Origin of the sequence: Rufibacter psychrotolerans (genome assembly GCF_016924645.1) — a bacterium.
GTDB classification, from domain to species: Bacteria; Bacteroidota; Bacteroidia; order Cytophagales; family Hymenobacteraceae; genus Nibribacter; species Nibribacter psychrotolerans.
Genome location: NZ_JAFFJV010000001.1, coordinates 1 through 461,373, shown reverse-complemented (window position 1 = coordinate 461,373; position 461,373 = coordinate 1). Strand labels below are relative to the sequence as shown.

The 461,373-nt window shown below is 55.3% G+C and carries 365 protein-coding genes and 2 tRNA genes (1 of these 367 only partly in view); 157 read left to right on the top strand and 210 right to left on the bottom strand.

Annotated elements, in window-relative coordinates:
* The 3 genes from gltB to JT718_RS01830 all read left to right on the top strand — a co-directional run.
* On the top strand, positions 1-1,665 hold the 3' end of the coding sequence (gene gltB / locus JT718_RS01840) for a glutamate synthase large subunit (RefSeq protein WP_205499964.1). 2,847 nt of this gene lie to the left of the window's left edge; only the last 1,665 of its 4,512 coding nucleotides appear in the window; its start codon lies beyond the left edge, outside the window; the stop codon is at positions 1,663-1,665.
* A complete protein-coding gene (locus JT718_RS01835) occupies positions 1,665-3,119 on the top strand; it encodes a glutamate synthase subunit beta (protein ID WP_205499963.1) in 1,455 nt (484 codons plus the stop codon). Before gltB ends, JT718_RS01835 begins: the two co-directional genes overlap by 1 nt.
* Before the next feature lie 720 nt (positions 3,120-3,839).
* Positions 3,840-4,691 carry an alpha/beta fold hydrolase gene (locus JT718_RS01830; RefSeq protein ID WP_205499962.1) on the top strand — a complete coding sequence of 284 codons (852 nt, stop codon included), beginning with the start codon at positions 3,840-3,842 and terminating at the stop codon, positions 4,689-4,691.
* A gap of 197 nt (positions 4,692-4,888) precedes the next feature.
* Here JT718_RS01830 and JT718_RS01825 read toward each other — a convergent pair whose 3' ends face one another.
* Entirely contained in the window at positions 4,889-6,214 is a 1,326-nt protein-coding gene (locus JT718_RS01825) for a DUF6600 domain-containing protein (RefSeq protein ID WP_205499961.1), read from the bottom strand.
* Between the two features lie 377 nt (positions 6,215-6,591).
* On the opposite strand from JT718_RS01825, the gene JT718_RS01820 reads away from it, so the two are divergent.
* Entirely contained in the window at positions 6,592-7,923 is a 1,332-nt protein-coding gene (locus JT718_RS01820; protein ID WP_205499960.1) for a sensor histidine kinase, read from the top strand.
* A 158-nt stretch (positions 7,924-8,081) separates the two neighbouring features.
* On the opposite strand, the gene JT718_RS01815 is transcribed toward JT718_RS01820, so the two are convergent.
* The 3 genes from JT718_RS01815 to JT718_RS01805 all read right to left on the bottom strand — a co-directional run bounded on the left by JT718_RS01815 (position 8,082) and on the right by JT718_RS01805 (position 10,708).
* The gene (locus tag JT718_RS01815) at positions 8,082-8,582 is read right to left on the bottom strand and encodes a DUF4890 domain-containing protein (RefSeq protein WP_205499959.1); all 501 of its coding nucleotides are present in this window, start codon (positions 8,580-8,582) and stop codon (positions 8,082-8,084) included.
* A gap of 295 nt (positions 8,583-8,877) precedes the next feature.
* On the bottom strand, positions 8,878-9,636 hold the full coding sequence (locus JT718_RS01810) for a LytR/AlgR family response regulator transcription factor (protein WP_205499958.1): 759 nt from the start codon (positions 9,634-9,636) through the stop codon (positions 8,878-8,880).
* Complete coding sequence (locus tag JT718_RS01805; RefSeq protein WP_205499957.1) at positions 9,617-10,708, bottom strand: sensor histidine kinase; 1,092 nt, start codon at positions 10,706-10,708, stop codon at positions 9,617-9,619. Before JT718_RS01805 ends, JT718_RS01810 begins: the two co-directional genes overlap by 20 nt.
* Positions 10,709-11,756: 1,048 nt before the next feature.
* On the opposite strand from JT718_RS01805, the gene JT718_RS01800 reads away from it, so the two are divergent.
* From JT718_RS01800 to JT718_RS01720, 18 genes are all read left to right on the top strand, one after another.
* Positions 11,757-13,397, top strand: coding sequence for a M28 family peptidase (locus tag JT718_RS01800; protein WP_205499956.1), 1,641 nt, complete (start codon positions 11,757-11,759; stop codon positions 13,395-13,397).
* A gap of 490 nt (positions 13,398-13,887) precedes the next feature.
* Positions 13,888-14,355, top strand: a complete 468-nt coding sequence (locus JT718_RS01795) for a GbsR/MarR family transcriptional regulator (RefSeq protein WP_205499955.1) — start codon at positions 13,888-13,890, stop codon at positions 14,353-14,355.
* Between the two features lie 74 nt (positions 14,356-14,429).
* Positions 14,430-15,785, top strand: coding sequence for a TolC family protein (locus JT718_RS01790; protein WP_205499954.1), 1,356 nt, complete (start codon positions 14,430-14,432; stop codon positions 15,783-15,785).
* Between the two features lie 24 nt (positions 15,786-15,809).
* Positions 15,810-16,865 (top strand): efflux RND transporter periplasmic adaptor subunit, encoded by a 1,056-nt coding sequence (locus JT718_RS01785; RefSeq protein ID WP_205499953.1) that lies wholly within the window; start codon positions 15,810-15,812, stop codon positions 16,863-16,865.
* 41 nt (positions 16,866-16,906) lie between these two features.
* Positions 16,907-20,092 carry an efflux RND transporter permease subunit gene (locus JT718_RS01780; protein WP_205499952.1) on the top strand — a complete coding sequence of 1,062 codons (3,186 nt, stop codon included), beginning with the start codon at positions 16,907-16,909 and terminating at the stop codon, positions 20,090-20,092.
* 258 nt (positions 20,093-20,350) lie between these two features.
* Complete coding sequence (locus JT718_RS01775; protein WP_205499951.1) at positions 20,351-20,602, top strand: acyl carrier protein; 252 nt, start codon at positions 20,351-20,353, stop codon at positions 20,600-20,602.
* Positions 20,603-21,014: 412 nt separating this feature from the next.
* Entirely contained in the window at positions 21,015-21,437 is a 423-nt protein-coding gene (locus tag JT718_RS01770) for a MarR family winged helix-turn-helix transcriptional regulator (protein WP_205499950.1), read from the top strand.
* A 163-nt stretch (positions 21,438-21,600) separates the two neighbouring features.
* Positions 21,601-22,842, top strand: coding sequence for a serine palmitoyltransferase (gene spt, locus JT718_RS01765; protein ID WP_205499949.1), 1,242 nt, complete (start codon positions 21,601-21,603; stop codon positions 22,840-22,842).
* Positions 22,820-23,938 carry a GNAT family N-acetyltransferase gene (locus JT718_RS01760; protein WP_205499948.1) on the top strand — a complete coding sequence of 373 codons (1,119 nt, stop codon included), beginning with the start codon at positions 22,820-22,822 and terminating at the stop codon, positions 23,936-23,938. Before spt ends, JT718_RS01760 begins: the two co-directional genes overlap by 23 nt.
* A complete protein-coding gene (locus tag JT718_RS01755; protein ID WP_205499947.1) occupies positions 23,935-24,921 on the top strand; it encodes an NAD-dependent epimerase/dehydratase family protein in 987 nt (328 codons plus the stop codon). Before JT718_RS01760 ends, JT718_RS01755 begins: the two co-directional genes overlap by 4 nt.
* 27 nt (positions 24,922-24,948) lie before the next feature.
* Positions 24,949-26,274, top strand: a complete 1,326-nt coding sequence (locus tag JT718_RS01750) for an inositol-3-phosphate synthase (protein ID WP_205499946.1) — start codon at positions 24,949-24,951, stop codon at positions 26,272-26,274.
* A gap of 7 nt (positions 26,275-26,281) precedes the next feature.
* Complete coding sequence (locus JT718_RS01745) at positions 26,282-26,740, top strand: phosphatidylglycerophosphatase A family protein (protein ID WP_205499945.1); 459 nt, start codon at positions 26,282-26,284, stop codon at positions 26,738-26,740.
* Positions 26,741-27,112: a GtrA family protein gene (locus JT718_RS01740; RefSeq protein WP_205499944.1), complete on the top strand. Its 372-nt coding sequence runs from the start codon at positions 26,741-26,743 to the stop codon at positions 27,110-27,112.
* 40 nt (positions 27,113-27,152) lie between these two features.
* Positions 27,153-29,705, top strand: a complete 2,553-nt coding sequence (locus JT718_RS01735) for a DUF5686 and carboxypeptidase-like regulatory domain-containing protein (protein WP_240336858.1) — start codon at positions 27,153-27,155, stop codon at positions 29,703-29,705.
* A gap of 14 nt (positions 29,706-29,719) precedes the next feature.
* Positions 29,720-30,466 carry a CDP-alcohol phosphatidyltransferase family protein gene (locus JT718_RS20435; protein ID WP_240336857.1) on the top strand — a complete coding sequence of 249 codons (747 nt, stop codon included), beginning with the start codon at positions 29,720-29,722 and terminating at the stop codon, positions 30,464-30,466.
* Position 30,467: 1 nt separating this feature from the next.
* Positions 30,468-31,031, top strand: coding sequence for a DUF4833 domain-containing protein (locus tag JT718_RS20430; RefSeq protein WP_240336856.1), 564 nt, complete (start codon positions 30,468-30,470; stop codon positions 31,029-31,031).
* Positions 31,032-31,044: 13 nt separating this feature from the next.
* Entirely contained in the window at positions 31,045-31,665 is a 621-nt protein-coding gene (locus JT718_RS01725; RefSeq protein WP_205499942.1) for a sterol desaturase family protein, read from the top strand.
* Between the two features lies 1 nt (position 31,666).
* Complete coding sequence (locus JT718_RS01720; protein WP_205499941.1) at positions 31,667-32,617, top strand: phosphatase PAP2 family protein; 951 nt, start codon at positions 31,667-31,669, stop codon at positions 32,615-32,617.
* Between the two features lie 513 nt (positions 32,618-33,130).
* Here the strand turns inward: JT718_RS01720 and mgrA are convergent.
* The gene (gene mgrA, locus JT718_RS01715; RefSeq protein ID WP_205499940.1) at positions 33,131-34,126 is read right to left on the bottom strand and encodes an L-glyceraldehyde 3-phosphate reductase; all 996 of its coding nucleotides are present in this window, start codon (positions 34,124-34,126) and stop codon (positions 33,131-33,133) included.
* Positions 34,127-34,368: 242 nt separating this feature from the next.
* Here mgrA and JT718_RS01710 point away from each other — a divergent pair, with 242 nt between their 5' ends.
* Positions 34,369-36,327: a PAS domain-containing sensor histidine kinase gene (locus JT718_RS01710; RefSeq protein WP_205499939.1), complete on the top strand. Its 1,959-nt coding sequence runs from the start codon at positions 34,369-34,371 to the stop codon at positions 36,325-36,327.
* Positions 36,328-36,509: 182 nt separating this feature from the next.
* On the opposite strand, the gene JT718_RS01705 is transcribed toward JT718_RS01710, so the two are convergent.
* Both JT718_RS01705 and JT718_RS01700 read right to left on the bottom strand, forming a co-directional pair.
* Positions 36,510-36,821: an antibiotic biosynthesis monooxygenase family protein gene (locus tag JT718_RS01705; protein WP_205499938.1), complete on the bottom strand. Its 312-nt coding sequence runs from the start codon at positions 36,819-36,821 to the stop codon at positions 36,510-36,512.
* Between the two features lie 100 nt (positions 36,822-36,921).
* Positions 36,922-37,776, bottom strand: a complete 855-nt coding sequence (locus tag JT718_RS01700) for a dienelactone hydrolase family protein (protein WP_205499937.1) — start codon at positions 37,774-37,776, stop codon at positions 36,922-36,924.
* A gap of 766 nt (positions 37,777-38,542) precedes the next feature.
* Here JT718_RS01700 and JT718_RS01695 point away from each other — a divergent pair.
* The 3 genes from JT718_RS01695 to JT718_RS01685 all read left to right on the top strand — a co-directional run bounded on the left by JT718_RS01695 (position 38,543) and on the right by JT718_RS01685 (position 41,573).
* Complete coding sequence (locus JT718_RS01695) at positions 38,543-39,919, top strand: APC family permease (RefSeq protein ID WP_205499936.1); 1,377 nt, start codon at positions 38,543-38,545, stop codon at positions 39,917-39,919.
* Positions 39,920-39,992: 73 nt separating this feature from the next.
* Entirely contained in the window at positions 39,993-40,976 is a 984-nt protein-coding gene (locus JT718_RS01690; protein WP_205499935.1) for an aldo/keto reductase, read from the top strand.
* 42 nt (positions 40,977-41,018) lie between these two features.
* A complete protein-coding gene (locus JT718_RS01685; protein WP_205499934.1) occupies positions 41,019-41,573 on the top strand; it encodes a hypothetical protein in 555 nt (184 codons plus the stop codon).
* Positions 41,574-42,123: 550 nt separating this feature from the next.
* Here the strand turns inward: JT718_RS01685 and JT718_RS01680 are convergent.
* The gene (locus tag JT718_RS01680) at positions 42,124-43,074 is read right to left on the bottom strand and encodes an NADP-dependent oxidoreductase (RefSeq protein ID WP_205499933.1); all 951 of its coding nucleotides are present in this window, start codon (positions 43,072-43,074) and stop codon (positions 42,124-42,126) included.
* 283 nt (positions 43,075-43,357) lie between these two features.
* Between JT718_RS01680 and JT718_RS01675 the strand changes: the two genes are divergently transcribed.
* The 3 genes from JT718_RS01675 (at position 43,358) to JT718_RS01665 (ending at position 47,111) form a co-directional block, all read left to right on the top strand.
* On the top strand, positions 43,358-44,830 hold the full coding sequence (locus JT718_RS01675; protein WP_205499932.1) for an aminoacyl-histidine dipeptidase: 1,473 nt from the start codon (positions 43,358-43,360) through the stop codon (positions 44,828-44,830).
* Between the two features lie 825 nt (positions 44,831-45,655).
* Positions 45,656-46,735, top strand: coding sequence for a J domain-containing protein (locus JT718_RS01670; RefSeq protein ID WP_205499931.1), 1,080 nt, complete (start codon positions 45,656-45,658; stop codon positions 46,733-46,735).
* A gap of 160 nt (positions 46,736-46,895) precedes the next feature.
* Positions 46,896-47,111 (top strand): CsbD family protein, encoded by a 216-nt coding sequence (locus tag JT718_RS01665; RefSeq protein ID WP_205499930.1) that lies wholly within the window; start codon positions 46,896-46,898, stop codon positions 47,109-47,111.
* A 425-nt stretch (positions 47,112-47,536) separates the two neighbouring features.
* On the opposite strand, the gene JT718_RS01660 is transcribed toward JT718_RS01665, so the two are convergent.
* Positions 47,537-47,854, bottom strand: coding sequence for a hypothetical protein (locus tag JT718_RS01660; protein WP_205499929.1), 318 nt, complete (start codon positions 47,852-47,854; stop codon positions 47,537-47,539).
* Between the two features lie 738 nt (positions 47,855-48,592).
* Positions 48,593-48,934, bottom strand: coding sequence for an arsenate reductase (glutaredoxin) (arsC, locus tag JT718_RS01655; protein WP_205499928.1), 342 nt, complete (start codon positions 48,932-48,934; stop codon positions 48,593-48,595).
* A gap of 605 nt (positions 48,935-49,539) precedes the next feature.
* Between arsC and JT718_RS01650 the strand changes: the two genes are divergently transcribed.
* From JT718_RS01650 to JT718_RS01620, 7 genes are all read left to right on the top strand, one after another.
* Entirely contained in the window at positions 49,540-49,974 is a 435-nt protein-coding gene (locus JT718_RS01650; RefSeq protein WP_205499927.1) for a hypothetical protein, read from the top strand.
* Between the two features lie 442 nt (positions 49,975-50,416).
* On the top strand, positions 50,417-50,926 hold the full coding sequence (locus tag JT718_RS01645) for an RNA polymerase sigma factor (protein ID WP_205499926.1): 510 nt from the start codon (positions 50,417-50,419) through the stop codon (positions 50,924-50,926).
* Positions 50,920-51,504, top strand: coding sequence for a hypothetical protein (locus JT718_RS01640; protein WP_205499925.1), 585 nt, complete (start codon positions 50,920-50,922; stop codon positions 51,502-51,504). The genes JT718_RS01645 and JT718_RS01640 overlap by 7 nt, the downstream gene beginning before the upstream one ends.
* Positions 51,505-51,663: 159 nt before the next feature.
* A complete protein-coding gene (locus tag JT718_RS01635) occupies positions 51,664-52,338 on the top strand; it encodes a Crp/Fnr family transcriptional regulator (protein WP_205499924.1) in 675 nt (224 codons plus the stop codon).
* Positions 52,319-52,978, top strand: a complete 660-nt coding sequence (locus tag JT718_RS01630; RefSeq protein ID WP_205499923.1) for a CatA-like O-acetyltransferase — start codon at positions 52,319-52,321, stop codon at positions 52,976-52,978. The genes JT718_RS01635 and JT718_RS01630 overlap by 20 nt, the downstream gene beginning before the upstream one ends.
* A gap of 334 nt (positions 52,979-53,312) precedes the next feature.
* Entirely contained in the window at positions 53,313-53,555 is a 243-nt protein-coding gene (locus JT718_RS01625; RefSeq protein WP_205499922.1) for a hypothetical protein, read from the top strand.
* Between the two features lie 199 nt (positions 53,556-53,754).
* Positions 53,755-55,929 (top strand): S9 family peptidase, encoded by a 2,175-nt coding sequence (locus JT718_RS01620; RefSeq protein ID WP_205499921.1) that lies wholly within the window; start codon positions 53,755-53,757, stop codon positions 55,927-55,929.
* A 147-nt stretch (positions 55,930-56,076) separates the two neighbouring features.
* Here JT718_RS01620 and JT718_RS01615 read toward each other — a convergent pair whose 3' ends face one another.
* Both JT718_RS01615 and JT718_RS01610 read right to left on the bottom strand, forming a co-directional pair.
* Positions 56,077-57,159, bottom strand: a complete 1,083-nt coding sequence (locus JT718_RS01615; RefSeq protein ID WP_205499920.1) for a fatty acid desaturase family protein — start codon at positions 57,157-57,159, stop codon at positions 56,077-56,079.
* A gap of 245 nt (positions 57,160-57,404) precedes the next feature.
* Entirely contained in the window at positions 57,405-57,599 is a 195-nt protein-coding gene (locus tag JT718_RS01610; protein WP_205499919.1) for a cold-shock protein, read from the bottom strand.
* Positions 57,600-58,061: 462 nt separating this feature from the next.
* Here JT718_RS01610 and JT718_RS01605 point away from each other — a divergent pair, with 462 nt between their 5' ends.
* Together JT718_RS01605 and JT718_RS01600 are read left to right on the top strand one after the other, a co-directional pair.
* Positions 58,062-58,253, top strand: coding sequence for a cold-shock protein (locus JT718_RS01605; protein WP_062542011.1), 192 nt, complete (start codon positions 58,062-58,064; stop codon positions 58,251-58,253).
* 191 nt (positions 58,254-58,444) lie between these two features.
* On the top strand, positions 58,445-58,636 hold the full coding sequence (locus JT718_RS01600) for a cold-shock protein (protein WP_205499918.1): 192 nt from the start codon (positions 58,445-58,447) through the stop codon (positions 58,634-58,636).
* A gap of 86 nt (positions 58,637-58,722) precedes the next feature.
* Here JT718_RS01600 and JT718_RS01595 read toward each other — a convergent pair whose 3' ends face one another.
* From JT718_RS01595 to JT718_RS01580, 4 genes are all read right to left on the bottom strand, one after another.
* Positions 58,723-59,658 carry an alpha/beta hydrolase gene (locus JT718_RS01595; protein ID WP_205499917.1) on the bottom strand — a complete coding sequence of 312 codons (936 nt, stop codon included), beginning with the start codon at positions 59,656-59,658 and terminating at the stop codon, positions 58,723-58,725.
* A 99-nt stretch (positions 59,659-59,757) separates the two neighbouring features.
* Positions 59,758-60,264, bottom strand: coding sequence for a DinB family protein (locus JT718_RS01590; protein ID WP_205499916.1), 507 nt, complete (start codon positions 60,262-60,264; stop codon positions 59,758-59,760).
* Positions 60,265-60,362: 98 nt separating this feature from the next.
* Positions 60,363-61,856: a peptide MFS transporter gene (locus JT718_RS01585; RefSeq protein ID WP_205499915.1), complete on the bottom strand. Its 1,494-nt coding sequence runs from the start codon at positions 61,854-61,856 to the stop codon at positions 60,363-60,365.
* A 277-nt stretch (positions 61,857-62,133) separates the two neighbouring features.
* Positions 62,134-62,814 carry a hypothetical protein gene (locus tag JT718_RS01580; RefSeq protein ID WP_205499914.1) on the bottom strand — a complete coding sequence of 227 codons (681 nt, stop codon included), beginning with the start codon at positions 62,812-62,814 and terminating at the stop codon, positions 62,134-62,136.
* A gap of 407 nt (positions 62,815-63,221) precedes the next feature.
* Here JT718_RS01580 and JT718_RS01575 point away from each other — a divergent pair, with 407 nt between their 5' ends.
* Positions 63,222-63,710: a phospholipase D-like domain-containing protein gene (locus JT718_RS01575; protein WP_205499913.1), complete on the top strand. Its 489-nt coding sequence runs from the start codon at positions 63,222-63,224 to the stop codon at positions 63,708-63,710.
* A 26-nt stretch (positions 63,711-63,736) separates the two neighbouring features.
* Here JT718_RS01575 and JT718_RS01570 read toward each other — a convergent pair whose 3' ends face one another.
* From JT718_RS01570 to JT718_RS01560, 3 genes are read right to left on the bottom strand one after another with little or no spacing between them, the layout of a single operon-like run.
* Positions 63,737-64,078: a hypothetical protein gene (locus tag JT718_RS01570; protein ID WP_205499912.1), complete on the bottom strand. Its 342-nt coding sequence runs from the start codon at positions 64,076-64,078 to the stop codon at positions 63,737-63,739.
* A 30-nt stretch (positions 64,079-64,108) separates the two neighbouring features.
* A complete protein-coding gene (locus tag JT718_RS01565; protein ID WP_205499911.1) occupies positions 64,109-64,507 on the bottom strand; it encodes a hypothetical protein in 399 nt (132 codons plus the stop codon).
* A 27-nt stretch (positions 64,508-64,534) separates the two neighbouring features.
* The gene (locus tag JT718_RS01560) at positions 64,535-64,684 is read right to left on the bottom strand and encodes a hypothetical protein (RefSeq protein ID WP_205499910.1); all 150 of its coding nucleotides are present in this window, start codon (positions 64,682-64,684) and stop codon (positions 64,535-64,537) included.
* Positions 64,685-65,049: 365 nt separating this feature from the next.
* On the opposite strand from JT718_RS01560, the gene JT718_RS01555 reads away from it, so the two are divergent.
* Complete coding sequence (locus tag JT718_RS01555; RefSeq protein ID WP_205499909.1) at positions 65,050-65,988, top strand: isoaspartyl peptidase/L-asparaginase family protein; 939 nt, start codon at positions 65,050-65,052, stop codon at positions 65,986-65,988.
* 175 nt (positions 65,989-66,163) lie between these two features.
* On the top strand, positions 66,164-67,405 hold the full coding sequence (locus JT718_RS01550; protein ID WP_205499908.1) for an aminotransferase class V-fold PLP-dependent enzyme: 1,242 nt from the start codon (positions 66,164-66,166) through the stop codon (positions 67,403-67,405).
* Positions 67,406-67,742: 337 nt separating this feature from the next.
* On the opposite strand, the gene JT718_RS01545 is transcribed toward JT718_RS01550, so the two are convergent.
* Both JT718_RS01545 and JT718_RS01540 read right to left on the bottom strand, forming a co-directional pair.
* Entirely contained in the window at positions 67,743-68,036 is a 294-nt protein-coding gene (locus JT718_RS01545) for a hypothetical protein (protein ID WP_205499907.1), read from the bottom strand.
* Between the two features lie 453 nt (positions 68,037-68,489).
* A complete protein-coding gene (locus JT718_RS01540; RefSeq protein ID WP_205499906.1) occupies positions 68,490-69,578 on the bottom strand; it encodes a chemotaxis protein CheB in 1,089 nt (362 codons plus the stop codon).
* Between the two features lie 266 nt (positions 69,579-69,844).
* Here JT718_RS01540 and JT718_RS01535 point away from each other — a divergent pair, with 266 nt between their 5' ends.
* Both JT718_RS01535 and JT718_RS01530 read left to right on the top strand, forming a co-directional pair.
* A complete protein-coding gene (locus JT718_RS01535; protein ID WP_205499905.1) occupies positions 69,845-72,820 on the top strand; it encodes a CheR family methyltransferase in 2,976 nt (991 codons plus the stop codon).
* A gap of 173 nt (positions 72,821-72,993) precedes the next feature.
* Positions 72,994-76,089 carry a PAS domain-containing sensor histidine kinase gene (locus JT718_RS01530; RefSeq protein WP_205499904.1) on the top strand — a complete coding sequence of 1,032 codons (3,096 nt, stop codon included), beginning with the start codon at positions 72,994-72,996 and terminating at the stop codon, positions 76,087-76,089.
* A gap of 89 nt (positions 76,090-76,178) precedes the next feature.
* On the opposite strand, the gene JT718_RS01525 is transcribed toward JT718_RS01530, so the two are convergent.
* Both JT718_RS01525 and JT718_RS01520 read right to left on the bottom strand, forming a co-directional pair.
* Positions 76,179-76,514: an STAS domain-containing protein gene (locus tag JT718_RS01525; protein WP_205499903.1), complete on the bottom strand. Its 336-nt coding sequence runs from the start codon at positions 76,512-76,514 to the stop codon at positions 76,179-76,181.
* A 56-nt stretch (positions 76,515-76,570) separates the two neighbouring features.
* Entirely contained in the window at positions 76,571-76,927 is a 357-nt protein-coding gene (locus JT718_RS01520; protein ID WP_205499902.1) for an STAS domain-containing protein, read from the bottom strand.
* 277 nt (positions 76,928-77,204) lie between these two features.
* Between JT718_RS01520 and JT718_RS01515 the strand changes: the two genes are divergently transcribed.
* Positions 77,205-77,855: a response regulator gene (locus tag JT718_RS01515; RefSeq protein ID WP_205499901.1), complete on the top strand. Its 651-nt coding sequence runs from the start codon at positions 77,205-77,207 to the stop codon at positions 77,853-77,855.
* Between the two features lie 240 nt (positions 77,856-78,095).
* Here JT718_RS01515 and JT718_RS01510 read toward each other — a convergent pair whose 3' ends face one another.
* Positions 78,096-78,290, bottom strand: coding sequence for a hypothetical protein (locus tag JT718_RS01510; RefSeq protein WP_205499900.1), 195 nt, complete (start codon positions 78,288-78,290; stop codon positions 78,096-78,098).
* Between the two features lie 393 nt (positions 78,291-78,683).
* Between JT718_RS01510 and JT718_RS01505 the strand changes: the two genes are divergently transcribed.
* A complete protein-coding gene (locus JT718_RS01505; RefSeq protein ID WP_205499899.1) occupies positions 78,684-79,679 on the top strand; it encodes a cation diffusion facilitator family transporter in 996 nt (331 codons plus the stop codon).
* 274 nt (positions 79,680-79,953) lie between these two features.
* On the opposite strand, the gene JT718_RS01500 is transcribed toward JT718_RS01505, so the two are convergent.
* Both JT718_RS01500 and JT718_RS01495 read right to left on the bottom strand, forming a co-directional pair.
* Positions 79,954-81,063, bottom strand: coding sequence for an endonuclease/exonuclease/phosphatase family protein (locus tag JT718_RS01500; protein WP_205499898.1), 1,110 nt, complete (start codon positions 81,061-81,063; stop codon positions 79,954-79,956).
* Positions 81,064-81,447: 384 nt separating this feature from the next.
* Positions 81,448-82,551, bottom strand: a complete 1,104-nt coding sequence (locus tag JT718_RS01495) for a PA0069 family radical SAM protein (RefSeq protein WP_205499897.1) — start codon at positions 82,549-82,551, stop codon at positions 81,448-81,450.
* A 344-nt stretch (positions 82,552-82,895) separates the two neighbouring features.
* Here JT718_RS01495 and JT718_RS01490 point away from each other — a divergent pair, with 344 nt between their 5' ends.
* Positions 82,896-83,270, top strand: a complete 375-nt coding sequence (locus JT718_RS01490; RefSeq protein ID WP_205499896.1) for a hypothetical protein — start codon at positions 82,896-82,898, stop codon at positions 83,268-83,270.
* Between the two features lie 97 nt (positions 83,271-83,367).
* Here JT718_RS01490 and JT718_RS01485 read toward each other — a convergent pair whose 3' ends face one another.
* The 6 genes from JT718_RS01485 to JT718_RS01460 form a co-directional block, all read right to left on the bottom strand.
* Complete coding sequence (locus JT718_RS01485; protein WP_205499895.1) at positions 83,368-83,784, bottom strand: c-type cytochrome; 417 nt, start codon at positions 83,782-83,784, stop codon at positions 83,368-83,370.
* The gene (locus tag JT718_RS01480) at positions 83,774-84,424 is read right to left on the bottom strand and encodes an SCO family protein (protein ID WP_205499894.1); all 651 of its coding nucleotides are present in this window, start codon (positions 84,422-84,424) and stop codon (positions 83,774-83,776) included. Before JT718_RS01480 ends, JT718_RS01485 begins: the two co-directional genes overlap by 11 nt.
* Positions 84,421-84,849: a hypothetical protein gene (locus tag JT718_RS01475; RefSeq protein WP_205499893.1), complete on the bottom strand. Its 429-nt coding sequence runs from the start codon at positions 84,847-84,849 to the stop codon at positions 84,421-84,423. Before JT718_RS01475 ends, JT718_RS01480 begins: the two co-directional genes overlap by 4 nt.
* A 334-nt stretch (positions 84,850-85,183) precedes the next feature.
* Positions 85,184-86,170 (bottom strand): hypothetical protein, encoded by a 987-nt coding sequence (locus JT718_RS01470; protein ID WP_205499892.1) that lies wholly within the window; start codon positions 86,168-86,170, stop codon positions 85,184-85,186.
* Between the two features lie 113 nt (positions 86,171-86,283).
* On the bottom strand, positions 86,284-86,550 hold the full coding sequence (locus tag JT718_RS01465) for a hypothetical protein (protein ID WP_205499891.1): 267 nt from the start codon (positions 86,548-86,550) through the stop codon (positions 86,284-86,286).
* A gap of 158 nt (positions 86,551-86,708) precedes the next feature.
* Positions 86,709-87,341 (bottom strand): hypothetical protein, encoded by a 633-nt coding sequence (locus tag JT718_RS01460; protein ID WP_205499890.1) that lies wholly within the window; start codon positions 87,339-87,341, stop codon positions 86,709-86,711.
* Positions 87,342-88,592: 1,251 nt separating this feature from the next.
* Between JT718_RS01460 and JT718_RS01455 the strand changes: the two genes are divergently transcribed.
* The 6 genes from JT718_RS01455 (at position 88,593) to JT718_RS01430 (ending at position 97,856) form a co-directional block, all read left to right on the top strand.
* Positions 88,593-93,773: a T9SS type B sorting domain-containing protein gene (locus JT718_RS01455; protein ID WP_205499889.1), complete on the top strand. Its 5,181-nt coding sequence runs from the start codon at positions 88,593-88,595 to the stop codon at positions 93,771-93,773.
* Between the two features lie 5 nt (positions 93,774-93,778).
* On the top strand, positions 93,779-94,798 hold the full coding sequence (locus JT718_RS01450; protein WP_205499888.1) for a PorP/SprF family type IX secretion system membrane protein: 1,020 nt from the start codon (positions 93,779-93,781) through the stop codon (positions 94,796-94,798).
* Positions 94,799-95,142: 344 nt separating this feature from the next.
* On the top strand, positions 95,143-95,529 hold the full coding sequence (locus JT718_RS01445; protein WP_205499887.1) for a hypothetical protein: 387 nt from the start codon (positions 95,143-95,145) through the stop codon (positions 95,527-95,529).
* A 363-nt stretch (positions 95,530-95,892) separates the two neighbouring features.
* On the top strand, positions 95,893-96,129 hold the full coding sequence (locus JT718_RS01440) for a hypothetical protein (RefSeq protein ID WP_205499886.1): 237 nt from the start codon (positions 95,893-95,895) through the stop codon (positions 96,127-96,129).
* 150 nt (positions 96,130-96,279) lie between these two features.
* Positions 96,280-96,843 (top strand): metal-dependent phosphohydrolase, encoded by a 564-nt coding sequence (locus JT718_RS01435; protein WP_205499885.1) that lies wholly within the window; start codon positions 96,280-96,282, stop codon positions 96,841-96,843.
* 29 nt (positions 96,844-96,872) lie between these two features.
* Positions 96,873-97,856 carry an ABC transporter ATP-binding protein gene (locus JT718_RS01430; RefSeq protein ID WP_205499884.1) on the top strand — a complete coding sequence of 328 codons (984 nt, stop codon included), beginning with the start codon at positions 96,873-96,875 and terminating at the stop codon, positions 97,854-97,856.
* A 230-nt stretch (positions 97,857-98,086) separates the two neighbouring features.
* Here the strand turns inward: JT718_RS01430 and JT718_RS01425 are convergent, their stop codons facing one another.
* On the bottom strand, positions 98,087-98,377 hold the full coding sequence (locus JT718_RS01425; RefSeq protein WP_205499883.1) for a YciI family protein: 291 nt from the start codon (positions 98,375-98,377) through the stop codon (positions 98,087-98,089).
* A 249-nt stretch (positions 98,378-98,626) separates the two neighbouring features.
* Between JT718_RS01425 and JT718_RS01420 the strand changes: the two genes are divergently transcribed.
* The 6 genes from JT718_RS01420 to JT718_RS01395 all read left to right on the top strand — a co-directional run bounded on the left by JT718_RS01420 (position 98,627) and on the right by JT718_RS01395 (position 105,364).
* A complete protein-coding gene (locus JT718_RS01420) occupies positions 98,627-100,474 on the top strand; it encodes an outer membrane protein assembly factor BamB family protein (protein ID WP_205499882.1) in 1,848 nt (615 codons plus the stop codon).
* Positions 100,475-100,718: 244 nt separating this feature from the next.
* The gene (locus JT718_RS01415) at positions 100,719-103,232 is read left to right on the top strand and encodes a TonB-dependent receptor (RefSeq protein WP_205499881.1); all 2,514 of its coding nucleotides are present in this window, start codon (positions 100,719-100,721) and stop codon (positions 103,230-103,232) included.
* A gap of 143 nt (positions 103,233-103,375) precedes the next feature.
* The gene (locus tag JT718_RS01410) at positions 103,376-103,663 is read left to right on the top strand and encodes a DUF1456 family protein (protein ID WP_205499880.1); all 288 of its coding nucleotides are present in this window, start codon (positions 103,376-103,378) and stop codon (positions 103,661-103,663) included.
* A 269-nt stretch (positions 103,664-103,932) separates the two neighbouring features.
* Complete coding sequence (locus JT718_RS01405; protein WP_205499879.1) at positions 103,933-104,322, top strand: YybH family protein; 390 nt, start codon at positions 103,933-103,935, stop codon at positions 104,320-104,322.
* 99 nt (positions 104,323-104,421) lie between these two features.
* Entirely contained in the window at positions 104,422-104,739 is a 318-nt protein-coding gene (locus JT718_RS01400; protein ID WP_205499878.1) for a hypothetical protein, read from the top strand.
* 220 nt (positions 104,740-104,959) lie between these two features.
* Entirely contained in the window at positions 104,960-105,364 is a 405-nt protein-coding gene (locus JT718_RS01395; protein WP_205499877.1) for a DoxX family protein, read from the top strand.
* Between the two features lie 113 nt (positions 105,365-105,477).
* Here the strand turns inward: JT718_RS01395 and JT718_RS01390 are convergent, their stop codons facing one another.
* From JT718_RS01390 to JT718_RS01360, 7 genes are all read right to left on the bottom strand, one after another.
* Entirely contained in the window at positions 105,478-105,726 is a 249-nt protein-coding gene (locus JT718_RS01390) for a hypothetical protein (protein WP_205499876.1), read from the bottom strand.
* Positions 105,727-105,859: 133 nt separating this feature from the next.
* Positions 105,860-106,660, bottom strand: a complete 801-nt coding sequence (locus JT718_RS01385; protein ID WP_205499875.1) for an HAD family hydrolase — start codon at positions 106,658-106,660, stop codon at positions 105,860-105,862.
* A gap of 256 nt (positions 106,661-106,916) precedes the next feature.
* Positions 106,917-109,466: a PAS domain-containing sensor histidine kinase gene (locus JT718_RS01380; RefSeq protein WP_205499874.1), complete on the bottom strand. Its 2,550-nt coding sequence runs from the start codon at positions 109,464-109,466 to the stop codon at positions 106,917-106,919.
* A 191-nt stretch (positions 109,467-109,657) separates the two neighbouring features.
* On the bottom strand, positions 109,658-110,263 hold the full coding sequence (locus JT718_RS01375) for a hypothetical protein (protein ID WP_205499873.1): 606 nt from the start codon (positions 110,261-110,263) through the stop codon (positions 109,658-109,660).
* Between the two features lies 1 nt (position 110,264).
* Positions 110,265-111,077, bottom strand: a complete 813-nt coding sequence (locus JT718_RS01370; protein ID WP_205499872.1) for a metallophosphoesterase family protein — start codon at positions 111,075-111,077, stop codon at positions 110,265-110,267.
* 130 nt (positions 111,078-111,207) lie between these two features.
* Positions 111,208-111,804, bottom strand: a complete 597-nt coding sequence (locus tag JT718_RS01365) for a glutathione peroxidase (protein ID WP_205499871.1) — start codon at positions 111,802-111,804, stop codon at positions 111,208-111,210.
* 64 nt (positions 111,805-111,868) lie between these two features.
* Positions 111,869-112,582, bottom strand: a complete 714-nt coding sequence (locus tag JT718_RS01360; protein WP_205499870.1) for a dienelactone hydrolase family protein — start codon at positions 112,580-112,582, stop codon at positions 111,869-111,871.
* A 446-nt stretch (positions 112,583-113,028) separates the two neighbouring features.
* Between JT718_RS01360 and JT718_RS01355 the strand changes: the two genes are divergently transcribed.
* Positions 113,029-113,328 carry a hypothetical protein gene (locus JT718_RS01355; RefSeq protein WP_205499869.1) on the top strand — a complete coding sequence of 100 codons (300 nt, stop codon included), beginning with the start codon at positions 113,029-113,031 and terminating at the stop codon, positions 113,326-113,328.
* Positions 113,329-113,619: 291 nt separating this feature from the next.
* Positions 113,620-114,585 carry a hypothetical protein gene (locus JT718_RS01350; RefSeq protein ID WP_205499868.1) on the top strand — a complete coding sequence of 322 codons (966 nt, stop codon included), beginning with the start codon at positions 113,620-113,622 and terminating at the stop codon, positions 114,583-114,585.
* 222 nt (positions 114,586-114,807) lie between these two features.
* Here JT718_RS01350 and JT718_RS01345 read toward each other — a convergent pair whose 3' ends face one another.
* From JT718_RS01345 to JT718_RS01335, 3 genes are all read right to left on the bottom strand, one after another.
* The gene (locus tag JT718_RS01345; protein WP_205499867.1) at positions 114,808-115,509 is read right to left on the bottom strand and encodes a response regulator transcription factor; all 702 of its coding nucleotides are present in this window, start codon (positions 115,507-115,509) and stop codon (positions 114,808-114,810) included.
* 1 nt (position 115,510) lies between these two features.
* Complete coding sequence (locus tag JT718_RS01340; protein WP_205499866.1) at positions 115,511-116,617, bottom strand: DNA alkylation repair protein; 1,107 nt, start codon at positions 116,615-116,617, stop codon at positions 115,511-115,513.
* A 99-nt stretch (positions 116,618-116,716) separates the two neighbouring features.
* Entirely contained in the window at positions 116,717-117,919 is a 1,203-nt protein-coding gene (locus JT718_RS01335; protein ID WP_205499865.1) for an alpha/beta hydrolase family protein, read from the bottom strand.
* Between the two features lie 353 nt (positions 117,920-118,272).
* Here JT718_RS01335 and JT718_RS01330 point away from each other — a divergent pair, with 353 nt between their 5' ends.
* A complete protein-coding gene (locus JT718_RS01330) occupies positions 118,273-118,584 on the top strand; it encodes a hypothetical protein (protein WP_205499864.1) in 312 nt (103 codons plus the stop codon).
* 32 nt (positions 118,585-118,616) lie between these two features.
* Here the strand turns inward: JT718_RS01330 and JT718_RS01325 are convergent, their stop codons facing one another.
* A complete protein-coding gene (locus JT718_RS01325; protein ID WP_205499863.1) occupies positions 118,617-119,894 on the bottom strand; it encodes a sensor histidine kinase in 1,278 nt (425 codons plus the stop codon).
* Positions 119,895-120,325: 431 nt separating this feature from the next.
* On the opposite strand from JT718_RS01325, the gene JT718_RS01315 reads away from it, so the two are divergent.
* A complete protein-coding gene (locus JT718_RS01315) occupies positions 120,326-123,547 on the top strand; it encodes a DUF3098 domain-containing protein (protein WP_240336855.1) in 3,222 nt (1,073 codons plus the stop codon).
* A 204-nt stretch (positions 123,548-123,751) separates the two neighbouring features.
* Here the strand turns inward: JT718_RS01315 and JT718_RS01310 are convergent, their stop codons facing one another.
* From JT718_RS01310 to JT718_RS01300, 3 genes are all read right to left on the bottom strand, one after another.
* Positions 123,752-124,666, bottom strand: coding sequence for a universal stress protein (locus JT718_RS01310; protein ID WP_205499862.1), 915 nt, complete (start codon positions 124,664-124,666; stop codon positions 123,752-123,754).
* Positions 124,667-124,788: 122 nt separating this feature from the next.
* Complete coding sequence (locus tag JT718_RS01305) at positions 124,789-125,430, bottom strand: DsbA family protein (RefSeq protein WP_205499861.1); 642 nt, start codon at positions 125,428-125,430, stop codon at positions 124,789-124,791.
* A 137-nt stretch (positions 125,431-125,567) separates the two neighbouring features.
* Positions 125,568-126,350, bottom strand: a complete 783-nt coding sequence (locus JT718_RS01300) for an SDR family NAD(P)-dependent oxidoreductase (protein WP_205499860.1) — start codon at positions 126,348-126,350, stop codon at positions 125,568-125,570.
* Positions 126,351-126,916: 566 nt separating this feature from the next.
* Here JT718_RS01300 and JT718_RS01295 point away from each other — a divergent pair.
* Positions 126,917-128,557: an FAD-dependent oxidoreductase gene (locus tag JT718_RS01295; protein ID WP_205499859.1), complete on the top strand. Its 1,641-nt coding sequence runs from the start codon at positions 126,917-126,919 to the stop codon at positions 128,555-128,557.
* A 470-nt stretch (positions 128,558-129,027) separates the two neighbouring features.
* Here the strand turns inward: JT718_RS01295 and JT718_RS20635 are convergent, their stop codons facing one another.
* A complete protein-coding gene (locus JT718_RS20635; protein ID WP_205499858.1) occupies positions 129,028-131,289 on the bottom strand; it encodes a TonB-dependent receptor in 2,262 nt (753 codons plus the stop codon).
* Positions 131,290-131,708: 419 nt separating this feature from the next.
* On the opposite strand from JT718_RS20635, the gene JT718_RS01285 reads away from it, so the two are divergent.
* Positions 131,709-132,080: an endonuclease domain-containing protein gene (locus JT718_RS01285; protein ID WP_205499857.1), complete on the top strand. Its 372-nt coding sequence runs from the start codon at positions 131,709-131,711 to the stop codon at positions 132,078-132,080.
* A gap of 383 nt (positions 132,081-132,463) precedes the next feature.
* On the opposite strand, the gene JT718_RS01280 is transcribed toward JT718_RS01285, so the two are convergent.
* Positions 132,464-133,705 carry a DEAD/DEAH box helicase gene (locus JT718_RS01280; RefSeq protein ID WP_205499856.1) on the bottom strand — a complete coding sequence of 414 codons (1,242 nt, stop codon included), beginning with the start codon at positions 133,703-133,705 and terminating at the stop codon, positions 132,464-132,466.
* Between the two features lie 514 nt (positions 133,706-134,219).
* Here JT718_RS01280 and JT718_RS01275 point away from each other — a divergent pair.
* From JT718_RS01275 to JT718_RS01265, 3 genes are all read left to right on the top strand, one after another.
* On the top strand, positions 134,220-134,615 hold the full coding sequence (locus JT718_RS01275; RefSeq protein ID WP_205499855.1) for a hypothetical protein: 396 nt from the start codon (positions 134,220-134,222) through the stop codon (positions 134,613-134,615).
* 404 nt (positions 134,616-135,019) lie between these two features.
* Positions 135,020-135,292 (top strand): DUF4242 domain-containing protein, encoded by a 273-nt coding sequence (locus JT718_RS01270; RefSeq protein ID WP_205499854.1) that lies wholly within the window; start codon positions 135,020-135,022, stop codon positions 135,290-135,292.
* 175 nt (positions 135,293-135,467) lie between these two features.
* Positions 135,468-136,331: an NmrA/HSCARG family protein gene (locus JT718_RS01265; protein WP_205499853.1), complete on the top strand. Its 864-nt coding sequence runs from the start codon at positions 135,468-135,470 to the stop codon at positions 136,329-136,331.
* Between the two features lie 324 nt (positions 136,332-136,655).
* On the opposite strand, the gene JT718_RS01260 is transcribed toward JT718_RS01265, so the two are convergent.
* From JT718_RS01260 to JT718_RS01245, 4 genes are all read right to left on the bottom strand, one after another.
* Positions 136,656-138,200 carry a glycoside hydrolase family 10-like protein gene (locus tag JT718_RS01260; protein WP_205499852.1) on the bottom strand — a complete coding sequence of 515 codons (1,545 nt, stop codon included), beginning with the start codon at positions 138,198-138,200 and terminating at the stop codon, positions 136,656-136,658.
* 254 nt (positions 138,201-138,454) lie between these two features.
* Positions 138,455-139,459, bottom strand: a complete 1,005-nt coding sequence (locus tag JT718_RS01255) for an N-acetylmuramoyl-L-alanine amidase family protein (RefSeq protein WP_205499851.1) — start codon at positions 139,457-139,459, stop codon at positions 138,455-138,457.
* A gap of 7 nt (positions 139,460-139,466) precedes the next feature.
* The gene (locus tag JT718_RS01250; protein ID WP_205499850.1) at positions 139,467-140,384 is read right to left on the bottom strand and encodes a serine hydrolase; all 918 of its coding nucleotides are present in this window, start codon (positions 140,382-140,384) and stop codon (positions 139,467-139,469) included.
* 124 nt (positions 140,385-140,508) lie between these two features.
* Positions 140,509-142,170: an AsmA family protein gene (locus JT718_RS01245; protein ID WP_205499849.1), complete on the bottom strand. Its 1,662-nt coding sequence runs from the start codon at positions 142,168-142,170 to the stop codon at positions 140,509-140,511.
* 267 nt (positions 142,171-142,437) lie between these two features.
* Here JT718_RS01245 and JT718_RS01240 point away from each other — a divergent pair, with 267 nt between their 5' ends.
* From JT718_RS01240 to JT718_RS01185, 11 genes are all read left to right on the top strand, one after another.
* Entirely contained in the window at positions 142,438-142,953 is a 516-nt protein-coding gene (locus tag JT718_RS01240; protein ID WP_205499848.1) for a DUF2628 domain-containing protein, read from the top strand.
* 747 nt (positions 142,954-143,700) lie between these two features.
* Positions 143,701-144,255, top strand: coding sequence for a response regulator (locus JT718_RS01235; RefSeq protein ID WP_205499847.1), 555 nt, complete (start codon positions 143,701-143,703; stop codon positions 144,253-144,255).
* A 734-nt stretch (positions 144,256-144,989) separates the two neighbouring features.
* Positions 144,990-145,832, top strand: a complete 843-nt coding sequence (locus tag JT718_RS01230) for an ABC transporter permease (RefSeq protein WP_205499846.1) — start codon at positions 144,990-144,992, stop codon at positions 145,830-145,832.
* An 11-nt stretch (positions 145,833-145,843) separates the two neighbouring features.
* Entirely contained in the window at positions 145,844-147,121 is a 1,278-nt protein-coding gene (locus JT718_RS01225; protein ID WP_205499845.1) for an ABC transporter ATP-binding protein, read from the top strand.
* 22 nt (positions 147,122-147,143) lie between these two features.
* Positions 147,144-148,457, top strand: a complete 1,314-nt coding sequence (locus JT718_RS01220) for a glycosyltransferase family 2 protein (protein WP_205499844.1) — start codon at positions 147,144-147,146, stop codon at positions 148,455-148,457.
* 29 nt (positions 148,458-148,486) lie between these two features.
* Complete coding sequence (locus JT718_RS20410; RefSeq protein ID WP_240336854.1) at positions 148,487-150,133, top strand: glycosyltransferase; 1,647 nt, start codon at positions 148,487-148,489, stop codon at positions 150,131-150,133.
* A gap of 4 nt (positions 150,134-150,137) precedes the next feature.
* Positions 150,138-151,166, top strand: coding sequence for a polysaccharide deacetylase family protein (locus JT718_RS01205; protein WP_205499843.1), 1,029 nt, complete (start codon positions 150,138-150,140; stop codon positions 151,164-151,166).
* 10 nt (positions 151,167-151,176) lie between these two features.
* Positions 151,177-152,094, top strand: coding sequence for a glycosyltransferase family 2 protein (locus tag JT718_RS01200; RefSeq protein WP_205499842.1), 918 nt, complete (start codon positions 151,177-151,179; stop codon positions 152,092-152,094).
* A gap of 16 nt (positions 152,095-152,110) precedes the next feature.
* Positions 152,111-153,127, top strand: coding sequence for a glycosyltransferase family 2 protein (locus JT718_RS01195; protein ID WP_205499841.1), 1,017 nt, complete (start codon positions 152,111-152,113; stop codon positions 153,125-153,127).
* Positions 153,128-153,304: 177 nt separating this feature from the next.
* Positions 153,305-154,453 (top strand): acyltransferase family protein, encoded by a 1,149-nt coding sequence (locus JT718_RS01190; RefSeq protein ID WP_205499840.1) that lies wholly within the window; start codon positions 153,305-153,307, stop codon positions 154,451-154,453.
* A gap of 233 nt (positions 154,454-154,686) precedes the next feature.
* Positions 154,687-155,595, top strand: a complete 909-nt coding sequence (locus JT718_RS01185; RefSeq protein ID WP_205499839.1) for a glycosyltransferase family 2 protein — start codon at positions 154,687-154,689, stop codon at positions 155,593-155,595.
* Positions 155,596-156,064: 469 nt separating this feature from the next.
* Here JT718_RS01185 and JT718_RS01180 read toward each other — a convergent pair whose 3' ends face one another.
* Positions 156,065-157,732 carry a glycosyltransferase family 39 protein gene (locus JT718_RS01180; RefSeq protein ID WP_205499838.1) on the bottom strand — a complete coding sequence of 556 codons (1,668 nt, stop codon included), beginning with the start codon at positions 157,730-157,732 and terminating at the stop codon, positions 156,065-156,067.
* A gap of 543 nt (positions 157,733-158,275) precedes the next feature.
* Between JT718_RS01180 and JT718_RS01175 the strand changes: the two genes are divergently transcribed.
* The 6 genes from JT718_RS01175 (at position 158,276) to JT718_RS01150 (ending at position 165,265) form a co-directional block, all read left to right on the top strand.
* Positions 158,276-159,010: an HAD family hydrolase gene (locus JT718_RS01175; protein WP_205499837.1), complete on the top strand. Its 735-nt coding sequence runs from the start codon at positions 158,276-158,278 to the stop codon at positions 159,008-159,010.
* Between the two features lie 618 nt (positions 159,011-159,628).
* Positions 159,629-160,531 (top strand): UbiA family prenyltransferase, encoded by a 903-nt coding sequence (locus JT718_RS01170; protein WP_240336853.1) that lies wholly within the window; start codon positions 159,629-159,631, stop codon positions 160,529-160,531.
* Between the two features lie 58 nt (positions 160,532-160,589).
* Positions 160,590-162,047, top strand: a complete 1,458-nt coding sequence (locus JT718_RS01165) for a GMC oxidoreductase (protein WP_205499835.1) — start codon at positions 160,590-160,592, stop codon at positions 162,045-162,047.
* A gap of 50 nt (positions 162,048-162,097) precedes the next feature.
* On the top strand, positions 162,098-162,526 hold the full coding sequence (locus JT718_RS01160) for a twin-arginine translocation signal domain-containing protein (protein ID WP_205499834.1): 429 nt from the start codon (positions 162,098-162,100) through the stop codon (positions 162,524-162,526).
* Between the two features lie 187 nt (positions 162,527-162,713).
* Positions 162,714-164,204, top strand: coding sequence for a hypothetical protein (locus JT718_RS01155; protein ID WP_205499833.1), 1,491 nt, complete (start codon positions 162,714-162,716; stop codon positions 164,202-164,204).
* A gap of 212 nt (positions 164,205-164,416) precedes the next feature.
* Positions 164,417-165,265, top strand: a complete 849-nt coding sequence (locus JT718_RS01150; protein ID WP_205499832.1) for a DUF8692 domain-containing protein — start codon at positions 164,417-164,419, stop codon at positions 165,263-165,265.
* Positions 165,266-165,671: 406 nt separating this feature from the next.
* Here the strand turns inward: JT718_RS01150 and JT718_RS01145 are convergent, their stop codons facing one another.
* The 37 genes from JT718_RS01145 to JT718_RS00965 all read right to left on the bottom strand — a co-directional run bounded on the left by JT718_RS01145 (position 165,672) and on the right by JT718_RS00965 (position 212,781).
* Entirely contained in the window at positions 165,672-166,085 is a 414-nt protein-coding gene (locus tag JT718_RS01145; RefSeq protein ID WP_205499831.1) for a GtrA family protein, read from the bottom strand.
* A 105-nt stretch (positions 166,086-166,190) separates the two neighbouring features.
* Positions 166,191-167,024: a DUF8692 domain-containing protein gene (locus JT718_RS01140; RefSeq protein WP_205499830.1), complete on the bottom strand. Its 834-nt coding sequence runs from the start codon at positions 167,022-167,024 to the stop codon at positions 166,191-166,193.
* 179 nt (positions 167,025-167,203) lie between these two features.
* Complete coding sequence (locus JT718_RS01135) at positions 167,204-168,202, bottom strand: hypothetical protein (RefSeq protein ID WP_205499829.1); 999 nt, start codon at positions 168,200-168,202, stop codon at positions 167,204-167,206.
* A gap of 142 nt (positions 168,203-168,344) precedes the next feature.
* Positions 168,345-169,415, bottom strand: coding sequence for a glycosyltransferase (locus JT718_RS01130; RefSeq protein WP_205499828.1), 1,071 nt, complete (start codon positions 169,413-169,415; stop codon positions 168,345-168,347).
* Positions 169,415-170,884 (bottom strand): lipopolysaccharide biosynthesis protein, encoded by a 1,470-nt coding sequence (locus tag JT718_RS01125; RefSeq protein WP_205499827.1) that lies wholly within the window; start codon positions 170,882-170,884, stop codon positions 169,415-169,417. Before JT718_RS01125 ends, JT718_RS01130 begins: the two co-directional genes overlap by 1 nt.
* 6 nt (positions 170,885-170,890) lie before the next feature.
* Positions 170,891-171,724: a polysaccharide pyruvyl transferase family protein gene (locus JT718_RS01120; RefSeq protein ID WP_205499826.1), complete on the bottom strand. Its 834-nt coding sequence runs from the start codon at positions 171,722-171,724 to the stop codon at positions 170,891-170,893.
* A gap of 180 nt (positions 171,725-171,904) precedes the next feature.
* On the bottom strand, positions 171,905-172,864 hold the full coding sequence (locus tag JT718_RS01115; protein ID WP_205499825.1) for a glycosyltransferase family 8 protein: 960 nt from the start codon (positions 172,862-172,864) through the stop codon (positions 171,905-171,907).
* Positions 172,865-172,969: 105 nt separating this feature from the next.
* A complete protein-coding gene (locus JT718_RS01110) occupies positions 172,970-174,163 on the bottom strand; it encodes a glycosyltransferase (protein ID WP_205499824.1) in 1,194 nt (397 codons plus the stop codon).
* A 62-nt stretch (positions 174,164-174,225) separates the two neighbouring features.
* Positions 174,226-175,002 (bottom strand): glycosyltransferase family 2 protein, encoded by a 777-nt coding sequence (locus JT718_RS01105; protein WP_205499823.1) that lies wholly within the window; start codon positions 175,000-175,002, stop codon positions 174,226-174,228.
* A 47-nt stretch (positions 175,003-175,049) separates the two neighbouring features.
* Entirely contained in the window at positions 175,050-175,907 is an 858-nt protein-coding gene (locus JT718_RS01100; protein ID WP_205499822.1) for a glycosyltransferase family 2 protein, read from the bottom strand.
* Between the two features lie 133 nt (positions 175,908-176,040).
* Positions 176,041-176,919 carry a glycosyltransferase family 2 protein gene (locus JT718_RS01095; RefSeq protein ID WP_205499821.1) on the bottom strand — a complete coding sequence of 293 codons (879 nt, stop codon included), beginning with the start codon at positions 176,917-176,919 and terminating at the stop codon, positions 176,041-176,043.
* A 69-nt stretch (positions 176,920-176,988) separates the two neighbouring features.
* Positions 176,989-177,636, bottom strand: a complete 648-nt coding sequence (locus tag JT718_RS01090; protein WP_240336852.1) for an acyltransferase — start codon at positions 177,634-177,636, stop codon at positions 176,989-176,991.
* A gap of 54 nt (positions 177,637-177,690) precedes the next feature.
* Positions 177,691-178,893: a glycosyltransferase family 2 protein gene (locus JT718_RS01085; RefSeq protein ID WP_205499820.1), complete on the bottom strand. Its 1,203-nt coding sequence runs from the start codon at positions 178,891-178,893 to the stop codon at positions 177,691-177,693.
* 152 nt (positions 178,894-179,045) lie between these two features.
* Positions 179,046-180,251, bottom strand: coding sequence for a glycosyltransferase family 2 protein (locus tag JT718_RS01080; RefSeq protein WP_205499819.1), 1,206 nt, complete (start codon positions 180,249-180,251; stop codon positions 179,046-179,048).
* A gap of 70 nt (positions 180,252-180,321) precedes the next feature.
* On the bottom strand, positions 180,322-181,278 hold the full coding sequence (locus tag JT718_RS01075) for a glycosyltransferase family 2 protein (RefSeq protein WP_205499818.1): 957 nt from the start codon (positions 181,276-181,278) through the stop codon (positions 180,322-180,324).
* A complete protein-coding gene (locus JT718_RS01070) occupies positions 181,271-182,617 on the bottom strand; it encodes an O-antigen ligase family protein (RefSeq protein WP_205499817.1) in 1,347 nt (448 codons plus the stop codon). Before JT718_RS01070 ends, JT718_RS01075 begins: the two co-directional genes overlap by 8 nt.
* 257 nt (positions 182,618-182,874) lie before the next feature.
* Positions 182,875-185,058, bottom strand: coding sequence for a GumC family protein (locus JT718_RS01065; protein ID WP_205499816.1), 2,184 nt, complete (start codon positions 185,056-185,058; stop codon positions 182,875-182,877).
* Entirely contained in the window at positions 185,055-185,798 is a 744-nt protein-coding gene (locus JT718_RS01060) for a TolC family protein (protein ID WP_205499815.1), read from the bottom strand. Before JT718_RS01060 ends, JT718_RS01065 begins: the two co-directional genes overlap by 4 nt.
* A gap of 15 nt (positions 185,799-185,813) precedes the next feature.
* Positions 185,814-186,980: a sugar transferase gene (locus tag JT718_RS01055; RefSeq protein WP_205499814.1), complete on the bottom strand. Its 1,167-nt coding sequence runs from the start codon at positions 186,978-186,980 to the stop codon at positions 185,814-185,816.
* A 5-nt stretch (positions 186,981-186,985) separates the two neighbouring features.
* Positions 186,986-187,366: a response regulator transcription factor gene (locus JT718_RS01050; RefSeq protein ID WP_205499813.1), complete on the bottom strand. Its 381-nt coding sequence runs from the start codon at positions 187,364-187,366 to the stop codon at positions 186,986-186,988.
* 503 nt (positions 187,367-187,869) lie between these two features.
* Positions 187,870-189,735: a response regulator gene (locus JT718_RS01045; protein WP_205499812.1), complete on the bottom strand. Its 1,866-nt coding sequence runs from the start codon at positions 189,733-189,735 to the stop codon at positions 187,870-187,872.
* A 207-nt stretch (positions 189,736-189,942) separates the two neighbouring features.
* Entirely contained in the window at positions 189,943-191,319 is a 1,377-nt protein-coding gene (locus tag JT718_RS01040) for a sigma-54-dependent transcriptional regulator (RefSeq protein WP_205499811.1), read from the bottom strand.
* 516 nt (positions 191,320-191,835) lie between these two features.
* Entirely contained in the window at positions 191,836-193,725 is a 1,890-nt protein-coding gene (locus tag JT718_RS01035; RefSeq protein WP_205499810.1) for an ATP-binding protein, read from the bottom strand.
* Positions 193,726-195,007: 1,282 nt separating this feature from the next.
* Positions 195,008-195,280, bottom strand: a complete 273-nt coding sequence (locus JT718_RS01030; protein WP_205499809.1) for a hypothetical protein — start codon at positions 195,278-195,280, stop codon at positions 195,008-195,010.
* 409 nt (positions 195,281-195,689) lie between these two features.
* The gene (locus JT718_RS01025) at positions 195,690-196,280 is read right to left on the bottom strand and encodes a LutC/YkgG family protein (protein ID WP_205499808.1); all 591 of its coding nucleotides are present in this window, start codon (positions 196,278-196,280) and stop codon (positions 195,690-195,692) included.
* Positions 196,273-197,658, bottom strand: coding sequence for a lactate utilization protein B (locus tag JT718_RS01020; RefSeq protein WP_205499807.1), 1,386 nt, complete (start codon positions 197,656-197,658; stop codon positions 196,273-196,275). The genes JT718_RS01025 and JT718_RS01020 overlap by 8 nt, the downstream gene beginning before the upstream one ends.
* Positions 197,658-198,401, bottom strand: coding sequence for a (Fe-S)-binding protein (locus JT718_RS01015; RefSeq protein ID WP_205499806.1), 744 nt, complete (start codon positions 198,399-198,401; stop codon positions 197,658-197,660). The genes JT718_RS01020 and JT718_RS01015 overlap by 1 nt, the downstream gene beginning before the upstream one ends.
* Position 198,402: 1 nt before the next feature.
* Positions 198,403-199,794, bottom strand: coding sequence for an FGGY-family carbohydrate kinase (locus JT718_RS01010; protein WP_205499805.1), 1,392 nt, complete (start codon positions 199,792-199,794; stop codon positions 198,403-198,405).
* Positions 199,795-199,902: 108 nt separating this feature from the next.
* Positions 199,903-201,177, bottom strand: a complete 1,275-nt coding sequence (locus tag JT718_RS01005; protein ID WP_205499804.1) for a sugar isomerase — start codon at positions 201,175-201,177, stop codon at positions 199,903-199,905.
* Positions 201,178-201,506: 329 nt separating this feature from the next.
* Entirely contained in the window at positions 201,507-203,633 is a 2,127-nt protein-coding gene (locus tag JT718_RS01000) for a bifunctional aldolase/short-chain dehydrogenase (RefSeq protein ID WP_205499803.1), read from the bottom strand.
* A gap of 111 nt (positions 203,634-203,744) precedes the next feature.
* Positions 203,745-204,797 (bottom strand): L-rhamnose/proton symporter RhaT, encoded by a 1,053-nt coding sequence (rhaT, locus tag JT718_RS00995; protein WP_205499802.1) that lies wholly within the window; start codon positions 204,795-204,797, stop codon positions 203,745-203,747.
* Between the two features lie 467 nt (positions 204,798-205,264).
* Entirely contained in the window at positions 205,265-206,149 is an 885-nt protein-coding gene (locus JT718_RS00990; RefSeq protein ID WP_317195461.1) for a glycoside hydrolase family 43 protein, read from the bottom strand.
* Positions 206,150-206,333: 184 nt separating this feature from the next.
* Complete coding sequence (locus JT718_RS00985) at positions 206,334-207,611, bottom strand: rhamnogalacturonan acetylesterase (RefSeq protein ID WP_205499800.1); 1,278 nt, start codon at positions 207,609-207,611, stop codon at positions 206,334-206,336.
* Between the two features lie 368 nt (positions 207,612-207,979).
* Positions 207,980-209,125 (bottom strand): glycoside hydrolase family 88/105 protein, encoded by a 1,146-nt coding sequence (locus JT718_RS00980; RefSeq protein ID WP_240336851.1) that lies wholly within the window; start codon positions 209,123-209,125, stop codon positions 207,980-207,982.
* Between the two features lie 113 nt (positions 209,126-209,238).
* A complete protein-coding gene (locus tag JT718_RS00975; RefSeq protein WP_205499799.1) occupies positions 209,239-210,072 on the bottom strand; it encodes a rhamnogalacturonan acetylesterase in 834 nt (277 codons plus the stop codon).
* Between the two features lie 72 nt (positions 210,073-210,144).
* Positions 210,145-210,927: a rhamnogalacturonan acetylesterase gene (locus tag JT718_RS00970; protein WP_240336850.1), complete on the bottom strand. Its 783-nt coding sequence runs from the start codon at positions 210,925-210,927 to the stop codon at positions 210,145-210,147.
* Entirely contained in the window at positions 210,928-212,781 is a 1,854-nt protein-coding gene (locus JT718_RS00965) for a rhamnogalacturonan lyase (protein ID WP_205499798.1), read from the bottom strand.
* Positions 212,782-213,157: 376 nt separating this feature from the next.
* Between JT718_RS00965 and JT718_RS00960 the strand changes: the two genes are divergently transcribed.
* Positions 213,158-214,444: a DUF4861 domain-containing protein gene (locus JT718_RS00960; RefSeq protein ID WP_205499797.1), complete on the top strand. Its 1,287-nt coding sequence runs from the start codon at positions 213,158-213,160 to the stop codon at positions 214,442-214,444.
* Between the two features lie 234 nt (positions 214,445-214,678).
* Here JT718_RS00960 and JT718_RS00955 read toward each other — a convergent pair whose 3' ends face one another.
* Positions 214,679-216,241: a sialate O-acetylesterase gene (locus tag JT718_RS00955; RefSeq protein ID WP_205499796.1), complete on the bottom strand. Its 1,563-nt coding sequence runs from the start codon at positions 216,239-216,241 to the stop codon at positions 214,679-214,681.
* A gap of 466 nt (positions 216,242-216,707) precedes the next feature.
* On the opposite strand from JT718_RS00955, the gene JT718_RS00950 reads away from it, so the two are divergent.
* The 3 genes from JT718_RS00950 to JT718_RS00940 all read left to right on the top strand — a co-directional run bounded on the left by JT718_RS00950 (position 216,708) and on the right by JT718_RS00940 (position 222,494).
* A complete protein-coding gene (locus JT718_RS00950) occupies positions 216,708-217,769 on the top strand; it encodes a glycoside hydrolase family protein (protein WP_205499795.1) in 1,062 nt (353 codons plus the stop codon).
* A 121-nt stretch (positions 217,770-217,890) separates the two neighbouring features.
* A complete protein-coding gene (locus tag JT718_RS00945; protein WP_205499794.1) occupies positions 217,891-220,941 on the top strand; it encodes a DUF6298 domain-containing protein in 3,051 nt (1,016 codons plus the stop codon).
* Positions 220,942-221,237: 296 nt separating this feature from the next.
* The gene (locus JT718_RS00940) at positions 221,238-222,494 is read left to right on the top strand and encodes a glycoside hydrolase family 28 protein (protein WP_205499793.1); all 1,257 of its coding nucleotides are present in this window, start codon (positions 221,238-221,240) and stop codon (positions 222,492-222,494) included.
* A 644-nt stretch (positions 222,495-223,138) separates the two neighbouring features.
* Here JT718_RS00940 and JT718_RS00935 read toward each other — a convergent pair.
* From JT718_RS00935 to JT718_RS00925, 3 genes are all read right to left on the bottom strand, one after another.
* Positions 223,139-226,063: a glycoside hydrolase family 2 protein gene (locus JT718_RS00935; protein ID WP_205499792.1), complete on the bottom strand. Its 2,925-nt coding sequence runs from the start codon at positions 226,061-226,063 to the stop codon at positions 223,139-223,141.
* 317 nt (positions 226,064-226,380) lie between these two features.
* Positions 226,381-228,291 carry a RagB/SusD family nutrient uptake outer membrane protein gene (locus JT718_RS00930; protein WP_205499791.1) on the bottom strand — a complete coding sequence of 637 codons (1,911 nt, stop codon included), beginning with the start codon at positions 228,289-228,291 and terminating at the stop codon, positions 226,381-226,383.
* An 18-nt stretch (positions 228,292-228,309) separates the two neighbouring features.
* On the bottom strand, positions 228,310-231,558 hold the full coding sequence (locus JT718_RS00925; RefSeq protein WP_205499790.1) for a SusC/RagA family TonB-linked outer membrane protein: 3,249 nt from the start codon (positions 231,556-231,558) through the stop codon (positions 228,310-228,312).
* A gap of 82 nt (positions 231,559-231,640) precedes the next feature.
* Between JT718_RS00925 and JT718_RS00920 the strand changes: the two genes are divergently transcribed.
* Positions 231,641-231,964: a hypothetical protein gene (locus tag JT718_RS00920; protein ID WP_205499789.1), complete on the top strand. Its 324-nt coding sequence runs from the start codon at positions 231,641-231,643 to the stop codon at positions 231,962-231,964.
* A gap of 394 nt (positions 231,965-232,358) precedes the next feature.
* Here the strand turns inward: JT718_RS00920 and JT718_RS00915 are convergent, their stop codons facing one another.
* The 24 genes from JT718_RS00915 to JT718_RS00800 all read right to left on the bottom strand — a co-directional run bounded on the left by JT718_RS00915 (position 232,359) and on the right by JT718_RS00800 (position 273,343).
* Positions 232,359-235,217 (bottom strand): glycosyl hydrolase, encoded by a 2,859-nt coding sequence (locus tag JT718_RS00915; protein ID WP_205499788.1) that lies wholly within the window; start codon positions 235,215-235,217, stop codon positions 232,359-232,361.
* A gap of 80 nt (positions 235,218-235,297) precedes the next feature.
* Positions 235,298-235,609: an L-rhamnose mutarotase gene (gene rhaM / locus JT718_RS00910; RefSeq protein ID WP_205499787.1), complete on the bottom strand. Its 312-nt coding sequence runs from the start codon at positions 235,607-235,609 to the stop codon at positions 235,298-235,300.
* A 172-nt stretch (positions 235,610-235,781) separates the two neighbouring features.
* Positions 235,782-239,498, bottom strand: a complete 3,717-nt coding sequence (locus JT718_RS00905; protein ID WP_205499786.1) for a DUF4450 domain-containing protein — start codon at positions 239,496-239,498, stop codon at positions 235,782-235,784.
* Positions 239,499-239,827: 329 nt separating this feature from the next.
* A complete protein-coding gene (locus tag JT718_RS00900) occupies positions 239,828-240,844 on the bottom strand; it encodes a GntR family transcriptional regulator (RefSeq protein ID WP_205499785.1) in 1,017 nt (338 codons plus the stop codon).
* Between the two features lie 767 nt (positions 240,845-241,611).
* Complete coding sequence (locus JT718_RS00895) at positions 241,612-244,077, bottom strand: glycoside hydrolase family 31 protein (RefSeq protein WP_205499784.1); 2,466 nt, start codon at positions 244,075-244,077, stop codon at positions 241,612-241,614.
* 109 nt (positions 244,078-244,186) lie between these two features.
* Positions 244,187-245,488 carry a pectate lyase family protein gene (locus tag JT718_RS00890; RefSeq protein ID WP_240336849.1) on the bottom strand — a complete coding sequence of 434 codons (1,302 nt, stop codon included), beginning with the start codon at positions 245,486-245,488 and terminating at the stop codon, positions 244,187-244,189.
* Positions 245,489-245,533: 45 nt separating this feature from the next.
* The gene (locus JT718_RS00885) at positions 245,534-246,988 is read right to left on the bottom strand and encodes a glycoside hydrolase family 28 protein (protein ID WP_317195460.1); all 1,455 of its coding nucleotides are present in this window, start codon (positions 246,986-246,988) and stop codon (positions 245,534-245,536) included.
* Positions 246,989-247,000: 12 nt separating this feature from the next.
* Entirely contained in the window at positions 247,001-248,227 is a 1,227-nt protein-coding gene (locus JT718_RS00880; RefSeq protein ID WP_205499783.1) for a glycoside hydrolase family 88/105 protein, read from the bottom strand.
* Positions 248,228-248,372: 145 nt separating this feature from the next.
* Entirely contained in the window at positions 248,373-250,580 is a 2,208-nt protein-coding gene (locus tag JT718_RS00875; RefSeq protein WP_205499782.1) for a hypothetical protein, read from the bottom strand.
* A 372-nt stretch (positions 250,581-250,952) separates the two neighbouring features.
* Complete coding sequence (locus JT718_RS00870) at positions 250,953-252,713, bottom strand: RagB/SusD family nutrient uptake outer membrane protein (RefSeq protein ID WP_205499781.1); 1,761 nt, start codon at positions 252,711-252,713, stop codon at positions 250,953-250,955.
* A 13-nt stretch (positions 252,714-252,726) separates the two neighbouring features.
* A complete protein-coding gene (locus JT718_RS00865; RefSeq protein WP_205499780.1) occupies positions 252,727-255,927 on the bottom strand; it encodes a SusC/RagA family TonB-linked outer membrane protein in 3,201 nt (1,066 codons plus the stop codon).
* Positions 255,928-255,959: 32 nt separating this feature from the next.
* Positions 255,960-257,390: a fasciclin domain-containing protein gene (locus JT718_RS00860; protein WP_205499779.1), complete on the bottom strand. Its 1,431-nt coding sequence runs from the start codon at positions 257,388-257,390 to the stop codon at positions 255,960-255,962.
* Between the two features lie 46 nt (positions 257,391-257,436).
* Positions 257,437-259,203, bottom strand: coding sequence for a fasciclin domain-containing protein (locus JT718_RS00855; protein WP_205499778.1), 1,767 nt, complete (start codon positions 259,201-259,203; stop codon positions 257,437-257,439).
* 27 nt (positions 259,204-259,230) lie between these two features.
* On the bottom strand, positions 259,231-260,709 hold the full coding sequence (locus tag JT718_RS00850) for a RagB/SusD family nutrient uptake outer membrane protein (protein WP_205499777.1): 1,479 nt from the start codon (positions 260,707-260,709) through the stop codon (positions 259,231-259,233).
* 17 nt (positions 260,710-260,726) lie between these two features.
* The gene (locus tag JT718_RS00845) at positions 260,727-263,984 is read right to left on the bottom strand and encodes a SusC/RagA family TonB-linked outer membrane protein (protein ID WP_205499776.1); all 3,258 of its coding nucleotides are present in this window, start codon (positions 263,982-263,984) and stop codon (positions 260,727-260,729) included.
* A 17-nt stretch (positions 263,985-264,001) separates the two neighbouring features.
* The gene (locus JT718_RS00840) at positions 264,002-266,191 is read right to left on the bottom strand and encodes a fasciclin domain-containing protein (protein WP_205499775.1); all 2,190 of its coding nucleotides are present in this window, start codon (positions 266,189-266,191) and stop codon (positions 264,002-264,004) included.
* A gap of 832 nt (positions 266,192-267,023) precedes the next feature.
* Entirely contained in the window at positions 267,024-267,809 is a 786-nt protein-coding gene (locus JT718_RS00835; RefSeq protein WP_205499774.1) for an L-fucose dehydrogenase, read from the bottom strand.
* A 5-nt stretch (positions 267,810-267,814) separates the two neighbouring features.
* Positions 267,815-268,642, bottom strand: a complete 828-nt coding sequence (locus JT718_RS00830; RefSeq protein ID WP_205499773.1) for an amidohydrolase family protein — start codon at positions 268,640-268,642, stop codon at positions 267,815-267,817.
* Complete coding sequence (locus JT718_RS00825; protein ID WP_205499772.1) at positions 268,629-269,486, bottom strand: fumarylacetoacetate hydrolase family protein; 858 nt, start codon at positions 269,484-269,486, stop codon at positions 268,629-268,631. The genes JT718_RS00830 and JT718_RS00825 overlap by 14 nt, the downstream gene beginning before the upstream one ends.
* A gap of 39 nt (positions 269,487-269,525) precedes the next feature.
* On the bottom strand, positions 269,526-270,290 hold the full coding sequence (locus tag JT718_RS00820; RefSeq protein WP_205499771.1) for an SDR family NAD(P)-dependent oxidoreductase: 765 nt from the start codon (positions 270,288-270,290) through the stop codon (positions 269,526-269,528).
* A 117-nt stretch (positions 270,291-270,407) separates the two neighbouring features.
* Positions 270,408-271,694, bottom strand: a complete 1,287-nt coding sequence (gene fucP, locus JT718_RS00815; RefSeq protein WP_205499770.1) for an L-fucose:H+ symporter permease — start codon at positions 271,692-271,694, stop codon at positions 270,408-270,410.
* 48 nt (positions 271,695-271,742) lie between these two features.
* The gene (locus JT718_RS00810; protein WP_205499769.1) at positions 271,743-272,834 is read right to left on the bottom strand and encodes a glycoside hydrolase family protein; all 1,092 of its coding nucleotides are present in this window, start codon (positions 272,832-272,834) and stop codon (positions 271,743-271,745) included.
* Between the two features lie 297 nt (positions 272,835-273,131).
* Positions 273,132-273,204: transfer RNA gene (locus JT718_RS00805), tRNA-Lys, on the bottom strand.
* Positions 273,205-273,270: 66 nt separating this feature from the next.
* Positions 273,271-273,343: transfer RNA gene (locus JT718_RS00800), tRNA-Lys, on the bottom strand.
* A gap of 68 nt (positions 273,344-273,411) precedes the next feature.
* On the opposite strand from JT718_RS00800, the gene JT718_RS00795 reads away from it, so the two are divergent.
* On the top strand, positions 273,412-274,170 hold the full coding sequence (locus JT718_RS00795; protein ID WP_205499768.1) for an SH3 domain-containing protein: 759 nt from the start codon (positions 273,412-273,414) through the stop codon (positions 274,168-274,170).
* A gap of 49 nt (positions 274,171-274,219) precedes the next feature.
* Here the strand turns inward: JT718_RS00795 and JT718_RS00790 are convergent, their stop codons facing one another.
* Complete coding sequence (locus JT718_RS00790) at positions 274,220-275,026, bottom strand: SDR family oxidoreductase (RefSeq protein ID WP_205499767.1); 807 nt, start codon at positions 275,024-275,026, stop codon at positions 274,220-274,222.
* A 302-nt stretch (positions 275,027-275,328) separates the two neighbouring features.
* Between JT718_RS00790 and rlmD the strand changes: the two genes are divergently transcribed.
* Positions 275,329-276,747, top strand: coding sequence for a 23S rRNA (uracil(1939)-C(5))-methyltransferase RlmD (gene rlmD, locus JT718_RS00785; protein WP_317195459.1), 1,419 nt, complete (start codon positions 275,329-275,331; stop codon positions 276,745-276,747).
* A gap of 125 nt (positions 276,748-276,872) precedes the next feature.
* Positions 276,873-277,241 carry a hypothetical protein gene (locus JT718_RS00780; protein WP_205499766.1) on the top strand — a complete coding sequence of 123 codons (369 nt, stop codon included), beginning with the start codon at positions 276,873-276,875 and terminating at the stop codon, positions 277,239-277,241.
* An 84-nt stretch (positions 277,242-277,325) separates the two neighbouring features.
* On the opposite strand, the gene gdhA is transcribed toward JT718_RS00780, so the two are convergent.
* Together gdhA and thiL are read right to left on the bottom strand one after the other, a co-directional pair.
* On the bottom strand, positions 277,326-278,666 hold the full coding sequence (gdhA, locus tag JT718_RS00775) for an NADP-specific glutamate dehydrogenase (protein WP_205499765.1): 1,341 nt from the start codon (positions 278,664-278,666) through the stop codon (positions 277,326-277,328).
* Positions 278,667-279,059: 393 nt separating this feature from the next.
* Entirely contained in the window at positions 279,060-280,088 is a 1,029-nt protein-coding gene (gene thiL / locus JT718_RS00770; RefSeq protein WP_205499764.1) for a thiamine-phosphate kinase, read from the bottom strand.
* A 211-nt stretch (positions 280,089-280,299) separates the two neighbouring features.
* Here thiL and JT718_RS00765 point away from each other — a divergent pair, with 211 nt between their 5' ends.
* Positions 280,300-280,881, top strand: a complete 582-nt coding sequence (locus JT718_RS00765; protein WP_240336848.1) for a TetR/AcrR family transcriptional regulator — start codon at positions 280,300-280,302, stop codon at positions 280,879-280,881.
* Positions 280,882-281,094: 213 nt separating this feature from the next.
* The gene (locus JT718_RS00760; RefSeq protein ID WP_205499763.1) at positions 281,095-281,736 is read left to right on the top strand and encodes a hypothetical protein; all 642 of its coding nucleotides are present in this window, start codon (positions 281,095-281,097) and stop codon (positions 281,734-281,736) included.
* Positions 281,737-281,846: 110 nt separating this feature from the next.
* Here the strand turns inward: JT718_RS00760 and JT718_RS00755 are convergent, their stop codons facing one another.
* Positions 281,847-283,586, bottom strand: coding sequence for a M3 family oligoendopeptidase (locus tag JT718_RS00755; RefSeq protein ID WP_205499762.1), 1,740 nt, complete (start codon positions 283,584-283,586; stop codon positions 281,847-281,849).
* An 18-nt stretch (positions 283,587-283,604) separates the two neighbouring features.
* Positions 283,605-284,687, bottom strand: coding sequence for a ferredoxin--NADP reductase (locus JT718_RS00750; protein WP_205499761.1), 1,083 nt, complete (start codon positions 284,685-284,687; stop codon positions 283,605-283,607).
* A 176-nt stretch (positions 284,688-284,863) separates the two neighbouring features.
* Here JT718_RS00750 and JT718_RS00745 point away from each other — a divergent pair, with 176 nt between their 5' ends.
* The 3 genes from JT718_RS00745 (at position 284,864) to JT718_RS00735 (ending at position 287,604) form a co-directional block, all read left to right on the top strand.
* Complete coding sequence (locus JT718_RS00745; RefSeq protein ID WP_205499760.1) at positions 284,864-285,562, top strand: peptidoglycan DD-metalloendopeptidase family protein; 699 nt, start codon at positions 284,864-284,866, stop codon at positions 285,560-285,562.
* A 55-nt stretch (positions 285,563-285,617) separates the two neighbouring features.
* Positions 285,618-286,700 carry an acyltransferase family protein gene (locus JT718_RS00740; protein WP_205499759.1) on the top strand — a complete coding sequence of 361 codons (1,083 nt, stop codon included), beginning with the start codon at positions 285,618-285,620 and terminating at the stop codon, positions 286,698-286,700.
* A gap of 115 nt (positions 286,701-286,815) precedes the next feature.
* Complete coding sequence (locus JT718_RS00735) at positions 286,816-287,604, top strand: mechanosensitive ion channel family protein (RefSeq protein ID WP_205499758.1); 789 nt, start codon at positions 286,816-286,818, stop codon at positions 287,602-287,604.
* Between the two features lie 95 nt (positions 287,605-287,699).
* On the opposite strand, the gene JT718_RS00730 is transcribed toward JT718_RS00735, so the two are convergent.
* Positions 287,700-288,914, bottom strand: coding sequence for an ABC transporter permease (locus tag JT718_RS00730; RefSeq protein WP_205499757.1), 1,215 nt, complete (start codon positions 288,912-288,914; stop codon positions 287,700-287,702).
* Positions 288,915-288,963: 49 nt separating this feature from the next.
* Here JT718_RS00730 and JT718_RS00725 point away from each other — a divergent pair, with 49 nt between their 5' ends.
* Genes JT718_RS00725 through JT718_RS00715 form a run of 3 tightly spaced genes read left to right on the top strand, consistent with a single transcriptional unit; the run spans position 288,964 to position 291,656 of the window.
* The gene (locus JT718_RS00725; RefSeq protein WP_205499756.1) at positions 288,964-290,208 is read left to right on the top strand and encodes an exo-beta-N-acetylmuramidase NamZ family protein; all 1,245 of its coding nucleotides are present in this window, start codon (positions 288,964-288,966) and stop codon (positions 290,206-290,208) included.
* Positions 290,209-290,211: 3 nt separating this feature from the next.
* Positions 290,212-291,153, top strand: a complete 942-nt coding sequence (fmt, locus tag JT718_RS00720) for a methionyl-tRNA formyltransferase (RefSeq protein WP_205499755.1) — start codon at positions 290,212-290,214, stop codon at positions 291,151-291,153.
* Positions 291,150-291,656, top strand: a complete 507-nt coding sequence (locus JT718_RS00715) for a dihydrofolate reductase (protein WP_205499754.1) — start codon at positions 291,150-291,152, stop codon at positions 291,654-291,656. The genes fmt and JT718_RS00715 overlap by 4 nt, the downstream gene beginning before the upstream one ends.
* Positions 291,657-291,826: 170 nt before the next feature.
* On the opposite strand, the gene porU2 is transcribed toward JT718_RS00715, so the two are convergent.
* Complete coding sequence (porU2, locus tag JT718_RS00710) at positions 291,827-296,815, bottom strand: putative type IX secretion system sortase PorU2 (RefSeq protein ID WP_205499753.1); 4,989 nt, start codon at positions 296,813-296,815, stop codon at positions 291,827-291,829.
* A gap of 16 nt (positions 296,816-296,831) precedes the next feature.
* The gene (locus tag JT718_RS00705; RefSeq protein ID WP_317195458.1) at positions 296,832-297,863 is read right to left on the bottom strand and encodes a putative type IX sorting system protein PorV2; all 1,032 of its coding nucleotides are present in this window, start codon (positions 297,861-297,863) and stop codon (positions 296,832-296,834) included.
* Between the two features lie 341 nt (positions 297,864-298,204).
* Here JT718_RS00705 and JT718_RS00700 point away from each other — a divergent pair, with 341 nt between their 5' ends.
* The 4 genes from JT718_RS00700 (at position 298,205) to JT718_RS00685 (ending at position 303,092) form a co-directional block, all read left to right on the top strand.
* Positions 298,205-298,543 carry a PadR family transcriptional regulator gene (locus tag JT718_RS00700; RefSeq protein ID WP_205499751.1) on the top strand — a complete coding sequence of 113 codons (339 nt, stop codon included), beginning with the start codon at positions 298,205-298,207 and terminating at the stop codon, positions 298,541-298,543.
* 2 nt (positions 298,544-298,545) lie between these two features.
* Entirely contained in the window at positions 298,546-301,026 is a 2,481-nt protein-coding gene (locus JT718_RS00695; RefSeq protein WP_205499750.1) for a PspC domain-containing protein, read from the top strand.
* 246 nt (positions 301,027-301,272) lie between these two features.
* The gene (locus tag JT718_RS00690) at positions 301,273-302,070 is read left to right on the top strand and encodes a nuclear transport factor 2 family protein (RefSeq protein ID WP_205499749.1); all 798 of its coding nucleotides are present in this window, start codon (positions 301,273-301,275) and stop codon (positions 302,068-302,070) included.
* Between the two features lie 137 nt (positions 302,071-302,207).
* Complete coding sequence (locus JT718_RS00685; RefSeq protein ID WP_205499748.1) at positions 302,208-303,092, top strand: hypothetical protein; 885 nt, start codon at positions 302,208-302,210, stop codon at positions 303,090-303,092.
* Between the two features lie 85 nt (positions 303,093-303,177).
* Here the strand turns inward: JT718_RS00685 and JT718_RS00680 are convergent, their stop codons facing one another.
* Both JT718_RS00680 and mce read right to left on the bottom strand, forming a co-directional pair.
* Positions 303,178-304,605, bottom strand: a complete 1,428-nt coding sequence (locus JT718_RS00680; RefSeq protein WP_205500043.1) for a CCA tRNA nucleotidyltransferase — start codon at positions 304,603-304,605, stop codon at positions 303,178-303,180.
* Positions 304,606-305,388: 783 nt separating this feature from the next.
* A complete protein-coding gene (mce, locus tag JT718_RS00675; RefSeq protein ID WP_205499747.1) occupies positions 305,389-305,787 on the bottom strand; it encodes a methylmalonyl-CoA epimerase in 399 nt (132 codons plus the stop codon).
* Between the two features lie 121 nt (positions 305,788-305,908).
* Here mce and JT718_RS00670 point away from each other — a divergent pair, with 121 nt between their 5' ends.
* From JT718_RS00670 to JT718_RS00655, 4 genes are all read left to right on the top strand, one after another.
* Positions 305,909-307,123 (top strand): IscS subfamily cysteine desulfurase, encoded by a 1,215-nt coding sequence (locus tag JT718_RS00670; RefSeq protein WP_278251836.1) that lies wholly within the window; start codon positions 305,909-305,911, stop codon positions 307,121-307,123.
* A gap of 121 nt (positions 307,124-307,244) precedes the next feature.
* Complete coding sequence (iscU, locus tag JT718_RS00665) at positions 307,245-307,658, top strand: Fe-S cluster assembly scaffold IscU (RefSeq protein WP_205499746.1); 414 nt, start codon at positions 307,245-307,247, stop codon at positions 307,656-307,658.
* A 21-nt stretch (positions 307,659-307,679) separates the two neighbouring features.
* On the top strand, positions 307,680-308,084 hold the full coding sequence (locus JT718_RS00660; protein ID WP_205499745.1) for a hypothetical protein: 405 nt from the start codon (positions 307,680-307,682) through the stop codon (positions 308,082-308,084).
* 18 nt (positions 308,085-308,102) lie between these two features.
* Entirely contained in the window at positions 308,103-308,429 is a 327-nt protein-coding gene (locus JT718_RS00655) for a HesB/IscA family protein (protein ID WP_205499744.1), read from the top strand.
* A 127-nt stretch (positions 308,430-308,556) separates the two neighbouring features.
* Here the strand turns inward: JT718_RS00655 and JT718_RS00650 are convergent, their stop codons facing one another.
* Both JT718_RS00650 and JT718_RS00645 read right to left on the bottom strand, forming a co-directional pair.
* On the bottom strand, positions 308,557-309,021 hold the full coding sequence (locus tag JT718_RS00650; RefSeq protein ID WP_205499743.1) for a YybH family protein: 465 nt from the start codon (positions 309,019-309,021) through the stop codon (positions 308,557-308,559).
* A gap of 131 nt (positions 309,022-309,152) precedes the next feature.
* Positions 309,153-309,683: a YMGG-like glycine zipper-containing protein gene (locus JT718_RS00645; RefSeq protein ID WP_205499742.1), complete on the bottom strand. Its 531-nt coding sequence runs from the start codon at positions 309,681-309,683 to the stop codon at positions 309,153-309,155.
* Positions 309,684-310,203: 520 nt separating this feature from the next.
* Here JT718_RS00645 and JT718_RS00640 point away from each other — a divergent pair.
* From JT718_RS00640 to JT718_RS00630, 3 genes are all read left to right on the top strand, one after another.
* On the top strand, positions 310,204-310,353 hold the full coding sequence (locus JT718_RS00640; RefSeq protein ID WP_205499741.1) for a hypothetical protein: 150 nt from the start codon (positions 310,204-310,206) through the stop codon (positions 310,351-310,353).
* Between the two features lie 32 nt (positions 310,354-310,385).
* Entirely contained in the window at positions 310,386-311,663 is a 1,278-nt protein-coding gene (locus JT718_RS00635; protein WP_205499740.1) for a hypothetical protein, read from the top strand.
* A gap of 122 nt (positions 311,664-311,785) precedes the next feature.
* Positions 311,786-315,454 carry an AAA family ATPase gene (locus JT718_RS00630; RefSeq protein ID WP_205499739.1) on the top strand — a complete coding sequence of 1,223 codons (3,669 nt, stop codon included), beginning with the start codon at positions 311,786-311,788 and terminating at the stop codon, positions 315,452-315,454.
* Positions 315,455-316,047: 593 nt separating this feature from the next.
* Here JT718_RS00630 and JT718_RS00625 read toward each other — a convergent pair.
* Complete coding sequence (locus JT718_RS00625; RefSeq protein WP_205499738.1) at positions 316,048-316,860, bottom strand: thermonuclease family protein; 813 nt, start codon at positions 316,858-316,860, stop codon at positions 316,048-316,050.
* Positions 316,861-317,190: 330 nt separating this feature from the next.
* Here JT718_RS00625 and JT718_RS00620 point away from each other — a divergent pair, with 330 nt between their 5' ends.
* Both JT718_RS00620 and JT718_RS00615 read left to right on the top strand, forming a co-directional pair.
* The gene (locus JT718_RS00620; protein WP_205499737.1) at positions 317,191-318,546 is read left to right on the top strand and encodes an ammonium transporter; all 1,356 of its coding nucleotides are present in this window, start codon (positions 317,191-317,193) and stop codon (positions 318,544-318,546) included.
* A gap of 250 nt (positions 318,547-318,796) precedes the next feature.
* Positions 318,797-319,099: a YMGG-like glycine zipper-containing protein gene (locus JT718_RS00615; RefSeq protein WP_205499736.1), complete on the top strand. Its 303-nt coding sequence runs from the start codon at positions 318,797-318,799 to the stop codon at positions 319,097-319,099.
* 137 nt (positions 319,100-319,236) lie between these two features.
* Here JT718_RS00615 and JT718_RS00610 read toward each other — a convergent pair whose 3' ends face one another.
* Together JT718_RS00610 and lpdA are read right to left on the bottom strand one after the other, a co-directional pair.
* On the bottom strand, positions 319,237-321,708 hold the full coding sequence (locus JT718_RS00610) for a TonB-dependent receptor domain-containing protein (RefSeq protein WP_205499735.1): 2,472 nt from the start codon (positions 321,706-321,708) through the stop codon (positions 319,237-319,239).
* 245 nt (positions 321,709-321,953) lie between these two features.
* Positions 321,954-323,348, bottom strand: coding sequence for a dihydrolipoyl dehydrogenase (gene lpdA, locus JT718_RS00605; RefSeq protein WP_205499734.1), 1,395 nt, complete (start codon positions 323,346-323,348; stop codon positions 321,954-321,956).
* Positions 323,349-323,639: 291 nt separating this feature from the next.
* Between lpdA and JT718_RS00600 the strand changes: the two genes are divergently transcribed.
* On the top strand, positions 323,640-324,821 hold the full coding sequence (locus JT718_RS00600) for a Gfo/Idh/MocA family protein (RefSeq protein WP_205499733.1): 1,182 nt from the start codon (positions 323,640-323,642) through the stop codon (positions 324,819-324,821).
* 118 nt (positions 324,822-324,939) lie between these two features.
* Here JT718_RS00600 and JT718_RS00595 read toward each other — a convergent pair whose 3' ends face one another.
* Positions 324,940-325,836, bottom strand: coding sequence for an SDR family oxidoreductase (locus tag JT718_RS00595; RefSeq protein WP_205499732.1), 897 nt, complete (start codon positions 325,834-325,836; stop codon positions 324,940-324,942).
* Between the two features lie 196 nt (positions 325,837-326,032).
* Between JT718_RS00595 and JT718_RS00590 the strand changes: the two genes are divergently transcribed.
* A complete protein-coding gene (locus JT718_RS00590; protein ID WP_205499731.1) occupies positions 326,033-327,031 on the top strand; it encodes a phosphotransferase enzyme family protein in 999 nt (332 codons plus the stop codon).
* A 150-nt stretch (positions 327,032-327,181) separates the two neighbouring features.
* Complete coding sequence (locus JT718_RS00585; RefSeq protein WP_205499730.1) at positions 327,182-328,390, top strand: MFS transporter; 1,209 nt, start codon at positions 327,182-327,184, stop codon at positions 328,388-328,390.
* A gap of 103 nt (positions 328,391-328,493) precedes the next feature.
* Here the strand turns inward: JT718_RS00585 and JT718_RS00580 are convergent, their stop codons facing one another.
* Together JT718_RS00580 and JT718_RS00575 are read right to left on the bottom strand one after the other, a co-directional pair.
* Positions 328,494-329,105, bottom strand: a complete 612-nt coding sequence (locus JT718_RS00580; RefSeq protein WP_205499729.1) for a SixA phosphatase family protein — start codon at positions 329,103-329,105, stop codon at positions 328,494-328,496.
* Between the two features lie 179 nt (positions 329,106-329,284).
* The gene (locus tag JT718_RS00575; protein WP_205499728.1) at positions 329,285-331,489 is read right to left on the bottom strand and encodes a PAS domain-containing sensor histidine kinase; all 2,205 of its coding nucleotides are present in this window, start codon (positions 331,487-331,489) and stop codon (positions 329,285-329,287) included.
* A gap of 328 nt (positions 331,490-331,817) precedes the next feature.
* On the opposite strand from JT718_RS00575, the gene JT718_RS00570 reads away from it, so the two are divergent.
* The 3 genes from JT718_RS00570 (at position 331,818) to JT718_RS00560 (ending at position 336,389) form a co-directional block, all read left to right on the top strand.
* Positions 331,818-332,573, top strand: coding sequence for a tetratricopeptide repeat protein (locus JT718_RS00570; RefSeq protein WP_205499727.1), 756 nt, complete (start codon positions 331,818-331,820; stop codon positions 332,571-332,573).
* 207 nt (positions 332,574-332,780) lie between these two features.
* Positions 332,781-333,527 carry a 3-oxoacyl-[acyl-carrier-protein] reductase gene (gene fabG, locus JT718_RS00565; protein WP_205499726.1) on the top strand — a complete coding sequence of 249 codons (747 nt, stop codon included), beginning with the start codon at positions 332,781-332,783 and terminating at the stop codon, positions 333,525-333,527.
* Positions 333,528-334,298: 771 nt separating this feature from the next.
* Positions 334,299-336,389 carry a VWA domain-containing protein gene (locus JT718_RS00560; RefSeq protein ID WP_205499725.1) on the top strand — a complete coding sequence of 697 codons (2,091 nt, stop codon included), beginning with the start codon at positions 334,299-334,301 and terminating at the stop codon, positions 336,387-336,389.
* A gap of 42 nt (positions 336,390-336,431) precedes the next feature.
* On the opposite strand, the gene JT718_RS00555 is transcribed toward JT718_RS00560, so the two are convergent.
* Positions 336,432-336,656 carry a hypothetical protein gene (locus tag JT718_RS00555; RefSeq protein WP_205499724.1) on the bottom strand — a complete coding sequence of 75 codons (225 nt, stop codon included), beginning with the start codon at positions 336,654-336,656 and terminating at the stop codon, positions 336,432-336,434.
* A 195-nt stretch (positions 336,657-336,851) separates the two neighbouring features.
* Between JT718_RS00555 and JT718_RS00550 the strand changes: the two genes are divergently transcribed.
* Positions 336,852-337,628 (top strand): hypothetical protein, encoded by a 777-nt coding sequence (locus tag JT718_RS00550; protein WP_205499723.1) that lies wholly within the window; start codon positions 336,852-336,854, stop codon positions 337,626-337,628.
* Between the two features lie 173 nt (positions 337,629-337,801).
* Entirely contained in the window at positions 337,802-338,407 is a 606-nt protein-coding gene (locus JT718_RS00545) for a pseudouridine synthase (RefSeq protein WP_205499722.1), read from the top strand.
* Positions 338,408-338,589: 182 nt separating this feature from the next.
* On the opposite strand, the gene JT718_RS00540 is transcribed toward JT718_RS00545, so the two are convergent.
* The 4 genes from JT718_RS00540 to JT718_RS00525 form a co-directional block, all read right to left on the bottom strand.
* Positions 338,590-340,170 (bottom strand): calcineurin-like phosphoesterase C-terminal domain-containing protein, encoded by a 1,581-nt coding sequence (locus JT718_RS00540; protein ID WP_205499721.1) that lies wholly within the window; start codon positions 340,168-340,170, stop codon positions 338,590-338,592.
* A gap of 164 nt (positions 340,171-340,334) precedes the next feature.
* Positions 340,335-341,042, bottom strand: a complete 708-nt coding sequence (locus tag JT718_RS00535) for an endonuclease/exonuclease/phosphatase family protein (RefSeq protein ID WP_240336847.1) — start codon at positions 341,040-341,042, stop codon at positions 340,335-340,337.
* 138 nt (positions 341,043-341,180) lie between these two features.
* On the bottom strand, positions 341,181-342,896 hold the full coding sequence (locus tag JT718_RS00530) for a RagB/SusD family nutrient uptake outer membrane protein (protein ID WP_205499719.1): 1,716 nt from the start codon (positions 342,894-342,896) through the stop codon (positions 341,181-341,183).
* 132 nt (positions 342,897-343,028) lie between these two features.
* Positions 343,029-346,232 (bottom strand): SusC/RagA family TonB-linked outer membrane protein, encoded by a 3,204-nt coding sequence (locus JT718_RS00525; protein WP_205499718.1) that lies wholly within the window; start codon positions 346,230-346,232, stop codon positions 343,029-343,031.
* A 746-nt stretch (positions 346,233-346,978) separates the two neighbouring features.
* On the opposite strand from JT718_RS00525, the gene dnaK reads away from it, so the two are divergent.
* The 5 genes from dnaK (at position 346,979) to JT718_RS00500 (ending at position 352,356) form a co-directional block, all read left to right on the top strand.
* Positions 346,979-348,913, top strand: a complete 1,935-nt coding sequence (gene dnaK / locus JT718_RS00520; RefSeq protein ID WP_205499717.1) for a molecular chaperone DnaK — start codon at positions 346,979-346,981, stop codon at positions 348,911-348,913.
* A gap of 366 nt (positions 348,914-349,279) precedes the next feature.
* Positions 349,280-349,522 (top strand): hypothetical protein, encoded by a 243-nt coding sequence (locus tag JT718_RS00515; RefSeq protein ID WP_205499716.1) that lies wholly within the window; start codon positions 349,280-349,282, stop codon positions 349,520-349,522.
* Between the two features lie 283 nt (positions 349,523-349,805).
* On the top strand, positions 349,806-350,426 hold the full coding sequence (locus tag JT718_RS00510) for a 3'-5' exonuclease (protein ID WP_205499715.1): 621 nt from the start codon (positions 349,806-349,808) through the stop codon (positions 350,424-350,426).
* Between the two features lie 131 nt (positions 350,427-350,557).
* Positions 350,558-351,520 carry a helix-turn-helix transcriptional regulator gene (locus tag JT718_RS00505; protein ID WP_205499714.1) on the top strand — a complete coding sequence of 321 codons (963 nt, stop codon included), beginning with the start codon at positions 350,558-350,560 and terminating at the stop codon, positions 351,518-351,520.
* Between the two features lie 68 nt (positions 351,521-351,588).
* Positions 351,589-352,356, top strand: a complete 768-nt coding sequence (locus JT718_RS00500) for a DUF8737 domain-containing protein (protein WP_205499713.1) — start codon at positions 351,589-351,591, stop codon at positions 352,354-352,356.
* A gap of 56 nt (positions 352,357-352,412) precedes the next feature.
* Here JT718_RS00500 and JT718_RS00495 read toward each other — a convergent pair whose 3' ends face one another.
* Positions 352,413-352,979: a histidine phosphatase family protein gene (locus tag JT718_RS00495; protein ID WP_205499712.1), complete on the bottom strand. Its 567-nt coding sequence runs from the start codon at positions 352,977-352,979 to the stop codon at positions 352,413-352,415.
* A gap of 309 nt (positions 352,980-353,288) precedes the next feature.
* On the opposite strand from JT718_RS00495, the gene JT718_RS00490 reads away from it, so the two are divergent.
* The gene (locus JT718_RS00490; protein WP_205499711.1) at positions 353,289-354,332 is read left to right on the top strand and encodes a porin family protein; all 1,044 of its coding nucleotides are present in this window, start codon (positions 353,289-353,291) and stop codon (positions 354,330-354,332) included.
* Positions 354,333-354,814: 482 nt separating this feature from the next.
* Here the strand turns inward: JT718_RS00490 and JT718_RS00485 are convergent, their stop codons facing one another.
* Both JT718_RS00485 and JT718_RS00480 read right to left on the bottom strand, forming a co-directional pair.
* Positions 354,815-355,222 carry a c-type cytochrome gene (locus JT718_RS00485; RefSeq protein WP_205499710.1) on the bottom strand — a complete coding sequence of 136 codons (408 nt, stop codon included), beginning with the start codon at positions 355,220-355,222 and terminating at the stop codon, positions 354,815-354,817.
* Positions 355,219-356,679, bottom strand: a complete 1,461-nt coding sequence (locus JT718_RS00480; RefSeq protein WP_205499709.1) for a PQQ-dependent sugar dehydrogenase — start codon at positions 356,677-356,679, stop codon at positions 355,219-355,221. Before JT718_RS00480 ends, JT718_RS00485 begins: the two co-directional genes overlap by 4 nt.
* A gap of 125 nt (positions 356,680-356,804) precedes the next feature.
* Between JT718_RS00480 and JT718_RS00475 the strand changes: the two genes are divergently transcribed.
* Positions 356,805-357,152 (top strand): transmembrane 220 family protein, encoded by a 348-nt coding sequence (locus tag JT718_RS00475; RefSeq protein ID WP_205499708.1) that lies wholly within the window; start codon positions 356,805-356,807, stop codon positions 357,150-357,152.
* A 13-nt stretch (positions 357,153-357,165) separates the two neighbouring features.
* Here JT718_RS00475 and JT718_RS00470 read toward each other — a convergent pair whose 3' ends face one another.
* The 3 genes from JT718_RS00470 to JT718_RS00460 are packed head-to-tail and all read right to left on the bottom strand — an operon-like array spanning position 357,166 to position 359,355.
* Positions 357,166-357,699 carry a GNAT family N-acetyltransferase gene (locus JT718_RS00470; protein WP_205499707.1) on the bottom strand — a complete coding sequence of 178 codons (534 nt, stop codon included), beginning with the start codon at positions 357,697-357,699 and terminating at the stop codon, positions 357,166-357,168.
* A 4-nt stretch (positions 357,700-357,703) separates the two neighbouring features.
* The gene (gene purE / locus JT718_RS00465; RefSeq protein ID WP_205499706.1) at positions 357,704-358,231 is read right to left on the bottom strand and encodes a 5-(carboxyamino)imidazole ribonucleotide mutase; all 528 of its coding nucleotides are present in this window, start codon (positions 358,229-358,231) and stop codon (positions 357,704-357,706) included.
* On the bottom strand, positions 358,228-359,355 hold the full coding sequence (locus JT718_RS00460) for a 5-(carboxyamino)imidazole ribonucleotide synthase (RefSeq protein WP_205499705.1): 1,128 nt from the start codon (positions 359,353-359,355) through the stop codon (positions 358,228-358,230). Before JT718_RS00460 ends, purE begins: the two co-directional genes overlap by 4 nt.
* A gap of 307 nt (positions 359,356-359,662) precedes the next feature.
* Between JT718_RS00460 and JT718_RS00455 the strand changes: the two genes are divergently transcribed.
* From JT718_RS00455 to hemE, 3 genes are all read left to right on the top strand, one after another.
* On the top strand, positions 359,663-360,151 hold the full coding sequence (locus JT718_RS00455; protein ID WP_205499704.1) for a hypothetical protein: 489 nt from the start codon (positions 359,663-359,665) through the stop codon (positions 360,149-360,151).
* 63 nt (positions 360,152-360,214) lie between these two features.
* A complete protein-coding gene (locus JT718_RS00450; protein ID WP_205499703.1) occupies positions 360,215-360,832 on the top strand; it encodes a MarC family protein in 618 nt (205 codons plus the stop codon).
* Between the two features lie 142 nt (positions 360,833-360,974).
* Positions 360,975-362,006 (top strand): uroporphyrinogen decarboxylase, encoded by a 1,032-nt coding sequence (gene hemE / locus JT718_RS00445; RefSeq protein WP_205499702.1) that lies wholly within the window; start codon positions 360,975-360,977, stop codon positions 362,004-362,006.
* A 430-nt stretch (positions 362,007-362,436) separates the two neighbouring features.
* On the opposite strand, the gene JT718_RS00440 is transcribed toward hemE, so the two are convergent.
* The 5 genes from JT718_RS00440 to JT718_RS00420 all read right to left on the bottom strand — a co-directional run bounded on the left by JT718_RS00440 (position 362,437) and on the right by JT718_RS00420 (position 367,950).
* Positions 362,437-363,474 (bottom strand): bifunctional heptose 7-phosphate kinase/heptose 1-phosphate adenyltransferase, encoded by a 1,038-nt coding sequence (locus tag JT718_RS00440; RefSeq protein ID WP_205499701.1) that lies wholly within the window; start codon positions 363,472-363,474, stop codon positions 362,437-362,439.
* A 108-nt stretch (positions 363,475-363,582) separates the two neighbouring features.
* Positions 363,583-364,791, bottom strand: a complete 1,209-nt coding sequence (locus JT718_RS00435) for a pyridoxal phosphate-dependent aminotransferase (protein WP_205499700.1) — start codon at positions 364,789-364,791, stop codon at positions 363,583-363,585.
* Between the two features lie 159 nt (positions 364,792-364,950).
* Positions 364,951-366,900, bottom strand: a complete 1,950-nt coding sequence (locus tag JT718_RS00430; protein WP_205499699.1) for a glycosyltransferase family 2 protein — start codon at positions 366,898-366,900, stop codon at positions 364,951-364,953.
* Between the two features lie 143 nt (positions 366,901-367,043).
* Positions 367,044-367,652: a recombination mediator RecR gene (recR, locus tag JT718_RS00425; protein WP_205499698.1), complete on the bottom strand. Its 609-nt coding sequence runs from the start codon at positions 367,650-367,652 to the stop codon at positions 367,044-367,046.
* Positions 367,653-367,668: 16 nt separating this feature from the next.
* Positions 367,669-367,950, bottom strand: a complete 282-nt coding sequence (locus tag JT718_RS00420; RefSeq protein ID WP_205499697.1) for an ATP-dependent Clp protease adaptor ClpS — start codon at positions 367,948-367,950, stop codon at positions 367,669-367,671.
* Between the two features lie 192 nt (positions 367,951-368,142).
* Here JT718_RS00420 and JT718_RS00415 point away from each other — a divergent pair, with 192 nt between their 5' ends.
* The 3 genes from JT718_RS00415 (at position 368,143) to JT718_RS00405 (ending at position 372,865) form a co-directional block, all read left to right on the top strand.
* On the top strand, positions 368,143-370,302 hold the full coding sequence (locus tag JT718_RS00415; protein WP_205499696.1) for a S9 family peptidase: 2,160 nt from the start codon (positions 368,143-368,145) through the stop codon (positions 370,300-370,302).
* A 129-nt stretch (positions 370,303-370,431) separates the two neighbouring features.
* On the top strand, positions 370,432-371,151 hold the full coding sequence (locus tag JT718_RS00410; RefSeq protein ID WP_205499695.1) for an SIMPL domain-containing protein: 720 nt from the start codon (positions 370,432-370,434) through the stop codon (positions 371,149-371,151).
* A 25-nt stretch (positions 371,152-371,176) separates the two neighbouring features.
* Entirely contained in the window at positions 371,177-372,865 is a 1,689-nt protein-coding gene (locus JT718_RS00405; RefSeq protein ID WP_205499694.1) for a M28 family metallopeptidase, read from the top strand.
* 97 nt (positions 372,866-372,962) lie between these two features.
* Here JT718_RS00405 and JT718_RS00400 read toward each other — a convergent pair whose 3' ends face one another.
* Entirely contained in the window at positions 372,963-374,741 is a 1,779-nt protein-coding gene (locus tag JT718_RS00400) for an aminopeptidase P family protein (protein ID WP_205499693.1), read from the bottom strand.
* A gap of 254 nt (positions 374,742-374,995) precedes the next feature.
* Here JT718_RS00400 and JT718_RS00395 point away from each other — a divergent pair, with 254 nt between their 5' ends.
* Both JT718_RS00395 and JT718_RS00390 read left to right on the top strand, forming a co-directional pair.
* Entirely contained in the window at positions 374,996-375,529 is a 534-nt protein-coding gene (locus JT718_RS00395) for a hypothetical protein (RefSeq protein ID WP_205499692.1), read from the top strand.
* A gap of 167 nt (positions 375,530-375,696) precedes the next feature.
* The gene (locus tag JT718_RS00390; protein ID WP_205499691.1) at positions 375,697-376,386 is read left to right on the top strand and encodes a ferritin-like domain-containing protein; all 690 of its coding nucleotides are present in this window, start codon (positions 375,697-375,699) and stop codon (positions 376,384-376,386) included.
* Positions 376,387-376,461: 75 nt separating this feature from the next.
* Here JT718_RS00390 and JT718_RS00385 read toward each other — a convergent pair whose 3' ends face one another.
* From JT718_RS00385 to JT718_RS00335, 11 genes are all read right to left on the bottom strand, one after another.
* Positions 376,462-377,142, bottom strand: a complete 681-nt coding sequence (locus JT718_RS00385) for a porin family protein (RefSeq protein WP_240336846.1) — start codon at positions 377,140-377,142, stop codon at positions 376,462-376,464.
* 235 nt (positions 377,143-377,377) lie between these two features.
* Complete coding sequence (locus tag JT718_RS00380) at positions 377,378-377,857, bottom strand: RlpA-like double-psi beta-barrel domain-containing protein (RefSeq protein ID WP_205499690.1); 480 nt, start codon at positions 377,855-377,857, stop codon at positions 377,378-377,380.
* Positions 377,858-378,114: 257 nt separating this feature from the next.
* Complete coding sequence (locus JT718_RS00375; protein WP_205499689.1) at positions 378,115-379,035, bottom strand: M20/M25/M40 family metallo-hydrolase; 921 nt, start codon at positions 379,033-379,035, stop codon at positions 378,115-378,117.
* A gap of 247 nt (positions 379,036-379,282) precedes the next feature.
* Positions 379,283-380,200 (bottom strand): M48 family metalloprotease, encoded by a 918-nt coding sequence (locus tag JT718_RS00370; protein WP_205499688.1) that lies wholly within the window; start codon positions 380,198-380,200, stop codon positions 379,283-379,285.
* Positions 380,201-380,423: 223 nt separating this feature from the next.
* Complete coding sequence (locus JT718_RS00365; protein WP_205499687.1) at positions 380,424-380,705, bottom strand: hypothetical protein; 282 nt, start codon at positions 380,703-380,705, stop codon at positions 380,424-380,426.
* Between the two features lie 137 nt (positions 380,706-380,842).
* Complete coding sequence (locus JT718_RS00360; RefSeq protein WP_205499686.1) at positions 380,843-381,229, bottom strand: CZB domain-containing protein; 387 nt, start codon at positions 381,227-381,229, stop codon at positions 380,843-380,845.
* A gap of 139 nt (positions 381,230-381,368) precedes the next feature.
* The gene (locus tag JT718_RS00355) at positions 381,369-381,710 is read right to left on the bottom strand and encodes a cupin domain-containing protein (protein WP_205499685.1); all 342 of its coding nucleotides are present in this window, start codon (positions 381,708-381,710) and stop codon (positions 381,369-381,371) included.
* 219 nt (positions 381,711-381,929) lie between these two features.
* On the bottom strand, positions 381,930-382,952 hold the full coding sequence (locus JT718_RS00350; protein ID WP_205499684.1) for an SDR family NAD(P)-dependent oxidoreductase: 1,023 nt from the start codon (positions 382,950-382,952) through the stop codon (positions 381,930-381,932).
* A gap of 5 nt (positions 382,953-382,957) precedes the next feature.
* Complete coding sequence (ligD, locus tag JT718_RS00345; protein WP_205499683.1) at positions 382,958-384,529, bottom strand: non-homologous end-joining DNA ligase; 1,572 nt, start codon at positions 384,527-384,529, stop codon at positions 382,958-382,960.
* A 207-nt stretch (positions 384,530-384,736) separates the two neighbouring features.
* Positions 384,737-385,282 carry a hypothetical protein gene (locus tag JT718_RS00340; RefSeq protein ID WP_205499682.1) on the bottom strand — a complete coding sequence of 182 codons (546 nt, stop codon included), beginning with the start codon at positions 385,280-385,282 and terminating at the stop codon, positions 384,737-384,739.
* A gap of 194 nt (positions 385,283-385,476) precedes the next feature.
* Positions 385,477-386,013 carry an NUDIX domain-containing protein gene (locus JT718_RS00335; RefSeq protein WP_205499681.1) on the bottom strand — a complete coding sequence of 179 codons (537 nt, stop codon included), beginning with the start codon at positions 386,011-386,013 and terminating at the stop codon, positions 385,477-385,479.
* A 159-nt stretch (positions 386,014-386,172) separates the two neighbouring features.
* On the opposite strand from JT718_RS00335, the gene JT718_RS00330 reads away from it, so the two are divergent.
* The 5 genes from JT718_RS00330 (at position 386,173) to JT718_RS20630 (ending at position 389,697) form a co-directional block, all read left to right on the top strand.
* Positions 386,173-386,637, top strand: coding sequence for a DUF2059 domain-containing protein (locus JT718_RS00330; protein WP_205499680.1), 465 nt, complete (start codon positions 386,173-386,175; stop codon positions 386,635-386,637).
* A 294-nt stretch (positions 386,638-386,931) separates the two neighbouring features.
* Entirely contained in the window at positions 386,932-387,759 is an 828-nt protein-coding gene (locus JT718_RS00325) for a phosphatase PAP2 family protein (RefSeq protein ID WP_205499679.1), read from the top strand.
* Positions 387,760-387,799: 40 nt separating this feature from the next.
* Entirely contained in the window at positions 387,800-388,822 is a 1,023-nt protein-coding gene (locus JT718_RS00320; protein ID WP_205499678.1) for an AraC family transcriptional regulator, read from the top strand.
* 81 nt (positions 388,823-388,903) lie between these two features.
* Complete coding sequence (locus tag JT718_RS00315) at positions 388,904-389,527, top strand: dienelactone hydrolase family protein (RefSeq protein ID WP_205499677.1); 624 nt, start codon at positions 388,904-388,906, stop codon at positions 389,525-389,527.
* The gene (locus JT718_RS20630) at positions 389,524-389,697 is read left to right on the top strand and encodes a dienelactone hydrolase family protein (protein WP_205499676.1); all 174 of its coding nucleotides are present in this window, start codon (positions 389,524-389,526) and stop codon (positions 389,695-389,697) included. Before JT718_RS00315 ends, JT718_RS20630 begins: the two co-directional genes overlap by 4 nt.
* Before the next feature lie 557 nt (positions 389,698-390,254).
* Here JT718_RS20630 and JT718_RS00305 read toward each other — a convergent pair.
* On the bottom strand, positions 390,255-391,274 hold the full coding sequence (locus tag JT718_RS00305; RefSeq protein ID WP_205499675.1) for an NAD-dependent epimerase/dehydratase family protein: 1,020 nt from the start codon (positions 391,272-391,274) through the stop codon (positions 390,255-390,257).
* A gap of 197 nt (positions 391,275-391,471) precedes the next feature.
* Here JT718_RS00305 and JT718_RS00300 point away from each other — a divergent pair, with 197 nt between their 5' ends.
* The 3 genes from JT718_RS00300 (at position 391,472) to JT718_RS00290 (ending at position 395,685) form a co-directional block, all read left to right on the top strand.
* Positions 391,472-393,277: a glycoside hydrolase family 3 N-terminal domain-containing protein gene (locus JT718_RS00300; RefSeq protein ID WP_205499674.1), complete on the top strand. Its 1,806-nt coding sequence runs from the start codon at positions 391,472-391,474 to the stop codon at positions 393,275-393,277.
* Between the two features lie 91 nt (positions 393,278-393,368).
* A complete protein-coding gene (locus JT718_RS00295) occupies positions 393,369-394,652 on the top strand; it encodes an exo-beta-N-acetylmuramidase NamZ family protein (protein ID WP_205499673.1) in 1,284 nt (427 codons plus the stop codon).
* 31 nt (positions 394,653-394,683) lie between these two features.
* Positions 394,684-395,685 (top strand): sulfatase-like hydrolase/transferase, encoded by a 1,002-nt coding sequence (locus tag JT718_RS00290; protein WP_205499672.1) that lies wholly within the window; start codon positions 394,684-394,686, stop codon positions 395,683-395,685.
* Between the two features lie 70 nt (positions 395,686-395,755).
* Here JT718_RS00290 and JT718_RS00285 read toward each other — a convergent pair whose 3' ends face one another.
* The 5 genes from JT718_RS00285 to JT718_RS00265 all read right to left on the bottom strand — a co-directional run bounded on the left by JT718_RS00285 (position 395,756) and on the right by JT718_RS00265 (position 399,917).
* Positions 395,756-396,538: a CDP-alcohol phosphatidyltransferase family protein gene (locus JT718_RS00285; protein ID WP_205499671.1), complete on the bottom strand. Its 783-nt coding sequence runs from the start codon at positions 396,536-396,538 to the stop codon at positions 395,756-395,758.
* Positions 396,539-396,573: 35 nt separating this feature from the next.
* Positions 396,574-396,945: a GtrA family protein gene (locus tag JT718_RS00280; RefSeq protein ID WP_205499670.1), complete on the bottom strand. Its 372-nt coding sequence runs from the start codon at positions 396,943-396,945 to the stop codon at positions 396,574-396,576.
* Positions 396,946-397,180: 235 nt separating this feature from the next.
* Positions 397,181-398,506, bottom strand: a complete 1,326-nt coding sequence (locus tag JT718_RS00275; RefSeq protein WP_205499669.1) for an inositol-3-phosphate synthase — start codon at positions 398,504-398,506, stop codon at positions 397,181-397,183.
* A gap of 352 nt (positions 398,507-398,858) precedes the next feature.
* A complete protein-coding gene (locus tag JT718_RS00270) occupies positions 398,859-399,062 on the bottom strand; it encodes a type II toxin-antitoxin system antitoxin (protein ID WP_205499668.1) in 204 nt (67 codons plus the stop codon).
* A gap of 3 nt (positions 399,063-399,065) precedes the next feature.
* Entirely contained in the window at positions 399,066-399,917 is an 852-nt protein-coding gene (locus JT718_RS00265) for an SPFH domain-containing protein (RefSeq protein ID WP_205499667.1), read from the bottom strand.
* A 192-nt stretch (positions 399,918-400,109) separates the two neighbouring features.
* Here JT718_RS00265 and JT718_RS00260 point away from each other — a divergent pair, with 192 nt between their 5' ends.
* Positions 400,110-400,472 carry an SPW repeat domain-containing protein gene (locus JT718_RS00260; protein WP_205499666.1) on the top strand — a complete coding sequence of 121 codons (363 nt, stop codon included), beginning with the start codon at positions 400,110-400,112 and terminating at the stop codon, positions 400,470-400,472.
* Between the two features lie 214 nt (positions 400,473-400,686).
* Here JT718_RS00260 and JT718_RS00255 read toward each other — a convergent pair whose 3' ends face one another.
* From JT718_RS00255 to JT718_RS00210, 10 genes are all read right to left on the bottom strand, one after another.
* Complete coding sequence (locus JT718_RS00255) at positions 400,687-401,571, bottom strand: SdiA-regulated domain-containing protein (protein WP_205499665.1); 885 nt, start codon at positions 401,569-401,571, stop codon at positions 400,687-400,689.
* A 158-nt stretch (positions 401,572-401,729) separates the two neighbouring features.
* Positions 401,730-402,170 (bottom strand): hypothetical protein, encoded by a 441-nt coding sequence (locus JT718_RS00250; protein ID WP_205499664.1) that lies wholly within the window; start codon positions 402,168-402,170, stop codon positions 401,730-401,732.
* A gap of 293 nt (positions 402,171-402,463) precedes the next feature.
* Entirely contained in the window at positions 402,464-403,732 is a 1,269-nt protein-coding gene (locus JT718_RS00245; RefSeq protein WP_205499663.1) for a sensor histidine kinase, read from the bottom strand.
* A complete protein-coding gene (locus tag JT718_RS00240; RefSeq protein ID WP_205499662.1) occupies positions 403,729-404,406 on the bottom strand; it encodes a response regulator transcription factor in 678 nt (225 codons plus the stop codon). Before JT718_RS00240 ends, JT718_RS00245 begins: the two co-directional genes overlap by 4 nt.
* Before the next feature lie 99 nt (positions 404,407-404,505).
* Positions 404,506-404,766, bottom strand: a complete 261-nt coding sequence (locus JT718_RS00235; RefSeq protein WP_205499661.1) for a hypothetical protein — start codon at positions 404,764-404,766, stop codon at positions 404,506-404,508.
* Positions 404,767-404,775: 9 nt separating this feature from the next.
* On the bottom strand, positions 404,776-404,967 hold the full coding sequence (locus JT718_RS00230) for a hypothetical protein (RefSeq protein WP_205499660.1): 192 nt from the start codon (positions 404,965-404,967) through the stop codon (positions 404,776-404,778).
* A 24-nt stretch (positions 404,968-404,991) separates the two neighbouring features.
* Entirely contained in the window at positions 404,992-405,420 is a 429-nt protein-coding gene (locus JT718_RS00225; RefSeq protein WP_205499659.1) for a hypothetical protein, read from the bottom strand.
* 401 nt (positions 405,421-405,821) lie between these two features.
* Positions 405,822-407,777, bottom strand: a complete 1,956-nt coding sequence (locus tag JT718_RS00220) for a fibronectin type III domain-containing protein (RefSeq protein ID WP_205499658.1) — start codon at positions 407,775-407,777, stop codon at positions 405,822-405,824.
* Between the two features lie 1,078 nt (positions 407,778-408,855).
* A complete protein-coding gene (locus JT718_RS00215) occupies positions 408,856-410,592 on the bottom strand; it encodes a T9SS type A sorting domain-containing protein (RefSeq protein ID WP_205499657.1) in 1,737 nt (578 codons plus the stop codon).
* Between the two features lie 1,971 nt (positions 410,593-412,563).
* Positions 412,564-414,819, bottom strand: a complete 2,256-nt coding sequence (locus JT718_RS00210) for a Tex family protein (protein WP_205499656.1) — start codon at positions 414,817-414,819, stop codon at positions 412,564-412,566.
* Positions 414,820-415,065: 246 nt separating this feature from the next.
* Here JT718_RS00210 and JT718_RS00205 point away from each other — a divergent pair, with 246 nt between their 5' ends.
* Positions 415,066-415,455 (top strand): DUF4890 domain-containing protein, encoded by a 390-nt coding sequence (locus JT718_RS00205; RefSeq protein ID WP_205499655.1) that lies wholly within the window; start codon positions 415,066-415,068, stop codon positions 415,453-415,455.
* A 225-nt stretch (positions 415,456-415,680) separates the two neighbouring features.
* Positions 415,681-415,866, top strand: a complete 186-nt coding sequence (locus JT718_RS00200) for a hypothetical protein (RefSeq protein WP_205499654.1) — start codon at positions 415,681-415,683, stop codon at positions 415,864-415,866.
* A gap of 103 nt (positions 415,867-415,969) precedes the next feature.
* Here the strand turns inward: JT718_RS00200 and JT718_RS00195 are convergent, their stop codons facing one another.
* Positions 415,970-416,569: a hypothetical protein gene (locus JT718_RS00195; protein ID WP_205499653.1), complete on the bottom strand. Its 600-nt coding sequence runs from the start codon at positions 416,567-416,569 to the stop codon at positions 415,970-415,972.
* A gap of 258 nt (positions 416,570-416,827) precedes the next feature.
* Between JT718_RS00195 and dinB the strand changes: the two genes are divergently transcribed.
* Positions 416,828-417,889 (top strand): DNA polymerase IV, encoded by a 1,062-nt coding sequence (gene dinB, locus JT718_RS00190; protein WP_317195457.1) that lies wholly within the window; start codon positions 416,828-416,830, stop codon positions 417,887-417,889.
* A gap of 120 nt (positions 417,890-418,009) precedes the next feature.
* Entirely contained in the window at positions 418,010-418,819 is an 810-nt protein-coding gene (locus JT718_RS00185) for a class I SAM-dependent methyltransferase (protein ID WP_205499652.1), read from the top strand.
* A 75-nt stretch (positions 418,820-418,894) separates the two neighbouring features.
* On the opposite strand, the gene JT718_RS00180 is transcribed toward JT718_RS00185, so the two are convergent.
* Complete coding sequence (locus tag JT718_RS00180; RefSeq protein ID WP_205499651.1) at positions 418,895-419,431, bottom strand: DUF7935 family protein; 537 nt, start codon at positions 419,429-419,431, stop codon at positions 418,895-418,897.
* A 208-nt stretch (positions 419,432-419,639) separates the two neighbouring features.
* Between JT718_RS00180 and JT718_RS00175 the strand changes: the two genes are divergently transcribed.
* Positions 419,640-419,990 carry a HesB/IscA family protein gene (locus tag JT718_RS00175; protein WP_205499650.1) on the top strand — a complete coding sequence of 117 codons (351 nt, stop codon included), beginning with the start codon at positions 419,640-419,642 and terminating at the stop codon, positions 419,988-419,990.
* A 989-nt stretch (positions 419,991-420,979) separates the two neighbouring features.
* Here the strand turns inward: JT718_RS00175 and JT718_RS00170 are convergent.
* The 10 genes from JT718_RS00170 to JT718_RS00125 form a co-directional block, all read right to left on the bottom strand.
* Positions 420,980-421,855, bottom strand: coding sequence for a ChaN family lipoprotein (locus JT718_RS00170; RefSeq protein WP_317195456.1), 876 nt, complete (start codon positions 421,853-421,855; stop codon positions 420,980-420,982).
* A 131-nt stretch (positions 421,856-421,986) separates the two neighbouring features.
* Complete coding sequence (locus tag JT718_RS00165; RefSeq protein WP_205499649.1) at positions 421,987-423,297, bottom strand: ABC transporter permease; 1,311 nt, start codon at positions 423,295-423,297, stop codon at positions 421,987-421,989.
* A gap of 4 nt (positions 423,298-423,301) precedes the next feature.
* Complete coding sequence (locus tag JT718_RS00160; protein WP_205499648.1) at positions 423,302-424,207, bottom strand: ABC transporter ATP-binding protein; 906 nt, start codon at positions 424,205-424,207, stop codon at positions 423,302-423,304.
* Between the two features lie 386 nt (positions 424,208-424,593).
* Complete coding sequence (dnaJ, locus tag JT718_RS00155) at positions 424,594-425,742, bottom strand: molecular chaperone DnaJ (RefSeq protein ID WP_205499647.1); 1,149 nt, start codon at positions 425,740-425,742, stop codon at positions 424,594-424,596.
* A gap of 4 nt (positions 425,743-425,746) precedes the next feature.
* Positions 425,747-426,322: a nucleotide exchange factor GrpE gene (locus JT718_RS00150; protein WP_205499646.1), complete on the bottom strand. Its 576-nt coding sequence runs from the start codon at positions 426,320-426,322 to the stop codon at positions 425,747-425,749.
* A 415-nt stretch (positions 426,323-426,737) separates the two neighbouring features.
* Positions 426,738-427,733 carry a GTPase ObgE gene (gene obgE / locus JT718_RS00145; protein WP_205499645.1) on the bottom strand — a complete coding sequence of 332 codons (996 nt, stop codon included), beginning with the start codon at positions 427,731-427,733 and terminating at the stop codon, positions 426,738-426,740.
* A 136-nt stretch (positions 427,734-427,869) separates the two neighbouring features.
* The gene (locus JT718_RS00140; protein WP_205499644.1) at positions 427,870-428,463 is read right to left on the bottom strand and encodes an adenylate kinase; all 594 of its coding nucleotides are present in this window, start codon (positions 428,461-428,463) and stop codon (positions 427,870-427,872) included.
* Between the two features lie 131 nt (positions 428,464-428,594).
* On the bottom strand, positions 428,595-429,134 hold the full coding sequence (gene hpt / locus JT718_RS00135) for a hypoxanthine phosphoribosyltransferase (protein ID WP_205499643.1): 540 nt from the start codon (positions 429,132-429,134) through the stop codon (positions 428,595-428,597).
* A 113-nt stretch (positions 429,135-429,247) separates the two neighbouring features.
* Positions 429,248-431,494, bottom strand: coding sequence for a sodium-translocating pyrophosphatase (locus JT718_RS00130; RefSeq protein WP_205499642.1), 2,247 nt, complete (start codon positions 431,492-431,494; stop codon positions 429,248-429,250).
* A gap of 107 nt (positions 431,495-431,601) precedes the next feature.
* A complete protein-coding gene (locus tag JT718_RS00125) occupies positions 431,602-432,516 on the bottom strand; it encodes a M20/M25/M40 family metallo-hydrolase (RefSeq protein WP_205499641.1) in 915 nt (304 codons plus the stop codon).
* Positions 432,517-432,743: 227 nt separating this feature from the next.
* Between JT718_RS00125 and JT718_RS00120 the strand changes: the two genes are divergently transcribed.
* From JT718_RS00120 to JT718_RS00090, 7 genes are all read left to right on the top strand, one after another.
* On the top strand, positions 432,744-434,012 hold the full coding sequence (locus JT718_RS00120; protein ID WP_205499640.1) for a tetratricopeptide repeat protein: 1,269 nt from the start codon (positions 432,744-432,746) through the stop codon (positions 434,010-434,012).
* 82 nt (positions 434,013-434,094) lie between these two features.
* Positions 434,095-434,457, top strand: a complete 363-nt coding sequence (locus JT718_RS00115; RefSeq protein WP_262897304.1) for an EamA family transporter — start codon at positions 434,095-434,097, stop codon at positions 434,455-434,457.
* Between the two features lie 8 nt (positions 434,458-434,465).
* A complete protein-coding gene (locus tag JT718_RS00110) occupies positions 434,466-435,419 on the top strand; it encodes a glycosyltransferase family 2 protein (RefSeq protein ID WP_205499638.1) in 954 nt (317 codons plus the stop codon).
* Positions 435,403-436,131: a GNAT family N-acetyltransferase gene (locus tag JT718_RS00105; RefSeq protein ID WP_205499637.1), complete on the top strand. Its 729-nt coding sequence runs from the start codon at positions 435,403-435,405 to the stop codon at positions 436,129-436,131. Before JT718_RS00110 ends, JT718_RS00105 begins: the two co-directional genes overlap by 17 nt.
* A 31-nt stretch (positions 436,132-436,162) precedes the next feature.
* The gene (gene rffA / locus JT718_RS00100; protein WP_240336845.1) at positions 436,163-437,284 is read left to right on the top strand and encodes a dTDP-4-amino-4,6-dideoxygalactose transaminase; all 1,122 of its coding nucleotides are present in this window, start codon (positions 436,163-436,165) and stop codon (positions 437,282-437,284) included.
* Positions 437,265-438,689, top strand: a complete 1,425-nt coding sequence (locus tag JT718_RS00095) for a glycosyltransferase family 39 protein (protein ID WP_205499635.1) — start codon at positions 437,265-437,267, stop codon at positions 438,687-438,689. Before rffA ends, JT718_RS00095 begins: the two co-directional genes overlap by 20 nt.
* On the top strand, positions 438,686-440,035 hold the full coding sequence (locus tag JT718_RS00090) for a hypothetical protein (protein ID WP_205499634.1): 1,350 nt from the start codon (positions 438,686-438,688) through the stop codon (positions 440,033-440,035). The genes JT718_RS00095 and JT718_RS00090 overlap by 4 nt, the downstream gene beginning before the upstream one ends.
* Positions 440,036-440,563: 528 nt before the next feature.
* Here the strand turns inward: JT718_RS00090 and JT718_RS00085 are convergent.
* The 17 genes from JT718_RS00085 to JT718_RS00005 form a co-directional block, all read right to left on the bottom strand.
* Entirely contained in the window at positions 440,564-441,628 is a 1,065-nt protein-coding gene (locus JT718_RS00085) for a glycosyltransferase (protein WP_205499633.1), read from the bottom strand.
* Positions 441,629-441,692: 64 nt separating this feature from the next.
* Positions 441,693-442,895 (bottom strand): glycosyltransferase family protein, encoded by a 1,203-nt coding sequence (locus JT718_RS00080; RefSeq protein ID WP_205499632.1) that lies wholly within the window; start codon positions 442,893-442,895, stop codon positions 441,693-441,695.
* Between the two features lie 13 nt (positions 442,896-442,908).
* On the bottom strand, positions 442,909-443,841 hold the full coding sequence (locus JT718_RS00075) for a glycosyltransferase family 2 protein (RefSeq protein ID WP_205499631.1): 933 nt from the start codon (positions 443,839-443,841) through the stop codon (positions 442,909-442,911).
* 77 nt (positions 443,842-443,918) lie between these two features.
* Positions 443,919-445,031, bottom strand: coding sequence for a GDP-mannose 4,6-dehydratase (gmd, locus tag JT718_RS00070; protein ID WP_205499630.1), 1,113 nt, complete (start codon positions 445,029-445,031; stop codon positions 443,919-443,921).
* A 52-nt stretch (positions 445,032-445,083) separates the two neighbouring features.
* A complete protein-coding gene (locus tag JT718_RS00065; protein WP_262897303.1) occupies positions 445,084-446,049 on the bottom strand; it encodes a glycosyltransferase in 966 nt (321 codons plus the stop codon).
* A 5-nt stretch (positions 446,050-446,054) separates the two neighbouring features.
* Complete coding sequence (locus JT718_RS00060; protein WP_205499628.1) at positions 446,055-446,618, bottom strand: acyltransferase; 564 nt, start codon at positions 446,616-446,618, stop codon at positions 446,055-446,057.
* Between the two features lie 11 nt (positions 446,619-446,629).
* Positions 446,630-447,565 carry an NAD-dependent epimerase/dehydratase family protein gene (locus tag JT718_RS00055; RefSeq protein ID WP_205499627.1) on the bottom strand — a complete coding sequence of 312 codons (936 nt, stop codon included), beginning with the start codon at positions 447,563-447,565 and terminating at the stop codon, positions 446,630-446,632.
* A 251-nt stretch (positions 447,566-447,816) separates the two neighbouring features.
* The gene (locus JT718_RS00050) at positions 447,817-448,923 is read right to left on the bottom strand and encodes a DegT/DnrJ/EryC1/StrS family aminotransferase (protein ID WP_205499626.1); all 1,107 of its coding nucleotides are present in this window, start codon (positions 448,921-448,923) and stop codon (positions 447,817-447,819) included.
* A 31-nt stretch (positions 448,924-448,954) separates the two neighbouring features.
* Positions 448,955-449,989 carry a glycosyltransferase family 61 protein gene (locus JT718_RS00045; RefSeq protein ID WP_205499625.1) on the bottom strand — a complete coding sequence of 345 codons (1,035 nt, stop codon included), beginning with the start codon at positions 449,987-449,989 and terminating at the stop codon, positions 448,955-448,957.
* Positions 449,990-450,218: 229 nt separating this feature from the next.
* Positions 450,219-451,424: a glycosyltransferase family protein gene (locus JT718_RS00040; protein WP_205499624.1), complete on the bottom strand. Its 1,206-nt coding sequence runs from the start codon at positions 451,422-451,424 to the stop codon at positions 450,219-450,221.
* Positions 451,425-451,451: 27 nt separating this feature from the next.
* The gene (locus tag JT718_RS00035; protein ID WP_205499623.1) at positions 451,452-452,849 is read right to left on the bottom strand and encodes a lipopolysaccharide biosynthesis protein; all 1,398 of its coding nucleotides are present in this window, start codon (positions 452,847-452,849) and stop codon (positions 451,452-451,454) included.
* Between the two features lie 96 nt (positions 452,850-452,945).
* Positions 452,946-453,923, bottom strand: a complete 978-nt coding sequence (locus JT718_RS00030) for a UDP-glucuronic acid decarboxylase family protein (protein ID WP_205499622.1) — start codon at positions 453,921-453,923, stop codon at positions 452,946-452,948.
* Between the two features lie 43 nt (positions 453,924-453,966).
* Positions 453,967-455,319, bottom strand: coding sequence for a UDP-glucose dehydrogenase family protein (locus JT718_RS00025; RefSeq protein ID WP_205499621.1), 1,353 nt, complete (start codon positions 455,317-455,319; stop codon positions 453,967-453,969).
* Between the two features lie 80 nt (positions 455,320-455,399).
* A complete protein-coding gene (locus JT718_RS00020) occupies positions 455,400-456,479 on the bottom strand; it encodes a mannose-1-phosphate guanylyltransferase (protein ID WP_205499620.1) in 1,080 nt (359 codons plus the stop codon).
* Positions 456,480-456,575: 96 nt separating this feature from the next.
* Positions 456,576-458,483 (bottom strand): asparagine synthase (glutamine-hydrolyzing), encoded by a 1,908-nt coding sequence (asnB, locus tag JT718_RS00015; protein WP_205500038.1) that lies wholly within the window; start codon positions 458,481-458,483, stop codon positions 456,576-456,578.
* Positions 458,484-459,149: 666 nt separating this feature from the next.
* Positions 459,150-460,127, bottom strand: a complete 978-nt coding sequence (locus tag JT718_RS00010) for a UDP-glucuronic acid decarboxylase family protein (protein WP_205499619.1) — start codon at positions 460,125-460,127, stop codon at positions 459,150-459,152.
* A gap of 43 nt (positions 460,128-460,170) precedes the next feature.
* Positions 460,171-461,373: UDP-glucose dehydrogenase family protein (locus JT718_RS00005; protein WP_205499618.1), on the bottom strand; the 1,203-nt coding region annotated here is incomplete at its 5' end.

Genomic DNA, 461,373 nt, shown 5'->3' with positions numbered 1-461,373 from the left:
GCCAACGCCGATGAGATCCAGATCAAGATTGCCCAGGGTGCCAAACCGGGGGAAGGTGGACAGCTGCCCGGTCACAAGGTAGACCACTGGATTGCCCGCGTGCGCTGCTCCACCCCTGGCGTGGGCCTGATCTCCCCACCGCCGCACCACGACATCTACTCCATTGAAGACCTGAAGCAGCTCATCTTTGACCTAAAGAACGCCAACCCCAAAGCGCGTATCAACGTGAAGCTGGTGGCCGAGGCCGGCGTAGGTACCATTGCCTCGGGCGTGGCCAAAGCGAAAGCCGACGCCATCATGATCTCGGGCGCCGACGGCGGCACCGGGGCCAGCCCCTTGAGCTCCATCCGGCACACCGGTCTGCCCTGGGAAATTGGCCTGGCCGAGGCGCACCAGACCTTGCTCAAGAACAACCTGCGCAGCCGCGTAGTGCTGCAGACCGACGGCAAGATCCTGACCGGGTATGACCTGGTGGTGGCCACGCTGCTGGGCGCCGAGGAATACGGGGTAGCCACGGCCGCGCTTATTGTGGAAGGCTGCATTATGATGCGTAAGTGCCACCTGAACACCTGTCCGGTGGGCATTGCCACCCAGAACCCCGACCTACGCCAGCTGTTCACCGGCGACCCAGACCACGTGGTGAACCTGTTCACCTTCATGGCCCTGGAAATGCGCCAGATCATGGCCACGTTGGGCTTCCGGACCATCAACGAAATGGTGGGCCAGTCACAGGTGCTGAAAGTAAGAACTGACCTGAACCACTGGAAACTGAAGAACCTGGACCTTTCGCCCATCTTCCACCAGGAGTACGTGGCCCGCAACGTGGGCAGGTACAAGCAAATTGAGCAGGACCACGAGATCAGCAAAGTGCTGGACAAGAAACTCATCCGCGACCTGAAGAAAGGCAACACGGAGGTGGAGTACCGCATCATCAACGTGGACCGCTCAGTGGGCACCATGCTCTCCTATGAGATCTCGCGCAACTTCGGCAAGTTTGGTTTGCCCGAGGATAGCTTCAAGACCACGTTCTACGGTTCGGCGGGGCAAAGCTTCGGGGCGTTCCTGGCCCCGGGGGTTACGTTCAAGCTCTACGGCGAAGCCAATGACTACCTGGGCAAAGGCCTCTCGGGCGGCAAGCTCATTTTGCAGCCGTTTAAAGAAAGCGAGTACCTGGCGCATGAGCACATCATCACGGGCAACGTGGCGCTGTACGGGGCCACCTCGGGCAAGGTGTACATCAACGGAATGGCCGGCGAGCGCTTCTGCGTGCGCAACTCGGGCGCCGAGGCGGTGGTGGAAGGCATTGGCGACCACGGCTGCGAGTACATGACGGGCGGCAAGGTGCTGGTGCTGGGCGCGGTGGGCAAGAACTTCGCGGCCGGCATGAGCGGCGGAATGGCCTACCTCTACGCCCCAGACCCCAGCTACGTGGAGCAGTGCAACCTGGACATGGTGGGCCTGGAAGAGCCAGACGCCCAGGACCTGCTCTGGATGGTGCACAAACTGCAGGAGCACGTGGCCTACACCGGCAGCGTGCTGGCGCAGGGCTTCCTGGAGAACTGGGAACACCACCGCCAGCACTTTGTGAAAGTAATGCCGCATGACCTTAAAAAGGCCATGCAACTAGAGGTAAAAGAAGCAGAAACCGAAAAAGCATTGGTATAATGGGAAAGCCAGATGGATTCTTAAAGTATAACCGCGAGGTGCCCGGCACCCGTGACCCCAAAGCCCGCATCAACGACTCCAACGAGATTTACCTGCCGTTTCCGGAGGACAAGACCCAGCAGCAGGCCTCGCGCTGCATGGACTGCGGCATTCCGTTCTGCCACAACGGCTGCCCCCTGGGCAACCTGATCCCCGACTTCAACGATGCCGTTTCTGAGGGCGACTGGGAGCGGGCGGTGCGCGTGCTCTACAGCACCAACAACTTCCCCGAGTTCACGGGACGCATCTGCCCGGCCCCCTGCGAGAGCAGCTGCGTGCTGGCCATCAACAAGCCGGCCGTGGCCATTGAGCACATAGAGAAAGCCATTGCTGAGAAGTCGTTTGAGCTGGGCCTGGTGAAACCCCAGCCGCCGCAACAGCGAACCGGCAAGAAAGTGGCCATCGTGGGCTCGGGACCGGCCGGTTTGGCGGCGGCGGCCCAGCTGAACCGGGCGGGCCACAAGGTGACCGTGTTTGAGAAAGACGAGAAAGCCGGCGGCCTGCTGCGCTACGGCATCCCTGACTTCAAGCTGGAGAAATGGGTGATTGACCGCCGGCTGGCCGTTCTGGAGGAAGAAGGCATCAAGTTCAAGCTGAACCGCAAGATTGGGCAAGACACCACCCTCAAAAAGCTCTACCGCAAGTATGACGCCGTCTTGCTCTGCATTGGAGCCACCAAACCGCGCGCCATCTCCATCCCGGGCAACCACCTCAAGGGCATCCACTTTGCCATGGATTACCTGGGCTTGCACAACCGCCGGGTAGACGGGGCGCAGATCGCGCCGGAGCAGGACCTCAACGCGTTTGGCAAGCACGTGCTGGTGATTGGCGGCGGCGACACCGGCTCCGACTGCGTGGGCACGGCCAATCGCCAGTTTGCCAAGTCCATCACGCAGCTGCAGTACCGCTACATGCCCAGCACTGAGCGGCACCCCACCAATCCCTGGCCCGAGGTGGCCGTCACACTCTCTTCCTCCTCTTCGCACGAGGAAGGTTGCGAGCGCAGCTGGGGCTGGCTGAACAAGGAATTCATTGCTGATGAAAACGGCCACGTGAAGGGCCTGCGCGTGGTAGAACTGGAATGGAAAAACCAGTCTGAGTACACCGAGAAGCCTAACAGCGAGAAGATCCTGCCCTGCGACCTGGCCCTGATTGCCATTGGCTACGAGCGTCCCGAGCACGATGCCTTCACTGCCAATTTCAAGTTTGAGCTGGACCGCCGCGGCAACTTCAAGCTGAACGACTGGCAGACCAACATCCCGGGCATTTTCTCGGCCGGCGATGCCTGCCGCGGCCAGTCGCTGGTGGTGTGGGCCATCTCTGACGGGCGCGAGGCCGCCCGCGCCATTGACGTGTACCTCATGGGCGAGTCTGAACTTCCGTCAAAGGAACTCTCCAAATACCAGTTGTTCTAAAAAAAGGCCAGCCGTTTAAAGGGTGGGCCCCTGCTTAAAGCCTTTGTTTCGTTTAGTTGTTGGGACCCCGTTCTTGTCTTTGGCAAGGCGGGGTTTTCTAGTTGTGGCTGCATTTCTGTGCTGTTTTGGTGAAAGTGGGCAGAAAGGCATCGGTGGAGACCCTCGTAGGAGCTGCGCACACGACGAGCCGGAGTCCTGAGTCCTGAGTCTTGAGTGCTGAGTCCTGAGTAGGGAATATGTTTTTAGTTTTTGTAAAAAGAGGTCAGGAACGTGGTTTAACCCAATTCCCCTCCCAGGAGGGGAATTGGGTTAAACCCGGTTTGGGGTTGTTTTGCCATAGGCAGTGGCGAAACGTGAAAGAAATACAGTTTAGTGACGAGAAATCTGCTCCATCGTTTGCAAACAGCGCCTTCAGATTCTTTTTAGCCATGGGAGCTTATTAAGAGTTACTTTCTCCTTAAAGTAGCTGATAACTCCCCTCCTGGGAGGGGCAGGGGGTGGGTTCAATTACGTTCCAGCACACGTTTTCCCAAAAGCCCCTAAAAACCCGTTCCCCACTCAGGACTCAGGACTCAAGACTCAGGACTCCGACTCGTCGTGTGCGCTGCTCCTGCGAGCGTCTCCGCCAATCTCGTTTTATGCCCGCTTTCTCAAAATGTAGCCAAAGAACGGAAAAGAGCGCGCCTGGCACGTAAAAGGGTTGCCATCAACCCCCAAGCCATGAAGACCAGAGCCCATTCCTACTCCACCAACGGCATTCACCTGTACACCGTAGAAGCCGGCCCGGCCGAGGGGCCTACCATTCTGTTCCTGCACGGGTTCCCGGAGTTCTGGTACGGCTGGAAGCACCAGCTGGCGTTCTTCGCGGCGCAGGGCTGGCACGCCGTCGCTCCAGACCAGCGGGGTTACCACCTGAGCAGCCGGCCCCACGGGGTGGACGCCTACACCATTGACCAGCTGACCCAGGACATCGCCGGGCTTATTCCGCAAATCAGCCAGGGCCAGGTGGTGCTAGTGGGGCATGACTGGGGCGGCGCGGTGGCCTGGAACCTGGCCCTGCACCAGCCGGCTCTGCTCCGGCAGCTGGTGATCCTGAACATGCCCCACCCCAAGGTGTTTCATGCGCACCTCACCCGCAACCCCAAACAAATGCTGAGGAGCTGGTACGCCGGCTTTTTCCAATTGCCCTGGGTGCCCGAGGCGGTGAGCAGCTCGTTTGACTTTAAAGTGCTGGAAAGCACCATGACCGGTTCGGCCCGGCCGGGCACCTTTTCTGCCCAGGAACTGGAGGCTTACAAAACCGCCTGGAACCAACCCGGTGCCCTGGAAGCCATGATCAACTGGTACCGGGCCTACAAGTACCACCCCATTGCGGCAGACCGCAAAATTGACCTCCCTACCCTCCTGCTCTGGGGAAAGCAAGACCAGTTTCTGGGCACCGAATTGGCGGAACCCAGCGTAGACCAGTGCCGCCGGGGGCAACTCGTCTTCCTGGACCAAGCCACCCACTGGCTGCACCACGAGGAGCCTGACCGGGTAAACCACTTGATGCTGGAATTTCTTCAAGGCTAAGCCCGAAATCCCGAGGACCATGGCGCAAACAGACCCAGGCTCTATCAGTCCCGAGCAACTTCTTTTTCTGTTTCAAGGCCGAAATCCTGAAAACAGCCCTAAAACTGGAAGCCATGCTCATTGGCTTGACAAGAAAAACAAAAAACCGCACCTCAAAGAAGTGCGGCTTTCCCATCATTCATTAAATCAGTTGTCTCTTAGTTTCGGCCGCGCTGGCTGCCGTCACGGCCCGTAACGGTACCTTGGCGCGAAGAAGTTCTGGGAGCCGGTGCCTGGGCGGGAGCGGAACTTTGCCGGCTGCGCTGCTGGTACTGCCCGGCCCCAACCGGTTCTTGCCGCGACCGGGTCTGGTACTGCCCCTGGCTGGGGGCCTCGCTCCGGCGGGTAGAATAACCATCCTGAGTTCGTACGGAGGAACCATAGCCGGTGGAGGCATCCTGCACGGCAGGCGCTGTTTCTATTGGCCTGGAACGTCTTGGTGAATAGGTTCCCTCTGGGCGCGATGGGCGGGCGTACTCCCCGGTAGTAGCTGGCGACCTGCGCCCGCTTTCTCTTGGGCGGGTACTTTCTGCGGTGCTGCGCTGCTCGGACGTGGCCTCCACGCCAGACCGGCTTCTGGGAGTGGAATACTCCTCACCGCCCGGCCGGCGGCGGTTAGCCACATTCTCCTCACTTTCGCGGCTCCGGTCTACGCTGCTGCTCCGGTCGCTTCGGCCTACGGTTTCCCGGCTTTCGGTGAACCGGGAGCGGGACGTGTTGTCACGGGCAATTACCCGTGAAGGGGCTTCCTCGCGGCGGGCATTCACGTCGGGGCGGTAGATCCGGACGGAGTTATCCGCCACGGATGCCCTACCGGGCCGGCTGTCGCGGTCTACGCGGTACACATTCACCTTGCGGTTAGTAGCGCGCTCAATGTCTTGCCGGCGGGGTCCGTACACGTACCGGTGGCGGTCGCGCTCATAGTAGTTGTTGATGATGGTGGTGTTGTGGTAGATGTTCACCACCCGGGTTCTGGGCACGCAGTACTCATAGATGCGCGGGCTGGTGATGTACATGACCGGCACAAACACCCAGCGGGTGGCCGGCACCACCACGGTTACGCGCGGCCCCATGGGAGCCCAGCCGTAATAGCCGCCGCCGTTGCGCCAATCTACCCAGGCCGGTCCCCACTCATGGCCGGGCACCCACAGCCAACCGTAAAAATCGTCATAGTACCAGCGGCCGTAGTGGAACGGCGCCCAGCCCCAGTCATAGTCAGAGACCCAGGTGTTGCCGTACTCGGTCATGACCCAGTGGCCCCGGGTAGCATAGGGCTGAAAGTCCCGCTCCACGTTGGGCGACCACACGTAGCCGTACTCGGGGTCCCGTATCCAGCGGCCGTGCCGGTCTAATTCATCATAAAACGTCTGGAAAGACACCTGGTCTCCCGGACGTGCCGCCTGCGCCTCTGGGGAGGCTGCCAGGCCCAGGGTCAGGAGCAGCAGCGCTCCCCAGACCCCCAGGTTATTGATAAAGGTTTTCATGTGTACTGAAGTTAAAAAATATGGGCAGCGGCCTCTTGCCGGGAGCCAGCAACGGCCCCCTTGGTAAGCAATCGGAGAGAAGACTCCCCCTATCTGGTTTTAACCAAACATCTTGCCAAAACATAGAAAAACGCTATACTCCCGCAAATATAATGCTGCGCGGTAAGCCTTTGTTTCTGAAACGCTTAGCGCCGAGCCCTTCCCTGCTCAGCCATCCAGCTGGTGGCGGCGGACTACCAATAGAATTATCTGTAGTCTCTGCGGCTTATACGGAGTATTCTGTACCTGTATTATAAGACTTTTCTTACCTTTGCACCCACAGTGCATCTATCAGCGAAGGGGCTGCTGGTGCATACCTAAACCAGCAGCGCATTGCCTTGAACTTCTACTTTTTCAACGCTCCCGCTCCTCCGCACCTGGAGGCTTTTAGGGAGGAGTATTCTCTGCAGAACCTGAGAAAGCTACGGCTAGCCTCCACCCTTACCTTGCTGGTACCCTGTGGCATTGTCATGCTCCCGCTGGCCTTCCCTTCGCTGAACCGCATTCCGCACGTGGGCTTCTTCCGGGGCCTTAACATCTTTTTGGCCTTTGCCTCCGCCCTGGTGCAGGTGCTGGCGCATTTTACCCTTAAAGACCAGAAAACAGCCCCAAAACCGGTCTGGTGGGCACAACTGCTCTGCTTTTTATACGCGTGCATCTTTATCCTCTGCTGCCTGGGCATTACCTACATTGCGCAGGGCAACCCCAAGAACACCTTGACCATGTACCTGCTGGGCCTGGTCACGGTGGCCTTCCTCTGGGACTTCGAGTATGACGGCAGCCTGGCGCTGGTTTTGTTTGCGGCGCTGGCCTTTACCGGGGTGCTCCTGCTGACAGACCTTCCGCCAGACCAGGTACTCCTGAACCAGTGCATGTCCTTTGTGATCCTGACCTGCTTCTTTGTGCTCTCGCGGGTCATGTACAGCCACCGGGCCACCCATTTCCTGCAACTCAAGGAGATTGAGCAGAAGAACCTGGAGATCCAGAAAGTGAGCCGGGCCAAGTCTGAGATCCTGGGCGTGGTGGCCCATGACCTGCGCAGCCCCTTCAACAACATTGAGATGCTCACTACCCTGCTGCAGAAGCCCACCAACTCACCCGAGCAGCAGCAACAATACCTGAACCTGATCCAGACCAGTTGCCAGTCGTCGCGGCACATCATCAATGAGTTGCTGTACCTCTCCCGCGAGGAGCAGCAGGACAGCATTCCGCTGGAACGGCTCAACCTCTGCCGTTTGCTGCAACAGGTGCAGGAAGAGTGGGAAACCCAGTTGCAGGGCTCACGCCGCCTGCTCCTCACGCACCCAGACACGCCGCTGTACGCTCACCTCAACAAGGAACGGTTCCAGCGCATCATGAACAACCTGCTCTCCAACGCCGTGAAGTTCACCCCCAGTAAGGGCCAGATCACCATTGGCTTGCGGCAAGCCGATAAAAAGCTGCTGCTCACCATAGCCGACAACGGCATTGGCATCCCCGACCAGTTTAAGGCGCAGCTCTTTGACCGGTTCTCCAAGGCCCGGCGGCGCGGTCTCCAGGGCGAGAAGTCCACGGGGCTGGGCCTCAGCATCTGCCGCCAACTGGTTGAGCAGCACGGCGGCTCCATTGCCGTGGAAAGCCAGGAACAACAAGGCACCACCTTCCATATTGTGCTGCCGGCGGTTAATTAGCGAGTAAGCATCAGGAGGATACAGGAGGTATCAGTTGCGGCCTGTTTTAGAGCCATTTTCCCAAAAGTGGCTCCAAAACAAGTAGGGGGAAGGGACCACACAGAAAAAGCAAGCGTGGTCACTTGCTTTCTCTGCGGTACTCCTGGTGCTCGGGTTACTTAGCTGTTCCGGGCTCTTCTGGCCTGGTCACGCTGGCCCTCTCTGCCTCCTGACCGGTCGCCGCGTTTGGCTTGCAGCTGCTGGCGGTCTTCCTGGTACTGGGTGTACTGCTTTTTGCTCAGGATGCCTTTCAGCTCTTTCTCCCAATTGGTGCGCAGCTGTTTCAGTTGCTCCCGGTGCTGGCCGTTGCGTTCGCTGCCTTTGGCGAAACTGCCGCGCAGGCTTTGCAGTTGCTGGGCATGCTTCAGGTTAAGCGCCTGCAGCTTTCTTTCCTGCGAGTTGCTCAGGTCATACTTCTTGGTCAGCATCTGGGTGCGGCGGGTGGCCACTTGCTCGGGGTCTAGCTTCTCGCGTTTGTCTTGGTTCCGGCGGAAACCATCGCGGTCACCGCGGCCCTGCTCCGTTCTGTTGGCTACTCTGTCTCTGCGGGGCGCATCCTGCGCGTAAGAGGTTCCGGCTACCGCCAGACCTAAGGCCATCATTAAAAAATACTTTTTCATTTTAGTTTAGGGTTTGGGTTTCTGGTTGATCTCCGGGGTAATTGCCCCGGTTGCCAGACCATTTGCAAAGCAGGTGCCAGAAAGAGCCCCCAAAACCCGCTTCCGGCGCCAAACGGACAAACCCCACCGCGAACCGGACAAAACCCGCCGGTGAAACGGCCCATCTATTTTAGGGTGTTTCCCGGAAAAGAGGCCTGGAACCCAAACTGCCGCCTCTCTTTAGTAGATGCACCTGGAGAGGTGGAGATAAAACCCGGCTCCCGCTTCCCCTTCGGGCTGGACGTGCCTTTGTTTTTCACTTCGCCAGCCAGTTCAGGAACAGGGGGCTCTTGGCTTTGCTGACGATGATCTCTTCCGGGAAGGGGATGGTGAGCGACACGACCAGTTTGCGCCCCAAGTGCTGGGCCGCCTCTTTGATGGCGTTGCGGTTAACCAGGAACTGACGGTTGGCCCGGAAGAACTGGTTGCCGCAGAGGGCTTCCATCTCCTCCAGGCTCTGGTTAAGGGTAAACCTGCGCTGGTCAAACGTGACGGCGTGGGTGATCAGGTGCTGGGAATAGCACACGGCAATCTGGTCAAAGGGCAGCGGAATGATCTTGTCGCGCTGGTAGACCAGCACCGAGGTGGGTTTCGGGGCCGGGCGGTTGTCCAGGAGTTGCAGCAGGGCCTGGTAATCTGGCCTGGCGGGCGCGAGGCTTTCTTGCAGTTGCCGGTATTTCTGCAGCGTTTTCGCAATGGAAGCCTTGGTGAAGGGCTTCAGGATATAATCAATGCCGTTGGCCCGGAAAGCCTCCAGCGCGTACTCGTTGTAGGCGGTGCAGAACACCACGGGTTTGGTGAGGGACACGGCCTGGAAGATTTCAAAGCTCAGCCCGTCGCCCAGCTGGATGTCAGCGAAAATAAGATCGGGCTGCGGATTTGTCTGGAAATACGCCACCGCCGCTTTCACCGAGGGCAGCACGGCCTCAATCGTGGCGCCGGGCGCCACTTCCAGCAGCGTATCGGCCAGGTCCTCGGCCGTGAGGGGTTCGTCTTCAATGATGACTAGGTTCATGCAACAGCAGCTTAAGTTCAACCGTGAAATACTGGTCTGTCTCCCTCACGGCAATGCCGGTGCCGCAGATGACCTGGTACCGCTCAGACAGGTTCCTGAGCCCGATGCCCGAGGAGGCCTCCAGCGTCTGTTTGGGCTTCTTGTTGTTAGTGACCACAATGGTGTTGGGCTCCTGGTAAGCAATCTGGATGGCGAGGGGCTCTTCTACGGTAAAGGCGTTGTGCTTGATGGCGTTTTCGGCCAGCAGTTGCAGGGAGAAAATGGGCAGGTAGCCCGTCTGCAGGATAGAATCCGGCAGGGTAATCTGGTACCGGAAGGCTTCTTTGAACCGCACTTTCTGCATCTCCAGGTAGTCTACGCAGAGTTTGAGTTCGTCCCTCAGCGGAATAACGGTTTCGTTCCCGGAGTTGATGGAGGCCCTGAGCAAATCGGCGAGCCGCACCAGGTACTCCTCCGCCTCGGGCCGCTGCTTCTTGATGAGTGATTTAAGGGTAGTGAGCGAATTGAACAGAAAGTGCGGCTGCAGTTGGTGCTTCAGGTGCTGGTGTTGCGCAATGGCGTGGTTCATCTTGAGTTGGCTGTTCTCCACGGCGATCTGGGCGCTTTTGCGCTGCAGAATGATCAGGTCTATCAGCACCAGGATAATGACGTTGTTGGCGAGCGCCACCATGAGGGGAAAGATGCGGGGCCGCCCGCCGTCTGCCAGCACGTACACCAGGGTAGAGAACCCGTAGTACACCACCACCGCCAGCAGGCAGCTGAGCCCGTACCGCAGGTAGTTTTTGGTTTTCCCGGCCCACGGCATCCGGGAGAACCGGCTGTACAGGTACAGGTTCATCAGCCAGAAGCTGAACATGAGCAGGAAGACCCAGAGCGCGGTGAGGGAAGCAGCGTCCTGCGAGGATGAAAACGGCCCGCCGGGGTGCATCCTGAAGGCCCGGGAGGGCCGGCCTTCCAGAAAGAACGGACGCCGGGCGTTGATCATGGGAAAGAGGCTGATGATCCCCCACCCCAAGGAGGTGATGACCGCCAACCGGAACAGTCCTTTTTTATCTGAATTTGGCTCCAACATGGCTAAAACTACGGTTATACTGTAAACGGGCGGGCGAGTTGGCAGATCTGCCCATTTTCCAGGCCTGGAAAATGGGCCACCCTCCCAGCGGGCCACTGGCACACCAACCTGCTGCGCGAACGGTCCTGCACGCCTGCAGAAAGCAGGCATATTAACGGGGAAGACCGCCCAACGGCGCTCAGCCCGAGTGGGCTCCGCTGCCTGGCTGGACTTGCCTTTTCCGGCCCCAAAAATATTTTTTCAGGAGAGGAACAGATTTTGGGGTTCTTATCGTTGTACCTACAAGAATCACCTCTTGAAAAGATTATGGGAGTTTACTATCATTTTTGAGATTCTTGTAGTAAATTCAATAAATTCTTCCAAGAATTGATGCTGTTTTAGAAGGGGAGAACAGACCCAACGAAGACAGGCCGGCCTTACCACGGCAACCGCTTCTTGCCTGTTCTAATCAGGAGTTATGAACTTTACACCAATGAGATTTACCACACTTTCTTCGATTGCTTCCTTATTGAACGATTTGATTTCCAAATTAATTGGCCCTACCCTGCAGCCTGTGCCGGTACCGGTGCGGCAGCAATCGCGCTAATCGCCGGGGGCCTACCCGTAGGTTGGGCTTACCCCCTACCCTTTTGGCTGTCATTTTCCACTAAACCGTTCTGAATCCCCGCGGCCCTGGCTGCGGGGATTTTTCTTTTTGTTAGCTCCAATAATTCCTCCGGCAGAGTTCTCTAAACGGTGCTGGCAGTGTTTTGCGGCCATTTTCCTGAAAAGGCCTGTAAAACAAGGGCAGTCAAGCGCTCCTCAGGCGTGCACCTTAGCCCAGCCCCGGCAACCTCCTGTCTGGCGAGTCCAGGACCCAAGTTCCGGCAAGGCCTGACGCCCTTTGGTACGGTTTCTGCGCGGTAGCTTAGTTCTTACTAATTTTAGTAATTTCCGGCCCGAAACCCGCTCCAAACAGGTTTTACCGGGGTAATTGCCTGGAAGCTGCCTGCGCTGCCCGGTACCTGCGGCATTTCCTGGGGCCTTATCTTCTGATAACCAGCAACCAATGAAATATACATCCTTTCTGCTCAGTGCCCTGCTTTTCTCCGGCGCGGCATTCTCCCAGTCGCTCCAACTGGACAAGGGGGTCTCCAAACAGCTGAAGACCGTAAAGCCTGAGGCCCTCAAAGGGCACATCCGGTACCTGGCCGATGATAAACTGCAGGGCCGCCAGCCGGGCACGCCCGGGTACCAGATGGCGGTAGACTACGTGGTACAGCAGTTCAAGGGAATGGGCGTGCAGCCCGCCGGCGAAAACAACACCTACCTGCAGACCGTGCGCATCAGAAAGGCCTTTACGGGCAAAGACGCCACTTTAAGCCTCACCACTGCCCAGGGCACCCAGCACCTGGTACAGGGCCAGGACTTCACTATTTACCCTAACCCGCAGCATGCCTCCATGACCGTGGAGGCCCCGCTGGTGTTTGCCGGCTACGGCATCACGGCCCCGGAGGTAGGCTATGACGACTACGCCAATCTGGATGTGAAAGGAAAGATTGTGGTGATCTTGCGCGGCGCGCCCAAAAGCTTCCACTCCACCATTGCCGCGGCCAGCATGCACTTTTCCACCATCCTGCAGAATGCGGTCAACCACGGGGCGGTGGGCGTGATGGTGGCCAACCCCAATCCTAATCCCAGGCTCACGGTTCCTAACCTGGCCGCAGGGGTGAACAGCGTCATGCTCCCCGACGGAAAAGTGGCCGCCTCTGGCAGCTATGTCTCAGACCAGTCCAGGCTGTTTGCGTACGTGAACGCCGCCACCTTCCAGACGCTGCTTAAGGGCGCCGGGCTAGACACCGCCCAGGTGGTGGCCTCCCTGAAGAACGGCACCCCTGCCTCCGCGGCCCTGCCCGCCCGCCTGTCGGGGCGGTACACCTCCACTTACCGCGACTTTGACTCTTATAATGTAGTGGGCAAAATCACGGGGTCAGACGCTACTCTGCGCGAGGAGTACGTGGTGCACAGCGCCCACCTGGACCACATGGGCATTGGCACTCCCGTGAAGGGCGACTCAATCTACAACGGGGCCCATGACAATGCCTCGGGCGTGGCCAGCGTGCTGGAGATTGCCAAGCTGTACAGTAGCCTGAAGGAAAAACCCCGGCGCTCGCTCCTGTTTGTGCTGGTAACCGCCGAGGAAATGGGCCTGCTGGGCTCAGCGTACTTTGCCAGGTACCCCACCGTGCCCAAGCAGAACATTGTGGCCAACATCAACACCGACATGCCCACCCTGATTGCCCCGCTGCTTTCGGCGGTGGCCCTGGGGGCAGAGCACTCATCGCTGGCCAAGCCAGTGGCCAACGCGGCCGCCTACCTGGGCATTGCCGTGGAGGCAGACCCGGAGCCCGACCAGAACCGGTTTATCCGCAGCGACCAGTTCAGCTTCGTGAGCCAGGGCATCCCGGCCTTGCACATCAAGTACGGCAACAAAACCAAAGACGGCCAAAACAACCTGAACAAGCAGGTGGAGGTCTGGCGGGCCTCGTTCTACCACAAGCCGCAGGATGAGCTCAACAATTCCTTTGACTTTGAGGCCGCCAAGCGCTACGTGCAGCTCAACTTCCTCATCAGCTACCAGGTAGCTCAGGCGCAGGAACGACCTACCTGGAACCCCAACGACATCTTCGGGCTGCGCTACAAGAAATAGCCCTCCCTTCTTGCCTTATGATAGTTCTCCCGTTTAGGGGCTGTTTTCTCAGAAACGGCCCTTAAACGGGAGATTTGCGTTAAAGCATCCGCCAGCCTCGTAGGCGCCGGACCGGCCGTCCGTTTTGGGGGCGCTTTCCCAATTTCAGGCCAAAAACGGGGTTTACTCCTTGGGGTCTGGCGGCTGGCGGCTTCTGGTTTGGGCAGACGCGGCTTTCCCGGCCGGGCAATTGTTAAAATAAGAAGAAGTCCTTGTAAATTACTTTTCGGCCAGTATCTTCGCGCCGGTTTTAGCCCTGCCGCTGGTGAAATAACCGGCCAAACGGCTCTTTCCGCACCCCTTCTACCCTAACAAACCACTGACCTGCAACGCCTTAGGCGCCCCTGTGAAAAATTGCGAGAAATCACCAGAAATTTAGTTCTCAAAATTATGAACCAAAGAAACTAATCCCTACCTTTGCAGCGTTCTAAAGTCAAATAAGGAGGATTACGTGGCACAGTTAACCCAGGAACAGAAACACTTAATAGAGAAAATAGGCATTTACCATGAGCAGCAGGGCCTTCCGCCAGTGGTGGGCCGTATCATGGGGCTGTTGTACGTCTCTGACCGGCCACACCTGAGTTTTGAGGAGATTGTTGACACCCTGAACATCAGTAAAAGTGCGGCCAGCAACGCCTTGAACCTGCTGCTGCAGATGCGCCTGTTAGAGTACACTACCTACCCCGGAGACCGCAAGCGCTACTTCGGGGCTTTGATGGACAACTGGTATGAGGAAGTGATTAACAAGATGGAGTCTATCTTGGGCTTCAGCAAGTTGCTCCGTCAGGCCAATGACCTTCGCGGAAACTCCAACCCGGCCATGCACGAGAAGGTGCTGGAGCGGATTGAGTTCATGGAGTTCCTGTCACAGGAAGTGCCCATGCTGCTGGAAAAGTGGCGCCAAGGCCGGGGCCAATAATTTTTTTGCCCGCTTGGTTCTCACATATCAGAACTAAAAAGATTGATCAAAACAATTTAACCAATCCTACAACCGTGAACAAAAAGCATTACCTGCTGAGTCTCCTGCTCTCACTAGTGGCGAGTTTCAGTTATGCGCAAAGTCAAACCACCGGCAAGGTGATTACGCTGCAAGAAGCGCTGACCTATGCCACTACCAATAACATAAGCATTCTGCAGGCGCAGCTAGATGAGCAGGGCGCCGAGTACCGCATCAAGGAAACCAAAGGCTCTGGCCTGCCCCAGATCACCGGTACGGGCCAGGTGGCGGTGTACCCGTCTATTCCCACCCAGCTGTTGCCCGGCGAGATCATTGGGCAGCCCGGTACTTATGTACCCGTGAAGTTCGGTCAGAAATACAACACCACCGGCGGCTTGGAGCTGTCGCAGCTGATCTTCAGCAAATCGTACTTTGTGGGCCTGGAGGCCGCCGCCACCACCCGCGACCTGTACCGCCTGCGCACCCAGATGAGCAAGGAAGACGTGCTCTACAACGTGAGCTCGGCCTACCTGCAGGCGCTGCAGACCAAGGAGCAGTTTAACACGATTGAGGCCAACTACAACCGCCTGGTGCAATTGGAGAAGATCCTGACGCTGCAGTACAAGAACGATTTCGCCAAGAAGGTAGACGTGAACCGCATCACCGTGAACAAGACCAACCTGGAGAACCAGCGCGAGACCCTGGCCTCTGCCTATGAGCAGCAGAAAAACGCCCTTAAGTTCTTCATGGGCATGCCCCTGGACCAGCACTTTGACATTGCCGCCGACGCTAACCTGACCAACACGGTGCTTCCGCTCACGGTAGACGCCAATGAGGTACTGGCCCAGCGCACCGACTACCAGGCCCTGCAAACCCAGAAGAAGCTGTATGGCCTCAACGTGGAGAACATCAAAGGCCGCGCCTTCCCTACCCTGGCCGGATTTGGGCAATATACTTACAACGCCCAGCGCCAGGAGTTTAATTTCTTTGACAGAAGCAAACCCTGGTTCAACACTTTTGTGTTAGGCGTGCAGCTGAACATTCCCATCTTTGATGGTTTCCAGCGCCGCAACCAGATAAAACAAGCCGAGCTGGATGTTAAGCGCACCGATCTGGACATGCAGAACCTGGCCCTTAACACGCAGATGGGCTTAGACAACGCCCTGAAGCAGATCAGCACCAGTGAGCTGGCCATCCAGAACCAGGAGCGCAACGTGCAGCTGGCGCAGGAGGTGTACAACACCACCAACAGCCTCTACAAAGAGGGCCTCTCCCCGCTCACCGACCTGCTGGAGGCAGAGGTAAGCCTGCGCGAAGCCCAAACCAACCTGAACAACGAACGCTTGAAATATAAAATCTCGCAGCTGAACTACATCAGAGCCCGCGGCGAGTTAAAGAACCTAATCCAATAACCTCTTTTCTGTACACCTAAAAAAATGAAAAAACTAATCTATATCCTGGTTGTTGTTGCTTTGCTGGGTGCGGTAGCTTACACGCTCAACAAGAACAAAGAGGAAATGACGGCCGCCGCCGCCGTGGCCGAAATCAAGAGCGAAGCCATTCCGGTGACCTTAACCGAGGCCCAGACCGCCAAGCTGGACAAGTCGTTCACCGCGCAGGGTAACTTCCAGCCGGTGCAGAGCCTAAAGCTGCTGTCGGAGACCTCAGGCCAGATCCAGCGCGTGCTCAAGCGCAAAGGCGACAGAGTGCGGGCCGGTGAGCTCCTGATCCAGGTAGAGGACAATACCATGAGCGCCAACCTGGCCACCGCCCAGGCCAACTACCAGAAAGCCCAGAAAGACCTGGAGCGCATGAAGAACCTGGCCGCCGGAGACGCCATCACCAAGCGCCAGCTGGAGGAAGCCCAGATCAACGTAGACGCCACCCGCGCCCAGTTGGTAGCGGCCCGCCAGAACCAGGGCAACACCCGCGTAACGGCCCCCATCAGCGGGGAGATCAACGCCATGCACATTGAGGTAGGCTCTTACCTGAACCCAGGCACCCCGCTGTATGACATTGTGAACGTAGACCGCCTGAAGCTGAACGTGAAGGTGTCTGAGTCTGAGGTGCTGCTCATTAACCGGGGCCAGAAAGTGAAGGTAACCGCCACTGCCGGGGGTGCCCAGCAGTATGACGGCACGGTAACGGCCATTGGCGCCCAGGCCGACCCTACCCTGAAGTATGACGTGGAGATTGAGGTGAAGAACAGCGCCAACAACAACCTGCGCGCCGGTATGTACGGCACCGCCTTTTTCCCGGTAGCCGATCAGCGGGATGCCATGCTGCTGGCCCGCGAAGCCATTGTGGGAAGCATCCAGGACCCCAGCGTGTGGGTAGTGAAAGACAACAAAGCGTACATCCGCAAAGTGAAAGTGGGCACCGTTACCCAAGACCAGGTAGAAGTGCTGGAGGGCGTACAGCCCGGCGAGAAAGTGGTGCAGTCTGGTCAGATCAACCTGCGTGAAGGCATTCAGGTGACTACCCTCAAGTAATAAAGACAAGTAGCTTTTCTTATTCAGAAGAAGTTTAGAAAATGAATATAACCAAATTATCCATACAGCGGTCAACCTTGGTGGTGGTGGTCTTTACCGTACTCACCCTGCTGGGGATTGTCTCCTACCAATCGCTCAACTACGAGTTGCTGCCTAAGTTCAGCCCGCCCGTGTTGACGGTGACCACCCTGTACCCCGGTGCTTCGCCCAACGAGGTGGAGAACTCGGTGACCAAGGAGATTGAAGATGTGCTCTCCTCTCTGGAGAACGTGAAGGAGATGAAAGGAACCTCGCTGGAGAGTTTCTCCATTATTACGGTGCAGCTGAACCAGGGCACCGACGTGGACCTGAGCTTGCAGGACGCCCAGCGGAAGATCAACACCATTCTGGCCCAGTTGCCCGAAGACGCGGACCCGCCCACTCTGAACAAGTTTGACTTTGACGACTTGCCCATCATCAAGATGGGGGCCACGGCCAACATGCCGGCCACTGAATTCTTCGACCTGATTGACAACAAAATCAAGCCCGAGCTGTCCCGCGTGCCCGGTATGGCCCAGATCAAGATTCTGGGTGGTTCTGAGCGCGAGATCAAGGTGAACATTCAGGCGCAGAAGCTGGAAGCCTACGGCATCTCCATCCTGCAGGTGCAGCAGAAGATCAGGAACTCCAACCTGGACTTCCCTACCGGTAGAATCAAGAACGAGAACGGACAGACCCAGCTGCGGTTGGCCGGTAAGTACCAGGACCTGAACCAACTGCGCAACCTGGTCATCAGAGACGACCAGAACGGCGTGGTGCGGTTGTCTGACCTGGCCGAGGTGCAGGACACCCAGAAAGACGTGGACGTGTTGAGCCGTATCAACTCCAAACCGTCAGTGGGGATCACCATCCAGAAGCAGTCAGATGCCAACGCCGTGGAGGTAAGTGCCCAGACCAAGGCCGCCCTGGCCAAACTGGAGCAGACCTACGCCAAGGAAGGCCTGAAATTCAACATCGCCACAGACTCCTCAGACTTTACCCTGGAAGCGGCTGACTCCGTGATCCACGACCTGGTGATTGCGGTGTTCCTGGTGGCGGCGGTAATGCTGCTGTTCCTGCACTCGCTGCGCAACGCGGTCATTGTAATGGTGTCTATCCCGGCATCCTTGATTGCCACGTTCATTGCCATGTTCCTGCTGGGTTACTCCCTGAACCTGATGTCTTTGCTGGCGCTCTCGCTGGTGGTAGGTATTCTGGTAGACGACGCCATTGTGGTGATTGAGAACATTTACCGCCACATGGAAATGGGCAAGAACCCGGCCCAGGCAGCGTATGACGGTATCCGGGAAATCAGTGCCACCGTTACCTCCATTACCCTGGTAATTGTGGTGGTGTTCATTCCTATTGCCCTGTCTTCCGGTCTGGTGTCTGACATCCTGCGGCAGTTTGCCGTGGTAGTGGCCATTGCCACCATGATCTCGCTGTTCGTGGCCTTTACCCTGATTCCGCTCCTGGCCAGCCGCTTCTCCAAGCTGGAGCACGTGTCTGACAAGAACCTGTTCGGGCGCTTTATCCTGTGGTTTGAGCGCCTGCTGGACAGAATCATTGAAGGCTTCACCGGCGCCTTGAGATGGGCCTTCAACCACAAGTTCATCACCATTGCGGCCACGTTTGTGTTACTGGTTGCCTCGTTTATGCTGGTGCCGTTCGGCTTCATCGGGAACGAGTTTATTCCGGCGGGTGACCGCGGCGAGGTGAGCTTGCAGCTGGAACTGCCCAAAAATGCCACCGTGGAGCAGACCAACTTCGCCACCAAGCAGGTGGAAGAATACCTGCGCGGTATTCCGGAGGTTACCCGGGTGTTTACCACCGTGGGTACCACCGCCTCCTCGCAGCAGGGCCAGACCTCGGCTTACCAGTCTGAGCTTACCGTAGCCCTGGTAGACGTGAAGGAACGCGCCTTCAGCACGCAGGAGTTTAGCCGACGGGCCAAAGCAGACATTGAGAGCAAACTGCCCAACGTGGAGGTAACGCCGGTACCGGTAGGTCTGGTGGGGAACGCCCAGGCGCCTATCCAGGTGGTGCTCTCTGGCCCTAACCTGGACACCCTCATTACCTTCTCTAACCAGGTTACCAAACTGGTGGAAGGCGTGGAAGGAACCGTTGACGTGGAAGTGTCTGTGGAAGGCGGTAACCCCGAGATTGAGGTAGTGGTGGACCGCGACAAGATGGCGAGCGTAGGCTTGTCTCTGGAAAGCGTGGGCGCCGGCATGCAGATGGCCTTCTCCGGAAACACCGACGCAACTTTCCGCTCGGGCACCGAGGACTACGACATCAACATCCGTCTGGATGAGTTTGACCGCCGCAACGTGACCGACATTGCCAACCTGTCTTTCATCAACAACGAAGGCAAGGTAGTGCGGCTGGGTCAGTTCGCTGACATTAAGCAGTCTACCGGTCCGTCGCAGCTGGAGCGTACCAACCGCGTGACCTCCCTGAACGTGAACTCGCAGGTTATCGGGCGTCCGTCCGGTTCCGTGGGGGCTGACATTCAGGCCAAGATGGCCGAGATCAGAGTGCCCAACGGCGTGACCGTTGACTACGCCGGTGACCTGAAGAACCAGTCTGAAGGGTTCGGTACGCTGGGGATTGCCTTGCTGGCCTCCATCATCTTCGTGTACCTGATCATGGTGGCCCTGTATGACTCCTACGTGTATCCGCTGGTGGTCTTGTTCTCCATTCCGCTCGCCATCATTGGAGCCTTGCTGGCCCTGGCCCTGGCCGCCCAGTCATTGAGTATCTTCTCCATTCTGGGTATTATCATGATGATTGGTCTGGTAGCCAAGAACGCCATTATGGTGGTAGACTTTACCAACCAGATGAAGAAGGAAGGACACCACGTGAAAGACGCCCTGGTGGAAGCCGTGCGGATTCGTTTCCGCCCGATCCTGATGACCACCCTGGCCATGGTGATTGGTATGTTACCGATCGCGTTGGCCGGTGGCTCAGTGGCCGCCACCAAGAACGGCCTGGCCTGGGCCCTGATTGGCGGTCTGAGCTCGTCCATGTTCCTGACCCTGATTGTGGTACCGGTGATTTACTACCTGTTTGACCGCGTGCTGGCCAAGTTTGGCCTGGACAAGCAGACCGAGATTGTCCTGGTAGACAAGACCGCCGAGGAACTGGAGCGCGAGACCGCCGAACTGGAATCCAAGAAAGAGCAGCACGGCCACCCGGCCCTGGTGTAAAGAACCTAATCCAAAGTACCAATAATTGAATAGTGAATGATGAACAAAGGCGGGCGCATATTGCGCCCGCTTTTATCACTTTCATCAATGATACTGTTTCCCCTTTTGCACTAAGGCGCACAATGGGTAATTTTGCGTCCCTTTTCACCAAAACACCCCAAAAACCGGCAGAGCCTCTGTTTTTAGCCGGGGGTTTGCCAGAAAAGGCCACCTAACCACTAGTACCTGATCCTTTATAGAAAGACGTTTACCAACTTTATGATACCTGCTTTACCAGTACCTTCCATCTCACAGAGGGTGGTCAAAATCATCAGCAAAGTAAAAGAAATCAGGCCGTCACGGCTGCGCACTTCTTCCAACCTGAGCAAAGAGCTGGGGTTTGACACCGTTGACGTGGTAGACATTATCTGGGAACTGGAGAAGAACTTCAAGATTGTGATCCCAGACGAGGTGCCGTTCAACACCGTGGGCGACTTTGTGGAGTACGTTTCCAGCCAGACCAAGAACTAAAGGGCCCTCCCCGCCAGCACCAGACCTGAACCGGGTGTTTTGGGGCCGTTTTGCCCAAGACAGCCCCAAGACACCCGTCAGGACAAACTCTCAGCCTTAAAGCCGTTTTGGCTCCCTTTTCTGGAAAACGGCCGCGAAACAGGCGGCACCTACTTACTTTCCCTGCTGGCCTCTTCAAACCCAACTGCCCGGCCTGAGCGGTCCTGCCACCGTTTAGGAAGACCGCGAGATGGTCATCCGCCCCCATTTCCATGAACCCTGGGGCGAGCAGTTGGCGCAGTCCAGACAGCCGGCCTCTAAACTTTTCAAAATCAGCTTTTTCAACCCGTGAACACTATCATTCAGTATACCGTAGATTAGTTGATAGTGTCAACTAGTTTCTGCTACTTTGCAGAGGTAAAACCCTAAGGCAATGAACGAGGCAGCGCATCTTGGCTTACTGATAGCCCGCACCGGACTGGTGCTGGGCAAGGCAGTGGAGAAGGAGTTTGAGAACTCGGGCCTGGACCTTACCTACCAGCATTTCGTTTTCCTGAACATCCTGTCTAAGAACAACAAACTCATTCAGCAAGACCTGGCCGACATTGTCAAGATTGACAAATCAGCGGTACTGCGGGTGATTGCCGCCCTGGAGGAAAAGCAACTGGTAGAACGAACCGGCGACACCTGCGACAGAAGGAAAAAGACTTTGTATCTCACGCCACTGGGCAGGTCTCTCCTGAAGAAGTCCCTGCAAATAGAGCACCGGGTCAACACCAGACTGCAGGAGGGGTTAACCAAAGAAGAAGTAGATACTTTTGTTAAAGTTGCCTTGCATTTAAGACATAAAATTTAAAATTTTTTATACATTTAGTTGACCGTATCAACCATCTAAAGATCAGATAGTTGACCGCGTCAACCAATTATAGCACTACCTTTCGCCGGCGCTTCTGCCAAGCACCGGATAGATGAAAATCTGCACTTGCGGCAATTAAAAGAGATTGTAAATGTCTGTTTATATGACAAAAAAATTAAGCGAGAGACTGGCCAATCGGGAGAAGGGTGCTCCAGAGAAAGCCGGGGAGAAAGCCAGAGAGTTAGGCGCTTATCCTTATTTCAGATCCATTGAATCGGCCCAGGATACTGAGGTAATCATTGAGGGGAAAAAGGTGTTAATGTTCGGTTCCAACGCGTATCTGGGCCTTACCAACCACCCCAAGATCAAAGAAGCCGCCAAGCAGGCCATTGATGATTACGGCACGGGCTGCGCCGGTTCCCGGTTCCTGAACGGTACCCTGGACCTGCACCTGGAACTGGAAAGAAGGCTGGCCGCTTTTGTAGGCAAAGAAGCCGCCCTGGTATTCAGCACCGGGTTTCAGGTAAACCTGGGCGTGGTTTCCAGCTTAACCGGCCGCAACGACTACATTCTGCTGGATGAGTTCAACCATGCCTCTATCATTGATGGCAGCCGCCTCTCCTTCTCCAAAGTGCTGAAGTACCGGCACAATGACATGGAAGACCTGGAGCGTAAAATCAGCAAACTTCCTGCCGAGGCCATTAAACTGATTGTGGTAGACGGCATCTTCAGCATGGAAGGCGACATTGTGAAACTGCCTGAGATAGTAGCCATTGCCCAGCGGTACGGCGGCAGCATTATGGTAGACGACGCGCACAGTCTGGGCGTGATTGGCGAGAGAGGTGCCGGAACCGCGTCGCACTTCGGCCTCACCGATCAGGTGGATCTGATCATGGGTACGTTCAGCAAATCACTGGCGTCTTTGGGTGGTTTTATTGCTGCCGATCACGAAACCATCCTGTACCTGAAGCACCACGCCCGCTCTCTTATCTTTAGTGCCAGCATGTCGCCGGCTTCGGTGGCCAGTACCCTGGCGGCCCTGGATATTATTGAGACCGAACCAGAATGGATGGACCGCTTGTGGGCGAACACCCGCTATATGACCAAACTGCTGCAGGAAGAGGGATTTGAGTTAGGCCCCACGGAGTCGCCTATCATTCCTATTTATGTAAGAGACAACTTCAAGACGTTTCTGCTCACCCGCTCGCTGCAGGACAAAGGTATCTTTGTGAACCCGGTAGTTGCCCCGGCCGTGCCGGCAGACTCTACGCTCATCCGTCTGTCTGTCATGGCTACCCACACCTTCCCACAGATAGAGGAGGCGGTAAGCAAGCTTTCCGAATCTTTCAGAGAACTGCAGATCAACCTTAAGCAAGAAGTGTATGTGGCAAGTAGTGCCCGTTAACTCTAAGCAACTGCTCAAAGCCTTCATAGACTTTCCGCACCAGCTTTTTAAAGGGGACCCTAACTACGTCCCGGAGCTTTTCATTGCCCAGCGTGATTTACTCACGCCCGGCAAGCACCCGTTCCATGAGCATTCCACCGTGCAGCCTTTCCTGGCCTACGAGGGAAGCAAAGTGGTGGGCCGCATTGCCGCCGTGCTCAACCGCAACCATAACCAGACCAACGGCCAGAAAGACGGGTTCTTCGGGTTCTTTGACTCTATCAATAATCCGGAAGTAGCTACCCTGCTGTTTACCCAAGCCGCCAAGTGGCTGAAAGAACAAGGCGCCGAGACCATGATAGGGCCGGTAAATCCTTCTACCAACGAGACCTGCGGCATGCTGGTGGAAGGCTTTGACTCTCCGCCGGTGGTCATGATGACCTACAACAAGCCCTATTACCTGGATTTGCTGGAAAAGGCGGGTTTGACCAAGCAGGTAGACTTGATTGCCTACCAGTTCACCGAGCACTACAACGAGCGGCCTTTCCGGATGACCAAAGTGCTGGAGGAAAGACTAGGGCGAAAAGGTATTCAGATCAGGCCCATCAACCTGAAGAATTTCAAGGAGGAAGTCACCAAGATCAGGGAAGTCTACAACAAGGCCTGGGATAAGAACATGGGCTTCGTGCCGATGACGCCGCATGAGTTTGACCACATGGCCAAAGACCTGAAAATGATCCTGGACCCCGATTTCTGCATGGTAGCCGAGCATAACGGCGAGATTGTGGGCTTCTCTTTGTCGGTGCCGGACATCAACCAGATCCTGATCAAGGTAAAGAACGGACGGCTGCTACCCACGGGCATTTTCAAGCTACTTTTCCAAAAGAAGAAGATAAACGGCTTGCGCATTATTGCCCTGGGCGTGCTGGAAGGTTACCGCAAACTGGGCATTGAAGCCTGCTTCTACGGCCACGCCATGGAGCAATTCAAAAAGAAGAAAATGAAAGTGGCCGAAGCCTCCTGGATTCTGGAGAACAACACCCTCATGAACCAGGGCCTCCTGAACATGGACGCCAAACCCTATAAGAAATACCGCATCTACGAAAAGGCGATATGAAGGAACGTGTACTGATAACGGGATCCAGTGGCTTTGTGGGCTATCACCTGGTAGAGGCCGCGGTGAACGCAGGACTGGACGTCTTTGCGGCCGTACGTCCGTCCAGTGCCGTAGACCACCTCAAGGCCTTCCCTATTCAGTACACCCAGCTAGACTTTACCAGTGTGGCCGCCCTGCAGCAGGAACTGGAAGAAAAACAATATACCTACATCGTGCATGCCGCTGGCATTACCAAAGCGAAAGATGCGCAGGAATACAACAAAGTAAACGCAGAGTACACCCAAAATCTGGCGCTGGCCGCTGTACAAGCCCAGATTCCCCTGAAGAAGTTTGTCTTCATCAGCAGTCTGGCCGCTCTGGGGCCGGTATCCTACCAGGAGACCCAACCCATTACAGAGGAGACTTCGGCAAAACCCGTGACCAACTACGGCAAGAGCAAACTGCTGGCCGAACAATACCTAGCCCGGATGAAAGAACTCCCTTTGGTGGTGCTCAGGCCCACGGCGGTGTACGGGCCGCGGGAGAAGGATATTTTCATTCTGTTCTCCACCATCAGCAAGGGGCTGGACCCTTACATAGGCAAAGGGAAGCAGCGGCTGAGCTTTGTGTACGTGAAAGACCTGGCCAGGGCGGTGATGCAGGCCCTGCACCTGGCAGAAAACCACTTGAGCTACAATATCTCAGATGGGAAAAGCTATGACCGCTACGCCCTGGCTGATCTTACCAAGCAGGCGCTCCAGAAGAAAGCCCTTCGGTTTCACCTTCCACTGGGACTGGTCAAAGTGATGGCGACGGTGTCTGAGCTGCTGGCCGGAAGCAAAACCCCAGCTTTGAACCGGGAAAAGATAAGCGAGCTCATTGCCGAAAACTGGAACTGCAGCATCTCTCGCATTCAAAGAGATTTAAATTATACCCCTGAATACGATCTTGAAAAAGGCCTTTTTCAGACCCTTCACTGGTATAAAGTAAATAAGTGGTTATAAACAATTGATGTACCTTAACTAAGTAAAATGGATCACCAAGTAAAAGACGCGAACGGACGTTTAGGAATTCTGATGCCAGGTTTGGGAGCGGTGGCTACCACCCTCATTGCCGGAGTGGAAGCTATCAAAAAAGGCTTTTCACAACCGGTAGGTTCCCTTACCCAAATGGGCCGCATCCGGTTAGGCAAACGTACCGATGACCGTTTCCCCCTCATCAAAGATTTCGTGCCGTTGGCAGACCTGAACAATATCGTATTCGGCGGCTGGGACGTGTACTCAGACAACGTGTTTGAAGCGGCGGTGAACGCCAAGGTGCTGGAGCCCATGCTGCTGCACTCCATCAAACCCGAGCTGGAAGCCCTGGTTCCTATGAAAGCGGTGTTTGACAAAGCCTACGCCCGCAACCTGGACGGTACCCACGTGAAAGAGGGCGCCAACAAGATGGAGCTGGCCGAAATGCTGATGGACGATATCCTGAACTTCAGAGAAGCGAATGACTGCGACCGCCTGGTGATGGTATGGTGCGGCTCCACCGAGATCTACATCGAAGAATCTGATGTACACAGATCTGTGGCTGCTTTTGAGGAAGGCCTGCTCAACAACGACCCGGCCATCGCCCCGAGCATGATCTACGCCTATGCGGCCATCAAGTCCGGGGTGCCGTTCGCCAACGGCGCGCCGAACCTGACCGTGGACATCCCGGCCCTGGTAGAACTGGCCAGAGAGAACGGCATCGCCATCTCCGGCAAGGACTTCAAAACCGGCCAGACGCTGATGAAAACCATCCTGGCTCCTGGTTTGCACGCCCGCGCCTTGGGGGTGAGAGGCTGGTTCTCTTCTAACATCCTGGGGAACCGCGACGGCTACGTGCTGGACCATCCGGATAACTTCAAGACGAAGGAAGTGTCCAAGCTGAGCGTGCTGGACGAGATCTTCCGTCCGGAGTCAAATCCTGAGTTGTATGGTGAGATGTACCATAAGGTGCGCATCAACTACTACCCGCCGCACGGCGACAACAAGGAGAGCTGGGACAACATCGATATCTTCGGGTGGCTGGGTTACCAAATGCAGATCAAGATCAACTTCCTGTGCCGCGACTCCATCTTGGCGGCTCCGCTGGTGCTTGACCTTGCCCTGTTCACCGACCTGGCGCAGCGTGCCGGCATGAGCGGCATCCAGGAGTGGCTGTCTTTCTACTACAAGTCGCCGCAGACCGCCGAGGGCCTGGCACCGGAGCACGACATCTTCAAGCAATTGATGAAGCTGCAGAACACCCTGCGCCACATGATGGGCGAAGACCTGATCACGCACCTGGGCCTGGATTACTACCAGGATTTAGTGGAAGCTCTGTAAGTATACTATGATTCAACTACACAAACTCATTTCCACCAGCTTAGGCATAGGCTATGTGGGCAAAGGCGGGGGCACGGTTGCGGCTGTGGCAACCTGTATTGCCTGGTATCTGTGGCAGGGCGGTGGGAATGAGCTTGTCTTCTGGCAAGCGGGCGTCACGTTCCTGATCACGGCACTGGGCGTCTGGTCTGCCACGGAAGTGGAACCCTACTGGGGCAAAGACGACAAAAAAGTAGTGATAGATGAAGTGGCGGGCATGTGCATCAGTCTCCTGTTCGTTCCGGTTCAGCTTCACTACGTGGCGGCGGCGCTGGTCTTGTTCCGTTTTTTTGATATTGTGAAACCCTTTTACATAAGAAGAACAGAGAAGTTAGCCGGTGGTTGGGGTGTGATGCTGGACGATGTGCTTTCCGGAGTTTACGCTAACGTGATCTTACATCTTTGCCTGTACTTCGACCTTTTCTAAATGCTCACCTTCCTGAAGTCCCAAGCGGCCTCCCTTATAGCCTCGGGAGTCGATTTCTTGGTGACGATCCTCACCGTGGAACTAGTAGGGCTCTGGTATGTAGGCGCTTCAGTTCTGGGTACTATTGCCGGCGGAGTCACGCACTTCACCCTCAGCAGAACCTGGGTCTTCCATGCTACTCATAAACATTTACCTACCCAAGCAACCAAGTATTTTATTGTATGGAACGGAAGTCTGTTGCTCAACGCCACGGGGGTGTTTGCTTTTACGCACTACCTGGGTCTGAACTACATCTTTTCTAAGGTTTTCGTGTCCCTGCTGGTAGGTTTCTTCTACAATTACATTCAACAAAAGAGATATGTATTCAAGTAAGAATGTATATGTCAACCCTTTACATATACTTATTTGCTGCTTGGCCTTTCTAGCCTTTGGAGCAAACTTCAACCCAACTCAGGCCCAGAGTACCGCAACGGTGGTGAAGGGCACCATTAAAGATGCAGTGACCAAGGAGCCGCTCATTGGAGTGTCCATCTTTATTCCGGGCACCAGTGTGGGCACCACTACAGATATAGAGGGAAATTACTCCCTCAAAACCAACCAATCTGAAAGCAAGGTTCAGTTTACGTACGTGGGCTATAAGTCCAAGACGCTTACCATTACGCCTGGCCAGACCCAGGTCCTGAACGTGCAGCTGGAGAGTGACGCCAAGCGGCTGAAAGAAGTGGTGATCAAAGGCCGAAGCCGCAATTACAGCAACAAGAACAACCCGGCGGTAGACCTCATCAGGCTGGTGGTGGACAACAAAAACAAAAACCGCCTGGAGAGCTATGATTATGTGCAGTACCAGCAGTATGATAAACTGCAACTGGCCTTGAGCAACAGCCCCGAGAAGCTGCGCAACAACATCCTGTTCAAGAAATATGACTTCGTTCTGAAGAACATAGATACCACCAAAGTGGCCGGAACGGCGGTATTGCCCCTGTACATGCAGGAATCTATTTCCCGGCAGTTTTACAGAAAAGACCCCGAAAAGAAGAAGACCATTGTAGAGGCCGAGAAGAAAGTGGACTTTGGTGAGTTTGTGGTGATCAATTCCTACGTGAAGCACATGTACCAGGACATTGACATCTACAAAAACAACATCACCATTCTCACCAACCAGTTCCTGAGCCCCATCGCCGATCTGGCGCCTACCTTCTACCGCTTCTACGTCACCGATACCGTGGTGGTAGACGGCCAGAAACTAACCGAGCTTTCTTTCAGCCCCAAAAACGAGACCGATTTCCTGTTCACCGGCAAGTTGTACGTAACCATGGATGGCAATTACGCCGTGCAGAAAGTAGACATGGAAGTGGGCAAGAAAGTGAACATCAATTGGGTGCGTGACCTGCACATCAACCTTGATTTTGACCGACTGCCCAACGGACGCTATAACCTGAGCAAAAGCGTACTGAAGTCTGAGTTTGCCGTGACCCAGAACAGCAAAGGCGGCGTGTACGGCGAGCGGACCGTTTCTTTAAAAGACTTCCGCATCAATGAACCCAAACCAGACGGGTTCTACGAAGGCGAAGCCACCGCCAAGTTACCTTTAGCTGAGAAGCAGGAAGAAGACTTTTGGGCCGCCAATCGGCATGACAGCTTATCCCTGTCAGAGGCCAACACCTACCAGAGCATTGACAGCCTTAGAAACAACCGTTCCTTTAAACGGACGCTGGACTTTGCCACCATGTTCATTGCGGGTTACAAACAGGCAGGTCCTTACTTTGAGATCGGCCCCGTGAACACGTTTTACAGCTTTAACCCGGTAGAGGGCTTCAGGCTACGGGCGGGCGGCAGAACCACTACTACCTTCAGCAAGCGGGTGATGCTGGAAACCTACGCCGCCTACGGGTTCAAAGACGAAAAGTGGAAGTATTTTCTGGGAGGCACCTACTCGCTGTCTAACCGTTCCATCTTTGAGTTTCCGGTGCGTGCTTTGCGCGTGAGTTACCAAAAAGACACCAAAATCCCGGGGCAGGACCTGCAGTTTGTGCAGGAAGACAATTTCCTGCTTTCCTTTAAACGCGGTACCAATGACAAATGGCTCTACAACGAAACCTACAACATTGACTACCTGCACGAGTTCAGAAACCGCTTCTCGTTCAGGGTAGGTTTCCGGAACTGGGAACAGACGCCGGCCGGTAGCCTGGTGTACCGCAAAGCCATTGATCCTTCCTCGCCGGAGGGAACTCCGAACGATGGCACGGCCGGTTTGGTGGAGAACCTTACCACCTCAGAGTTCCGGCTGGAACTGCGCTGGGCACCCCACGAGGAATACGTACAGGGCAAACTGTATCGCTTCCCCATCGTGAACCGCTACCCGGTATTCACTTTGCGGGCCGCGGCCGGAGTCAAAGGCCTCTTCAACGGAGACTATGATTACCAGAACGTGACCCTGAACATTGCCAAGCGGTTTTATATGTCTCAGTTTGGGTACTCAGACGTGGTGGCCGAGGGCGGCTATATCTTCGGGCAGGTTCCGTTTCCGCTGCTGGCCATTCACCGGGCCAACCAGACGTATTCTTACCAGATTCAGTCTTATAACCTGATGAACTTTCTGGAGTTTGTGAGCGACCAGTACGCCAGCATTAACATAGACCACTGCTTCAACGGCTTTATCTTCAACAAACTGCCCTTGATCAGGAAAACCAAGCTGCGCGAGTTTGCCACCCTCAAAGTGCTGTACGGCAAAATAAGAGAAGAAAACGACCCTAAAAACAACCCAGACCTGTTGGCTTTCCCGGCGTACGCCACTGGTTTGCCTACTACCTACTCCCTGGAGAAAAAGCCTTACGTGGAAGCCAGCCTGGGCGTGGGCAATCTGTTCAAATTCTTCAGGGTAGACGTGGTGAAACGCCTGTCTTACCTGGACCACCCAGATGTCTCTGAAATTGGCATCAGAGGCAGGTTTAAATTTGATTTCTAAGCATTCAAAGAAGCATGGAGAGCACTCTGCGCAAAAGCACCCTCAGAGATACCTTACAGAAAGGCATCTACAAGATTATCAATCCGTTTGTTAAGTTTATCATCTCGTTGGGTTTTACGCCCAACACGGTTACCATCACCGGTTTTCTGCTGAACATTGGCGTAGCGGTGATCTTTATCCTGGGCGGCGAAAAGGGCAACCGCGGCGACCTGGACTACGTGGGCTGGGCCGGTTTCTTGATTCTGTTCGCGGGTTTGTTTGACATGCTGGACGGGCAGGTGGCCCGCATAGGCAAGATGAGTTCTTCCTACGGGGCTTTGTTTGACTCGGTGGTGGATAGATATTCTGAACTGATTATGTTCCTGGGCATCTGCTACTACCTCATTGCGCATCATTATTTCCTGAGCTCGCTCCTGGCGTTCATTGCCATGATCGGGTCCATGATGGTGAGTTACACCCGGGCCCGGGCCGAGGGGTTAGGCGTAGAATGCAAAGGCGGCCTGATGCAGCGCCCCGAGCGGGTGGTGCTCATCGGGCTCTCCTCCATCCTCTGCGGCCTGTTGGCCTCCTGGATTGGCGGCGAGTATAAAGTAGTGATTCCGGGTACCCGTATTCTGGTGTTTGAGACCATGACGGTGTTCACGTTCCCGCTGGCGGTATTGGCAGTCCTGACCAATATCACGGCTGTCAACCGTTTGCTGGACGCGAAAAAGGCTTTAGAGGAAAGAGAATTTATTGAAGAAGCAGACTGTTTAGTGTAAGATGAAAAGGATTCTCTTTTATTGCTTGGCTGTGGTGTTGTTGGTGGGCGGGAGCGTTTTACCGGCGTTTTCCCAGGAAACGCTTAAAACCAACAAGGGCCAGGAACTGCCCACACCCAAAGGCATTTCCAACATGCTGTTCTACGTGCAGCGCGACCCTAACACCAACACCGTGGTGTACGAGTGGAACCTGAACAGCAAAGGCGTCCCCAACGAGGATGAACCCGTAAAGATTTACTGGATCAGATACGCCGATGGCGGGAAAAAGCAGGACCTGAACTTCATCCAGCGGAAGTTTGCCTACGGCCTCAACGTAAGGAAGATCAATGCCGAAAAGTACGAACTGAAGTTTGTGAGTTACGGCAAGCGCGCGTTTTACCTGCAGAAAGGCCCCGATGGCAAGTTCCATGTGTACACTACCATCAACCAGAAACAGGCCGTGGTAGACCGTATCTTTGTACGCATTGAGGGTGGTTCCTTCTGGGTTCCCAACGTGGTCTACGCTGAGTTCAAAGGGCGGGAAACCGCCACCGGAAAAGAAACTGTAGAACGGTTCAAACCATAACGAGTTTAGTTGTATGAAAAAGAACTATGTCTCTAATTCCACTGAATCAACCAGAATGTTCAAGGCCGACTGGATGGAGGCGCTCTCAAAGGTGCATTTCACGGTGCCGCTGTACATCTACATTCCGGTAATTGGTTTCCTCATATATGATGCCCTTTTCCGGCAGCACCTTCCCCTGCTTTCCTTTGTGGGGTACTACGCGCTGGGGCTGGTGGTCTGGACCTTGTCTGAGTACCTGCTGCACCGGTTTGTGTTCCATTTCGTGCCCAAGGCGCCCTGGGCGCTGCGGCTACACTTCATCTTCCACGGTGTGCACCATGACTACCCCAACGACGCCAAACGCTTGGTGATGCCGCCCTCGGCCAGCATTCCCATGGCTACCATTCTGTACTTCTTTTTCCGGCTGTTCCTCAGCGGAGGTCCGCTCCACGCCTTCTTCGCCGCTTTCCTGACCGGGTACCTGGTGTACGACATCTCGCACTATGCCCTGCACCATTTCAACTTTAAAAACGAGTTCTGGAAAAAGCTGAAGAAACACCACATGCTGCACCATTACTCAGATTCCAGCAAAGGCTACGGCGTAAGTTCCGCGCTGTGGGATAAGGTTTTTGACTCTGATTTCATCAAAAAATAACATGCGTACTACTACCACAGTAGCGAACAAAGAAGAAAAAAGCGTTTCTCTTAAAGCAACCCTCTGGATCACCGGCATCTCGCTGGGATATCTGCTGCTCTCTTATCTATTGATCGGGTTTAAGGTAGACCAATTGCTGTTGGTGGGCCTTTTCACCTCGCTGTATTACCTGTCGCCCACTACCCGCAAGTTTGCGCTGGGCTTCACCATTTTTGGGGTCTTCTGGATTCTGTATGACTACATGAAAGCCTTCCCTAACTACTGGTTCAACCCAGTACACATCCAGGACCTGTATGAAGCCGAGAAAGCCCTCTTCGGGATCACCTACGGAGGAGCGCGGTTAACCCCGAATGAATTCTGGCTCCAGCACCACAACACCGTGCTGGATGTCCTATCAGGTATCTTTTACCTGTGCTGGGTACCGGTACCCATGGGCTTTGCCGCCTACCTTTTTTTCCGGGACAGAACCCAGTTCACCTACTTTTCGCTTACGTTCCTGCTGGTGAATCTGCTGGGCTTCGTGGCATATTACCTCTATCCCGCCGCCCCGCCGTGGTACGTACAGTTACACGGGTTTGAGTTTATCCCCAAGACCCCAGGCAACATGGCAGGTTTGGCCCATTTTGATGCCTTCTTCCAGATAGACCTGTTCCGGGGCATGTACGCCAAAGGCTCCAACGTCTTCGCCGCCATGCCTTCGCTCCATTCGGCCTATCCCCTTATTGTGGTGTACTACGGCGTGAAGAACCGCCTGAAAGTGGCCCGGGAAGTATTCGGAATTATTGCGGTGGGCATCTGGTTTGCGGCCGTGTACACCTCCCACCACTACATCCTGGATGTACTGCTCGGGATTCTTTTCGCCTTCGCGAGTATTGTACTCTTCAATTACCTGATGGCCCGACGAGGACCCACTTACCGGGTGGTGCAGCAGTTTATCAACGCCATTGAGTAGCTGCCACGGCAATAGAGTAACTGTATTTCAATCGGCCACAAAAAAAGGCACCTGCGTTTAGGGGCTGTTTTCAAAGAAACAGCCCCTAAACGCAGGTGCCTTTTTTTGTGGAGCTGCCCTCGCTCGCCTCCGGCGAGTGTGCGCTATGGGGCGGCCTCTGGCCGCGTGGCGGGCATTCCCGAGATTCTGTGAGGCACGGAAGTAAATCCGCGCCATAGGTAGCTATTGTAATGACATAGTCAAGCATAGCGGCGGGACGCCGCCCCATTTCTCACACTCGCCGGAGGCGAGCGAGGGAATGTAGGTACTTGGCTCAATTTAGATGAGGTGACTGCAACAACAGGTATTCCTAACCAGCAGGGCCTTCCCCACCCATGGAGAAGGCCCTGCTGGTTTAAGCCCCTTTTCAGGAAAACAGCCCTAAAAGGCAACCCAGACAAACAGTCTAGAACCAGGATTGAGGCGGTCAGCCCGGAGGCAGATCAAATACCAACGGCAAGCCTGCCTCATCCATCAGGCACCCTGCAGGATGGTTTCAATCTGGGCTAGTTCATCCTCAGAAAATTGGGTGTGGTGCAGGCACTGCAGGGAATCTGTGAGTTGGGCGGGGGTGCTGGCGCCAATCAACACCGAGGTCACGCGCGGGTCTTTCAGGAGCCAGGCCAGCGCCATCTGCGCCAGGGATTGGCCCCGTTCCTGGGCCAGGGCATCCAATTGCCTCATCTGCTCCACCCTGCTCGGGGTAATTTCTTCTTCCTTCAGGAAACCGTGCGGCTTGGCGGCCCTTGACTCGGCCGGAATGCCCTTGAGGTACTTGTTGGTCAGCAGCCCCTGGGCCAGCGGCGAAAACGGAATGCAGCCTACGCCCTCCCGCTCCAGCAGGTCCAGCAGGCTTTCCTCCACCCAGCGCACCAACATAGAGTACTTGGGCTGGTGGATAAGACAGGGCGTGCCCAGTTCCCGCAGGATCTGGATGGCACGGGTGGCCTCCGGGGTTTCATAATTGGAGATGCCCACGTACAGGGCCTTGCCCTGGCGCACAATAGCATCCAGGGCACCCATGGTTTCTTCCAGCGGGGTGTTGGGGTCGGGGCGGTGGCTGTAGAAGATGTCCACGTAGTCCAGCTTCATGCGCCGCAGGCTCTGGTCCAGGCTGGAGATAAGGTACTTGCGTGACCCCCACTCGCCGTACGGCCCTTCCCACATCTTGTACCCGGCCTTGGAGGAAATGATCAGCTCATCGCGGTAGCCCCGGAAATCCTCGTGCAGGATCTTCCCAAAGTTCTCCTCGGCCGAGCCGGGCGGCGGCCCGTAGTTGTTGGCCAGGTCAAAGTGGGTGACGCCCGCGTCAAAGGCTTGTCGCAGGATCTGGCGCGAGTTCTCCAGCACGTCTACGTGCCCGAAGTTGTGCCACAGGCCCAAAGACAGGGCCGGCAACTTAAGGCCACTGTTGCCGCAGCGCCGGTACTCCATAGAGGCGTACCGCTGGTGAGAGGGGGTATAAGGCATGGGATTGTTCCATTAGTGAAAGCGGTAAAATACGCCATATTCGCGCTTCTGCCAAACCTCCAGAAAAGGCGCAACCTTTGGTAACCGCTTACGTATGGTAAAGGTTTTTGTGATGTTAAGGGAAGAAAGGCAGAAGAAGCGCCGCGCAGGTCCCGGTTTTCTTCTTGTAAACAAAGAAATTTGCCCCTTTCTTAGACACAGACCAGCACCTAAGAAGCATTCATTGGCTTTCAGCAGAGATCATGGATACAGAAACTTTAGAGATAATTGAAGACCAGCCCGCTCCCCAACCACAGCCGGAAGACCGCTACCGTCTCCTGATTGAGAACGTTACCGATTACGCCATTTTCCTGCTGGACCCCACTGGCCACGTGGCCACCTGGAACGCCGGGGCCAGGCGCCTGAAGCAGTATGAGCCGCAGGAGATCATTGGCAAACACTTCTCTAACTTCTACACCTCTGAGGCCAAGGACACCGGGTACCCCGAGTACGAGCTGCGCGAAGCCATGAAGCTGGGCCGGTTTGAGGACGAGGGCTGGCGCGTGCGCAAAGACGGCTCAGTGTTCTGGGCCAACGTGATCATCACGCCCGTGTACAACTCCCAGCGCGAGCACATTGGCTTCTCCAAGATTACCCGCGACCTCTCTGAGCGCAAGAAAGCCGAAGACGACCTGTTCAAGGCCTACGAGGAGCTCAAGGAAAGCGAGGAACGCTTCCGGCTGCTGGTGGAGGGCGTAACCGATTACGCCATCTTTATGCTGGACCCCGCCGGCAACGTGGCCACCTGGAACGCCGGGGCCAAAAACATAAAGGGATACAACGCCGGGGAGATCATTGGCAAATACTTCTCTAAATTCTACAGCCGGGAGGCCATCCAGAGTGGGTTTCCGGAGTACGAGCTCCGCAAGGCCCGGGAAGACGGGCGCTTTGAGGACGAAGGCTGGCGCTACCGCAAAGACGGCTCGGCGTTCTGGGCCAACGTGGTCATCACGGCCATCTACAACTCCAAACAGGAGCTCATTGGCTTCTCCAAGATCACCCGTGACCTTACCGAGAAGAAAAGGCTGGAGCAGCAGCTTTTCCAGATCCATGAAGACCTGAAGGAGAGCGAGGAAAAAAGCCGCCTGCTCATAGACAGCGTGAAAGACTACGCCATTCTCATGCTCAACCCAGAGGGCTACATCACCAGCTGGAACACCGGCGCCGAGCGCATCAAAGGCTACAGCCAGAAGGAAATCCTGGGCAAGCACTTCTCCATCTTCTACCCGCGGGAGGCCATTGAGAAAGGCTTTCCGCAGTATGAGCTGGTCACCGCCCTTAAAAACGGCCGCTTTGAAGACGAAGGCTGGCGCATTAGGAAAGACGGAACCGCTTTCTGGGCCAACGTGGCCATTTCGCCGGTGTATAACTCAGAGCACCGCCTGCTGGGGTATGCCAAGGTAACCCGCGACCTCACCGAGCGCCGCCGCAACGAGGAGCTCACCCAGAAAAACCAGGAGCTGGTGCGCATCAACAATGATCTGGACAATTTTGTCTACACGGCCTCGCACGACCTGAAATCGCCCATCACCAACCTGGAGGGCCTGCTCACCGCCCTGAAGGAAGACCTGGGCCCCGACTGCGGCAAGCACCAGGACCTGCTGGGCATGATGGAGGGCTCCATTACGTCGCTGCGCAAAGTGATCTCTGACCTGTCTGATGTCACCAAACTGCAGCAGGAACGGGAAACCCCTGAGGTGGTGGACCTGAAGGAAATGGTGGACGAGGTGAAAACCATTCTTTCTGAAGAACTGAGCACCAGCGGCGCCCGGGTAGTAACCGGCGCCATGGCCTTTGATACCTTTCGCTACTCCCGCAAAAACCTGCGCAGCGTGGTGTTCAACCTCATCTCCAACGCCGTGAAGTACGCCGACCCGCAGCGTAGCCCAGAGGTCATTATCCAGTCCAGCTTCTCTGGGGCCGGGGAGTACGTGATCACCGTCACTGACAATGGTCTGGGCATTCCGCAGCACCAGCTGGGCAAGATTTTCTCAATGTACAAGCGGGTGCACGATCACGTGGAGGGGTCGGGCATAGGCCTGTACCTGGTCAAGAAAATCCTGGAAAACACCGGCGACCGGATTGAGGTGGACAGCGAGGTGGGCAAGGGCTCTACCTTTAGGGTGTATTTCTCCCCTAAGGGCAACGGCAACAAAATGTAACCGCCCTTTTTTGCCCACTCCGGTCACCCGGCAAGCAGACACCATCTTTTGCCCTGCCTTCCTGAAGGGAATATCAGGCAGGATTCGCTCCCCAGATCATTTCAGGAGGGCAGGGCAAGAGGCAGAATGGAACAAATATCTACTAAGGAGCCCTCAATGGGCTCTTTTTTTGGGCCTATTTTTTACAAAACACCCTCAAAATAGGTAAGCCGCTTGGTGAGTTTGGGGCGCACTTCTTCCTTGTTCTGGCGCTGGTCTTTGTGGCCCTGCACGTGGTCTTCGCGCGAGATCCAGGCTTTGAAATCTTCTTTGCTTTCCCACTTAGACACCAGCACGTACTCTACTGTGTGCGCGTGCGCGCGTTTCCAGATGTCAAAGGAAATCAAGCCAGCGGCCCCGTGACTTTCCTCCAGGTCGTGCCGGCACTTTTGGGCCAGGTATGCTTCGTGTTCAAGGTCGGTCTCAAAGCTGGCGTTTACAATGTAGGTGCTCATGGTTAGGTAAGATTAGCTTTACCCTTGAAACGTAGCTACCCTTGCGGATATTCCCCTGGCAGGGGCCCTTGCCGCTATCCTGGAGGGTACCCGGGTTGGTTTAGCTGAGTTTGCGTTTGAACAGCTCCAGCGTCCGGTCCCAGGCCAGTTGGGCAGCGGCCTCGTTGTAGCGGGCCGGCGAGGTATTGTTGTTGAAGGCGTGGTTGGCTCCCTCGTACACGTACAGCTGGTACTTCACGTTAGCGGCTTTGAGGGCCTGCTCAAACGCCGGGATGCCCGCGTTCACCCGTTCGTCCAGGCCGCCGTAATGCAGCAGCATCTCGGCTTTGATCTTCGGCACATCAGCGGCCTCGGGTTGGCGGCCGTAGTAGGCCACGGCGGCGTCCAGCTCCGGCGAGTGCACCGCCAATTGGCCCACCAGGGCCCCACCCCAGCAAAAGCCCACCGCCCCGGTTTTGCCGTTGCCGTTCTTATGTTTCTGCAGGTACTCCAGTCCTTTCAGGAAATTGGTGAGGTTCTGCTGGGCGTCCAGTTTAGAGAACATTGCACGGGCCTCGTCCTCATTGGCGGGCGTTCCTCCGTGTGGCGAGAGCGCATCGGGCGCCAGAGCCAGATAGCCCGCCTGCGCCACCCGCATGGCCACATCCCGGATGTGCGGGTTCAAGCCCCGGTTCTCATGAATCACCAGCACGCCACCCAGTTTCTTCCCGTTTTTAGGCTGCGCCAGAAACCCCTTCATGGTTACGCCCGCCGCCCCGGCGTAAGAAATGTCCTCGGTCTGGAGGTTTTTGTCGTCTACCGTGGCCGCCTGCGCGTAATTGTTCTCCAACAGGGGCAGCAGCGACATGGCCAGGGTAAGGCTACCCGTGAGTTTGGCCAGTCGGGCGATGAATTCCTTGCGGGTGAGCGGAGCGTGGGTGTACTCGTCAAAGAGGTTGATGATGCGCTGGTCCATGTCCGGGTTGGTGATTAGTTGTTAGTTGGTAGTGTTTCGTTTTTAGAGGGAAGAAGTTAACTATTTTTTATTGTTTTAAGGCTACTTTCCTGAAAAGACCCCAGAAACATACCTTTGAGTACTGGCGCGAACGCTCCAGACTCGGGCCTCCCGGCGCTGGGTAGTCTCTGACTACTCTCGCTGCCCCGCAGCGACAGAACGCAACTGAGTCATCAACAGCTGTTATTCCTCCTTCTTTGCCCAGAAAGTTACTTCCGGGCCTAACTGATTTCGGCAAGTCCCGGGAGTACTTTCCGCGATATGGGCTATCCTTCAACTTCAATACAGTTCCTCAAAAGACCTCGTAGTGTCCGGAGGACCTGCGAGCGTCTATGCCAAGGCTTTTCCTCCCCGCTGAACAGGAGCCCGACTTGCCCAAGCCATGGACCAGCCGGTGGTTCCCGGCGAGTCTGGAGCGTTCGCATGATCCTGCGGCACGAGACTGGAGCGTTCGCGCCAGTGGTAGACTATGCCTGAAATAAAATGCGATTTCGCCTAGAAGCTTTAACACATCGCCAGTTATAAACTGGCGGTCAAGATTAGCCACAAGTTACGCTAGCGCTACACTTGCGGCAGGTTTTGGCAGGGTGTTTTGGGGCTATTTCCCGGAAATCAGCTTAAAAACTCTGGGTGCTTTACTGGCAGAAACCAGCCGATTGGTGCGTTTGGCCCGTACAATACGCATCTTTAGCGCACGAAACTCCTTTTATTTGACTTAAACCATTACATGTCTGCCCCTCATTTAGAACGCCGCCTCGGCCTGGCCCAAGCCACTGCCATCAATATGATTGACATGGTGGGCATCGGCCCGTTCATTACCTTGCCCATGGTCATTGGCATGATGAACGGACCTTATTTTCTGTATGCCTGGATGGCGGGCGCGGTGCTTTCCATTGTGGATGCCATGATCTGGAGCGAGCTGGGCGCGGCCTTCCCGAGGGCGGGCGGCAGCTACAACTTCCTGAAAGAAGCCTACGGCGGGAAAGGCATGGGCCGGTTCATGAGCTTCCTGTTTGTGTGGCAAACCATGATTCAGGCCCCGCTGGTGATTGCCTCGGCGGCCATTGGGTTTGCCTCTTATTTCTCGTATTTAGTGCCACTTACAGACATCACCTCAAAACTGGTGAGCGGCGGGGTGGTCATTCTGATTGTGGTGCTGCTCTACCGAAAGATTGAATCCATCGGAAAAATCAGTGTGTTGCTGTGGGTGGGCGTGCTGCTCACCATGGGCTGGATCATTGGCGGCGGACTGGCGAACGGAAATTTCCTGCAACCGCTACGCGACATGAACGAGGGGCTCACGGTTAACTACGGTTTTGTCGCGGCCATTGGGTTTGCCAGTGTAAAAACGGTGTACAGCTACCTGGGCTATTACAACATCTGCCATTTAGGGGCCGAAATCAAGAATCCGGTCCAAAACATCCCGCGCAGCATGTTTTATTCCATTGCGGGCATCGCGGCGCTGTACCTGCTCATGAACATCAGCGTAGTGAGCGTGGTGCCCTGGCAGGAAGCAAAGGAAAGCGAGTTTGTGGTGAGTCTGTTCATCCAGCGGCTGGCCGGCAACACGGCGGCAACGGTGGTCACGGTGCTCATTCTGTGGGTGGCCTTCGCCTCGGTGTTCTCCGCCACGCTGGGCTACACGCGTATTCCGTACGCTGCCGCCGCCGATGGGGCTTTCTTCAAGGTCTTCGCGCGCTTGCACCCCACCAAGCATTTTCCGCACGTGTCGTTGCTGTTTTTGGGTGCGGTGGCCTTTGTGTTCAGCATGTTGTTCAGGCTGAGCGATGTCATCAGCGCCATTCTGGCCATGCGCATTCTCATTCAGTTCATGGGGCAGGCGGTGGGCTTGTTGCTGCTTCGCAAGAACCGACCAAAAGAAGATTTCCCGTATAAAATGCCGCTGTTCCCGCTGCCGGTGATTGTGGCTTTGTTCATGTGGGCGGCCATTCTGCTGTCTACGGGCACTACCATGGTGATCTCGGGCTTGGTGGTGATCTCGCTGGGCACGGTGGTGTATTTCATCAAAGCGAAACTGAACCAGGAGTGGCCTTTCAGAACCAATGCTGCGGCGGAAAAACTGGAGGAACATCGGTCTTCTTAGAGCGCTTTTTGCGTCCGGTTTCTCGCCGGGGGCGTACATTCTATTTTCCACGTTCAGCTAAAACTCAATTGATATGACCTATAGAGAACTGGGCAACACCGGAGTAAATGTATCGGCCATTGGCTTGGGCTGCATGGGCATGAGCCAGGCCTACGGCACCCGCGACGATGCCGAATCTATCGCCACCTTGCACCGGGCACTGGAGCTGGGCATCAACTTCTGGGACACCGCCGATGTCTACGGCCCGCACCACAACGAGGAACTGATCTCGCAGGTGCTGGTGCCTAATCGTGACAAGATTTTCATCGCCACCAAGTTCGGTTTCAAACCCACCGAAGATGGCGGCATGGCCTTTGACGGTTCCCCGGCCTACATGCGCACCGCCGTGGAAGGCAGCCTCCGGCGCCTCAAAGTAGACGTGATTGACCTGTACTACGCCCACCGCGTGGACCCCAACGTACCCGTGGAGGAAATGGTAGGTGCCATGGCCCAACTGGTGCAGGAAGGCAAAGTACGGTTCCTGGGCTTGTCCGAGGCCTCGCCGGCCTCCATCCGGAAAGCGCACGCCGTGCACCCCGTCACCGCTGTGCAGTCGGAGTACTCGCTGCTCACCCGCGATGCCGAGAAAGAAGTCATTCCGCTGTGCCAGGAACTGGATATTGCGTTTGTGCCGTTCAGTCCCTTGGTGCGCGGCCTGGTGACCAACACCGTGAGCCTGGAAACCCTCCCAGATAACGACATGCGCAAGTCCCTGCCCCGCTTCAAGAACGAAGACAACTGGGACAACAACCAGAAGCTGGCGCAAGCCTTCGCGGAGTTTGCAGCAAACAAAAATTGCACGCCCGCGCAGTTAGCCCTGGCCTGGGTGCTGGCCCAAAGCGAGAACCTCATCCCCATTCCGGGCACCAAACGCCGCAAATACCTGGAGGAAAATGCCGCCGCCGTAGACATTCAGCTCACCATAGAAGACATTCAGGCGCTGGAAGATCTGCTCAAGCAATATCCGCACGTGGGCGAACGCTACAATCCGGAGCAATACAAAATGGTGAACCATTGATTTTTCACCCGAAACCATCTTTCAGCTGTTTTGAGGGCAATTATGATGAATGAAGAGCAAAGACGCCAGAGCCGCATCACCTACCTGAGAAGGCAGCAGGATAGAAGGCATTACCTGAATGACTTTCTGCTCTCCATTTCAAGAATCGCCGAAAGGCCCATTCTGGCCACCGCGGTGCTGTCGCTGGAAGAGACCCACGCCTTGGCGCACAAGCTTTACTTCAGAGACTCGCAAAACCCGGTGTATAGCGTCACGTTCCCGTTTTCGCAGGCCGAAAAGCTCCGGAAGATCATCTCCAGTCTGAAGCCGGAAGTCACTGATCCCAAGACCTATTTCGCAACCGGCCGGTTCTATAAATCTTTCTTCCTGCAGCTTGACAGCGCTTTCGCCCTGGAAAACTTTGAGGAAATCATTGAACTGGACACCAACACCTTTTACCTCTACCATAAAGACCTCACCAACGGCCTGATGCTGGACAGCAACGAAGAAAACTGGACCGAAAGAGGAAAAACGCAATACATCTGGACCTACGGACTACGGGTGTGGGGCAAGGATTGGGTAGAAAAGATCCATAAAGCCTACCATAAACATGCCTGAGCCAACCCGGCCCCTTTCCTGCCGGGTATACCTCTTTAGAACAGCAAGCCTCCGCCAAAACGTAGCGGAGGCTTGCTGTTTTGGGGCTGTTTCGCCAAAAAGAGCCGCAATTCGCCCTTTGGCGGGAGAGGATGTCTGGTGGCCTTGATGCCATTTTTTGCTTCACCGGTCCCTCGCTCGCCTCTGGCGGATGTGTCGCTCCCCTGCCGATGTTGGCTCACTGGAACAGCATTCCTGGATCTGCCATGAACTGGGCCTGGCGGCCGGAGGCCACCCAATAGCTTACACTCGCCAGAGGCGAGCGAAGGAAGTAGGTGTTGGAGGCTTGCTGATTCTTGGCTGTTTTGGGGAAAACTGGCTAAAAACAGCGCCAGGGAAGTTCACCCTGGGAATTGCGCCGTTGGTTGCCCCGTCAAAAGCATTACGGGTGTTTCTGTCGATTTCTGTTTAGCAGAACGAATAAAAAGGGCAGAGGCAAGGCACTGCCTTGTCCCTGCCCTTCCGTTGAACTGCATCTGGCAACATGCTGAAGCCGGGTAACGTGATGCTCCTAGGGCACAACCACAATCTTGCCTTTGGTGTGGTGGGTGGCAATCTGGTTCAGGGCTTCGGCGGCTTGGTCCAGGCGGTAGGTTTCGCTTACGTGGACTTTGAGTTTGCCGGCTTCGGCCTGTTCGCGCAGGATCTCCAGCTCGGCGGCGTTGGGTTCCACAAACACGTAGTGAAAATGGAGGCCTTTGTCCAAGTCTTCGCCCCGGTTCAGGATGGAAACCAGCGTGCCGTTGGGCTTCAGGGCTTTGAGGCTTTGTTGCAGGGTTTCGCCGCTGGCGGCATCAAAGATGAGGTCCACGCCCTCGGGGAAAATCTCTTGCACGGCCTGGCCCACATCAGTGCCGTTGTAATCAATGGTATGGTCGGCGCCCAGTTCTTGCATGAAAGCGTGGTTGCGCTGGCTGGCTACGCCGATGACCGTGGCGCCCGCGTTTTTAGCCAGCTGGATGCCCAGGGTCCCGATTCCGCCGGAGGCGCCCAGGATCAGCACGCTTTGGCCCGGCTGCAGATTGCCGGCATCAAACATAGACTGGTACGCGGTGAGCCCCACCAGCGGAATACCGGCGGCTTCCTCAAAGCTCAGGTTCCTGGGTTTGTGGGCCAGGTAACTTTCGGGGAGCACGATGTACTCGGCAAAGGTGCCGTGCTGCACCACGGGCCGGCGGGCGTAGGCGTACACTTCATCGCCCACCCGGAAGCGACGGGCACTGAAGCCGCGGTCTTCCACCACACCCGCCATGTCCCAGCCCAGAATGGCGGGGAAATGCACGGGCAGGAAACTGCTCAGCCATCCCGCCAGCACGGCGTTGTCTACAGGGTTCACGGCGGCGGCTTTCACGCGCACCAGCACCTCGCCCTCCTTCAGTTCCGGTATGTCCAGTTCTCCTACTTTGATTTTGTCTGTGCCTCCAAATTCCTCGTAGAAGGCCGCTTTCATTCGTTTTGCCATGGTTTTATGCATTTAACTCCCAATACTATTGCGCTCTGTTGTACTCCTTTTGGCCGAACTTGTTTTCAGGTCTGGGGGCGCGGACTTCAAGGGGACGCCGCTGGCCGGGAGGGGTTTTGGACTTGTTTTCCGGAAAAAGGGCCCAAAACCCGGGGCAGTTTTCCTGCCCTCGGCAGCCCGGTAGTCCGTTCTGTTTAGTACCTTTACCTGAGGACCCCTATTTCCAACCCGTCGGGGAGCGGAGGCTCGGCCCTGCCCTCCCCGACATTTGCACTGATGTAGTATGAGCACCCCTATAGAATCTTTAGAACCCAAAGCCTTGTGGCAGCACTTCGCGGCCCTGAACGCGGTACCCCGTCCGTCTAAGAAAGAAGAGCGCGTGATCAAGTTTATCCAGGACTTCGGGAACAGCCAGGGTTTTGAGACCCTCACCGATGAGGTGGGCAACGTTCTCATCCGCAAGCCGGCCTCACCGGGCATGGAAGACCGGCAAACCGTAGTCCTGCAAAGCCACCTGGACATGGTGCACCAGAAAAATGCCGATACCGAGTTTGACTTCAACAGCCAGGGCATAGACATGTACGTAGACGGCGACTGGGTGCGGGCCAAAGGCACCACCCTGGGCGCCGACAACGGCATTGGCGTGGCCACCATGATGGCCCTGCTCACCTCCCAAGACATTGCGCACCCGCCGCTAGAGTGTTTGTTCACCATTGACGAGGAAACCGGCATGACCGGGGCCATGGGCCTGAAAGGCGGCCTGCTCACCGGCTCTATCCTGCTCAACCTGGACACCGAGGATGACCGTGAGCTTACCATTGGCTGCGCGGGCGGCGTAGACGTGACCGCCACGGGCGTGTACAATGAAGAAAAGATTCCGTTTGACTTTGCCGCGTATCGCCTCAGCATCACCGGCCTTACCGGCGGCCACTCGGGCATGGACATTCACCTGGGGCGCGGCAACGCCAACAAGCTCATGAACCGCGTGCTGTACCAGGCGGCGGCCAAGTTCAACGCCCGGGTGTACAGCATAGACGGCGGCAGCCTGCGCAACGCCATTCCGCGCGAGTCGTTTGCAGAGGTGGCTGTGCCAGAGGCCAAAGCCGAGACTTTTGAGCTGTTTCTGGAAAAACAGGCCGAGATCCTGCAGGCGGAATACGCCCTCACGGACCCTAACCTGCAACTGCAGGGTGAGCCCATGGACCTGCCGTCGGCGGCTATCTCGTATGATTTCCAGAACCAGCTGCTGCGGGCGCTCTACGCCTGCCCCAACGGCATTTACCGCATGAGTCCGGCCATTGCGGGCCTGGTGCAGACCTCTAACAATCTGGCGCGCGTGCTGGTGAAAGACGGGGCCTACACCATCCAGTGCCTCACCCGCTCGTCGGTAGACACCGAAAAGTTTGACCTGGCCCACGCCATCCAGAGCACCTTTGAACTGGTGGGCGCCACCGTAACCCAGAAAGGCGCCTACCCCGGCTGGACCCCTAACCCCGAGGCCACCATCATCAAGACCATGACTACCCTGTACCAGGAACTGTTCCAGGAGGCCCCGCACGTGAACGCCTGCCACGCCGGCCTGGAGTGCGGCATCCTGGGCACGAACTACCCCCACATGGAAATGATCTCCTTTGGCCCCAACATCACCGGCGCCCACTCCCCCGACGAGAAAGTTCAGATCAGCTCGGTTCAGAAGTACTGGAAGTTCCTGCTGGAAACCCTGAAGCACATTCCGGTGGCCGCCCCAGCGTCCTAAGTCACCCCAGAAAGCCCGCCGTACCGCTCTATTCAAAAGAGCCTGTACGGTGGGCTTTCTGGTGGGTAGGGTTATGATTTGACAGTGCCTCCACCTTCATTTACTTGTACTACCATCCCTCGCTCGCCTCCGGCGAGCGTGAGGTATCCTGCGGCTTCTGGCCGCGTTGCGATCATTTCCGAGGTTCTGTAAGGCACGGAAGTAAATCCGCGCCATAGTTAGTCATTGTAATGATATTGTAACGACTAGCGGCGAGACGCCGCCCCATTTCTCACACTCGCCGGAGGCGAGCGAGCGAAATGCTGAAGATGTACCTGAAACGTGTCAAGGCTTATGGTTCACGGCAGTTACAAACTGCCTAAATGGTAGGTCCAAGTCACAGACTTGCCCCTTGAGGAATGTGAACCCACCCCTGCCCCTCCCAGGAGGGGAATCCGCCTTGCTGGGGAAGCAGTCACTGCTTCTGTCTCTTTCCCCTATTCCAGTCTTTCGGCTGAGCGCCTAGCGCTCGACCCGGTGCCGCGCATGCGGCAGGCCTGAGGGCCAGGCGAGAGAGCACAGCGCGAGGGCGGAAGACGGGGCCCCGCGGCCGTGAGCGCACCAAGTTACCTATGGAAAGAACCGCTTATAAGTCAATAGACAAGCGGAAGCTACGCCAGCGATAACAAAGTAATCCATTAGCCCAAAGACAAACTGCGCTTCGCCAGCAACGAAGACCTAATAAGCAAGAAATATATTCAAAGGCAACTAGATACAACCAGGGCCATACCACGTATCCAAACCGTACACCAAAAACAGTAACCCAGAACACCATTCCACCACAGTATGTCTGACCAACCCCAGTCCCACGCAGAGAACCTTCCCCAGTTTAGCCCGCAGGCAAAAGCCACCCTTTCCCAGTTACAGCAGCAGTTTAACGCCAGCATCCAGACCATTGACCAACTCAAGGCCCGGATGGCAGAGAGGGCCAGGGTCACAGAGATAATTCGGGGGCGGGTGCAGCAGGAGATTCACCCCCTGGTGCAGCAAATGGTGGCTAGCCGGGTGGCGTTGGTGAAGCTACTGGATGATGCCTACCAGACCCAGGACTTTCCCAGGCTGGAACGGGAAAAGCTGGCCACCTTTCTCCGGGAACAGACCATGCACCTGATACACCACTACCAGACTGATGAACTGGGCGATATTCTGCAGCGGTACTCGCAACCGGCAGACCCACCCCACCAAGCGCCCGCCCAGGTCAAATCTGAAACCCAACACCTGCTCAAGCAAGTGCTGGGCTTAGACGTCAACCTGGAGGACCTTGCCGACATGGAGGCGTTTCAGGCCCGTTTAGACCAACAGATGCAGGAAGAGCAGGAACGGCGCGAGGCCCAGCGGGCCCATCGGCAGAAAACAAAGGCGCAGCAGGCCAAACAAGCCAAGGCGAAGGTGGAGATGGAGAGCATCAGCAAGGCCAGCCGACGCCTGTACACCACCCTGGCCAAACTCCTGCACCCCGACCGGGAAAGAGACCCCGCCGCCCGCCTCTGGAAGGAAGAAGCCATGAAACAGGTGACCCTGGCCTACCACCAGGATGACTTTTTTGAGTTGCTCCGGCTGCAGATGGAGTTTATGCACGAACAGGAGCAGGTACTTGCCCAGGTACCCGAGGAGCAACTGACTTACTACGTAAAGTTGCTGCAGGAGCAGATTCAGGAACTGGAAGACGAGCAGAGCAACTACTACATAGGTCCCGAGGCGCAGCTGTACCATGATTTTGGGGGTACGCCCAAACAGATAGAAGCCAAGTTCAGGAGCGCCAAGAAAGGGCTGCGCGAGGAGATCAAAGACCTGGAGGTGGCCCTGGGCACGTTTCAGGACCCGGCAGCGGTGCTTGAGTTTCTGAAAAGCCTGAAAAACCACTGAAATTGGGCATAGGTCGCCTTGCATAAGCAACTGCTTTTCAGTATCTTTCTTGTAAGCCGTTCCAGAGGGCGCCTGGCCGCTTTACCCACCGTTGCCCGGCCTCAACCTACCGTTTGTTTTCTGCGTATATAAGTACATAACTATCTATAAGTTTCTACATATGGTCACAAACGACGAATCATACCGCAACGAGGCAGAATATAGATCCAGAGGAAATTGGAACGAGATCAAGGGCAAGATGAAAATGGCCTACGGGGACTTAACCGATGACGACCTCGCCTATGATGAAGGGCAGGAAGATAAGTGGCTTGGCAGGCTTCAGCAGAAGCTTGGAAAAACCGAGCATGAGCTTAGAAATTGGTTAAGAACGCTGTAAGATTCCCGGTTCCAGTAAAATCCCCTGCTTGGCCTGTTCGGTAGAGCGGGGATTTCTGTTTTTACCTCTCATGGTTTCGCGCCTTTTGGCAAGCAGGCCCTGCATCCCGCACGCCCCACTCCTGCCGGGTAACACGCCTCTCCCCTGTTCACGTCCCACCCAGCTAACATCCTACAATTCTCTCCCTAAAGCGCGTATTTCGTATTTGCCTCTGGTTGTTCTGCCCAACGGCGGATTAAAGGGCTGGGTGATACACTTTCCCCGGCCTAACATCCTGCAACGTGCCAGAAGGCTTTAGTTAGGACTTGCTACCGGATTACCTTTCGCTGGGTCTGCTACGCCCTTTTACCCGTTGAGTCTTAGGCAAAAAAGAAGCCCGCTCAGGGTTGGCGGGCTTTGCTTTTGGGGAGTAGAATGGGAGCGGCTTACTTCAACACAGCTTCATGCTGGGGGCCTGAACTTAGTTTCACAAAAGTTTTGTAGGCTTCCTGCTGTTCTACGGAAAGTGCCTCCAGCAACGTAACTGCAAGCTTCTCATTCACCATTTTGGCATCTGTTGCAGAAGAGGTTAGCTCAGCCAGTCTTGCCAGTTCCAGTTTTCTGATCTTCAGGTACTCTGCTTCGTTCAGTCTAAGGGCGTTGGCAATTTGCCGCGACAGGTTGGTAGCAGGAGGTGTATTGTCAGCGAACGACACACCGGCGGAGGCAAAAGAAAGGGCGAGGGCTAACACAAATGTTTTCATAATGCAATGGTTTTCTTGTTTTTGTCTTGTTTACACAAAGTTGGTTTATTTAAACCTTAAGTGGTTGAATATTAGACAAACACCTGCTTTTACCAGCCAAACCTGTACAATACCTCGCCTTATTTATATTTAAAGCAGAAAACACCGCCTAAATCTCCTATCTTCCCACCCCGAACTTCCTTTCCCAACCAGGTAGTCATCGGTCGTCTATACCATCTAACTGACTCACCGAATGCCTTTTGGATTGGAACCGAATGGAAGTCTGGCTCTCAGTTATACGCCTAAAGATGAAAACCAGGGAAGTTTTCTTACTGCAGGCTGCAAGGAAGGACAAGGAAGTTCTGGACCAAGCCGTAAGGCTTAGCCTAAAACGGCACCGTACTTTCAGATCAGAAAGGTACTGCAGCAATCTCCCTTTGAGAAGGGGCTATAAAGTCGAAAACCAAAGCAGATATGAGTTCTTGTAGAAGCAGGAAGGCAAACGGCCAAAAGTGCTGCACGCTAAAAACGGCAGAAACCAACCACTACTCTCCTGTTACAAGAAAGCCGTAAATTCCTCCAAAGGCACTTGGGTGACCCTGAACAAGAGAAAAACAAGGAAAAGAGCGGGTTGACTCACAGGCCGCTTTGGTTCTTCCAATTGCCCTGAATGGACCTGCATTGAATGCCTGTGGTGCAGGCACACGCCACCCCACACAGCGGATATTTCGCGTTGTAAGTCTACCCGAAGTGAAAGTACTATAGAATGGAAAGCACGTTCTCCGGCGGACGGCCAATCACGGCCTTGTTGCCGTTAATGACAATGGGGCGCTCTATCAATACCGGGTTTTCCACCAACACCTGCAGCCACTCGTCGGGGGTAAGGTGCTGGCCGGCGTATACTTCTTTGTAAAGCTTCTCGCCTTTTCTGATAATGTCTTCGGGACCCAGTTTTAATTTGGCCAGCACCTCTGCCAATTCTTCTTTGGAGGGCGTTTGGGTAAGGTAAGACACAATCTGTATTTCCTGACCTTGTTCCTGTAAGAGTGCCAGCGCCTGACGGCTTTTGCTGCAGCGGTTGTTGTGGTAGATGGTTACCATAAATCAGCAGGGTTTAACTGGCACAAAAGACGCAACTACCGCCAATAATTCCTAAACCTCTTAAGCTTATCAGCTCATCACCCCTTCATGATGCGCTCTTTGGCCATTTGTTTCCATCCTTGCGGCCACTAGTCGGTTCTTCCTCCTAAGACCAAACTCCTGAATAGAATACCTATTGGGTAACGTGACAGCGGCAGAAATACTTAGAGGTTCCAAGCCTACCGCCAAAGCTAAACCAAAGTACCTCAACAGGTTAGTAAAAAGTAGGCAGCAATACTTGTATCCAAAACCTTTACCCTATTTAAATCCAAACCATTTTCCCTAAGAAATAAATACCCTGCATAATTGTCTTTTTACCTTTCATCCGCGCTTGGCAACTTTAGTAAGCTACTTCACCTTTCTATAAAATAGCCTATAAAAGAAAAGTTAATTAAAAATTTTCCTGCTATTCACTCATCTTTTTCACTATTCATGGAGTATAAAACTAAACAGAGAAAGAATAGAAAAACATAATATTACAAAGTCAGCAGCTAAGAAAAACCACTCATTATACTACCCTATGTAATTGATAAAATCTAATATAGTTGCATTTATTGTCAGGCATTATGAAGCAAACCTTTACCCCGTTAAGCAAGACCAACTGCTATGAAATAAGCTTATACCCCACCGAGCAGATTCTACAGTTAACCTGGACCTGTACCCCCACGGTGCAGGAGTACCAGCGCGGTACCATCTACTTCCTGGAACTGATGCGCCACTACCAGGCCAAGAAGCTGATCTCTGACTGCAGCAAGCGCGGCAACCCTACTCCGCCTGACCTGCTCTGGCTCTCGCACCACGTGGTACCCGCCCTGTGCGAAGAAAGGGTCCTGCAACTGGCCCTGGTGGTACCCCACAACCCGCACCACGCCCGCAACCTGGAGAGCTGCCTCATTACCTCGCAGATGTGCTACGAGCTTCAGTTCTTTCATTCTGCCCAGGATGCCCTGGACTGGATGCGCCCGGGCCCCGGTTCCTTCGGCGGCAGGGCTGTGGCCTGAGGCCGAACAAAATCAGTTTCCAACCAGACCAAGACTTCTAACGTCACTTTTCGCCTGTAAAATTGCTTTTGGGTTAGCAGGCGCGTTTTTAGGGTATTTTTACCAAATCATCCAAAAAACAGCTGGTGGAGTTCCTCCCGCCGATCTCGTAGCGTCGTTACCCTGTACCGACGTGGTTCTGCGCCCCCACAGCGGTTCAACCCACCATCCACTGTACCACAAATGCCTGGAAAGCGAGGTTTGCCGGGGTTCGCGTCGTTGCGGAGGCGCTTTTACGGGGAGGAGCCACGTCGGTACAGGGTAACGACGCTACATTTGGGCTGTTTTCTGGAAAACGGCTCCTAAACGCACCTTTCCTCGGCAGTTCCAAAAAATATTCCACACTAACTGTCATATTTTAGCGGGCGGCGCCACTAACCCACTGAACCCGGCCCTCACCGCCATGCCCCATGCTGTAGAACTGCTTTTCCTGGAGTTACTAGAGACCGACAAGGAGCGGATTTTCCGGATTTGCCGCTCTTACGCGCAAGACCCTGAACAAGCGCAGGACCTGTTCCAGGAGACCGTGCTGCAAATCTGGAAGTCGTTGCCCACGTTCAGGGGCCAGGCGCAGGTGCGTACCTGGGTGTACCGAGTCACGCTCAACGTGTGCCTGCAGGCCCGCCACAAAAGCCAGCGGGAAAAACGGCAGACTGTAAGGCTGGAGGGTGTGCAGTTCCAGAACCTGCCGCAGGCCCCCGCCGAGCCAGATCAGGCAGAGCAACTCCAGGCCCTGCACGCCTGCATCCAGAAACTCAACGACACGGATCGCTCGCTGGTGCTGCTGTACCTGGAGGACCTGCCCTACAAAGAGATAGCTGCCGTCACCGGCCTCACCGAAAACCACGTGGCCGTGAAGATGAAGCGCATCAGAGAGAAACTGTTCACCTGCTTACAACCTACGCTATGCTAGACCAGGACCTGAAAGACCTCTGGCAGAACGGCCAGGCGTACCCCCGCATCCAACTTAACCAAGATACCCTTATGCAAGAAGTAGCCACGCATGCCGAGTACATGGAGGAGAAGATCAGAAAACGGGACCGTCGCGAGATCTGGGCCGCCCTGTTCCTGATTCCGGTGTCGGTGGGGCTGGCCATCTGGTTTCCGCAGCCGCTGGTAAAACTTAGCTGGGCGCTGACCGTGGTGTGCTGCCTGTTCCTCATCTACCAGTTAAAACGCGGCGCCCGCCACCGGGTCACCAACTTCTCGGTGCCGCTGGATGAGTACCTGCACCAGTACCGCCTCTACCTACTGGAACAGATAAAGATGCTGCGGCGGGTGGCGTTCTGGTACGTGCTGCCGTTTTCGGGCTGCCAGCTGCTGTACTTCATTGGCCTGGGGAGAGACCTGCCCCACCTCGCCATCAACATTGTGGTGGTGGGCATTATCAACTACGTCATTTACCGGTACAACCAGAAAGCCGTTCGGGAAGATCTGCAGCCCCTGCTGGAAAAGGTAGACCAGGCCATTGCGGCCCTTGAGGCCAGGTAAGGCGGCTCTAAGCTGATTTCGGGCCGATTTTCCAGAATTACGCCCGAAACAGGCACCGCAACGGAAAAGACTGCTTGCCAGGGGTGGCCTGCTGCCTCAAATTCTTGCCGTGAGACAAATGTCCTTTCGGGGGGTGGCAGAAGCCCGTAAGTTTGCAGCATGGAAGAGCAGTTCTTTACCGAGTACCGCACCAGAATAGCGCAGTTCATGCAGGCGCACGCTGCCCTGCGGGACCAGTACCAGATCACCGAGGTGCAGTTGCCCGCCCAGCGGGCGCTCCTTACCCAAGGCACCGCCCCCACCGGCGTGTACATCCTGGCCTCGGGGCTGGTGAAGGTTACCCGCACCACCGCCGCCGGGCAGCAGTTCACCCTGGGCGTGTTTGGCCCCGGCGAGGTGGAAGGCGACGTGGAGGCTATTTTGCACATGCCACATTTCTGCACCGTGCACACGCTTACGGCCTGCACGTTTTATTACCTGAGTGCTGCCCGCTTTCTGCAGATGCTGGGCCAGGAACGGGAGTTCAACCTGCTCATGCACCGGTCCATGGCCTCCAAAATGCTCAACACCTCGCTGCAGTCTTCCATCCAGAGCACCAACCGGCTCATCTATACCCTACTGATTGTGCTGCGCGAGCTTTCCCGGCTCAACGAACTGCAGATTTCCAAACCGCTGCTCACCGAGCTGCTGGGCACCTCGCCCCGCAACCTCAACCGCCTGCTGGGCCAGCTGGAAGACGAGCAACTAATTCAGGTGAAAGGCACCCTGGTGGCGCACATGAACCGCAAAGGCATTGAAAAAAGAATAGAAACCTATGACTTCGAAATACAATAAACAAGTGATTCCGGTGGAAGGTTGGGCCCGCGAGGCGCAGTTCCGCTTCTTCAGAGACTTTACCCAACCGTTCTTCAACGTGCACACCCAGGTAGACCTTACCCCGCTGTACGTCTACTGCAAGCAGAACCAGGTCTCGGTGTTTCTGGCCTACCTGTACGTGACCCTGGAGGCGGCCCGCGCCACTGAAAGTTTCCGGCTGCGCCTGGAGGGAGACCAGGTGGTGCTCTATGAGGGGGTAGACCTGTCCACCACCATTCTCAAGGAGAACCAGACCATTTCGTTTGTGAGCCTGCCCTACCAAGACAACCTGCTGGATTTCTGCACCCAGTCGCGGGAGATCATCAACCAGGCGAAAGGGAGCAAAGACCTGTTCATTGGCCACCAGGGGCCCGACCTGCTGCACCTCACTACCCTGCCCTGGTTCAAGTCCTACGGCATGGAGCACGCCACCTCGGTGCACCCGCAGGAGGCCGGGGTCCCCAAAATCGCCTTCGGGCAGCTGGACCTGCAACCCGACAGGGTGGTGCTGCCCCTCAGCATTGCCCTGCACCACGCCCTCGCCGATGGCTACCACCTTCACCTGTTCCTCCAGCAAATGCAGGGGTTTATCAGCGCTTTCTCTTTTTTGAATGAGTGATGGAGTGATTGAGTGAATGAGTGAATAAATAGGAAAGGTGGGCTTAGAGATAGACACGCAAGTGGGTGGCGAGTGCAAGCGCCTCCGCATGATGGGTTTAGATGTTTTCTTAGTGTATAGACTTAGTGTACAGAGAACCTAAAAAAATGGGCTCCTTTTCCAGACGAACGGCAAAGCCTCTGTTTTAGGCCTGTTTTCCAGAAAATAGGGCTTAAAACAGAGGCTTTCTTTTGGCCCGCCCCCATCCTTTCCCGCAGCAAATCCGTTACAACTCTCTCATTCAACCTTCACTCGTTCAATCATTCACTCAATCACGCATTCACACATTACCACCATGACCCAACGCGAAGTAACGGATCAAGACAACCTCACCTGGACCTGCGTGCAAGCCTACGCCGGGCTGGAAGGCAAAGCCGCCGAGAAAGCCGCTGAACTGACCGAAACCCAGGAAGGCAACGTAACCGTGGTCTGCACGCCCAGCGGCCAGGCCCAAACCGTTCGGCTGGAGCTTTCCAGAGACTGGCTGGAGAATCTTTCAGACGAGGACCTGCTGCAACAGATTGCGCAGAACCGGTAGGCCCTGCCGCCAACCCCAGACCAGCGCAACCCTGCCCACCGGGGCGCCTGGTTTAGGGGGCTTTTGATAAAAACAGGCTAAAAACCCTGCTGCCGCAGCAAGGTGGGCAGGCGGGAATGTGGTTGGGGAAAGTATTTTTCCTAGCTTTAAGGAAGCGTCTTTCAGGGCGCTGTCTTACCTCTCACCACACCCTGCAAACATGAACAAACGCCTTACCGTCTTCCTGCTCCTTTGGTGGGCCAGCCTTACGTGGGTTTCGGCCCAGGGCACCAACCCGCTCATCCAGGTCACCGACCTGCTCAAGATCAAACAGATTGGGGCCGTGGCCCTCTCGCCCGACGGGCGGCAGGTAGCCTACACCGTGACCAGCATTGAGCCAGACCCGGCCCAGAAACACGAGTACAAGTACATGACGCAGCTTTACCTGCAGCCCAGCAACGGCAGCGCCCCGGCCCGCCAGCTCACCTACGGCGGCAGCAGCGCCACCCAACCCGCCTGGAGTCCCGACGGCAAGCAGCTGGCCTTTGTGCGCGTCACGGAGGGCAAGCCGCAGATTTTCCTGCTCTCCTTCGCCGGGGGCGAACCCCTGCAGCTCACCACCTTTAAGTACGGCGCCAGCCAGCCCCGCTGGAGCCCCAACGGGCAGCAGATCTTGTTTACCTCGGGCCTGAAGCTGAACGAACTGCTGGCCGACTCGCTCCTCAATCCTGGCCGCGACCTGCCCAAATGGTCGTATGAGAAGCCCGGTTTCTTCCAGAACGAGCACCTGCGCCCCAACGCGGCCAGGCCCAACCCAGACGGATCGCTGGCCGAGGTGCGCAGTTATCTGGACCAGAACGAGAAAGACAACAAAGCCAAGGTGATCAACCAGCTCGCCTTCCAGGAGGAAGCCACCACCTCGGCCAACGTGAACCTCTCTCACATTTTCCTCATGGACGCCAAACCGGGGGCCACGCCCAGAGACCTCACGCCCGGGTTTCTCTCCAGCTCCGGGGCCCACTTTGCCGGTAACGGCAGCCAGGTGGTGTTCCAGGGCAACGCCGATGAAACCACCAATCCTGCCCGCGCGCAGGAAAGCGCCATTTACGTGGTGAACACCAACGGCACCGGCCTCAAGCCCCTGGTGCACAAACCGGGCAGCTCCTTTACCAGCGTTTCGGTTTCGCCGTCTGGCAAGTGGCTCGCGTTTCAGGTGAGCCCCGTGGGGCAGGTGGCCGTTCCCACCCTGGCGGTGATGCCCCTCAACGGAAGCACGGCCTCCTTCACCCTCATCTCCTATGACCGCAACAAAAGCAATCTCACCTGGGACGAGAAAGACAAGGCGGTGTACTTTACCTCCCCTTCCAACGGTGGCGTAATCCTGAACCGCGCCGACCTGCAGAGCAAAAAAGTAACCCAGCTCACCGATTTCAACAGCGGCGTGGGCAGCTTTGACCTGAAGAAGAACCAGCTGGTGTTTGTGAAGACCGAGGTGGCCAACCCCAATGAGCTCTACGCGGCTGCCGCCGATGGCAAGAAAGCCCAGCGCCTTACCTCGTTCAACCACGACTGGGTGAAGGACAAAAAGCTGAGCCAGCCCGAGAAGCACACCTTCACCAACTCCATCGGTCAGACTGTGGAGTACTGGGTCATGAAGCCCACCAACTACGTGGCCGGCCAGAAATATCCGCTGCTGCTGGAAATTCACGGGGGGCCAACCGCCATGTGGGGCCCCGGCGAAAGCAGCATGTGGCATGAGTACCAGTACTTCACCGCTCGCGGCTACGGGGTGGTCTACGCCAACCCGCGCGGCTCGGGCGGCTACGGCGAGGCCTTCATGCGGGGCAACGTGAAAGACTGGGGCGCCGGCCCGGCCAGCGATGTGCTCACCGCCCTGGACAAAACCGTGGCCGAAGGCTGGGCTGACACAGCCCGGCTGGCCGTGACGGGCGGCTCGTACGGCGGTTACCTGGTGTCCTGGATTCTGGGGCATGACAAGCGCTTCAAGGCGGCCTGCTCCCAGCGCGGCGTGTATGACCTGAGCACGTTCTTCGGGGAAGGCAACGCCTGGCGGCTGGTGCCCAATTACTTCGGGGGCTATCCCTGGGAAGCCCAGCACAGGGCGCTCATCCAGCGGGAGTCACCGCTCACGTACGTGGAGAACATCACCACGCCGCTCATCATCTTCCACGGCGAGAACGACCTGCGCACCGGCGTGATCCAGAGCGAGATGCTGTACAAGAGCCTCAAGATCCTGAACCGCCCGGTAGAGTACGTGCGCCACCCCGGGGCCACCCATGAGATTACCCGTACCGGCAACAACCGCCAGCGCATAGACCAGATGCTGCGCACCTACGAGTTCTTTGAGCGCTACCTGCAACCCAAACAACTGTAGCCTGTTTCAGGGGCATTCTGCAGGAAACAGCCCCAAAACAAATCGGCCGCTCTGGTATTCCAGAGCGGCCGATTTGTTTTAATATGAAATGTAGCAGCAACCCAAAACAGTTAGTTGAGCGATGCGCGGTGCGAACTACGTTGCTTTTTAAGCAGCCTGCACTGGCTGCAGGGCCAGTTGCCTCAGGTGCGCAATGTGCGACAGGATGGCGGTCCTGGTCTTGGGGTACTCATGGTAAGTAACGCCAAACTCCGCGCAGGTTTTCTTGATGATCTCACTGATGGCCGGGTAATGCACGTGCGAAATGCGCGGGAACAGGTGGTGCTCAATCTGGAAGTTAAGCCCGCCGGTCAGCCAGGAAACCACCTTGTTCTTGGTGGCGAAGTTGGCCGTGGTTTTGAGTTGGTGCAGCGCCCACTCGTCTTCAATGCGGTTGGTGGTCTGGGTGGGCATAGGAAAGTGCGCATGCTCTACCGTATGGGCCAGCTGGAAGACAATGCTCAGGACCAAGCCGGTAAACATGCCGTAGATCAGGAACCCCACCAGCCAGGGCAGAAACCCTACCGTGTAGATTGGCACCACCACAAACAGCACAAAATGCACTACCTTGAAGCCCCAGAAAGACAGGTGGTCTTTGCGGGTCATTTTCTTGAGCGGAATATCGCCCACTTTCTGGGTAAAGTACTTCACGTAGTCGGTGAAGAAGATCCAGTACAGGTAGAGCATGGCGTAGGCGCCCCAGAAATAGAAATGCTGGTAGCGGTGAATCTTCAGGTGCTCCTGGTTTTCGCACAGGCGCAGGAAGGGTTTGGCGTCCAGGTCATCGTCTACCCCGTCAATGTTGGTGTAGGTGTGGTGGATGATGTTGTGCTTGGTGGTCCACATGTGGATGTTGGCTCCTAGCACGTTAAGGGTAAGCCCGGCCCACTCATTCACCCACTTTTTCTTGCTGAAGCTGCCGTGGCCGCCGTCGTGCATGATGTTGAAGCCAATGGCGGCAGTAACCCCACCCATTAAGATACATTCCAGCACCGCCAGCCAGGCCGGCGGCGTGAAGAACACCAGGTGCAGGTACAACAGCACCATGCCGGTAAGCAGCACGGCGGCTTTGATGTACAGGGTATAGTTTCCCGTAGGGTGGCTGCCCGCCTCAGTGAAGTAGGCGTTGGTACGGGCCTTTAGTTCTGAATAAAAGGAGGTGGAGGGGGCAATGAATTTTGGCGTGGCCATACAGACGATTTAGTTGAAACAAGGCTACAGAGCTCTCTCAACGGCAATCGTCAATCAAATCCATAACATTCTTGTATAAGTAACGAATGATACGTACGTATTAATTCATCCGATACAGATTTACGCGGGTTTATTTTAGAAGACCAGCCCCTGCCCGCGGCAGAGCACCCAGGCTTTGGCCTGCAGCAATGCAACAGGGAACCAATAGCCCGGAAGGCGCTGGGCGTGGGTGGCCAGGTACTGGCTTACTCTTCTTTCTTTTTCTCAGGCGGAGTAGAAGAGAAGTTGCCGTTCTCGTCAACGTACATGATCATGTCGTCTAAACTGCCGCCGGCCGAGTTTTCTTTGCGCTCCTGCTTGCGCTCTTCTTTGTCTTTTTTCTTTTTGAGTCTTTTCTGCTCTAGTTGTTTTTTCAGGAAACTGTTCTGTGATCTTGCCATAGAGTGGTATAAAATGAAATAATAAGCCTACGCGCCCTGCCTACTCAGGGTTGGTGCCGGGGCGGTGCCGGCATGAAAGAAAGTCAGCCTGTCCCAGACCAGGGCGCCAGCGCTTACTGGTGGTTTCTGGGGCAGAAACACGCCAATCAAGGGTCTGGAATCAGGTAAGGAGGTAAAGCCGGTCAGATGTAGAAAAGAACAGATGAGGGGCTTTGGCGGGCAACACCTACGGCGTAGGTGTTCAAGGATTATCAGAATGCTTTCCGCCGGGGGCAGCCCTGGGCGGGAGAAAGGAGATAATGATTGCTTTCCGGTACAAAGGTACGGTTATTCAAGACCAAAACCTACAAAAGCGCATAATCTCTCTATATTTTACTTAACCAAAATAAAATTTAACTTTTTCTAGCCAGTTCTGAACTAATGCCTACCTTTGGGCGTAGTAGCTGTATATTTAACAACATTATGAATCAAGGAACAGTAAAATTCTTCAACGACTCTAAAGGGTTCGGCTTTATCAAAGACAACAATTCAAATCAGGAGTACTTCGTACACGTTTCTGGCTTGGTAGATGAAATCAGAGAAAACGACGAGGTAGTCTATGATCTTCAGGAAGGAAGAAAAGGACTAAACGCCATCAACGTAAAGCGTGCTTAGTCTTTCGCTATAAAGACATATTGCCAAAAGCCCCTCCTGCACGGAGGGGCTTTTTTTGTGCGGCTACCCGCCGGGAGGCAGGAATCGGCTTTGGGCTTGCGCACCGGCCTCCGGTACGTTTCCGGGTTATTTTACGGGAAAGTGAACGAAACCAGGCCGGCGTATGTCATAAGGGTACAATGAACAACAACATGAATCAAGGAAAAGTAAAGTTCTTTAATACCGAGAAAGGCTTCGGTTTTATTAAAGACACCGCATCAAATCAGGAGTACTTCGTGCACGTTTCTAATTTGATTGACGAGATCAGGGAAAACGACGAGGTAACTTTTGAGCTGAAAGAAGGCAAAAAAGGACTAAACGCCGTTAACGTACAACTTGCTTAGTCTTACAATATAAAGACATTGAAAAGCCTCTCCGGTTGGAGAGGCTTTTTTTATGCGTTTTTGCCAAAGTAGCCCCAAAACAGGGCTTACTGTCTGGCCGCCGGCAGCAGCCCATTGCTCTGCAGCCAATGCAGGCCGCGGTCAAACCAAAGATCCTGGGTGGTCTTGTTGTTCATCCCAAAACCGTGGCCTCCGTTCTGGTACAGGTGCATCTCGGCGGGAATCTTGTGCCGGAGCAGGGCCTGGTAGAACACCACGCTGTTCTGGGCCGGCACGGCCTTGTCGTCTGAGGCGTGCACCAGAAAGGTGGGCGGCGTCTGCGCGGTCACGCGTCCTTCGTTGGAGTAGGCCTTCAGTTTTTCGGCGGGGGCTTGCTTGCCCAGCAGCATCTCAAAGGAGCCCTTGTGGCTGATGGCCGGGTCACTGCTGATGACCGGGTAAATTAGCATCATGAAATCTGGCCGCAGCGAAAGGTTTTCTGGGTTGGCAATATGGGCCTGGGCAAAGTGCGTGCCGGCCGTTGACGCCAGATGTCCGCCCGCCGAAAAGCCCATGATGCCCACCCGCGCAGGGTCTACGTTCCATTCTTTGGCCCGTTTGCGCACTACCCGCAGCGCCTGCTGGGCATCCTGAAGGGGCGCCAGCTCCGGGACCGAGGAAACGGCCGCGTGGGGCAGGCGGTATTTCACCACAAACGCGGCCACTCCCTGCTCGGCAAACTTTTGGGCCACATCGGTGCCTTCGTGGCTGGCGGCCAGCTTGGTGTAGCCGCCGCCCGGGCAAATGATGACCGCGGTTCCGGTGGCTTTTTCTTTGGCCGGCAGAAAAACGGTGAGGGTGGGTTGCCGCACCTTGGTGACGCTCACGGTACCATCGGCCCTCACCTCGCGGGCTTCCTGGTTGGGGCCGGGCACTTCATTGGGAATCTTGCCTTCGTACAGCGGAAGTTCCAGGGGTTTGGTCTGGCTCACGGCGGCAGAGCCAACCAGGGCCAGGGCCAGCAAGAAGAGCAGTTGCTTCATTTTAGGGGAGATAAACACGGGAAGGCTGTTTTAGGGCTACCTGGGGAAAAGCAGCCCTAAAACAGCTTCCAACTTTATTCAAAAGTAGAAACGGGGTACTTAGAGGGGGAAGTTCTCATCGGCGGTGGGGCCGTACATGCCGGGCACCGGAACGTCCAGCAAGCGCAGGTACACCGACAACTGCCCCCGGTGATGGATGATGTGGTTCATGGCCAGGGTGCGGATAAACACCTGCCGGGGCGCCGAAAGGATCACGTGCTCCCCGTGGCGCAGGGTCCAGGTTTTGGCAATCTCCACCACGTTGGTGTCATTGAGTGCCTTCACGGCTTTCTGGTAACTATCCTCAAACAACTGCATCAGCTCCTGGTGGGTAGTGCCGTCAAAGGGAGTGTACTGGGTTTTCTGGAAGTCATGCTCCTCGGTTTGCAGCACCCTGGCAATGAACATGCCCGGCAACTCGGCCACGTGGCCCGCCAGGCGCTTCAGGGTCATGCTTTTGGCGTGGGGCTTCCAGTCAAAGTGTTCCTGGGGTACCCGTTCCAGCATTTTTCTGGTGTTGGCGGCCTCTTGCTCAAACTGCCGCAGTAGTTTGTGGTTCAGTTCCATAGTTTGTCTGTGGTTGGTGGAGGTTTGGTAAGTTAGAAAAAAGAACGGGAGCAGAAAACAAAATTCCTGCTCCCGTTGCGGCGGCTTTCCACCTGTGCTTAGCGTACCTCGCCCATCAGCTTCCGGATGAAAAACCCGAGGCAAAGCAGGGCCACCCCTATGCCAGCCGACCACAGGCCAATCTGGTTCAGGATGGTGGCGTAGTACGGCAACGACAAGACCGGATTATCCACCACCCCGGCCGGCACGCTCATGAGGGCCCCAATCTTGCTGGCCAGGTACTCGCCAATGGCGCTGGCAAAGAACCAGATGCCCATCATGAGCGCCACAATCTTGGCCGGCGACAGCTTGGTGATCATGGACAGCCCGATGGGCGAAATGCAGAGCTCCCCGCAGATAATAAAGAAATAGCCCGCCACAAAGGTGTACAGCGGAATTAAGCCGGTGGCCTGGTTGGTGGCGCAACCCAGGTAAAACACGTAGAAGCCCATGCCCATGAACACAAACGACAGCCCGAACTTGCTGGGCGTGTTGGGCTCCAGGCCCCGGCGGTTCAGGAAGGGCCACAGCCTGGAGAACAGAAAGCTGAGGGCAATGACCCAGGCCGGCGGCAGGAAGTTGTTCACCGCCAGGGCGGGCAGGTCAACCCCCGCCACGTGCATGTCCACGTTGCGCATGGCAAACAAGTTCAAAGAGCCGGCATTCTGCTCGTAAAACGCCCAGAACAAGGTAGAGGAAATAGTCAGGATAAGGGCCGCGAAGAGCTTGTTGCGCACCTCGGTGCCCATGGTAAAGGCGAAGGTCAGGATGTACACCACCGAAATACCGCCCAGCCCGAACATGATGTAGTCCATGAGTTCATAGCGGTGGAAGAGCGCCACAATCAGGGGAATCACCCCAAGGGTGGCGCCGTAGATCACTACTTCCTTGCTCAGGCCGGCAAACACCGGCTTTTTCAGGTCCTCGGGGTGGGGCGGCAAGCCCCGGTGCTGCAGAGACTTCCTGCCCAGGGCAAACACCACCAGGCCCAGGATCATGAACAGCCCCGCCAGGCCAAAGCCATAGTGCCAGCTGATCTGCTGCCCCACGTACCCGCAGAGCAAGCCGCCCAGGGCCGCGCCAATGTTAATGCCCATGTAGAAGATGGAGAATGCGCTGTCCTTACGCGGGTCATTGTCACTGTAGAGGGTGCCCACCAGGCTGGAGATGTTGGGTTTGAAGAAGCCGTTGCCGCAGATGATGAAGGCCATGCCGTAGAAAAAGCTCCAGTCCTGCGGCAGGGCCAGCACCAGGTGCCCAATGGTCATGAGAATACCGCCAAACAGCACGGCCTTGCGGGCGCCCAGGAACCGGTCGGCCATCATGCCGCCGAACATGGGCATGGTGTACACCAGGGCGGCGTACGAGCCCAGGATGGCGTATCCTTTGGGTTCGTCAAATTTAAGCTCAGAGATCATGAAGGCCAGCAAGAGGGCTTTCATGCCGTAGAAAGAAAAGCGCTCCCACATTTCGGTGAAGAACAGCATGTAGAGCTGCCTGGGGTGTCCCTGGGCGGTGGGCGCCTGCGGGATCTTAGGTTCGGTTAAATCCATATCCGGAAGGAAAGAAAAATCATTGGGTAATCAACTCGGCAAGATAAGGGTAATCGCCGGAAATTGAAGCCCCTTTGGCCCAGGCAGGCAGATGAGCGGGAATGAGCAGGCTACTTTATGGAAGTCCTCTGCCCGGCTATGTTTTGGAGTTGTTTTGGGAAAATCAGCACAAAAAAAGCCCTGCCGCCAAGAGCTCAAGGAGAACCTCCTGGCGGCAGGGCCATCAAAGACATTTAAACAGAAAACCGGTTTGCCGGGCGGAGCTTGTGCCCGGAAATTACATGGCTACCCGCTTCCGGAGCTCGGCCAGTTCCTGCTTCAGCTCTTCCACTTTGTTGGCTTCTGACTGGTGGTCGCGCTTGAGCTTTACCTCTTTTTCGCGGGCCAATTGCTTGTGGTTCTTAAACTCCTCGGTGAGCTCGTCGTAGGCCCGTATTTTCTCCTGGGTCACGTTGTTGCTGTTCTTGTACAGGTAGGCGAACACGGCGGTCACAATGCCCAACGCCACAATGGCCAGCAAGCTGATGATGACGTATACCTGCTTGTTCATGTCAAGGCCCAGCACCGACAGGCTGGCCACGTCATGCGCGCCCTGCTGAATCTGTCTGTCTTTCTGGGCATTTACCTCCTGCAGGGCCTGTACCTGGGCTTTCTGCTTCTCCAGTTCCTGCTGGGTGGCGGCCAGCTTGGCGGCGGTTTCCTTGGCGGCGTTCCTGATGCTTTGCTGGCGGGCCCTGAGCGTGTCCTGCACGTTCTGGAAGAAGGCATCCAGGTTGGCCTGCTTCACCACTTTGTACGGCTGGTTGTACTGAATCTGGGTAGAGGAACGGTACTTCAGGTTGCTGAACTGTTGCTGTAGCGTGTAGTTGGCGCGGGTTTTGGCCGGAGCCGGGGTCTGGGCCTGGGCAGCGGCCACTACCAGAACACTCAAAAGCAGGGAGAGGGAAAAAGCTTTCATAAAGGGAAGATTAGCGTCTACAATTCCAACGGTTAAAGCTAAAATTAATGATTTATTGCCACCGCGAAAAGCCCAACCGCAATACTTTCTGCCTGAAAGCCGCTAATTCATCCTTACTTCTAACCAAAACTACCTCTTCTTCTACTTTTAGGGCAATTTCCTGAAAATAGGGAATAAACGATATTTCTCCCTTTCCCCAGGCCCATCCACAGGTACTTCATTGGGTCCGGGCGGTACCCAAAGGGGAGCCTCCCGGCGAGTGTCCGGGGGAAAGCAGCGGGTCTTTCGCCTTTGGCGGATGGGAGTTTTAGGGCCGTTTTTTAAAACTTGGGGTAAAACCAGCCGGGGGCGGGAAGCATCTGCAAGGTTTCTGCCTAGCTTTGCCCCGCAACTTACAGACCAGGCGCATGGCGTTCAGACTTCCTTTCTTCTCTTCCCCGGCCAAACTGGCTTGCGGAGCGTACTTCAGTCCCGGCGAGGCGTGTTTGCAGGCCATCTTGCAGAGCATTCAGGCGGCTACTTCGTCTTTGAAGATCTGTGTGTTCACCATTTCCGATGACCGCATTACCCGGGCCATTCTGGCGGCCCACGCCAAAGGAATCAGCATCCAACTGGTCACCGACAACGAGAAACTCTACGACAAGGGGTCAGACATCAGGCAACTGGCCCAGGCGGGCGTTCAGGTGAAGGTAGATGCCTCTTCTAACCACATGCACCACAAGTTTGCCATCATAGACCACCACTACGTGCTCACCGGCAGCTACAACTGGACCCGAAGCGCCGCCCTGTACAACCATGAAAACGTGCTGGTCACCGCCGACCGCCAGGTGGTGCGGGGCTACACCACCGAGTTCAACCAGCTCTGGGAAAAGATGGTGTGGTTTACCCAGGCGTAACGGTTGGCTACTTCTGCAGGCTCCCCTTAGCTGGCGTACCTATGGGCCGGGGCGGGCTGCAGTTGCCGCAGTTTCATGCGCACCAGGTACTCGCCAAATAACACATCGCCGTAGGTAGAGCAGTTGTCCAGGATAATGCCTTTGGTGCCGCCCGGGGCCACTACGGTGTAGAGCACCGCCACCTTGTGCGTGCCGCCGCACCGTTGGAACCGCTGGCAGGTGTCAATCTGCACTGCCTCGGGGCAAAAGACCTGGTCTAGTTCCCGGCACTGCCAGCCCTGCGCACAACATTCAAACACATGCACAAACCCTTGCTGGCGGTAATACGCCAGCGCCTCCTCCAAATCACTGAATCGCTCCACTTGCATGCTTTCTCGTCTCTTTCTTTTCTACTGTTCTTAGTTAAACTCTCCGGCCCTTTCCTGCTGGCTCACCCGGCGTACCCGCCTGTTTGCGGCAGCAGGCCCAGGGGGCTCTACCCGGGGGCAGGCCGGGGCAACCTGGGGTACTACTGAAAAAAACTGACTTAGTTGCAGTAGCGCTACCAGCCTGTGCTGTTTCTGGCTCAGGTTCAGGAGGGTAATTTTTTCCACTACTTTTCTGAGCAGGAGCAACTGACTGATGAAATGCCCGAACCCCAGCCGCTGCACGCAGGCCAGGTGGGCACAGTCTACCCAGAGATGGTACTGCCCGGGCCGTTGCCAGAGCAAAGCCAGCCGCTGGTCGGCCGCATCCACGTCATCCTGCAGTAAAACCACCAATTTACCCGCTATCTCCTCTACCTTAATCTTTTGCATATGTAAGGGTTTTACCATCCATTCTTTTCAGGGGGTGCTGGTACGCTTCCTGGCCACCTGCTTGGCCGGGCCGGGCTGCCTGGGCCGGGCAGACCACCATTTGGCCTGCTTCCTGCCGCTGACCGAGGCCGCAGAAGGGGGCCGCCAGCTTTTGCCGTGCTTAGGATGTACCATCATAGACGTTGAGTTTTAACCAGACACAGCCCCGGGCACCAAAACTTCTAATTGTTCTATTTGGGGGCATCCATCAAGCTGTTATACGCCCTAGGGGCATTGGAAAGTGCCGGAACAAACACGGCAATTGGGCTGCAAAAACACTGAATTTTGCCCGTTTCGCGTAAAATAGGCCTTAAACGCCCTGTTCCCTCCTTTCCCTGGCGCTGGCCCTTCTCCATTGGTGGTTGGGGCCTCTGGCCCCCCGTAAAGCAGAATCCGTAAAAGTTCTGGTATTATTTCAGTATTTATCAAGCGAACTGCCCCTCCTCCGGCCCGTACATAAGGGCGCCCTGGCCCTGCGCCAGAGGGACTAAAACAACACATACATGGGAAATAATTGGGTAATTGCCATCCACGGTGGTGCCGAGAACCAAAGCAAGGAGGAATTGGGCGAAACCAAACAAGCGGCATACGAGCAAGGGCTGGAAAACGCGGTCATGGCCGGCTGGCACATCTTAAAGGAAGGCGGCAGCGCCGTTGACGCCGTGGAGGCCGCCGTGCGAAGCATGGAAAACAACCCGCTGTTCAACGCCGGCAAAGGGGGCAGCCCCACCAGCGAGCACACCCACGAGTTTGACGCAGCCATCATGGACGGCAAAACCATGAAAGCCGGCTGCGTGGCGGGTGTTCAGCACGTGAAGAATCCTATCTCGCTGGCTAAAACCATCATGCAAGACTCTAAACACGTGATGCTGTGCGGCCCCGGGGCCGAGGAGTTTGCCAAGCAGCACAGCCTGGAACTGAAGGGCGACGCCTACTTCCTGACCGAGGAAAAGGAGAAAGCCCTGAAAGAAGCCCAGAAAGAGGAAGCCACCACCGGCCATGATACTGTGGGTGCCGTGGCCCTGGACATGCACGGCAACCTGGCCGCCGCCACCTCTACCGGGGGCCTGGTGAACCAGCTTCCGGGCCGGGTGGGCGACTCCCCCATTGTGGGCAGCGGCGTGTACGCCAACAACGAGGTCTGCGCGGTTTCCTGCACCGGCGACGGCGAGGGCATCTTGCTGGCCAACACGGCCCATGAGGTGTACGCCCTCCTCAAATACAAAGGCCTTCCGCTCAAAGAAGCCTGCCAGGAGGCCCTGCACGTGTACGCCGACCGCATTGAGGGCGACCGCAACTTCATCGCCTTAGACCCTCAGGGCAACGTGGAGTTCAGCTTTGTGACCAGCCTTATGTTCAGGGCCTGCAAACAGGCCGATGCCCCCACCTACGTGGGCATCTGGCGGGAAGACACGCCCGGCCGCCAGGCGGAAGACCAATAGCCCTCTCCCCCTGAAAACCCACTGAAAGCGTTTTAGGCCTGTTTTCACAGAAGCAGGGCTAAAACGCTTTCCTTTTCGGATCCCTTGCCAAGAGCCTGTAAGAAAGAGTATCCCTTGGGGTGCCCTCCTCCCCCAGGTTAACTAAATGAAAGTGTAGAACCAGACGTGAACGCCTATGCAGACAAAGACAGCCCCCAACAACTACCCCAAACAACAAAAGACAGACTGGGAGCAGGTGCGCGCCCAGTTCAATCTGGGCAAAGAGTACATCCACCTGGCCGCTTCCCAATTTCTGGCCTCGCACCCCAAGCCGGTGCGCGAAGCCATTGACCGTTACCGCCAGGCCCTGGACCAAGACCCGGAGCTCTACACCCAGGAGCAGGAAAACGATCTCATGCAGCAAGCCCGGGAAGCGGCCGCCCGCTACTTCGGGCACCCAGAACCCGACAACATTGCCATGACCGACAGCACCACCATGGGCCTGGGCACCATCTACGCGGGGCTGGGGCTCAGCAAAGGCCAGGAAATCCTCACCACCGAGCACGACCATTACTCCCACCATGAATCCATCAGGGGCGCCACGTACCGCACCGGGGCTACTTACCGGCGGGTGCCCATGTATGAAAACCTGAGCGAGGTTACCCCAGAGGAAATGGTAGAGGCGATCATGAACGCCATCCAGGACCAGACCCGCCTGGTGGGCATCACGTGGGTGCACTCCAGCACCGGCCTGAAAACGCCCGTCGCCCAGATTGCCCAGGCCATTGCCCGGCTCAACCAGTCGCGCGACGAGGACCATAAGGTGTTGCTGCTGGTAGACGGCGTGCACGGCTTTGGCATTGAGCGCGAGACGTTCCAGGAACTGGGCTGTGATTTCTTCGTGTCGGGGTGCCACAAATGGACGTACGGGCCGCGGGGAACCGGCCTGGTGGCCGCCACCACCCAGGCCTGGCAGCACGTAACCCCCGTTATTCCCAGCTTCACCGAGGTAATGGACGTGGTAATTGCCGAGGAAGAGCGCCCCAGCCAGATGGACGGCAAGCAGATGACGCCGGGCGGCTTCCATTCCCTGGAACACCGCTGGGCCCTCACCCAGGCCTTCCAGTTCTTAGAGTCAATTGGCAAGGAGCAGGTATGGGAGCGGGTGCACTACCTGAACCGCCTCTGCAAAGAAGGGCTCGCCGCCATGCCCCACGTGACCCTGCACACTCCCCTGTCCGATGAGCTTTCTGCCGGCATTATTGCCTTTGAGGTAGAGGGCTACAGCACCCAGGACACCGTCAAGCACCTGCTCCACCACAAGATCACCTGCACGGCCGCCCCTTACCGCACCTCCTACGCCCGTTTCACCCCCGGCATTTACAACACCCCTGCGGAAATTGAAAAAGCGCTGGAAGTAGTGTACGCCATGAAATAACCTTCCCTTGTTACCCAGGCACCGCGTTTTGGGGCTAGTTTTCCCGAAACAGCCCTAAACTGCGGTGCCTGGGAAAACGCCTAGGCAGTCGCCTTTCACTCCCGCGTGGGGTCAGCTCAAATGCCTCGGGTACCGGAGCAGCGGGAGCCAATGCTCCCCCACGCCGGTGAACTCCAAGGCTAACGGGTCGCACAGGCGCTGGTCAGGATGCTCCAGCGGCAACTTGAAAAGGTTTTTCCAGAAATGTGGGTAGAGTGTGACGCTAGGGCCACGGGATTACAGGCGCACCTGGTCCTTCAAGGAAGAACTCCTGCCCTGTATAGCGTGAGGGATAGCATCAGGCCCTGCGCCTGGCAGGGGCCATGGTGGAGAAGAAATAAAGGGAGAGTTTGGGTTTCTGCACTTCCGCAATGCCCTGTTTGGTGATGTAGTAATACGTAGAGGCTGCCCCTACCCTGCTGCTCATGAGATAGCCGTGGTTTTCCAGTACCTTGCAGCATTGCAGCACCCTCTCCAGCGGCAAGCCCGTTTTCTGGCTCACGCCCACCGGCGACACCGGCAAATGGACCGGTGAGGCATCGCCTTTCACCAATCCGTAAATTGCTTTTAACACCTTCTCCTCCGCTTTCATACCTCTCCTGTTAATTGCTTCCATTTCAACGATGTTGCCTTGAAATGGTTGTATAAATACTGAGTTTTGTTCACGTACTTATCCAAAAAGCCCGCACCTTTTTAGGCCCGTTTTTAGTAAATCAGCTTTGAAAAGCAACAGCCCTCGCTCGCCTCCGGCGAGTGTGAGAAATGGGGCGGCCTCTGGCCGATGGGCGGGAGAGTAGTAGTTGGTTGGCTTTGGAATCAATAATCGGGGAATGCTCCTGGCGGCTAGATGCCGCCCCAAAGCCCGGACACGCACTCATATTCATTTTAATCATGCACTCCTTCCTCACCGCCTAGCGGCCAGAGGCCGCCCTATTTCTCACACTCGCCGGAGGCGAGCGAGGGAATGCTTGTAGAAATACCAAACCTCTTTTTAACCCATTTTTTAGTTTTTAACCAGTTTTCCAGAAAAGGGCGCAAAAACGGGTCAGGCGCGTTCGGCTTCGGCTTCGGCGTCGGTATCGGATTGGAAGTGGCTGGTTCCGTTGTTTTTGGCGTTGGCGCTGGCCAGCAGTACTTTCCTGATGCGTTCAATGTGGACTTTGAGCTCTTCGGCGCGCTCTTCCTGGGTGCTGGCCCAGTACTTGCTGCCTCGTTTGCGGTCCTGGTCGGCCATGGAGCTGAGCATGGTGCGGCGCTCTTCCAGCATGCGCAGGGCTACCCACATGGTTTCTTCCAGGGCCTCCATGTTACCGGTGAGGTAACTTTCTGGCGTGAAGGTGTGGCCCGCGTGGCAGCGCAGGTGGCCTAAATGCCCGTTTTTCACTTCCCAGAGGGCGCCGCCGCAGTCGGGGCAGGTGAGCGGCACCTGGGGGCCCATGACGCCCATATCATCGCTGAGGCCGTTGCCCTGGGTCATGACCCGTTCGGCAATGGTGGCTTCGTACCTGATGTCTTCGGGCACTTTGTGGTCGGTGGAGGCGGGAACGGACACCAGCTCCCGCAGCAAGATTCCCATCTCGCTCACCGGCACGGTGTAGTCCACCTCCATCTCGTTCATCACGCTCTGGGGCATGTCGGGGTACTCGGCCTCGGCGGGCAACTGCACCATGGTCAGGCCGCCGCTGCGCTTCACCGCCTGCATGCCCACGGTGCCGTCTTGCAGCATGCCCGTGAGAATAATACCAATCACGCGGGAGTCATACGCCGCAGCCGCCGACCGGAAAAGCGGGTCTATGGCCGGGCGGAACAGGTTTTCGCGCGGGCCCCGGGTCACCAGCATGCGCCCGCGCTGCAGCAGCAGGTGGTGGTCCTGAGGGCAGAAGTACACATGCCCGGGGGCAAAGGCCTTCTCATGCTCGGCCACCTCACAGACCAGCTGGGTGCTGCGGTTCAGGCGGTCTACCAGAATCTCGGCGTTGGAGTTGCGGGCCAGGTGCTGCACAATAAAGATAGAGGCCGGTAAATTGCCGGGCAGTTGCTCCAGTAGCTTGAGGAGCACGGCCATTCCGCCGGCAGAGGTTCCAATCACGATGATGTCGTGGTGGTTGGGGCTGGTTGTAGGGCTAGGTCGCATCAGAAGTAATACGCACGGCGCATGAAAACAGCCATGCTTCCCCCGGCCTCTTTTCGGGCACCGGTAAAATCAGGAAGAAACAACCGCAGGGCGCCGTATTAATACGGCATTTCTGCCGGTCTCTGGCCCCAAAGTAGCACCGGGGCGGCAAAAGTGTGTAAATTGGGGTTAAATGTTCCCTTCGCCCCAAAGGGTGAAATATTAAAACCACCAGGAGGCTGCAAAACCAACGCAGCCTTTTACTTTTACACCTTTCTCTTTTTCCCATGGCTCCTAAGAACGTCCACCCTTCCCCTGCTGCCCCAGAAACCCCGGCGGCGGCTTCCCGCCCCGCGAGCCAGGCGCGCCCAGGGGTGAAAGAGCCTTTTCTGGTGGTGGGCATGGGCGGCTCGGCGGGGTCTTTGGATGCGTTTGAGGCTTTCTTTAAACACGTGCCGGCCAGCCCCGGCATGGCCTTTGTGGTGGTGCCGCACCTGGCCCCCGAGTACAAGAGCAGCATGGTGGAGATTTTGCAGCGCCACGCCCCTTTGCCCGTGGTAGAGGTGCAGGACCACCTGCCGCTGGAAAACGAAACGGTCTACGTGGTGCCCCCTTTGCAGGAGACCGAGCTGGTGGAGGGCTTCTTTAGGCTACGCGCCCCTACGTTGCCCGCAGAGCAGCGCAAGCCCATTGATTTTTTCTTCTTCAGCCTGGCCCGGGAGCTGCGCGAGCGCGCCGTGGCGGTGGTCTTCTCGGGGGCGGGCACAGACGGCACCCTCGGCCTCAGGGCCATTGTGGAGAACTACGGCATGGTAACGGTGCAGGAACCAGAGACCGCCCTGGTAGACAGCATGCCGCGCAGCGCCCTTAAAACCGATTTTGTGGACTACGTGCTGCCCCCCGAGGAAATGCCCGCCAAGCTGCTGGCGTTTGCCACCAGCCCCAGCCAGGTGGGCCGCATGCTCACAGACAGCAAGAAATCGCTCCAGGCGCTGCAGAAGATCTTTTACCTCATCCGCAGCCAGACCGGGCATGATTTCTCGCAGTACAAGCGCAACACCATTTTCCGGCGCATTGAGCGGCGCATGGGCCTGCAGCAGATCAAGCAGCTTGCCCAGTACGTGCGCTACCTGCAAGACACCCCAGCCGAGGTGGAGCTGCTCTTCAAGGAGTTCCTGATTGGGGTTACCCGCTTCTTCAGGGACCCCGAGGCCTTTGAGCTGCTCAAGAACAAGTACCTGCCCCGGCTGCTGGAAGACAAACGGGACGGCGACACCGTGCGGGTGTGGGTGGCCGGCTGCTCTACCGGCGAGGAGGCCTACACCATTGCCATTCTGCTGCAGGAGTGCATTGAGCAAAACGCAGAGATCCGGCACCTCAAGGTGCAGATCTTTGCCTCAGACATTGACCCAGACGCCATTGAGCGGGCCCGCAACGGCTACTACCCAGAGAACATCAGCGCAGATGTGTCGCAGGAGCGGCTCAAACGCCACTTCGTGAAGATAGACAGCCAGTACCACGTGCGGAAGGAACTGCGCGAGAAGATTGTGTTTGCGGTGCACAACATTACCCGTGACGCGCCCTTCACCAAACTAGACCTGCTCACCTGCCGCAACCTGCTCATTTACCTGGCCCCAGACCTGCAGCGCAAGGTGTTCCCGGTGTTCCATTACTCCCTGCACCCCAACGGGCTCCTGCTGCTGGGCTCCTCAGAAACCATTGGGGGCTACCAGGACTTATTTACCCCGCTAGATACCAAGTGGAAGATCTACCAGCGCAGTGAGCAGGCCCTGCCGCTCTCGCGCATAGACTTTCCTTTTTCCTTTGCTACCACAGAACCTGTTAAACCATTGCCAGAACCAGCCACTGAAGTGACGCGCGAATCTACCATGTCTTCGGCGGTGCACCGGATCATGCTAGATCAGTTTGCCCCACCCTCTGTTATTGTCAACCCCAAGGGCGATATCTTTTACATACACGGCCGCACGGGCCGCTACCTGGAGCCCGCCCCGGGGCAGGCCAAGTTCAACCTCTTTGACATGGCCCGCGAAGGCCTCACCTTTGAGCTGGGCAACGCCATCCAGAAAGCCAACCTGCTGCGCGAGACGGTGACCGTTGCGCCCGTGCAGGTGCGCAATGAACTGGGCACCCAATCCATCAGGCTGACGGTGCGGCCCCTCACCGAGCCCGAGATCCTGAAGAACTTCTTAATGGTGGTGTTTGAAGACCTGCCTACCGAAAAGAAGAAAGCCCGCCGCACCAAACCAACCCAGGAGGAGATAAGCGAGAAAGACGAGATTATTTCCCAGCTGGAGCTGGAGCTGCAGTTTACCAAACAACGCCTGCAAACCACCGTGGAGGAGATGCACTCCTCGCTGGAAGAGCTCAAGTCTACCAATGAGGAACTGCAGAGCGCCAATGAGGAGCTGCAAAGCACCAATGAGGAGTCTATGACCAACAAGGAGGAACTGCAGTCCCTCAACGAGGAGCTCATGACCATTAACCTCCAGTACCAGACCAAGACCGAGGAGCTCCTCAACTCCAACAATGACATGAAGAACCTGCTGGACTCCACCGAGATAGCCACCATCTTCCTGGACCAGCACAACAACATTAAGAACTACACGCCGCAGGCCACCCAGATCTTCAACCTCATCAGAACAGACATTGGGCGCTCCATCACGCACATTGCCTCTAACCTCAAGTACCAGGACATCACCAAAGACGTGCGGGAGGTCATGGAGAAACTGCGCAGCAAAGAGGTGCACCTGCAAACCGCCGATGAGCAGCAGTGGTACTCCATGCGCATTATCCCGTACCGCACGGTAGACAATTTCATCAACGGCGCGGTGCTCACCTTCACCAACATTACCGCGTACAAAGAGATGGAAGCCAGCCGCGACGCCACCAGCCTGTACGCCACCGCCCTCCTTGACCTCATGCCCCAGCCCCTGGTGGTAATGGACCACCTCATGCGGGTAGAAACCGCCAGCCAGGCCTTTATTGACCGCTTCAAGCTTATTCCTGAGCAGATCAAAGGGCAATGGCTCTACCACCTGGGCAACGGCCAGTGGGACATTGCGGCCCTGCATGACATCATGGACCAGGTGGTGCTGGAGGGCAAAGACCTGCACGGCCAGCTGCTGGAGCATGACTTTGCCCTGCTGGGCTACCACAAAATGCGCCTGCACACCCGCCGCATTGCCTACAAGAACAACAAAACCTTTAAGATCATCTTAACCATAGAAGTGCTGGAGGCGTAGGCCCTAAGCGGGTTTTAGAGCCCTTTTTCAAAAAATACCCCTAAAACCGCCCCACCGCTGCGGGCCCGGGCCAGGAGCGGCCAGGACTTTGCCGCCGGCTGCGGGGGCTTCCGCCAGGGCACCAGGGCAAAGAATGGTTTCACATAGTAACGGTAACGAAGAGCTGGACAGGAATGGATGCAAACAGCCAGGCAACCCCGCTGGGGGCCCATCAGAACTCAAAACTGCGCTCCAGGGCAGAGAAGCTGCAACGGCTGGTCACCCTGGAGGAAGCAGAGAAAATGACCCCGGAAGAGGTGCGGTCTGTGATACAGGAGCTGCAGATCTACCAGATTGAGCTGGAGATGCAGAACCACCAGCTGGCGCAGACCACCGCTGAGCTGGAGCAGGCCCACCTAAAGTACCTGGAGCTCTATGACACGGCCCCCTTTGGCTATCTCACCCTTACCCAGGACGGCGTGATTGAGGAAGCCAACCGCCGCGCCACTGAGCTGCTCCACCTGCCCCGGCTCCATCTGCTGGACAAACGCTTCAGCCTGTTTGTGCAACCAGACAGCATCTCAGACTACTACGCGCTCTTCAGGAAAGCGCTGGAAAGCCCCACCCAGCACCGCGCCGACCTGAACCTGGTTCCCGTGAAGGGCGAGCCGTTCTGCGCCCAGGTAGAGGCCGTAAGGCTTCCGGAGGAAGAGGGCAAGCAACCTTTGCTCCGGTTTGTGTTCCTGGACATCTCTGAGCAGAAAAAAGCCAGCAAAGCCCTGGAACACAGTGAGCAACTGCTCATCGGCATTTTCAACAGCTCCCTAAACGGCATACAGGTATTCAAGGCCGTGCGCAACAGCAAAGGCGAGATAGATGACTTCAAGTGGGTGCTCATGAACCACACCGCCGAGAAGTTCATGCAGACCACCTTTGACCGGCTGCAGAAAACGACGCTCACCCAGGAGGCGCCCGAAGAAATCACCTCGGGGCGCTTTGCCCGGTACGTGCAGGCGGTAGAAACGGGCAGCCCGCAAACGTTTACCGCCCATTTCAAGAAAAAAGACCGGGAACACTGGCTCAACTGCGTGGCCATGAAGATGGACGACGGATTTGTGCTCACCACCGAGGACATTACCCAGCAGCACCAGGCCCACGCGCAACTCCAGGAAAGCCAGCACCTGATCAAAACCATGGCCGAGGCCATGCCCGATTTCCTGTACGTAGAAGATTTAACCCTGGGCCGCAACGTCTACAACAACCGCAACTTCCTCGCGTTCCTGGGCTACACCCCAGCAGACATCACCGGGCACCCGCGTGAATTGCTAGACACCCTGTACCACCCAGAAGACGCCGCCCAGATTCTTGACCGGCACCAGCGTTTTGCCCAGGTGAAAGACGGCGAGTTTCTGGAAGCCCACGTGCGCATCAAGGCCAAAGACGGCGGCTGGCGCAACATTCTCTTCCGCGAGACCGTGTTCAAGCGCGATGCCGCCGGCAAACCCACCCAACTGGTGGGCGTGGCCATGGACCTCACGGAGCGCACCCGCCATGAACGCGAACTGCGCCAACTGCACCAGACCGTGAGCGGCATTCTCAAGAACCTGCCGGTGATCTTATGGCGCATCTCCCCTGAGGGCGTGATTGAGGAAGCCATTGGCTCTGGGCTAAGCTCGCTGGGCTACCAGGACCATGAACTGGAAGGCACCTCTATGTACACCCTGAACCCCGCCGTAAAACCGCACCTGCAGGCGGTGCTGGCGGGCGGCAAAGAAACCTTTGTGGGCGAGACCGAGGTCAACGGCCAGAAAATCTACAAACAAAACTTCTTTTTCCATGATGCCACCACCGGCGGGGCCATTGGCTTCTGCCTGGACGTGACCGAGCAGAAAAAAGCCGAGGCCGAGGCGCGGCACCGCACTTTCCTGCTAGACCAGCTCCTGCAGAACCTGCCCCTGGTACTGGCCGTTATTGACCTGGAAGGCAACTACCTGGAGGTAAAAGGCCAGGGCCTGCGCAGCCTGGGCATCCAGGACAATGCCCTGGTGGGCAGAAGCATGTTTGAGATTTTCCCCATGCTCCGGAACAACATCCAGGACGTACTCAACGGGCAGGTAAAGAGCTTTACGGCCAGCTTCCCCTACAACGGGCAAACCGTACATTTCCAGAACTTTGGGTTTCTTGACGCACAGCGCGAGATTGGCATTGCGTTTGGTATAGACATCACCGAACTTAAAGTAATGCAGGACAAGCTGATGACGGAGAAAGAATTCTCAGACAAACTCCTGGAGAACAGCATAGACGGTATTCTGGCCATAGACCAGCACCGGGCCATCACGGCCTGGAACAAAACCATGGAAACCATCTCCGCCAAACCCCGCCAGACCGTGCTGGGCAAGCCGCTGGTGTCTTTGTTTGCTCCTGAGTACCATGAAAACGTGAGCCTGCACCTTTGCCGGGTGTTGCAGGGGCACCGCATCACGCTGCAGGAGATACCGGGCCTGCAAACCAACCGCGCCTATGAGGTAAACCTGGCGCCCTTTCTAAACGCAGACAAAGAAGTAATTGGCGCCCTGGGCATTATCCATGACATTACGCTGCAGAAGCAACGCCAGCAGGAAGAAACCCAGTACCAGCTAGACCAGCAGAAAGCCGTGGCCAATGCGGTACTCACCGCCCAGGAAGAAGAGCGCAAGCGCATTGCCGAGGCCCTGCACAACAGCCTGGCCCAGCTCTTGTACGCCGCCAAGCTTAACCTGGAAGACCTCATCCAGCCTGATGAGGCCAGCGGCGCAGTGGCGGTGCCAGACGTGGCCTCGCTGCAGCGGGTGAGCGGCTTTCTGGAAGACGCCATCAAAGAAACCAGAACCCTGGCCCATGAGCTGATTCCGAAGGCTTTGCAGGATTTTGGCCTGAAAACGGCCCTCCGTGATCTTTCGCACCGGCTGTCTACCCCCAATTTCACGGTGCAGTGCGTGGTCTCTGGGTTTGAGCAGCACCAAGCCGGTTTGCTGGAGACCGGCATTTACCGCATTGTGCAGGAACTCCTCAACAATGCCATCAAACACGCCTCGGCCACCGAGGTCTCGGTACAGGTAACCGACAAGGGGCACCAGATCATGGTGCGGGTAGAGGACAACGGCGTGGGCATGCGCCCGGGAGCCAAGCCCAAAGCCGCCGGCATGGGCCTCACCACCATCCAGAACCGGGTCAAACTCTTACAGGGCAAGATGAAGATCCACTCCTCCCCTGAAGAGGGCACCGCCGTTACCATTACCCTGCACCGCTAACCGCGGCCCCACCACAAGCCGCCGCCCCGGTGCCCCTGCAACAGATTGCACAGGCACCGGGGCGGCGGCTTATAAGAGATAGCTGGGGCTTACTTGGCCTGCAGCGCAGCGTCTTGCTTGGAGGGCACAATGGTCATGAGCAGGTGCAGGCCCAGCAGCTCAAACACATTCTTCACGTGGTCGCTCATGCCGTACAGCACCAGGTTGATCTGCCTGGCCTCCAGGGTACCCAGGTGCGAGATAAGGACGCCCAGCCCGGCCGACGAGATGTACGAGAGCCCCTCGCAGTCAATCCAGAGCTGCTCAATGGGCTTGCCAATAGCCACCTCCATCTCTTTGTCCACCTCCAGGCACGTAGAGGCATCCAGCTCCCCCTTCAGGCGCAGGATATAGGCATGGGCTTCTTGTTCTATGGCTATTTGCATGGCGTTTCTTTTTTATAAAGTAAGCCAATTGCGCGGGAAATGGGCTTACGGGAATGTTACCGCTTCTTTATGCTTTTGCGCAGCGCATACTCAATGGCAGAGTCAAGGGAGTCTACCACCACAATCAGGGAATTGAAGCCAGAGCTGTTCACCATCTTCTGGATTTTCTCGTTCAGGTTAAACAAGACCAGCTCCATCTTTTGCTCATGAATCTGCTGCACATACGGAAGCAGGGACCGCAAGCCTGCCGGAGTCCCTTCGGTCACCGCGGCGAAATCAATCAGCAGGTTCTTCCGTTGGTGCTGGAACACAGTCTGTAACTCTTTCTGCATCACCTCGCCAGACACTGCATCCAATGATCCGCGCAGCGAAACCCAAACACCGGCATCGGTCACCTTTGTTGTAATTTCCATTGGTTTGGGGCAGCTTTCCCATAAATGGCAAGCTTTTGTTTGCGTAGCTAATCTATTCAAATATAACTATATGTAAGCCGCAATGAAAGGTATAAATTACCCTTTTTTACAAATAGGTATTTATACTGAGCCAAGGAATTAACCTCAAAAATTACCCGCCCAATGGGCCTGTTCTGGCCTTTTACCCGTATAATAGTTTATCTTGCATAGCCTCTGCCAAACATCACCCCAATTACCCTGACTTATAACGCACCAGGCATCTATCAAAATTGAAGGTATGATAAAAGTAATTCTTGTAGATGATCACACCCTGATCAGAGATGGGCTGAAGTCTTTGCTTAAATCAGAAAGGTCAATTCAGATTATTGGCGAAGCCGAAAATGGCCAGCAACTGCTGGACCTGCTGGAAACCGTTACCCCCGACGTGATCATGCTGGACCTGAACATGCCGGTCATGGACGGGTTTGAGACGCTTCAGCGGCTGCAGCAATCGCACCCCAAGCTCAAAGTCCTGATCCTGACCATGCTGGACCAGGAAAGCTACGTGCACAAGGTGCGCTCAGCGGGGGCCAAGGGCTTTGTGCTCAAGACCGCCGGCCGCGATGAGCTGGTCCACGCCATTAAGACCGTGGCCAATGACAACTCCTTTATTTGCTCTGAGGTGGCCCTTAACCTGCTCAACCGCGCCAACAACCAGGAGGAAGCCACGGCCAACGGCGGGGTGAAGAATAACCCGGAGCTGTCTAAGCGTGAGATGGAGGTGCTGCGGCTGATTGCCGAAGGCTACACCAACGCCGAGATCGCCGACAAGCTGTTTGCCAGCAAGCGCACCATTGAGTCGCACCGCCAGCATTTGATTGAGAAGACCAAGGCCCGCAACACCGCTACGTTGATCAAGTACGCCATCCAGCAGGGCCTGATCGACTAAAATAGGACTATCTACAGCAAAGCCCTGTGTTTAGGGGCCGTTTCCAGAAAAACGGCCCCTAAACACAGGGCTTGTTTTATGCCGTATGCGGCTTAAGATTCTAGCCGGGCGGTCCGGCTGCGCGGCCCCCGGCAGGCGGCAGAAGAATCTGGACACGCCCCGGTCTGGCCCCAGCCTGGCACAGCCTACCCTGGTCAGCCTGACAGGGATCAATAAGCCGGAAACCGTAGGCAGGCCGCGTTAGTTTTTCTTCAAGGCCGGCAGTTTAAACACCTTTTTGCCGGTTTGGGGAGCCTGAATGTACATTTGCCGCAGGGCCTTTAACCTGGCCAACGAGTCATTCACCGCGCTGTTGTCTACGGGCAGCAGCACGTTGTTTTTCAGCATTTTCTCAATTGGTTTACCCACCACTGCCTTTTTGCTTGAGGAGTTCATAAGTGTAACGTGAGAACGTATCTTCTGTCTATGTACCAACAACGAAAGTAAGGCATGAGCTTAGTTCTCACAATAGGTATTATATGAATCTTCTAATCTATTTGTTGCACTACGGGTTAATTATTATCTTTACTTAACTAAAGTTTATGCCCATGCAACCAATCCTAGGCTTTCTGTTTTTCTTTCTGGGGCTCATTGCCTCCTTTATTACCTGGCTCCTGTCTCTGTTTCTGGGGTAGCAACCCGCCTGCAGGCCTTGCCGTAGGCGGCCATACCGGCATCGTCAACGCTCTCTGCCACGGGTAGTGCTGCTGGGGCCAAAAAAAAGCAGTACTTTTGTACCCCCTTTTGCCAAGGCACGTTTCTAAAGCAAAAGTTTACAAAGCTACCCTCATGCCCACCACTTCCCCGGCGGTTTCTTCCATACGCATCATGTCTCTGATGCTGGTCTTGGCCCTGGCATTACTGAGCGTAAAATTTGGCGCTTACTTTCTCACCAACTCCAACGCCATCTTAACCGATGCGCTGGAGTCTATCATTAACTTTGTGACCGGCGGCGTTGCCCTGTACAGCGTGTACCTGGCCGCCAAGCCCAAAGACCAGGACCACCCCTACGGCCACGGCAAGATTGAATTTATCTCCTCGGGGCTGGAGGGCACGCTCATTACCCTGGCGGGCGTCATTATCATCATCAAGTCGGTGTACAACCTGGTGTACCCGCATCCCATCCAGAAGGTAGACGTGGGCATCTTGCTTACCGCCCTCACCGGAATCATCAACTATGCCGCGGGGCGCTACCTGGTGAAGCGGGGCACCCAGCACCACTCCCTGGCCATCCTGGCCAACGGCAAGCACTTGCTCTCAGACGCGTACTCCAGCCTGGGCCTCATTGTAGGACTGGCCTGCATCTACTTCACCCAGATTGTCTGGCTCGATTCTGTCATCGCCATCATCTTCGGGTCGTTTATCACCTATACCGGCTACGGCATTGTGCGGGGCTCCATCTCGGGGGTCATGGACGAGGCCGATCACCAGCTCCTGGAGCGCATCATTACAGTGCTCAACCAACGCCGCCGCGAAAACTGGATAGACCTGCACAACATGCGCGTGATCAAGTACGGCAGCCAGCTGCACATTGACTGCCACCTTACCCTGCCCTGGTACTTCAACCTGCAGGAGGCGCACCATGAGGTGGAGCTCCTGCAGGACATGATCAGCCAGGAGATGGGCAACATAGTGGAGCTGTTCGTGCACCTGGACCCCTGCCTGCCCCCGCTCAGCTGCCGCCTCTGCACCAAGTCTGACTGCAAGGTAAGGGAACATGCCTTTGTGGGCCGGGTAGAATGGACCCTGGACAACGTGAGTGAAAACCAGCGCCACGCCCTGTAAGCGCTTCCGCCCGGCACCGGCCTCTTGGAAAAGGCTGCCCTTTGGTTAGCGCTGAATTTGCCTTGGCAGCGTCAGGTAAAAGAAAGGGAATCCAGCCTTTGCCACTGCTCCTTCCCTACACCGGACTTCTCTTGTTTTAGCGGCTTTTTCCAGAAAACTGGCCTAAAACGGGTATCCTTCCAGGTGCTTACGCGCCAGAAAAGAGGCGTTTGCTCAGGCAAAAAATTAACGGGTAAAAGGAGGTTGCGCCTGCGGCGAAAATCCCCGGAATTTACTATTCCCGCTCTTTGGGGGGAGACTGCTGCAGCCATAGGTCGCTCACAATGGCATAGTGGTCTGAGAGGTTCTGCCGGATGGTTTTGTAGCCGGTGCCCACCATTTGCGGGTCATGCAGCAGGTAATCAATGCGCAGCACCGAGAAGAGCCCGTTGAAGGTGTTGCCCAGCCCCCAGCCGCTTTCCACAAAGGCGTCTTTCAGGTTTTTGCTAATCTTATTATAGGTGTAAGACGCCGGCGGATCATTGAAGTCTCCGCACACTATCACGGGGTAAGGGGAGTTCTCAATGTGGTCTGACACTACCTGCACCTGGCTGGCCCGCTTGGTGGCGCCCACCTGCAGCCGCCTGATGATGTTGCGCGACGCCGTGAGCTTCTCGTCACTGGTGGGCTTGGCGTTGGGGTTGCCCAGGAACTCGTAGTCCTCGCGCTTGAACCGGTTAGACTGGAAATGCACGTTGTACACCCGCACGGTGTCTTCGCCTATCTTCAGGTCTGTAAAGATGCAGAGGTTGTTGGTCTCCTCGTTGAACAGGATGTTGCCGCGCCGCACCACCGGGTAGGTACTGAACGTGGCAATGCCCCAATGGTCACTGTTGCGCAGGGTCTCAGTATAGGCTACGTGGTGGTTGGTGGCTTTCTGCAGGTTTAGGAGGGTGTCCAGGTTGTTGCGCCCGGCCTTGGACGAGGTGTAGAACTCCTGGAAACAGAGAATGTCAGGGGTTTCATCCTGCACCATCTTAAAGATCTTGTCGCGGGTTTTGGGGTTGCCGGTCCAGTCGTAGAGGTCAAACAGGCGGGCATTGAAGCTGAGCACCCGCAGCTTCTGGGCCTGGGGCGGCACCTGGGTCTCAAACAGGTTAAGCTGTACCTGGGTCTGCAGGTTGTCAAAGCCCACCAGCACGGCAAACAGTGAGATAAACAGGGCGCGGCTTTTGACCAGGAGCCAGTACAGGATAAAGAGCAGGTTTACCAGCAACAGCCCCGGAAACGCCAGGGCCACCAGGCTGGCCACCCAAAATACCCCCGGGTTAATGTAAGAGGCCAAGTGGGAAAGAAGTAACAAGACAGCCGCCCCTATGTTCAAAAACACAATGAGTTTAAACAAGAAGCTTCTTTTGATTTTCTTCCCAGCCACGGTACTTGTATGAGTAAGGGTCTTGCCCATGCCTAAAGATACGAAGAGCCTATCTGTTTTAGAAAAGTTCTGTTTAGAAAGAAGGCTACTTTCTTCCCCCGCCCAGATTGCCAGGCAGCCCCGGTTGGCCGGGCGCCCCAACACTATAACAGGCTTTTCGGGGTTTTATTACCCATACAGCCCCCAAAGCGTTTTCTTCCAAAACCCTGCCCTGCGTTCTTGGCCTGCTGAGAAGGGAGAAGCTCCTGAGTAATAGCCCCGACAGCCCAAAAGCCTTAACCCGGCAGATGGGTTCCCCCTGCGCGAAGTACAAAATCAGGAAAACAGCGCTTCCCTACCCGCAGCGGCGGAAAGTTAGAACATAGACAGTTGTTTGCCGCCCCGGGGCGTGAAGGCGGTCAGGTCATACGGGGGCATCTGCCGGCCTTTGAAGTGCCGGTGCATGGCTATCTTAAAAAGTGCTCTGATGGTGTCGGCCCACTTGCCTTCCCCGGCCATGCGGCGCCCGAACTGGCTGTCGTTCAGGGTACCGCCGTGGCAGGCTTTGATCTGGTTCAGGACTTTGTTGGCCCGGTCTGGGTAGGCTTTGTAGATCCAGTCCTCAAAGGTTTCGCCCACGGCTCCGTTCAGCCGCACAATGGTATAGGCCGCCGACAGGGCCCCCGCCGCCGCCGCGGCTTCCAGAATAGCGGGCACCTCGTGGTCGTTCAGGCCCGGGATGATGGGCGCCACCATCACGTTCACCGGAATGCCCGCCGCAGACAGTTCCCGCACCACCTGCAGGCGTTTGGCGGCCGTGGCGGTGCGCGGCTCCAGTTTTTGCCTGAGTTCTTCCTGCAGGGTGGTAATGGAGACGTTCACGTGCACCAACCGGTGCCGGTGCAGTTGGGTCAACAGGTCCAGGTCGCGCAGGATCAGGGCGTTTTTGGTAATGAGGCTCACCGGGTGCTTGTAGTGCAGCAGCACCTCCAGCAACTGGCGGGTAATCTTCTTTTTGGCTTCTATGGGCTGGTAACAGTCGGTATTGCCGGCCAGCATGATGGGCCTTACCACCCACTTGGGGTGCTCCAGTTGCGCCCTCAGCACCGCCGGGGCGTTCTCCTTCACAATAATCTTCTGCTCAAAATCAAGCCCTGCCCCAAAACCCCAGTAGGTGTGCGTGTTGCGGGCGTAGCAGTAGATGCAGCCGTGCTCACACCCCTGGTAAGGATTCATGGAATACACCAGGCCCAGGTCGGGGGAGTTGACCTCGTTCACTATGGTTTTAGGGTGCTCCTGAAAGAACTGGGTCGCGCTTTTCTGCTCCCAGGCTTCGTCCAGGCCCTCCAGGTGTTCCACCACGTACTCGCTCTTCAGGAACGGATTGGTGGGATTGTACTGGGCTCCCCTGCCCTTGCTCAGCGCCCTGTCTTGCAGCGGCTTGTTCTTGTGCCCGTGTTCTGAAGCTCCTTGTTCCATAGCTAAATCTATTAGCTATTTCTGGGTTTTACAACTAAAACCAATCTTATTAGCAAACCAGGGTACTTTCTTAAAAACTTCCTCTTTTCCAGGGCAGGGCATGCCTGGTTGCTCTTTTTCCGGAGGAGTGGGTTTACGCCTTGGCAGATAAGGGTTTTACCGGCGCAACGGCTACGTATTTATACGTATTTTTATGAATTTTTGAATAATATTTTAGACTTACCACGACTTACTAAATTGCAATCTCGTACCAAGGGCATGTATACATTATTCAACCTTAACCTTTCACTTAAGCTATGAAAATTAACGGATTAAATTGGGGCGCTGCGTGTGCTCTTGCTGCGATGATGGCATTCACCTCTTGCGGAGGAAGTGGCAACCAGGAGGACCAGGCGAATGGCACCACCACAGATAACACCTCCATTGACAGCAACACCATGGACAACGGCGCCGGCACTACCACTGACATGAGCACCGACACCATGGGCGGCACTACTGCTGGTACCACTGGCACCACCGGTACTACCGGTACCACCGGAACTACGGGCGGCACCACCACGGGTACTACCGGTACTACGGGCACCACCGGAACAACAGGTACCACCGGCACTACCGGTACAACTGGTACTACTGGAACCACCGGCACCACTGGAACTACCGGTACTACTGCCGGCACAACTGGTGGCGGCACTACCGGCGGTGGCACCACCGCCAGATAATACGCTTGGTAAGGGAAACTACAGCTTGCCTGTACCCCCACCAAAACAAAAAGAGCAACCAGCAGTGGTTGCTCTTTTTGTTTTGGTGGGGGAAACGCTACGGGCATTTTCTGATCTGCGCCCTCACCTCGCCCAACGAAACCCGCTGCCTGGGCGACCCAAATTCTGTGTGCAGGTAATTGATGATGTTGGTGAGGTCTGCCTCAGTGAGTTGTTCATTGCCGGGCATGGGTTGGTTGTACTCCCGCCCGTTCACCACGATGGTTCCCTGTATCCCTTTCCGGAGGAGGCAGGCCAGGATGTCGCGGTTCTTCTCCACGTAATCTGAGTTCACCAGGGGCGGGATGATGCCACGCAGACCCTCGCCGTTCTCCAGGTGGCAACTGGCGCAGTGCCGCCCGTACAGCAGTTCGCCCTCATCGCCCCGCTCTGTGAAGCAGCCCGAGAGCGTTAGCCCCAGGCCCGCCACCAGCAAAAGGCTCCGCAGGAGGAAAGACAAACGCTTAGTTCCCATGCTTCTCAGCGAGCAGCAGGTCCATGTCTTTGAGCAGTTTGTCTACGTCCTGCTCCTTGGTGCCGTCATAGTGCCCGCGCAGGCGGCGCTGCTCATCTACCAGCAGGAAAGCCCCGCTGTGGGCGTAACCGCCGGCCACGGTCTTGTCTTCCATGGCCGTGGTAAAGTAATGCTGCTGCGCCAGGTCCAGGATGGTGTCGCGGTTGCCGGTGAGAAAGTGCCAGGTAGCGCTCTTCACCCCCAGGCGGTCGGCGTACTCCCGCAGCACGGCTACGGTGTCATGCGCGGGGTCAATGGAGTGCGAGAGCAGCACCACCCGCGGGTTGTCTTTGTACTTCTCGTACACGCGCAGCATCTGGCTCTTCATTTTGGGGCAGATAGACGGGCACGAGGTGAAAAAGAAATCGGCGACGTAGATCTTGTTGGCCACCGTTTGCTGGGTCACCATCTGGCTGTCCTGGTCCAGGAACGCGAAGTCTGGGATGGTGTGATACACGGTGTCTACCTGCGGTTTGCCATTCACGGTAGTGACCTTAGGTTCCCGGGGACCCAGAATAGGTAATTTTTTCTCCTCCGGCGATGAGGTGCAGGCCGTGGCCAGCGCCAGCCCGAGGGCAAGGGCTAAAAGGGTATTCTTCATTTGGTGGGGTTGCTGTACTGCGTGCGCAGAGAATCGGCCGTTCGCAGGCTCTGGGCAATGGCGTCACGCACCTTTTCAATCTTTACTTTTTCCTGCTGCAGGTAGGCCCGGGCTTCCTGGGGCTGCTTGTCTTCGGGGTTGCGGTAGGCCCGCATCCACTGCATCATGGCCTCGTCAGACTGCTCCAGGCCAGTGATGCCCCGCGAAAGGCTCTGCCGCGCCGCCGAGTCCTGCCCCACTCCCGCTGAGTCTCTGAGGTAGGCCAGTTCTTTCCGGCTGCTGTACAGGGTGCCCATCTGGGCCATGGCCGAGTCATGGAGCGCCAGCACCTCCTGCTGCAGCAATTCTGCTTCTTTCTGGGGCGAGGGCGAGCAGGCAGCTCCCGCCAACGCCAGGGCAAGCAGGCATAGCAATGAGTTCTTCATGCACAAAAGCGTTTAAAAACGCAAAGGTAGAACCTACGCCTATAGAACGCACAGCTTTCCGCCAGATTATCTTTTGGTAGACCAGCCCACGGTTTTCCTGCCGATTCAGAAAAACAGCTCCAAAACGCTTTTCTGTTCTCTCCTCCTGCCGCCTTTGGGTTTTCTGGCGAAAAGGCATTTCAAGCCCTTTTTAGCCAAAAGAGCCTGAAAACAGCGGGGAGAGCGACCTTGTGCCGCATGGCCGCCCCAAGGAGCAGGCGCCCCCACAAAAAAGAGGCTACCGGTTGGCAGCCTCTTTTTTGTGGGAAAAGCTCATTTGGGCAAAGCCCGTCGCTTAGAAAGTAAAGTCATCACCAGCTGGTGGCCGGCTTCCCTGGGTTCTTACGTGGCCACTCATGGGGTCATAGCGGCTTTCGCGGTTCTCGCGGTCCCTGAAGTCGCCGTCGTAACCCCAGCTGAGCGAGCCGGCGGAGTTGCCGTAGTTTTCGCTGCGCATGCCCTCGCCCTGCTGGTTGTAGTGTTCCCGGCGGCCGTGGTTGTAGTCCATGTTGGCCCCGCCTTCGGCCCTAGACCGGCGGTCAAAGCCTTCGCCCAGGTAGGTTCCGCCGCCAAACTGCTGGCTGTACTCGCCCCGGTTGTAGTGGGCCTGGGCGCTGTCGTAGATTTCATAGCGGCTGTCATCATCGCGGCGCGAGATGTCATTGGTACCCAGCCTTCTTACCGCACCGTTGGAGCCGGCCCGGTCGGCGGGTTCCCAGCCGCGGGTGTTGTCGGCACCCCTGCCGCCGGCGCGGCTGGTACCGTCGTACTGCTCGCGCTCGCCTTCGGCGAAGGAGTTGTGGTCACGGTAGGCCCCGTACACCTGGCGGTTCACGGGACGGCTTTCTTCGCGGCCGTGGCCGCTGGCCCAGCGGTCTCCGCCTTCATTGCGGTGCGAGCCGTTGCCCGAGGAGCCCCAGCCCTGCGCGCCGCCGTAGCTGCCCATGTTACCGAAGTTGCGGGTAGCGCCTTCCAGCCCGTTGTTGTCTTCGTGGGCGCCCATGTTGTCAAAGCGCTCGCCGCGGCGGTTGGGGTCGCGGCCATAGTCGCGGCTCAGTTCATGGTCGCGCTCGCGGCGCAGGTCTTCGTTGGAGCCCCGGTAATTGTTGCTGCGGTAATCCCGGTCGGCGCTGCGGTCATTGAAGTTCTGGCGGTTGAGGTGGTCATACTCGCCCCGGCGGTCGGTGTCCTGGCGGTAAGCGCCGCGGTACTGGTCTTCGTCTGGGCGGCGGTTATGGTCTCGGTTACGATCGTATTGATCTGATCTATGGTCTCTGTTCATGGTGTTAGACGTTGGTGTAACAAACAGTATATCTAAACGGCAAGAAAGGCCTTGCGGTTTTGGGGCCGTTTCTGCTGGAACAGCCCTAAAACCGTAAGGCCTTCGCCAGGGGGTTATTTGGTGCGCAGGTTGTTGGCGTTGCTGCCGTCCAGCTCGGTGGTGTCTTCCTCGTCCTCGGCGGCCACATTGCCTTCGGCCAGGCGGCCTTCGGGCTCATGGTCCAGGAAGTCTGCCTCCTGGGCCTGCAGCGGGCTCCCGCCCAGGTCTGGCTTGGCCACCTGGTCGTCCTCGGTCTTGGCCCCGGTGAAGGGCGATGGGTTGCTGTCTGGCAGCCGTTTGCTCTCGTCTGCGTTGGTAATGTTGTTGTTTTCTATGGGCATGGTCTGTACGGGTTAAGGGCAGCTCCTGTAGCCGCTTTCTTACGTGTACGCGCGCCCGGCATAGGGTTTGTTTGAAATTTTTACGGGCGCCGTTTTGGGGGTTTTTTTTGGTAAAACAGCCCCTAAACGGGCGCCGGGTGCTTTGGGGTCCTTATTGCTTAGTTCTCGCTGAAGGGCTCCAGCTTGATCTTCTCAATCATGAGGTATTTCTTGAACTCGTGCAGCATGCGGGCCATCTCTTTGTCCTGCTCCTCCATCTGCTGCTTCTCGGTGTCGGCCAGGTGGATGGCGGCCCGCAGTTGCTCCAGGCTAACGGCCATGTGGTCACGGGCTTCCTGGGCGCGCTCCCGCAGCGTCTCCTCGGTTTCCAGGGCACTGATGTTGGTGTCCAGCTCTTTGAGGCAAAGCTCCAGGAAGGGGATCATGTCCCAGGGGTTGTTGGGGCGGTTCCAGGTGAACTCAATGTTGCAGCGGCGGCACCGGTAGCGGTTAGACTTCCAGCCCAGCTCATTGGTGGCCACGCCGGTCTTTTTAAGGTGGTCAGATTTGGAACAGCTGGGGCACTGGGCATGGTCTTCAATGATGCGCTTGAGGGCCTCGTGCTTGTCCAGCACCTGCTGCCGGAAGTCTGCGTGGTTGTAGATCTTCTGGGTGAGGCGCTCACAGGCAGCATTCAGTTCCTCGTGCTCCTGCGTCAGAGCGCCCTCGGCGGCCAGCCGATCTCCCCGCTTCTTGAAAAAGGTGATGAGCTTGATGACTTCCCGCTCGTTTTCAGTGATATGCTGCTTCATGTAACCTGGGCTGATATTCTCTGGTCAAAGGTAAGAAAAAAACATACCCCTGCGCCCTGCGCGAATGGGCCTGGGAGGTTATAATGTAAGGTGCAGGCTTCGTGGGCAGGGTAGACCGAGGCCCCTTCGCTTGATGGTTTCTGAAAACTGGTGCAGCGGATGGGCTGGGAATGCGTCTGCGGAAAAGCCAAGAGAGGACAGCGCGTAAAGGCAGATGGCGGGCTTTCAAGATCTGGGCAGCGCCACTTTTGGCAGAATACTATCCGCCACCTCCCCCATTTACCTGGTCAGGATTTGCCTTCTACACCAGCCGAAGCACCAGAAGCAGCGTTACAGAAATCTTCGGGCATAAAAAAAAGCCTCTTCTTCCCAACGGAAGAAGAGGCTATGATAAAAGAAGGGGCCGGCGAGGCAAATGTCATTGGTATCTGTAGCATATCCCCCAATAAGCATCAGAACTTTTGACGCTCCTGCCAGGCAGAAGTGCCCCGCCGCCCCTTGATATCTTCTCTTTCTTGCTCAACAAACTGTCTTTGTTGTTTTAACTGTGTCAAAGGTAATAGGTAGTTTTTCACCTGCGTTTTTTATTCGGTGAGGCCTTCTGCCTGCCCGATGAATCTCATGTTTTTCCCGATGAACCTATTCTTCCATCGGGCAAGCCCCTGCAAGCTTCCCTCTTTCTTCCCTGCCCCTCCACATCGGCACCGGTTTTTGAGGAGCATTTTCAGCTTAGGCCAGAAATCTTGCCCTCTGTAAGAACTAATAAAAGGCTAAAACACCAGCAGGAAGCCTCTTTCTCATCCTAACAATTACTTTCTTTAAAATTTAATATTTTTATTAGAATACAATTCTTTTACATTTATCTTAAGAATGAAACTAATTCTTAATAAGTAGTTGTTACCGGCCCTGAAACCACTTTTACAACATCATTTTTCTAGCACCGGAAAGACGGAGATGTGAAGGAGGCAAAAACAACACCTAAGGTTAGTACAATATAAAATCACTATATATGAAACAACTATACTTCCCAACCTACCTTTCTTTTTTCACAAAACCAAATTTTCCTACCCCCACAGGAAAAAGTTTTGGACACCCCGCTTGCGGGGGCATCATAGGTCAGACTTCCCCTAGGATAAAGTAATTACCTGAAGCGCAAAGCACCGGTTGCCGGGCAGAATCTGCCTGCGCCTAGCTGTTGCTTGCCCTTTAGCAAATTAGTGTCACCCTTTGTTTCCCTCTATACCTGGCACCATGTCGCCTTTTCAGAAATTCTTTCAATCACTGGGCTTTTTGTTCCTGTTGAGCTTTGCCTCCTATGCCCAAAACTGTCCCGACCAAGACAAGCCCCACGCCTCCCTGGCCGATGCCAATGAGGAAAACTTCACCCGCTGCAGCTCCATAGGCGGCTCTGTGGAGTACCACCTCACGGTGGCCAACACCTCCAGCACCGCCGCCACCAATGAGTGGTACCGCATAGACTGGGGTGACGGCAGTTCAGACCTGTACCCGGCTACGTTCACCACCGCCACGCACACCTACAAAACCCAGGACAGCTTCACGCTGAGGCTCACGGTGAAAGGCAAGGGCCAGTGTGAAGCCACCCAGGAGTACTCGGTCTCCAATGGCAGCACGCCCGGGATTGGTATTCAGAGCCCCAACAACACCTCCGACTGCTCCCCGGCCACCTTCAGGTTTGGCATTACGGGTACCAGCCAGAACGGGCCCAACACAAAATACGCCATCTGGTTTGACGACGGCACAGACACCCTGTTCTTCGACCAGAAAAACCTGCCCTCCACCATTGACCATACTTTTGCCAAGTCGTCGGAAGGCAAGCCGAAGGGCTTCTCCATGTACGCCATTGCCTACGGCTGTATTCCCAAGCAGGCCGAGGTTAGCGGGATCATCATTTCCACCAAGCCCTCTCCGGGCTTCAGCGTTACCCCAGAGGGCGCACTTTGCGTGAATCAGGTGGTAAAGGTGAACGACCAGACCAAGAACGGCTATAACGGCAACAACATAGGCGGCAACGCCAGCGGGTACCGCAGGCTCTGGAACATTACCCCTTCCACCGGCTGGGAGTTTACCAATGCCACCCACGCGGCTTCGGTGAGCCCCTCCATCCGGTTCAAACAAAGCGGCACGTACCGCATCACCCTGGCGGTGACCCCTACCGGTTCCAGTACCACCTGCCTGGGCGATTCCATCTCCAAGGTTATCACGGTTCAGGATCTTCCTGACGCGCCCGTAGTGCCGCCGGCCACCATCTGCGCCGGCACCAAAGCCACGCTGAAGGCCCAGGGAGACGCCCCGGTCTACAACTGGTACGCATCCGCCACCGCCACCACACCCTTGGCCTCTGGCCCTGCGTTCACTACCCCTGTTCTTACCAAAACCACCACGTATTATGTTGAGGCCGCCCTTAACGGAGCCTGCGTCAATCCCACCAGGGTACCTGTGACGGTGACGGTGCAGCCGTTGCCCGTAGCCCCCACCGCCAAGGCGGTCACCCTCTGCGCGGGCAGCGCCACCACCCTGGAGGCAACCGCCACCGGGGGCACTCCCTACTGGTATGCCACGCCTACGGGCGGAGACACCCTGGCCACCGGCAGCCGGTTTACCACCCCCGCCTTAACCGCCACCACTACCTACTACGTGGCCACCCTTTCGCCGGAAGGCTGCTTCTCTGCGGCCCGCACCCCGGTCAAAGTAACGGTACAGCCGGTGATCTCAGGGAACACCATTAGCGCCCCGCAGACCCTTTGCCAGGGCGCCACGGCCGCAATCCTTACGGGTCAGACCGTCATTGGAGGTTCCGGCACGTACACTTATGCCTGGGAAAGCAGCCTGAACGGAGAAGATTTCACCGCCGCCGCTGGTACCAACAACAAGGCCTCGTATGAGCCGGGTGCCGTGCCGCACACCACCTGGTTCAGACGCAAGGTTACCTCCGGAAGCTGCACCAGTTTCTCGGCCCCGGTCCTGATCACCGTGGTTCCGCCGGTTACCAACAACACCATTTCACCCGCGGAGCAGACCATTTGCTACGGTACTTCCACTACCCTATCGGGCTCCCTGCCTGCCGGTGGTAACGGGGGCGCCCCGAGCTACCTCTGGGAGGTGAGCACCACCAGCGCCACGGCTGGCTTCAAGTCGGCCGAAGGCATTAACAACGAGCAGACTTACCGCACCGGGTCACTTACCGCCAATACCTGGTTCCGCCGCCTGGTGAACATCAATGGCTGTGTGCAGGCCTCGGAACCCATCCACATCACCATCAACACCTTCTCGTTTCCGCCCACACTGGCCAATGCCACCATCTGCAGCGGCTCCAGCGCTACCCTGACCGCTACCGCCCCGGGCGGACCGTACGAGTGGTACACCAGCCCCACCAGCGGCACGCCTTTCTTCACCGGCGACCAATACGTGACGCCGGCGTTGACCGCCAATACCTCTTATTTTGTACAGAGCCGGGCCATTGGCAACTGCTCAGAGGTACGTACCGAGGTGAAAGTGACGGTATTACCAGTGATCTCCAACAACACTATTCAGGGAGAGCAGGTAGTCTGCTCCGGCAGTGCCCCTACTCCTCTGACGGGCTCTAAACCCGCCGGCGGAAACGAAACGCCGGAGTTCCTGTGGCAAATCAGTACGGATGGCCTTACCTACACAGCGGCTCCGGGCACCCGTACCAACCAGAACTACGCGCCTCCGGCACTTACCCATACCACCTGGTTCCGCCGCAAAGTAACCATGGGGCCCTGCGTGGAGTATTCCAGCCCGGTAAAAGTGGTCGTGACCCCGGTGCTTACCCCGGTGACCATGCCCGCTGATGTGGCCATCTGCGACAACACGCCGGCCCCGGTGATTGCGGCCCCGGAGGCAACCGGCGGCAACGGCACCTACACTTACAAATGGGAAAGAAGCCTTACCAGCGCTACCGCCGGGTTTATTGAGGCCCCGGGCGTGAACAACGGCGTAACCTATGCGCCGGGCGCCCTGGCCAGCACTACCTGGTTCAGAAGAATCACTTACTCAGGAAACTGCCAGTTAACCAGCTCTGCGGTGAAAGTCACCGTGCTGCCGCTCCCGGCGCTGCCCATTACCCGAAACGTAGCCACCTGTGAGAACGCCACCGCCACGCTAACCGCCACCCCGGCTGCCACTGGCCAGAAGATACTCTGGTTTGATGCGGCCACCGGCGGAACCCTGGTGGGCGAAGGCACCACGTTTACCACCCCGGTCCTGCAACAAAACACTTCTTTCTACGCCCAGGCGGTAAGCGCCTCCGGCTGTCTTGCGCCCGGCAGGGTAGAAGTACGCGTAACGGTTTCGCCGCTGCCGGCCGCCCCGGAGGCCCTGACCACCACGGTGTGCCATTCTGAGCAGGCCATCCTGCGGGTGAGCCAACCAGGCACCGACGTGACGTATGAGTGGTTTGCCGCCGCCACCGGCGGAACCGCCCTATTCAGAGGGCCGGCCTACACTACGGTCGCCCTTACCAAGAGCACCACCTTCTATGTGCAGGCGGTGGTAGGCGGTTGCGCAGGGCCCAGAACGGCCGTGCAGGTAACCGTGCAGGACCCCGTTGCCAACAATACGCTTTCGGGCACGCAGGCCATCTGCGCCGGCACCGGCACCACTACCCTTTCGGGCACGCAGCCAACCGGCGGAACCGGCACCTACCAGTACCAGTGGGAAAGCAGCACCGACGGCGTCTCGTTCTACTCCATCAGAGGGGCGCAGGAAGAAAGCTACACCCCGGGCACCATGTACCAGACCACCTGGTTCAGAAGAGTAGTGAAATCGGGTACCTGTGTTCCGCACGTGAGCCCTGCCATTAAGGTGACGGTGAGCGAGTCTATCATCAACAACTTTATTCAGGACAACCAGGTAATCTTTATTCACACCAAACCGGCCGCCTTTACCGGCACCACGCCCATGGGCGGAACCGGCACCTACCAGTACCAGTGGGAAAGCAGCCTGGACGGGGTAACCTTTACTGCCATTGCGGGGGCTACCGGCAAGACCTACGCCCCGGGCGCGCTGAGCCAGACCACCTGGTTCCGCCGGGCGGTGGTATCGGGCGGGTGCCAGGTCCTGAGCAATGTGGTGAAAGTGACCGTGAACGGCGAGATCTCGCAGAACACCATCCATGAGGACCAGACCATCTGCACCGGCATGGCGCCTACCACCCTGGGCGGCACCCTCCCTGTTGGCGGCGACGGCACTTTCAGCTACTTCTGGGAAATGAGCACCAGCGGCCCGGCCAGCGGCTTTGTGACCGCTTCCGGCACCGCCAACACCCAGAACTACACCCCGGGCCCTCTGACCCAGACCACCTGGTTCCGCAGGAAAGTGAGCTCCGGCACGGTGACCCATGTTTCCAACGTGGTGCAGGTGACGGTGTACGCCACCATTACCAGAAACACCATCTCTACCAACCAGACGGTTTGCATGGGCACGGCGCCCGCCCGCCTGGTGGGCACCCAGCCTGAGGGTGGCAACGGTACCTTCTCCTACGTGTGGGAAAGCAGCACCAGCGGCCCAACCAGCGGGTTCGGCACGGCCTTCGGGAACAGCACCGAGCAGCATTACGCGCCGGGCGCCCTGCAGCGCACCACGTGGTTCCGCCGGAAGATTGTATCGGGTGGCTGCGCCATGGCCGAGAGCAACGTGATTCAGGTGACGGTGACCGCACCGCAACCGCCCGCCGCCCAGGATGCCTATATCTGCGCCGGCTACACCGCTACGCTGAGCGCAGTGCCGGGAGTACCGGGCGCGGTGGTGGAATGGTTTGACAAGGAGGAAGGCGGCCGTATGCTGGGCTCAGGCCCAACCTTTACTACGCCTGTCCTGAAAGAAACCACCACTTACTACGTGCGGTCAGTAGTGCAGAACTGCGCCAGCGTGCGCCTGCCGGTACGGGTGCACATTCCGGCCGCCACCGCCAACGCGGGGCCCGACCAGAACCTTGTCCTGGGCCGTTTTGTGGAACTGGCCGCCAGCGGCGGTCTTACCTACAGCTGGTCGCCCAGCACTGGGTTGAGCAACACCCAAATCTCCAACCCGGTGGCCAAGCCCCTGCAGACAACCACCTACACCGTAACCGTGACCACCCAGGACGGCTGTACTTCGTCAGATGAGGTGACCATTACCGTGCTCAAGCCCATTGAGGTGCCCAACGGCTTCACCCCCAACGGCGACGGCATCAACGACGGGTGGGAAGTGCCCAACCTGAACAGCTACCCCAATTGCCAGGTGGAGATCTACAACCGCTGGGGCAACAAGGTGTTTGAGTCAATAGGCTACGAGCAACCGTGGGACGGCCGCATGAACGGGCAGCCCCTACCCGCCGCCACTTATTACTATGTCATCCGCCTGGGCGGCAATGAAACCCCATTAACCGGTAACGTCACCATTATCAAGTAAGCCAGATGAAGAAGCTTGCCACCATCGTATTCCTGTTTGCCCTGTGGGCTCCGGCCATGGCGCAGCAGAAAGCGCAGTACAGCCAGTACCTGTTCAACAACTTTTTGCTGAACCCCGCCCTCTCGGGGATTGAAAGCTACACCGATGTGCGGTTTGGGACGCGCCGGCAGTGGGTGGGCATTGAGGGAGCCCCCGTGAGCTATTACGTGAGCGGGCACTCGTCCTTCGGGACCAGCGACCGCAACTCGCCCAACGGGCCCGGCACCGGCAAGGGGTTCATTCCCCGCATGCCGTCCAAGAACCCGCGCGCTACCCGCTACCACAAGGCCCGCGCGCACCACGGGTTCGGGGCCATGGCCCAGGTAGACAAAACCGGCCCCCTGAGCACCACCAACGCCAGCCTCACATACGCGTACCACCACCCCATTACCCGGCGGGTGAACATGTCGGTGGGTTTGTTGGGGGGCGTGGTGCAGACGCGGCTGGATGCCAACGCCATCCGGCTGAACCACCAGCAGGACCCCACGCTGCGGCCCGGCACCATGAGCCGCACCAACTTTGACCTGGGCCTGGGCACTTGGGTGTACTCAGACTACTTCTACGTGGGCGTTTCGGCGGCCCAGCTGCTTACTACCCGCATCTCGCAGAGCGAAGGCCCGCTTGAGGCGGAGCAAAAGCTGCAGCCCCACTTCTTCATGACTGCCGGCTACCGCTTCAGGGTCAGGTATGACTTGTCGTTCGAGCCCTCGGTGATGCTGAAGCTGGCCAGCCCCAGTCCCCTGGCGGTGGACGTGAACGCGAAGATGACGTACGCCAACCGGTTCTGGGCGGGCGTCTCTTACCGGCACGGCGATGCGGTGGCGGCCCTGGCCGGGGTAAACGTGAACCACGTCCTGGACTTTGGCTACTCGTATGACCTCACCACCTCTGGATTGAACAGCGCCAGCGCCGGCAGCCATGAGCTGGTGGTGGGCATTAAGCTCCGGAACAAAGCCCGCGTGCTCTGCCCTGAGTGGCTCTGGTAACCCCTGAGGTTGCATTTTTACCACCCTGTTTCAGGGCCGTTTTCCTAAAAACGGCCCTGAAACAGGGTGATTTTTTTAGGGCAGTTCACTCCCCGGCAGCCCAGTGCCACTGCACTGGCCCGGCTTCCTGCTTTAGTGCTAAGCCGGGTCATATTCCCAAACCACCACCCTGTAAATTGAACTCTGAAAATTTTCTGGTTTGAATCTGCTCAGAAAAAGCGCATTTGCGCAGATTGGCTCAACCCTGGCAGCAAAGTAGCGTAGATAGAAGAAACTTTAGTATAAGATATTTCCAAGACCCTTAACCGTACACACCAAACGCTTCATCTACAAGATTTCAGGTCATGAAAAAGCTTTTTCTTTCTTTCTGCTTGGTTGCTGCCTTCGCCTGTGGCGCAGCGGCACAAACTGCTCCCAAGAACGAGGCGGTAGAGAAAACCTCTGCTTCGGTTTCCCGCTTAATGGTTGAGGCCATGGGGTTGAATGAGAACGAGTACCTGATGATCCGGAACTTAAACCTGGAGCGTTTGTCCAAGGCCGCCGAGGTGGCCCGAAACGAGGATGCGGAAAGCCGGGAGGCCCGGCTGCGGGAGATTGACGAGGAGTTTGAAAACAAGCTCTTCCGGATTCTGAGCTCCCGCCAGGTAGAAGCCTACGCCGAGTTCAAAGCCAAGCCCGAGGGCAACTTCTTAACCCTGGTGCAGGAAGTAACTCCTAACGCCAAGAAGTAACCTCTCTCTATATACCCTTACACCAGCAGAGGCCCCACTACCCGGGGCCTCTGCTGGTTTTTGCTTGTTTCAGGAGCGGCCGAAAGGCTTTTAGGGTCCCGCCGCAAGGCAGATCACCCCGTAACGGCCCGGCCAAGGGGAAATAGCTGCTCCAAAATGACTACCTTTGGCCGGGCGGCGGCCATGAAAGGCAAGCTACCTGTAGCTTGCCCAATCAGCGCCGGGCCCTCTGCCAGGGCCCCTTTCAGCCGTGGCACCGCAACGCCGCCGAGGTAGTTTGCCCCGCCGGCCCAAATATCCGTATACGTTAGAAAACACGCACCGCGGCTTCTGCCAACCAGGGGTCGCTTACAGTACCTGCTTATGGAATGGTTTAAAATATACAACCCCAAGGCCATGAACTCGTTCCAGTTCATTGCCGTGACCGGACTGGTGATGTCGGCTTTGGCGCACCTGTTCCTGCACCTGTGGGGCAAGGAAGTAGAGTCGTTCAACTACCTCTACCTGTGCTGGGGCGTGTTGTTTGTGTTTGGCTCCATCCAGAACCTGCGCGCCAAACCCGAGGACGACGACCACCATCACCACCACCATCACCATTAAGCGCTTGCGGGCGGGCCCTGGTTGTTGAGCTCCAAAGGGCTCCTGTTTGGGGGCCATTCTCCGGAAAACAGCCCTAAAACAGCCGCTTTCCGCTCTAAAGTTGCGCGGGAGCGGGTTCAGGGCTATCTTACTGGTCTTAACTTGCACACCATGACCAGAGAAGAAGCGTTTCATATCTTACAACAATACACCAAAGGCGAAAGCCTGCTCCGCCACGCCCGCACCGTTGAACTGGTACTCAGGGCGTACGCCCAGAAATTAGGACAAGACGTGGACCAGTGGGGCAACACCGGCCTGCTGCACGACGCCGACTACGAAGCTTTCCCAGACCGGCACCCGCACGTGATTGTGGACTTGCTGCGCGAACGGGGCGAGGAAGAAATGGCCCACGCCATCTCGGCGCACTACAGCCACTGGGGCGTGGCCCACGAAAGCCTTCTGGACAAAGCCCTGCTGGGCTGCGACGAGATTACCGGGTTTGTGGTGGCCTGTGCCCAGGTCAGGCCGCAGCGGCTGGTGGGGCTGGAGGCGAAATCGGTGTTGAAGAAGCTGAAGCAGGCCAGCTTTGCCGCCTCGGTAGACCGGGGCGAGGTGCGCCTTGGCGCCGACCTCCTGGGCGTAGACCTGGCCGCGCACATTGACTTTATCATCCAGACCCTGCAGCCCCACGCGGAAGAACTTCAGTTAACGCCCGTGGCTACGCAGGCCTCCTAATGCCGGCGCAGGCCCCCCCTTTTTACCATATGACCTTTTTAGAAGTAGCCGGAATCACCAAGCAGGGCGAAAAAGAAGCGGTGCTCACCAACATCAGCTTTACCCAGCAGGCGTTCCAGAACATTGCCGTGGCCGGCGAAACCGGCTCAGGGAAGAGTACCCTGCTCAAGATCATCGCCGGTCTGGTACAGCCCGATGCGGGCCAGGTCCTGTTCCAGGAAGAGCGGGTAAAAGGACCCGCCGAGAAACTGGTGGCCGGCCACCCGGGCATTGCCTACCTGTCGCAGCAGTTTGAGTTAGCCGAGTTCCTGCGGGTAGAACAGGTGCTGCGGTACGCCAACACCCTGCCGCAGGAAGAGGCCGATGCCCTGTATGAGCTCTGCCACATCCGGCACCTGCTCCAACGCAGAACCGACCAGCTGTCGGGCGGCGAACGCCAACGGATTGCGCTGGCCCGCCTGTTGCTCACCTCGCCGAGCCTGCTCCTGCTGGACGAGCCCTTCTCCAACCTGGACACCGGCCACAAGAACACCCTCAAAACCATTCTGCACGACCTGGCCGAGGAGCTGGACATTACCTGCCTTATGATCTCCCATGACCCGCAGGACACGCTTTCCTGGGCAGACCAGATCCTGGTGATGAAAGACGGCCAACTAGTACAGCAAGGCACCCCGGAGGAAGTTTACCGGCAACCTGTCAATACCTACGTGGCCGGGTTGTTCGGGAAGTACAATCTGCTGGCTCCAGACCAAGCCTTGGCTATTACCGGAGCAACAGCAAATAGTAATAACGGTAAAAGCCTGTTGCTGCGGCCCGAGGATTTGGTGCTGGAAGTAGAGGAAAAGAAAGGCAGTTCTGCCACCGTAAATAAGGTCACGTTCTTCGGAAGCTACTATGAGGTAGAGACTACCGTAGAGAACTTTCCAGTAGTGGTAAGAACCGGCGTGCGTTCCCTGGTCCAAGGAGATACCGTCTATCTGAGACCTGCCTCGTCAGACCTTTGGTATTTGTAGATTGGTCAATGCTGCTTCATTGATCGCTCTGCCAAACACCATAGAGCGGATCTCTCTGGCGCGGAGGTTACTTCCGTGCCTTGCCCAAACCTATAAAGGCACGGAAGGAACTTCCGCGCCAAAGTAAATACTGTGATACTATTTCATCGTTTAGGGCTTGTTTTCATGGAAACAAGCCCTAAACGATCTTTTACTTTGCGTATTCCGGTAGGCAGGAGCACTTTACCTACTTACACGGTGGCCACCCGGAAGGGCTTCACGTCTACTTTTTCCCAGACTTTCTGGAGGAGATACGGCTCCTGGGCCAGGTACTGCTGCACGGCAGCTTCGTTTTCAAACTCCACCACCAGGGTAGAGCCTATCATTTTGTCCTCGGGGCTCAGCATGGCACCCCCTAAGATAAAGTTGCCGGTAGCCTTGAGCTGCTTCACCATTTCCAGGTGGGCGGGGCGGGTGGCCATGCGGCGGTCCAGGGCTTGGTCGTCGGTGTAATCAAAGGCGGTGATGAGGTATTGTGGCACGGTCTGTTCTGGTTTGGTTCTGGCTCTAAGTTACAGAAATTAGCCTAAATCGCACCGGGGCCTTAAAAGCATCTGCCCCTGCCTGGCTGCGGCGGCCGGTTTTCTGTTTAGCCCGGTTTTCCTGAAAACGTGCTTGAAACACCGGCAGGAGCTGGGCCACAGCGCCTAAATTCCATCATTTTAGGCCGAGCGTTGAAAATAAGGGGGCATTTACAGATATTCGCCGGCAACTTACCACAACCTGTTTGTATGAAAAAACTCCCCCTCCTGCTCCTCCTTTGCGGCTGGCTCACAACCGCTACCACCGGACTGGCCCAATCGTTCCGGTACGCCTTTGTCACTGATACGCACGTGGGCTCCCCCAACGGCGTGGCCGAAGAAGACCTGGAACGCACCATCGCCGACATTAACCAGCAACCCAACATTGACTTTGTGCTGCTCACCGGCGACATCACCGAGATGGGCACCGACCAGGAACTGAAAGTGGCCAAGCAGATCATCAGCAAGCTCAAAGTGCCTTACTATATTGTGCCCGGCAACCATGACACCGGCTGGTCAGAGTCGGGTGGGGTGAGCTTCATCAGGGAGTTTGGTTCCGATAAATTCGTGTTTGAGCACCAGGGCATCAAGTTCATTGGCTGCGCCTCGGGCCCGTACGTGCGCATGTCAGACGGGCACATTCCCCGCGATGCCACGGTTTGGTTAGACAGCGTTCTGGCCAAAACGCCCAAGAATCAGCCCATTGTGTTTGTGAACCACTACCCGCTGGACAACGGCCTGGACAACTGGTACGACGCTATTGACCGCCTGAAGCAGTACAACACCCAGTACACCATCTGCGGGCACGGCCACCAGAACCGCGTAGCCGATTCTGAAGGCCTGCCCGGCACCATGGGGCGCTCTAACCTCAGGGCCAAAGCCGCCGTGGGCGGGTACAACCTGGTAGAGATGCGGCAAGACTCGGTGTTGTTTGCGGAGCGCACGCCCGGCGTGGGCACCAAACCGGTGTGGCGCCGCCTGGCCCTGGGGCCCCGTGACTACTCCAACGGCAAAACCTACCCGCGCCCTTCCTTTGCGGTGAACCAGACGTACGCCTCCACCAAGAAAGCCTGGAGCTACCACTCAGACGCCAACGTGATCTCTACCCCGGTCTACACGCAGGGCCTGGTGATCTTCGGGAACAGCGTGGGCAAAATAGAGGCCCTCAACGAAAAAGACGGCACCAAGGCCTGGACGTTCCAGACCGGCGGCGGCGTGTTCTCCTCCCCTGCGGTTCATAAAGGCCTGGTGATTTTCGGTTCGGGTGACGGGCACATTTATGCTTTAAAGGCGAAATCAGGGAAACTGGCCTGGAAAACCAAGACGGGCGCCTCGGTGCTGGGTTCACCGCTGGTAGCCAAAGGCGTGGTGTACATTGGCGGCTCAGACGGCAAGTTCAGGGCCCTGGAAGCGGCTACCGGCCGGGAGAAATGGGCCTTCAGCGGACTGGAGGGCGCCGTGGTGAGCACCCCGCTGCTGTATGAAGGCAAGGTGATCTTCGGGGCCTGGGACCGGCACCTCTACGCCGTGAACCAGAAAGACGGCACCCTGACCTGGAAGTGGAACAACGGCTCGGCCAACCGCATGTTCTCGCCGGCCATGTGCATTCCGGTGGCGCATGACGGCGTGGTGTACATTGTGGCCCCAGACCGCTTCATCACGGCCATTGACAGCCAGTCGGGGCAAACGCTGTGGCGCAGCAAAGAGGCCACCGTGCGCGAGTCGCTGGGCCTTTCGGCCGATAAAAAGCTGGTGTACGGCAAGACCATGCAAGACGAGGTGGTGGCCTTTGAAACCGGCAAGACGGCCCCCAAGCTGGCCTGGAGAATGAACGCCGGCTTTGGGTACGAGCACGTGCCCTCCATGCTGATTGAAAAGGACGGCGCCGTGTTCTTCGGGACCAAGAGCGGCGTGGTGTACAGCATCAACCCGCAGACCCGCCAGGTGAACTGGGCCCACAAGATTGACAACTCCATGGTGAACACCGTGAACGTGCTGCCCAAGCGCCGCCTCCTTGCCGCCACCATGGACGGTAAGGTGGAACTGCTCACCTACTAGCAGCCTCGCTTTTCACATAACTCTAAAGCCTCTTGCTTTCCGCCCAGCCCGGCGGAGGGCAGGAGGCTGTTTTTTAGCCGTTTTCCCGGAAGTAGGGCTAAAGCAAATATTTCTGGCTCACCCGGTTAAACCTTCGGGGGGCGGGTTTGTCAAAAGACCACCCGCCCGGAGACGAGAGAGAGGAAGGCATGGACATTTCTCTGCGGCAGGCTGGTTCATCCCCCTTATTTGCCACTCCGGTTCTATGGTCTATCTGAAACAGCTTTCCCCCCGAAGCTTCCTGGGGCTGCTCCTGCTCCCCGCCCTGGCACTTGCCCCTGCCTTTCCCGCCCAGGCGGTGACCGCCCCCGCCGCCGTTACGGCCCAAACCAGCGGCAGCCCGCTGAGCGGCTCCGTACTGGATGCCACCACCCGAAAACCCGTGGACTTTGCCACCGTGGCACTGCAAGACAAAACCGGCAAACCCCTCAACGGCACTTCCTGCGACGAGGCCGGCCGCTTCACCTTCCCCCGGGTAGCGCCCGGGGAGTACAACCTGGCGGTCTCGTTTCTGGGCTACAAAACCAAGGTGTACCCGGTAACGGTGCAGCCGGGCGGCGCGGCGGTGCAATTGGCCCCTGTTTTACTGGAGTCTGACAGCAAGGCCCTGGAGGAAGTGGTGATCACCGGTGAGAAAGACCTGATCCAGGAAACCGACGATGGGCTGGTGTACAACGCCGAGAACGACATCACCAACATTGGCGGCACCGCCGCCGACGTGCTCAAGAAAGTACCCTCGCTGGCCGTGGACATGGACGGCAACGTGGAGATGCGGGGCAGCACCAAGATCAAGATCCTGATCAACGGCAAGCCCTCCACCATGCTGGCCGACAACCTGGCCGATGCGCTGCAACAGATCCCGGCGGACATGATCAAGTCGGTGGAGGTGATCACCAGTCCCTCGGCAAAGTACGAGGCAGAGGGCACGGCGGGCGTGGTGAACATCATCACCAAACAAAGCGCCATTGAGGGCATGACAGGCCAGGTGACCGCCACCGCCGGCAACCGCTCCAACAACCTCAACACCCACCTGAACGTGCGCCGCAAGAAGTTTGGCCTCAGGGCCAGCGTGGGCGGCAATTTCAATGACCGCGTGGGCGACTCAGAATCAGACCAGGTGTACTTCCGGGAAGAGAACCTGATCCAGACGCCCACCAAGCTGATCCAGCAAAGCAGCACCTTTGAGAACAACGGCCGGTCTATCTTCTCGCAGCTGGGCGGCGACTATGACTTTAATGAGTCAAATAACCTGAGCGTGAACGTGCGCCTGAACCGCTCCCGCAACCTGGGCGACCGTTCGCTCACCACCCGCCAGTTCACGCCCTCGGGCGAGGAACAGACCGGCAACTTCCGCTTCCGGGACATTGACAACCTGAGCCAGAACCACGGGTTTGAGACCAACCTGCACTACCTGAGACGCTTTAAGCGCAAGGGCCAGCAACTGAACCTTATTGCCATGTTCAATACCCAGCGGCAGGAAAGCGACTACGGCCTGGTGGAGACTAACTTTGCCGAAACCGTGACCCGCCTGGAGCAGAGCACCAACCGCAACCAGAACCGTGAGCTGAATCTTCAGGTAGACTATGAGCACCCCTTCGCCCGGCTGGGCCGGCTGGAGGTGGGCGCCCGGGCGGTTCTGCGGCACTCGGCCAGCGACTATGACTTCCTGATTGCCCGCGAAGCCGGGGCCCCGCTGGTGGAAGACCCGGGCCGCTCCAACCTGTTTACCTATGATCAGGACGTGTATTCGTCTTACCTGTCGTACACGCTGCGGGTGAAGAAGATGTACACGTTTCGGCTGGGCGGCCGCTATGAGTACACCCAGGTAACGGGCGACTTTGCCACCAACCGGGTAGAAACTGCGCTGGACAAGCCGTTCCACAACTTCATGCCCAACGTAATGCTGATGAAGAGCTTCAAGAACAGCCAGCGGCTGCGGCTTAGCTACTCCATCCGTATTCAGCGGCCGGGCATTGGGCAGCTGAACCCGTACCGCAACGAGAGCAACCAACTGAACATCCGGTACGGCAACCCGGGCCTGGATGCGGAGCTTACCCACAACACGGAGCTCAACTACAGCTGGCTGCTGAAAGCCGTTAGCCTGAACGCCTCGCTGTACTGGCGGCAAACCAACAATGACATTGCCCAGTACCAGTTCCCCATCAGGGAAAACAATGACACCCTGCACACCACCTACGCCAACCTGGGCAAGAACGCTACTTACGGCACCAGCCTTTCAGCTTCCTTGCGGTTTAACCAGAAAGGGCAAGTGGGCGTGAATGCCAACCTGTTCTACAATGACCTCAACAGCTTTTCGGGCCGGTACGCCATCCGGCGGGCGGGCTTTATGTACAACCTCAGCGGCAACGCCTCTTACCGGTTCATCAACGACTTCAGCGTGCAAACCTCGGGGTCGTTCAACTCGCCGCGCATCTCGCTGCAGAGCCGCAGCACCTACAATTACTCGTACAGCCTGGGCCTGCGCAAGGAGTTCTGGAAGCGCAAAGGCGGGGTAAGCCTGAACGTGGAGAACTTCCTGTTCAGCAACAACACCATCCGTACCACGGTGAACAACACCAACTCCAGCAACTTTAACCGCAACAACCAATACAACCGCATTGTGCGGCTGAGTTTTAACTACCGTTTCGGGAAAATGGAGTTTAAACGCAACAAGGCCCTGGAGAAACTCTCCGGCGAAGGCGGCGGGCGCAAAGGCTAACCGCCAGCGGCATCTCACAGGTTGGGCGAGCTCCTCGTGCCTCCAGGGCCAGGCAAGCAAAGGCTGGCTGGGCCGGCATTGGTCAGCTTTCTTGCAATCTGGTTGCGTATACGTACTTTCGTGCACCTTTAAGTAACTGCGCTATGACCAACAATGACATTATGAAGAAACTGCGCGTGGCGCTCCAGCTGCGCGATGACGATATTGTCCACATCCTGAAACTGGTAGACTTTGACGTGACCAAAAGTGAGCTGAGCGCCATTTTCCGGAAGGAGGACCACCCCAACTACAAACCCTGCGGCGACCAGCTGCTGCGCAATTTCCTGAACGGCCTCATCATTCACCTGCGCGGAACCCCCGAGGAAAAGGAAGCGGCCAAAGCCCCCGCCCCACCCCGCAAACCCACGTCTTACCCGCCCCGCCGGAAGTAACCGGAGCCTCCATTCTTCCCAGCCGTTTTGGCGTTGTTCTGCAGAAAACAACTCCAAAACGGCTTTTTTATTTAGGTAGGATTTGTTGTTTCTTTAGAAAGCTACCATTTTCCCTTTCACCCGTACTACAGATTAAACCCGGGCAACTTGAAGCGTTGCCCAGACCCTCAGGCGGGGAGCCAGGCGGTGGGCACCATACGGCGCAACCCGGCGAGGCTCCCAGAGTACCGGCGCTTACCTCTTCATCCACCTTCTACCACCAAATCTGCATGGAAGCACTCAGCCTTGACATTACTGATGAAATCAAAAACCTCAACCAGAAATTAACCACAGCCTTCAACCAGGGCGACACGGCGGGCGTGGCCAGTCTCTACACCAAAACTGCCCAACTGTTACCCGCCGGCAGTGACACGGTGGTGGGCCGGGAAGCCATTGGCCAGTTCTGGCAAAACGCCCTGAACGGGGGCATCAAAGGCATGACCCTGGACACGGTAGAGGTGGAAGAACTTGAGCAGACCGCTATTGAACTGGGCCTTTACACCCTCACGGGCGAGGCAGGACAACCCCTGGACCAGGGCAAGTACATGGCGGTCTGGAAAAAGGAAAACGGCGCCTGGAAAATGCAGAAGGACATCTGGAACAGCAACCAACCCACCTAACGCAGTCACCCCTTTCCCTATAAATTTAAGGAACGCCTTCTTTCGGCTGCCGGACAAAATAGAACTCCCGGTAGCTGGCAGAAGGCGCTTCCTGCCTACTTGTATGCCCCGGAACTCCTGTACCAGCAGGACAAATCCATTGGGCTGGCCATGCTGCATTCCCTGAGAACCACTTTTCGGGAAGACCTGCACCAGTTGCCGCGCCAGCAAAGGGCCCAGCTGATTGAACAGCACCTGGCGGCGCTCTCCTCCCATCGCCGCGTCAACGTGGCCTGCGTGCACAAACTCCACCTCACAGACGAGTCGCCCTGCATCCATCTTTCCAACACCGGCAAACCCCTGCACCACCATGACCAAGTGCCCTGCCTGCACGTGGCCCACCTGGAGGGAGATACCGTGCTGGTGAAAGAAGAGTAGGGTGCAGCGCCTTTCCCAGGGCTCAAGCAATTTCCCATTTTCCCTTCTTTTTGGGCAAAACAGGCTTAAAACCCACACATTCCTTTTCCTGAAGACCCGCCTTGGGGAACCGGAGCCTGCGCGCAGCCCAATGAACAGAACAGTATGCCGTCGGGCGCGTAAAACCACCGAGCGTCACCTGTTAGCGGCGCCTACAGCATGAACCTTACCCCCTACCACTATGAATAGAATCTTAGGACGATACGCCCCCCACCTGTATGCCCTGCTGCGGATTGTGGCGGGCATCATGTTTGCCCTGCACGGCACCCAGAAACTGTTCGGCTGGCCCGGCGACAAAGGTCCGGTGGAACTGGCGTCTCTGGCGGGCGTGGCCGGAATCCTGGAACTGGTGACCGGCGTCATGATTGCCCTTGGCTTTTTCACCAGTTGGGCGGCGTTTGTTGCCAGCGGCGTGATGGCGGTGGCCTACTTCATGGCCCACGGCTCGCAGGGCGGGCTGCCCATTGAGAACCAGGGCGAACTGGCGGTACTCTACTGCTTTTTGTTCCTGTACATGGCTGCCCAGGGCTCGGGCATCTGGAGCGTAGACAGCAGCCGCGGCCCCAGAACCACCATGCGCTTTTAAGGCATTTTAAGCTCCGGCCACCAGATGAACGGGCCGAACGCAGCAGCGGGCCGTACCCAGGAGATTCATCCGGTACGGCCCGCTGCTGCGTTCCTACCTCCTATCTTGCTGCGTTAGCAGTCACAGGTAAAGTCACGGCTGTTGTATTGGTCAGAGGCTACGTCGCCTACTTTTACCAGGTGCTCAAACGGGATCTCTTCGCCGGTGGCCAGCTCAATCTGCAGCCGGCCCTCCTTCTCCTCTAACTTCTTAATGAGCGCCGTCACAGCCAGGTACTCGTTCAACTCCGTGCGGTACTGAATCTTCAGGAATTTCTTCCGGGTCACGGCCTCGTTCACGGCCTGCAGCAATTGTTCGTCCATGGTCTGGTTTGCTTGTGGTACTTACCAGGTATACGGCCCTGCTGTTTTTGGTTTCTTTTCGTGAAAACGGGCCCAAAACCAAGCGGCTGCCAGCTTCGGCAATCAGGCAGGTTTACCTAGCTACTCTATTTCGTCAGGCGCTTGCCAGTTGTTGCAGTACTTCTAATACTCCGTTCTGACTGTTGCTTTTGGCCTGAAAGCGGGCGGCTTCCTTTATGTCTGGGTGGGCGTTTTCCATGGCGTAGCTGTAGTAGGCCTTCTGGATCATCTTCAGGTCGTTGAGGTAATCCCCAAACACCATGGTTTCCTGGGGCGTGATCTGGTATTTCTCCTGCAGCACCTCCATGGCCTTGCCCTTGTTGGCCTGCTTGTGGCAGATGTCCAGCCAGATGCTGCCCGAAACGGTTACCTGCAGGTGGGCCCTTTCTTCCTCGAAATACAGGTTGCTGTTGCCCTCGGCCCCGGCCAGGTCACAGATGGCGATCTTCAGGAACTGGTCATCGGTTACCTCCAGCAGGTTGTCTACTACGGTGACGGCGTCATAGTACAGCTGCACTTGCTGCATGAAGTGGGGCGCGGTGCTTTCTACGTACGCCGATTTCTTCCCGCACAGCACCAGGTACACCCCCGGAATGGTGCGGGCTTTCTGCAGGAGTTGCCGGGTAACGGTGGGGTCCATGGCCTGCACCAGGAGCTCCTGGCCCTGGTATTCTACGTAGCTGCCGTTTTCGGCGATGAAGATGACCCTTTCCTTCACGGGCTCCAGCACGTTGACCAGGTTGTAGTACTGCCTGCCGCTGGCGGCGGCAAACAGGATTCCCTTTTGCTGCAGGGCTTCAAAAATGGGGAAGAAATCGGGGGAAAGCTGGTGCTGGGGGTCTAGCAGGGTGCCATCCATGTCAGTGGCCACCAGCTTGATGGTTGAAAAATCCATAGGTACGCGGTTCCAGCCGGGCTGGGAAAAAGATTTGGTCTGCAAGGTAGGAAATACCGCGTACCGGCCCTGAAAGTTGTGTGATTTAGTTTAGGATAGCGGCTTTGGGCCCGATTCTCAGAAAATAGCCCAAAATCAGGTCTTTGATGTTAGCGCACCGGGCGGCTCAGGGCAAAAGATGGTCTAAGGAACCTGCGCTTAAAACCCAACGGCCCTGCCGGAACCTTCTTAGGTTTCTGGCAGGGCCGTTGGCGGGCTATGCTTGCGCTGTGATAGGTTCGGGCTGGTTGCGCAGGAATACCCTGAAGGTGCTGCCCTCGCCCGGTGTGCTGTCTACCTCAATCTTGCCGCCGGCATTGTCTACGATGCGCTTGACCATGTACAGGCCCACGCCCGAGCCTTCTACGTGGTCGTGGAAGCGGCGGAACATGGCAAAGAGTTTCTGCTGCTGCTCGGGCTCCAGGCCCAAGCCGTTGTCCTGCACGGTGAGCACGAAGAAATCGGCGTCCAGGCGGCAGGTGATCTTGATGGCGGGTGGCCGCTGGGCGTGGCAGTACTTGATGGCGTTGGAGAGCAGGTTGTACACAATGCTGCGCAGGTTCTTCTCAGAAAAGGAGAGTTGCGCACAGCCGGCCAGGTCGGTCTCTATCCGGGCCCCCGACTTGACAATGATCTGCTCCAGGTCCAACTGCACGCCGCGCACCAGCTCTTCCACGTTCACCAGCTCAGAGGCGTGGGCGTGGTCTTTCTGCAGCTTAGAGATCTCGGTGAGGTTGTAGATGGTCTTCCTGAAGCGGTCAATGGCACCCCGCATCATGGTTACAATGCGGCCCAGGTCTCCCTGGGGCTGGCTTTCGGGCGGCAGCTCCAGCAGGAGCTCTTCCAGCAGCATCTCAATGTTGGAGATGGGGGCTTTAAGGTCGTGCGAGGCCGTGTAGATGAAGTTGTCCAGGTCTGAGTTGGTGTGGGTAAGCTGCTGGTTGGCCACCTGCAGCCCTTTGTTGGCCAGGGCCAGTTCCTGCGCCAGGGCAATGGCCTCGCGCTCGCTTTTCTCAATAGCCTTGCGGGCCTCCAGCTGCTCAGAAACATCGGTGACCAGGGCATAGAAGCCTACCACCTCGCCGTCTTGCAGGTTGGGGACAAAGCTGGTCTGGGTGTGTTTCCGGAAACCCTCGCGGTAAGGCATGGTGGCCTCGTACCGCACCAGTTCGCCCGCCAGGGCCCGGTGCACGTACCCCTGCACGTTGCGGTAGGCTTTCTCGCCCAGCACCTGAGCCACGGTGCGGCCCAACAGGTCCTCGGTCCTGATGTTGAACCAGGTCTCGTAGGCCTTGTTGGTGAAGCGGTAGCGCTCTTCCTTGTCAATGTAGCTGATGAGCACGGGCAGGGCGTCTGTGATGAGCTGCAGCTCGCGGGCGCTGCCCTCCACGGCCTTGCGGGCCTCCACCAGTTCGGTGACCTCAAAGGCCAGCACCAGCACGCCGTCTACCTCGCCCTGGGCATTGCGGCGGGGCTGCTGAATGTACCTGAAATAGCGGTTCTCCAGCACGCCGTCCTGCGCGCGGACCAGCGGAATGAGCATCTCCTGCTCCTCGCGGGTGATGCCGGTCTGGTACACCTCCCGGAACCCGCGGTACACCTCGCTGTCCTTTATCTCGGGCAGGGCCTCCAGCAGGGGTTTGCCCAAGAGCTGGCGGTTGGGGGTCATTTGCTGGTAGATGGGGTTCACCAGCTCAAACACCAGGTCAGGGCCGGTGAGGATGCAGATGGCTGCGGGGGCGTGCGTGAAAAGGTGTTCCAGGCGGTTTTTCTGCTTTTCGGCCTCGGCCTGGGCCTTGCGGAGTTCCTGGGTGCGGCGTTCTACCCGGGCCTCCAGTTCCTGGTTGAGAACTTGTAGCGCTTCGGCGTTTTTCTCCACCTGGCGGCGCGAGCACACAAACTCGGTCACATCCAGGGCGAAGATGAGCATGCCGTTTACCTGCCCGTGGGTGTCATAGAGCGCCTGGTAGATAAAGTTCCAGTAGATGTCCTCGGGGGCTTGCCCCTCGTAGCGGGCCACCGGAATGAGGACTTCCTTTCCCTCAAAAGTTTCGCCGGTCTCCACCACGTTCCTGATGATCTGGGCCACGGGCTGGTCCTTGAGTTCGGGCAGGGCCTCAAACAAGGGCAGGCCCATCAACTGCCGGCCCGGGAACAGCTGCTGGTAGGAGGTGTTGAGCACTTTGTACACCAGATCAGGGCCTTCCAGCATGGCCAGGGCGGCGGGGGCCTGCTCAAACAGGCGCTCCAGGCGCAGGCGCTGCTGCACGGCCTGGGCCAGGGCGGCCTGTTCCCTTTCCCGGCTCTCCTTCAGTTCCTGCCTGGTCTTCTCGCGCTCGGTCACGTTCACGGTTTCGTGCAGAATGCACTGCACCTTGCCCTGCTCATCCAGCACGGGCGAGTTGGTGGTGATCCAGTGGCGTTCCAGAAAGCGGCCCGGGGCTTGCGGGTCTGGGATGTCATAGCGGAAGACCTCCATGTGGTGGGTCTTGCCGGTGGCCAGCACCTGCTCAAACGAAGCCCGCAGGTTCTTGGTGGAAGCGGTGATTTGGTCCGGATTATCTGGAAAGACCTCAAAAACAGGCCGGCCGATGATTTCCTCCCGCACCGTGAGCGTCTCGCGCAGATACATGTCAGAGGCCCCCTGGATGGTAAACTCAGGGGTCACGATCAGGATTAGCCCAGGCAATGCTTCAAAGATCCTGCGGAAAGGCAGGTTCTCCTCTTTTGCGGTGTCCTCAATGAAGGAGGATGGCATGTTGCTCATGGATTAGACTGGGGTATGGCTCAGGAATGGTACCGCTATACGTATAGAGGCACCAAAAGATTGCTTAATCAGGCAACAATATGTAAAATCTTCCCAATACTTTTCAACAGGTGGGCCCTCGTTTTCTTAACCCCTTCTGCCTCAAAATACTACCTATTTACTCCCCGCTCCAGTCCCAGACTTTTTGCCCGCTACAGGTACAGTTTGGCCCCCAGCGCCAGGTTAAAGATCTTGCCCGGGCTCAGGTACCTGGGGTTGGTGATGTACGAGATAAGGTATTCGCCCATGGTGCCCGCCTCATAGTACGCGGCCAGCCGGTTGACTTTTTTTACGCGGGTAAAGTTCACCTGCCCGCCCGCAAACAGGTAAAAGTTTAAGGCGGTGGAGAACCGGTAGTAGGAATTGGGGTACCGGCTCAGGTAGCGCTCAGAGGCAAAGAATTCTTCGCCGAAGGTATAGCCCAGTTGCACGCCCAGCGTGATGGGTTTCCAGTCCACGGCCTTGAGCCGGATGGACCGGTAGGGCAGAAACGTAGACTTTACTGCCAGGGTGAACAGGTCATCGCCGCCGGCAAACTTGGGCAGGTACCCCAACGACAAGTCTGTTTCCAGCTTACTGTTGAAAGCCTGCCGGCCCACCCCCACCGAGATTAGGCCAATGTCACCGGCAAACTGGGCCTTCACGTAATAAGGCGAGGGGTTGACCACGGAGTCTTGCGGGAGCGTTTGGGCGGCGGCGCGGTGGGCGGGCAGCCCCAGGGCCAGAACTAGCCCCCATAGAAGAAGAAAGCGCTTCATGTTAGTAGGTAATCCTTTCCAGTTGGTACCCGCCCTGCCAGAGCTTGAGGTAAGTGAAGCCCCGCTCCTTTACATAGGTGGTGACGTGGTACAGTACGTTGCCGTCATATTTGGCCTCGGTTTCCCAGCCGTGGCGGTGCCCGTGCAGGCTGAGGGGCACCCGCTGGCTGCGGGCCAGGGTCTGGTGGTACGGCAACTCCAGGGCTTGGTCAAAGTCACCGTCAAACGGGGGCACGTGCGAGAGCACCACCGCCTGCTGCCAGCCCTCTTCGGGAGACGGGCTTAGCTCGTTGGCCAGCCACTCCAGGTCGGGCACCTTGCCCCGGAAACCGTCTTCGCGGCCGTTGGTGTCCAGGAGCACAAATTTGGTGTGGCCGTACACAAAGGAGTAGTTGAAGGACCCGAACATCTGCCGGTACACCTTGCGGCCGTTGCCCAGCATGTCATGGTTGCCGATGACGGTGAGGTAAGGCCACCTAAGGTCTTTCATGATGTCATGCACCCAGCGGTACTCCTGTGACATGCCAAAGTCTGAGATGTCGCCCAGGTGCACTACCAGGTCAATGCGCGGGTAAGAGTTGGCTTTCTTCACGAAGTCCTGGGTGGCGTCATAGAACCGCTGGGTGTCGCCCATGAGCAGCAGGTGCAGGGTGTCCCGGGGCGTTTGGTCCTGTAGCCTGAGCAGGTTTTTCTGGGTCAGGTCTTTCTCGCTTTCCCGCAGGGTAATCTGGTTGGGATGGTACTCAAAAAGTCCCTCGCAGGAGAGCAGCAGGAGCAGCGGCAGGTAAAAAAAGAATGGTAAAGGTTTACGCATATGAGCGGTACTAAAGGGTAAGAAAACCGGCAAGCCTCTTTCCGGACTGCAGGTCTGAGCGAACCCGCCAGGCCTCGGAAAAGAGGCTACTGACGAGTGTGAAAAGTTATGGAGCGGTTTGGCGCAGCCTTTACCGGGCGGGTTTGGCAAGGGCGGCGGTCACTTCCTCGCCCGTGGGCGAAACAGCAGGCCCGAAATAGTGCGTGAGCACGCCCTGTTCGTCTACCAAAAACTTGCTGAAGTTCCAGTCGGGTTGGTGTTGGTTCCAGCCGTTCTGGTTGGCGTGGGTGAGCCACCGGTACACCGGGTGCTGGTCTGGGGCCTTCACCACCTTGCTTTTTTTGGCCAGCGGAAAGGTTACCCCGAAGTTGACCTGGCAGAACTGCGAAATGGTCTGGTCATCGTCCTGCTCCTGCTCCCTGAAATCATTGGCCGGGAACCCAATCACCACCAGTTGGTCTTGGTGGCGCTGGTAAAGTTCCTGCAGCTCCTGGTACTGGCCCGTGAACCCGCAGTTGGAGGCCGTGTTCACCAGCAGCACCTTTTTGCCCCGCAGCTGGCCAAAGTCCAGGGGCTGGCCGTTGTTAAGCACCGCCTCCAGGCGGTAGAAAGACTCGGCCGGGGCCACCCGCTGTTGGTTCTGCAACACCTTGCCGCGGCTGGTTGCTTTTGACAACCGCATGATCAAGGGGTAAAGCGTTTTTAAGATCTTTTTCTTTAAATCCATTGGAAAAGGTAGGTGAAAGGTGGAGGCAAACCGGGCTGCTTCTGGCCCGCCGGAACAGGTTCTCTTACGGTTTAGGCCTGAGCCTGTTCGCCAGGAAGGCGAGCGTCATGGCCCAGGCTTCCTGGGCGGCCTGCGGATGGTAGCTTTCGCGCTCATCGCAGTGGAAGCCGTGGTCTGCGTAGGAGATCACGGTGTTCACGTACTCTTTGCCGGCCGCCTGCACCGCGTTGATGATGAGGTCAATCTTTTCCTGCGGAATGTGCACGTCTTTGCCGCCCCAGAAAAACAGGTGCGGGCCGTGCAGGTGCGCCGCCTCCTGGGTCAGCGTGTGCAGCCCTCCGCCGTAGTAAGACACCCCCGCGGCAAGGGGCAGCACCGCGTTGGCCAGGAAAGCCACGCGCCCTCCCAGGCAGAAGCCAATGCTGCCAATCTTCTCCGGCAGCACCTGCGCCTGCTCTTGCAGCCAGCCGTGAACCGCGCGCAGGTCGGCGGTGAGGCCTTCCTGGGTAATGGCCTGGTAGTGCGGCATGATGGCGGAAAAATCGGCGTAGCTGGCTTCCAGGCGATGTACCGTGCGGTGGAACAGGTCGGGCGCAATGATGGCGTAACCTTCCTGGCACAGCCGCTCGGCAATGCTTCTGATGTGGCCGTTCACCCCAAAGGCTTCCTGCAACAAAATAATACCCGGGAAAGGACCCGCGCCCTCGGGCAGCGCCACGTAGGCGTCCAGGGAAGTTCCGTCCGCTACCGGAAGGGTAATGAAATCATGGTTGGTCATACAGCAACTGCGTTGTAGTAAGTAATAGCCGCTTAACAGTTTCACCGGGCCATCTGAGTTAGGACCGTTTTCTGGCCTTTTTCCCCTAAACCAGGAAAAAGAAGGATTGGCTTTTCAGGAGAGTCCTTTGACGTCTGGGCTCCCACGTTTGCGGTTTTATCCTTGCCGGGTGCAAAAATACACCGTCTCTTCGCTTTTACAGCAGCCGGGGCGCTATCCTAAAGCATAGTGGTACGGGCTGGTTCCTCTGGGTTTGGCAGGGCAGGCGCTTGGCGTTTGGGGCCTCTTTTCGGGCAACTGCCCGAGAAACACAATCGCGGGTACTGCCCTCTCCACGCTACCTTGCCTCTACCCTATCGTCACAAAGCTCTCTTTTACAGACAACTATCTGCCATAAGTCTCGTTTTAAAGGCTGCAACTACTCATGCACCAAAATAGATACAACTATGAAAAAGATATTTTTTGCGGCCTTCTTGGCCGCCGCCTTTCAGGTAAGCGCTGCCCAGGCTTCCGCGCCGGTAGCCCAAACCGCACAAGACACCACGCAGGTAAAGAAAACCAATAAAGAGCGGGCCAAACAAGGCGCGCACCAGGTGGGGCACGGGGCCAAGTCGGTGGGCAAGGGCACCAAGAACCTGGCGGTGAGCGGCGCCAAGGCCACGGCCAAGGGCGCCAAAAAAGCCGGTAAAGCTGTGAAGAACACCACTAAGAAAGGCGTTCAGAAAGTAGACGAGAAAATTGATTAGGCCCTCCCCGTCGGCCTGCAGAGAGCCTTACCCCCGCGGGTGAGGCTTTTTTGTGCCCGTTCCGTTTTGGGGGTCTTTTTGTCAAAACCGGCCCGAAACGCGCGTTCCCGCTGCTGCCTGCTGGGCGGCGGGCGGTAAACCGGTCTTTTTGCTGTACTTTGCCCAATGAGGCCGCTGGCACACCGTACAAATACTTAATTATCAATCCGCTAGCAAACTCAATTACGCTAGTCTCGTTTGCCTGTAAAGTGCCTTTTAGGTGCGGCAAGGGTACTTTAATGCAAAAGCGTCATGAAAAAAGGACTGAAGATTGGCTTGCTGGTGTTGCTGGGGCTGGTGATAGTAGCCGGCGTGGTGCTGGCCACCACGCCCACGCGCAAGTTACTTTCCCTCTTTGCCCCCAAGATAGACCGCCTGCGCATCACCGACACCCGCATCAATGAGGAAACCGTGACCATGAACGTGCTGGCCCGGGTGGAGCCCTCACTCCTGTCGGGTTTTGTGGACAGCATGGTGTACAAGCTCAGCCTGTTCGGAACCAAGATTGCCGAAGGGCAGAAATCGTTTGAGCGGGCCGAGCGGCAGGGCAATCCCCAGACACTTAAGCTTCCCATGACCATGAACCACAATGTTACCCGCGAGCTGGTGCGCCGCCAGGTGCAGGAAGGCGAAAAGGTAAAGGCGCAGCTGCAGATCTTCAGCGACGTGCCGCTGCTAGGCCAGCGCCGCTTCCTGGTTGACACCGACCTGGACATGGTGATTCCGGCCCTGCCCGGCGCCGAGGTCACCAACCTCACCATCACCGACTTCGGGCTGGACGAGATGGAGATGGTCATGACCATGCACCTGGACAACCCCAATGAGTTTGACTTCTACATCCGGGACATGGACATGACCCTCCACTTCCCCGAGAAGATGACATCGGTGGGCGGCACGGTCAAAGACTACCTGGTCAAGGCCCGCAGCGTGACCCCCATTCAGATTGCGGCCACCTCAGACGTGAAAAAGCCCCTGAAAACCACCGTGAAAACCCTCACCGGCGACCACACCTGGCCTTACTCCATGAAAACCCACATGGTCTTGGAACCCAAGAGCGATGTGGTGGGCAGGGTGGAGATGGACGCCGTGAAAACCGGCAAAATCAACGTGGTGCACCAGGTAAAGAAGATCATGGAGACCAAGAAGGAAGAGAAGAAAGCCGAAAAGGAGGAGAAAAAGCAAGCCAAAGAAGCCGAGAAAGCCACCAAAGCCCGTTAGCCGGTTTCAGACCGGTTTTCCCAAAAACAACCCAAAAACAACAGAACCGGAAGCGCAGCTTTTCTTCAGGCATTCCATGATTTTAGACTTCCCTCTGTTTGCCAACTGGTGTACGCCTCCCCTTAAAGCTCAGCCTCGTGCGCAGCCTCGCTAGTATGTAGCCTTTCGGCTTTGGCTCTTGGGGATTTAGGCCCGATTTCTAAAAAAACCTCCAAAACAGGCTTATTCCGCTATTTCCAGCTTGTAGCCCCGGCCGTGTACGGTGGTGATTTTCAGCGAGGCATCGGGTTGCAGGTATTTGCGCAGGCGGGAGATGAACACATCCAGGCTGCGGCCCACAAAGTACCCGTCATCTTGCCAGAGGCGCTGCAAAATCTCCTCGCGGCGCAGCAGTTGGTGCGGGTGCAGGGCGAACAGGCGTAGCAGCTCGGCCTCGCGGTGGGTGAGGGTGTGTGTCTGGCCGGCCACGTGCAGCTGCTGATTGTTGAACTCCAGCGAGGAAGCCCCAAACCGAAGGAGGTCCGGGGACCCACCGTCAAGGGGAGTAGCCGCTGCGGAGCGGGCCGTGCGCCGCAAGATGGCTTTCACGCGGTACACCAGTTCCTCCAGGCCGAAGGGTTTGGTTAGGTAATCGTCACAGCCCAGTTCAAAGCCTTGCAGGCGGTCGGCTTTCAGGGCTTTGGCCGTCAGGAACATGAACGGCACGTCTACCCCGCGCTGGCGCATTTCCCGGGCCAGCGTGAAACCGTCCAGTTTGGGCAGCATCACGTCCAGCACGCACAGGTCATAGCCATTCTGGGACACCGCGGCCAGGCCCTGCTCGCCATCGGGGCAGAGCGAGACGGTGTAGCCCGCGCTTTCCAGGCTGTCTTGCAGCAAGAACCCCAGGCTGGGGTCGTCTTCCACGATTAAGATGTGCGCCATGTTACCTGACCACCGTAAAGTCTGCAATTGCTTTTTCTTGCCCGTTCACGATCACCGAGACCCGGTGCCGGCCCGGGTGGTAGGTGCGGGTAGTGATATACCGGAAGCTCTGCCGGCGGGTCACCAGGACTTCCTCGCCGGGGGCCACCCCGCGCTCGCTGATCTTGAACACTTTGCGGGCCAGCGAGCCATTCGCTTTCTGGTAGTACACGCCGTATTCCAGCCTGACCTGCTGCGGGGTTTCCGCTAGATTTTTCAGAAAGAAGGAGAAAACCAGCTCCTGGCCCAAGGCCACCCGGGGCGTGAGTACCTTGAAATCTGCCACTTCCACCGGCGCCTCGCCCCCAAACCCGAAGTACTGCAGCGCCTGCGGGTGGCCTTGTTTGAGCAAGGTGCGGCAGCCGTGTTTCACTACCGCGTCAACGGCTTTGCTCTGGCCCTGCCAGCTGGTCAGCAGCTGCAACACCAGGTCAGGATGGTCTTTGGAGATGTCGTTGAGGTGGTTGGCCACGCTGCGGCGCACCGAATCGGCAGGGTCGGCTTTGAGGTTTTCCAGGATGGGCAACAGGGGCGCGGGGTCCCGCTTGAGGAACGGCAAGGCCATGGCCCAGGGCAACCGCGGACGGCTGCCTTCGCTGGCGAGCCTCCTCACTGCCGGGTGTGCATGCCCGGACCAGGCCAGCAACTGCGCCAGCATCCGGTCGGGGTATTTCAGAATGAACGGCCGCACGGCAAACTCACAGCTGATAAACTGCGTGATGCTTTCCAGGGCCTTAAGGGAGGTCTCCGGGTCCTCCAGCCCGTACAGCTCCACGTAATCTGGGAAGAACATGAACTCCACGTGCTGCACCGGAAACTGCCGCTCCCGCAGCTGCTCTATCACCTGCCCAATCGCGGCCACTGCCTCGGGGAAGGCCGGGGGCATAAACCGGTGCAGTACCTGGGCCGTATGGCGCATGCGCTCCTTTAACTCCTTGCTTTCCCAGCCCTCGGCAAAGATCTGCCGCGTGAATTCCTCCTGGTCAAAACCCGGCAGTACCCAGGCCAGCACCTGGCCGAACTGGTCATAGAACCGGGGCGAGTAAACTTCTTTCAGGGGCGTGGGCATGGCAAGGGCTTGGGGCGTTTGGGGGCTAATTTCACAAAAACCCGCCAAAAACCCCAAGCCCTTGTCACATGACCTTCAGGAATTGTCTCCGGAACGGCTTTATTGGTTTAACGACTCAAACCAGGGCAGCACGTCCAGCATCATGGGCTCGATGCTGGTACGGTGCGTGCCGTTCTCAATGGGGTGCAGGGTAACCTGGGTAGCGCCCTGGGCCCGGAACCGGTCATACGCCGTCACTGTGGTCTGGTAGAACACGGCCTCGTCCTGGGTGCCGTGATACAGGCGGGTGGGTGCCTGGGGTGTCCAATCCAGGAGGCTGTTCTGGGTGAGGGCCTGCTTCAGGGCGAGCTCGCCGGTTGGGCTGCTCAGGTTGGCGTAAAAGGTGGGCGCGAACAGCTGCGAGGGCGTGGTGGTGAGTTCGCTGTTGATCTGCTCCCGGTCTCGGGTGCCGTCTAACAGGCCGGGCAGTTTGCCGGCGTAGGGCTGCTGGAAGAAATCGGTGAAGGGGCGGTTCCAGCCGTAGGTGACGTTGTAGCCGTGCAGGATCAGGGGCAGGAAAGACGGCTCCACGTACGTGGGCACCGTGGCAATGGTGTTCATCATGCCTATCAGGTCATAGCCCCCGGCCCCGGCGGCCACCGCCGTGAGTTCCAGGTCATGGTCGGCGTCGGCCTCCATCTCTTTCTGGGCGGCCAGGGTCACGTACCCGCCCTCTGAGTAGCCCACCAGGAACAGGTTGTCGTTGGTGGCAATCTGCTGTTGCTGCAGGTAGAACCTGGCGGCCTTGAGCATGTCTACCACGGCGGCCGCCGAATGCTCCTCGTCATAATAAGGGTGCACCAGGTCTTTGGTGGTGCCGTACCCTATGAAGTCTGGGATCACCGTCACGTAGCCCACCGACCCGAACAGCTCAAACCCCGAGAAGCCGGCCGGGAAATTGGAGGGCGCATCGGCATCGGCGAAGATGGTGCCGTGCTGGGCGCTCACCATGGCCGGTGCTCCGGGCGTGCCCTTGGGGATGCAGAGCAAGCCCGAGGCCTGCACCCGGCTCCCCTTGTAGGTGGTGTTATAGACAAACTCAAAGAACTCTACGTCATAGTCCAGGTACGCGACAAAGTTGGTGAACCCGGCTGCGGTGGCGTACACCTGCAGGGCCTCGTTGGGAATGGTGCCCAGGGACTTGGCCGAGACGAAATACTCATTCTCGTCTGGGGTGGGCTCCTCATCGTCTGAGAGATCGCAGCTACTGAGGACAACCAGCGCCAGCACCAGCCAGCGCCACGTGAGTAGGTTCTTTTTCATAGTTGAACGGGTTAGGCTATACCATGCTTCTTTCATTTTGCAATTGATAATCAAGGTATTAATTATTTCCAGCAGAAAGAAGCAAAATGCAACTAAATACAGGTAAAATCCTTCCCCTGCCTGGAACAGACCCGCTTCTATAGCCACTCTACAGGCAGGCCGCCGTCTGGCCCACCATGAAACCTTTGAACGAGCGAGAGGACGGGCCTGAGGTTTTTGGCTGGGTAGCCTGCGGGGAACGGTTCACCTGAGCCCCACTTTACCATACCTTAACATTGCCACCAAAAAAGGTAACAATTTCTTTACACTGCTCTACCCGCTAAAAAGTACCTTGTCTTACTAAAAGCACGGGTATGAAAGTAGTACGGGTACATACATTGCTGACCGACCTGGAGCCCCTGATGGAGGAGGTGGAAGTCATGACGGGAGGTTACCTCACCGAAGAGCAGACCATTTACTGCCAGCGCCTGGAACTGCTGGGCACGCCGGCCGGAGAGCCCCCGGTGAAGTTTTACGTGGATGAGAACGACCGCCTTTTTGCCTTTCACTACGCCCGCCGGCTAGACCTGCAGAAAGCCATCTGCGCCGTAGATTATTTTCCCCACCACTGCCCCGGGGAAGTCAGCAAAGTCTCTGGCCTGCTGCTGGCGGCCATCAGAAAATAGCCCGTTTTCCTGAAAACGGCCCTAAAACAGCCTCACCGCACCGGCAGCACCAGCCGGAAACAGGTGCCCTGCTGCTCGGCGCTTTCCACGGTAACCTGGCCGTGGTGGGCTTCCATGATGGCTTTGACGTAACTCAACCCCAACCCGAAGCCTTTCACGTTGTGCACGTTGCCGGTGGGCACCCGGTAAAACTTGTCGAACAAGAACTTCTGGAACTCCTGCCGGATGCCCACGCCCTTGTCGCGGATGCTGATGAGGATGCCTTGCTCTACATCGCGGGTGCTTACCTCAATCTCCGGGGCCTGGGGCGAGTATTTTTCGGCGTTGTCAAGCAGGCTGTAGAGGGCGTTGGCCACGTGCAGCTCATCGGCGTGGATGAAGGGATTGGTGGCCTGCAGGTCCAGGCGCAGGTGGCCGGCCCGTTGCTGCAGCCGGGGCGTGAGGTTCTGGCCGGTTTGCTGCAGCAGGGCGTGGAGGTCTACGGGTTCTTTCTTCAGGGCTAGTTCCCGGCTTTCCATGGTGGCCATCTGCAAGACGCGTTCTACCTGGGCCCGCAGCCGTTCGTTCTCCGCGTGAATCAGGTCGTGGTAGCGGGAGAGCCGATCGGCGGGCAGCGTTTCGGCGCGTTTGCGGAGCACCTCGGCGGCCAGCCCAATGTTGGTGATGGGGGTTTGCAGCTCGTGAGTGAGGTTGTTGATGAAATCGGTTTTCAGCTCAGAGAGGCGTTTCTCGCGCAGGATCTGGAGCATGGTATAGGCGAAGAACAGCACCACCAGCAGCAGCGCGCCCGTGCTGTACCACCAGAACTCCATCTCCTTAAGGATAAACGAGGTTTTGCCCGGAAACACCACCGCCAGGTTGTACAGTGGCACGCTCCCCTCCCGCGCATGCCTGATCACCGGCGCCTCTGGCCCCGCCGTGGAGCGCTGCGGGGCCGCCACGTACTGCCCAAACATGAGGGTATCATCCAGGCTGTTGTAGAGCCCAAACTCATAGCGCTCCTGCAACTGCCGTTTGGCAAGTTCCTGCTCCAGCAACTTGCTGGCCTCCGCGGGGTCTACCGGCGCGTTCAGCTCGGCCACAAAGAAGTTGGAGGCCACCTGTTGCACCGGCCTGGCCGAGGCTACCGGCTGTGGCGCCCGGGCCAGCAGTTGGTCAGCTACCTGCGTGAGGGCCACCTGCACGCTGTGGTTGAACGCCCGCTCCTGGGCATTGTAGGCTTTGTGCAGCCACACCAACTGGGCACTCAGCAGCGCCACCAGCGCCACGCACGCCAGCACCAGAATGGTCTGAATTTTCCGTCGGCTCATAGCCCTAAAATAGGCAATTTCTACGGCTCTTCTACCCCGTTAACAAGTCGTTAACATCTTTTTACAATCCATTAACCAGGGTCTGTTCCGGGAGCCAGTATGTTTGTAGAGAGGCAGATTGGGTGGTTTGAGTAACAAATTTTCAGAAATACGGCTTGCTCTCTACCCTCTGTGAGAAATTGGGCGGCCTCTGGCCGCGTTGCGGATTCCCTGTTTTCCGCCTGTTGTTGGAAAAACAGATTGAAAACAGGCAACCTCCGCCTGAAGCAAGAACAGATGAACCATTCAATATTTTCCCCAACGCGGCCAGATGCCGCCCGATGGCTCACACTCGCCAGAGGCGAGCGAGGAATAAATGGAAGGAGGAGAATATCAGCCTTGATACCAACTAAAAGAGATTTCCGATTGGCAACCCATAACCCAGTACACCCATGAACACCCTTACCCAAACCCTTAGCAAGCCTGGCACCCGGCCAGCTTTCCTGTTCACCAAACGGCAGTTTACCCCCTTGTTTCTGGGCATTGCGGTGATAGTGGTAGGGTTTATCCTGATGGCCAGTGATCCTGCGCCGCACGGGTATGGCTTTCTGGGGCTTACCCTGGGGCCGCTGCTGGTGGTAGTGGGTCTGGTGCTGCCGTTTTTCGGGGTTTTCCGGCAGAACGGGCCCAAAACGCAGGAGCCGCCTGCCGCCTGGCGGGTGTACCGTAGGGTAGATTTGGCGCTGGGGGTGGCGGCGGGACTCCTTGCCTTAACCGTGTACGTGCTCACGCTGGAGCCCTCCACCAGTTTCTGGGACACCGGCGAGTTTATTGCGGCGGCGTACAAACTGCAGGTGCCGCATCCGCCGGGCGCGCCCCTGTTCCTGCTCATCGGGCGGCTGTTTACCTTGCTGAGCTTTGGCGATACGACCCAGGTGGCCTGGTGGATGAACTTCCTTTCGGCCCTGAGCAGCGCGGCCACGGTGTCGTTCCTGTTCTGGAGCATCACCCTGCTGGCCCGGCGCTTGCTGCCCCTTCCGGCGGATGGTCCCACGCCCGTCCAACGTGCCCTCCTGCTGGCCAGCGGGGCCGTGGGGGCGCTGGCCTTCGCCTTCACCGATTCTTTCTGGTTCAGCGCGGTGGAGGCCGAGGTGTACGGCATGTCGTCGTTCTTCACGGCGGTGGTGGTCTGGGCCGCCCTCAGGTGGCAGGCCGAGGCCGACCAACCCGAGGCGGACCGCTGGCTCCTGTTTCTGGCCTACCTGGTGGGGCTGTCCATTGGCGTGCACCTGCTTAACCTGGTGGCGCTGCCGGCCCTGGCGCTGCTGGTGTACTTCCAAAAATACCAGCCCACCAAAGGGGGGGCGCTTCTGGCCTTAACGGTGGGCGGCGCTTTGGTCTTGGCGGTCATGGAAGGCGTGATTACGGGGCTGCCCTCGGTGGCCGGCTCTCTGGAGGTGCTCCTGGTGAACAGCCTGGGATTGCCGTACGGCGCGGGTGCAATCGTATTTCTGCTCGGGCTCTGCGCGACCATCTGGTACGGGCTGCGCTGGACCCGGAGGACCGGACGAGTGCTGGGGCACAACGCCCTCATCGCCTTGGTGCTGGTGTTGGTGGGCTACTCGTCTTACCTCATGGTGCCCATCCGGTCTAGCTTCAACCCGCCCATTGATGAGAACAACCCCGAAAACCTGCTTTCCTTTGTCAGTTATCTCAAACGCGAGCAGTACGGTAGCCGGCCGCTGCTTTTTGGGCCGCAGTTCAACGCCCAAGCCGAGAGCGTGGCGAAAACCAGCCCCATTTACGCGCCAAAAGACGGTCGGTACGCCGTGGTAGACCATAAGTACGAGCCCGAATATGCAGACCGAGACCAGACCCTGCTCCCGCGCCTGTATTCAGACCAGCCGGTGCACCTGCGGGCGTACCAGTACTGGGTAGACGTAGAGCAAGGGCAGCGGCCCACGTTTGGGCAGAACCTGAGCTTCCTGTGGCACTACCAGCTCAACCACATGTACTGGCGGTACTTCGGGTGGAATTTCGTTGGCCGCGAGAGCGACGTGCAGCACGCCGGGGTGCTCTGGCCCTGGGAAAAGAAATCTGATGCGCCCTCGCCCCTCGCGGAGAGCAAGGCCCGCAACCAGTTCTTCCTGCTGCCGTTGCTGCTGGGCGTTTTGGAGCTGTTTTTCCAATTCCGGCGCAAATCCACTGATGGTTGGGTGGTCCTTTTGCTGTTCTTTTTCACCGGCATGGCCATTGTGCTGTACCTGAACCAACCGCCCGTGGAGCCCCGCGAGCGCGATTACACCTTTGCCGGCTCTTATTACGCCTTCAGCCTTTGGATAGGGTTGGGCGTGCTGGTCTTGCAGGCGCTCTTTCAAAAACTGCTCAGATCCGAAAGGCTCTCGGTGGCGGTGGCCACGATACTCTCCCTCTCGGTCCCTACCCTGTTGCTGGCCCAGGGCTACGATGACCACGACCGGTCTGACCGCTACCACGCCCTGGATTCGGCCCGAAACCTGCTTAGCTCCGTGGCACCCAACGCCATTCTGTTCACCAACGGCGACAATGACACGTTCCCGCTCTGGTACGCTCAAGAGGTGGAAGGTTTCCGGACCGATGTGCGCGTGCTGGTGATGACCTACCTCAACACCGATTGGTACATTGAGCAGGCGCGGCGGCAGGTGAACGCCTCGGCCCCGCTGCCGGGCACCCTGCCGCTGGAGCAGTACGCCTTCAGCCACAACAACTATCTGCCCTACGTGCCTAACCCCAGCGTGCAGACCAGCGGCATGGACCTGACCCAATACCTGGCCCTGCTCCGGCAGAACCACCCAGCCCTGCAGATGCAGACGCAGGACGGCCGTACCCTTAACACGCTGCCCACCAAGCGCCTGCGGCTGGCCGTAGATAAACCAACCGTCCTGCAAAACGGAACGGTCTCCCCCGAACGGGCTAGTCAAATAGCCGACACGATGGAATGGGAACTGCACGCCGGAGCCCTGGAGAAGAAACACCTGTTCATGCTGGACGTGATTGCCACGAACCAGTGGCAGCGCCCCATCTACTTTGCCAGCACCGGTTCTGAAACCGCTGAACTGGGCCTGCAGCCCTTTCTACAGCTGGAAGGACAGGCCCTGCGCCTGGTGCCCGCCCGCAACCCAGATCCGGAGGCCGAGGCCTTTGTGGACCGTTCCCGCACCCAGGCCAGCCTGCTGCAGAAATTCCGTTACACGGGGCTAAGCAACCCAGACCAGCCGTATGAGGAAAATTTTGTGAACCAGATAGTACCCGTGTACCGCCGTGCCTTCGCCGCCCTGGCCTCGGCGCACCTGCGGGCCGGCGACACGGCCCAGGCCCGCCGCGTGCTGCAAGCCTGCCTGCAACTGATGCCCGACCACGGCGCTCCGCACAACTTTGAGAGCACGGTGTTGGTCCTGCCCCTGGCCCAAGCGGGGCTGTTGAAAGAAGCGCAGCAACTGACCCAACTGCTGGCGCAGCGCTACAGCGGTTTGCTTGCTTATTACGCCGGGCAGCCCGCCTACTTTGAGCGGGAAAAACAACTGAACCTGTTCGGCTTGCAAAACCTGGTGCAGGCGGCCCATGCCGCCCAGTTGCCCGGGGCCGCCCGGCTGGAGGAAGTTTTCCTGCGCCATTACAACGCCCTCCGGCCCTGACATTGGAGGAAGTAGGGTGAAGCCTTTGAGTGCAATCCTTGCCGTTCATCGGTTCAGGGGTTATTTCTCCAAAACACCCCAAAAACAAACAGGGCCCAAGGAGGGGGAAAGCATTTTTACTTTCCCCCTCCTTGGGCCCTGTTTTTAAGCCTTTTTTCCTGAAAATGCCCCTAAATGACTACCGCAATTTGGCGTAGGCCCGCTTTAGGTTAAGCGCGAGAAGAAACCGCCCTGCGCGGCGCGCTCCTCGTCCAGCGCGGGCAGGGAGAGCACGGGCAACACGCTGTCCAGAACCAGGCGCTCGGCCGGGCCACTGCCGAACAGACTGTCCAGGAAAGACCGGTTTTGCTTGGCTACCACCAATAGATCGGCCTGCTTGGCCTGGGCGTACTCCTCAATGCCGGCGGCGGTTTTAGGGTTGATGACCCGGGCGAAGGTGAGGGCGGGCACTTCCAGCTCCCATTTGGAAGTGAACACCTGCCACCGGTCCTGGCTTTGCTGCGAGTCTGGGTCTTCCTGCACGTAGAGCACGGTTACCTCGGCCCGCAGGAACGTGGCCAGGGCCTGCAGCTCGCGCAGGTGCCAATCGGCTTCATGGTAGGGGTCGGTGGCGTACACCAGGCGGCTGAAGCCCTTGAACTGGCTGTGCCGGGGCACCGCCAGCACCGGACAGGCCGCGTGGTTCATGACGTAAGAGGTATTGGTGCCCACCCAGCGGTCCAGGGCCGAATCGGCGCCTTTGGTGCCCATGACCACCAGGTCAATGGCCTGGGCTTTCAGGAAATCAATCACGGTGTCCATGCCCACGCCCCGGAGCAGTTCGCCCTGGATGTCAAGGCCGGGGGCGCTGCGGCGCACGTCTTCCACCAGGGTCCACAGGTTTTCCTTCATGAGGCGCTCCCGGTCGTGCTCTGCCTCCAGCTGCCCGGGGGTGTAGAGCGATGGGTCGGCCCAGGTGAGGTCCGCAACCGTGGTGGTGGTGCCGGGCGCCTCCGTGGCGAAGTAGAACGTGTGCACAAACACCAGGCGGGCGTTAAAGCCCCGGCACAGCTCTACGGCGTAATGAATGGCGTTATGGGCTTCGGGGGAGAAATCGGTGAGGATCGCGATTGTTTTCATAGGTCAAGCAGGTTAGGTAAACGCGTTGGTCTTTTTACGTACTGCTTCTGCCCAGATATAGTTTCTTTTGAATATAGGCGCCCCACCGCTGGCCCCTCGGCCTGCCGCCAAAAAAAGGCCCCTCAGTACGGGATCTGCATGGCCTGCAGCAGGCGGTCTTCCAGCTCAGAGAGCTCGCAGTACCCGCGCGAGATAAGCCGGGGCCCCTGCGGATGGTCTAAGTACACGCTGGGCAGCGTGCTCACCCCCATCTCCTCTACCAGCTTGAACTCCTGCTGGGTTTGTTGGAAAATCTCATCGGTCTCAAACACGGCCAGGAACAGGTTCTCGTCAATGCCGAAGGGGCGCACCACCTCCACCAGCACCGCCGGATCGCTGATGTCCAGCCCATCGGCGTAGAAAGCCGAGTGGAGGGCCCGCAGCACCTCCAGCGACAGGCCGGGCCGCAGCCGGCGTACCGTGAGCAGGGCGCGGCAGGCGGGCTCGGTATCAAACACCGGCTCCCGTTGCAGAAAGAAGCTATAGTCAAAGGGCAGCTGGGTTTTGCGCTGCGACCGGTGCCAGCTCACCGCCATTTTATCTTTGTCGGCCGGGGTGAGCGGGTCCTGGGCGTAGGGGCGCAACCCACCCACCAGCACCTGCACCGAGAGCCGCCCGAACCAAAGGGCCTTCAGGCGCCGGACCACGGGGGTGAAGCCGTAGCACCAGGCACACATAGGATCTGTGACGTACAGCAAGAGCGGATTTTCGGGGGGATGTTGCATGCGTGTTTTTCCAGGTTTCCCTCTTTTACCGTGAACCAGGCCGTAAAGGTTTACGGCCTGGCTGCCCGGGTCAGGCTTTTCGGCCGTCCCGGCACCGGCGTTTCAGGGCCGAATTTGCGAAAACAAGCAAAAAACCGCTACTCCTGGTAAATCATTTTCACGGTCATGCCGCCGTCAATGACCAGGCGCTGCCCCGTGATGAAACAGGCTTTGTCTGAGCACAGAAAAAGGGCCGCCTGGGCGATGTCCTCGGGCGTGCCCACCCGCCCCACCGGATGCTGCGCTTTGTCCTGCGGGCTGTGGTTGGGCTCCTTCTTAGCTCCTTCCTTCTGCCAGAGCCCGGTTTCAATCCAGCCCGGACTGATGGCATTCACCCGGATGCGCTGCGGCCCCAGGCTGACCGCCAGGGAGTGCGTGAGCGCCTCCAGCCCGCCCTTGGAGGCCGAGTACCCGAAGGTATCGGGCTCAGACATGAAGGCGCGGGTAGAGGAAATGTTCAGGATGGCGGGGTGCAGGGCTTTCTCCAGCAGGGGCAGGGCGTACTTGGCGCACAGGAACGGCCCCCGCAGGTTGACTGCCAGCACCTGGTCAAACTCTTTCATGGGCAGCTGGGCCAGGGGTTTGCGGGCGGGCGAGGCAATGCCCGCATTGTTGATGAGCACATCCAGGTGCCCGTATTGCTGGCCAATCTGCTCCATCAGGTGCTGCACCTGGTCTTCCTGGCTCACATCACAGGGGTAGAATTCGGCTTTCAGGTACTGGGCTTCCAGCCAGGCCAGCGCATCGCCCCCTGCCTCAGGGTCCAAATCGGTGATGATCACCCGGGCCCCTACCCCGGAAAAGGCCTGCGCCATGCCGCGCCCAATGCCCTGCGCCCCACCCGTGATCAGGACAACTTTATCGGTATAGTACTGCTGCATCTCTTCTGCGTTTTGTGCCTGTATTCGGGAAAACCGCCCGGAAGTTGTATCTGGTGCTTCTCTGGCAACGAGAAAGGTCCTGAGCCGTTTTCCCAGAGCAATTTTGCAGCACGTTTTCTAACCCAACGCCTGACGGCAGTTACAAACTGCCCACTTGGTAGGTCCACCTCACAGACTTGAACCATGCAGAATGTGAACCCACCCCTGCCCCTCCCAGGAGGGGAATCCGCCTTGCTGACAAGCATTGCAATTCCCTCAGCACCGTCACTGCTTCTGGCTATTTCCCTATTCCAGTCTTTCGCTTGAGGGCCAGGTGAGAGAGCACAGCGCGAAGGCGGAAGACGGGGCCCCGCGGCCGTGAGCGCACCAAGCAACCTATGCAACAACCCAGCTCATAAGTCCATAGACAAGCGGAAACTACGCCAGCGAAAGCCAACAAATCCATCAGTCCAAGGCCAACCGGCAGAAACGCCAGCATTATCCCAACTCCCCTCCGCTTACTTTTTCAAACAAACCCCGTTAAAGAACAAAACACTCAGCAAGCAACCACCACAAGCAATAACTCTATGAAAACAACCTCTATCTGGCGGCAAGATGCCCACCCCACCCCCTACCCCACCCTGCAAGGCGAACTGGAGACCGATGTTGTTGTGATAGGAGGCGGCATCACCGGCATCACCACCGCCCACCTGCTGGCCTCGGCCGGGAAACGGGTGATTGTCCTGGAAGCCCTGAAAGTAGCCGAGAGCACCACCGGCTACTCCACCGGGAACCTGTACGGCTACGTGGGCCAGTACCTGCAACTGCTGGAGAGCAAGTATGACCGGCAAACCGTTGCGGCGGTAACCGCGTCCAGAACAGAAGCGGTGAACCTGATAGAGCAACTGGTGCAGCAGCACGGCCTGGACTGCCACTTCAGGCGCGTTCCGTTCTATTTCCTCACAGAGCACGAGGCCGAAGCAGGTTTCGTGCGTAAGGAAGCGGAAGTAGCCCAGGCCATAGGCTTGCCCGCCCATCATGACACCGCCTCGCCGCTGCCCTACCCCATTGCCGGTGCCCTGCGGCTAGACCACCAGGCGCAGTTCAACCCCATGGCTTACGTGCAGGAACTGGCCGCCCGCACCGCCGGGTCCAACTGCCAGATCTTTGAGAACAGCAAGGTGCTGAAGGTAGACGAGGGGCAGCCGCACACGGTACACACCCAGCACGGCAAGGTACGCGCCCGGCAAGTGATCCACGCCACGCACACACCCAAGGGCATCTGGTTCCTGCACACGCTGCTGGGCCCGTACCGCGAGTATGCGCTGGCCGTGAAACTGAACCAGCCCTACCCCGAAGGAACGTTCTGGGCCTTCCACGCCGGGCACCACCACTCCCTCAGACCGTACACCAACGACCAGGGCGAACACTTCCTGCTCATTTTGGGCGAGTCGCACAAGGTAGGGCATAAGGAAAACAACCAGGAGAACTTCCAGAAGCTGGAGCAGTACGTGCGCGAGCGGTTCAACGTACAATCTGTGGAGTACCGGTGGGCCGCCCAGCAGTACAAACCCGCCGACGGGATTCCGTACATCGGCCGCCGCGACGAAGACTCGGAGATTTACGTGGCCACCGGGTTTGAGGCCGATGGGCTCACCTACGGCACCATGGCCGCCATGCTGCTCAGCGACCTGATCCTGGGCCGGGAAAACCCTTACGCCGCGCTCTACTCCCCCACCCGCCACAACCCCAGGAAGGCCGCGGCCAAGTTCCTGAAGGAAAACGCCGACGTGGCTTTCCAACTGATCAAAGACCTGCCCTACCGCAGCCAGGTGGAGGAGTTGGCCGACATCGCCGCCGGCGAAGGTAAGAACATTGAGATGGACGGCAAGAACTACGGCGCCTACCGCGACCACTCGGGTCACCTGCACGTGGTGTCGGCGGTGTGCACGCACATGGGTTGCCTGGTGCACTTCAACAAAGCCGAGACCAGCTGGGATTGCCCCTGCCACGGCAGCCGGTTTGATGTGGAAGGAAAAGTGCTGGAAGGTCCCGCCATCTATGACCTGGCCAGGATGAAAGGCAGCCCCAGCACAACCAACAGGTTCAAGAAAGCCACCTCGGCCCTCTTCGTGGGCGCTGCCGCCCTGGCCGGAGCGTACTTCCTCAGAAAAGCCTGGAAAGGCAACGGCAAACCTATCTTCAAGAAAGGCACCAAACGGTTCTGATGTAGACAGTTAACTCTAATTGCTATTCGCAAACGCAGCCCCTGCTTCAGGCCTGTTTTCATGAAAATAGGGCCAAAACAGGGGCTGGTTGCTTTTATGAAAGTGTGGTTTCTTTCTTCATTTCAACATCTACCCTGCAACGCCCTCCACCCACTTTACCCGATACTCCCCTCCTGGGAGGGGCTGGGGGTGGGTTCACATGTCCAAGCATTCTTTTACCCAAAGCCAAAGTAAGGTCATTACCCTATCAAGCCTGCGCAGCATCGTCCAATGTCCAGAATCCACGTGAATGGCTGAGCCCTTGCGCCAGTTACAAACTGGCATCATGGTAACCACAAGTTGCGCTGCGCTAAACTTGCTGTATGAAAAGTAGGGATGAAAGTGGTAAGACACATACTTGTCCAGAGCTTTCAAAGGTCTTCCATTTTCGGCCTGTTATTATAAATACCGGCTAAAAACAGCTGCTGCTCTTACTTCACCAGGTTATACCTCACCCCCAAAAACCCTCTGATGCCCTGCAGGGAAGCGTAGTTGTAGCTGGGGTCAAAGGTGTAGCCGTGCGGGTTGGCGATGGGGTCGTCCATGGTGCGGTCAAATGGATCAAAGGGGCGCATGATGGGGTTTTTCGGTACGAAGTTGAGCAGGTTCTTTGCCCCGCCAAACACTTCCAGCCCGTTCGGCCATTTCTTGGTGAGCTGTACGTTTACCAGGCTAAACCAGGGCGAGTACTCGGGCCGGTAATCCTGGGGCAAAATGGGCAGGCGCATGGGGCCGGTGAAGGTGCCGGTGAGGTCTACGGTGAAGTTACCGGCAAACGTGTAGCCCGCCAGAAAATTCCCCGACCACTCCGGGGCATGCAACTGCACCCGCTTTACCAGCGGCCCTTCGCCTTCGGCCTCTTTCTGGTATACCTGCATATAGGTCACCCCCGCCATCAGTTTAAGAGGACTGTAAAACGAGAACTCAGAGTTGAGCGTGATGCCTTTGGAAACGGCGTGGCCGCGCAGGTTAGAATAGATGATTTTCTGCGGATCTGCGTCAAAGTCCCCGATGATCTTGTTGCTGAAGCGGGAGTAGAAAGCGGTTACGTCTACAGTCACCAGAAAGTCCTGGAGCGGGGCCTGCCAGATATAGTTGAGGTTGCTGTTGATGGATTTCTCGGGCTCGAGCGCCTCGGTGATCACCACCTCGCGGGCACCGGTGAGGGCGGCATGGTCCTCAGTGAAGAGACTCACCACCCGATAGCCCGTCCCGAAGCTGGCCCGCACCGTATGCTGCGGCCCCGGCGACCACTTGTACGCCACCCGGGGCGACTGGATGTGCCCGTGCCGTTTGTCATAGTCGTAGCGGTAGCCCAGGAGCAGTTTCTGTTTGTCGGTGAGGCTCCACTCGTCCTGCACGAAGACGCCGGGCAAGGGCGTGGTCACGGGTTGGTTTTGGGGGGTTGCTTCCTTGGCGGAGGCTGTGGCGGGCGTGTTGTCATCATAGTGGGTGTAGCGGAACGAGGTACCCAGCAGCAGGTTGTGGCGGGGCGTGAGCGGCTTGTCCCAGTACAACTGCCCGAAGGCTACGGTCTGGTCGGCAAGGAAGGGCGTGGTGCCGTAGAACGAGTTCTGCTGGTGCCGGTTCAGGGAAAGCTGGGCCATCAGTTTCTCGGGGAAAGGCAGCTGGTACTGACCAATCAGTTCCCAGCGCTTGGTGTAGATGCTTTCGCCGTACACCTGGTCTGAGCCGCGGTGTTCCCTGGACCAGTTCATTTGCCCGCCCCATCGGTCTTCGTACACGTAACGGGCGGCCACGCTGGCCACGCGGTTCTGGCTGCGCTCAAAATCCCATTTGTTGAATACAGAGACCCGCTGCTGCAAGGTGACATCGGTGAAGCCGTCTTTATTCTTATCCAGCGGATTTTGGTAATGGAAGTAGTTAAGGCCCAGCAATCCGTGCGCCTTGCCCGCCTGGAACTTCACGCCCAGGTCTGAACTAATCTCGCCCCAGGTGGTTCCGAATACTTCGGCGCTCACCCTGGGTGCCTTGAGCGGACTTTTGGTGATCACGTTGATGATGCCGCCCATGGCCTCTGAGCCGTACAACGAAGCCGCCGGTCCCTTCACCACCTCCAGCCGTTCTACCAGACTGTTGGGGATGCCGTTGAGGCCGTACACCGTGGAAAGGCTACTCACAATGGGCATCCCGTCTATGAGAATAAGCGTGTATGGCCCCTCCATGCCATTGATGTGGATGTCGCCGGTGTTGCAGACGTTGCAGTTGAGCTGCGGCTGCACGCCGTTGATCAGGCCCACGGCCTCAAACAGGCTGGGCGTGGGATTTTTCCTGAAGAACGTGGGCGTGTATACCTCCACCGGCACCGGACTCTCCAACCGACTCACCTCTTTCATGGTGCCCGTCACCACCACCTCGTTCAGTTTACCGGCCATGGGCCGAAGGTGCACGGAATAGCTGGTTTTCCCCGGCTGCAGTTGGATGGTATCATTCTGGTAGCCCAAAAAGGAAACCACCAGCCGGGCGTTACTCTGGTTCTGCGGAAGCTTGAGCGAGAACCTTCCTTTTTCATCAGCCATGGTCCCGAGGGTGGAGTGCAGCACGCTGATGTTGCAGAACCCCAGCGGTTCCCGGGTTTGCGCATCTTTTACGCTTCCGGTTATGGTTACCTGCTGGGCAGCGGCAACAAAGTGTAGAAAGCAAGCAAGTACGGAGAGTAGCTGTTTTCCCATAGTCAGTGTTTAATAGGCTTAAACATATTTTTAGGTAAACCTAAAAATAAATTACGAACTATTATTTGATAAGTTTAGGCCTATTTTATCACACTTAGCTTAAATGAGATACAAACCAGTTGTAGGTGCAGGAGGAGAGAGAGATAGATGGTGGGTGCAGTAAGCGTGTTGTTGTAGTGAAAGGTATTGGGTGGGGGACGGTTGTTGACCCACCCCCTGCCCCTCCCAGGAGGGGAGTATCGGGTAGAGTTGGTGTGTATGTGCGAAGAAGAACGTGGCGAAAGTTCATGCAGCTGTTCACGTTATGTTCGTAGCATATTTTAAAGAATAAACTTTCTTCTAAGGGCATGAAGCTGCCAGCAGTAGTGAACTATTCCCCTCCTGGGAGGGGTTAGGGGTGGGTAAAAAGAAGCCTGCCCATGCGCCGCACCATCATCCCATATAAGCCTTATCTGAAGGAACTAGCCAGGAAACTCCGCCAAAACAGCACACTGGCCGAAATACTCCTCTGGAACGAACTGAGGAACAAGCAACTTCTGAGACTGGACTTCGACCGGCAAAAACCCTTGGATCGCTTCATTGTGGATTTCTACTGCAAGGATTTACAACTGGCCATTGAGATAGACGGAGAAAGCCATGATTACTCCTTCGCAGAAGATGAACTTCGGCAGCAACGGCTGGAGAGGTTGGGCGTGCGTTTCCTCCGGTTTTCTGATGAAGAAGTAAAGCAGGACATGGCCAACGTGCTGCGCACGATTGAGATTTGGGTGGAAGAGAATGGGCTGCAGTAAGCTTCGGGATGCGGGTTGAACCCACCCCCTGCCCCTCCCAGGAGGGGAGTATCGGGAATGCGTGGTCTGAAGATCCGTTTTGTTGGCAAGGACTGAGTACTGAAAGCATCAGCAGACACGTGAATTGTGATACTGGTCATATCAGATTTCATCCATCTCCCCAAACACAACACCAAACCAAAAGTCACCAGTCATTCTCCCCCACCAAAATCATTCTCCCGCACAAAGAACGTCTCTCACAGCAACTCCCCTCCTGGGAGGGGCAGGGGTGGGTCTCAGGTACACCAGCGAACCCTCTACCCCTTAAAAAGTAACTCCCTACTTCAGAGCTGTTTTCGTGAAAACAGCCCCGAAACAGGGAGTACAAACCAAATCGTAAACGTCTACTTCTTGCCTCGCTTCTTGCCTTTTTTCTGGCTCTCAAACTCCTCTACCTCTTTCAGCAAACTCTTCAGATCAGGTTTCACCTCGGCAGAGAAGTCAATGGTGGCGGAGTAGTCTTCTTTCTGGATTTCCAGCACCTTGATGGGCTTGCCCAGGTAACCTTCAATCTCGTCCAGAATGGGTTTCTCCTCGGGGCTGCAGAACGAGACGGATTTTCCTTTCTGGGTGCCCCGGCCGGTGCGGCCCACGCGGTGCACGTAGTTTTCGGGCACGTCGGGCAGATCATAGTTCACCACGTACTCCACGCTGGGAATGTCAATGCCGCGGGAGCTCACGTCGGTGGCGATGAGCACTTTCACGTCGCCGCGTTTGAAGCGGTTCAGGGCGGCCAAGCGGTCTTTCTGCTCTTTGTCGCCGTGCAGGGTCTCGGTCTTAATGCCCACGCGCTCCATGGCCTTGTGCACCCGCTCGGCCCGCACCTTAGTCCGCACGAACACCAGAATCTTGCTGCCCTCGTTTTCCTTCACCACGCGCTCCAGAAAGAAGCGTTTGTCGTCCATCTCCACGTACGCCACCGAGTGGTCCACGTTTTTGGACACGGGGTCTTTGGGCGAAATCTGGATTCTAATGGGCTTGGTCACCAGCGAGTACGCCAGGTCTTTGATGTGCTCGTTGATGGTGGCCGAGAAGAACAGCGTTTGCCGCTTGCGGGGCAGGTGGCGTAGCACGTCCCTGATGTCTTTGATAAAGCCCAGGTCCAGCATATGGTCGGCCTCGTCCAGGATCAGCATTTCCACGCGCTCCAGCCGGATGTGCCCTTGGCTCACCAGGTCAAACATGCGGCCCGGGGTGGCCACCAGCACGTCAATGCCGTCTTCCAGCTGCTGAATCTGCGGCCCCTGCTCCACGCCCCCAAACACGCTGAACGTGTTTACCCGCGTGTGCTTGCCCAAGGTCTGGAACACCTCGGTGATCTGGATGGCCAGCTCGCGGGTGGGCACCATCACCAGGCACTTGATGCCGTCGCGGCGGCTGTACTGCTTGCGCTCATGCAGCATGTGCAGCACCGGAATGGCAAACGCGGCGGTCTTGCCGGTACCTGTCTGGGCAATGGCCAGCACGTCCTCTCCCTTCAGGATGGGCGGAATGGCCTTGAACTGGATATCGGTGGGTTTCTTGAAGCCCAGTTTCTCCAGGGCTTTCTTAATGGCGGGGTTGATATGGTAATCGTCGAATCTCATGGGTGATGGGGTTTCGGCCAGCGGCCGAGTAGAAGCAATCTCTCTTTGTACGAAGAGTACAACCAGAAACCAGCTGCAAAGGTGCGATTTCTTTCCGGCATTTGCAGGGGCCGGCCGCAGAATACCACGCCCGGCCCCAGATAAAGGCTTGCACCTGGGCCGGAACCTTATTTCGGGGCCATTTACCCGACAACGGGCCCAAAACACCGGGCATAACACCTGGCACTTGCGGTCGGCTCTGGGGGCGCACCCCCTCCGTTTAGTTTGCCCAGTATCCCTGGGGCGGATTGCGGAGTTTGGCGGAAAGCGCGTAGCTGGGTCTTTTCCCCGGGATCTTACCTGTTGGGGCTTGTACTTGGCGCCTGCTGCTACCACCAAGTGCTATAAACTGCCAGAGGAGCGGGGACTGGCTGCGGGGCGGTGGGCTGCATTATATAGGTATTTGCTAATGTTTTAGATATTCGTACTTTGGGCCTGTTTTCCGGCTGTTTTCCCTAAACTTTTCCCAAACCGTATGAAAAGCATTGCAGCAAAAGGCATGGTCCTCCTCTTCGGACTTACCATTGTTTTCCATCTTCTGGTGTTGGCCTCGGTGATTCCGTATACCATTGTGGGCGGCGGCCGCATCACCACGCAGGAAGAGATGTACCAGCTGGAAACCGCGGCCCTGGCCCTGAACGTGCTGTTTTTCTTCATTTCCCTGCTGCAGGCGGGTTACCTGCGCCTGAACGTGTCTCCCCGGCTGCTCACCGGCGCCATGTGGGGGATGTTTGGGGTCTTTCTGCTGAACACGGTGGGCAACCTGTTTTCCAACAGTCCTTTAGAAAAGCTGATCTTCACTCCTGTTACGCTCATCCTGGCGGTTTTCTCCGTGATACTTGCGGTTAGCCCGGGCAACAGAACGGTGTAAGGCTACCGCCTACCAGGCCAGCGGCGCGTCCTGCTCTTTCAGCTTCTCCCCACCCTCTCCAAGCTATTTTAAGCCTGTTTTCTGGGAAACGGCCCTAAAACATTGGTGTTTCGCCGGCAGGCTGGCGGCAGCTCTAGCTTTTTCCAGGGTTAATTTGTACTTTCATACAGGAATCAGGAGGCCTTTTGGGGCAGATTACCTGACCGGCTCCTCTTCTCCCTGCGCGAGAAACACGTTTACGCCCCCTCTCCTCCCCACGTCCCTGCCCCTCCGGTAGAAAGAGCTTTCCCCTGCCCTTTCTTGACGCAATGTTCCCAGCAGAAAGTGGAGCTCAGAAACCACGGCAAAAACGAGGCGTTCCCGAAAAGCCAGACGAGTAGGAACCATCTTTATCCTGTAAAGAGATGCCCAAGTACGTGATTGAACGGGAAATTCCCGGGGCCGGCCAGCTCACCGCCGACCAACTGAAAAGCATTTCCCAGACTTCCTGCGGCGTGCTCCGCAACATGGGGCCGCAGATTCAGTGGCAGCAGAGCTACGTCACCGGCGACAAGATTTTTTGTGTCTACATCGCCCCAGATGAGGAGGCCGTTCGGGAGCATGCCCGCCAGGGCGGATTTCCCGCGAACGCAGTCCATCAGGTTGCCACCGTCATTGACCCAACCACCGCCGAATAGATCGGCAGAATTGGAGCCAGGCCAATAGGTTGGACGTGAGGACTGGCCTTCCCGTCTGACTTACTACTCCTCGCCCAACAGCTTCTGCTCTGGTGGGCCAGCTAGTTTTTGCCCGGTTTTCTGGAAAGTAGCCCAGAAACGTACCAACCTCCGCTCAAACCTTCCGCATACGGCTATGGAGAACGCTCCCACTATCTTGGTGACGGGTGCTACCGGCAAACAGGGCGGGGCAGTTGCCCGGCATTTGCTTTCCAGTGGTTTCAGGGTGAAGGCCCTTACCAGAAAGCCCGCTTCGCCCGCCGCCCGGCAGTTGCAGCAGCTTGGGGCCGAGCTGGTGCCCGGCGATCTGGACCAACCAGCTTCCTTTGGGCAGCACCTGGCCGGAGTGGCTGGGGTCTTCAGCGTGCAGGCATTTGAGCAGGGCCCCGAAAAAGAAGTACGGCAGGGCATTGGTTTGGCAGAATTGGCGGTACAGTACAGCGTGCCTCATTTCATCTATTCCTCAGTCACCGGGGCCGATGCACACACGGGAATCCCGCACTGGGAGAGCAAGGGGAAAATTGAGCAGCACCTCCGTGGTACGCAGCTCTCATACACCATCCTCAGGCCCGCTTCATTGTACGAGAACTTCTTGCTTCCGCCGGTGGCCAGCAGAATCAGGAAGGGCAAGCTGGTTTCCCCGGTCAAGAAGGAGGTAGTCCAGCAATTCATCAGCGCGCAGGACATCGGGAAAATCAGCGCCCACATCTTCTCCCACCCTGCGCCCTACCAGGGCAGCACCATCACCCTGGCCGCCGAACAACTCACCCTTGCCCAGGTAGCCGCCATCTTCTCAGAGGTGTTGGGCAAGGAGGTCCGCTACCAAAAACTACCCATGTTCCTCACCCGCTTGTTCATGGGCCGGAATTTATACAAGATGTTCAAGTGGGTGAACGAGCACGATGCCGTGTTCCTGAAAGACCTAGCCGCCTTCAAAAAAGAACACCCCCACCTGAAAAGCCTGCGCGATTGGATACAGGACTATTTTGCCACGGGTTGAAAGCTTCGGGTAAGAAAGCCTTCCTTCTCTCAGTAGTCCGTTACCTGCTTATTACCGGAAGTATCAGCCCGGCTGATTTTATCAAGGAGAGATTCGCCTGTGCACGGATCCCGGTGCTTCTACAAGGCCCCACTACCCTCCAAACGGCACAAGGCCCCACTTTTCCCTGGAGGAGAAAACGGGGCCTTGCGGTAGAGGGGCACACCATGTGTACCTGAGAATGGGAGAAGATTCTCCTCTCAAAAGGAGAATCTAAGTTAAAAAGCGCGAAAGGTACCTCTCGGGCGTCCTTAGCGAAAACTTCTCCCGGGGTTCGTCTACTACCTAAATACCGGCTTGGGGAACCGCAATCTCGTTGCGTTCGCTTTCATTGCCCACCCGGTCAACGGCGGAAACGGCTACTTTCAGGAGCGGTTGCGGGGCGCCGGCTTTGCCTGGCAGCGCCCGGGTCAAGGTAAAGGACCGGTCTTTCCGGGTCAGGACTTTGTAGTTCCAGGCCTGGCCGTACTGGTAGTAGAGCACCGTCCGGAAGGCGTCTTTCTCATCTTTGGGTACCCAGACCACGCGCACCGAATCGCCCTGCACCTCGGTGCTGACGCTTGGGGCCTCGGGCTTTTTGTCATCCAGCCACAAACTGGCGGGCACCAGGGCATCGTTTTTATAGGGACCCTTCAACAAGGCCTGGGCCATGGGCGGGTTCTTGGTCACCGAGGAAATGCTCCAGTGCACCACGCCTTTGCTGTTGGGCAGCATGCCGCGGGTAATCATGATCTGGCTCATGATCTCCTGCACGTTCCCGGCGCTGCTGTCGCGGCCCACGCTGATGCCGGGCCACAGGTGGCGGCGGAGTCGGTTTTCCTGGTCCCACCAGCCCAGCAGCACGGGGAAACTCTGCGGAATCTGGTTTATTTTCCAGTACAGTTGGGGCGAGAAATAGTCTATCCAGCCTTTGTTGAGCCACAGGCGGGCATCGGCGTAGAGTTGGTCGTGCTGGTCAAAGCCTTGCACCGAGGCGGGGTAGCCCGGCCGCCAGATCCCAAACGGACTCAACCCGAATTTCACGTGCGGTTTCTGGGTTTTAATGCCTTTGTACAGCCGCTCAATGAACTGGTTCACGGCCTGCCGCCGCCAGTCACCCCGTGACAGCGTGCCGCCCGATTGCTGGTAGGCTTTCCAGCTCACGTCATCGGGGAAATCTTCTTCGCCGTTGTAAGACGGGTACGGGTAGAAGTAATCGTCAAAGTGCACGCCGTCAATATCATAGCGCTTCACCAGGTCCATCACCACGGCGTAGGAATGGTCCTGGGTGCCTTGCTGGGCGGGGTCCAGCCAGTGGTAGCCTTCTTTCAGCTGCACCACCAGCTCGGGCCGCTTCTTCACGATGGATTGCTCACTGATGGGGCCGCCGGCGGTATGGTGCGCCCGGTACGGGTTGAGCCACACGTGCAGCTCCAGCCCCCGGTCATGGGCGGCTTCGGTCCAGAACTCCAGCGGATCATAGTAGGGCTCGGGTGCTTTGCCCTGCTGGCCGGTGAGGTAATACGACCAGGGCTCCAGATCACTTTTGTAGAGGGCATCGGCCTGCGGCCGAACCTGGAAGATCACGGCGTTGTAGTGGTGCTGCTGCAGAAAATCCAGCAACTGAAGGGCTTCGCGCTGCTGTTCCTCGGTGCTCAGGCCGGGTTTGCTGGGCCAGTTGATATTAGCCACGGTGGCCACCCAGGCGGCCCTGAATTCTTTCTCAACGTGGTAATTGGGCGGGGCGGGGCTTGGCGCGGCAACCTCCTCCTGTACGGGGACTTTTGTGGAGGAGCAGGAGGGCAGGAAAAGGCAGGCACTGGCAAGGGCCAGCAGAAAGCTTCTGTACATGGGGGCTTGGGTTAGAAGGTGGGCGTTGGGTTCATAAGAAGCGGCTAAAATATGCAGCAAATCCTATGTCATGCAACCCGCGCTGGGGCGGTTCTCCTGGAAAGTCCCACCAGTCAGCCCTTGCCAGGCGCACGCTCTGGTTCTGCCCCTAAGCCAACCAGTGCCGCAGGCTTAGCTTGCCCCCCTCAGGTGGCCCGCGCCCCACCAGCAAGGTTTTGGGGCTGTTTTCCGGAAATCTGCCCTAAAACGGTTGTTTACTTCTTCAGGCGCACGTAGAATTCCCTCGCCCTCAGGGCTTCCTGCCGGCTTTCCTTGGGTTTGCCCAGGCGCCTGAGCAGGGTGGCGCGGTGCTGGTGGCACAGGGCCGCCACGTAAGAATCTGGAAACGATTTGGCCGAGCGGGTGAACAGGTCATAGGCTTGCCGCATGGAGGCGGTGTCTTTTTTCTGCCGCAGCAGCTGGAGGCCGGCCTGGTAGTCCTGGAGCCAGCGCTTGGCAGAGGGGCTCATGCGTTCCGCTTCCTGGGCGGCCCTGAACGGCGGCAGCGTGTGTTTGGAGTTCTTGGGCAAGATGGGCGGCGGGGTCTTCCTGAAAAACGCCTCCAGGGCCGCCACGTACGCTAGGGCCTCCTGCCGGTTGTACTCGGGCTGCTTTAAGCGGGCTTCCTCGGGGGCGTGGGTAAAGAACGAGGCCTCGGCAATCACGGCCGGTATGCCGTAGCTGTCGCGCAGGACCTTGGCCCCGGCGGTGGGGAAGATGGTATGGTCTGAGGCGATGGAACTGGGCACGTTGGTCTTATAATGGTGCTTCACCAGGGCCTGGGCAATGTTTCTGGCCAGGGCAACGCTCCCCCGGTTCTCTGCGGCGTAGCCATGGTAATAGATAATGGGGAAGTTCACCGAAGAGTCGGCGGTGGCGTTGTGGTGAATGGACAGGAAGACCTGGGCTTTGTTCTGCCTGGCCAGCTGTACCCGGTCCTCAAAGGGCACGTGCTGGTCCTGTACCCGCGTCATGAGCACGGTGGCGCCTTTCTCTTCCAGCATTTTCTGCAACAGCAAGGCCACCCGCAGGTTGATCCACTCTTCGCGCTCGCCGGTAGGCCCAACGCGGTAGGCATCGGTTTGGGCGGTGCCGCCGTGCCCGGCATCCAGGCAAATGATCTTACCGGCCAGGGGGCTCCTGGTTTTCTGCCCGTTTCCGCTGAAAGCGACCAAAAACAGAACGCCCAACAGGGGCAAAAACAGGGAGGAGAAGCGCATAAACGGGTTACTTTATCAGTTTAGGATCAACGTAGGTGCCGTAGCGGGTGGCGTTGCCCAGGCGCCAGAAGTACTGGTACAGTACCTTAGAAAGATCTTCCACCACGCGTTCTGCCTGGCCCGGCACTTTGTAGTTCTCCATCACAGCCACGGCGTACGGCCGCTCGGGCAGCAGCACCAGGGCCCACTCGGTGGAGACGCCGTTGAGAATGCCCGGCTTAAAGGCCAGGGGCACGTGGGCGGGCAGGCCCGGGGCCAGCCGGCTGGTTTCACGGTTGGTCTTCTGCAGGATGGCGACAATCTCGGCCGAGGTTTCTTTGCTGAGGAACTCGCCTTTGTAGAGCAGCTGCAGGAGGCGGGCCGCCTCGGCGGGCGTGGAGATGTTCTCCTCGCCCCTTCCCGAGGCCGCCGCCTGGATCATCTTGCGCTGCACGCGGGTCTGCTTCAGCCCCATGGCCTGCAAAGAGGCGTTGATGTGCTTCATGCCCACCAGGTCTATGAGCGCATTGGTGGCGGTGTTGTCGCTGAGGGCGATCATGAGCACGGCCAGGTTCCGGATGCTGAACGCCGTGGTGTCTGGCAGATCTTTGATGATGCCGGTGCCGCCCACCACCTGCCCGGGAGCAATGGGACGCAGGTCGGTGAGCCTGAACTTGCCGTTGTGGGCCTGCCTGTACACCTCCAGCAAGATGGGCACCTTGATGGCGCTGGCCTGCGGAAACACCGCCTGGGCATTGAAGGAAAAAGCCTCGCCCGAGGTGAGGTCCACGGCCACCAGTCCGGTCACGGCCGGCGAGGCGTCAATAATGGCTTGCAGTTGCTGCTGGGTTTTCTGCCGGAGCACGTCTTTGGGTTGGTTCTGGGCCTGGGTCGTCACGGTCATCATCAGAAAAACAAGTGGAAGCAGGCGCATAAGGTAGTTCATAGGCGATGGCACCAAAAAGCATCTTGGGGTGTACGTTGCCTCAAGGTAGGGCTTACGGCCTGAACTTCAAAGATACCCTGCGCCCCATCTGCCGGAATTTGGGCCCAAACGGGGCTGGCTCTCCTCACATAGGCGCCCCAATCACCGAGAGCACCCCGTTGGCCAGGCAGTCTTTCCAGTAGGTAAGGAAAGAGCGCTCAGTCCTGCGCTGTACCTGGATGGAGCCCTGGCGCGGGGCTTTGCCATTCTGCTCGCTGTCTGACTTCAGCACCAGTTTATCGGCCAGCACCGACTTGAGCTTCCGGCCCAACGACTGCTTGCGTTCCGGCGATTTGTTGAGCAGATCTACTTTGAAGTCATCATACTGCAGCTGCAGGAAGCCTTTGGCCGAGGTCTTGTTGAGCTCAACCCTGAACGCACCCCGCTGCACGTACCCGCTTTTCACGCGCACAAACATGCTGGGCTCAATGACCGGGTTGAGTATGGCCGGGTTGCCCCGCCCAATGGTGCCCTCAATGGAATGGTACCCGTTGGGGTCTAAGAGCGGCAGGCGTACGGTGGCCTGCAGCAGCGCCTTGCCCATGATGAAGCCCTTGGCTTTCAGGATTGCGGGAGTTTTGTGCGAGATGAGGTCTTGGTCATTGGTGAGGTTGGTGATGGTAAAATCAATGTCGCTCCCCGTGACGTACCCCGTCCTGAACGCCTTCTCAGACAGTTCCTCGTAGCGCACATACAGGTCCTTCACTTCGGCGGTGCGCACGTTCAGGCCAAACGGCAGCTGCTGGACCAGGTCGTGGGGCAGGTAGCCCTGGCCTTTGGTTGGAAAGTTCTTGCCGTCTTTGAACGTCTGCACGGTGGGCTTCAGCACCTGCAGGGTTTCCATGTACAGGTTGGAGTGCCGGAACAGATTTGCGAAATCCAGCTTGCGCATGCGCACCTCCGGCACCTGCACCCTGAACCTGGTTACCGCCTCGCCCGCCCTGCTGGACATTTCGGCCGCGCTGCGCAGCGGAATCAGGCACACGTTCTGCAGCCCCGCTTTCCGGTCTTGGGTAGAAAAGCTGATGGTGCCGCCCTTTACCCGGTAATCACCGCCGGGGAGGTTGAAGGTGCCCCCTTTGGCGCTGAAGGTGACGTACTCGCTGTAAAAGGCCCGGGCGTTGTCGTGGTAAGAGGTGCTGTCCAGCCTTGTTCCGTGGGCCCGCAGTTCAATGTCTTGCAGGCTTAGCAGGCTGTTTTGGGGTTGTTTCTCTGAAAAAAGGTGGAAAACGCCCTCACTGACCTTGATCTCCTGGATGGTCATCTGTTGGAACTGCGGTCCCAGTTTCTGGTGCAGCGGTTTTGAGGCGGTATCTTTCTTCATCTGCCGCACCCAGAGCTCGGGCTTTTGCAGCTCCACCGTGTGTACGCCCAGCGGGCCTCCCATCAGCAGCTTCACAAAGCTGATACCCTGCACCGTGACCCTTTCTGCCTTGAGGCGGCTGATGCTGGCGGGGGCCTTGGCCGGGTTTTTTTTCTGCAACTGGTGCCACACGGCACTGTCTGGGGTAAGCTCCAAGCGGTCCAGAGCGGCCGAACCGGCTAGCAGCGAAATGTCCACCGCCCCTAACTGCAGCGCGTACAGGCCCCCAGATTTGGTGCTTACCTGCTTCTTCAGCTTGGCGGCGGCCCAGGAGTCCAGGTAATGCGCCACCACGCCCAGCAGTACCGCTATCACCAGCACCACGGCCCCGCCCACCAGCCAATACTTTCTCTTGCCGGCGCGCTTCTTTATCTGCTTTTCCACGGTTGTACAATCATCACAGAGCGTGTACGGGCTCCGTTTGAATTTATCTGGTCCCGGGCGGGAAAAAAATTGGGGCGTCCGCTGGCGTGGGGAGGCGCCGGCAGACGCTCGCCTCCGGAGCGTACCCGGCCCCGGAGGCGAGCGGCTGCCGGGCTACTTTTTATAAAAGCGGCCTAAAACGGGCAATTCAGCCACGGGGGCACCGCAGAATGGGAGGCGTCTGTTATCTTTAGGCGCTGGTACAGCCTCTCACCCAAACTACGCGTTATGTTACCCCACCAACTGCCCCCCGACAACGACCTTGAAGAAGAATACTACCGCGTTTATTTTGGCAGCGACGCCGAGTACTATTTGCACAAACTGGCGCAGTACCGGCAGGGCACCAGGTTCACGTTTAACATAGGGGCTTTCTTTTTCGGGATTTTCTGGATGCTGTACCGAAAGCTCTACAAAGAGGCCCTGCTGGCCATGGTGCTGATCGTGGTGCTCTCGCTGCTGGTAGAAAACCTGACCAAAGCCCTGGGGCTGAACCAAAGCACCACCACGTTGGTGAACAATGCGTTCACCATTCTCTGGAGCACCTTTCTGGGCTTTGTGGGCAACTGGCTGTACCTGCGGCAGGCCCGGGCGAAGGTGACCAAAGTACTTGCGCAACAACCCAACGAGGAGTTGGCGGCGGCCTCGCTGCAGCGGACAGGCGGCATTACCCTTATCCCGCACATTATTGTGGCGGCTTTTATCCTGCTGGGGCTGCTGTTCTTCCAGTTCCTGAGGCCCAACTAACTCTCTGTTTTGGGGCTGTTTGGTGAAAAACGGCCCTAAAACCGGAGATTTCCATGCTGTTGCCCACTAAGGTGCCATACTTCCCCTAGATCAGGTGCCCTGAAGTTGAGGCAGGTGCTCTTCTGTACCGCTTTTGTTGGAGTTCCAGTGGGTGATGACCTGCCCTTCTCGCCCCCTATGAGAGCCCCTTCTCGCCCGCCACAGTCAAACGGGGCAGGCTTGCAGCAGGCAGCTGTGGCTTCCTTCTATTTCTGGCACAGATTGGGTTAGCTGAAGGGGCGCAAATGCCAGCAGGCGGTTACAGGCCCCATAAACTTCGCATCTCTTCTCTTTATATTTCCCTCCTATCTTGGCAATCCTATCGCTTTTATCCAGTCAGCGCCACAGCTTCATAGAACAAAATCAATATTTATTTTACTTATGTTTACAAAAAGTTAGTTATTATAATTAATATTATATCAGATTATACTTAACTTTGATACACTTTAACGGGATAAGGACCTTTCCTCCAAGCTTTGTCCCGGGTGCAGGAGTTTTTAAGGGAGTTAGCGGCTGTCCCACTGCTGGTTGGCACTGGGGTCTTACCCAGAGGCTCCCCTTCTGTAAGAGGGTGCACCGGCGCAGGCCAACAGCCCATGCCCGGTAACACCCATGGGCTATCCTGGAAAGTGTTTAAGACTATACACTACATTATACGCAAAGACATTACCCCCTATTGATATACCATACTGTACAACATAGCACTCCATGCAGGACATTACCACCCACCAAACTGTTACACCTACTCCGGAGGGACCAGAGAAACCAAGCATCCTCTACGTAGATGACCAGGAAGACAATAATGTTGTTTTTAAATCCACCTTTCGGCGGTACTTCAAGGTTTTTACCGCCATGTCGGGGGAAGAAGGCTTACGCATCATCAACGCTGAAGACATCCTTATTGTAATTGTGGACCAACGGATGCCCAAGATGTCGGGCGTTCAGTTCCTGAAGAACCTTCCTGAGCACAAAGACGCCGTCCGGATCATAGTTTCCGGCTACCCAGATACCAATGCCATCTTAGACGCCATCAACAACGCCAACGTATACCGGTACATCATGAAGCCCTGGGACAAGGAAGCCATGGTGCGCATGATGCAGCAAGCAGTGGAAGAATTGAAAGCCCGCCGGGCCAATGCCACCCTTATTGCCGAACTGAAGGCCAGGATAGAGGAGCTGGAAAGGGAGATAGAAGCCTTAAAAGCTGAGGGCTGCCTGCTCAGGGACGGCACCGGCGACCAGGCCGGCCCGCGCCAGAGTTAGAGGGAGGATGTTTCTGAACCGGCAGCTAAGTAGGCGGACAAGCAGGGCACATTCTTGGCAGCCAAAGTGGGACAGGCCCTTACAGGAAATGCGGCAGGGGTAGCAAAATGGACAAGGGCCCAGCCTGGGGCAGCGCCTGAGTTGGAGCAAACGCCAGTTTTTGTAGAAGGGTCCTTGGCATGAAAGTTTAGGACAGGAGTGTACCCTCAGAATGCTCCCACCCTGTTTTGGGCCTGTTTTCCCTAAATTCCCTCTAAACCGCCGGACCGGCAGCACCTTCCTCCTACCGCAGGCTTGTCTCAAATTGGGAAAATAAGTTCATTTTGAACATAAGTCGCCTCCGCTTCCATTTCCTTGCAGGAGTACCATCTTGAAACTGTATCCGCTTTTACCCGGCCGTATAAATACCAAAAACCACCTTTAACGATGCATTATGGGCTTTTTTTACCCTATGCTGTTCTTTCTCAAGAACACCTTCGTTATTAATTTGTAATTAATTTAATCTAAACTATCACTTATACAAGCAAAGGCACGATTTTAACTAGGTATTTCCCGAAGGAGCAGCAGTGCCGTAAGCGCTTCTAAAGTAGATGGAAACGCTTCATCCTCAACTTGGAGCCTCAGCCGCTGGCTGCAGCCGGCCTGCCCTTTAACCATAAGGTACTAACTACCTGCGGGTCTTGCCGTGCTAATTCTTAGACCAAGCAGCGCATCATATTCAATCTTAGCCAGGAATGCAGGAGAATCATTGGGAAATAAGTAGCAAAACCAGCTACTGGGGGTGGAATCTGAAAGAACTGTGGAGCTACCGGCACTTGGTGGCCAGCCTGATCAGGCGTGAGTTTCTGTTAAACTACCAGCAAACCGTGCTTGGTCCGGTCTGGATCCTGATCCAACCCATCATGACGCTGATTACCTATGTGGTGGTGTTCGGTAAGGTGGTGGGGATTCCCACGGGCTCCATTCCGCCCCTCTTGTTTTACTTCTCGGGCATCGTGCTGTGGAACCTGTTCAACGACAGCTTCTCCGGCACGGCCTTTACCTTTAAAGAAAACGCCCACATCTTCAGCAAGGTGTATTTTCCCCGGCTGGTGATGCCTATCTCGGTGGTGAGCACCCACTTCCTGCGGTTCCTGATGCAGCTGTTCCTGCTCGTCCTAGTCATGGTGTACTACTGGCTCTTCAGGGATATGCCCCTGCCGGTAACGCCTCTGCTCCTCACCCTGCCCGCCATCATTGTGGTGATTGGCGCCATAGGTTTGGCGTTGGGTCTGTTCTGCTCTGTGGTCACCGCCAAATACCGTGACCTGGTGAACTTCATCAGCCTGGGAGTGCGCCTGTTCATGTTCATTACCCCGGTTATTTACCCGATGGGGGCGGTGCCGGAGAAAGTCCGTTGGCTGGTGGAGATAAACCCGCTCACGCCCTTGTTTGAGCTTTTCCGGTATGCCCTGCTTGGTGAAGGAACCGTGACGGTGCCCGGCCTTCTCTACAGCGTAAGTTTTGCCGCCATCAGTTTGCTGGCGGCTACCCTGGTGTTCAACAAGCAGGGCGATAAACTCATAGACATTGTTTAAGCGCAAGCGGCATGGCCAATACCATCATAGAAGTTGAGAACCTATCAAAGCTATACAAGCTGGGCACCATTGGCACGGGCTCTCTCAGGCAAGACCTGCAGCGCTGGTGGAACTCCTCGGTGCTCAAGAAGCACGATCCCTTTTTTGACCTGCAAGACGACGCCCCCGCCAACGATAGGCAATTCCTGTGGGCTCTGCGCGACGTTAATTTTGGGGTTGACCAGGGAGATGCCCTGGGCATTATTGGCAGCAACGGCTCGGGTAAATCTACTCTGCTCAAAATCATCTCCCGCATTGTGCGCCCCACCCAGGGGTACGTGAGGGGCAGAGGAAAGATCAGCAGCCTGCTGGAGGTAGGAACAGGCTTTCACCAGGAGCTGACCGGCCGGGAGAACATCTACATCAGCGGCTACATCCTGGGCATGAGCAAACCCGAGATCAAGAGCAAGTTTGATGAGATCGTGGCCTTCTCTGGCATTGAGAAGTTCATTGATACGCCGGTGAAGCGCTACTCCTCGGGCATGTACGTGCGGCTGGCGTTTGCGGTGGCGGCCCACCTGGAACCAGATATCCTTATTGTGGATGAGGTTCTGGCCGTGGGCGATGCCGAGTTCCAGAAAAAGTGCCTGGGCAAAATGCGCGAAGTGTCGCACGGGCACGGCCGAACCATCCTGTTTGTGAGCCACTCCATGCAGGCCGTCAACAACCTGTGCAACAAAGCCCTGTGGCTGGACAAAGGCCGCCTGCAGGAAATAGGCGACGTAACCGCCGTGGTGAACAAGTACATCAGCAAGGTGCAGAAGAACATGCTCAAACAGGAATGGGATACCCCTGCAACGGCCCCCGGCAACGACCTGATCAGGTTCAGCAAACTGGAGCTGATTCCGCACCTTGACCACCCGGGCGCCCCCCTGGACATCCGCACTCCCATCACTGTCAAGTTCCAGTTCTGGAACCTGGCGGAAGACCAGGAGTTAAGCGTGGGGCTGCACCTGTTCTCCTACGGGGGCGAATGCATTTTTGACGTTCCCTCCCCTTCCATTCAGTGCCAGAAAGGCTTGGTGGAGGGCGAGTGCCTCATACCGGGCAACCTGCTCAACGACGGCTCTTACTACATTTCCCTCATCATTGTGAAAGACACGTCGCTTGACCTGTTTTACTTTGAGGAGTGCCTGTCTTTTGAACTGGAAGACTTCAGGGGAGACATTAAATGGTTTGGGAAATGGATGGGCTCCGTGAGGCCCAAGCTTCCCTTCAGGATAGAACAGACCCTCCCAGAACTTGTTTAGCCCATCAATTTACGCACGCCCCATGAACAAGCATTGGCCCTATCATATCACCCACCTTTCGCTGGACAAGTCCATCTCGGTGCCGCCCCTGCTGGGCAAGAACCAGGGAAATTACCTGGTGTTCTGGTGGAAGAACCTGCCCCTGGGGCATCTGATCCTGGGCCCTAACGCGCTTACTTCTGAAGCCCGGTACTACGCCCAACTGCTCCAGGCCATTAAACCTGCCATTGAGCGCTACAATACCAGCTCCCTGGCCTGGGAGCAAGCCCTGCTAGCCAAAAACTTTCAGGAATGGAAGAATTGCCTGGAGCCTATTATGGAGCCTCACACGGCAGCACCAGTGCCGGCGCAGGTTCCCGTTTCGGTGGTCATCTGTACCAGGAACCGGCCCAAACAACTGCAGAAATGTCTGAAACAGCTCAAGACGCTGGTCTGCTTGCCGGAGGAAATTATTGTGGTAGACAATGCCCCCTCAGATGACAGCAGCCAAAAGGTGGCCCAGCCCTTCAGGGAGGTTACCTACGTGCGGGAGCCCCGCGCCGGGTTAGACATCGCCAGAAACACCGGCATACAGCAAGCCAGTTGCCCCATTGTGGCCTACCTGGACGATGATGTGGTGGTGCATCCGCTGTGGGTGTACCAGGTCTGGGACACCTTCCAGAACCCCGGCACCGCTGCCATGACAGGCCTGGTGCTGGCGTCTGAGCTGGAGACCGAAGCGCAATACCTTTTTGAGAAACACTGGAGCTTCAACCGGGGGTACACGGACAAGGTCTTTGACGCGCACTTCTTTCAAAGCCAGCTCACGCTGGGCCCTCCGGTCTGGGACATCGGGGCGGGCGCCAACATGGCCTTCCGGAAGTCTGCGCTGGAGGAGGTAGGCTACTTTGATGAGGTCCTGGACGTGGGCGCGGCCGGCTGCAGCGGCGATTCTGAGATGTGGTTCAGGCTTCTGGCGCACGGCCACGCCATTCACTACAATCCCAGGGCGGTAGTGCACCATGAGCACAGGAAAGACCTGAAAGGCCTGCGGAAGCAGATCTTTTACTACATGCGGGGCTTTACTACCGCGGCCCTGCTGCAGCAGCAGCAAGTGCCAACGGCAAATTACCAGCGGCGCCTGTTCAGGGTAATCCCTAAACACTACTATTTGATGGTGGTAAGAGGGTTTCCCAGGTACCAGGACCGAAACCGAACCCTCTGGGCCGAAATCAAGGGGATCCTATCTGGGTATAGTTTCTACCTCAGAAACCGGAAAAAATCCACCATCCGGCAGGAGAAGCCGGTAATGGCCCCGCCCCTGGCCCCAATTGATCTGAAGACCTCCTTGCAGTAAGTTATTCCAGTAACAAACGCCCTTACCCTATGCTACAGCAGGCCTCCATCCAGACAGAAAAGACAGCGCAGGAGCACCAGCTAACGATGCCTTTAGTATCGGTGGTGATTCCGTGTTACAACCACGCGAAGTACCTGCCGGAAGCGTTCCAGAGCGTATGGCAGCAGGACCACCCCGCCGTTGAAATCATTGTGGTGGATGACGGCTCTGCGGACAATACCCGGCAGGTAGTTGAAAGCACGCCAGGCGTTAAATACGTCTACCAGGTAAACCAGGGGTTGTCTGCCGCCAGAAACACCGGCATTAAACACGCCAAGGGGGCGTTCCTTGTCTTTCTGGACGCAGATGACTGGTTGCTGCCCGGCGCTATCTCCACAAACCTGGAGTACCTGCAGCAAGACCCCAAGCTGGCCTTCGTGTCTGGGGCGCATATCAAGGTGTTTGAGAAGGAGGGCCTGCGCAAGGACGAAGTCTGGGAAGTACCCTCCCACCACTACCGCCAGCTCCTGCAGGGCAACTACATAGGCATGCACGCCACGGTCATGTACCGCCGGTGGGTATTTGACGAGTTCCTGTATGACAACTCCCTGCGCAGCTGCGAAGACTACGACTTGTACCTCAAAATCACGCGCCGGTACCCGGTGGCCCACCATACCAGCAAAGTGGCGGCCTACCGGTTGCATGACACCAACATGTCGGGCAACATCCCCAACATGCTGGCCTCCGTCTTACAGGTGCTGGAACGGCAGCACAACCAGCTGGCCACCCCGGTGGAGCGGGCGGCTTTTGCCAAGGGAAAAAGTATCTGGAAAGAATATTACTGCCGCCTGCTGTACCACAAGGCGGCCCGGGAAAACTCTTTCTCTTCGGCCGAGGTCCTCACCTTCATCAAGCACCAGCCCTTATTATTCATCAAATTCTCGCTTAGGAAAGCCGCCATGATCAAGACCTTCATAAAAAAAGCAACTCCGGCCTTCGGGCTGAGACTGTTACACAAAGCCGGGCTGTACAAAAGCCATCTTCCGGCGGTGGGCAGCATCGTTTTCGGCGACTTTGGCCGCACCACTCCCTTCAGCAGGGAGTTTGGCTATGACCGGGGCGGCCCGGTAGACCGGTATTACATTGAGAACTTTCTCCAGAAGGAAGCCTCCTGTATAAAGGGCAGGGTCCTGGAGATTGGGGACAACGAGTACACCCTGCAGTACGGGGGCAGCCGCGTCACCAGGAGCGATGTGCTGCATGTGCATGAGGGCAACCCCAAGGCCACCCTTATTGGCGATATCAGTGCCGCACCCCACATCCCTGACAATTCGTTCGACTGTATTGTGCTTACCCAGACCCTGCACCTGATCTATGATTTCAAGGGGGCGCTGGCCACCTGCCACCGTATCCTCAAACCCGGGGGCGCCCTGCTCCTGACGGTGCCTTACGTCACCTCCATTGACAAAGACGAGTGGGGTTCTACCTGGTACTGGTCTTTTACCGACAAGGCATTGCGGAGGATGATGGCGGAGTCTTTCCCCAACGGCAAGGTGGAGGTGGGCTCGTTCGGGAACGTACTGGCCGCTTCGGCTTTTCTCTACGGCATGGGGCGCTCAGAAATCTCCCGGAAAGTGCTGGACCAGTATGACCCGCAGTTCCAGGTCATTAACACCGTAAAAGCGATTAAAGCCTGATTTCGTGAAAACAGCGCTAAAACGCCTCTATAAACGGTACTTTGAAAGCAAGGCACTGGTGCTCATGTACCACCGCATCGCGGCCCCGGAGGCAGACATCTGGGACATTGCCGTAAGCCCAGCCCACTTTGAGGGTCACTTACAGGTGTTGCAGAGCCTGGGCTGTATGGTGCCGCTACAGGAGCTGGTGGAGAACGTGCAACGCGGAACGCTGAAGAAGAACAGCATTGCCCTCACCTTTGACGACGGCTACCTGGACAACTTCCTGACCGCCAAACCGCTCCTGGAGCAGTATGGCATACCGGCTACGTTCTTTGTTTCCACGGGCAATTTGGGGAGTGCCAAAGAATTCTGGTGGGATGAACTGGAGTACCTGCTCCTGTTTGCCCAAACCTTGCCGGCCCAGTTTACCCAGGCCATAGCGGGTGAAACAATCAGCGCGGCTCTGCCCGGGGAAACCCACTTAACGGAGGCGCTCCGGCAGCAACACACCACCTGGAACGCCTGCCTTGCCCCGCCGCCCAGCCAACGGGCCCGGCTGTTCTTCCAGGTCTGGCAAGCCCTCAAACCCTTGCCCGTTACCGAGCAGGAAAGACACCTGCAGAAGATCAGGGAATGGGCCGGGGTGTCTGCGCCAGTCTCGCGGGCAGATTTTGTGAGCATGTCGGTTCCCCAACTGAAGGAGCTGGCCGCCCACCGGCTGTTTACCATTGGCGCCCACACGGTCCACCATGCCGCCCTGGCGTGTCACGCCCAAGCGTTCCAGGAGCAGGAAATAGCCCAGAACCGGCACCAACTGCAGGTCCTGACGGGCCAACCCGTAGACCTGCTGGCCTACCCTTACGGCAACTACAACGCAGAGACGCTGCAGGTGGCAGAAAAACTGAACTTCAGGGCGGCTTTTACCACCGAAGAGCAGGTGGTGACCAAAGGGGCGCACCCGTACAGAATGGGCAGGCTCCAGGTACCAGACTGGTCCCCTGCGGTGTTTGCCCGCGAAATAAAAAAGGCTTGGGCGTTGGTTAAGAGTTAACAGGAGGTATATGCACCATTTCAGCAAAAGCCAACCACTGGTTTCCGTGATCATCCCGTTCCTGAACGAGGAGCGTTTTCTGCGCGATGCGGTGGAAAGTGTTCTAAAACAGGATTACCCCCACTGGGAGCTCCGGCTCATAGACGATGGCTCGCAGGACCAGAGCACCCAGATTGCCCAGGAGTATGCCGCGCGCTTTCCTGGGCAGATCTTTTATCATGCGCATGAGCACCATGCCAACAAAGGATTAAGCGCCAGCAGAAACTACGCGATCAGGCAAGCCAGGGGCAAGTACATTGCCCTGCTGGACGCCGATGATGTCTGGCTGCCGGGCAAACTCTCTTACCAGGTGGGCATTGTCCAGCAGCACCCCGAGGTAGCCATGATCGCCGAAGGCTCTGTGTACTGGTATAACTGGGCAGATGCCTCCAAATCCAACGTGACCATACCCGTTGGCGCCCCGCCAGACCGGGCCTATCCCGGCTGCCAACTCTTCCAGTACCTGTACCCGCTGGGGCGCGGTGCCGCTCCCTGCCCGTCTGGCCTTTTCATTGACAAAGCCGCTTTTGACCGGGTGGGCGGATTTGAGGAGTCGTTCAGGAAAGAATACGGGCTTTATGAGGACCAGGCCTTCCTCAATAAAATCTATCTCACAGAAACGGTGTACGTCTCATCAGCCTGCCACAACCTGTACCGCCAACGGTCCGGGTCTATTGTGGACAGCGTACATGCCGATGGAAAGTACCACACTGTGCGCCAGTACTTTTTAACCTGGTTTGGCGCTTATTTGCGGAAAACAGGCCATAAAGACAAAGCGGTTCAGGGTCTGCTAGCCAAGGCCCTATACCCCTACAAGCACCCCCTGCTGCATTTGATCACAGATAAACTGCCCGGCACAGTTCTACGCCTGGTCAAGCAAAGAGTATAACCAAACCAGCGCAACCATGCCAGCACTAACGGTCCTGATGCCGGTGTACAATGCCGAGAAGTTTCTGCGGGAAGCCATTGACAGCATCCTGCAGCAGACGTTCACGGACTTTGAGTTCCTCATCATTGATGACGCCTCCACAGATAACAGTGCAGCCCTTGTCAACTCCTATGAGGACCCGCGGATCAGGTTTATCCAGAACCCCAGCAACCTGGGCATCTCGGGTACGTTGAACAAGGGAATTGAGCTGGCCGCCTCCCCGCTCATCGCGCGCATGGACGCCGATGACATCAGCCATCCTGACCGCCTGCAGAAGCAGGTGGCCTACCTGCAGGGCCACCCCCAATGCGCCATGGTTTCCTCGTTGGTAGAGGTGGTGTCTGAGGAGGGCGAGGTGCTCCGCACCGATCACTTCATCAGCGAGTACTTCTATTACAACCTCACGTTCATCTGCTGGATCTATCACCCCACGGTCGTGTACCGGAAGCAAGCCGTGGAAGCGGTGGGCATGTACACCGTACCCTACGCCGAAGACCATGAGCTGTTCTGGCAACTCACCCGCCGGTTCCCCTTCTACAACCTGCCCGAAGTGCTGCTTCAGTACCGGGTAACCAGTCAAAGCCTGCACCAGGTGTTGCGGAAGCAGGAATACGCCCTTGCCCAGCACGAGCAACTGCTCCGCAACTTCCGCTACTACGCCGGGGCCGAGTTTTCGCTCCCCGCCTCGCACCTGGATTGTTTACAGCACAACTTTCAACCCCTGTTGGCGGAAGGAGATGTCACCAGTATTCTGCAGTGCCTCCACCACCTGGATGAGATTACGGCGGGCATTCTGGCCAGGGAGAACGTGAACAGGAACGAGCGTGCCATCAGGGAAGCGGCGTTCTACAAGCGCAAATACATTCTGCTGTACTTCTTCTACCATTTGCCCAAACGGAAAGCCGTGGAACTACTGATCAGGGACCGCAAGTTCCCGCTGCTGGCGCTCTTGCTCCTCACCATGGTGTCTGGCAAGATAAAGGCGCTCTTTTGAGACCTGCATTGTTACATTCTTAGTCTTAAACCAATTATTTACAAGCTTTTATTCAGAAATGCTGCCAAACTATCTCTGACACCCTGCCCTAGAAGCCGCGCCCTGCTTCTTCTAAGCACCCGTTACTGCTGATAGCACCAGCTTTCTGCCCCATTAAGCAACCTCAAACCGTCTACCTTGAAACACCCTTTGTTAATAGCGCCTGATATAAAAGCCAACAACTTTGATGTGCTGAGATTTCTGCTGGCAGTAGCCGTTATCTACAGCCACTGCTACGTTATTTACTACGGCAAAGCAGTAGACACTGAGCCCTTTATGCGTTTCTCAAACAACCAGGTAGATCTTGGCAGTGTGGCCGTTGACGGCTTCTTTGTTATCAGTGGGTTTCTGATAGTGCGTAGCTTTCAATTCAGCGCCTCTCTTATAGATTATCTGCAAAAGAGAGTCCTAAGAATCTATCCGGGTTTTCTGGTGGCTTTCACCCTAAGCATGCTGCTTCTGGCACCCCTGGGAACCATTGACAGCGCCCATCCGCAAGGCAATTTCGGGGCGTATTTTCAAAATTTCAGGGAAAAACTATTTGTCCTGAACCTCTTGACCTTGCAGACGCAGCAGGCGCCCTGGGCCTTTCAGGGCAACCCCTTGCCCAACATGGCCAATGAATCTCTCTGGACCATTCAATACGAATTTGTCTGCTATTTGCTGGTACCGGTTCTGGCGGCCCTGGGCCTGTTTAAGAGGAGGTGGTTACTGCTGGTCTTGTTCGTGCTGGCCTATACCCTCCTTGCGTTGCAGGACTTTGCCCAAATACTTCTTTGGGAAGGGTATCAGGGGAAAGTGCTCAGTCACCCGCTGTACTTACCCAAGTTCTTCACCTATTTCCTGGCTGGGGCTTGCTTTTATGTGTACCGGACCCAACTGCCAAGAAACACTGGGTTGCTCCTGTTTTCTGCGGCGGCACTTGTTCTGTCCTGCGTTATGCTGCCTGCTTTCAATCTGGTTGCCCCGCTAGCCGGGTCGTACCTGCTGTTTTACCTTGCGTATTTCCCGGGCATCAGGTTTCCACACTTTACCAGAAAGGGAGACTTCTCTTACGGGCTCTACCTGTACGCCTGGCCCTTACAACAGCTGGTTATGGCGGTTGGGGGCGAGCGCCTGAGCCCGGGTCTGCTGTTTGCATTTTCCATGGTGTTCACGTTTATGGCAGCCTATGCCAGTTGGCATCTGGTAGAAAAGCCCTTCTTACGGCTAAAACAGTATCCCTCTTCCCTGGCGGTCAATTCTTTGCTTAGATTAACCGCCGTTTTCGCCAAAAAGCAACGTTAACCTATACCTACCCGAAACAATTTTATTACAAACTGTTACCTATTTAATGTAATTACATAGAGTAAAACTTAGATAATTCTATTATATTCAACGTGTAATACCAACATTGCTTCACGGTATCCCCCATCCTAAGGCAGTTTATTTAATTAGTAATTGTGCTCACAAGAATACCAACATCTCCGCCTGCAATTTCACCTGTTTCTGTCAAAGGAAAGAGGCCGCTTTGGTCGGTCATGATCCCGGTTTACAACTGCTCTAAATTTTTGCCCGAAACCCTGGAGAGCGTGCTGCAACAGGTACTGCCCGAGGAGGAAATGCAAATTGAGGTGGTAGATGATTTCAGCACCGACGAGGACGTGGAAGCCATTGTAAAAAGGGTGGGCAAGGGCAGGGTGCAGTACTACCGCCAACCGCAGAACGTGGGGAGCCTGCGCAACTTTGAAACCTGCCTCAACAGGGCCAAAGGCCAGCTGGTGCACTTGCTGCACGGGGACGACCGCCTCAGGAAGGGTTTCTACCAGAAGATGGGAGAACTGTTCACGCGGTTCCCGCAGGCCGGGGCCGCCTTCTGCCGGTTCAGTTACATGGATGAAAACGGGGAGGTAGATTACGTGCAGCCTGCCGAAAAACAGGAAGACGGCATTTTGGACAACTGGCTCCTGCGCATTGCCGAACGCCAGCGCATCCAGTACGCCTCTATTGTAGTGCGGCGGGAGGTGTACGAGCACCTGGGCAGCTTTTTCGGGCTCACCTACGGCGAAGACTGGGAGATGTGGGTGCGCATTGCCAAGCACTATCCCGTGGCGTACACCCCGCAGGTGCTGGCAGACTACCGCAAGCACCTCAGTTCCATCTCGGGCCAGAAATTCCTGAACGGCCAATACCTGATGGACATTGCCCACGCCATGAACCTGATTCAGGACCACCTCCCCGAGAACCAGCGGAAGGCCGTGCTGGAAAGATCGCGCCATGCCTACGCCCACTACGGGGTAAGCGTAGCCAACCGCATCTGGCACGCCACCCACAACCGCCGCAACGTACAGGAGCACATCAAACACACCCTGGTCATGCACCATGGCGGCTTCAGGCTGTACCTGAAAATCATCAAGATCTACCTCAAGATTGTGACCAACCGGGCGTAACCCCTCGCCCATTCACGCAGCCCTCAGCCCCTCCCCTTTACAGGCAGGCGCCTAAATGGTTTCCAGCTGAAATTTGTGATTAAGGAGCCTGGGAAAGAAGGCACTCAAGATCTTATTGCAGCAAGTACTCCTTCATGCTACCAATAAGCATGCCCTTAGTTTTTGGCCAATTTCAATGGAAACTGACCAAAAACTAAGGGCATTTCTGTGTAGGACTTGCTGGTGCCCTTGAAAAACCAGAACGCTTTTGCTCACCAGGGCGCATCTAAATAGTACGTTTCCGGCCTGTTTTACAGAATTCTGCCCCAAATCCAATCGCTCCGCCACCCAGACTGTTTCCCAGACCAGTAACCCGAGGCAAAAACGTCAGGGTCACATTCAACCTATTCCTGATCACACTCCAGGCCCCGCTAGCGCCCGACTATTTAAAAGATTATTCTGCATCCACAAAAGGTCATTCTGCTCCACCTTAGGGCGCAAGCTTGAAGAGGGACACCGCCGCATCTTTCTCCCGGAAGGCCTCAGGCATCCGTTGGCCCATGCCAGAAATGACTTGTTCTACGTTTTGGCCCACCTGATACGTGGGGTGGTAATACCAGGCAGGCTGCTCCACGTACCCGCCAATGTTTATCCGGAGGTAAGAGTCATAGAGGAACCACAGCCGGTCATGTCCCTTGGCCTGTGCAATGGACGGGGCTAGTTTCTGCAGATACTCGGCCTGAGTAGCCGAGGTGATTTTCAGGTCTTTGCCTTCAATGGCTGTGAACTTGAGGTTGTACGCCTCTTTGTAGTAGAGGTACGCGTGCCACATGTTCCAGTAGACGTACACCGCATCGTTGGGTTGGTAGCGGTCATTGATGAACAGCAGGGCTTCCCGGCTCTTTTCCTTGTTGAGGAAATGGTCTGGCTGGGAAACTTCCCGCAGGGCGTTGTACACTAGCGGGGCCACCAGCGCCGCCACCAGCAGGTACTTCACCGCCTGCCGCTCTGCGCACCAGGAAACCACGGTTTGGGCACCATACACCATAAACAAGATGAGCACAGGGGCCAGAAACAGGACCAGACGCTCATAAAAGGGATAGAACTTCAGGCCCGAGGCCAACAAGGCCAGCCCAAGCGGGAAGGCTAACACCGCAAACTTCCGGAAGTTCTTTTTGGGCAACAGGGCCACCCCCAGGGCCAGGAGCAGCAAAGGGAGAAAGCGCAGCACCACAAAAATGGCCGGGGAGGCTACGGCGAACTTAAACGTTTGCCCCAACGGGTTCTTCACCAACTCATTCGCCTTCAGGAAAAACCATTTGGGCAGGGAGGCGATTGAAGCAACGGGTAAGTAGGCCCGGCAATACTTCTCAAAGAACACGGTGAGCCACTCAGAATCCTGGTAGCGGCCCAGGAACAGCAGGTACACCGTAGCGAAGCTGCACAGCCAAAGCCCGAAAGGCAGCACGAACCGGAGCGCTGCCTTCCAGCCTTCCTCCCGCAGGGCCTGAAGCCCAACGGCTCCGGCTATACCCGCCAGGACAAAGATCGCGGAGTAGGAGAACCAAACCAGCACCGCCCCGGCCAGGCCCCAACCCAGCAGAGAACCTTCTCCCCGGTGCCACCGCACGTACAGGTACAGGGCAATGATGGCGGCCAGCAGCTCTGTACTGTATTGCTTGGCCTCCACAGAATGGTAGATGATCGGCGAAGCCAAAGCGAGCATGGTCACGGCCAACAGGGCAGCCCAGGGTTTAAGGAAATGACGCGCCACCGGCGCAAACACAACGGGTGCCGTCAAGCCGCACAGCAAGGGAAACAGCCGAAGGGCCATTTCTCCTTTGCCAAACACCTCCACCGACAGTCTTACGGCCCATAGAAAACCCAGGGGTGCCTTCTGCTCATAGGCCAGCGGCTGGGAGGCCAGCTCCCAGAATCCCATCTTCACCAGGCTGACGGCCAGGTACAGCTCATCGCGCCAAAGCGACCGGTTGTCCACAAAGTGGTAAAGCCGGAGGAAGGTACCAACCAGGAGCACCAGGAAGGTGAGCAGGGGAATGAGCTGCCGTGAGCGGGCCTGGTCGGGATGAGTGACAAGAGGCGCTTGTACGGCTGCTCTGGCAGTAGGCGAGGCAACCGTTTTGTAGGATAGAGACATACGCAGAAGCGGCTTTGCTGTTTGTTTGTAGAAGATGTTCCCTTAAAAGCGTATTTGTCACCAGAAGAAACGGGTCACGTATTCCAATGGCTAAAGTTTAATGGTATATAGAATAAGCCTGGATAACAGTCAATTATTCAGGCAGGAGCAAACTAGGCCAGGTACTTGATCCTAACTGCTGAGGGCCTAGAAACCAGAAATTGCTGTCTGTGGTTTTGGGTAAGTGGAAAAAACAGTTCCAACTAACACCCGTATGGCTTCAACAATGGTACCAAATAAGTAAAATAAATATTATTTTTATTACAATTATTTATAGCTAAATCAAAACCTAACACTCAAGTATGAGTTTGCCATGAGTCTTAGAATCGGTGATTAATTGTTAATCAGTTCGCTTACAATGATTTACCCAACCACTCTCCTCGGCTACTTGTAAGCTTTAGAGGATTACTTTATTTAAGGCTATTGGCAGGCTGAAAAACTAGCCTAATTTTTGCCATACTAAATCCTGTTTACTAAATATTGTATCTACATAGCTATACCCAAATGCACCAGGAACCCTCTCCTAATTGGGAAAAGATAAAGGCCGTAATTTTTGATGTAGACGGCACCCTCTATACCCAGTCAAGACTAAGAAAAAAGATGTTGTTGGCGTTAGTGCGCTATTATGCCGTGCGGCCCTGGCGTATCAAAGACCTGGCAATCCTGTACCATTTCAGGGTGGAGCGCGAAAAGAAAGCCGGCTTTTCCTTGGGGAACATTGAAGCCGCGCAGTACGAATGGTGCGCCGAAAAAGGCAGTTTTTCCATTCCCAGAATCAGGCAGGTCATTGAGCATTGGATGTTCCGTTTCCCAAACCAATACCTTAAAGCCTGCATGTACCCGGGCACCAAACTGTTTTTCACGGCCCTTGGCCAAAACGGGCTGAAAACAGGAATTTACTCTGACTACAAGGCAGCCGATAAACTGAAAGCGATGGAGTTGAGCGCAGATATTGTGGTCTGCTCCACCGACAAGGAAGTGGATTGCCTGAAGCCCAATCCCAAAGGGCTGCTCTACATTGCAGAAAAGCTGGGCGTGGCGCCTGCCGAATGCCTTTTCATTGGTGACCGGGTGGAACTAGACGCCGCCTGCGCTATGCAGGCCAACATGCCCTACCTGATTGTGGAGAAAAAGCCATTCAAGCAGTTTGATTTCTACTCCAACCTGGAGAAAACCCTCAACCGGCACCGGCAGGCAACAAGGCAACCCACCCTCCGGCTTCAGCCTGACGCCGTATAGGCTGCGTTCTTTTATCCTTTCTCAAACGTAAGCCTGGGCTACTCCTTTTGCCGCCCGCTAACCTTGGAAACATAGAGGGAAACTTCAAGACCAGCTCCTCTTAAGCCCAGCAGGCAAAGGCGCCTGAGGGGTCTGTTAGCCCATGTCCGACACCTTGCCGGGTGTGGTTCTTCCAGATTGGGAACGGCACTATCAAATTGGGAATCGGGGCTGGCCCCTCCTCTTCTCAATTTGAGAGAAAAATCACCAGACTGGGAATACCTAGCTGGCCACTCTCTGGTGGGGCAGACTTTTCCTAACAACAATTAGGCTGCTACAGCACATCTTAATCAGGTCAATGCCAATCTATATTATTTTTTAAATATTTTACATAATCTTGGCACGATTTTGAACATATAATTGAAAGTATCTAATATCTATTTTACTTATTCTATAAAACTAACCTATTCTACAGCCCTTAAAGGCTGCAAACAAGCAAACACAAAAACAAAGAACTAGCCTATGAACCCCACCGTTACTTTTCCAGAACCACCTAGTGCGGAAGCAACCGTCCGCAAGGCTGGTTTCAAAGAGTATGTTGCCATTACTCGCCCTGACCATTGGTTCAAAAACATCTTTATGCTCCCGGGCATGCTCTTCGCCTTTCTGGTGTATGACACCACCCTGGACTTAAACCTGCTGCTCAGGATAGTGGTGGGTGTGGTGAGCACCTGCCTGATTGCCTCCGCCAACTACACCATCAACGAGTACCTGGATGCCGAGTTTGACCGGTTCCACCCCGAGAAAAAGAAGCGGTCTGCGGTAGTAACGGTGCTGAGCGCCAGGTTTGTGTACCTGGAGTACGCGACGCTGGCGGCCATAGGCCTGGCCCTGGCCTATTACATCTCGCTTCCTTTCCTGGCACTGGAGGCCTTCCTGCTGTTCATGGGCATCATGTACAACGTGCGCCCCTTCCGCACCAAGGAGCGGGTGTACCTTGATGTGCTGTCTGAGTCGGTGAACAACCCCATCAGGCTGGCGCTGGGCTGGTTTATCTTTGTGCCGGCGGCCCTCCTGCCCGACAATCTGCTGAACCCGGCCTGGGCCTTCATTCCGCCCAGCAGCATTATTCTGGCGTACTGGATGGGCGGTGCCTTTCTGATGGCCACCAAACGCTTTGCCGAGTACCGTTACATCAACAACCCCGAGCTGGCCGGCCTTTACCGCAAGTCTTTCCAGAAATACACTGAAAACAGCCTGCTGATCTCCATGTTCTTCTACGCCCTTACCTCGGCGTTTTTCCTGGGTATTTTCCTGATCAAGAACAAGATAGAGCTGCTGATCAGCTTCCCTTTCTTTGCCTTGCTGTTTGCCTGGTACCTGCAGATTGGCTTGCGCAAAGACTCAGTGGTACAGGGCCCCGAGAAACTGCACAAGGAGAAAGCCTTTATGCTGTACGTGGTGCTGTTCACCTTCCTGCTGATGGCCCTGGTGTACGTTGACATCCCGGCCCTGAACTGGTTCTTGAAACAGTCCTTCTAAGCGCCTTCTACAATACTGAGCACCCGCAACCAACCGCATACTAAACGTTCCTTCAAACATGAAACAAGCGTCATATGACCTGGTGGTAATAGGCACTGGGTTTGCCTCCACGTTTTTCCTGCACAAGTACCTGAGCAAGGCCCCAGCCAGCGCCAGGGTGCTAGTGCTGGAGAAAGGCCACTTTTACCCGCACGCGGAACGGGTAAAGGAAAGAAAGGGCGAGAAGACGCCTTACGCCAAACTGAACCCCGAAGCCCAGGAAACATATGACAACCACAACCCTAAGAAAAGGTGGATGTTCACCCAGGGTTTTGGCGGAGGCTCCAACTGCTGGTACGGCTGCACGCCGCGGTTCATGCCCTCAGACTTCAGGATGAAGACCCTCTACGGCGTGGCGAACGACTGGCCCCTGCAGTACGATGACCTGGACCCTTACTACACCCAGGTAGAGGAACTGATGTCCATTTCGGGGCCAGAGATTACGCCGTTTCCTAAAAAAACGCCTTATCCGCTTCCGCCGCACGTGTTTACCACCGTAGACCGAATCCTGCACAAGGAGTACGGCAGCCTGTACATCAACCAACCCACGGCCCGGGCCCGGGTGGCGGTGAACGGGCGCGGAGCCTGTTGCGCCAGCGCGGTATGCCACGTGTGCCCGGTCAACGCCAAGTTCACCATTGAGAACTCCAACATGGGCGTGTATGAAGACCCACGGGTGGAATTGCTCTACGGCGCCCAGGTGTACAGCCTGGACCTGGAGCAGAACGTGGCGCGCAAGGTCAACTATGTAAAAGACGGGAAAGAGTACCATGTGGCCGGCGAGGCCATTGCCCTGGGCACCAACGCCATGTTCAACGCCAACATCCTGCTCAACTCCGGCGACACCAACCCTTTCACCGGCAAAGGCCTGGGCGAGCAACTGGCCCTGGAGGCCTCGGTGTACCTGGACAACCTGGAGAACGTGGGCGGCAGCACCTGGGTGAACGCCAACGGCTACATGCTCTATGACGGGGCCCACCGCAAAGACGCGGCCGCCTGCCTCATGGAATCAAACAACGCGCCTTACATCCGGATGGAGCGCGGCAAATGGCGCCATCTGATCAATTTCAGGATGATTTTTGAAGAACTGCCCGAAAACCGGAACTACGTGGCCACCTCACCGGACCGCATGCGGCCGGCCGTGCACTTCGCGGGCCCGTCTGACTACGCGCTCCGGGGCATTGAGCACATGAAGGAAAAGTTGCCGGGCCTGCTCTCCTGCCTGCCCGTGGAGAAGATTGAGTATTCTTCGCTCATTGAGTCTGAGGCGCACATCCTGGGCACCACCCGCATGAGCGCCAGCGCGGCCGAAGGCGTGGTAGACAAGCACCTGCTCCACCACCAGTACCGCAACCTGTTTGTGCTGGGCAGCGGCAGCTTTACCACCTTCTCGCCTGCCAACCCTACCCTTACCTTGTCGGCCTTGTCGCTCCACGCCGCTGATCAGGCGTTTGGCAAAGCCAGCAGCCTTGTTTAGTGAAAGAGAGACCTTAAGAACTTAGACCAATATCCACCAGATAGAACGGTATGAACAGAAGAAATTTTTTAAGGGTGACCAGTCTGGCCGGAGCCGCAACCATTGCGCTCCCCAGTCTTGGTTATATGACCACCTCCCTGAAAGATGCCGCGGTTGGGGTGATCATCAACGAGCTGAACTACCTGACCCTGGACCGGGCCGGAGTGGAGCAGTTTGTGGACGATTACCTGAGGGGGCATTACATCAACTCCAGCCTGAAGGCCCAGTTCAGCCTTATCTCGTGCTATTACCTGGGCGGGAACGTGACCAAGTCGCTCACCATTCCCAAGCTGGTGCAGAGCTATCTCATCTCCACCGACTTTTTCCTGAACAAGATGGATGAGCGCCGCACCATCAAATACATCAACCGCAACATGCCCTACAAGCTGCCCTGCTACAATCCGTTTTCGGCGCTGTATTACCCGCAGGCGGCCTCTTGAGGTGGCGGCCCCAACCCGTTTCTGGCCCTTTTCCGGGAAATTGGCTCCAAAACAGGCACCGGCATGAACACGGGCGGCCAACGGGGTGAAAAGATTGAGAAGTGACCAAAGAATGGCGGTAGCCCCTGCAAGGCCGCGCCTGAGCGTGCATGAATACTTTAATCAATTTGAAAAGAGATATGCCTATATGACTACACCCACCCTTTCCTTTAGACAGGCCTTTGCCGCCCAAGGCATAAATTACTACAGTTTTCTTAATGAATATGCGTCTCCGGAGAGATACGCATCTTCTATCTTAAAATACAAGATCTTCTGCTGCGTCTGGGCTATTGCGTCTATCTTCCACATGGCCAATTACAACGGCTTCACCCTAGACTTTACGTTCTTCCTGCTCACCAGCGCCGCCATTGCCCTCATTGCCAAGCCCTCCTCGGTGGTGCGGCTGCTGATCTTTGCCACCATCCAGATCTTCAGGGTGGGGCTGGACCTGCCGGGCACCAGCAACCACTGGCTCCTGACCGGCTTTGTGAACGTTACCATCCTGCACTCGTTCCTGTACCTGGTCATCAAGCGCCGCACCTTTTACATTGACAAGGTGGAGTTTCTGGAGACGTTTACCCCCCTGATCAAGATTGAGGTGATTGTGCTGTACTTCTACGCGGTCTTCCACAAACTGAACACCGGCTTTCTGGACACGGAGTTTAGCTGCGCGGTGCGGTTCCTGCTGGTGCAGAACAACTATTACAACATCCTGCCCTCAGACAAATCGCTGCTCATCCTCAACATTTACGCCACCCTGGTCATTGAGTCGTTGATTCCCCTCATGCTCTGCATCAGGAAGACCCGGTACTTGGGCATCTTGCTGGGCCTGGTTTTCCACTTTATCATTGCCTACAATCCCATCAACGGGTTCTATGATTTCTCGGCCTTTGTGTTTGCCCTGTACTTCCTGTTCACCAGCAACAGCTTCAGCAACAAGATCTACACGCTCTACACCAAGGCCATCCGCCGGAAGGTGGCCCTGAAGAACCAGCTGCTGCAGTTCAACCTGGTCAACTTTATCCTGTTCACGTTCTCCATCGTATTTGTGCTCATGCTGATCTACATCTACAACAAGGCGTTCCAGGACTATTTCCGGCACATTATCTGGACCACCTTTGGCCTGGGCTACATCACCGTTTTTATTTTGTCTATGCGGGGAAGGGAGAAGGAAGAGCCTAAAACCTTCTCGGTGGCCCACTACTCGCTGCTCCTTATCCCCATCATTGTATTTGTTAACGGCCTGTGCCCTTACCTGGGGCTGAAGACAGAATCTTCGTACGCCATGTTCTCCAACTTACGCACCGAGAACGGGATCACTAACCACTTATTAGTACCAGCCAGCCTGCAAATATTTGACTATCAGAAAGATGTTGTTGAAATTGTCTCTTCAACGGAGTACCACCTGCAAAAGAAAGCCGACGAGAAGAAACTGGTGCCGTACTTCCAGTTCAGGAGGTTTGTGCGGATGGAGAGGCCCGAATACGTGGAGTACATCCGGAACGGCAAGCGGGCTACCTTTGAACTGAGCAAGGCCTCGGCCAGCCACGAGCTGTTTCAGAAGAGCAACTACTTTCTGGAGAAAGTGATGTACTACCGTGACTTTGAGAACAGCGTGATCCAGGATTGCCGCCACTAGCCCGGCAGAAACACTCCCGGGAGTCTGACCTTTGCCCCCAGCACGAAGGCTCTTATTGCATCCCCTCCCGTTGCGATAAGAGCCTTCCAATTTGAACGCCACCAGGACTTGTGCCTGCCCTGTCAAATGGCCGTGCAGGCAGTAACCAGCTTGAATAACAAATTAAATAATCCATTCTATCACGCTACGCCACACCCTAAAGCATCACCAAGATGACCCTAAACTTTCAGATTAATCCTGCCCGCATCTTTGCCGTGTACCTGAAGATTCTGGTAGCCGTTATTTTCATGAGCCTGGTAGCGGTTTCACTGGACTATTATTTCAAGAATGTGGAGATCAACAAGCAGATCTCCTCCAGCTATACCTTCAATACTTACGTGGTGGGCATGTTTGACAGCAATGGCGAGAAAAACATACCCACGTACTTCTCTACCGTGAACCTGTTTGCCTGCGCATTCCTGCTTTTCCTGATTGCCAGGGTAGTGAAGGCCTCCCACACGCCTACCTACCACAACCGGTGGAACCTGCTGGGCTTTCTGTTTGTCTTCCTGGCCCTTGACGAATTGCTGATGCTGCATGAGATCATGGGTCTGCCGTTTATTGTGCTCCTCAAAGTTCTGAACGGCGGACAGGAGATTGCCTTGGTACGGTTCACCGGGTTTATCCCTTACCTGCTGGTGCTGGCGATCTCATTTTTCTACTTCGTCAACTGGTTTTTCTCCCTGCCCCGGCAGGTGATGGTGGGCTTTATGGTGGCTGGTAGTTTGGTGGTTTTTGGGGCAGTGGGCATGGAACTGGCCGGGGAATACTCGCGGGAACTGTTCGGGAAGTACAGCTATCCGTATAAACTGCTCACCACCCTGGAGGAATCTCTGGAGATGCTGGGCATCATTTACTTTATCAGGACCCTGCTGGTGTTCCTTAAGCTGCAGCATGACGCCCTGGCCCTGAAACTGAACTTCACCTCCAGTACCGCTCAACAGGAAGCAGCGGCGCCCCAAAAAAGCCACCAGGCAGTTCCCAAAGCCTCCAAAAACCTGCTGGGCAAGCAACCGGTGTAAGGAAACCATCTGGTAAAACCCGGTCCAGGTCTTGGGTATGACCAAGCCCTGCTTTCCTCAGAGTTCCTATTGCCAGTGGCAGGTGCCGGAGAAGCACCCTTGGATTTTAGCCTGTTTTTGTAAAAACAGGCTAGAATCAGTCCCCTCTCCGCTGAGGTTGGTACTAATAACAACCTAGGTTTCCCTTAAGCCCAAAACGCCCTTGGCCTGTTTCAGGACCAAGGGCGTTTTGGGCTTAATTTCCTTAAAACTGCGCAAAAATGGAGGGGCTGTACCGTCCCAAACAAGATTGGCGCACCTATATTTTAAACGCTTTGCTGAAGGTAGCAGGAGGAAGCAATGGCAGGTACCTCGCAGCTGATCTGGGGCTCCGCGGCTAGGGCGGTTGTAACTTCAACCAAAGAGATTAGCCTTTGAACACGAACAATTTTTTGGTGATGAAATTGAACACCGCCACCAGAATAATGGCCAGCACCTTGCTGTAGGTTGGGTCCAGCAGCACTTGTTCCACAAACAGCCACAGGAGGCACTGGTTCAGGAAAAAGCCCGCCACCGAGAACAGCACGAAGGCCACCAACTCCACCCGGGAAGAATACTTGCCGCTTTTGAAAACCCACTTTTTAGACAAAAAGTAATTCAGCAAAATAGCCAGAAAGGTAGAGAACGGATTGGCGACCAGATAATCTACCCGGAAGTAGTCGCTCAGGAGCACAAACAGCAACAAGTCAACGCCGGCACAGAGGGCCCCCACTAAGATAAACTTTCCTAATTGCCAGAGCTCCTTTTGCTTTGCGGAAGCGGTAGACAGTTGTGTGATCATAAAGCAGTAAGAAAAGACAAACATTTAGGGGTACAAAGAAGGCCCACCATCAGCAGACAGAAGGCCATCTTTACCCTTGGTTGGAGAAAACTTGCCCCGGTGCCGTTAGGCTACCAGGATATTCTTTCGCTTTTGCACCTCCGGGGCGGGGTTTGCCCGCTCGGTATCTGCCGCGCCCTGTGACTGAGGGCCCACCGCAATGTTGATGGTGATGGTGTTCAGGCCTTTCTGGTGTTCCAGGTGCTTAATCAAAGCGTGTATGAACAGAATTACGCCCAGCATTTCCAGGGTTTCTTCCACCGTGGTAATGATCTTGTAAATGGCCAACAGGTCATGGCTTACAATGAGCCCGCTCACCATCTCCATTCCAACGGCACCGGCCATAAAGATCACGCCGGCCAGGAAAAATCCCGACAGGGTTTTACCGGGCAGTGAAAGCACGAACCTGAAAAAGTAAGCCCCTACTCCCAGCAGCACCAGAAGGTACGGCACAAACCAGGCGAAGTGCAGAAAGCCAAGGTTCTCTTGCTGCAGATAATTCTGCAACAGGGTTCGCATGGGCTTGGCAGAAATCTCATGCAGGGCAAACAGCTCATCCAGGGCCAACCAGACAAACACGCAGCCCATGAGGTACCATTTCCTAAAATTCTGCGGATGAGTGCTCCTTTTCACATACTTAGAGATGGTAAAGAGCAGAAACGCACTGATCAGCAGATTGAGGGTGGAAAAGTAAGAAGGCACGTTCCGCTCGCCGTCAAAGTAAAACATGCCCGTTACGTACGTCTGGAAAGTATACCTTGAGGTAATCTTGGAAGTGGTGTAATTCTCAAAATAGTATTCAATGGAAAGCACCGCAAGGTTCAACACCAGCAAGACACCAAGGACCTTCAGGAAGAACCTTAAAACCGCACCTGACTTTAATTCATAAAAATTTTCCATGCATTTTAATTCTTTATAGACGGGCTGAATGCTTATCCAAGGCCCGGGGTAAAGCAGGCGCCCCGAACTGGTTCAATATTTATATAGCAAAACCTAATATACAGATTATTATATTAACTAGTACAATAAACTTAGACGCGCCTGGCAGTAGTAATTTTTCCTGCCTCTGGGCCACAGCGCTAAGAGGCTGCCTTGGAAAACCTGTACTTGATGATCTTCACAAAGTCATCGTTCAGGGGTAAGCCCGCCAGGGCCTTTACCGCGAATTTAAGCCCGTTGCGGTAGTCTTTTTCCCTGAGGGAGTTCTTGGTGTTGGTCATCATTTGCTCGTGGTAAATGAGCTTGTCCAGCTTAAGGGTAAGTTTCTTGACCAGGAGCAGTTTTTCGTTTTTGCTTAGTTTCCTGAAATCACCCGTAAAAAGCGCATTGAGCCTGGGGTCTACTCTGTCTTTGTAGTGCCAGTAATGGTTGATAAAATCACCCGACTCAGATAGCGTGGAGGTGGCGTTCAGGACTACGGTAAACGCCAATTGCTCACTGATCCGCCATTGCGTCTTGAGGTAAAACTCATCTGAGAGGGCAAAGATATCTGGGATGTAGCGCTTCATGCAGTTGGGCATGCCTATGACGCCGGCGTTCCAGACATGCTGGTGCCGGTGGAACTGCTCCTGCTTCTCCCCTATCCTGAAAGTCTTGCCCTCAATCAGTTTTACAAAATCCCGGGGGAACTGCTGGGCATCCAGGGAGCTGGTGCTTAGCCACCGGTACACATGAATCATCTCCTCAAAGGAATACTCCCTCAGGTGCATAAAGCTTTGGCCCGGCACCAGCTGGCCCAGCAGGCTTTTAGGGTTAGAGATAAAGAAGGTATCGGTGTCAATGTACAGGACATCATCCTGGGGGTAGGCCTCAAAGGTTTTCTCCACCACTGATATCTTGAACCGGTAAATTAGCCCAGACTTTTTGGTGCTCTCCTCAATCTCGGCCTGGGGCACATACACATAGGCCACGTTGAACTCGTGCAGGTAGGGTTTGAAGTAGTCGGGGTTATCGGTGTAGATAATCACGCGTACGTCTTTCTCCTTGGGGTCATACCAGCTAAAAAAGCTTAACACAGAGAAAAGGGTCCTCTTAAACTCCACTTCCTTCCCGTAACACAAGAGCGCTATATTTTTCATAGTCGGGCTGCTTTGATTTTATACTTTTTATGATTCTGATTTATCAACTAGCTCTATTCTTTGTTCAAGAGCTTAGTAAGGGCTCCTCTTGCGCCTACCCCGCCATTGTCGGACATCTCGCCAAGCAATCACCAGGCGGGGCTTAGTTCAGAAGAGACCGGTAAAAGGCAATGGTCTGGTCGGCGATAAGCTGGGGGTGTAAGGAGTCTATTAGGGGAGTTGCCGCCTCAAGCCTTTCAGCATCTTGTTTTATTTCCTGCATGCTTTCCTTCAGCACCGCTGGGGAGATCTGCCCCTGGTACGTCTTGATCCAGCGGGGGCCCACCTGCTGCTTCAACTCCCGCAGGGCCCAAAGATCAGGCGCCAGCGTGGGCTTATGGAAACTCACGTTGAGCAGGGCCGAACCAGAGTTGAAGATCTTGTTGTAGGGCGTAACCACCACGTCTGCTCCGTTAAAGTACAGCTGCAAATCTTCATCTTCCACAAAGGAGTCTATGAACAGGATGCCGGGTGCGTCCTGCAGCACCTGGGCCAGTTCCTCGCGCACATCTTTATGGACACTGCCGGCAATAAGCAACAGCGCCTGGGGGCACCCCAACGCCTTATAGGCCTTTACCAACCCGGTTACGTTCTTGTATGCCCGTATCTGGCCCAGGAACAGGAACACAAACTTGTCGGGCGGAATGGCCAGCCTTCTACGGGCCTCCAGCTTGTCTACCTCATTTGTGTAATAGCCCTGGTAGTGCGGGTGATTGATATGGGCGAACTTCTGATGCCCGTTATGGGTGGCCTTTTGCCTGATCAGCTCCAGGCCAGATTTGTTGAGGCTAATAAACCCATCTACCCTGCGGTACAGAAAGGCATTCAATTTTTGCTGCAGCGCCGGAAAGTTTCCCTCATGGTCTTCCAGGTTGTGCACCGTCCAGACTACTTTCTTCCCCAGGAGCTTGATCAGGTTAACGAACAGGAAGAACACGTTCAGCCGGAGTCCCGCTTTCAGGAAGCTGCTGCCGTAGAGCACATTAGTGGGCCAGTGGATGTGGAATATCCTGTACTTGCGGGAAAACCCGAACTGCAGGCTTTTTTTAACTGAGAAGTCATATTCATAGATCCCATGCCCCTGCCGCTCAATGTTGCTGTAGAGAATGTAGTTGTAGGGGTTGCCTTTTCTGGTGGAATAGGCAGGGCACGCCAGTATACCAAAGCCTTTCATCAGTTATACACTTTTTGCTGTTTGAGAACCTTCAGGTACAGCATTTCTACCAGGTACTTCTTGTAGGCAGCCGGCATGAAGGCGTACATAAGCGAGCAGTAAATCAAGGCCCCCAGCACAATCAGGGAAGCCAAGCGCACCAACAGCATGCTGCCCGCCATGAGGTCTGCCACGCCTATGAGCACCCCGGCCATGACCAGGGCAGAGAACAGTGGCGGCAGAATGGCCTTTACATAGCGCTGCCAGCTGATACCGGTCAGCATGAGCGCAAAGCGCACCGAAACGGGGTAAAGCAACACGGCCCTCCCGGCAAAAGCCAGCGCGGTGGCCAGCAGACCGAAACGGGTGAAGATGATAAAGGCCACCACATTGGAGATGGCGTACAGAAAGGTTAACCGGGTTTGCCACTGCGGTTTGTTCTTGGCCACCATCACGCTCTGGTTGTAGTAGCCAATAGACGTAAGAAAACCCATGACCGTCACCACCTGCATGATAGGCACCGATTCAAGCCACTTTGCGCCCAGAATGAGCAGGGTAATGTCTTTGGAGAGCACGGCAATTCCTATGAACACCGGGGCAGTGACCATGGCGGTGAGCGTGGTAGAGTGCAGGTACATGCGGGCCAGGCCCTCGTCATCATTCTGCAGGTTGGCAAACGCCGGCATGGACACCCGCAGCAGCGCCGTGGAGATCACCGTGTTCAGGGTGCTGGAAATTCGCTTGCCAGTGGTGTAGATACCCGTGGAGACTGGCCCCAGGTAATACGTAACAAAGAAGATGTCACTGTTCTGGTTGGCGGCGTTGCTCAGGTTAGACAAGGCAATGTACTTGCTGAAGTGCACGATCTCCTTCAATGAACTTCGGGACACCTTGATGCTAGGCCGCCAGGCTGTTGTAAACCAAAGCAAGCCCAGTTGGGTCACGGCGGTGGTCAGCTGCTGCGCCAGCAAACTTACCACCCCATAGCCCTGCAAGGCCAGAATCACCCCAATTCCGCCACCCAGGGACACGGAGATCAGAGACCTGATGGCAATGGTGCGGAAATCCATGCGCCGCCGCAGCCACACCTCATGGATGCTGGACAGCCCGGTGGTTAAGATAATGAAGCTGGTGGCCCGCATGACAGTGGCCAGTCCCTCAGAATCGGTCAAGTCCTCAAAAAAGTTAGCGGTGCAGATCAGAAACAGGAAGGCCGGCAACGAGCACCCCAGGCAAAGCCAGAACGCGGTGTTATAGTCTTCCTCCGTAGGGTCAGCTTTTCTGATGATGGCCGTGACAATACCGTCATTGATCACCGCCACAAAGATGTTCACAAAGACCAGCGAAAACGAAAGAAGGCCAAATACCTCCGGATGGAGGATTCTGGCCAATACAATAAAAACACTGAGCGTTACGGCCTGACGAAAGAAATTGTCGGCAATAGCCCAAACGGTGCCTTTCAGAAAACTTTTACCCGCATTGTTACTCATTTTGGCTTATTTCTCCCACAGGTCAATTGGAAAAGCATCTAACAGTTTCTGGGGGGCAAAGACGGGGGGCGCCATGCCGCCCATTTCCAGGGCCTGGGCCACCGACGTCGCAAATTCTATGTTGCCACGGCCCGTTCCCTGCAGGTAATCATTATACTTGAACAGGTTCTCGGTCTCGGTGAGCCTGATGTAGCACGCCGGTATGCCAAAAGCCTCGGCAATGATGAGTCCATGCAGCGAGCTGGCAATCACAAACTCGGCTTTCAGGATTTCCTCCACGCATTTGTTCCAGCCCCAGGTAGGCGAGATCACGTTCTCCAGCCGCAGGTTCTTGGCGATTCTCAGGTCATGCAGGTTGGGCACCACCACGTAGCGTTTCTGGGCTTCTTTTTTAAATCTGCCCGGAAAAATATGCGGAAGCAGCAAGGCCGGGTCACCGTACACCTCGGGCACCTTAATGCCCCGCTTCTGCAGAAACTCCCTGGTCAACGGCCCCCTTACCGCCCGCACGTCCAGGTCTGAGAACGTATGCTCGGCCACGTCCACTTTCCCGTTCAGGCCGGTGCCCCAGATCACGTCATGGTCAGCGGCGAAGTGCAGCACAGAGCCAATGGCCAGCATGGTACGGGGGCTGGCGGTTTCCTCTTCCAGCAGGTGGTTCCGGTCGGCCAGGATTTTCGTCACGATCACCTTAGACAGGTGGTCGCCAAAATTCAGACTACCATCAAGGGGCTTCCAGTAGAATAAGTTAACGTGGTTGAAGTTGATGGTTTCTGGCTTTGCCTGGGGCTCTGGACTAGAAAAGGTGAGGCGTCTGAGGATTCTTTCAGAAAGGGGCATAATATTTTTCAAGGTTGTACTCAGGGATATCACTCCCTCTGTATGCGTTGGAATGCGTTATTACTTCATTTCAGGGCCGTTTTTTTCAAAAGGCAGCCAAACTGCGCATGGCTCATCCACCTGCTCGGACGGGCGGCCGGGCTCCTGCCCTGCGGGGCCTCCACTGGCAGTAACCCCGGTTCACAGTTGTTCAGCAATGGTGACTACTATCTTCACCCTCACTGACACCCCGAACATGACCAGCCCGTAGCAGAACACTTTCTTGAGGATCTTCCTGAATTTGTTCCTGGCCTTGGCCAGGTAAATGCGGGAAGAACTAATCTGTGACTGCCCGTTCCAGGGCGTGAGGCTCAGGTAATCAAAGAACAGCGACTGGTAATAGGTATTGTAATTGTATGATTTGTAAATGGGCTTGGTAGACATGAAATGGATGATGCAAGGCTCCTCATGGTCGCCGGTGGCGAAGTAATTCCACAGCACGTCCAGCTCCAGCCACTTGTCGGCCAGCACTACGTTAAGCCCGTACTGGTCCGGGAAATTGGCGTAGCTTTCATTCACCTTGATGCAGTCCAGGATTTTACGGGTAAGGTCTGCCTCTTTCCACTTCTTCACGTCTATGAGCAGCAACCCGGTGTTGAAGTACTTTGCCTCGCCGTCCAGGTTCAGCTCCTTGTAGTTGACCACCCCGCCCCAGCTGCAGTCAATGGTTTTGATCCGCTGGTCCATCACGGCCGCAATGATCTTGTCCTGCATGTCCATGGTCCAGAGCTGACTGATGTCTGCCTGCACAATCATGTCCACGTCCAGGTAGATCACCCGCTCTATGTGCGATGGAATAAAATGGGAAATAAAGAACCTCATGTAGATGTTCAGGGGCCAGGAGCTTCTGTCCAGGGGCAGCTCCACGCCGGCCGGAATGGCATTCTTCATGCTGATCCAGTGCAGCGCGCTCACCTCTGGGTTAATGGAAGACTCCAGCTTCTTTTTGGTCTTGTCCATTACCCGGTCTTCCACCACATAGAAGTCTAACCGCTCCCCAGTTTTGTGGTTCATCTCAATGGATTTGATGAGCGCGGCCAGCAGCACGATGTAATGATCGTCTGACACCACGACAATAGAGATAGGCCCAGAACCTTCCATAGGGGGATAGTTAACTCTCTTTTGCTCTAACATCACCTCAACATCACCTTCAGCTGTATCCATTCTACTAAACATTTGCGATGATTATCAAGATTTTACTAAAGGTTATTGCGCAACAAGCTGCGACTGACCAATACACTCCAGCAATACCGCCGCTACATTCTCCCAGGAGAACTCCCTGGCAAACTCAATCCTGCTTTCCTGCTCCTGCCGGCTGTCTTCGGCCAGGGCCATTTCTATCTGGGCAATAAACTCGGCGGGGTTGGAGGCCAGATAGGTATGCGACTGGAACACTTCGCGCATGGTGTTGGTGGAGGTGGCCACCACGGGTTTCCCCATGGCCAGGTACTCCACTATCTTCAGCGGAAAGTTGCTCCTGGTAATGTCATTCACGATTTGCGGATTGATGCACACATCAAATTGCTTAAGGTAGGCCGGCACCTGGCTGGTGTGCTTTACCCCCAGAAAGTGCACATTGGGCAGGGCATGCAACGCACTCTTCCTGAAGTCCTCGTCTTCCTTGCCAATGAACACAAAGCTCCAGTGGGGCCTTTGGGTGGCAAGCCGCACCATCAAGTCCAGGTCCAGCCTCAGGGTAATGAGCGCGCCAACATACCCAATGATGGGGCCCTTGATCGCTTTCAGGTCCTGGGGAACTGTTTTGCTCTCGGTATGGAGGTATTGCTCCACGTTAAACCCGTTGCCTATGTAGTAGCTGTTGGCGTTGTATTTCCTGGCCCTTTTTGTAAAATCATGCGAATTACACACCACGGCATCTGACTTCTGCATCAGTTTGGGCTCCAAAGACGCTCCGTGCTTTCGCCAGTAGGGTAAGCCCAGGGTGTAATCCCGGTCCAGGTAGATGTATTTCTCAGGCTTGAGGAGTTCCTTCAGATAATAGCTCCGGAACATGTCTTTGTCATTGATCAGGATGAACCTGTCAAACCCCAGCGTATCTACTGCCTCCTGTATATCCTTGGCCAGCCTACGGTTGTTCACCCAGTTCAATGCGGAGAAAACGGGCGTAAACGGCACCCAGTTGATTGATTCAATGACCCGGGTGGGGTTCAAGGCCCACAGGGTGGTGTCTAGCTGCACAAGTGGGTTTTTCTTTTCCCGGATGGCCCTCAGGTGGGCCTCCACGTACTCGTCGTTCCTGGAGGCAAGCGTGGCCCTTCTGTCTACCGGAGAGTTCACGTACAGCACGTTATGATGCTTCGCCAGTTCCTTCGCCAAACAGGTAGACGTTGAATCCCGGTCTGTGTTGATTCTCTGGAGGCTTACAAAAACGAAGTTCATAACAAATGGATTATAAAAAACTCAGGTTACTTCGCGGGCTTTCTTAGGAAGCCCGGGTGCTGTTATCGGGCAAAGTGTATATCAAAATTGTATTTGACCTGCCGGTAGATGTCGCGCCCTAAAGAGATGAGCGGGCTCTTGCTCTGGCGCCAGCTGCTGCGCTGGATCGTGCTGGGCTCCTCGGCGGAATTCTTCTGCAGAAACAGGCTTTTGAAATCATTGAAGAACAGGCCCTTCCCTTTTTTCTGGATAAACGAAAGGCACATCAGGTACTCAGCCTTGTCTGATTTTATCCCCTCCACGTACCTGCCGAACTTCTGCAGGAAGGTAGACCGCCTCAGGTGCGGGTGGTCTGTGTAGTAGTAGATCTTCCGGTAGTTGGTGTACCAGGGCTTGATGCTCATCCTGGAGTACCCCTTTTTGTAGGGGGTCAGATACGGGTAAGCTGAATACGCATAGAACCTCACGATATCCAGTTCCTGCTCCTGCCGCATGAGGGCCAGGGCGTCTGGAAAGTGCGTTTTAAAGGCGGGCAAGGGCACAAAGTCTTCCTGCACGTACAGGGTGTAGGGCGTCTTTACGGCTTCCTGGCCTTTGTTGAGGTTATGGGCCAGGCCCTTGTTCACCGGTGACGTGATCAGCCGGAAAGAGTAAGTCTCCTGTAACTGGCGTATGGCCTGCAGATGCTCGGGTTTGCTCCCGTCATCAGACACCACTACCTCGCCAAACCTGCAGCCCAGTTCCTCATACGTTCTCAGGAGGCGCTCCAACGAGTTGCTACGGTTGTAGTGGGTGATTAGCAGGGTAACGTCCTCAAAAATGCTCAGTCCAGTATCCATTTGTCTAGTGCCGTTATAGGTCAAGTGCGCGGTAATGGGGTGATAGATTATCGGTTAAACATGCTGATGTTCTTAGGCATGCGGGAGTTGAAGTGGTTTTTAAAGCGTTTCAACTCCTTTACAACCCGGGCCTTGAGGGCTTGGGAGAAGTTGCCGGTGCGCTGCAAGGTACGCGGCCCGGTCCAGACGCGGGCCTTGTTGGACCTTACCTGCTTGATCTTGCCGTACTTCATCAGGCCCAGGCAAAGCTGCCCGTCATCTCCCCAGAAATTGGTTTGGATGAACCCTACCCGCAGTCCGTATTCCTTCACGTAGCCCATGCTCAGGCCAAACGTGTTGTAGTAGGGCCGTTTAATGTGCCTGATTTCAGAGATCACGTCCTTCAAAGACTCCAGAATAAAGAGCTTCCAGCGCGGGAAACCGGGCTCGCTCAAGAAGGAGTACCGGCCGTACACGCACATCACTTTGGGCTGCATTAAAACCTTCACCATTTCATCTACCCAGCAAGAGGGGTAATAGCAGTCTGCGTCGGCCAGCAGGATATACTTTCCGGCGGCGTTTTCCTGGCCAGTTTGCCGGGCTGGTCCGCACCCCTGCTTGGCCTCAAACAAGGTTTTCACATGCAGGCGGTCAATGGTTTCCTGGGTCTTGTCTTTGGAGTTGTTGTTGATGACGATGATTTCAAAAGGAAACCGCGTTTTCATCTTTGCAAGACTTGCAATGCACCTTAAAATGTTCACCTCCTCGTTCCAGGCAGAAATAAGGATGCTTACCAGGGGGCTTTTGCTCTGGACCAGGTCTAAGTCACGGTTGATCTTCTCAAATACAGATGCAGGAATGTCCTCGTATTTCTCATAGGAAAACTTCAGGTCATCTATCCAACCGGGCTCAGAAAAAGCTCTCATAAAGTGATTCATTTAACTAGTACAGGGTATGGTCTTCTCAAAGTCACTGGCCTGCTAGCAGGCTAGCACAACAGTAAAAAAATTTAATCAAATATATATTAAATTATACTTTATTTCTATGTAAAGTTTAAAGTTATATCAGTTCTTGCTGAACTACAGTCTTTGCCACCAGGCTCTTTTGAAGGGACTTCTCTGAGGCCCTTTTCTTGCCTTGGGTTTGCCGGGCGGTAAACATCAACTCAAGGGTGTGCTTGAGCAGGCGGTACTTGAGGTACAGCCACCTCAGTAAAAGAATGGGAGGCTCCTTTTGCTGTTTCCACTGCGGCCGGTCCATGGTGCTGGGCTCATCTGGGGAGTTCTTCTGCTCAAACATGCCCGTGAAGTTCTCAAAGAAGAGGCCTTTTCCTTTGTTCTTGATAAAGGAAAGGCACATGTCAAACTCAACCTTGTCTCCCCGCCTGCCTTCTTTGTACCGGCCGAACTTCTGGCAGAACGTGCTGCGCCGTAAGTGCGGGTGATCACTGTAAGAGTAAAATTTAAGGTGATTGGTGTACCAGGGCAGGGGTTTATAGAGCATTTCTGAGAATCCTTTGCCGTGTGGCTTGAGGTAGGGGTACTTGAAATAGGCGTAAAACCTGATCAGGTCCACGTCATCGTGCCGGCTCATGATGTCCAGTGCTTCCTGGAAATGCGTCAGGAAAGCGGGCTTGGGGATAAAATCTTCCTGGATGTACAGGGTGTACGGGGTCTTTACCGCATCCTGCCCTTTATTGATGTTGTGCCCCAACCCCTTGTTGCTGGGGCTGGTAAGGAGCTGAAAAGAAAAGGCCTTCTGCAGCTGTTTCAGCACCTCCAAGTGCTCGGGCCGGCTGCCGTCATCTGAGACAATCACCTGCTCAAAGCTACACCCAAGCTCCTGGAACGACTTCAGCAGCCGCGCAAGGGAAGTACTCCTGTTATAGTGCGTGATCAGTAAAGTAACATCCTGAAAATTATATCTAGCACTCTCCATATTTGCTAACTTCAGAATGACAGCGTTGTTTCCAATTAATGAATGGGCGATTCTCAATGCTCAATTGCGTTAGGCTTTAACAATTTCTACCTCCTGGGGTTTGTATGCTTTTTCCCACGCTGCGGTAAGGAAGTTGTACCGTTTCAGAACCCGGGCCGGGTTCCCCCCCACAATGGTGTAGGCGGGCACGTCTTTGGTGACCACGCTGCCGGCGGCCACCACTGCGTGTTTTCCTATGCGCACCCCGGCGGTGATCACCACGTTGGCCCCTATCCAGCATTCATCTTCTATCACAATCTCAGCGGCACTGCAGGGCTGGTCTTTGATGGGCATGGTCACGTCTTCATAACCATGGTTCAGGCCAGAGATCACCACATGCTGCGCGATGATGACATGGTCACCTATGGTAACCGGCCCAATCACCACCCCATACAACCCAACAAACGTGTGGGCCCCAATGGCCACAGGCCCCATGCCGTTGTTGATGACAGCGTAGTCTTCCACCACCGAATGATTGCCCACACTGAAGCCATTGAACGGCAGCACATCTAACCGGGCGGTAGACCGGAACACGGCATTGTCTCCCTTGCGGTGGTAAAAGGGATTTATGAAATTCCTGACCCACCACCGGGGCCTTGCCTGGTTCCTGGGCATGAGCAGGTACAAAGCCAGTGCTTTCAGCCGCGCGTTTGTCTTTATGGTCTGTAGGATGCTCAAGGTGGTCTAACTTACATTTTATACAATACCAACAATATATATAAACTAAATTAATTAGTCTATAACTTCATACTGCCTAACCGCAATTTTGGGTTCCACGGTGCGGTCTGCTTTCTCCCAGGCAGCCGGTTGGGCATTTCTGAGAAACCTGAGAAAACCCGCAAAAACGGCCAGATTCATCAGCGTGAAATAAAGGGGAAGCACCAGCAGCTTTACCTTGCGCCCAGCCGACGCGGCCTGCCAGCCTAACCAGGAGAGCGTGTAGAACAGCACCTGCAGCACAAACAGCCCCGTGTAAATGCCCCCTTTTTGCCAGGCCAGCCCTAAACCGAGCGGCAGCAGGAGCGCCAACATCAGCGGGGCCAGGCTCCAGCGCAGCACCCTGTGGGACACGTACAGAAAGGTGACCAGGGGCTGGTGGAACGGGTTCAGCAGGGCGCCCAACCGAAACATGGACTGCCACCCGCCGGCACAGATCCGCACCTTGCGCTTCATTTCCTCCGCAATGGAGGCCGAGGGTGTCTCTGAGGCAAACGCCGCAGGTTCATACACCACCTTATACCCTTGTTCCACTATCCGGAGCGACTGCACAAAATCATCCAGGATGGTGTCTTTCTCCAGCGGCTGGTACAGGTCTGCCCGAAAGGAAACCAGCTCCCCGGCGGCCCCCATCAGGCTGTAAATCTCAGAGTCGCAGCGCTTCAGGAAAGACTCATACTTCCAGTACAGGCCTTCGCCGGCGCCCGGGGCAGAATCCAGAGCCAGTACTTTCTTTTCGCCAGACACGGCCCCAACTTGAGGGTTCTGGTAATGCTTTACCATCTCCCTCACCGCCTCCTGGTTCAGGTAGGAGTTGCAATCCGTGAAGATGACATAAGGCGTCTGGACAAACTGCATGGCCCGGTTCTCGGCCAGGGCTTTCCCGCCTCGCACGGGGGAGTGCAGGTGGAGCAGCTCCGGGTACTCGGCCAGCACCTCTGCGGAGCTGTCGGTGGAGCCGTCGGTAATGAAGATAAGCTTCAGCTTCTCTTTAGGGTAGTCCAGGGCCAGGCTGTTGGCGATCTTGCTCTCCAGGATAGAGGCCTCATTGTAAGCCGGCACCACCAGGGTAACCTCAGGCTCAAACGGCTGCAAGGCCAGCGGCTTCCTAAAGCGGGAAACGCATTTGGCCAGGCCCCAGGCTACCACTGCATAGCCGCAGTAGGTATAGAAAACCACCGCTGCTGCTATCCAGAAACATATTTCCAGAACTTCCATACAGATTCTTTAACAATGAAAACTTGTTGGTCCTTGGGGTGAGGCGCTAATCGTTTCTCTTGATGTTCAGCCCGCTGAAGAACCCAATTACAAGGAACACCAAGGCGGGGAAGGCGAAAATTTCAAATGGCATAGTATGGATGGTTTAGGAGTTACACGTTAATTTCTGAGGAAACCGACTTTACTTGGTGGGGGGTTGACAGGAAAGACTTCTTGGCTTTCTTGATCTGGAACAAGGCCTTCACCATACAGAAAAGGGCGTAGGGCAGTTGAAGCAAGGCCTTCCCCAGCCTGTCGCTTTTGTAGAACCGGGCGGGCAGGGCAATGAACAGGGCGGCGCTCAGCATCACCAGCAAGGTAAACCAGAACCCGGGCAACGGCCCGAAGGGGATTAGGAGGGAAATCAGGAAAAACAGCCCCAAAACGCCTATCAGCAGAATTCTTGGTACCAGGAACGCCTGCACCACTTTGTTGAAGAACTCCACGTTGCCGCGCTTCAGCAACTGCACCACGCCCTCCCAGGCGTACTTTTTCAGGAACTCCACCTGGGCGGCAATCCACCTGGTTCTCTGCTGGGTGAACACCCGTGCGTTCTCTATTTTCTCATCATACACCAGCACCTGGTCTAGGTAGCAGATTTTTTCCCGGTCTTTCACAATCCGGAAATCCAGCTCCTTGTCCTCGCCCACGGTTTCGCCAATGCCGGCCAGCAGTTCTTTGAGGTAAGAAAAGCTGAACGCCATGCCAGACCCAATCAGGGCCGAGGACATGCCAATGGCGTAATGGCCTTTCCGGTAGATGTGGTTGTTGATTTCCTCGTTGCAGGCGTCCAGGAAGGCGAAGGAGGTGTCTATGTTCTTGGCGGTTCGGTGGGCCTGCACCACCAGGTACCCGGCCTCAAAGGCTTTGTTCACCTCCTCCAGGAAATCTGGTCCCATCAGGTTGTCCACGTCCAGAATGGCCGCAATGTCATACTTGTGCTCGGGCAGGGCATCCAGCGCCGCCGCAAGGGCTTTGCCTTTGGTGCTTTTCTCAAAAAACACCTCAATAACGTCTACCCCGCTCGCCGCCAGCTGGGTAACCGTCTCCGGCTCCAGCCCATCGGCTATCACTACCACGTCAAAGCCGCCCCGGTACGTATGCCGCAGAGCGGCCAGGCTGGTTTCCAGCACCACCTCATTGGCCTTGTAGGCCGGTATGAGCACGCAAAACCGTCTGTACTTCTGCACCACCACCTGCAGGGGCTTCACGGTCAGGTGCCCGGCCAGCGCGAAGAAAAGCAAGTAACAGCAATTGAATAGAAGAAAAGCGCCAATGACATAAAGGAGGACGTCCAGCACTTGTACTATTGTGTTCATTCCTGAATCTTAAACGGTGGTTGTGATAAGCCTCTCTTAGCTGTTTCTGGGGTGTTTTGACGAAAGAGGGCTAAAAACGCTGGGGCATTGCCCCCTCATAGACCTGGTGGGCGGCCACCTTGCTCTGCAAGATCCGTTCATGGATGTTGCGGGCCGTGGCATGCCACATCAGCCCCTTCAGCAAAGCCCTCAGATGGTGCCACTCCAAGCGCAGGGTGAACTCCAGCACTTTCTTGGGCAGTGCCGCCAGCATGAAAATCAGCAGGCTGGTCAGGAAAGCGATGCCGTGGACATTCCTGCGGAGAAAGAGCAGACGGTTTCTGTTCATGTAGTAGGTTTTCAGGACCGAGGCCTTCCCCACCGAGATGGACTCTTTGTGGTATACCTTTGACGGGCCCACGTAATGGCAGGTGTACCCGCCCCGTTTGATCATCTCGCACCAGTCCAGCTCTTCATAGTAGAGGAAGTACTGCTCAGGCATGGGACCCACCTCTTTGATCACCCGCCGGGGCACCATCATGGCGGCTCCGTCGGCCAGCGCGGTGCTCCTAACCCCGTCATACTGCCCTTTGTCCTTCTCCAGTTGCCCCACGGTGATGCTCCGGCCGGTCCAGGGGTTGATGCCGGAAGAACCGGCGTACTGGATCAGGCCTTCGGTACCGTAGTACACCAGCTTCGGCGAGGCGATGCCCGCCTGCGGGTCTGCCTGGAACAACTCCACCAGGGGCTCCAGGAAATCGGGTTCCACCTCGGTGTCGGTATTCAGGAAGAGCACGTACTCCCCCGTTGCGTACCCTATGCCCAGGTTGTTGCCCCCGGCAAACCCCAGGTTCACCGAGGACCTGATCAGCTTCACCTCGGGGTACAGCTCCTTGATGATGGCCGGGTCGTCTGACGGGGAGGCGTTGTCTACGATGATGATCTCAATGTTGGGGTAACTCACCTTCCGGAGCGACGCGACCATTTCGCAGGTCACGGCCGCCTGGTTGTAGTTCACCGAGACAATGGAGACTAAGGGTTTACGCATGAGCTTCCAATGGTTGGGGTTCCAGTTGCTGGGCCTCTTTGTCGAGCCGCGGCCCCTGGAAGATAAAGGCCCAGGAAACGTAGATGATCATGGAGGAGGGCATCATGTTCATGATCTCGTTACTGTAACTACTGATGATGATGCCGGTGAAGCCCGCCGTGAGGGCGGTAAGTTTGAATTTGAGCCCCTTGTCCTTCGTTCGCCAGACAATCCCGCAACTCTTGCCGATGATGTACATCATGAGGCTGATCCAGATCACAAAGCCCGGCGTACCGTACTCTGCCCAGATCTTTACCCAGTAGCTGTCTGGCGGAATGGAGGCCAGGTAGGTCCCCTGGTTGTAGTTACGGCCGGTGAAGCCAATGGCGCCCACGCCGCCCCCGAACGGATGCGAGTCAAGGTACCGCTGAATCTTTACCTGGTTGGTAAGGCGGGTGTTGAACGAGGCATCGTGGGGTCTCAGGGCAGAGCGCATCCTTCTGATCTCAAAGTGGCTTTGCCCAATGGTGGTGAATTTCAGGAAGCAGAACCCCGTTACCACCAGCGTGATCGCAATAATGGTCACTTTGAAGTTCTTGTTGATGAACACTACCACGCCCAACCCAATGAAGATGGTGAACAAGGCCCCCCGGGTACCGGAGATGGATTCGCCGTACAGGAACGCCATGGCGGCCAGCGCGCACAGGACTCTCTTCCAGAGTTTAAAAGGACCGAAGGCCAGCACCAGCGCCACTACAAACAAGTGGGCCTGCGAGGCGCCAAACTGGCTGGCGTCTGTGTAGAAGGAGAAGGCCCGCAGCTCGCCAAAGATCACGTGGGTGACATAGCCCGAGGTAGCCAACCAGGTCTGCTCTGCCTGCGAAAGCCCCAGCTTGATCTGTTTCACGCCGTTGAGCGTGGCCAGCAGGGAGAAAGCGATGATCAGGATCAGGAAGGTGTTCAGGTCTTTGTTCTTGTTGAACACCAGCATGCAAAGCGGCACCGCCAGGATCCACAGCAAGGTGTATCTGAAATCCAGCATCCAGCCCAGGATGTTACTGCTGGCCGGGTTAAAGAGCTGCAGAATGTTGATCATCATCCAGCCGAAGCCCAGGACACAGATCTCGTTCTTGATGTTGGCCCACTCAAACTCTTTGTTTGTATGGAACAGCACCGACAGCCAGGAGAGCACCAGCAAGGTTTCAATCACGTACAGGTACGGGAAATTACCAATCTCGCGGGCCAGTAAGTTGAAGATAAAGCAGTAGCCCATGAACGCCACCAGGCCAACTTTGGGCTCCTTGAAGATAGAGAAGACAAAAGGCAGCACCAGCAGGACACTTAGTATCAGACCTGGCATGAGGAAGCCCATCTGGGCGGTCAACCAGCCAATACCCACTGCAGCCAGTATTCCTAGGGGAAGTAAGTAATTAAAAGCTCTTTTTTCTGAAGATAAGTGAAGTTGCCTCATGGTAGCTTGCTTTTGTACATGTAATCATCCAAAACCTGGCGGGGTTTTGAGAACCCTTCCCTCACCCCTGTACTTTTGGAGGCGGCGGTGAAAGGAAGGGTTCTTTTGGGAAAGCTGTTTTGGGGATGTTTTCCTGAAAACAGCCGTTAAACGGTTTCCAGGGCGGGTAAGCTCTTAGGTGACTGCAGTGCTTTCTGCTCTGGCTGCGTGTGCTTAGGACGTACCACCACCATTTCTTTGGCGTAGTCTGGCTGCACAGAGCTTAGAACTGTCTCAATGGGTGCGCTGGTCACCTTCCGGATGTTCTCAAACATGGTCTTATCGGCTTGCTGCCATACGCGGTTAGCCTTCACGGTCAGGAGCACCAGGTCAAGATGCTTGAACAGGGATACCGGGTAGGTGTCTTCCAGCACGGCCGGGAATTCCACGATCACCACGGTGTTGCTCATGAAGGTCTCGCCGGCCAGGTCGGCAATGCTGGCATCGGTCAGTACGCCTTCCAGCGGCGCGTAGAAGCTGCAGTTGGCCTCGGCCGGAATCTGGCCCTTGTGGCTCTTAGGATACAGCACCTGCGTTTCAATGCCCATGGAGATCAGGTTATTGGCCAGGGTGTTGCACAACACGGTTTTTCCTTCGCCTGACATGCTGCTCAGCACCCCTACCACAAACGGATAGGCCGAGTCTTTTTGCTTCATTTTCAGGATCAGCTGCCGGGCAAGCTGGTCTTCGGCGTTCTGGGCCAGTTGCAGCTGCTTAGAGCTGGTGGAGTTGGTGGCGGGCAATACCCCGAAGATAGGGTACTCAATCTTCTTGGCGGCAATAGAGGGCTTGCGCAGTGACTCATCCAGCAGCTCGTGGGCCAGCAGACCGCCCAGGGTTAACAGGAACACACCCATGGACCCGAACAGAATAAGCAGGATGCGGGTCAGCTTGGTGGGGCTGCCGGGCATGAAAGGAGGGTCAATCACCTTTAACTGAGACGTAATCTCAATGTTCTGCTGGTTCAGCTTGCTTTGGTTCAGTCCCTCCAGTTTGGCCAGGTACTCCTGCTCCGCCATGGTCACATCACGGGTAAGCTTTCTGTTCTCCGCTCCCAGCGGCATCAGCTTCTCGTACTCCACGGCGTAGGCCTCTCTGTGTTTGTTAACCAGGCCCCGCTTGCTCTTCAGTTCCTCCAGCAGGAACGTGGTTCTTACCCAGTCGGCCAGCAGGTTGGTGGTGGGCAAGCCTTGTACGGTGTGCGTGTTGTCATAATGCTTGTCCACGGAGCTCAGCATTCTTTTAGACAGATCATCGGCCTCTTTTTTCAGGGCGTTCAGTCTGTTTGCCTGGGCGCCGGTGGTCTGGCCTTTGTTCAGGAGTTCTAACTCGGCTACCTCAGTAGTGATCTTGGCGAGTCTGCCCTTCAGTTGCAGCACTTCCTGGCTGTACAGGTTAGGAATGCCTCTGGCCTTTAGGCTCTGCTCCAGTGAACGCAGCGTTGACAAGGCACCCGCATACTCAATCTCCAGATCATTGGACTTGCTCAACAGCGTATTTTTCTCAGTGGTGGTAGAGCCCACCTGCGAGTTGTAATCTATGATGTTGTTGGCCTGCTGGAAAGCCAGTAGCCGGTCCTCGGCCAGTTTCAGTTTGGTGAGGGCGCTGTCGGTCGCCTTGGTGAAGTAATCCACCACCGACTCAGACTGGGCAGTAAACAAAGATCTGTGCTTCTCCAGGAACAGTTGGGTCAAGAGATCCAGGGTGTTCTTGCACTGGGCCGGGTCACCTGAGTAGTAAGAGATCTGCAACAGGTCGCTGTCACCAATTCTTTTGGCTTCTAGGGTTGAGAAAGCGTCGGCTGAGTAGCCCAGCTCGCCTGAGTCAATGAGGAGCTTCACCGGGTTGTCACTGCCGGAGTTGTAGGCTTCCGCCACGTTCTTGGCGGTTTCGTGCAGGGTTGCCCCAACCAGCCTGGCCTTCACGGAGCCTGGAACAAACTCCTGCAGCTTCTGGTAGGCCTCCTCGCTCAGGATATTAGGGTCATGCTTCTTCAGCATGATGTGGGTGGCGAAAAGCCGGAACCCTAGCTCTTTTCTGATATCGCGGGAGTCAATGATGGAGATCAGGTTGGCAAAGCCGTCTTTGGCCACTTTGTACTGGGTGGTACTCTTGGTTACGTCGCTGAGGTTGTACCCAGACGCGATACCGGTGTAAATGGTGGTGTTAGAGGTGTACTCGTCATCCTGGTCTTTGGTAAAGAAGTAGATAGACGCCGCCGTTACCGAGGTCACTGCCAGGAGCAGGAACAGATTACGGGAAATTAGCCTGAAAATGTCTTTTAGTTTCATTTGCTTTGTATTAAGTCGATTAGTCTCTTTCCAATTGTTTCTTCCATCATTAATAGCTGTGTCTCATAGTTCACCTTGGCTTGCTTGAGGGCAACCGCCGAATTGGTGTAAGCTTGCTGCACATTAGACATGGCATCAATCTGTATTTCACCACTCTTGAATTGCTTCTCAGCAAGTTTGTGTGTCACAACCGCTGACTGGTAGGCTTGCTGCTGTAGTTCCAGTTGAGATTTGGCCAACACCAGGTTCTGGTACAGGGTAATCACCCGTTGTCTGACCGCCCGTTCGGCTAACTTGCGGTTACCTTCCGCCTGGGCGATTGCCAGATCCTGGCTCTTGATTTGGTTGTGTCGGCTGAGCAACTGGCCTAAGGGCAATGACATGGAAAGTCCCATATTGTATCTGGCCCGAAGAGGAGCGTCAAAGGCGTTGAAAGAGTTGATGGGTTCCCCGTTCAGGCTCCAGGCATTCATGCTGCCGTAGGTATACGCAGAGTTGATGGAGAAACCGCTGTAGAAGTTTTTACGGATGATCTTGCGCTGCTCAATGGCCTGTAGTCTCACGGCATCGGCGTTTTCCAGTTCAGTGGCGTTGGCAATGGCGGCCTGCGTGAGCAAAGGAAGAGCGTACTCTGACACAAAGAGCTTCTTCTCCCAATCAGCGGCCTGCTTAGGGTCGCTCTGGGCCAGCACCAGCATTCCTTGGAAGGCCAGCAGAACTGCAAGGGTAAACTTTTTCATATTCAACATTAGATTTTACACATTTTCTTTTTGAAATAAGGCGGGTATGGTTTTGATCAGGATGTATAGGTCCTTTTTAAGGGAAAATTTCTTAGCGTATTCAATGTCTAAAGCTTTTCGCTCTGCCTCTGACATGCTTCCTTGCCCCCGCTTGCTCACCTGCCACAAGCCGGTGATTCCGGCGGGTGCTATAAACCGGGCGGCATACTCGTCGGTGGTGATCCTTTCGGCCTCATACACCGGGAGGGGCCGGTTCCCTACAATGGACATGTCGCCTTTGAGCACATTGTACAACTGGGGCAGCTCATCCAGGCTGGTGTTCCGGAGAAACATCCCGAACCGGGTAATTCTGGGGTCATTGGCAATCTTGATAAAGGCGGCACCGGTTTTTGCTTTTTTGGCCTGGAAATACTGCTTCTCGCAGATGATCTTGCCCTGCTCGTCAATCAGTTTGTTGCCACACTCTGTCCCGTTCTCTGAGCAGGCAGCGCAGATGGCCAGCAGATCGGTTACTGTCTTGCTTTCCGTTGGCTGGTACTGGTTCAGGTCTTTAATGGAATCCAGCAACTGATCAGCGTCTTGTCTCATGGATCTGAACTTCCAGAATTTGAAGATCTTGTACCCGGTGCCCACTCTGTAGGAGTAGTAGAAAGCAGGGCCTTTGGACTCCAGTTTTATCAAGACCACAATCAGCAGCAGCAAGGGCGAAAGAAACAGCAGCGCCGAGGATGCTACCACCACATCAAAGATTCTTTTCCCTATGGGGTACCGGTAGGCGTACACGCTGTCAACCGGGGCCACTACCTCTTGGCGGTTTGCCAAGGCCAGGTACTTCATCCGGGTTTTTACTCTGTCCATATCTGGTTTTCGATAGAAGATGTCTGAAACACCGGCGGCCATCAGCATTCTCTGCAGCGCCGGGGAAACCACATCATGCGCTAACCAGATCACGGGCATGGGCCGGGAGAAACGCGCCTTGATGGTTCTTAGCAGGTTGATGCCAAGGGGGGAGTTTATGGTGGCCGCATTGATGATAATCTCGTATTGATCGCCTTTTTCCAATGACCGTAAGAATAACCTAGGGTTGTCAAAATGCTTTACTTCAAAATCTGCGTCTAGCGCAGTTTCAAATTGGCAAGCCTCCTGAACGTCTGGGGAAAGGAACACAACCCTTGTCTTCATGGCCCTTAGGAAATCTTTACCCTTCTTAATACATTCTCAATCCGGACTTCCAGTTCTTCAGGATTGAAAGGTTTTACCATGTAATCATCTGCCCCGGTTTTAAGGCAAAGGATCTTGTTTCTGGTTTCTTCCTTACCAGACAGCATGATCAATGGAATGTCCTTAAACAGCGTGCTTGCCCTTAGTTGCTTGATAAAATCAAGGCCGTTCATAAAAGGCATTTCAAAGTCCGCAACAATGGCATCTATATGGTTCCCTTCCTCCAGCCAGGACATAGCCTCTTTGCCGTTTGACTTAACCACAACCTGATAAGCCCTTGAGAAGTAGTGTTCCAATATCAACCCGATTGAAGGCTCATCATCAACTATTAATAAAGATTGCTTCATCTTGTCTTTTTTTTACAAATTATATGAAACAACCGTGCCAAAGTGGTTTGTATAGCAATTAACAAGGATAAAATATAAATCAAGGAAATTTACCCTAAAACGCTTCCCATTTTGAGAAACCATGTGTTATAATGGGAAGCAATGGAAAGGCAGAGGGTACAGAAAGGGACTAGCAGACCCATAGGAACTGCAAGCACCCGTTGTGCTTGCTTGTCGCTCACTGGGAGCTCATGGCTGTTCAGGAGCTAGCCTACAATGGCACCAGGAGGTCTTGCCAGGGTGAAAGCAAAACAATAACTACTGTCAGTCAGGATGTTAACTCAAGCCAGGCAATTAATGAACAGCCTCTTCCCTCTACCTTGGGACTATCTCAGAGAGGCTTTAAGAGAAATTACCCATCCTTGCTGGAAGGATTTGCGCTGCCTTCGCCTCTACCCTACGTTATGGCCTGGCGAGGCAAAGCCAGAAGTAAGGACAATGTACTAAGGATAGGCGAATCTGCCCTAGGCATGATGCATGGCCAACTCCTCGGTGAACACATCCACTACCTTCTGGGAGGTTTCCCTGACAATTTCCATCAACCTTTTCAACTCATACGGGTTGGTAGTGGTGTTAGCGATTTCCTCTATCTTCCGCATCGCCTCAGCGGCCTTTACAACCTTAATATTGCCGTAAGTAGACTTTAAACTGTGGGCGATCAAGGAAACCGTTTCCCAGCGCTCCTGCTGAATGGCCTGCTGCAACTTGGCCAGCTGGGTGGGCACTATGTCTACAAACAGCTTCTGCATCTTCCTGATAAAGACCTCATCCTTGGCCATATCACCCAGCCCGGAGAAATCATAGAGAGGATTTGGCTGGTTGGCTTTATCTGCGGGCAGCAATGACTGGTGCTTTAGATAATTACCGGTATTCTTTGAGATGCAGAGGAACAGGTCAAAGGCATGGTATGGCTTCTTGAGGTAATCTGTGAAGCCGTATTCTTTGAACCGGGCAGGATCAAGATTGGCTGAATTGCCGGTAAAGGCCACAATGGGCGTTTGGCGGTTAGGACCTTCTGATTTCCGGATTAAGGAAGTTGTCTCCAGGCCACTGATGCCCGGCATTTCAATATCCATGAGAATGAGGTCATAGTTCTTCTGCGCGGCCATGGAAATACCTTCCTCACCCTGGCAGGCAACGTCTAACTTGGAATTCCAGTTTTGAATCTGGTACTTCACCAAAGACTGGCAACTCTCATTGTCGTCTACCAGCAGAAGGTTCAGTTCCTTCAGGTGGTCAGGGTGCAGGAATTTACCAAGCGAGGGGGCTTGCACCCGACTAACCGAAAAGGGCAACACAAACTCAATGCTTGTGCCCTGACCGGCTTTGTTCTCCAGCCATACCTTGCCTCCCTGCAGTTCAATCAACTTCTTACAAGTATAGATCCCCAGGTCAAACCTGGGGTTCTTGCCCGGCTCCTCAGAGGCAAGGGCTATTTCTGGATGAAAGAACTCCCCAAACCCCTCCATGCTTTGGTCAAAGCCCAGGTTGTTGATGGAGAAGTGTAAATACAATGCTTTCTCTACCTTCTCTTTCTGGAAAACCGAGACAACGATATCCTTGCTTTTGGTATACCTAACGGCACAGTTAATGAACTTAACCAGTATGAGATTCAGGTTAGCCGGGCTGAGGTCCACCAGCGGCAGTTTGGCCACGGGCTGCGAAAAATGGATGCTCACATCCTGCTCGGCTGCCTTGAGCGAGAGCAACCGCACCGTGCTGTCCACCAACTCTACAATGTCCACTGTCTCGGTATCAAAGGCGAGGGCCCCTGTCTCCAGTTTGGTGTACTCCAGAATATCTTTGGGCACGTCCAGCAGGTGGTCAGAAATAGACAGGAGTGAGTTCAGGTATCTTTTCTGGTCTTTGCTGATGAACGTCTTCTTTAAGAGTTTCACCAGGCTTATGATGGCATGGATGGGCGCCTCCAGCTCTTTGCTGACATCGGCCAGGAACCTTTCTTTGGCGGTAAAGGAGCTCTCTGCTATTTGGAGGCTTTCTTTCAGGTTGGTTATTTCCGAAGACGTAGAGAGCAGACAGCGGAGACCATCTTGCTGCACAATCGCTTTCTTTACCGTCAGAAACCAAGCTCCCCTGCCGTCTTCCATTTTAAAAAACTCCTCAATCCGGCACTCTTCCTCTGACGCAATCACCTCCAGGTCCCGTTCAAAGGAGAAATCAAAGTCTATGCTCCCTCTCTCCAGCAAGTCTTCCAGACTACATTTATGCATTTGCGCATAAGCCGTATTTGCCCATAGAATCTTGCCCTGTGCATCTTTGACATACGTTGGACTGGGGCTGTTCTTAAAGATTTGCTCAATTGAGTACATAGGCTATAGAATATATGTATGCACCCTGCCCCTCCACTAACCAGGTAGTGCCGGGGCAGGCTCCCTTACTTTGATTAATTAGTATGTATGTATTTCTAAGCTGCTGGCCCCTCCGCTACCCCATTATGTGAAAAAGGGGTAATTTCCGAAAAAGACCCTAAAAACAGCTTTTACTATCCTTTGTACTGCCCTTTACCATCGAACTCCTTACCGCCGGTGCTCTGGAATAAGGACTTCTCCTTTCTGGATCATTCTGTAAATGGTTGATTTTCCTACTTTCAGTTTATCAGCCACATACACCACATTGTAATTATATTTATCTAAATACTTTTGTACAATCTCGTAGATATACTCATCCAACGTTTTCTCCTCTGAGGAGGCAGCACTGATGTTTGCCTGCAGTTGGATCTCATGCTCCGTGATGACGTGCGAATCTGCCAGTACCGCGGCCAACTCCACCACTGCCTTTAATTCCCGCACATTGCCCGGGTATGGGTGGTTTAACAGCTTTTTCTGGGCACCGGCTGAGAAAAACTTTTCTTCCAGGTCATTCTGTTGACAGTAATCTTTCAGGACTTTGTTGGCAATCAACAAGATATCATGCCCTCTTTCCCGCAGGGGCGGTAACTGCACCTGAACCCCCAGTAACCTATAGAACAAATCTTCCCTGAAGTTACCTTTTTTTACTTCATCAATCAGGTTGCGGTGCGTGGCGGTAACAATACGCACTTCCACCGGAATGCTTTTGTTTGACCCTACGGGCGTCACCTCCCTTTCCTGCAGCACCCGCAGCAACTTGGACTGCAGATTGATGTTCATTTCGCCAATCTCGTCCAGAAACAGGGTGCCCCCGTTGGCCTCCTCAAACTTACCCACCCGCCTGGAGGTGGCTCCGGTGAAGGCGCCTTTTTCATGGCCAAACAGTTCGCTCTCCAGCAGCTCAGACGGCAGGGCGGCAATGTTCACGGCCACAAACGGCATTTTAGCCCGCTTTGAGTTTTGGTGAATGGCTCTGGCAATGAGCTCCTTTCCGGTGCCTGTCTCACCGGTAATGGTTACATTGATGTTGTTCACCGCCGCCTTTTCCACCAACTGGAACACCTTCTTGATGGGCTCAGAAGACCCCACCAGTTCGCTGCCCAACGAGTATTTTTGCTTTACCTCGTTGCGGAGGGTCTCCACTTCCTGGCGGAGGGCTTTGGTTTGCTTGATTTTTTCAATGATGCTCCAAAGCCGTTCCTTGGTTTCATCGTTCTTCACGATGTAATCAAAAGCCCCCATCTGCAGCAGGCTCACCGCCTTGCGGATATCTTCCTGCCCCGAGATAATGATGACATATGATTTAGGACTCTGCCGTAAGATTTGGGCCAGCACCTCTTCACCGGTACCGGAGGGCAAGTGGTAGTCAAGGGTAATAATGTCCGGCGCTTCTGCCAACCGCCCCATGAATGCATCAGCAGCGTTAAAGATTTCAACCTGATGGTCAGGGTTCAGTGAAAGATGATAGCTTAAGAACTGCGAATACCAAATATCATCTTCAAGAACGAATATCTTAACGGGTGAACCATCTTTAAACTCAGACATGCAGGAGGAAACTATTAAAAGAACAATTAACCAATCAACCAGTGCCAATTTATAAAAGAATTATGACAATTTTAATGACATAAACACATTTATAAAGTACTTTTTGTTCTTTGCTTAGTAGAATGCGCTTGGTGTACCTCAACTAACAATTTCCCTGCCAGATCTTGCCTCTGCATTGGCCAGAAGTATCTCTCAGTAAGCCGGTAAGGTTGAAACGTGAACGGTTGGAAAATAAAGGAGGGTTACGGTAGAGAATACGGGGAAGGAGGATTGCCGAGGATTGGGGGCAGAAACATCACCGGCAGAAGCCATGCTTGCCTCTGCCCACGCTAGGGCGGGGTGAAAACCTTACCAGTGCCTATTGCACCCAGGACCAAATGGTTTAGCCTTATTTTCAGGAAAACAGGAAGAATACCGGGCAGTGGCTTTCATACCCTCCCTGGTATCATTCCTGTTTCCTGGCCATCAACTTTGGTGGCATAAGACCAAGCGGATAGCGCAACAAAGCTAGAGCGGTTAATTATACACCTTCTGGTTCTCTAACAGCTGCAACAGTTTGGTAAGGAGTTCCTGCGGCACAAAGGGTTTGGAAAGGTAGTCCTGCACTCCTGCTTCCACAATTCGTCTGCGCTCCTCTTCATTACCGTTTGCGGTTAAGGCAATAACGGGCACCTGCTGACCGGCTTCCCGTAACTTGGCTACAGCATTGAAACCGTCCAGCACCGGCATGTACAGATCCATCAGCACCAGGTCATAAGAACTGGTATTGATTTTCTCCAGCGCGGTTAGCCCGTCCTCGGCGGTGTCTACCTCGGCATGCCAGCTGGTGAGCAGCTTGGTAGCCACGGTCTTGTTCATGACGTTATCATCCACCACCAGGATCTTCACGCCCCGCAACTTGTTGCCAGTAACCCTGCTGCTGCTTACCCTGGGCACCGTCACCAAAGACGACTGGGGCTTGGTGTACCTGAGCCGCACGGTGAAAACAGACCCTTTGCCAGGGGTGCTCTCCAGGGTAATGCTGCCCTTGTGCAGGTCCACCAGGTTTTTGGTGATGGCCAAGCCTAAGCCAGAACCGCCAAACATCCGGTGGGTGGCAGGGTTTGCCTGTACAAAGCGCTCAAACACCCGCTTCTGCTTTTCCAGCGGAATGCCAATGCCGGTATCAGCGATGGAAAACTCCAGGACCCATTCTTTATCGGTCTGGTAGATCACCTCCACGCCCATTTTCACCGATCCTTTCTCGGTGAACTTGATGGCATTGCTCAGCAGGTTGTTCAGGATCTGCATCAGCCTTACTGGGTCGCCGGCTACCTCGTCGGGGGTACGCGGGTCAATGGAGAGCTCATAGCTCACCTTTTTATCAGAGGAGCGCAGGCAAAGCGCCTGGTGGGTGTTCTTGAGCAGATCCTTCAGGTGGAAATTCACTTTCTCCAACTCTACCTTACCGGCTTCAATTTTTGAGAAGTCCAGGGTGTTGTTCACCAGCGCCAGTAAGTTCTGCGAGGAGAAGTGGATGGCGTTCAAGCTGTCACGGTGTTCCTCCTGGAAGCTTTCCTCCTGCAACAACAGGTAGGTAAGTCCCATGATGGCGTTCAGCGGGGTCCGGATTTCATGGCTCATATGCGAAACGTACTCGGCTTTTACCCGGGCATTTTGCTCCGCCTTTTCCCTGGCGTTCACCAGGGCCTGCTCTTTTTCCACGTATTCGGTGACCTCCTGCACGGTGCCCACCAGTTTAACCACACCGTTTGGTTTGCTGATGGACTTGCCCTTCACCCGCACCCACGTTGGCTGCCGGCCGGGCAACTCCAGGGTGCAATCCAGGCTCTTGCCCGTTTCCAACAGCGCACGCCAGGCTGCCGCCAGCACGCTTCTGTCTTCTTCCCGCAGGTAAGGGAACAGGCTGCTGAAGGCACGCAGGGGCGTAGCAGAAGAAATGGCGAACACTTCATGGACATAGTTGGTGCAGAAGAAGGCACCCGACTCTACGGCGTACTCCCAGAACCCCGCCCCCAGCAATGACTCCACTTCTTCGCTGAGCACCCCGGTCTGGTGCAGGTCTTTAAGCCTCTTGTTGGGCTTCTCGTGCAGTTGCACCTTCTCAAAACTGGCTGGGAAGCCATCCAGCACAAAACTGCCGGCGGCGTCATACTCCTGCAGACAGTACGGACGGTTGCTCTCCAACACCTGCGAAATGCCAAAGGAACGACCCTCGCCGAAGAGCTTGGCCACCTTTTCGCGGCACACGTTTAGCTCTACCCCTGCCTTAGACACGGCCTCCAACGCGCTCATGAGGGCCACTGGTTCTGTTACCCCCAAGGCCTTTCTTTTCCACTCCCGGTCTGTAAGCAAGCCCAACAGTTCTATCCCCTGCTCTTTCAACGCCGACAGGAATGACTCCAAGGCAAGCCTTAAAGTCTTCAGGGTCAACGCGGAAGGACTAGGGGTAAAAAAAGCACCTATCTCATTCAATAAATCAGAATATTCTGTTTTTCTATGGCCTTTAGCTAATTTAAGTGACAGCAACTGCTTCATTCCTTGAGATTCATTAACGGAGATCGGGGCAGACTTCATAAACGTAACATTTACTTATTCTTATGACCAAGATACAATCAATTATTACTTTAATCAATTATACGGCAAGATTTTTAAAAATAATCATGCTCCGTTTATCCATTTATCCATAATAAATCATTTACAACTTAGAATATTCATATACTTTTAAATACTCCATTTTAGCGCCGTGATTTATAAAATTTACCAAATTCTGCCTGTAGCCCTGCGTAACTGATTATTTCTCAAGCCCAAGCAAACCGGCAAGGTTTGATTTACAAATTCATAAAGCGTCCCGGAAACGGGTGCAGCTCCTATATTGTAAAAGTCTATATTTCCCTCTCCTTGATTTTTCTAAAAAAAACCTGAAAACATTTTTCAGCGGGGGCGGTAGCTATCCCAGCAGCAGACTGTCGCTAGCTTTTCCTGTGTCTGGTCCTCTGTTTGGGCCGGCGCATCAGGAAACGTTGGTGCACTTGTAAGGGTAAGGCAACTACCCATTCATCAGCTCACGGGAAGAACACCTGGAGCCAGTGCCTTCAAATTTAAGCCATCTGATGAACGGATGTGGGGGAAAGATTTAAACGTAACCTAAGCCCTAAAGTTTAGCTAAGGCTACTCAATTAGAGTCGCGCTTTTCACAGCGTCGGGCAAAATCAACCGGTGCGGTCAACTTTTAGACAAGAGATAGAGATTACCCCAGCCCTTAAAGCCGGACCCAGTTGTCTGATATTTCCGGAACCCGATGTTCACGACTGACTGCCCGCCTAGGTATGAGGCAAGTACGGCAAAGCACAAGGGCAGGCGCCCTACTTTACATGACAAGGCAAGCTTTAGAAAGAAAGGGGGGTGAACGGTAAAAGAAAGGAGGATAGAGAAAGGCTCCTGACCAGAAGCCAGGCCACAAAGGGAAAATTAGTCAGCCACAGAAGCTGTTTAGAGGTGAAAACCAATCTTACCTGCTTTTGCCCCACAGGGAAGAGAAGCAGGCACTTAGGTACTTTGCCCCATGCATTTTGTAGGCGTTTTACCAAAAACACCCAAAAAAAGGATAGCAGCCACTTTGCCCCATTCCTTTACCAGTGGTTTACCGCCAAAGAAAACCCGAATCCACTGATTTCTGCAGCGGCACCTAGTAAATCACTAGTCTTGAGGCCTTGAGACCTAGATCAAGGAAGTAGTTTAAGTTGATGGCGGGCATCTTGCCGGAGGTCACTTCCTGTTTGGCCTCAGCCAAGGTATACACTACCCCGTTGGAGGGATCAAAGGCCCCTAGCGCCGTATGCCGGCCTTCCCGTTCCCCCTTCCTCAGGAACCTGATGGCAGAGTACAGGTCGGTGAAGGTGTGCTGGATGACAACCCCGTATCGTGAGGCCACCGCTATGATCTGTTTGGGTGAATCCATAATGAAACATTCCTTTCTTACATATAGAGATAATTTTCTGGCAAAGGCCTCCACGTGGCCCCTGCCGCACCTGGGGCTGATTCCTGGCCCGCTTTTACCTAAGCCCATCCTTCTTGTGCATAGAGCTCCAAACTGACGCAGGCAAGGTTTACGGCTCCAATGGGCTTACCTAGATTCCTGCTTTCAGCGGATAGCCCATGCGGTACAGTCATTGACCATAACTAATGTTTGTTACTGCTATGGAAGATATCTCCCCTTTCACAAGCCGGCCGGGTTCCCGTAACGTCTACACCTTATTATATTGGGAGGATTCTTTTACTAGAAGGACAAACCAGACAGCGCCTATTGGGCTCTGCTGCGCCTGTCCAGGAGCAGGTACCGGGAACCTGCCCCTGGGCCCTCTTTTCCGCTACTGCCCCATCAGAAACACGGTCAGGGTTCTGGGGCCGTGCGCCCCAAGTACCAGGGACTGCTCAATGTCGGCGGTTTTGGAGGGCCCGGCAATGAAGACGCCATACCCGTACTCGGCGCTCCCAATGCTGGCGTAGGCATCGTGCATTAAGGGCACCAGGCGGTCTTTGGGCAACAGGATGGCCAGGTGCTGACAGATGAACGGCACCACGCGCAGGCCCAGCACCTCCTCCGTCACCCAGCAAGCCCCGTTTTCGGCCACCCCAAAGTGCGCCTCCACAATGGCCAGGTCCACGTTGGCCAATTGATGCCGGTTTCGGTCTTCCAGCAAAGTGGCATCGGCGAAGGAGGACAGCTCCGGCACCCGGGAGATGATTCGGTGGTTGGCTTTAAAGTCATGGAACAGAATCTCCTGCACCTCCTCATAGCCCTTCACCCGGAACACCCTACTCCCGATGCCAACGGCCACCTGCGAAAACTTCTCCACCAGGTCAGGAGCCTCCAGTTGAAAGGTTGGTACCTCGGGCAGCGGCGTCAACGGAGGCTGGTTTTGCGCCACGGCGGTCAGGATTTGGTCTCTGCTACTCATGCGGTTTACGGTTTTTGCGGTACCACTCGCCAAACGACTCTTTGGGCGGCTGCGGCATTTCGCGGTGTTTGTACCAGGGGTTCATCTTATTGCTCACCAGGAAAGGCACGGTTTTCATGAACCACCGCCCCGCCTTCCCCGACAGCGTAAACGTCTTTGGAGAAGACAGCACCAGGTTCATGGCCTTCATGCCCACCGTCTTCTTCGGGTCGGCGTAGCCTTCCCGCACAATCACCTGCCGCCATTTGTAGAGCTGGTTGTGGATGTCAATCTTCACCGGGCACACGTTGGAGCAGGAGCCGCACAAGGTGGAGGCAAACGGCAAATCGGCGTGCTTCTTCATGTCCAGGTTGGGCGCCAGGATGGACCCGATGGGCCCCGCCACCGCCGACTGGTAACTGTGTCCGCCGCTCCTTCGGTACACCGGGCAGGTGTTCATGCACGCCCCGCAGCGGATGCACTTGAGCGAGTTCCTAAAATCTTCCCGCCCCAGCTGCACGCTCCGGCCGTTGTCCACCAGCACCAGGTGCAGTTCATGCCCGGGTCTTGGCATCTTGAAATGGCTGGAGTACGTGGTAATGGGCTGGCCGGTGGCGCTTCTGGTCAATAATCGTAAAAACACCCCTAAATCGGCGCGGCGCGGAATCAGCTTCTCAATGCCCATGCTGGCAATGTGCACATCGGCTAAATGCGCGCCCATATCGGCGTTGCCTTCGTTGGTGCAGACCACAAATTCACCGGTCTCGGCCACGGCAAAGTTCACGCCCGTTAAGGCGGCCTTGCGGGTCAGGAAGGTCTCGCGCAAATGCTGGCGGGCGGTTTCGGTGAGGATCTGCGGATCGGCCACGCCGGCCTGGGTGCCCAGGTGCATGTGGAAAATGTCGCCTATCTCCTCTTTCTTGAGGTGAATGCAGGGCAGCACAATGTGGCTGGGCGGCTCTTTGGCCAGTTGCACAATCCGCTCGCCCAGGTCAGAGTCAATCACTTCAATGCCGTGCTGCTCCAGGTAGTCGTTCAGGTGGCATTCCTCCGTAAGCATGGACTTGCTTTTCACCATCTGGGTGACCCCGTGCTGCTGCAGGATGGAATGCACAATCTGGTTGTGTTCCCGGGCATCGGCGGCCCAGTGCACCGTGATGCCGTTGGCCTGGGCGTTGGCCTCAAACTGCGCCAGGTACTGGCTCAGGTTAGACAGCGTATGGAACTTGATCTGCGAGGCCGTTTCGCGCAGCAGTTCCCAGTCAGGGATGGCGAAGGCGGCGCGGTCGCGTTTTTCCCGGATAAACCAGAGTGTTTCGTCGTGCCAGTTGACGCGGGGCTCGTCCTGGTTGAACCTATGGGCCAGGGCCGCGTGGTCTTTGGTGGGTTCCGTCTTCATCAGCCTATCTCCTGCGCGTTTAAGATCTCGGCGATGTGCATCACCTTTACGTTGCTTTTCTGCCGCCGCAGGATGCCTTCCATGTGCATGAGGCAGCTCATGTCGGCGCCGGTGATGAACTCCGCCTCGTGCTGCAGGTGGTCTGCCACGCGGTCCTTGCCCATTTTCACGGAGACGGCCTCCTCGGCCACGCAGAACGTGCCCCCAAAGCCGCAGCACTCGTCTTTCCGGGACAGCGGAATCAACTCCAGGTCCTGCACCAGGCGCAGCAGTTTCTCGGGTTTGGAAAAAGTGGGGGCCACCAGCTCCGACATCTGCGACAGGTGCAGCCCGCGCAACCCGTGGCAGCTCTGGTGCAGGCCTACCTTGTGCGGAAAGCGGGCGGGCAGTTGCTCTATTTGCAGGACATCGGTCAGGAACTCCACCAATTCGTAGATTTTCCCCCTGATGGCCTGGGCCTGGTCTTCCCGCTTCTCAGAGTGCAGGTGGTCTTTGACGTGCAGCACGCAACTACCCGAAGGCGACACGACGTAGTCAAACTCCGCGAAGTTCCGGACAAACAGCTCGTTGCAGTCTTTGGTGAGGTGCTCAAACCCCGAGTTGGCCATGGGCTGGCCGCAACAGGTCTGCCGCATGGGGTACACCACCTTCACGCCCGCCTTCTCCAGAAGTTCCAGCGTGGCAATGCCCGCGTTGGGGTAAAATTGGTTCACGTAGCAAGGGATAAAAAGCCCTACCGTCATACTAAGCCTCCTGATGGGTTACTGCGTAAAACTTTAATTCAATAAGGTCATTGGGCAGCGGTTTGGAGTTCCAGATGGGATGGATGGCCATGGCCGTACCAATAGCCGTTGCCTGCGCCAGCGAGGCGGCGTACACCTCCTTATCAGGGAAACAACTGGCCAGCAGGTTCATGTAGATGGCGTTCTTCCCGAAGCCTCCGTCCACAAAGATCCGCTTCACGCCCGTGCCCCGCAGCACCAGGTTGCTGGAGACCACCTGCTGCGCCACCAAGTCCAGCATAAACTGGTGGTACGCCTCAATGCCCGACGAAAAGGCGGCCAGGTCCCGCGCGGCAAACCCAGAGGTGGGCAACGCGCTCCCCTGCTCCTGCCAGCCGGCGGCTTGTTTGTGGCGCTGCTGCAGCCGGTGTATGATCTCCGGGTCGTACTCCATGGTTTTGAAGACTGCGGTGCTCATGTCAAAGTGAATGGCGATGCGCTTCATCTCCTGCTCGTGCTCGTAGCCGCCAAAGAACCTAGAGGCCTTCACCGGCTTGCCTTTGTACTGCAGGTAGCTCAGGCAATCCTGCTTCAGTTCTGCGGCAGTGAGCGGCGAGGTGTTGAACGGGTTGAGCGTGATGCACCAGGTACCGGTGGAGATAAGCGCGAACGGCTCCTGGAAATTCACCAGGTACGGGATCAGGGCCGCCGAGCTGTCGTGCAGCCCGATGCCTACTTTGTAGGTGTTTCCCGGAAAAGAGGCCGGAAACGCCTCATCGGCGCTTTTCAGGGGGGCCAGCTTCTCCCGCACGCCCTCCTCCTTTACCCAGGCGTGGTAATCGCCCGTGGTGAAATCCCAGAGGTTGGTATGGCAGCCCACGCTGGTGAGGTCGGTATAGAACTCCCCGGAGATGAGTGAGCTGAGGTACTGGGGCAGGTGCAGCGCGTACTTCACCTGCCGGAACACCTCGGGCTGCTCATACTTAAGCCGGTAAAGCTGCATGCCCGAGTTCAGGCTGCCCAGCACCGGCGAGGCGGTTTCCTTGGAAAGCTTCTCCTCGCCGCCGTAGGTGGCGTAGAACTGCTTTTTGAGATCTGCCGGGTAGGGTTTCAGGTAATTGTAGAGCGGGGTGAGGGGCTGGCCCTCCTCGTCTACGTACACGAAACTGGCCCCGTACGTGGCAAAGTTGATAGCCCTGACCTCAAACTCAGGGCGCTTGAACACGTCGCGCAGCGAGTCAAACACCGACAGCCGCAGGCTTTCCAGGTTCTCACAGGGGTCACCGTCTTCATCCACCGTCTCTATAAACTTAGCCGACCGCTCGTACACTATCCGGTAGTGCTCGTCAAAGAGGAACAGCTTTTTATTTGTCTTGCCTACGTCAAAGATGGCGATTACCGGAATCTTCTGCATGCCTGAATGAATTGACTGATGGAGAGAATGAGCGATTGAGAGAATGGAAGCAAATGGTACGCTTGGTTCTCTCAATCAAGCCAATATGTTGTTAGTAAAGAAAAACGCTTATAAACCTGATGAAACGGTTTTAAGTCCTCTTTCCTGCACCAGGTTCTCGCGCACTTTCAGTTGGCGGTACAACTGTAAAGCGTTCACGGCCCCGCCCGCTCTCAGCTGGGCCTCGGCCACCAACGGCCGTACGTCGGTGCGGAACGCATCCTGCAGGATTTCCTGGGCGCGGGCCACGTCATTCTGCTGTTGGGCCTCATGCAAGGCCACTCTGTCCACAATCAGGGACTGCGCGTAGGCGATCATAATGGCCTGCACCGATTGCAGCAGGTCTTCCAGCGGGTCTTTCAGGTTGTGCGAGGCGTCAATCATCCAGCCCAGGTCGGTGGCGTGGTTCATGCCGCGGGCGTCCATGCCTTCCACCAGCTCGTTGAAGATGAGGAACAACTGGTAGGGTTTGATGCTGCCGGCGGTGAGGTCATCGTCTGAATACTTGGAGTCGTTGAAGTGGAACCCGCCCAGCTTGCCTTCCATGAGGAGCAGGGCAACAATCTGCTCAATGTTGGCATTGGGCAGGTGGTGGCCCAGGTCTACCAGCGTGTAGGCTTTGGGGCCCAGTTTGTTGGCGTACAGCAGCGACTGCCCCCAGTCGCCCACGGTGGTGGAGTAGAAGTTGGGCTCAAAGGCCTTGTACTCTACGTACACTTTCCAGTTGTCGGGTAGGGCGGCGTACACTTCGTGCAGGCACTCCAGCGTGTTCTGGAACGCCTTCCGGAAATTCAGCTGGCCCGGGAAGCTGGACCCATCGGCGAGCCACACGGTAAGGGACTCAGAGCCCAGCTCAATGCCGTGCTTGATCACCTCAATGTTGTGGTCAATGGCCTGCTGGCGCACCGCGCGGTCCACGTGCTGCATAGACCCAAATTTATAGCTCTGCTTCTGGCCCGGCTGGTCCTGGAACGTGTTGGAGTTGACCGCGTCAAACTTGAGGCCATACTGCGCAGCCAGGGCCCGGGTGGCTTTGTAGTCCTGCGGAATGTCCCAGGGAATGTGCAGGGAAATGGCGCCGCTGGACCGGTTGAGGGCGTGCAGCAGGCCCACGTCTTCAATCTTCTCTTCCAGACTGCGGGGTTCGCCCCCGCCGGAGAACCGCCCGAAGCGGGTGCCGCCGGTGCCCAGGGCCCAGGAAGGGATGGCAATCTGGAAATCCACCAGCTTCTGCAGCACGTCTTCCACGTTGGAGAGGCCTTCGGCCAGGAACTCAAAGCGGCGGGTGTGCTGGGCCTGCTGGCGGTGGTTGAACTCGTCTATCTTATATTTCTCTAGTTGCATGGCTTTGTTTGGTAGTACCTCACCTCCGGCAAAGCAGAAGGCTTGGTGAATGCGTTTAAAGGTCGTTTTTCAGAAAACAGTCTAAAATCAGGATACGCTGTACTACAATTGGTCCACTTGCACTCCAATTGATTGTCCTCCTGAAAGGAGCTTGGAGCCGAACAGTTTTACTGGCAACAAATGCTTTTCTGGTTCGCTGCCAAGATTCTTTCAGGAGGACAGAAGCAGTGAAAGCTTCTTCAATTTGGAATTCTACCTAATGTAAGAACTCTCGCTTGCTTGTATTTTAGGACCGATTTTAAGCAAACAGCCCCAAAACGAAGCTTCTTCTATCTGGGGAAGGCCATGGCCACGCCGCCGTCTACGTTGAGCATGTTGCCGGTGGATTTGCTCAGCAAGCCGCCCACAAAGGCGAAACAGGCATTGGCGATGTCCTCGGGCAGGATGATCTGGTTGAGCAGGGTGCGCTTGGCGTAGTAGGCCGGCAGTTCCTCCACGGTGATGCCGTAGGCCTTGGCCCGGCCTTCGGCCCAGCCGCCGGCCCAGATGTTGCTGTCAGAAATCACCGCGTCGGGGTTCACCACGTTCACCCGTATTCCGTCGGCGCCCAGCTCGGCGGCGTTGAGGCGGCTCAGGTGCAGTTGGGCGGCCTTGGCACTGCCGTAGCCCGCGTTGTTGGGCCCGCTCACCAGGGCGTTCTTGCTCACAATGTTCAGCACATCGCCGCCAATGGCCTGCTTGCGCATCACCTCCGTGGCCGCCTGCGTCACGAAGAACTGGCCTTTCACCAGCACATCGTAGAGCAGATCCCAATCCTTCTCCTCATGGGCCTCAATGGTCTTGGAGATGGACAAGCCGGCGTTGTTGATCACGATGTCTACCCCCCCGAAGGCCAGGGCCGCCACTTCAAACGCCTCCTGGATCTGGTCTTCCTTGGTCACGTCCAGGGTGGCGGTGGCGTACGAATCCTTGCCGTACAGCTTCCTGAACTCCTCGCCGGCGCCTTGCAGCCGCTCCTCGTTCATGTCGTTGAGGATAACCACGGCGCCTTCCTCCACAAATTTCTTAGCGATGGCCTTGCCAATACCGCCGGCGCTGCCCGTAATCAGGGCAATCTTGCCCGAAAGTGCTTTAGGCTTGGGCATGCGCTGCAGTTTGGCTTCTTCCAGCAACCAGTACTCAATATCAAAGGCTTCCTGGCGCGGCAATGAGGTGTACTCAGAGATGGCCTCGGCGCCTTTCATCACGTTAATGGCGTTCACGTAGAACTCAGAGGCCACGCGGGCGGTCTGCTTGTCTTTGGAGAACGAGAACATGCCCACACCCGGGTACAGGATGATGACCGGATTGGTGTCCCGGATGGCCGGGCTGTTGGGGTGCTTGCAGCCCTCATAGTACTGCGTGTACATCTGGCGGTATTCCTCAAAAGCAGGCGCTAAACGCGCCTTTAGGGCCTTCACGTCTGAGAGGTCCTCGCCGGGCTCCAGGTCCAGCACCAGCGGGCTGATCTTGGTGCGCAGGAAGTGGTCTGGGCAGCTGGTGCCCAGGGGCGCCAGGCGGGCCAGGTCATTGGAGTTGATGAACTCCAGCACGCGGGCATCGTCGGTGAAGTGGCCCACCATGTGGCGCTCACTGGAGCAGAAACCACGCAGCACCGGTGCCAGGGCAGCCGCCTGCTGCAGGCGCTGCTCAGCCGGCAGGCTCTCTATCCTGGCTCCGCCAAAGGCCGGGCCGTTCTGGGCGAAGTTTTCCTCCAGGTACTCGGCGCACTGCTCAATCACCTCCAGGGTGTTCAGGTAGCTTTCATAGGCGGTGTCGCCCCAGGTGAACAGGCCGTGCGAGCCCAGCATGATGCCCCTGATGCCGGGGTTCTCGTCCAGGCACTGGCGCAGCTGCAAGCCCAGGTCAAAGCCCGGACGCTGCCAGTCTACCCACCCAATGGTGCCGCCAAACAGCTCCTGGGTGATGCGTTTGCCGTCTTTGGCCGCCGCAATGGCAATGGCCGCGTCTGGGTGCAGGTGGTCTATGTGCCGGAACGGCAGGAACCCGTGCAGGGGCGTGTCAATGGACGGTGCCTTGGAGGCCAGGTCAAAGATGCTGTGGTTGAACAGCTCCACCATCTCGTCTTCGTGCTCTATGCCGCGGTACACCTGCTCCAGGCTCCGGAGGCGGTCTACGTACAGGGCCGCCAGGCCGCTCTTCTTCAGCGTACCTATGTCGCCGCCCGAGCCTTTGATCCACATCACCTCGGTATCCTGCCCGGTCAGGGGGTCCTTGGCCGTAGTTTTGCAGGAGGTGTTGCCACCGCCGTAGTTTGTCAGGCGCAGATCAGCGCCCAACAGGTTAGAGCGGTAGATCAGCAACGCTACCTCATCGCCCTCCAATTCGGCCGCCTTGGCCTCGTCCCACAGATAGCTCACGTGCTTGAATGTGGTGTTCGTCTTTACTTCTGACATATGACACAAAATGAAAGTGTAGATTATTAGACTTTGCCTCCCTGGGGAGCGCCTATGGTTGAGTGTTTTAGGGTTGTTTTCTTGAAAACAGGCCGAAAAGGCCCCTGTGCGTTAGAGCGAGTTGCCGATACCTACGACTATGATGGAAACCATGATCACGGCCACGCCGGCCAGAATGGTGCGGAACGTTTTGCCTTGCACGCCCTTCCACTCGCCCAGGGCAATGCCCCACACGTTGGAGATCAGGATAATGAAGGCCATGTGCAGGATCCAGGAGCTGGCGCCGTTGCCCAGCTTGCTTTCGCCCATGCCGTAGAAGAAGAACTGCATGAACCAGGTAACCCCGGCCAGGGCCGAGAACAGGTAGTTTCTAAGGAGCGGGGTGTTTGGCTTGGCGTAATCGCCGAAGGTTTTGTTGCGGGCGTTCAGGATCATGCACCAGATAAAGTTGGTGGTAAGCCCTCCCCAGAGAATCACCACAAAAGTGACGTTGTTCTGGAACAGCGGGTTGCCCCCGTTCTGCACCGCTTCCAGGGCCATGGGCTTGCCCGCCTCAATGCCGTAGTTAAAGCAGGCGCTCAGGATGCCCGAGATGATGCCCACCGTGAAGCCTTTTTTGATGTCAAACTCCTTTACCCCCACGGCTTTCTCCTCGGTGGTCAGGTCTTTTTCCTTCATCATGCCGGCCCTGCCGCTCACGGCAATGCCCACCAGACAGATGAGAATACCCACCAACACTACCTGCCCGCCGGTGCTGTTGAGCATGCCGGTGAAGGTCTCGCCGGTGCCGTTGCCCACCAGGTCTCTATAAATAGGCGGCACCAGGGCCCCAAACGCCGAGGAAAAGCCCAGAATGAACGTCTGCCCCAGAGAAACGCCCAAATAGCGCATGCCCAACCCGAAGGTAAGCCCGCCAATGCCCCAGAGCAGGCCCATGAGGTAAGTCCAGAAAACGGTGCTGGCATCAGTACCGCTGATGATGCCCATGAAATTAGGCACGGTGAGCCAGGCCGCCACCAACGGGGCCAGGAGCCAGGAAAAGACCCCTCCTACAATCCAATACGTTTCCCAAGCCCAGCCTTTTACCCGCTTAAAGGGAATGTAAAAACTACCAGAGGCGAACCCGCCAATAAAGTGAAAAATAACGCCAAGAACCGCTTGCATAAAATGGGTTTACTGATAAGATGACTCAAGATAGAATAGTGTAAGAGAAACACTATCCTGTACTGTCATGCCAGACCAGGAATTGCAGGCGTTATTTGCGGCTTTATTATCAGAAATCCGGCCCAAAGCCGCGTCACCAGCCCCGTAAGTGGTTGCTCCCGTGGAAGTAGCATCAGGAAAGAGTGCCATTTTGGGTATTTCTACTGACTCGGGTATTTTCCTATAGTTCAATTTTGCGGATAGGTCCAGGCCTGCAGCGCTTCTGATCGGAGAATTTGCCTAGAATTACCCCTTGCAGGCAGTCCTTGCGAAAGTGCGGCTTAACGGGTAATTAGTGCGTTTTAGAACTTCTGCTCACCGCTTTAAAGCCATCATAACTTTTCTAGTAATCAAGGATTTGGCTTCTATTTTTAAGGAATAACACCAACAGATAGTATCCTTCTTTTTACGCGGAAGGTCAGGCTCAATTACTGGGTGAGTTTCCTGAATTCAGCTTTGGTGACTGTGAAAATAGAGCCGTGGCGCATGCCTTTGGGGAAGGAAATTTTGTCTGAGATATCCTCCCAGTTTTCTAAATCTTCTGACTGCACGGCACCCATGCTGTGGTCGCGGTATTTGTCAAAATAAACGATCCATTTTTTCCCCAGCCTGAGCGTGGTAGGGCCCTCTGCCCAGTAATTTCCGGTAATGGGTGCGCTGGCGGCGCTGTAGGGGCCGGTGAGATTTTTGCTGTACGCCACCTTCAGGTTTTTCTGGGCCGGCTCGCGGGTTTCGTCTTTCAGGAACATGACGTACCGGCCGCGGTCTGGCACAATGGTGGCGTCAATCACGTTAAAACCGGGTTCGTAGAGCAGTTGGGTGGGGCTGAAAGTCTTGAAGTCTTTGGTGGTGACGTAATACATGCGGTGGTTGTAAGCTTTGTCCAGCTGGGATTGGGTCTCAGGAAACAGGCCCGTGATGGTGGTGGCCCAGTAAATCATGTATTCCTTGCGCTGGGCATCATAGGTAATCTCGGGGGCCCAGGTATTGCGGGCGTTGGGCTCATGCGCCATCACGGGAATGAATTGCTGCGCCGACCACTGCCGCAAATCAGGGGAACTGGCGTACCCAATGCCTTTCTCGTTCCAGCTCACCGTCCAGACCATGTGGAACCGGCCATCGCCGCCCCTGATGATGCAGGGGTCACGCATTAGCTTGTCTTGCCCGGCCGTGGGCTTCAGGAAAACAGAGTCGTTTTTAAGGGCTTTCCACTGATATCCGTCCAAACTGTAGGCTAGGTGCAGGCCGTCTCCATTTCCTTTGAAATAAGAGAAAAGATGCACCTGCTCCTCCTTGGTTTTCGGTGGCAGCACCGCGCAGGAGGCAAAGAAAAAAAGCCCCCAAAAAGAGCAGATTATTCTTCTCATAACAAGGAAATAAGTAACGTAACGGCAGCCCATGGAGCGGTCAATTTCAAAAGTTTCATTCTCCTGAAAACAAGGCGTTTTGCCAGAAACTGCCTAAAAACAAGCTTCCCTTCTGGCCCCATTTCTTGCCTTAATTGCCATCTGGTTTTAGCAGGCTAGACTTAGGGCTGGCGGGCCACTGGAACTGGGAAAATGGCTCCGGGTTTTTAGGATCATAGGGCGGAGTTTCCACCAGGTAATGGGCTAAGCCCAGCTGCTTGGCTTTGATTTCCTGCACCATAATTCTGGCAATCTGGTACGCGCCGTAGGTGTTGAAGTGCGTGTTGTCGTTCAGGTTCTTCTCTGGGTAAATGACGAACGCGTTTTTGGAGCCTTCCACCCCCAGGGCCTCGTACAGGGTGGTGGTATGCGCCGTTAAGTCAATGAGCGGAACCTTCTCGGCCTGGGCCACCTTGCGGGCGGCGTCTGGGTAGTCGCCGTGCGAGTTGGTCATCTGGCTGGCCTCGTTGAAGGAGCGCCGCGCCGTGGGCGTCACAATGACGAGATGGGCGCTCTTTTTCTTGATTTCCTGGGCGAAGTGGTGCAGGCGCTGGGTGTAGGATTTGTAAGCCCCGTCGTTGGGTCCTTTCTCCTTCTCGTCGTTATGCCCGAACTCCACAAACACGTAGTCGCCGGGCTTCATGAGGCTTAAAATCTTCTCCAGCCGCTTGCTGTTGATGAAACTCCGCAACGACAGCCCCGACTCGGCGTGGTTGGCAATGGCCACCCCGGGTTTGAAGAAGCGGGGAATCATCTGGCCCCAGGACGCCCAGGGCTCCTCGTCCTGGTTCACCACCGTGGAATTGCCCGCCAGAAAAACGGTAACCTGGTCCTCTACCCTGCTAATCTCCAGGGCGGCGAGGGCGGGCTGCAAGGCAAACTCCAGGGTGAGCTTGTTGTCCCAGTCCAGTTTGGTGAGTTCGCGGGGTTTCAGGCTCACCTGGCTGTGGGCATTGATCTTCCGGTCTTTGATATGGACGATGAACGACTGGGTCACGAACTTGCCCGGTTGGGTGGCCACGTTCTCCAGCATGAGGCGCCTGGATTCTGCCTTTACCGTGGTAAGCGTGCTGCCTATCCGGTCGCCCAGCGTAACGGTGACCTTGTAGTTGCCCTCGGGCACGTCTACCGAGAAGTAGAAAGGCGCCGCACTGGTGACAAAATCACCGGTTAAGGCCTCCTTGCCTCCCCTGTCTACCGCTTGCACGGGCGTGGCCGGATCAAACCCGTACCCGGTTTTCTCAGAGTACACGTCGGCGGCGGTGACCCGGGTATAGCCTTTCGCCACCTTCCCGCTCCCGAAGTCAAACTTAAAAGCCGTTTTCTGAGCAAAGGCCGAATTCCCCAGCAAGAGTAAGCCCAGCCCCATCGCTCGGAGCCGGTTTATCCATCTACTTTCGCGGGGAGCGCGAAGAACAGGTTTGGCCTTGTTTTGCATAAAACGGTTTAAAAACTTGGTTGCAACTCTTGGTGAAGCCCCTGCCGGCATGAACCCACAAACAAGCGCAGGCCAGCCAGCGTTATGAGCCTGTTTTCAGGAAATCAGCCCCTAAACAGCAGGCACAAAAACCATTTGCGAGCAGTCTGAGCCGTGGGCAGAAAGGCCAGTTTTCTGAAGTTTCGGGACGAGAACAGTGGGCAGACAAGCCGAAGCCCGCCGGGGAACCTAGCAGGCAAGGCAAAAGAACCGACAGCCATGCTGGGCTCTTCTGCCTTGCCTGCAGGGTAAGAGGTGATTTATTTCATTTTCATGATCTCGGTGCCGGCCAGCAGGAAGCAGCCCAGCCCGTAGTCTTCAAAGTCTGGTTTGCTGGTATAGGATACCGGCTGCCCGTCTTTGGGCTCTTTGCCGGTGCCCTGCAGGTAGCCCAGGAATCCGTTGGGGTGCACGGCATCTTTTTCCATGGCGTTCCAGGCTTTGGTGATGATGGGCAGGTACTTTTCTCTGTCCAGCAAGCCGTTGTTCACGCCCCAGGCCATGCCGTAGGCGAACAGCGCCGTGCCCGAGGTTTCCTTGCCGCCGTAGTGGGTGGGGTCTTCCAGGCTCACGTTCCAGAAGCCGTCTTCCCGCTGCAGTGGCACCAGGGCGTTGATCATCTCCAGGTAGGTTTTCTGGTACTCCTCGCGGTAAGGGGCGTCTTTGGGCATGATCTCCAGCACCTTCACCAGGGCCGCCACTACCCAGCCGTTGCCCCTGGACCAGTAAATGTCTTTCCCGCCAGGCGAAGTCACCGGGGGCACAAAGTCCTTGTCGCGCCACCACAGGCCCTCCTGCTTGTTGTACAGGCCGCCGCCTATCTGGTTCTTGGAGGCGTTGTAGAGCTGGTACATTTTCTCATAGTACCGGTTATCTTTGTAGATCACGCCCAGTTTGGCAAACACGGGCATGGCCATCTGCAAGGCGTCAATCCAGGTCCAGTCGTCTACCTTGTCGCTGTTGACCATGTAGTCAATGGACTGCTTGATGTCTCTGATGCGCTCTGGCTTGGGGTCCATGAGGTACAGGTCAATGTAGGTCTGGCCCGCGGTGTGATTGTCGGCGTGGCGGGTCTTGACGCCCCCGGCCAGGCCCCACTTGTGCTTCTCACCCCAGTCCACGGCATAGTCATAGTAGCGCTTCTGCGGGTCGACCTTGTAGAGGGCCATCAGGCCTTCGTAATACACGCCCCGGGTCCAGATGTTGCTGGGCCGCGTTTTGTTGGTGGTAATGGACAGTCCCGGGTCGGGCCACTTCTCCATGAAATAGTTATTGGTGAGCCGTAGGGTCTTCAGGATCTTCTTCTTTTTGGGCAATTTGTCTCCCTTGGCCTGCACAAAGCTGAAGACCAGCAGAAAGCTCAACAGGAAGAAACTTCTTAACAAGATTACGCGGTGTGTCATCATTGGGGTATGTAGTTGAAGGTTACTTTGGTTCTTGTGTTCATGGCCTTCGGGGCCGGTGTTTTGGAGCTGTTTTTGGGAAAAGGCCCCTGAAACAGGAAGTCCAGCCCGGGCCGCTACCGCCTGCTTACCTGGCTTTCCTGGCGCAGGTATTTATTCAGTTCCAGTTTCCGGTTTTGCCTGATGCCCTGCACCACGGCCTGGGCATTTACCCGGGCCCCGGCCTCTAGGGTGTGGGTGTGGTCTTTGGTGTTGAAGTACGAGGCCCTCACTGCCGCCTCCCCTTCTTTCTCGTACCGGTCGGCAAGGAGTTGGTTCAGGTCAATGAACCAGGCGTTCTGCTGCCGGGCTGCCTGGGCCGCCCACAGGCCATAATCCTGCGCGTTACGGTTGGCCTTGCCGTCTTTCCAAAGGTTGCGGGGCACCGGCGACAGCACGATGGCGGTAGCGCCCCGGGCCTGAACCTCCGCGATGAACTGGCGCAGGTACCACCCGTACGAGTGCACCGTTTCCGGCTTTTTGGTGATCAGGTTCACAATCTCTTCCACGTCATCGGAGTTGTTTTTGAGGGTGCCGCGGGCGCGCAGGGTATCGTTCACCGGGCTGCTGTCATTGTGCCCAAACTGGATCATCACAAAGTCGCCGGCTTTCACCTTAGGCAGCACCTTGCCCCAGTGCCCCTGCGTGCGGAAGGTTCGGCTGCTGGTGCCGCCCAGGGCGTGGTTTTCCACCGAGATTTTGGTAGTGTCAAAGTGCCCGGCCAGGAAACTCCCCCAGCCCCAGAGCCCGCCATCGCCTTTGCCCTTGCCGTTCTTCACGGTAGAGTCGCCAATCAGGAACAGGGTGGGCCTGGCCTGGTGCTGCTTCACAACCGCGCACGAGGCCGCTACCCCCAGACAGAGCAGGAAGCACCAGGTGGTAAAATAGTTGGTAGGTAGAAAGCGGAACATAGGCTAAGGGTAAGTTACATCTAAAGAACGCGGTTGAAAAGACAGCCTGCAAGCAAAGCGCGGCCAAGGGCGTCAGGTTTTCCTGAGGTATCTGGCCAAAGGGTGCTTTTTAGCTTTCCTGATGCCTTCCGCCACCGAGGCGGCGTTGAGCCGGGCCCCGGCGAGGTTGGTGTGCGTGTGGTCGGTGGGGAAAAGCGCCTTGACCTTCTCGGGGCCCAGGGCGTTGTATTTATCGGCCGTGATCTGGTTCAAGTCCACAAACAAGACCCCCTCCTGCTGGGCTACCTCGGCGGCCCACTTCCCGAAGCTGTCGTTGGCCAGCACCACCTTGCCGTCTTTCCACTGGTTCCTCGGGATCATGGAGGCAATAATGGGGGTGGCTCCCTTGGCCCGGGCTTCGCGCACAAACTTGCGCAGGTACCAGCCGTAGGTGTGCACCACTTCCTTTTGCCCGTTGGGCCAGGTGAGTTCCCTGGTTTCGGGGCCCGTGCCCCGCAGCACGCCCCGGTAGCCCGCCCTGCTGGTGTCTGGCACGCTGCCTTCATTGTGCCCGAACTGCATGAGCACAAAATCACCGGGCTGCAGGGTAGCCAACACCTTCTCCCAGCGTTTCTCCTTGACAAAGGTGCGGGTGCTGCGGCCGGCCATGGCCTGGTTGCTGACGCGTAGCTTGGTGGTATCCAGCTGCTCTGCCATGTAAGAGCCCCAACCGGCGTACCCCTCATTGGTGTTGCGCACGGTAGAGTCGCCTATGATGTAGAGCGTGGGCCGGGCCTTTTGGGTAAACCCAGCCAAAAGGCCCACTCCCAGAACCAGGAAGAAGCCCAACGCCATGATGTTTCTGGATTGTATCATTTACTGTATTCCTTTTCTGGGCTTCATGACTTTAATGGGTATGCGCTTAACCTGCTTCGGGCCGTGGCCCAGGTAGAAGCTGGGGTGCGGCGGTTGGTTGTAGGCCACGTTCTGCCACGCAATGGCCAACCGGTACTGCGGATCATGCATGAGCGTGGGCAGCCGGTGCGGGGTGGGCAGGTTGGTGGTAAAGATGCGAAGCTCTTGGTTGTCTCTCGTCCGGAAGATGACCTCTTCCCGCCAGTCGCCCAACAGATCGGCGCTCAGGGTGGGGGTTGACTTGGAGCCGTTGTTGGAAACGCAGCCCTCGGCGGTGAACAGCCGGCCCCCGTTGTACTTGTCAATGTAGTTCCCGTTCAGCAGCTCGCGGGTAAGGTCGCCGTCCCACCACACCACAAAGTTGGTGGAGGGCGGGTTCTTCCCTATCCTTTCGCCCCTGAGGTTGAGCAGCCCCTGCGAGCCCGAGAACCACATTTCCGCCCCCGGGTTGGCAGGGTCTATATCGGCGGCCACGCCGCGGCCCACGTCGTGGCCTTCCAGGCCTTGCCACAGAATCTGGCCGGTTCTGGCGTCATACAGCGCGGCTCCCGGACCGGTGGTATTGGTTTCGTTCTCGTGTATCCCAAACACCTCCAGCCCCGGGCGCTCGGGGTCCAGGTCTGTCACGTGCAGGGCATCGCCGTGGCGCAGGCCGGTGGTGAACAGTCCCTGGCCGTTGTCGTCTACCACCATGGCCCCGTAGATGATTTCGTCCTTGCCGTCCTGGTCCACGTCGGCAATGCTCAGGCCGTGGTTGCCCATGCCGGAATACGGGTTGTTCCGGTCTTTTGAGTCAAAAACCCAGCGCGAGGTCAGTTGCCCGTTGCGGTAGTCCCAGGCGGCGATCACGCTGCGCCCGTAGTAGCCACGGCACATGAGCACGCTGGGCAATTCGCCGTCTAAGTACACGGCCCCGGCCACAAAGCGGTCTACCCGGTTGCCGTTGGCGTCGTTTGAGCCGTTGCCGCCCACCCCGCCCCAGCCGCCCAGGTCGCCGCGGCCCGGAATGTAATCGGCGGTGGCCAGGGCCGCCCCGGTAAGGCCGTCAAACACGGTGAAGTACTCGGGGCCCTGCAAGATCTTGCCGTTGGCGTCGCGCCAGTCTTTGGAAGGGTCGCCAATGGTTTTGCCGGTTCCGTCGGTGGTGCCGTCGGCGGTCTTGCAGGCGAACTCGGCTCGGCCGTCTCCGTCCAGGTCCATCACGATAAACTGCGTGTAATGCGCCCCCTCGCGGATGTTCTTGCCCAGGTTGATGGACCACAGCAGGGTACCGGTAAGGGTGTAGGCCTGAAAGATAGGCTCATCGGTAAAGCCTTTGGCCGGGGTGTCCAGGCTGCGGCCGGTTTGGTGCAGGATAATCTCGTAGGTGCCGTCGCCGTCCAGGTCTCCCACCGAGGCATCGTTGGGAGTGTACCCCTTGGGGGTCTCTAATTTGATGGACAGATAGTTTTTTGCCCACAGTTGCACAGGCTCAGAAGCGGCCTGTTCCTTGCCGTGGAGCACGGACCGCACAAAATAGCTGGTCGGCTGCGGTCCAGGGGCATGGGCATCCACAAAGTTGGTGCTGTGGAGGAGCGGGGCTTTGTTCAATTTCACGGGTTTCTTCTTGCCCACCACGCGGTACACGTTGAAGGCGATAGGGTCAGGGTCGGTGCCCAGCATTCGCCACCCCACGTACACCGAATCTGCACCCTTCGGCACCGCCACCAGCCCGCGGTCTAAATACTCCATTTGCCGTTGCGCCCACGCCGGCCCCGCGCCCAGCAGGGCCAGGCAGAGGAAGAGCGTGTTACGTACAGAGGGAGCTAGAGTCATGGTTTTTGTTGTAAGAAAGCACCTTGCCTAGGCCTTGGTTTTGGGGCTATTTTCATGAAAAAGGCCCCAAAACGGCTGGCCGATACTTTTCGGGCGGCCTGGGAGGCGGTTGGCAGCAGAGCCGCCAAAATTTACGCCTTCGCCCCTGCCCGGTCTTTCATTGAACCGAAATGTACCAACCGGTGCCGCGCTTTCTATCCTGCACTATCCTGCCAGTACTTCTAATTGGAGCGCAAACCTTCATCATAGCCCCTGCGGCGGGGTGGTTCCTTTAAAAACAGGGCAGCGCAGGATTGTGGGCTCCGCTGCCCTGGCTACCTTTGGAACTACGAACAACCAACAGTTGGTCCTTCGGCCAGCCTTAAATGAACCTGCCATGGAAAGAAAATGCCTCTTTGTCTCCTTTCTCACGCTGAGCTGCTCCCTTGCTTCCTGCGTGGCGCACCAGGAAGTGGTGCTCACCAACCGGTCCTCAGTGGCCCTGACCGACAAGGCCATCACCCTCACCCGCAATCAGCTCAGGAACGTACCCGCCGCCACTGCTTTTCCGCTGTTACTGGGCCAGAACGGCGACACCATTGCCTCCCAGCTGGATGACCTGGACGGAAATAACCAATGGGACGAACTGTTCTTTGTCACCAACCTGCCTGCCAACGGCAAACAGACCGTACGCCTGGCCTGGGTAGACGCCAAGCCGCAGTACACCCCGCGCACCAGTGTTAAATTCGGGAAGCGCACTTCCCAGCACACGCCCGTGCAGCCCCGCACCAGTGATACCCTGTGGGCCAACCAATTGCCCAAAAGCCCCGGCTACGGCTACCAGCCCTACCAGACCGATGGCCCCATGTGGGAGAACGACAAAGTAGGCTTCCGGCATTATTTTGACGGACGCAACGCCAAAGACCTGTTCGGGAAGCGGGTTTCCTATATGTCGCCCGAAATGGTGGGCCTCAGCGCCACCGGGGCCGTGGAAGACAACTACCACGTGATGCAGGACTGGGGCCGCGACATCATGGCGGTGGGCAACTCGGCTGGTATCGGGGGCCTGGCCCTCATGATCGGCAACGAGTTCTACCGCCTGGGCATCTTACCCAATGACTCGGTCAACAACGTGGAAAGCTCCAGCTTCAGGATTCTCACCGAGGGTCCGGTCCGGTCTAAGATGGAGCTGGTGCACCGCAACTTCAAACCAGACGGTACTGGGCGCACCTATACCATCAAAGAGCAGCCCGCCATCTGGCCCGGCATGTACGCCTACCAAAACACCGCGGCCATCTCCGGCCTCAAAGGCGATGAATTCCTGCTCATTGGCATGAACAACCTAGACCGCACTTTTCCCCTGCAGGAGATCCACGTGGACGACCAATGGACTGTGCTGCTCACCCACGACCGGGAAACCTACAACAAAGAATGGATTCTGGGCCTGGCGCTGATTGTGCCCCGCAGCACCTACCAGGGCTACACCGAGGCTCCCACCTCAGGCCGCCTGGCCCAGGGCTATTTCGCCAAGATGAAACCGCGGGACAACCAACCCATCACCTATTACGCCGTGGGCGGCTGGGAACTGAGCAACGAAGCGTTTAAAGACGCCGCCTCTTTCCGGCAGTACGTGGTAGACCTGGCCCGCCAGCTAACCGCTGACGTGGAAGTACAGGTGAAATAACCCAGCAGGAAATTTTCCGCCAGCGGACGTTTCCTGCTACCCAAAAGCCTCCCTGTTTCCGGGCCGTTTTGTTGTAAACGGCCCGGAAACAGGGAGGCTTTTTTATCTAAACGGCGCTTTTATTCAGCGATATTTTAGAAGTAAAACGGCACACTTACCGGCTTTCGTTAAACCAACTAAGCGGACAAGGATGAGAAGTAACTTTCCGGCGAAAGCAGGCATTTCTCTTGATTTCTAAAGTTTCCCATAGGTATCGGCGGGCCAGGTATCGGTGCGGAAGGGGGAAGCGGGCAGGCCGGCCTGGTTGAACAGGTTGGGAAGGGGCACCTTCTTCCAAGCGAACCTCACCGCCACGGGGTTCTTCACCCCATCGCTCCACACCACCACGGTATTGCCTTCTATGCGGGCCTGCGCCGGCATGAATTTCTGGTCAGCGCCCGCTATGGTGAACTCGGCCAGGGGCCCGTCTTTGGCCACCAGCCCGCCGCCCACATGGTCAAATGTCAGCCTGATGCGGTCTCCCTCCTGGGTCAAGGATTTGTAGATGGGCCCGGAATACACCACTTTTTTCTTCCCGTAGTCTTTGGCCAGCGCCCACAGAGCCAGCCGCTTGCCCACCACCTGCTTGTTTCTGGGGTGGATGTCAGTAGAGTCGCCAACATCGGTGGTCACGACCATGCCGGTGTTGGCGACGGTCTGCATGGTGAGCAGCTGGGCTTCCCTGATTTCGGGCCGCTGGCCGCGGTGCGGGGTAATCTGCACAAAGTAAAACGGCAGGTCTTTCTTCCAGACCGTGCGCCAGTTGGCGATCATGGCCGGAAAAAGGGTGCGGTACTGGTACGCCCGGTCACTGTTAGACTCGCCCTGGTACCAGAGCACGCCCTTGCTGGTGAACGGCACCAGCGGCGCGATCATGGCGTTGTACAGCTGCGAGGGCGCTTTGTTGCTGGTGGGGTTGGTGGGCTTTTTGGGCGCGGGCTTGGGTTCCTGCCCACTTCCCTTGGCTGCTTCGGCCTCTTTCTGCCACTTCTCCAGCTCGGCGGTGTACGTTTTCATGGCGGCTGGGTAGGCGGTGAGCGCTTGCTTGTACCGCTCCAGAATAGGCCGTAAGTCGGCGTTGGCTTCCAGCACCTCTTTTTGGGTCCAGCTTTCGGCGGGCGTGCCACCCCAGGAGGAGCTTATCAGCCCCACGGGCAACCCGGTTTCCTGGTGAATTTCGCGGGCGAAGAAGAAGGCCACCGCCGAGAAATCGCCCACTGTCTGGGGGCTGCACACCTGCCAGTTGCCCCGCACATCGGGCTGCGGCTCGTCGGCGAGTTGCTGTTCTACCGTGAACATCCTGATCTGCGGAAAATTGGCCTGCGCCATTTCCTGCTGGTGGTTCACCACGCCTTTGGCCCAGGTAGAGGTCTTGCTGGGACCTACCGGGAAAAACATATTGCTCTGGCCAGAGCAAAGCCAGACTTCGCCCAGCAGCACGTTCCTGAGTTCAAGGGTGGTGCTGCCTTTGAAAGTGAGCGTGTACGGTCCGCCGGCTTTGGTGGTGGGCAAGGTTACCTGCCAGGCCCCCTGGGCGTTGGCGGTGGTTTTCACGCTCTTCCGGCTCCAGCTCCCCGAAACTTCCACTGCCTCGCCGGGGGCTGCCCAGCCCCAGATGGCTACGTCTGATTTCTGCTGCAGCACCATGTTGTCTGCGAAGAGGGCGGGCAACTTTACCTGGGCCCACAGCTGGCTGCTTGCACACAGAAGCAGCAGCAGGAAAACGGATACTCTGGTTACGCGCGGGTTATGCTTCATGTCTAAGCCTTTTTGGGTGAGTGGTTCGCTACGTTTTGGTTGGAAAGCGGGAAGGGCCCGCGTTCAAGGTAAGGCAAAGCTATTCGCTGGGCGGGCCAAAAGTATCCTGTGGTGTAGGGTAAGGTTGAAGGGGTGGCAAATTCTATAAAAAGCGCTGCTTAATGGTTCTTTGGATGACTGCGAAGGCAGGCCGAAGGAATCGGGTCAGCGCTACGGTTTTGCGCCATTCCCTGGAAAAAGCCCCGGAAACGCCAATCCTGGGTATGGGAAAATTTAAGCCGATTGCGTCCCTTTCCATCCAGTACAAAAACAGCCCGGCTTAGCAAGAGAGTAACGGCTTCCACAGGATAGCACAGGATAGCCCCGAGCCGTTTTCGGGCTACTTTTAGGAAAATAGGCCCAGAAAGCCCATACCATCTAACCAACAGATTTCGCCTTGATTAACGTGACTTCCGCAAGGATACATTTGCTGCCGCGGACGATGGCCTCCGGCCTGGGGAACGGCGGCCTGCTCCTGCTCTTTTTGCTGAGCCTGGCCGGTTGCGCGCCGCCTGCCCTGAGCCAGAAGCCGGCGCCCAAGCCCCTGTACGCTGATCCAGTTTTCGATGGGGCCGCCGACCCGGTGGTGATCTATCACCAGAAAGAAAAGAAGTGGCTGATGTTCTACACCAACCGCCGGGCCACCCATGCCCAGGCCGAGGGCGTGACCTGGGTGCACGGCACCCGCATCGGCATCGCCCAGTCGGTGGACGGTGGCACCACCTGGACCTACCGCGACACCGCCAACATCAACTACCGCCCGCACCCCGGCTACACGCACTGGGCTCCCGAGGTGATAGAACACCAGGGCCTCTACCACATGTACCTCACCTACGTGCCCGGCACGTTCCCCGACTGGAAACACCCGCGCCACATTGTGCACCTCACCAGCCCCGACGGTTTCAACTGGGAATACCGCTCTACCCTGCCCCTGGTCACCGACAAAGTGATTGACGCCAGCGTGTACCGGCTGCCCAACGGCACCTGGCGCCTGTGGTACAACAACGAGCGCGACGGCAAATCCATTTATTACGTCGACAGCCCAGACCTCTTCCACTGGCAGGACCAGGGCAAAGCCCTCCAGGCCCGGGGCGAAGGGCCCAAGGTGTTCAGGTGGAAAGACCAGTACTGGATGATTTTAGACGCCTGGAAAGGGCTGCAGGTGTTCAGATCAGAGGACCTGCTTACCTGGCAACCGCAGGAGGAACGCCTGCTGGAAGAGCCGGGCACCGGTCCCGAGGACCAGGCCATGGGCGGCCACCCCGATGTGGTAGTGGCCGGCGACCGGGCCTTTTTGTTCTACTTCACCCACCCGGGTCGGGCCAAAGCCCATCCGGCCCCGGCCCACTCCGTGGCGGCAAAGCGAAGCGTCATCCAGGTCACCGAACTGGTCTACCACAACGGCAAACTCACCTGTGACCGGGACCAGCCTGTGTACATCACCTTGCCCACGGGCAAATCCCTTTCCGCCAAACGGCTGAAACGCTAACTGAAGTGGGCTGTCCTGCGCCCCTTAAAATAAAAACACCCTGCTGGCTGATTTTAGCCTGTTTTTCAGAAAAAGGCCCAAAAGCAGCAAGCCCCGTTTTACGGTTCACTTGCCTCAACCCATGAAAGCAATGTTCGCTCCCCTCCCTTGTTTCGCCCTTTCTACACCGCTGCTGCGGGCCTTGTCTTTTCTGGTCCTGACGATGGTACTTGCGGCCGAAGGGTTTATTTCCCCATTACAGGCGCAGCCCAGCTCGCCACCAGCCCTTCCGGCCATTGACTTTTCGCACGCGGGGTACGGGGGCGGAGGCGTTCCGCTGCCGGCGGTACCCGCGGTCCTGCAAGTTCGGCCCACCGGGCACGATGACACCCGCCTGCTGCAGGCTGCGCTGGACCAGGTTGCCCGTTTGCCCGTCCAGCCCAATGGATTCAGGGGAGCGCTGCAACTTGCGGCAGGCAGGTTTCTGGTCTCGGGGCAGCTTTTGCTCCGGGCAGACGGCGTGGTCCTGCGGGGAAGCGGCAACCAAGCCACCACGCTGGTGGCCACCGGGCAAGACCGGCGCAGCTTACTACAGGTAGGCCATCCGCAGGCACCCGAACCGGGTACCGCGGTGAACATTTTAGACAAAACCGTGCCTGCCGGAAGCCGCACCTTTCCCCTAGAGCACCTGCAAGGGCTGCGCCCCGGCGACCGCGTCATCATCACCCGCCCCAGCACCAAGGCCTGGATAACGTCCCTGGGCATGGATACCCTCAAAGGCACCTTTGCCGACCTCCAGTTCCATTGGCCCGCCGGCTCCCGCAACCTGGTATGGGACCGCACCATTGAAACTATTGACCCCGCCACCCGCCAGATTACCGTTGACGCCCCCATCACCACCGCCCTGGAGCCCCGGTTTGGCGCGGGCACCGTGGCAAAGATCACGGCCCATGCCCCCCTGCAGCGCATAGGCATAGAAAATCTGGTGCTGGAAAGTGAATTCTCTGCCCAAAACCCCAAGGACGAAGAACACGCCTGGTTTGCCATCAGCCTGGACCAGGTGCAGGATGCCTGGGTGCGGGGCATTACGGCCCGCCGGTTTGTCTCCTCGGCAGTGCGGGTGGGGCCCCGGGGCCGCCGGATCACGGTAGAAGACTGCCGCTCTGAGCAACCGGTGTCTGAGGTGGGCGGCTACCGTCGGCACAGCTTCCTGGTGGAGGGCCAGCAGGTGCTGGTGCAGCGCTGCACCGCCAACGCGGGCTTCAATGATTTCGCCATCGGGTTTACCGCGGCCGGCCCCAACGTCTTCCTGAATTGTACCGCCACCAACGCCCTGGGGCCGAGCGGGTCCTTTGAAAGCTGGGCCTCCGGGGTGCTCTACGAGAACGTGCGGGTGGAAGGCGCCGGCTTGCGGCTCACGTATGACCTGGCCCGCGCCCAGGCCGGCGGCTGGACCGTGGCCAACTCCGTGGTCTGGAACTGCACGGCCCAGGATATCCTGACCCAGGGTGCGCCCGATGCCCCGGTGGTGGCCGTCACCTCCCCTGCCCCGCTTTACAGCCGGCAACTGGCCGCAAGGCTGGGACCAAAAGCGGCGGCCCTGGTCCAGATCCGGGAGCCTGCGGACGCCGCGACTCCTGAAACCTTCCTGAAAGAATTCACAACCCAAGACCTTCCTGCGGTTTCTGAACCCGCAGAGCAAGCCAAAGCCGCAGCCCCGCTCCAGATCGTGAACGGCCGCTTTGTGGTAGGAACCAAAACCCTTTGGGGAGGCGCGGTGAACGATGCCTGGTGGCTGGGGCAAACCTCGCCCGAAAATGCCCTGGATGCCGGCCTGAGCATTACGCGCTACGTACCGGGCCGGGTGGGCCCGGGATTGACCGAGGACTTGCCCGCCCTGGCCAAACGGGTGGTGGCGCAGGGCACTCCCTTCTACCAGAGCGGGCCCGCCATCTGGTATGACCGCCGCCGCGACGACCATTCCATTGTGGAGCGGCCCGATGCCAACGTATGGGCGGCGTTCTATGAACTTCCGTGGGCCCGCAGCGGGCAGGGCAAAGCCTGGGACGGGTTGAGCCTGTACGACGTACGCACCTACAACCCCTGGTACTTTGCCCGCACGCGGGAGTTCGCCCGCCTCAGCGACCAGGAAGGCTTAGTGCTGTACCACCACCTCTACAACAACCACAATCTGCTGGAAACGGCCTCGCACTGGGTAGACTTTCCGTGGCGACCGGTCAACAACCTCAACCAGACCGGCCTGCCTGAGCCGCCCCCGCTGGAACCCCGCAACCGGATTCACGTGGCCAACCAGTTTTACGACGTAACCAACCCCCAACTGCGCGAACTGCACCGGGCGTACATCTTCCACGTGCTGGACCAGCTGGGTGCTTTCCAGAACATCATCTTCGGGCTGAGTTTCCAGTACTCGGGGCCGGTGGCGTTTCAGCGGTTTTTTCAGGAAACAGTGGCCGAATGGGAGCGGAAGAACAACCGCCAGGTGCGGCTGGTGCTGGATACCAGCAAAGGGGTCACCGATGCCATCCTGGCCGACCCGGAGCTGGCCCGCCAGGTGGCCGTCATTGACATGCGCTACTGGCACTACCTGCCCGACGGTACCCTCTGGGCCCCCGAGGGCGGCAAGAACCGGGCCTTCCGGGAGATGCACCCCAAGGAGTTCGGCGACCCCACTACCCCAGAGCAGGTCTACCGCCAGGTGCGGGAATACCACGCCCAGTACCCAGACAAGGCCATTGTCGCCTGGCACAGCGGGGCGGGACCGGTGCCCGCCCTCATGGCCGGCGGGGCCCAGGTACTCCTGCGCAACCCCACCGCCGGCCACGGGCAAGGCAGAACAGTAGACCGCCACCCACTGGATCTGTTTGTGCAGCAGCACCTGGCTGAAACCCTCATGCAGATGCAACCCCAGGACGGCGTATTGGCCCACGGAGCCCAGAACTGGCTCCTGGCCGACCAGCACCAGGGCACAATGCTCCTTTCGTCCTTGGCTGGTCCTGAGATCCTGTTTAGCCAAAAACTGCCCAAAAACAGGTACACAGGTCTTTGGTTCAACCCGCAGACCGGCGAAACCCAACCTGCCGCTGTTCCGGCCAGGCTCAGGAAAGGAACCAAGTTACCCAAGCCCACCCACGACCACTGGCTCCTGCTCCTGAAAGCGGGTTCTTCCTTCTAGGAACATCCAGCTTCGCCACTGCTTTGGATGCCAGTGAAGGGAGCCATTCTGTTAAGCAGGACATAGCAGGATAGAAATTACCATACCAATGGGTTCCTTTAAGTGGAAGTACCGTTTTGCTTGCTCAGTCGCTTTGTGCTTTTTCGCGTTTGCGACCCTGTTGCCGCCAAGCCCATCTTACAAAGCGAACTTGTTAGATGGGCCTGGCGGCGGGAGTTTGCCCCGTACAGAAGCCACGCCTGGCGAGCGAAGTGAACGTGCCCCAACCCAAATTCTATAAGGCCAATCCTGAAAGTATGAAGAAATTACTCGTATCCCTCACTTTAGCGGCGGCCGCGTTCACGGCCCAGGCCAAAGACTTTGTGATCACCAAACACGGCGTAGGCACCGACAGCACCAGGCTCAACACCAAGGCCATCCAAAAAGTGATTGACAAGGCCCACGCCAGCGGAGGCGGCACCATTGTCATCCCCAAAGGGGTGTTCCTAAGCGGCGCCCTGTTCTTCAAACCCAAAACCCACCTCCGTCTTATGGAGGGCGCGGTCCTGAAAGGCTCCGATGATATTTCGCACTACCCCTTGCTCCCCTCCCGGATGGAAGGCCGCAAACTGGACTACTATGCGGCCCTGGTGAACGCGTACCAGGTCAACAACTTCACCATTACGGGGCCCGGCACCATCAACGGCAACGGCCTCAAGTTCTGGAAGCAGTTCTGGGCGTACCGCGAGGAGCAGAAAAAGAAAAAAGAGTTGGCCACCAACCTGGACGTGCACCGGCCCCGCCTGATCTTTATCTGGGGCAGCAATGACGTGACCATCAAAGACGTGAAAATGCGCAACGCCGGCTTCTGGACCACCCACCTGTACCAGTGCAACAACGTCTTGATTGAGAACTGCGACATCCGGTCGCCTTACCGGCCCGTGCCCGCCCCCAGCACCGATGGCATCGACCTGGACGTGTGCAAGAACGTTACCATCCGGGGCTGCTACATTTCGGTGAACGACGATGCCATCGCCATCAAGGGCGGAAAGGGCCCCACCGCGCACAAACTGCCCGAAAACGGCCCGGTAGAAGACATCCTGATTGAGAACTGCACCTTCGGGGAAACCCACTCTACCCTCACCCTGGGCAGCGAGAGCATTCACGCCCAGCGAATCACCCTGCGCAACTGCAAGGTGGAGAACAACGCCCCCATCCTGCGGCTGAAGATGCGCCCAGACACGTTCCAGACCTTTGAGAACATCACCATTGAGAACATCACCGGCAAATGCGGCACCCTCATCAATCTTAGCCCCTGGAAGCAGTTCTTTGACATGGGCGGAAGCACCGAGAAACCCTTCGGCACCGTGAGAAACATTACGTTCAACAACATCAACGTGCAGTGCAAGAGCCTGGGCGTGATGGAAGGCAACCCGTCTGACGTGGTGCAGGATATTGTGTTCCGCAACGTAAAAGCCACCGCCGAGAACCCTACCCTGAAGAACAAGTACCCGGGGGTAAAGATGGACAACGTAACCGTGAACGGCACAGAGCTGGTCCTCAACCAGAAGTAAGCGCTCTTTCAGCGAGGCAGAGAAAGTAGTGCGCTGGGGCTGTTTCTACTGTTTCCAGTACTGCATTCAATAGCGGTACTACTTGCAATGGCGGTACTACTTGCAATGGCGGTACTACTTTCAACGGTTGAACCCGTTACGACAATAGTATCCGTTACAGCGCACCCACTCCCGTTGTCATCCTGAAAGGATCTTGTGGGCGAACTAGACAAGCACTGCATGAGCGCTCTTGCCGTTTGCACCAAGATCCTTTCAGGATGACAATATGGGATGGTTCTATAATGGGTTTAGTTCTATAAATTAGTTGGGCCCTTTGAAATAGGTAGAGCCTTTGGGAAATGGGTAGTTCGTGTTGAAATAGGTGGTGTCTTTGGGGCGGGTAGTTCTCTTTGAGCAGTCTCTTGTTTCTTAAGTACTTGCTTCTTGAGTGGCCTCTTATTCCTCTGAGTTGTCTCTTTTCCTTTCTGCAAGATTACCTAAGGTCTTAACATCCTTTACCAGCCCATGGAAGGCGCAAGTGTCTGCTTGCGCTTTTTCTGTTTTTACAGAAAAATAGCCTCAAAATAGCCGGTATAAAACAAAGCGCCCTTGGCAAGTACTCTGCTTGCCAAGGGCGCTTTGCTTAGAATAGCTTTGGAATACCTTTAGAACAACTCGTTTTTCACCGGTCTGTCAAACTGTTGGGGCGAGGTGCTGTTGGATTTGGGCAGGCCGAAGTAAAAATACAGGGTTCGTTTGGTGGGGCCGGAGACCTTGTTCATCTCGCCCGCCGGGCCCAGGTTCTTGGTGTTGGCGCTGATGTTGAGGGCCAGTTTGGTGCCCAGGGGCGGAATATGGTCCAGAAACGATACGTTGCCCACGGGCAGGTCGGGGTGCGGTTTTATGCCCGACAAGCCGTAGAAATCGAAGCGGCGCACGAACAGGCCTTCCTGGGGCGTGGCCACCAGAAACTTCCCTTCGGCGGTGTTGAACTCCATCCAGGTGACCTCGGCAAAATAGCCCTTGAATTCGGGGTACTGCCAGGGGGCGCTGCCAGTTTGCACGTCGTTGTAGTAGTTCTCCCACACGTTGTGCTCCACGCCCTGCAGGCGGTTCTTCCAGACCCGATACGGACCCTTGCCCAGCCACTTGGCCCCAATGATAAAATTCTCGGGGTAAGTGAAGCTGATGCCGGTAAACGGGTGCTCGCCGGCAAGGTGGTATTCATACTCCAGGCTCACCCAACCGCTGCCGTGCATCTTCCAGCGGGCGTACTTCAGGCCACCGGTGTAGTTCACCTCCACCACATGGCCATCCCCGTCGGGATAGTGCTTGATGTTGGCCACCTTGGCGGTGCCGCCCACCAGCACGGGACCTTCGCCGAAGGTGAGGTTCTTGGAGGTGGTGTTGGTGACTTCCGCCAGGGTTCCTGTTTTCTTGTTCAGCTTAATGCCCACTTCGCCGCCCTTCAGCAGAATGGTGGAGTCGGTTTCGGTCACGGCCACTTTCCACTCCTGGGCCTTGCTCTTTTTCTGGCTTGTTGAGTCGGCCTTGGCGGCTGCGGCGGCGGCTTGCTCTTTGGTCAGGAGCACAATTCCCTCCAGGAGCTGGTCTGGGCTTTTCACGTTCCAGGACCAGGTGTAGAGCAGTTCTTTGTGCGGATCATAGGCCGAGAGCAGCAACACGTCATAGTCTTTCCAGTCTGCGGGCAGGTTGAGCCTGAGGGTGCCTTTGGCCGTGGGCGCGATGGAAGGCCCGGCGCCGGTACCTTTTTTCTTCACGGTAAGGCCGGTGTACAGATCGCCTGGTTTGCGGTAATCGGCCAGTTCCCACTGAAACGTACACTGGTCCAGGTTGGTGAAGTGAAACCGGTTTTCCACCGCCATGGTGCCGTCAAAGGCCGCGGGCAGCTTGTCCAGCTTGATGTGCACCGGCGAGTAGACTTCCTTGATGGCGAAGAAACTGCCTTCCTTCTGGCGGTGCGGGCCCACCAGCCCGTCTGGGGCGTTGACGCGGTTCACGTCAATGATGTGGTTCATGTCGGTGCGCACAATGCCCTCGTCGGCCAGGTCCCAGAGAAAGCCACCGGCGCCCAGTTTGCTGTTCCAGTGCAGTTCCCAGAAATCGGCCAGCGAGGTTCCGCCGCCACCGTCGTCCTGCGCGTGCAGAAACTCGGTGGGCATGTAAATATTGGGGCCTTTGAGCAGGTTGGCGGTGCTGTAATAATCCTCGTAGTGGTTGCAGTCAATGCCGTTGATGGCGTTGCCGGGCCGGTGGTGCGCGTGAATGACCGGCCGTTTAGAGTGGTCCCAGTGGGCGTAATCATCTACTAACTCTTTGTTGTGGCCGCCCTCATTGCCGTTGCTCCAGAAAATGATGGAAGGGTGGTTGGCATCGCGGGTCACCAGCTCCTTGACCAGCGGCGCGCCGGCCTTGGTGCTGTAGGCTTTTTGCCAGCCGGCCAGCTCATTGAGCACGTACAGGCCCAGCGAATCGCAGAGTTCCAGAAAGCTCTTGTCGGGCGGGTAATGCGAGCACCGCACGGCGTTCATGTTCATTTCCTTGATCAGCTTCACGTCCATCAGGTCAATGTCGCGGCTCACGGCACGGCCGGTCTCGGGCCACCACACGTGGCGGTTCACGCCCTTCATCTTGATCTTGGTGCCGTTGAGGTAAATGCCGTCGCCCTGCCGGATCTCAATGGTGCGGAACCCGAACTTGTCTGAGGTCTGGTACAGGTCTTTGCGGCCCCGGCGGAGGTACGTGTTCACGGTGTAGAGGTGGGGCGTTTCGGCGGTCCACTGCAAGGGGTTGTTTACCTGCAGGGTCACGTTTGCCAGCGTGTCCTGGCCAAAGGAGGCGCGGCCGGTGCCCACCACGTTGCCGCTTCGGTCCACCACTTCGGCTACCACCTCATGGCCCGGGGCCGGTTGGTTCAGGTGCACGTTCATGGAGAAAGCTCCGTTGGCCTTGGCGTCAATGGCGGTGTAGGCCACGTGCTGGGTGGGGTACGCCTCTAAGTACACCGGCCGGAAAATGCCCCCGAAGATCCAGTAGTCGGCTAGGCGCTCAGCGTTGTTCACCGAGGCATCCGAAGACATCTTGCTCACCGTTACCTCCAGCAGGTTTTCCTGGCCAAACGCCAGCTTGTCTTTGATGTTGTACTTGAACCGGTAAAAGGCACCCTGGTGGATGGGCCCGGCCAGCTTGCCGTTGATCTTCACCTCGGTATCGGTCATGGAGCCCTCAAACACAATGTAGACCTCCTTGCCCTTCCAGCTGTTGGGCACCCTGAACTTGTGCCGGTACATTCCTTTTTCATCCGCAAAGCGGAAGTTCTTGCCGTAGGTCACGTAGTCGCGGCCGTAGTTGTAGCTGCCAAAGCCCTGCTGCTCCCAGTGCGAGGGCACCTGAATGGTGGTCCAGCGGCCGCTTTGCCGCCCCCCGGTGCAGAAAAAATCCCAGGCAACGGTGTGCTTGTTATCTACCCCCGACAGGTACTGTATCTGGCGTTTTGGGGGCGTTTTGGCGAAACTGTCTGCTAAACCCAGCAGAAGGACAAAGAGGATTCCAAGCTTTTTAAGAAGCATACGCAAATGTGGGTTGATGCCAGGCCTGCGCCAGGCGTTCTGGTAATGAGCGGCGGAGGCCAAAGGAATGGGTTGCCCCGCCAGTTTCCTAGGGGTTGGGGCTAGAATTTAGGGCCGAAGCCCGTTTCTACCGGTTTAGCTCCCCGCCACCCAGCCCTTTTCTGGGCAGATTCCTGATTCCAGGCCGATTTCAGGAAAACTGCACTTAAACGGAGGCTTTTTCTGGTGCTCTGTGGTGGGCTGCCCCCTGCCCCTGGTACAAAGGAAAAGGGAAACAGGGGTTTTGTTCCTGTTTCCCTTGGCACCTGGTGGTGAGGTTAGTAGTTGGGGTTCTGCTGGCCCTGGCGTTCGTCTGACGAGAGCGGCTGCCCGTTTCTGGTCAGGCGCTCCAGGTGTTGCAGCGGAATGGGCCGCAGCGCGTGGTAGTCCTGCAGGTTCTGGGTGTCTGGGTTGAACGCCTTGCCCCGCAGCACCAGCGTCTCGGTCCGCACCAGGTCTTCCCAGCGGTGGAATTCGCCGGCCAGCTCCCGGGTTCTTTCATTCAGCATGAAATGGATGAACCTATCTTCCGTAGACGTGACATTGGCGGGGTACAGTTCACTGGGGGCGTTGGTGGTAAACAGCTCGGCGGTAGCCGTGATCGCCGCGTAAGTGCTGGACACATCGCTGGCCGTGCCGCCTTCCACCAGCCAGTACTCGGGCCGCTTGGTTTCCCCGGCCCGGTAGGCGGCTCTCTGCCTCAGCACGTTCACGTACTCCAGGGCTTTGGCGTAATCGCCTTTGCGGCCGTAGGCTTCGGCGGCAATCAGGTAGGTCTCTCCCAGGCGGGCCAAAACGCCGTCTTTCACGCCTTGCTGCTGGTTGGCGTTCAGCCGGAACGGGTCAAGCCACTTCACCAGGGTGGGGTACCGGTTTCTGGTGGTAAACGCCGACACCAACTCACCCCGGCTGTTTCTGTAATACCTTGGGAAGAGGGCATGCGGCGAAGCATCTACCTGGGCCTGGGTGAGCGCCGTGGCCGGGGTGTTCACCCAGATGTAGGCGGCGGTGTCGCCCAGCGGATACTTGGGTTTGTCTACCAGGCTGGGGTCTGGGGCGTTGGCCGCCGTCCACTTGGGTATGGTGGCCGCGTTGTTGGAGATCCAGGCCAGCTTGAAGCTCTTGTAGAAGCGCGAGTCGTTTTTGCGGTCATAGATGTCCATGGTGTAGTCAGTGGGCATTAGCCTGCGGAAAGGCCGGCCGTTTATAATGTCGCGCCGCATGCCCGGCAGGTTGTCATACTGCATGATGTAGTACATGTGCGTCTGGTTGCCGTAGCGGCCGGCTATGAGGGGGTCATCGTTCCACTGGGCAGAGAAGAGCACCTCTTTGCTGGTCTGCGACTTATTCACGTTGTCGTCATAACTGGACATGACCCACAGGTTGGCATAGTCGCTCTCCAGGGCATGGGCCGATGATTGGATCACCTGGTCTGCGTAGTAGGCCGCGCTGTCCATGTCGGTGGGCTGCTGGCCCCGCTGCTCGTTTTTGGCGCTGCCGCGGGTGAGGTAGGCCTTGGCCAGGAAATGCTGGGCAGCCCCTTTGCTGGCCCGTCCGAAGTCACGCTGGGTCGCCGGCAGGTTATCGGCGGCAAACTTAAAGTCGGAGATAATGGCCTTGTACACCTCCGGCACCGGGGCCCGGGTGAACTCCGTCCTGATGCCCTCGGTGGGGTCCAGCACCAAGGGCAAGGCCCCAAACTGCTGCACCAGGGTGAAATAGTACAGGCCGCGCAGGAACCGGAGCTCGCCCATGCGCTGGGCCTTGGCCTCCGGGGTCACCAGAGTTCTTACGCCCGGCACCTCGGGCAGGTACTTGATGCCCGTGTTGGCCCGGTTGATGCCGTCATAATAGGTGGCCCACACCTCATGGATGAACACGTCTGGGGCGGCGGGGTTGGCATTGAGCCGGCTGTCATAGGTGTTGTAGTAGTTGAAGTTCACCTGGTCGCCGTGGGTGAACTCGTCGGTGCCGAAGTTCCAGAACGCGTACGACCACTCATAGGTAAACTTGGTGCGCGTGGGCTCATAGGCCGCCTTGATCAGGTCTTCTACCCCTTGCTCGGTGCGGTAATACTCTTCGGTTAAGGTGCCCACCAGTTCCTCCTCCAGGAAGTCATCACAGGAGACGGCGCTAAACATTAATAGCGGAGACAGCAGGGCTGCTACTAGTATGTTCTTCTTTTTCATGCTTTTTCCAAATTGGCGTTAAAAACCTACCCTCAAACCAAATACATAGCTTCTGGTGCTCAGGCCCAGGGCCCTTCTGTTCTCTGCCGTGCTGTTGCCGGTGTCAGAGGCCTCGGGGTCCAGGGCCTCAAAATCTGTGAACAGGAAGGGGTTCACCAGGTTCACGTACACGCTCAGGTTGCTTCCCCTGAACTTAGAGACAAAAGACTGCGGGAACGTGTAGTTCAGGGAGATGTTGCGCACTTTCACAAAATCGCCTTTCTGGTATTGCAGCGACTGCCCAAACTCTGAGATGTCTTTGTCCTTGATGGGCCGCGGGTACTCATTGCTGGGGTTGGTGGGGGTCCAGTAGTTCCAGGCGATGCTTTGGTAGCGGCCTCCCAGCCCCGGGCGGTACATGATGTTCTCCACCAGGTGCCCCATTCGGGCATACACCAAAAAGGTAAGGTCAAACCCTTTGTAAGAAAGCTTGTTGTTGATGCTGCCCGACCATTTGGGCCGGTTAGACCCCAGCACCAGCAGGTCCTGGGCGTTGATCTGCGAGTCATTGTTCACGTCTACCACTCTGATGTCGCCGGGAACGCGGCCGTACTTGGCGGCTTCCTCTACCTGGTCCAGTTGCCAGATACCGTCAAATTTGTAGTCATAGTACACGCCCAGTGGCTGTCCTATGAACCAGCGGTTGCCCACGTCGTCCATCTTGCCCAGGTGGGTTTCCACAAACTCCTCTTTGTTTTTGGTGAAGACAAAGTCGGTGCTCCAGTTGAAACCCTCGGCCGACTGGATGTTGTGGGTGGTGAGGGCCACCTCTACCCCGGTGTTGCGGGTGGCGCCCACGTTCTGCAGTACGCTGCCAAACCCGGAGGCGGTGGGCACTGCGCGGGGCATGATCAGGTTGGTGGTATTGGCCCGGTACACGTCTACCGTGCCGCTCACGCGGTGGTTGAAGAGGGTAAAGTCTACCCCGGCGTTAATGGTGCTGGTTTTCTCCCAGCTTAGGTCTGGCAGGCGCTGGCCAGAGGGCCGGTACCCGTAGGCGGGGGTTTCGTTCCAGATGTACGGGGTACGGCTCAGCACCCCGCCGGTCTGGTACGGGTCAATGGACGACTGCCCCACTGCTCCGTAGCCCACGCGCAGCTTCAGTTCATTGATGAAGGCCACGCTTTTCATGAACTCCTCTTCCTGAATTTTCCAGGCCAGGGCAAAGGACGGGAAGAAGTCCCACTTGTTGCCCGGGGCCAACACCGAGGACCCGTCATAACGGCCCGAGGCGGTTAACAGGTAGCGGTCTTTGAAGCTGTAGTTCACCCGGCCCATCCAGGACTGCATGGTTCTCAGGGCGAAGCCGCTGGAGAAGGCGCTTGGCTGCCCCTGGTTGGTGGTGCCTATGTTGTACCACAGCTGGCTTTCATAGGGGAAATCGGTGGCGGTGATGCCAATAGACTCGCTTCGGTCTTTCTGGATACTCTGCAGCAAGGTCACGCCCAGGCTGTGGTTCTGGGCGAAGGTCTTGTCATAGAACAGCAGGTTCTCCACCACGTAGGTGAAGTTCTGGCTCTGGCTGTTCACGGCCCGGGCGGTGCCCTGGCGCTCGGCAGACTCGCCGCTCTCAAACGTGCCGCTTCTGGTCTGCCGGAAATCTGGCCCGAAGTTTAACCGGTAGCGCAGGCCTTCCAGCAGCTTCGCCTCGGCGTAGAAGCTCCCGAAGAAACGGGTGGTGCGCCGCTCGTTGAACACCAGATCGGCCTCCCTGGTGGGGTTGTACACCTGGTCATCGGCCCCCGGAAACTCAATGAAGTTGCCCTCAGGGTCGTACGGCACGGCCAGCGGGTTCTGCGAGATAAACCGGCCGTAGATGTTTCCGCCCAGGTTTTGGATGTTGACGTTGGCGTTGACCGAGGCACCCATGGTTAGGAACTTGGCCACGTCATAATCCATGTTGAGGCGGGCGTTGTACCGCTTAAAGTCCTGCCCGCGCTGAATGCCTTCCTGGTCTAAGTAGCCCACGGAGAAAGCGGCCCGCACCTTCTCAGAGCCTCCCCGTACCATGAGCTGGTGGTTTTGCGAAACGGCATCATGAAAGGCCATGTCCTGCCAGTCGGTGCTGCGCACGTTGGCCGGGTTGTAGATGGGCAGCTGGGTTACCCCGTAGCGGGCCTGTTCTTCGGCCGTGGCGGGCCGGTACCGCGGCACCCGGTTGGCTTTGTCTTCCCACTCGTATCCTTGGGCCAGGGACTCCCAGGTGTACGGGTCAGCGCCGAACAACCGGAAGTCGTCTGCCGGGTTGGGGTACGGCGTAGAGTACCTATCCTGGCCTGGTATGTTGCGGTAAGCTTCGCGTCTGAGTTCGGCAAAGCCGGGGCCGTCCAGCAAGTTCAAGGTTACCAAAGGGCGGTCCAAGCTCACGTAGGTATCATAGTTCACCGAGAATTTGCCCTCGCGCCCTTTTTTAGTGGTCACCAACACTACCCCGTTGGCTCCCCTTGACCCATAAATGGCGGTGGAGGAGGCGTCTTTCAGGATCTCAATGGACTCAATATCCAGAGGGTTGAAGTCATTGAGGCCGGTGCCTTCGGCCAGCGGAATGCCGTCTACCACGTACAAGGGCTGGTTGGTGGCACTGATGGAGCGGTTCCCCCTGATGGTGATGGCGGGCGTCTCGCCCGGCCGGAACGTGCCCGCGGCAACGTCAACTCCCGCGGCCCGGCCCTGCAGCGCCTGCGTGATGTTCTGCACCGGCACCTGCGCAATCTGCTCCGCTGACACCGAGGCCAGCGCCCCTGTTACGTCGCTTTTCTGGGCGGTACCGTACCCAATCACCACTACTTCATCCAGCGCCTTGGTATCTGACTTTAAGGTGATATTTACCGTGGTTCGGTTGTTAAGGGCCACCTCCTGGGTCATGAACCCAATGTAGGACACGGAAAGGGTCACATTGCCGTCGGGCACGTTCAGGGAGAAATTTCCGTTCACGTCGGTGGCGGTGGCTACTGTGGTGCCTTTCACCAGCACGGTTACCCCCGCCAGCCCTTCGCCGTTCTCTCCGGTCACCCGGCCCGTAATGGTCACGTCTGCCAGGCTAACGGTGCTGCCTTCCCTGCTTTCGCCGCCCCGGTCCAGGGCAGCCGCCACCGTAAAAGCACCCGCTTTGCCATGGCCTGCTCTCTTGCCCCCCGGCTTGCTTTCAGCATGGGCCGTGGAAGCTCCAATGCCGAGCAAGGGCAAAGCAAGGCAAACATAGCAAGCATAATGTAGTCTCTTTTTCATGCTTTCATCCTTTAGATACGATTCCGCTTAATTGAATTCCGTTGATGGAGGATGAGTTAAAGCTAATAATCGTAAAAAGGACATGTATCCTGCTCTATCCTGTCTGCCTTTGCCATTTTGGCTTTTTACTTCTGCTGAAAATCAGGTTCATAAACAATTTTTAAATTGTTCAACGGCTTTTTCAGAAGAATTCAATTTACCCAGAGGGAAGCGTGGTGCGGTGCGGTGTGGGAGGGGAATTCGCTTGCTTCGTCAAGTAGAGCAAGGTGAAAAAAGGAAAAACAATCTGGTCTGGGCCTTGGCTAACCGGCAAAGGCAAAGACTCCGTTTCAGGGCTGTTTTCCCGAAAATTCGGAAAAAAGGAAGCCTCACCAGCAAGGGTTCAAAAGGCAGATTCTTCCTTTGAGGGAGTGTAGAAGAGTGTTTCCACCTGCCGGTCTACGCTTTGCTGGTTCAGTTTGTAACACAAGGGCCTACCGGTCTGCCGGAGAAAGATCAGCAATGCTCCTTCCCCTGGCGGGAGCACCCCTCCTGCTCTCCCCTCAAGGGGAGAGTCTGCCCCACGATGGCGCCTCAGGAAAGGACACGGTTGTCTGAGAGAGTTGCTTCTCCTGTTTTCACCTTGTTTTGGCATAATCGGCCTGGAAACGGGTTGGCCTGCGAGTGGACCAAAATACGGGAACGGATGGCGGCGCTCTCCTTAATGCACCCCGCGATAAAGACAAGCCGCCCGTTACGGTCTGCCGCTCCTGAAAGCGATGGACTGTAACGGGCGATGCCTGAGCCTTGGGAAACGGCTGCTACAACACGCTGGGCGCAGTGGCGGTAGAAGTGGTGTAGGGCGTGAGCGTGACAGGACCCACCAATCCCGAGGGCATGGGCTTCCAGCCGGAGGCGTCAAAGGGTTTGTAGTCAATGTTCACGAAGTTGATCTCGTGGTAATTGCGCCACTGCACTTTGTTCTGGTCCATGTGCCGGATGCGGTTGGCCATGAGGTTGGCCACCTCCACTTTAAGGGTGTTCTTCCCGGGCTTGAGGTACTGCCCTACCCTGGCCTGAAACGGTATTCCGAACAAGGTGCCTACTTCCTGCCCGTTGATCCATACTTTGGCGGTTTCGTTCACTTTTCCCAGATCCAGCACATATTCGTCTGCTTTCTTGCCGGGCAGGTCAAAGGTGATGGTGTACTCGCCGGTGCCCGAGAAAGACTCTGCTTTCTTGTCGGGCAGCTCGGTCCAGGACTTCAGCTGGGTGATTTTTTGCTCGGCGGGCAACTCGGGGCCGCCCTGGGTGAAGCGCAGGTTCCAGGTGCCGTTTACCGGCGTGGGCGTGCCGGCCTGCTCCAGGTACTGCCAGGCCAAAAGCGCCGGCGCCTGGCCGGTGGTGGCGCGCAGGATCATGGCCTCGCCGGCGTTCAGCTGCACCCGCACCATGGTTTTAGCACCGGTGACGGCGGCTTTCACCTGGCCGGTCTTTCCAGACTGCGGGTCCATCATGACCACGGTCTGGGCCGCCAGGTTCAGGGGAATGGTGGTGTCAATGGACTTGGCCGTGTGGTTAACCAGGTAGTAGTATTTGCCGTTCTCAATGGCACGCCGGGTGAACTTGAGGCCCGTGTCGGTTAAGGTTTCGCGATGGAGGTTGGCCAGCGCAAGCGCTTGCTGCAGGTCCTGGGCCAGGAGCACCCTGCCCTGGCCGGTCTTTACCTGTTTTACGCCGTTGCCGGCATCGGTCCAGGCCAGGGATTGGGTCAGCTGCTTCAGTTTTTTGCTTCTGGCGTCCAGATCATGCAGGCCGGGCACCTGGGTAGGCAGTTGCTCCAGGATCACGGTGGCGCCTTCGCGGGCCAGTTGCAGGGCCCTTTCAAACGTACGCACCTCCAGGTACTTGCTCTGGGGCAGCACCAGCACTTTGTGTACGGGAGCCGCCGGGGCGGTTACAATGGCCCCCTCGCGCACGCTGGCGGCCTGCAGCATTCGGTCTGAGACAAAGTCAAGGGAGTAGCCGGCCTCCATGAGGCGCTTTGACTGCTTGTAGAACTGCGTGGGGTGCAGCCAGTCGTCAATGTCATGTACTTTGATGAGCATCTCCATGCCCTTGGGCTTGCTCCACACATCATGGATGGGCCAGTACACCAGGACCTCATTGTCGGACTGGCCGGCCTGCAGCACCGACTGCACCCGCGTGATGTACTGGTTAAAGCCGTTGAACTGCGGCCACAGGCTGTTGGCGGGCGTAAGGTTGAGCGAGGCGTAGAACAACCAACCGGGCCAGGCCACCTCCTCGGGCGAGTAGGTGACGCCATGGTAGAAAACGTGGTTCACGCCCGAGAGGAAGACCTGCTCCACTTCGGGCTTCATTTGCGAAAAAGAGGTCTTAAAGTGCTCGCCCAGCCAGGTGAAGGTCTCGCTGGAAACCAGATTCTTGCCCGTTACGTGCGCCGCCGAGGAAGCGAACTTGAGCATGATGGGGTCTGGGTCTACGTTGCGCACGTCGGCACTGTCGCGCCGGAGGCCGGGAATGGGGAAGTAACTGGAGCCGAAGGTCTCGCACTCCGGGATGTCCACGGCGGCGTAGAGGTCCAGCAGGTTTCCGGGCGAGCCGTGCGACTGGTTCTTGGTGAGGCTGCCGTGCTGGTGCGCCCACTGGTTCCAGGGTTGGTAGAAGTTGTCATAGAGCATTTCGCTCATGACTTCGCGGTAGTCAGACTTGAGGCGGGTGGCCAGCTCGGTTGGCTCCTTGCTGGTCAGTTCCCACAGGTATTTTTTTAGGTCGTAGCCTTTCCTGTTCTGGAACTCTTCAAAAAATCCCGCCGACCAGTCGGCTCCGTACACCTCGTAGCTGTCGTTGTAAAAAGCCCTTACGCCGTGGTTGCTGCCCTTGAACGCCTGAGTAAACGGCAACAGGTAGGCCTGGGTCGCTTCCTTTGACAAATGGTTGAGGGTAAAGCCCACTCCGCCCGGCGCGGCGCGTTTCACCATCTGCCGGGTGCGGCCGTTGAAGGCAGCGTACAGGCTCCAGTTGCCGGCGGGCGCTTTCCAGTTCAGTTTTCCCTGGGGGGTCACTTTATCGGTTACTTCCAGGATCTCTCCCTTGTCACTGTAGGCCATGACGGCCTGCAGGGCCACGCCCAGGTCTTTCTGTTTGGGGTCTGTCACCTGCAGCACATCGGGCAGGGTTTGGCCGCCTTTGAGGGTATAGGTTTGCACCATCAGTTTGGAGGCGGCGTGCGCGGGCGTTACCTGCGGCCCGCCGAACGGCCAGCCGGTGCCTTGCGTCAGGTCCACGCCCATGCCCAGGCCTGCGGCTTTTTTCACCGTGAAATCAAGGGCGCCCATCCACGCTGGGGATAGAAACTCCAGGTACTTGCTCTCGTGGCCTTTGGCGCCGTAAATGGGGGCAATCTCTACCCCGCCCAGGCCGGCGTTGGCGTACTGGGTCAGGAGCCGGTCAAGGTTCTTTTCATCCACGGCGTTGCCCATCCACCACCAGCGGGTCCAGGGGCGGTTCTCTTTGGTGACCTGGGGCCACACGGTCTCTGCCTGGACCTGCCTGGCGGCAGGGTCTGCGCCCGCCGATGAGGCCTGAGGCTGGCGGCAATTTGCCAGAAGGGCACCGCAGAAGGCAAGTGCCGCAAGGAAAGTATGTTTTTGGGCCATTTCGTAAAAATCTGGATAGAAATAAGGACTGGACTACGTTAGCCCCCAACGGCTCCCACCGTTACGGGCCAAAGTACGCGCTATTCCAGGTAGAACACTTCTTTCAAGGGAACAGAAACCGGTGAATTGTCTGGATTGGTCTCCATGATGTCGGCCATGTAGGCCCACCATTTCTGCACAATCGGGGAGTGGCCCAGGTCCTGCGAAGAGGCCCCCTGCTGCTTCTGCACCGCAAACAGGGTGTGGGAGGCCTCGTCCAGGAAGATGGCGTACTCCCTGATGCCGGCCTCCTGCAGCAGCTGCTTTACCTCGGGCCAGAGGGCGGCGTGCCGCTTTTGGTACTCGGCCGCCTGGCCGGGCTTCAGCTTCATGGTAAAGGCGAATCGTGGCATACGGTGTTCCTCGGTTGGGTTTTCTTTAAGCTTATAAAAGGGCGTTTTGGCCCGGCCGGTTTGGCACTGGTTCCAGAAAACAGGTGCGCCCCAGCACTCTTGCGGGGTAGGGTAAAGCTAGCCGGATCTCGCCAATCGCATATCCTGCGGTAACCTGCTTGTGCCGGCCCGCTTACCTGCGCACCAGCGTGAGCCCCATCAGCCCGATGACCACATCGTTGGCCAGGGCCTTCACCTCTACCGTTTTCAGGGTCTTTTTGGGGTTTAAGGGCAAATCCAGCACGGTGGCCGCCCCGCCCGGAATGTAACTGTTATAGGCAAAGCCTTTGATGTCTGAGTAGTTGAAGTTCTGGAGCACCTCGCCGGTTTTCAGGTGCACTCTGATGGGTTTGGGCGTGTCTACGCGGAACGAGTGCTGGTTCAGATAGTAATCTTGCTCAATGGGCCACCAGGTCTCGGGGTTGCGAAGCACCAGTTTTTCCTGCGAGTCGTCGGTGTACGTTACCACCACTTCGCCGTTGTCAAACCTGGACTGCATGGGGTTGGTGGAGCCGGCCATTAACAGGTAGGCGTGCGAGGCGCTGCCGGTGAGCGGGACGGTGACGGCGCTGGGGTAATTGTCCCACTGGCTGGTGAAGAGAATGTTCTTGCCCGTGCCCGGTCCGGCGGTCCTGAACGATAGACCGTTGGGAAGCGCCAGCACTCCGCTTTGGGCGGCCTTGGCGCGCAGGCCCGAGTCATCAATCTCGGCGGTTACCAAGGGATAGCACCAGTTCCCGATGCCCTGCTTGGGTAACTGCAGCGTAGCCGAGGTGGGCCGCGGCGACAGGTACTCGTTCCGGAAGATCTGGGTCACCCGGTCGTTGAAATGGGAGGTCAGGTCTACCGTTTCCAGCCGGTTTTTGGCAGAAGAGGGCCTAAACGCCACGCCCCAGTTGATCATCTCTCCCGTAGCCAGCACCTTGTTGCCCGCGCTTACCTGTACCCGGTTGGTCCCCGGCTGCAGGTGCTCCGCCGGAACGGCGAGGGGAGCGGAGGTGCCAAACGGCTCCACCGACAGGTTAAGCTTCTGGGTGTAAGGCCCGGCCGTAAGGGTCACCTCCCCGTTGAACGGCGCGGCGGTATTGTTTTGCAGCACCAGGGGGTTGTTTGGCCCCGGGCTTTGGGAGACTAGTTTGAAAGGCTCGCGCACTTCCACATCAATGGGCTGCCACCAGCTGAGCTGGCCCTGCCGGGACTGCACAAAGAAGGTACGGTGGCCCGGGCTCCCGGCAATGTTCACCTCTACCTTTCTGTCCTTCACCGCAGACCCAGCTACTATTTTCTGCGGATCCCGCAGTTCTCCGGCTTGGGCTTGCCCCAGGTCCAGCACCAGTGGGGCGCCGGTGGCCGCTACGGCCTCATGGCGGGCTTTGGCGGGCTTGTCTCCCGCCCACGTAATGCGCACCTCATACTGGTCTGCTACCGCTGGCGTGATCTCAATCTGCGGGCTGCCCACTGCCCCGGCGTAGCTTTTCCACTGGACCGGCTGCCCGTTCACCGTAACCGAGGCAACCCGGTCCTTTAAGGCCGTTGCCCTAAAGAGGAGCTTGAGCGGTTTCCCGAAGCGGGGCGCAATAGTGTAGGTTTCCTGGTCGCCCTGGCGCTGGTAGGCATAGGTGATATCGGGGGTTTCCAGGCGGGCGTGGGGCCACTCGGCGGGCAGGCCGGGCCGCACCGTCAACTGGCCCGCCAGCATGTCGGGCACAATCCCGAACATGCCTTCCACCAGGGCCCGGGCGCTCATGCCAATGCCATCGGCAAAGTCGCGGTACAGTTCGCCCCGGTAATGGTCATAGTGCGACAGCTGCTGGAAATTGCCGGGGCTGGAGCCCATGTACATGCTCTCAATTAGGATACTCCGCATCAGTTTGTTGGCTTCCTGGGTACGGCCGGCCTGCCAATAGGCCAGGGCCGTGTGGGCCACCTCGGCCATGGCCACGTTGTTAACCGACCAGGTGTAAGGCATCCAGTTACTAGTGGCCAGGGTCACCAGTTCGTCCTGCGGCAGGTCGCTGTTTTTGATAGGAATATGCGGAATCTGGGTGTCTACGTAGCGCAGCATCTGGTAGGCCTGGAAAGGGTCTGGCACCTCAGAGTCCAGGGTATGGTAGATGGTCCAGAGAGCGGCCGAGGTGTGCAGTTTCTGGAGGCCCAAAAGATCTTTGAACTCGGCAAACCAGCCTTTCTCGGGCAACCACATGGTAGTGGTCAGGGCCCGGTGGATCTTGGCCGCCTCCTGCTGGTAGGGAGCGGGGTCCTTGCCCAGGAGGGTGGCCAACCGGGCGGCGGTTTTGTTAGAGAAATAATGGTACGCCGAGGAATGCGTGACGCCACCGCCGCTGTACTGCACCGCATCACTGGCCCAGAAGCTGGCGTAGGCATCGTAGAGGCCGTCCTGGTCAGGGTCAAAGTTGCGTTTCTCCCAGGCCAGGTGGCGCTCCAGAATGGGCCAGGCTTCCTGCAGGTAGGTTTTATCGCCGGTCCACAGGAAATGCCGCAGCATCTCGTCAATGAACACCATGTTCATGTCATAGTGGTGGGCTACCTTCTTGGTGCCGGGGTTGCGGGAGATATAGCCGCTGGTATACAGCGAAAGCCCCAGTTGCTCCTTCTGCCGGGCCAGGTTGCGGGAGGAGTCAGGCACTACCGGACCGCTGGCGGGCTCGGTGACCTGGGCATCTGAGTAGCCCTTGAAATGGGTTCGGGCGCGGTCATGCCAGCCCAGGGCATCGGCTACGTAGGCACCGCGCCAGCCATTGAGCGGCATGCGCCAGGCAATGGCCCCGTGCATGTAGCTCTTGCCGTCCCAGATGGCATCCGCGGCAATGCTCAGGGCGCCGCCCAGCGTGTTGAGGTAAGGATCGGGCGTTACAATCTTCACCTGGCTGGCCACTTTCTGGCGTTGCGCATCGGCTTTCAGGAAGGTATTGGGCAGGTCCTGGTAGGTTTTGGCCTTGGCAGTAAGGTTGTTCTGCAGCCCGAAGTAGATTTTCTGGTTGCCCCCCAACTCCTGACGGCCCACCACCACCGGCAGGTCTGTTGCCTTGGATTGCAGCAGCACGGTGGGCGAGGTTTGCTGGTGGGCATCTCCCAGCTTGAGTGCAGTGCCCGGCGCTACCACGCCGTAGATCTGGGTCCCTTTTTCTTGCACCGTGCTCTTGGAAGTGTCTCCCCGCTTCTTGCCGGTCTCAAACCCCAGCAGGAAAGAGTTGTTCTTCAGCGCAAACACGTTGCCCTTGCAGTGCTCGGGGTGCAGGTAGAAGCCTTCCTCAGGATCGGCGCCAATGTCCCCGTCCCGGGAGGGGCGGTGGCCACTGGCTCCCCCGTAGGTCCAGATCAGCTCAAAGGGTTTTACTCCTTTTGTTTCCAACGACATGACCAAACCGTCTTCTTCGGCCATGGCCAGCACCTGCAGGTCCAGTTGTCCTTCGCCCAGCAGGGCATCTTTGATCTGGTAGCGCATGGTACCCGGGCTGTAAATGGCCTTGATGTAGTCGGCGTCAATGAGCCACTTGGTGCCTGCCGGGGTGGCAATGCCTAGTTTAAGGTTCCCCCCTTTGGTGGGCATGTACAGGAGAAACTCCGGCAAATCCCCGGCCTCTACCCTGAACGCCGTTCCTGACCCGTACAGCGCCCGGTTAAACCGCTTGGTGCCGTTGACAATGGTGAAGTCGGTTCCTTCGGGCTTGTACCGCAGCGGCCGCGCCTGGTCCAGTTTGTCAGGGGCTGGGGGTTCCTGTAAAGTTTCTTGTGGGGTGGTGTTGATAGTAGCCAAAGGAACATTCTGTGACTGGCACGCCACCAGCATCATCAACGCAAATGCACCTATTCTTTTATCAATCATCATGCTTGGGGGTTAACTGGTTTGAGCAGGAAGAGGAGCTAGTTACCCAGAGCCTTCTTGCTGCAGCAGGGGTTTGACTTTATGAAACCGTTAAGCTAACAGATCGCTGCTCAACCACTATCCTGCTCTATCCGGTAGAAGCGAAGCACCGCACCAGGGGCAACCAGGTTGGTGGAGCCTGGGGACGCGACAGGGCTTTTTACAACAAAAAAGCGCACCGCAGGGCGCGCTTTTTCTGTTTTTATGCCGCTTGCGGGAAAGGCAAGCGGTTGCTACTTACACGAACCTTACGGATGAACCTCCTGGCTCTCTCAAAAGAGCCCTCCCCTTTTCTACAGGGAACTTCTCCGGATCAGGGTGAACGGGTTATGCACTTTCTCCTTCAGTTTTTTCTTGATCATATACCCGGCGGTTTCGCCCATCAATTCATGGTCTGTGGAGACCACGGTGATGCCGGCATCCAGGATTTTCTTCAAGGGGGTGTCGTTGTACGAGATCAGGCCGATGTCTTTGCCCAGCTCCAGTTTCTGGGCCCGGGTTTCGGTGATCAGGTTGGCCAGGTCAGATTCTTCCAGGATCAGGAAGGCGGTTCCGGGCACCAGCGGCTCCTGGTGCACGCAGCCCACTACTGAATGCTCAATGGACATTTCGCGGCAAAACTGCCGGAAACCCTTCACAATCTCAATGGGGTAGGAAATCTCCCTGGGGTACACCAGCACAAACTTGTTGTACTTGCTCAGCAGGTCCTCGCCCGAGTGCAGGGCTCTTCTGATGTCCCGCTCAAAGTCCTGGTAAACGGCGCCGCACTTGCCTTTGTAAGTGTCAATGTTCTTGTCCAGGAGAATGAGCTTGTCGTCCGGTATTTTGTTGAGGGCCTGGGTGAAGGCCTCGGCGTTGGTGGAGATGTGCGGCATGACCACGTAATAGTCGTACTTGCCCAGGTTCTCCTGGATGAGGTTGGCGCAGATGGTGCCGTCATAGTGGTGGATGTGCAGGTCTACCACCGCGTTCTCGCCCAGCACCTTAAGCATGGAGTAGTAGATGGCTTTCTTGTAGGCGCTTAGCTTGTTGAACAGCAACAGCACCCGGGTTTTGTTGGCCGAAAAGCTGTTGCTGATGTAGCAGCCTTTGCCCTTCACCGAGCTGATGACCCCTTTCTTGCGCAGAATGCGGTAGGCTTTCTCAATGGTATCCCGGGAAAGGTAATACATCTCACTGGTTTCGTTGATGGAGGGGACACGTTCGCCGCGTTTCAGTATTCCTGCCTCTATGTCTTCAATCACTGCATTTACCACCTGGAGGTACTTGGGGATGGCCGATGTAGAATCAATTCTGTCGAGTAGTTCCATTGAGTTAATCTTTAATAGGGGACAATATGTAAACAACTAATAAAAGCTCAATCAGAAGGAAGCCCTTGGATCTACCTGACTTGGAGGTGCAACGTCACCTAAAGGCCTGTTCCGGGCACTGTATCTTCCGTCATCCTGTAAAAACCTGCACCCAAGCTGCTTCCCGCCTTTGTGCTATCGATTGCACAGAACCAACAAGAAAAAGAAACAACAAGCCCAACGCTCCGCCAGCCAGCCCATTGAAGATTCTTCAATAGCTTGACTACCATTTGAAAGTTAATTAAAGATCTTTATAAAAACCAGCATTAAAATGAAAAAAATGTAAAACCCGTTCTTTCTCCACTGAAATCCTGCTGTACCAGGAGAATGGGCCGGTTCCTGCGGCAGGAAGCAGAGGCCGCACGGGAAGGATTTGCTCCGCCTGAAAACCCAGTGTCTTTGCACACAATACCTTTTCAGGCCCCCCTCTCCTGCTGTGGCTGCGGCAATTGGGTGGAGGTGCGTGCAACAACCGCAGGCGCGTTGCACTAATTGGCTACCGCTCTTCCACTTAGCAAGGGCAAGGGAATAAAAAAGGCTTCCCCCGGAAAGAGCTTTGGGGCTCTTTCCGGGGGAAGCCTTGAAATGCAGATTGCCTGCGGTACTGTTTTGGGGCGGAATTTCTAAAATCCTACGTAAAACGCCCCTCAACAGAGATTGGGGTGGGGCTATTCTCCGTATTGCTTCACACTACCAGCAGCTGGGGTTCGCGGCCGCCCGGTACCAAATTAGTGCGTGATGCTGAACTCCAGCGTGGCCCCGGCACTCTTTGGGGCTCTGGCCCACAGCACTTTGGCCTGCGGGTCATAATAGTACGCTTCGGCAGAGGCGCTGGCAAATTGCTCAGGGCTTACGGCACTAAGTTTTCTGGTGCCTACCTGCACGCTTGCCGGGGCTTTCTCCTGATGCAGCTTGATCAGGTAGGGACGGGTGGGCACCGGGAACGAACCTTTGGCGGCCGCTACCGTCACTTTGGTACCGTTTGCTGTGGCGGCAGAGGTGACGGTGGTAGTGCTGTATTCTCCTTGCTGGTACTTCTCGCTCAGGCCATCGTCTTCAAACAGGTCATAGGAAGAAGTACCCGACGGGAAAATCTCAAAGGTAATGGCACCCCAGGGCTTTTTGTCATCATACTGCACCTCTTCCTGCATGGGAATGATGGCCCCGGCTTTTACGAAAAGCGGCAGTTGGTCCAGCGGCGAGACAATGTTGTAGTGCTTTTTGCCGGCGTAGGTTTTACCGGTCCAGTACTCTATCCACTGGCCTTCGGGCAAGTACACCACGCGGGTCTGGGCGCCTTTGGTGGTCACGGGGCACACCATGAGGGCATCGCCGAACATGTACTGGTCCTCTACTTGGTAAGTGTTCACGTCTTTCTGGTTTTCCAGCACCAGGGCCCGCATCATGGGCACCCCGGTTTTATAAGTCTGAAAGGCGGTGCTGTAGATGTAAGGGATCAGGCGGTAGCGCAGTTGGTCATACTTCTTAAAATTGGCCAGGGCCTCCTCGCCATAGTTCCAGGGCTCTTTGTAGCCGGGGTGGTCCATGCCGAACACGTGGGCCACCGGGCTGAACATGCCAAACTGCACCCACCGGATATAGAGCTCCGGATCTGCCTTGTGCTCAAAACCGCCCATGTTGTGGGTCCAGTAACTCACGCCCGAAAGCCCCATGTTCAACCCGGCTTTGATCACCGGACCGAAGTACTGCCACTCGCTCGGCCAGTCGCCGGCCCAGATGAACGGATAGCGCTGGATACCGGCGTAACCCTCGCGGGTGTGGTTCATGCCGCGCATGCCGTTGTACTGCTTGAACTTCTCATAGGGCGCCTTGGCGTAGGCAATGGGGAAGATGTTGTGGAGTTTCTGGGCCTCGGGGCTGGTGGGGCCTACTTTCTTGCTTTCGTTGGCTTCGCGGCCGAAGGCGCTGCCCTCGTCGGTCTTTAGGAACTTGGCTCCGATGGAGGCAATGCGCATTACGGCGTTGTCCCACCACCAGTCCACGGCTTTTTCGTCAAAGAAATTCACGAACTCGCCTTTGTTGGTTTCCTCGGGGTAGACCATGCCTTTTTCCCGAGCCTGGTCCAGCAGGTTGAGCGTGGTGCCGTTGTCATACCGGCCCCGCACGTGCAGCCCCACCATGTTCATGTTCATGGCGTACAGGCGGTCAAACATGCTCTTGGGGTCTTTCATGGTCTCGCGCCACTCATAGGAGGTAGCGCCGTTGCCACCGCTTTTCCCGAACATGCGCCAGGTAGAATCCAGGTGCAGAATGTCAATGGGAATGCCCATCTCACGGTACTTGCGCACCAGTTCCACCACGTACTGGGTGGAGGAATGTTCCGTATGTCCCCAGGTGCCGCCGCTGTAGGTACCCACGTGCAGGCCGTGCGCAAAGCGGGGCAACAGCGGCGCCTTGCCGGTAAGGGTGGTGTACAGCCCCAGAATAGCCGGAAAATCTGGCCCGTACATGAAGTAGTAGTCCAACTCGCCGTTCTTGGCTTCAAACGCATAGGAATCTGCGGCGGAGTTGCCCATGTCCCAGCGGGTGGCGTAGGAGTTGTGCAGGAAAATGCCGTAGCCACGGGTGCTCATGAAGAACGGAACCGGGGCATAATTGGCTTCCATGACGTTGTAGGCACCAATGATGTGGGGCTTGAGCGTGCCCCGTCCCACGTTGAGGTTCACTTCCTTGCCGCGCTGGTCGGTGAAGTCCATGCGCTCGCCAAACCCGAAGAAGTGCTCATCGGGCATCAGTTTTTTGCGGGTGCCCACCACGGTGCCGTTTTTGTAGGCGCCCCCGTTCTGGCCGAAGGTCTCGGTAGAGAGAATGTCACCGGCCTGGTTGGCAATCTCCAAGGTCAGGGGATTCTGGTTCACGCGCACCTGCAGCTTCTCGGTGCTCAGCACGTAGTTCCCCGATTTTTTCTTGAGGTCTACCTTCAGCGGCCCCCAGGTGTACTGCACCACCATGTATTCTTCGTTGGGCTCAAAGGAACCGTCCCAGCTGGTGCGCACGCGCACCATGTCGGGGGTGCAGAACTCCAGCTGTACCTTCGCTTTGTCGGTGGTGAAGGTGAACACATTCTGCTTCTGCTCGGGCTTAGAAGTGAGTTTTCCTATGCCCTCCCGGGCCTGGCTCAGGAGCGGAAGCGCAACAAGTAAGAGGAAAAAAGTGATGGAACGACGTTTCATTTTGGGGCTACTTTTGGAAAAACGGGTACTAAACAGCGGCAGGGCTGGTGACACCAGCCTGCCGCCGCAGAATCAGGGAATGGTCTTGTAAAAAAAGTTCTTGCTTACCTCAGGCGGTTTTCCGCTGGGTGAGGCTGTTCAGGTACAGCTCCAGGTTGGTGTAGCCGTCTTTGGTGATGGTCTTGCCGTCCTGGGCGTCTTTGGGATTAAGCTTGTTCTTCTTTTCCCAGGCATCGGGCATGCCGTCCTGGTCGGTGTCTTTGGGGGTGGGTCCGCCCTTTACCTTACCCGGACCGGCGGTGGGCAGGCTCATCTCGTCATGGATGGTCTGGCCCTTGGTGCCGAGGGATTTCAGCTCGTCTATCAGAAACGCGTCAACCTCATCGCGGCGCAGGGAGGCCCCGGCATGGGCCAGGATGAACGCATAGGCCTGCTGCGGGGTCATGGGGGTCACCTGCGGGAACTGGAACGGCTCTGGTTTCCAGGTCACCGGGCCATAGGCTTCCTTGGGCACCACCTGCCCATCCAGCTTGCCGTTCACGTTGGCGTCATACAGGTTGTTCTGGGCGTACAGGTGGAAGGTCTGGGTGGCGCGGGAGAACGGCGGGGATTTCTTGGTACCCGGGCCGGCAATAAAGTAATTGTTCTCAATGTTAGCGTCTGAGCGGCCCGCCGAGCCCCCCAGAATGTAGGCGCCTACTTCCCAGTTGTACACCACGTTGTTCACGAACTGGTTGATGCCTTTCACCTTGGGGTTGCGCGTGTGGTTGTCAATGTAGAGGCTGCGCAGAATAGACACGCCGCCGGTAGACTGGTGCAAACCGCCCGTGGAGTGCGTGTGCAGGCCCTGGCTCACGATGGAGTTCTGGAGGGTGAAGTTGCGCACATCGCCGTTGATGTCCAGGGTGCCGTCTTTGCCCCAGGAGATGGAAACGTGGTCAAAGATAATGTCATTCCCTTTGGCCAGCGCCACCGCATCTTTCCCTTTCTCGCCCCCTTTTCCCATTCTTATCCTAAGGTAGCGGGTAATGGTATGGTTAGCGTCTGTGTATGAAAGGCCGTTGCCGTAAATGGTGATGCCGTCACCGGGGGCGGTCTGGCCCGCAATGGTCAGGTTGGGTGATACAATCACCCGGCTGTTGATTTTGATGATGCCGCCCACGTCAAATACCACGGTGCGGTTGGGCTGGCTCACCGCGTCTCTAAAAGAGCCGGGGCCGCTGTCGTTCAGGTTGGTCACGTGGTATACCTCTCCCCCTCTGCCGCCGGTGGCAAACCGGCCAAAGCCTTCGGCTCCCGGAAAAGCCAGTTGCTGCGCGGCCAGTTCATTGGTAAACAGCAGCCCAGAGGCCAGCAGCGCCGCGCGGCCTACCGTTTTCAGGCTGTTTTTCAGAAAACAATGCTTTTTCATATAGATGATGCTAGGGTGGTTAAGAGGTTAGGGAACCGCCGGTGGCTATAGGCCCTTGTTGGCGGCCGTCACGTTGGGGGAATTATAGCTTTTGCCGTTGATTTTGGTGTTGATGAGCTGCATGCCTTTCACGTGGTCTACATTGAGCGCCTGGTCCACGCCGTTGATCACACAGTTCACCAGCCGGAGGTTCTCTACCGGTGACTCTTCATAGGCCTTCACCATCACGGCATATTTGCCGCCGTTCTCCACGTACAGGTTCTCTACCAGCACGTTCCGGATGGCCGGCATATGGTTGCCCGGCTCCTCGTAGAACATGTTGCACTTCACGGCGGCTTCTTTGTAGGTGCCCACCTTCACGTCTTTCATGAACACGTTCTCAATAATGCCGCCGCGCTGCGAACTGGTCTTGATGCGCAACACACGGTCCAGGTTGGGGCTGTCCATGGTGCAGTTGATGGCGTAGATGTTGCGGGCCCCGCCCGAGATCTCGCTCCCGATCACCACGCCGCCGTGGCCTTCCTTCATCTCGCAGCCTTCAATGATGATGTTCTCTGAGGGCTTGCCAATCCGGCGGCCATCTTCGTTGCGGCCCGACTTGATGGCGATGCAGTCATCGCCGGTGTCAAAGTAGCTGTCTTTGATGAGCACATTCTTGCTGGACTCGGGGTTGCAGCCGTCGTTGTTGGGGCCCAGGGTAACCACTTTCACGTTGTCCACGGTCACGTTCTCGCACAGTACCGGGTGCACGTTCCACATGGGCGAGTTAATGAGTTTCACGCCGCTGATGAGCACGTTCTTGCACTTGTAAGGCTGCACGAACTGCGGCCGCAGGTAATGCCCGGGGCCGTAGATGCGCTTGGTGGGGTCCAGTTCCTGGTGGTTCTGCTGGTGCAAGAGGTTTCTATCAGCGGTTTGTTTGGGGTCGCCTTCTTTCCAGCCGTAGCGTTTGGCGCCGCACCAGGGCCACCAGTACTCGTTGCTGGCGTTGCCGTCCAGGGTTCCGTTGCCGGTGATGGCAATGTTCTCCTGCTCATAGGCGTAGATGAACGGTGAGTAGTTCATGAGTTCCATGCCTTCCCAGCGGGTGAACACCAGGGGCAGGTAATCTTGGGTATCACGGCTGAAGAGGATGGTGGCGTTGTCTTGCAGGTGCAGGTTCACGTTGCTTTTCAGGTGGATGGCTCCCGTGAGGAACACGCCGGTTGGCACCACCACGCGCCCGCCGCCGCTTTTGGTACAGGCCTCAATGGCTTTCCGGAAGGCCTCGGTGTTCTTCACCTTGCCGCCTTCCACGGCGCCGTAATTGGTAATGAGGAAATCGCGGTTGGGGAAGGTAGGCGCTTTGATCTGTTTTCTCAGTTTCTCCATCTCCTTCCAGGGGTCTTGATCTGGTTCTTTCTGGGCGGTCTTGCTGGCGCAGGCATTGGTAAACAACGCCACCACCACCAGCACGAAGAGGAAACTATAGGATTTGATCTTATTAAAGGTCATTTGCATACAATAGGTAGGTTACTTGTTTAACTCCAGGCTGGCTAAGATAAAGGGGCCGGTGCCTTTGGGATCATCGGTTCTGATTTTTTCTTTCACGTAATACTCATAGGAGCCATCGCGGTCGGCGCTGAGGCCGGCCACGGCGCACACCTGCGTGAGGTTCACCTCGCCGTCTGGTTTCACCTGAATGAGGTGGTCTACCAGGCCTTTGTGCCCTTTTTCGGCCACTTTTCTGAAATTCTTGTCTAAATAGCCTTTGTTCACGCCTTTGGCGAGGGCGTACACGAACATGCTGGAGGCCGAGGCTTCCAGGTAATTGCCTTCGCGCTTGCCCTGGTCTACCACCTGGTACCACAGGCCGGTCTCGGGGTCCTGGTACTTTTGCAGGGCCGGGGCCAGCCGTTGAAGGATCTGGAGGATGTCGTTCCGTCTAGGGTGCTCCTGTGGGAAAAAGTCCAGCACGTCTACCAGGGCCATGGCGTACCAGCCAATGGCGCGGCCCCAGAAGTTGGGCGAGGTGCCGGTTTGCGGGTTAGCCCAGGGCTGCAGTTTGCTTTCGTCCCAGCCGTGGTACAGGAGGCCGGTCCTGGCATCGCGGGTGTGTTTCTCCAATAAGATGAGTTGGCTGGCCACCACGTCAAAGGCCTTGGGGTCATGGAAGGTTTTGCCGTACTGGGCCAGGAACGGCGCGCTCATGTAGGCGCCGTCCAGCCACATCTGCCAGGGGTAGCGCAGTTTGTGCCAGTAGCCACCCTGGGTGGTGCGGGGCTGCCACTCTAATTGGTTGCGCAGCGTGACCAGGGCGGTTTTGTACTTTTCGTCTTTGGTCTGCTCGTAGAGGTTGAACAGGATCTTGCCCGCGTTCATCATGTCCAGGTTGAAGGTGTAGACATCGTAGGTTTTGATGTTCCCTTTCCCGTCAATGAGCAGGTCGGCGTAGGCTTTGATGTAGTCCAGGTAATGCTGATTTTGCTTAGGGTTCTGCCGCCAGATTTTCTCCATGGCGTGCAGCACCAAGCCCTGCGGATAACTCCAGACGGGTTTCTGCGAGAACTCAATCATCCAGGGCTCCGGGTTGTTCTTCTTAATGGACAGCGCCATCCGCTCCGACCACTTCAGCGAGGCCGGGATTTTGTTGGTAGGCGGCGTGCTGGACGTGAGCACCAGCAGGAGGACCAGCAACAGACCGGGCAGGCCTCGCCTCTTTGCCTCACCAACGCGTTTCAACCAGGTATACCTTCTCATGTCAACTTGCACTTTTTTCTAGATTTCGTTTAGGACCTGTTTTGGACATTTCGGCAGGAATCTGTCCTCCCCTTACTGTAGCGCTCCTGTTTCAGGCCTATTTTTTTGAAAAAAAGCCTGAAACAGGAAGCAAACTACCCAACCACTAAGGCATTTTGTGCAGGCCCTCCCACTTCACCTTCCACTTGCCGTTGTTGGGGAAGCCCGGGGTAGGCCGGTTGGGGGCGCCGTCCCAGCCGGCGGCCATCATGGCCACTGCCGTGAGTAGTCCTCCGTTGCCCGGCAGGTAAATGCGCAGGCGCTCGTCCTGGTAGTTGTGGCCGTTGGGCAGGTAGGTGTTTTTCTGCACGTCCATGAACAGGGCATCCACGGCGTTCTCCGGGTTGTTCAGGCGGGCAGCGCTCATGGCCATGAGCGGGTAATCCCAGCCCCAGGTGGTATTCCACTGCCACTTCTTCAAGATCTCTTCATAGGTGCGGCTCATGATGGTGGTGTCAATCTTTTCGCTCAGGGGAAGGTACCCGTAGGCGCCTACCACGGCCGGGTGGTCGCGGCGGTAGAAGTCATTGGTATAGGCCTGCGGATGCGTGGCGCTGGGCAGGTACAGCCCGTCTTTTACCGCTAGCGGGGCCAGTTGGTCAATCACCTGTTGCCACTTCTTGTCTTCAGGCAAGCCCAGGCGCTTGCGCCACTCCTGCGCCACTTTCAGGCCAAAATGCCAGTAGGCGACCTCAAACGGAGGATCATTGGTTTCCTTGGCCGGGAACAGTTCCTGGGCCGGAATGATGGGCGAGGCCAGGTGGTATTTCTTGTCTTTCTCGCTGTAGGTGGGGAAAGAGGCCATGAACTTGGCCGTCTCAAACACCAGTTCCTGGTACTTCTGCAGGGTCTCCTTGGTGGGGTTCTGGCGGTACACCAGCTCCGCGAAGTAAATGATGTGCGGCTGCTGCCACACCAGGTACGGCCCTACGCTGGACGGACTTTCGTTGCCGTTGGGGTCGGTCATTTTCTGCCAGCGCACGCCGTCGTAGCCCTGCCATTTAGCAGTAGCCCGGGCTTTGGGCATAACTTTGGTGTACCAGGGCAAGCTTTTCTCCAGCAGGTCTACCCGGTTCCAGAGGGCGAAGTGCACGCCGTGCCACCAGTGCATTTCCAGGTGTGGTTTGCCGTACCAGCTGTTGAAGGTAAGACCGGTTTCCTGCGGCGGTAAATCGCCGGTGCACTGTAGTTTGGTCAGATATTGCGACAAGATCACGCGGCGCTCCAGTTCATGCGCCCGCGGATCGGTGGAGCCGGCAAAGTCAATGGCACCACCCTCGGTCCAGAACTTCTTCCACTCGCCTTCGCTGCTGGCCTGGGTCTCCTTGAAATCAGGCACTTCCTTGCTTTGCTTCTGGGTGAACAGCACGCTGAACTCCAGGCTTTCTTCCTCGGCCGACGGCACCAGCTCAAACTGATGCCTGGCTTTCTCGTTGAACTGACCGGCCTGGTTCCATTTCACGCTGGTGTAATACACGGTAGAATCCAGGGTACGCGTCAACTGCACCTGGTTGGTGCCGGACTCAGAGCGGGCCACGGTGGTGGAGTGCTTGTCCTGGTTCTGCCAGTCGGTGCCGGGGCACACATGGCAGGTGGCGCCGTAGGGGAACTTGAGCGAGACTTTCAGCCGTCCTTTAGAAATCAGAGGCGAGGTCACGCGGGCCGAGATGCCGTCCTGCTCCTGGTGGCCGTATAGTTCCACGGTCACCGGTACGCCTTCCACCTGGTACTTACTTTCTATTTTGCCGGTCCAGAGGTCCAGCTTCTGGTTGATCTGCTGCAGGTCCTGCAGTTGTACCTGCTGGCCGTTTTCCTTCGTCAACACCAAACCCACCATACCCAAATGGAGGCGGTGCGGGTTGGTGCGCAGCCAGTTCATGGCGTCTACCTTGCGGCCGGTGCCCTTGTGCTGCACCGGGAACGGAATCACCTTGCCATTGGCGGCGGTGTCATAACGAGCCACGTCCTGCAGGGTGTAGTTTTGGTCGGTGGGGATCACGTGCCAGCCCCACTGCGACTGCGTACCCAGCGACACGCCCCGGTCATACGCCTCCGGGAAACTCTGCAAGCCCGACACATCCACAGTATAGGCAAAATCGCCGTTGCCCACTGTGAGCGAGGCCAGGGTGTCTGGCTTGGTCAGCAGCACGTTGTGCCGGGTCACCAGGGCCTTGCGGTCTATCTTACCGGTGCCTTCCCCGCTGGTAGTGTTGTTGTCTGACGCACTGCAGCTGAAAAGGCCCGCGATGGCGGCGGCTACCAGGGTCTGCCTGGCGGCGCGGGCTCCTATAGCCTTTAGGAGGGTTGTCTTCATCTATTGCTATTTTCGTTCGGTTACTACTGTACTTGCTTCTTTCCCAACCCTCCTTTGCCCCACTCCCGCGCTTCCGCTCACCGGTTTTCCCAGTTTCTGTGTTTTGGGTCCGTTTTCCAGAAAACAGCCCTAAAACCACCGGCAGCGGGCACTGCTCAAAGGCGCCTTACTATAAGAAACTGGGGGCAGACCCGCCAACGGGGGGCTTCTCCTATTACAGTCCTAAACATAAAAGTAAACTTGCATGATATTATCCTGCCGTATCCTGTTAGGCGGGTAAAAATTTCATGCAGACCGATTGGGCCGGCAAGGCCATAAAAAAAGCTGCCCTTGTCAGGGGCAGCTTTTCACCAGGGTTGTATTAGGTTAGGGTTATTTCCACCGGAAAGGCAGGAACCAATTGTTTTTGTCCATGAGCTTGGCCCGTACTGCCGAGGCCTCGGGGTTGCCCTCTTTCTGGAGTTTCTGGTACACTTTGTCGGCCAGGTAGGCCGGGTCATTTCTTCTAAGAGCAATTCTCACCAGGTCTTGCCAGCGGTTGCCCTCAAAGGCCAGTTCCAGGGCCGCCTCGTCTATGATCTTGTCTTCCATGTACTGGGTGAAAGCCGCTTCGTCCAGCACCGGCTTGTCAAACCGCTTAGGGTCAGACATATCAAAGAACCGCACCGAATCTATGAGTGACGGCTTGGTGTTCACCCGGGCCCTGATGCCCAGGTTGCGGTGGTGTTTGCCCCGGTGGCGGGGCGCATCCAATTTACGGCCGTCCAGATCATAGGGGAACGGCAGGAACGTGGCCTGTTTGTCGTCAACGGCGGTGGCGTTGGGGTTGAAGTTATAGGTGGTACGCACGCCCTGGTTCAGGAACGCGTAGGCAATCTTGTCATGGCCCTCGCGGTTGGCGGCCTCTGAGTAGCGCAGGTGCAGCAGGCTGGCGCGGTACAGGAACCATTTTCCGCTCTTTTCCAGCAGGTTCACCGGAATGCCGGTGGTGCCGTTGAGATAGTTGTACAGGAACTTCATGATGACCGGCTGCCCGTTGATGATCTTGTAGGAATTGTCCTCGCCCCTTAGATCATACGGCGCATCGTTGGTCTGCACCTGGTTCTGCCAGTTCTCAATGGCCTGCTTGGAGGGTTTCACCAGGTATTTACCGCCCGCGTTGGAAAAAAGGTCAATAAACGGGTTCTGCGGCTGGAAGTTCTTGTCAAACACCGGGGCCCAGATCCACTCGGCCTGAAATTCCCTATCCTGCGGGGAGCGGGACAGGAACGTCTGCCAGGCCGAGGCCGAGATGGCATCATTGTCAGTGCCGCTGCTGCCCATGTAAGTGTTGTAGTAGGTGTAGCCGGCCCCTTCGCCCAGCGGCGTGGTGGTCTCCAGCACGTTCTTGTAGGCAATGGCCGCCTGGCGGTAGTTATTGTTAAAAAGATACAAATCGCCCAATAAACAGTACTTGTTGATGAAGAGCAGCTTGGTAGGGTAGCCGTCTATCTGAGTGTTGAGCGAGCTGGACTCTGGGTAAGGGTTCTTGAACGGCAGGGCCTCCAGCTCGGCAATCAACTTGGGCACCAGGTCCTGGAGCTTCACCCGGGGGAAGTTGGCGCTGTTCTGCACATCGGCAACGTCTTCCATGGGCTCGGTCACGTACGGGATCTCACCGAAGTGAAGGCCCAGCTGAAAGTACAGCCAGCCCCGCAGGGCCAGCACGTCTGAATGCCTCTGGTCAAACTCGGCCTGCGTGATCTTGTTGTTCTCGCTCATGATCTTCAGGTTCTTGAGCACGTCATTGCAGTTCAGGATTACCTTGTAGAACGGCTTGGGGTCTGCGTACGGGTTGTCAAGCGAGACATTGTGCGTGGCAATCTGCCGCAGGTACACATCTGCGTTGGGGGTGACACTCATCAGGTCGGCCCGCAGTTCATTGAGCACCTCGTACTGCCGGGCCAGGTACAGGAACTCCCCGTAGATGCCGGTCACGGCGGCGTCGGCGTCATAAATATCCTGGTAGTTGTTCTTGTAGTCTACAGCGTTCTTGGGCGTGGTGTCAAACGTGTCTTCACACGCCACCGTGCCCGCCAGACCCATGCTGAGCGCCAGAAAACGGGTGGCTATTTTTAGGGTTATCTTCTTCATCTTCTATCAAAAATTACAGACCAACACGCACTCCAAACAGGATGGATTTGTACAACGGCTCCATGCCCACGTCAATGCCCTGCGCAATGGGGCCGCCCGCGGCACTGAACTCGGGGTCATAGCCCAGGTAACTGCTGCTGGTGAACAGGTTATTGGCCGTGGCGTACACCGAGGCATTCTTCACAAACCCAGGCTTCACCGGCAGGGCGTACGATACCGAGATGGTTCTTAGCCGCAGGTAGGAACCGTCTTCTATCCAGCGGTCAGAGAAGCGGTTGTTGCCCAGCGGGTCACCGAAGTTGGCCCTTGGCATGGAGGTGTTCTGGCCCTCAAACTGCCATCTGTTCATGACGCTGGCCAACTGGTTCTGGGTGGTGCTGCCCGACTCCAGGTTGGCCCTCACCGCGTTGTAGATGTCGTTGCCGCTCCGGAAGGTGAAAAGGGCCGAGAGAGAGAAGCGTTTCCAGGACAGGTTCCCGCTGAGGCTCCCGAAGAAGTCTGGGTTGGCATCGCCAATGATGGTTCTGTCCTGCTGGTCAATGATGTTGTCGTTGTTCAGGTCCACAAACCGCACATCGCCCGCCTGGAACGGCACCAGGCTACCATCGCTCAAGCGGGTGCTGAGGTTGGCGTTGGCAGCATCGGCCTGGGTGGCGTAAATGCCGTTGGTTTTGTAGCCATAGAACTGGCTGGCGGGCCGGCCCACCTCAGTAAGGATGGTGGCCCCGGCAAAGTCGGTGAGCAGCCGGTCATTGGGCAGACGGGTGATCTCGTTCCGGTAAGAGGAAAGCGTGAGGCCCAGGTCCAGCTTGAAGGCCTTGTCCAGCACCCGGCTGAACGCCGAAACATCTACCCCCCTGGTCTTCATGCCCCCGTTGTTGGTGAGCACGTAGTCAAAGCCCGAGGCCGGCAGCACCGGCTCGTACACCAGCATGTCCGTGGTCTTGTTCTGGAACACGTCTACGCTCACGGAGAGCCGCTCATTGAACAAGGCGGTCTCCACGCCCAGGTTCAGTTTGGTATTGGTTTCCCATTTAATGGCCGGATTCGCCAGATTGCCCCTGATGGTGCCCTGCGCGCCCAACAGGTTTCTGGACACGTAGTACTGGCGGCCGGTGTAGTTGCCAATGTCGTCGTTCCCGGTGAGGCCGTAGCTCAGCCTTACTTTCAAGAGGTCTACGTTGCTCAGGCCGGCCATGAACCTTTCTGAGGAAAGGACCCAGGCCGCCGCCACAGAGGGCAGCACCGCCAACCGGTTGCCGCCAATGGCCGGAGCATTGGAAATCTGCCTGCCAAACCTGGAGGAACCGTCAACAGACAGGTTAAAACTCAACTGGTACTTGCTCAGCCAGCTGTAATCTGCCGACAGGTAGGTGTTCAGCCAGATTGCCTCGCCAATGTCGCCGGTGAAGGCGCGCAGGGAGCTTTCGCCCGTACCCACGGTGGTGAAGTCATCGGTGGGGGAGTTGAAGCCGTAGGTTCTGTCTTCCTCGCTCCTGATGTTGCTGTACCGGAAGCCCACGTTCCCGGTGAGGCTGTGCCCGCCGGCCCAGGAGCGGTTATAGGCGTAGTACGAGTCATTGTACAGAGAGTAGTAGCGCTGCACCCGGTTGCCCAGGCGACTGAACGCGATGGCGTTGTCCAGCACCTCAGAGGCCACGCCCAGGCGGGGAATAAAGAGGTTCTCGCGCACTTTGTCAAAGGTGAGGCCTATGAGGGAGTTCACGCTGCTGTACTTGGTAAGCGCGTACATGAACTTAGCCGACCCGAAGAAGCGGTAGCTTTGGTCCTGGGCCTGCACGTTGTTAATGAGTGCCACCGGGTTGCTTCTGTTGAAGACGTCGGTATCGGCCAGGTTGGGCGACTCAATGCCTTCAGGGGTCACTTGCTGCACCCGTAAGAAAGGAGCCTTCACCAAACCCGCCAGAATGGGGTTGGTCACAAAGTCCAGGCCCTGGTTGCTCAGGTCCTGCTCATTCAAGGTAAACGACAGGCTGGTGACCGCCTTGAGCCGGGGAGTAAGGTTCAGGTCGGCGTTGAAGCGGGTGCTGTACCGCTGCTGGCTGGTTTCCCGCACAATGCCCTTGTTCTCCAGGTAGCCCACCGACAAGGCGTATTTGGCAATGTTGTCGCCGCCGGTGACCTTCATGTAGTAATTCTGGCTGGTGCTGTTGGCCAGGACCTTGTCCTGCCAGTTGGTATTGGACAGGTAGCGGGCGTACTCGGGGTTAGCCGGGTCATCGTTCATGTAGGGCTGGGCCTCTATCTGGGCATCGGTCATCCCGCTTGACTTCAGGATGTCTGCAAGGTACAGCCTGAAGTTGCGGCTGTCCATCACGGGCAGGTTTTTAGGCGCGAAGTTCACCCCGCCGTACGCGGCAAAGTCAATTTTGGTGGCCAGCTCCTTGGCATGGGCGGTGGTAATCAGGATCACGCCGTTGGCCCCTTTGGTACCGTACAGCGAAGCACCGTCTTTGATCACCGTGATGTTGTCAATGTCCTTGATGTCAATGTTAGACAGCGGATTGTTGATGTGCTGCGAGAGAATGGACTTTCCGTAGGAATAATCATCGTACACCATGCCGTCTACCACAATGAGGGGCCGGTTGCTGGCATTGAGGGAAGAGAACCCCCTGATCAGCATTTCGGCGCCCTGCCCGGGCGTGCCTGACCTTCTGGTCACGTCCACGCCGCTTACCCGGCCCTGCAGAAAGTTGTCGGCGGTCTCAAAGGGCTGCGCCCAGTTGCCGGACATGTTGAGGGTGGCCACGCTGTAAGGAATCTGGTTCCTGGCGAGGGACCCGCTGGGCAGCAGGGCCGTTTCATACACCGAGCTGAACGCGTCTTCGTGCAGGGCTACTTGTACGTCTTGCCTGCCCTTGAGCGCCACCTGCTTGTTCTGGATGGTCTGGCCGCTCAGCAGCAAGGTAGCCTCATACGAAGGTACCTCAATGGCAAAGTTCCCTTTCTCGTCGGTCAGGGCCGCGGAGTACTCGGGGATGCTGATGTTGATGCCGGGCAAGGGCTCGCCGGTGGTGGCGTGCCGCACGGTGCCGGTTGCCTTCAGGCCCGAGCGTTTCTGGGCCGGCTCTTGCTGTACCTGGTCTGCGCCCGTTTCCTGCCCGTTTTCCTGATTCTGCGCCCAAACGGAGAAAGAGCAGACTAGAAAAATCAGGCACAGGGAATTCCTACCTAGTTGGGTAAATATTTGCATATCATTCAGTTAAACCACTAACTACAACTGTTTTATGGGAGCTGGGGCACCAGCCTGAAGTAATCTAAGCTGATGGAGTTGGTCTGGTCCACCCCGTTGTCGGCGCCTACTATGTAGAGGTCCAGGTTGCCCAGTTGGTCCACGGTGAACTCGCCCACGTACACTTCCTTGAAATTGTCCAGGGCCACCTCGGTCTCGGGGAAATGCTCAGAGGCGGGGTCGTTCACGGCGAAGCGCTGCTTGAACTTAACCGTCTGCACGTCATTGGGCGCCACCCAGTACACTTTGTACGTGCCGCTGTACACGTTGGCAAGCTGGTATTTAACATGGAAGAGCGGCACCTTATGGTTGAAGATGTAGATGTCATTGAAGAGCTGGCCGGTCTCAGGATTCCTTCTCAGACGGTAGGTGATGTTAGCGGCCTTGTCGGTACGGCTGAAGCCTACCGGCTCCTCCCCTTCCACCTTTCTGGGCACCAGCTTATCGGCCAGCGGCACATCGGCGGCCCGCATGGTGTACACAATTCCGTTACTGGTGAGTTGGTAGTCTACAATGGCGCTTTTGTCAAGGGGCACTTTCACGCCATCCTCAGAATACAGGAAGGCGGGCAGGTCTTCGGGCAGGTACAGTCCTTTGAACGCCAGGTCCTTCATGACATACAAAGAGGCGAGCTTGTCCGTAGAGTCGGGGTTGCCCCCGTTGGTGTAGGGCTTCAACTTTTCCTTTTCGGCGGCCAGGGCGTCATTGGTGAGCAGGATGAAGGTGTACTCCTGGTCTTCGTTGCCCAGGTGGCCTGTTTTGTCAAAGAGGTGGTTTTTGGCCACCACGCCGGAGCCCGGCTTGTAGATGGGCTTGCCGGTGGAAGGGTCCACGCCCGTCTGCTCGGCCTTGTTGGGGTCAAGCACCGTGTAATCCAGGGCAAGGATCGCGTCCTTCTGCTGGTAAGCGGTGGTTTGCACGTACTCCCAGACGTTCATCTTAGGCATGACCGCCTTGTTGATCACGTGCAGGATGCCGTTGTTGGCCCAGGTGTCGCCCTGCACCAGTTGGGCGTCTTCCAGCCGGGTGCCGTGGAACTTCACGTACTTGCCGTTCAGGGTTTTCAGCCGAAGTTCGGTGGCCTGCCCCCGGGTGTAGGCCTGGTTCACAATGTGGTTGGCCACAAACTTCTTCAGCTGCTCGGGGTCGTTGAGGATGGCGGCATCCAGATTGGCCAGGGCCTGGTTGGTGGGCGCCCAGACTGTGTATTTCTTGGAGGAGGCAAGGACCTGGTCATAGCCCGTTTGCGTCAGGTACTCCTTAAATTTACTTAGGTCTGGGTTTTCCTCTACTCTCTGCAGCAGGTTGGCCCGCAGGGCCTGGTCTGTGATGGAGGTTTCCTCCTCCCACGCATCTTTACAACCCGTAAACGCCAGGGTGAAAGCTGCCAGGAGCACAAGTACCGTGTTTATCTTACTAGTCATTTTCAGCGGTTTTGCAGCGCCAACTCGCATTAGCGCCATGTGTTAGTTAGGGCTTGGGCACAATGGTTCCGTCTGGGTTAAACTTAGGCCACAGCTGGTCTTCGTTTTCTGGGATGAAGTGGATCATGTCAAACTGCACGTCGCCGCTGCCTTCCCACACCGCGTCCATGCGCAGGGTATGGCGGTCGGTTTTCTCCACGTCAATGGTGCCGGCCAGCAGCGCGTAGTTGTCGCGGTAGTAATCTATGGTCTGGTTGGGGTTGTTGTAGTACGGCACCGCAAACTGGGCCTCGGGTCTGCCGCCGAAGGTGATCTTCTTGCCCAGCGCCTCCAGTGATTCTGGGGTTACCCCCTGCGGATAGGTCCAGTGGCTGCCCACCAGCACTTCGCCCGGCAGGCTCTCTCTCAGGTTCAGGATCTTGGGCAGCACTTTGCCGTTGAACGACACTTGAACCCCGCCCCCGCCGCCGCGCCGGATAAAGCAGATCCACACTTTGTACCGGCCTTTCACCAGCATCGGGGTCTTGAACTCAATCCAGCTGTTGGCCGCCACATTGGTTCTCAGGGCCGGAAACTGCAGGAAGTCGTTGTTGTACACGTAGAACTTTCGGGCCTCGGGCGCTACTATGTATTGCACTGAGCCCATCTGCCAGTTCACATCCTGCAGGTCACCGGGGTTGTACTTGGGGCTGTTGCCCTTGCGGTAGTTAGACAATTTCCTGATCTCGGGCTGGTCGGTTACTTCCCAGTACACCGCAAAAGGGAACCTGACCTTGATGGCGTAAGGGGCCTCCATGATGTGGAATACCCCGTTGGCCGCGGAGTTATCGCTGGCGGTACGGTTGATTTCGGCCCCTTTTTCATGAACTCCGTTAAAAGTGTCGTCATTGATCAGGATGGTACTGCCCACCAGTTTGGTGGTAACCACGTCAAGCGGAGAAAGGGTGGGGTGCGACGGAGCCGTGAAAACGTCTGGCAGGTACTTGAGCCCGGGCAGGATGTGGTATCCCACAAACAGGTACAGGCTGTCTGCCGGCGAGGCCGGGTTGCCCGTGTCTGAGTACTTGGCCTTGAGCTCTTCATAGGAGTTGATGCCCGCCTTGGCCAGCACCGCGTTTGACTCTACCAGCACCGTGTTGAACATTTTGGTAGAATCTGGCTGATTCTCGGGCAGCACATTCAGCACATCATACAAGCCGGTTTCGCGCAGGGCCTGGCTGAAGATGGAGAACTCTGGGTTGCCGCTGATCATCTGGGCCAGCGTTTGCTTGGAGGGCTTGAGCACATTGTCTATCACGTGGATGATCCCGTTGCCTACCCTAATGTCGGGTTGCTCCAGCACCGCCTGCTTGTTAATGGTCAGCTTGGTCTCGCCGCCCACGTTCTGGGCGCCGGTTATGATGTACTGCCCGTTCATGGTGGCGGTGCGCAGCTTGCCGTCGGTGAAGTCTTTGGTGGTAATGGTGTCCCGGATGAGGTGGAATCTGACCAGGTTGGTGAGCTCGTTTACCTCCAGTTCTTCCACCGAGGCTTTGCCCTGCTGCCGGAGGTAAGCCTCAATGGCGGCATTGGTGGGCACAAAGGTGGTGTAGGTGCCGTACGCCGACAGCGAACCCTCTGCCTTGGTAATGCCCAGAATCTTGGAGAAGAGCGAGAAACGGCCCGGCTCCTGCTTCAGGTATTCAGTGATGTTCACGTCTGAGGTGGTGGTCATCTCAAAATCCTCATCCTGGCAGGCATTGACGGTGAACAGCAACAGCAGCATGGCAGACACCAGGCCCAGGTACTTACTTATTGGGAATCTGTTTTCCATAATAGTATCTTTTTGAAGCACCTCTGATTATTGATAAAAAGGATTCTGCACTAAGTTTTTATTGGTCTCAATCTCCCGGTGGAAAATGGGGAAATAGTGGCTGTTGTGGTCGCGGTACTTGGTAATGGCCGACTGCTGGTTCTCGGGTGAGGCCGTGGTGGAGACAATGCCCAGCAGCAGGTCTATGCGCTCATAGTTGTTCCTTTTGGCGTTGCGCAGCAGGTCATACCAGCGCTTGCCCTCAAAGGCAAACTCGCGGGCCCGCTCATCCAGAATGTAATCGGTGATGCCGTCTTTGTCATCGGGAGCCAGTACTTTCTCTGTGGCCGGCAGGGCGTTGCCGCGCTCCCGGATGGTCTGGATGATGTTAAGGGCTTCCTGCCCCCGGCCCACCTGGTTCAGGGCCTCGGCTTTCATCAAGAGGACATCCGCGTAGCGGTAAACGAACCAATGCGCCGTAGACTCTGACGAGGACCGGGCCACGCTGGAGTTCACGCCCTGGTACTTCCAGATGGTGTTGTCATTCATTTTGAGGGCGGCCCCGTCTCCCCTGATGTCTTTGTTGGTGGGGTCAATGGGATCGCTGGTGTAGATTTCCTCGTTCAGTTTGATGGCCGCCCTGAACCGTCTGGTGCTGGCCGCAAACATGTTGTGGAAAGGGTTCTGCTGAATCTGGTTAAAGTAAATCTCAAAGATGCTTTCATTGGAGCCGCCCTGGTAGAAGAGCGTGCTGAACCAGGTATTGTCCCCGGCCAAAAGCCCAAACTGGCCCGAGTTGATGACTTTGTCTGCGGCGGCCAGGCTGTTTTCATAGTCCTCCAGCCACAGGTACACATCGGCCAGCATGGCGTTGGCGGCATGCTTGGTAATGCGGCCCTTGTTTAGGTCCTGGGTACCGTAATTGGTCAATAAACCTTCCTCGGCCTTCTTCAAGTCCTTCACAATCTGCAGCAGCACCTCGCGCTGCGGGCTTTTGGGAACCTGCAGGTCCACTTTGTCGCTGGAGGTGGCGTTGAGCACCAGCGGCACATCACCGAAGCTGCGGGTGAGATAGAAGTACATGAGCGCGCGCAGGGCCAGGGCCTCGCCCACGTAGGCGTTGAGGGTGGCCTGGGTGAGCGTGTTATCGGTCTGCAGCGCTTGGGGGGCAAACTCAATCACGGTGTTGCAGTAATTGATGGTGGTGTAAAGCGCAGACCAGTTGGCAATCTGGTTGGTGGCCTCAATGTTCACGTTGATCACGTTGAGCTCACTGCCACGCACCCCAGAGGAGGGCTGCAGCAGGTCAGCCCGCAACTCGCCCCAGAGAAACAGGTTCTCCACCAGCGGCGGGGCCAGCAACGAGGCGTAACAGCCGTTCACCGCGGCCGCCACCTGCTCCTTGGTCTGCCAGAACTCCTGCCTCACAATGCCGTCTTTGGGCTTCAGGTCCAGGTAGCTGTCGCAGGAAGAACCAAACAAGAGGCCAATGGATAGCAGGGCGGTATAAGATGTCTTTTTTAACATGTTTTCAAGAAATTAGCTCAGAAACCAACTGCCAGCCCAAAGGCGATGTTTTTGGTGGGCGGTGTCATGGAATTGTCAATGGCTACCCTAAACGGATCGGTTCCCCGGGTGGTCACCTCTGGGTCTTGCCCGGTGTAATTGGTGAAGGTGAGCAGGTTCTCGGCGGTGACGTACACGCTGGCGTTCTTGAACTTCACCTTGTCCAGCACCCGCTTCCCGAACTCGTACCGGATGGTCACGGCTCTTAATCTGACGAAGGAGGCGTCCTCTACGTAGCGGTCCGATCCCAGCCAGTTGTACCCGCTCCCCCACAGGGCTCTTGGAATGTCGGTCACATCGCCGGGCTGTCTCCATCTGCGGAGCACGGCGGTGCTCTGGTTGTCGTAGCCGTACATGTTGGTGGTGGTCATCTCAGTGCCGTTCACCACCTGGTAGTTGGTCCGGAAGTTGAAGAAGGCCGTCAGCTTCAGCCTGGATTTGTAGGTGATGGTTGGCCCGAAACCGCCGATGAACTTAGGATTGCCGTTGCCCAGGTACACCACATCCATGTAGTTGATGTTGCCGTCATGGTTGATGTCTTCATACATGGCATCGCCCGGCTGGAACACATAGTCGGTGGAAGGGTAGTTAAAGCGCAGGTACACATTCTGCCCGTCCAGCCCTACAATGGGGTTTCCGCTGGCGTCGCGGGCCACAGTTGACTCCACATCCTTGTACACCCCTTTGTATCTATACCCGAAGAAGGACCCGAACGGGGTGTTTTCCTTCAGGAAGGTCTTATAACTGCCGTTCGACTCGGCATCGCCTTTCTCCCGCGGGTAGAACTCAGAGATTTCCCTAATGATGTTGACGTTGCGGGAAATGTTGAAGCTAAGGTCTACCACCCAGTTCTTGGTTCTGATGGGCGTGCCGCGCAGGTTGATCTCCCAGCCCTGGTTGTCCATGGTGCCCACGTTCATGTCAATGTTGCTGTACCCCGACGAGCCCGGAATCTGGAGCTCAGGGAAGAACAGGTCGGTGGTGCGCATGCGGTACACGTCTACATCCACGTCAAACCTGCCGTCAAACATGATCAGGTTCACGCCCACGTTCTGGCCGGTCACGGTCTCCCATTTGAGGGTAGACAGCTCAATGTTCTGCGGGTAAACGGCCGGGGAGCCCAGGTAATCCCAGTTAAAGTTACCGTACACGTTGTAGAAGGAGTAGTTACTGCCCGGGGCACGGCCGCTCTGGCCGTAACTGGCCCGGAAACTGAGGTCATTGATAAACTGGAACTGCTGCAGGAACGGCTCGCCGGAGGCTCTCCAGCGGGTAGAGATAGACGGGAACACGGCATACCGGTTGTCCAGGCCAAACTTTGAGTTTCCGTCACCCCTGATGGCCGCATTCACAATGTACTTGTCTCTGAAACCGTACTGCACGTTGGCCAGGGCGGCCACGCTCCGGCCCTGGGAGGAACCGGCGCCCAGAGACTGAATTCTGGAAGGCGAAGAAGGATCCTGCAGGAAGCTGGAGGCCGAATTGGAAGACTGCTGCTGAATGCTGTTGATCTTGTCATCGTTGGTCAGGAAAGAGACCAACCCGATCAGGCTGTGGTTGTCGCCCAGCTTGGGGGTGTAGATGATGTTGGTTTTGGAGCTGATCCCGAACCGGTCCACGTCTCCGTCATAGGCGCGGTTGACCACCGTTTCATTGATGGGCCGGCCGGTGGCCAGCTGGGGCAGGAAGGTCTTGTTCTTGGTGTTGTCAATGTCAAACTGCACATCAAAGGTGGCCTTTAACAGGTCTGGCATGATGTCATACTGCAGGTTGAACTTGGTGACAATGCGCTCATTGAGCACGTTGTTCACGCCGGCCTTGAGCATGGCCAAAGGGTTGTACGTACGCGGGTAGCCGCCCTGGATGTTCTGCAGGGGCGACAGGTACAGGCCGGTATTGTTACCCTGGTAGTCATACTCATACAGACTCATGTTGGGCATTTTGTCATAGGCAATGCTGCGCACATTCTGGCTGTAGGCCCGGTCATTGTCGGTGTGGGTGTAGGCAATGTCGGTTCTGAACCGGAGGCGGCTAGACACGTCATAGTCCAGGTTAATGCGGGTAGAAATCCGGTTCAGGCCGGTGCCCAGCATGGTTCCCTGCTCATTGAGATACCCCACCGAGGCGTAATACCGGGCCTTTTCGCCCCCGCCGGACAAGGAAATGTTGTGGTCCTGCTTGTACCCGGTCTGGGTGATCTCATCCAGCCAGTTGGTGTTGTTGCCGTAGTTGTAGAAGTAGTAAGGATCACTGGGGTCATACAGGAACTCCTTGACATCGGCCGTGTTCAGGGGCGTACCGTTGCGGTTCATCACCGCCTCCGGAATCAGCATGGAGAACTTGTCCCCGTTCAGCATGGGAATGGCGTCTGGCTGCCGGGACATGGTTCCCCTGAAGGAGTAGGAAACGGCGGGTTTGCCCACCCGGCCCCGTTTGGTGGTAATGAGCAACACCCCGTTGGAAGCTCTAGAACCCCACACCGCAGTGGCGGCGGCATCTTTCAAGACACTGATTTCCTGGATATCGGAGGGCGCGATGTTCAGCAAGGTGGCATAGCCCTGGTCATCGGCGGTGCCGAAGTTGAAGTCCGACGGAATGGAGGTTTCATACGGCATACCATCTACCACAATGAGGGGGTCTGATGAGCCGTTGATGGTAGAGGTTCCCCTGATCCTGATCTGCATGCCCGCGCCGGGGTCACCAGAGTTGGCGGCAATGTCTACGCCGGGCAAGCGCCCCTGCAGGGCCTGGTCAATGGAACTGGAAGACAGCTCGGCAATTTCGCGGGAGTCAATCTTGGCAATGGATACCGTTGAGTTGCGCTCCGGCACCTCCATTAACCCGTTGCTGGAAGTGGCCTGTGAAACCACCGTTACCTCAGACAACTCATTGGACGTGGGCACCAACTGGATGTTGATCTCTGACCGACCGTTGACGCTGACCACCACTTTGTTGTAGCCAATGTAAGACACCGAGATCTTGTTGTTGGGATTGGCCATGCGTAAGACGTAATTCCCCTCCAAATCTGTGTTGGCGCCGCTGATGATGCGCTGCTCCGCATCAATCTCCGTCACCACGGCCGCAATAATGGGCTGGTTGTTACTTTTGTCTTTGATATTTCCCTTCACAATGGTCTTAGCGCCACCGGTGTTTTGGGCATGAGCGGTAATTCCCAGCAACAACAAAACAGAAACAACCAGACCACAATAAAAAGACTGCTGTAGAATTTTCTTCATACTTCTTAGCTGTTTCATTATTTGTTAAATTCCAGAAAACCGTTCAATAAATGGATGACCGCCCGGTTAGACAGGTTATTGCTGCTGCCGGTAACAATAGCAGATGAATTCCCTTTCTGATCAGTGATTCGCAACGATCCCGGGGCATTAGACACGGTCACAGTGGCAGGGTTTCCGTTCTGGTCCAGCAACAGAGTAAGGTACCCTCCCTCCTTTTTCCCGTCTGGTGCTATAGTAGCTTTGTCTATGATGTGGTAGCGGATAAAATCGGCCACTTTTTCTTTGTCCTCTGCCGAGGAGGGCGAAGTGGAAGCAGGTAAATAACCCTTGGCAATAGCGGCATCAATAGCCTCATTGTCTGGCACCAGCATGGTGTAAAAACCGCTGGCCGTTACGCCTACAATGGCCCCGGTATTTTTGGTAAACAGGGAGGAATTGTTCAGGTAATCAAAGAACTTCTTGTACCTGGACTCAGGCGCTTCGGCCAGGTCTTTCAGGTGCAGGCCCAGCGATTTCTGCGGCTCCAAGAGAAGTTTATCCAGGTAATATACCGTGCCGTTCAAAGCACTCTCTTTTGCCACGGAAGAAGCTTCAATTTGCTGCTCCATATTTCCCGCCGACAGCAGTTTGTTGTGGCTAAAAGAGATGTATTCGCCTTCATAAGTTTCCAGGACCCCGCTGCCCGCCAGGTCAGAAACATCGCCTATTACCACATGGGTATTTAAGATGCGGTTGAGTTTGCCCCAGGCCGTAGAGCCGGAAGAAGAGGCTCCCCCTGCGGGCGGGGTATAGCGCCAGGTGTTGGCATCTAAATCATAGTTGAAACCGGCAGCAATGATCTCCTCATCGGGCACCAAAAAGACCGTGAACTTGATGCTGGTATTGATGAGGATGGGTTTGAGGGCCACGGAGAGGGCCCGGGTCATCAACGAATATCTTGGGTTTAGGTAGGCTTTCCCGAAAACTGAGCTGAAAACGTTGGCCTCCTGTACCCGTTGGGTGCCGTAGAACATGCCGTTGCTGAGCACCTTTTTCTCCACCACATCGGTTTGCGGGTTGAACAAAGGATTCTGCCCTAAGCTGGAGTGGGGCGTGCTGTTGAATTTGCTGGGCCACACCAGTTTGTCCCACATGTGGGCGTTCAGGAAATCAAAGATGATCTCCTTGGGCAGCGCATCCATTGATTTGTAATGCTTGAGCAGGACGTTGTCCAGGTAGTTCTCCAGCGCGGCGTTGGTGGGGGCAAAGAGCGTGTAGCCGCCCTGCTGTCCATCATTGTCTTCAACCTTCAGGAAGTTCTCGTTGTTGGGCGAGTAGCTCAGGCCGGAGTTGAAGACCTTCACGTACACGTCTTTATTGACGCCCGAGATCCTGCTGAACTTCTCGGTGGCCGCGGCATTTACCAGGTAAGACACCATGTACTTGTCAAAGATGGCCTTGAACTTGCTGTACTTGCTCTGGTCCGCCAGGTACTGGTCAAGGTTGGGAAGCGGAAGGATTACCCGGTCAATCTCATGGATGAAGCCATTCTCTGCGGTAATGTCACTGGACACCACCTTTGCGGGGCCTACGTTAAACCCGCTGAAAGTACTATTGGGGTAGAAGTAATTGTAGTCAGCAGCCGTGAGGCCCTTGGCGGTGAATACCTTGCTCAGGAAATAAGGAATGTATTTGTTGTTGGTATCATCTACGTTGTAGTAGTCGCTGCCAGACCTGTTGTTGCGGTTAGAGCTTACCACCAGCCTTTCTTCGCCGTTCACCTGCTGGAGTTGGGCTCCCTCATAATAGGCGGTCCTGCGCTTTAAACCCAGGGCATTTACCCAGCCTAAACCAGACTGGTAATCGGCCAGCCGTTCGGCTTTGAAGGCGTTATACACCAGGGAATACTTTACTATTTTTTCGGCCGTTTTAGCGTCAATGCTCTCTACACTGGCAATGCCATTTTCAGCGAAATACTTCTTAAAGGCCTCGTCATTGGGGGCAAATATGGTCCAGTAACCAGCCTTACTCAGAATGTCTTTATACCCGGCCTTTTCAATACAAACCAGGAAGTTTGTAAAGTTGCCCCTTTTCTCCAATTCCTGATAAATTGGTTCTGCCAGGCCGGCGGGCCGCTCATAGAATGCATCGTCTTCTTTTTGCTCACAGCCCGCAAAAAGAAACAGAGCCAGAAGTAACCTAAAACTGTGCTTGATAAAGTTAGCCATCTTGTATACTGTGTGATTTCAACTACTCTTTAATTACAATTCTTATTCTCACTTTTTACTCCCCAAAAAGCTGTTTGCCCAAGACAATAGCTTCTTTAATAGAGGAATAAAACCCAGGTCAAATAAATGTCTTTATTACATTTTAAACCTGTTTTTATCCATTGTGCTTAATCAAAATGCAGGAGGGTAATTACCAGTACTAACTTACATGTATACCCCAGCAGTAGCATCCTGCTGTATCCTGTTAAGAACAGATTTGATTTTGACCGATTTTCAGGAAAACAAGGCAAAAAAGCAGGCGGGGGATTACCTGATTGCTTTCTCAATGCAGCAGCGCTCCGGGCAACGCACAACAACTACCTGCTGGATTTATTTTACCTTTTCTTAAAAGTATTAAGGAAGAGCCGGGTGGCTATCCTGTACTATCCTGTAAGTCTGCGGGCTTCTTGAAATTTTTTCCTAATCAGTCCTTACTTACTTTCCATGATGGGCTGCCCTTTCTAAACCAAGGCCCCTCTCCTGCTGGAAGGAGTAGCAGTAGTTTAGGTTTAAAGCCGATGGTGAAACAGGGCTTTTAGCCGCAGAAGCAAGAAAGGGCCTTCGGCCCAAGGCGTGCGGTTGCTCTCTTGCTCCATTCGCCAGGATGGTACTTAAGAAACGTACTGGAAAGAAATGACTGGGAGTAGGAATAGTGGGGAATGAGGGGAAGTTTCTTGCCTGTTTACTGCAATGAAAAGCAACGAGAAGCCAGCACACGGCACGCCATGTGCGGTTTTCACCTTTTTTCCAAAAAACAGGCAAGAAACGCCTATGGGCAAAGCCTGAGCCAGCATTAGCCCTTGAGGGCCCTGTCCAGATGGACGTAGCCGCCGTCTACATGGAACAGTTGCCCGGTGGTATGACTTGACTTCTCTGAGAGCAGGAAGGCGGCAGTCTGGGCAATTTCGGCCGCGGTGGTCATGCGCCGGCCCAGCGGAATGTTGTCTGTGATGGTTTTCAGCTTGGCCTCGGGGTCTGGTTGCTGGTTCAGCCAACTCTCGTAGAGCGGGGTCCAACATTCGGCCACGATGATGGCATTCACCCTGATCCCGTATTTCAGCAGTTCCACGGCCCATTCCCGCGTAAGGGCGTTGCGCCCCCCGTTGGCGGCGGCATAGGCCGAGGTTCCCCCCTGCCCCGTTTCCGCGGTTTTGGACCCAATGTTCAGGATAGCTCCCTTTGATGCTTTGAGCGCCGGAAGCGCGTGGTGCGCCATCAGGTAATAATGGACCAGGTTGTTGCGCAGGCTCTGCAGGAAGCGCGCGTAGTCTCCGCTCTCCAGCCCCACCCCATCGTTCACGCCGGCATTGTTCACCAGCCCGTCTATCCGGTCAAACTGGTCCAGCACCTGCTGCACCGCCAGCGCGCAGGCCTCGGGCCTTGACAACTCGGCCACCACCTGCCAGGCTTTGCCGCTGGCGCTTTCAATCTCCTGAACCGCCTCCCGGTTGTCTGCTTCGTTGCGCCCTACAATCACGGGAATGCTGCCTTCTTGAGCCAGCACCTTGCAGATGCCCAGCCCAATGCCTTTGGCCCCGCCCGTCACAATGATCACTTTATCCTGTAGCAGTAAATCCATAAAGGTTAGGTTAGCTTGTAAAAACGGGTGGCGTTTCCCCCGAAGATAGCGTCCTGTTCGGCGGGGCTGAACCCGGCGAAATAGCGCTCCACCAGGCCCAGTACCCGGTGGTAAGAACCGGCCAGCAAACACACTGGCCAATCTGAGCCGTACAGGATGCGGTTAACGCCAAAGGCCTCCACTACCACTTCCAGATATGGCACAAAATCCTCGTAAGTCCAGTGCTGCCAGTCGGCTTCGGTGACCATGCCGGAGACTTTGCAGCAAACGTGCTCCTGCTCGGCCAGTTTCCTGATGTCCCGGGCCCAGTCCCGGATAAGCTGCGCCTTGATACTGGGTTTGGCCAGGTGATCTAAGACGAAGGGTTGGTTGGGGAAAGCCTTCACGAACGCCAAGGTAGCCGGGAGTTGGTCCTGGTAGATGAGGAGGTCATAGGTAAACCCGTAGGGCTGTAGTTGGCCGATGCCCCGCATGAAAGGCTCCCGCAGCATAAAGTCCCGGTCTGGTTCGCTTTGCAGCACATGCCTAAAGCCTTTCAGGTGTCCATACTGCCGAAGGTGCTCCAGCTGCTCCCCCAGGTTTTCTGCCAGGAAATCTACCCATCCCACCACGCCTTTGATAAAGGGGTGCCTGCGGGCATTCTCCAGCAGAAAAGCAGTGTCGTCACTGGAAGCCTGTACCGCCACGCACCCCTCCAACCCGGCCGCTGCTAACAGCGGCTGTAGGTCCTGGGGCAGGAAGTCTTGCCGGAGCACCGCCATCTCTTCGGTGATCCAGGTATCACGGTCAGGGCGGTAGCGCCAGAAATGCTGGTGGGCGTCAATCCTGCCCATAGGCCACCACCTGTTGCCGGGAACTGCCCAGCCCTTCAATGCCTAGTTCTACCACGTCGCCGGGTTGCAGGTAACGCGGCGGGTTGAGGGCCAGGCCCACCCCGGCCGGCGTACCAGTGGAGATGATGTCTCCGGGCAGCAGCGTCATGAACTGGCTCACGTACGACACCAGATGCGGGATTTTGAAAATCAGGTCAGCGGTGTTGCCGTTCTGCATGAGCTCCCCGTTCACCTTCAACCACATGCCCAGGTTATTGACATCCTGGATTTCCTCTTTGGTAGCCAGAAAGGGCCCTAAGGGGGCAAATGTGTCGCAGCCTTTGCCTTTGTCCCAGGTGCCGCCGCGCTCCAGCTGGAAAGCCCGCTCAGACACGTCGTTGTGCAGGCAATAGCCCGCCACGTAGTCCAGGGCCTCTGCTTCACTTACGTAGCTGGCTTGCTGCCCAATGACCAGGGCCAGTTCCACTTCCCAATCGGTTTTCTCAGAGCCGCGGGGAATCATGACGTGGTCGTTGGGTCCGGTGAGGGCAGTGGTGGCTTTAAAGAAGATAACCGGCTCCTCGGGGTGCTTTGCTCCGGTTTCCCGGGCGTGGTCGGCAAAGTTGAGCCCGATGCATACAATTTTAGACGGACGGGCTACCGGGCTGCCCAGTCTGGTCTGGGGGTCTACCTGGGGCAGTTTCCCTTCCTGTTCCTGCACGTAGTTGGCCAGGCGCGCCAGGCCTCCGGTGGCAAAGAACTGCTCATTGTACTCTTCGCCAAACCCCGACACGTCATAGAAGGTATCCTGGAGGATAACCCCGGGCTTTTCCTGCCCGGCCTGGCCAAATCTGATTAATTTCATGTGATTGCTATGTGTAAGGGAGACTGCTTGCCCCCCTGGTTAATTGTTGAGTCTGGTGAAGCCGCCGTCTATGGGGTAGTCGCAGCCCGTGATAAACCCGGCCTCGTCTGAGCACAGGAACAGGGCCAGCGCGGCCACTTCTTCGGGTTTGCCCATGCGCCCGATGGGTTGCGTCTTGGAGAGTTTCTCAAACATCGCTGCCTCATTGCCGGGGTAGTTTTTGGCCAGAAAGCCGTCTACAAAGGGTGTGTGCACCCGGGCCGGCGAAATGCTGTTGCACCTGATATTAGAGGCCAGGTAATCTTTGGCCACCGACATGGTCATGGCATGGATGGCGCCTTTGCTCATGGAGTACGCAAACCGGTCTGGAATGCCCACCAGGGCGGCAATGGAAGCCAAGTTCAGGATGACGCCCCCACCCTGCTGCTTCATTTGCTGAACGGCGGCCAGCATGCAGGTATAGGCTCCCTTCACGTTCACCTGGTACACCCTGTCGAGGTCTGTTTCTGAGGTCTTTTCCAGGTTTCCCACGTGCGCGATGCCCGCATTATTGACCAGAATATCCACCTGTGGAATGGCGCTGAAGACACGCTGCACCTCGGCCTGGCTGCTGACATCGCAGCGGTGGCCCTGGGCTGCCCCGCCGGCTGCCCTGATGGCGTCTGCTGTCTCACTTGCCGCTTCTTCCTGCAAATCCAGGACATGGACGTGTGCCCCTTGCTGGGCAAACAACTGCGCGATGGCTCTTCCAATGCCACTTCCGCCACCGGTCACTACGGCGCTCTTACCTGCTAATCTGAACATTTCTTATTTAAAGACGATAACGCATGATCAATTCACTACAAACCGGCGGGGCAGGCCCGGGCTCCCCAACGCTATTCCCAAGCACGGCCCCAACCCTCCAAAGCCTGGGGCAGTAATTTAGGAACGCCCCCGCACCAGGTCAGCTTTCTTAGGGTTGGTAGCCCGTAGCGCAAAGTACAACACAAACAGGAAGCACAACGCCGGCACCAGATACGCCACCTGAATGCTGAACATGTCTGAGATCTTGCCCATGAAGACCGGCAGGATGGCCCCACCCACAATGGACATAATAAGAAGTGAGGAAGCCTCTTTGGTCCTATGGCCCAAACCTTTCAGGCTCAGGGAAAATATGGTGGGGAACATGATGGACATGAAGAACTGCACCACAATCAAGGCGTAGATGCTGAACATGCCCTGGCTCACAACGGCTACCGCCAGCAAGAGCACATTGGCCAGGCTGTACAAGGCCAGCAGCCGATGCGGCATGATGAACCGCATCAGGAAAGTGCCGGCAAAGCGCCCCACCATAAAGGCCAGCAACGCGCCCGACAAGTACATGGCCGCCGACTTTTCTGGAATACCCGCCGAGAAGAAGGCAAACCGGATGAAGAAGCTGGCAATGCCCACCTGCGCCCCAATGTAAAAAAACTGCGCCATCACTCCCCGCATCAGGTTCTTCTCCTTGAAAAGGGAGCCTGTTTTCCCTGAGGAACCGGCTTCCTCCTCCTGGATGCGGGGCAACCGGGTACGCCACAGCAGCAAGGCCACCGCCAGGACCACCGCCCCAATGAGCAGGTAAGGCACCTGCACCGATTTCGCCTCGGCGGTAAGGTAACGTTCCACCTCCTGGGCAGACATCTGCTGGAATTCGGCTTGGGTCAGGTCTGTCCCCGAAAGGATGAAAATACCGCCCAGCAGGGGCGCCAGCGTGGCAGCCAGACCGTTGAACGACTGCGCAAAATTAAGGCGCTGGGTAGAGGTTTCGGCCGCTCCCAAGGCATTGACGTAAGGGTTGGCCGCCGTTTCCAGAAAGGTGAGGCCGCTGGCAATCACAAAAAGGGCCAGCAGAAAAAAGCTGAACATGCGGGTTTCCGCCGCCGGGAAGAACAGAAAGGCTCCCAGGGCAAACAGCAGCAAACCCACCAGGATGCCGCTCTTATAGCCGTATTTCTTCATAAAGAACCCCGCCGGCAAGGCCATGACAAAATAGGCGATGAAAAAGGCCGAGTCAATGAAAGCCGATTGCAGATCGGTGAGTTGGCAGGCTTTCTTGAGGTGCGGGATCAGGATAGGGTTCAGGTTATGGGCAAATCCCCACAGGAAGAAAAGCGACACCACCAGCACCAGGGGGTACAGGTAATTTGCTTTTTTGGGGGTTACGGCAATTGAGGTGTAAACTTCCATCTGGCTGATTTTTAGGTACAGGTACGCGGGTATTGGGTGGCGTGCATTTTAGGGGTGATTTTCCGGAATTACCTGAAAAACAAACGCACTGGAGGTCATGTATCTGCCGCCCTGCGAGGCCAGGAAAAGATGCGTGGGTCGCTCATCTTGCAACAGGAGCTGCGGCCTTTCAAACCGGCCGTACTTGGATAGATGCTTGGGAGCCGGTGACTGGCCGAAGTAATGGTCGGTCTGGTAATAGGCTATTTTGGGCTCGCTCCACTTAATGCCGTTCTTTGACTCCAGGTAGAGCCCGTACTGGTGGTTGTAGATGCCCATGTCGCGCATCAGCATTTTGTACTTTCCGCCTTCGTACCACACGTACCCGTCCTCGGCCTGGATGTTGTTGCCCCGGCCGGAGTAATCAATGATGGGGTTGCCCTGGTAGCGCCGGTAAGGGCCCTGCAGCGCATCGGCAATGGCCAGGCCGTACTTGCGGTTGCCCCTTATCTTGGGGTTGGTGTAGTTCTCGTACTCCGCCGTGTTCCAGGATTTGTAGTAGAGCCAGTACTTGCCGCTGGGGTGCTTTAAGAAGGTAGGGTTAGAGGTGCAGTGGTCGTCCCAGGCCCCGGCGTTGCCGGCCTCCAGCAACGGCTGGTCGGGCCGCTCCCACGGGCCGAAGAGTGAATCGGCCACGGCCAGCCCGATGCGTTTGGTATCGGTTTTCCGGTTAGAATTGCCCATGTAAAACAGGCAGTACTTGCCGTCTACCAGCTTGATGTGGGGGTTATGGCAGGTGGTGCCGTCCCAGTGGCCCTCTCCCCGGGGCGCCAGCACCGTGGAAACGTACTCAAACGGCGACTCGGGGGTGTCTGCCACGGCGTGGGCTATTTCTGAGCGGTTGATCCAGCCGCCCATGCCTTTGTCAGACTTCCACCGGGAGTAGAAGACATGCACCTTCCCGTCGGTGCCCAGGATGGGGCTGGTGCCCCACACGTAGTAGCCTTCGGTCTCCAGGATTCGGCCTACCGGCCTGAGCCGCTTGCTGAAGTCTGACGCAGCTTTGTCTCCCGGGTCTGGCGCTGCCCAGGCCGCCGGCCCTACGCCCGCCAGGAGCAAAGGCGTGATGGTGCTTAGTTGTAAGAATCTGCGTCTGTCCATGTAAAAGCTTCTTTGTGCTGCCATTGGCGGGGCAGGCAAGCTGCCGTGCGTGGCAAGGCCAATAGCTGGCTGAAGCTACATGATCTGCTTTATGAAACTATCCTGTTGTATCCGGTAGTCCTACCCGGGGCAGAACTGGCAGTAAAAGAAAATGGAATTCTCTGCGGAAGCAGACAAGGGCAGGCTGTGGACCGCGTGGGCATAGGGGCGGGGCAGGAAGGTGAAATGAGACTTCTGCGTGATGGGCATAAAAAAACCGTCCTAAGCGTTTTTAGGACGGTTTTCGTAAAAGAGGAGTGATCCCGCTGGGATTCGAACCCAGGACCCATACATTAAAAGTGTATTGCTCTACCAGCTGAGCTACAGAATCAGAAAAAATTGAAGGTGGTAAAAAAAGCCTCTCCGCCCGTAAGCCGGAAAGGCTTTTGTAATCCAGTGATCCCGCTGGGATTCGAACCCAGGACCCATACATTAAAAGTGTATTGCTCTACCAGCTGAGCTACGGAATCTTTTACTACCTTTGCTTGTAAGGGCGTTTCCCTTAATTGCGATGCAAAAGTATAACCCCTTTCTGTAAATGCCAAACATTTTTCGCAAATTATCTCTTCTTTTTTGGGCCGTTTTGTTCTTCCCTGCGCAACCGCTTCAGGCTCAAGAACCTACTCAGCTGCTCAGCAAGGCAGATTCTTTGTACGCGCACCACCAATACACCCAAGCCTTGGAGATCTACGAGAAGCTCCTGGCCCAAAACAGAATCTACTCCCCCCAGATGCTGTTGAAAATGGCTTACATCCATGAGGGCCTGCAGCAATACACCCACTCCATGCTCTACCTGCAGCTGTTCTACAGCAAGAGCCCCAGCAGGTCTGTCCTCCGGAAAATGGAGGAAGTGGGCCTGCAGCAGCACCTCTCGGGCTACGAGTACACCGACTGGGATTTCTTCAAAACCCAGTTCTATAAATATTACTCCAAGATTCTGGAATTGTTGCTGGCCGGGGCGGTTATTGCCATGACGCTGCTGGTTAGGCGATGGCTGAAGAAGAAACCCATCAGCTCTGAGGCCATGGTTGGTTTCCTGGGCTACCTGGGCTTTATCTTCTACTTTGCCAACTTTCTTACCCTGGACCAGCAGGGCATTATCCAGAACGGCAACGTGCCCATCATGAACGCCCCATCGGCGGGGGCGGGCCTGGTGGCCTCGGTGGGCACCGGCCACAAGGTGAACATCCTGGGCCAGGAAGATATCTGGTACCAGATTGAATGGAAAGGCCAGCCGGCTTACATCAGAAAAAACAACCTGCTCCTGCTGCCCCAGCCCTTGGAAGACCAGGAATGAGAGTACCACCGTTTGGGAGCTGATTTCCGGAAAACAGCCCCCAAACAGTTTACTTGAACGGCGAATTAGGCTCTTTCTTCATCTGGTTGTAGACCAACTTATCCGTTAGGCCGGGCAGAAACTTGCCCAACAATACCGCCAGTTTTCCCTGCGTGGTGAGGACCAGTTCGCGCTTGCGCTTGCGGGTAGCTTCCAGAATACGGTCGGCCACTTCCTCGGCGGTCATCATCTTGGCTTCATCACGCGGCGATTCTCCCTGCTGGCTGCCGTCAGCGGACAGGGCGGTGTTGCGGATGTTGGAGGCGGTAAAACCGGGGCAGGCGATCATCACGTGCAGGCCCTGGTGCAGCGTTTCGGTGCGGAGGGCGCCCAGGAATCCCTGCATCGCAAATTTAGAGGCCGAGTAGCCGGTGCGGCCGGGCAAGCCCTGGTAACCCGCAATGGAAGACACGCCAATCACCGATCCTTTGGAGTTGAGCAGGTACGGCAGCGCGAATTTGGTGCAGTACACGGTTCCCCAGAAATTGATGTCCATCAACTGCCGGATCACGTCCAAATCCACGTCCTGGAAAAGCGCCCGCATAGAGATGCCCGCGTTGTTTAGCATCACGTCTATCTTCCCGAACCGGGCCACGGTTTCGTCTATCAGCCTACGGCAATCTTCCTCTAGGCTGACATCGCCGGTCACGGCCAGATACTCCACGCCAGCGGCCTCCAGTTCCTGACCCACTTCCTGCAGTTTCTGCGTGTTACGCGCCGAGATCACGATTTTCGCGCCGGCCCGCCCGAACGCCAGGGCGCAGGCCCGCCCAATGCCCGACGATCCGCCGGTGATAATGACAACTTTATCTTTCATGTGCCTTCTTGGGCCGCTGAAGGGCAGCCGTTCGCAAATCTACAACAAGTTTCTGCACCGCCCGCCTCTTCACTACCTGAGGTACTCTTAAAGGCCTGTTTTCCGGAAAAGAGCCCAGAAACGCAGCACCTGTACAAAAAGGAGTTCACTGCCTAATAGGCTAATGGCGATGGTTTCTTTTCCTGCACTAGTCCTGAATTACCCCAAATCTAGTTTTAGGGCCCACTTCCTGAAAACTCCCTAGAAACGCATTTGCCGGAAAACGCCCTGGTGCAGAGTTTTCTTTGTAATTTTGCGGCATCGTGAGAAAATTCAAGAATAAGAAACATAAATACGAGGTCATCCCGCAGCTGCGCGTGGAGGAGATGGCCGCGGAAGGCAAGTGCATTTCCCGCCACGACAACCTGGTGGTGTTCATCTCAGACGTGGCCCCCGGCGATGTGGTGGACGTGCGTGTGACCAAAAAGCGGAAGAACTACCTGGAGGCGGTGCCGGTACATTTCCATGAATATTCCGAGGCCCGTACCCAACCGTTCTGCGAGCACTTCAACGTGTGCGGCGGCTGCAAGTGGCAGCATATTCCGTATGACACCCAGCTGTTTTACAAGCAGAAGCAGGTGAATGACAACATTGAGCGCATAGGCAAGATCAAAGGCCACGAAATGCTGCCTATCCTTCCGTCTGACCGCGTGAGCTTTTACCGCAACAAGCTGGAGTTCACGTTCTCAGGCAACGCCTGGCTCACCAAAGAGCAGATTGACAGCGGCGTTGATATGGACCGTCGGGCGCTGGGTTTCCACGTGCCTCTGCGCTTTGACAAGATCGTGGACATCCAGCACTGCTACCTGCAGCCGGCGCCGTCCAACGAGATCAGGCTGGCGGTGAAGCATTACGCGCGCGAGAACAACCTGCCGTTCTTTGATCTGGTGAAACAGGAAGGCTATCTGCGCAACCTCATCATCAGAACCGCCAACACCGGTGACCTGATGGTGATTGTGCAGGTGTTCCAGGACCGGCCCGAGTGGTTGGCTCCTTTGCTGGATTTCCTGCTACAGGAGTTCCCACAAATCACCTCATTGCAGTACGTGATCAACAACAAAGGCAACGAGACCTTCCATGACCTGGACGTGGTGTGCTACCATGGCGATCCGTACATCCATGAGCAGATGGAGGGGCTTCGGTTTAGAGTGGGGCCTAAGTCATTCTACCAGACCAACTCAGAGCAGGCGTATAACCTGTACAAGCTGACGCGGGAGTTTGCGCTGCTCAACAGCACCCAGATTGTGTATGACCTATACACCGGGGCGGGCACCATCGCCAACTTCGTGGCCCGGTCTTGCGCGCAGGTGATTGGCATTGAGTACGTGGCCAGCGCCATTGAAGACGCCAAGATCAACTCGCAGATCAACGACATCACCAACACGCACTTCTACGCCGGTGACATGAAGGACGTGCTCACCACCGAGCTCTTCGCCAAACACGGCCGCCCCGACGTGATCATCACCGATCCGCCCCGCGCCGGCATGCACCCAGACGTGGTGGCCAAACTGCTGGAGGTGAAAGCCAACCGCATTGTGTACGTGAGCTGCAACCCCGCCACCCAGGCCCGTGACCTGGAAATGCTGGCCGAGCTGTACGATGTGGTAAAAATTCAGCCCGTGGACATGTTCCCGCAGACCTACCACGTAGAAAGCGTGGCCCTGCTCACCTTGAGAAGCTAGGATTCAGAAAAGAAAGCCCTTGCCGTTTTAGGAGTTATTTTCCAGAAACAGGCCCAAAACGGCAGGGGCTCAAAACAACTTACTTTGTGTTACGTGATACCTGATACGTACTACGTGCTACCATTATGCAAAACGATCCAGAACTGAACGGCAAATACCTGGGCACCATCACCAAAGACTTTGCGCAGGTGTCTGAAACTTTGAAAGAGGCCTCTTACCAGATCCGGAAACGCGAGATCTCCAAGTACCCCATCTTCGTGTTCTCCCGCGACATCACCAAAATAGGCGGCTTGCTGATTGCGGCCGAGGAGCGCGACCTCCAATGGAACATCAACGCCTCTTACCTGGAAGATTTCGTGAACCGCCAGCTGGTGGCCGCCGACAAAACCGAGGAGTTTGAGCAAGCCTACCGCGACGCTGATGAGTACTGCTGCCTCTTCGTGGTGGACCGTGATTTCATGAACTTCGTGTTTGTGCCGTATCCGGAAGATTGATGTTAGTCCCGCCTACAAAAAGCAAGGAGGTCCGCTCAGGTGAGCGGACCTCCTTGCTTTAAGCGTATGGTGCTAAGACGGGCGCTAGACAACCCCCTGCGCCAGCATGGCATCTGCCACTTTGATAAATCCTCCTATATTGGCCCCTTTCTCATAGTTGATGTACCCGTCTTCCTCGGTGCCGTACTTGACACAGACGCCATGGATGTCTTTCATGATCTGCCATAGTTTGCTGTTCACCTCTTCACGGCTCCAGGAAATACGCAACGAGTTCTGGGACATTTCTAGCCCAGAGACCGCCACCCCACCGGCATTGGAGGCTTTGCCTGGTGCGTATAAAATTTTGGCTTCGGTAAAGACCTGGATCGCTTCTGGCGTGCTGGGCATGTTGGCTCCTTCGGCCACGCAGAGGCAGCCGTTGGCCACAAGGGTGCGGGCATCGGCTCCGTCCAGTTCGTTCTGAGAGGCACTGGGCAGGGCCACATCGCATTTGATCCGCCAGGGCCGCTCGCCCTCATAGAACTCACACCCAAACTTTTCGGCGTATTCTTTTATCCGGCCCCGCGTTTCATTTTTCAGTTCCATCACGTACGCCAGTTTCTCGGTGCTGATTCCTTCAGGGTCATAGATAAATCCGCTGGAATCTGAGAGGGTCACCACCTTGGCGCCCGCCTGAATGCACCTTTCTACGGTAAACTGGGCCACGTTACCTGAGCCGGAGATAGCCACCGTCTTTCCTTCCAGCGTTTCTCCACGGGTGGCCAGCATGTGCTCGGCAAAGTACACCACTCCGTAGCCCGTGGCCTCGGGCCGAATGGCGCTGCCTCCCCAGCTAAGCCCTTTGCCGGTAAGCACGCCGGTGAACTGCCCTTTGATGCGCTTGTACTGCCCAAACATATAGCCTACTTCCCGTGCGCCAACGCCTATGTCCCCCGCCGGCACGTCTATGTCGGCCCCCACGTGGCGGTAGAGCTCGGTCATGAAGCTTTGGCAGAACTTCATGATCTCACTGTCTGATTTCCCGCTGGGGTCAAAATCTGAACCGCCCTTTCCGCCGCCCATGGGTAACCCGGTGAGACTGTTCTTGAAGACCTGCTCAAAGGCCAGGAATTTGAGGATGCTGAGGTTAACCGACGGATGGAAGCGAAGTCCCCCCTTGTAAGGCCCAATGGCGCTGTTCATTTGCACCCGGAAGCCTCTGTTCACCTCCACCTCGTTCTTATCAGTAAGCCAAGGCACCCTGAACATAAGAACCCGCTCTGGCTCTACCATGCGCTCCAGAATTCTGGCATTGTTATACTTGGGGTTCTCTTCCAGAAACGGAATAATGGTTTCGGCCACCTCTTGCACCGCTTGCAGGAACTCTGGCTCATGCGGATTTCTGGCCTCTACTTTTTTCAGGAACTCTTGTACTTTTGGGCTCATGTACTGACTTGATGTTGAAAAGAAAGAATACTACTTTGATTAGCTGCACGGCATTTAGTGACAATAATAACTACCAAAGCGTAGCTTTTATAAAAAAACCTTATCAATAAAGGGATTTTATTTAAAGAAACAAAACAGCTCTTCAACCAGCGGGCAGTAATCTGTGCATTGCGATAGCGCGCAATCCTCCCTCTGTTTGCCCTGCTTCATTGCCTCTTGTTTTTGAAAGTACTAGCTGTGCATTCAGTAAGACGGGAATTGCTCTTCAACAAAAAAGCCCCCTGGTTTTAAAACCGGTGGGCTAAGTTCCTTGGGAGTATTCTGTCTGTTTTTCACAAAACAAGCCCAAAACGCAGCAGGCTGATACTCACGTCTACTGAAGAGGCGGAGACCTTACCCAAAATGATTCCAGCCCTGAGCTTTGATGGGGAACGTGTTGCCGCTGGGCGTTACCAGACGCACGCCTTCGCCGGCATCAGTGATGTTCCCGATGATGGTGATGTCTGGGTGGTTCCGGATTTTGTCGTAGTCGGCCATTTTCACGGTGAACAGCAGTTCGTAGTCTTCGCCGCCGTTGAGGATGCAGGTCACCGGGTCCAGTTTGAATTCCTCAGCGGTTTCCAGGGTCTGTTGGTCGGCGGGCAGTTTGTCCTGGTAAATGGCCGCCCCTACCCGGCTCTGCGAGCAGATGTGCAGCAACTCAGAGCCCAGTCCGTCAGAAATGTCAATCATGGCGGTGGGATGCACGCCCAGATCTCGAAGCTCATGAATTACATCCATGCGGGCCTCGGGCCGCAACTGACGACCTACCACGTAATCTTTTCCTTCCAGTTCTGGTTGGGTTTCAGGATCGGCTAAGAAGGCTTGCTTTTCGCGCTCCAGCAGTTGCAGCCCCAGGTACGCGCCCCCCAGGTCGCCGGTGACGCAGATGAGGTCGTTGATCTGAGCGGTGCTGCGCAGCACGGCCTTGCCTTTCTCCACCTCGCCCAGCGCGGTGATGCTGATGACCAGCCCGCCGCGCGAGGCGGTGGTATCGCCCCCTACCAGGTCCACTTTGTAGTTCTCGCAGGCCAGGCGCATGCCCGCGTACAGTTCCTCAATGGCCTCCACGGTGTAGCGCGCGCCAATGGCCAGGCTCACCACAATCTGGGTGGGCAGGGCGTTCATGGCGGCAATGTCTGAGACGTTCACGGCCACGGCTTTGTAGCCCAGGTGTTTGAGGGGGCAGAAGGTAAGGTCAAAGTGCACGTTCTCTACCAGCATGTCAGAGGTGACCACAATCTGCTTCTGGCCCGGCTCCAGCACGGCGGCGTCGTCGCCAATGCCTACCACCGTAGACGCGTTGTTCACTTCCAGCTGCTCCTGCAACCGCCTGATCAGGCCAAACTCGCCCAGATTTTCCAAAGGTGTATAGTCAGACATGGTCTTTTCAGATAATATTTTTTTTCTTTAATCCGGAGCCCCGAAGCACCAGATATACGTTTTCGGCTTATTTTTAGACAAACATGCCAGAAGCGCAAAGATAGCTTTTTCCTTGGCACCTTTCATGCCTACGGTATTTGGCCCTCGGTGACCAGGCAAATTTGCTAACAGGCGTTTGGTTTAGTAGCTTTGATCGTAAACCAGTACCTCTATGTCCAGTACCCCAATGTCGCGTAAAGAACAGATAGACCAAGTTGCCACTTCCCTTTTCAAATCAAGAGGCTTTGCCGCCACCACCATGCGCGACCTGGCGCTGGAGCTGGGCATTGAAGCCGGTAGCCTCTACTCGCACATCAAATCAAAGGAAGACATTCTGCAGCGCGTCTGCTTTAAGATGGCCGATGAGTTCAACGCCGCATTTGACGAGGTAAAGAACCAAGACGTGCCGCCCAGCGAGAAACTGCGCCTGGCCATTGCCGCCCACGTGCGGGTACTCACCAAAAACCCGCCGGCCGCCGGCGTGTTCCTGAACGAGTGGCGCCACCTGAGCGAACCTTCCCTGGGCAAGTTCCACGAGATGCGGTTCCAGTACGAAGAAAGCCTGCGCGACATTGTGCGGGCCGGCATCGCCACGGGCGAGTTCAAGGTAACCGACGAGAAGTTTGTGGTGCTCACCCTGCTCTCCAGCCTCAACTGGCTGCACATGTGGTACAAGCCCGAGGGCAAAATGAGCCCCGACGACATTGCCGAGTTTCTCTCTAACCTGCTGCTCAACGGACTTAAAAATTTCTAGGCCACAATATTCTCCCCCTTCCGGAAGTTCTTTCAGCAGCCGTCGGGCCTGTTTCTGACCAGTTTCGGCTGCTTCCGGCCACAATGCCCCCAAACTTAACGGCGTCTGTGCAACGCCGCGCAGATGAGTTACGTTTGCAGGGTGTCTGGCTGTGCAGAAGCCCTGGCAACAGCCGAGCAACTAGCCTGTAACAGCCTCATTTTGAATAGAATTATGAAAAAAGAAGTCATCTTTGGGCTTGCCGTGGCGTTGGTGCTGGGCTTAGCGGGCTGCGCCAAAGACTCCGGCAAGTCAGGGAAACTGGCGCGCCCTATCTCTGATGAGCAACTGAAGGAGGAAATAGCGGTTCTGTACGACACCCTTACCGGCAAATGGAACGTGATGATGCAGAGCGACAGCCTCAAAACGCACCAGATGGCCGAACTGCTGGCCGCCATACCGCCCGAGGCCATGGAAGCCCAGCAACGCGCTAACCTGCAGCAGTCCATTCACCGCCTGGCCGTTCTGCGCTACGACCGGAACAGCGTGCGGGACTCTGACCGCATAGACGCCTATGACCAGGCCCAGGACTCTATTTACCGGGCCCTGCGGGCTTACCTGCCCGAAAACGGCCCCACCGGCGTTGCCCTGGTGGACTCCCTGAACGCCTCCATCAACAACCTGCAGACCGAGACCATCTTTTACCGGGGCCGCTATGACCAGACCGCCAAAGAGCTGAACACGCTCCTGCGCCGCTACAAAAAACAGCTGCCCAACCTGGGCAAACCGTACGATACCATTCAGCCGGCACCCCTGTTCCAGTGGGTAGACAAAAACGCCCAGCCCACCGAGGAAGAAGAGGACGAAGAGCAATAGCCTTTATCTCTATCAAAACAGAACGGCCTCAGAAGAATCTTCTGAGGCCGTTCTGTTTTGAAGCCTTTTCCGTGAAAACAGGTCAGAAACGAGGCTTTCTGAGGATGGGTTTATTTCACGTCTAACTGCTCTAACTCGCCTTTCACAAAGTCCACCAGCGACTGGATGTAGGCAGGGGAGAAATCGAAACGGATGCCAGCGGCGGCGTAGATTTCCCCAATGGTGGCGGTGTAGCCCAGGCTGAGAGCGTTTTTGTAGCCTTCCAGCGCGGCTTCTGGCTCTGACTTGAAGCGTTTCCAGACGGCAACGGCACCCAACTGAGCCATGGCGTACTCCACGTAGTAGAACGGCACCTCGTACACGTGCAACTGTTTCTGCCAGATGTACGGTTTAATGTGCTCCAGGCCGCTCCAGTCTACTTCCTGCAGGTTGAATTCCTCAAAGATGCGCACCCAGTTCTGGTGCCGCTCCTCCACGGTATGGTTGGGGTTCTCGTACACCCAGTGCTGGAATTTATCTACGGTGGCTACCCACGGGAACGTCTCCAAAACGCCTTCCAGGTGCTGGCGCTTGGCGCGTACCAGATCCTCCTGGTTCGGGAAGAAGATGTCCCAATGATCCAGAGTAAGCAGTTCCATAGACATGGAGGCCAGTTCGGCTACCTCGGATGGTGGGTGCTTGGCGGCGTTCAACGGCAGATCACGGGTGAGGAAAGAATGCACCGCGTGACCGCCTTCGTGCAACAGCGTCACTACATCGCGGAGCGAGGAAGTTGCATTCATGAAGATGAACGGCACCCCGATCTCATCCAGCGGATAGTTGTAACCGCCGGGGGCTTTGCCTTTGCGGGACTCCAGATCCAGGTGGCCCATTTCGCGCATGGTCACCAGGCAGTCGCCCAGGAAAGAATCCAGACGGTAGAAGATCTCGATGGTTTTAGACAGCAGTTCGTCTCCCTGCTTGAACGGCTCCAACGGTGGTTTCAGGCTAGGGTCTACGTCCATGTCCCACGGGCGAAGCGTGTCCAAGCCCAACAGTTCTTTGCGCTCACGGTCCAGTTGGCGGGTAACCGGCACCACTTTCTCCTTGATGGCCTGGTGGAACGAGAACGTGTCCTCAGGGCCGTAGTCAAAACGGCCCAGGGCGGCGAACATATAATCACGGAAGTTCTCAAAACCGGCGTTCACGGCTACCTGGTGGCGCAGTTGAATCAGCTCGGTATAGAGATCGTCCAGCTTTTCTTTGTCTTCCAGGCGGCGGTTCTGAATAGCCAGGTAGGCTTCCTCGCGCACGGCCCGGTCGGTTTGTTTCAGGCGGTCGGCGGCGCGTTGCAGGGTCATCTCCTCGCCATCCAGGGTCACCATCATGGCCCCGGCAATGGCGCCGTACTGCTGCTGCTTGGTGCTGATCTCGGTCTGCAACGGAATGTTCTCCTCCCGGAACAGCTCAATGGCCCGGCGCACGCCCCGCAGGTAAATGCGGAACCGCTGCTCATCCAGCCCCTGCACGTACGGCGACTCCACCAACTTGCGGTTGAAGGCATCGTCATAGGGCGAGGCTTTGGGTTCAATCTCGGTCACGAAGAACTGGAACGCCTGGGTGAGCGCCTCGTCCTGGGTGTCGCAGGTCATCTTGATGTAGCGCCAGGCCAGGTTCTCAGAGAGCACGCTCTCCAGTTCGCTGCGGTCAGCGATCCACTTTTCAAGATCTTCCTGCGAGTTCAGCGCACGGGTTTTCAGTTCCTCGAAGTAAGGCTCCAAGGCGGCCCAATCCGTTACCTCGAAATCTTCGGGCAGGTACTGGCGGGTTTTGCGCTGCGGCAGCGCTAGTGTTTTGGGGGTGTTTTCCATATAACAGGGGAAAAACAATTAACCAATCTCAATCACTACATCGGCGGTAAGCGGGTGGCCAACGCAGTTCAATACATACCCTTGGGCAATCTCGGCATCAGAGAGGCCTTCGCGCTCGTCTAAATGCACGCGACCGCTGAGGCACTTGCCCATACAGGCGGTACACAGCCCAGCCTGACAGGAATAAGGTAAATCAATATCAGCTTTGAGTCCGGCCTCCAGGATGGTCTCGTTGGGTTTCACCTCCACCTGGTACTCCTGGCCTTCATAGATGATGGTAACGGTACGGGCGATGATCTCGTCTGAGTCTGCCGCCGCGGTAACGTCAGCCCCGTGCTCCTCGGTAGAGGTTGGGGCCGTGAAGCTTTCTTTGAAGATCTGGTTGTTAGGCACGCGCATGAAATGCAGGGCCTCACGCACCTCGTTCATCATGGCCTCGGGGCCGCACATGTAGAAACTCTCCTGCTGGTAACCGGGCACTCTCAGGTTCTCCAGCAGGCGTAATACCATGGTACGGTCCAACAAGCCAATGTTCTCCTGCGCCTCGGTAGCGTCTGCGATGGACTCGTTGAACACGTGCACAATCTTGAGGTTCTGCGGGTACTGCTGCTCCAGTTGCGCCAACTGGTCTTTGAAGATCACCGACTCCAGGTTGCGGTTGCCGTAAACGAGCGTGATGCGGCTCTGCGGCTCGTGCTTCAGGGTGCTTTTGAGCATGGACATGAGCGGCGTGATGCCGCTGCCGCCCCCGAACAGGAAGATGTGGCGCTTCTGCGTGGCATCGGGCTTCAGGACGAAGTTGCCCAGCGGCGCCATCACCTCAATGGTCTGCCCTACCTGCGCGGTATCGGCCAGGAAATTGGACACCAGGCCGCCTTCTACCCGCTTTACCGTCACGGAGAAATACGGCTCGCCGGGGATGCTGCACAAGGAGTACGACCGGCGTACTTTCTGGCCGTTCACCGGCAAAATCAGGGTCAGGAACTGGCCAGGAATGTATGGGATGTTGTTTTTATCTGGGTGGTCTAGATGAAGGGTGATGGCGTCTGCGGTCTCTTGGGTGATCTCCGCCACCTTCATGGTATAATAAGCGTTGCTCATAGTTTGTATGTACGAAAAACGGGAACGTTCAGCGTTTACTGACTCTAATTAAGGCAGGAAAGTTACAACATTTCATATACCAACCCGAACTTAGGCTAAAAAAAGCGGCCGTACGTTTGTTTTTCCTGTAACTTGCCACGTTCTAATATCACCCATTTACGTTTTAGTGCCCTTTTATGGATACTGCATCCAAACTGATCTCGCTCCTCTCTGCCCCTCTGGCGAAATTCGCTCCCATTCTGGACCATGACCTCAACGCCCCGGACGTGGTGAAACTAGACTTCACCGCCCAGAACGCAGCCCTGCAGTTTGCCGAGTTGAAGGATACGGCCGCTTTTGAGCAGTTTGTCCTGGAGATGCTCCGGCAGCAGAACGCCGCGGTGGGAGTAGGCGGTTATTTTGAGCCCCGGGTCATTTACCGCCGCAGCGAGCATTTTGAGGGCACCGCCGAGGCCAGGTCCATACACCTGGGCGTGGACATCTGGGCACCGGCCCACCTTCCTATTTACGCGCCTTTGGCCGGATTTGTCCACAGTTTTCAGGACAACGACAACTTCGGGGACTACGGTCCCACCATCATTCTGGCGCATGAACTGGAAGGCATCACGTTCTATACCCTGTACGGTCACCTGAGCCGCACTTCCCTAAACGGCCTGTCTGTGGGAAAACCCGTAGCCGCCGGCGACCAGATTGCCACCATGGGCCCCTACCCCGAGAACGGCGACTGGCCCCCGCACCTGCACTTCCAGGTCATCACCGACCTGCTGGGCAAAAGCGGCGATTTCCCGGGTGTCTGCGCACCTTCTGAGGAGGCGTTCTACCGGCAGATTTGTCTGGATCCTAATCTGGTTTTGCGGTCTAAGTGCCTTCAGTAAGCACCTGAAGTTCATATATTGGGTCTTGGTTGGTTTAGCACTCAACGCTTTTTGCATGTTCACACAAATCTTAGACACCTCTAACCGACTGCAAAGCCTGGACTTTCTGCGAGGCTTTGCCATCTTTATTGTGTTTCTTACCCACTTTGAGGTATTGGACTTGCAGGCGGTAGGCGTTGATTTGTTTTTCGTGCTTTCCGGTCATTTGGTGAGCGTATCGTTGTGGTCTACTCTGCGGAAATCTGAGAGCGGCACCAGTTATCTCATTTTCTTTCTGAAGCGCCTCTTCAGGATTATCCCCGCCTATTATACCTTTTTGGTGGTGGGCTATGTCCTGGCCGTGCTTCTACTGAAGGATATTTCCCCGCAGGACATTCCGCTTCCCAGGGAGTTTCCGCAGTACTTCTTCTTTTACCGCAACTATGGCGGGCCGCCCTCCCGGTGGAGCATGGAGCACTTGTGGTCGCTTTGCGTGGAAGAGCAGTTTTACTGGATCCTGCCCTTGATGATGGCTTCCTTCGCGCTGTTCTTCGCCAAGCAAAACCGCCGCTTCCTGGCCGCCGCATTGGCCCTCCTGGCAATGGGCATCGGCCTGAAGGCCCAGGCAATGGTTACCGACTTTGCCGAGTGGCCTACGTATACCCATAATCGTCTGGATGCTTTTGGCTGGGGAATCCTTATCACCATACTAGGCAAACGCAAGCAGGGCACTGCGCATCCGCTTTTTAACCATAAGGGATTGTTGATACTGGGAGCCGGTGCGCTACTCCTCTGCCTAACGGTGCTTTCGCCGTTGCCGGAGCTGTTGCTACGCACCATCAGCCCTATTTGCTGGTTTCTTGTGATTCTGGGCATGTACCAGGCTAAATCGCGTTACTTTGCTCCTTTTAGGGTATTGGCCTTCTTTAGTTACGGGATTTACCTCTGGCACTTCCTGTTCGTGATTCCGGTACAGCACTATTTTGGAAAGGGGTTGGTGGGTTTTACGGTGTACGCCTTGGTTACCTTGTTTTTTGCGGTACTGTCTTCCCTGGTGGTGGAACGCCCTTTCCTAAGGTTCAGAGACCGTTTTCTACAGAAACTATTCCCCAGGAAGAACGCAGAAGTCCTTCACACCCCTGAAGTTCCCATTCCGTAACCTCGTTTCTTCCGCTTTCCAACCCCGAGGCGCTTGCTAGAAAAGCGGGCTTCTTCCTGTTGGAGGCTAGCTTTTGCTATATATTTGGGCCCAACCTACTTCAGAGTTATTACCTATGTTTGAAACTGACCGTTATTTGACCCGCATCCAGGACTTCGCCCTGTTGTATGGCATCAAGATTTTGGTGGCCATCTTTATCTTGTTCGTAGGCCTTTGGCTCATCCGGCGCATCACGGACTTCGCGTACCGGCTCATGACCCGCGAGAACGTGGACCCTTCTTTGCGGCCGTTCCTGCGGAACATCCTCAACATTGTGCTGCTGGTCCTGCTCATCATGGTGGTCATTGACCAGGTGGGCCTGCAGGTGACTTCTTTTATTGCCTTGCTGGGTTCCGCCGGTCTGGCCGTGGGCTTGGCGCTGCAGGGCAGCCTGGCCAACTTCGCGGGTGGGGTGTTGATCCTGACCATTAAGCCGTTCAGGGTGGGTGACTTTATTGAGGCCCAGGGGCAGAAAGGCACCGTTTCATTGATCAATATCTTTAACACGGTGATCAAGACGGAGGACAACAAGACCATTTATCTTCCCAACGGTCCGCTGGCTTCAGCGGTGGTGGTGAACTATGACGTGGAAGACCGCCGGCGCCTGGATGTGACGTACACAGTAGATGCCGCGGTGCCCCTCACCAAGATCAGGGAGGTGCTGAACAGGGTAGTTGCCTCAGACGCAGAGATTATGCAGGAGCCGGCTCCTTCCATTGGGGTAGAGAAACTGGCGGGGCAAACCATGACCTTATCGGTGAAGGTGTGGGTGCAGCGCGGCGACTATCGCTTTCAGCAGGTGTCTGAGTCTTTGAACGAGAAGGTGAAGGAGGCGTTTGAGCGGGAAGGCATTGACTTGAAGTAAACCAACCGCTGGTGCAGCAGGCATTTGCCTTGAAAACCAACCGCCCGTTTTAGAGCCTTTTTTCTGAAAAGAGCTGTAAAACGGGCGGTTGGTTGCTAGTCGAACTTAATGGCTTTCACCGGGTTGATGCGGGAGATCAGCAGGGTTGGCAGCAGGATGGACAGCATGGTCAGGATGAACGTGATGCCGTTGATGCCTACCCAGATGCGCCAGTCCCAGTGGATGGGCACGGTGTCCATGTAGTAGTTCTCAGGGTCCAGCGGAATCAGGTGAAAGTAGTCCTGCGCCCCGCAGAACAGCAGGGCCAGCAGGTTCCCCCCGATCAATCCGGCGATGGTGAGGCGCAGGCCCCGGTGCAGGAAAATCTGCCTGATCTGTCCGTTGGTGGCGCCCATGGCCTTTAGGGCTCCAATCATGTTGGTGCGCTCCAGAATCATGATAAAGAGCGTGGACACCATGTTAAAGGTGGCCACAAACACAATCAGGACCAGGAAGATGATCACGTTGCGCTTGAGCAGTTCCAGCCAGTCGAAGAGTTGGGCGTAGGTGTCGGTGATCTTCTCCAGTTGCAGGTCGTAGTTCATCTTATCAAAGACCTGGCTGGTGACGGTGTCTATCTGGGTGAAGTCGCTGAGCAGGATCTCGTAGCCGCCCACCAGCGTGTCGGGCCACTGGTTCAGGTCCCGTATCTGCTGCAAGTCACCCAGCACGTACACGTTGTCAAACTCCTCCAGCCCGGTCTTGAAGATGCCTTTCACCTCAAAGCGGCGCATGCGGGGAGGGTTCTGGATAAAGTAGAACAGCACGCGGTCGCCCACTTTGAGGCGGAGCTTGTCGGCCATGAGCTGGCTCATCATGATCTGGTTAGAGGCGGCCGTATCCGTGAACTCCATTACCGAACCCGAGACCAGGTTGGCGCGCATCCCCCTAAAATCATAGGTAGAATCTACCCCTTTCAGCACCACGCCCAGTACTTCCTCATCGGTCTTGATGATGGCCGTCTTGCGGGCGAAGGGCTGCAGGTGCGCCACCCCGGGTATGTCTTTATAGTCGCCCAAGCCGGTGGAGGTGCCCATGGGGTAACCCTCAAACGAATTGTTGGTGTCAAACTTGCTGATCTGCAGGTGACCGCCAAAGCTGAAGATCTTGGCCTGTATCTCGTACCGGAAGCCTTCCAGAATGGCAAAGGACACAATCATGATGGCAATGCCTAGTCCTACGCTGAACTTTGCTATTTTTGTGACCGAGGCGGTAAAAGAGTCTGAGCGGGCGCCGGCCAAACGGCTGGCTATGTATCGGGAAAGATTCACTTCGTCAAATTTGTGCTTAAAGATAGTTATCTGTACTTAAACTAAACCTATGCTTTCCACTATCCTGCGTACGGCGGCCCTCTGTGCCACCCTAGCCAGTTGCAAGCCTGCTGATTTGGCCCCCACCAGCAGCGCCCCGGCCACGGCCGCAAGTTCCACTGCCTCGGCCGCTACGGCCAAGCCGGCCTCGGCGCAAGCCACTCTCCTAACGGGCGCACAACAGACAGAGTTATATTTACCTTACCTGCAGGGCAAACGCGTGGGCATGGTGGTGAACCAGACCTCTACCATTGGCCAGACGCACCTGGTAGACACGCTCCTGAGCCGGGGCGTGAAAATCACGATGATCTTTGCCCCCGAGCACGGTTTCCGCGGCGACGCCGATGCCGGCGCCCACATCAGCAACTCCACCGACGCCAAGACCGGCCTGCCCATTCTTTCATTGTACGGCAAGAACAAAAAGCCCAGCGCCGACCAACTGAAGGACGTGGACGTGGTGCTCTTTGACATCCAGGACGTGGGCGTGCGCTTTTACACCTACAGCAGCACCATGCACTACGTGATGGAAGCCCTTGCCGAGCAAAACAAACCCATGCTGCTCCTGGACCGCCCCAACCCCATCGGGTATCTCATAGACGGGCCCATCCTGAAGCCGGAGTTCAAGTCGTTCGTGGGCATGAACACCATCCCCATCTCGCACGGGCTTACGTTGGGTGAGTACGCTTTGATGATCAACGGCGAAAAATGGCTCAAAAACGGGGTGCAGGCCGAAGTGAAGATCATTCCGGTGAAAGGCTATCACCACAAGATGTTCTACTCGTTGCCCATCAAGCCGTCGCCCAACCTGCCCAACGACCAGTCCATCAAGTTGTACCCCTTCCTGTGTTTGTTTGAGGGCACTACCGTGAGCCAGGGCCGCGGCACGCACACGCCGTTCCAGGTAATTGGCGCGCCGTATTATCCAGATAAAACCTTCTCGTTCACGCCCGTGCCCATCCCCGGCATGTCCATGGACCCGCCGTACAAAAATCAGGTGTGCTACGGCAAGGATTTGACCAAGCTAGACCTGAAAGAGAACTTCACTTTGAGCTATTTACTGGACTTTTACCAGAAATCGGGGCAAAAGGAGAAGTTCTTCAACAACTTCTTCAAAAGCTTGGCCGGTACCGATGAGCTGCAGAAACAGATTATGGCCGGAATGAGCGAGAAAGAGATTCGGGATTCGTGGAAACCAGGCCTGGACGCCTACAAAAAGATGCGCAAGCAGTACCTGCTGTACCCAGACGCCCAATAACCCATGCGGAAAGAAGACCTTAGGATTATTTTCATGGGCACCCCAGACTTTGCGGTGCCCTCCCTCCTGGCCCTGGTGGAAAATGGCTGGAACGTAGTGGCCGTGGTCACCGCCCCCGACAAACCCGCCGGCCGCGGCCTCAAACTGGTGCCCTCGCCGGTAAAGGAGGCAGCCCTGCAGCACCATTTGCCCGTGCTCCAGCCCACCAACCTCAAAGACCCGGCTTTTCAGGAAGAACTGAGAGGCTACCAGGCCAGCCTGCAGGTGATTGTGGCCTTCCGGATGCTGCCCGAAGCCGTCTGGAACATGCCGCCTTTGGGTTCGCTCAACATTCACGCCTCCCTGTTGCCGCATTACCGCGGGGCCGCGCCCATCAACTGGGCCCTCATCCACGGCGACAAAGAAACCGGCGTCACGTCCTTTTTCCTGCAGCACGAGATAGACACCGGCGACATCATCCTGCAAAAGAAAGTGGCCATTGAACCGGAAGACAACTTCGGAACGCTGTACGAGAAGCTGAAACACGCCGGCGCCGAACTACTGCTGGAAACAGTAACGGCCATCGCCGAAGAACGCACCCAGCCTTATCCGCAGCCTCAACCCGAGGAACCCTTGCGCCTAGCGCCCAAGATCTTCAAACAAACCTGCCAGATAGACTGGAACCAGCCCGCCCAACAGGTGCACAACTTTGTGCGGGGGTTGTCGCCCTACCCTGCCGCTTGGACCGTACTGGAAGGCAAGCAGTTCAAAGTGTTTTCGGGCCAAGTTCTGGAAAACAGCGCTGAAACGGCACCCGGTACCTACACCACCGATGGCAAGAACTTCCTCCACGTGCATTGCGGAGAGAACACTGCCTACGCCGTGGAGGAACTGCAGATGGAAGGCAAAAAGCGGATGAAGATTCAGGAGTTTCTTAGAGGTTTCACGTTCCAGCACGCCGTATGATCGCCTTAGTAGTCGCCATTGCTGAGAACCGCGTCATTGGGAAAGACAACCAGCTCATCTGGCATCTGCCCAAAGACCTGCAGCATTTCAAGAAACTGACCATGGGCCACCCCATGGTGATGGGTAGAAAGACCTTTGAGGCCATCGGCAAACCGCTGCCCGGCCGCACCTCCATCATCGTTACCCGCCAAAAGGATTATCAAGCCCCTGAAGGGTGCGTAGTCGCCTCTTCACTGGAGGAAGCATTACAGGAAGGCCTCGCCCTGGACGAACAGGTGATGGTGGTAGGCGGCGGCGAGATCTACCGGCAAGCCCTTCCACTGGCCGAGGTGGTCTACCTTACCCTGGTGCACGAGTCCTTTGAGGGCGACGTGCACTTTCCCGACCTGGAAGCTAATGCCTGGGAAGTCACCGACCAGGAGGAGCACCTGCCCGATGACCGGCACGCCTATCCGTTTACCTTTTTCACTTTTAGGCGGACGGCGGGATTCAGCAAGAACTAGTCGGCCGTTTAGCGCCCGTTTTTAGAAAAACACGCAAAAACCAGAACGGCACGCAGGCACAACAAACACCCCCTACTTTGTCCATTAAAAAACAGACGCCCCCCTGGGTACCCGGGGCCGCTTCTGTTTTTGAGCTGTTTTAAGGAAATCATCCCAGAAGTGGGGCAAGGTTACCGCAGAATATAGATTTTGCCGTAGCCATTCTTGAACGCCTTGTCTCCCTCGGTGTACCTATGCTTCATTTCCTCAGGGCCGTTGTCTACCACCACCCGGTACAGATATACCCCGTTGGCCAGCCTATCTCCAAACTCATCCGTTCCGTCCCAGGCGAACTCTGAGATGTTGTTCCCGATTTTGATGGCTCCCAGCTCCTCTTTCTGGATTTCACGGATAACTTTTCCGGTCATGGTCATGATCTGGAGCTTCATCCTGTCTGGGATCTTGCTGCCCGTTAGGGTGAAGATAAACCTGGTCTTGGACGAGAACGGGTTAGGGTACGGATAGAAGTTGGAGATGGTAGACTCATTCACCACCTCAAAGTTCACGCTGTACCGCTCACTGCCGGCCCGCTGGCCCAGCGCGTCAAACCCCTGCACCTCCAGGGTGTACGTTCCGTTCTCCAGTCTCTCAGGGTGATACTCTACCCTAAAATCATTCTTGTCGTCGGCGGGGAACCAGCGGATGGCCGGATTGGCACGTACGTCGAGTTCCTCAAAATCGCCCCCGGGCTTTTTCAGGTACACTTTGAGGGAAGTAGGTTCTGTGATGGGCATTTTGCGGCTGTTGTCCTTCAGCACGATGCTAATCAAAGGACTAGGTGACACGATCTCCCCATCCAGAATGCGCACCCCGTCAAAGGCCACATCCACCACCGGCGGTAACCCTGCCGCTAACTGGCTGTTGAATGATATTTCCAGCGTATTGTTCAGGTAGTTCTGCTCAGGCAAGATACGGGGGTTTACCGTAACCCTGAGCCGGTTGGTGCCTTTCATGTTCAACGTAGAGAACTTATGATTGAAGTAGACGGTGTCTTCTTTCTGGAGAGGCTCCACTTTGAAGGATTTTACCGTTCTGGTGCCGTTTTCCTCAAACAAGGTGGTTTCTACCGTAAGCGAATCACCAAAGTTGGTTTTGCTGATGTTGTGGAAAGCAAACGGCAGGTTCACCTCCCCGCTGGCTGCTTGCTCAGAAAGCTTCTGGTACTTATCCAAGCCTACCAAGTCAGGACGCATCACCCCTTCGGGTACACCTTCATATAGAACCGTCCATTGGCTTACCTGCGGAGCCGTTCTTTGGGCTTCGTCTTTTAAGGCAACTCTCAATCTAAGGTAAGGATAGGCATTGACGTCAACGCCTTCCAGGCTAAAGTTAGAAGAAGTAACGTTTGAGGCGATTACCGTCTCCTGGTTCTCCTGGTTCACTCCAAGCACATCTAACCTGTAGCTGTCTGAAGGCTCCAGTTTCATCTGGTGATGCAATGACTTCCATTCTCTAGCCGGACCAATTAGCGTGGAGGTCATTGTTCCCTGCTGGTCATTTACCTCTATAAGCTTCTCAATTTGAACGGCCTGCATGTTCCTTGGAGCAGAATCTGCGTCGTTTCCACCGGCTTCCAACGCGGTACCTGGTTGTGCCCCCTTCTGCCCCAATATTGCGAAAGGATCTCCGTTTTTCAGGTTATCTATCACAACTGATCCTATCCCTTTGAAAGCCTCTTTCAAGGAAGCCTTAAAGGCTTGGTATGGTATGTTGTTGATGCCCACCATGGCCACATGGTAGCCCTGAGGCACTGCTTTTAAGAAGGCCTCCAATCTGTCTTGGTTTGCTACCGTTGAAAGGTTACCAAATTGGTATACGTAGGTACCAGCCAGACCACATCTACTTCCGGTATTGGCCGGCATATTTGTGTAGGGCTCCAGCGATACGTTGTCGAAAACCATTACCAGCATGTTAGGGACTGTATAGCCACAGTTGTCCCAGAAGAAGGCGTTATTGTCTATAAAAATCCCGAAGGGAGCACTGCGTGACATGCCCAAAGCGCCACCTCCCCCCTTGATCATGATGCTCTTATAGAGGGGGGCAAACTCCAGTTTGTTCGCTTGGGAGTTTAGTTCTATCCGTTGGAGGGTTGCCTTAGATAACTGCCCAAAGTGGGCCTGTGACCAGCCATTGGAGCTTCCTGGAATAAACCTGAAAGAACTGGTAGCCCAGACGGTGTCTTCCCCAGCATTGAAGGTGTTGTATCTTAATCGCCAGAAGTACACCATACTATCCCTTGGCATCCCTGAGGTTGGCAACTGGACATCCCACACGGGTAACACCGCGGCATTTACAACCCGCGACTGCTTCCATTGGCTCTTGAATGTTGCGGTTGTGTCTATTTCAAAGTAATAATCTCTTGCGGCAGAAAGTAAATCGGTGGATTGCCCTACCAACTTTACGTTACTAGCCGAAACAATTCCATACTCATGAGGCGTAAGGGCCACCACCCCACTTCTGGAGAAAAAGGCGTCAAAGATGTACTCATTATTTCCCTCCTCCAGTTCAGGAATGGTGTCAGTATAGTCCAGTTTCACCTTAAAGGTATTGATACCAGCCGCTTCAGTGGTTCTGGCTGCCAGTTCAAGCTTTAAAGTATCTCTATAGTATATTGAAGGCACCTTGATCTTGTCGTAAACTAGCTCCGTTCCGTTTTCCAGCTTTCTTGTGACAGAGATGTAGAAGGGTGATTCATTTACCTTTCCCAGGTTTTTTACATCCAGTGATAGGATAAAGCTCTCTGATGTAGCAGTCACCTTGCCGCCATCCAAGGCTTCTACGGAAGCGCCTCCGTTATGCACAACATAATCAGCTTTCTCAGGGGCAACCAAAACAACCGCCGGGTCAGACTGCAAAATCATCTGCATTTCCATGGCAATGGTGTTATCTCCACTGATTGATTTTGCAACTTCCTCAATCGCCTGCTGATGTTGTACCCCCAAGGGTTTACCGTAATATGCTGGATCGCTGAAGCTTACTTTGTAGAAATTAGAGCTGAAAATGTTTAATAGAGACGGGTATCCGTAACTCGCATGCCCTAAAAATGCAAGGGCTCCCTTATCGGCGGTCAAAAGCCAGTCTTCGCCAAAGGACTTGGCGGCAACATAGCTGTTTCCTACGTTACAGCCATTCATCAAGATCATGGGATACTTCCCGGTATTGTTGTACCCAGAGAGCACATTGGAAACCAGACCAATATCTAAATCTGATGTGGTAGTGGAACTGTGCCCAAAGAAGGTGATCAAGCTTAGACCTGCATTCAACTCCTTGGCTACGTTAATGGTATCCAGGCCAGCCACTGAACTTCTGATTTTGGTGATAACGTTTGCTCCTAACCATTTCCCTTCGGCTATTTGCTCATAGCTTCTCAGGTAAGAGGCCAAGGTTGTTCTTTCAGAACCCTCTATACCGCCTCCCAGGTGCAGTATGTTTTTCCGCCATTCTACATTCTGAGCCAGGCTTTCATGCGTCTGTACCTTTTTTAGATAATTCAGTACCTCTTGGGGAGTATTGGCCGGAATACGGCCAGTAGGAACCTTTGGCGCATAGTTCCCTTTATCCCAGTCGGCTGTAAAAAACACGTCGGATCCAGGAGTTCCCCCTGTTGGCACCAAGTCTCTGTGACTTAGTGAGGCAGGTTTGTTTCTCACATTTATGTTATCTGCCTCCAGGGCTTTGCCAATAATAAAGAGATACTGGGGTTTTCCGTTGTTAAGGAGGTACTTCATAAACCTTCTGATAGCGGCAGGGGATTTGTCGCCGTAAAAGTATTGGTCATAAAGAAGCCCTACTTCCATCACAAGGGTATCGTATCCCCCTCCGGCTGCAGAATTACGATACGCTGCATATTCTTTTACCGGGTTGGCAGAAGTCCCGACTGGTTGCATCAAGCTTTCATGGGAAATAATAACGTAAGAAGCATTGGTCCCAGTAAGTGATCTAAACCTTACCTCTCTGGGAGCAGGGGGCACTAAGTTGGTACCCGACCAAAGGAAGCCGCTCCTAAACCCAGCAGGAAAAACAAACCCTTTCTGGGTTCCGGAAGTACTGCCCACAATCCGCTTCACGTTATCAGAAGCAGTAACATCATAGCCTGTTGTGCCTAAGGCCATACTTCCTTCAAAAAGGTAATATGCAGGAGTAGAAATGACGTTCTGGTTTTTAATAGTTAGGCCTGCAGTTGAAATTGTGTTCTTCTGCGGATAGATGGTTTTGAAGTAAATAGTCCTGAACCGAGATGCTGTATTTTTTGCTGTAATACGCAAAACCAGCTTCCCATCGGCATGAAAATCACCGGTAACTAAGGGGAATTCTTGCTTTACGGAACCAAAGCTTATCATGCTCACCGTCCCAATTAACCGCTCAGGTCCACTTAGGGGCCTTACAAATACATCAACCTGATGGTTATTATCATTTGCTCCAACAAAGGCAATCTCAACCTTAGGAGAAGCATCCCCTGTGAAAATGTTAGAAGCCATGCCGGGCAGGTTATACGTGAATCCGCTAGTTGAACCACCTGTATAGCCCTCGCCTGCATCCATCCAAGACATGTAATTCTCACCGTACCTTTTCCCGCGGGAATACTCACCATTATCAAAAATAATATTTTCCTGCCAATGCCATGGTTCCGGTGACAATCCCGCCGGATTCTGATCAACAACAGCCATTCGCTTCCCGGGGGCGGTGGACCATGTTAGGAAGTAGGCTGCAGTGTCAGTGTATAAGCTGTAGTAGGGGTTTATGTGGTTGGCATCAGGGTCTTTGTACAATTCTCTATCCAACGCGCCATCATTTTTCTCCCCGTAGAACTCAATAAAATCATTGGCATCAAAAGAGCCATCTGCCTCCCCTTCTACATGGATGGCTACCTCCTGTCCACGGCGGTAGAGTTGAAAGTTGCGCGGGTCTACGCCGTTGATTCCGGCGGCCTGCAGGTAAGCCTTATCTAAACGATAAATGCCCGTGGTGGGCACTTTGATCTTGTAGTACTTTTGATTGTAATTGATCCACTCATTGCCGTAGGTTACCTGCTGTGCATAGGCAAGCGGTGCCCCTGCCAGAAAGCCAAAGCAGAAAAGAATAGAATAAAGGAATAATCTAAAGGATAAAGCTGCTTTCATATTTAGTATACGCACACTAATCAAAACTATACGCTAAGGAAACAATCACGGAAGAGGTCTGGGAGTTATCCGACACCTTTGACAGGGCCAGGTCTAGTTGCAGGCCGTGGGAGGCAACGCCAATCCCGAAGTTGGGCTGCACTTTCCAGCTTTTTTTGCTGTCTAAGTCCTCTATCTGCTGCACGTTGTTGATGCCGCCGCGCAGGAACACAGTATTGGCGTACCCCAGCTCCAGACCAACCTTAGGATCAACGGACACAATGCCGGTGGAAAGCAGGGTATTCCGCTTGCCATCGGTGGTAATCTCCAGGTCCGTGGCTACCAGGCCCGAGAAGCGATTCCCGAACTGAAAAGACCGCCCCACGCCTAAAATCAGGCGGGGTAGGGTCACCTCTATGCTGTTGGCGTTGAAAGACTCCTGGTCCTGCAGGTAGGTACTCTCCAGTTCATCGGGGTTCAACCTCCAGGCGGTGAAGGTGGTGGTGATGTCCTTGGCCATCAAGCCAAACTGCCAGTTGCCCCGGCGCAGCTGTGCCCCGGCGTCAATGCCAAACCCCCAGGCGTTGGCGAACTTACCCACGTTGCGGTAAATAATCTTGGCGGTGGCCCCCAGGGTAAGGCCCGGGATTAGGTTGCTCTTGCGGGCGTAGGAAGCCAGGAAGGCGTAATCGGCGACCGAGAAGAACTCAATGCTGTCGTATTGGATGGCGCCGTACTCATTTTGCAGGCGGCGGGTGTCGGCGATGTCGTCTACCCCTACCCGGATCACCGAGAAGGAAAGCGCACTGGTAGAGTCCAGGTTGGTGGCATAGGCGCCGTAATCGTTCTTGATAATGCCGGCAAACAGCTCTGAGTGCATGTACACCGCATTATGCCGGTGAGGCAGGCCCACCAGACCGGCCGGGTTCCAGAAACCGGCGGTAGCATCCCGTACAATGGCCGACTGTACGCCTCCCATGCCCAGGGCCCTGGCCCCTACCCCTATGTTAAGGAACTCGTTGCTGTACTTAGGCGCAGAAATCTCCTGGGCCAGACCTTGGTCGGGCAACAGCAAGATGGCAAGAAGGAGAAAAAAGGGTATAATTTTTTTTACCATAGAAACTACTTAGCTACTTAATAAGCCATATACGGAAAAACCATGTAAATATAGCGGGATGCAACTAGAATTAACACATTCAATAATGGCTACTACATCTTACGGGGCTTATCTGTTCCAATTTTAGCCATATTTCTGCCCGGCCATTTCTCCCCTCTGTTCTGTTTCGCGCACTACGTACTTGCCGCAGGAGATTTCCTGAAAACCAGACAACAAAAAATAAATTTTAACAGTACCTTGTTTTACATAGTACCTAGTTATATATTTGTATCAACAATTCAGACTCACAGGCCATGAAAGTAGAAAACACACAAGTGCAGATGCGGAAAGGGATTCTGGAGTACTGCATTCTGGAGATCATCGCCCGCGGCGAGGTCTACGCCTCCGACATGCTGGAGGAGCTGACCGCCGCCAAAATGATAGTAGTGGAGGGGACGCTCTACCCACTGCTGACCAGATTGAAGAACGCCGGGCTCTTAGACTATTCCTGGGTTGAATCCACCTCAGGACCACCCCGCAAGTATTACAAACTCACCCCCACCGGCTCCGAGTTTCTTGAGCAGCTTCGCCAGACCTGGCAGGAACTGGTAGACTCCACCACCTTCATCATCAACCGCAAGAAATCCAACTAGCCATGAAAAAGAACATAAGTGTCAACCTGCAAGGCATGATCTTCCACGTGGAGGAAGACGGCTACGAGATGTTGAGCCAGTACCTTGCCGCCATAAAATCGTACTTCTCCACGTATGAGGGGCACGAAGAGATTGTGGCCGACATTGAATCCCGCATAGCGGAGATCTTCTTTTCCCGCCTGAACCCAGGCAAGCAGGTCATCACCCGTGAGGACGTGCAGGCGCTCATCACCCAAATGGGCACCATCTCAGATTTTGACGCCGTGGTGGAGCCAGACGAGACCGAAACCGCTTCCAGCCACGCCCAGGGCACCACGCCTCCCCCGTTCACCACTGCCACCGGTGAGCAGAAACGGCTGTACCGTGACATTAACCGCAAAGTACTGGCCGGGGTGGCCGCCGGCATTGCCAACTACCTGCAGGTAGACCCGCTCTGGATCAGGCTGGCCTTTGTGTTCCTGGTGATTGGGGTGCCCTTTACCGGCGGTATCACCTTGTTTGGGGTAATCCTGTACATCATCTGCTGGATTGCGCTGCCCAAGAACGAGGCCTTGCCGGAGATTCAGGTCAGGAAACTGTTCAGAGACCCGGTAGACAAGAAACTGGGCGGGGTAGCCAGCGGCATCGCGCTTTACTTCGGGGCCGATGTAGCCATAATCCGGCTCTTGTTCCTGGTGCTCTTCTTCATGGGCGGGGTGGGGCTTTTTGCCTACGTGCTGCTCTGGATAGCCGTGCCAGAGGCCAAAACCATAACCGAGCGGGTGCAAATGCAGGGAAACCCCGTCACGCTCTCCAGTATAGAAGAATCGCTTAAGAACAGCTTACACATGCAGGACGCTAACGGGCAGGAGAGCACCTTAGCAAAAGTCCTTCTGTTTCCGGTGCGGTTGGTTTCCCAAGTGATCCAGACCTTGTCCAGGGTGTTGCGCCCTATCTTAGGCCTTGCGGTAACCCTGGTGCGCGTGTTTGCCGGGCTGCTGATGATGGTAGTGTCTGCGGGGTTCATGATTGCCCTGCTGGTTACCCTTATGATTGGCCTGGGCATATTTGACCAGCCAGAATACATCCAACTGGGCGATATTCCGGCCTCGGCGTTCTTCAATGCGGTACCGTCCTGGCTGGTGTGGGCAGGTTTCTTTGCGGGCATTATCCCGGCACTGCTCCTGTTCCTGTTGGGGGTGGGCTTGCTGGCCAAGCGCTTCTTCCTGCGCCCAGCGGTGGGCTGGTCCATGCTGGCCATCTGGCTGCTGGCAGTGGCGGCGCTCATCACCGGCATTGCGCTTACCACCCGCTACTTCCAGGAGTCTGGCCAGTATGAAGTGGCCCAGAACTTTCCGGCCGGGTATGACACCATGGTGTTCAACATCAGGGATTCGTCCAATAAATACGGCCACCGCATGAGCGTGACGCTGGAAGGCTACGAGGGCACCGACATACGGGTGGTGCAGACCTACAAAGCCCACGGCCTTACCGAGGAAGACGCTATCAAGAACGCCCAGATGATCTCGTACAAAATGGTGCAGCAGGACTCGGTGATCAGGTTTGACGACGCCTTTACCTTCAAACCAAACGCCGTCTTCCGCGACCAAGACCTGGACCTGAAAATACTGGTGCCCAACGGCAAGAAACTGCGCTTCTCTGAGGGCTTCGCCGACCACTTCTCCCACGAGATCACCAATGGCGAGTACTATTCTGAGGACGTGGCCAGCAACACCTGGCAGATGAAAGACGGCCGCCTGCTCTGCCTTACCTGCAGCGTGGTAGACTCTACCGCCGGGGCCACCAGACCCAGGCAGACCGCCGGTGGGTTAGACGATAACCTCACCATTCTGGATGACGAGTACCAAGGCATCTCCAAGATTTACAACGTGCGCGATTTCACCGAGGTGGAGGCAGGCGGCGCGTACCACATCCGGGTACGGCAGTCGTTCCGGCACCATGTGCGGGTAACCGGCAGCAGCAAAGAACTGGAGAAACTGGAGCTACGGGTGCAAGACGGCGTGCTCAAGATCTCCCGCGACTCTGAGTTCCTCAAGCTGTGGGAAGTAGGCAAAAACCCCGTGCTCATTGAGGTAGAAACGCCAGACCTGTCTTTGATCAGCCTGTCTGGGGCCGCCAAGGCCGAAGTCATAGGGTTTGCGCCCGAGAACTTCACCATCAAGCAGACGGGGGCCAGCGAGGTAGCCATCAACGTGAGCACCGGCCGGCTGGAGCTTAGCCTGAGCGGCGCCTCCAGAACCCTGCTCAAAGGCTACGCCGATGATTTCTCCATCAGCGGAAGCGGGGCCAGCAACATTGACGCCTCTAAACTGGTGGCCAAACGCGCCGAGGTAGACCTGAGCGGGGCCAGCCAAGGGCTGGTGAACGTAAAAGAGCACCTGAGGGCCGAAGCCAGCGGCGCCAGCTCCATTGAATACCTGGGCGAAGTGCAGCAGGTAGACATGGACCAATCTGGGGGCTCGCACATCAGCCGCCGCAGATAATAAGAGTCTGTTTTGGGGCAGTTTCCTGAAAAACGGCCCTAAAACTAAGTATACCGGAAGCTTTCTCCTTGTTGGATTTCTGAGGAAGCTCCTGTGCAGGGAGGACGCGCTCATGGCAAAGTCCTCCCTTAATTTCCCTTCCCTCCCCGCTCATCAGTTGCTGAACCTTTCTTACGGCGTTCAGCCCTCCTCTCCTTCCTGAGCACTCTTTTCCCTGAGACCTTTGTCTCACAACTTCCTTTTCTTATGAAAACGCAGCTCATCACCATTGTTGCCGTGGCTGTGGTCTTGTTTTCGGCCTCTTTTTCCCCAATCAAGGCCCAACCGCAGCAAGACGTCATCGCCAGGACCCTCCTCCATTTAGACAGCATCTTCTGGGATTCGTACAACCAATGCGACCTGGCCACCATGGAACATTTTGTGGCCGAGGACCTGGAGTTTTTCCATGACAAAGGCGGCATTACCACCGGAGAAGCCAACTTCATGGCCAGTGTCTCCAACAACCTGTGCGGCAATGAGAACTTCAAAGTAAGGCGCGAAGGGGTGCCGGAGACCATCAGGGTCTACCCCATGTACAAAGCGGGCGAACTGTACGGGGCCATCATTTCCGGCGACCATCTGTTCTACAACCAGGAAGAAGGCAAAGCAGAGTTTCTGGCCGGAGTTGCCAAGTTCGCCAACCTGTGGCTCTTGCAGGACAATACCTGGAAAATGGCCCGGGTTTTCAGCTATGACCACGGCCCTGCTCCCTACCAGAGCACCAGAAAAGCCATCCAGGTGCCGGTCTGTACCTTAACCCAGTACGCTGGGGAGTACAGCGGGCCCCACACGGGCACAATCACCATCCAGAAAGCAGACAGCACGCTCATCCTGCGCACCAACCAGCAGACCATAGCCCTCTACCCCGAAACCCCTTGCAGGTTCTTCGCCCTGGAGCGTGACCTCACGTTTGAGTTTGTTTCCCTCAACGGCCAGCCCGCTACCCTGGTGGTGCGGGAAAACGGCCAGATGGTGGAGGAGGCAACCCTGCACCCCAAAAAGTAAGTCCGCTCCCCGGCAAGACCCGCACCCGGCCTGCTCTCCCGGGCTTGTTTTACACGCATTTTCCAGAAAACACCCTAAAAACGACCTAGCTATCAAAATTCCTCTAGCTCAAATCTTACCCAAAATCATATTTTCACATGAAGACCCTTATTCCATCATTTACTTGCCTGGTACTCCTTTCCCTCCCCCTGCTGGGGCACGCGCAAACGCCGAACCAGTCCTGTGACACCAAATTGCTTTCCTACAAAAACTGGAAAGAAACCCCACAAACGCAGTGGAGCCTGACCTTGCAAAGCACCTCAGGCGGAAGCCTCCAGTACGTCGGCGCCAGCCACAGCACAGACCCTACCCACGCGCAGTTCGCCCAGATCAAACAGTCCTGGAACACGCTGAAGCCCACCCTTGCCTTTTTTGAAGGACCCAACCGCGGCGTTGCCGCCACGGAGGAAGAAACCATCAAACAATTAGGAGAATCTGGCTACGTGCGTTTCCTGGCTCAGGCCGAGGGAGTCAAAACCATGACGCTGGAGATGTCGCCGCAGGAAGAGATAGACAAACTTGTACAATCTGGGAAGTTCAGCAAGGAGCAGATCAAGCTGTTCTTTGTGCTGCGCGAAGCCAGCCGGTTACGCGAACGCAAGGGCCTGAACGAGGAACAGCTGAAAACCGCCATCGCCCAATTGCTGCAGAAAGCCAGCACCATGATCAAAGGTTTTGACGAGGTAATCCCAGAAGTAGCCGCTTTGCAGGTTTCCTACCAGAAATACTGGACCGCCCCGGTTAACTGGTGGGAAGCCCCCACTGCCTGGTTTGACCCGCTGGGCGACAGCCAGAAAACCGGCGGCAAATTCACCAACGACATCAACCGCCAGAGCAGTGAGAACCGGAACGCGCACATGTACCAGCTGCTGTCTGAGGCGGTACTCAGAGGCGAGCGGGTACTGGCCGTAGTAGGCAGAAATCACGTGCCCATGCAAGCCGAAGCTATCAAATGCGCCGTCAACGCTGTAGCGAAAAAGTAAAAGCCGAGAGCGCCGTTTTGGGCCTTCTTTCTTGAAAAGGACTCCAAAACGGCGCTCTCAGTTTTTATCTTATCGGTTCTGAACGTCAGGATTCTACCGGCTGCAATCCCAGCTTTTTCCCCTGCGCCAGCAGAAATGGGAACGCTTCGTCATATTCGTTCCTGATTTCGCCTTCCAGGATGGCCTCGGTAATGGCGTTTTTCAGAATACCCACTTCCTTGGACGGTGAAATCCCGAAAGTCTGCATGATCAGGTCGCCGGAGATGACCGGCTGGAAGTTACGCAGTTGGTCCTTCTCCTCCACCTCGCGCAGTTTCTGCTCTACTTTTTCAAAATTCTGCAGATACCGCTTCACCTTGTCGTGGTTCTTGGAGGTGATATCGGCTTTGCAGAGTTGCATGAGCAAATCAATGTCATCGCCGGCCTCAAACAAGAGCCTGCGCACCGCAGAATCCGTCACGGTTTCCTTCACCAGCGCAATGGGGCGCAAGTGCAGCCTCACCAGTTTCTGCACCTGTTTCATGTGCTCGTTGAGGGGCAAACGCAGATCAGCGAAGATTTTGGGCACCTGGCGGGCACCGCGGTCCTCGTGGCCGTGGAAGGTCCAGCCTACTTTCTCGTTGTAGCGCTTGGTTTCGGGTTTGGCAATGTCGTGCAGAATGGCGGCCCAGCGGAGCCAAAGGTCATCCGAGACTTCGGCCACATTATCCAGCACCTGCAGCGTATGGTAAAAATTGTCTTTGTGCGAGTTCTTGTTGATGGTCTCCACGCCGTGCAGCTTCACCATTTTGGGGAAAATGAGGTGCAGCAGCCCGCACTGGAACAACAACTTGAACCCGTAAGAAGGCTTTTTAGACAGGATGATTTTGTTTAGCTCGTCGGTGATCCGCTCCTGCGACACAATCTTGATTCGCTCCTTGTTCTCGGCAATAGCATCAAAGGTATCGGGGTCAATATCAAAGTTCAGCTGCGAGGCAAACCGCACGGCCCGCATCATGCGCAAGGGGTCATCTGAGAACGTGATGCCCGGCTCCAGCGGCGTTTTGATGTTCTTGCGGCGCAGGTCTTTCATGCCATCGAACCGGTCAATGAGCTGCCCGTAGGTGTCCTCGTTGAGGCTGATGCCCATCGCGTTGATGGTGAAATCGCGGCGGTTAAGATCGTCTTCCAAGGTTCCCTGCTCCACCTCAGGCTTGCGCGAATCTGAGCGGTACGATTCCTTGCGGGCCCCCACAAACTCTACTTCCCAGCCGTCATCGGTCTTCAACATGGCCGTCCCGAAGTTCTTGAACACGGCCACTTTGGGCTTGTTGGGCAGTTTGCTGGCCACGCGTTGCGCCAGCTCAATGCCGTTGCCAATGCAGACCACGTCAATGTCTTTGCTGGGGCGTTTCAAAACCAAATCACGCACAAAACCGCCAATCACGTACGCATCCGTTTCTAGTTCCCGGGCAGCTTGGGCCACCACAGCAAAAACCGGGTGGTCAGGAAGGGTTATCTCTGGGGTAGTCATGGCAAAGGTCTGATCCAAAAATTTATACGCACTCCTCACACCTATGGCGACAGCTCGCGTTTGAGGCTGCAAAGGTAGTGGAAATTGGCCAAATGGGTCGCGCCTTTGCTCTTCCTGTAACCAGGGGAGGGAATTCTAGGAAGCGTTTTGGGGTCATTTTCTGGAAAAGCGGTTAAAAACGGAGAGGTCTTTTGGTAAGAGAGGTCATCGGCGCAGACACTCGTAGGAGCTGCGCACACTACGAGGTCTTTTGAGCAAGCGCCTTTGCGGCTTTCCCCTTAAATTGGGCTAATCTTGGTTTAAGCCATTCCTCTCCATGCACCGCCGCTGGCGCGAGCTTGCAGCTCGTGTCCGCACGCATTGCCGATGTCACATAGCACTGCTTCAACCCGAACCCTTCTTCCGCAACTCTATTATAGAGACTATTTGGTAAGGCGGAAGCTCAGAGCTTAGTGAACAACCCGCTTATTCCTGAAAATCAGGAACACGTGCGGACACGAGCTGCAAGCTCGCGCCAGCGATAAGGTCTGAAAATGTTTTCTGGCTGTTTTTACAATTTAGAGCTGAAAACAACATCAAGGCCCCTCACCTTCAGGTCACCTGGTATCATGCAGGAAAGTGCCCCTTCAAAACAGTCTTTGATACAACCAGAAGCTATTGCCTCCATACCCTTTATCGCCTACTCAAAAGACCTCGTAGTGTCCAGAGAACCAACGAGTGTCTGCGCCACCACAGTTTCAACCCCGTTTTTCCAAAAACAGCCTTAAATCACATAAAAGGCATTTATTTGATCTCCTGGCACAGTTCTACCAGCACGCCGTTGGCGGTTTTTGGGTGCACAAAGCACACCAGTTTGTTGTCGGCGCCGCGTTTGGGAACCTCGTTCAGGAGCTGGAAACCTTGTTCTCGCAGACGCTTCATCTCGGCTTCAATGTCCTCCACCTCAAACGCGATGTGGTGAATACCCTCCCCTTTCTTCTCAATGAACTTGGCAATGGCGCTGTGCTCGGCGGTGGCCTCCAGAAGCTCAATTTTGGTGTTTCCCACGTGAAAAAACGAGGTATTCACGGCTTCGCTTTCCACTTTTTCGCTCTTGTAAGGGGCTGCACCTAACAATTTTTCAAACAACTGATTGGCGTCTTGGCAATTTTTCACGGCAATGCCAATATGTTCTACATGCATACGGTCTATTTAAAGGTATTCTAAGTGACGATTTTTGTGTATTTTTGCGTGCAAATCAAACTAACTGGACACAAATTCTGTTTTTTTGATAAGCAACACCATAGGAAAACTACTGACGAAGATGCTGAAATTTCCGATTTATTTAGATAACAATGCCACCACGCCCATGGATCCGCGCGTGTTGGAGGCCATGCTGCCGTATTTCACCAACCACTTCGGGAACGCCGCGTCCCGTAACCACCCATTTGGCTGGGCAGCCGAAGAGGCAGTTGACTATGCACGTGAGCAAATCGCGGCCCTTATCAACTGCAACCCAAAAGAATTGATTTTTACCTCTGGCGCAACAGAATCAGATAACCTGGCTATCAAAGGGGTATTTGAGATGTATGCTTCCAAAGGAAACCATATCATCACTGCCACTACTGAGCACAAAGCCGTTCTGGATACCTGCAAGCACATTGAGAAACTGGGCGGACAGGTAACTTATCTGCAAGTGAACTCAGAAGGCTTGATTAACTTAGAAGAACTGGAAGCCGCCATCACTGACAAGACCATCCTGATTTCTATCATGTATGGTAACAACGAGGTAGGCGTGATTCAGCCCATCAAAGAAATCGGAAGAATTGCCAAGAAGCACGGCGTTCTGTTCTTCACAGACGGTACCCAGGCAGTAGGTAAAATTCCGGTGGACGTAGAAGCCGACGGCATTGACCTGATGGCCTTCTCTGGTCACAAAATGTACGGTCCTAAAGGCGTTGGTGCCCTGTACGTACGTCGCAAGAATCCACGGGTAAAAGTAACTGCCCAGATGGACGGTGGCGGACACGAGCGCGGCATGCGTTCTGGTACTTTGAACGTGCCAGGTATTGTAGGTTTAGGTAAAGCTGCTGAGATCTGCCGCACCGACATGGAGTCTGATACTGCCCGCATCAAAGCCATGCGTGACCGTTTAGAAAACGAGTTGCTGCAGATTGAAGAGTCTTACCTGAACGGTTCTAAAGAGCACCGTCTGCCCCACGTAAGCAATATCTCCTTCAAATATGTAGAAGGCGAAGGCTTGATGATGGGTGTGAAAGACATTGCTGTTTCTTCTGGCTCGGCTTGTACTTCTGCCTCTCTGGAGCCATCTTACGTGCTAAAGGCCCTTGGCTTGAATGATGACCTGGCCCACTCTTCCCTGCGTTTCGGCTTGAGCCGCTTCACTACCGAGGAGGAAGTAGACTTCGCCATCAGCCACGTGAAAGAGGCCGTTGCCAAACTGCGTGAACTCTCTCCGCTGTGGGAAATGTTCAAAGAAGGAATTGACCTGAACACCGTTGAGTGGACAGAACACTAAAATCAATTAGGAATTGGGAATTAGTAATTAAGGATTATCAGCTTTGCCTTAAAAGCGTATATACTAGTTACTTAACCCCAATTCTTAATTCATAATTATTCATTCGTAATTAAAAAAAGCTATGGCTTATTCAGATAAAGTAATCGATCATTACAGCAACCCACGCAACGTAGGTACGCTGGACAAATCAAAAGCAAATGTGGGTACCGGTCTGGTAGGTGCCCCTGAGTGTGGTGACGTAATGCGTCTGCAGATTGAAGTGGATGAAAACCAGGTAATCACCGATGCCAAGTTTAAAACCTTCGGCTGTGGTTCTGCTATCGCTTCTTCTTCTCTGGCTACTGAGTGGTTGAAAGGCAAAACCGTAGACGAGGCTCTGGCTATTGACAACATGGAGATTGTGGAAGAGCTGGCTTTGCCGCCGGTGAAAATCCACTGCTCTGTATTAGCCGAGGATGCTATCAAAGCCGCCATCAATGACTACCGCGTGAAAAACGGTCTGGAGCCATTGGTAGAAGCCAAGTCACACCACTAATCCAAACGCTGCGCTACCCGCATGGATGTAACCAACGTGCACGTAGAGAGCGCGCGGATTCAGAAACAGATTGAAGACCATTTGGGCATGGAAGGAAGTCAGCTTTTGTTTGACTTCCGCCCCATGGAAGACCGGATGCGCTTGGATCTGATCACGGTGAACCCTCGCCACCACCAGTCTTTCCTGTTCCATACCGTAACGGGATATGACCGGGTGGATGCCCTCCGGAAGATGCTGGACTACGTGCGGCAGTTCCGCGACCGGGAAAGCTCTTACACCATCCAGTGGATGGCCCGGGGCGAGCGCGAGTTGAACACCTCTTATTTCCGGGCTTCCAACATGTATGATGCCCTGGATAAACTATATTATGGCCGCGACATCAACACCATCACTGTTTTCAGTGTGGTTTTGAATCCGGTCTCCTAAAAAAGAAAGGACACGCGTATGATTACCGTTTCTGATAAAGCAAAAGAAAAAGTTGTAAAGCTGAAGCAAGACGCCAACCTGGACGATAGCTTCCGCTTGAGAGCTTCTGTGGCCGGCGGCGGTTGCTCCGGTTTGTCTTATAAGCTTGACTTCGATGACGAGGTGAAGCCCATGGACCAGGAGTTTGAAGACAAAGGCGTAAAGGTAGTGGTAGATATGAAAAGCTTCCTGTACCTGGCCGGCACCGAGTTGGACTTCTCTGACGGGTTGAACGGCAAAGGCTTCTTCTTCAACAACCCCAACGCCAGCCGTACCTGCGGCTGCGGCGACAGCTTCTCTGTGTAATTACCAAGAAAACCATAAAGCAAAAAGGCACCCGTTTTGGGTGCCTTTTTGCTTTTATAGGCCAAAAAAAGAACGGCCTGGCAGTTCTGCCAGGCCGTTCTTTTTGCTAAAACCAACTTAAACTTCTTTATTGTTTTACCTGCACCGGATGATCTTCCAGCTGGGCGTAGTGTAGTTTCCAGAGGCCTTTGTCGTTCTTCTTCCAGAGCAGCAGGAAGTTTCCTTCCCCTTCGCCGCGCGGCAACTGCCGGTCCGATGGGATCACGTCTACGGTGAAGGTACCGCCCTCAAAGGCAATGTTCTCATCGGCGCCGGAGCTTACGGGAAAAATTCTCAGGTTCTCAATAGTCCCCATGGTTTCCCGCACCCATTTCTGCGATACTTCGCCCCTGCCGCTGTAGTGAACCTCGCCTTGCACAAAGTGGGCATCTTCGGCCAGGAGGGTGTCTAGTTGGGCAGAGTTGCGGCTGTTCCAGGCGCCTATAAACTGTTGGTTCAGTTGCTGCACGTTTACCGTTTCTTTCTTCTCATCGGTTTTAGAGCAAGAAAACAGAAAAACAGCCAACACAAACATAACAAGTGACGATCTCATAATTCCAGATTTTAGTGAATCAATACCCCACATACTCCGTTTGAATATTAGGTGTTTCAAATATTTTGGTACTTGTATAAAAAAGCCCAAGCTCAGGGCTTGGGCTTGTATTTTAAAGGCTCCTGCCCGGCTTACCAGCTTTTTCTTCTGTATTCAGAATCGGCGTACGGTTTAGAATAGTCGCCGTAGTGCTCATTAGGCAAGAAAGACAGGTTAGACATGCTCATGATCTGTGGCTGGCCAGCAGTGTACCCGGTGTACCCCATGGCAGCGGGGGCGGCAACGGCAGCCGCTTTAGAGGCCGAAGATGATTTTTTGGCCGCTGAACCCGCAGAGCGGTTTGAAGAGCTGTACGCGTACGCTCTGTTTGCGGCTACGGTTCTGTTAAACTCGGCTTCCCTTTCGGCGGCTTCTCTTTTGCGTTTGTTGTCAATGATTTTACCAACACCGTACCCGGCGGCACCTCCAACAACGCCCCCAACAACACCACCTACCACGCGGTTTCTCTTATGGATGATAGCTCCGGCAGCAGCACCAGTACCCGCGCCAATGACAGCTCCTTTTGCTTGTGGACTCCATTTCTTTCTCTCCTGGGCTTGGGCACTAGTAAAAGCAACAGACACCAAGAACATCAGGCTGAATATCAAACTAAGCTTTTTCATAACAGTACTTTTTAGAGTTTCTTACACTTAATCTCTTGTGTTTTCCTTCAATCCAACTACCGTGCCAAAAACCAAAACCAACTTAAAGATTGATTCCAAGAGCAGATTTTTGGCCTCTCACTTCTCTGCGCAGGCAAAACCCGCGCCTTACCTGCCTACCATGTGCTAAAACGGATTTTGCAATATTTAGATACACTAATATTCTTGCCCTACCCCCATGTCTGGCCAACCACGCCTCCAAAAACACGGGCCAGACCTACAGGCAAAGGCTTGAATCCCACTCTTTTCAGACGGGCCGGCGCTGCAACCTGGGCAGTGGCGTTTCTATTCCATATTTTCTAAAGGTGAGCAAAAGCCAGCGCTTACATCCATATACGTTACTTCAACGGGCTTTAAAACTGCTTCCAGCCTCTCTAGGGGCCTGCCGTATTAGAAGTACTCCAAAAACAGGAGGAGCCCTCTTGTCCCGGCCACCGGAATTTGCTAGTTTGGCTTACGTCATCCTCTAATCTTCTCCCGCATGCAGAAATTCCTGAGATCGTACTACCAGTTATTCGGCAGGGGTCTATTGACCAAGTTTATGCTGATGGCTTCGGTTTTCATTTCCGTTGGCGCCATTTACCAGTTCGGGGTACGAGTGGGTGAGTTCCTGTTCTATGTGCTGAAGTAGGTGCCCATTCAACGTACTCCCACTAGCGCTTCATGCAGGAAACTAAGACAACAAAGCAAACTTTCTTTGACTCCCTTAAAAGAGGAACAGGTGAAGCTTACCTGATTGCAAGAGAGAACCCAACAATTGACTTTTCTAAGTACATCATCAAAGGTGCCTTGAATAACCATGCCTATGATGGCCAATGCGAAAGCAGCAGGGCGCACTACATCTTTGACCTAATCTCCATTTCTAACCAAGAGGCCAAGATCCGCAGTGCTGTGCTTCAAGGACTGGCTACCGTTAGGGATGACACCTGGAGCCTGACCCACTTATTTGATTTGGTTAAGATTTTTGCGCAGCAAGGTGACACTGAGGCGAGGCAGGCACTTTATGACAACTTTCTACACAACCCTATCCCTGGGTCTGATTGGGTAGGCTCTTCTGAGATCTTAGAGTTAGATGGGTGGAGAGGGCTCTTGTTTATTGCAGAAAAGTATGGGAAATGGCTAGAGCAAAGCCCTGATGAGTGGCTTGATGACCGCTTGATCTGGCTCTTTCAGGAGAATAATCCCCAACTGCAAGTTATGCAGGAGCTTAACCGCGAAGCTAAAAAAAATCGTCACATCAGAATTTATCTGGATAACATTAAAAGGACTGAAGCAGGCGCTGTCAATCCCAAACCTGTACCTCAGACTTTCGCCAACATTGTAGCTGAAGTACTCCACAGTACGCCCTCTCTCTCCTACAGACGAACAAGCAAATTAACGGCAATTGAGCTTGAAACACTAGCGCATCATTTGATAACAGAAAAGAACAAAGCAAATCAAGAAAAGCTGCTTGATATTTTTGACATTCACCCCTTTCCTCTGGACAGTGAATTCATATTGAACCTGGCAAGGCAGAAACCTTCTTCAGGGAATAGAATCACAGAATACGCAACTGCGGCTCTAAAGCATTTGCATAGTGAAACGATCAGACAATTTGCCTTAGAAAGAATACCAAAAGCAAGGCATCCGCAAAAGTTCATAAATATCCTGTGTTCTAACTACCAAGATGGTGATGCCCAGTTGTTAACAGAGATAGCCAGAAAGTTCAAGAACGAGCACATGATTGAGCAGTTGGCGGTCACCTACATTGACATCTATGAAGCCAACAAGACTCCAGAATGCAAAGAACCACTGGAAGTCCTGTACGCTAAAATGACGTGTGGTCTTCACCGCAACTCACTTCTAAGAATACTAATAGAGAATAAAGCTTTGTCTGAAAGAATTAGAGAAGAAATTCCCTTTGACTGTGACCTTGAAACACGGGAGCTTTTAAAGAATTAAAGCTGAAAATACTTTCCTGTTTCCAACCAGTTTCTCCCAAAACAACCCCAAAACAAGAACCCTACCTCTCCTCCCCTTCCCCAAAACCTGTTATCTTTACTAACTCGCAACGCTTACCTCCCGTGAAGATAACCTCTGTCCGCTTCTATAACCTTAACTCGCTGCAGGGCGAGCATTTTATTCCGTTCCACCAACCACCCTTGAGCGAAAGTGGGCTGTTTGCCATTACCGGACCTACAGGCGCGGGCAAGACCACCATTCTGGACGCCATCACGGTGGCGCTGTACGGGCAGGTGCCCCGCCACGGCCGCGACGTGGCCGAGATCATGACCCGCCACACGGGCGAGTGCTGGTCGGAGGTGGAGTTTGAGGCCGAGGGAAAAGCGTACCGCGCCCGCTGGAGCCTCCGGCGTAGCCGCAGCAAGGCCGACGGCAAGCTGCAAAGCCCCGTGATGGAACTCATTGACGCCGCCACCCAGGAAGTGCTGGAGAGCCGCCTCTCTGAGACCCGCCAGCGCATCATTGACCTCTGCGGACTGGATTTCCAGCAGTTCCTCCGCTCCGTCATGCTCAGCCAGGGCGATTTCACCCGTTTCCTGAGAGCCAGCGAAAGCGAGCGCAGCGAGCTTCTGGAGAAACTCACCGACACCCGCATTTACTCCCAGATTTCCATGGCCGCCTACGAAAAGGCTAAGGCCGAGAAACAGAAACTGCAGGACATAGAGCAGCGGCTGCAACTGGACCAACTGCTGTCTGAGGAAGACCGCGCTGCGCTGAAACAGGAAACCCATCGGCTGAAAGCCGAGGCCCGGCTGGCCCAACAGCAGGTACAGCAGCATCTGCAGCAGCAGACTTGGCTGGAGAACCTGCAGAAGCTCACGCAGAAAGAAATCCAACTCACCACCCAGCTCACCCAGGCGCAAGCCCAGCAGGAAGCGTGGCAACCCAACCGCGAGAAACTGCTTCGACACGAGCAGGCCCAGCCGTTCCAGAGCGAACTGGCGCGCCTGCAGGAGGTACAGCGCCAGGGCGATACCGTGGTCCAGAAAGTAACTGAGTTGCAACAGCAGGTGCCCGTGCAGGAGCAGAAAGTGGCGGCTCAGACGCAAGCCACCCAGGCTGCCCGCACCACCCACGCCCAGGCCCAGCAAACCCTCACCGAAGCCGAACCGCGCCTGGACCAGGTGCTGCAGCAAGACTCGCACCTGGCCGCCCAGCAAGCCCAATACATCAGAGACCAGCAAGCCACCGCCCAGCTGCAGCAGCAGGTACAACAGCTTACCCAACAACAAGCCCAGCAACAGAATACGCTGCAACAACTGGTGCAGGAAGGCAAGCAACTCAACGACTGGCTCAAGGAGCACGGGCTGGACGAAGAATTATTGCAGACGCTGCACGAGGGGAAATCTGAGTTGCGCAACCTGGCCGAAGTACAGAAACAGCAGGAGAAGCTCCAGAAAGAGCAGGCCGTTATAAGGCAGAATTTGGAAAAAGAGGCCCAAAACGAGGCAATCACCAAACAGCAGTTGGCCGCCACCGAGCAGCAGTTGCAGACCCAGCAGCAGCAGCTTTCTGGGTTGCAGGCACAAACCGCCACTGCCCTGCAGGGCCAGGAGCCCGAAGCGCTGGAACAGCTCTGCCAGCGCCTGCCTTCTGTGTGTAGCCAACTGGAAAAGCAGCTGGAGCTGAGCAAAACCTATCTGCTGCAGGAAGCCCGAAGGCAGGAATTGCAGGCGAACGTAGCTACCACTACGCAAGACCTGCACCAGCACCGCACCCACCTTGTGCAAACCAAAACCGAGCGGGAGCAGGCGCAGGACAAACTCAAAGACCTGCAGCAGATTGTGGACCTGCAGCGGCAGATTCAGAAGTACGAAGACGCCCGCGCCCAACTGCAACCCGAGCAGCCGTGTCCGTTGTGCGGCTCCACGCACCACCCCTTGGTTGAGGAGCACCAGCCGCAGACGTTAAGTGAAGCCGAGCAGAACCTGCTGCAGCAGCAAACCAAAGTACAGCAATTGGACGGGCAGGAGCGTGCACTGGCCGCCGCCGTACACCGACTTGAACTGGCCGAGCAGCACACGCAGGAGCAATTAGCCCAGCAGGCCACCTCTCTCCAACAGCTGCAAACCCAGTTTTCGGCCTTGAACACCGCGCTGGCGCTCACCCACCAGATTACCGTCACAGATATCATAGACCAGATTTGGACCTCCCGCAAGGCCGAACTGCGGCAAGCCACGGCCACCTTGGAAAGCCTGCGCGGCCTGCGCACGCAGTTGGACCAAGCCCGAACCAACGAGCAGAAACTGCTGGCTGAACAGCAGCGTTTTCGGCATGATTTGCTCCTAATCGCCCAAAAACGTGCCCAGGCCGACCAGCAACTGGCGCAAGTACAAAATGAGCTGGAGGATCTATCCGATCAGGCCAACGTGCTTTCCCAGACGCTGCAGGGGTTCTTCCAGACCTACGGGCTTGCCTACGCGGGCTCCAATGGGGCCGAGCTGTTGGCGCAACTGGAGGCGCGCAGGCAAACCTACGAGCAGAAAAAAGCGCTGCTGCCCGAGTTGCGCGTAAAGTACTCTGAGGCCAAAGCCGCCGCCGACAACGGCAAAGTCACCCTGGAGGAAAAACAGGCGGAACTCGCCCAACGGCAAGGCCACCTGCAAACCGCGCAGGAACAGCTACAGGAACTCCGCCGGCAACGCCATGCCCTGTTGCCCGAAGGCGTGCAGCCGCAAGCCGAAAAAAAACGCCTGCAACAAGGCCTGCAGCAGGCCGCACACACCTTACAACAATCAGAAGCCGCCCTGCAGCGCGAGCAGGAACAACTGAATTGGCTCATCCACCAACTGGCCCAAAAGCAGAAAGAACAGCAGATCAACTTGCAAACGCAAAGAGAACTGGAGCAGGCGCTGCTGCAGAAAATCCAGCCCTTGGGCTACAGTTCTTTGGCGGAGCTGCAAGCGCAGTTGTTGCCTGAGCCTGAGGCCCGCCAGCTACGAGCCGACCAGGAGCGTCTGCAGAAAACCCTTACGGAACTGGAGCATAGCCTTGCCCAGTGCCGCCAAGAGTACCGAACCGAGAAAGAACGCCACCTCACCGAACTCACCCTGGAAGAACTGCAGCCGCTCATCCAGGCGCTGGACGAGGAGAAAAATCAACACCTGGCCCAGATTGCCCGCCTGGAGATGCAGCTCCAGCAAGACGCTGACCTCCGCGAGAAGCACCGCCAACTCACCCAGCAACTGGATGTGCAGAAGGGCGAGGCGGAGCGCTGGGCCCGTCTGGCCCACCTCATCGGCTCCGCCGACGGCAAGAAGTTCAGCAAGTACGCCCAAAGCCTCACGCTGGCGCGGCTGGTAGAGCTGGGCAACCGCCACCTGCACCGCCTCAACGACCGCTACCGTATCCTCAAGAGCCAGGAGAACGAACTGGACCTCCAGATTCTGGACACCTACCAGGGCGATGCGGTCCGTTCCGTGAACTCCCTCTCCGGCGGTGAAAGCTTTTTGGTGAGCCTCGCGCTGGCGTTAGGCTTGTCTGATTTGGCCAGCCACAAAGCCCAGATTCACTCGCTGTTCATTGACGAAGGCTTCGGCACGCTGGACGCGGACACCCTGGACATTGCCATGGATGCCTTGGAAAGCCTGCAGGCCAGCGGCAAAATGATCGGCATTATCTCGCACGTAGAGGCTTTGAAAGAACGCATCAGCACGCAGATTGTGGTGGAGAAACTGGCCGGCGGCCGAAGCAGCATCCGGGTGGAGCATGCCGTGGGTATGGCGGTGTAGAAGCAACTTTACCTCGTAGTGTCCGGAGGACCTACGAGTGTCTTCGGGAATTACCGTTAATGCCCTTAGGCCTTGCGGAACTGGCGTAGACCTTCGTAGGTCTTGCGGAATTTGCGTAGACACTCGTAGGTCTTGCAGACACTACGAGGTCTCTTGAGCAGGCTTTTTGGCGGTATGGCAGACGGTCTCTCTCAAGCTCAAGTAATGCTTCTCACCCGGTCATCTAGCTCTTTTTCACCTTTCATCTTGTTCGTCTCACTCTCATCTATCTAGCTCTGCTCACCTGTCATCCTGAAAGGATCTTGTGGGTGAACAGTAGTATCAGCTTTTCAGGGCAGTTACTTTCCATTGAAATTGTCTGTGCGGGAGTTTTTCAGCAGGGCTGGCTTCGCTGCGGGCGCAGCGAGGAGAGTCTGAGACTCCCCGTCATCTGGCAGCACGAGTCTGGAGACTCGCGCCAGTAGCTGCTTCAGTATCTGTGCTGGTATCTGCTAGTTTTATCATATTAACCAAGCTCGTCTATTGGCCTAGTCCGCCTGTTTTTGCTCCGTATTCAGAAAATAAGCCTTCAAACGGAGCTTAACGAGCTTAACCTAGTCTGCGCAGACTTTGCAGGGGGTACGCTTTTCTTTTTGGGCCTGGGCGAGGGTGATGGAGGCGACGGTGCTTTTGCATTGCCCTACAAGGTGGCAGTCTTTGTCTACATGGAAGGTTTTGGAGCCTTTGCTCTGGCAGATCACTACTTTGCCGCCTTTGGCAAGGGCGGTCACTTTTGGCGCAGCGGCCTCCTCCTCTGGGTCAACGTCGGGGTTAGTGGTGGCGGTGCCTTTGCCGCGACGGCTTTGCCGGAATTCCCAGGGTGCCTGCGGTGAGGGGCCTTCCCAGAGTCCACGTTTTTCGGCGCGGGCTTCGGCCTCCAGCCGGGCCAGTTCCTGGTCTTTGGAGTAGGCGGTGTAGTGCCAGGCGAACCCGTTTTTCACCAGTTCATGGTTTAGGTTACGGCCATCGGGCAAGATGATTTCGCCCACCGTACGGCCGTAGCGGTCTACGTCATGCACCACCAACTGCACAAACTTACCAAAAGCCAGGTCTGAGGTAAACTGGCGGGCCCGGGTACCGTAGTCCTGGTTCTTCTCGGGGCAGTCTACGCCCTGCAGCCGCACACGCAATGGTTTGCCGTCCTTCAGCAGTTCCACGGTGTCGCCGTCTTTGATGGCAATCACCTTGTAGCCAGTCTCCGAGGCTTCCTCCTGCTCAGTGGCGGGGCCCTGGCTGGTTTCCTGCTTCGGTTCCTGGCTTTGCTGACAGCCAAACAGTAAACCCAGGCAAAGCAGCCAAACGGTTAGCCGGTTAAGGTGTTTACACGCGGGCATAAATAGAAGGTACATCATGGTTCTAGTAGTCATACGTGGAAAGTTAAGGGATGACGCTCAGCCCCGCCACAGAATGCCGCGCTTTTACCCGAAATTTTTTCTGAATTTTCCCTGAAAATTATTGGTAACCGGGGTGCCGCCTAAATTTATCAAACTCCCAAATGCCCTTGCCGCCTTTTAGGAAAGTGTTAGCCGCAGCCACTAAATGCCAGATAGCTTTAGAAGAATCACAAATCACCAATTTACCATATCCTAATAAACAACTAGATTCATTAACTAACTCACAATAAAGTGGTTTTATTGTTGAAATATTTTTAGTAGACTTAGTAAGCCAAACTTTTTCAAACCATAAACAGCTTACTTATGATCACCTCTACTGCTCCGGCTGCAACGCCTACCAAAGCGCCTTCGGTCACTAAGCTTTCCAAGATCCCGTTCATTCTCCTGGTACTGGTGGTGGGGCTTACCTTTGTGTTCCCGGCCGTTCCCATAGCGGCGCCCCAGGCTGACCTGAGCCCCGCCGACATGGCCTGGATGCTGACCGCCACCGCCTTTGTGTTGCTCATGACCCCGGGACTGGCTTTCTTCTACGGGGGCATGGTGAACCGCAAAAATGTGCTCTCTACCATGCTGCAAAGCTTTATCTGCATGGCTATGCTCACGGTGATCTGGGTGGTGTTTGGGTTTAGCCTGGCCTTTGGCGAGTCCTTGGGCGGGGTGATTGGCAACCCGGCCACGTTCTTCATGATGCAGAACGTGCTGGACGGCGCACCCTGGGAACTGGCACCTACCATTCCGCTGGCGCTTTTTGCCATGTTTCAGCTAAAATTCGCCATCATTACGCCGGCCCTTATTACCGGGGCCTTCGCCGAGCGCATCCGGTTTACGTCGTACACCGTGTTCATCCTGCTGTTTTTCATCTTCATTTACGCTCCGCTGGCGCACGCCACCTGGCACCCAGAGGGCATCCTGTTCCAGTTGGGAGTGCTGGACTTTGCGGGCGGAACCGTGGTGCACATGTCGGCGGGGTGGGCGGCGCTGGCCTCGGCCCTTTTCCTGAAACGGAGACACGAGGCCACGCATTCTCCGGCCATGATCACGTTTGTGCTGCTGGGCACGGGCCTGCTGTGGTTTGGCTGGTTTGGGTTCAACGCCGGTTCTGCCATGGGCGCCAATCCGTTGGCGGCAACGGCCCTGTCTACCACCATGGCTGCCTCGGCCGCCGCCGCCCTGGCCTGGATTTTCTTTGACGGCGTGAAAGGCCGGAAACCTTCGGCCATGGGCACCTGCATTGGGGCGGTGGTGGGTTTGGTGGCCATTACGCCGGCCGCGGGTTTTGTGACGCTGCCCCACTCCATTGCCATTGGCGTGATTGCCGCCGTGGTGAGCAACCTGCTGGTTGACCTGCGGTCGCGCACCACCATTGATGATACCCTGGATGTCTTCCCCTGCCACGGAGTGGGCGGCATGGTGGGCATGCTGCTGACGGGGGTGTTCGCCAGCAAGGGCGTGAACCCCAACATCCCCGACCAAGGCTTGCTCTTTGGCGAAACCAAGCTGTTCCTGGCCCAATTCGGGGCTTTGGTGGGGGTGTCGGTGTTTGCGTTTGCGGGCTCCTGGCTCCTGCTCAAGGTAACGAATTTGATCTCACCGCTACGGGTGTCCCACGAGGAAGAGCAACTGGGCCTCGACCTCTCGCAGCACGACGAGAAACTATAACTCCATTTCCCCGCTGTTTTGACCAAAACAGGCCGGAATCAGCCCACCCCGCTGATTCCGGCCTGTTGCTTTTAGAGCCAATAGCTGTTGCCTGGCTCGCAGCCGAGGTCTGCTTTTAACGCGCCGCCAGGAACCGCTACCATCCTAGCAGCTGAAAACCCTCGCCCTGCGGTACAATTACATTCTTGCTTAAAGCCACATCATGGCCATTACGGCATCGTAAAATACAAAACCATCAACAGAGAAAACCATGAAAAATCTGAAGATAGCGTTGACCATGCTTTGCTCAGTAGTTGTGCTGGGCAGTAGCGTGCCTTACGAGGCGCAGGCCCAGGAAGTGAAGAAAGAGAAGAAAGGCTGGAGCAAGAAAGCCAAAGGGGCCGTGCTTGGGGGAGCCGGTGGGGCCGCAGCGGGAGCCGTGATTGGCGGCACGAAGGGTGCCGTGATTGGGGCCGCCGCTGGGACGGTGGCCGGTGGGGCCATTGGCCGCAAAAAGGATAAAAAGAAAGACCCCAAACGCTACCGGCAGTACGCTAACAAGTACAAAGACTAACCTTTATTACCTTTAAGTCAGCTAAAAAGGCCACCTCTCGCGTGAGAAGGTGGCCTTTTTCTTTGGTTGGTGTTAAGTACAGGCCGGAGCCTGGGTTTTAGGGCTTTTTTCCTGAAAAGGGCCCTGAAACAGTAGGCTTAGTACTGGCCGCCCTCGCGCTCGGGCCCGGCGGGTAGGTCATTCTCTCTCTCGTTTTTGTCTTCGCGCTGGGCGTTGGTTTTGCCAAACCGGAAGCTGAAGCCCACAAACACCAGTTGGCTCTGCGGCTTGTAACGGCTGCGTTCCTCCAGCTGGCCCTCAATAAAGGTGTAGGAGTTGAAGCGCATGGTGTTGAACAGGTCCTGCACCCGCAGGATGATATTGCCCCGGCCGCCCAGAATCTCCTTGCGGGCACTCAGGCTGGTGACAAAGAACGAGGAGCGCTCCCCCTGCAAAGTCACCATGGGTGACCGGTAGTTCAATGACAGCTGCACCTCCGTTTTATGCGGCAGGGTGAAGTTAGAATTGAGGCGGCTGGTCCAGCTGAACCGGCTGTTGGTGGCCAGGCCCTGCTCAGAGGCGTCAATCTTGTAGTTAAAGCCCGAGGCATTGGCATTGAGGCGCCACCAGGGAGTCAGGTCAGCCGAGCCGGTCAGCTCCAGTCCGTACGACTCGCCCGAGGCAATGTTGGCGAAGGTAGACAGCGTGGCGTTCTGCCCTTCCTCGTTCACAAAAGGCGTCCTGATGGTCTGTACCACGTCGGTCATTTTGCGGTAGAAAACCCCGGCCGTAAGGGTGGTATGGTCCCAGAAACGCAGGTAATTCACCTCATAGGAGTCAATGAACTCGGGGGTAAGGTTAGGATTTCCCTGCCGCAGGTTCAGGGAGTCTGAAATATCCAGGAACGGATTCAGTTGTCGGGTCCAGGGCCGGTCAATGCGACGGCTGTAGCTGGTCTGCACCTTCTGCTCCTCAGAGAAATCATAGGTCAGGAACAGGCTGGGAAACAGGTTCAGGTAACTGGGTTTGTTGCGCTGGTTCTGCGTCACCTGGTTGATGACCAGATTGGTCTGCTCCAGCCGGGCCCCTACCTGGTAGCTGAATTTATTGAGGGCGTTGCCGTAGTTCCCGTACACAGCGTGCACCCATTCATCATAGACAAAGTGGTTGGTGCGGCCAATGCTGTTTACAAAGCGGCCGGCGGAGTTGTCAAAATCAAGGGCCTGTACATTGGCATCATTGCGCTCAAAGGTGCTGCGGTAACCCGCCTCCCATTTGCCTTTCTCGCTGAACGGATGCACGTAATCTACCTGCAAAGAGAACTCCCGCTCTTTCTCCAGCACGTTGTTTTTCTGCCAGGAGTTACGTCCGGCCAAAGCCACTCCCTCGGGATTGAAGTAAGTCTGGCGGAAATCATCGGCTCCGTTTTCCTCTTCCAGGTTGAACACCGCATCGGCGGTCAGCTCCCGACCCGGGCGGTCAAAGGTCTTGCGGTAGCCCAGGGTGTATTCAAAGAGGTTGCTGGTTTCATCGCCCACGGTGCTTCTGGTAGAGGTGCTGTTCAGGTTGCGGTTTTCCTCCAGGAACCGGTAATTGGTAATGCCCTGGTTGTCGCGGTAGCCGTAGCGGTACAGCACCGATCCCGTAATGCTTTGGTCATCGGTGAGCTGGTAATCGGCCCCGAAACGCACGTTGTGGTTGCCGCGGCTATTGATGTTGTCAGATTCCTGCTCCTGAAAGGAGGTGGTGTCGCGGCCGGCCTGGGTGGTAAAGTAGTTGGTGCGGAACTGGCTTCCGGTGCCTTTTCGCTTATCCTGCCGGAAATCATAATTGGAGAACAGGTTCAGCTTGCCGAAGCGGTAGTTGAGGTTGAGCGAGGTGTTGTAGCGCCCGCCCCAGCTGGCGTTGGCCGAAGCCATGCCGTTGAGGCCGCGCTGTTTCTCCTTTTTCAGGATGATGTTGAGCACGCCGCCCGTGCCGCTGGGGTCGTATTTAGACGATGGGTTAGTAATCACCTCTACCCGCTCAATGGTACTGGCCGGAATCTGGTCCAGGCCCAGGCCGCTCAGGGCCGAGGGTTTGCCGTCAATGAGAATGGTGATGTTGGAGGTGCCGCGCATGCTCACGGTGCCTTCCTGGTCTACCGTTACCGAGGGCACGTTCTGCATCACGTCTACGGCTGTGCCGCCCACCGTGGAAAGGTCCTGGCCCACGTTGTACACCCGCCGGTCTAACCCGTACTCTACCTGCGCTCGCCGGCCCACCACTTCCACGGCCCGCAACTGCTGGCTCGCCGACCGGAAAGCCACCACGCCCAGGTCCACGTTCGGCTTGGCCGCCGTCACCTGAATGTTGGGCACCACGCGGGTGGCGTAGCCCACAAAGGAAACCTTCAGGTGATAACGGCCCACAGAAACGGGAGCCAGCACAAAGGAGCCGTCGGCGTTGACCAGGGCACTGGCCACAATGGCAGAATCGGTACCGGCCAGCAGTGCGGCCGTGGCGAACCCTACCGGCTGTTTGGTGGTAGCGTCTTGCAGCTTGCCCGTGATTTTGCCCTGCCCCAGGGCAGAGCCAACGTGGAAGACAGAAAAGCAGGCAACGAGTAAGAATAAGAGAATATGTTTCATGCAGTTAGGGTAATGTACGCGTACTCAGATGTAGATATTTTTATAAACGGCCCGCCGGGGCTTTGGTGTCAGACTGACGTGAATTGGTTAGAGTCTCTTTAGGGGCAAAGGTTTAACCAGTACCGGCAGTTTTCTTAGAACAGGCAACAGGCGGTTCTGTTTTAGAGCTTTTTTCCGGAAAAACGGCCTAAAACAAAAAGGCCCGGGCAGAGCCCAGGCCTTTCTAATGTATGTTGACGTAATGACTACAAGTGGATCACCTCGCCGTAGGCGGCAGCGGCGGCCTCCATCACGGCTTCAGACAAGGTGGGGTGCGGGTGCACAGACTTAATGATCTCGTGGCCGGTGGTCTCCAGTTTACGGGCCACCACTACCTCGGCAATCATCTCGGTTACGTTGGCGCCAATCATGTGCGCGCCCAGGAACTCGCCGTATTTGGCGTCAAAGATCACTTTCACAAAGCCGTCTTTGTTTCCGCCGGCGCTGGCTTTGCCTGAGGCCGAGAACGGGAACTTGCCCACTTTGATCTCGCGGCCCAGCTCGCGGCACTCTTTCTCAGTGTAGCCCACCGACGCGATCTCCGGGAAGCAGTAGGTACACCCCGGGATGTTCTTGTAATCCAGCGGCTCTGGATGGTGACCGGCAATGGCCTCCACGCAGATGATGCCTTCGGCCGAGGCCACGTGCGCCAGGGCCGGACCTTTCACAATGTCCCCGATGGCGTACACGCCCGGCACGTTGGTACGGTAGAAATCATCGGTGATTACGCGGCCGCGCTCTACGGCCACGCCCAGCTCTTCCAGGCCCAGGTTCTCCAGGTTGGTCTGGATGCCCACCGCCGACAGCACCACGTCGGCCTCTACTGTTACTTCGCCTTTGGCCGTCTTGATGGTCACCACGCAGCCTTCGCCGGAGGTGTCTACAGACAGTACTTCTGAGCTGGTCATCACGTTGATGCCCGCTTTCTTAAACGATTTCTCCAGTTGCTTGGAAACCTCCTCGTCCTCTACCGGCACAATGTTGGGCAGGAACTCCACCACGGTTACCTCGGTGCCCATGGCGTTATAGAAGTAGGCGAACTCAATGCCGATGGCACCGGAACCTACCACCACCAGTTTCTTGGGCTGCTGCTCCAGCACCATGGCCTGGCGGTACCCGATGATCTTCTTGCCGTCAATGGGCAGGTTGGGCAGTTCGCGGGAACGCGCGCCGGTGGCCAGAATAATGTGGGCCGCCTCGTAGATTTCGGCTTTGCCGTCCTCCGAAGTCACCTCTAATTGGCCTGGGGCTTTCAGTTTGCCGTAACCGGCGATATGGTCAATCTTGTTTTTGCGGAACAGGAACTGGATGCCTTTGCTCATGCCCTGGGCCACGCCCCGGCTGCGGGCTACCACTGCCCCAAAGTCAGCGCTGGCCTCGGCTACGTTAATGCCGTAGTCTTTGGCATGCTGAATGTACTCAAACACTTGAGCGCTCTTAAGCAGCGCCTTGGTAGGGATACAGCCCCAGTTCAGGCAGATACCGCCTAACTCAGCTTTCTCTACCACGCCTACTTTCATACCCAATTGCGATGCGCGGATGGCAGCCACGTACCCACCCGGGCCGCTACCTACCACTATCAAATCATATTTTGATGCCATGTGTCTGGATGTAAGGTTATGTATGGGCAAAGCTACATCATAATCGGGCTTTTGCCAAGTGTATCCAAAATAAGCCGTTTGAGGCCTGTTTTGGCCCAAACAGCCCCAAAACGCCGTTGGTTTCCCAATCAGTGCCGTTCTGCCAAACCGCTAAAAGCCTGCTGCCCGGCGCGGGGGCAACGCTGCGGTTTCTTACGGTTTCCTGGCGTATCTTGTATTTCAGGCCGGGCCCGGGCCGCAACTATTTTCAGGTCAATCACATATACCCCATACCACTTAGCCCCTTGCCCCATGAAGAAAAACCAACCCCGCTTTCTCCCAGACCGAAGAAGCTTTTTAAAAGGCTTTTCCCTGGTCCTTGGCTCCACGGCTTTTGGCTTTCCTTTTTTCTCGTTCGGCTCCTGCCAGAAAGGCGGCGGCTCGGGCACCCCTGCTGAAAACCCCGGTGCCCCGGGCGGCCAGGGCACCGCCAAAAAACTGGGCATCGCCCTGGTTGGACTGGGCAACTATTCTGAGAACCAGCTGGCCCCGGCCCTGCAGGAAACCCAGCACTGCTACCTGGCGGGCATTGTGACGGGCACGCCCTCTAAAATAGACCGCTGGAAGGCCAGGTACAACCTGCCCGACAAGAACATCTACAACTACCAGAACTTTGACCAGATCGCTAACAACCCCGACATTGACGTGGTGTACATTGTCTTGCCCAACTCCATGCACGCCGAGTACACCATCAGGGCGGCCCGCGCGAAAAAGCACGTGATCTGTGAGAAGCCCATGGCCACCACCGTGGAAGACGCCCAGCGCATGCTGGAGGCCTGCCGCCAAAACAACGTACACCTGTCCATTGGGTACCGCCTGCACTTTGAGCCGTTCAACAAGCGCGTGATGGAACTGGGCCAGAAGCAGGTGTTCGGCAAGGTGCAAAGCATTGAGGCCAGGAACGGCTTTGACATTACCCGGTCTAACCCCAACGTCTGGCGCCTGGACAAGGAACTGGCCGGGGGCGGTCCGCTCATGGACATGGGCATCTACTGCGTGCAGGGCGCCTGCTACACCCTGGGCAAACCCCCGGTGGCGGTGACCGCCCGCTTTGGCGAGGTAACCCATAAAGACTACTTTGACGAGGTGGAACAGTCCATCTCCTGGCAGATGGAATTTGCCGATGGCGTGATTGCCCACTGCAGTACCAGTTACGCCGAGAACCAAAGCCTACTGGCCGGCAAAGCCGAGAAAGGTTGGTGGCGCGTGGAGCCGGCCTTCTGGTATTCGGGCAAAAAGGGAGAAACCAGCCAAGGCAAAATGGATTTACCCGAGGTCTATGAGCAGGTGCTGCAGATGGATGCCCAGGCCCTCAGCTTCAAAAACAACCAAACGTCCATTGTGCCCGGCGAAATGGGTCTGCGCGACGTAAAAATCCTGCTGGCCATCTATGAATCGGCGCGCAACAACGGCAAGCGGGTGCCTATTTCCTAAAGAATGGCTTAGAGCCGATGCCCGCGCTGGAGTCATCAACCCCGTAAAAACGATTCGGGCCTGTTTTCCAGAAAACAGGCCCGAATCGCATTCCTGACTTATGACTTAGAACTCAGCACTAAATGGTAGGCGTGCCACCGGTTACCTGCACGGTAGAGCCCGTCATGTAGCTGGAGCCCTCAGAGGCCAGCAGCACATAGATCGCCGACAGCTCCACCGGTTGGCCCGGCCGTTTCATGGGAGTGTCTTTCCCGAAGGATTTTACTGCCTCTTCTTTCATAGTGGCCGGGATGAGCGGGGTCCAGATAGGGCCCGGAGCCACGCAGTTCACCCTGATGCCTTTGTCGGCCAGGATCTGCCCCAGGTTGGCGGTGAAGTTCTGGATAGCGCCTTTGGTGGCGGCGTAAGGCAACAGCATAGGCGAGGGTTTGTAGGCGTTCACCGAGGTGGTGTTGATGATGGTGCTACCCGGCTTCATGTGCGGCTCGGCGGCTTTGCACAGGTAGAACATGGCGTACACGTTGGTCTTGAACGTCTTGTCAAACTCCTCGCTGGAAATCTCCTGCATAGACTCCCGCGCCATCTGGAACGCCGCATTGTTCACCAGTATATCAATCTGCCCGAACTCGTCCACCGCGCGTTGCACAATGGCTTTGCAGTGGTTTTCGTCACAGATGTCGCCGGGCACCAGCACGGCTTTGCGACCGGCCTGTTCCACCCATTTGGCGGTGTCGCGGGCGTCTTCCTCTTCGTTGAGGTAAGAGATCAGCACATCGGCCCCTTCACGGGCAAACGCAATGGCCGCCGCTTTCCCAATGCCCGAGTCGCCGCCGGTGATGATGGCTTTGCGGCCCACCAGTTTACCAGAGCCTTTGTAGCTCTCCTCGCCATGGTCTGGCTTTATGTTCATTTCTGACTCTTCGCCGGGCTCACTCTGCGTGGACTCGTTGAACGGCGGTTGGTCAAACTTTTCCTGCGGGTCCTGCTGCTTGTTCGGATCTGAGGTTGAATTCATAGTTCTAAATTGCTTGTAGTGATGGATTTGTTACCTCCATTTTAGAACGAGAGGATTCCCAAAGGGTTAAGAAAACTCACCGGCGGCGCCTGGCTCACCTGCCGATAGAAACGCTCCTCTTTTGCGGGCTTCTGGCTTCGGCACAGCCTTTCCGGGAGCTTGGGACTATTACTCTCTTAATACCTATCTTGCCCCTATGCCGTCTGTTTTCCCTACCTCCTACTCTACCTTTGATTCCTCCGCGCTGGCCTCGTTTCTGGCAGGCACCTATGGGCTGGGGCCAGCCACCTGCCAATTGCTACTGCGCGGCGTGGGTGACACCTACCTGGTGCAGACGGCCGGAGACCGATTTATCCTGCGGGTGTACCGCGCCACCCACCGCTCGCTGCCACAGATAGAGGCCGAAACCACGCTGCTGCTGGCCCTGCAGGAGGCAGGCGTGCCGGTTTCTTACCCCCTTGCCGATCTAAACGGGAAAGTGATCCAGGCCCTGCCGGCGGCCGAGGGCACCCGCCACGCCGTGCTGTTCACGTACGCGCCCGGCCAGTCGGTGCCCCAGTTGAACCCAACGCAGTTGCGGCTCCTGGGCCAGCAGATGGCGCAGTTCCACAACGTCTCAGCCCATATAGAACTCAACGGCTCCCGCTGGACCTTTGATGTGGAAACTACCCTGGTGCAGCCCCTGGAACAGGTAAAAGCGGCCTTCACCGAGTTTCCGGAGGACTACGCCTGGCTGCAGGAGGTAGCCCGCCAGACGCAGGACCGGTTGGCCCGCCTGGACACCTCGGGGTTCTCTACCGGGTACTGCCACTTTGATCTCATGCCCAAGAACTTCCACTTTGTGGGCGACGCGCAGCTTACCTTCTTTGACTTTGACTTTTTTGGCCGCGGTTGGCTGGTGAACGACCTTATGACTTTCTGGGAGCAGCTTTGCCTGGATGTCCTTTCCAGAAGAATGACGCAGGAAGAAGCCAAGACCGCTTTTGCCACCCTGGTGGAGGCCTACCGGGCGCACCGCCCCCTGAGCGAAGAAGAACTACGGGCCATTTCCTCGCTGAGCGTGGGCTTCTGGTTCTTCTACCTGGGTTTCTACCCCACCCATGACCAGTTCACCCCGCATTTGCTGCCCCATCGGCTGCAGCAGCGGCTTCATTTGTTCCGGCGCCTACATGAATTGTTCTGGAACCGGGAGTAAGCCGTACCTTTGCGCCAGTTTTCTTCTTACCGGCGGCCCGGCCCACCAAAGCCTAGACCAACCAGAAGAAGAAACGTATACTCGCACCTGAAACGGCCGCCCCCCAGACGGATTTTCCTGTGGAAGTTGGCAGGCGGCCTTTAACCGATTATGACAGATTCTACCGCTTCCCCCACCCAACCTGAACTTACCAGGCTCAACCTTTGGGTCATGACCATTGCCACCGGTATGGTGGTGGCCAACCTCTATTACAACCAACCCCTGCTGGGCCGCATTGCCGCTACGTTCCAGGTCACCGAGGCCTCGGCGGGCAGTTTGGCCATGCTCACTCAGATTGGCTATGCCGTGGGCATGTTGTTCATTATTCCGCTGGGCGATATGCTGCGCCGGAAACGCCTGATCATGATTGACTTTGCAGCCATTATCATTGCGCTGCTGCTGGCCGGGTTTGCCGTGAACATCCAGTCCCTGATGGTGGCCAGTTTCCTGATTGGGGCTACCTCGGTGGTGCCGCAGTTGCTGGTGCCCATGGCGGCGCACCTGGCCAAGCCCGAGGCCCGGGGCCGCACCGTGGGCTTTGTGATGAGCGGCCTGCTGATTGGCATCTTGCTCTCACGCACCGTAAGCGGATTTGTAGGCGCGCATCTGGGCTGGCGGGCCATGTTTTTCATTGCCGCCGGCATGATGCTGGTGCTGTGGCTAACGCTCTACTTCCTGTTGCCCGAGGTGCACCCTAACTTCAAAGGCAGCTACAAAAACCTGATGAAATCACTGGTGCACCTGATCCGGGACCAGCCCATGCTGCGGTTAGTTTCTTTGCGCGGGGCCCTGTGCTACGCGTGCTTTGGGGCGTTCTGGACCACCCTGGTGTTCTTACTGGAAGAGCCGCCGTTCAACGCGGGCAGTGACGTGGCCGGTCTGTTCGGGTTGGTGGGCGCCGGCGGGGCCCTGGCCGCCGCCTACATGGGCCGCCTCAGCGACAAGGGCAATGCGTTCACCATTACCACCATCTCTATTGGGTTACTGGTGCTTTCCTACGTGGTGTTCGGGTTTTCCAGCCACAGCCTTATTGGGTTGGTGATAGGCGTGATCTTACTGGATTTGGGCGTGCAGGCCACCCACATCTCCAACCAGACCTTTATCTTCTCCATCTTGCCCGAGGCCCGCAACCGCTTGAACACGGTGTACATGGTCACCTATTTCATTGGGGGAGCCTCGGGAACGTTCCTCGCCAGCCAGGCCTGGCACCTCTGGAAGTGGAACGGTGTGGTAGCCATGGGGCTGCTGTTCTCGGGCCTGGCGCTGCTCCTGCACCTGCTCTTTATGCGGGCCGAAAAGAGTGCTGCTTCCCTCCCGTAAGCCTCCTAAACAAAAATCTCCCAACGAAAAACCCGTTTTGGGCCTGTATCCTAAAAAACAGGCCCCAAACGGGTTTTCTTGTGCTGGTAAGTGGGGCTCTGGCCTAATGCACGGGTGCCACCGAGGGCTTGCCGTAGGTGGCTACTTCTACCTTGGTGGGTTTGTTCTCCTGCAGGGTTACCTTGAAGAGGTAATCATAATGGTGGTCGGCAATCTCGGGGAAGGGCTTGGTGCCGCCCAGGGCTTCCAGCAAGGGCAAAACCGTGTTGGAATGGCCCGCCACCACCACCGTTTTGCCGGCGTACTCCTGCCTGATCTTTTGCGCCAGGGCCTGGCCGTTGCGGGCATCGTAGGGGTGAATCTCCAGGTTGGTGGCCTCGGCCAAGGGCTGCAGGGTCTGGCGGGTGCGGCGGTACGGGGTGGCAAACAGGGCAGCTGGGCGTTTCTTGCCCAACTTGGCTTTGAGCGCCTGCGCCCGCTCCTGCCCAGCCGGAGACAGCTCGGGGTCCTCGGCCATGGCGGCACTAGACATCATGGTCTGGGCCGAGGCCTTTTCGGCGTGCCGCACCAGGTAAACAACGGTCTTGCCGGGTCCCTTGCGCTCTGTGCCTTCCCAGGCGGGCGGCGTTACTGAATTTTTGCTTTTCGCCATTACCGCCGCCACCAACAGGAGGCAGCAGCCAAGCAGGACAAGGAAGGATTTGGGCAGGTTCATGGATTGAGCAGCTTAGGTCTGGGAATAAGATACTGCCCCTTAGGAGGCTCTCCAAATGTAGCAGGTTTCGGGCAAAAGCCTAGCAGTACACAAAAATCTGGCAGTGCCTCCCGGTTTTTCTCTCGCACGCCCTAATATGACCGTCCCTTTTCGCAGTCTTTTTACAAAAACCGGTCGGTTTAGAACGCCTGGCAGACGGCTCCGTTGGGCAACCTGATCTCAAAGCGGGTACCCTCGCCTACCGTACTCTGCACCAAAATCTCTCCTCCAATATTCTCCACAATGCGCTTTACAATGTAGAGGCCTACCCCAGAGCCTTCCACGTGCTGGTGCACCCGCTTGAACATGCCAAAGATCTGGTCCAGGTGGCGTTCTTCTATGCCCAGGCCGTTGTCCTCTACCGTGAGCAGCACGCCGTTGTCGCCGTAGAGGCGGGTGCTGATTTTTACCTCCGGGGTGCGGGTGGGGTGGTGGTATTTGATGGCGTTGGTGAGCAGGTTGTACAGCACGCTGCGCAGGTTTTTACGGGAGAAGCACAGGCTGGAAACCTCGGGGAAATGAGTCTTGATCCGGGCCTTGTATTTAGCGATCAGCTCAGCGTTCTCCAGGGTAAACTCATCTACCAGTTCCCCAATCTCTACCTGCTCATGCGGTTTGTCTACCTGTTTCTGCACCTTGGAGATCTCGGTGAGTTCGTTAATGGTGGTTCTGAACCGCACAATGGATTTCTCCATCATTTCCAGCAGGGGCTCCACCGCCCCAGGCTCCTGCACCAGATCCCTGAGCTCATCCTGCAGGGCAGCCACCAGCCCCTCCAGGTTAGCGATGGGCGCTTTGAGGTCATGCGAGGCGGCGTAGATGAAATTGTCCAGGTCGGCGTTGGTGCGCTCCAGTTCCGCGTTCTTCTGGCTCAGCTCTGTGTTCATGGCCTGCAGCTCCTGCTGGGTGCTGGCCAGCCGCTCAATGAGCAACTTCTGCTCGTGGATGTCGGTGGCCGTGCCGAACCATTTCAAGATCTGGTCTTCCTGGTTGCGCAGCGCGATGGCCCTGGCCAGGTACCACCGGTAGTTGCCCGTCCACTGCCGCACCCTGAACTCAATCTCGTAATCCTGGCCGGTCTGGAGGGAGTGGGCCCAGGCCGCTTCCGCCCGGGATCTGTCATCTGGGTGCAGTGAATTGACCCACGCCTCCCCCAGCACCTCGTCTTTGCCCATGCCGGTGTAGTCGCGCCAGTTGCCGTTCACGTAGTCCAGTTCCCCGGCCGGGGTGGCGGTAAAGGCAATCTGCGGCATGGCAGACAGCAGGGTCTGCATGCGGGTGGCCGAGTCCAAGAGTTCCTGCTGGTTCTTCTTCTCCTCGGTGATGTTCCGGACCTCGATCACGGTGGAAATGGGCACGCCGTGGTCGTCAAAGATGGGGCTGGCGGCGCACAGCACGGGAAAGTACGTGCCGTCTTTGTGGATGAACACGTCTTCGTGCGCCCGCACGTCAAAGTTCTGGGGCAGGGCGCGGTCAATGGGACATTCTTCCAGCGGGTAGAACGTACCGTCTGGCCGGTGGTGGTGGATCATGTAGTGCAGCGGCTGCTGCCTGATCTCCTCAAAGGTGTAGCCCACCATTTCCACGGCGGCCGGGTTCATGAAAGTACAGTACCCGGTGGCATCCATCATGAAGAGCGCCCCGGTGGCGTTGTCGGTGATGGTTTTGGTGAGGTAGTGCTGTTTCTCCAGTTCGGCGGTACGCTCCGTGATTTTGTTCTCCAGCTGGGTGTTCAAGGTCCTGAGCGCGGTGTTGGAGGCTTGCAGTTCGCGTTCCAGGGCTTTGCGCTCGGCCAGCACGTGCTCCCACTCAATGGCGGTGCCTGCCAGGTCGGCGGCCGTTTCCAGCAACTGCAGCTCGTCTTCGGTGGGCCGGCGGGCCGCCTTGTAGTACAGGGCGAAGGTGCCCAGCACGGTGTCATCCTGGGCCGAGACAATGGGCTGGGACCAGCAGGCCTGCAGGCCATGCGCCAGCGCTTCCTGCAAATTGGCCCACCGGGGGTCTTCGGCAATACTTTCCACCACAATGCGTTTTTTGGAGAAAGCCGCCGCGCCGCAGGAACCCACCATGGGCCCTACCATGACCCCGTCAATGGCTTTGGCGTAGGCCGGGGGCAGGCTGGGGGCGCTCAGGTGCCGGAGTTGGTTGGTAGCGGGGTCCAGCAACAGCACCGAGGCCAGCACGTCTGGGAAAGCCGCCTCCAGGGTGAGAATGATGGCATCTACCACCTCAAACAAAGAGGCACCGGCCATGAGCTTTTGCCGCACCTGCCGCTGGGCAGACGTGAAGACAGAGAAGGCGGAAGAGGTATTCAAGGAAGTAGACAACGCATCTGGTAAGGGCATCAAGGCACGGGTATTGCTAGGTTGGATAACTCAAAACAGGACTACCCAGAAAAAGGCACTCCTATTACTTATTTGTGGCCAAAAAGTTTCATTTTTTTTACCCGTTCAAAAGCATGCACATCCTTTTGCTTCTTCCCTGCTCCTGGGCGGGGCTGCCCGCAGGCAAAACCCGCCTGCAAACTGTTCACCTACAAGCCTTTTAACCTACCAGCCGTGTTTTTATGAGCTGCCGCCGAGTTTTCCTTTCGGCCTCAACCCTGCCGCGGGGCGGGGCATGAGCAGGCCCGCAAAATATATGCACCTATAACTATATTCTACTAAATTCAGTATGAAGCAGGAGTTAGACTTACCTATGCAACCGTTCAACCCAACCCAAACCGGGGTACGATTTTACCTCTTTTCACTGGTGCTCCTGCTGCTGGCGGGCAGCTGTAAAACCGCCAAGACCCACTACAAAGAAGGCATGGAGCGGGCCAGCAAGAGCGATTTCATTGGGGCCGTGCGCGAGTACGACGCCGCCATAGCCAAAAAGCCCGACGATGGCAGCCTCTACCGCCTGCGTGGCGTGGCCAAGTACGAGATGGACGATTTCAACGGCGCCTACGCCGATTTCACGCAAGCCATCACCTTGGAGCCCACCGATGCCGAGTCGTACAAGTTCCGGGGCGACATCAAGCAGAACCGGGGCCAGTACCGCGAGTCCATCGCCGATTACAACCAGGCCATCCAGCACCAGCCCAGCTACGCCAAGGCCTACAACAACCGGGGCCTCAATCGGGCCCGCCTCAAAGACCTGAAAGGCGCCGAGCAGGATTTCAGCCAGGCCATTGCCCTGCAGGAAGACTACTCAGTGGCGTACCTCAACCGTGCCAACCTCAGGATGCGGCAGAAAAAATATCCCCAGGCCATGGAAGACTATGACAAAGCCATTTCCCACGACGCCAGTCTGGTGCAGGCCTACTATAACCGGGGCGTGCTGCACCACACCCTCAAAAACCGCAAGGCCGCCTGCGCCGACTGGCAGAAGGCCTTTGAACTGGGCTCCGCCGAAGTGAATGCCCTGCTCAAGCGCTTCTGCAAGTAAGGTTGGCCGGACCCGCCTATTCCTGCCTTTCCGCCCCCTTTCTTCCGCCGCCGTTTTGGGGCCCTTTTCCGCAAAAAGGCTTCAAAACGGCGGCGGCTTTTTGAAAACCTGGGTCGGGCTCTTTGGCTCCCGTTGGCAATTAGTATATTTGGCCCCCAGAAACCGGGGCACGCCTCTTACGCAGCGGGCGCCCTTTAACGAAGCATTATGAAATTACTGGAAGGAAAGATTGCCTTGGTTACCGGCGCCTCTAAGGGCATTGGCCGGGCCATTGCGAAGAAGTATGCCGAAATGGGCGCCCATGTAGCCTTTACCTACCTCTCCAGCGTGGAGAAAGGCCAGGCACTGGAGCATGAGCTGGCCGAGTACGGCATTCAGGCCAAAGGCTACCGCTCAGACGCCTCAGACTTTGCCCAGGCCGAGCAGCTGGTGGAAAACGTGGTGAAAGACTTCGGGAAGCTGGACGTGCTGGTGAACAACGCGGGCATCACCAAAGACGGCCTGCTCATGCGCATGAACGAGGAGCAGTGGGACGCCGTGATCAACACCAACCTGAAATCGGTATTCAACTTAACCAAAGCGGCCACCAAGCACATGATGCGCGCCAAGAGCGGCTCTATCATTAACATGACCTCTGTGGTGGGCATCAAAGGCAACGCCGGGCAGGCCAACTACGCCGCCTCCAAAGCGGGCATCATTGGGTTCACCAAATCAGTGGCGCTGGAACTGGGTTCAAGAAACATCCGCAGCAACGCCATCGCCCCGGGCTTCATTGAGACCGACATGACCGATGAACTGGACGCCAACGTGGTAGCCGAGTGGCGCAAAGCCATTCCGCTCAAGCGCGGCGGCCAACCCGAAGACGTGGCCAACGCCGCCGTGTTCCTGGCCTCAGACCTGTCGGCCTACGTTACCGGCCAAACCCTGCAGGTAGACGGCGGCATGCTCACCTAGTTTCAATTAAGAATTGGGAATTAAGAATTAGGAATTAAGAATTGGGAATTGCCCTTCCTGGAAAGCCGATGTTGGTATAAACTGACATCGGCTTTTTTCATTTTGGCACGAGAAGTCGCTGGTAGTTCCTAACAAATCAGGGCTGCGGCTACCGGTTGGTTGAGGGTGTTGTTTTGCGGCAATTTTCGTTAAAACAGCCATAAAACAGTAAGCTTGTGTCTACTGCTTTGTAAGCCTATGCCTGCTGCCTTCCAAAGCGCTTTGGGGTTTCACATTTTGAGTGCCGCAGCGATCTGGGTTTGTCATTTGTTTTTTGATTTTGATGCTGGTATTTGTGGCTGAGCAGGCTCCACTACCGGCTTTGTCCCTCGCTCGCCTCCGGCGAGTGTGCGCTATGGGGCGGCCTCAGGCCGCGTTGCGGGAGTTTTGATTGCAGTGTCCCCAGCGGCGAGACGCCGCCCAATCACTCACACTCGCCGGAGGCGAGCGAGGGGTAAAAAAGTAACAAGCCCTTGCTCCTTTGGTAGTATGAAAGCCCTACCTGCTCAAGACTTGAAAGGCTTTCAAACTCCGTGCGTCAAAGCAGGCGAGCGACAAACCTTTCTCCCCTTTCAGGCTTATTTCAAGGAAAAGGGGCTGAAAACGTGGTATAGGCAATAACCTGCGGGGCGGACTAGTTTAGAAATAAAGCGGTTAAGCGGGGCGGTACCGCTTGACTTAAGCCTACTTCTTTTATCTTGCTGCTTGATCCTGTGACTTAACTCACCGCTTGTGCAATCACTCCAACTTCATACTGCGTACTCGCCCTGGCTGGCCTTGCTGTGTCTGGCCGCAGGAATTGGCGTTTCCTGGTTTATGTACCGCAGGGGCGGTCCCTGGCCCACGGGGCTGCGCTGGCTCCTGGCGGCGCTGCGGGCTCTGCTGGTGGCCTTGGTGTGCTTTCTGCTGCTGGAGCCGTACACCCGCCGCATTAAGCAGGAAGAGGTGAAACCCAAAGTGGTGCTGGCCCTGGACAACTCGCAGTCGGTGGGGCTGTTCACGGGCAAAGACGCGCTAGACCGCACCCTTCGCGAACTGGACCAACTGGCCGAGCGCCTGGCCCAAAAAGACATTGAGGTGGTGCGGCACTCGTTCCAGGCCGGTGATACCCTGCTTGGTTCCTTAGCCGATGCTTCCTTCAGGGCTCCCATTACCAACCTGCATGGCCTTCTGGAGAAAGGGGACCGGGCCTTCCGCACCCAGAACCTGGCGGCCACCATCCTGATCTCAGACGGCATTCACAACCAAGGCCCTACTCCCACATTCCAAACCTACGCCGCTCCCATTTACCCCCTGGCCCTGGGCGACACCGTGCCCAAACGCGATGTGGTGCTGGAGGAGGTGCAGTATAACAAGATCAACTATACCGGCACGTCTTTCCCCATCCTGGCCCGGGTGCGGCACAATGGATTCAGGGGCAGCAGCGTAACCGTATTACTGCAGGAAAACGGCAGAACCGTGCAGCGGAAGACGGTGGCCCTGCCCCGCAACGGCGGCTCCCTGGAGACCACGTTCCAGGTCACGGCGGCCCAGCCGGGCAAGAAACATTATGAAGTGCTGGTGCAACCCTTAACCGGCGAGTTCACCAACCTCAACAACCGGCGCCACGCTTACCTGGAGGTGATCAAAGGCAAACTGAAGGTGCTGGTGGCCGCCGCGGCTCCGCACCCCGACATCAAAGCCCTGCGCAGCGCCCTGCTCACCAACCCGCTCCTGGACGTGGAAGTGGTGCTGGGTCCTTTCCAGAGCCCTTCGTTCAAAACGCCCTATGACGCCGCCGTGCTGCACCAGATCCCCAACCTGGCCGGCCTGGGTACCGACTGGCTCCGTCGGCTGCGGGCTGCCAGGGTGCCTACCTTCTACATCCTGGGTGCCCAGTCAGACTACAACGCCTTCAACGCGCTGCAGGCCGGCGTGCAGCTGGGCCGCCCTTCGGTGCAGTATGATGAGGTGCAACCGGTACTCAACCAAACTTTCCGGCGTTTCTCTACCGAGCCTATTGCCCAAACTCGCATCCGGACCTGGCCTCCCACCGCCGTTACCTTCGGGGACTGGAGCGTGGGGGCCGGGGCAGAAGTGGTCCTGTACCAGCAGGTGGGCCCCGTGCGCACCACCAAACCGCTCCTGCTCTACAAAGCCACTTCCGCCGCGCCCACGGCGGTCCTGCTCACCGATGGCAGCTGGCAGTGGCGCCTCACCGAGGCCGCAGACCACGGCAACTCGCAGATTTATGATGAGCTGATGACGCACATGGTTCAACTGCTGGCCAACCGGCGCAACCAGAAGCGGCTGCACGTGTACCCGGTGAAGGATGAGTTTGAAGTGTCTGAAGGCGTGGCCCTGCAGGCCGATGTCTTCAATGCCGTGCAGGAAGAAATCTTCGGACAGGACATTGCCCTCACCCTCACCCACGAGGGTGGCAGGCAAACCCGTCACCGGTTCCGCCACGAACAAGGGGGCGAAGGCCTGCGCCTGGGCAACTTACCGGCCGGCGTGTACCGCTACGCCGCCTCGGCGCGGGTAGAAAACCAGAACTACACCGACAATGGGGAGTTTGTGGTACAGGAGCAAAACCTGGAATCGCTGCTGGCCGTGGCCGACCATGACCTGCTTCACCAATTGGCACAGCGCTCTGAGACCCGCCTGTACTACCCCACCCAACTGGCGCAGCTGGAACAGGATCTGCTCAAAGCCAATTTTAAGACCGTGCTGCGCAGCCAGGAAGAAGAGAAAGACCTGATTGAGCAGCCGTGGTTCTATTTCCTGCTGCTGGCCTTGGCCTGTAGTGAATGGGCCCTGCGCCGCTTCTTCGGTACGCTGTAATCAAAAAGGCCGCCCCAAACAGGCGGCCTTTTTGATTACAGCTTATGGGCCGGTAGTGGCGGCGGCAGCCGAGGAATCAACCTGGGGCGCCATGGTGTCGGCGCGGTTATCGGCGGCGCCGGTTTCATAGTCCTGGGCCCGCACCGAGGGGTCCCGGTCTTCGGTGGCTGTGGGGGCTACCTCGGCTTCTTTGGGTTTAGGGCCAGAGTTGCAGCCTACCAGGAACAGCAGTTGTAAAGCGGCTCCGTATGCTAATACCTTTTTCATAGTGTTGCCTGTTAGTGGGTTTGGGGTCTTGGCAATTGCGTTTAGACCAGCGGGGAAGAAATGCTCCCCCTCACCTTGGTCATGCTTTTTATACGCAGGAAAAAGCCTTACGGCTCTGCCGCCCAAACCCAGCCTGGTTCCGGCTCTGTTTCTGAGCCGTTTTTGGTACCTTGCCCCAAAACAGCGGTGCGCCTCATGCCCCAGACCTACCCCTTACTACCAGTGATGCGGCATCTGATCTTCGGAATGCTTGCTCTTCTTGGGCCAGGCTGCGACCAGCCAGCCAATGTGGCCGGTACCCCCGCCAAGCCGGCCGCCATTGCGCAGCCGCCTGCCGCACGTGACTCTGCGCAGCCCCACCCCCACTTCAGGATAGAGCAAGCCACCTCGGCCCAATTTGACGCGGCCAAAAGCCGGTTCAACGACCCGTTCCGGCAAGACACCCTCCTCATCCGGAAGAAGCAAGGCGTTCTCCGGATTCCTACCCGCCGGTTGGCGCAGCCCTACGTGGTATTCACCGACACCCTGGTGGGCACAGATGAGGTAGACGCCAGGGAGTTCCGATACGCCGGGCAATACCCCACCATTGGGCACTACCTGGTCACGGGTGCCTTCTGGGAACACTATGAAGGCTACCTGATCAACCAAGCCACCGGTACGGTGACCACCACCTGGTCTGACCCGGTGCTGTCCCCCGGCCAGCGGTACCTGGCCAATTTGTCTTTGCCGTACGGACTGGAGGGCGTACCCAACGGCGTGCAGGTGTGGCAGGTAACGCCATCGGCCCAAGGCGATGGGTCGTTTACCGTGCGGAAGTTCCTGGAGCTGGACCAACAGGTCTGGGCACCCCGCGACTTTGTCTGGGAATCTGACCACGCCATCTTGCTGCAGGTAACGCCCGTGGAATTCATGGCCGCCGAAAACGGAATGCCCAGCAATACCTTCCAGTACCTGCGGCTCAGGCTTCGGTGAAACCGGCCGGGCGCACCAGGTGCCGGGAACGCACAAAAGGCAAAACCGTTTCGGGCCTGTTTTGGCAAAATGGGGTTAAAAACGGGACCAGGGCACGATTAGCCCTCTGCGGTCAGATTAGCCCAAGCCACCGTAAAGCCGTACCTTTGTCCTCTCCACAATCCCTAACGCCCGTGCATTACCTTCTCCTCAACAAGCCGTTTGAAGTCCTCACCCAGTTCACCGATGAAACGGGCCGCCGCACCTTGAAAGACTATGTGCAAGTGCCCAACGTATACCCGGTGGGCCGCCTGGACTATGACAGCGAAGGCCTGGTCCTGCTCACCGACGACAAACAACTGCAGCACCGCCTCTCAGACCCTAAGTTCAAGGTGGAGAAAACCTATTGGGTGCAGGTGGAAGGCGTACCCACTGATGAAGCCTTGGACCAATTAGAACGGGGCGTAGTCATCCAGGGCAAGAAGACCGCCCCGGCCAAAGCCAGGCTCCTGGAAGATGTTGCCTTTTGGGAGCGCTCCAGGCCCATCCGGTTCCGGGCCAACATTCCCACCACTTGGGTGGAAATCAAAATCAGCCAGGGCATGAACCGCCAGGTGCGCAAGATGACCGCGGCCGTAGGGTTTCCCACGCTTCGGTTGGTACGGGTAGCCATTGGCCCGCTGCAACTAGGAGATTTGCAGCCGGGTGAGTTCAGGCCGCTTACCCCTGCCGAAGTGAGCAAACTACAGGCCCTTGCCAAGCCCAAGGCTTCTTACCAGCCCCGGTTCCGCAGGCGGTAAACCATAGAAGCCATTCCCCGGCTTTGGTCCATTTCCGCCCTGGCGCGGGAGTTCTCTGTATGTAAGTAACTCGTACGACGTAACTGATAGCACGCCCCCCATTCACAGTACTGGGTTCAGAGCGGGCAGAAGATTACCTGCCTGCCCTGAACCCAGTTTCTGGTTCCGTGAAAGAAGTTGACCTACTGAACCTGTTTGGGTTCTTCAATGCGGTAGCGGCCTTTTTGGGTAAAGGTGCGGCCAAACATGTCCGTGGCTTTTACTTCAATGGCATGCTCCCCCACGCTCAGGTTGGTAGGAATATTGCCCCTCCACAGGTGCTGGCTTTTGGCTGGGTTAGAGGGTCTCCGCCCGGGCATCAGTTCCTCGGCAAGGTCCCATTCGTGCAGCTTGTGCAGGAAGGCCGGATCATAGTCGCTTTGAAAAGCCATGGGTTTCCAGGGGCCGTCATCTACCCGGTATAAGACCGTGTCCCGCTCGCTTCCCATGAAGAAATTGACGAAAACACCGGCCGAGGTATTCCTCCCCCTGGCCACCACCTTGGGCAGGAACAGATCCATCTGGTATTCCTTGGGTTGGTTGGCTACTTTGTAGTCAATGGTGTATTGGCTGCCTTTGAAATGGAGGAAAGCGTAGCCCTTGGGCGTGCCATCGCGCATGGTAGACTCAGGCACTCCGTTCTGGTCCAGCTTGCCCGAGTACCAGTCTCCGGAGGTGGTGCCTGCGTTGTAATGGTGGTGTGGTTTATCCTGGTGCCAGCCTTCCGCCTTGGAAAAGAAATCCTGCTTCTGCAAGTGCGTGTGCGCTGAGAGGGAAAGCGTATGCGGATGGTCTTTGAGCAAGTCAAAGAGACGTTGCCGATCCTCGTCACGGAAAGCATCCCCATCGGGCTCGCTGAGCGGGATGTGAAAGGCTAGCACCACCAGATGGTCTTTGGGCACCAGTTTCAGGTCATTCTCCACAAAATCCAGCTGGTCTTTCCGGAACCCGCCCCAGTAGCTTTTGCCGTCTCTGGGGTCTGGGTACAACACATCGTCCAATACAATGAAGTGTACCTTGCCGTAGTTGAAGGCGTAGTTGGCCGGGCCAAAGTGCGCCTCGTAGGTTTCGTCAGCCAATGAATCGGCTTTGGCATCAAAGTTAATGTCGTGGTTGCCCATGAGGTTGTACCAGGGAATGCCCACCTTCTTCACGGCTTTGATGTAGGGGTTGAATAATTTAAGGTCATTGCCCACCAGATCACCCAGGCTTAACCCGAAGGGTACATTCTTGATGCCCTCTACCTCGGCCACAATGCCGCGGGCAAAGAAATCCACTTCCTGCTCTGTATAGGGCTGCGGATCGCCGAAGAGCAACATCGTGAACTCATCGCCTTCCTGGGCCGGAGCAAGCGCAAAGTCCACGGATTTAGGGAGCGGTCCGGTGGGGGCCACGCCTTTGAACTTGAGGGCTGGGGAACCCTGTGGTTTGTGGATGTAGTAGAACTGCGGCAGATTAGCGGAGTTGAGGCGCACGTTATAGCCGCTGGGTTTAATCACCGAGATAATGTTATCCTGCCCTACCGGCAGGGTGTACTTTCCTTTTGCATCCGTCAGGGTTACTTCGCGGCCATTGGTCACGGCTACTTTCTGGATTCCTTTTTCGCGTTTGTCTTTCCGGCCATTGCCGTTGACATCTTCATAAACGTACCCGTTTACCGTAGATTGGGCCTGTACTGCCCAGGCCATGAGCAGGCTGCCGGCTAATAGAACTGATTTTTTCATGTACTGTCTTGCTAAGCTGTTTCTCTGGAGGAATTAATATGTAGATGATGGGTGCGAACGATTGTAAAAAGCGCATGAATGGCGCGAAGCAGGTCACCGGGGCCATACGGCGTGCCAGTGTAGGAGGACAAGCGGTTATGTCTAAAAGGACCCGCCCGCCCTACTCAATTCTGGACCCGGATAACAGCTACCACCGGCAGGTGATCAGAGGCATACGTCTCTGGAACAACCGTATGGCTGCTCACTAAGAACTTGCCCGCCGGGTGCCTGTACGCGATAAAATCAATGGCTTTGGTTGGTTTCAGGACCGGAATGGTGGGGGCGCACTGCTGGCAGGTACGGGTAAAGGCTTGGTCCAGCAGATTGACGGTGCCAGAGCCAGGAGTGGCGTTGAAATCACCGGCCAGCAGAAACGGGAGCGGTTCCCCTGAGGCGATTTTCACAATTTCCCTTATCTGGAGTTCCCGGTTTACGGAGTCTCTTTGGGCATCTAGGTGGGTACTGCCAAACCGAAGGCTGGTTCCGTCTGGCAGCGTCACCTTGGCGGTGGCCAACACCCGCGGTTCACCTTTGGTCTCAGCCTTGGTAGGCAGCCGGTGAACCACTGTCTCAGACAAAGGATACCTGGACAGGAGGGCTACCCCGTACTCGCCGCCCTGGTGGTCTATCGCTTTGCCAAAGAAAAAATGCATGCCCAGCCTTTTGGCAATCTCTTCTGCCTGGTGTACGTTCCCGGACCGCTCTGTGCGCACATCTACCTCCTGCAGCGCCACTAAATCTGGCTTTTGCTTCCGTATGGTGTTCACAATAGCCGCCAAGTCTATCACCTCTGGTTTAGAGGGAGGATTACAGTGGTGAATGTTGTACGCCATCACCGTTAGCGAGGAAGCATTCTGCGCTACAGGAGTAGGCCCTGGCTCAGGGCCCAAGGACCTGGAGGTATTAGCACAGGAAGCCGCCCAAAGGGTGACTCCTGTTAACAAATAAAGAAGGAACGATCTCATAGATTATTACCAGCCCGGGTTCTGCCCCAGGTTAGGGTTTTGCTGTAATTGGGTGAAAGGAACGGGCCAGAGGTAATTCTTAGCCGGATCAAACCTTCTGCCGGTGTTAATGATCAGGTATCCGTTCTCATCTGTAGGGTAGCCGGCAACGTACGACTGGGCCCAGCTTGGGATCAGGCTCTTTTTCACTCCTTTTACATCCTGGGCCAGAAGGTCTCCCTGCTTCCAGCGCAAGATATCAAAATACCTTTGTCCTTCCCGGGCCAGTTCCACCCTGCGCTCTCTCCTAATCTCTTCGCGTAGGTCTAACCCATTAGCGGCTAGTTCGTCCATGTTCATGTGCACCATGCCCACGCGGTCCCGCAGTTTATTAATGGTGATATCCAAGTCCTGCTGAGTCAGTTTGCCTTGCTCTAAGCGGGCTTCGGCATACGTCAACAGAACTTCGGCATAACGGAGCAGGTGAATGTCATTGTCATCTTTGTTATAGGTAGCCACCGCACCCGGATCTACATACTTTATAAAATAAAATCCGGTACCCGTCACGCTGCCCTTCTTATCAGCGTTGAATTTAGGAAGATTGAAAACGGCATTGGGTTTATCGTCCTGGTCTCCGTCGTCTTTCCCACCCCATGGAGTCCCCGGCGTGAGGATGGTCTGAGTCATGCGAGGATCCCGGTTCTTGAAGATGTCTTCGTAGGTAGCTTCGCTGTAAAGGGGTGACTTCTGGATAGGCAGACCATCACTGGCCAGGTAGGCATCTACCAACGACTTGGTTGGGCTAAAACGGGAGGTCTGGTCAGGCACAAGCGTTTCCCGGCTCATGTTGTGCATGGAAACGTTCTCCAGGAATAACCTCGCCAAAATTGTCTCTTTGTTCTTACCGGCGGCCAGTTTACCGGCATCGGTAAACAGTTGCTGGTAACTGGTGGCAGGATCTCCGTTGGAGTACAGTTGGTATACCCCCAGGTCCATCACAGCCTTTGCGGCGGCTTCTGCTACCTCATAACGGCCGTAGAACAAAGCAACTCTGGCTTTCCAGCCCAGGGCGGCTCCTTTGGTGATTCTACCCAAATTGGCCGAGTTATAAGTTGCCGGTAATCCCTGGGCGGCTTTGTCCAGCTCCTCCAATATAAAATCAACTATCTCTGCCCGCGGTGTTCTTGAACCATAAATCTCAGGGTCACCTATGTTCAGGGTTTTGGTAATCAGGGGCACATCCCCAAAGAAGAAAGAAAGGTAGCTATAGAGGAAAGCCCGCATGAAGCGAACCTCCCCCACAAACTGGTTCAGGACTTCGGGACTAACGGTTCCTTCGGCCTTTGAGTAGTTCTCCAGGAAATGGTTGCAGCGCCGGATGCCATCAAACTGCGCCGTCCACTCGCTGTTGAGGGTACCCACGGTAAAATCAAAGTTACCGCTGGAGATAGACTGATAGTCTGAACGGGGCGGGTAAATGGTATTGTCTGCCAGGTTCTCCATATCGGCGAAGTTCTTGCCTTTCAGGGAAGCGTAGACCCCGTTCACAGCTTGCCTCAGCTGCTCCTCGGTTTCCCAGAAGGTGACGTCTGTGATGGCATCAATGGGCTGCCGCTCCAGAAAATCTTCGTCACAACTGCTCAGGGAAAATCCAAAAACGATAGGTATTGCGAGAGATGCACATCTAAGGGAAACCTGCCTCAACGTTGCTTTACGCAGGTTAAAAATGCTCAATTGTTTCATGATGACTAATACTATTCAGGTCTTTTAAAGAAGATGCCAGGCATCTAAGGACACTCTATCAAACTTGGCACTGGCTGTCTTGTGTGCCAGGGCCATCATCCTATCCGGCCCTGGCGCACCAACCAGCTTCTATTACTTGAACCTTAGGTTAAGGCCCACAATGAAGGTTTTCACCTGCGGGTACATACCACCGTTGGTAGCGGCTCCCCCCAACCCTGCCGTCTCAGGATCATAGGCGTAGAAGTAGTCTGTCTTGGTAAACAGGTTCTCAGCAGACATGTAGATTCTGAGGTGGTCAATGCGTAGTTTGCTGATCAGGTGATTAGGAAGGGTATACCCTACCTGCACATTTTTCACGCGGAGGTAGGCGGCATCCTGCAGCCAGTAATCTGACATGCGCATGGTGGAGTTGCGGGTATCAGAATAGGTGAAGCGAGGGTACCAGGCATCGGTGTTCTCAGGCGTCCAGCGGTCGCGGTGTACCTCCTGCGGAAATGCACCATTCACGTGGAAAGTATGGATACCAGAACCGGTTAGGTAGCCATTTGCTTTGCCCACTCCTTGTAAAAAGAAGGAAAAATCAAATGCCTTGTAGGCAAAGTCTCCCCTTAGGGAATAAGTATAGCGAGGAAAAGCATGCCCTATCACGGTGCGGTCTTTATCTGCCGTGATTTTGCCGTCGCCGTCCAGGTCCACAAACTTGATGTCGCCGGGGCCTACCTTGTTCTTATCAGCGTCAAAGATGGGGAACAAAGGAATCATGGCACCATTCTCATCTACCCTAAAGTCTTCCATCTGGGCTAATCCGTCCGTTCTATACCCATAGTACGCATCAATGGGGTATCCTACCTGCCGGATGGTGTTCCCTATGGTAGGGGGCGCTCCTCCCAGGTTAACTACTTCATTTCTCACATCAGAAAGCTGGGCGGTTATTCCGTAGCGGAAATCATTTTTGGCCTCACGCCATCCCAGGCTCACCTCCCATCCTTTGTTGGACACTTCACCCGCATTCTGGTCCGGCACCTCCAGGCCCAGAATATCAGGCTGCGGCACCTTTAGCTGAATGTTCTTGGTGCGGCGGTCAAACAGATCACCGGTGAACGTTAGCCGGTTATTCAGGAAGCTCAGGTCAACCCCAAGGTTGGCTATACTGGCAGTCTCCCACTCCAGATCGGGGTTGGCCAGGATCTGCTGCGCCAGACTGGTGGTAAGCTGATTGCCAATTGGCATGGTAGTCAAAGCAGTAAGCACATTGATGTATGGGTACCACTCTGAATAAGCAGGCCCATTGGCGCCGTACTGCCCGCCCAGATCACCGTAAGAGGCTCTTATCTTTCCTTCGCTCAGCCAGGAGAGTGCTCCGCTGTTCTGGATAAAGTTCTCCTGGGTGAACCTCCAACCCACCGAGGCTGAAGGGAAAAACCCATACCGTTTGGATGGAAGATACCGGGAAGAACCATCGTAGCGGGCGTTCGCTTCCAGCAGATACTTCTCTTTGTAGCTGTAATTGATTCTTCCAAAGTAAGACCTAAGCGCCCACTGGTACGCATCGCCAGAGGCCCGCGGGTCGTCGCTACCCAGGTTGAGCACCGGCACAGCATCACTCACAAACCCCAGTTTAGAGGCAGCCCAACTGTCATACCTGAATTCCTCCTGCTGGTAGCCCAACAGTACCTTAATGCCATGGTCGCCTAGGTGGGTGTCATAGTTCAGCAGGCCAGACAATAACTCCTTGCGTTGTTTGTAGTCACGGTTCTCCAGCTGATTGGCGAGCATGTTGCTGTACCAGAACGCCCCAGTCTCAGGATAGAAGTAGTCAATCTTGCGTGAGAACGTGGAGCGTAATTGGTTCATGGCATTCATGCCATACTGCCCCCGCAAGCTCAGGTTCTTAAGTATGTGCACGGTACCGGCCAGGTTGCCGTAAAATTCCTGGGAGTTGAAGTTATTGAAACCTCCGTCTGTGGCGATGGCGACGGGGTTGCTGGATCCCCCACCGTATCCCCATTTCCCGTTGCTGAACCTAACCGGGTCTAGAGGAGACATGGTAAAGGTGGTATAGATAGGCCCTGTATCGTGATCAGTACCGCCGGCGGGTTGGTTTTGCTCCCGGTCTATATAGTTCAGATTCAAGTCAAGGTCCAGAAAGCCTAACAGCTTTTGCGAGTTTAAACGTAACCTGGCATTATTACGGGAAGCCCAGTACTGGTCGCCCACCACTAGCCCTTTTTGATCTAGCCGGCCATAAGAAGCATAGTAGTTCAGGTCAGCAGTGCCGCCGTTGAGGCTTACATTGTGGTTTTGCTGCGGGGCGTAGTCCTTGAAGAGTTCCTCAGACCAGTTGGTATTGGCAAAGTAATTAGGGTCTGTTCCCTCCCTGGCAACTTTTATCTGCTCGTCTTTATAGGTGATGGGAAGGTTCACGTTCCGCTGCGACTCATTGAGCATTTCCATGTACTCAGCAGAGCCCACCATTTTAGGCAACGCAGTTGGGGTTTGCACCCCATAATACCCATTGTAACTGAGGGTGGGTTGTTGATTGGACTTTCCGCTCTTAGTGGTGATCAGGATAACCCCGTTGGCCGCGCGAGATCCATAGATAGAGGCTGAGGCGGCGTCTTTCAGCACAGAAACGCTCTCAATATCATCCGGATTAAGGGAGTTGATGTCTACGTCCGGAATACCGTCAACTACTATGAAAGGGTTGGAGTTGTTGAGCGTGCCGATACCCCTAATGCGCAGGCTGGCACCTGAAGCACCAGGAAAGCCCGAAGAACTTACCGCCGTCAAACCCGGGGCCAGGCCCTGCAAAGCCGACGCGGCATTGGTGAGAGGCCGGTTTTCAAGGGCTTCAGCGTCAATCACCTCCACGGCCCCTGTTACATTTACTTTTTCCTGCACGCCATATCCTACCACTACCACCTCATCCAGCGCCTGGGTATCTTCGGCCAGGGAAACGGACACAAAGTTCTGGCTGCCTACCGCCACCTCCTGTTTGAGGTAGCCAATGTAGGTGATAACCAGTACGGGTTCCCCTACCCCAGCCACGTTGAGCGAGAACCGGCCCTCCGCATCGGTCAATGTGCCGGTGGTAGTGCCTTTCAGCGATACAGAAACGCCGGGCAGCGGCTCTCCAGCCGAGTTCTTTACCTGCCCAGAGATGGCTCTGCTCTGCCTGGCACGCGGTACGGCGTCAGAAAAAGCGGTCTTTGAGACCGGAAACTCCGGGCCTTTCGCAAAACCATGGAAGGGGGCTAAGCCAAGCATGGCCAGAAACAGGAGCGAGTACCCTGTCTTGGAGCCTTCTTTGCTTTTAACTGGTAGTTTTGATTTCATTGCTAAGCTATGGTAATGGGTAAATGGTTTTCGGTTGAGGTCTGGGATTGGCAGAAACTTACTGGCTTGGCATGTAGGCCCTGCCCCCAAATTGGAGATGTTGCTCCCTTGCTTGGGGCCAGGGTGCAGCCACCGTATGCGTGAGGAGGGTAGCGCGGCAGGGGCGGATACCTGCCATTCTGAGGGGGTACTTACAAGGCTCCAGGGCTTTTTGATTCCTTTGCTCCAGCATGGGGGTATAAAATTCTGGTGCAAAGCTAGAGCACTGGTTTTACCTGAATGTTTAACCAAGCTTAAGTGAACATTAGGAAACAAGAGGTAGAGAAGGGAATATTTAACAGAACCATAACCCCACTTAACTGGCATTTTCCCCCGGGTGGGCCTATCATTTGGCCCGGGTAGCCCGGCCTTGGCAAACGGGTAGCTTTGCCGAAGCCCCAGGAGAAACCAAGAAAAAGCAGTAAGGCATCGCCGGTTATGGGTGCAGGGCAGGACAAGACAGCCTTGCTCAAACCACCGCTTTGGAAGAAACACAGCCCTCCATTTTAGCCCTCCTTTCCAAAAAACAAGTCAAAAACGCATTCTTACCTGACACCCTCCGCCAATTGTTCGTATAGCTAAACTTATCTTTCTGGTTGCAAATGACATTGTGTCACAAATGGCATAGAAAAAAGCCTTGGCACATGTCTTGTTAAAGAGAGAGCAAACAAGTTTGATTCAGAAACTACTTAAATAAAACTATAGCAATGGGAAAAATCATAGGCATTGACTTAGGAACTACCAACTCTTGCGTATCCGTAATGGAAGGGAACGAACCGGTGGTAATTCCGAACAGCGAGGGCCGTCGGACTACGCCGTCCATCGTGGCTTTCCTGGACAACGGGAACGGTGAGCGTAAAGTAGGGGATCCTGCCAAGCGTCAAGCTATCACCAACCCACAAAATACCATCGCGTCCATCAAGCGTTTCATGGGCCGCGGCTTCTCTGAAGTAAAAGACGAAACCTCCCACGTTTCTTACAACGTGGTGTCTGGCAGCAACAACACCGTGCGCGTGCAGATTGGCGACCGCCAGTTCACGCCGCAGGAAATCTCTGCCATGGTGTTGCAGAAAATGAAGCAGACCGCGGAAGATTACCTGGGCACTACCGTGACCGAGGCCGTGATCACCGTGCCTGCCTATTTCAACGACGCGCAACGTCAGGCTACCAAAGAAGCCGGACAGATTGCCGGCCTTGATGTAAAACGTATCATCAACGAGCCAACGGCCGCTGCCCTGGCCTACGGCCTGGATAAAAAACACGCTGATCAGAAAATTGCCGTGTACGACTTAGGAGGTGGTACCTTCGATATATCCATCCTGGAGTTGGGCGACGGTGTGTTTGAAGTATTGTCTACCAACGGTGACACCCACCTGGGCGGTGACGACTTTGACCAAGTGATCATCAACTGGCTGGCCGATGAGTTCAAAGCCGAAGAAGGCATGGACCTGCGCACAGACCCAATGGCCCTGCAGCGCTTGAAAGAAGCCGCTGAGAAAGCAAAGATTGAGCTTTCCTCTTCTTCTGAGACCGAAATCAACCTGCCTTACATCACCGCTACGCAGACTGGTCCTAAACACTTGGTGCGCAGACTGTCAAGAGCCAAGTTTGAGCAGTTAGCTGATGACCTGGTACGTCGTTCCATGGAGCCGGTGCGCAAGGCGTTACAAGACGCTGGCCTGCAGCCATCTGACATTGACGAAGTGATCCTGGTGGGTGGTTCTACCCGTATCCCAAGAATCCAGGAAGAAGTAGAGAAATTCTTCGGTAAGAAACCATCTAAAGGGGTGAACCCAGATGAGGTAGTAGCGATTGGTGCTGCTATCCAGGGTGGTGTATTGACTGGTGAAGTGAAAGACGTGTTGTTGCTTGACGTAACGCCGCTTTCTCTGGGTATTGAGACCATGGGTGGTGTGATGACCAAGTTGATTGAGGCCAACACGACTATCCCAACCAAGAAGTCTGAGACCTTCTCAACGGCTTCTGACAACCAGCCAAGTGTGGAGATCCACGTATTGCAGGGTGAGCGCCCCATGGCCCGCGACAACCGCACCATCGGTCGTTTCCACTTGTCAGACATTCCACCAGCACCACGCGGCGTTCCGCAGATTGAAGTAACCTTTGATATTGACGCCAACGGTATCCTGCACGTGTCTGCCAAAGACAAAGGAACTGGCAAGGAGCAGAAAATCAGAATCGAGGCTTCTTCTGGCTTGTCTGAGCAGGAAATCGAGCGCATGCGCAAAGAGGCGGAGGCCAACGCCGAAGCTGACCGCGTAGCCAAAGAGCAAGTAGAGAAAGTGAACCAAGCGGACTCTATGATTTTCCAGACCGAGAAGCAGCTGAAAGAGTACGGCGACAAACTGTCTGCCGGCAACAAAACTGCCATTGAAGGTGCCCTGGCCGACCTGAAGAAAGCGCACGAGTCGAAAGACATCGCCGCTATTGACAGCGCCATGGAAAGCATCAACAACGCCTGGCAGGCGGCCTCTCAGGAGATGTACGCCGCCACGGGCGGAGCCGGACAGCCAGGCCCTGACGCCGGTTTCGGTGGAGCCGGACAGCCAGGTTCTAACGGACAAGGCGCAGGTCAACCTGCCGGTGACAACGTCACTGACGTGGACTACGAAGAAGTAAAATAATCAATACAATTAGGTTTAGTTGTAAAGCCCCTCCGTTTAGCGGAGGGGCTTTTTTTTGCATCAAGAGAGGTAGAACACTGTGCCTTTATCCTGCACGAGGACCGCGCCTATGACGCTGAGTACGACTGGCGCACCGAGGAAAAACGCCGTTCGGGTTCAATGGGGCGTGCCATTCTGGACATCCTGTTTCCGCGCCGGTAAGTAGGGCCTGGAACGAGCGGCCGGTACCTGCGGGAGAGCGGCATGGCTTCTCTCCCGCCCCCTTTCGTACGGCAAAGGTCGTTACTAAAAAAATCAACGCACCTCCTCCATTCTGACAACCAATGGCTTACGTGCCCGTAAAAAAGAGCTTACGGAAAAACGTCTATGCATTACGCCATCTACTCCCGAAACGGTACCCCCGCCTTTTTAGAAGAGGAAAGCTTGGTACTGGCAAAAACCACCCTGAAAGTGCTACCAGAAGTTAGCCCAGTTGCGTTATTGGATGAAGAAGGATGTTTATACCCTATCAAACAAGAAGGGCGTAAATCGTTAGAAGAGGCCTTGTCTGCTGCGGATTATCTTGATCTGGATTTTAAAAGGGTAGCTAATCCCATTGGGCTCAGGTAAGGGCCCAACACCAGCACCTAAGGCCACTCTAAAAAAGAGTGGCTTTTTTATTTTTCTTCCGCAAACGCACACCTGGCACGTGCGGCCCCAAGCCGAGGCTGGCGTTACCTAACCGAACAGCAAACGCCGGTCATTTTGCCGCTTCTCCCGTTTTGGGCCCATTTCTCTTGAAAAGGCCCCAAAACGCAGGCACTCCATGTTCCCCACCCAAGTCCTTCCGGAAATTGAGCCCAGTCTTCCAAAACGGTTGTAACTTGCGGCCCCAACGCAAAGCAGCACCCGCATGGATTTTATTACCCTAGATTTTGAGACAGCCACCCCAGAGCGGGACAGCCCCTGTGAGATTGGCTTGACGTTTGTGCAGAACGGGCAGATTGTGGGCACCCAGGCCTGGCTTATCAAACCGAAATCTTACCCGTACTTCAACGGCATGAACATCAGCATCCATGGCATTAAACCGCAGGATGTAAAGAACAGCCCCTCGTTTGACCAGGTCTGGCAGGAACTTGGGCCCCTGCTGCAGAATCAGTTGATCATTGCCCACAACGCCAGCTTTGACATGAGCGTGCTCCGGGCCACCCTTACCACCTACCGCCTGCCCTTCCCCGAGCTGCAGTACGCCTGTAGCGTGCAGTTCTGCAAACAGGTGTGGCAGGGCCTGCCGCAGTATGATTTGAAGTCGCTTTGCAACCAGCACCAGATCAAGTTCCATCACCACCGGGCCGCTGCCGACTCCCGGGCCTGCGCGGAACTGACCCTGAAAGCCCTGGCGCACACCAACTGCCATACGCTGGCAGATTTGCCCGAGAAGCTAAACATCAACCTGGGGCGGTTGTTTGCGGGCGGCTACACCGCTTCCTCGGTACGAAAAGCACCCAAGAAGAAAAAAGCGTTTCCGTTCTAGCAAGGGGCTCCCGTTTCTGCCCGGTTTTCTCAAAAAAAGCATGAAAACGGGGTTGTCTTCCCCTCAGTTTGCGGAGTTTGCCTCTTTCAACTTTCCTGATTTTCAGCTACATTTCTGAAAACAGCCCCAAAATGTTCCTGAAAGAGTTTCCTGATTACCGGCAACTGAAAGAACGAGCCGACAGCGCTTTTCGGGACCCGTCTGGGCCGGCCGCACCAAGCCAGGCGCAGCCCGCGTTTGAGTGGCCCCTGGTCATCCTGAACACCCAGGCTACCCAGTGCCACCGCCCCGACATCAAAGGGCCTTTCTCGCTGTTCACCAACCTGAGCGGGACTTCTTACGTGAGCGCCGGCAACAAGAAAGTGGCGGTGCCGCCAGACTGCTTTTTCCTGACCAACCGCGCCCAGCACTACACCCTGGACATTGACAGCCCGGGCCAGCCGATAGAAACCTTTAACCTGCACCTGGGCCAGGACCTTTGGGAAGACTTCGTGAAAGCCCATATTAGCGCGGCCCCGCAGCTCCTGGACAATCCTATCTCGCTTCCGTTAGAGGCTGGCTCCTCAGAATTCCCCAACCTGCTGCAACGGAAAACTCCCGCCCTGGATGCCGCCCTCGCCCGCCTCCACCGCCTGGGCGCAGCGGCCCCGCCAACGGCCCTGGAGTTGCAGGAGCACCTGGTTCCTGTGCTGCACGCCTTGTTACAGCAAAAGCAGGAACTGCACCGGCGGTGCAACCAGCTTGCGGCGGCCAAAGCCAGTGCCCGGGCCGAACTGTTTAAGCGCATCGCCCTGGCCACCGATTACCTGCTGGCCTACCCTGACCAAACCCCCACCCTGGAGGCACTTGCCCAACTGGCCTGTTTGTCTAAGTTCCATTTTCTGCGGGCGTTCAGCCAGGTGCACGGCCGCACGCCCCACCAGTTTCTGCTGCAGCACCGCATAGAGCGCAGCCTGCCCCTGCTGCAGAAAACCCGGCTCCCGGTGGGGGAAGTGGCGCTGCTTTGCGGTTACCCAGAGGTATCGGCGTTTAGCCGCACCTTCCGGAAAATAGTGGGCTGCTCGCCCGCCCGGTACCGGCTTGCCAGAAATTAGCAATTTTTGTCAAACAGGTTGGCCCCGGCTTCCCCCATCTTTGGCGTGTAGAAACCATTTGTTGTGTTATGAAAACAGACTTCCTTTTTCTAGCCCAGGGAGGGTTTGCCGCCCTCCCCCTGGTGTGCCTCGTGCTGGTGGTGGCGGGGGCGTACCGCACGTTTCTTTCCCTGGGCCTCGGACCCGCCGTAGCCGCCCGAAAGACCATTATCATCGGGGCCCTGCTGCTGGGTTGGCTGGCCTTTGCCAGTGCTCTCAGCCTGAGTGGCTTTATGGGCAACTTCGCCCTGGCCCCGCTCAACATGGTTCCGGCCTTGCTGCCTCCCTTGGCAGCGGTGCTGGTACTCACGTTTCACCCCCGCACGCAGGGGTTCATCCGGCATTTGCCCGCCAGGGGGCTGCTCTACCTGCAGGCCTTTCGGGTTCCGGTGGAGGTTTTCCTGTGGTGGTTGTTCCTGGCCAATGCCCTGCCTGAGCGGATGACCTTTGAAGGCCGCAACTGGGACGTGCTCTCCGGCCTGGCCGGGCCCCTTTTTGCGGTGCTGTGCTACGGGGGTACCCGCTACCGTCCGCGCCTGGCCTTGCTCTACCACCTGGCTGGTTTGGGCCTGCTCCTCCACATTGTGCTCACGGGCGTGCTTTCTTTGCCCACGCCGTTCCAGGTTTACAAGCAAGCGCCCGGGGCCGAGGTCATGGTCTCTTTCCCGGTGATGTTTCTGCCCACGTTTCTGGTGCCGCTGGCCTACGCGCTCCATTTCTTCTCGCTCAGAAAAGCCGCGCTGGAAAAGAGGGAAGTTGCCGCCAACCACCAGCAACTGGCCGTAACCGCCTCCTGAAAACCTCCGCCAGCCGTTCTGGGCCCGTTTACCCGAAAACAGGCCCAAAACAGGCGCTACTGCTTACTGAGTTGGGTCACGCCCACGTACCTGCGGCCCCCGTCCAGCACCACCTTCCAGCCTTTCTTCCGGAGCGAGCGTTTGATGAACTCATTCAGGAAACCGTGGGCCACCAGCACCGCCAAACCGTTGGTTTCGGCTTCCGCGGCCAGCTTGTCGGCCGCTTGGTCGGCTCTTTTTCGGGCCTGCTGGAAGCTTTCTATGTCTTTCTGGTTGAGGCCCAGGAGCCAGAGGATGCGCGACGTGACCTGCCACCAGCGCAGCGGAAACCGGCCCCATGGCAGCCCCCAAATGCGGTTCTCAAACTCCACAAACGTGGCATCCTCTATCAACTGCACCTCCGGGCCAAACAGCAGGCGGGCAGTGGCTTTGGCGCGGGGCAAGGTGCTGCAGTACACTTTCCTGATTAACTCCAGAGGCAGGTGTTCGCTCCGCTCAATGATTTGCTCTACCTCGGCCAGGTTGTAGTCTTTCAGGTACTGCGCGGCCTGCTCTTTGCTGAACAGGCCTTTGCGGTTAAGAACGGGCCGGGCGTGCCGGATGAGGTAGATGTGTGCTGCCATCACTTATTTGAAATACAATATTTACGACAGAAATACGCTACTCACCCTTTGAAATATTACTATCTGCAGTATATTGGAATTTTCTATATTTGTTCACTATCAAAAATTTTATAAAAAAAAACCTTACTCTCCTTTTTACTCCTGTTTATCTGTATTTCTGCTTCTGCACAACGCAATTTTAAATCGGGTTACATTATCCAGAAAAATGATACTATTCATGGGCAACTAGACAAAAGAGGTGCAATTAGAAATGCCTCTAAGGTATCTTTTAGATTAACGGAAGAAAGTGCTGTTACAGATTATTCACCTTTGGAAATAGAAGCATACGCCTTTGCTGATGGAGAGCAGTATGAATCTCAGCAAATAGGAAGTGAAGATTCAATTCAGCACCTTTTTCTGCAAGTGTTAGTAAAGGGAAAAGCTAGTCTTTATAGCTATAGAGACAACATTGGTACAGACAAGTACATTCTCATAAAAGACGGAGCTTTCACAGAATTGGAAGTAAAGACGTTCAACACTACTACTTCCAAAGGGACATCTGCCCTTGGCACAGATCATGTCTTCAGAAGAACCTTCGCAAAAGCGTTCTATGACTGTGGGGAGGTAGCCGCTAAAACCAAAAAACTGGCTTTCAACCTAAAACAATTTATTGACATTACTAAAGCCTATAACTTGTGCGCAGAGCCCAGACAAGAAGTTTTTGTTAACCAACCAAAGGCTCCAAAATTTAAAATTGGTTTGGTAGCAGGTACCAACTTTTCATTCCTAACCATCAAGGGGGGTACCTCAGAAGTTACCACCAATCACAAGTACACCTCAGCCCTGAACCCTGTCTTTGGAATAGCCTATGGGTTAAACCTGAATAACATCAATGAGAAACTGTCATTAAAAGTAAGTGCCCTGTTTAGCCAAACCAGTTTTGACAGGGACTTCAGAGACGGAGAGAATAAGGAATTCAACCCGAATTTACACGCAAGTTACTCTAACCTTGTACAGATTGATTTGAGCTACCTGATGGTTCCATTGCAGGTGCAATATAGTTTTCCTGCCGGTGAAATAAGACCTTTCTTTAATGCGGGTATTGTGGGAGGAGTAGCTCTAAAACAGAAGCAAAAGCATACCAGAACCAGAACATACAAAGAGTTTACTACTGAAGAAATTAACCCTGTTTTCAATTCCTTTGGGAAACTCACCCAAGGAGTTACCGTAGGAGCTGGGGTTGCATTCCACAAGATTCCTAAACATCCAATTCTGTTTGAAGGAAGGTTTGAGTTCACGGATGGTTTTTCTTCCTCCCAAAACATTCATACGCCCCTTAAAACCCTTTACTTTACGCTAGGGTATCAACTTTGATAATGTTAAACCTCTTGGGCTTGGGCAAGGCAACGGCAAGCACTGCTAGAGGCCGCTTTATCAAGCGGAAGGTCTGAAGTATGGACCGCTAGAGTAAACCAGGCTTATTGAACTCACCTGCCCCTACTACTCCGGGGAGAGATTCCAGTAGTACCAGAGATGTTTTGCCCTCCCTGAGCCGCGTCACGTGGGCAAGTCCTGTTACATTAGCAGTGATAGGCGAGAGTTCGGTCAGATCTAAAACATGTCGCCTTGAGCGCTTCACCGGCGAACGGTGGGGTTGTAAAGGATGCCACGCCCAACACTAGGCCTATTGCTGACAATGTACAGGACAAGCAGGTAAGCGGAAGAAGCTCAACGGTAGAACAAAGGTGAATTAAGGATTACTTAGGTAGCGACTGAGCACCATGCACCTGGTATTATGGGACTGGTCAAACCCAGGTAACTTTCCATTTCACAGCAATACCTTTTATCGCCCAAAATCAGGGGTGCTGCGCTGCTACCTTAGTGCCTCCCTTGTGCCGGCGGAGCGCTTTGAGGTACACAATCAGGTCATCCATCTGGTCGCGCGAGATTTCGTGCTTTTTGAAGGAAGGCATGCGCCCGATGCCCAGAAAAAAGGATTTGCTCCGGATTCTGTACCGCAGGGCAATGCCGGGCAAGGGAACGTTGTTGATGGAAGGCCCCAGGCCGGCCTCGCCCAGCGGGTGGCAGCGCTGGCAGTTCTGCATGAACACCACGCGCCCGTTTTCCAGTTGCTGGGTCTGAATGGTCAGGGGGCCCACCAGCGGTTCGCTGCGCCGGGCCGAGCCGCAACTGCCCAGCACCAGCAGGCAGAGGCCGCCCAGCAGCCCCTTTAAAATTCTAGAGTCAAGGCCTGGCTTTCTCATTTGGCAGCGGTTTTAGTGATTTTCCAGACAACGCCGGTCTGCTGCTTGGGCGCGGGGCCTTGCTCGGTCATGGGCATAATACCAAAGTCCACCACGTACAGCTCGGTGCCGGCCGGGTTAAACTTCACGGCAATGGGCCTCTCCAGCCCGCCGTTTTTCATCATGGAAGCCGGTCCGTTGGTCTTACTTTTGTTCACCGCGAAATCTTCCACCACTCCGTTCATCGGGTTCACCCGCACCACCTTGAACCCCACGGGACCGTAGGCGTGCCCTACTTCGGGCGTCATATCGCCAAACTGGGCAATAAACGCCTCGCCCACGTGCCCGAAACTGGCGCTGCGCGAAAAGTCCAGCCCGTTAGACGAGGAATGCACGCCCAGGATGGCGGCGGGCTTGGGAGGCGTGCCCGGGTGCCTGGCCAGCAGGAATTTAGGGTCATCGTGCGGGGTCTTGTAGTCATCTGAGGCCATGGGCTGCCCGGCCGCAAAGTCTGGCCAGCCGTACCAGTGGCCCGGTTGCACCGCCCACAGCACATCTCCGGTGCCGTAGCCCGGCCTGCTGCCGCGGGTATCGTAGCCGTTGTCGGTGACGTAGAGCTGGTGGCTGGGGGAGAATGCCAGCCCGAACGGATTACGCAAGCCCCAGGCCACCAGCTCCAGCGGACCGCCCTGTACCGGCACCCTGAAAATGGCCCCGGAACACGGAATGGCGCCTTTAATGGTCTGGTTGGGCGTGCTGGCCGTCCCGAAGGGCAGATACGCCCCGGTGGTTACCTCATCTTTGTCGTCCTCGGTTAAGGGATTGTAGGTGGTGAAGTTTTGCCCCGTCAGGGTGATGTCTTTGCACGGAATGTCATGGAAAGCGGGGTTTCGTTTAAGCCACCCGTAGTGGTAGTTGTCGGTGCCTACCACCCCGGAGTTGGTGGCCGTTCCCTGCCCGAAGTACAGGTAGCCGTCCTGCCCCACCACCGGGGCATCAGTATGGTGGTCGCCCAGGCTGGGCAGGTTTTCCACCAGGCGGGTTATCTCGCCGGTGCGGGAGATTTTGAGGATACGGCCGCCCTCCAGCTGTCCGCCCTCAGACACGTAGAAAAATCCGTTGTGGTACGTGGCCCCGGTCCAGGGACCATTCTTGTCGCCGGCCGCAATCTGGGTGGTGGTTCCGTCTGGGTTCAGGCGCAGCAGTTTGGGAGGCAACCAGACTTCGCCGTAGGCGTACCCAGATTCAGTCACGTACGCGGTGCCCTGCTCGTCAAACGTAATGCCCGTGGGGTACGTGAGGTTGGCGGCAACGGGCGTAATGGAGTAGCCCGCCGGCAGGGCCACGTCCTGGGGCTGCAGGGCCCGGGTGAGCGGGTCAAAGATCTTGGGTCCGCCGTAATGTCCTTTGATCTTATAGCAGCCAAAGGCCAGCAACGTGAGTAGGCCCCAGCTACACAGGCGTAACGCGTTCTTCATAGGCAGTTGAAAAGAAGGAGTCTTATTCAAATACCGGTTGTATGGAAAAGAGTTGCCTTTGTACGTAGTAAAGAAGAACTACCCCTACCCAAAAGAAAAACAATGATTAACCTGGTTCACATCTCATGAAACTGCGTGTCCTACTTTTGCTGGTGTTCATGGTCATGTTCGTGCTGTTTGCCGTGTCACAATGGAATGCCGAAAACCGGTTGATCTGGATGCCGGTGTACCTGGCGGCGGCGGTGCTGTGCTGGCTGGCGTATAAGCGCAAGTTGTTCCGGTGGGTGTATGGGACAGCGTTTCTGCTGTATGCCGCCGCCGCTTTCTTCATGTGGCCCCCGGTGTACCACGGCCTGTTGCACGACGGTAACAACCTGGCCGCCATTGAGGAGGCCCGCAACTCGGTGGGGCTTTCCATCTGCGCCCTGGTCATGGCGTACTGTTACCTGCTGGAGTGGCGCTACCGCGACTGACAGACTTCCCGGCTTACAGGTCCACCCCGTACACGTGCTGGTATACCTGGCGTTTTACCTTTTCCAGGACACCCGCCTCCAATGCCCGGGGGTATGACATCAACCGCAGTTCTACCCAAGGTTTCTGGGGGCTGTACGGAGGCTGCCAATAGTCAAACTGGTTCAGGTGGAAACCGGCGCGTTCATAAAACCTGATGCGGCGCGCCGCGATCTGAGTGGTGGGCGGCTCTGTTTCCAGGATGACCGGCTCCTCTGAGGAAGTTAGGAATGCCTGTAACACCGCTGCCCCCACACCCTGGCCGCGCAAGTGCTGCAAAACGGCAAAATGTTCCAGAAACGTAAACCCGGGCAATTGCCAGAGGCACAGCAACCCCGCAAAGGCGTGTTGGTGCTCAAGGGCGAACAACTGGTAACGGGGATTGGTAAGCAGCGAGGTCTGCTGCACCAGGCTCCGGCGCTCTTCGGGTGGGAACGCCTCTTCATACAACTGCCACGCCAGGGCAAATTCCGGCGTGGCAGTTGAGAGGATGGGCAGTAAAGTCTGCAAGGGATTAGTCCATTTCTATATCGCCGCGGTGTAGTTGCTCCACAGAGCGCATCACCTTGTCGCGCTGGGTGGCGCGGTATCTTTCCAGGGCATCGGCCACTACGGCGTTGGTGCTGCCCAGGATCTGGGCGGCCAGCAAGCCAGCGTTGGTGGCACCGTTCAGGGCCACGGTAGCCACCGGCACCCCCGACGGCATCTGCAGGATAGACAGGATGGAGTCCCAGCCGTCAATGGAGTTGCTGGATTTCACGGGCACCCCAATAACCGGAAGCGTGGTTAGCGCGGCCACCATGCCGGGCAAATGGGCCGCCCCACCGGCGCCGGCGATAATGGCTTTCAGGCCCCTTTTCCGGGCGCCCTCGGCGTACTCCAGCATACGGTGCGGCGTACGGTGCGCCGACACAATGGTCACTTCAAACGGAACGTTCAGCTGCTCCAGAATATCGGCCGCGCCCGACATCACTTTCAGGTCTGACTGGCTGCCCATAATAATGCCTACCAAGGGGGCATTTCTCTCAGGTGATTGGCTCATGCAATGATTTTTAAGCGGTTCTTGATGGTATCTGCTTTTTGTTTTACTTCTTCAACGGTAGGCGCCAGCACGGTGAGGTGCCCCATCTTGCGGAACGGGCGGGTAAATTTCTTGCCGTACAAGTGAATGTACACGCCGGGTTCGCCAATAGTCTCGGCCAGCCCTTCATAAACGGCCTCGCCTGAGTAGCCGGCCTCGCCCAACAGGTTCACCAGCACGGCCGGGCAATGTGGTTCTGTGTCGCCCAGGGGAAGCCCCAGAATGGCGCGCAGGTGCTGCTCAAACTGCGAGGTGGCGTTGGCTTTCATGGTGTGGTGCCCACTGTTGTGCGGCCGGGGCGCTACCTCGTTCACCAGGATCTGCCCGTCTGGGGTCACAAACATTTCCACGGCCAGCAAGCCTACAATGTCCAGGGCGGTGGTTACGTGGGTGGCAATCTCAATGGCCATGCGCTGCAGTTTATAGGCTACCTGGGCCGGGGCCAGCAAGTAATCTACCAGGTTGTGCTCTGGGTGCATGACCTGCTCCACCACCGGAAAGGCCTTTACCTCGCCCTGCACGTTGCGGGCGCAGATCACCGAGATCTCCGTTTCAAACTCTACCAGTTTCTCCAGCACGGTTGGGGCCTGGAACGCCTTGCCCAGGTCTTCCTTTGAGGTCAAACGGGTCACGCCGTTGCCATCATAGCCGCCTTTGCGCAGCTTCTGGAAAGCTGGCAGAAAGCCGAGGTTGGCCTCCAGTTCAGCAGAATCCTGCAGCAGCCTGAAGTCGGCGGTGGGGATGGAGTGCTGTTGAAAGAACTCCTTCTGCAGCCCTTTGTCCTGAATGGTGCGCAACGAGGCCGGTTTAGGATATACCTGCACTCCCTCCTGCTCCAGAGCAAACAAGGCCTCCACGTTCACGTGCTCAATCTCAATGGTGAGGTGGGTACAGCGCTTCCCGAAGGCATATACCGTGTCATAATCCTTGAAGTCACCGTGCACAAACTCCTCGCAGAGATGCCGGCAGGGCGCGTGCTCATCGGGGTCCAGGACCAGGGTATAGAGGTTGTAATCTATGCCGGCCTGCAGCAACATGCGGCCCAGTTGCCCCCCGCCTAATATGCCTAATCGTATAGCGTTCATTGTAAAAGAAGTACGTAAGATTTGTGCTATTTAAATGTAACCATGCAGCTCCGCGCGGGCGCCGCTCACAGCCCAAATCTCACAGTTATGCCGATAAGCTACAAGTTTTTGGCCCAGAACAAGGATTATTTTCTCAACTATTCTATATTTGAAATCTAATATGTAGAAGTCCCCTAAGAATTACTATAACTAGCCATCTCTTACGTTCTTTTAAATCTGTCATCTTTGAAAAAGCTCCCTTTTCTGCAGTATAAGATTTTCAAAGATTTTGAGGGCTACCAGCGCTGACACCCCGTTGCATTCTTCTATGACTACTTCTTACCGCCTGCTCTTGCTGGAAGATGACCAAACTTTAGCTGAGACCATTACCCAGACCTTACACAAGCAAAACCTGTACTCGCAACGCATTGAGGTACAGGCGCTCAGTTATGCCGCGTTTGAAGACAAGTTTGGCATGGCCCGCAACTCTACCCGTGAACTGATTGTGCTGGGGGGCAAAGCCAGTCTGCAGTATGAGCCAGACGCCAGGCTACTGAAGACCCTGGTGAACCAGCTGGACCGCACGCATATCTTCGTGCTCACCTCCACCACAGACGCCAAACAAGTCCTGGGCTTTTGGCAGCCGGGGGTGCACGGGGTCCTGGAGCGCCACGAACAAGCCGCCCAGTGGCTGGTGAAGGCCATCCAGCGCATCCAGATTGTACAGTTGCAGCGGGTGTACACGCGGTTTACCAAGCAACAGCCTACCGGCTTCTGGGGCAAGCTCAGGAGCCTGATGGGCAGCGTGCTGGCCTAACGCCGCTGCCTTCTATTCTGCCCCGCCGTAGCTGGTGTGGGGAATTTCTGTAATTTGGCGGCAATGGAAATCCTGTTAGCAACCTTCTCGGCCCTTTTCTCGGTGGTGAACCCCTTTGGGGCCATGCCGGTCTTTCTGACCCTCACGCAAGACGACACCACCCAGCGCCGCAACCAGCAAGCGCTGCGGGCCTGCGTGTACATGATCCTGATCCTGACGGTGTTCTTCCTGGCCGGGCAGGCCGTGCTGGACTTCTTCGGCCTCCGGATTCATGATTTGCGCATTGCCGGGGGCATCATGATCATGCGGGCAGGCTTTGAGCTGCTCAACCCCAAAGCCGAGGAGGGCAAGAAAATTTCCAAAGACGTAGTGGCCGAAGGCGTGGAGAAAGAAGACATTTCCTTCACCCCGTTGGCCATGCCGCTGCTCTCAGGGCCGGGCTCCATTGCGGTGGTCATCAGCCTTTTCACCAAATCCCTGACGGTGATTGACATGGGCCTGACCGTGCTGGCTATTGTGCTGCTGGGAGCCGTTACCTACACCATCCTGCTTTTCTCGCCCCGTCTCATGATGTTCATGGGCAAAGCCGGCCTGGCCGCCCTGGCCAAGATCATGGGTTTTATTGTGCTGTCTTTGGGCGTGAGCTTCATTGTGACGGCGCTACTGGCCCTGTTCAAATAAGAAACAAGCTGTTTTTAAGCCGATTTTTCAAAAATAAGCCTAAAACTACTTCAAGGTTATTCGTTTCTGCTCTACTTAAATTCTGACTCAGAACTCAAGACTCAAGACTCAGGACTTCATTGTTTTGCCTTATCTTTGCGCCATGCAATTAAAGAACGACTTGCTGCTGCGCGCCGCCCTGGGCCAGCCGACCGAACGAACCCCTGTGTGGCTCATGCGCCAGGCAGGCCGCATTTTACCGGAATACCGCGCCGTGCGTGCGCGTCTCTCCGGTTTCAAGGAACTGGTGGAAACCCCTGAACTGGCCGCCGAGGTAACCATTCAGCCGGTAGACCTGCTGGACGTGGATGCCGCCATTATTTTCTCCGATATCCTGGTAGTGCCCGAGGCCATGGGCTGCACCTATGAGATGGTGGAGAAACGCGGTCCCTTGTTCCCGAACACCATCAAAACCGCCGCCGATGTAGAAAACGTGCGCGTAGCTGATCCCTATGAGCACCTGAACTACGTGCTGGAGGCTATCAAAGTCACCAAGCGTGAGTTGAACGGACGCGTGCCGCTCATCGGGTTTGCGGGCGCGCCGTGGACAATCTTCGCGTACATGGTGGAAGGCAGCGGCTCCAAGACGTTCTCCAAAGCGCGTAAAATGCTCTACGAGGCTCCCGAGCTGTCGCACCAACTGCTCCGCAAAATCACAGACACCACCATCGCTTACCTGAAGGCCCAGGTGGAAGCCGGCGCTAACCTCATCCAGATCTTTGATTCCTGGGCGGGTATTCTGCCTCCGGCGCACTACAAAGAATTCTCGTACCGCTATATCTCCGAGATCTGCCAGGCCCTGCCAGACGTGCCGGTGACCGTTTTCGCAAAAGGCGCTTTCTTCTCCCTCGCGGATTTCGCGAAGCTGGACTGCCAGGTAATCGGGCTGGACTGGAACATGGACATTAAAAACGCCCGCGCCACCGTGGGTGATACTAAAACGCTGCAAGGCAACCTGGACCCTTGTGCCCTCTACAACTCGTTTGAAGGCGTGAAGCGGGAAACCATCAAAATGCTGGACGCCTTCGGGCCGGGCCGCCACATCGCCAACCTGGGCCACGGCGTGTATCCAGACACTGATCCGGAGAAAGTGAAATGCTTCATCCAGACGGTGAAAGAGTACAGCGCCCGCTAAGCGTTTCTGACCTGTTTTCCTGAAAATATAACCGAAACGGCCTCTTGCACTTGGTGCAAGAGGCCGTTTCGGTTTGTAAGCTGTTTACTCGCTCGCCTCTGGCGAGCAGGAGAAATTACGCGCTGTTTCGCAGATGGGAGATGGGGCATTAGAAGCTCGCGTTAACTAGTCAAAAGCCGCTTTATAGCTCCGTTTTGCCCTGGTCTCTTTTGAACTTTTCCCTCGCTCGCCTCCGGCGAGTGTGAGCTATTTTTCGGCCTCTGGCCGAAATGCGGGAAAGTTTAATAATTCACATAGCGGCGGGACGCCGCCCCATAACCCACACTCGCCGGAGGCGAGCGAGGGGAATAGTTCTGCCAATCAAATAAGGAACGGGTTTCTCCGTAAAAGAAACATTGCCATCAGGCTCTCCCACTCCTGTTCACGACCCTTACAACTCCGCTTTCACTTCAAAAGCAGCCAGTTCTCTTTGCAACACTTTAGATTGCTGCGCCTCCTGTTTCAGGCGCTCCCGGTCAATAGGAACTACGCCTACGTGCTCGCAGACCAAGCCACCGCCTAAGTTTGCCAACTCGGCCAAAGCAGGTAACGGGAGGCCAACCGCCAGACTCAGCGCCGCGATGCTTACCACGGTGTCACCCGCCCCGGAGACGTCTGAGATGGTGCGGATGTGGGCATCCAGGTAGGTTTTAGTTTTCTGGGCCGACTGGCAGAACACGCCGCGCTCTGAGAGGGTCACCAGTACATTCTCCAGCGCCAGTTTTTCCTGCAGTTGGTTCACGGCGGCTTCAAACGCCTCCAGGTTATTTTCAGCGAAATCTACTTTCAGGCCTTCTTTGAGTTCTTTCAGGTTGGGCTTGAACAGCGTGCTGCCTTTGTAGGAGAGGAAATTCTTCTTTTTGGGATCGATGACGGTGGGTACGCCGGCTTGCCTTGAAAGGGTGAGGAGTTCGGCAATCACTTCGGCGCTCAGCACGCCTTTGTCGTAGTCCTCAAAGATGACCACGTGGGCTTGTTCCAGCAGCTGTTTGAACCGGTCTACCAGGGCTTCGCGCTCCCATTCGTTCAGGTCTGTTTCCACCTCGGAATCGATCCGGAGGAGTTGCTGGCCGCCGGAGATGATGCGCTGCTTCACGGTGGTGGGCCGGTCGGGGCTCAGGACGATGCCTTCTTCGGTTTGGCCTTGCTCGTGCAGCAGTCTAATCAAATCACCACCTTCCTGGTCATCACCTACAACAGAGCAGAGAAGCGGGGTGGCACCCAGGCTCTGCACGTTCAGGGCCACGTTGGCGGCTCCGCCCAGGCGCTGCTCGGTTTTGGTGCGGTTCACAATGGGCACCGGGGCCTCGGGCGACAAGCGCGTGGATTTTCCCCAGAGGTACGCATCAATCATGACATCGCCTACCACCAAGACTTTCAATTGGCTAAAACGGCTGAACAGCGCGGAGACAGTTTGCTGAAGGGGCATTCAGAGAGAGAGAATAGGTTGGAAACAAAACATTGGATAAAACACCCGTTTTCGGGGCATTTTATCCAATGCAAAGGTAAAGTTAGTAAGAATTTGCGAGACTCGTTTTTAGCTCAGTTTGGCCAAACTAGCCTTAATTCGCTCCAGCGCCTCAATCAATTTGGCGTCTGAGGCCGCAAAAGAGAACCGGATACACTCCGGCGCCCCGAAGGCTCCACCTTCCACCAGAGAAACGTGCGCATCATTGAGCAGGTACATGGCCAGGTCGTTGGCGTTCTGGATCACGGTGTCGCCGGTTGACTTGCCGAAGAATTCGCTCACATCCGGGAAGATGTAGAAAGCGCCCTGCGGCACGTAGGTTTTAATGCCCGGGATGTCCTTCATCAGGCCCAGCACCAGGTCACGGCGGCGCAGGTAAGACGCACTCATTTCCTCGGCAGAACCGCGGCCACCTTCCAGCGCGCCTTGGGCGGCTTTCTGGGCAATAGAGCAGGTACCGCTGGTGATCTGGCTCTGCATTTTGTCGCAGGCTTCGGCAATGTCTTTGTGGGCCGCAATGTAGCCTACGCGCCAGCCGGTCATGGCGTATCCTTTGGAGAAGCCGTTCACGGTGATCACGCGGTCTTTGATGGACTCAAAACGAGCCAGGCTGTAGTGCTCACCGGTGAAGTTGATGTACTCATAAATCTCATCGGCGATGACGTGGATTTGCGGGTGTTTTTCCAGAATAGCGGCAAAAGCAGCCAGTTCCTCCTTGGTGAACACAGAACCGGTTGGGTTACAAGGTGAAGAGTACATCACCAGTTTGGTGTTGGCTGTAATGGCGTCTTCCAGTTGCTGGGCCGTGATCTTGTAGTCGTTCTCCAGGGAACCGCGCACGGGCACTGGAATCCCCTCGGCCAGTTTCACCACTTCCTCGTAGCTCACCCAGTACGGAGAGATAATGATCACCTCATCGCCGGGGTTTACCAGGCACATCACGGCATTGGCGATGGACTGCTTGGCGCCGGTAGACACCACAATGTTCTCGGGGCCGTACTCCAGGCCGTTGTCGCGGCGCAGTTTCTCTACAATGGCTTTGCGCAGCTCGGGGTAGCCGGCCACCGGCGTATAAAAGGTATAGCCATCGTCAATGGCTTTCTTGGCAGCGTCTTTGATGTACTGCGGGGTCTGGAAATCAGGCTCCCCGAAACTCAAATTGATCACATCCACCCCTTTGGCGGCCAGCTCACGGGCCTTCTTCGCCATGGCGATGGTCTGAGACTCGGCCAGGGAGGTAATGCGGTCTGAAAGTGTTTTTTGTTGGCTAGTAATCATCTCTTAAAAAGACTAACGGTGTAACTCCAAAATTAGAAGCTTTTGCCGTTTTTATAGTGAAATCATCAAGATTTAATTAGTCTCTTATTCAAGCCCCGCGCCGGCCTGCCAAAAACTAAAGAAACAGGGCCCTGCTTCTCCCGCTGCCCCTGCGCTGCCTTACCGCAAGACGGGCATCTCAGCATGGGGCACCCGGACGGGTTGCGCCGGCCTGCCCAGTTTGGCAAGGTTCCGGGCCAGGATGGTGAGATCATCATAGGGCGTGTAGTCCTTGGCGTAGACCACCTCTATCTGACGGGCAGCCATAGGGCTGATTCGCTGACTGTTCACTTTGTCTACCGGCGAAAGGATGGCGGGCTTGGCGTCTGGGGTGGCGGTGGCTTTGAGGCCCACCCACTGGTACAGCCCCACCAGGTTGCCCAGGCAGTTCTTGAGGAACTGTTTCTTTCCCCTGATGCGCCAGATCAGGACCGGCGCAGCCAGGAGCAGGAGCGCGCTCACCAGCGAGTTCAAGACCACTTTGTTGCGCTGGTGGTATGGGTTGAGCAGGTTTACCTCAATGTGCAGGGCATAGTAGTCGCCGGGGGCGTTCTTTGACGAGCTCCCGATGATGTAGGCACTGTTCTCGGGCAGGATCTTGAACTCCACGGCCCGGTTGTGGATTTGCACCATCCACTCAATGATCTGCGAAACGGCCAGGTCTTTGCCGCAGAAGATGAGCTCATTGATCTTGTAGATCTGGATCACTTCCTGAATCTGGCGCAGGTCGGCAGGGGTGTGCTGCGGCTCCAGGCGGGCTACCGGTTCCTGGGCCCCGGCCTGCCGCAGGAGCAGCGCGGCGCGTTTTACCTCCTTGCTGCTGCCCACCACCGCAATGCGCTTGGCTTTCTGCTCGCCAAACCGCCAGTGGCCGTACTGCCTAAAGTGCCAGAGCAGGCGCCAGGCGGTCATGCCCACCAGGCCCACCAACACCGCCACCAGCAGGTGCTTTTTGTTGATGGTGCCCACAATGCCTACCACGCTGGAGAAGGCCATGAGCAGGATGCTGCCCCACAGCATGCCCCGCAACAGCCAGTACAGGCGGGTGGGCCGGTCATAGGCCCCGCTGAAGTAGGCCGCTCCCAGCCACACCCCAAAGTAGGCCGCCCACATGGGCGAAAACTCCAAAGAAAACGGGTTGGGCACCACCTTCTCCCCCACCAGCACGCCCAGGGCCAGGCACAAGCCGTCTAGCATAATGGGGAACGCGTGCTGCACCGCCCGGGCCAGAATGGCAATGCCCGCCCGCAGGTAAATGGCCAGCTGAATCAGGAAAGAGTAGAGCCAGGCCTGCCGGCCGCTAAAGTGCTTGCGGGCGAAGACCATCATGGCGCGGTAAAACATGAACACGTAGTTCACGCTGGTCTTGCGGGTGCTTTCGCCTTTGTAGTGGATGATGCGGGTCTGGGGGAAGTAGTAGACCTCGTAGCCGCCTTCCTTGATGCGGTAAGAAAGGTCAATGTCTTCGCCGTACATGAAGAAATTCTCGTCCAGGAGCCCTACTTTCTCCAGCGCCTCGGCGCGCATGAACATGAAGGCGCCCGCCAGAATATCTACCTGGTGAATCTTCTCAGAAGACAAATGCCCCAGGTGGTAGCGGTTGAACAGCGAGGAGGTAGGAAACAGGGCAGACAACCCGAACACCTTGCAGAAGGCCACCCAGGGCGTAGGCAAGCCGCGCTTGGACTCCGGCAGGAACTGCCCGGCGCCGTCCATCATCTTTACCCCCAGGGCACCGGCCTTAGGATGCGCCTCCATAAACCCGAAACACGCCACAAAGGTATCTTCCTCCACCACCGTGTCTGGGTTGAGCAGCAAGACGTATTTGCCCTGCGCCTGCCGGATGGCCTGGTTGTTGGCCTTGGAGAAGCCCAGGTTGTCTTTGTTGGCCAGCAGGATGACCTCGGGGAAGCGCCGCCGCACCATCTCCACCGACCCGTCTACCGAGTTGTTGTCTACCACAAACACCTCTACCTGCAGCCCCTGCGCGGCTTTCCTGACCGACAGCAGACACTGCTCCAGGAAATAGCTGACGTTGTAATTGACAATGATGACGGAGAGGTCTTTCAAGCAGGATAAGGTTGGGTACTACAGATGCGGGGGCGTTTTGGGGTCTAATTTGTAAAAAGAACTACAAACATAAAAAAAGCAGGAACTTTTGCTCCTGCTTTGGGTCTATTTCTGGGGTGTTTTCTGTAAAATAAGCCAAAAACTCAGCCCTGGCTGTAGGCGGTGCGGTCCAGGATGCTGCGGCCCAGGGTAATCTCATCGGTGTATTCCAGTTCGCCGCCCACGGGTACGCCCCGCGCAATGCTGGAGATACGGGCCGGGAAATCCTTCAATTTCCTGGTGAGGTAGAACGCCGTGGTGTCGCCTTCCATGGTAGGGCTCAGTGCCAGGATGATCTCCTTGACCTCAGCCGTTGGCAAACGCTCCAGTAGGGACTGGATGTGCAGGTCTGAAGGGCCGATGCCTTCCAGCGGGGAGATCACGCCGCCCAATACGTGGTACAGCCCTTTGTACTGCGCCGTGTTCTCAATGGCGATCACATCGCGCATGTCGCTCACCACGCAGAGCAGAGAACGGTCCCGCAGCGGATTGGCACAGATGCCGCACACCTCGGTGTCTGAGATGTTGTGGCAGGTTTTACAATACCTGATGCCGGTACGCATGCGCACCAGCGACTCAGAAAGTTGTTTGGTATCTTCGGTCTCGGCTTTGAGCAAGTGTAATACCAACCGCAGGGCCGTTTTCTTGCCTACGCCAGGTAACTTGGCCAATTCCTCTACCGCGTTTTCAATCAGTTTGGAAGGAAAATTCATCCTTTAGTTCAGGGGTTTAAACGATATCCGCTGAGATACCCCGGTCGTGGATGGCGGTGCACATGGTCAGCAGCTCGGTGAACGTACCCAGCTTCACGGTGCATTTTCCTTTGTAGTGGATTAGCATGGTACACTGCTCAGCCTGCTCCTGTGTGTGGCGGCAGACCTGCACCAGGGTATTGATCACGTGCTCAAACGTATTTACGTCGTCGTTGTACACCACCAGCTCCCGCATGTCAGTGGTCTCCTCCAACAACAGCACGTCTTCCTGCTCCAGAATTTCGGTTAGAATGTCCATAACGCAAAATTAAGCAATTAACATGAGTATAGGAAGCTCCTCTGCTCCGGTCTCAGCAAAAGTAAAACAGCTAAAAAACGCCTCTTGTTCCTGAAAAATGGGTAGTTTAGCCTAATTTTTGATTGTACTACCGGCCTTTGAATTTGGTTTACTTTTCCGTTTTGAGGCCTGAATTTTTCATTATACCCTGATATGACGCATAAACAACCGCTTGCCGGGCTCCTGCTGCTCTGGCTCCTGTTTCTGGCTTCTTTTTCGGTAACGGCGCAGCAAAAGACGCTCACCGTGGAAGACGCTTTCCAAAACCCTGCGCTCACGCCGGCCAACCTGCGCCAGCTCACCTGGGTGCCCGGCACCAACGAGTACAGTTACGTAAGTGACCGCTACGACCAGCTTCTGCGCGGAGGCCTCAAAGGCAATCCTCAGGTCATCTTAACCGCCACCGACCTGAGCGCAGCCCTGGAGAAAGCCGGAGCCAGCAAAGTCTCCACCGTGAACGGTTTGCAGTGGCTCAACGGCCAGGAAGTCCTCCTGAACCAGAAAGGCACCGTGTACCGCTACAACGTGCGGAACAAAACCGGCCAAGCCTTTTACAAACTGGATGCCGCCGCCGAGAATGTAGATTTTGCGCCCAACAAGCAACGCGCCGCCTATACCAAAGCGCAGAACCTGTTCATCTCCCAGCCTGGCAAAGAGAACGTGCCCATCACGCAGGAAACCAACCCCGAGATTGTGAACGGACAGGCGGCCCACCGCTCTGAGTTCGGGATCAGGAAGGGTACGTTCTGGAGCCCCAGCGGCAACAGCCTGGCCTTTTACCGCATGGACCAGACCATGGTCACCGATTACCCGCTGGTGAGCATTGACCAGATGCCCGCCAAACTCAACAACATCAAGTACCCCATGGCGGGCGCCAAAAGCCACCACGTAACCGTGGGTGTGTACAACGTGGCCTCCGGCAAAACCGTCTTCCTGAAAACCGGCGAGCCCGCCGAGCAGTACCTCACTAACCTGACCTGGAGCCCCGACGAGAAACACATCTACCTGGCCGTGGTGAACCGCGCCCAGAACCACATGTGGCTGAACCAGTACGATGCCGCTACCGGAGCCTTCGTGAAAACCCTGTTTGAGGAGCAGAACGAGAAATGGGTTGAGCCAGAGCACCCGCTGTACTTTGTGCCGGGCAGAACTGACCAATTCGTGTGGATTAGTGAGCGCGACGGCTTCAACCACCTGTACCTCTACAACACAAACGGCCAGCTCATTAGGCAACTGACCAAAGGCGAGTGGGTGGTGACGGATTTAGTGGGTTTTGACAAAAACGGCCGCGAAACGTACTACACCTCCACCGCCGAAAGCCCGCTGGAGCGCCATCTGTATGCCGTAGAACTCAGTACCGGCCGTACCGGTAGACTCACCCAGGGAAGCGGCGTGCACAACATCAGCTTCGGGCCCACCAGCCAGTACTTCATTGATAACTACAGCAGCCCGGTAACCCCGCGCACCATCCGTATCCTGGACACCGATGCCGGGAAAGTGGCCAAAACCTTGCTGGTGGCCCAAAATCCGCTGCAGGACTACAAACTAGGCGAGACCACCATTTTCCCCATCAAGGCCGAGGACGGTACCGATCTTTTCTGCCGCATGATCACTCCGCCCAACTTCGATGAGAAGAAGAAATACCCGGTGGTGGTGTACGTGTACGGCGGTCCGCACGCCCAAATGATCACCAACAGCTGGCTGGGTGGCTCTAACCTCTGGATGCAAATGATGGCCCAGAAAGGCTACATTGTCTTCACCTTGGACAACCGCGGCTCCGCCGATAGAGGCCGGGCGTTTGAGCAGGCCATCTTCCGGCAGGTAGGCACCCCTGAGGTGAGCGACCAACTGAAAGGCGTAGAATACCTCAAGGGCCTGCCTTACGTAGATGCGTCCCGCCTGGGTGTGCACGGCTGGAGCTACGGCGGCTTCATGACCACTTCTTTAATGCTGAAACACCCAGACGTGTTCAAAGTAGGCATCGCCGGTGGTCCCGTGATTGACTGGCGCCTCTACGAGATCATGTACACCGAGCGCTACATGGACACGCCCCAGGAAAACCCCGAGGGTTTCCAGAAAGCCAACCTGCTCAACTACGTAAAAAACCTGAAAGGCAAACTGCTCATGATCCACGGCACCGTTGACGATGTGGTGTTGTGGCAACACAGCCAGGCTTTCCTCAAGAAAGCCGTAGATGAAGGCGTGCTGCTGGATTATTTCGTGTACCCGGGCCACCCGCATAACGTGATGGGCAAAGACCGCGTGCACCTGTACAAGAAGGTGACGCAGTACTTTGATGAGCATTTAAAGTAAGAACTCCATTTCTGGACTGTTTTTCAGAAAACAGGTCTGAAACAGGAAACAAAAAGGGAGCCTTGGTAAAGGCTCCCTTTTTGTTTCTACTCTGTCACTTATCTTTGGTCAAACTTAGATACCCCACTCATGAAGAGACTTCTTTCGGCCCTTCTCGTGCTTGTTTCCAGTCTGGTGTCAGCCCAGACCATTTCCCCTGACAACAGGATCGTAGTCATGGGACAGGCTACCATTGATGCACCTGCTGACCAAGTCAGTTTCAACATCTACCTGATCTCCACAGACACCTTAAGCCTTGATAAAATGTACTCCAAACACAAGGCCATGGAAACTAAAATCGTCACAATCCTGAGAGACTTGCATATTCCAGCTAATAAGATTTCTTACTCACTGCTGTCAGTGGGCAAGCGGCCTTCCTATGCTAAGGATGACGAAGAACCTGTCTGGTATTTTGAAGGGCGTCAGGAGATTTCGTTCACCATTGATTCGCTTCAAACCTACCCGGCTATACGAGATAGATTGATCAGAGAAGGCGTGATCACCTTCGGCAGCGCATTTACCTCTTCCAAAGAAGGTGAAATGAAAAAAGAAGTACTGGCCAAAGCCGTGAAAACAGCCACTGACAAGGCGGAGGTTTTGGCAATATCAGGGAACAGAAAAATAAAACGCATCGTCAGAATTGCTGACACCGATGACACCGACCCCATGTTTAACAATTATTCAAATGATGATATGTACGCAGCCGCTGGGGAAAATGCGATAGGTGGATCCAATGAGGGCACCTTGATAGAAATCCCCCAGAGCATCTCTGTCACTGCTACGGTAAAAGTTACTTTCCAACTTAAATAGACACGATCTCACCAAATCATCCCTTATGCTTAAACGACTTCATTTCTGGGCTATTCCGCTTAGTATAGGCTTCTTATCCGCTTGCCAGTCCACCAGTCCCCAGACCACTTCGGCCGTAGCCACCCCAGAGGCGACGGCTGCCCCGGAAGTGCGGGTGACGGAAGACAGCTACCGCACCTATGTGACTGCGCTGGCGTCTGATGCTATGGAGGGCCGCAAACCGTTCTCCAACGGCGAGAAGAAAACACTCGCTTACCTGGAGCAGGAAGCCAAGGCATTGGGGCTGGAACCGGGCAACGGCAACAGCTACCTGCAAGAAGTGCCCATGGTGGAAATCACCTCCTCCCCTGCCCCTACCATGACCGTGAAAGGCAAAAAATCCATGACCCTGAAAGGCTTGGAAGATTACGTGATCTGGGCCAGACGCCCCGAGGAGAACGTGTCCATCAAAGACAGCGAGCTGGTGTTTGCCGGGTTCGGGATTGTGGCGCCGGAGTACAACTGGAACGACTACGCCGGACTCAACGTGAAAGACAAAGTAGTGGTGGTGCTGGTGAGCGACCCGGGGTTCTACTCTTCAGACACCACCTTTTTCAAAGGCCGCACCATGACGTATTATGGCCGCTGGACCTACAAACTGGAGGAAGCGGCTCGCCAGGGAGCCAAGGGTTGCCTCATTGTGCACGCCACCGAACCGGCCGGCTACGGCTTCCAGGTAGTGCAGAACAACTGGAACACGTCTAAGTTCTACCTGGCACCCAAGGGCCAGGACGCGTACCGCTGCGCCATGGAAGGCTGGATCACCACGCCCGTGGCCGAGAAACTCTTCGCCGCGGCCGGCAAGAATTTCCAATCTGAACTGCAACGCGCCGCCAAGCCCGGATTCAAGGGCAGTTCGCTGGGCCAGACGGTGAGCACTTCCCTGAAAGCCCGGGTAAAGCATGATACTTCCTATAACTTCATCGCCAAGATCAGCGGCGGCAACCAGGTCCAGGAAGCCATCGTGTACTCAGCGCACTGGGACCACCTGGGCATCGGCAAGAAAAACCAGCAGAACGACAGCATTTACAACGGCGCCGCCGACAACGCCAGCGGTACCGCCGGTTTGCTGGCCGTAGCCAAGGCGTTCAAGGCGCAGGGACAGCAGCCCGACCGGACCGTGGTGTTCCTGGCGGTCACCGCCGAGGAGCAAGGTCTGCTAGGCTCGCAATTCTACGCCGAGAACCCCACGGTCCCCAAAGAGAAAACCGTGGCCAACCTCAACATGGACATGCTCACTCCCCTGGGCCTCACCAAAGACATCGTGCTCATTGGCCGGGGCCAGTCTGAGCTGGAAGAAATGCTGGCCCAGGAGGCCCGCAAAGAAGGCCGCTACGTGGCCCCCGAACCCAACCCCGAGGCCGGCCTGTACTACCGCTCAGACCACTTCAACTTCGCCAAGACCGGCATTCCGGCGCTGTTCACCGGCATGGGCATTGACCACGTGCAACTGGGCAAGGCCGAGGGCAAAAAGCTGCTGGACCATTTCACCGCCAACATCTACCACAAACCCAACGATGAGGTGAACGCCGCCTTCAAGCTAGACGGCGCCGTGGCCGACCTGCAGTTGCTCTACCAGCTGGGCCGGCGCCTGGCCTTCTCCAAGGAGTGGCCCCAGTGGAAAGCCGGCTCTGAGTTCAAGGCCATTCGGGATAAGTACATGCCCAAGCAGTAGCGCTGGGTTTTAGGCCGGTTTTGGCTAAAACAGACCCAAAACAAAAGAGCGGCACCTATCAGATGCCGCTCTTTTGTTTTTAAGAGAAACCCAATCGCTAAATAGCCTTTGCTTTTTCCTGGAGCCAGACCTGTTCATCGGGTGCCAGGTGGGGGGCCAGTTTCTCCACTACCTGTTGGTTATACTGGTTCAGCCATTGGATGTGGTGCGGCTCCAGCAGGGCTTTGTTCACCGGGGCCGTGTCAATCAGGAACTGGGTGAGCGTTTCAAAGGTGTAGAACTCCCCGAACTCATTTGTTTCATCTGGTACGGTGAGCACCAGGTTCTCAATCCGGATGCCGTAGCGGCCGGGGCGGTAAATGCCGGGCTCCACCGAGGTGATCATGCCCAATTCAATGTCCACGGGCAAAGGCGTAGGATTGAAGGTGTGCGGCCCCTCGTGCACGTTCAGGAAGAAGCCTACGCCGTGGCCGGTGCCGTGGCCGTAGTTGCGCGCGTGGTCCCATAATGGCTTGCGGGTGATGGCGTCTATCTGGTAACCGCGGGTACCTTTAGGAAAGCGGGCGGTGGAACCGTCAATCATGCCTTTCAACACCAGGGTGTAATCGGTTTTCTCCTCCTCGGTGAGGTGGCCCAGGGAGATGACGCGGGTGATATCGGTGGTACCGGTCTGGTACTGTCCGCCCGAGTCCAGCAGGAACAGCCCCTCGGGTTTCAGTACCGCGTCGCTTTCCGGGGTGGCTTTGTAGTGCGGCAGGGCGCCGTGCGCGCGGTAGCCCGCAATAGTATCGAAACTCTCGCCCACGAAGCCTTCCTGCTCCGCCCTAAACTCCCGCAGCTTCTCGGCGGCAGAGATTTCGGTGATGTCTGTTTTCGTGATGTTTTCCTCTAACCACTTGAAAAACCGGGTAAGGGCCACGCCGTCTTTCACCATGGTGGTGCGGGTATGGGCGGCCTCTACCCCATTCTTCACGGCTTTTAAAACGGTGGTGGGGTTGGTTTCCTGCACCACGTTCATTTGAACCGGCACTTGCTCAAACAGGGCCTGACAGGTGCGTTTCGGGTCCAGGTAAATAGAAGCGTCTGCGGGCAACTGGCTCAGGGCCTGCCCCACTGCATCGTAGGGTTGCAGCGTAACTCCGGCCTTTTCCAGCCGGGCTTTGTCTGCGGGGTTCAGTTTGGCTTCGTCCATGAACAACACGGCCTGGTCTTGGCTAATCAGGGCGAAGCCCAGCACCACGGGGTTGCATTTCACATCGCTGCCGCGCACGTTGAACAGCCAGGCCAGGTCATCCAAGGAGGAGATCAGGTGAAACTGGGTTCCGGCTTGCCGAAGGGCGACCCGCACTTCCTGCAGTTTTTCTTCCATTGATTTGCCGGTGATCTGCTCGTCCAGCAAGAACGCGGGGGCGGTGGGCAGGGCCGGGCGGTCTTGCCAAACGGCCTCCAGGTAGTCGCGGTCGCTGGCTAGTTGGATGCCGCGGCGCTTCAATTGCTGCTCCAGCAACCGGGCCAGAGTCAAGGACATCAGCCTTCCGTCAAAGGCCACGGTTTCGCCGCCTGTTAATCGTTCGACCAGCCACTGAATGTACTCTGGCGCGTGCTGCACCTTCAGTTTCACCAGCTCAAAGCCCGATCCGGCCAACTGTTCCTGGGCCTGCTCAAAGTAACGGGCATCGGTCCAGAGGCCGGCAAAATCCTGGGTAATCACCAGCGTGCCCGCCGAGCCGGTAAAGCCCGAGGCGAAGGCAATGCATTTGTAACGGTCTGGCACGTACTCGCTCAAGTGCGGGTCTGCCGAGGGAATGATGTAGGCGCTCACGCCCTGCGCCTGCATCTGCTGCCGGATGCCAGCTAATCTATTGGTATGGCTCATGGAGTAATTTTCAATTTTTGGGCCCAAATTACGATTTTAAGAACGTACGGCCCAACCCCCAAAGGCACCGCGTTCCCTTTCGGCTGCCCGCCATGGCTCTTGCAGTCACAAAAGCGATAATCCTTTGAGAAGATTTCGGCCGCCCGTGCTCTTTGTGGCGCAATTGCTAACAAAGCCGTACTTTTGCTAAAGAATTGAGCCTCATGTACTCTCAATGGCTCAGTTCCATGTTATTAATTCCTAATTCACCAAGCATGCCCGTACCCTCCGCTGACTTTAAGCAGGCGTTGAAGCAACTAAGCGAGAAAGAGAAAGAAGCCCTGATTCTGCGGCTGGTGCGCAAAGACGCCGAAGCGTACGACACCCTGGCCTTTGAACTGCTGGACGAGGTTACCCTGGAAACCTTGTTTGAGCGCAGCACCCAGATCATCCATGATATTCTGTTCACCGCCAACGGCCGAAGCCTGAGCAAGGCCCTGAACCGGGCCCTCAAGAAAAGCACGCAGGAAATTGCCCGCTACTACCGCATCACCAAAGACCGTAAAGGCGAGGTGGAACTGCACCTGTACCTGCTGGGGCTGGTCTTTGAGAATTTCACCGGTCAGTTTGATAGCATTTACAAGGGTTTCTACGTGGCCACGGCCCGGCTGGTGCTGCGCACCATATCGCTCATTCAGAAGTACCTGCATGAAGACTACCACCTGGAGTACCAGGACCAGCTCAACCAGTTCCTCACCGACCTGAACGGCCGCAGCAAGCGCCGGCAGTTGCCGTTCAACCTGCCCTAACAGTTTGAGGTGGCCTAGCGGCTTGGCGGGTTTTGGGCCTGTTTTCTCCAAAACGGCGCCAAATGGCTCATAGTCCCTTTTGTTTCTCAGGAAGACCGCTAGGTATTTTTCCTAAACCTGTTTGGGTGGTTCACGTTCATAAAAACTGATAACCCATAACCGAACATATGTCAACGAACGAGAAACAAAAAGTCGTGCAGGTTCTACAGGAACTGAACGAATTTGTGCATGATGGCCTGGAAGGCTACGAGCGCGCCGCCAAGGAAAGTACAGACACCGCTCGCCAGGATGCTTATCGCCGGTTTGCCCAGCAACGCCTGGCGTTCGCCAATGAACTGAACCAGATCATCCAGCAACACGGCGGCATCCCAGAGTTTGGGACCACCGGCAAAGGAAAACTATACCGGCAATGGATGGACCTGAAAGCCACCCTCACCGGCGGCAACGAGGAAGCCATCCTGGGCTCCAACATTTACGGCGAGGAGTGGGCGCAGAAAGCCTACCGCGATGCCCTGGACCATGAACTGCCCGCCGAGGTGCGCGGCGTGATCCTGCGCCAGCGCGAAGCCTCCACCGATGTGTTAACTTACCTGCACCAGCTGCGCGAAGCAGCCGGCTATGCGCCAGCCCCCGGTGGGTTGCCAGCCGCCATTGCCTCGCCCGCCGCGAACAGGCCCCTCAAAACCGCCCTGTACATTGCGGCAGGGGCGGCCGGCGCGGCACTCCTCTACGCGCTTATCACCAAGCGCATCCCCACAGACCGGCTTATGTCCAGCGTGTCCAACCTCACCAAGGGCCGACTGGGCGCCGATGGCCAGTCTTCCGGGAAGCGGAGCCCTAAGGCCGCCAACCAATAGCAAAAAAAAACGGCGGACAATGTCCGCCGTTTTTCCACTCATCCTATAACACATTCACTATACAACTACTACTCTTTAGAATCTGAACCCAACCGATGCTTTGAACCCGTGGTTGTATGATTTGTAATCGGCGTTGTCGTCTATGGTGGTGAAGCCCATGTCATAGCTTCCGCTGATGTTCAGTCCGTTCTGGAACTGGTAACCGGCACCCGCCGCAGCGCCCACGTCTACCTTGCGCTGGCTGTTCTGCCACTCAAAATCATCGTTGTAAGCAGAGAACCCAAAGGCCCCGGCGTTCACGTTCACTTTATTGGACACCAGGAAAGACACCTGCGGACCGGCAAACAAGTTGAAGCCCTCGCCCACGTACACCTTGGCCAGCAGCGGCACGTCAATGTATTCGGCTTTGTTGGTGAGGGTCACCTTGGCGTTGGTGTAGGTGCCTACGTCACCGGGCACGCGGCCTTCCAGCACCATCCCTTTCTGCGAGTACTGCACCCCGGGCTCAAACTCAAACCCGTTGCCCATGGGGATGCTCAGGTACGCCCCGGCATGAAAGCCCTGGCGCATTTTGGTGGTCACGTTGCCGTTGGTGTACTCCAGCAGGTCGCCAAAACTTTTCACCGTTTCGCCCTGCCAGCCCATGACGCTGTACCCGCCTTTGATGCCTATCCGGACACCGTCGCCTGTCTGGGCGAAACCTTCGCTGAGGAGCCCTCCCATGAGAACCGCCATCATAAGTAGTATCTTCTTCATAATGCTTGTACTTTCTCTTTCGCCGCCCTTGGGTGGGCTGTGCTTGGCTAAATGGAAAAACCGTGCCAAAATTTACAGGAGGAGGTACAGCGGTTTGTAAAAAGCACAACACCAGGCAATTACTTCATTGACTATCAAGCACTTAAAATCAAGCTATCTGCTTCTCAAACAAAAAAAGGCCCCTCCTTTTTACAGGAGCGGCCTTTTGCTGAGGAAGGTATGCTTTAATAATCTTTTACAGCTTAGTAAGCTTTACGTCTTCCCAGTAGCCCATGATCTCGTCATTAGGGCCTACCAGAATGTCTACCCGGTTTTTAATGCGGCGGTGCATGGCATCCCGTACCACGTACACCCCGTCTAACTGCGGGGAAATGCCTTCTACCTTCACCGAGTCGCCGTACGCAATCTGGCCGCCCCAGCGGGAAAGCAGATTTCTGGACAAGGCCAGCCAGCGGTGACCGCGGGGATTGTGTTCATTGATGCGGGAGCCATCGGCGGTGACCAGCGGGTCCTCGTCGGTCTGTTCTTCCACCGGGAAGTACACCGAGGCGTCTACCGCAATAGATTCGGGCTCTGGTTGGGGCATTGCCTTCGCCACCATAGGCCGGTGCTCCAGCACGGGCATTGCCGGGGCCGGCGTGGTGGATCCTGTGATTTCTTTCAGGAACGGGAGAATGATTAAGAGTAAAAGTCCATACGTTTGATTCTTGACCATGCTTTCGTTGTTGGTGAAACATCGGTTTAGAGGCTAGGTCTTAAACGGTTTATATTTTAAAGGGTTTTACTACTTAGAATAGTACAACTAGGCTAACAAACGTATTTTTGGCTTCTACAATCCTGAGAACAGCCGCTGGTTAACATAACACCCCTCTTAGGGGTAAAAACAGAAAATCGGTTTTAGGCCCATTTTCATGAAATGAGCCTAAAACCGATTTGCGTAAAAAAGGCCGGAATTATCTGTCCCTCTCCGCCTTACAGGGGCAGTTGCTGGTCCAGCACTTCCACGGCCCTCTGAATGGTCTCCACCGCTTTCAGGTAGAAGGCTTGGTGGATGTTGCGGAACTCATCGGTCTCCTGGTGGTAATGCGGATGGTCCTCTACCCCGAAGTAAATGAACGGGATCTGGGCCCGGTGAAAGCTTCCGTGGTCAGACTGCAGGGTCCAGTCATTGGGACCTTGCTCGGGCCGGTCGTGCCCTAAGCGCAGGTGCAAGCCCTGGGGCACCTTTACCTGCTCCAGCAGCGGCTTCAGGGCCGGATGGTGGTAGGTGCCGGCGGCGTACAGCTCGTTCTTCTCAGAAATGCTCACCATGTCCAGGTTCACGTTGAGGAGCACCCGTTCCTTGGCGAAGGGCAGGTTGGCCACAAAGGCATTGGATCCCTGCAAGCCCTGCTCCTCGGCGTCAAACGCCACAAAAACCAGGGTGTGCTGCGGTTTCTGCTTCTGGAACTGGGTGGCCAGGGCCAGGATGGCGCCAATGCCCGAGGCGTCGTCATCGGCCCCGTTGTAGACTTTCCCGTTCCGGATGCCCACGTGGTCATAGTGCGCCGACACCACAATCACCTTCTCAGACTTGCCCGGAATCATGCCCACCAGGTTCACCCCTGGCTGGCTGATGGAGCTGTTGCGGGGCGTAAAGGTAAAAGCATGCTGGTACTGCGTACCCACCGGCTTCAGGCCGATGCTCTGGAAACGCTGCAAAAGATATTGTTGGGCCTTGCCGTGGCCCGGCGTGTTGGGCAGGCGCCCCTCCAGTGAGTCGGCGGCCAGGATTTCAACGTCTTTGAGGATCTGGCTGGGCTCATACACCTGCTGGGCGCAGGAGGTTAGGCTGAGGGAGCAGATACAGAGGGCCCCGGCCAAAAAGCGGGGCAGGAAGAAGGACTGGTTCATACCCAAAAGGTACGGCAAAAAATGGAATCTTGCACCAGTTGGCCTGGCAGGCGCGGTTTTTCGGCGGTTTTCATAAAAACAGGTCAAAAACGGTAGCGCCTGGTGGTGATTGGTCAACCATCCCGCTGAAGCGGTGCTTGCCGGCTGTTTTTAGGCAGTTTTCCGCAAAACCGGGCTGAACCCGCCATAAAAAAACCGCCACCCTCTGGCTGGAAGGTGGCGGTGTATGCAAGTAGGGCCTCAACGGTTAGGTGGTGGTTAACACCCCTACCCGTCTGCCGTCTTCGTTCAATAATAACCCGTCGGTGCTTACGAAGAGGTAGTCAAAGTAACGGCTCTCCAGCACGTAAGGGAATCTGCTGTTGTTGGTTTTCTGCAGCTTGCCAATTACTTCCAGCCCGCTGGCGGTTTCGCGCACCAGGTTGAACGCGGTGGTCACGTAGATGCGCTCCTGCGGGGCGCTGGCCAGTTTCACCTGGCGCATGATCTGCTGGGACCCCATGCGGGCCGACGTGCGTCTGGTGGGGGTGGTCACGGTCTGCTGCTGGGCCACGGCACCTCTGTCTACGGCAACCCTGCGGTTGGGCGTACCGGCTTTGGCGCTGGCCAGGATCTGGCTCTCGGCGTTGCGCCAGCCTTTGCTGATGGCGGCCAGGCGCGAACTCCGGCCCGGGTGGGTGTAAGAGTCCTCTTCTTCGGCCAGGGCCCCAATGGCGGCCTGGGCCTCGCTCAGGCTGGCGCCCATCTTGCGCAGCACAAACCCAGAGAACTCATCGGCCTCCAACTCATCGCGGTGGTTGCTGCCGGTTTTTGAGAGCGTGTGCCCGTTCAGGTGGTGCCCAATCTCGTGCGCCAGGATGCTTACCCCGGCCCAGTCGGTTTTAAGCGCGTTGTTCAGCCGGCTCACAAATTGCTCATTGTAGAGAATGTAGCGCTGGCCGTTCAGGATCACGGCGGCGGCGTTGGGCACGTTGGCGGCCCGCACCTCAAACCGGGGCTTCAGGCCCACCACGTCAATGATCTCGGTGATAATGTCCCGGGCTCCTACCGCAGGCGCTGCATAGGCTGTCGCCGCCGCTCCCCTGGTCTCAGCCACCGCCGGTGTGCCCACCGACGCCCCGGTTAAAAGCAACCCGGCCAGTACTGATAAAAGAACCTTTTTCATATGCTTTTTCATATAGTTTTAGAACAGAAGAACACGCCGTATGATTCAACGAAAACACTGCCAAATCATTGCGTACATCTCTTATCAGCAAGTTTTCTGCCAATTTTTACGAGAACGGCCCCAAAACAAAGGTGCGGCAGGCTGCACCAAAAATATTTTTTTAGTTCCCGGGAAAGCACAAAAAAGCCCCTGGCAGATGGAGCAAGGGGCTTTTTATAGAAGGCTAATAATTGTTTTCCTGGTTGGCATCGCCGTCATTAGGGTCACGCTCGTCAATGGTGGCCCCGCCCGAGGCGCGCTCCGTGCCGCTGAAGTTCTCGTCTTGCTTGGTGCTGTCATACCCGGTCATGGACCGCTTGTACGTGTCATTGCTGCTGCCACTGTCACGCTGACGTTCTGACTGGCGGCCCTGGTTCTGGTTGGTGGCCGAGCTGGTCTCTGATCCTGCCTGGTCTGACTTCTGCACGTTGTCTGCGTTGTCGGTTGGTTCTATTTTATCTGACATACGGTTTTGCTTTGGTAACACATTTTACCCATTACTGCATGGGCCCTTTGTTTGTACTGCAACCGGGGCAAAAAGTTCTTTCTGGGCACCCGAAGGGTTGCGGAATCCGCCGCTTCCCGTCCGTGGTGGCCAACTCTCTAGCCCACCGCCTTGCGCTCAATCACGGTGAGCAGGTGCAGGAGTTTCTCGGCGGTGGCGTCTACCTGCTGCAGGCCCTGCAGGGCTTGCTCCTGGTTGCCTTTCTGGTACTCCGCCCACAGGCGGCGCGCAATCACGTGCATGTCATGGTGCACCCGCTCCAGTTCCTTCACCTCGGGCAGGTGCCCGATGCGGGGCAGGGCTACCTGGTAAATCCATTTGCCCAGGGAACAGTCGGTGGGAGAAATAACGGGCTCGGTGTCAATGCTGGCCCCGTACAACATGGCGCGCAGCTTTGATTTGAACAGAACATGCTTGATGCGGGCCTGCTCAAAGTCAAGCCTGCTGATGCTCTCAAAGAAATCCTGCTGTTCGTTCCTGCTCATCTTTCTATCTGGCATTGATGCTGCACCAACCAACGGGACCGGAGCCGGCCCGCGGAGGCTCCTATGGGTACCCTCGTTGGCAACCGGGGCGGCGGCGCACCTGCGTAAACTGGCCAGCCGCCGGCCCAGCGGCTCCTGCTTAGCCCTCGTCCCTGCCTTTTACCTGCGCCGGTGGCGAAGTGGCCTCCACGGCGGTGAATGCCTCCAGGATCTTGTAGGTATGCGAGGCCCCCTTGGGTACCACGTACGAGTTGCCCGGTTCCAGCAAAACCATCTGGCCTTCCACGTGCAGTTCGGCCCGGCCCGCGATCACGTAGCCCACGGTCTCGTACTCACGCCTTACCTCGGGTTTGGAGTCGCCGGGTTGTTCGTTTTCCCAGAGGCGCATGGCAACGGTTTTGCCCGAGGCCAGGTACTTTTCGTCGTCTTCTCCCTTGGGGGAAAACGCCCCGTCAATTTTGGTCACTGTGGTGTCGCTCATAGGTGTACAGGTTAGTGAATGAGAATAGTTGTACGAAGGTTTGGCGGTTTTGTCAGGAGGTAACCGCTAGAACCTCAGCGTTTTCTTCCAGAGGCGCAACAGAAGCAAAAGCCCCCAGACGCAGGGACAGCCTGTTTCAGGGCCGATTCTAGGATTTTAGCCCTGAAACAGCCTCCTGGAAAAAGTCAGCCTAAGCAGCTGGCAAAGGCAGCGCCTGGGCTACAGTTCATTGTTCTCTCGGGCCGCTTTCTGGTTGGGCGCATTCAGTACCGACTGGGTAAGCTCCGTCTCGCTCTCATAGCCGCGCACCGCTTTCTTGCCTACCCCACCCGGGCCGGGCAGGAAGTAGTTCACCATCCCGAACAAATCGGTGACCAGGCCAGGGAACAGGCCGTGCACCGCGTTGATGAGCTTGCCGTTCAGGCCCAGGGTGGCCTCGGCCCGGCCGTAGCGGCAGGCGTCCATGATTTTACGGGCAGCAGTATCAGCGGCCAGCGAGATCATGGGGTTGGCATCCAGCAGGGCGAAGGCGGTGTATTCCTTCTGGTTCTGCCCTTTCACAAAAGCGTTGCGGGCGCTGCCCGTGCGCATGAGCGAGGGGTTGATGGTGGTGACGTAAATGCCGTCTTTGAGCAGCTCTGCCCTGAATCCTTCTGACAGGCCCACCAGCGCGAACTTGCTGCCGCTGTAGGGCACCAGGTGGGGCACGCTCACCTTCCCGCCAATGGAGGCAATGTTGACAATGCGCCCCTCGCCGCGCCGCTTCATCTCGGGGAGTACCTCCAGCATGGTGTAGAGCGAACCCCAGTAGTGGATGTCCATGGCGGCTTTGAAGTCATGGACGGTCATCTCCTCCAGGGGACCGGCGGCAATAATGCCGGCGTTGTTGATGAGCACCTCCACCGGCCCCAGCTGCTGGCTGATGTCAGAGATCATGGCTTTCACCTGGGCCTGGTCGCTCACGTCACAGTTGAAGGCGCGCACCGTGGCTCCGCCGGCCTGCAGTTCCTCGCGGGCGGCGTCCAGTTGGTGCTGGGTGCGCGAGCAGATGGCAATGCGGGCACCCTGCTCCGCGAACATGCGCGCCAAGACCAGGCCCAGCCCCCGGCTGCCCCCGGTGATCAACACGGTGCGGTCTTTAAAGGAGAATTCATGCTTCTTGCGCGAGAAATAGGTAAGCGCGAGCAGGGCTCCCGCGCCGGCCCCGGCAAGCAGCAGGTTGTTTTTGGTTCGGTTTTCCATAAGTCTTAGGTTTTGAGTTTTTTCAGGTACGCGGCCACGTCAAGGCCTTCGCCCAGCACCGGTTGAAAGAGGTCGCCCCGCTTTTTCACCCGCGCAGGCACGTTGTGTATGGTAAACTGCGAAGGGTGCAATCCGGTTTTTACTTCTTTCCAGTCCAGGGGCGTGGAAACGGGAGCGCCCGGCCGGGGCCGCACGCTGTACGGTGCCGCAATGGTCTGGGCGGTGGCGTTCTGCAGGTAGTCCAGGTAGATCTGGTGCCGGCGCTCCTTGGGGCTGCGCTCCAGGCTGGTAAGTTTGGGCAGTTGCTGGTGCACCCGCTGGGCCAGCAGGTGGGCCAGTTCCTTCACCGGCTCAAACGGCCAGCGGGCCCCTAAAGGCACGTACAGGTGCATGCCCGTGGCCCCCGAGGTCTTGGCGTACACCGGAATCTCCAGCTCGTCCAGCATTTGTTTGGCCACCAGGGCGGTCTCCACTACCTCGTCGTAGGTGTTCTCACCGGGGTCCAAGTCCAGCACCAGGTAATCGGGCTGGTCCAGGTGTGACCGACGGGCGTTCCAGGGGTTCAGCTGAATGCAGCCCAGGTTGTTGAGGTAGGCCAGGGTGGCGTTGTTCTGGCAGACCAGGTACGCCACGTCCTTGCCCGTTGACGCTGCCGTGATGGTGATGGTCTCTACCCAATCAGGCGCCTGCTCCCCCGCGTCTTTCTGGAAGAAGCCCGGTTTGGTAGTGCCATTGGGGTGCCGGAGCAACGACTGGGGCCGGTCTTGCAGGTAAGGCAACAGCACGGGGGCCATGGCCTGATAGTAGAGCACCAGGTCTTTTTTGGTGATGCCTTCCTCCGGCCAATACAGCTTATCTGGGTTACTGATGGGTACCTGGTGCCCGTCCAGCTCCAGGGTGAATTCACTGGTTTCTGGTTTCTGTTTTAGGGCTGTTTTTGAAGATTTGGTCGCTTTTTGGGTGGGGGCGCTTGCCACGTCGGCCTTGGTAGGGGCAGCTTTCTTTGCCGGCGCTTTTCTGGGGGCCGCTGCCGTTGTCCCCGGCACGTAGTCCTCGGCATTGTAGTCCTCCTCGGTGGCGAACTGGTCCTGCTTTTTCAGGAGCAGCCAGGCGTCTTGCTGCCGGCCTTTCATTTTCACCAGGGAGAATTCGCCCTGCAGTTTTTCGCCCTCCAGCCTGAAGTGCAGGTTACCTTGGGCCAGTTCCTGTAATAGCTGCTTTTCACCGGCAGCGCGGGCGGTGGTGCCCACGGCGTGCAAGGTACCTTGGTCCCAGATGGCTACGTGGCCGGCGCCGTAATTCCCTTCGGGGATGTCGCCCTCAAAGGTACGGTAACTAAAGGGATGGTCTTCCACCGCCACGGCCAGGCGTTTGTGGGCGGGGTTTAGGGAGGGACCTTTGGGAACGGCCCAGCTTTTGAGCACGCCGCCCAGCTCCAGCCGGAAATCATAGTGCAGTTTGGAGGCCTGGTGCCGGTGCACCACAAACCGGAGCGCTCCCTTGCCCTTGGTTTCCTTCCATTCGGGTTCGGGGGTCTGGTCAAAGTGTCGTTTCTGGTTGTATTCTTCTAGGCTCATGGCACGGGGTTCCTGGGTGACAGCCGCCCCACTATAGCCGGGTTTTGGGTGGGCTACGGGTGGGGCAACTCAGCCTTTCTACGGATAAATTGCGGAGGGCGCTGTGTTTAAGCCGGTGGGTTTTAGGCCGGTTTTTGGCAGAACAGCCCAAAAACAGCAAGGCCTGTCTCCTCCTGAGAAGAGACAGGCCTTGCCGGGCTGCGCAGGTTAGTAGTTCTTAGAACCTCTGCCCGCTACGTTGGGGTCATTGTTATCGTCTTTTCCGCCTTTGTTGGGGGAGTACTTCTGGTCATCGGGGTCGCCGCCGTGGCCGGCATGCCCGCTGCTGCGGCCGCCGCCGGTACCGTCGTTGCCGTTGTGGTTGCCTTTGAAGCCGCTGTGGCTGTCGCCCAGGCCGCCCGCGTGGGTGCCGTGTCCCGTATCTTTGTCACTTTCTGCATCGTGCTTGGATTGCATCTTGCCCTCGTTGGGGTGTTTGCCCAGCTGCATGTCTTTCTCGCCATACCCGCCGCCGCGGCGGCCCTGCACGTCGCCGCCGCCGTTGATGTCCACGTGGGGCGTGCCGTAGTCCTGCTTGCCGTTGTCATCTACAAAGTTGCCGTCGGCGTCATAGTTGGCGGTGTTGCCGCCCTCTGCCTTGGTGCCGTAGTTGTGGTCTGCGAATACGCCCTCTCCACGGTTTCCGTCCTGGCTGTTATTGCTGCCAGACCCGCTCATCTGGGGCGTTCCTTGGTCTTTATTTTGCTCTTCCATCGTATCGTCAGGTTTAAGGTAATACAACAAACTTGAGTACCTGTTTACGGGAGCCGGCCCGGAGAGTTAAGGTTCTGCGCCACTTTAGGCTGCCCGCTGGCTATCCTGCCCCAGGCGGTTGGTTTCTCCTATGGCTTGGCCTAGACCGGCGGGCGCTCTCCCCGCTGGCGGAGGCGCGGGCCCTCTTCTCCCAACTATTTTCCGGTCAGGTTAGGCAGTACGTGGGTTTTGGCCCACTCTATGGCCAGAATGGTTTTTCCGTCAATGAAGGTGTGCTTCACCAGTTCATCGGCGGTCAGTTCCAGGGTGTGGATGGCTTCGTTCTCGTCTTCCTTGCCGCCGCCCTCGCCCACCTTGTGGCTTACTTCGGCATAGAACAGGTAGATCTTTTCTGAGAAGGCGCCCGGCGAAGGATAGAACGCATGGATGGGCTGCAGGTGATCTACGGCGTAGCCTATCTCTTCCTCAATTTCGCGTTTAATGGCCGTTTCGGGCTTTTCGTCTTTGCTGTCCAGCATGCCGGCCACCGTTTCCACCAGGTCCTGCTCCACGGCTGGCCTGAACTGCTTGACAAAGATGAATTTCTGCTTTTGGGTGTCATACACCAGGGCGGCGGCGGCCTGGCCGGTCTGGAACACCTCGCGGGTAAACTCTTTGCCCTGGTCTTCTACGGTGAATACTTGCAGGCGGTAAAAGCCCTGGTAGGCGGTTTCTTTCTTGGTTATCTTCATGGGTATGCGGTTAGGGTATGGGGGCCCGGGGGCTTGCTTCTTCCCCTCCTACGGATGCCGTTGGCCCCGGTTAAGGCACCCCTGGGGCAAAATAAATAAACCCCGGTGGTGGTTATTCTGCCCGCAAATACGTATTTAGGAGCAAATATTCTTTTTCCAATGAAAAAATTCTTATCCGTGTGGGTGGTCCTGCTGTTGGTTGCAGTAGGCAGTGCTACGGCACAGACTCAGCCCCAAAGCAGCCACTACAAAGCGGCCGAAACCCTGCTCCTGACCATGGGCAGCCCCAAAACCATTGACGACAACCTGCAGCAGATGCTGACCATGCAAATGGAGCAGGTACCTGCCATGAAAGCCGCCGAGGTGGAAGTGCGCTCTTTCTTCTCTAAGTACATGAACTGGGATGCCGTTAAGGAAGATCTGATCAAGCTCTACATGGATGAATTCACCGAGAAGGAGCTGAAAGACATGAATACCTTTTACCAAACCCCAACCGGTAAAAAGCTGGCCGCCAAGCAGACCACCATTACCATGAAGAGCGCCCAGATTGGGCAGTCAAAGGTAGAGCCGCACATGATGGAACTGCAGCAAGCCATTCAGAAAAAGATGCAGGGCGATAACTAAGCCTTTGCACTAGTTACCGGTGACCCGGACTTTATAAAAGCCTTTGCCCCCGTGGCAAGGGCTTTTTGCGTTTCAGGATGATCCAAAACGCCTCAGCGCCCCTTCCGCCTCTTCTTTTTTCATTCCACCGTAGCCAATATCCTGATAGACAATTCGTTCGAGTGGTATACTGCCGGTTCTAGGGGGGAGTCCTCTGTGCTTCACAGGAGTTGAGCTCCATTTAAAAATAAGAATAGTAACATCACCTCCCCGGTACACCTTACCCTTTATACCCTTTTTCACTTTTAAGCGTTTATGCGTTCACTCCTGCTGGTTCTAGCGCTGCTGTTCGTGCTGAGAACAACCGGGTCGGCGGCCATGCTTCCGCCAGATACGGTTAGGTCCTTTTCTGACACCACCTTTTCCCCACCTAAACCAGAACTCTCCTGGGCCAAGAAACACCGGCGGCTCTTGCTGCGGTCTTCTTCGGCCCTGGTGGCCACGGGCCTGTTCATTGCTTCTTACCAGCAATTTGACCGGTCCATCCACAAACTGACGCAGGCCAACCGAACCGCCCTTTCCAACGGCACGGCCCGCCTGGTGGAGCCCATGGGCACCGCCGTTCCGCTGCACGCCACCTTTGCCACCATGTTCACCATTGGGGCTCTGGCCAAGCGCCCCAAGATGCGGGAGGCGGCCCTGGTGGGCCTGGGCAGCCTTTACGCCAACTCCCTCCTCACCGACCAGCTCAAGAAAGCGTTTCAGCGGCACCGGCCCAGCACCACCAATGACAACCAACTGTTTGAGGGCGCCGATGGCGACGGCAAGAACACGTCTTTTCCGTCTTCGCACACCTCCAACGCCTTCGCGGCCGCTACCGCCATCGCCTCGGTGTACCGAGACAGCCGCTGGGTGCCGCAGGTGGCCTACGGGGTGGCTACCCTGGTGGGCCTGTCCCGCATCCATGACAACAAGCACTGGGCATCTGATGTGCTGGCGGGCGCGGCAGTGGGCTACCTCACCGGCAAGGCCACCTTTTGGGGCTACCACCAGCTGAAGGGGAAGCTCACCAAACCCAGGTGGCTGGTGACTCCCAGCTGGCAGCGGGGGCAAACGGGCCTCAGCGCCTCGCTCCGGTTCTAAGCCGCTGGCAGAATAAGCGGCAATTGGCTACCTTTAAGCCATGCCTACCCTACCCCGCCAAGAACCCACTATCTCGGTGCAGCTCCTGAACATGACGCTGCAAATCACCCAGGAAGAGGGCCTGGACAATGCCGCCCTGTGCCAGGCAGCCAACCTGGACCCCACCGTGCTGGCCGACTGGGAAGCCCGCGTCCCGTTCAGTGCCCAGAACCGGCTCTGGCGGGCCATTCTGGACCAGACGGGCAATGAGCAGTTCGGGTTGCTGGCCGGCGAACGGTTTCAGCCGCAGGCGGCCAGCACGGTGGCCTACGTCATGATGCACGCGCCCACCCTGGGCAAGGCCATGGAGAAATGCGGCCAGTACCAGGCGCTGCTCTGTGATGCCACCCGGTTGCGCTATCACCCCACCAAAGCCACCTTTACCCTGGAGTTCCTGGTACCCTGGGCGCCCGAGACCCGCTACACCATTGACAAAATGGTAGCCCTGTTCACCGTGGTCATGCGCCAGATGACGTGCCAGCAGGTAGCCCCGCTGCAGATAGGCTTTACCTTTCCGGCCCCGGCAGACCTTCGCGGCTACCACCGCCTGCTGCCCCAGACCGAGTTCCTCTTCGACTGCCCCACCAATTACCTCAAGTTCAGGCCGCAGGACCTGGCGCTGCCCGTGCGCGGGGCCAATCTGGAGCTGTACCGCATCTTTGAGCAGCACGCGCAGACTTTACTGGCCAGGCACCAGCAAACGCACTCCATTACCTACCTAGTGGGGGCCGAACTCATGAAACTGCTGCCCGCCCAGGCTCCTGCGGTGGAGGTGGTGGCCCAGAACCTGCACCTGAGCGTGCGGTCCCTGCAGCTGAAACTTCAGCAGGAAAACACCACTTTTCAGGCCATCTTGAACGAGACCCGCAAGGACCTGGCGCAGCTCTACCTCAGAGAACGCCACCTCTCCAAGGCAGATATCGCGTATTTGCTGGGTTTTTCAGAAATCAGCGTATTTTCAAGAACGTTCAGGAAATGGACCGGGGTTTCGCCCAGCCAGTACCAGGCTCAGTTGCAGGGCTAACCTGTCTTGGCCGGCTCTCTGGCTTGTGAACAGCGTCCCCCTTCGCCATTTGATTTGCCACCTAACTTTACGTGCTTCTATATGAAAAAACTTTTGCTCGCTCTCGTCCTACTGCTTTCTGCCGCGGCGCACCTTTCGGCCCAGGGGCAGAACATCAAAACCCAACTGGTGGAGTACCGCGAGGGCAACACCACCCTGGAGGGCTACCTGGCCTATGACGCCTCCAGGAAAGGGAAACTACCGGCCGTGCTGGTGGTGCACGAGTGGAAAGGCATCAGTGATTACACCAGACAGCGGTGCGACCAGCTGGCCCGAATGGGGTACGTGGCCTTTGCGGCCGATATCTACGGCAAGGGCGTAAGGCCCACAACCCCTCAGGCGATGGGGGCCGAGTCGGGCAAGTACAAGAACAACATTCCGTTGCTGCGCCAGCGGGTGAACGCCGGCCTTGCCCAATTAAAGAAGCAGCCCAACGTTGATGCCGCCCGGGTAGCCGCCATTGGCTATTGCTTTGGCGGCACCACCGTTCTGGAGCTGGCCCGCAGCGGGGCCCAGGTGGCCGGGGTGGTCAGTTTCCACGGGGGCCTGGGCACTCCCAATCCCGCCGATGCGGCCAACATCAAGGCAAAAGTCCTGGTGGCGCATGGTGCCATTGACCCCTTCGTGCCCCAGGCCGAGCTGGACGGCTTTTTTTTAAAGAGATGAACGAGGCCAAGGTAGACTACCAGTTTATCGCCTACAGCGGTGCCGTGCACGCGTTTACCAATCCGCAGGCGGGCTCAGACCCCAGCAAAGGCGCTGCCTACCAAGCCGCCGCCGACCGCCGCTCCTGGGAAGCCATGAAGCTGTTTTTCGCCGAGATTTTCAAAAAGTAGCCCTAAAACAACCTTAGCACCACGCCGCTGCAAGCCTAGTCCTGTAGCGGCGTTTTGCTTGGGACGGTAAACGAGGCGCATTCCCGTTTACAGAGGAAACCCACTGCCAGCCCACCGCTACCGCCTGCCTGTTTTTGGCCTGTTTTCCGGATTTTGCCCCCGTTGTTGGCGTTTGCCGCCGTTAAGTTGTTGGTGTTGCCTCCATTGTTGGAGTTCTCACCAACAACCTGAACTACGCTTCATCAACGCGGACTTCCTCTTAGTGGCGGCAAGAGGAATGTTTCCACCAGTTGATGCTTCTTTTCCCATGGTTCAGGTCTGTGACTTGGACCTACCATAGCGGCAGTTTGCAACTGCCGTGAGGCGTGAACTTCCCACCGTCTAAAGCAGGTACTTCCAAACCCAGAACGTAGACCCTGGAAACGGACCGAGGCAGCGACGCTGGTATCTGGTAAGCGAACTCACTTTTCAGGCTTATTTTTGGAAAACACCCAATAAACCCGTTCCATCTGACTAGAGGTTTCTGGCAACAATCCCCCAATCCAGGCGCAATCCCCTCAAGCTGTCGCTATTTGAATTGGCCTGCTGTTTTGGGCCTGTTTTCCGGATTTCAGCCGGTTTTCAGCGAACCAGGCCAGGGTGGTCCTGATGGCTTCCTCCGGATCGGTTTCCCTGAAATGGGGGAACTGTTGCCGGCGCAGCGAGTCGTCCAGCACCACGGTGTGCTCAAACAGATAGAGCATTTCCTCTAGTTCGCGCATCACGGGTTGGAACCAGCCCAGCACCCTGAACAGCACTTTGGGGTACACCCGCACCTGCGCGGCGCCTCCGGCAACCTGGGCAACCTGGTGGAACCAGTGGCGCATGCTGGGCACGGTCTGGCTGGCGTAGTTGAGCACGGTATAGGCGCCGGGCAAGGGTGCCAAAGCCGCCTCTACCATAAACCGGGCGGCATCTGGCGTGTAGGCCAGTTGGTGCGGAATGTCGGCGTTTACCAGCCAGGGCATGGCCTTCTTTTGCAGCGCTCCCTCAAAAATAGGCGCGAAACCAGCATTGGTCACGTTGGGTCCCCAGAAATCGGGGAGGCGTACGTTGACTACCCGCAGGGCACCCGCCTGCGTGGCTGCTTCCAGTTGCTGTTCCAGCTGGAGGCGCAGCCGGCCTTTTTGGGTGGTTGGGTGGGGCGCATCGGTTTCCCGGATGGGCTGGGTAGCGTTTCCGTAGGCGTACACGTTTCCGGGGAACAGCAGGGTGGCCCCTTCGGCGGAAGCCGCGTCCAGAATGTTTTGGGTCACCGGTTTCATGTACTGTTCCCACTGGTGGTAAGGGTAATTCACAGCGTGTACCACCAACTGCTTGCCCTGGGCCGCCGCCAGCACCTCGGGGGCCGAGAGGGCGTCTCCCTTTAGAATCTCAAGGCCTTCGGCAGGGCCAAACAGGCGCCTTGCTTTGGCGGGATCACGGGCCAGCACGGTTACCGCGAACTTGCGGCTCAGGAGTTCTTTGGTGAGGGCGTAGCCAATAGCGCCGGTAGCGCCCAGCACCAGGCAGGAAGGGGTAGAAAGATGGGTAGTCATGACCTGCTTTGCGTTAAGTGATTGGATGGTACAAAGCTACGCCCCCGGCCAACCCCGCTCTTGACCTCCCGCGTAGTTGATTTGACCATTTGCGCAACGCCGGTTTAACCATCACCCGCCGTTGCCGTAAGGTAAAGGCCTTGGCAGCGCATTCCCCCGCGCTTGGCCAGCTATTGCACCCTACACCCAGTTTGATAATGCCCGCAGTTCCTGTCCTGAGATTTTCGTTGCTTGTCTATGGTTTGGCCGTGCTGGTTATAGGCATGGCGTTTTCGGCGTGTAAGAAGAAAGACCCGCACGCCGAGGAGACTGTGGTGTTCAAGCCTGAGCCCATCTCGCCGGAGGATACCATCAACTACCCCAACGAGCTCATCACCACCCTCCACCGTAAAAACAAGTGGGTAGACTCGGTCTTCCGGCGCATGACGCCCGATGAGCGCATCACCCAGCTCATGATGGTGGAGGTTTTCTCCAACCAGGGCCCCCAGCACGAGGAAGATGTGTTGCGCCTCATCAGGCAGTACAAAGTGGGTGGGCTTATCTTCTTCCAGGGTGGACCGGTACGGCAGGCCAAGATGACCAACCGCCTGCAGGCCGCCTCCAAAATACCCCTCTGGATTGGCATGGACGCCGAAAACGGCATTGGCATGCGCATGGACAGCGCCATGCAGTACCCGCTGCCCATGCTGCTGGGCGCCATCAACAACGACAGTCTTATTTACCGCATGGGCGCCGAGATGGCCTTTGAGTTCAAGCGGCTGGGCATGCACCTCAACTTCGCGCCGGTGGTAGACGTGAACAACAACCCGCAGAACCCCATCATCAGTTACCGGGCTTTTGGCGAAAACAAGGACGATGTAAGCTCCAAAAGCCTGGCCCAGATGCAGGGCATGCAGGACAACGGCATCATTGCCACCGCCAAGCACTTTCCCGGCCACGGCGACACCGACGTGGACTCGCACTATGACTTGCCGGTGATTCCCTACGGCCGCAACCGCCTGGACTCGCTGGAACTCTACCCGTTCCGGCACCTGATCCAGAGCGGGGTGGGCGGCATCATGGTAGGCCACATCCACCTGCCCAAACTTGACTCCACCCCTAACCTGCCGGCTTCCCTGTCCAAGCCCATTGTCACGGGAATTCTGAAAGAGGAGCTGGGCTATGGCGGCCTCATTGTCACCGATGCCATGGTGATGAAAGGCGTGACCAAGTATTTTGCGCCCGGCGAGGCCGAGGTGATGGCTCTGGAAGCGGGCAACGACGTGCTGGAGCGCCTGGTGAACGTGCCCAAGGCCCTGGCTGCCATCAAAGCGGCCATCCGGCAGGGCCGGCTCAGCCAGCAAGAGATTGACCGGCGCTGCAAGAAAGTGCTGGCGGCCAAGTACTGGGTGGGCTTGCACAAGTACCAACCCATCAAGCTAGAAAACCTGTACCAGGACCTGCACGCCCCGCACGCCCACGAGATGCTGCGGCACCTGGCCGAAGGCTCGCTCACCCTGCTGCACAACAAAAGGAAAGTACTGCCGCTGGAAAACCGCAAGCGCCGCCAGATAGCCAGCCTGGCTGTGGGCGGCACCAGAACCACCTTTTTCCAGAAGAAAATCAAAGAACAACTGGCGGTGAAAGACTTCTTCCTGCCCCGCCGCACCAACAAAAAGAACCTGGAAAAACTGCGGAAGGAACTGCTCAAGTATGACCTGCTGCTTATCAGCATTTACGGCCCCAGCATCAGGCCCAGCAATAACCTGGGGTTCGCGCCTGAGGAACGGGCCCTGGTGGACGAGCTGGTCCGGAAAAAGCGCAGCGTGGTGGTGCTCTTTGACAATGCCTATACCTTGAACCGGTTTCAGGACATCCACCAGGCCACGGCGCTGGTGGTAGGCTACCAGCAACTGCCCGCCGTGCAGGCTGCCGCGGCCAAACTGATCATGGGTGACATAAAGCCCCAAGGCAAGTTGCCGGTCACGGTGAACAAGCACTTTAAATACGGTGACGGGCTCTAGCCTTTCTGCCTTTCTGTTTAGGGACTGTTTTAGCCAAAATAGCCTCTAAACGAATGGGTAGAAGACATGCACAATTTGCTATATTGTAGGCATGAAAATACGTCTTTCCCTCAGCGTTATTTACGTGCTGCTCCTGGGCCTGTCGGCCTCCCTTTCCGCCTTCGCGCAGGCGGGCAAAACTTCCAAAACCGCCTCAGACCGGGTCATCATTGGCATTGAACGGTTGGTTACCCCTGAGTTTCTCCCCTACCTGCAACACCGCCGGGTGGCCGTGTTAACCAACCACACTGGGGTCATGCCAGACCGAAGCCACATTGTGGACCTGCTGCACGCCCGCCCAGACGTGAAACTGGTGAAGCTGTTCAGCCCCGAGCACGGCATCAGGGGCGAGGCAGACACGCACGTCTCCGACGCTGTGGACCCCAAAACCGGTCTCAAGGTCATCTCGCTCTACGGTAAGGTGCGCAAGCCCACCCCACAGATGCTGCAGGACGTAGACGTGCTCCTCTTTGACATTCAGGATGTGGGCGCCCGCTACTACACCTACATTGCCACCATGACTGCGGTGCTGGAGGCCGCCGCGGAAAATAACAAGTTGCTGGTAGTGCTGGACCGGCCCAACCCCATTACAGGACTTTATGTAGACGGCGCCGTAGGCAAGAACGCCAGGGAACCCGTGACCGGCCCCAATTACCTGCCCATCACGCACGGCATGACGGTGGGTGAACTGGCCCGCATGTTCAACGGGGAGCGCGGCGCCCGCCAACTACCCCAGGCCGAACTGCTGGTGGTGCCCATGCGCCACTATGCCCGTACACAGTGGTTTGACCAGACCGGTTTGCCGTGGGTAAAGCCCTCGCCCAACATGCTCAACCTCACCACCGCCACGCTGTACCCCGCTACCTGTATTCTGGAAGGCACCAACGTGTCAGAGGGCCGGGGCACCCTGCAACCCTTTGAGTTTATTGGGGCTCCTTGGATAAACGGCGAAAAACTGGCCAAACAGCTGAACAGCTACAAATTGGCGGGCATTACCTTTAAACCCGCCCAGTTCAAACCCGACAGCGTGGTAGACGGCATCCGGATTTACCCGCCCAAGTTTGTGGGCCAGACCTGCCAGGGCGTGCAGGCCGTGGTCACCGACCGGACCAAGTTTGAGTCGGCCAAGGCTTCGGTGTACATCATTCATGCGCTCAAGACGCTCTACCCTACCCAGCTGGAATGGAAGAACAGCCGCCTGGACGGGCTCTGGAAAACCGACGTGACCCGGCAACGCCTCCAAGCCGGCGACACCCCGGCCGGCATCATCGCCAGCTGGGGCCCTGAATTAGATTATTTCAAGCAAGTGCGAGCCAAATACCTGCTGTATCCGTAGTAGACAACTATCAACCATACAGAAAGGATACATGTTGAAAGGCTTTTGGATCAATGTATTGGCACTGCTTTCTGGCCTGGGAGTTAGCGCCTGCCAGTCTACTTCGGCGGGCAAGCACGAGACGGTACCGGCGGCAGCCACCGTGCTGCTGCAGCCCCAGCGCACCTACGCCACCCAGAACGTGGTAGTGGTGGTGATTGACGGCGTGAGATACACCGAGTCGTGGGGCGACTCTACCCACCGCCACATCCGGCACATGGCCCGGGAACTGGCCCCCAAGGGCGTGTTTCACCCGGCTTTTTACAACAAGGGCGTTACCCTCACCAACCCGGGGCACGTGGCGCTCATGACGGGCAATTACCAGCGGCTCAGCAACCGGGGCAGGGAGGTGCCCGAGGCTCCTTCGGTGTTCCATTATTACCGCCAGCACACCGGCGCGCCGGCCCACAAGGCCTGGATCATTACCAGCAAAGACAAGCTGGAAATCCTGGCCCGCACCACCAGCGAGGAGCCGGCGGCGGCGTTTGCCCCCTCGGTGGACTGCGGAGTGGAAGGCCTGGGCTCGGGCTACCGCGATGACACCACCACCCTGCGCGTGGCCAAGCAGATCCTGGCCAAACACACGCCCCACGCCGTACTGCTCAACCTCAAGGGGCCCGATTCCGAGGCGCACGAGGGCGACTGGTCGGGCTACCTGGACGCTATCGAAGAAACCGACCAGATGGTGGCCGATCTGTGGAAATGGCTCCAAAAACACCCTTCATACCGGAACACCACCACCCTGCTGGTCACCAACGACCACGGCCGCCATACGGGCGAGCGTTTCCAGAACCACGGCGACGGCTGCGAGGGCTGCCGCCACATCAGCTTGCTGGTGCTGGGCCCCGACGTGGAACCCGGCACCGTGGCCACCAAGCCCCGTTCCCAGGCAGACATAGCCCCCACCATTGCCGAACTCCTGGGCGTGCCCATTCCCAAACTGGACGGCGAGCCCATGCTGGAGCTGTTTGAGGGCGCCAGCGGTGTTCAATAAAAAAGCGTTTCGGGGCTGTTTTGGGTAAAACAGCCCTGAAACGCTTACTAACTGCACAGGAACTCCTGCTTTACAGCCCTTCGGCCTGGCGTTTTTCTTTGAGTTCTATGGCTTTTTTGGCTTCGCGCAGGCGGGTAATGGCCGTTACGTTGGTAAAGATGGCCAGCACCGTAATGGGCACCGTGAAGATAGACATGGTCTCAAACACGTGGAACGGCAGGCCCGGAATGTAGAGTTTGTAGTCGCCGCCAATAAGGGAGGAGGCAATGCCGCAGAACATTCCTGCCAGGGCAATCAGCACCACCCGCTCAGGGCGCTGGAAGAAGCCGCCCTTGCAGTCCACGCCCAGGCCCTCGGCGCGGGCGCGGGTGTAGCTCACCATCATGGAGCCAATCATGGCAATAAACGCGAAGAGCGAACTCAGGAAGTAATGGTGGGCCATGAGGTAGTAGCAGATGCCCAGGAACATGACCAGCTCACTGTAGCGGTCCAGCACGGAGTCATACAGCGCCCCGAAGGTAGAGCCCATTTTGCCCATGCGGGCCACCTGGCCGTCCAGCATGTCAAACAGGCCGGCCATCATGATCAGGAAACCGGCCCAGCCCACGTACGAGAGGTCGTCGCGGTTTTCGCTTTCGCCGCCTACCACAAAGATCACCGCCACCCCCACGTTCATGATAAACCCGGTGGTGGTAACGGCGTTGGGCGTAAAGCCCAGCTTTATCAGGAGGCGCACAAAGGGGTTCACAATCTTGTAAATGCCCTGTTGCAGGAACACCTTCCAGGCCTTTTCCTCCTTATTTTTCTTTACCTCAAAGTTGGTATTCAGGCCAATTTTTTCACTTGCTTCCATATGCCCAGCATCAAAGAGTTACCAAAAAGCGCACCTTATCTAAACACAAACTTCTTTTGCATCAAGTAATTATACCCAATTCCTACCAGAAGCGAAGAAATTACCTTAGAAATAATATAGCTGATGCCCGCGTAATGGGTGATCAGGTACACGCCCGCCGCGTTGAGGAACAGGCTGCCGTTCCAGATCACGAAATAACGCATGGCCTGCGTGCCCACCTTGGGGTCCTGGGAATGAAACACCCAGGACCGCCCCAGCGAAAAATGGAAAATGCCCCCGCAGACGGTCCCCATGAAAGAGGCCGACACGTACCAGCTCTTGAATATCTCCACTGCCAGCACCGTGACCAGAAAATCAACGACGGTGGCTCCCAGCGAGGCCGTTTGCGCCTTTATGAAGGTCTGCATTTAAAGCACCTTAACGTGAATCAAAAAATTTAAGAGACAAGCGTAGCCCAATCCCCTCCCTACAGCCCTGGTGGCTGCCCAGTATTTTAAGACTAGAGGGGCAGCAAGGAGGTTGGCACTACTCCCTGGTACAACAAAGGAGGAGGCAACCCCAACGGCCGCTTACGCAAGCTATCTTACGGGTACCTCCTCCCTCTTGGTTTTAAGAACCAACAGCGTTGTGCTGCATTTCTGGTTACAAGGCTTCCACTAAATCCTGGTAGTAATCCAGGCCCAGGTGGGTGATCAGGTCCTCGCCCATCATGTGGCGCAGGGTGTTCTGCAGCTTCATCAGCTGCTTGAAGATGTCGTGCTCCGGTGCCAGGCCCTCAGCGGTCTGCGGCGACTTGTAGTAAAAGCTCAGCCACTCCTGGATGCCGCTCATGCCGGCTCTCTGCGCCAGGTCGGTGAACAGGGCAAGGTCCAGCACCAGCGGAGCCGCTAAAATGGAGTCGCGGCACAGGAAGTTGATCTTGATCTGCATCTGGTAGCCCAGCCACCCGAAGATGTCAATGTTGTCCCAGCTCTCCTTGTTGTCACCATGAGGAGGGTAGTAGTTGATGCGCACCTTGTGGTACATGTCTCCGTAGAGCTCTGGGTTAGACTCGGGCTTGAAGATCTCGTCCAGCACGCTCAGCTTGCTTACCTCTTTGGTCTTGAAGTTGTCCGGGTGGTCCAAAACGTAGCCATCACGGTTCCCCAGGATGTTGGAGGAGAACCAACCTCTCACCCCCAAAGCGCGGGCGTGCAGCCCAGGGGCCAGGATGGTCTTCATCAGGGTCTGACCGGTCTTGAAGTCCTTGCCGGAGATGGCGATGCCGTGCTCTCTGGCAAGCTCCACCAGGGCCGGGATGTCCACGGTCAGGTTAGGCGCGCCGTTGGCGAAAGGCACCCCCGATTTGATGGCCGCGTAGGCGTAGATCATGCTAGGCGCGATGGCCGGGTCGTTGTTGCGCAGGCCTTCCTCAAACGCCTCAATGCTCTGGTGCACGGCAGACTCCTCGATGTAGATCTCGGTGGAGCCGCACCATACCATCACCAGGCGGTCGCAGGCGTTCGCCTCCCGGAAGTTCTGGATGTCGTCCATCAGCATTTCGGCCAGCTCCATCTTGTCGGCGCCCTCTTTTACGTGGGTGCCGTCCAGGTTGCGGGCGTAGGACTTGTCAAACACCGCTTTCATGGGCTTGAGGGCCTCCAGCTCGGGTTTGACGGCGTGCAGCAGCATGGGCTCCAGCACTTTGGCGTTCACCGCCGCCTCAAACACGTTGTCGGCGTACACGTCCCAGCCGCCGAATACGATATTGTTCAGATCTGCCAGAGGCACGAAATCCTTGATTAGGGGGTATCTGTTCTCCGTGCGCTTGCCCAACCGGATGTTTCCCATCTGGGTGAGGGACCCGATGGGCTGCGCCAGGCCTTTCTTCACGGCTTCTACCCCGGCAATGAAGGTGGTGGCCACCGCACCCAAACCTGGGATCAGGATTCCTAAGCGTCCTTTGGCTTCTTTTACTTGATAGTCCATATGTTCAAATTAAGCTTTAGTAGTGGAGGTGTATGTAAGGGAGATTAACGTTTGCTTAAGTTATCTATATTTTGGTCAATCCCAATCAGATAACTACCTAAATTCCGGGCGCATTTCTACTAGTTTTCCAGCGGGAGGTATATAGTTACTGCGAGGTTCATATATACAAGTATCTATATATCTATAGAGGCCCTTATGTACGGCAGCCCGGCCCAAAAGTTAGACCGCTCTCTAAAATTTACGTTGCCCTGAAAAACGTTGCGTTCCTGCCCGGGCGTGGTTTGGAACACGCGGGCAGGGACGCAGCGCAGGGCTAGGCAGGCAAGTGGCTTTAGATCAGGCAGAACGCTCCTTATTCCGGGGGCTGGGCTGGGGCGCTCTCCTCGGGCGGAGCCTCCGTGTCTGGTTTGGGCAGCCGGCCAGATTTTTTGAGGGCCTCCTGAATGATCCATTCAATCTGGCCGTTGGTACTCCTGAACTCGTCTGCAGCCCATTTCTCCACGGCCTTCAGCATCTCAGCGTTCATGCGCAGGGCAAACGATTTTTTATCGGCCATTGATCAATGATGTAAAGTTCCGGCATTTACCACGGGGGCCACGGCCCGGTCAGAGCACAGGACCACCATGAGGTTGCTTACCATGGCGGCCTTGCGCTCCTCGTCAAAGTCTACCAGGCGCTTGTCGCTGAGCTCCGCCAGGGCCATCTCTACCATGCCCACGGCCCCTTCCACAATCTTGGCGCGGGCCGCCACAATGGCGGTGGCTTGCTGGCGTTGCAGCATGGCGCTGGCAATTTCCTGGGCGTAGGCCAGGTAACTGATGCGGGCCTCCAGCACATGAATACCGGCAATGGCCAGGCGCTCCATGAGCTCGCGCTCCAGTTCATCGTTCACCTCCTGGCTGCTGCCCCTGAGGGAAATCTCGCTTTCGTCTTCAAAGTTGTCATAGGGGTAGGCGCCGGCTAGTTTGCGCATGGCAGACTCGCTCTGTACTTTCACAAAGGTCTCAAAGTTGTCTACCTCAAAGGCGGCCTTAAAGGTTTCCTCTACCCGCCACACCAGCACCACGCCAATCATGATGGGGTTGCCCAGTTTGTCGTTCACCTTGATGGGGTTGGTGTCCAGGTTACGGGCCCGGAGCGAGATGGCCTTGGAGGCGAAGAACGGGTTTACCCAGAAAAAGCCGTTCTGCTTGATAGTGCCTTTGTACTCGCCAAACAGCGTGAGCACCCGTGACTCATTGGGGTTCACAATCTTAAAGCCTTTGGAGATAAAAAGAAACACCAGGGAGAAGGGCACCATGGTCTCGGGGCCCAGGTAGTACACAGAGGCGGCCGCCGCCCCTATGACCAGGAGCAACAAGATGAGGATGGCATAACCAGAGGCAGGATGGTAAGGGGTCTCGGTTTTCATAACAGTATTTATTTTGATATCAATTTGATATCAATTAAGATACAAGGAAAAGACCTGAGAAAGAAACGCCCCGGCAAAAATAGTATTTACGCACCCGCAACTGCTTGAAAATCAGTAAAAATACGCACAGCCACCCCTTATTGGGCCCGTATATACAAACAGATGTTTGATGCTTAACTAAAGGAGGTTTGTATGCGAGTGATTCCCACCAGTATCCATGGCGTAATGGATTACCTTACCGCAGTCTTGCTGATTGCCTCGCCCTGGCTGTTTGGCTTTTATAACGGAGGCGCAGAAACCTGGGTGCCGGTGGCCATTGGCGCCATTATCCTGCTCCAGGCCCTGATGACCCGCAACGAGACCGGCGCCATGAAAGTAATTCCCATGCCGGCGCACATTGTGAGCGACCTCACCATTGGGTTGTTCCTGGCCTTGTCGCCCTGGGTGTTCATGTTCCATGACCTAATCTGGGAGCCCCATTTCTTCTTTGGGGTGCTCATTGTGGGCGAAGCCATCTTAACCCGGATGACTCCCTCCACCACGCCTACCCCGTAAGCCCACGGGCCCCAAAACAGAATCGGCTCCTTTGTTCCTGACAAAGGAGCCGATTCTGTTTTGGGGCAGTTTTCGGGAAAACGGGCCTGAATCGCCCAGGGGCAAGCAGGTTGCCTGAAGGGACTTGCTGCCCGCACCAGGCGGGTAGTCCGGGCCTTTGCCCGCTGGCACACAACGTAAAGGCTGCGTTACCGGCAGATGCGGTCTTGGGTGGTTAAAGCCGCACCTGCAGGATGTTCCCGGGCTGCTTTTTGCCTTCGTTGGAGATAAACAAGTCGCCCGAGGGGCTGAAGGCAATGCCCTCTGGTTTATAGAAAGTTGCCTCACTCAATTTATGCCGCACCTTGATGCTGCCGTCTGGGTTCAGGATAAACAACTGCGGATTGGCCCCCTCGGTTAGGTAGATCTCCCCGGTGACCGGGTGCAGGGCAATCTCTGAGGGCTGCCACACCTTGCTGGCTTTCTTCTGCCTGGCCTGGCTCAGCTGCGGGTCTTTCAGGTTCAGTTTGAAAATGGGCGCCGCCGACAGCTTTTTAGCCGCCAGGTCAAACGCGTACACGCCCTTGTAGTCGCCGCCGGTAGTTTCCTCGCCTTTGATGGCCAGCAGCAAGCGCTGGTTCTGGGCGTCATAGGCCAGGCCTTCCACGTTGTGCGCCTCGGTGAGAGGCGTTTCATAGTCTTTCACCTTGAACGCCTCCGTTTGCCAGTTGGTGATTTCAAACAGGCGTCCGTCGCTCCGCACCACGTAGGCCGTGGTGCCGGCCAGCGCGATGCCCTCGTAGTCGCCGGCCGCCCCGAAGGTGACCTGCCGGTCAATCTTCTGGGTGGCGGTGTTGTACACGAAGATCACGCCGGCCTCGTCCTGCACGCAGGCGAACTGGCCGTTGCCCAGGTACGCAATGCCCGATACTTCCCGCAGAATCTCGGGCACTTCCCACTTCTGCTGTACCTGCACCGCCGCAGAGGCAGCCTCTACAGTTTTTGATTTCTTGCTTTTTTTGGGTTTATCGTCGGCCATGCCGTGGGCGCTGTTGCTGTCGCACCCCAGCACCATGAAAGAGAACAGCAGGCTGCTGAGCATTATCTGAATGGGTTTCATAGTTCTATTTCTGTTTAACGGTTAGTAGTTACCGGGCAGAAGGCGCTGGTTGGTAACCCAACCGGGGCTTCCTCTACCCTTCCTTTCTGTTTTCAAGCTGTTTTCCCGCAAAGGGAGCTTAAACCGGTCTTTGGCTAGGAGCCCGTTGGGCAGGAGGGTTAATCCCAATAGGCCAGGCTGGCGGACGAGCCGTCTGCGGCGAACACCTTCTGCAAGTCTCCGTTGGGGTTCTCCAGCTCTACCTGGTAATACACCTGACCGGCTTTTTCCACCTTCTCCAGATCCTCCTTCTGGTAGGCCTGGTAATCACGCTGCAGGGCCAGGGCAACGGGCTGCGGCAACTCGGCTACGCCGATGTCCTGCTTTTGCATCAGGATATGGCCGGTGGCGTCTAGCAGGGCGGTGTGCTCCACCATGCCCACCTCAAACTCGGCCTCGTACAGGTCGCCTTGTTTTTCCCAGTCAATGGTTTTCACGCCGGGGTACTTTACCTGCACGGCATTCTGCACCAGGGATGGTGCTTGCACGGAGGCCAACCGTTGGCTGCACCCCCAGGAGGCGCCAGCGGCCGCCACTAAGACTAAAACGAGCTTTTTCATAGGTCCACACATTTGCTTCTCACGTTACTTTACCCCAAAGCTCGGACCCAAATCAGGAAAGAATCTGGAATTTGCGGGGCCACCCGAAAAATTCAGAAGTTTTTTTTCTGGGAAACCGCAGGGTTGGCGGGGCAAAGTTGACGGGCAAACCGACTCACCATTCTGGGGCTATTCTCTCCAAAACCGGCGTTAAACCAACCTTGGCTCGGTTTGCTCCTTGTGGGCGAACGTTTGCTCAAGAACTTGTTTTCAGGCTCTTTTCAGAGAAAAGGCCCCGGAACGCGGCTAGGTGCTTAGGAGGTGAAGTTTACCGTAAACACGTGCCCCTGGCCATAGGAATACTGCACGCTGTAGCCGTAGAGGTCGCAGATGGCTTTCACGATGGACAGACCCAGGCCCGTGGAGGCCGGGGAAGCGGCGTCTTTGTAGAACCGGGCAAACACCTGGTCTGGGGGCAGCGGTTGCTCTTTGCCGGAGTTCTCCAGGCGCAGGGCGGTTTGGCTGAGGGAAATCCGGAGGAAACCGCCGGGCACGTTGTGCACGATGGCGTTCTTGAGCAGGTTCATGACCAGCATGGCCGCCAGGTCTGGGTGCACCAGCAGGGTCACGTCCTGGGGAGCGTCCAGCTCTACGCGCAGGTTTTTAAAGGCGATCTGGTCAGAGAAATCGGTGAGGGCTTTCTGCAGGAGCTTCTGCAGGGACACCTCTTCCTGCTGCCCGAACTGCCGGTTCTCTATCTTGGAGAGCAGCAAGAGCGACTTGTTCAGGCGGGTGAGGCGCTCCAGGTTTTCCATGATGCTGCCAATCTGCAGCAGTTGTTCCTCCTGCAGGGGCTGGGTTTCGGCCAGCAGTTCCAGCTTGTTGAGGCTGATGGCCAGCGGGGTCTGCAGTTCATGCGAGGCGTTCTCAATAAAGGCTTTCTGGCTCTGGTAGGTGGCCACGTTCTGCCGCAACAGCTCTTCCACGGTCTGGTTGAGGAGCTGGAACTCGGCAATGCTGGTTTTCTGCACCGGCACGGGTTGGGCGTCTTCCAGCCGGAAGCGCTGCAGGCGGTGTAAGATGTGGTAGAAGGGCTGCCAGATTTTTTTCAGGAGCAGGTTGTTGACCACCAGAATGCTGGCAATAAGCCCCACGTACAGCCATAGCAGCGAGTAGAGCAGGTCCTCAATGAGGTCGTCTTCCTCCACCATGGAGGTGATCAGGCGCAGCTCATAGTACCGGTGGCCCTGCCGGAACACGGTGGTGAGCATGCGCACGGGCTCAAAATCCTTCTCGTTCTGCATGTACATGAGCGTGTCCTGGTAGAGGTCTGTGCGGGGCAGCGCCTGTCCTTTGGGGATCTCGCGCACGCTGTAGTAGCCAGCCTCAAAGCCCCGCTGCAGCAGCACGGTGCTGTCTTGCCGGGCTTTCTGCATGACCAGGATCTTCTGGTTCTCCAGGCCGTCGTCCATGCTGTCGTAGATCTCGTCCAGCATGTTGAAGTAGAACAGCGCCGCCCACCCCGAGATGACCAGCAGCAGCAGGCCGGCGAAGTAGGCGGTGGCGTGGTTGAGCAGCTTCATGGGCTCACCAGTTTATACCCAATGCCGTAGATGGCCTGTATCTCTACCCCGGCGCCGTGGTCTTTCAGTTTTTTGCGCAGGTTCTTGATCTGGGAATAGATGAACTCGTAGTTGTCGGCCTGGTCAATGTAGTCGCCCCAGACGTGCTCGGCCAGGGCGGTCTTGCTCACCAGCCGGTCTTTGTTGGTGACCAGGTACAGCAGAATGTCAAACTCCTTGCGGTTGAGCACCAGTTCCTGCCCGGCTACCCATGCCTGGTGCCGGTCTGGGTCAATCTGCAGGTTCCGGAGCTGCACCAGCGGCTGTCCCTCAAACTTGCGGCGGCGCAGCACCGACTTCACGCGGGCGTGCAGCTCGGCCATGTGGAACGGCTTGGGCAGGTAATCGTCGGCGCCCAGCTCCAGCCCCTGGATTTTATCATCCACGGAGTTGCGGGCCGAGACGATGATCACGCCCTCGGTTTTCTGCTGCTTCTTGAGCTCTTCCAGAAGGGCCAGGCCGTTGCCACCGGGCAGGTTCAGGTCCAGCAAGATACAGTCATAGGCATAGAGGGCCACTTTCTCCAGGGCGCTATCATAGTCAGAGGCGGTCTCTACCAGGTAGTGCTCCTGCTGCAGGGAGCGCACCAGGGTGGCCTGCATCTGGGGTTCGTCTTCTATCACCAATATCTTCATGGCCGGTGGGGTTCTCCCGCAAGATTGCGTGCAAATCTGGAAAGAAATGGGAATGAGCCCTGCCCGTTTTGGGGCCGGTTTTGCGCAAACAGGCTCAAATCAGGAGCGGGTTACCTTGCCTTTGGCCTCCCAGTGGCTGGACTGGAGCGTGACCCCATCGGGCGCAAATTTCAGGCGGCGCACGTAGCGCTCCCCTTTGATGCTGCCGTCTGGCTGGCGCTTGCCAATGAAGAGCGTGACGGCGTGGCCCTGCTGGTCTGTGATGATGGTGAGGTCTTTGCCGGCAAACTGCTCCTCTAGGCGGGTGCTGGGAGAGGAGATCTTGTTCAGCCTGGCTTCCAGTTTTGGGTTGAGCGGCATAGGCGAGGGTTAGGCAAGCGTGTACGACTGCAGAATGGCCATGGCCTCGGCCTCATCGGCTTCCACCACCTCGTCAATCACCTCCTGGATTTCGCGGTCTGACCATTGCGCCTGCTCGGCGGCTTTCACAAATACGCCCAGGGCCACAAAGCGGCCACCTTCCAGCGGAAGGATTGCTTTTACTTTCTTGCGGATGCTCATGGATAAAGATAGACTGTTTCAGCGCTATTTTACGGAAAACAGCCGAAAATCGCTGACCCCGCCGGCAGATTCGCGGGCCCAGCGCAACGCCGAGCTCAGTTCCTGGAAGTACTCTACCTCGGCGGTGAGTTTGGGCCGGAGGGTGGCCATCATGCTGCTCACCGCCATCTGGTTGAAGATGTCCTCAGATACCACAATGGCTAACCGCTTGACGTTGAGCAGCTGAAACTGCGGGAACCAGGTAGCCAGGGTCCACTCCTGGTCGGCGAGCCGGATGACCTTCATGTGCTTCATGTCCATGACCCAGGTCTGCATCTGCTCGCGCTTAGAGACTTGCATGGCTTCCAGCAATCCCTCGCGGTATACCTCACTGGGCACAAAATCCTGCCAGTGCAACACCAGAAGGTGGTGCAGCCGGTCGGGGTCCAGTTGTAGGTATGCGTCAGACTTCATGGTTAGGGCCCGGAGGGCTGTTGTTCGGTTTTTGTCGTTGCCGAGCGTTAAGCGGGTGGCGCACGCTATCATTGTTTCTACCTTAATTGACTCACTCTGGTTTTGGAAAGATTTGATAAAAGCATTGCACCCAGGCAATACCGCCTGCTTTTCTGCTTGCCCCAGGGAGTTACGCCCCGGCACCCGCCCAGAGGCCGCCTGTTTTCTGTATTACATGACAGGGCATGGGCCATTCTCCCCTACGCCACCCCAAGCGCAAGGCCTGGGAGGCGTTTGCCGCTTGCCGTCACCAAAGCCAGCCGATAGGTACCCGGCCCTGAAAGCGAAGCGCCGCCCCCATCACTGCAACAGGATGGAGGCGGCGCCCCTTTATATGTATGCCAATGTGTGAAGTAACTTGCTTAGCGCACCACCAGGCGCTCGGCCTGTGCGCCGGCGCGCACCAGGTAGGTGCCGGCCCCCAGGCTGCCCGCCTCCAGCAGGGCCTGCCCCTGCCCGCCCACCGGCCGCCGCAGCACCTGCCGGCCCGCCAGGTCGTAGACGAGCACCTCGGCCGCCGGGCCCTGCACCTGCACGGCCACGCCCTGCCCCTGGCTGGGGTTGGGCCGCAGGCTCAGCCCCGCCGCCTGCCCGGCCGCCAGGCGCACCGCCCGCACCGCCGAGTACTCCTGCCCGCCGTCGAAGTCCACCTGGCGCAGGCGGTAGTAGGACACGCCCGCCAGCGGCGCCGCGTCGGTGAAGCGGTACGCCTGGCGCACGGCCGTGGTGCCGCCCCCCCGCACCCGGCCCACCTCGGCGAAGGTCTTGCCGTCCCGGCTCCGCTCCACGGCGAAGAAGGCGTTGTCCTGCTCCGAGGCGGTGGCCCAGCCCAGCTCCACCCCGCCCTGCTTGCCCGCCCGGGCCGTGAATTCCACCAGCTCCACCGGGAGCGGGGTAGGGTTGAAAGCTTCGGCAGCCAGCCCGGTAGCCTGAATGAAAGGGGAAAAGGAAGTTATCCCGTCGCGGGACATAGAATAAAGGACCTTGTTGGTGGTGGTACCATCTTGGTTAGTAACCGCTACCGTTTGGGAGAAAGCTACTCCAGCAGCAAAGTCGTCCCACTTCCCGTTTTCATAGTGCTTGATGTGGCAGTTCTTGGGGTCAAAGCCTGGCAGTACGTCCTCTTCGCTCCAGGTGAAGGTAAGGGTCACGTTTGAGCCGCCTTTCACGTCCTCACTTACCACCCAGGTTCTGTTCACTGCTTTCGTTAGCACCTCTGTGCCTACAACAGGAACATCGTTGTTGTAGAGGCTGTACACCCCTTCTATGATACCAATGCTGAAAACATCGGCCTGTGCTCCAGCGGCTAACTTTATCTTCACAGGGTTGTATACATTCTGGCCGTTTCTGGTTTTGCGCCCTACCGGCAACTCCACTTCTTCGCCGGCTTTCAGTGGCTTTCTCACCCGCCCTTTGCCGTTCAGCACAATGTAGTTGCTGGCAGAACCGTTCAAGATGGCCGCGCCTTCTTCCAGTACCAGGTCCTGCTCAAACAGTTCTACCTGGTTGGCTACGTCAAGGGTCGCGCCTGCCTTGAGCGTCATGCGGCCCTTCACCTTTACAGGCTTGCTGAAGCGGCTGTTTCCTGCTTTGGGCTCTATGACAACGGCGCCAAACTCCACGCCTGCCGTGATCTCGGCCGGGGCACTCCTGCCAAAGATTACGGTACTTTGGGGGCTCAGCTGCCCAAAGGAAGGAAAGCCAGGCCCATTGATGGCGAGCACTGCTTTGCCGGACAGGTCAACCGTTCCGCTGATGGCCCTTCCGGCCGCTGATTCAATTTTAAGAGTGTCCAGACCGTTGCCCACTACCAGCTTTGCGTTGGTTCCGCTGATACTCAAACTGTTCAATAGGCTGGCCCCCTGGTTCACCACCTGGAAAACCTGATCATTGGAGCTAAAGTTTAAGGGCTGGATTCCGGTGCCGTCTGGGTTGGTGCCCCAGGTGGTGAGCAGGCTGATGTCTGCCCCGGGTTTGTTATAGAAGTTTATAACCTTTACTGGTTCTATTACAACATCATCAATACCTATCCCCCATTTACCGGTGCCTACGTTCCAGGTAAATTCGATTTCGCCGCCGGCGGGCAGATTTACACCCCGTATAATAAAGCTTTTCTCATCGGTCAGTTCGTTTCCGTTGTGAGCACCACTGTTGCTGGTATTAAGATTTGTAGTTAACCCAGGCACATTTACACTGCTCCCTGCGGCAACCTTATAACTCATGGTGACAGTAGCAGTCTTACCAGTTTCTTTAAACCAGCCTTCTGATCTGTAGCGCACTTTGAAGTATTCAATAACGGAACCAGAACTGTTTTTCATCTTTAGAGTGAAACTAGTGCTGGCACCACCCGTTGAGCCTGAATACCCTAAAGCCCGGTCTGCATCAACTCCATAGCTTTTATGACCCACCGATCTGCCAGAATTAGAACCATTCTCTGCCTCAACTTCAATGGAATTGCCACTCAGACTCCAACCAGTAAGGGTTGAGCCGTTGCTGAAAGTAATTGTTCCTGTCTGTGGGAGGGTGTTAAAGTTTTGTTCATAGACATACCCACTGGCGGCAGGTATAGTAACAGACTGTGCCTGAGCTCCAAGGGTGGTGACTAAACAAACTTTTGCGATTAAAAATAACACCGGCGCTGATGCACGCAGTTTGATCAATTTAAGTTTAGAATAGTACAAACTTGCCATTATCTTTTTCAAAGGCTCTAATAAATAGGACTGTTTACTTCAAAAGCTTCACAAATCGGGTGCAAGATTACGAAGATCTTTTAAGATATATACCTATTTAAATCTAACTATAGCACATAAAGCCAACATGTTAGTATTATAATATTGAAGAAGTACAAGTTATAAATCACCTCCTTATTTCTTTGGACAAACATGGAAGGTAGCACTTAAACGTGGCAGACATTTTCATGAAAGCAAAGAACATGAAACCTTTAAACCTAGTATGCGTTTAATCACGCTGCATAAAAAGCCACTTTAACGCCAATAGGCTCCGTTCTCTTTTACGAGCAGATCTGCCAATCCCAGCAAACGGCGCTTTCTCTGGTGCACGCTGCGCCACCCCAAATGTTTGCAGTTTTCCGCTGCGGCCTTCTCCAGGCCCGGTGCGCCAGGCGTTCTCAAAAAAAGTAAAACCCACCCGCGCTAAAAAAATTTATCCACATGTTTGGTCTGCCTGGGGCTCCGGCCCACTGGCTGACCCCAGAACGCACTGCCATGACCTGGCCTTCTCTCCCCGGCAGGCAGCGGGCTGGAGCTTTGCCTCTCCCTCCCCAGGGCAAGGCTTTTGCAGAGTGAACCGGCACGTTACGCAAAAAAAAAGCCGGTGCCGGGCCATTCCAGTTGGCTCCGGCACCGGCCTTACCCGTGCTCTCCTAAAACTGTTTGTTTAGTGCACCACCAGGCGCTGGGCCTGTCCGCCGGCGCGCACCAGGTAGGTGCCGGCCCCCAGGCTGCCCGCCTCCAGCAGGGCCTGCCCCTGCCCGCCCACCGGCCGCCGCAGTACCTGCCGGCCCGCCAGGTCGTAGACGAGCACCTCGGCCGCCGGGCCCTGCACCTGCACGGCCACCCCCTGCCCCCGGCTGGGGTTGGGCCGCAGGCTCAGCCCCACCGCCTGCCCGGCCGCCAGGCGCACCGCCCGCACCGCCGAGTACTCCTGCCCGCCGTCGAAGTCCACCTGGCGCAGGCGGTAGTAGGACACGCCCGCCAGCGGCGCCGCGTCGGTGAAGCGGTACGCCTGGCGCACGGCCGTGGTGCCGCCCCCCCGCACCCGGCCCACCTCGGCGAAGGTCTTGCCGTCCCGGCTCCGCTCCACGGCGAAGAAGGCGTTGTCCTGCTCCGAGGCGGTGGCCCAGCCCAGCTCCACCCCGCCCTGCTTGCCCGCCCGGGCCGTGAATTCCACCAACTCCACCGGGAGCGGGGTTGGGTCACCACCCTGTTCCATAAATGTACTGGAGGCTACCTCCCAGGGCGTGAACGAGGTGATGCCTGAACGGGAAACAGAGTAGTAGGTGACAGTGCTACTATCACCCAGAGCCACGGTGGTTTGTGTGGCCACTGTACCAGGGTGCTCATCCCAGTACCCGTTCTCATAGTGCTTAATGTGGCAGTTCTTGGGGTTAAAGCCGGGCAGCACATCGGCCGCGGTCCAGGTAAAGGTAAGGGTAACGTTAGACCCACCTTTCACGTCTTCGCTCACCAGCCAGGTTCTGTTCACCCCATTTTTCTTGAGCACCTTGGTAGTGTCAGGCACATCATTGGTATAGGCCCCATAGACCCCCTCTAACACTCCAACGCTAAACACATCAGAAGCTGAGCCTGGGGCTAGTTTGATTTTGACCGGGTTATAGGTGGTGGTCTTTCCGTCTTTCTTAAGGCTCCCCAACGGCAAGAAGACCTCCTCACCGGCTTTTACCCCTTTCCTAACCCGGCCTTTTCCATTAGCCACCACATAGTTGTTAGCCGACCCGTTTTCAATGGTGGCCCCATAATCCAGTTCCAGGTCTCTGTCACCCAGTTCCAGGCGCGCGTCTTGCAGGGTCAGCTTGCCCTTTATCTTGACCTTATTGGCAAACTTGTTCTTTTTAGCGGTATTGAAGACTACTTTTCCAAACTCAATTCCAGAAAGCTGCTCAGGAACGCTCTTCTCAAAGACAACGGTACTGCCAACCCCCATCTGCCCAAACCTAGGCAGCAGCATTGAGTTTATCACCAGGGTAGCACTATCCTGCACATCTATAGCCCCATCCAAGCTGTGCCCACCGGCCAACACCATTCTAATAGGCCTTACCCCATCTCCCAGAACCACTTTTGAATTAACACCTGAAACATACCATTTCTCCAGCAAAGTGACCGGTGAAAGTGAGGACCCGGTACCATTCTGCACGCCACCAGATGCACTATTGACAACATGGAAGGTATGGTCTGGATAATCAAAGCTCATAGGCTGAATACCCTCTCCGTTGGGCTGATCTCCCCAACTGGCCAGCAAGGTCAAATCGGCCCCGGGCTTATTGTAAAACTGGTTTATTGGCGTGATACTAACCTCGTCCACGTTCACGTTCACTCCATCTGCGATGCTGGTGATTCCTATACCCAGGTAATAGGTGGCATCAGAAGTTACCACAAGTTCATGGCTAATCTCCAACCACTCGCTTCTTCCCGGGAAAACTCCTTTTGCAATTTCCACCACATCTGCCCCCAGATAGCTTTGGGCTTTGTTTAGGATAAACCTGAACCCCGCCGAACCGGCGGCTACATTCCGCTGGTAAAATTTAAAACGATACTTTCCTCGCGTTAACCTCACCCCTGAAGAAAATGCCCAAATGTTAATGTTATTGGATTTCTTAGCCACTGACCTTTGAAAGCTCATTGCTGAACTTTGCGGGATTTCCTCAATGGCGTTCACCCCTTGCACTACCTCCCAGCGCAGGTTATTCTCTGTGGAAGATGTCTTCCATCCGGAAGGAAAGGCATTCCCTGAAAAGGACTCGTAGTAAACAGGTGCCGTCTGCGCCCTACTATGAACATTGACTGCAAACAGCAAGGCGACCATAAAAGTCCATTTTAAGTTTAAAAAGTACACTTTTCTCATAGAATAGTTTTTATTCAATAGTTTAATTGTGCAGTTATAACGTATAAGTACATTTAATAGGAGCAATAATACATATATTTTAAATATAATATACTTATTCAAATAAAAAATATATCATTATTTGCCTTTCAAGGCATAAAACCACTTAAAATAGGTACAAACGATTATATGCAATAGTCCTTAAAGAAGGCGACAAACAGCTTTACTCTTCATTAAACAAAGATTTTTTAGAACTAACCTAATCACAAGCCAGCATCCTGCTGAGGAGCATGGTACTGCTTACTGGTTTCGGGTAGCCTCTTGTGGGCAGGAGAAGGAGAAAGCATTATGCTGCTTTTGTGGAAAGCCGGGGACACGTACCTCTACCAGGATTTACCTTTTAAGAGACTGCTCATTTTGACGATTTTTTGCAGCAAACAGGCTGAAAACGGAAAGCCGGTACATGGCTGGGTCTAGGAACTGGCAGGCCAGACCATTGCGCCCAGCGCGCCGCTCCCCTCACGGGCTACTCACACGGGGGATGCCTTCGGGCAATTAACTGGTTTGCGGGGGCTCTCCCCTTTTCGGGCGGAACTGCCTACACGACCAGCGAACGATTAATCAGATGCAGCGGCCCAACTCCCTATAGAGCGCGATGGCCTACCGGACTCTACAACAGGGTACGGTGCAGTGAACATCATGCGGAGGCGAGGTCTGGGAGTAGGCTTCAGGCCTATGATTGTTCTAAAAGGCATCTGATGCTTCACGGCCGGATGCTTGGGCGGCGCTTTATTGCGTGTTACCCACCCCTGTCCCTCCCAGGAGGGGAATACTGCAACGTTGGGGCTCCTGGTTAAGCGAGTGTTTCCTGGAAAGTAGTTTTTGGTATAGCAGGTGTTTCCTGATGAAGCTGAAGAATTGGGAAAGCGGGTGTTAGGTGCGAGGTAGGAGTTCTCTTGAGCGAGCGTTTCATGGGAAGCAAGAGTTTCTGGTGGGGAGAGAAGTGTCCTGTGTAGTGCGGTCTGCTTGGATTTCTCTTCGGGCAATGAGGTTCCTGTTGAACAAGAGCTTTTTCTTATTCTCCTTGGCAGGATGGCTCCAATCCTATCAAAGCTTCTCCCTGGAGGGCTTGCTATGTTGAAGAAACTTCTCATCTGCACCGCAAAGTATTCCAACCTTAGAGATTCCTCCCAAAAAAGAATCCTTTCCATCAATAGGGTTGGTCCCCTAAGCGAGAAGCGCGGCCCTAAACGGAGATTCCCCTCCTGGGAGGGGCAGGGGTGGGTCCCTCAGACGAGGGCTCTTTCCCGCTATTCTAAGCCAACCCAAGGCACGAGCACCGGGGCAACTGCCAGTTGGCGGTCTACCTCCAGAGCCCCCTTTGGCAAGCTTCTCATAACGGCCAGAGGCCGCAACATTGCTCACACTCGCCAGAGGCGAGCGAGGGAAGATACCCTGTCAAAAGAAAAGGCCAGTGTAAACCACTGGCCTTTTCTTTAAACTATTTATGCTACATGACTCTGGTTACCGGAACATGCTCTTCAGCTTGTTCAGTTTGGTAGCCATATCTTCCTCTTCAGCGGGAGCTTCCCGGCGGCTGCCGCCTTGTTTGCGGTCACCACCGCGGCTTGGCTTGGTGGCGGATTGCGGGTCTCCTTTCATGGAAAGGGCGATGCGTTTGCGGCCCACTTCCACTTCCAGCACGGTTACCTCTACCTTCTGCCCCACTTTCACCACGTCATGCGGATTGCTCACGAAACGGTCTGACAGATGGCTCACGTGTACCAAGCCGTCCTGGTGCACCCCGATGTCTACGAACGCCCCAAAAGCGGTGATGTTGGTCACAATACCGGGCAGTTTCATGCCGGTGCGCAGGTCGGTGATTTCGTTCACGCCTTCGGTGAAGCTGAAGATTTCAAAGCTTTCACGCGGGTCACGGCCGGGCTTGGACAACTCGTTCAGGATGTCTTGCAGCGTAGGCAGGCCCACGGTATCAGACACGTATTTCTTCAGGTCTATTTTTTTGCGAAGCTCGGCACTTTTGATGAGTTCCTCCACGGTAGCGCCCAGGTCTTTGGCCATCTGCTCTACCAGCTCGTAACGCTCTGGGTGCACGGCACTGGAATCCAGCGGGTGTTTGCCGCCTCTGATGCGCAAGAAACCGGCTGCCTGTTCAAAGGCTTTGTCGCCCAGACGGGCTACTTTGCGAAGTTCGTTGCGGGTTTTGAACGGACCGTTCTGGTTACGGTAGTCTACAATGTTCTGGGCCAACTGCGGCCCTAATCCCGACACGTAGGTCAACAACTGCTTGCTGGCGGTGTTTACTTCCACGCCCACCGCGTTCACGCAGCTCATCACCACATCGTCCAGGCTGTGCTTCAGGGCATTCTGGTCTACGTCGTGCTGGTACTGGCCTACGCCAATGGATTTCGGATCGATTTTCACCAATTCCGCCAAAGGATCCATTAAACGGCGACCGATGGAAACGGCTCCGCGCACGGTGATATCCTGGTCCGGGAACTCCTCACGGGCCACCTCAGAGGCAGAATAAATGGAAGCACCGCTCTCGTTCACCATGATGATGGCAATGTTGTTAGGCAAGCCCAAGCCGCGCACGAAGGTCTCGGTCTCGCGGGAGGCGGTTCCGTTCCCAATGGCAATGGCTTCAATGTTGTATTTGTGGCACATCACTATCACCTGCTGACCGGCCAGTGTTGCCTGATTTGCGCCGTTGTGCGGGAAAATAGCCTCATAATGCAGCAGTTTGCCTTGCTCGTCCAGGGCTACCACTTTACAGCCGGTTCTGAAGCCAGGGTCAATGGCCAGCACGCGTTTCTGCCCCAGCGGAGCCGCCAGCAGCATAGGACGCAGGTTATCGGCGAATACTTTAATGGCTTCTTCGTCGGCGCGTTTCTTGGAGGAAAGGCGCACCTCGGTTTCCATGCTTAGGCGTAGCAGACGCTTATAGGAATCTTTCACGGCCAGTTTCACCTGTTGGGCGGCGGCATTGTTGCCTTTCACGAACTGACGCTCCAAAGCCTCGATTGCTGCTTCTTCGTTGGGTTGGGCATCCAGCATGAGCACCATTTCTTTCTCGCCGCGGCGCATGGCCAGGATGCGGTGACTGGGAGCTTTCTCAATGGGCTCGTCCCACTCAAAGTAATCTTTGTATTTCTGGCCTTCCTCTTCCTTACCCGGAATCACGCGGGCCTTGAACACGCCTTGCTTCTCAAACAGATTCCGGATGCTGGCGCGCGCCTCAGGGTTTTCGTTCACCCACTCGGCAATAATATCGCGGGCTCCGGCCAGGGCTTCCTCGGTATCTTTTACTTCTTTCTCTTCGCTCACAAACGCGGCGGCCTCGGCGGTCACATCCACATTGGCTTGCTCAAATAAGGTCTGCGCCAAGGGCTCCAGGCCTTTCTCCCTTGCGATGGTGGCGCGGGTGCGGCGCTTGGGTTTGAACGGCAGGTAGATATCCTCCAGCACGGCCATGGTTTCGGCGGCCAGTACCTGGGCTTCCAGCTCGGGCGTGAGTTTGGCCTGGTCTTTCAACGACTTCAGGATGCTCTCGCGGCGTTTGTCCAGGTCGCGGAGTTGTTCAATACGGTCGCGGATGGCGGCAATGGCTACCTCGTCCAGGGTTCCGGTTACTTCTTTGCGGTAACGGGCAATAAAAGGCACAGTGGCTCCTTCATCCAGCAATTGCACGGTGGCTTCTACCTGGCGCTCGCTTACCTGCAGCTCTCCGGCAATCTTTTTGAAATGGTTCTCTGGCATGCTAAATAAATAGACTAAAAAAGACGTTGTTTCCCAGCACGCGGCCTTGGGGTAGCAGCGTAGGGATTTCAAAGATAAGGCTTATTTGGCGGAAACTCCGCACGCAGAATGGGGCTTTTTAGCGCCGCAGACGGCACAGGCTGGCCCGGTTTTTGTAAATTGCGCCTTATAACCCGGAACTATTTTTCTGCCCGGGGCTTTAGGAAACGTACGTCCCACAGCCGAAGCATTTACCTAACTGATGATATGAAGCGGATTTTATTTTTACTGGCCCTTGCCTTTACCACTTTTGCCGGCCACGCCCAGTCTGGCTCCCTCACGCCCGAGGCCCGCGCCCAATCCATGACTACCAGCATGGCCCAGCACCTGCGGCTGAACCCGGCGCAGACGGCCAAGGTCAAAGAGATTAACCTGGCCAGCGTGCAGCAACTGGAGAAAGCAAAAAAAGACTTCAGGAACGATCCGCGGCAACTCAAGGCCACCATGGACCTGATTGGGGCCACCCGCCTGGAGGCCCTGAAGAGTGTGCTGTCGGTGACGCAGTTCCAGCAGTACCAGCAGCAGCGCGAGCGCAAACTGGGCATTCCGTCGCAGGCGGGCACCACCGGCGGCGTTCCGCAGGAGTACAGCAATTAAGGCCCATCTTTTCGGCCCCTGGTGGGTGCTGGCAGGCGTTGATCTCCGTTTTGGGGTTGTTTCTGAGAAATCAGCCCCAAAACGGAGATTTGCTTTTTGCCCAAAGCGGCACTTCCAGCTCTCCTTCTGCTCCATAATTTTCCCAATTGGGGCTTTATGGAATAGAGCAATTTTCGGCATCATTGGGTATCTTCCATTCTGCATTCACCTAACCTTTCATCACCCATGAAATACATTGGCTTAGGCATGTTTCTGGTAGGCCTGGTCTCGCTGCTGGTGGCCCTGTTTGGGGCGTACCATTTTCTGCTGCTGTGGGTAGACAACTGGGGCAAGCCGCTGGGCTGGGCCATACGGGTGGGCATTGTGGTGCTGGGCTATGTGCTGTATTACACCCACCGGCACGATGACTAGCCCCTTGTTTTAAGGCCGTTGCGGACAAAACAGCCCCAAAACAGAAAGGCACCGCCCCACGGGAGCGATGCCTTTCCTCAAAAAGCCGGGGCACGTGCTGCCTTTACATTTCCAGCAAGCCCAGCAAGATAAACACCAGACCTACAATGGCCGCCAGGGCGCCAATCAGGCCCAAGCCCGGGATCAAGCTCAGCAGGGCACCCACCACCAGCAAGATCAGACCAATTTTTACGTATTGGTTCAGGGCGTTGGCCTTTTTAGCGGCTTTGGCCTCGCGCATGATTTTTTTGGTAGCCGCCTTTACGTCTTTCTTGGTTTTGGCGCCCGCCAGTTCATTGGCCAGCGCTTTCACGTTAGGGTTGGCTTCCAGGGCTGAGGCCACGGCCGCCGTGGTCAAGGGAGCGGTACGGGCCACTTCTCGGGAAGCGGTGGGTTGGGCGGCGTTGGCCTCCAGCACCGGGGCCGGGGCAGCTGCCTGGGGCTGCGGGCTAGTTGCCTGCACCGGTTCTGCCTGGGTAATTACGGCAGTCTCGGCGGTTACAGTGGCCGTAATTGCCGGAGCCTCTGTGGCTTTTGGGGCGGCCTTATGGTACGTGGTGGCCGGTGTGCTGAAGTCAAAATACTGACTGGAGGAATTACAGCCAATAAGTACCTGGCTAGCCACGCCGCACACGAAAAGAGACAGTAAAGATTTGATTTTCATAGAATGGTAGAGTTAAGATTGTTTGGTTGGATGCATAAAAAAACCGGTTCCCGCGTTCTTCCCTAGCCCATCACGATTCCATGAGCTAACTTCGCAGTACGTACGGGAAACGCCGCAAGTTCAGGAATCATTTTACACGGGTAAACCCCTAAATGGTTTTACCCTGTAAATCAAGGCAATAAAATTCCATCAAGGTGTTTTCGGGCTCTTTTTCCCGGCCTGTTCGCGAACTACTCCCCAAAAAATATTCAATCTGCGGTGCGCAAAATCATCCACATAGACATGGACGCCTTCTTCGCCTCGGTGGAGCAGCGCGACAACCCGGCCCTGCGCGGGAAACCCGTGGCCGTGGGGGGTACCAAAGCGCGCGGGGTAGTGGCAGCGGCCAGTTACGAGGCCCGGCAGTACGGCGTGTTTTCGGCGATGCCCTCGCAGGTGGCCTTGCGCAAATGCCCGCACCTGATCATGGTGCCTACCCGGTTTGAGGTGTACCAACAGGTGTCGCGGCAGATACGTGAGATTTTCCATCGCTACACCGATCTGGTGGAACCGCTTTCCCTGGACGAGGCCTACCTGGACGTGACCGAGAACAAAATAGGGCTGAAATCGGCGATGTTCATTGCGCAGCGCATCAAGCACGAGATTCTGCAGGAAACGCACCTCACCGCCACAGCGGGCGTGTCGTTCAACAAGTTCCTCGCGAAGGTAGCCTCGGGCAAAAACAAACCCAACGGTCTCACCGTGGTCCTGCCTCACGAGGCCGAGGCCTTTGTGGAAGCCCTGCCCATTGAGAAATTCTACGGGATAGGTGATGTGACCGCAGCCAAGATGAAGCAACTGGGCATCCATAACGGGGCCGATCTGAAAGCCCGCTCCGAGATAGATTTGCGTCGACACTTCGGGAAATCGGGTTCCTACTTTTACCAGATCGCGCGGGCGCAGGATGAACGTCCTGTGGAGCCCAACCGCATCCGGAAGAGCATCGGCTCTGAGCGCACCTTTGGCGAGGACCTGGAAACCGAGGCCGAAATGCTCCCAGAGCTGCAGCGCCTGGCCGAGGAAGTGGCCTATGACCTGCACCGGCTGGAAGCCTCGGGCAAAACCGTCACGCTCAAACTCAAGTACCACGATTTTACCCTCAACACCCGCAGCAAAACCTTTTTCTCCAACGTACGCGCCGAGGAAGTTTTGCTGGACATCGCCACTGATTTACTGCGAACGCCCTTCTTCCCCACCAAACCAGTGCGTCTGCTGGGCATCACCGTCTCTAACCTTAGCTACGGCAAACACCAGGGCGGCCAGCTTTCTTTTCCATTTTAACCGGACGCTAGATAGTAGACGTTAGATTTTAGCCGGCAGAAGAGCACTGATGTGTGGCGGAACGGGGGTAAACAAGCTTTCGGCTGTCTATTGTCTAATATCCAACCACTAACGTCTATCATGGAAACCTCTGTTGACTATTTTGAACTGAACCGCCAGGCCTGGAACCTGCGCACCGGCGTGCATAAAGACTCGGCCTTTTATGACGTAGATTCTTTTAAACAGGGCAAAAACAGCCTGAACCCGCTGGAACTGGATGCGTTGGGCGATGTAAAAGGCAAAAAGCTGCTGCATTTGCAATGTCACTTCGGGCAGGATACGCTTTCCTGGGCCCGACTGGGCGCCAAAGCTACCGGTGTTGATTTGTCAGACGAGGCTATTACGCTGGCCCGGCAACTGAACGAAGAATTAGGGCTGGACGCCGAGTTTGTGTGCTGCAATGTGTATGATCTGCCTCAGCACCTGAAGGGCCAATTTGATGTTGTGTTCACCTCCTATGGCGTCATCGGGTGGCTGCCGGATCTGGACAAGTGGGCCCAGGTCATCACGCACTTCCTGAAGCCCGGCGGCACGTTCTTCCTGGCCGAGTTCCACCCGGCCATCTGGATGTTTGACAACAGCTTCACCCGGGTGGAGTATCCTTACTTCAACACCGGCGGCCCCATTGTGGAGGAATCTACCGGCACCTACGCAGACACGGAGGCCCCCATCTCCTACACCGAGGTTTCCTGGAACCATTCTCTGAGCGAAGTCATAGGAGCGCTGTTGCAACAAAAGCTGCAACTGGTAGACTTTCAGGAACTGCCCTACTCCTACTACAACTGCTTTGCCAACACCGCACAGGGACCCGACGGCTTCTGGCGCATCAAAGGCTTTGAAGACAAACTGCCCATGATGTACAGCGTGAAAATGGTAAAACCTCTTTCCTAAACCTCAAGCCAAAAACAGAAGGCCATTGCTATTGTTAAGCAATGGCCTTCTGTTTTTGGCTTGTTTTTCAGAAAACTAGAAGATTTCGTGCAACTCCCGTTTCAGCACTTGCAGCGCTTGGGCGGTGGGGTCTACCTCGTTGTGCAGCACGGTTTCCAGCACGCGTTTGGCCAGGTCGGTGCCCCGGGTTTTGTCCTGCAGGTTCTGGTAGTTCTGGTTGATCATAGACACCACGTCTTCCTTGGCTCTCTTCACCTGCTGCCAGGCCATTTCGCTCATGTACAACTGCTGGGAGAGATTGTGCGTGTATTCGGCCCGGATTTCCTGCAACAGTTGCGCCTGGTAATCAGTGGCGGTTAAGCCGGCGGGGCTTACTCTGATAAGCAGGTTGCTGGGCGTGATCCGCTCCAGGAACAGGATGATGCGCTCATAGGCCTGCAGCCGGATGGGCAGAATAGTCTCGGTGTTTTTCAGGCGCACGTCCAGGAGTTTTCTTCGGTAATCGCGCTCCAGATAACGCTGTGTGAGAAGATACATGGCTCCGCCCACCACCAGGGCCGGAATGGAGCTCAGCAAAACAAGAAGTACAATAGAAGAAGTGTCTGTTGTCATAGGGTACACGTATATACTCTTCATACGGAGCTTGCTCGCTTGTCGTCGCGCAGGCAGGTGCCGGGTAGAAGAACAGGTAAATATCGGTAAAAAAATGATGCTGGCTGGGCTGAATCATTTTCCCCGATTCTTGGTTACTCTTAGTATAGCGCCGTAGTTTAGAAACAGTCTAGTTTTTAGTAACTTTACAGCGCAAACCCCACTACCTATGGAAAGCACAACTGTAAAAAAAGCTCCTATTTCACTCACCGAGCGTGCCCTGCATGAGGTGAAAGTGATCATGAAAGATAAAAACGTACCGGAAGAATACGGTTTACGCATCGGTGTACAAGGCGGCGGCTGCTCGGGCATGTCTTACCTGCTGGGTTTCGATAAGGCCAAAGAGGGCGACGAGATCTACGAGGTGGACGGTGTCCAGCTCATCATGGACCGCAAGCACGCCATGTATGTATTAGGAATGGAAGTTGATTTCCAGGACGGCCTGAACGCCCGCGGATTCACCTTCAACAACCCGCAAGCCAAGAGCACCTGCGGTTGCGGAAGCTCTTTCTCAGCGTAAGACTTCCTTTCTTTTTGTATTGCAAAAGGCCTGCTAGAAAGCAGGCCTTTTGTTTTGGGTCTGGTTTTCAGTTTTTAGTTTGAAAATAGAATGATAGCTGAATGCTGGTGAAGTAGTGGAATATTGCTGGCGTAGCGGCGGTGTTGGTTGGTACCCAACCAACAGTTGTTGATTGGCTTTTTGCTGGTGTAGCGAGCGGTTGTCTATGAACTTATGAGCTGCCCTTTCCATAGCTGATGATAAGCGCTCACGGCCGCGGGGCCCGTCTTTGCCCCTCGCACTGCCCTTGCGGCCCACCCTTGCAGTTTGCTCTTAGCTTCTGTACTTCAGGGGCCATAAGCGAGGCGCTCGAGCCAAAGACTGGAATCGGGATCTTCCAGCAGTGAACTTGCATAGTGGCGATATAGCAGCGATGCGGTTACAGAACACAAGACCTTACAGGTTTTGAAAACCTGTGAGGTCTCTCCGCTTCACCCACACCTTTGCCTACTTCCAAAACCTCGCTCTCTATAGCTCTATATGGCGCGGAAGTTACTTCCGTGCCCTTCTTTTCTTTCTATGGTTCAAGTCTGTGACTTGGACCTACCATGTGGGCAGTTTGTAACTGCTGTGAGGCATATGGTAGGAAGGAAGTTACTTTTGGGCCTAGTAAGTGAAGTGATAGAAAGGCACGGAAGTAAATCTTCGCCATAGTGGCGCTACAAGGCAAGACCTCGCAGCGTCTTCCAGGCAGGCCCGCGAGTGTCTACGCACGTACCCTCACAAAAGCGTTTGATACCATCTCTCCTCCCTTAGCTCACGTCAGTAACATGGACCTAAAACCTTCAATTTTTAAAGCAGTTATCAAATTATAGCTGATCGCTGGCGCGAGCTTACAGCTCGTGTCCGCACGCATAGCTGATCTGATGCTGGTTTGCAACTTAGACCTGATCCACAGTAAAAAACATTGAGGAGGATGTTAACTGAAGTTATAAATGCCTTGGCGCTCCTTAATAGGTTCTGGTCATCCCCTCCGGCACCACCAGCACCACATCGGCGCGATTCTCGTGTTCTTTGTCCAGCTTTTCCAGTTGCGGCTGCTGCACCGTGGAGATGGTTTTGATCTTCAGCTCGGGCCGGAGGCGGCGCAGGTACCAGACGATGCCTTCGTGGTGGTCAGAGTGGTAGGAACCGTTGAGGTGAAGTAAATGCTGGCCTATCTGCAGGTTCTTGCTGATGAACTGCGCCATAGTCGCATCTTTTAGGGCTTGGGCTTCCACTATCTGCGCTGAGGCTGCGGAGTTTCCGTGCGAGTTCCCGAACATGCTGAGCATGCGTTTGTAGGCGGGCAGTTCTAAATCTACGGTGATGGGCAATATTGCCAGCCATTGCTTTTCCTCGGCGGGAAGTGCCTCCAACCCTTTCAGGCTCTCGCGGGCCACCACTCTTGCTGATCTTCTGGGTGCATTGGTGGCAATGAACTTCAGGCCATTGGTTTTGGCGAACAGTAAGGTGGGTTTATAATCGGTGGCGTAGTTAGGCCAGGCGCGGCTTACCTCCGTGAACTTCGGCTCTTCTAGTTGGCCCAGCAGAAAAGAATCCACCGCAGCTTGGGTATCTGTTTCCCACATCTCGGCTCCCAGCACCAGTTGTTTGCCGTGTTTCTGGTACAGGTCCTTCGCCAGTTCCAACTGCAACCAATGCGCGATAGGGTCATTGTGCTGCTCCCCGAAGAATACCACATCGGCCTCGGTCACCTCCTTCAGCATTTTTTCATAGGACAGAGCTTTGCCGCTGCCCTGGAACAAACGATACGCAGGTTTATCCATGGTGAAAGAGCTTAGTATCAGCACGGCCAATAAGAGCGGCAGTAATTTCTTCATCATTTTAAGCTGTTTTAAGCAAAATGGCTCCAAAAGGACATTCAGTTAATAGACGCTAGCTGTCAGAACAGAATAATCAGAAAGTCTTAGGTCTAAGGTCTAAGATCCAATTTCCAGCGCCTAACGTCTATTCCTCAGCCTTTATAGAAAAGCCATTTAGACAGCTCGCGGTAATTCACTTTTTTGCCGTACATCAGGATTCCTACCCGATAGATACGGGCAGCCACCCAAATGGTCCCGATAAACCCGAGCACCAAGAGCAGCATTGACAACGCCATTTCCCAACCCGGCACGCCAAACGGCAACCGTAGCATCATAACCACCGGCGAGGTGAACGGAATCATGGACATCCAGAAAGCAACCGGCCCGTTCGGGTTTTTCACGATGATGGTTTGCGCCACGATGAACGACAAAATGAGTGGCACCGTGATGGGTAGCATGAACTGCTGGCTGTCGGTCTCGGAGTCCACGGCGGCACCAACGGCCCCAAACAAGGCTCCATAGAGCAAGTACCCGCCCAGGAAGTAGAACAGGAAACTTCCTACCAGCAGGGGCACATTGAGGTTTTGGGCGGCACTTACCACCTCATGGATTTCCTGCGCCTGCAGGGCATCGCGGTCGTTCTCCATGCCTTGCATGGTCTGGTTTATCTGGGCATCTGAGAACCGCTTCAGATCGAACCGGGCCGCTACTCCCCCGCTGATGGCCGAGGTCAGGATAATCCAGAGCAGAAACTGGGTGAGCCCCACGGCGGCGATGCCCATGATTTTACCGGCCATCAACTGGAACGGCTTCACCGAAGACACCATCACCTCCAGAATCCGGCTGGTTTTCTCTTCAATCACACCGCGCATGATCTGAGCGCCGTAAATGAAGATGAACAGGTAAATAAGAAATGCTCCAATAAAGCCTACGCCCGTGGTTACGGCCACATCGCTGCTTTTCTCGCCCTCGGCACTCAAATTCACGGTTCTGATGCTGATAGGCGTTTTGATCTTATCCAGCACCTGCTGGTCGATGCCCGAGTTGGCGAACTTCACTTCTTCCAGTTCCTGCCGCACTTGTTTCTCCAGCGACCCTTTCATGGCCAGACTAGTGCTCTTCTGCGAAAACAGCTGAATGCCCTGCGGTTTTTCCAGGTCTATCTTAGGGATGTACAGCAGGGCCGCGTCTTCTGATTTCAGGTAACTGGCTTTGGCTTCCTCCAGGGTACCCGCCACGTTCACAAACTTGAGTTCTTCCGTGGACGTGAGTTTGCCTTTGAGGTATCCGCTCTCGTCTAGCACCTGCACAATCTTGGTGTCATCTGACATGGTGGCGAGCCAGATGGGCACAATCATGACCAGTGCCATCAAGAGCGGCCCCAGAATGGTCATCACAATGAAGCTTTTCTTGCGCACCCGCACCAGGTACTCGCGCTGAAACACTAACCAAATCTTATCCATGCGCTTATTCCTCCGTTACGGTTTGAACAAAAATATCATGTATGCTGGGCACCTCCTCCTGGAAATGCTGCACCTCCACCCGCTCAATCAGGTAGCGCAGCAACTGGTTAGGCCCCACCTGCGGCTCCAACTGCACCTGCGCCTGAAAGTGGTTTCCGTGCTGTTTCTGCGATAATACCTTAAAATCAGGCGACGTGATCATGAGTTTACCCGTTCCCTCCACCTGGTACGTGTGGCTGGTGTACCGTGATTTCACCTCCCGCACACTACCTTCCAGCACTTTCTGCGATTGGTTGATCATGACAATGTAATCGCACATCTGTTCCACCGATTCCATGCGGTGCGTGGAGAAAATGACCGTACAGCCCTGCTCCCGTAGCTTCAGTATCTCGTCCCGAATGATGTTGGCGTTGACCGGATCAAAGCCCGAGAAAGGCTCGTCCAGAATCAGCAGTTTGGGTTCATGCAAAACGGTGGCGATGAACTGCACTTTCTGCTGCATGCCCTTGGAAAGGTCTTCCACGTTCTTGGTGAGCCACTCCTTGAGGTTCAGCCGCTCGGCCCAGACTTTTATGCGTTGCACCGCATCTGCTTTTTCCATGCCTCTGAGCCGGGCCAGGTACACCAACTGCTCCCCCACCTTCATTTTCTTGTACAGGCCCCGTTCCTCGGGCAGGTACCCGATCTGCTGCACATGCTGAGGTTGCAACGGCTGACCTTCAAAGAAGACGCGGCCCTCGTCGGGCGCGGTGATTTGGGTAATGATGCGGATAAGCGAGGTCTTTCCGGCTCCATTGGGCCCTAACAGCCCGAAAATGCTGCCCTTGGGAACGTCAAAAGAGACTTGGTTCAATGCCTGGTGCGCCTCGTAGAATTTGCTTACGCCTTGAATCTGCAGGATGGGTTGCAAAGAAGTAGGTATTTGTTTCTGTGCTAAAGCTAAGGGAAAGCGGCACCCTTTGCAAGGCCGGCAAAAACACGTTTCAGGCCTGTTTTTAGGGAAATAGGTCTGAAACGTAGCGGCGTTACCCTGTAACGACGTGGTTCTACGAAGCAGGTCCGTTGCAAATCACCTATCACGGCTTTTTGCAACTTCAGACTCTGAGGTGGTGGCAGGCCTGCATGGGGTGAGGCGTTTCTGTTTCATGGCACCCCGGCGTTACAGGGTAACGCCGCTACGTTTCAGGGCCATTTTCCAGAAATCAGCTTATAAACAGCAAGGCCCGCTTTTCAGATGAAAAGCGGGCCTTGTATAATATCTTGACTCAGAACTCTGGACTCAAGACTCAGAACTCCTTATTGAAAGTACTCCTTCATTTTCTCGAAGAAGCCTTTCTCGTTTTTGCCTGGGTTTGGCGCGAAGTTCTGCGAATCACGCAGGCGCTCCAGAATCTGGCGCTCCTCTGAGTTCACGTTCTTCGGTGTCCAGACGTTGATGTGGATCAGTTGGTCACCTTTGCCGTAGCCGTTGATGTCTGGAATACCTTTGCCGCGCAGGCGCAGGATCTTGCCAGACTGGGTTCCCGGATCGATCTTGATCTTTACCTTGCCTTCAATGGTGGGTACTTCCACACTTGCACCCAACGTAGCGTCCACAAAGCTCACGTACTGCTCAAACATCACGTTGTTGCCGTCGCGGCGCAGGGTTGGGTGAGCTTCTTCCTCAATCTGGATAAGCAAATCACCCGGAATACCACCTCTTTCAGGCACGTTTCCTTTGCCGCTCATAGACAGCTGCATACCATCGGCCACGCCGGCGGGTACGTTGATGGAAATTACCTCTTCGCGGAGCTGACGTCCTTCGCCGTGGCAGGCATCGCATTTCTGGCTAACCATCTTGCCCTCGCCGTGGCAGGTAGGACAGGTGCTGGAAGAGACCATCTGGCCTAGCATGGTGTTCACCACGCGTTTTACCTGGCCCTGGCCCTGGCAGGTACCGCAGGTTTGCAAAGAAGAACCGTTTTTAGAACCGTTTCCGTCGCAGACCTGGCAAGCCTCGTAGCGTTTCACCTTGATTTTCTTCTCAACGCCTTTAGCTACTTCCTCCAGGTTCAGCTTCAGCTTAATGCGCAGGTTGCTGCCTTTGCGCACCCGGCGTCCGCCGCGCTGTCCTCCGCCCCCGAAGAAGCTCTCGAACCCGCCGCCTCCGCCACCGAAGATGTCGCCGAACTGGGAGAAGATGTCTTCCATGTTCATGCCGCCTCCGCCACCGAAGCCGCCGTTCATGCCCTGATGACCGAACTGGTCGTAGCGCTGGCGTTTCTGCTCATCGCTCAGGACCTCGTAGGCCTCAGCCGCTTCCTTGAACTTGTCCTCGGCAGAAGGATCATCGGGGTTCTTGTCAGGGTGATACTTGATGGCGATCTTGCGGTACGCCTTCTTGATCTCGTCCTGGGAAGCCCCTTTGGCTACGCCTAATACTTCGTAATAATCTCTCTTAGCCATGGTCTTATGCTCCAATTACCACCTTGGCAAAGCGAACCACTTTGTCATTGAGGTAATATCCTTTCTCTACTTGATCAATCACTTTTCCTTTCATCTCCTCTGAAGGAGCCGGAATCTGGGTGATGGCTTCGTGCACCTCGGCGTCAAATGGCTGCCCTACTGCTTCCATTGGCTTCAGTCCTTTCTGGGTCAAGATGCTTTGCAGCTTCCCGAATACCAGTTCCACCCCTTCGCGTACTGCCGTTACATCCTGAGCGTCTTTGATGGCCGCCTGGGCGCGCTCAAAGTCATCCAGCACCGGTAACAGGGCCACCATGAGCTCCTGGTTGGCGGTTTTAAATAGCTCCAGGCGCTCCTTAGAGGTACGGCGTCTGAAGTTGTCAAATTCTGCGTGCAGGCGCAGGTACTTGTCTTTCAGCTCGTCCAGATCAGAATTACCGGCCTGGGCAGTTGTAGCTTCAGCCCCTGCATTCTGTTCCTGCCCCTCAGTTGCAGTAGCGGTTTGCTCAGTTGTCTCCTGAGCGTTTTCTGGTTGTATATTCTCTTGTTCCTGAGGATTTTGTTCAGCTGATGTCGTCATATATCCTTAAAGATTTTAATTCTTCTATTTATGGCGTGCCTTACAGAGGCAACTATTTTGCCAAACCTTTTTTTATGCCAAACTGGCATTTTACTTAAACTGCCATCCGGTTCTTCTCTTTCTTTCTGTCACGCAGATGGCAGTTTTCAGCAGTGGCAAAACAATTTGGGCGGACAGATTGGTTCAGCAGATTTTGAGCCCGAATTGTAGAAAACAGCCTCAAAACCCTACTTACCTTATTTTCAAAATTCTTCTGTGGCGCGGATTTACTTCCGTGTCTTGCTCATTAGGCACGGAAGTAACTTCCGCGCCATAGTACCTAACAGTTGGTTGATCCGTTTTAGCGCTGCTTTGCGCAAAACAGGCCCAAAGCCTACACTCAACCTATTGTTCATAAACATTGATCGCTCACCACTTACGCGGTGTTCAGCGCCTTCCAGATCATGTCTTTCAGTTGCATGATGTTCTTGTTGGTAAGGCTGGAGATGAAGATGGTAGGCAGATCCTGCGGCAAGGTGGCGCGCATTTCGGCTTCCAGTTCATCGTCAATGAGGTCAGTTTTGGTGATGGCCAACAGACGCTGTTTGTGCAGCAGCTCGGGGTTGTAGGTGCGCAGCTCGTTCACCAATATCTCGTACTCCTCGGCAATATCCGGGCTCTCTACCGAGATCATGAACAACAGAATAGAGTTCCGTTCGATGTGCTTCAGGAACCGAATCCCCAAACCTTTGCCCTCAGAAGCACCTTCAATAATCCCCGGAATGTCGGCCATCACGAAGGATTTGTAATCGCGGTACGCCACTACGCCTAGGTTAGGAACCAAGGTAGTGAATGGGTAATTCGCGATCTTCGGCGTAGCCGCCGATACCACTGACAGCAACGTAGACTTACCGGCATTAGGAAAGCCTACCAGCCCCACATCGGCGAGCAGTTTCAGCTCCAGGATGGTCCATTCTTCCAGACCCGGTTCACCCGGTTGGGCGTGCATAGGCGTCTGGTTTGTGGGCGATTTGAAATGGGCGTTGCCCAGACCACCCCGGCCACCTGGTGTGATGATTTCCATCTGCCCGTCCTGGGTGATTTCGGCTTTGATCTCGCCGGTCTCAGCGTCCCGCGCAATGGTCCCGATGGGAACTTCCAGGATGATGTCTTTCCCGTAAGCCCCGCTGGAATGGCTGGGTCCGCCGTTGCCGCCGTTCTCCGCGATCACGTGTTTCTGGTATTGCAGGTGGAGCAGGGTCCAGAGCTGGGCGTTTCCTTTCAGGATGATGTGCCCTCCCCGGCCACCGTCACCGCCATCGGGACCGCCTTTGGCAGTTTTCTTGTCGCGGTGCAGGTGCGCAGAACCGGCTCCGCCGTGCCCTGACCGGCAGCATATCTTGACGTAGTCAATAAAATTGGATGATGACACAGTAAGTACGTTTGTGTTTAACCTTCAAAAAGGAAGCATTCCTTTTTGGGGAATGCTTCCGGAATACTCTATCAGAAATGTACGGCTGTGCTGTACAGCAGGAAAAACCTTCCTGCCTCTCTACAACAACCGCTTGTTATTTATTGTTCAGTGCTATCTGGCAAGCATCAATAATCTCGCAGGTTTTGGCAAAGATTTCGTCAATCTCGCCAATGCCGTCAATGGCGAAGAACTTGTTCTGCTCTGCGTAATAGTTGGCCACCGGAGCGGTTTTGTTGTTGTACTCCTGCACGCGCTTCTGGATCAACGTCTCATCCGCATCGTCTGGGCGGCCCGAGGTTTGGCCACGAAGCAACAGGCGCTTCACCAACTCTTCTTCTGACACTTCCAGTGCCACCATGCAGCTGATGCTTTGGCCGTATCTCTCCAGCAATTGATCCAGAGCCTCGGCCTGCGGAACGGTACGCGGGAAACCGTCAAAGATGAATCCGGCGGCGGTACGGTTATCGTTCAGCTTAGACTCAATCATGCCAATCACTACTTCGTCTGGCACCAGAAGCCCGGCATCCATCAGGCCTTTCGCTTTCAAGCCAAGCTCTGTGCCCTGCGCAATCTCAGAGCGGAGCAAATCACCGGTAGAAAGGTGAATCAGGCCGTATTTTTCAATTAGTTTCTGGCTCTGCGTGCCTTTTCCTGCACCTGGAGGACCGAAGAGTACGATGTTCAGCATGAGTTTTGAAATTGTGAGAAAAACAAAAGTAAGAATAAAATCTTGGAAATGACAGCCTTTCAAGACGCTGGCTTCAGATCAGATTCCGTTTCAGGGCTACTTTCCGGGAAACAGCCCAGAAACGCCCTTGGCTACATGACCTTGTAGATGTCGCGCAGATTCCGGCCCAGGCCGTTGTAATCCAAGCCGTAGCCAACCACAAAGTCATTGGCAATGGACATGGCCGGATACTTGATGTTCAGTTCGTGCTGCAGGCTTTCGGGCTTGATCAGCAACGTAGCCACTTCAATAGAGGCCGCTCCTTTCTCCTGCAACTGAGGAATCAACCCCGCAATGGTATGCCCGGTGTCCACAATGTCCTCCACCACTACCACATGACGGCCTCTGATGTCTTCCTTCAGGCCCATGATTTCCTTCACCTGCCCGGTGCTTTCCATGTCTGCGTACGAGGAAAGGCGCATGAACGCAATCTCGCACTCAATGCTCATCTCTTTCATTAGATCAGAGGCAAACATAAAAGAGCCATTCAACACCGATAGAAAAAGCGGCTGTTTCCCTTTGTAATCATGGCTTAAACGGGCCGCTACAATCTCCACGCTGTGAAGGATTTTGCGCTCTGGAATGTAGATACTGAATTGCTTGTCCTGGATGGTTACCGGTGGCTTTTGCATTAGTCTAGGGTATAGGAAGCATCAAATTTGCGCAAAAACTGCCTTAAAGAAAAGAAAATAGCCCCTTTCTGCGGAAAGAGGCTATAAACGGAAGTACCTGAACCATCGCTTTATCAGCGATTGTGGTTATTAGATTGCGGTGAATAGAGGGTGGTGGCCGCTTGGTTTATGTTCTGTACCCGCTGGTTAGTACTCTCTACATCAATGCGGTTCTCAGGAGCCTCGGCAGGGGTTTCGCGCACGGCAATGTGCGGCGCAATCACCAGGGAAACAATGGACATCAATTTAATGAGGATGTTCATAGACGGCCCAGAAGTATCCTTGAACGGATCGCCCACGGTGTCACCGGTCACCGAGGCTTTATGCGGATCAGAGCCTTTGTACTCCATGACTCCGTTAATGAGCACGCCTTTCTCAAAGGATTTCTTGGCGTTGTCCCAGGCACCGCCGGCGTTAGACTGAAAGATAGCCATCAAAACGCCCGCTACCGTTACACCAGCCAATAAACCACCCAGAATCTCGGCACTGGAAACTTCGTCAAAAACGCCGCGCAACCCAAAGCCAACAATCAACGGCACAATCAACGCGATAGCGCCAGGCAGCATCATCTCCCGGATAGCCGCCTGGGTAGAGATAGCCACACATTTATCGTACTCGGGTTTACCGGTTCCTTCCATAATGCCCGGAATCTCTCTGAACTGCCGGCGCACTTCCTGCACCATGGCCATAGCCGCCCTACCCACCGCACTGATGGCTAAGGCCGAGAACACGAACGGAATCATGCCGCCAATAAACAAACCCGCCAATACCGGCGCCTTGTACAAGTCAATGGTGCTGATGCCGGAGATTCCCACAAAGGCCGCAAAAAGGGCCAGCGAAGTTAAGGCCGCTGAGGCGATGGCAAATCCTTTACCAGTAGCGGCGGTGGTGTTGCCTACGGCATCCAAAATATCGGTGCGCTCCCGGACTTCTTTGGGTAATTCGCTCATCTCGGCAATCCCGCCGGCGTTATCGGCTATGGGCCCGAAGGCATCAATGGCCAGCTGCATGGCGGTGGTAGCCATCATCCCGGCGGCGGCAATCGCCACCCCGTAAAGCCCGGCTACAGCGTAGGAAAACACGATACCGGCAGCCAGCACAATAATGGGCATGGCGGTACTCATCATGCCCACACTCAAGCCCGCAATGATGTTGGTGGCCGCCCCGGTAGAAGACTGCTGCACAATAGAGTTCACCGGTTTTCTACCCATGGCTGTGTAGTACTCCGTGATGATGGAGATGAGGGTGCCCACCACCAACCCGATGATCACGGCCCAGAAAATACCCATGGACGTGAATTCATAACCGCGCAAGGTAAGGGTATCTGGCATTAACCATTCAATGACGAAATAGGAAGCAATAGCCGTTAGAACCACCGAGGACCAGTTGCCCATGTTCAAAGCAGCCTGCACACTGCCGCCTTCGCGCACGCGCACAAACAACGTCCCAATCATGGAGAAGATAATTCCCAGTCCGGCAATGAGCATGGGCAGAATAATGGGCGACAAACCGCCAAAATTATCAGTGACGGAGATTTCGCGGCCCAACACCATGGTAGCCAGAATGGTGGCCACGTAAGACCCGAAAAGGTCAGCCCCCATGCCGGCAACATCGCCCACGTTATCGCCCACGTTGTCGGCAATAGTGGCAGGGTTGCGCGGGTCGTCTTCTGGAATACCGGCTTCTACTTTTCCCACCAGGTCAGCTCCTACGTCAGCGGCTTTGGTATAGATTCCACCTCCTACCCGGGCAAACAAGGCAATACTCTCGGCCCCTAGGGAGAAACCGGTGAGCACCTCCAGGGCTATTTCCATCTGCTCACTGGAAGCACCTGCCCCGGCACGCTCTACAAACCAGTAATAAAAGGCAATAAAGAGTGATCCAAGCCCCAAAACGGCCAGACCGGCCACGCCCATCCCCATGACGGCTCCCCCACCGAAGGATACATTCAAAGCTTTAGACAGGCTGGTTCTGGCCGCCTGGGCCGTCCGGACGTTGGCTTTGGTGGCAATGCGCATGCCTATGAAACCTGCCAAGGCCGAGAAAACCGCTCCAATCAGGAAAGCGGCCACAATGATGGGCGAGGACTTCTCCCCTACATACCCCAAGTAAAACAGAAAAAGCGATGCGATGATCGCAAAATAAGTGAGCACCCTATACTCTGCCTTCAGGAAGGCCATGGCCCCCTCGGCGATGTACTTAGAGATGGTACTCATCTTTTGATCGCCAGCATCTTGTTTGGCAACCCAGGCGGATTTGATGGCCGTGTACAACAGGGCCACCACCCCGAAAGCAGGAATAGCGTAGAGGATTGACTGCATAGAGTGAAGTTTTGTTTGTTAGACTGGATGTATGGATAAGAAGCTCCATGCAAGCTAATCTTATTCGCCTAAAAAACAAATATACGGTATACTCTATGCAGCCTTTCTTAGAGTTTCTGCATCAGATATTTATACAGCTCCACCATGGCGTAAATGTCTTTCTTGTACACCAGCTCATCGGGGGAATGCACATTATCTTCAGGAGCCCCAATAAAGCACCAGTCCCACGGAATATTCCCGTAGTGTAGTTCCTTCCCGTCTGAGCCGCCGGCGCTCTCCACCTCTATCTGATGCGGAATATTTGCCTCTCTGGCCAATTGGATGATCTTCTGCACGAAGCTTCTTCTGGGAATAAGGGAATCCCGCAGGGAAATAGCGACGCCCTCCCCGGCATGCACGCCTTCGGTCACCCACGTAATGTCAGAAATGAGCGCCTGGGTAACGCCATACGTTTCATAGATGTATTTGGCCAGGTACGCCACCGAACCGCCGCCGGTCTCCTCCCAGCACCCGAAGGCAATGATCCCGTTTTCCAGCGTCTCCGCCACCTGCAGCGCGTTCCAGACTCCTAACCGGTTATCCAGGTAACAGCTCTGGATGGTCTCCTCCGTCTCCCGGAAGTCGCACTTAAACACCAGCTCGGTGCCGCGCTCAATCTCCCGCTCAAAGTCATAACTCAGGCTCCGCTCGTCCTCGTCCACCTGCAGGGTGCATTCAATCTTGCCCTGGCTGTCCTCGCCCACCAAAGTATAGCCAGTCTCCGCATCCGGACCGCCTATCCTGATTAGTTGCTTTCCGTAGCGCACCATGAACCCGATGGAATCCATGTGCGCGAAAATCACCGTTCTGGGTTGCCCAAACACCAACAGCAGACAGTCCTGAAACCCTTTGCCGTGGATGATCTGAGGTTTCACTTTCCAGGTTTGCTGGTTTTCCTCCACATACTTCAGCAAGAACTCTTTCATTTTCACCTCATTCCCAGATGGAGCGTGTATTTGGCAGAGCTGGCGCAATAATTCCATAGTTGTGCGTTTTTTTCAAAAGTAAGGGAATTCTTTCAGAGCAATTTGCGCGTTTTTGGACTAATTTTGGAAAATGAAAGCAAAATCAGTCTCAGTAATTACCCGTACTTGAAACCTACTGAAGATTGTGCTTGTTGTGCGAGCGGCTATTTGCGTCAATCGTGCGCTCTAAAGTACATCTAAGCATTAGCGTATAAAGCGTTTTTAGCCAGCTTTCTAAAAATTGAATGAAAAAGACCTTCTTCCTGTTTCTGCTGCTTTTCTGTGTGCTTCAGGCCAAGGCCCAGGTTCCTGATTCCAGCAAGCAGATTGACCAAAAACTGTTGGACTCCCTTCAGGCGAGCATCATCCTGGATTCTATTGACGTGTTGCCCCAGGCCCTTGACATTAAAGGGTGGCTACTGTTGAACGAGAGCATCATGAATGAACTGGGCGGCGCGGTAGACAACATGTACAATTTCAAGTTCGAAACCGCCGAGAAGCAGTTCAGGTCTTTGCGCCGCCGTTACCCCAAACACCCTATGCCCTACTTCCTCATTGGCTTAAGCCAATGGTGGAAAATGGTACCCTCCAACATCACCGACACCCGTTACGACAACTACTTCCTGGCCTACATGGACACCACCATTACCCTGGCCGAGGATTTATATGACAACGATAACAAGAACCTTGAGGCCGCATTCTTTCTCTCGGCCGCCAATGGGTTTGGCGCGCGCCTGCACGCTGAGCGCAAAAACTGGCGCAAAGCGGCTATTATGAGCAATCGGGCCCTTGATTACCTGCAGAAGAGTAAAAAAGCCAATGGACTTAGTGATGAGTTTCTCTTTGGCGAGGCGCTTTTCAATTACTATTCAGTCTGGATTCACGAAAACTACCCTTTGCTGCGCCCGGTCCTTTACTTCTTCCCTAAGGGAAACAAAAACTTAGGCTTGAAACAATTACAACAGGTGGCGTTCAATGGGTTCTACACCGGCACAGAGGCTAAATACTGGTTGATGAAAATTTACGCCAATGACCCAAGGAGCAGTGCCGCAGCCATGTCACTGGCCCAGTACCTGGCCAGCACCTACCCAGACAATCCCTACTTCCAGCGCTTCTACGCCCGCATGGCGTTCACTGAAGGAAACTTTGGCGTGGCAGAACAGCTCTCCACGCAGATACTGGACAAAATTCAGCACGGCATCTTTGGCTACGAAGCCATCAGCGGTCGGTACGCCAGCTTCTATTTGGGATACATCAACCAGTACCGTAACCGGGATTATGCCAAAGCAAGGCAATACTACCAGCAATGCATTACCTTTGCCGAGCAGATAGGCGAAGTAGAATCTGGGTACTACATCTCCTCCTTTGTGAACCTCGCCAGGATGAGCGATAAAGAGAAGAACGTGCCGCAGGCAAAGCAGCACTACGAAACCGTCATCAAATTGGCTGACTCAAAGTCTGATGCGGAGAAGGAGGCGAAAGCGTACTTGAGGAAGAATAGGAAAGTGAGATAATCAAAAAAATTATAATATGGCTAGTAGAAGCAATTAAAGGTTTCTCTAATTTTGCGACTACATCAAGAAATCAATCCAACAAATGGGTTATCTTTACATTTTTTGTACAATTTTGTTTACGGTCTATGGGCAGCTAGTCCTAAAGTGGAGAATCAGCAAACTGGGAGCTCTGCCTGAGCTTACCTCCGAGAAGTTTTTGTTTATAGCGAAGTTCTTTCTTGACCCCTTCATCCTCTCCGGTTTTGCCTCAGCATTCATAGCCTCAATTTTTTGGATGGCGGCCATGACAAAATTTGAGATTTCCTTTGCTTACCCGTTCATGAGCTTAAGCTTCATTCTGGTACTATTTTTAAGCACAATCTTCTTAGGCGAGGCTTTCACGATGGGTAAAGCCCTAGGTTTGCTTTTAATCGTAGCAGGGATTGTTGTAACAGTTAAATTCTAAATCTAAGAATGTATCCAAAGCCCTACATTTCAATTGTTAGCCCCGTCTATAGGGCAGAAAACGTCATTGATCTTTTAGTAGAAAGAATAAGCAAGTCCCTTGAACCGATCACCGACAACTTTGAAATAATTCTGGTAGAGGACTGCGGACCTGATGATTCGTGGGGTAGGATAAAAGAGGCAGCGTCAAGAGATGAACGCGTAAAAGGAATTAAACTAAGCCGCAATTTTGGACAACATTACGCTATAACAGCGGGTCTAGACCAAGCACAGGGTGAGTGGGTAGTTGTAATGGATTGCGACCTCCAAGACCAGCCTGAGGAGATCCTCAATCTATATAGGAAGGCAAAGGAGGGGTACGACGTGGTATTAGCAAGTCGGCACGAAAGAAAAGACAAGTTCTTCAAGCAGCTTTTCTCTAAGTTGTTTTACAGAGTATTAACCTATCTGACAGGAACAAAACAGGATAGCAGTATTGCTAACTTTGGAATCTATCATCAAAAGGTGGTTTCAGCAATAAGCGGCATGCGTGAGAGCATACGCTATTTCCCCACCATGGTCCGCTGGGTCGGATTCAAAAGAACGACGATCAACGTAGAACACGCCGAAAGGGCAGAAGGAAGTACGAGTTATAACTTCGGCAAGCTTTTGAACCTTGCTTTGGACATCATTTTGGCTTACTCAGATAAGCCGATCAGGCTAACGGTAAAGGCGGGATTGATCATTTCATTTTTCTCCTTACTATTTGCTTTGGTTACTATGGTGCGGTATCTACTTGGTGAAATATCTGTAATAGGGTATACTAGCATGGTAGCATCAATTTGGTTTTTGTCTGGCTTAACAATCAGCATCTTAGGCATCATCGGGCTATACATAGGTAAGACGTTTGAAGGCGTCAAAGGCAGGCCGATATATATAGTATCTGAACATACGCTTACACCAGAATATGTTAGGACATCTTGAGTGGGATACAACCTTTTTCGGCTACAAGACAGGCCAGTTAGCAAAAGAGTCAATAACCGATGTTGAGTTGGAGGCAGCCATCGAGAGCTTCCAGAAGGAAAACTATAGGCTTGTTTACATAAGAACAAAGCAAGAGATCGAAAACATAGCAGGCTTAGTAGAAAGATTAAGTGATGAAACCACAATTCTACTTGCTGACAAGAAAGTTGTTTTCTCCCAGTATCTAAACCCACTTGAGCGATTAGAATCAAGCATCGGCATTAAACTTTACAACCAAAGCGGGCTAGATGCAAAATTGGCCGACTTAGCTCTTCAAAGTGGAAAGCATTCCAGATACTTGGTTGACCCTAACTTTAGAAACAACGAGTACCAAAGACTATATACAGAGTGGATAAAAAAGTCAATTACAGGAGAAGCCGCTCAGGAAGTGTGGGTTAGCATCGATAACTCAAATAAAATAAATGGGTTCATCACTTTAGGGAAGAAAAACAATGCAGCCGACATTGGGCTATTGGCTGTAGACACGAACAGTAGAGGCAAAAACCTTGGAAAAACCCTTATTAATGTTGCCAAAAAGCGCGCAATGGAGTGGGGTGAAACTAAACTTCAGGTTGTAACACAATTAGACAACAAGCCTGCCTGCAGCTTCTATGGTAGGTGCGGGTTTATAACAGAGTCCATAGAATACATTTACCACATTTGGATAAGATAAGCAGATGACAATACCTTTCAACAAGCCTTACATGACAGGTAAGGAAACTGAATACATTAAAGAGGCAGTAGCGTCTGGTAAGATATCTGGCGACGGCTTATTTACAAGAAAATGCCATGAATTCTTTGAGCAGCGGTATGGCTTTAAAAAAGTGTTGTTAACCACCTCCTGTACAGATGCATTGGAGATGGCAGCTATTCTTATCAATATAGAACCGGGAGATGAGGTGATTATGCCATCTTACACTTTTGTTTCAACGGCCAATGCGTTCGTTTTAAGAGGAGCAAAAATAATTTTTGCTGACAGTAATGAACTCAATCCGAACATAGATGCTGATAAAATTGAGGAATTAATTACTCCTAAAACAAAGGCAATAGTACCTGTACATTATGCTGGTATTGCTTGTGATATGGATAAGATCATGTCACTTGCAAGTAAATACAATTTATTCGTTGTAGAAGATGCTGCCCAGGCTATTGACAGCTACTACACTGGGGCAGACGGCATCAAGAGGCCTCTAGGAAGTATTGGGCACCTGGCAGCCTTCAGTTTCCACGAGACGAAGAACATCATTTCTGGGGAGGGAGGAATGCTCGCCATTAATGATGAAAGGTTTATAGAAAGGGCAGAAATTATAAGAGAAAAGGGAACTAACCGTTCCTCCTTCTTCAGAGGGGAAGTCGACAAGTATGGTTGGGTAGATATCGGCTCATCTTTCCTACCATCTGATATAATTGCAGCTTTCCTTTGGGCACAACTAGAAAACCTAGATAAAATTCAATCAAAACGCAAGGAGATATGGTTGAACTATTACCACAATCTAATCAACGCCCAAAATGGTGAAAGAATAAAGCTACCTAATATACCTTGCTATGCAACTAATAATGCTCATATGTTTTATTTGGTATGTCAAAATATCAAACAAAGAACAGCACTGATTGAAACACTAAAAGCTAATAATATCCACCCTGTGTTTCACTATCTTTCTTTACATGATAGTCCACTTTATAAAAATAAGCACGATGGAAGGAGTTTACCATATAGCGACTACTATGCAAATTGCTTAGTTAGGCTACCTTTATACTTTGAATTATCAAAGAACGAAGTAGATCACATTATAAATTTAATAAAAGATGAATTTATCTCATTATAAGGTTAAAAACGACAGATTAACTATAATCATAATAGTTGGGTGTTTATTAAGGATAGTATATTTTATATGGGGAGCTGACATATATTTGGGTGAGAAGAAATATATAATGGGGGATACTGCAGGGTGGACAGAAAGTTTTATAAACCTTTTAGAAAACGGCACATATACTTTTGATATAACAAACCCAGATGCAGCATTTGGAAGGGTACCAGGTTTCTCGTTCTTTTGGGGAATACATTACCTAATTTTTGGCAATTATGTCTACCAAGCAGTTGCCATATCCCAGTTGATATTAGACACAATAGCAATTTATATAATATATCAAATTACAATCAATATATACAACCATAACAATACTGCAATAATCGCGTCAATTCTTTATGCAACATATCCATTTATAATAGGATGGATTACCGTCTCTTATTCAGAGCTATTAACAAACTTTTCAATTTTAATTATAATATATTTAATAACAAAAAAAGATAAATCTAAGAAGCACTTTGTGTATATAGGTTGTTTATGCGCAATAGCCTTCTTTATTAGAGAGTTTGCCGGCATATTATTCCCAATAGCAGTTATTACATTTTTTGTTTCTGATAAAATAAGTATTAAAACCAAAACACAATGTTCAACATTAGTAATTTTGTCATTTATAACTGTTTATAGTGCTTGGCCAATAAGAAACTTTATAAATCACAATAGGCTAGTCCTAGCAAGAACTATGGGTGGCTTTGAAAGGTACAATGAAGATTTTTTGGCATTTAGGACATGGGTAAACACTTGGGACCCAGATGAAAGTAAATGGTTGGCACAACTAGCATCATCTGATTCACAAATAAAGTATCCTAACCAAGCATTTGTCAATGATATAGAAAGGGAAAAAGCAAATAAACTAACCGCATTATCAAGAAGTTGTGGTACATCATTTCAGTATTGGCGATCGGATTACAATTTACCAGTGAACTCTAAATATAATTGCAATGAGGAGATTGCTAGAGGCTTCAATGAGCTAACAATGTCGTTGATCAAAAATAAAACGTGGTTCTACTTCACTAATGTACCATTAAAAAATCTACATAAAGCGATATTTAAGAATGAGTTATTTTCAGGTTCTGTAATACAGAGTAACACCCAAAAGATTATGTCATTGCTTTTCGGTTACAGAACAATACTAATTATATTAGGATTTACAGGAGTTGTCCTAAGTTGGAAATACAAAGGAATTATACCTATAGCAGGCTATTGTATTTTCATGTATCTATTTCTCTCATTTGTAATAAGGTTTCTAGAAATGAGGAATTTACTACAAGCAGACACTCTGTTATTGATCCCAGCAGCCTACAGCATTTCACAAGCATTTGTTTTCATAAATACAGATTGGAGGCAAATGCTTTTAAACAAATGAAAAATTTGATGGCTACAATATTCTTGCATTCACAAGATATATTTCTGACTCCGATATACCTATTAATTGTAAGTTTTATCATCAATCATTATTCTAAATCAAAAACAAAAGGAAGATTAGAAAGAAAATACTTTTTAATTGGTGCATATTCTCGAATATTCGGCGGCTTATCTTTAGGTATCATTTATGAATTTGTATACCAAGGTGGAGATACTTCAGCTTATTGGCTCTATGGCACTAGAATAACTGATTTATTTTTACAAGACCCATTGATAGGCTTACAAATGCTTATAGAATTCGGAGACAAATATAGTCCAGAGGTTTTACGATATATATATGACATAATCTGGCATCCAAACCCTACAGAATTTTCTATATGTATACTATCTGGTTTGATTGGAATTTTTTCTTTTAAGACTTATTCTGTTATAACAATTTTTTTTGCATTAATTAGCTTCTCAGGTTCATGGAAGATGTATCAAACATTTACATTTCTATATCCGGAACAGAAAAAAAAACTTTTAATCTCATGTTTATTGATACCCTCAGTTATATTTTGGGGTGGAGGCATGATGAAAGACACCATATGCCTTGGTGCACTAGGCTGGCTATTTTGGGCTTTCCATATGGGATTAATAGAAAAAAAACAAATAATTAAATCTGTAATCATTGCAACTGTAAGCATATATACTATAGCCACTATAAAAATCTATATATTATTAGCTTTTTTACCGCCAGCAATGAACTGGATATTTTTAGAACAAATTAAGAAAGTAAAAAACAAATCTCTGAGATTGATTTTAGCACCTTTTTTTATAAGCTTAGGCCTCATTGTTGCCACTTTAGGTATGACAAATTTAACTGAAGGAGATGAGAGGTTTGATATTGACAATATTGGTGAAAGAACAAAAATCAATCAGGAGTGGTTGAGCGGTGGGGTACAAACAGGATCTGCATATAATATAGGCAAACTTGACGGTACGCTTAACAGTATCATTGAAGTGGCCCCACAAGCTGTAGTAGTTACATTATTCAGACCTTATCTTTGGGAGGTAAGAAGCCCAATTATGTTACTGTCAGCTTTTGAAGCAACATTCTTCCTATTATATACGGTTTATCTTTTTATAACAATAGGGGTACTTAAAACTTTGAAGTTAATATTCTCCAAACCAATACTTCTGTTTTCTTTTGTATTTTGTATAATACTTGCAATTGGCGTAGGAACAAGCAGTGGTAACTTCGGAACACTCGTTAGATATAAAATTCCTCTGTTGCCATTTTATTTGTCAGCTCTTATAATCATGAAATCACATATTAAAGATAAACAAAAAATAAGAAAGGGTTAACAAACAAGCCTTTAGTACACCTGAAATGATTTATAATGATACATCACGTATAAAACAAAAATACAAACGCAAGTAATTTATATTTATTGAATTATTAAATGATTTTAGAATGTAATTAGTTAAAAACTTATTGAAAATAATCAATTCGAATAATTATTTTCTAGTTCAAGCCGGAGTAGCCAGAAACAAAAACTTTTAATAAACATACTTCTACCATATTCGATAATTCTGTAAGAATAATTCTTGCAGATTGGAAGTGCAATAAATCTTTAAATTATATTTTGGTTCTTATGTAACTTAATCTTATAAAAAAATATAATCTAATACATTTTATCAAAAACCTATTTTAAATTCATTATAAAATGAAGTATTCACAGTCTTTAATTAAATAATTCCATCCATAATGCAAACAAATTATTTGTATACCTTGTACTAATATTATATTTACTGAAAGATCTAAAATTGAATCAAAAGCTACACAATAAAATACGCAATATTTACAATATTAATTATTTACTTAATGTTAAATTATTGAAATAGAGCTAAGAAATTGTCCCAGTTAGCTGTTACTGCATAGATTCTCTCAATCTTTTCTCTAGCAGCTTCTCCAAGTTCCTTTCTTAAATTTGCGTCAACAATTAATTTTTCCAAACTTCTGTACCAATCCTCTTGTTTGTAACAAATAAAACCGTTCACCCCGTCATCCACGACCTCCGTATTCATGCCCACAGGAGATACTAAAGCGGGAATGCCCAAGGCCATGTACTGGAGTGCCTTAAAAGCACACTTACCCTTTGCCCATTGATCATCTTCTAATGGCATTAGGCCAACATTAAAACTTAACAAATCTTGGATTTCTGATTCTTTATTCCAAACAGTAAAAACCATTGATTTTAATGTAAAAGAGGGAGGCTGATTTGAAATTACCTTGAAATCAAAGGCATACTTTTCTTCTAGGTTCTTCAAGATGGGTATTATTGGGTCAAGATATTTCATAGTGGAATGAGTACCGGTCCAACCTATCACAACCTTAAATGCATTTTGCTCCTTAACCCGGTTATGGAGGCGGATGGTATCTATAGTGGTAGGATTCACTACAACACTTGAATTAAATTGCAAGGCATAACTCCGCAAATAGGCATTACCACAACTTATTTTATAAGCCCACCTGCAGATAGAGTCTACTTTTTGATGCCATTTTATCCCAGCTACAATTTTGTTAGATTCCGAAGTATTAGGTATCCAAATTGCATCATCAAAATCAAATATTACTCTTTTTTTAAATACTTTCGCAACTACCCATTCAAACCATGGAGGACCTATTGGAGCAGCTTCCCGGTGAATAAATATAAAATCGTAATCAGAAACTTGAAACAAAAGAAATAATCTTCGAAAAAAGCCAAGAATAATACCGATTGACTTCTTAAGCAAAAAACCAGGTTTATATAAAATGCTCCATGTTTTATCATCTAAGAAAGGAGCGATATCATAGATATAACCAGCTTCGAGGAGTATGTCAAAGTACTGCTCGAACCTAAACCTTTGTGAAGGGGCCTTTCCTACTGGATAGGGTACTACAAATAAGATCTTCATATTAATAATTCCACTGTACAGTTACATTCTCCTCAACCTATCTAGTGCTTTCTAATATTACTGTCTAATAGCAACCAAGGAAATACAGATATGCCTTTTTAGTAGTAGATAAATTCCGATGACGAATAGCTAACTCCCTTACCTTAGATCTGTAGTCAGGATTCTTAAGTAGTTCTCTCATTTTTAGCAATGCATTTGCTAAACTCCCTTTAACGGATAAGTCGAATACTGCACCGCCCCCCTCTCTCTCAATAATGTCAGAATCATCTCCTACCCCGTTAGTAATGAGAATAGGTAACCCACTCGCCCAATACTCTCCATTTTTTGTAGGTGAGCAATAAATACGACTAGCCGCCGGCTTTATAGTAGAAAATGCAAAATCGCTGGCTGACAAAAAAGCGGGGACATCAGAATGCGCAGATTTAGTTATAAATACTTTGTTGACATCAATATCAGCATCGATAAGTTTTTCAAGTAACTTTTCCTTAGGATTAGGTGAAAGAATTATAAGCCTGAAACTGTCTCCAAAATAGTCAAAAGAAGTCTTAAAAATCTGGAATGCCTCTTCGTCATAATAGATGTCTCCGAATTTACCCACATAAACTCCTACCAAGTGAAGTGATGAAAATCCTAAACGCTTGCGACTCTGCTCACGAACTACTTTATCAAATTGGAAGCTTTCCGCATGAACGGCAACAGGAACCGTGTAGATACGTGCCTCGGGGATCCCTTCTTGGATTAGCTTTCTCTTATAATTATCTGCAACCGGCATTAAACCAGAAGCATACTTCTTCTGTTTTTCTTCCCAAGCTCTTTGAAAAATATACCGAGGATCAAACCTTCTCCAAACGCCTGACTCAAGCATATAATCTGCGTGGGGCTCAAAAGATTCTACAAAGAAGGGCACCTTTGTAACTTTCCAAACAAGATAAGCAAGAGCTCCTGCTGGTGCTCCTCTGCTAATTACACTATCTACCTTGAAAGCGTTAATTATTCTTTTTATTTGGTTTGGAAAAACAATAAAATCATTGATTTTTTCTAAAATATTTATATTGAGCCTTCTTGAAATCAATGGCTCAAAGTGAATTTTATCGTGCCCTTTAAATAAGAACGTTGGTCTATTGGGAATCTGTCCCTCTCTTTCTATAGTAGTAAAGACTATTTTATTGATAGAATGAAAAGAAGCCAGAATTTCTAAATGCGGAAAAATGGTTGCAACTGTCAGCGGGTCATTTACCCCCCAATAACCTAAAAAAAGAATAGTCATAAACATCTAAATTTCAACGTGGGGAAGAGGTATAACTTGTAACCTTTTTCTTCACCATCTGAACCGCTGCTTCTCCAACAATTGTCTTGAGAGCTAATACTACAATTTTAGGCTGAAGAGAAAGGCACTTCGCTGCCTTCAGAAGAAGTCGGAAGGTATCGCCCCTCTTTCCATCTGAATAAGCATGGATGGCACTCAAATAGTAAATGCTTCCAAACAATATATTTTGCTGCTGCTTTTCCAACAACAGGTGCCGTTCTGCCCAGTTTCTAGCCATTAAAAGCTTTCTTATCAAAGAACTGGATTCTGCTCGCATAGAACGAGACTCGTGGTCGTTCATGTAAATGGTAACCCTATCTATAATATAGACCTTATCTGCTCGTAAATTTTCTAATAAAAACATCCAATCCTCAACCACAGCAAATGCACGGTCTTCTTCAAAGAGCTTTAACTCTGCATTATCACGCTTTACTGTGAAATTACACGCCAAAGGATTGCCATGAAGGAACAAATCAATTGAATAGTATCCTTCTTTTAGACCAGAAAGATCACTATCTACAATGTTGCCATCTCTATTAAATTGAAATTTACTCGCAATAAAGTTGGGATAACCCTGTTCATGAATTTTTGATTTTATTACCTCCAAGTGATTAGGAAGCATAAAATCATCAGAATCAAAAAAAACTACATACTGCCCCCTAGCTCTTTTAAACCCGAAGTTTCGAGCCCGCCCACGCTCACCATTTTGAATAGGGAAATATTTTAACCTAGTATCAGAAAAAGTCTGAACAACTTCCTTTGTATTATCCTTTGAACCATCATCAACCAGAATAATTTCAAAATTCTGGTAAGTTTGGTTTAGCACAGATAGCAAAGTATTTGTTATTAAGTTGGCCCGGTTATAGGTGGGTATTACTATTGAAAAAAATGGAATAGCATTAATCATGCAAAAGTTTCTGCCTTAAAACAAGATTGGTGCATTAAGATGCTAAATAGCATCTTAATGCACCAATTATTAGAAGTTTACTCGTGATAATTTACCACTTTGTGCCCGCCCTGAAGTAAATAAGCATCTCTCTTAAATAATTCTAAGTCGGCTTGCATCATATCTCTCACCAAAGCAGACAAATCATACTTAGGTGTCCAGCCAAGTTTTTCCTTTGATTTGGTTGGATCACCAATAAGTAGATCTACTTCTGTTGGACGGAAGTAAACTGGATCTACAGCTACAACTTCTTTCCCAATTGGCAATTGATACTCAGGGTTGTCACAAGCAACTACTTTAGCAACTTCATTAACACCTTCACCTTCAAAACCAACAGTAATTCCAACTTCCTCAAACGCCATTTTAACGAAATCACGCACAGTAGTGGTCACTCCTGTGGCAATTACAAAGTCTTCAGGTGTATCCTGTTGAAGTATGCGCCACATAGCTTCTACATAATCCTTAGCATGTCCCCAATCCCGTTTAGCATCTAAATTACCTAACAAGATTTTATCTTCAAGTCCTAAAACCATTTTAGATATTCCTCTAGTAATTTTACGAGTAACAAAGGTCTCACCTCTCAAAGGGGACTCATGGTTGAAAAGAATTCCATTGCACGCAAACATACCATATGCTTCTCTGTAATTTACTGTGATCCAATAAGCATACATCTTTGCCACTGCATATGGTGAGCGCGGGTAAAAGGGGGTAGTCTCTGATTGAGGAACAGCTTGCACTAATCCATATAATTCAGAAGTTGAGGCTTGATATATTTTAGTCTTTTTGGTTAACCCGAGAAGACGAACGGCTTCTAAAATTCTTAGGGTACCAATCCCGTCAGCATTGGCTGTATATTCCGGCGTCTCAAAACTTACCTTAACATGGGACATAGCCCCAAGATTGTAAATCTCATCTGGTTGGACCTGCTGGATAACCCTTATTAGATTCGTAGAATCAGTTAAATCGCCAAAATGATTAATAAACCTTGAATTCAGTTCAGTTCCATCGTGGCGCAAATGGTCTATCCTATCTGTGTTAAACAAAGAACTACGTCTCTTTATTCCATGAACTTCATAACCTTTATCTAATAGCAATTCAGCTAAATAGGCTCCATCCTGACCAGTTATACCAGTAATTAAAGCTACTTTCATTATATTGTAAAATATTTATTGTTCTACTTTTTTTGCTAAATACAAAATAAACCTAGGCTTTATTCCTAGTTAGAAATTTCAGCTCATTGCTGCCGTTGAACTCGTTAAAGAAACGGTCACTGGCTAAAAAGGCATTTTCAATTGAAGGTTTAGGGTCAGACACCTGGTTGAGCGCAAAAGTTCTTTTCTCAGGTGGCGTAGCATGGCCCGTCAGCTTTAAGATCAGGTTCTTCAGCGGACGCAGGGGTTTCTTGATGTATTCTTCCAGGTTGGTCTGGTACTTTAAATTCTTCCTTAAAGATCCATAAATGTTTTTGTCGTAGAAAAACAGCATCCGGATGTATTCGGATTGGCTGGCGTTCTGCTGCTTGAGATTACGGAAGTTACTCTGGGGGTTTTCGATGCGGATGGCACTCAGACCGGTACACCAGGCAATATTGACCTTAAAACTGGTGATCCGCAAAGAGAAATCAGTATCAACCTGAACTACGCCCGTATGGAACAGCCCCGTCAAAGCCAGAGATTTTTTCCGGATCAGCAGGGGCAGACCAATAAACCAACCGGGCTGCCCTGTTTCCATCCAGCGCATAAAGTTAGCGTAACAATCATCGTAAAGGCTAATGCTGCTTAAATCTTCCAGATTCACCAAGCCGGTCTGAGCCGACATCACATCCACCTCCGGATGGGCCAGCATATACTCTTTACAGGCCCGGATTACCGGATAATAAAATGCATCATCATCGGTGATCACTTTGACGAGTTCGCCCCTGGCCATGAGCATCCCCTTGTTGAAACCATGGGCTTCTCCTTTATCCGGCTCCGAGACAAACTGATGTATCAAACCCTGCTGGTACAAATCCTGCAGGTACTCCCGGGTGCCATCTTTACTGCCTCCATCCACAACAATAAATTCTTCATCGTCCCGGATATTACTCAACAACCGCGAAACTACCTCTTTCAAATAAGGTAATTTATTGAAAGTGGTTAAAATGTATGATATCTTAATACTGTTCTCCATTCTTGCTATAAATATCCTAAAGCCCGGGCGTACTGAAGCATCTTTTCTTTAGGTCGTATCTTGACCGGCTGGGCCGGAACGCCCATATAAATCGTCCAGGGTTCCGTATCCTTGGTTACCAGCGAGCAGGCGCCGATCACGCTGCCCTCCCCAATAGTTACCCCCGGCATGATCACCGCATTGGTACCCACGCCGGCAAACTTATTTAACGTGACAGTGGTGAAGACCACCTCATCACGGTATTCATCCGGCACGGTGACGCTGGTAAAGCCTTCGCCCATGAATTTATCGCTGCCGCAGATGATGCGGCTGCCCGCGGCGATGGTAACGAAATCACCGACAACAAGTTTGCTGTTAGCCCCGCCAATCACCGTGATATAGGGGGAAAGATGGGTATAGTCGCCGATTTCGGCAGCCGTGGTGATATAGACGCCCGAGTCGATCGCCACATGGCTGCCCACTCTAACTAAGTGCGGCCGTCGGATTTCAACCTTATTGCTGATAAAAACATCCTCGCCGACTGAGTTCAACAGAGATTTGTCAAACTGATTAGGATCTAACTCTCCCATTAACTTTGGTCTTAGTATGGATAAACGGACTCGTAGTATTTGATCGTATTGGCGATGCCGGTCTCGAACGGGGTAAACCGGAAACCGGGAAACACATGGCGGAAGTTCTCATCATCCATCACCTTTTTCGGGGCACCGTCGGGCTTGGAGGTATCCCACTTGATATTTCCGCTGAAATTGAAGCTACTACTAATAATCTCCACCAGTTCTTTTACGCTCAACCCAGAATTCTGCGCCACATTGAGCGGCGAATGACTGCCATCCAAGACCGAAGGGTTCTGAAGTATTTCCAAAACAATGCGGCCAAAGTCTTTCGCATACAGCCACTCCCGAATAGCCACCCCCGTACCCCAGATCACCACTTCATCCTGGGCTTGTTTTTCGGCTTTCACAAACTTTGAAATTAAAGCATTCAGCGCATGTGCTTTATTAGGATCTGTTGAGTCGTGGGGACCGTACATATTGGGAACCAGCAAATGCAGGCTTTTCAAGCCATGCTGCATTTGAAAGCACTCGCCCACGGCCCACAGCATCCGCCGGCTGGCGCCATAAGATAGCACCGACCGATGCAGGTGACCATTCCACCATTCTTCCTCTCGGAAGATGTTAGCCGAAGCAGGATACGCACAATTGGCAATTGGGTTAATTACTACCGCCCGGGGACATACCTCGGCTACGGCTTCATACATGCCCAGGATCATGCGGCAGTTATCGGCAATGACATCGGCAGCCTTTTCGGTTACATAGTTCAGACTACCCACATGGGCGGCACAATTGATAATAAAATCGGGTTGTACTTGATCCAAAAAAGTGGTTGCATGGCTTTTATCCCGCAAATCTACTCCAGACGAAAAGGACGCTACCGCGAAATCAATATTATTCTCGGTCAGAACTTCAGCAATATTTCTCCCTACAAACCCATTTCCGCCCAATAATGCAATTTTCATGTTTTGATTGATTAGTAAACCTATTTTAAACTTACTTACTGGTGTAAGGACCTGCAAACATTTCTTTTAAAGCCCCAGAAAAAAATTCGAAAGGATGAAAACTAAAAAAGAGGCACTTTAAATATTCCCCAATGGATTTAAAGCAACTCATCTATTCTAAACCCTACCCGATCAGAACCGGATTAAGGCCCGGAAAAACACTTTTAGCATTGGCTGGAGTTGTCGCATAATAAAGCGCCAGGCACCAAATATCACCAGCCCTGCTTGATACAATTCACGATATATTCTACATCTTCTTCATTCATGCCGTCATGAATGGGAATGTGAATTTGCGTTTCATTAAACCTAAGCTGATTTACCAGATCTTGCCGGGTACCTCCGAAGAGCGAATTGTGATCAATGCCATCATGCACGACCGAGGCAGCAATCCCTTTAGATTTTAAGGTTAAAATAAACTCCTCCCTTTTTTCCACATGAAAGCCGAACAGCCAATGGGCACTTTCCCGGTCATTAGATTCTTTGAAAAGGTTAAGGCCACTAACCTGGCTTAATTCCTGCCGGTATATCTGAACAAGCTTTCTTCTATAAGCGAGTCTGTCTTTGAACCCTTCTAGATTAGCAAGCCCCAAAGCTGCACCGTAGTCATTCAGATGATACTTATACCCCACATCTGTGATATCATAGATTCTTTCCCCCAAAATGGATAAGGGAGAATTGGCTCTATTGATACCAAACCACCTACGCTTTAAGGCTTCCATTGCCACTTTATCATCTTTACAACAAATGGCCCCCCCGTCACCAGTAGTAATGTGTTTGATGGCCTGAAAAGAAAAACAGGTAAAATCCGAGATGGAACCAACAGGTCGACTCTTATACGTGGCTCCAGGAGCATGGGCAGCGTCTTCAATTACAACCAGGTTGTATCTTTTAGCAATAGCATGTATTTCGTCCATATCACACGGATTACCACCCCAATGTACTGCAATGATGGCCTTTGTCTTGGAAGTAACCTTTTCCTCTATAGATTTTGGATCTATATTCCCATCCTCGTATTTGATATCAGCAAATACGGGAATTGCTTTCTCCTGACAAATAACCAATGCAGTTGCAACGAAAGTCTGTGCAGGACAAATAACCTCGTCACCAGGTTTAACCCCAGCTAATACAACAGCTAAGTGAAGCGCACTGGTACCACTATTTAGGGCTAAGGGATTAACAAATCCAAGATCAGAATTTAGTTTACTTTCAAACTCTTTTACCAACTTACCTTCACTTAAAAAGGTAGAAGACAAAACACTATCAACCCGGCTCTGCGCACTAGGATGAATAAAAGTGTTAAATATTGGAATATCCCTCATTGAAAAACGAAAAAGTTATGATTGAATTTATTTATACTAAAGCTCCCATTTGGTGGAGTACCTTTTCCAATTCATTTAAGTCAACTGTAAGATCAAAGTAATTGCCTTTTCTCCGATCTATATAGTCACAGTTCAGATAATAATAATTTACATCAATTGAATCTGCCATTATCCAAAAAGAATTATTCCCAGAGTGCTCTATTGATTTCCGAAACTCAAGCACATTTGTACCAGGCTGCATGTAAAAAAGATTAGTAAGGTTAGCCCCATGCGCAGAAACTAAATTCTCTGCATTGTAAGCTATTTCAACTTGTTCATGAAGTGAAAAATCTTCAAAACACAAAACTTTAAAACCAAGTGATGCAAGCATATTAGAAACTTGATCTTCATTCAGCACCCAACGGTAAGCGGCTTTTCTTCTACTTATGTAAACATTTTTATATTTATGTTTACCTGTAAACTTTGGTTTAAAATATGCCACTAAATGATTTCTTAATTCAGCAGTAAGAGATGAATACTGCTGTCCGCATATAACAGGTTGTGGTGGTGTATATAAACGAGGAACAGAAAAGTACTGTTTTACAGGTATGGTTTTAACCTCTTTGATTTTAAATGAATTGAGTGTCTCCCTAAAAAAAGGTGCTTTATATTGGCCTGGAAGCAAGAGCACACCTCTCGGAAGAAAATCTTTTACTAAGAAGATCCTGGGTAAAGCATCTCCCATCCAATGGTAGTAATTAGCAGCCCAATAATCTGTACATAAAAAATAGTTATCATCAGGCAACTTGACACGAGTTCGTTTTATCATATTGGAAAGGCAATATTTCCAATTATACATTCCTGTATGGTGGGGATGTATAAGCAAATTCTTATCTATCTGCAACCCATTCCATACAATACTCTCAGGAGTAACATTTACATTTTCGTACTCTAGTAATGGAACTTGATCAACAATAAGCTGGCGATCAGCAGAAAACAACCAAATATCTTCAGGCACCAAATTAACAGGAAGCCTTCTACAAATAGACTCTCCTGTTTTTAAAATCTGATTTATTCTTTTTATCATCGATTTAATACAAATCAAGCACAAACTGGTCTAATGTAATCTACTAATAACTTCTTTATAACTGTATACAGAAGCTATATCTCCACTTTGTAACTCATATATTTAATTACAATCATGCAGGGTTGTTAAACGATGAACAATGATAATAACAGCAATATCTGTTCTTGCAAGTTCACTTATGCAATTCATCTTTAATCATTTAATAAACACTAGATCTGGTACCGCATCCTCAATTTATAAGTTTATTCTCTGTTAGAAATAAATTGAATGAAGTCAAAAAAGCATCACGAGTAAAAACCTGCTTTGCGAAGTTCATTATTTCATCAGAAGATTCCCTAATTACCCTATCAGGTTTACTAATTACCGTTTTAACATTTTCAACTACACTTTCTACTAACTCTTCTCGAGTATCCCCTTCAATAGTGAAGCCTAAGAAATTAGCTTGATTATTTGCCTCTTTTGTAGTTATTGGGATGAGTCCATAATGCGCTGTTTGCGCTAATGTAGCACAACCATTTTCACCTGCACTTGGATAAACATGCCCTACGCAAGTAGAAATAATCTTTTTAAAAGCAGAACTCTTATAATCTGCATATCCATGGTACTGAATATTTTTATTTGCCTTCAATTTGGTTTCCATCCAACTGTATACAGTAGATTCTTTCTCTATGGATCCAAAAAGATGAAGATTAAATTCAGGCATTTTTTCAAAAGCATCTATTACAATATCCAGGCCTTTATGCACAGCACCCCATCCCCCTATCCATATAAAGTCTCTTACCGAATAATCTCTATAGATTTCGCTGGGCTCATACTCAATTGGCATAGCTAATTGAACAAGTTCAGCATTTTTAGAGAATTCGCTCATTTGTTCAGGAACACCTTTATAGAGAATAAAATCAGCTGCTTCGTCAGAAAAATTTGGCTTCACTTGCCTAACAGGCTTGACTCTTAAGCCATAAGAATCATAGAACCAATTTACTCTACGCAGTTCCCCTTCATTCCAACTATTCCATTTTGTTCCAGTGCAATAGAAAATTTTTTTTTGGTTTTCTAATTTAGGTAGATAAGCTAAAGAATCACCTTCATCTAATATAATACTGTATTTTGCTGTATCAAATTCTGTTGATATTTTATCCTTTTCTATACAATCCACCACAAATCCTCGATCAACAAATTGTTTTAATATTGCTAGAAACTGATAATAGATATTATGCATTTTTATATTTAAGGCATATTCATAACGACCTTGAACATAAAAATCAATTGATTCTATTGGCACCAGCATCAAAACTTTTGGCGCAAATTTTCCATTTATACTTTCACCAATATTTGTGTATGCATAACGAGATAATTCAGAAATTTTTCTCTGCAACCAAGGTAGCGATTTATACCTAATTAAATTAGATGTTTTAGACGATAAGACTTTTCTCATTTTTAACAGTAAATTAATTAAGAATACTTAATTAGAACTAATATATCCTTCTAACAAGTAACGCATTCCCCAAAAAAACACAAAAGAACTTATTATTAAAAGAAAAGATTTTATTACATGCTTTAACACACGCAAACCCATCACCCTAAACATTTGCATATTAATTATAAAATACACAATAAAACTTGATATACCAAAGGCTAATACACATAGCCTTAAATCGTTCATATAAACCCCTATCAATAATGACACACTTCTTAAAATCAAGCCTACTAAATTACAAATAAACTCTAGTTTTTGTTTTTTATAAATTGTAAATATAGCTGAAATTGAAGTAGTCGTCAACTTAAAGATATAGGAATAACCCAAAAATGAAGTAAATAAACCCGCAACTTCCCATGCTTCACCAAAAACATATTTAAAAATTACATCTCCAAAAACTGTAATTATTGAAAAAGGAATTAAACCCAAATACAACATTTTATTATATATTGACAAAGTTAGGCTTTGCAACTTCAACTTATCAACTTCATACAATTCGGTTGCTTTTTGAAAAAAGACTGGAGCTATCGATCGACCTAAAATATTCAATGGTATATCCATTAAGTTTATTGAAAACGAATAAAGCCCAACACTTTCCACCCCAAAAGATGAGGCAAACACAAATATTGGAACTTGAATGGAAAGTATTGTCACATAACTAGTGGGCAGTTGATACAAAGGAAATTCCTTGTATTTCATCATTACATGTTTAATTCTTTTCCAAGACACATATACATGTATTAAACTTATCTTTTTATACAACCCTGCCTTCAAAAAGCCAAAAAAACAAAACAATTTGAAAATTAAATCACCAATTAATAGGCCAGTAAAATTGTTCTGAATTCCTATACCCCAACCAATTGCCCCCATCCTTCCTATTATACTCCCTCCAACTTCTACACTTGATCTTCCCTTGAACTCTTTTTCTTTCAATAACCAATTACTAAATACACTATTAAGATTTGAAAGCAAAAGCAATACAGGAATTACAAATATCCAATTCCTAATAACCTCAATTTTAAAGAATACACTTATTGAAACATTAAACAGAAGTATTGTAATCAATAAAAGTCCACACACGAGAACATTCAGCAAAATTGTCAGCTGAACAAGAGCTATAAAATTTTTTTCTTTTTTTTCTAAAAGAAATGCACCTATATAGGTTAAGCTTGAGAAAACTGTGATGTTACTTAGTATCGAGCTTACAACAGAAAATACTCCATATTCTTCTGGTGGATATATTCTACCCAAAATAGGAGTTAATACAAACCCAATCAGAGTCACTAAAGCAGACCCAGAGAAAGTAACTGCTAAATTTTGAGCAAACGATCCCTTTTGTGATAGCCTACTTTTCCATACTTTAATAATATTATTAGTATACACGTACAAATAACAAAGTGTTTTCCTGTTTATCTACTTACTTACTCTTGTTCTCCTTCACAATTGCACATTGCATTATCAATGCAAAAAACTCTTGCCTCAGAACATGCGGTGTCCCACCTCGGCTATTTCCAGGTTCTCCCGGAAGTACTCTAACGTTCTCTTCAGCCCCTCCTCCCTTGACACCCTGGGTTCCCAGCCCAGGATGGCCTTGGCCTTGGTGATGTCGGGTCTTCTCCTCTGCGGGTCGTTCTCGGGCAGGGGCTGGTAGCCCAGTTTGAGCTCCACCCCAGTGAGCTTGCAGATCTCCTCGGCGAACTCCTTGATAGTGACCTCCGAGGGGTTGCCGATGTTGACCGGCAGGGCGTAGTCGCTCAGCAAGAGCCGGTAGATTCCCTCCACCAGGTCGTCCACGTAGCAGAAGGAGCGCGTCTGGGAGCCGTCCCCGAAGATACTCAGCTCCTCGCCCCTAAGCGCCTGGCCCATGAAGGCGGGCAGCACGCGCCCGTCGTTGAGGCGCATCCGGGGGCCATAGGTGTTGAAGATCCTGACGATGCGCGTCTCCAGGCCGTGGTGGTGGTGGTAGGCCATGGTGATGGCCTCCTGGAAGCGCTTGGCCTCGTCGTAGCAGCCCCGCGGGCCCACCGGGTTCACGTTCCCCCAGTACTCCTCCGTCTGCGGGTGCACCTCCGGGTCGCCGTACACCTCCGAGGTGGAGGCGATCAGGATCCGCGCGCCCTTGGCCTTGGCCAGCCCCAGCAGGTTGTGCGTGCCCAGGGACCCGACCTTGAGGGTCTGGATCGGGATCTTGAGGTAGTCGATGGGCGAGGCCGGCGAGGCGAAGTGCAGGATGTAGTCCAACTCGCCCGGCACGTGCACGTACTTGGACACGTCGTGGTGGTAGAACTCGAACTGCCCCAGCTTGAACAGGTGCTCGATGTTCCTCAGGTCACCCGTGATCAGGTTGTCCATCCCGATCACGTGGTAGCCCTCCCCTATGAAGCGGTCGCACAGGTGCGAGCCCAGGAAACCGGCCGCCCCGGTGATCAACACGCGTTTTCTATCCGTTTTTGCCATTGCAAGCCAAATGTAGCGTCTGTTATGGTGTCTTCTTTCTCTTTTAGTTGGTGGTCTCGACGGCGGGCAGCACCTCCTGCACCCCGATGCCGTAGTAGCAGAAGCCCAGCTCCTGCAGCTCCCTGGCCTCGTAGATGTTGCGGCCGTCGATGATGACCCTGTTCTTGAGCAACTTGCCGATGACCTGGAAGTTGGGCGAGCGGAACTCGGGCCACTCGGTCACCACCAGCAGCGCGTCGGCGTCGATCAAGGCTTCATATTCATCTTTGGCGTACTTCACCCGCTCGTTCTCCCCGATCATGTGCCGGGCCTCCCTGATGGCCACCGGGTCGTAGGCCACCACGGAGGCGCCCTCGGCCAGGAGCTTCTCGATGATCACCAGCGAGGGGGCCTCGCGCATGTCGTCGGTCTTGGGCTTGAACGAGAGGCCCCACAAAGCAAAGGTCCTGCCGGCCAGCTCCCCATTGAAGTGCTTCATCACCTTGTTGAAGAGCACCTCCTTCTGGTTCTCGTTCACAGATTCCACCGCCTTGAGGATCTGCATGGAGTAGCCGTTCTCCTCGGCCGTCTTGATCAGCGCCTTCACGTCCTTGGGGAAGCAGGAGCCGCCGTATCCGATGCCCGGGTAGATGAACTTGTTGCCGATGCGGGAATCGCTTCCGATGCCCCGGCGCACCATGTTCACGTCCGCGCCCATGATCTCGCACAGGTTGGCGATGTCGTTCATGAAACTGATCTTGGTGGCCAGCATGGCGTTGGCCGCGTACTTGGTCATCTCCGCGCTCGGAACGTCCATGAAGATGATCGGGTGCCCGTTCAACAGGAACGGCTTGTAGAGCTTGCGCATCACCTCCTCGGCCCGCTCGCTCTCCACCCCGATCACGATCCGGTCCGGTTTCAGGAAGTCGTCGATCGCGGCGCCCTCCTTCAGGAACTCGGGGTTCGAGGCCACGTCGAACGGGAGGCCGGAGCCCCGCCTCGCCAGCTCCTCGGCCACGGCGTTCTTCACCTTATTGGCGGTGCCCACCGGCACGGTGCTCTTGGTCACCACCACCAGGTAGTCGTCCATGTGCTGGCCGATCTCCCGGGCCACGCCCAAGACGTACTTCAGGTCCGCCGAGCCGTCCTCCCCGGGGGGCGTGCCCACCGCGATGAAGGCCGCGTCGCAGCCCTTGATGGCCGCGGAAAGGTCCGTGGAGAAGCCCAGCCGGCCCTTCTCCACGTTGCGGAGCACCATCTCTTCCAGCCCCGGCTCGTAGATGGGCAGGATGCCCTGCCTCAGGTCCTCGATCTTTTTTACATTGACGTCGATGCACGTCACATCGATGCCCACCTCGGCGAAGCACGTGCCCGTCACCAACCCGACGTAACCCGTGCCTACTACTGCGATTTTCATGGGAGAATGTTTTAATTAATCTGTTAAATAACTTTAAAGCTTATTTTAACATTGATAAAAGAATACCACTTGGTTATCCCTTAAAGAAACTTCCCTCCAAAGGCAACATTAACCTCATGAGAAACTTTCTTAATTTCCTGTTCTTTTTCTTTTGGATAAATTAGTAAGACTGAACCATCATCTACTATAATATAATCTTGGAGGCCATTTATTACAGCCACCTTATTCTCAGGTAAGTTAATAATGCAGTTCTGAGTGTTTTGAAGATTAACTTGTTGACCAGAAATCACATTATTTGCTGCATCCTTCTCCGCAACCTCATGTAAAGAGGCCCATGTGCCCACATCAGACCAGCCAATCTCAGCCGGCACAGTGTAGATGTTTTCAGCTTTCTCCATAATCGCATAATCAATGGAGATATTTGGTGATTTTGGATAATTTTCTTCAATCCAATGAGCTTCTTTTGTAGTATTGAAGAAAGGTTTACCGCTTTCAAAAAGGGCATACACCTCCATACAATGAGTTTCTAGAGCTTTCAAAACTGTTGCTACTTTCCAAATGAAGATGCCTGCATTCCACAGGTAATCGCCACTTGCCAAAAACTGTTTAGCAATCTCTAATGAAGGTTTTTCTCTAAACCGAATTACCTTATGTACTCCGTTTTTATCTACTGTTTGGTAATTGATGTATCCATAACCTGTATCTGGCCGGGTGGGGGTAATACCAAGAGTAACCAGCGCCTCTTGCTGTTGACTGAAAGCAAGTGCCTGTCGCACTTTACCCAAGAAAGCCTCTTCATACAAAATTAAGTGGTCTGAAGGTGCTACTACTATGTTGGCATCTGGATTGAGTTTTGACACTTTAAAAGAGGCATAGGCAATACAGGGAGCCGTATTATTACGTGATGGTTCACAGATAATATTGTTTTCCTTAACCTTTGGTAACTGTTCCTGGATAATATGGCTGTACTGACCATTTGTGACAATAAAGATATTATCAGAAGGGCAAAGTTTAAGAAAGCGTTCGTACGTTAACTGTAGCAAAGACTTACCAATACCTAAAATATCAATAAACTGCTTAGGAAAATGATTCCGACTTTTAGGCCAAAATCTACTTCCTACACCTCCAGCCATGATCAGAACATAATTGTTCTTGTCCATTATTTACTCACCTTATTTTAATATTAAACACTATAATGTTATTACTCGAGCCTTACTCAGCAGTACATTCTTTTCGGCAAATACATTAAATAGATACTAAGCCATCCACTTCTTCCACCAGTGCTGGAACACTACCAAAGCCCAGATGCGGGCGTGAATGTCTCCTGGATTTTTAGAGAAAAGCTGGGCTTTCAGGCGCTGGATTTCTTTTACACTAAAAACGCCTTGCGCCTCAATGAAGGCATCTGACAGAAGATCGTCCATGATCATGGGCCGAAGCTCGTTTTGGAACCATTTCAGCAAAGGAACCTCAAAACCGTGCTTGGGCCGTTTGTAAAGCTCGGCGGGCAACATGCTTCTGAAAGCATCCTGCACAATCTTCTTCTTCATGCCGCCGTCAATCTTGGAAGACTCCGGCAGGGAGAAAGCAAAGTTCACCACCTTGTAATCCAGGAAGGGGGTGCGTACTTCCAGGCTATTGGCCATGGACATCAGATCCACCTTGGTGAGCATGTCATTTGGCAGGACCAACTGCATGTCTGTGTACAGTACCTCGTTTATGTCCCCTTTTTGGGAAAGGTGGCTTAAAATCTTCTGACGGCGTTTTTTGTAGATGTTCTTGGAAAGAATACGCCTCGCTTTGCCGCTGAGCAAAGACTTGGCGTCTTCTTCGGTGGCAAACGAGGCCCAGCGCCAGTAACGGTCTTTGGCCGAAAGGTTCATACCCTCGCCAAAGCGCTGGAACTGACGGATACGGTTCCCTAAAGCGGAGTTACGCGACTTTGGCATCATTTCCCAAACGGGCAACAAGGCTGCTACTGTTTCGGCTACAAAACCTCCTTTGCGAACCTTGTACTCGGCCATGTGCTTGTTGTAGCCGGCAAAAAGTTCATCGGCCCCATCGCCTGACAAGGCTACGGTTACTTTTTGGCGGGTGTAGTGGCTGAGGATATTTACCGCCAAGGCAGAGGAATCGGCGAAGGGCTCGTCTATGTAATCGAGCGCCCGGAACAGATGCTCATATAGATCATTGTTGGTAAGCGAGAAAACGGTATGATTGGTCTTGTAACGGTCGGCTACCAGTTTTGCATACCGAGTTTCGTCAAAGAAAGGCTCGTCTTTGTAGCCAATGGAAAAGGTATTCAAATGATCTGTATGCCGGGAAGCCAAGGCCACAATCACGGAAGAGTCGATACCCCCGCTCAGGAAAGCTCCTAAAGGAACATCGGCGATCATGCGGCGCTGCACGGCACCATCCATCAGGTCAACCAATTTTTTCTGTTGTGCCTCATACGAGAGATCGTTTTTCTTAACTTTTTTCTCGTCGTATGGGATTTTGTACCAGCGGTTATTCTCAACCTTGCCATTCTTGGAAATCATCAGGTAATGGCCAGGCATGAGTTTCTTAACTCCCTTAAAAATAGAGGCCGGGGCCGGAATGTAGTTTAACTGGAGGTATTCATACAAAGAGACATAGTCCAGCTTACGGGGAATCCCGAAAGCCAGCAAGGACTTCATTTCCGAGGCAAATACCAGTTTGTCTTCATCCTGATACATCAGGAGCGGTTTTACCCCGTAGCGGTCCCGGGCTACAAACAAGGATTCTTTCTCCTTGTCATAGATGGCGAAGGCAAAGAAGCCGTTCAGTTTTTTCAGGAAAGAAGGGCCTTCTTCAATGTAGTACTTCAGGAGAACCTCGGTATCAGATTGCGAGAAGAAGGTATAACCTTTATCCAGAAGCTGTTTTTTCAGCTCCTGATAGTTGAAAATTTCGCCATTGAACACGATGGTATAGCGTTCATTTTCGGTGTGCATCGGCTGACATGCCACCTCGCTCACGTCAATGATGGATAAGCGCCGATGCCCTAATCCTACCGCGCCATGGGTGAAATGCCCCCCGGAGTCGGGTCCTCGTAGCTGAAGCGCGTCAGTTGAGTCTGATAAACGTTGAATGGCCGATTGGCCTTCCTGAGTAAAAGCGTAGATTCCTGATATACCGCACATATTGCCGCAAAGGTACGACATATCTGCGAAATGGTTTTTACATAATTCTTACGAATATGATTTAATCAAACCACACCGCTTACCCGCTACTTCACAATCACACATAATCAACTATTCAATAAGCACTTATCATCCAAACACCTGATCCCGCTAATTAGACTATTAGCACATAATATTTATAGAAAATCATAAAACTAAACTGCGCACCTACTCACAATAACCAACTTATTTACTGAAGGAACAAAGCAGCCCTCATCTGGTATTTCGCTGCTTGGCGAGGACTGCATGACAGTTACAGACATCCAAAACAAGGACACAGGGACAGGATACCTTATTCTTTTCTATCCCCTCTGTACTTCTGTTTCAGTGCCGATTTTACGAAAATCAGCCCAAAACAGAACCTGCGCAAAGAGTAACTGCGCCCTAACCTTCAAGTTGATATGAGCGGATATTTAAGGCCAGGCATTTCAAACCGAAGGCGCTGAGGGGAAGAGTTTGCCAATCTTCTAAAACAAAGCCCATGCGTATCTCAGTAAGGTTAGTCAAAAAGAGCGGCCTTGAGCATAGGGCAATAAAAAGGCAAAGGAGGTATTACAATTTGAAAACAAGAAGGCTTGCTACAGATTGCAGCAAGCCTTCTTGTTTAGCATTCTAGGCTAATTACCCTCAGAACACGCGGTGCTCTACCTCGGCGACTTCGATGTGCTCTCTGAAGTACTCCAGGGTCCTCCTGAGCCCTTCCTCCCTTGACACCCTCGGCTCCCAGCCCAGGATGGCCTTGGCCTTGGCGATGTCGGGTCTTCTCCTCTGCGGGTCGTTCTCGGGCAGGGGCTGGTAGCCCAGTTTGAGCTCCACCCCAGTTAATTTGCAGATCTCCTCGGCGAACTCCCGGATGGTCACCTCACTCGGGTTGCCGATGTTCACCGGCAGGGCGTAGTCGCTCAGCAAGAGCCGGTAGATTCCCTCCACCAGGTCGTCCACGTAGCAGAAGGAGCGCGTCTGGGAGCCGTCCCCGAAGATACTCAGCTCCTCGCCCCTAAGCGCCTGGCCCATGAAGGCGGGCAGCACGCGCCCGTCGTTGAGGCGCATCCGGGGGCCATAGGTGTTGAAGATCCTGACGATGCGCGTCTCCAGGCCGTGGTGGTGGTGGTAGGCCATGGTGATGGCCTCCTGGAAGCGCTTGGCCTCGTCGTAGCAGCCCCGCGGGCCCACCGGGTTCACGTTCCCCCAGTACTCCTCCGTCTGCGGGTGCACCTCCGGGTCGCCGTACACCTCCGAGGTGGAGGCGATCAGGATCCGCGCGCCCTTGGCCTTGGCCAGCCCCAGCAGGTTGTGCGTGCCCAGGGACCCGACCTTGAGGGTCTGGATCGGGATCTTGAGGTAGTCGATGGGCGAGGCCGGCGAGGCGAAGTGCAGGATGTAGTCCAACTCGCCCGGCACGTGCACGTACTTGGACACGTCGTGGTGGTAGAACTCGAACTGCCCCAGCTTGAACAGGTGCTCGATGTTCCTCAGGTCACCCGTGATCAGGTTGTCCATCCCGATCACGTGGTAGCCCTCCCCTATGAAGCGGTCGCACAGGTGCGAGCCCAGGAAACCGGCCGCCCCGGTGATCAACACGCGTTTTCTATCCGTTTTTGCCATTGCAAGCCAAATGTAGCGTCTGTTATGGTGTCTTCTTTCTCTTTTAGTTGGTGGTCTCGACGGCGGGCAGCACCTCCTGCACCCCGATGCCGTAGTAGCAGAAGCCCAGCTCCTGCAGCTCCCTGGCCTCGTAGATGTTGCGGCCGTCGATGATGACCCTGTTCTTGAGCAACTTGCCGATGACCTGGAAGTTGGGCGAGCGGAACTCGGGCCACTCGGTCACCACCAGCAGCGCGTCGGCGTCGATCAAGGCTTCATATTCATCTTTGGCGTACTTCACCCGCTCGTTCTCCCCGATCATGTGCCGGGCCTCCCTGATGGCCACCGGGTCGTAGGCCACCACGGAGGCGCCCTCGGCCAGGAGCTTCTCGATGATCACCAGCGAGGGGGCCTCGCGCATGTCGTCGGTCTTGGGCTTGAACGAGAGGCCCCACAAAGCAAAGGTCCTGCCGGCCAGCTCCCCATTGAAGTGCTTCATCACCTTGTTGAAGAGCACCTCCTTCTGGTTCTCGTTCACAGATTCCACCGCCTTGAGGATCTGCATGGAGTAGCCGTTCTCCTCGGCCGTCTTGATCAGCGCCTTCACGTCCTTGGGGAAGCAGGAGCCGCCGTATCCGATGCCCGGGTAGATGAACTTGTTGCCGATGCGGGAATCGCTTCCGATGCCCCGGCGCACCATGTTCACGTCCGCGCCCATGATCTCGCACAGGTTGGCGATGTCGTTCATGAAACTGATCTTGGTGGCCAGCATGGCGTTGGCCGCGTACTTGGTCATCTCCGCGCTCGGAACGTCCATGAAGATGATCGGGTGCCCGTTCAACAGGAACGGCTTGTAGAGCTTGCGCATCACCTCCTCGGCCCGCTCGCTCTCCACCCCGATCACGATCCGGTCCGGTTTCAGGAAGTCGTCGATCGCGGCGCCCTCCTTCAGGAACTCGGGGTTCGAGGCCACGTCGAACGGGAGGCCGGAGCCCCGCCTCGCCAGCTCCTCGGCCACGGCGTTCTTCACCTTATTGGCGGTGCCCACCGGCACGGTGCTCTTGGTCACCACCACCAGGTAGTCGTCCATGTGCTGGCCGATCTCCCGGGCCACGCCCAAGACGTACTTCAGGTCCGCCGAGCCGTCCTCCCCGGGGGGCGTGCCCACCGCGATGAAGGCCGCGTCGCAGCCCTTGATGGCCGCGGAAAGGTCCGTGGAGAAGCCCAGCCGGCCCTTCTCCACGTTGCGGAGCACCATCTCTTCCAG

Excerpts from the sequence above, each read along its gene's own strand:
- JT718_RS00320 (WP_205499678.1), top strand. The coding sequence starts at position 387,800 with ATGCCTACCCTACCCCGCCAAGAACCCACTATCTCGGTGCAGCTCCTG.
- JT718_RS00500 (WP_205499713.1), top strand. The coding sequence starts at position 351,589 with ATGAAAACAGACTTCCTTTTTCTAGCCCAGGGAGGGTTTGCCGCCCTC.
- JT718_RS00850 (WP_205499777.1), bottom strand. The coding sequence starts at position 260,709 with ATGTTAAAAAAGACATCTTATACCGCCCTGCTATCCATTGGCCTCTTG.
- JT718_RS00300 (WP_205499674.1), top strand. The coding sequence starts at position 391,472 with ATGCCCGCAGTTCCTGTCCTGAGATTTTCGTTGCTTGTCTATGGTTTG.
- JT718_RS00050 (WP_205499626.1), bottom strand. The coding sequence starts at position 448,923 with ATGAGGGATATTCCAATATTTAACACTTTTATTCATCCTAGTGCGCAG.
- JT718_RS01275 (WP_205499855.1), top strand. The coding sequence starts at position 134,220 with ATGAAAAGCATTGCAGCAAAAGGCATGGTCCTCCTCTTCGGACTTACC.
- JT718_RS01095 (WP_205499821.1), bottom strand. The coding sequence starts at position 176,919 with ATGGAGAGTGCTAGATATAATTTTCAGGATGTTACTTTACTGATCACG.
- JT718_RS00920 (WP_205499789.1), top strand. The coding sequence starts at position 231,641 with ATGTATCCTGCTCTATCCTGTCTGCCTTTGCCATTTTGGCTTTTTACT.
- JT718_RS01770 (WP_205499950.1), top strand. The coding sequence starts at position 21,015 with ATGAACGAGGCAGCGCATCTTGGCTTACTGATAGCCCGCACCGGACTG.
- JT718_RS00905 (WP_205499786.1), bottom strand. The coding sequence starts at position 239,498 with ATGATGATTGATAAAAGAATAGGTGCATTTGCGTTGATGATGCTGGTG.
- JT718_RS00010 (WP_205499619.1), bottom strand. The coding sequence starts at position 460,127 with ATGGCAAAAACGGATAGAAAACGCGTGTTGATCACCGGGGCGGCCGGT.
- JT718_RS00060 (WP_205499628.1), bottom strand. The coding sequence starts at position 446,618 with ATGGGAGAGTTAGATCCTAATCAGTTTGACAAATCTCTGTTGAACTCA.
- JT718_RS00960 (WP_205499797.1), top strand. The coding sequence starts at position 213,158 with ATGGAAAGAAAATGCCTCTTTGTCTCCTTTCTCACGCTGAGCTGCTCC.
- JT718_RS01130 (WP_205499828.1), bottom strand. The coding sequence starts at position 169,415 with ATGAAAGGCTTTGGTATACTGGCGTGCCCTGCCTATTCCACCAGAAAA.
- JT718_RS00830 (WP_205499773.1), bottom strand. The coding sequence starts at position 268,642 with ATGGGCAGGATTGACGCCCACCAGCATTTCTGGCGCTACCGCCCTGAC.
- JT718_RS01055 (WP_205499814.1), bottom strand. The coding sequence starts at position 186,980 with ATGAAGACAAGGGTTGTGTTCCTTTCCCCAGACGTTCAGGAGGCTTGC.
- JT718_RS01155 (WP_205499833.1), top strand. The coding sequence starts at position 162,714 with ATGACTACACCCACCCTTTCCTTTAGACAGGCCTTTGCCGCCCAAGGC.
- JT718_RS01485 (WP_205499895.1), bottom strand. The coding sequence starts at position 83,784 with ATGGGAACTAAGCGTTTGTCTTTCCTCCTGCGGAGCCTTTTGCTGGTG.
- JT718_RS01630 (WP_205499923.1), top strand. The coding sequence starts at position 52,319 with ATGACTTCGAAATACAATAAACAAGTGATTCCGGTGGAAGGTTGGGCC.
- JT718_RS01410 (WP_205499880.1), top strand. The coding sequence starts at position 103,376 with ATGACCAACAATGACATTATGAAGAAACTGCGCGTGGCGCTCCAGCTG.
- JT718_RS01360 (WP_205499870.1), bottom strand. The coding sequence starts at position 112,582 with ATGACCAACCATGATTTCATTACCCTTCCGGTAGCGGACGGAACTTCC.
- JT718_RS00870 (WP_205499781.1), bottom strand. The coding sequence starts at position 252,713 with ATGAAGAAGATAACCCTAAAAATAGCCACCCGTTTTCTGGCGCTCAGC.
- JT718_RS00750 (WP_205499761.1), bottom strand. The coding sequence starts at position 284,687 with ATGAGCAACGCTTATTATACCATGAAGGTGGCGGAGATCACCCAAGAG.
- mce (WP_205499747.1), bottom strand. The coding sequence starts at position 305,787 with ATGCATGTAGAACATATTGGCATTGCCGTGAAAAATTGCCAAGACGCC.
- JT718_RS00970 (WP_240336850.1), bottom strand. The coding sequence starts at position 210,927 with ATGATACAATCCAGAAACATCATGGCGTTGGGCTTCTTCCTGGTTCTG.
- JT718_RS00700 (WP_205499751.1), top strand. The coding sequence starts at position 298,205 with ATGAAAGTAGAAAACACACAAGTGCAGATGCGGAAAGGGATTCTGGAG.
- JT718_RS00220 (WP_205499658.1), bottom strand. The coding sequence starts at position 407,777 with ATGAAAAACAGTTCTGGTTCCGTTATTGAATACTTCAAAGTGCGCTAC.
- JT718_RS01390 (WP_205499876.1), bottom strand. The coding sequence starts at position 105,726 with ATGGACGAACAATTGCTGCAGGCCGTGAACGAGGCCGTGACCCGGAAG.
- JT718_RS01600 (WP_205499918.1), top strand. The coding sequence starts at position 58,445 with ATGAATCAAGGAAAAGTAAAGTTCTTTAATACCGAGAAAGGCTTCGGT.
- JT718_RS01460 (WP_205499890.1), bottom strand. The coding sequence starts at position 87,341 with ATGAAGCAGCATATCACTGAAAACGAGCGGGAAGTCATCAAGCTCATC.
- JT718_RS01045 (WP_205499812.1), bottom strand. The coding sequence starts at position 189,735 with ATGTACTCAATTGAGCAAATCTTTAAGAACAGCCCCAGTCCAACGTAT.
- JT718_RS00860 (WP_205499779.1), bottom strand. The coding sequence starts at position 257,390 with ATGACTAGTAAGATAAACACGGTACTTGTGCTCCTGGCAGCTTTCACC.
- JT718_RS00380 (WP_205499690.1), bottom strand. The coding sequence starts at position 377,857 with ATGGTCAAGAATCAAACGTATGGACTTTTACTCTTAATCATTCTCCCG.
- JT718_RS01470 (WP_205499892.1), bottom strand. The coding sequence starts at position 86,170 with ATGAACAGAGACCATAGATCAGATCAATACGATCGTAACCGAGACCAT.
- JT718_RS00045 (WP_205499625.1), bottom strand. The coding sequence starts at position 449,989 with ATGATAAAAAGAATAAATCAGATTTTAAAAACAGGAGAGTCTATTTGT.
- JT718_RS00755 (WP_205499762.1), bottom strand. The coding sequence starts at position 283,586 with ATGGAAAACACCCCCAAAACACTAGCGCTGCCGCAGCGCAAAACCCGC.
- JT718_RS00210 (WP_205499656.1), bottom strand. The coding sequence starts at position 414,819 with ATGCCAGAGAACCATTTCAAAAAGATTGCCGGAGAGCTGCAGGTAAGC.
- JT718_RS01700 (WP_205499937.1), bottom strand. The coding sequence starts at position 37,776 with ATGGACCAGCGCATCATCAACCTCTTTGACGAGTACACCCACGCTCCG.
- JT718_RS20430 (WP_240336856.1), top strand. The coding sequence starts at position 30,468 with ATGAAAAGGATTCTCTTTTATTGCTTGGCTGTGGTGTTGTTGGTGGGC.
- asnB (WP_205500038.1), bottom strand. The coding sequence starts at position 458,483 with ATGTGCGGTATATCAGGAATCTACGCTTTTACTCAGGAAGGCCAATCG.
- JT718_RS00575 (WP_205499728.1), bottom strand. The coding sequence starts at position 331,489 with ATGCCCTTACCAGATGCGTTGTCTACTTCCTTGAATACCTCTTCCGCC.
- JT718_RS00810 (WP_205499769.1), bottom strand. The coding sequence starts at position 272,834 with ATGGACAGACGCAGATTCTTACAACTAAGCACCATCACGCCTTTGCTC.
- JT718_RS00765 (WP_240336848.1), top strand. The coding sequence starts at position 280,300 with ATGTCCAGTACCCCAATGTCGCGTAAAGAACAGATAGACCAAGTTGCC.
- JT718_RS00305 (WP_205499675.1), bottom strand. The coding sequence starts at position 391,274 with ATGACTACCCATCTTTCTACCCCTTCCTGCCTGGTGCTGGGCGCTACC.
- JT718_RS01830 (WP_205499962.1), top strand. The coding sequence starts at position 3,840 with ATGAAGACCAGAGCCCATTCCTACTCCACCAACGGCATTCACCTGTAC.
- JT718_RS01745 (WP_205499945.1), top strand. The coding sequence starts at position 26,282 with ATGATTCAACTACACAAACTCATTTCCACCAGCTTAGGCATAGGCTAT.
- JT718_RS01825 (WP_205499961.1), bottom strand. The coding sequence starts at position 6,214 with ATGAAAACCTTTATCAATAACCTGGGGGTCTGGGGAGCGCTGCTGCTC.
- JT718_RS01110 (WP_205499824.1), bottom strand. The coding sequence starts at position 174,163 with ATGAACTTCGTTTTTGTAAGCCTCCAGAGAATCAACACAGACCGGGAT.
- mgrA (WP_205499940.1), bottom strand. The coding sequence starts at position 34,126 with ATGCCTTATACCCCCTCTCACCAGCGGTACGCCTCTATGGAGTACCGG.
- JT718_RS00025 (WP_205499621.1), bottom strand. The coding sequence starts at position 455,319 with ATGAAAATCGCAGTAGTAGGCACGGGTTACGTCGGGTTGGTGACGGGC.
- JT718_RS00695 (WP_205499750.1), top strand. The coding sequence starts at position 298,546 with ATGAAAAAGAACATAAGTGTCAACCTGCAAGGCATGATCTTCCACGTG.
- JT718_RS01165 (WP_205499835.1), top strand. The coding sequence starts at position 160,590 with ATGAAACAAGCGTCATATGACCTGGTGGTAATAGGCACTGGGTTTGCC.
- JT718_RS00245 (WP_205499663.1), bottom strand. The coding sequence starts at position 403,732 with ATGAAGCTGCTCAACCACGCCACCGCCTACTTCGCCGGCCTGCTGCTG.
- JT718_RS01380 (WP_205499874.1), bottom strand. The coding sequence starts at position 109,466 with ATGAGCAACATGCCATCCTCCTTCATTGAGGACACCGCAAAAGAGGAG.
- JT718_RS01815 (WP_205499959.1), bottom strand. The coding sequence starts at position 8,582 with ATGAAAAAGTATTTTTTAATGATGGCCTTAGGTCTGGCGGTAGCCGGA.
- JT718_RS20635 (WP_205499858.1), bottom strand. The coding sequence starts at position 131,289 with ATGGGAAAACAGCTACTCTCCGTACTTGCTTGCTTTCTACACTTTGTT.
- JT718_RS01305 (WP_205499861.1), bottom strand. The coding sequence starts at position 125,430 with ATGCAACATCCCCCCGAAAATCCGCTCTTGCTGTACGTCACAGATCCT.
- JT718_RS00580 (WP_205499729.1), bottom strand. The coding sequence starts at position 329,105 with ATGAACCTGCCCAAATCCTTCCTTGTCCTGCTTGGCTGCTGCCTCCTG.
- JT718_RS00080 (WP_205499632.1), bottom strand. The coding sequence starts at position 442,895 with ATGACTATTCTTTTTTTAGGTTATTGGGGGGTAAATGACCCGCTGACA.
- JT718_RS00325 (WP_205499679.1), top strand. The coding sequence starts at position 386,932 with ATGCGTTCACTCCTGCTGGTTCTAGCGCTGCTGTTCGTGCTGAGAACA.
- JT718_RS01625 (WP_205499922.1), top strand. The coding sequence starts at position 53,313 with ATGACCCAACGCGAAGTAACGGATCAAGACAACCTCACCTGGACCTGC.
- JT718_RS00350 (WP_205499684.1), bottom strand. The coding sequence starts at position 382,952 with ATGGAAAACCGAACCAAAAACAACCTGCTGCTTGCCGGGGCCGGCGCG.
- JT718_RS00820 (WP_205499771.1), bottom strand. The coding sequence starts at position 270,290 with ATGTTCAGATTAGCAGGTAAGAGCGCCGTAGTGACCGGTGGCGGAAGT.
- JT718_RS20630 (WP_205499676.1), top strand. The coding sequence starts at position 389,524 with ATGAACGAGGCCAAGGTAGACTACCAGTTTATCGCCTACAGCGGTGCC.
- JT718_RS01775 (WP_205499951.1), top strand. The coding sequence starts at position 20,351 with ATGATACCTGCTTTACCAGTACCTTCCATCTCACAGAGGGTGGTCAAA.
- JT718_RS00400 (WP_205499693.1), bottom strand. The coding sequence starts at position 374,741 with ATGAGCCATACCAATAGATTAGCTGGCATCCGGCAGCAGATGCAGGCG.
- JT718_RS01605 (WP_062542011.1), top strand. The coding sequence starts at position 58,062 with ATGAATCAAGGAACAGTAAAATTCTTCAACGACTCTAAAGGGTTCGGC.
- JT718_RS01650 (WP_205499927.1), top strand. The coding sequence starts at position 49,540 with ATGAAGCAAACCTTTACCCCGTTAAGCAAGACCAACTGCTATGAAATA.
- JT718_RS00930 (WP_205499791.1), bottom strand. The coding sequence starts at position 228,291 with ATGAAAAAGAAGAACATACTAGTAGCAGCCCTGCTGTCTCCGCTATTA.
- JT718_RS00655 (WP_205499744.1), top strand. The coding sequence starts at position 308,103 with ATGATTACCGTTTCTGATAAAGCAAAAGAAAAAGTTGTAAAGCTGAAG.
- JT718_RS00330 (WP_205499680.1), top strand. The coding sequence starts at position 386,173 with ATGAAAAAATTCTTATCCGTGTGGGTGGTCCTGCTGTTGGTTGCAGTA.
- JT718_RS00455 (WP_205499704.1), top strand. The coding sequence starts at position 359,663 with ATGACTACTTCTTACCGCCTGCTCTTGCTGGAAGATGACCAAACTTTA.
- JT718_RS01040 (WP_205499811.1), bottom strand. The coding sequence starts at position 191,319 with ATGTCTGAGTTTAAAGATGGTTCACCCGTTAAGATATTCGTTCTTGAA.
- JT718_RS01295 (WP_205499859.1), top strand. The coding sequence starts at position 126,917 with ATGAAAACAACCTCTATCTGGCGGCAAGATGCCCACCCCACCCCCTAC.
- JT718_RS00450 (WP_205499703.1), top strand. The coding sequence starts at position 360,215 with ATGGAAATCCTGTTAGCAACCTTCTCGGCCCTTTTCTCGGTGGTGAAC.
- JT718_RS00285 (WP_205499671.1), bottom strand. The coding sequence starts at position 396,538 with ATGGAAGCAAGTGAAAAAATTGGCCTGAATACCAACTTTGAGGTAAAG.
- JT718_RS00890 (WP_240336849.1), bottom strand. The coding sequence starts at position 245,488 with ATGAAAAAGCATTGTTTTCTGAAAAACAGCCTGAAAACGGTAGGCCGC.
- JT718_RS00225 (WP_205499659.1), bottom strand. The coding sequence starts at position 405,420 with ATGAAGTCTGACGCATACCTACAACTGGACCCCGACCGGCTGCACCAC.
- JT718_RS01660 (WP_205499929.1), bottom strand. The coding sequence starts at position 47,854 with ATGAAAACATTTGTGTTAGCCCTCGCCCTTTCTTTTGCCTCCGCCGGT.
- JT718_RS00975 (WP_205499799.1), bottom strand. The coding sequence starts at position 210,072 with ATGTTCCGCTTTCTACCTACCAACTATTTTACCACCTGGTGCTTCCTG.
- JT718_RS01385 (WP_205499875.1), bottom strand. The coding sequence starts at position 106,660 with ATGGATTTTTCAACCATCAAGCTGGTGGCCACTGACATGGATGGCACC.
- JT718_RS00200 (WP_205499654.1), top strand. The coding sequence starts at position 415,681 with ATGAAATACATTGGCTTAGGCATGTTTCTGGTAGGCCTGGTCTCGCTG.
- JT718_RS00515 (WP_205499716.1), top strand. The coding sequence starts at position 349,280 with ATGCATTACGCCATCTACTCCCGAAACGGTACCCCCGCCTTTTTAGAA.
- JT718_RS01020 (WP_205499807.1), bottom strand. The coding sequence starts at position 197,658 with ATGAAGACGGAACCCACCAAAGACCACGCGGCCCTGGCCCATAGGTTC.
- JT718_RS00645 (WP_205499742.1), bottom strand. The coding sequence starts at position 309,683 with ATGAAAAAGCTTAGTTTGATATTCAGCCTGATGTTCTTGGTGTCTGTT.
- JT718_RS01005 (WP_205499804.1), bottom strand. The coding sequence starts at position 201,177 with ATGCAACTAGAGAAATATAAGATAGACGAGTTCAACCACCGCCAGCAG.
- JT718_RS01105 (WP_205499823.1), bottom strand. The coding sequence starts at position 175,002 with ATGGATACTGGACTGAGCATTTTTGAGGACGTTACCCTGCTAATCACC.
- JT718_RS01080 (WP_205499819.1), bottom strand. The coding sequence starts at position 180,251 with ATGAACACAATAGTACAAGTGCTGGACGTCCTCCTTTATGTCATTGGC.
- JT718_RS01475 (WP_205499893.1), bottom strand. The coding sequence starts at position 84,849 with ATGAAGAACTCATTGCTATGCCTGCTTGCCCTGGCGTTGGCGGGAGCT.
- JT718_RS00525 (WP_205499718.1), bottom strand. The coding sequence starts at position 346,232 with ATGAAATCAAAACTACCAGTTAAAAGCAAAGAAGGCTCCAAGACAGGG.
- JT718_RS01440 (WP_205499886.1), top strand. The coding sequence starts at position 95,893 with ATGGAATGGTTTAAAATATACAACCCCAAGGCCATGAACTCGTTCCAG.
- JT718_RS01255 (WP_205499851.1), bottom strand. The coding sequence starts at position 139,459 with ATGCGCTTCTCCTCCCTGTTTTTGCCCCTGTTGGGCGTTCTGTTTTTG.
- JT718_RS00130 (WP_205499642.1), bottom strand. The coding sequence starts at position 431,494 with ATGCAGTCAATCCTCTACGCTATTCCTGCTTTCGGGGTGGTGGCCCTG.
- JT718_RS00955 (WP_205499796.1), bottom strand. The coding sequence starts at position 216,241 with ATGAAGCATAACCCGCGCGTAACCAGAGTATCCGTTTTCCTGCTGCTG.
- JT718_RS01540 (WP_205499906.1), bottom strand. The coding sequence starts at position 69,578 with ATGCGACCTAGCCCTACAACCAGCCCCAACCACCACGACATCATCGTG.
- JT718_RS00795 (WP_205499768.1), top strand. The coding sequence starts at position 273,412 with ATGCCAAACATTTTTCGCAAATTATCTCTTCTTTTTTGGGCCGTTTTG.
- JT718_RS00685 (WP_205499748.1), top strand. The coding sequence starts at position 302,208 with ATGAAGACCCTTATTCCATCATTTACTTGCCTGGTACTCCTTTCCCTC.
- JT718_RS01285 (WP_205499857.1), top strand. The coding sequence starts at position 131,709 with ATGCGCCGCACCATCATCCCATATAAGCCTTATCTGAAGGAACTAGCC.
- fucP (WP_205499770.1), bottom strand. The coding sequence starts at position 271,694 with ATGGAAGTTTACACCTCAATTGCCGTAACCCCCAAAAAAGCAAATTAC.
- JT718_RS01350 (WP_205499868.1), top strand. The coding sequence starts at position 113,620 with ATGAAAAAAGGACTGAAGATTGGCTTGCTGGTGTTGCTGGGGCTGGTG.
- JT718_RS00865 (WP_205499780.1), bottom strand. The coding sequence starts at position 255,927 with ATGCAAATATTTACCCAACTAGGTAGGAATTCCCTGTGCCTGATTTTT.
- JT718_RS01750 (WP_205499946.1), top strand. The coding sequence starts at position 24,949 with ATGGATCACCAAGTAAAAGACGCGAACGGACGTTTAGGAATTCTGATG.
- JT718_RS01430 (WP_205499884.1), top strand. The coding sequence starts at position 96,873 with ATGACCTTTTTAGAAGTAGCCGGAATCACCAAGCAGGGCGAAAAAGAA.
- JT718_RS00235 (WP_205499661.1), bottom strand. The coding sequence starts at position 404,766 with ATGCCGCTCAACCCAAAACTGGAAGCCAGGCTGAACAAGATCTCCTCT.
- JT718_RS00230 (WP_205499660.1), bottom strand. The coding sequence starts at position 404,967 with ATGAGCATCCGCAAGAAAGTAAAAGCAATCCTTCCGCTGGAAGGTGGC.
- JT718_RS00885 (WP_317195460.1), bottom strand. The coding sequence starts at position 246,988 with ATGCAAATGACCTTTAATAAGATCAAATCCTATAGTTTCCTCTTCGTG.
- JT718_RS00725 (WP_205499756.1), top strand. The coding sequence starts at position 288,964 with ATGCTTTCCACTATCCTGCGTACGGCGGCCCTCTGTGCCACCCTAGCC.
- JT718_RS00180 (WP_205499651.1), bottom strand. The coding sequence starts at position 419,431 with ATGACAACAGACACTTCTTCTATTGTACTTCTTGTTTTGCTGAGCTCC.
- JT718_RS00195 (WP_205499653.1), bottom strand. The coding sequence starts at position 416,569 with ATGAAAATCAAATCTTTACTGTCTCTTTTCGTGTGCGGCGTGGCTAGC.
- JT718_RS01550 (WP_205499908.1), top strand. The coding sequence starts at position 66,164 with ATGCAGACAAAGACAGCCCCCAACAACTACCCCAAACAACAAAAGACA.
- arsC (WP_205499928.1), bottom strand. The coding sequence starts at position 48,934 with ATGGTAACCATCTACCACAACAACCGCTGCAGCAAAAGCCGTCAGGCG.
- JT718_RS00185 (WP_205499652.1), top strand. The coding sequence starts at position 418,010 with ATGGAAACCTCTGTTGACTATTTTGAACTGAACCGCCAGGCCTGGAAC.
- JT718_RS00835 (WP_205499774.1), bottom strand. The coding sequence starts at position 267,809 with ATGGATTTACTGCTACAGGATAAAGTGATCATTGTGACGGGCGGGGCC.
- JT718_RS00570 (WP_205499727.1), top strand. The coding sequence starts at position 331,818 with ATGAAGCAGGAGTTAGACTTACCTATGCAACCGTTCAACCCAACCCAA.
- JT718_RS00620 (WP_205499737.1), top strand. The coding sequence starts at position 317,191 with ATGATCACCTCTACTGCTCCGGCTGCAACGCCTACCAAAGCGCCTTCG.
- JT718_RS01525 (WP_205499903.1), bottom strand. The coding sequence starts at position 76,514 with ATGCAAATAGCCATAGAACAAGAAGCCCATGCCTATATCCTGCGCCTG.
- JT718_RS00125 (WP_205499641.1), bottom strand. The coding sequence starts at position 432,516 with ATGGAATTATTGCGCCAGCTCTGCCAAATACACGCTCCATCTGGGAAT.
- JT718_RS01445 (WP_205499887.1), top strand. The coding sequence starts at position 95,143 with ATGAAAAAGCTTTTTCTTTCTTTCTGCTTGGTTGCTGCCTTCGCCTGT.
- JT718_RS01665 (WP_205499930.1), top strand. The coding sequence starts at position 46,896 with ATGGTCACAAACGACGAATCATACCGCAACGAGGCAGAATATAGATCC.
- JT718_RS01635 (WP_205499924.1), top strand. The coding sequence starts at position 51,664 with ATGGAAGAGCAGTTCTTTACCGAGTACCGCACCAGAATAGCGCAGTTC.
- JT718_RS00335 (WP_205499681.1), bottom strand. The coding sequence starts at position 386,013 with ATGAAGATAACCAAGAAAGAAACCGCCTACCAGGGCTTTTACCGCCTG.
- JT718_RS01705 (WP_205499938.1), bottom strand. The coding sequence starts at position 36,821 with ATGAGCACCTACATTGTAAACGCCAGCTTTGAGACCGACCTTGAACAC.
- JT718_RS01365 (WP_205499871.1), bottom strand. The coding sequence starts at position 111,804 with ATGGATTTAAAGAAAAAGATCTTAAAAACGCTTTACCCCTTGATCATG.
- JT718_RS01140 (WP_205499830.1), bottom strand. The coding sequence starts at position 167,024 with ATGGAAAATTTTTATGAATTAAAGTCAGGTGCGGTTTTAAGGTTCTTC.
- JT718_RS01395 (WP_205499877.1), top strand. The coding sequence starts at position 104,960 with ATGAATAGAATCTTAGGACGATACGCCCCCCACCTGTATGCCCTGCTG.
- JT718_RS00365 (WP_205499687.1), bottom strand. The coding sequence starts at position 380,705 with ATGTCAGATAAAATAGAACCAACCGACAACGCAGACAACGTGCAGAAG.
- JT718_RS00255 (WP_205499665.1), bottom strand. The coding sequence starts at position 401,571 with ATGAAACCCATTCAGATAATGCTCAGCAGCCTGCTGTTCTCTTTCATG.
- JT718_RS00250 (WP_205499664.1), bottom strand. The coding sequence starts at position 402,170 with ATGAAAAAGCTCGTTTTAGTCTTAGTGGCGGCCGCTGGCGCCTCCTGG.
- JT718_RS01760 (WP_205499948.1), top strand. The coding sequence starts at position 22,820 with ATGTGGCAAGTAGTGCCCGTTAACTCTAAGCAACTGCTCAAAGCCTTC.
- JT718_RS00625 (WP_205499738.1), bottom strand. The coding sequence starts at position 316,860 with ATGACTACTAGAACCATGATGTACCTTCTATTTATGCCCGCGTGTAAA.
- JT718_RS00650 (WP_205499743.1), bottom strand. The coding sequence starts at position 309,021 with ATGAGATCGTCACTTGTTATGTTTGTGTTGGCTGTTTTTCTGTTTTCT.
- JT718_RS01050 (WP_205499813.1), bottom strand. The coding sequence starts at position 187,366 with ATGAAGCAATCTTTATTAATAGTTGATGATGAGCCTTCAATCGGGTTG.
- JT718_RS01670 (WP_205499931.1), top strand. The coding sequence starts at position 45,656 with ATGTCTGACCAACCCCAGTCCCACGCAGAGAACCTTCCCCAGTTTAGC.
- JT718_RS01690 (WP_205499935.1), top strand. The coding sequence starts at position 39,993 with ATGACCTATAGAGAACTGGGCAACACCGGAGTAAATGTATCGGCCATT.
- JT718_RS00595 (WP_205499732.1), bottom strand. The coding sequence starts at position 325,836 with ATGAATTCAACCTCAGATCCGAACAAGCAGCAGGACCCGCAGGAAAAG.
- rhaM (WP_205499787.1), bottom strand. The coding sequence starts at position 235,609 with ATGCCACGATTCGCCTTTACCATGAAGCTGAAGCCCGGCCAGGCGGCC.
- JT718_RS00205 (WP_205499655.1), top strand. The coding sequence starts at position 415,066 with ATGAAGCGGATTTTATTTTTACTGGCCCTTGCCTTTACCACTTTTGCC.
- JT718_RS00040 (WP_205499624.1), bottom strand. The coding sequence starts at position 451,424 with ATGAGAAAAGTCTTATCGTCTAAAACATCTAATTTAATTAGGTATAAA.
- JT718_RS00635 (WP_205499740.1), top strand. The coding sequence starts at position 310,386 with ATGCAGGAAACTAAGACAACAAAGCAAACTTTCTTTGACTCCCTTAAA.
- JT718_RS01125 (WP_205499827.1), bottom strand. The coding sequence starts at position 170,884 with ATGAGTAACAATGCGGGTAAAAGTTTTCTGAAAGGCACCGTTTGGGCT.
- JT718_RS01300 (WP_205499860.1), bottom strand. The coding sequence starts at position 126,350 with ATGCAGCAGTACTATACCGATAAAGTTGTCCTGATCACGGGTGGGGCG.
- JT718_RS00985 (WP_205499800.1), bottom strand. The coding sequence starts at position 207,611 with ATGGGGCTGGGCTTACTCTTGCTGGGGAATTCGGCCTTTGCTCAGAAA.
- JT718_RS00485 (WP_205499710.1), bottom strand. The coding sequence starts at position 355,222 with ATGAGAAAGCCAGGCCTTGACTCTAGAATTTTAAAGGGGCTGCTGGGC.
- JT718_RS00115 (WP_262897304.1), top strand. The coding sequence starts at position 434,095 with ATGGGTTATCTTTACATTTTTTGTACAATTTTGTTTACGGTCTATGGG.
- JT718_RS00610 (WP_205499735.1), bottom strand. The coding sequence starts at position 321,708 with ATGAAACATATTCTCTTATTCTTACTCGTTGCCTGCTTTTCTGTCTTC.
- JT718_RS01120 (WP_205499826.1), bottom strand. The coding sequence starts at position 171,724 with ATGCCCCTTTCTGAAAGAATCCTCAGACGCCTCACCTTTTCTAGTCCA.
- JT718_RS01115 (WP_205499825.1), bottom strand. The coding sequence starts at position 172,864 with ATGGAAGGTTCTGGGCCTATCTCTATTGTCGTGGTGTCAGACGATCAT.
- JT718_RS01685 (WP_205499934.1), top strand. The coding sequence starts at position 41,019 with ATGATGAATGAAGAGCAAAGACGCCAGAGCCGCATCACCTACCTGAGA.
- JT718_RS01015 (WP_205499806.1), bottom strand. The coding sequence starts at position 198,401 with ATGACGGTAGGGCTTTTTATCCCTTGCTACGTGAACCAATTTTACCCC.
- recR (WP_205499698.1), bottom strand. The coding sequence starts at position 367,652 with ATGAATTTTCCTTCCAAACTGATTGAAAACGCGGTAGAGGAATTGGCC.
- JT718_RS00460 (WP_205499705.1), bottom strand. The coding sequence starts at position 359,355 with ATGAACGCTATACGATTAGGCATATTAGGCGGGGGGCAACTGGGCCGC.
- gmd (WP_205499630.1), bottom strand. The coding sequence starts at position 445,031 with ATGAAAGTAGCTTTAATTACTGGTATAACTGGTCAGGATGGAGCCTAT.
- JT718_RS00120 (WP_205499640.1), top strand. The coding sequence starts at position 432,744 with ATGAAAAAGACCTTCTTCCTGTTTCTGCTGCTTTTCTGTGTGCTTCAG.
- JT718_RS01085 (WP_205499820.1), bottom strand. The coding sequence starts at position 178,893 with ATGGAAGTTCTGGAAATATGTTTCTGGATAGCAGCAGCGGTGGTTTTC.
- JT718_RS00065 (WP_262897303.1), bottom strand. The coding sequence starts at position 446,049 with ATGGAGAACAGTATTAAGATATCATACATTTTAACCACTTTCAATAAA.
- JT718_RS01725 (WP_205499942.1), top strand. The coding sequence starts at position 31,045 with ATGAAAAAGAACTATGTCTCTAATTCCACTGAATCAACCAGAATGTTC.
- JT718_RS01225 (WP_205499845.1), top strand. The coding sequence starts at position 145,844 with ATGGCCAATACCATCATAGAAGTTGAGAACCTATCAAAGCTATACAAG.
- JT718_RS00385 (WP_240336846.1), bottom strand. The coding sequence starts at position 377,142 with ATGAAGAAGATACTACTTATGATGGCGGTTCTCATGGGAGGGCTCCTC.
- JT718_RS01555 (WP_205499909.1), top strand. The coding sequence starts at position 65,050 with ATGGGAAATAATTGGGTAATTGCCATCCACGGTGGTGCCGAGAACCAA.
- JT718_RS20410 (WP_240336854.1), top strand. The coding sequence starts at position 148,487 with ATGCTACAGCAGGCCTCCATCCAGACAGAAAAGACAGCGCAGGAGCAC.
- JT718_RS01480 (WP_205499894.1), bottom strand. The coding sequence starts at position 84,424 with ATGAAGAATACCCTTTTAGCCCTTGCCCTCGGGCTGGCGCTGGCCACG.
- JT718_RS00740 (WP_205499759.1), top strand. The coding sequence starts at position 285,618 with ATGTTCACACAAATCTTAGACACCTCTAACCGACTGCAAAGCCTGGAC.
- JT718_RS00360 (WP_205499686.1), bottom strand. The coding sequence starts at position 381,229 with ATGAGCAGGAACGAACAGCAGGATTTCTTTGAGAGCATCAGCAGGCTT.
- JT718_RS00175 (WP_205499650.1), top strand. The coding sequence starts at position 419,640 with ATGGAAAGCACAACTGTAAAAAAAGCTCCTATTTCACTCACCGAGCGT.
- JT718_RS00150 (WP_205499646.1), bottom strand. The coding sequence starts at position 426,322 with ATGACGACATCAGCTGAACAAAATCCTCAGGAACAAGAGAATATACAA.
- JT718_RS00640 (WP_205499741.1), top strand. The coding sequence starts at position 310,204 with ATGCAGAAATTCCTGAGATCGTACTACCAGTTATTCGGCAGGGGTCTA.
- JT718_RS01515 (WP_205499901.1), top strand. The coding sequence starts at position 77,205 with ATGATAAAAGTAATTCTTGTAGATGATCACACCCTGATCAGAGATGGG.
- JT718_RS01585 (WP_205499915.1), bottom strand. The coding sequence starts at position 61,856 with ATGGATTTAACCGAACCTAAGATCCCGCAGGCGCCCACCGCCCAGGGA.
- JT718_RS00290 (WP_205499672.1), top strand. The coding sequence starts at position 394,684 with ATGTTGAAAGGCTTTTGGATCAATGTATTGGCACTGCTTTCTGGCCTG.
- JT718_RS01000 (WP_205499803.1), bottom strand. The coding sequence starts at position 203,633 with ATGTCAGAAGTAAAGACGAACACCACATTCAAGCACGTGAGCTATCTG.
- JT718_RS01250 (WP_205499850.1), bottom strand. The coding sequence starts at position 140,384 with ATGAACTACCTTATGCGCCTGCTTCCACTTGTTTTTCTGATGATGACC.
- JT718_RS01150 (WP_205499832.1), top strand. The coding sequence starts at position 164,417 with ATGACCCTAAACTTTCAGATTAATCCTGCCCGCATCTTTGCCGTGTAC.
- JT718_RS00550 (WP_205499723.1), top strand. The coding sequence starts at position 336,852 with ATGCCCCAGACCTACCCCTTACTACCAGTGATGCGGCATCTGATCTTC.
- JT718_RS01455 (WP_205499889.1), top strand. The coding sequence starts at position 88,593 with ATGTCGCCTTTTCAGAAATTCTTTCAATCACTGGGCTTTTTGTTCCTG.
- JT718_RS00275 (WP_205499669.1), bottom strand. The coding sequence starts at position 398,506 with ATGGACTATCAAGTAAAAGAAGCCAAAGGACGCTTAGGAATCCTGATC.
- JT718_RS00260 (WP_205499666.1), top strand. The coding sequence starts at position 400,110 with ATGCGAGTGATTCCCACCAGTATCCATGGCGTAATGGATTACCTTACC.
- JT718_RS01065 (WP_205499816.1), bottom strand. The coding sequence starts at position 185,058 with ATGAAACTAAAAGACATTTTCAGGCTAATTTCCCGTAATCTGTTCCTG.
- JT718_RS00165 (WP_205499649.1), bottom strand. The coding sequence starts at position 423,297 with ATGGATAAGATTTGGTTAGTGTTTCAGCGCGAGTACCTGGTGCGGGTG.
- JT718_RS00020 (WP_205499620.1), bottom strand. The coding sequence starts at position 456,479 with ATGGACAAGAACAATTATGTTCTGATCATGGCTGGAGGTGTAGGAAGT.
- JT718_RS00085 (WP_205499633.1), bottom strand. The coding sequence starts at position 441,628 with ATGAAGATCTTATTTGTAGTACCCTATCCAGTAGGAAAGGCCCCTTCA.
- JT718_RS00540 (WP_205499721.1), bottom strand. The coding sequence starts at position 340,170 with ATGAAAAAATCAGTTCTATTAGCCGGCAGCCTGCTCATGGCCTGGGCA.
- JT718_RS00690 (WP_205499749.1), top strand. The coding sequence starts at position 301,273 with ATGAAAACGCAGCTCATCACCATTGTTGCCGTGGCTGTGGTCTTGTTT.
- JT718_RS01220 (WP_205499844.1), top strand. The coding sequence starts at position 147,144 with ATGAACAAGCATTGGCCCTATCATATCACCCACCTTTCGCTGGACAAG.
- JT718_RS01720 (WP_205499941.1), top strand. The coding sequence starts at position 31,667 with ATGCGTACTACTACCACAGTAGCGAACAAAGAAGAAAAAAGCGTTTCT.
- JT718_RS01450 (WP_205499888.1), top strand. The coding sequence starts at position 93,779 with ATGAAGAAGCTTGCCACCATCGTATTCCTGTTTGCCCTGTGGGCTCCG.
- thiL (WP_205499764.1), bottom strand. The coding sequence starts at position 280,088 with ATGTCTGACTATACACCTTTGGAAAATCTGGGCGAGTTTGGCCTGATC.
- JT718_RS00140 (WP_205499644.1), bottom strand. The coding sequence starts at position 428,463 with ATGCTGAACATCGTACTCTTCGGTCCTCCAGGTGCAGGAAAAGGCACG.
- JT718_RS01230 (WP_205499846.1), top strand. The coding sequence starts at position 144,990 with ATGCAGGAGAATCATTGGGAAATAAGTAGCAAAACCAGCTACTGGGGG.
- JT718_RS01575 (WP_205499913.1), top strand. The coding sequence starts at position 63,222 with ATGGCGTTCAGACTTCCTTTCTTCTCTTCCCCGGCCAAACTGGCTTGC.
- JT718_RS01375 (WP_205499873.1), bottom strand. The coding sequence starts at position 110,263 with ATGAAGCGCTTTCTTCTTCTATGGGGGCTAGTTCTGGCCCTGGGGCTG.
- JT718_RS01340 (WP_205499866.1), bottom strand. The coding sequence starts at position 116,617 with ATGCCCACGCCCCTGAAAGAAGTTTACTCGCCCCGGTTCTATGACCAG.
- JT718_RS01495 (WP_205499897.1), bottom strand. The coding sequence starts at position 82,551 with ATGGAACAAGGAGCTTCAGAACACGGGCACAAGAACAAGCCGCTGCAA.
- JT718_RS01030 (WP_205499809.1), bottom strand. The coding sequence starts at position 195,280 with ATGGATTCACCCAAACAGATCATAGCGGTGGCCTCACGATACGGGGTT.
- JT718_RS01195 (WP_205499841.1), top strand. The coding sequence starts at position 152,111 with ATGCCAGCACTAACGGTCCTGATGCCGGTGTACAATGCCGAGAAGTTT.
- JT718_RS01010 (WP_205499805.1), bottom strand. The coding sequence starts at position 199,794 with ATGCAGAAGATTCCGGTAATCGCCATCTTTGACGTAGGCAAGACAAAT.
- hemE (WP_205499702.1), top strand. The coding sequence starts at position 360,975 with ATGCAATTAAAGAACGACTTGCTGCTGCGCGCCGCCCTGGGCCAGCCG.
- hpt (WP_205499643.1), bottom strand. The coding sequence starts at position 429,134 with ATGCAAAAGCCACCGGTAACCATCCAGGACAAGCAATTCAGTATCTAC.
- JT718_RS00395 (WP_205499692.1), top strand. The coding sequence starts at position 374,996 with ATGCCCGTACCCTCCGCTGACTTTAAGCAGGCGTTGAAGCAACTAAGC.
- JT718_RS00295 (WP_205499673.1), top strand. The coding sequence starts at position 393,369 with ATGAAAATACGTCTTTCCCTCAGCGTTATTTACGTGCTGCTCCTGGGC.
- JT718_RS00535 (WP_240336847.1), bottom strand. The coding sequence starts at position 341,042 with ATGGCGTACAACATTCACCACTGTAATCCTCCCTCTAAACCAGAGGTG.
- JT718_RS00480 (WP_205499709.1), bottom strand. The coding sequence starts at position 356,679 with ATGAAGAACGCGTTACGCCTGTGTAGCTGGGGCCTACTCACGTTGCTG.
- JT718_RS00505 (WP_205499714.1), top strand. The coding sequence starts at position 350,558 with ATGTTCCTGAAAGAGTTTCCTGATTACCGGCAACTGAAAGAACGAGCC.
- lpdA (WP_205499734.1), bottom strand. The coding sequence starts at position 323,348 with ATGGCATCAAAATATGATTTGATAGTGGTAGGTAGCGGCCCGGGTGGG.
- iscU (WP_205499746.1), top strand. The coding sequence starts at position 307,245 with ATGGCTTATTCAGATAAAGTAATCGATCATTACAGCAACCCACGCAAC.
- JT718_RS00935 (WP_205499792.1), bottom strand. The coding sequence starts at position 226,063 with ATGCTTCTTAAAAAGCTTGGAATCCTCTTTGTCCTTCTGCTGGGTTTA.
- JT718_RS00110 (WP_205499638.1), top strand. The coding sequence starts at position 434,466 with ATGTATCCAAAGCCCTACATTTCAATTGTTAGCCCCGTCTATAGGGCA.
- JT718_RS01145 (WP_205499831.1), bottom strand. The coding sequence starts at position 166,085 with ATGATCACACAACTGTCTACCGCTTCCGCAAAGCAAAAGGAGCTCTGG.
- JT718_RS01510 (WP_205499900.1), bottom strand. The coding sequence starts at position 78,290 with ATGAACTCCTCAAGCAAAAAGGCAGTGGTGGGTAAACCAATTGAGAAA.
- JT718_RS01695 (WP_205499936.1), top strand. The coding sequence starts at position 38,543 with ATGTCTGCCCCTCATTTAGAACGCCGCCTCGGCCTGGCCCAAGCCACT.
- JT718_RS00715 (WP_205499754.1), top strand. The coding sequence starts at position 291,150 with ATGATCGCCTTAGTAGTCGCCATTGCTGAGAACCGCGTCATTGGGAAA.
- JT718_RS00965 (WP_205499798.1), bottom strand. The coding sequence starts at position 212,781 with ATGACTCTAGCTCCCTCTGTACGTAACACGCTCTTCCTCTGCCTGGCC.
- JT718_RS00510 (WP_205499715.1), top strand. The coding sequence starts at position 349,806 with ATGGATTTTATTACCCTAGATTTTGAGACAGCCACCCCAGAGCGGGAC.
- JT718_RS00940 (WP_205499793.1), top strand. The coding sequence starts at position 221,238 with ATGAAGAAATTACTCGTATCCCTCACTTTAGCGGCGGCCGCGTTCACG.
- JT718_RS01780 (WP_205499952.1), top strand. The coding sequence starts at position 16,907 with ATGAATATAACCAAATTATCCATACAGCGGTCAACCTTGGTGGTGGTG.
- JT718_RS00355 (WP_205499685.1), bottom strand. The coding sequence starts at position 381,710 with ATGAGCGACACCACAGTGACCAAAATTGACGGGGCGTTTTCCCCCAAG.
- JT718_RS00945 (WP_205499794.1), top strand. The coding sequence starts at position 217,891 with ATGAAAGCAATGTTCGCTCCCCTCCCTTGTTTCGCCCTTTCTACACCG.
- JT718_RS00105 (WP_205499637.1), top strand. The coding sequence starts at position 435,403 with ATGTTAGGACATCTTGAGTGGGATACAACCTTTTTCGGCTACAAGACA.
- JT718_RS00895 (WP_205499784.1), bottom strand. The coding sequence starts at position 244,077 with ATGAAACGTCGTTCCATCACTTTTTTCCTCTTACTTGTTGCGCTTCCG.
- JT718_RS01570 (WP_205499912.1), bottom strand. The coding sequence starts at position 64,078 with ATGCAAGTGGAGCGATTCAGTGATTTGGAGGAGGCGCTGGCGTATTAC.
- JT718_RS01060 (WP_205499815.1), bottom strand. The coding sequence starts at position 185,798 with ATGAAAAAGTTTACCCTTGCAGTTCTGCTGGCCTTCCAAGGAATGCTG.
- JT718_RS01330 (WP_205499864.1), top strand. The coding sequence starts at position 118,273 with ATGAAAGTAGTACGGGTACATACATTGCTGACCGACCTGGAGCCCCTG.
- JT718_RS00440 (WP_205499701.1), bottom strand. The coding sequence starts at position 363,474 with ATGCCCCTTCAGCAAACTGTCTCCGCGCTGTTCAGCCGTTTTAGCCAA.
- JT718_RS00265 (WP_205499667.1), bottom strand. The coding sequence starts at position 399,917 with ATGAAAACCGAGACCCCTTACCATCCTGCCTCTGGTTATGCCATCCTC.
- JT718_RS00680 (WP_205500043.1), bottom strand. The coding sequence starts at position 304,605 with ATGACTACCCCAGAGATAACCCTTCCTGACCACCCGGTTTTTGCTGTG.
- JT718_RS01520 (WP_205499902.1), bottom strand. The coding sequence starts at position 76,927 with ATGGAAATTACAACAAAGGTGACCGATGCCGGTGTTTGGGTTTCGCTG.
- JT718_RS01200 (WP_205499842.1), top strand. The coding sequence starts at position 151,177 with ATGCACCATTTCAGCAAAAGCCAACCACTGGTTTCCGTGATCATCCCG.
- JT718_RS00915 (WP_205499788.1), bottom strand. The coding sequence starts at position 235,217 with ATGGCCCAAAAACATACTTTCCTTGCGGCACTTGCCTTCTGCGGTGCC.
- JT718_RS01620 (WP_205499921.1), top strand. The coding sequence starts at position 53,755 with ATGAACAAACGCCTTACCGTCTTCCTGCTCCTTTGGTGGGCCAGCCTT.
- JT718_RS01185 (WP_205499839.1), top strand. The coding sequence starts at position 154,687 with ATGATCCCGGTTTACAACTGCTCTAAATTTTTGCCCGAAACCCTGGAG.
- gdhA (WP_205499765.1), bottom strand. The coding sequence starts at position 278,666 with ATGAGCCCAAAAGTACAAGAGTTCCTGAAAAAAGTAGAGGCCAGAAAT.
- JT718_RS00390 (WP_205499691.1), top strand. The coding sequence starts at position 375,697 with ATGTCAACGAACGAGAAACAAAAAGTCGTGCAGGTTCTACAGGAACTG.
- JT718_RS01325 (WP_205499863.1), bottom strand. The coding sequence starts at position 119,894 with ATGAGCCGACGGAAAATTCAGACCATTCTGGTGCTGGCGTGCGTGGCG.
- JT718_RS01100 (WP_205499822.1), bottom strand. The coding sequence starts at position 175,907 with ATGAGAGCTTTTTCTGAGCCCGGTTGGATAGATGACCTGAAGTTTTCC.
- JT718_RS01175 (WP_205499837.1), top strand. The coding sequence starts at position 158,276 with ATGCACCAGGAACCCTCTCCTAATTGGGAAAAGATAAAGGCCGTAATT.
- JT718_RS01505 (WP_205499899.1), top strand. The coding sequence starts at position 78,684 with ATGCCCACCACTTCCCCGGCGGTTTCTTCCATACGCATCATGTCTCTG.
- JT718_RS00980 (WP_240336851.1), bottom strand. The coding sequence starts at position 209,125 with ATGATGACACACCGCGTAATCTTGTTAAGAAGTTTCTTCCTGTTGAGC.
- JT718_RS01465 (WP_205499891.1), bottom strand. The coding sequence starts at position 86,550 with ATGCCCATAGAAAACAACAACATTACCAACGCAGACGAGAGCAAACGG.
- JT718_RS01740 (WP_205499944.1), top strand. The coding sequence starts at position 26,741 with ATGCTCACCTTCCTGAAGTCCCAAGCGGCCTCCCTTATAGCCTCGGGA.
- JT718_RS01370 (WP_205499872.1), bottom strand. The coding sequence starts at position 111,077 with ATGCGTAAACCTTTACCATTCTTTTTTTACCTGCCGCTGCTCCTGCTG.
- JT718_RS00925 (WP_205499790.1), bottom strand. The coding sequence starts at position 231,558 with ATGAAAAAGAGACTACATTATGCTTGCTATGTTTGCCTTGCTTTGCCC.
- JT718_RS00825 (WP_205499772.1), bottom strand. The coding sequence starts at position 269,486 with ATGAAATTAATCAGATTTGGCCAGGCCGGGCAGGAAAAGCCCGGGGTT.
- purE (WP_205499706.1), bottom strand. The coding sequence starts at position 358,231 with ATGAGCCAATCACCTGAGAGAAATGCCCCCTTGGTAGGCATTATTATG.
- JT718_RS01270 (WP_205499854.1), top strand. The coding sequence starts at position 135,020 with ATGCCCAAGTACGTGATTGAACGGGAAATTCCCGGGGCCGGCCAGCTC.
- JT718_RS00670 (WP_278251836.1), top strand. The coding sequence starts at position 305,909 with ATGCTGAAATTTCCGATTTATTTAGATAACAATGCCACCACGCCCATG.
- JT718_RS01265 (WP_205499853.1), top strand. The coding sequence starts at position 135,468 with ATGGAGAACGCTCCCACTATCTTGGTGACGGGTGCTACCGGCAAACAG.
- JT718_RS00280 (WP_205499670.1), bottom strand. The coding sequence starts at position 396,945 with ATGCAGACCTTCATAAAGGCGCAAACGGCCTCGCTGGGAGCCACCGTC.
- JT718_RS01415 (WP_205499881.1), top strand. The coding sequence starts at position 100,719 with ATGGTCTATCTGAAACAGCTTTCCCCCCGAAGCTTCCTGGGGCTGCTC.
- porU2 (WP_205499753.1), bottom strand. The coding sequence starts at position 296,815 with ATGAAAGCAGCTTTATCCTTTAGATTATTCCTTTATTCTATTCTTTTC.
- JT718_RS00405 (WP_205499694.1), top strand. The coding sequence starts at position 371,177 with ATGCTTAAACGACTTCATTTCTGGGCTATTCCGCTTAGTATAGGCTTC.
- rffA (WP_240336845.1), top strand. The coding sequence starts at position 436,163 with ATGACAGGTAAGGAAACTGAATACATTAAAGAGGCAGTAGCGTCTGGT.
- JT718_RS01280 (WP_205499856.1), bottom strand. The coding sequence starts at position 133,705 with ATGAGATTCGACGATTACCATATCAACCCCGCCATTAAGAAAGCCCTG.
- JT718_RS00075 (WP_205499631.1), bottom strand. The coding sequence starts at position 443,841 with ATGATTAATGCTATTCCATTTTTTTCAATAGTAATACCCACCTATAAC.
- JT718_RS01680 (WP_205499933.1), bottom strand. The coding sequence starts at position 43,074 with ATGGCAAAACGAATGAAAGCGGCCTTCTACGAGGAATTTGGAGGCACA.
- JT718_RS01160 (WP_205499834.1), top strand. The coding sequence starts at position 162,098 with ATGAACAGAAGAAATTTTTTAAGGGTGACCAGTCTGGCCGGAGCCGCA.
- JT718_RS01135 (WP_205499829.1), bottom strand. The coding sequence starts at position 168,202 with ATGAAAAATATAGCGCTCTTGTGTTACGGGAAGGAAGTGGAGTTTAAG.
- JT718_RS00435 (WP_205499700.1), bottom strand. The coding sequence starts at position 364,791 with ATGATTACTAGCCAACAAAAAACACTTTCAGACCGCATTACCTCCCTG.
- JT718_RS01545 (WP_205499907.1), bottom strand. The coding sequence starts at position 68,036 with ATGAAAGCGGAGGAGAAGGTGTTAAAAGCAATTTACGGATTGGTGAAA.
- JT718_RS01240 (WP_205499848.1), top strand. The coding sequence starts at position 142,438 with ATGTTACCCCACCAACTGCCCCCCGACAACGACCTTGAAGAAGAATAC.
- JT718_RS01260 (WP_205499852.1), bottom strand. The coding sequence starts at position 138,200 with ATGTACAGAAGCTTTCTGCTGGCCCTTGCCAGTGCCTGCCTTTTCCTG.
- JT718_RS01535 (WP_205499905.1), top strand. The coding sequence starts at position 69,845 with ATGGCTCCTAAGAACGTCCACCCTTCCCCTGCTGCCCCAGAAACCCCG.
- JT718_RS00780 (WP_205499766.1), top strand. The coding sequence starts at position 276,873 with ATGCAAAACGATCCAGAACTGAACGGCAAATACCTGGGCACCATCACC.
- JT718_RS00270 (WP_205499668.1), bottom strand. The coding sequence starts at position 399,062 with ATGGCCGATAAAAAATCGTTTGCCCTGCGCATGAACGCTGAGATGCTG.
- JT718_RS00495 (WP_205499712.1), bottom strand. The coding sequence starts at position 352,979 with ATGGCAGCACACATCTACCTCATCCGGCACGCCCGGCCCGTTCTTAAC.
- JT718_RS00170 (WP_317195456.1), bottom strand. The coding sequence starts at position 421,855 with ATGATGAAGAAATTACTGCCGCTCTTATTGGCCGTGCTGATACTAAGC.
- JT718_RS00615 (WP_205499736.1), top strand. The coding sequence starts at position 318,797 with ATGAAAAATCTGAAGATAGCGTTGACCATGCTTTGCTCAGTAGTTGTG.
- dnaK (WP_205499717.1), top strand. The coding sequence starts at position 346,979 with ATGGGAAAAATCATAGGCATTGACTTAGGAACTACCAACTCTTGCGTA.
- JT718_RS00420 (WP_205499697.1), bottom strand. The coding sequence starts at position 367,950 with ATGGACATTCTAACCGAAATTCTGGAGCAGGAAGACGTGCTGTTGTTG.
- JT718_RS01075 (WP_205499818.1), bottom strand. The coding sequence starts at position 181,278 with ATGCGTAAACCCTTAGTCTCCATTGTCTCGGTGAACTACAACCAGGCG.
- JT718_RS00315 (WP_205499677.1), top strand. The coding sequence starts at position 388,904 with ATGAAAAAACTTTTGCTCGCTCTCGTCCTACTGCTTTCTGCCGCGGCG.
- fmt (WP_205499755.1), top strand. The coding sequence starts at position 290,212 with ATGCGGAAAGAAGACCTTAGGATTATTTTCATGGGCACCCCAGACTTT.
- JT718_RS00880 (WP_205499783.1), bottom strand. The coding sequence starts at position 248,227 with ATGAGAAGGTATACCTGGTTGAAACGCGTTGGTGAGGCAAAGAGGCGA.
- JT718_RS01595 (WP_205499917.1), bottom strand. The coding sequence starts at position 59,658 with ATGAAGCAACTGCTCTTCTTGCTGGCCCTGGCCCTGGTTGGCTCTGCC.
- JT718_RS01530 (WP_205499904.1), top strand. The coding sequence starts at position 72,994 with ATGGATGCAAACAGCCAGGCAACCCCGCTGGGGGCCCATCAGAACTCA.
- JT718_RS00370 (WP_205499688.1), bottom strand. The coding sequence starts at position 380,200 with ATGAAAAAGGTTCTTTTATCAGTACTGGCCGGGTTGCTTTTAACCGGG.
- JT718_RS00735 (WP_205499758.1), top strand. The coding sequence starts at position 286,816 with ATGTTTGAAACTGACCGTTATTTGACCCGCATCCAGGACTTCGCCCTG.
- JT718_RS00745 (WP_205499760.1), top strand. The coding sequence starts at position 284,864 with ATGGATACTGCATCCAAACTGATCTCGCTCCTCTCTGCCCCTCTGGCG.
- JT718_RS00030 (WP_205499622.1), bottom strand. The coding sequence starts at position 453,923 with ATGGCAAAAACGGATAGAAAACGCGTGTTGATCACCGGGGCGGCCGGT.
- JT718_RS01755 (WP_205499947.1), top strand. The coding sequence starts at position 23,935 with ATGAAGGAACGTGTACTGATAACGGGATCCAGTGGCTTTGTGGGCTAT.
- JT718_RS00095 (WP_205499635.1), top strand. The coding sequence starts at position 437,265 with ATGAATTTATCTCATTATAAGGTTAAAAACGACAGATTAACTATAATC.
- JT718_RS01810 (WP_205499958.1), bottom strand. The coding sequence starts at position 9,636 with ATGAACCTAGTCATCATTGAAGACGAACCCCTCACGGCCGAGGACCTG.
- JT718_RS01235 (WP_205499847.1), top strand. The coding sequence starts at position 143,701 with ATGCAGGACATTACCACCCACCAAACTGTTACACCTACTCCGGAGGGA.
- JT718_RS00855 (WP_205499778.1), bottom strand. The coding sequence starts at position 259,203 with ATGGAAAACAGATTCCCAATAAGTAAGTACCTGGGCCTGGTGTCTGCC.
- JT718_RS01490 (WP_205499896.1), top strand. The coding sequence starts at position 82,896 with ATGATGGCATTCACCTCTTGCGGAGGAAGTGGCAACCAGGAGGACCAG.
- dnaJ (WP_205499647.1), bottom strand. The coding sequence starts at position 425,742 with ATGGCTAAGAGAGATTATTACGAAGTATTAGGCGTAGCCAAAGGGGCT.
- JT718_RS00790 (WP_205499767.1), bottom strand. The coding sequence starts at position 275,026 with ATGAAAGATAAAGTTGTCATTATCACCGGCGGATCGTCGGGCATTGGG.
- JT718_RS01170 (WP_240336853.1), top strand. The coding sequence starts at position 159,629 with ATGCTCCCGGGCATGCTCTTCGCCTTTCTGGTGTATGACACCACCCTG.
- ligD (WP_205499683.1), bottom strand. The coding sequence starts at position 384,529 with ATGAGCCTAGAAGAATACAACCAGAAACGACACTTTGACCAGACCCCC.
- JT718_RS01590 (WP_205499916.1), bottom strand. The coding sequence starts at position 60,264 with ATGGAACTGAACCACAAACTACTGCGGCAGTTTGAGCAAGAGGCCGCC.
- JT718_RS00375 (WP_205499689.1), bottom strand. The coding sequence starts at position 379,035 with ATGAACCAGTCCTTCTTCCTGCCCCGCTTTTTGGCCGGGGCCCTCTGT.
- JT718_RS00900 (WP_205499785.1), bottom strand. The coding sequence starts at position 240,844 with ATGGAACTACTCGACAGAATTGATTCTACATCGGCCATCCCCAAGTAC.
- JT718_RS01675 (WP_205499932.1), top strand. The coding sequence starts at position 43,358 with ATGAGCACCCCTATAGAATCTTTAGAACCCAAAGCCTTGTGGCAGCAC.
- JT718_RS00410 (WP_205499695.1), top strand. The coding sequence starts at position 370,432 with ATGAAGAGACTTCTTTCGGCCCTTCTCGTGCTTGTTTCCAGTCTGGTG.
- JT718_RS00530 (WP_205499719.1), bottom strand. The coding sequence starts at position 342,896 with ATGAAACAATTGAGCATTTTTAACCTGCGTAAAGCAACGTTGAGGCAG.
- JT718_RS01345 (WP_205499867.1), bottom strand. The coding sequence starts at position 115,509 with ATGGCGCACATCTTAATCGTGGAAGACGACCCCAGCCTGGGGTTCTTG.
- JT718_RS01805 (WP_205499957.1), bottom strand. The coding sequence starts at position 10,708 with ATGTTGGAGCCAAATTCAGATAAAAAAGGACTGTTCCGGTTGGCGGTC.
- JT718_RS00875 (WP_205499782.1), bottom strand. The coding sequence starts at position 250,580 with ATGAAGACAACCCTCCTAAAGGCTATAGGAGCCCGCGCCGCCAGGCAG.
- JT718_RS00590 (WP_205499731.1), top strand. The coding sequence starts at position 326,033 with ATGCCGTCTGTTTTCCCTACCTCCTACTCTACCTTTGATTCCTCCGCG.
- JT718_RS01355 (WP_205499869.1), top strand. The coding sequence starts at position 113,029 with ATGAAAAAGATATTTTTTGCGGCCTTCTTGGCCGCCGCCTTTCAGGTA.
- fabG (WP_205499726.1), top strand. The coding sequence starts at position 332,781 with ATGAAATTACTGGAAGGAAAGATTGCCTTGGTTACCGGCGCCTCTAAG.
- JT718_RS01645 (WP_205499926.1), top strand. The coding sequence starts at position 50,417 with ATGCCCCATGCTGTAGAACTGCTTTTCCTGGAGTTACTAGAGACCGAC.
- JT718_RS01180 (WP_205499838.1), bottom strand. The coding sequence starts at position 157,732 with ATGTCTCTATCCTACAAAACGGTTGCCTCGCCTACTGCCAGAGCAGCC.
- JT718_RS00600 (WP_205499733.1), top strand. The coding sequence starts at position 323,640 with ATGAAGAAAAACCAACCCCGCTTTCTCCCAGACCGAAGAAGCTTTTTA.
- JT718_RS01315 (WP_240336855.1), top strand. The coding sequence starts at position 120,326 with ATGAACACCCTTACCCAAACCCTTAGCAAGCCTGGCACCCGGCCAGCT.
- JT718_RS20435 (WP_240336857.1), top strand. The coding sequence starts at position 29,720 with ATGGAGAGCACTCTGCGCAAAAGCACCCTCAGAGATACCTTACAGAAA.
- JT718_RS01025 (WP_205499808.1), bottom strand. The coding sequence starts at position 196,280 with ATGAGTAGCAGAGACCAAATCCTGACCGCCGTGGCGCAAAACCAGCCT.
- JT718_RS01800 (WP_205499956.1), top strand. The coding sequence starts at position 11,757 with ATGAAATATACATCCTTTCTGCTCAGTGCCCTGCTTTTCTCCGGCGCG.
- JT718_RS01405 (WP_205499879.1), top strand. The coding sequence starts at position 103,933 with ATGGAAGCACTCAGCCTTGACATTACTGATGAAATCAAAAACCTCAAC.
- JT718_RS01335 (WP_205499865.1), bottom strand. The coding sequence starts at position 117,919 with ATGAAAAAGAACCTACTCACGTGGCGCTGGCTGGTGCTGGCGCTGGTT.
- JT718_RS01640 (WP_205499925.1), top strand. The coding sequence starts at position 50,920 with ATGCTAGACCAGGACCTGAAAGACCTCTGGCAGAACGGCCAGGCGTAC.
- JT718_RS00555 (WP_205499724.1), bottom strand. The coding sequence starts at position 336,656 with ATGAAAAAGGTATTAGCATACGGAGCCGCTTTACAACTGCTGTTCCTG.
- JT718_RS01560 (WP_205499910.1), bottom strand. The coding sequence starts at position 64,684 with ATGATGGTACATCCTAAGCACGGCAAAAGCTGGCGGCCCCCTTCTGCG.
- JT718_RS01710 (WP_205499939.1), top strand. The coding sequence starts at position 34,369 with ATGGATACAGAAACTTTAGAGATAATTGAAGACCAGCCCGCTCCCCAA.
- spt (WP_205499949.1), top strand. The coding sequence starts at position 21,601 with ATGACAAAAAAATTAAGCGAGAGACTGGCCAATCGGGAGAAGGGTGCT.
- JT718_RS01565 (WP_205499911.1), bottom strand. The coding sequence starts at position 64,507 with ATGCAAAAGATTAAGGTAGAGGAGATAGCGGGTAAATTGGTGGTTTTA.
- JT718_RS01070 (WP_205499817.1), bottom strand. The coding sequence starts at position 182,617 with ATGCCAGGTCTGATACTAAGTGTCCTGCTGGTGCTGCCTTTTGTCTTC.
- JT718_RS00340 (WP_205499682.1), bottom strand. The coding sequence starts at position 385,282 with ATGGAAGAGCAAAATAAAGACCAAGGAACGCCCCAGATGAGCGGGTCT.
- JT718_RS01610 (WP_205499919.1), bottom strand. The coding sequence starts at position 57,599 with ATGGCAAGATCACAGAACAGTTTCCTGAAAAAACAACTAGAGCAGAAA.
- JT718_RS00055 (WP_205499627.1), bottom strand. The coding sequence starts at position 447,565 with ATGAAAATTGCATTATTGGGCGGAAATGGGTTTGTAGGGAGAAATATT.
- JT718_RS01310 (WP_205499862.1), bottom strand. The coding sequence starts at position 124,666 with ATGAAAACAATCGCGATCCTCACCGATTTCTCCCCCGAAGCCCATAAC.
- JT718_RS00415 (WP_205499696.1), top strand. The coding sequence starts at position 368,143 with ATGACGCATAAACAACCGCTTGCCGGGCTCCTGCTGCTCTGGCTCCTG.
- JT718_RS01435 (WP_205499885.1), top strand. The coding sequence starts at position 96,280 with ATGACCAGAGAAGAAGCGTTTCATATCTTACAACAATACACCAAAGGC.
- JT718_RS01785 (WP_205499953.1), top strand. The coding sequence starts at position 15,810 with ATGAAAAAACTAATCTATATCCTGGTTGTTGTTGCTTTGCTGGGTGCG.
- JT718_RS00240 (WP_205499662.1), bottom strand. The coding sequence starts at position 404,406 with ATGAAGATATTGGTGATAGAAGACGAACCCCAGATGCAGGCCACCCTG.
- rhaT (WP_205499802.1), bottom strand. The coding sequence starts at position 204,797 with ATGCAAGCGGTTCTTGGCGTTATTTTTCACTTTATTGGCGGGTTCGCC.
- JT718_RS00840 (WP_205499775.1), bottom strand. The coding sequence starts at position 266,191 with ATGGCTAACTTTATCAAGCACAGTTTTAGGTTACTTCTGGCTCTGTTT.
- JT718_RS00845 (WP_205499776.1), bottom strand. The coding sequence starts at position 263,984 with ATGAAGAAAATTCTACAGCAGTCTTTTTATTGTGGTCTGGTTGTTTCT.
- JT718_RS00660 (WP_205499745.1), top strand. The coding sequence starts at position 307,680 with ATGGATGTAACCAACGTGCACGTAGAGAGCGCGCGGATTCAGAAACAG.
- JT718_RS01615 (WP_205499920.1), bottom strand. The coding sequence starts at position 57,159 with ATGGCCACGCCAAAATTCATTGCCCCCTCCACCTCCTTTTATTCAGAA.
- JT718_RS01835 (WP_205499963.1), top strand. The coding sequence starts at position 1,665 with ATGGGAAAGCCAGATGGATTCTTAAAGTATAACCGCGAGGTGCCCGGC.
- JT718_RS01580 (WP_205499914.1), bottom strand. The coding sequence starts at position 62,814 with ATGAAAGCTTTTTCCCTCTCCCTGCTTTTGAGTGTTCTGGTAGTGGCC.
- JT718_RS00475 (WP_205499708.1), top strand. The coding sequence starts at position 356,805 with ATGAAACTGCGTGTCCTACTTTTGCTGGTGTTCATGGTCATGTTCGTG.
- JT718_RS00090 (WP_205499634.1), top strand. The coding sequence starts at position 438,686 with ATGAAAAATTTGATGGCTACAATATTCTTGCATTCACAAGATATATTT.
- JT718_RS00760 (WP_205499763.1), top strand. The coding sequence starts at position 281,095 with ATGAAAAAAGAAGTCATCTTTGGGCTTGCCGTGGCGTTGGTGCTGGGC.
- JT718_RS01420 (WP_205499882.1), top strand. The coding sequence starts at position 98,627 with ATGAAAAAACTCCCCCTCCTGCTCCTCCTTTGCGGCTGGCTCACAACC.
- JT718_RS00585 (WP_205499730.1), top strand. The coding sequence starts at position 327,182 with ATGACAGATTCTACCGCTTCCCCCACCCAACCTGAACTTACCAGGCTC.